General features: G+C 71.5%; 401 protein-coding genes, 2 tRNA genes, 5 pseudogenes and 2 riboswitches (2 of these 410 only partly in view). Of the genes and pseudogenes, 249 read left to right on the top strand and 159 right to left on the bottom strand.

Annotated features, from left to right (window positions below):
- Positions 1-448 carry the 3' portion of a cell division protein PerM gene (locus GFH48_RS16665; protein ID WP_153289040.1) on the top strand. The gene continues 1,226 nt to the left of window position 1, outside the view, so only the last 448 of its 1,674 coding nucleotides appear in the window; its start codon lies beyond the left edge, outside the window; the stop codon is at positions 446-448.
- A 468-nt stretch (positions 449-916) separates the two neighbouring features.
- Here the strand turns inward: GFH48_RS16665 and GFH48_RS16660 are convergent, their stop codons facing one another.
- Positions 917-1,744 carry a hypothetical protein gene (locus GFH48_RS16660; RefSeq protein ID WP_153289039.1) on the bottom strand — a complete coding sequence of 276 codons (828 nt, stop codon included), beginning with the start codon at positions 1,742-1,744 and terminating at the stop codon, positions 917-919.
- 381 nt (positions 1,745-2,125) lie between these two features.
- Between GFH48_RS16660 and purN the strand changes: the two genes are divergently transcribed.
- Both purN and purH read left to right on the top strand, forming a co-directional pair.
- The gene (gene purN, locus GFH48_RS16655) at positions 2,126-2,746 is read left to right on the top strand and encodes a phosphoribosylglycinamide formyltransferase (protein WP_153289038.1); all 621 of its coding nucleotides are present in this window, start codon (positions 2,126-2,128) and stop codon (positions 2,744-2,746) included.
- A complete protein-coding gene (gene purH, locus GFH48_RS16650) occupies positions 2,743-4,332 on the top strand; it encodes a bifunctional phosphoribosylaminoimidazolecarboxamide formyltransferase/IMP cyclohydrolase (protein WP_153289037.1) in 1,590 nt (529 codons plus the stop codon). The genes purN and purH overlap by 4 nt, the downstream gene beginning before the upstream one ends.
- Positions 4,333-4,432: 100 nt before the next feature.
- On the opposite strand, the gene GFH48_RS39730 is transcribed toward purH, so the two are convergent.
- Entirely contained in the window at positions 4,433-5,086 is a 654-nt protein-coding gene (locus GFH48_RS39730; protein WP_153289036.1) for a hypothetical protein, read from the bottom strand.
- Positions 5,087-5,343: 257 nt separating this feature from the next.
- Between GFH48_RS39730 and GFH48_RS16640 the strand changes: the two genes are divergently transcribed.
- The 13 genes from GFH48_RS16640 to GFH48_RS16580 all read left to right on the top strand — a co-directional run bounded on the left by GFH48_RS16640 (position 5,344) and on the right by GFH48_RS16580 (position 22,130).
- Positions 5,344-6,198 carry a bifunctional methylenetetrahydrofolate dehydrogenase/methenyltetrahydrofolate cyclohydrolase gene (locus GFH48_RS16640; protein WP_153289035.1) on the top strand — a complete coding sequence of 285 codons (855 nt, stop codon included), beginning with the start codon at positions 5,344-5,346 and terminating at the stop codon, positions 6,196-6,198.
- Positions 6,188-6,925: a DUF3017 domain-containing protein gene (locus GFH48_RS39165; protein ID WP_153289034.1), complete on the top strand. Its 738-nt coding sequence runs from the start codon at positions 6,188-6,190 to the stop codon at positions 6,923-6,925. The genes GFH48_RS16640 and GFH48_RS39165 overlap by 11 nt, the downstream gene beginning before the upstream one ends.
- Before the next feature lie 275 nt (positions 6,926-7,200).
- The gene (locus GFH48_RS16630; RefSeq protein ID WP_153289033.1) at positions 7,201-7,755 is read left to right on the top strand and encodes a helix-turn-helix domain-containing protein; all 555 of its coding nucleotides are present in this window, start codon (positions 7,201-7,203) and stop codon (positions 7,753-7,755) included.
- Between the two features lie 420 nt (positions 7,756-8,175).
- Positions 8,176-9,405: a helix-turn-helix domain-containing protein gene (locus GFH48_RS16625; protein WP_153289032.1), complete on the top strand. Its 1,230-nt coding sequence runs from the start codon at positions 8,176-8,178 to the stop codon at positions 9,403-9,405.
- 642 nt (positions 9,406-10,047) lie between these two features.
- Complete coding sequence (locus GFH48_RS16620) at positions 10,048-11,037, top strand: malate dehydrogenase (RefSeq protein WP_153289031.1); 990 nt, start codon at positions 10,048-10,050, stop codon at positions 11,035-11,037.
- A gap of 251 nt (positions 11,038-11,288) precedes the next feature.
- A complete protein-coding gene (locus tag GFH48_RS16615) occupies positions 11,289-12,944 on the top strand; it encodes a hypothetical protein (protein ID WP_228120629.1) in 1,656 nt (551 codons plus the stop codon).
- A complete protein-coding gene (locus GFH48_RS16610) occupies positions 12,937-13,314 on the top strand; it encodes a hypothetical protein (RefSeq protein WP_322746989.1) in 378 nt (125 codons plus the stop codon). Before GFH48_RS16615 ends, GFH48_RS16610 begins: the two co-directional genes overlap by 8 nt.
- A 2-nt stretch (positions 13,315-13,316) precedes the next feature.
- Positions 13,317-14,450 carry a hypothetical protein gene (locus GFH48_RS16605; protein WP_153289028.1) on the top strand — a complete coding sequence of 378 codons (1,134 nt, stop codon included), beginning with the start codon at positions 13,317-13,319 and terminating at the stop codon, positions 14,448-14,450.
- A 461-nt stretch (positions 14,451-14,911) separates the two neighbouring features.
- Positions 14,912-16,432: an aldehyde dehydrogenase family protein gene (locus tag GFH48_RS16600; protein WP_153289027.1), complete on the top strand. Its 1,521-nt coding sequence runs from the start codon at positions 14,912-14,914 to the stop codon at positions 16,430-16,432.
- A 50-nt stretch (positions 16,433-16,482) separates the two neighbouring features.
- Positions 16,483-18,006, top strand: coding sequence for a GMC family oxidoreductase (locus GFH48_RS16595; protein ID WP_153289026.1), 1,524 nt, complete (start codon positions 16,483-16,485; stop codon positions 18,004-18,006).
- A complete protein-coding gene (locus GFH48_RS16590; RefSeq protein WP_153289025.1) occupies positions 18,006-19,214 on the top strand; it encodes a quaternary amine ABC transporter ATP-binding protein in 1,209 nt (402 codons plus the stop codon). Before GFH48_RS16595 ends, GFH48_RS16590 begins: the two co-directional genes overlap by 1 nt.
- A complete protein-coding gene (locus GFH48_RS16585; protein WP_153289024.1) occupies positions 19,214-21,172 on the top strand; it encodes an ABC transporter permease in 1,959 nt (652 codons plus the stop codon). The genes GFH48_RS16590 and GFH48_RS16585 overlap by 1 nt, the downstream gene beginning before the upstream one ends.
- Before the next feature lies 1 nt (position 21,173).
- Complete coding sequence (locus GFH48_RS16580) at positions 21,174-22,130, top strand: ABC transporter substrate-binding protein (RefSeq protein ID WP_153289023.1); 957 nt, start codon at positions 21,174-21,176, stop codon at positions 22,128-22,130.
- 251 nt (positions 22,131-22,381) lie between these two features.
- On the opposite strand, the gene GFH48_RS16575 is transcribed toward GFH48_RS16580, so the two are convergent.
- The gene (locus tag GFH48_RS16575; protein ID WP_153289022.1) at positions 22,382-22,906 is read right to left on the bottom strand and encodes a carboxymuconolactone decarboxylase family protein; all 525 of its coding nucleotides are present in this window, start codon (positions 22,904-22,906) and stop codon (positions 22,382-22,384) included.
- A gap of 46 nt (positions 22,907-22,952) precedes the next feature.
- Between GFH48_RS16575 and pdxR the strand changes: the two genes are divergently transcribed.
- Entirely contained in the window at positions 22,953-24,368 is a 1,416-nt protein-coding gene (gene pdxR / locus GFH48_RS16570; protein ID WP_153289021.1) for a MocR-like pyridoxine biosynthesis transcription factor PdxR, read from the top strand.
- A 207-nt stretch (positions 24,369-24,575) separates the two neighbouring features.
- On the opposite strand, the gene GFH48_RS16565 is transcribed toward pdxR, so the two are convergent.
- Both GFH48_RS16565 and GFH48_RS16560 read right to left on the bottom strand, forming a co-directional pair.
- The gene (locus GFH48_RS16565; protein WP_153289020.1) at positions 24,576-26,720 is read right to left on the bottom strand and encodes a chorismate-binding protein; all 2,145 of its coding nucleotides are present in this window, start codon (positions 26,718-26,720) and stop codon (positions 24,576-24,578) included.
- Between the two features lie 191 nt (positions 26,721-26,911).
- The gene (locus GFH48_RS16560) at positions 26,912-27,781 is read right to left on the bottom strand and encodes a hypothetical protein (RefSeq protein ID WP_153292949.1); all 870 of its coding nucleotides are present in this window, start codon (positions 27,779-27,781) and stop codon (positions 26,912-26,914) included.
- Between the two features lie 133 nt (positions 27,782-27,914).
- Between GFH48_RS16560 and GFH48_RS16555 the strand changes: the two genes are divergently transcribed.
- Positions 27,915-28,271 (top strand): hypothetical protein, encoded by a 357-nt coding sequence (locus GFH48_RS16555; RefSeq protein ID WP_153289019.1) that lies wholly within the window; start codon positions 27,915-27,917, stop codon positions 28,269-28,271.
- A 55-nt stretch (positions 28,272-28,326) separates the two neighbouring features.
- Positions 28,327-29,511 carry a glutathionylspermidine synthase family protein gene (locus tag GFH48_RS16550; protein WP_153289018.1) on the top strand — a complete coding sequence of 395 codons (1,185 nt, stop codon included), beginning with the start codon at positions 28,327-28,329 and terminating at the stop codon, positions 29,509-29,511.
- A 267-nt stretch (positions 29,512-29,778) separates the two neighbouring features.
- Here the strand turns inward: GFH48_RS16550 and rocD are convergent.
- Positions 29,779-29,970: pseudogene (gene rocD, locus GFH48_RS16545) on the bottom strand (ornithine--oxo-acid transaminase); the annotation flags it as partial.
- A gap of 52 nt (positions 29,971-30,022) precedes the next feature.
- Positions 30,023-30,110: riboswitch (ZMP/ZTP riboswitch) on the top strand.
- A gap of 31 nt (positions 30,111-30,141) precedes the next feature.
- On the opposite strand from rocD, the gene GFH48_RS16540 reads away from it, so the two are divergent.
- Positions 30,142-31,587, top strand: a complete 1,446-nt coding sequence (locus tag GFH48_RS16540; RefSeq protein ID WP_153289017.1) for a glycine hydroxymethyltransferase — start codon at positions 30,142-30,144, stop codon at positions 31,585-31,587.
- Between the two features lie 29 nt (positions 31,588-31,616).
- Here GFH48_RS16540 and GFH48_RS16535 read toward each other — a convergent pair whose 3' ends face one another.
- From GFH48_RS16535 to GFH48_RS16525, 3 genes are all read right to left on the bottom strand, one after another.
- Positions 31,617-32,279, bottom strand: coding sequence for a hypothetical protein (locus GFH48_RS16535; RefSeq protein WP_407698642.1), 663 nt, complete (start codon positions 32,277-32,279; stop codon positions 31,617-31,619).
- Positions 32,280-33,178: 899 nt separating this feature from the next.
- A complete protein-coding gene (locus GFH48_RS16530; RefSeq protein WP_153289016.1) occupies positions 33,179-34,072 on the bottom strand; it encodes a hypothetical protein in 894 nt (297 codons plus the stop codon).
- The gene (locus tag GFH48_RS16525; RefSeq protein ID WP_407698641.1) at positions 34,065-34,679 is read right to left on the bottom strand and encodes an RNA polymerase sigma factor; all 615 of its coding nucleotides are present in this window, start codon (positions 34,677-34,679) and stop codon (positions 34,065-34,067) included. The genes GFH48_RS16530 and GFH48_RS16525 overlap by 8 nt, the downstream gene beginning before the upstream one ends.
- Before the next feature lie 100 nt (positions 34,680-34,779).
- Between GFH48_RS16525 and trpS the strand changes: the two genes are divergently transcribed.
- Positions 34,780-35,793, top strand: a complete 1,014-nt coding sequence (gene trpS, locus GFH48_RS16520) for a tryptophan--tRNA ligase (RefSeq protein WP_153289015.1) — start codon at positions 34,780-34,782, stop codon at positions 35,791-35,793.
- Positions 35,794-35,950: 157 nt separating this feature from the next.
- Positions 35,951-36,535 (top strand): 2'-5' RNA ligase family protein, encoded by a 585-nt coding sequence (locus tag GFH48_RS16515; protein ID WP_153289014.1) that lies wholly within the window; start codon positions 35,951-35,953, stop codon positions 36,533-36,535.
- A gap of 88 nt (positions 36,536-36,623) precedes the next feature.
- On the opposite strand, the gene GFH48_RS16510 is transcribed toward GFH48_RS16515, so the two are convergent.
- Both GFH48_RS16510 and GFH48_RS16505 read right to left on the bottom strand, forming a co-directional pair.
- On the bottom strand, positions 36,624-37,379 hold the full coding sequence (locus GFH48_RS16510; RefSeq protein ID WP_153289013.1) for a decaprenylphospho-beta-D-erythro-pentofuranosid-2-ulose 2-reductase: 756 nt from the start codon (positions 37,377-37,379) through the stop codon (positions 36,624-36,626).
- A 1-nt stretch (position 37,380) separates the two neighbouring features.
- Positions 37,381-38,859, bottom strand: a complete 1,479-nt coding sequence (locus GFH48_RS16505; RefSeq protein WP_153289012.1) for an FAD-binding oxidoreductase — start codon at positions 38,857-38,859, stop codon at positions 37,381-37,383.
- A gap of 142 nt (positions 38,860-39,001) precedes the next feature.
- Here GFH48_RS16505 and GFH48_RS16500 point away from each other — a divergent pair, with 142 nt between their 5' ends.
- The 4 genes from GFH48_RS16500 to GFH48_RS16485 are packed head-to-tail and all read left to right on the top strand — an operon-like array spanning position 39,002 to position 41,823.
- Positions 39,002-39,508 carry a phosphatase PAP2 family protein gene (locus tag GFH48_RS16500; RefSeq protein ID WP_153289011.1) on the top strand — a complete coding sequence of 169 codons (507 nt, stop codon included), beginning with the start codon at positions 39,002-39,004 and terminating at the stop codon, positions 39,506-39,508.
- A complete protein-coding gene (locus GFH48_RS16495; RefSeq protein WP_153289010.1) occupies positions 39,501-40,442 on the top strand; it encodes a decaprenyl-phosphate phosphoribosyltransferase in 942 nt (313 codons plus the stop codon). Before GFH48_RS16500 ends, GFH48_RS16495 begins: the two co-directional genes overlap by 8 nt.
- The gene (locus tag GFH48_RS16490; RefSeq protein WP_153289009.1) at positions 40,439-40,891 is read left to right on the top strand and encodes a GtrA family protein; all 453 of its coding nucleotides are present in this window, start codon (positions 40,439-40,441) and stop codon (positions 40,889-40,891) included. The genes GFH48_RS16495 and GFH48_RS16490 overlap by 4 nt, the downstream gene beginning before the upstream one ends.
- Entirely contained in the window at positions 40,879-41,823 is a 945-nt protein-coding gene (locus GFH48_RS16485; protein ID WP_153289008.1) for a YihY/virulence factor BrkB family protein, read from the top strand. Before GFH48_RS16490 ends, GFH48_RS16485 begins: the two co-directional genes overlap by 13 nt.
- On the opposite strand, the gene GFH48_RS16480 is transcribed toward GFH48_RS16485, so the two are convergent.
- Complete coding sequence (locus GFH48_RS16480) at positions 41,804-43,102, bottom strand: D-alanyl-D-alanine carboxypeptidase family protein (protein WP_407698640.1); 1,299 nt, start codon at positions 43,100-43,102, stop codon at positions 41,804-41,806. The genes GFH48_RS16485 and GFH48_RS16480 overlap by 20 nt on opposite strands.
- A 91-nt stretch (positions 43,103-43,193) precedes the next feature.
- On the opposite strand from GFH48_RS16480, the gene GFH48_RS39160 reads away from it, so the two are divergent.
- Positions 43,194-43,436, top strand: a complete 243-nt coding sequence (locus tag GFH48_RS39160; RefSeq protein ID WP_228120626.1) for an SCO4848 family membrane protein — start codon at positions 43,194-43,196, stop codon at positions 43,434-43,436.
- Between the two features lie 19 nt (positions 43,437-43,455).
- Entirely contained in the window at positions 43,456-44,829 is a 1,374-nt protein-coding gene (locus tag GFH48_RS16475; protein ID WP_153289006.1) for a metallophosphoesterase, read from the top strand.
- A 106-nt stretch (positions 44,830-44,935) separates the two neighbouring features.
- Here GFH48_RS16475 and GFH48_RS16470 read toward each other — a convergent pair whose 3' ends face one another.
- The 3 genes from GFH48_RS16470 to GFH48_RS16460 form a co-directional block, all read right to left on the bottom strand.
- Positions 44,936-47,329, bottom strand: a complete 2,394-nt coding sequence (locus GFH48_RS16470; protein ID WP_407698639.1) for a sulfatase-like hydrolase/transferase — start codon at positions 47,327-47,329, stop codon at positions 44,936-44,938.
- A 155-nt stretch (positions 47,330-47,484) separates the two neighbouring features.
- On the bottom strand, positions 47,485-48,924 hold the full coding sequence (locus tag GFH48_RS16465) for a sensor histidine kinase (RefSeq protein ID WP_153292945.1): 1,440 nt from the start codon (positions 48,922-48,924) through the stop codon (positions 47,485-47,487).
- Between the two features lie 29 nt (positions 48,925-48,953).
- On the bottom strand, positions 48,954-49,643 hold the full coding sequence (locus GFH48_RS16460) for a response regulator transcription factor (protein ID WP_153289005.1): 690 nt from the start codon (positions 49,641-49,643) through the stop codon (positions 48,954-48,956).
- A gap of 163 nt (positions 49,644-49,806) precedes the next feature.
- Between GFH48_RS16460 and GFH48_RS16455 the strand changes: the two genes are divergently transcribed.
- On the top strand, positions 49,807-52,218 hold the full coding sequence (locus GFH48_RS16455; RefSeq protein WP_153292944.1) for an MMPL family transporter: 2,412 nt from the start codon (positions 49,807-49,809) through the stop codon (positions 52,216-52,218).
- Here the strand turns inward: GFH48_RS16455 and GFH48_RS16450 are convergent.
- The 5 genes from GFH48_RS16450 to GFH48_RS16435 all read right to left on the bottom strand — a co-directional run bounded on the left by GFH48_RS16450 (position 52,211) and on the right by GFH48_RS16435 (position 54,799).
- Complete coding sequence (locus GFH48_RS16450; RefSeq protein WP_153289004.1) at positions 52,211-52,354, bottom strand: hypothetical protein; 144 nt, start codon at positions 52,352-52,354, stop codon at positions 52,211-52,213. The two genes, GFH48_RS16455 and GFH48_RS16450, sit on opposite strands and share 8 nt — an antisense overlap.
- Positions 52,355-52,504: 150 nt before the next feature.
- Positions 52,505-53,284, bottom strand: coding sequence for a TetR/AcrR family transcriptional regulator (locus GFH48_RS16445; protein WP_407698638.1), 780 nt, complete (start codon positions 53,282-53,284; stop codon positions 52,505-52,507).
- 4 nt (positions 53,285-53,288) lie between these two features.
- Positions 53,289-53,807 (bottom strand): thiol-disulfide oxidoreductase DCC family protein, encoded by a 519-nt coding sequence (locus GFH48_RS39155; RefSeq protein ID WP_228120625.1) that lies wholly within the window; start codon positions 53,805-53,807, stop codon positions 53,289-53,291.
- Positions 53,804-54,211 (bottom strand): hypothetical protein, encoded by a 408-nt coding sequence (locus GFH48_RS39150; protein WP_228120623.1) that lies wholly within the window; start codon positions 54,209-54,211, stop codon positions 53,804-53,806. The genes GFH48_RS39155 and GFH48_RS39150 overlap by 4 nt, the downstream gene beginning before the upstream one ends.
- Before the next feature lie 177 nt (positions 54,212-54,388).
- On the bottom strand, positions 54,389-54,799 hold the full coding sequence (locus tag GFH48_RS16435; RefSeq protein WP_153289002.1) for a VOC family protein: 411 nt from the start codon (positions 54,797-54,799) through the stop codon (positions 54,389-54,391).
- Positions 54,800-55,060: 261 nt separating this feature from the next.
- Here GFH48_RS16435 and GFH48_RS16430 point away from each other — a divergent pair, with 261 nt between their 5' ends.
- The 3 genes from GFH48_RS16430 to GFH48_RS16420 all read left to right on the top strand — a co-directional run bounded on the left by GFH48_RS16430 (position 55,061) and on the right by GFH48_RS16420 (position 56,418).
- On the top strand, positions 55,061-55,516 hold the full coding sequence (locus tag GFH48_RS16430; RefSeq protein WP_153289001.1) for a TM2 domain-containing protein: 456 nt from the start codon (positions 55,061-55,063) through the stop codon (positions 55,514-55,516).
- Positions 55,509-55,916, top strand: coding sequence for a DUF2752 domain-containing protein (locus tag GFH48_RS16425; RefSeq protein ID WP_153289000.1), 408 nt, complete (start codon positions 55,509-55,511; stop codon positions 55,914-55,916). Before GFH48_RS16430 ends, GFH48_RS16425 begins: the two co-directional genes overlap by 8 nt.
- A 238-nt stretch (positions 55,917-56,154) precedes the next feature.
- Positions 56,155-56,418 carry a TM2 domain-containing protein gene (locus tag GFH48_RS16420; RefSeq protein WP_153288999.1) on the top strand — a complete coding sequence of 88 codons (264 nt, stop codon included), beginning with the start codon at positions 56,155-56,157 and terminating at the stop codon, positions 56,416-56,418.
- Positions 56,419-56,591: 173 nt separating this feature from the next.
- On the opposite strand, the gene GFH48_RS16415 is transcribed toward GFH48_RS16420, so the two are convergent.
- The 5 genes from GFH48_RS16415 to GFH48_RS16395 form a co-directional block, all read right to left on the bottom strand.
- Positions 56,592-57,371, bottom strand: coding sequence for a succinate dehydrogenase iron-sulfur subunit (locus GFH48_RS16415; RefSeq protein WP_153288998.1), 780 nt, complete (start codon positions 57,369-57,371; stop codon positions 56,592-56,594).
- The gene (gene sdhA, locus GFH48_RS16410; RefSeq protein WP_153288997.1) at positions 57,371-59,125 is read right to left on the bottom strand and encodes a succinate dehydrogenase flavoprotein subunit; all 1,755 of its coding nucleotides are present in this window, start codon (positions 59,123-59,125) and stop codon (positions 57,371-57,373) included. The genes GFH48_RS16415 and sdhA overlap by 1 nt, the downstream gene beginning before the upstream one ends.
- A 24-nt stretch (positions 59,126-59,149) precedes the next feature.
- On the bottom strand, positions 59,150-59,641 hold the full coding sequence (locus GFH48_RS16405; protein WP_153288996.1) for a succinate dehydrogenase hydrophobic membrane anchor subunit: 492 nt from the start codon (positions 59,639-59,641) through the stop codon (positions 59,150-59,152).
- A gap of 5 nt (positions 59,642-59,646) precedes the next feature.
- Positions 59,647-60,027: a succinate dehydrogenase, cytochrome b556 subunit gene (sdhC, locus tag GFH48_RS16400; RefSeq protein ID WP_148010139.1), complete on the bottom strand. Its 381-nt coding sequence runs from the start codon at positions 60,025-60,027 to the stop codon at positions 59,647-59,649.
- Positions 60,028-60,332: 305 nt separating this feature from the next.
- Positions 60,333-60,989 carry a 2-oxo-4-hydroxy-4-carboxy-5-ureidoimidazoline decarboxylase gene (locus GFH48_RS16395; RefSeq protein WP_153288995.1) on the bottom strand — a complete coding sequence of 219 codons (657 nt, stop codon included), beginning with the start codon at positions 60,987-60,989 and terminating at the stop codon, positions 60,333-60,335.
- Positions 60,990-61,349: 360 nt separating this feature from the next.
- Between GFH48_RS16395 and GFH48_RS16390 the strand changes: the two genes are divergently transcribed.
- From GFH48_RS16390 to GFH48_RS16355, 8 genes are all read left to right on the top strand, one after another.
- On the top strand, positions 61,350-62,861 hold the full coding sequence (locus GFH48_RS16390; protein WP_153292942.1) for a beta-N-acetylhexosaminidase: 1,512 nt from the start codon (positions 61,350-61,352) through the stop codon (positions 62,859-62,861).
- Positions 62,862-63,059: 198 nt separating this feature from the next.
- Positions 63,060-63,641: a hypothetical protein gene (locus tag GFH48_RS16385; protein WP_153288994.1), complete on the top strand. Its 582-nt coding sequence runs from the start codon at positions 63,060-63,062 to the stop codon at positions 63,639-63,641.
- Between the two features lie 274 nt (positions 63,642-63,915).
- Complete coding sequence (locus tag GFH48_RS16380; RefSeq protein ID WP_153288993.1) at positions 63,916-64,311, top strand: hypothetical protein; 396 nt, start codon at positions 63,916-63,918, stop codon at positions 64,309-64,311.
- 179 nt (positions 64,312-64,490) lie between these two features.
- Positions 64,491-65,963 carry a DHA2 family efflux MFS transporter permease subunit gene (locus tag GFH48_RS16375; RefSeq protein ID WP_153288992.1) on the top strand — a complete coding sequence of 491 codons (1,473 nt, stop codon included), beginning with the start codon at positions 64,491-64,493 and terminating at the stop codon, positions 65,961-65,963.
- 195 nt (positions 65,964-66,158) lie between these two features.
- Positions 66,159-66,848 (top strand): RNA polymerase sigma factor, encoded by a 690-nt coding sequence (locus tag GFH48_RS16370; protein ID WP_153288991.1) that lies wholly within the window; start codon positions 66,159-66,161, stop codon positions 66,846-66,848.
- A 35-nt stretch (positions 66,849-66,883) separates the two neighbouring features.
- The gene (locus tag GFH48_RS16365; protein WP_228120622.1) at positions 66,884-67,153 is read left to right on the top strand and encodes a hypothetical protein; all 270 of its coding nucleotides are present in this window, start codon (positions 66,884-66,886) and stop codon (positions 67,151-67,153) included.
- Between the two features lie 376 nt (positions 67,154-67,529).
- Positions 67,530-68,192: an RNA polymerase sigma factor gene (locus GFH48_RS16360; RefSeq protein ID WP_153288990.1), complete on the top strand. Its 663-nt coding sequence runs from the start codon at positions 67,530-67,532 to the stop codon at positions 68,190-68,192.
- Positions 68,192-69,277, top strand: coding sequence for a hypothetical protein (locus GFH48_RS16355; protein WP_153288989.1), 1,086 nt, complete (start codon positions 68,192-68,194; stop codon positions 69,275-69,277). The genes GFH48_RS16360 and GFH48_RS16355 overlap by 1 nt, the downstream gene beginning before the upstream one ends.
- Before the next feature lie 307 nt (positions 69,278-69,584).
- Here the strand turns inward: GFH48_RS16355 and GFH48_RS16350 are convergent, their stop codons facing one another.
- Positions 69,585-70,439 (bottom strand): L,D-transpeptidase family protein, encoded by an 855-nt coding sequence (locus GFH48_RS16350; protein WP_153288988.1) that lies wholly within the window; start codon positions 70,437-70,439, stop codon positions 69,585-69,587.
- 271 nt (positions 70,440-70,710) lie between these two features.
- On the opposite strand from GFH48_RS16350, the gene GFH48_RS16345 reads away from it, so the two are divergent.
- A complete protein-coding gene (locus GFH48_RS16345; RefSeq protein ID WP_153288987.1) occupies positions 70,711-72,291 on the top strand; it encodes an acyl-CoA mutase large subunit family protein in 1,581 nt (526 codons plus the stop codon).
- 84 nt (positions 72,292-72,375) lie between these two features.
- Positions 72,376-73,026 (top strand): leucine efflux protein LeuE, encoded by a 651-nt coding sequence (gene leuE, locus GFH48_RS16340; protein ID WP_153288986.1) that lies wholly within the window; start codon positions 72,376-72,378, stop codon positions 73,024-73,026.
- 105 nt (positions 73,027-73,131) lie between these two features.
- Here the strand turns inward: leuE and GFH48_RS16335 are convergent, their stop codons facing one another.
- On the bottom strand, positions 73,132-73,917 hold the full coding sequence (locus tag GFH48_RS16335) for an alpha/beta fold hydrolase (RefSeq protein ID WP_153288985.1): 786 nt from the start codon (positions 73,915-73,917) through the stop codon (positions 73,132-73,134).
- A 135-nt stretch (positions 73,918-74,052) separates the two neighbouring features.
- Positions 74,053-75,477 (bottom strand): FAD-dependent oxidoreductase, encoded by a 1,425-nt coding sequence (locus tag GFH48_RS16330; RefSeq protein ID WP_153288984.1) that lies wholly within the window; start codon positions 75,475-75,477, stop codon positions 74,053-74,055.
- A 68-nt stretch (positions 75,478-75,545) separates the two neighbouring features.
- On the opposite strand from GFH48_RS16330, the gene GFH48_RS16325 reads away from it, so the two are divergent.
- Complete coding sequence (locus GFH48_RS16325; protein ID WP_153288983.1) at positions 75,546-76,205, top strand: TetR/AcrR family transcriptional regulator; 660 nt, start codon at positions 75,546-75,548, stop codon at positions 76,203-76,205.
- A 50-nt stretch (positions 76,206-76,255) separates the two neighbouring features.
- Here GFH48_RS16325 and GFH48_RS16320 read toward each other — a convergent pair whose 3' ends face one another.
- The 4 genes from GFH48_RS16320 to GFH48_RS16305 form a co-directional block, all read right to left on the bottom strand.
- Entirely contained in the window at positions 76,256-77,197 is a 942-nt protein-coding gene (locus tag GFH48_RS16320; protein WP_153288982.1) for a class I SAM-dependent methyltransferase, read from the bottom strand.
- 188 nt (positions 77,198-77,385) lie between these two features.
- Positions 77,386-78,552, bottom strand: coding sequence for an acyltransferase family protein (locus tag GFH48_RS16315; RefSeq protein WP_381921469.1), 1,167 nt, complete (start codon positions 78,550-78,552; stop codon positions 77,386-77,388).
- A gap of 308 nt (positions 78,553-78,860) precedes the next feature.
- Positions 78,861-80,195: a polysialyltransferase family glycosyltransferase gene (locus GFH48_RS16310; RefSeq protein WP_153288981.1), complete on the bottom strand. Its 1,335-nt coding sequence runs from the start codon at positions 80,193-80,195 to the stop codon at positions 78,861-78,863.
- Positions 80,192-81,172: a glycosyltransferase family 2 protein gene (locus GFH48_RS16305; protein WP_153288980.1), complete on the bottom strand. Its 981-nt coding sequence runs from the start codon at positions 81,170-81,172 to the stop codon at positions 80,192-80,194. Before GFH48_RS16305 ends, GFH48_RS16310 begins: the two co-directional genes overlap by 4 nt.
- 198 nt (positions 81,173-81,370) lie before the next feature.
- Here GFH48_RS16305 and GFH48_RS16300 point away from each other — a divergent pair, with 198 nt between their 5' ends.
- The 20 genes from GFH48_RS16300 to GFH48_RS16205 all read left to right on the top strand — a co-directional run bounded on the left by GFH48_RS16300 (position 81,371) and on the right by GFH48_RS16205 (position 107,045).
- The gene (locus GFH48_RS16300; protein WP_153288979.1) at positions 81,371-82,702 is read left to right on the top strand and encodes a DUF6716 putative glycosyltransferase; all 1,332 of its coding nucleotides are present in this window, start codon (positions 81,371-81,373) and stop codon (positions 82,700-82,702) included.
- Between the two features lie 44 nt (positions 82,703-82,746).
- Positions 82,747-84,054 carry an N-acylneuraminate cytidylyltransferase gene (locus tag GFH48_RS16295; protein ID WP_153288978.1) on the top strand — a complete coding sequence of 436 codons (1,308 nt, stop codon included), beginning with the start codon at positions 82,747-82,749 and terminating at the stop codon, positions 84,052-84,054.
- 14 nt (positions 84,055-84,068) lie between these two features.
- Entirely contained in the window at positions 84,069-85,007 is a 939-nt protein-coding gene (locus GFH48_RS16290) for an N-acetylneuraminate synthase family protein (protein WP_153288977.1), read from the top strand.
- Between the two features lie 38 nt (positions 85,008-85,045).
- Positions 85,046-86,176 (top strand): hypothetical protein, encoded by a 1,131-nt coding sequence (locus GFH48_RS16285; protein ID WP_153288976.1) that lies wholly within the window; start codon positions 85,046-85,048, stop codon positions 86,174-86,176.
- A gap of 409 nt (positions 86,177-86,585) precedes the next feature.
- Entirely contained in the window at positions 86,586-87,605 is a 1,020-nt protein-coding gene (gene pstC, locus GFH48_RS16280; protein ID WP_228120620.1) for a phosphate ABC transporter permease subunit PstC, read from the top strand.
- 259 nt (positions 87,606-87,864) lie between these two features.
- Positions 87,865-89,028 (top strand): phosphate ABC transporter permease PstA, encoded by a 1,164-nt coding sequence (gene pstA, locus GFH48_RS16275; protein WP_228120619.1) that lies wholly within the window; start codon positions 87,865-87,867, stop codon positions 89,026-89,028.
- Positions 89,028-90,803, top strand: coding sequence for a substrate-binding domain-containing protein (locus GFH48_RS16270; RefSeq protein ID WP_153288974.1), 1,776 nt, complete (start codon positions 89,028-89,030; stop codon positions 90,801-90,803). Before pstA ends, GFH48_RS16270 begins: the two co-directional genes overlap by 1 nt.
- The gene (locus tag GFH48_RS16265) at positions 90,800-93,457 is read left to right on the top strand and encodes a hypothetical protein (RefSeq protein ID WP_153288973.1); all 2,658 of its coding nucleotides are present in this window, start codon (positions 90,800-90,802) and stop codon (positions 93,455-93,457) included. Before GFH48_RS16270 ends, GFH48_RS16265 begins: the two co-directional genes overlap by 4 nt.
- A 534-nt stretch (positions 93,458-93,991) precedes the next feature.
- On the top strand, positions 93,992-95,989 hold the full coding sequence (locus GFH48_RS16260) for an Ig-like domain repeat protein (protein WP_153288972.1): 1,998 nt from the start codon (positions 93,992-93,994) through the stop codon (positions 95,987-95,989).
- An 80-nt stretch (positions 95,990-96,069) separates the two neighbouring features.
- Positions 96,070-96,978: a sortase gene (locus GFH48_RS16255; RefSeq protein WP_194280600.1), complete on the top strand. Its 909-nt coding sequence runs from the start codon at positions 96,070-96,072 to the stop codon at positions 96,976-96,978.
- Positions 96,979-97,290: 312 nt separating this feature from the next.
- A complete protein-coding gene (gene pstB, locus GFH48_RS16250; RefSeq protein WP_153292939.1) occupies positions 97,291-98,091 on the top strand; it encodes a phosphate ABC transporter ATP-binding protein PstB in 801 nt (266 codons plus the stop codon).
- Positions 98,092-98,105: 14 nt separating this feature from the next.
- Positions 98,106-98,942: a poly-gamma-glutamate hydrolase family protein gene (locus tag GFH48_RS16245; RefSeq protein ID WP_153288970.1), complete on the top strand. Its 837-nt coding sequence runs from the start codon at positions 98,106-98,108 to the stop codon at positions 98,940-98,942.
- Positions 98,943-99,021: 79 nt separating this feature from the next.
- Entirely contained in the window at positions 99,022-99,447 is a 426-nt protein-coding gene (locus tag GFH48_RS16240) for a WXG100 family type VII secretion target (protein WP_194280599.1), read from the top strand.
- 46 nt (positions 99,448-99,493) lie between these two features.
- Positions 99,494-99,802 (top strand): WXG100 family type VII secretion target, encoded by a 309-nt coding sequence (locus GFH48_RS16235; RefSeq protein WP_153288969.1) that lies wholly within the window; start codon positions 99,494-99,496, stop codon positions 99,800-99,802.
- Positions 99,802-101,553: an RNase A-like domain-containing protein gene (locus GFH48_RS16230; protein WP_153288968.1), complete on the top strand. Its 1,752-nt coding sequence runs from the start codon at positions 99,802-99,804 to the stop codon at positions 101,551-101,553. Before GFH48_RS16235 ends, GFH48_RS16230 begins: the two co-directional genes overlap by 1 nt.
- 87 nt (positions 101,554-101,640) lie before the next feature.
- The gene (locus GFH48_RS16225) at positions 101,641-102,240 is read left to right on the top strand and encodes a hypothetical protein (RefSeq protein ID WP_153288967.1); all 600 of its coding nucleotides are present in this window, start codon (positions 101,641-101,643) and stop codon (positions 102,238-102,240) included.
- A gap of 110 nt (positions 102,241-102,350) precedes the next feature.
- Positions 102,351-102,659, top strand: a complete 309-nt coding sequence (locus tag GFH48_RS16220) for an RNase A-like domain-containing protein (protein ID WP_153288966.1) — start codon at positions 102,351-102,353, stop codon at positions 102,657-102,659.
- A gap of 20 nt (positions 102,660-102,679) precedes the next feature.
- The gene (locus GFH48_RS16215) at positions 102,680-103,369 is read left to right on the top strand and encodes a contact-dependent growth inhibition system immunity protein (protein WP_153288965.1); all 690 of its coding nucleotides are present in this window, start codon (positions 102,680-102,682) and stop codon (positions 103,367-103,369) included.
- 766 nt (positions 103,370-104,135) lie between these two features.
- Positions 104,136-105,434 (top strand): amidohydrolase, encoded by a 1,299-nt coding sequence (locus tag GFH48_RS16210; RefSeq protein WP_153288964.1) that lies wholly within the window; start codon positions 104,136-104,138, stop codon positions 105,432-105,434.
- Between the two features lie 540 nt (positions 105,435-105,974).
- Positions 105,975-107,045: a BMP family lipoprotein gene (locus tag GFH48_RS16205; RefSeq protein ID WP_153288963.1), complete on the top strand. Its 1,071-nt coding sequence runs from the start codon at positions 105,975-105,977 to the stop codon at positions 107,043-107,045.
- A gap of 133 nt (positions 107,046-107,178) precedes the next feature.
- Here GFH48_RS16205 and GFH48_RS16200 read toward each other — a convergent pair whose 3' ends face one another.
- The gene (locus GFH48_RS16200; protein WP_153288962.1) at positions 107,179-107,523 is read right to left on the bottom strand and encodes a hypothetical protein; all 345 of its coding nucleotides are present in this window, start codon (positions 107,521-107,523) and stop codon (positions 107,179-107,181) included.
- 370 nt (positions 107,524-107,893) lie between these two features.
- Between GFH48_RS16200 and GFH48_RS16195 the strand changes: the two genes are divergently transcribed.
- The 6 genes from GFH48_RS16195 (at position 107,894) to GFH48_RS16170 (ending at position 115,033) form a co-directional block, all read left to right on the top strand.
- Complete coding sequence (locus tag GFH48_RS16195) at positions 107,894-108,943, top strand: BMP family lipoprotein (protein WP_153288961.1); 1,050 nt, start codon at positions 107,894-107,896, stop codon at positions 108,941-108,943.
- Between the two features lie 170 nt (positions 108,944-109,113).
- Positions 109,114-110,859, top strand: a complete 1,746-nt coding sequence (locus GFH48_RS16190; RefSeq protein WP_381921526.1) for an ABC transporter ATP-binding protein — start codon at positions 109,114-109,116, stop codon at positions 110,857-110,859.
- Positions 110,856-111,986 carry an ABC transporter permease gene (locus GFH48_RS16185; RefSeq protein WP_153288960.1) on the top strand — a complete coding sequence of 377 codons (1,131 nt, stop codon included), beginning with the start codon at positions 110,856-110,858 and terminating at the stop codon, positions 111,984-111,986. Before GFH48_RS16190 ends, GFH48_RS16185 begins: the two co-directional genes overlap by 4 nt.
- Entirely contained in the window at positions 111,983-113,245 is a 1,263-nt protein-coding gene (locus GFH48_RS16180; RefSeq protein WP_153288959.1) for an ABC transporter permease, read from the top strand. The genes GFH48_RS16185 and GFH48_RS16180 overlap by 4 nt, the downstream gene beginning before the upstream one ends.
- Entirely contained in the window at positions 113,242-113,670 is a 429-nt protein-coding gene (locus tag GFH48_RS16175) for a cytidine deaminase (RefSeq protein ID WP_228120617.1), read from the top strand. Before GFH48_RS16180 ends, GFH48_RS16175 begins: the two co-directional genes overlap by 4 nt.
- 79 nt (positions 113,671-113,749) lie before the next feature.
- Complete coding sequence (locus GFH48_RS16170; protein ID WP_153288958.1) at positions 113,750-115,033, top strand: thymidine phosphorylase; 1,284 nt, start codon at positions 113,750-113,752, stop codon at positions 115,031-115,033.
- A 380-nt stretch (positions 115,034-115,413) separates the two neighbouring features.
- Here GFH48_RS16170 and GFH48_RS16165 read toward each other — a convergent pair whose 3' ends face one another.
- Positions 115,414-116,334, bottom strand: coding sequence for an AEC family transporter (locus GFH48_RS16165; protein ID WP_153288957.1), 921 nt, complete (start codon positions 116,332-116,334; stop codon positions 115,414-115,416).
- 147 nt (positions 116,335-116,481) lie between these two features.
- Here GFH48_RS16165 and GFH48_RS16160 point away from each other — a divergent pair, with 147 nt between their 5' ends.
- The gene (locus tag GFH48_RS16160; protein WP_153292935.1) at positions 116,482-116,868 is read left to right on the top strand and encodes an STAS domain-containing protein; all 387 of its coding nucleotides are present in this window, start codon (positions 116,482-116,484) and stop codon (positions 116,866-116,868) included.
- On the opposite strand, the gene GFH48_RS16155 is transcribed toward GFH48_RS16160, so the two are convergent.
- Positions 116,770-117,762: a sigma-70 family RNA polymerase sigma factor gene (locus GFH48_RS16155; protein WP_153288956.1), complete on the bottom strand. Its 993-nt coding sequence runs from the start codon at positions 117,760-117,762 to the stop codon at positions 116,770-116,772. The genes GFH48_RS16160 and GFH48_RS16155 overlap by 99 nt on opposite strands.
- A 206-nt stretch (positions 117,763-117,968) precedes the next feature.
- A complete protein-coding gene (locus GFH48_RS16150; RefSeq protein ID WP_153288955.1) occupies positions 117,969-119,252 on the bottom strand; it encodes an MFS transporter in 1,284 nt (427 codons plus the stop codon).
- A 62-nt stretch (positions 119,253-119,314) separates the two neighbouring features.
- On the opposite strand from GFH48_RS16150, the gene GFH48_RS16145 reads away from it, so the two are divergent.
- Complete coding sequence (locus GFH48_RS16145) at positions 119,315-120,301, top strand: LysR family transcriptional regulator (RefSeq protein WP_153288954.1); 987 nt, start codon at positions 119,315-119,317, stop codon at positions 120,299-120,301.
- Here the strand turns inward: GFH48_RS16145 and GFH48_RS16140 are convergent.
- Positions 120,295-121,056: an alpha/beta hydrolase family protein gene (locus tag GFH48_RS16140; RefSeq protein WP_153288953.1), complete on the bottom strand. Its 762-nt coding sequence runs from the start codon at positions 121,054-121,056 to the stop codon at positions 120,295-120,297. The genes GFH48_RS16145 and GFH48_RS16140 overlap by 7 nt on opposite strands.
- A gap of 113 nt (positions 121,057-121,169) precedes the next feature.
- Between GFH48_RS16140 and GFH48_RS16135 the strand changes: the two genes are divergently transcribed.
- Complete coding sequence (locus GFH48_RS16135; RefSeq protein ID WP_153288952.1) at positions 121,170-122,324, top strand: adenosine deaminase; 1,155 nt, start codon at positions 121,170-121,172, stop codon at positions 122,322-122,324.
- 141 nt (positions 122,325-122,465) lie between these two features.
- Positions 122,466-122,819 (top strand): ATP-binding protein, encoded by a 354-nt coding sequence (locus GFH48_RS16130; RefSeq protein ID WP_153288951.1) that lies wholly within the window; start codon positions 122,466-122,468, stop codon positions 122,817-122,819.
- A gap of 115 nt (positions 122,820-122,934) precedes the next feature.
- Here GFH48_RS16130 and GFH48_RS16125 read toward each other — a convergent pair whose 3' ends face one another.
- The 5 genes from GFH48_RS16125 to afsQ1 form a co-directional block, all read right to left on the bottom strand.
- The gene (locus GFH48_RS16125) at positions 122,935-123,135 is read right to left on the bottom strand and encodes a PspC domain-containing protein (protein WP_153288950.1); all 201 of its coding nucleotides are present in this window, start codon (positions 123,133-123,135) and stop codon (positions 122,935-122,937) included.
- A gap of 93 nt (positions 123,136-123,228) precedes the next feature.
- Positions 123,229-123,780, bottom strand: coding sequence for a VanZ family protein (locus tag GFH48_RS16120; protein ID WP_153288949.1), 552 nt, complete (start codon positions 123,778-123,780; stop codon positions 123,229-123,231).
- A gap of 136 nt (positions 123,781-123,916) precedes the next feature.
- The gene (locus GFH48_RS16115; RefSeq protein WP_153288948.1) at positions 123,917-124,546 is read right to left on the bottom strand and encodes a hypothetical protein; all 630 of its coding nucleotides are present in this window, start codon (positions 124,544-124,546) and stop codon (positions 123,917-123,919) included.
- On the bottom strand, positions 124,543-126,114 hold the full coding sequence (locus tag GFH48_RS16110) for a sensor histidine kinase (RefSeq protein WP_153288947.1): 1,572 nt from the start codon (positions 126,112-126,114) through the stop codon (positions 124,543-124,545). Before GFH48_RS16110 ends, GFH48_RS16115 begins: the two co-directional genes overlap by 4 nt.
- Complete coding sequence (gene afsQ1, locus GFH48_RS16105) at positions 126,111-126,788, bottom strand: two-component system response regulator AfsQ1 (protein WP_153288946.1); 678 nt, start codon at positions 126,786-126,788, stop codon at positions 126,111-126,113. Before afsQ1 ends, GFH48_RS16110 begins: the two co-directional genes overlap by 4 nt.
- Positions 126,789-127,095: 307 nt before the next feature.
- Between afsQ1 and GFH48_RS16100 the strand changes: the two genes are divergently transcribed.
- Positions 127,096-127,872 (top strand): SigE family RNA polymerase sigma factor, encoded by a 777-nt coding sequence (locus GFH48_RS16100; RefSeq protein WP_153288945.1) that lies wholly within the window; start codon positions 127,096-127,098, stop codon positions 127,870-127,872.
- Between the two features lie 148 nt (positions 127,873-128,020).
- Here the strand turns inward: GFH48_RS16100 and GFH48_RS16095 are convergent, their stop codons facing one another.
- Entirely contained in the window at positions 128,021-128,653 is a 633-nt protein-coding gene (locus GFH48_RS16095) for a uridine kinase family protein (protein WP_194280598.1), read from the bottom strand.
- 127 nt (positions 128,654-128,780) lie between these two features.
- Between GFH48_RS16095 and GFH48_RS16090 the strand changes: the two genes are divergently transcribed.
- Entirely contained in the window at positions 128,781-129,188 is a 408-nt protein-coding gene (locus GFH48_RS16090; RefSeq protein WP_153288943.1) for a hypothetical protein, read from the top strand.
- A 37-nt stretch (positions 129,189-129,225) separates the two neighbouring features.
- On the opposite strand, the gene GFH48_RS16085 is transcribed toward GFH48_RS16090, so the two are convergent.
- From GFH48_RS16085 to deoC, 3 genes are read right to left on the bottom strand one after another with little or no spacing between them, the layout of a single operon-like run.
- A complete protein-coding gene (locus GFH48_RS16085; RefSeq protein WP_153288942.1) occupies positions 129,226-130,125 on the bottom strand; it encodes an aldehyde dehydrogenase family protein in 900 nt (299 codons plus the stop codon).
- Entirely contained in the window at positions 130,118-131,554 is a 1,437-nt protein-coding gene (locus tag GFH48_RS16080; RefSeq protein ID WP_153288941.1) for an aldehyde dehydrogenase family protein, read from the bottom strand. The genes GFH48_RS16085 and GFH48_RS16080 overlap by 8 nt, the downstream gene beginning before the upstream one ends.
- A gap of 5 nt (positions 131,555-131,559) precedes the next feature.
- A complete protein-coding gene (deoC, locus tag GFH48_RS16075; protein ID WP_153292934.1) occupies positions 131,560-132,555 on the bottom strand; it encodes a deoxyribose-phosphate aldolase in 996 nt (331 codons plus the stop codon).
- A gap of 335 nt (positions 132,556-132,890) precedes the next feature.
- Here deoC and GFH48_RS16070 point away from each other — a divergent pair, with 335 nt between their 5' ends.
- The gene (locus GFH48_RS16070) at positions 132,891-133,538 is read left to right on the top strand and encodes a PH domain-containing protein (protein WP_153288940.1); all 648 of its coding nucleotides are present in this window, start codon (positions 132,891-132,893) and stop codon (positions 133,536-133,538) included.
- A gap of 183 nt (positions 133,539-133,721) precedes the next feature.
- Positions 133,722-133,940, top strand: a complete 219-nt coding sequence (locus tag GFH48_RS16065) for a hypothetical protein (RefSeq protein ID WP_153288939.1) — start codon at positions 133,722-133,724, stop codon at positions 133,938-133,940.
- A gap of 99 nt (positions 133,941-134,039) precedes the next feature.
- On the opposite strand, the gene GFH48_RS16060 is transcribed toward GFH48_RS16065, so the two are convergent.
- The 4 genes from GFH48_RS16060 to GFH48_RS16045 form a co-directional block, all read right to left on the bottom strand.
- A complete protein-coding gene (locus tag GFH48_RS16060) occupies positions 134,040-135,263 on the bottom strand; it encodes a glycosyltransferase family 39 protein (protein ID WP_153288938.1) in 1,224 nt (407 codons plus the stop codon).
- 219 nt (positions 135,264-135,482) lie between these two features.
- A complete protein-coding gene (locus GFH48_RS16055) occupies positions 135,483-137,120 on the bottom strand; it encodes a phospho-sugar mutase (RefSeq protein ID WP_153288937.1) in 1,638 nt (545 codons plus the stop codon).
- A 330-nt stretch (positions 137,121-137,450) separates the two neighbouring features.
- Positions 137,451-138,275 (bottom strand): purine-nucleoside phosphorylase, encoded by an 825-nt coding sequence (locus tag GFH48_RS16050; protein ID WP_153288936.1) that lies wholly within the window; start codon positions 138,273-138,275, stop codon positions 137,451-137,453.
- A gap of 100 nt (positions 138,276-138,375) precedes the next feature.
- A complete protein-coding gene (locus GFH48_RS16045) occupies positions 138,376-138,813 on the bottom strand; it encodes a gamma-glutamylcyclotransferase (protein WP_054233631.1) in 438 nt (145 codons plus the stop codon).
- On the opposite strand from GFH48_RS16045, the gene GFH48_RS16040 reads away from it, so the two are divergent.
- Positions 138,748-140,370, top strand: a complete 1,623-nt coding sequence (locus GFH48_RS16040) for an NAD(P)H-quinone dehydrogenase (protein ID WP_228120614.1) — start codon at positions 138,748-138,750, stop codon at positions 140,368-140,370. The genes GFH48_RS16045 and GFH48_RS16040 overlap by 66 nt on opposite strands.
- 167 nt (positions 140,371-140,537) lie before the next feature.
- Positions 140,538-141,500: a DeoR/GlpR family DNA-binding transcription regulator gene (locus GFH48_RS16035; protein ID WP_153288935.1), complete on the top strand. Its 963-nt coding sequence runs from the start codon at positions 140,538-140,540 to the stop codon at positions 141,498-141,500.
- A gap of 880 nt (positions 141,501-142,380) precedes the next feature.
- Here the strand turns inward: GFH48_RS16035 and GFH48_RS16030 are convergent.
- The gene (locus GFH48_RS16030; protein ID WP_153288934.1) at positions 142,381-144,153 is read right to left on the bottom strand and encodes an acetyl/propionyl/methylcrotonyl-CoA carboxylase subunit alpha; all 1,773 of its coding nucleotides are present in this window, start codon (positions 144,151-144,153) and stop codon (positions 142,381-142,383) included.
- A gap of 354 nt (positions 144,154-144,507) precedes the next feature.
- Between GFH48_RS16030 and GFH48_RS16025 the strand changes: the two genes are divergently transcribed.
- A complete protein-coding gene (locus GFH48_RS16025; protein WP_153288933.1) occupies positions 144,508-145,008 on the top strand; it encodes a hypothetical protein in 501 nt (166 codons plus the stop codon).
- A gap of 15 nt (positions 145,009-145,023) precedes the next feature.
- Here GFH48_RS16025 and GFH48_RS16020 read toward each other — a convergent pair whose 3' ends face one another.
- Both GFH48_RS16020 and mmpB read right to left on the bottom strand, forming a co-directional pair.
- Entirely contained in the window at positions 145,024-145,644 is a 621-nt protein-coding gene (locus GFH48_RS16020) for a Maf family protein (RefSeq protein WP_153288932.1), read from the bottom strand.
- Between the two features lie 41 nt (positions 145,645-145,685).
- Positions 145,686-145,814 carry a morphogenic membrane protein MmpB gene (mmpB, locus tag GFH48_RS39725; protein WP_153288931.1) on the bottom strand — a complete coding sequence of 43 codons (129 nt, stop codon included), beginning with the start codon at positions 145,812-145,814 and terminating at the stop codon, positions 145,686-145,688.
- Between the two features lie 162 nt (positions 145,815-145,976).
- Between mmpB and GFH48_RS16010 the strand changes: the two genes are divergently transcribed.
- Positions 145,977-146,360 (top strand): hypothetical protein, encoded by a 384-nt coding sequence (locus GFH48_RS16010; RefSeq protein WP_228120612.1) that lies wholly within the window; start codon positions 145,977-145,979, stop codon positions 146,358-146,360.
- Positions 146,361-146,639: 279 nt separating this feature from the next.
- Here GFH48_RS16010 and GFH48_RS16005 read toward each other — a convergent pair whose 3' ends face one another.
- Both GFH48_RS16005 and GFH48_RS16000 read right to left on the bottom strand, forming a co-directional pair.
- Positions 146,640-146,849 carry an acyl-CoA carboxylase epsilon subunit gene (locus GFH48_RS16005; protein ID WP_153288930.1) on the bottom strand — a complete coding sequence of 70 codons (210 nt, stop codon included), beginning with the start codon at positions 146,847-146,849 and terminating at the stop codon, positions 146,640-146,642.
- Between the two features lie 24 nt (positions 146,850-146,873).
- Positions 146,874-148,475: an acyl-CoA carboxylase subunit beta gene (locus tag GFH48_RS16000; RefSeq protein ID WP_153288929.1), complete on the bottom strand. Its 1,602-nt coding sequence runs from the start codon at positions 148,473-148,475 to the stop codon at positions 146,874-146,876.
- 130 nt (positions 148,476-148,605) lie between these two features.
- On the opposite strand from GFH48_RS16000, the gene GFH48_RS15995 reads away from it, so the two are divergent.
- Complete coding sequence (locus GFH48_RS15995) at positions 148,606-149,481, top strand: biotin--[acetyl-CoA-carboxylase] ligase (RefSeq protein WP_153288928.1); 876 nt, start codon at positions 148,606-148,608, stop codon at positions 149,479-149,481.
- Positions 149,482-149,640: 159 nt separating this feature from the next.
- Positions 149,641-151,005, top strand: coding sequence for an adenylate/guanylate cyclase domain-containing protein (locus GFH48_RS15990; protein ID WP_228120610.1), 1,365 nt, complete (start codon positions 149,641-149,643; stop codon positions 151,003-151,005).
- Between the two features lie 321 nt (positions 151,006-151,326).
- Here GFH48_RS15990 and GFH48_RS39145 read toward each other — a convergent pair whose 3' ends face one another.
- Positions 151,327-152,253 (bottom strand): hypothetical protein, encoded by a 927-nt coding sequence (locus GFH48_RS39145; protein WP_228120608.1) that lies wholly within the window; start codon positions 152,251-152,253, stop codon positions 151,327-151,329.
- Positions 152,254-152,463: 210 nt separating this feature from the next.
- Here GFH48_RS39145 and GFH48_RS15980 point away from each other — a divergent pair, with 210 nt between their 5' ends.
- The 5 genes from GFH48_RS15980 (at position 152,464) to GFH48_RS15960 (ending at position 158,510) form a co-directional block, all read left to right on the top strand.
- Positions 152,464-153,270, top strand: a complete 807-nt coding sequence (locus tag GFH48_RS15980) for an enoyl-CoA hydratase/isomerase family protein (protein ID WP_153288927.1) — start codon at positions 152,464-152,466, stop codon at positions 153,268-153,270.
- Between the two features lie 168 nt (positions 153,271-153,438).
- Positions 153,439-154,620 carry a GGDEF domain-containing protein gene (locus GFH48_RS15975; protein ID WP_153288926.1) on the top strand — a complete coding sequence of 394 codons (1,182 nt, stop codon included), beginning with the start codon at positions 153,439-153,441 and terminating at the stop codon, positions 154,618-154,620.
- Positions 154,621-154,744: 124 nt separating this feature from the next.
- Positions 154,745-156,283, top strand: a complete 1,539-nt coding sequence (gene hutH / locus GFH48_RS15970) for a histidine ammonia-lyase (RefSeq protein ID WP_153292931.1) — start codon at positions 154,745-154,747, stop codon at positions 156,281-156,283.
- A gap of 217 nt (positions 156,284-156,500) precedes the next feature.
- Positions 156,501-156,704, top strand: coding sequence for a cold-shock protein (locus GFH48_RS15965; protein WP_028803001.1), 204 nt, complete (start codon positions 156,501-156,503; stop codon positions 156,702-156,704).
- 150 nt (positions 156,705-156,854) lie between these two features.
- Positions 156,855-158,510 carry a DEAD/DEAH box helicase gene (locus GFH48_RS15960; RefSeq protein WP_153288925.1) on the top strand — a complete coding sequence of 552 codons (1,656 nt, stop codon included), beginning with the start codon at positions 156,855-156,857 and terminating at the stop codon, positions 158,508-158,510.
- Between the two features lie 92 nt (positions 158,511-158,602).
- Here GFH48_RS15960 and GFH48_RS15955 read toward each other — a convergent pair whose 3' ends face one another.
- Positions 158,603-159,337: a DUF2625 family protein gene (locus tag GFH48_RS15955; protein WP_153288924.1), complete on the bottom strand. Its 735-nt coding sequence runs from the start codon at positions 159,335-159,337 to the stop codon at positions 158,603-158,605.
- A gap of 36 nt (positions 159,338-159,373) precedes the next feature.
- Complete coding sequence (locus tag GFH48_RS15950) at positions 159,374-159,724, bottom strand: LPXTG cell wall anchor domain-containing protein (RefSeq protein WP_153288923.1); 351 nt, start codon at positions 159,722-159,724, stop codon at positions 159,374-159,376.
- A gap of 110 nt (positions 159,725-159,834) precedes the next feature.
- Here GFH48_RS15950 and GFH48_RS15945 point away from each other — a divergent pair, with 110 nt between their 5' ends.
- The 6 genes from GFH48_RS15945 (at position 159,835) to GFH48_RS15920 (ending at position 168,430) form a co-directional block, all read left to right on the top strand.
- Positions 159,835-160,182, top strand: coding sequence for a hypothetical protein (locus tag GFH48_RS15945; RefSeq protein WP_153288922.1), 348 nt, complete (start codon positions 159,835-159,837; stop codon positions 160,180-160,182).
- Between the two features lie 235 nt (positions 160,183-160,417).
- Entirely contained in the window at positions 160,418-161,683 is a 1,266-nt protein-coding gene (locus GFH48_RS15940; RefSeq protein WP_153288921.1) for a L,D-transpeptidase, read from the top strand.
- Between the two features lie 181 nt (positions 161,684-161,864).
- Positions 161,865-163,310 (top strand): ABC transporter permease, encoded by a 1,446-nt coding sequence (locus tag GFH48_RS15935; protein ID WP_153288920.1) that lies wholly within the window; start codon positions 161,865-161,867, stop codon positions 163,308-163,310.
- Between the two features lie 69 nt (positions 163,311-163,379).
- Positions 163,380-164,063 (top strand): ABC transporter ATP-binding protein, encoded by a 684-nt coding sequence (locus GFH48_RS15930; RefSeq protein WP_153288919.1) that lies wholly within the window; start codon positions 163,380-163,382, stop codon positions 164,061-164,063.
- 193 nt (positions 164,064-164,256) lie between these two features.
- Positions 164,257-167,568, top strand: coding sequence for a S8 family peptidase (locus GFH48_RS15925; protein WP_228120606.1), 3,312 nt, complete (start codon positions 164,257-164,259; stop codon positions 167,566-167,568).
- A gap of 91 nt (positions 167,569-167,659) precedes the next feature.
- Positions 167,660-168,430: a group II truncated hemoglobin gene (locus tag GFH48_RS15920; RefSeq protein WP_153288918.1), complete on the top strand. Its 771-nt coding sequence runs from the start codon at positions 167,660-167,662 to the stop codon at positions 168,428-168,430.
- Between the two features lie 82 nt (positions 168,431-168,512).
- Here GFH48_RS15920 and GFH48_RS15915 read toward each other — a convergent pair whose 3' ends face one another.
- Positions 168,513-169,427 (bottom strand): helix-turn-helix domain-containing protein, encoded by a 915-nt coding sequence (locus GFH48_RS15915; protein WP_153288917.1) that lies wholly within the window; start codon positions 169,425-169,427, stop codon positions 168,513-168,515.
- A 173-nt stretch (positions 169,428-169,600) separates the two neighbouring features.
- On the opposite strand from GFH48_RS15915, the gene GFH48_RS15910 reads away from it, so the two are divergent.
- From GFH48_RS15910 to GFH48_RS15895, 4 genes are all read left to right on the top strand, one after another.
- Entirely contained in the window at positions 169,601-170,641 is a 1,041-nt protein-coding gene (locus GFH48_RS15910; protein WP_153288916.1) for an NAD(P)-dependent alcohol dehydrogenase, read from the top strand.
- A gap of 422 nt (positions 170,642-171,063) precedes the next feature.
- Positions 171,064-171,291 carry a ferredoxin gene (locus GFH48_RS15905; protein ID WP_153288915.1) on the top strand — a complete coding sequence of 76 codons (228 nt, stop codon included), beginning with the start codon at positions 171,064-171,066 and terminating at the stop codon, positions 171,289-171,291.
- Positions 171,288-172,679 (top strand): NAD(P)/FAD-dependent oxidoreductase, encoded by a 1,392-nt coding sequence (locus tag GFH48_RS15900; protein ID WP_153288914.1) that lies wholly within the window; start codon positions 171,288-171,290, stop codon positions 172,677-172,679. The genes GFH48_RS15905 and GFH48_RS15900 overlap by 4 nt, the downstream gene beginning before the upstream one ends.
- A gap of 153 nt (positions 172,680-172,832) precedes the next feature.
- Positions 172,833-174,047, top strand: coding sequence for a cytochrome P450 (locus tag GFH48_RS15895; RefSeq protein WP_153288913.1), 1,215 nt, complete (start codon positions 172,833-172,835; stop codon positions 174,045-174,047).
- A gap of 244 nt (positions 174,048-174,291) precedes the next feature.
- Here GFH48_RS15895 and GFH48_RS15890 read toward each other — a convergent pair whose 3' ends face one another.
- Entirely contained in the window at positions 174,292-175,596 is a 1,305-nt protein-coding gene (locus GFH48_RS15890) for an alkaline phosphatase (protein WP_228120598.1), read from the bottom strand.
- A gap of 780 nt (positions 175,597-176,376) precedes the next feature.
- On the opposite strand from GFH48_RS15890, the gene GFH48_RS15885 reads away from it, so the two are divergent.
- Positions 176,377-177,276, top strand: a complete 900-nt coding sequence (locus GFH48_RS15885) for a phosphotransferase family protein (protein ID WP_153288912.1) — start codon at positions 176,377-176,379, stop codon at positions 177,274-177,276.
- Positions 177,277-177,454: 178 nt separating this feature from the next.
- Here the strand turns inward: GFH48_RS15885 and GFH48_RS15880 are convergent, their stop codons facing one another.
- A complete protein-coding gene (locus tag GFH48_RS15880) occupies positions 177,455-178,561 on the bottom strand; it encodes a serine hydrolase domain-containing protein (protein ID WP_153288911.1) in 1,107 nt (368 codons plus the stop codon).
- A gap of 362 nt (positions 178,562-178,923) precedes the next feature.
- Between GFH48_RS15880 and GFH48_RS15875 the strand changes: the two genes are divergently transcribed.
- Positions 178,924-179,307, top strand: coding sequence for a VOC family protein (locus GFH48_RS15875; protein WP_153288910.1), 384 nt, complete (start codon positions 178,924-178,926; stop codon positions 179,305-179,307).
- A gap of 382 nt (positions 179,308-179,689) precedes the next feature.
- Here the strand turns inward: GFH48_RS15875 and GFH48_RS15870 are convergent, their stop codons facing one another.
- The 3 genes from GFH48_RS15870 to GFH48_RS15860 all read right to left on the bottom strand — a co-directional run bounded on the left by GFH48_RS15870 (position 179,690) and on the right by GFH48_RS15860 (position 184,505).
- Positions 179,690-182,125, bottom strand: a complete 2,436-nt coding sequence (locus GFH48_RS15870; protein ID WP_153288909.1) for a SpoIIE family protein phosphatase — start codon at positions 182,123-182,125, stop codon at positions 179,690-179,692.
- Between the two features lie 477 nt (positions 182,126-182,602).
- Positions 182,603-183,277: a peptide-methionine (S)-S-oxide reductase MsrA gene (gene msrA / locus GFH48_RS15865; RefSeq protein WP_153288908.1), complete on the bottom strand. Its 675-nt coding sequence runs from the start codon at positions 183,275-183,277 to the stop codon at positions 182,603-182,605.
- Positions 183,278-183,386: 109 nt separating this feature from the next.
- Entirely contained in the window at positions 183,387-184,505 is a 1,119-nt protein-coding gene (locus GFH48_RS15860) for a hypothetical protein (RefSeq protein ID WP_153288907.1), read from the bottom strand.
- 455 nt (positions 184,506-184,960) lie between these two features.
- On the opposite strand from GFH48_RS15860, the gene GFH48_RS15855 reads away from it, so the two are divergent.
- Complete coding sequence (locus GFH48_RS15855) at positions 184,961-186,115, top strand: cystathionine gamma-synthase (RefSeq protein WP_153288906.1); 1,155 nt, start codon at positions 184,961-184,963, stop codon at positions 186,113-186,115.
- A 50-nt stretch (positions 186,116-186,165) separates the two neighbouring features.
- On the opposite strand, the gene GFH48_RS15850 is transcribed toward GFH48_RS15855, so the two are convergent.
- The 3 genes from GFH48_RS15850 to GFH48_RS15840 all read right to left on the bottom strand — a co-directional run bounded on the left by GFH48_RS15850 (position 186,166) and on the right by GFH48_RS15840 (position 187,714).
- On the bottom strand, positions 186,166-186,414 hold the full coding sequence (locus GFH48_RS15850; RefSeq protein ID WP_153288905.1) for a hypothetical protein: 249 nt from the start codon (positions 186,412-186,414) through the stop codon (positions 186,166-186,168).
- Positions 186,411-186,908: a sigma factor-like helix-turn-helix DNA-binding protein gene (locus tag GFH48_RS15845; protein ID WP_153288904.1), complete on the bottom strand. Its 498-nt coding sequence runs from the start codon at positions 186,906-186,908 to the stop codon at positions 186,411-186,413. The genes GFH48_RS15850 and GFH48_RS15845 overlap by 4 nt, the downstream gene beginning before the upstream one ends.
- A gap of 302 nt (positions 186,909-187,210) precedes the next feature.
- Positions 187,211-187,714: a MarR family winged helix-turn-helix transcriptional regulator gene (locus GFH48_RS15840; protein WP_194280854.1), complete on the bottom strand. Its 504-nt coding sequence runs from the start codon at positions 187,712-187,714 to the stop codon at positions 187,211-187,213.
- 164 nt (positions 187,715-187,878) lie between these two features.
- Here GFH48_RS15840 and ilvA point away from each other — a divergent pair, with 164 nt between their 5' ends.
- From ilvA to GFH48_RS15825, 3 genes are all read left to right on the top strand, one after another.
- Complete coding sequence (ilvA, locus tag GFH48_RS15835) at positions 187,879-189,108, top strand: threonine ammonia-lyase (RefSeq protein WP_153288903.1); 1,230 nt, start codon at positions 187,879-187,881, stop codon at positions 189,106-189,108.
- A gap of 240 nt (positions 189,109-189,348) precedes the next feature.
- Positions 189,349-190,359 (top strand): ATP-binding cassette domain-containing protein, encoded by a 1,011-nt coding sequence (locus GFH48_RS15830; RefSeq protein WP_153288902.1) that lies wholly within the window; start codon positions 189,349-189,351, stop codon positions 190,357-190,359.
- Entirely contained in the window at positions 190,356-191,207 is an 852-nt protein-coding gene (locus GFH48_RS15825; protein WP_153288901.1) for an ABC transporter permease, read from the top strand. Before GFH48_RS15830 ends, GFH48_RS15825 begins: the two co-directional genes overlap by 4 nt.
- 181 nt (positions 191,208-191,388) lie before the next feature.
- On the opposite strand, the gene greA is transcribed toward GFH48_RS15825, so the two are convergent.
- Both greA and GFH48_RS15815 read right to left on the bottom strand, forming a co-directional pair.
- Complete coding sequence (greA, locus tag GFH48_RS15820) at positions 191,389-191,886, bottom strand: transcription elongation factor GreA (protein ID WP_153288900.1); 498 nt, start codon at positions 191,884-191,886, stop codon at positions 191,389-191,391.
- A 179-nt stretch (positions 191,887-192,065) separates the two neighbouring features.
- Positions 192,066-192,464: a DUF4307 domain-containing protein gene (locus GFH48_RS15815; RefSeq protein ID WP_153288899.1), complete on the bottom strand. Its 399-nt coding sequence runs from the start codon at positions 192,462-192,464 to the stop codon at positions 192,066-192,068.
- Between the two features lie 208 nt (positions 192,465-192,672).
- Here GFH48_RS15815 and mca point away from each other — a divergent pair, with 208 nt between their 5' ends.
- Together mca and GFH48_RS15805 are read left to right on the top strand one after the other, a co-directional pair.
- The gene (mca, locus tag GFH48_RS15810) at positions 192,673-193,533 is read left to right on the top strand and encodes a mycothiol conjugate amidase Mca (protein ID WP_194280853.1); all 861 of its coding nucleotides are present in this window, start codon (positions 192,673-192,675) and stop codon (positions 193,531-193,533) included.
- Positions 193,526-193,786 carry a hypothetical protein gene (locus GFH48_RS15805; RefSeq protein ID WP_153288897.1) on the top strand — a complete coding sequence of 87 codons (261 nt, stop codon included), beginning with the start codon at positions 193,526-193,528 and terminating at the stop codon, positions 193,784-193,786. Before mca ends, GFH48_RS15805 begins: the two co-directional genes overlap by 8 nt.
- Before the next feature lie 602 nt (positions 193,787-194,388).
- Here GFH48_RS15805 and GFH48_RS15800 read toward each other — a convergent pair.
- Entirely contained in the window at positions 194,389-197,589 is a 3,201-nt protein-coding gene (locus tag GFH48_RS15800; protein WP_153288896.1) for a tetratricopeptide repeat protein, read from the bottom strand.
- A 150-nt stretch (positions 197,590-197,739) separates the two neighbouring features.
- Here GFH48_RS15800 and GFH48_RS15795 point away from each other — a divergent pair, with 150 nt between their 5' ends.
- The 5 genes from GFH48_RS15795 (at position 197,740) to GFH48_RS15775 (ending at position 206,695) form a co-directional block, all read left to right on the top strand.
- The gene (locus GFH48_RS15795) at positions 197,740-199,764 is read left to right on the top strand and encodes a thioredoxin domain-containing protein (protein ID WP_153288895.1); all 2,025 of its coding nucleotides are present in this window, start codon (positions 197,740-197,742) and stop codon (positions 199,762-199,764) included.
- Between the two features lie 252 nt (positions 199,765-200,016).
- Complete coding sequence (locus GFH48_RS15790; RefSeq protein WP_153292927.1) at positions 200,017-201,222, top strand: glycosyltransferase; 1,206 nt, start codon at positions 200,017-200,019, stop codon at positions 201,220-201,222.
- A gap of 189 nt (positions 201,223-201,411) precedes the next feature.
- A complete protein-coding gene (locus GFH48_RS15785; RefSeq protein WP_153288894.1) occupies positions 201,412-203,073 on the top strand; it encodes an ArnT family glycosyltransferase in 1,662 nt (553 codons plus the stop codon).
- Entirely contained in the window at positions 203,070-204,287 is a 1,218-nt protein-coding gene (locus GFH48_RS15780) for a glycosyltransferase (protein ID WP_153288893.1), read from the top strand. Before GFH48_RS15785 ends, GFH48_RS15780 begins: the two co-directional genes overlap by 4 nt.
- A gap of 143 nt (positions 204,288-204,430) precedes the next feature.
- Positions 204,431-206,695, top strand: a complete 2,265-nt coding sequence (locus GFH48_RS15775) for a galactose oxidase-like domain-containing protein (RefSeq protein ID WP_407698713.1) — start codon at positions 204,431-204,433, stop codon at positions 206,693-206,695.
- A gap of 56 nt (positions 206,696-206,751) precedes the next feature.
- On the opposite strand, the gene GFH48_RS15770 is transcribed toward GFH48_RS15775, so the two are convergent.
- The 4 genes from GFH48_RS15770 to trhA form a co-directional block, all read right to left on the bottom strand.
- Complete coding sequence (locus tag GFH48_RS15770) at positions 206,752-207,510, bottom strand: Mut7-C RNAse domain-containing protein (RefSeq protein WP_153288892.1); 759 nt, start codon at positions 207,508-207,510, stop codon at positions 206,752-206,754.
- A 12-nt stretch (positions 207,511-207,522) separates the two neighbouring features.
- Complete coding sequence (locus tag GFH48_RS15765; RefSeq protein ID WP_407698637.1) at positions 207,523-208,167, bottom strand: TetR/AcrR family transcriptional regulator; 645 nt, start codon at positions 208,165-208,167, stop codon at positions 207,523-207,525.
- Entirely contained in the window at positions 208,164-209,732 is a 1,569-nt protein-coding gene (locus tag GFH48_RS15760) for an MFS transporter (RefSeq protein ID WP_153288890.1), read from the bottom strand. The genes GFH48_RS15765 and GFH48_RS15760 overlap by 4 nt, the downstream gene beginning before the upstream one ends.
- Before the next feature lie 181 nt (positions 209,733-209,913).
- Complete coding sequence (trhA, locus tag GFH48_RS15755) at positions 209,914-210,639, bottom strand: PAQR family membrane homeostasis protein TrhA (protein ID WP_153288889.1); 726 nt, start codon at positions 210,637-210,639, stop codon at positions 209,914-209,916.
- A gap of 333 nt (positions 210,640-210,972) precedes the next feature.
- Between trhA and GFH48_RS15750 the strand changes: the two genes are divergently transcribed.
- A complete protein-coding gene (locus GFH48_RS15750; RefSeq protein ID WP_153288888.1) occupies positions 210,973-212,796 on the top strand; it encodes a phosphoenolpyruvate carboxykinase (GTP) in 1,824 nt (607 codons plus the stop codon).
- A 277-nt stretch (positions 212,797-213,073) separates the two neighbouring features.
- On the opposite strand, the gene GFH48_RS15745 is transcribed toward GFH48_RS15750, so the two are convergent.
- The 6 genes from GFH48_RS15745 to GFH48_RS15720 all read right to left on the bottom strand — a co-directional run bounded on the left by GFH48_RS15745 (position 213,074) and on the right by GFH48_RS15720 (position 219,502).
- On the bottom strand, positions 213,074-213,685 hold the full coding sequence (locus tag GFH48_RS15745; RefSeq protein WP_194280597.1) for a hypothetical protein: 612 nt from the start codon (positions 213,683-213,685) through the stop codon (positions 213,074-213,076).
- Positions 213,672-215,198, bottom strand: coding sequence for a substrate-binding and vWA domain-containing protein (locus tag GFH48_RS15740; RefSeq protein WP_153288887.1), 1,527 nt, complete (start codon positions 215,196-215,198; stop codon positions 213,672-213,674). The genes GFH48_RS15745 and GFH48_RS15740 overlap by 14 nt, the downstream gene beginning before the upstream one ends.
- Before the next feature lie 26 nt (positions 215,199-215,224).
- Positions 215,225-216,397: a toxic anion resistance protein gene (locus GFH48_RS15735; RefSeq protein WP_153288886.1), complete on the bottom strand. Its 1,173-nt coding sequence runs from the start codon at positions 216,395-216,397 to the stop codon at positions 215,225-215,227.
- On the bottom strand, positions 216,394-217,485 hold the full coding sequence (locus GFH48_RS15730; protein ID WP_153288885.1) for a substrate-binding domain-containing protein: 1,092 nt from the start codon (positions 217,483-217,485) through the stop codon (positions 216,394-216,396). Before GFH48_RS15730 ends, GFH48_RS15735 begins: the two co-directional genes overlap by 4 nt.
- Positions 217,486-217,776: 291 nt before the next feature.
- Positions 217,777-218,187: an SCO4983 family protein gene (locus tag GFH48_RS15725; protein ID WP_153288884.1), complete on the bottom strand. Its 411-nt coding sequence runs from the start codon at positions 218,185-218,187 to the stop codon at positions 217,777-217,779.
- Between the two features lie 103 nt (positions 218,188-218,290).
- The gene (locus GFH48_RS15720; RefSeq protein ID WP_153288883.1) at positions 218,291-219,502 is read right to left on the bottom strand and encodes a pyridoxal phosphate-dependent aminotransferase; all 1,212 of its coding nucleotides are present in this window, start codon (positions 219,500-219,502) and stop codon (positions 218,291-218,293) included.
- Between the two features lie 355 nt (positions 219,503-219,857).
- Between GFH48_RS15720 and GFH48_RS15715 the strand changes: the two genes are divergently transcribed.
- Entirely contained in the window at positions 219,858-220,787 is a 930-nt protein-coding gene (locus GFH48_RS15715) for a S1 family peptidase (RefSeq protein ID WP_153288882.1), read from the top strand.
- An 18-nt stretch (positions 220,788-220,805) separates the two neighbouring features.
- On the opposite strand, the gene GFH48_RS15710 is transcribed toward GFH48_RS15715, so the two are convergent.
- Together GFH48_RS15710 and GFH48_RS15705 are read right to left on the bottom strand one after the other, a co-directional pair.
- On the bottom strand, positions 220,806-222,428 hold the full coding sequence (locus GFH48_RS15710) for an N-acyl-D-amino-acid deacylase family protein (protein WP_228120596.1): 1,623 nt from the start codon (positions 222,426-222,428) through the stop codon (positions 220,806-220,808).
- A gap of 26 nt (positions 222,429-222,454) precedes the next feature.
- Positions 222,455-223,732, bottom strand: coding sequence for an amino acid deaminase (locus GFH48_RS15705; protein WP_153288881.1), 1,278 nt, complete (start codon positions 223,730-223,732; stop codon positions 222,455-222,457).
- A 141-nt stretch (positions 223,733-223,873) separates the two neighbouring features.
- Here GFH48_RS15705 and GFH48_RS15700 point away from each other — a divergent pair, with 141 nt between their 5' ends.
- The 5 genes from GFH48_RS15700 to GFH48_RS40125 all read left to right on the top strand — a co-directional run bounded on the left by GFH48_RS15700 (position 223,874) and on the right by GFH48_RS40125 (position 228,726).
- Positions 223,874-225,001, top strand: a complete 1,128-nt coding sequence (locus GFH48_RS15700; RefSeq protein ID WP_228120594.1) for a sugar kinase — start codon at positions 223,874-223,876, stop codon at positions 224,999-225,001.
- Positions 224,998-225,756, top strand: a complete 759-nt coding sequence (locus tag GFH48_RS15695; RefSeq protein ID WP_153288880.1) for an IclR family transcriptional regulator — start codon at positions 224,998-225,000, stop codon at positions 225,754-225,756. The genes GFH48_RS15700 and GFH48_RS15695 overlap by 4 nt, the downstream gene beginning before the upstream one ends.
- A gap of 8 nt (positions 225,757-225,764) precedes the next feature.
- On the top strand, positions 225,765-226,175 hold the full coding sequence (locus tag GFH48_RS15690; RefSeq protein WP_153288879.1) for a RidA family protein: 411 nt from the start codon (positions 225,765-225,767) through the stop codon (positions 226,173-226,175).
- 159 nt (positions 226,176-226,334) lie between these two features.
- Complete coding sequence (locus tag GFH48_RS15685; protein ID WP_153288878.1) at positions 226,335-227,807, top strand: GntP family permease; 1,473 nt, start codon at positions 226,335-226,337, stop codon at positions 227,805-227,807.
- Between the two features lie 64 nt (positions 227,808-227,871).
- Entirely contained in the window at positions 227,872-228,726 is an 855-nt protein-coding gene (locus GFH48_RS40125) for a hypothetical protein (protein WP_407698636.1), read from the top strand.
- 66 nt (positions 228,727-228,792) lie between these two features.
- On the opposite strand, the gene GFH48_RS15675 is transcribed toward GFH48_RS40125, so the two are convergent.
- Together GFH48_RS15675 and GFH48_RS15670 are read right to left on the bottom strand one after the other, a co-directional pair.
- A complete protein-coding gene (locus GFH48_RS15675) occupies positions 228,793-230,130 on the bottom strand; it encodes a M14 family metallopeptidase (protein WP_153288877.1) in 1,338 nt (445 codons plus the stop codon).
- 262 nt (positions 230,131-230,392) lie between these two features.
- The gene (locus GFH48_RS15670; RefSeq protein ID WP_153288876.1) at positions 230,393-232,084 is read right to left on the bottom strand and encodes a chitinase; all 1,692 of its coding nucleotides are present in this window, start codon (positions 232,082-232,084) and stop codon (positions 230,393-230,395) included.
- A gap of 370 nt (positions 232,085-232,454) precedes the next feature.
- Between GFH48_RS15670 and GFH48_RS15665 the strand changes: the two genes are divergently transcribed.
- The 20 genes from GFH48_RS15665 to GFH48_RS15570 all read left to right on the top strand — a co-directional run bounded on the left by GFH48_RS15665 (position 232,455) and on the right by GFH48_RS15570 (position 250,334).
- Entirely contained in the window at positions 232,455-233,330 is an 876-nt protein-coding gene (locus GFH48_RS15665) for a hypothetical protein (protein WP_153288875.1), read from the top strand.
- A 191-nt stretch (positions 233,331-233,521) separates the two neighbouring features.
- Positions 233,522-234,235: a Flp pilus assembly protein CpaB gene (gene cpaB / locus GFH48_RS15660; RefSeq protein ID WP_153288874.1), complete on the top strand. Its 714-nt coding sequence runs from the start codon at positions 233,522-233,524 to the stop codon at positions 234,233-234,235.
- A gap of 39 nt (positions 234,236-234,274) precedes the next feature.
- Positions 234,275-235,891: an AAA family ATPase gene (locus GFH48_RS15655; protein ID WP_153288873.1), complete on the top strand. Its 1,617-nt coding sequence runs from the start codon at positions 234,275-234,277 to the stop codon at positions 235,889-235,891.
- A gap of 182 nt (positions 235,892-236,073) precedes the next feature.
- Complete coding sequence (locus tag GFH48_RS15650; RefSeq protein ID WP_153288872.1) at positions 236,074-236,385, top strand: TadE/TadG family type IV pilus assembly protein; 312 nt, start codon at positions 236,074-236,076, stop codon at positions 236,383-236,385.
- Between the two features lie 30 nt (positions 236,386-236,415).
- Positions 236,416-237,756, top strand: a complete 1,341-nt coding sequence (locus GFH48_RS15645) for a CpaF family protein (protein WP_153288871.1) — start codon at positions 236,416-236,418, stop codon at positions 237,754-237,756.
- Between the two features lie 25 nt (positions 237,757-237,781).
- Positions 237,782-238,723, top strand: a complete 942-nt coding sequence (locus GFH48_RS15640) for a type II secretion system F family protein (protein ID WP_153288870.1) — start codon at positions 237,782-237,784, stop codon at positions 238,721-238,723.
- A 16-nt stretch (positions 238,724-238,739) separates the two neighbouring features.
- Positions 238,740-239,630, top strand: a complete 891-nt coding sequence (locus tag GFH48_RS15635; RefSeq protein WP_153288869.1) for a DUF5936 domain-containing protein — start codon at positions 238,740-238,742, stop codon at positions 239,628-239,630.
- Complete coding sequence (locus GFH48_RS15630; protein ID WP_153288868.1) at positions 239,630-241,228, top strand: sensor histidine kinase; 1,599 nt, start codon at positions 239,630-239,632, stop codon at positions 241,226-241,228. Before GFH48_RS15635 ends, GFH48_RS15630 begins: the two co-directional genes overlap by 1 nt.
- Positions 241,221-241,952 (top strand): response regulator transcription factor, encoded by a 732-nt coding sequence (locus GFH48_RS15625; protein ID WP_153288867.1) that lies wholly within the window; start codon positions 241,221-241,223, stop codon positions 241,950-241,952. Before GFH48_RS15630 ends, GFH48_RS15625 begins: the two co-directional genes overlap by 8 nt.
- Before the next feature lie 102 nt (positions 241,953-242,054).
- A complete protein-coding gene (locus GFH48_RS15620) occupies positions 242,055-242,255 on the top strand; it encodes a hypothetical protein (protein ID WP_153288866.1) in 201 nt (66 codons plus the stop codon).
- 8 nt (positions 242,256-242,263) lie between these two features.
- Complete coding sequence (locus tag GFH48_RS15615) at positions 242,264-242,860, top strand: pilus assembly protein TadG-related protein (RefSeq protein ID WP_228120593.1); 597 nt, start codon at positions 242,264-242,266, stop codon at positions 242,858-242,860.
- A 15-nt stretch (positions 242,861-242,875) separates the two neighbouring features.
- Positions 242,876-243,472 (top strand): hypothetical protein, encoded by a 597-nt coding sequence (locus tag GFH48_RS15610; RefSeq protein ID WP_153288865.1) that lies wholly within the window; start codon positions 242,876-242,878, stop codon positions 243,470-243,472.
- A 2-nt stretch (positions 243,473-243,474) separates the two neighbouring features.
- On the top strand, positions 243,475-244,128 hold the full coding sequence (locus tag GFH48_RS15605) for an OmpA family protein (protein ID WP_153288864.1): 654 nt from the start codon (positions 243,475-243,477) through the stop codon (positions 244,126-244,128).
- Between the two features lie 12 nt (positions 244,129-244,140).
- A complete protein-coding gene (locus GFH48_RS15600; RefSeq protein ID WP_153288863.1) occupies positions 244,141-244,716 on the top strand; it encodes a dihydrofolate reductase family protein in 576 nt (191 codons plus the stop codon).
- 156 nt (positions 244,717-244,872) lie between these two features.
- Positions 244,873-245,346: a hypothetical protein gene (locus GFH48_RS15595; protein ID WP_153288862.1), complete on the top strand. Its 474-nt coding sequence runs from the start codon at positions 244,873-244,875 to the stop codon at positions 245,344-245,346.
- A 10-nt stretch (positions 245,347-245,356) separates the two neighbouring features.
- Positions 245,357-247,651 (top strand): hypothetical protein, encoded by a 2,295-nt coding sequence (locus tag GFH48_RS15590; RefSeq protein ID WP_153288861.1) that lies wholly within the window; start codon positions 245,357-245,359, stop codon positions 247,649-247,651.
- The gene (locus GFH48_RS15585) at positions 247,648-248,169 is read left to right on the top strand and encodes a hypothetical protein (RefSeq protein ID WP_153288860.1); all 522 of its coding nucleotides are present in this window, start codon (positions 247,648-247,650) and stop codon (positions 248,167-248,169) included. Before GFH48_RS15590 ends, GFH48_RS15585 begins: the two co-directional genes overlap by 4 nt.
- A gap of 384 nt (positions 248,170-248,553) precedes the next feature.
- The gene (locus GFH48_RS15580; protein ID WP_153288859.1) at positions 248,554-248,847 is read left to right on the top strand and encodes a hypothetical protein; all 294 of its coding nucleotides are present in this window, start codon (positions 248,554-248,556) and stop codon (positions 248,845-248,847) included.
- Positions 248,844-249,716 (top strand): LLM class flavin-dependent oxidoreductase, encoded by an 873-nt coding sequence (locus tag GFH48_RS15575; RefSeq protein WP_153288858.1) that lies wholly within the window; start codon positions 248,844-248,846, stop codon positions 249,714-249,716. The genes GFH48_RS15580 and GFH48_RS15575 overlap by 4 nt, the downstream gene beginning before the upstream one ends.
- A gap of 117 nt (positions 249,717-249,833) precedes the next feature.
- Positions 249,834-250,334 carry a GNAT family N-acetyltransferase gene (locus GFH48_RS15570; RefSeq protein WP_153288857.1) on the top strand — a complete coding sequence of 167 codons (501 nt, stop codon included), beginning with the start codon at positions 249,834-249,836 and terminating at the stop codon, positions 250,332-250,334.
- Between the two features lie 73 nt (positions 250,335-250,407).
- On the opposite strand, the gene GFH48_RS15565 is transcribed toward GFH48_RS15570, so the two are convergent.
- Entirely contained in the window at positions 250,408-250,920 is a 513-nt protein-coding gene (locus tag GFH48_RS15565) for a DinB family protein (protein ID WP_153288856.1), read from the bottom strand.
- Between the two features lie 86 nt (positions 250,921-251,006).
- Here GFH48_RS15565 and GFH48_RS15560 point away from each other — a divergent pair, with 86 nt between their 5' ends.
- Positions 251,007-251,777, top strand: coding sequence for a methyltransferase domain-containing protein (locus tag GFH48_RS15560; protein WP_153288855.1), 771 nt, complete (start codon positions 251,007-251,009; stop codon positions 251,775-251,777).
- Positions 251,778-252,165: 388 nt separating this feature from the next.
- Here the strand turns inward: GFH48_RS15560 and GFH48_RS15555 are convergent, their stop codons facing one another.
- Together GFH48_RS15555 and mgrA are read right to left on the bottom strand one after the other, a co-directional pair.
- Complete coding sequence (locus tag GFH48_RS15555; RefSeq protein WP_153288854.1) at positions 252,166-252,501, bottom strand: DUF192 domain-containing protein; 336 nt, start codon at positions 252,499-252,501, stop codon at positions 252,166-252,168.
- A 427-nt stretch (positions 252,502-252,928) separates the two neighbouring features.
- Positions 252,929-253,966 carry an L-glyceraldehyde 3-phosphate reductase gene (gene mgrA / locus GFH48_RS15550; protein ID WP_153288853.1) on the bottom strand — a complete coding sequence of 346 codons (1,038 nt, stop codon included), beginning with the start codon at positions 253,964-253,966 and terminating at the stop codon, positions 252,929-252,931.
- A 187-nt stretch (positions 253,967-254,153) separates the two neighbouring features.
- Here mgrA and GFH48_RS15545 point away from each other — a divergent pair, with 187 nt between their 5' ends.
- The 4 genes from GFH48_RS15545 to GFH48_RS15530 all read left to right on the top strand — a co-directional run bounded on the left by GFH48_RS15545 (position 254,154) and on the right by GFH48_RS15530 (position 259,297).
- On the top strand, positions 254,154-254,927 hold the full coding sequence (locus GFH48_RS15545) for an isoprenyl transferase (protein ID WP_153288852.1): 774 nt from the start codon (positions 254,154-254,156) through the stop codon (positions 254,925-254,927).
- 312 nt (positions 254,928-255,239) lie between these two features.
- Positions 255,240-256,565, top strand: coding sequence for a PhoH family protein (locus GFH48_RS15540; protein ID WP_153288851.1), 1,326 nt, complete (start codon positions 255,240-255,242; stop codon positions 256,563-256,565).
- Positions 256,566-256,995: 430 nt separating this feature from the next.
- The gene (locus tag GFH48_RS15535) at positions 256,996-257,712 is read left to right on the top strand and encodes an aggregation-promoting factor C-terminal-like domain-containing protein (RefSeq protein WP_153288850.1); all 717 of its coding nucleotides are present in this window, start codon (positions 256,996-256,998) and stop codon (positions 257,710-257,712) included.
- Between the two features lie 136 nt (positions 257,713-257,848).
- Complete coding sequence (locus GFH48_RS15530) at positions 257,849-259,297, top strand: AI-2E family transporter (RefSeq protein WP_153288849.1); 1,449 nt, start codon at positions 257,849-257,851, stop codon at positions 259,295-259,297.
- A 306-nt stretch (positions 259,298-259,603) separates the two neighbouring features.
- On the opposite strand, the gene GFH48_RS15525 is transcribed toward GFH48_RS15530, so the two are convergent.
- Positions 259,604-260,137, bottom strand: coding sequence for an alkyl hydroperoxide reductase (locus GFH48_RS15525; RefSeq protein WP_153288848.1), 534 nt, complete (start codon positions 260,135-260,137; stop codon positions 259,604-259,606).
- A 6-nt stretch (positions 260,138-260,143) separates the two neighbouring features.
- Complete coding sequence (locus tag GFH48_RS15520) at positions 260,144-260,698, bottom strand: peroxiredoxin (RefSeq protein ID WP_153288847.1); 555 nt, start codon at positions 260,696-260,698, stop codon at positions 260,144-260,146.
- A 159-nt stretch (positions 260,699-260,857) separates the two neighbouring features.
- On the opposite strand from GFH48_RS15520, the gene GFH48_RS15515 reads away from it, so the two are divergent.
- A complete protein-coding gene (locus GFH48_RS15515; protein ID WP_153288846.1) occupies positions 260,858-261,853 on the top strand; it encodes a LysR substrate-binding domain-containing protein in 996 nt (331 codons plus the stop codon).
- 51 nt (positions 261,854-261,904) lie between these two features.
- Here GFH48_RS15515 and GFH48_RS15510 read toward each other — a convergent pair whose 3' ends face one another.
- From GFH48_RS15510 to GFH48_RS15490, 5 genes are all read right to left on the bottom strand, one after another.
- Entirely contained in the window at positions 261,905-264,241 is a 2,337-nt protein-coding gene (locus GFH48_RS15510) for an ABC transporter permease (protein WP_153288845.1), read from the bottom strand.
- On the bottom strand, positions 264,238-264,927 hold the full coding sequence (locus GFH48_RS15505) for an ABC transporter ATP-binding protein (RefSeq protein ID WP_153288844.1): 690 nt from the start codon (positions 264,925-264,927) through the stop codon (positions 264,238-264,240). Before GFH48_RS15505 ends, GFH48_RS15510 begins: the two co-directional genes overlap by 4 nt.
- Entirely contained in the window at positions 264,924-265,451 is a 528-nt protein-coding gene (locus GFH48_RS15500) for a PadR family transcriptional regulator (protein ID WP_153288843.1), read from the bottom strand. The genes GFH48_RS15505 and GFH48_RS15500 overlap by 4 nt, the downstream gene beginning before the upstream one ends.
- 192 nt (positions 265,452-265,643) lie before the next feature.
- Entirely contained in the window at positions 265,644-265,895 is a 252-nt protein-coding gene (locus GFH48_RS15495; RefSeq protein ID WP_153288842.1) for a hypothetical protein, read from the bottom strand.
- Positions 265,892-266,875 carry an SPFH domain-containing protein gene (locus GFH48_RS15490; RefSeq protein WP_407698635.1) on the bottom strand — a complete coding sequence of 328 codons (984 nt, stop codon included), beginning with the start codon at positions 266,873-266,875 and terminating at the stop codon, positions 265,892-265,894. The genes GFH48_RS15495 and GFH48_RS15490 overlap by 4 nt, the downstream gene beginning before the upstream one ends.
- Before the next feature lie 315 nt (positions 266,876-267,190).
- Between GFH48_RS15490 and GFH48_RS15485 the strand changes: the two genes are divergently transcribed.
- Positions 267,191-269,494, top strand: coding sequence for a transglycosylase domain-containing protein (locus tag GFH48_RS15485; RefSeq protein WP_153288841.1), 2,304 nt, complete (start codon positions 267,191-267,193; stop codon positions 269,492-269,494).
- Between the two features lie 69 nt (positions 269,495-269,563).
- Here the strand turns inward: GFH48_RS15485 and GFH48_RS15480 are convergent, their stop codons facing one another.
- The 7 genes from GFH48_RS15480 to GFH48_RS15450 all read right to left on the bottom strand — a co-directional run bounded on the left by GFH48_RS15480 (position 269,564) and on the right by GFH48_RS15450 (position 279,684).
- A complete protein-coding gene (locus GFH48_RS15480; RefSeq protein ID WP_153288840.1) occupies positions 269,564-271,027 on the bottom strand; it encodes a catalase in 1,464 nt (487 codons plus the stop codon).
- Between the two features lie 168 nt (positions 271,028-271,195).
- Positions 271,196-273,346: an ATP-binding SpoIIE family protein phosphatase gene (locus GFH48_RS15475; RefSeq protein ID WP_153288839.1), complete on the bottom strand. Its 2,151-nt coding sequence runs from the start codon at positions 273,344-273,346 to the stop codon at positions 271,196-271,198.
- Between the two features lie 316 nt (positions 273,347-273,662).
- Positions 273,663-274,355, bottom strand: a complete 693-nt coding sequence (gene fomD, locus GFH48_RS15470) for a cytidylyl-2-hydroxypropylphosphonate hydrolase (RefSeq protein WP_194280596.1) — start codon at positions 274,353-274,355, stop codon at positions 273,663-273,665.
- Between the two features lie 115 nt (positions 274,356-274,470).
- A complete protein-coding gene (locus tag GFH48_RS15465) occupies positions 274,471-275,874 on the bottom strand; it encodes a class II fumarate hydratase (RefSeq protein ID WP_153288838.1) in 1,404 nt (467 codons plus the stop codon).
- Positions 275,875-276,182: 308 nt separating this feature from the next.
- Positions 276,183-277,022, bottom strand: a complete 840-nt coding sequence (locus GFH48_RS15460; protein ID WP_228120591.1) for a DUF2690 domain-containing protein — start codon at positions 277,020-277,022, stop codon at positions 276,183-276,185.
- A gap of 245 nt (positions 277,023-277,267) precedes the next feature.
- Positions 277,268-277,735, bottom strand: a complete 468-nt coding sequence (locus GFH48_RS15455; protein WP_228120589.1) for an SH3 domain-containing protein — start codon at positions 277,733-277,735, stop codon at positions 277,268-277,270.
- 281 nt (positions 277,736-278,016) lie between these two features.
- Positions 278,017-279,684, bottom strand: coding sequence for a fumarate hydratase (locus GFH48_RS15450; RefSeq protein ID WP_194280595.1), 1,668 nt, complete (start codon positions 279,682-279,684; stop codon positions 278,017-278,019).
- Positions 279,685-279,914: 230 nt separating this feature from the next.
- On the opposite strand from GFH48_RS15450, the gene GFH48_RS15445 reads away from it, so the two are divergent.
- Together GFH48_RS15445 and GFH48_RS15440 are read left to right on the top strand one after the other, a co-directional pair.
- Positions 279,915-280,607, top strand: coding sequence for a DUF1707 SHOCT-like domain-containing protein (locus GFH48_RS15445; RefSeq protein ID WP_153288834.1), 693 nt, complete (start codon positions 279,915-279,917; stop codon positions 280,605-280,607).
- 200 nt (positions 280,608-280,807) lie between these two features.
- Positions 280,808-281,179: a WhiB family transcriptional regulator gene (locus tag GFH48_RS15440; RefSeq protein ID WP_153288833.1), complete on the top strand. Its 372-nt coding sequence runs from the start codon at positions 280,808-280,810 to the stop codon at positions 281,177-281,179.
- A gap of 213 nt (positions 281,180-281,392) precedes the next feature.
- On the opposite strand, the gene glpX is transcribed toward GFH48_RS15440, so the two are convergent.
- On the bottom strand, positions 281,393-282,424 hold the full coding sequence (glpX, locus tag GFH48_RS15435) for a class II fructose-bisphosphatase (protein WP_153288832.1): 1,032 nt from the start codon (positions 282,422-282,424) through the stop codon (positions 281,393-281,395).
- 125 nt (positions 282,425-282,549) lie between these two features.
- On the opposite strand from glpX, the gene GFH48_RS15430 reads away from it, so the two are divergent.
- Positions 282,550-283,068 (top strand): DUF4245 domain-containing protein, encoded by a 519-nt coding sequence (locus tag GFH48_RS15430; RefSeq protein WP_153288831.1) that lies wholly within the window; start codon positions 282,550-282,552, stop codon positions 283,066-283,068.
- Between the two features lie 135 nt (positions 283,069-283,203).
- Here the strand turns inward: GFH48_RS15430 and GFH48_RS15425 are convergent, their stop codons facing one another.
- From GFH48_RS15425 to xseA, 3 genes are all read right to left on the bottom strand, one after another.
- Positions 283,204-283,794 (bottom strand): malonic semialdehyde reductase, encoded by a 591-nt coding sequence (locus tag GFH48_RS15425; RefSeq protein ID WP_153288830.1) that lies wholly within the window; start codon positions 283,792-283,794, stop codon positions 283,204-283,206.
- 353 nt (positions 283,795-284,147) lie between these two features.
- Entirely contained in the window at positions 284,148-284,381 is a 234-nt protein-coding gene (locus GFH48_RS15420) for an exodeoxyribonuclease VII small subunit (protein ID WP_153288829.1), read from the bottom strand.
- A 9-nt stretch (positions 284,382-284,390) separates the two neighbouring features.
- Positions 284,391-285,599, bottom strand: a complete 1,209-nt coding sequence (gene xseA, locus GFH48_RS15415) for an exodeoxyribonuclease VII large subunit (protein WP_153288828.1) — start codon at positions 285,597-285,599, stop codon at positions 284,391-284,393.
- Between the two features lie 112 nt (positions 285,600-285,711).
- Between xseA and GFH48_RS15410 the strand changes: the two genes are divergently transcribed.
- Together GFH48_RS15410 and ppgK are read left to right on the top strand one after the other, a co-directional pair.
- Positions 285,712-286,761: a 4-hydroxy-3-methylbut-2-enyl diphosphate reductase gene (locus GFH48_RS15410; RefSeq protein ID WP_153288827.1), complete on the top strand. Its 1,050-nt coding sequence runs from the start codon at positions 285,712-285,714 to the stop codon at positions 286,759-286,761.
- Positions 286,762-286,790: 29 nt separating this feature from the next.
- On the top strand, positions 286,791-287,540 hold the full coding sequence (gene ppgK / locus GFH48_RS15405) for a polyphosphate--glucose phosphotransferase (RefSeq protein WP_153288826.1): 750 nt from the start codon (positions 286,791-286,793) through the stop codon (positions 287,538-287,540).
- Between the two features lie 208 nt (positions 287,541-287,748).
- On the opposite strand, the gene GFH48_RS15400 is transcribed toward ppgK, so the two are convergent.
- The gene (locus GFH48_RS15400; protein WP_153288825.1) at positions 287,749-288,351 is read right to left on the bottom strand and encodes a DUF6542 domain-containing protein; all 603 of its coding nucleotides are present in this window, start codon (positions 288,349-288,351) and stop codon (positions 287,749-287,751) included.
- A 176-nt stretch (positions 288,352-288,527) separates the two neighbouring features.
- Between GFH48_RS15400 and ychF the strand changes: the two genes are divergently transcribed.
- On the top strand, positions 288,528-289,616 hold the full coding sequence (ychF, locus tag GFH48_RS15395) for a redox-regulated ATPase YchF (protein ID WP_153288824.1): 1,089 nt from the start codon (positions 288,528-288,530) through the stop codon (positions 289,614-289,616).
- A 288-nt stretch (positions 289,617-289,904) separates the two neighbouring features.
- Here the strand turns inward: ychF and GFH48_RS15390 are convergent, their stop codons facing one another.
- Complete coding sequence (locus tag GFH48_RS15390; protein ID WP_153288823.1) at positions 289,905-291,068, bottom strand: pyridoxal-phosphate dependent enzyme; 1,164 nt, start codon at positions 291,066-291,068, stop codon at positions 289,905-289,907.
- A 104-nt stretch (positions 291,069-291,172) separates the two neighbouring features.
- Complete coding sequence (locus GFH48_RS15385; protein ID WP_153288822.1) at positions 291,173-292,390, bottom strand: serpin family protein; 1,218 nt, start codon at positions 292,388-292,390, stop codon at positions 291,173-291,175.
- A 196-nt stretch (positions 292,391-292,586) separates the two neighbouring features.
- Between GFH48_RS15385 and GFH48_RS15380 the strand changes: the two genes are divergently transcribed.
- From GFH48_RS15380 to GFH48_RS15355, 6 genes are all read left to right on the top strand, one after another.
- A complete protein-coding gene (locus tag GFH48_RS15380; protein ID WP_153288821.1) occupies positions 292,587-293,777 on the top strand; it encodes a DUF4190 domain-containing protein in 1,191 nt (396 codons plus the stop codon).
- A gap of 147 nt (positions 293,778-293,924) precedes the next feature.
- Complete coding sequence (locus tag GFH48_RS15375) at positions 293,925-294,677, top strand: GntR family transcriptional regulator (protein WP_153288820.1); 753 nt, start codon at positions 293,925-293,927, stop codon at positions 294,675-294,677.
- A gap of 419 nt (positions 294,678-295,096) precedes the next feature.
- Positions 295,097-295,279 carry an SPOR domain-containing protein gene (locus tag GFH48_RS15370; protein WP_153288819.1) on the top strand — a complete coding sequence of 61 codons (183 nt, stop codon included), beginning with the start codon at positions 295,097-295,099 and terminating at the stop codon, positions 295,277-295,279.
- Positions 295,280-295,342: 63 nt separating this feature from the next.
- Positions 295,343-295,777, top strand: coding sequence for a (deoxy)nucleoside triphosphate pyrophosphohydrolase (locus GFH48_RS15365; RefSeq protein ID WP_153288818.1), 435 nt, complete (start codon positions 295,343-295,345; stop codon positions 295,775-295,777).
- A gap of 282 nt (positions 295,778-296,059) precedes the next feature.
- A complete protein-coding gene (locus tag GFH48_RS15360) occupies positions 296,060-296,491 on the top strand; it encodes an ATP-binding protein (protein WP_153288817.1) in 432 nt (143 codons plus the stop codon).
- 505 nt (positions 296,492-296,996) lie between these two features.
- Positions 296,997-299,762, top strand: a complete 2,766-nt coding sequence (locus tag GFH48_RS15355; protein ID WP_153288816.1) for a SpoIIE family protein phosphatase — start codon at positions 296,997-296,999, stop codon at positions 299,760-299,762.
- Here the strand turns inward: GFH48_RS15355 and GFH48_RS15350 are convergent.
- On the bottom strand, positions 299,725-301,593 hold the full coding sequence (locus tag GFH48_RS15350) for a hypothetical protein (protein ID WP_194280594.1): 1,869 nt from the start codon (positions 301,591-301,593) through the stop codon (positions 299,725-299,727). The two genes, GFH48_RS15355 and GFH48_RS15350, sit on opposite strands and share 38 nt — an antisense overlap.
- A gap of 105 nt (positions 301,594-301,698) precedes the next feature.
- Between GFH48_RS15350 and GFH48_RS15345 the strand changes: the two genes are divergently transcribed.
- Positions 301,699-302,949, top strand: coding sequence for a glycoside hydrolase family 18 protein (locus GFH48_RS15345; RefSeq protein ID WP_153288815.1), 1,251 nt, complete (start codon positions 301,699-301,701; stop codon positions 302,947-302,949).
- Between the two features lie 192 nt (positions 302,950-303,141).
- A complete protein-coding gene (locus GFH48_RS15340; RefSeq protein WP_153288814.1) occupies positions 303,142-303,453 on the top strand; it encodes a hypothetical protein in 312 nt (103 codons plus the stop codon).
- On the opposite strand, the gene GFH48_RS15335 is transcribed toward GFH48_RS15340, so the two are convergent.
- From GFH48_RS15335 to GFH48_RS15320, 4 genes are read right to left on the bottom strand one after another with little or no spacing between them, the layout of a single operon-like run.
- The gene (locus GFH48_RS15335) at positions 303,434-304,204 is read right to left on the bottom strand and encodes a succinate dehydrogenase/fumarate reductase iron-sulfur subunit (protein ID WP_153288813.1); all 771 of its coding nucleotides are present in this window, start codon (positions 304,202-304,204) and stop codon (positions 303,434-303,436) included. The two genes, GFH48_RS15340 and GFH48_RS15335, sit on opposite strands and share 20 nt — an antisense overlap.
- Complete coding sequence (locus tag GFH48_RS15330; RefSeq protein ID WP_153288812.1) at positions 304,201-306,144, bottom strand: fumarate reductase/succinate dehydrogenase flavoprotein subunit; 1,944 nt, start codon at positions 306,142-306,144, stop codon at positions 304,201-304,203. The genes GFH48_RS15335 and GFH48_RS15330 overlap by 4 nt, the downstream gene beginning before the upstream one ends.
- Positions 306,144-306,965, bottom strand: coding sequence for a hypothetical protein (locus GFH48_RS15325; protein ID WP_153288811.1), 822 nt, complete (start codon positions 306,963-306,965; stop codon positions 306,144-306,146). The genes GFH48_RS15330 and GFH48_RS15325 overlap by 1 nt, the downstream gene beginning before the upstream one ends.
- Positions 306,966-306,984: 19 nt before the next feature.
- Entirely contained in the window at positions 306,985-307,272 is a 288-nt protein-coding gene (locus GFH48_RS15320) for a hypothetical protein (RefSeq protein ID WP_153288810.1), read from the bottom strand.
- Between the two features lie 600 nt (positions 307,273-307,872).
- Between GFH48_RS15320 and GFH48_RS15315 the strand changes: the two genes are divergently transcribed.
- From GFH48_RS15315 to GFH48_RS15260, 12 genes are all read left to right on the top strand, one after another.
- Positions 307,873-310,128 carry an ABC transporter family substrate-binding protein gene (locus GFH48_RS15315; RefSeq protein ID WP_153288809.1) on the top strand — a complete coding sequence of 752 codons (2,256 nt, stop codon included), beginning with the start codon at positions 307,873-307,875 and terminating at the stop codon, positions 310,126-310,128.
- 227 nt (positions 310,129-310,355) lie between these two features.
- Positions 310,356-312,263: a translational GTPase TypA gene (gene typA / locus GFH48_RS15310; RefSeq protein ID WP_153288808.1), complete on the top strand. Its 1,908-nt coding sequence runs from the start codon at positions 310,356-310,358 to the stop codon at positions 312,261-312,263.
- A 792-nt stretch (positions 312,264-313,055) separates the two neighbouring features.
- Entirely contained in the window at positions 313,056-314,678 is a 1,623-nt protein-coding gene (locus tag GFH48_RS15305; protein WP_153288807.1) for a peptide ABC transporter substrate-binding protein, read from the top strand.
- Between the two features lie 150 nt (positions 314,679-314,828).
- Positions 314,829-315,755, top strand: a complete 927-nt coding sequence (locus GFH48_RS15300; protein ID WP_153288806.1) for an ABC transporter permease — start codon at positions 314,829-314,831, stop codon at positions 315,753-315,755.
- Positions 315,748-316,686, top strand: coding sequence for an ABC transporter permease (locus tag GFH48_RS15295; protein ID WP_153288805.1), 939 nt, complete (start codon positions 315,748-315,750; stop codon positions 316,684-316,686). Before GFH48_RS15300 ends, GFH48_RS15295 begins: the two co-directional genes overlap by 8 nt.
- 20 nt (positions 316,687-316,706) lie before the next feature.
- Positions 316,707-317,759: an ABC transporter ATP-binding protein gene (locus GFH48_RS15290; RefSeq protein ID WP_228121334.1), complete on the top strand. Its 1,053-nt coding sequence runs from the start codon at positions 316,707-316,709 to the stop codon at positions 317,757-317,759.
- Positions 317,752-318,900, top strand: a complete 1,149-nt coding sequence (locus GFH48_RS15285; protein WP_153288803.1) for an ABC transporter ATP-binding protein — start codon at positions 317,752-317,754, stop codon at positions 318,898-318,900. Before GFH48_RS15290 ends, GFH48_RS15285 begins: the two co-directional genes overlap by 8 nt.
- A gap of 588 nt (positions 318,901-319,488) precedes the next feature.
- Complete coding sequence (locus tag GFH48_RS15280) at positions 319,489-321,126, top strand: peptide ABC transporter substrate-binding protein (protein ID WP_153288802.1); 1,638 nt, start codon at positions 319,489-319,491, stop codon at positions 321,124-321,126.
- 62 nt (positions 321,127-321,188) lie between these two features.
- Complete coding sequence (locus tag GFH48_RS15275; RefSeq protein WP_153288801.1) at positions 321,189-322,112, top strand: ABC transporter permease; 924 nt, start codon at positions 321,189-321,191, stop codon at positions 322,110-322,112.
- Positions 322,105-323,088, top strand: coding sequence for an ABC transporter permease (locus GFH48_RS15270; protein ID WP_153288800.1), 984 nt, complete (start codon positions 322,105-322,107; stop codon positions 323,086-323,088). Before GFH48_RS15275 ends, GFH48_RS15270 begins: the two co-directional genes overlap by 8 nt.
- Before the next feature lie 5 nt (positions 323,089-323,093).
- Positions 323,094-324,104, top strand: coding sequence for an ABC transporter ATP-binding protein (locus GFH48_RS15265; RefSeq protein WP_153288799.1), 1,011 nt, complete (start codon positions 323,094-323,096; stop codon positions 324,102-324,104).
- A complete protein-coding gene (locus GFH48_RS15260; protein WP_153288798.1) occupies positions 324,097-325,182 on the top strand; it encodes an ABC transporter ATP-binding protein in 1,086 nt (361 codons plus the stop codon). The genes GFH48_RS15265 and GFH48_RS15260 overlap by 8 nt, the downstream gene beginning before the upstream one ends.
- A gap of 169 nt (positions 325,183-325,351) precedes the next feature.
- Here the strand turns inward: GFH48_RS15260 and GFH48_RS15255 are convergent, their stop codons facing one another.
- The gene (locus tag GFH48_RS15255; protein WP_153288797.1) at positions 325,352-327,481 is read right to left on the bottom strand and encodes a S9 family peptidase; all 2,130 of its coding nucleotides are present in this window, start codon (positions 327,479-327,481) and stop codon (positions 325,352-325,354) included.
- Between the two features lie 176 nt (positions 327,482-327,657).
- Here GFH48_RS15255 and GFH48_RS15250 point away from each other — a divergent pair, with 176 nt between their 5' ends.
- A complete protein-coding gene (locus GFH48_RS15250; protein ID WP_153288796.1) occupies positions 327,658-327,852 on the top strand; it encodes a hypothetical protein in 195 nt (64 codons plus the stop codon).
- 58 nt (positions 327,853-327,910) lie between these two features.
- Here the strand turns inward: GFH48_RS15250 and GFH48_RS15245 are convergent, their stop codons facing one another.
- Together GFH48_RS15245 and GFH48_RS15240 are read right to left on the bottom strand one after the other, a co-directional pair.
- Positions 327,911-328,120, bottom strand: coding sequence for a DUF397 domain-containing protein (locus GFH48_RS15245; protein ID WP_153288795.1), 210 nt, complete (start codon positions 328,118-328,120; stop codon positions 327,911-327,913).
- Positions 328,117-328,992, bottom strand: a complete 876-nt coding sequence (locus GFH48_RS15240) for a helix-turn-helix domain-containing protein (protein WP_153288794.1) — start codon at positions 328,990-328,992, stop codon at positions 328,117-328,119. Before GFH48_RS15240 ends, GFH48_RS15245 begins: the two co-directional genes overlap by 4 nt.
- A gap of 155 nt (positions 328,993-329,147) precedes the next feature.
- Here GFH48_RS15240 and GFH48_RS15235 point away from each other — a divergent pair, with 155 nt between their 5' ends.
- The 9 genes and pseudogenes from GFH48_RS15235 (at position 329,148) to GFH48_RS15195 (ending at position 337,867) form a co-directional block, all read left to right on the top strand.
- A complete protein-coding gene (locus tag GFH48_RS15235) occupies positions 329,148-329,594 on the top strand; it encodes an ATP-binding protein (protein ID WP_153288793.1) in 447 nt (148 codons plus the stop codon).
- Positions 329,595-329,859: 265 nt separating this feature from the next.
- Positions 329,860-330,234 (top strand): annotated as a pseudogene (locus GFH48_RS15230) (helix-turn-helix domain-containing protein); the annotation flags it as partial.
- Positions 330,235-330,388: 154 nt separating this feature from the next.
- Positions 330,389-331,297, top strand: coding sequence for an N-acetyl-1-D-myo-inositol-2-amino-2-deoxy-alpha-D-glucopyranoside deacetylase (mshB, locus tag GFH48_RS15225; RefSeq protein WP_153288792.1), 909 nt, complete (start codon positions 330,389-330,391; stop codon positions 331,295-331,297).
- Positions 331,294-331,731: a DUF6113 family protein gene (locus GFH48_RS15220; RefSeq protein ID WP_153288791.1), complete on the top strand. Its 438-nt coding sequence runs from the start codon at positions 331,294-331,296 to the stop codon at positions 331,729-331,731. The genes mshB and GFH48_RS15220 overlap by 4 nt, the downstream gene beginning before the upstream one ends.
- A 160-nt stretch (positions 331,732-331,891) precedes the next feature.
- A complete protein-coding gene (locus GFH48_RS15215) occupies positions 331,892-334,162 on the top strand; it encodes a hypothetical protein (RefSeq protein WP_153288790.1) in 2,271 nt (756 codons plus the stop codon).
- A 168-nt stretch (positions 334,163-334,330) separates the two neighbouring features.
- Complete coding sequence (locus tag GFH48_RS15210; protein WP_194280593.1) at positions 334,331-335,257, top strand: ABC transporter ATP-binding protein; 927 nt, start codon at positions 334,331-334,333, stop codon at positions 335,255-335,257.
- Complete coding sequence (locus GFH48_RS15205; RefSeq protein ID WP_153288788.1) at positions 335,254-335,994, top strand: ABC transporter permease; 741 nt, start codon at positions 335,254-335,256, stop codon at positions 335,992-335,994. Before GFH48_RS15210 ends, GFH48_RS15205 begins: the two co-directional genes overlap by 4 nt.
- A complete protein-coding gene (locus tag GFH48_RS15200) occupies positions 335,991-337,256 on the top strand; it encodes a sensor histidine kinase (RefSeq protein WP_153288787.1) in 1,266 nt (421 codons plus the stop codon). The genes GFH48_RS15205 and GFH48_RS15200 overlap by 4 nt, the downstream gene beginning before the upstream one ends.
- Positions 337,253-337,867: a response regulator transcription factor gene (locus GFH48_RS15195; RefSeq protein WP_153288786.1), complete on the top strand. Its 615-nt coding sequence runs from the start codon at positions 337,253-337,255 to the stop codon at positions 337,865-337,867. Before GFH48_RS15200 ends, GFH48_RS15195 begins: the two co-directional genes overlap by 4 nt.
- Positions 337,868-337,972: 105 nt before the next feature.
- Here the strand turns inward: GFH48_RS15195 and GFH48_RS15190 are convergent, their stop codons facing one another.
- Together GFH48_RS15190 and GFH48_RS15185 are read right to left on the bottom strand one after the other, a co-directional pair.
- The gene (locus GFH48_RS15190) at positions 337,973-338,824 is read right to left on the bottom strand and encodes a transglutaminase family protein (RefSeq protein WP_153288785.1); all 852 of its coding nucleotides are present in this window, start codon (positions 338,822-338,824) and stop codon (positions 337,973-337,975) included.
- A 383-nt stretch (positions 338,825-339,207) separates the two neighbouring features.
- Positions 339,208-340,194, bottom strand: a pseudogene (locus GFH48_RS15185) (GNAT family N-acetyltransferase); the annotation flags it as partial.
- A gap of 140 nt (positions 340,195-340,334) precedes the next feature.
- Here GFH48_RS15185 and fdxA point away from each other — a divergent pair.
- Together fdxA and GFH48_RS15175 are read left to right on the top strand one after the other, a co-directional pair.
- Positions 340,335-340,655, top strand: coding sequence for a ferredoxin (gene fdxA / locus GFH48_RS15180; protein WP_018089397.1), 321 nt, complete (start codon positions 340,335-340,337; stop codon positions 340,653-340,655).
- Positions 340,656-340,785: 130 nt separating this feature from the next.
- On the top strand, positions 340,786-341,877 hold the full coding sequence (locus tag GFH48_RS15175) for a bifunctional succinyldiaminopimelate transaminase/glutamate-prephenate aminotransferase (RefSeq protein ID WP_153288784.1): 1,092 nt from the start codon (positions 340,786-340,788) through the stop codon (positions 341,875-341,877).
- 87 nt (positions 341,878-341,964) lie between these two features.
- Here the strand turns inward: GFH48_RS15175 and GFH48_RS15170 are convergent, their stop codons facing one another.
- Both GFH48_RS15170 and GFH48_RS15165 read right to left on the bottom strand, forming a co-directional pair.
- Positions 341,965-342,411 (bottom strand): ATP-binding protein, encoded by a 447-nt coding sequence (locus GFH48_RS15170; RefSeq protein WP_153288783.1) that lies wholly within the window; start codon positions 342,409-342,411, stop codon positions 341,965-341,967.
- Positions 342,412-342,761: 350 nt separating this feature from the next.
- Positions 342,762-343,787, bottom strand: coding sequence for a heavy metal transporter (locus tag GFH48_RS15165; protein ID WP_153288782.1), 1,026 nt, complete (start codon positions 343,785-343,787; stop codon positions 342,762-342,764).
- Positions 343,788-343,906: 119 nt separating this feature from the next.
- Between GFH48_RS15165 and dapE the strand changes: the two genes are divergently transcribed.
- Together dapE and GFH48_RS15155 are read left to right on the top strand one after the other, a co-directional pair.
- Complete coding sequence (dapE, locus tag GFH48_RS15160; RefSeq protein ID WP_153288781.1) at positions 343,907-344,986, top strand: succinyl-diaminopimelate desuccinylase; 1,080 nt, start codon at positions 343,907-343,909, stop codon at positions 344,984-344,986.
- Between the two features lie 106 nt (positions 344,987-345,092).
- Positions 345,093-345,851, top strand: a complete 759-nt coding sequence (locus GFH48_RS15155; RefSeq protein ID WP_153288780.1) for an LOG family protein — start codon at positions 345,093-345,095, stop codon at positions 345,849-345,851.
- A gap of 82 nt (positions 345,852-345,933) precedes the next feature.
- On the opposite strand, the gene folP is transcribed toward GFH48_RS15155, so the two are convergent.
- Positions 345,934-346,794: a dihydropteroate synthase gene (gene folP, locus GFH48_RS15150; RefSeq protein ID WP_153288779.1), complete on the bottom strand. Its 861-nt coding sequence runs from the start codon at positions 346,792-346,794 to the stop codon at positions 345,934-345,936.
- A gap of 162 nt (positions 346,795-346,956) precedes the next feature.
- Between folP and GFH48_RS15145 the strand changes: the two genes are divergently transcribed.
- Together GFH48_RS15145 and GFH48_RS15140 are read left to right on the top strand one after the other, a co-directional pair.
- Positions 346,957-347,313 carry a DivIVA domain-containing protein gene (locus GFH48_RS15145; RefSeq protein ID WP_153288778.1) on the top strand — a complete coding sequence of 119 codons (357 nt, stop codon included), beginning with the start codon at positions 346,957-346,959 and terminating at the stop codon, positions 347,311-347,313.
- A complete protein-coding gene (locus tag GFH48_RS15140; protein WP_153288777.1) occupies positions 347,310-347,894 on the top strand; it encodes a DNA-3-methyladenine glycosylase I in 585 nt (194 codons plus the stop codon). Before GFH48_RS15145 ends, GFH48_RS15140 begins: the two co-directional genes overlap by 4 nt.
- Positions 347,895-347,985: 91 nt before the next feature.
- Here GFH48_RS15140 and chcB read toward each other — a convergent pair whose 3' ends face one another.
- The gene (gene chcB, locus GFH48_RS15135; protein ID WP_153288776.1) at positions 347,986-348,789 is read right to left on the bottom strand and encodes a 2-cyclohexenylcarbonyl CoA isomerase; all 804 of its coding nucleotides are present in this window, start codon (positions 348,787-348,789) and stop codon (positions 347,986-347,988) included.
- 375 nt (positions 348,790-349,164) lie between these two features.
- Between chcB and GFH48_RS15130 the strand changes: the two genes are divergently transcribed.
- Positions 349,165-349,332, top strand: coding sequence for a DUF3117 domain-containing protein (locus GFH48_RS15130; protein ID WP_003966491.1), 168 nt, complete (start codon positions 349,165-349,167; stop codon positions 349,330-349,332).
- A 164-nt stretch (positions 349,333-349,496) separates the two neighbouring features.
- Here the strand turns inward: GFH48_RS15130 and GFH48_RS15125 are convergent, their stop codons facing one another.
- A complete protein-coding gene (locus GFH48_RS15125; RefSeq protein WP_153288775.1) occupies positions 349,497-350,195 on the bottom strand; it encodes an O-methyltransferase in 699 nt (232 codons plus the stop codon).
- A 239-nt stretch (positions 350,196-350,434) separates the two neighbouring features.
- Between GFH48_RS15125 and sigE the strand changes: the two genes are divergently transcribed.
- The 5 genes from sigE to GFH48_RS15100 all read left to right on the top strand — a co-directional run bounded on the left by sigE (position 350,435) and on the right by GFH48_RS15100 (position 356,239).
- Positions 350,435-351,136, top strand: coding sequence for an RNA polymerase sigma factor SigE (gene sigE, locus GFH48_RS15120; protein ID WP_148011030.1), 702 nt, complete (start codon positions 350,435-350,437; stop codon positions 351,134-351,136).
- The gene (locus tag GFH48_RS15115; RefSeq protein ID WP_153288774.1) at positions 351,133-352,113 is read left to right on the top strand and encodes an anti-sigma factor family protein; all 981 of its coding nucleotides are present in this window, start codon (positions 351,133-351,135) and stop codon (positions 352,111-352,113) included. Before sigE ends, GFH48_RS15115 begins: the two co-directional genes overlap by 4 nt.
- Positions 352,114-353,095: 982 nt before the next feature.
- The gene (locus GFH48_RS40120) at positions 353,096-354,643 is read left to right on the top strand and encodes a S1C family serine protease (protein WP_407698712.1); all 1,548 of its coding nucleotides are present in this window, start codon (positions 353,096-353,098) and stop codon (positions 354,641-354,643) included.
- Positions 354,644-354,934: 291 nt separating this feature from the next.
- Positions 354,935-355,378: a sec-independent translocase gene (locus GFH48_RS15105; RefSeq protein ID WP_153288772.1), complete on the top strand. Its 444-nt coding sequence runs from the start codon at positions 354,935-354,937 to the stop codon at positions 355,376-355,378.
- A gap of 204 nt (positions 355,379-355,582) precedes the next feature.
- Complete coding sequence (locus tag GFH48_RS15100) at positions 355,583-356,239, top strand: hypothetical protein (RefSeq protein ID WP_153288771.1); 657 nt, start codon at positions 355,583-355,585, stop codon at positions 356,237-356,239.
- A gap of 182 nt (positions 356,240-356,421) precedes the next feature.
- Here the strand turns inward: GFH48_RS15100 and GFH48_RS15095 are convergent, their stop codons facing one another.
- The 3 genes from GFH48_RS15095 to GFH48_RS15085 are packed head-to-tail and all read right to left on the bottom strand — an operon-like array spanning position 356,422 to position 359,463.
- Positions 356,422-357,555: an Mrp/NBP35 family ATP-binding protein gene (locus tag GFH48_RS15095; RefSeq protein ID WP_153288770.1), complete on the bottom strand. Its 1,134-nt coding sequence runs from the start codon at positions 357,553-357,555 to the stop codon at positions 356,422-356,424.
- A gap of 44 nt (positions 357,556-357,599) precedes the next feature.
- A complete protein-coding gene (locus GFH48_RS15090; protein ID WP_153288769.1) occupies positions 357,600-358,184 on the bottom strand; it encodes a DUF1003 domain-containing protein in 585 nt (194 codons plus the stop codon).
- Positions 358,174-359,463 carry a magnesium transporter MgtE N-terminal domain-containing protein gene (locus GFH48_RS15085; protein ID WP_153288768.1) on the bottom strand — a complete coding sequence of 430 codons (1,290 nt, stop codon included), beginning with the start codon at positions 359,461-359,463 and terminating at the stop codon, positions 358,174-358,176. The genes GFH48_RS15090 and GFH48_RS15085 overlap by 11 nt, the downstream gene beginning before the upstream one ends.
- Positions 359,464-359,762: 299 nt before the next feature.
- Here GFH48_RS15085 and GFH48_RS15080 point away from each other — a divergent pair, with 299 nt between their 5' ends.
- Entirely contained in the window at positions 359,763-360,521 is a 759-nt protein-coding gene (locus GFH48_RS15080) for a hypothetical protein (protein WP_228120587.1), read from the top strand.
- Positions 360,522-360,570: 49 nt separating this feature from the next.
- Here the strand turns inward: GFH48_RS15080 and GFH48_RS15075 are convergent, their stop codons facing one another.
- Together GFH48_RS15075 and GFH48_RS15070 are read right to left on the bottom strand one after the other, a co-directional pair.
- Positions 360,571-361,113, bottom strand: a complete 543-nt coding sequence (locus GFH48_RS15075) for a hypothetical protein (RefSeq protein ID WP_153288767.1) — start codon at positions 361,111-361,113, stop codon at positions 360,571-360,573.
- 32 nt (positions 361,114-361,145) lie between these two features.
- On the bottom strand, positions 361,146-362,258 hold the full coding sequence (locus GFH48_RS15070) for a magnesium and cobalt transport protein CorA (RefSeq protein ID WP_153288766.1): 1,113 nt from the start codon (positions 362,256-362,258) through the stop codon (positions 361,146-361,148).
- Between the two features lie 522 nt (positions 362,259-362,780).
- On the opposite strand from GFH48_RS15070, the gene GFH48_RS15065 reads away from it, so the two are divergent.
- Entirely contained in the window at positions 362,781-363,365 is a 585-nt protein-coding gene (locus GFH48_RS15065; protein WP_153288765.1) for a suppressor of fused domain protein, read from the top strand.
- Positions 363,366-363,393: 28 nt separating this feature from the next.
- Here GFH48_RS15065 and GFH48_RS15060 read toward each other — a convergent pair.
- Positions 363,394-363,670: pseudogene (locus tag GFH48_RS15060) on the bottom strand (MFS transporter); the annotation flags it as partial.
- Positions 363,671-363,869: 199 nt separating this feature from the next.
- Here GFH48_RS15060 and GFH48_RS15055 point away from each other — a divergent pair.
- The 3 genes from GFH48_RS15055 to GFH48_RS15045 all read left to right on the top strand — a co-directional run bounded on the left by GFH48_RS15055 (position 363,870) and on the right by GFH48_RS15045 (position 366,667).
- On the top strand, positions 363,870-364,511 hold the full coding sequence (locus tag GFH48_RS15055) for a DUF6758 family protein (protein WP_153288764.1): 642 nt from the start codon (positions 363,870-363,872) through the stop codon (positions 364,509-364,511).
- 546 nt (positions 364,512-365,057) lie between these two features.
- Positions 365,058-365,915 carry a PHP domain-containing protein gene (locus GFH48_RS15050; protein WP_153288763.1) on the top strand — a complete coding sequence of 286 codons (858 nt, stop codon included), beginning with the start codon at positions 365,058-365,060 and terminating at the stop codon, positions 365,913-365,915.
- Between the two features lie 146 nt (positions 365,916-366,061).
- A complete protein-coding gene (locus GFH48_RS15045; protein WP_153288762.1) occupies positions 366,062-366,667 on the top strand; it encodes a MarC family protein in 606 nt (201 codons plus the stop codon).
- 110 nt (positions 366,668-366,777) lie between these two features.
- Here the strand turns inward: GFH48_RS15045 and GFH48_RS38560 are convergent, their stop codons facing one another.
- Positions 366,778-366,930 (bottom strand): hypothetical protein, encoded by a 153-nt coding sequence (locus tag GFH48_RS38560; protein ID WP_194280592.1) that lies wholly within the window; start codon positions 366,928-366,930, stop codon positions 366,778-366,780.
- A gap of 226 nt (positions 366,931-367,156) precedes the next feature.
- On the opposite strand from GFH48_RS38560, the gene GFH48_RS15040 reads away from it, so the two are divergent.
- Positions 367,157-368,053, top strand: a complete 897-nt coding sequence (locus GFH48_RS15040) for an NYN domain-containing protein (RefSeq protein WP_153288761.1) — start codon at positions 367,157-367,159, stop codon at positions 368,051-368,053.
- A gap of 107 nt (positions 368,054-368,160) precedes the next feature.
- Here GFH48_RS15040 and GFH48_RS15035 read toward each other — a convergent pair whose 3' ends face one another.
- Both GFH48_RS15035 and GFH48_RS15030 read right to left on the bottom strand, forming a co-directional pair.
- Positions 368,161-369,027, bottom strand: a complete 867-nt coding sequence (locus tag GFH48_RS15035) for an alpha/beta fold hydrolase (RefSeq protein WP_153288760.1) — start codon at positions 369,025-369,027, stop codon at positions 368,161-368,163.
- Between the two features lie 207 nt (positions 369,028-369,234).
- Positions 369,235-371,634 carry a DEAD/DEAH box helicase gene (locus GFH48_RS15030; RefSeq protein ID WP_153288759.1) on the bottom strand — a complete coding sequence of 800 codons (2,400 nt, stop codon included), beginning with the start codon at positions 371,632-371,634 and terminating at the stop codon, positions 369,235-369,237.
- A gap of 463 nt (positions 371,635-372,097) precedes the next feature.
- On the opposite strand from GFH48_RS15030, the gene GFH48_RS15025 reads away from it, so the two are divergent.
- Positions 372,098-372,868, top strand: a complete 771-nt coding sequence (locus GFH48_RS15025; protein ID WP_407698634.1) for a ferritin-like fold-containing protein — start codon at positions 372,098-372,100, stop codon at positions 372,866-372,868.
- A gap of 67 nt (positions 372,869-372,935) precedes the next feature.
- Here the strand turns inward: GFH48_RS15025 and GFH48_RS15020 are convergent, their stop codons facing one another.
- The 4 genes from GFH48_RS15020 to GFH48_RS15005 all read right to left on the bottom strand — a co-directional run bounded on the left by GFH48_RS15020 (position 372,936) and on the right by GFH48_RS15005 (position 374,981).
- On the bottom strand, positions 372,936-373,205 hold the full coding sequence (locus tag GFH48_RS15020) for a hypothetical protein (protein WP_153288757.1): 270 nt from the start codon (positions 373,203-373,205) through the stop codon (positions 372,936-372,938).
- Between the two features lie 294 nt (positions 373,206-373,499).
- Positions 373,500-373,727 (bottom strand): DUF3107 domain-containing protein, encoded by a 228-nt coding sequence (locus GFH48_RS15015; RefSeq protein WP_028801993.1) that lies wholly within the window; start codon positions 373,725-373,727, stop codon positions 373,500-373,502.
- Between the two features lie 146 nt (positions 373,728-373,873).
- Positions 373,874-374,515 carry a TetR/AcrR family transcriptional regulator gene (locus GFH48_RS15010; RefSeq protein ID WP_153288756.1) on the bottom strand — a complete coding sequence of 214 codons (642 nt, stop codon included), beginning with the start codon at positions 374,513-374,515 and terminating at the stop codon, positions 373,874-373,876.
- A 247-nt stretch (positions 374,516-374,762) separates the two neighbouring features.
- A complete protein-coding gene (locus GFH48_RS15005) occupies positions 374,763-374,981 on the bottom strand; it encodes a hypothetical protein (protein WP_153288755.1) in 219 nt (72 codons plus the stop codon).
- A 158-nt stretch (positions 374,982-375,139) separates the two neighbouring features.
- On the opposite strand from GFH48_RS15005, the gene GFH48_RS15000 reads away from it, so the two are divergent.
- From GFH48_RS15000 to moeZ, 12 genes are all read left to right on the top strand, one after another.
- Positions 375,140-376,129 (top strand): alpha/beta fold hydrolase, encoded by a 990-nt coding sequence (locus tag GFH48_RS15000; RefSeq protein ID WP_153288754.1) that lies wholly within the window; start codon positions 375,140-375,142, stop codon positions 376,127-376,129.
- A gap of 8 nt (positions 376,130-376,137) precedes the next feature.
- Positions 376,138-377,889, top strand: a complete 1,752-nt coding sequence (locus tag GFH48_RS14995) for a DUF3152 domain-containing protein (protein ID WP_153288753.1) — start codon at positions 376,138-376,140, stop codon at positions 377,887-377,889.
- A 79-nt stretch (positions 377,890-377,968) separates the two neighbouring features.
- Positions 377,969-378,061 carry an Ms4533A family Cys-rich leader peptide gene (locus tag GFH48_RS39910; protein ID WP_315986905.1) on the top strand — a complete coding sequence of 31 codons (93 nt, stop codon included), beginning with the start codon at positions 377,969-377,971 and terminating at the stop codon, positions 378,059-378,061.
- Positions 378,062-378,212: 151 nt separating this feature from the next.
- Complete coding sequence (locus GFH48_RS14990; RefSeq protein ID WP_153288752.1) at positions 378,213-379,931, top strand: ABC transporter substrate-binding protein; 1,719 nt, start codon at positions 378,213-378,215, stop codon at positions 379,929-379,931.
- A 4-nt stretch (positions 379,932-379,935) separates the two neighbouring features.
- Positions 379,936-380,928 (top strand): ABC transporter permease, encoded by a 993-nt coding sequence (locus tag GFH48_RS14985; RefSeq protein WP_153288751.1) that lies wholly within the window; start codon positions 379,936-379,938, stop codon positions 380,926-380,928.
- Positions 380,925-381,941 carry an ABC transporter permease gene (locus tag GFH48_RS14980; RefSeq protein ID WP_194280591.1) on the top strand — a complete coding sequence of 339 codons (1,017 nt, stop codon included), beginning with the start codon at positions 380,925-380,927 and terminating at the stop codon, positions 381,939-381,941. Before GFH48_RS14985 ends, GFH48_RS14980 begins: the two co-directional genes overlap by 4 nt.
- Before the next feature lie 5 nt (positions 381,942-381,946).
- Entirely contained in the window at positions 381,947-383,629 is a 1,683-nt protein-coding gene (locus GFH48_RS14975; protein ID WP_407698711.1) for a dipeptide ABC transporter ATP-binding protein, read from the top strand.
- Between the two features lie 190 nt (positions 383,630-383,819).
- A complete protein-coding gene (locus GFH48_RS14970; RefSeq protein ID WP_228120585.1) occupies positions 383,820-385,697 on the top strand; it encodes a DUF3492 domain-containing protein in 1,878 nt (625 codons plus the stop codon).
- Between the two features lie 647 nt (positions 385,698-386,344).
- A complete protein-coding gene (locus GFH48_RS14965) occupies positions 386,345-387,466 on the top strand; it encodes a hypothetical protein (protein ID WP_407698633.1) in 1,122 nt (373 codons plus the stop codon).
- A gap of 280 nt (positions 387,467-387,746) precedes the next feature.
- Positions 387,747-388,706 (top strand): NAD-dependent epimerase/dehydratase family protein, encoded by a 960-nt coding sequence (locus tag GFH48_RS14960; protein WP_153288749.1) that lies wholly within the window; start codon positions 387,747-387,749, stop codon positions 388,704-388,706.
- Positions 388,694-389,443: a spherulation-specific family 4 protein gene (locus tag GFH48_RS14955; RefSeq protein WP_153288748.1), complete on the top strand. Its 750-nt coding sequence runs from the start codon at positions 388,694-388,696 to the stop codon at positions 389,441-389,443. Before GFH48_RS14960 ends, GFH48_RS14955 begins: the two co-directional genes overlap by 13 nt.
- Positions 389,444-389,506: 63 nt before the next feature.
- Positions 389,507-390,685, top strand: a complete 1,179-nt coding sequence (moeZ, locus tag GFH48_RS14950; protein WP_153288747.1) for an adenylyltransferase/sulfurtransferase MoeZ — start codon at positions 389,507-389,509, stop codon at positions 390,683-390,685.
- A gap of 95 nt (positions 390,686-390,780) precedes the next feature.
- On the opposite strand, the gene GFH48_RS14945 is transcribed toward moeZ, so the two are convergent.
- The 3 genes from GFH48_RS14945 to GFH48_RS14935 form a co-directional block, all read right to left on the bottom strand.
- Positions 390,781-392,331: an alpha/beta hydrolase gene (locus GFH48_RS14945; protein ID WP_153288746.1), complete on the bottom strand. Its 1,551-nt coding sequence runs from the start codon at positions 392,329-392,331 to the stop codon at positions 390,781-390,783.
- 115 nt (positions 392,332-392,446) lie between these two features.
- Positions 392,447-393,991 carry an alpha/beta hydrolase gene (locus GFH48_RS14940; protein ID WP_153288745.1) on the bottom strand — a complete coding sequence of 515 codons (1,545 nt, stop codon included), beginning with the start codon at positions 393,989-393,991 and terminating at the stop codon, positions 392,447-392,449.
- Positions 393,992-394,102: 111 nt separating this feature from the next.
- Positions 394,103-396,919, bottom strand: a complete 2,817-nt coding sequence (locus GFH48_RS14935) for a lysylphosphatidylglycerol synthase domain-containing protein (protein ID WP_153288744.1) — start codon at positions 396,917-396,919, stop codon at positions 394,103-394,105.
- 186 nt (positions 396,920-397,105) lie between these two features.
- Here GFH48_RS14935 and GFH48_RS14930 point away from each other — a divergent pair, with 186 nt between their 5' ends.
- From GFH48_RS14930 to nudC, 5 genes are all read left to right on the top strand, one after another.
- Complete coding sequence (locus GFH48_RS14930; RefSeq protein WP_228120583.1) at positions 397,106-397,471, top strand: MGMT family protein; 366 nt, start codon at positions 397,106-397,108, stop codon at positions 397,469-397,471.
- 248 nt (positions 397,472-397,719) lie between these two features.
- Positions 397,720-401,097 carry an ATP-dependent helicase gene (locus GFH48_RS14925; RefSeq protein ID WP_153288742.1) on the top strand — a complete coding sequence of 1,126 codons (3,378 nt, stop codon included), beginning with the start codon at positions 397,720-397,722 and terminating at the stop codon, positions 401,095-401,097.
- A gap of 170 nt (positions 401,098-401,267) precedes the next feature.
- A complete protein-coding gene (locus tag GFH48_RS14920; RefSeq protein ID WP_194280590.1) occupies positions 401,268-404,837 on the top strand; it encodes an ATP-dependent DNA helicase in 3,570 nt (1,189 codons plus the stop codon).
- A 4-nt stretch (positions 404,838-404,841) separates the two neighbouring features.
- A complete protein-coding gene (locus GFH48_RS14915) occupies positions 404,842-406,260 on the top strand; it encodes a dipeptidase (protein ID WP_194280589.1) in 1,419 nt (472 codons plus the stop codon).
- Positions 406,261-406,388: 128 nt separating this feature from the next.
- Positions 406,389-407,330 carry an NAD(+) diphosphatase gene (nudC, locus tag GFH48_RS14910; RefSeq protein WP_194280588.1) on the top strand — a complete coding sequence of 314 codons (942 nt, stop codon included), beginning with the start codon at positions 406,389-406,391 and terminating at the stop codon, positions 407,328-407,330.
- Positions 407,331-407,665: 335 nt separating this feature from the next.
- On the opposite strand, the gene GFH48_RS14905 is transcribed toward nudC, so the two are convergent.
- A complete protein-coding gene (locus GFH48_RS14905; RefSeq protein ID WP_148010353.1) occupies positions 407,666-407,923 on the bottom strand; it encodes a glutaredoxin domain-containing protein in 258 nt (85 codons plus the stop codon).
- A gap of 196 nt (positions 407,924-408,119) precedes the next feature.
- Here GFH48_RS14905 and GFH48_RS14900 point away from each other — a divergent pair, with 196 nt between their 5' ends.
- The 5 genes from GFH48_RS14900 (at position 408,120) to GFH48_RS14880 (ending at position 412,008) form a co-directional block, all read left to right on the top strand.
- Positions 408,120-410,315, top strand: coding sequence for an ATP-dependent DNA helicase UvrD2 (locus GFH48_RS14900; protein WP_153288739.1), 2,196 nt, complete (start codon positions 408,120-408,122; stop codon positions 410,313-410,315).
- 163 nt (positions 410,316-410,478) lie between these two features.
- Entirely contained in the window at positions 410,479-410,802 is a 324-nt protein-coding gene (locus tag GFH48_RS14895) for a hypothetical protein (protein WP_153288738.1), read from the top strand.
- Positions 410,803-410,976: 174 nt separating this feature from the next.
- Positions 410,977-411,345, top strand: coding sequence for a WhiB family transcriptional regulator (locus GFH48_RS14890; RefSeq protein WP_153288737.1), 369 nt, complete (start codon positions 410,977-410,979; stop codon positions 411,343-411,345).
- Positions 411,342-411,665 carry a hypothetical protein gene (locus GFH48_RS14885; protein WP_153288736.1) on the top strand — a complete coding sequence of 108 codons (324 nt, stop codon included), beginning with the start codon at positions 411,342-411,344 and terminating at the stop codon, positions 411,663-411,665. Before GFH48_RS14890 ends, GFH48_RS14885 begins: the two co-directional genes overlap by 4 nt.
- A 118-nt stretch (positions 411,666-411,783) precedes the next feature.
- Positions 411,784-412,008 (top strand): hypothetical protein, encoded by a 225-nt coding sequence (locus tag GFH48_RS14880; protein ID WP_153288735.1) that lies wholly within the window; start codon positions 411,784-411,786, stop codon positions 412,006-412,008.
- 91 nt (positions 412,009-412,099) lie between these two features.
- On the opposite strand, the gene GFH48_RS14875 is transcribed toward GFH48_RS14880, so the two are convergent.
- Together GFH48_RS14875 and GFH48_RS14870 are read right to left on the bottom strand one after the other, a co-directional pair.
- Positions 412,100-413,464, bottom strand: a complete 1,365-nt coding sequence (locus GFH48_RS14875) for an ABC1 kinase family protein (protein ID WP_153288734.1) — start codon at positions 413,462-413,464, stop codon at positions 412,100-412,102.
- Positions 413,457-414,638, bottom strand: a complete 1,182-nt coding sequence (locus tag GFH48_RS14870; RefSeq protein ID WP_153288733.1) for a TOMM precursor leader peptide-binding protein — start codon at positions 414,636-414,638, stop codon at positions 413,457-413,459. Before GFH48_RS14870 ends, GFH48_RS14875 begins: the two co-directional genes overlap by 8 nt.
- A gap of 217 nt (positions 414,639-414,855) precedes the next feature.
- Here GFH48_RS14870 and GFH48_RS14865 point away from each other — a divergent pair, with 217 nt between their 5' ends.
- The 4 genes from GFH48_RS14865 (at position 414,856) to GFH48_RS14850 (ending at position 418,722) form a co-directional block, all read left to right on the top strand.
- The gene (locus tag GFH48_RS14865; protein WP_153288732.1) at positions 414,856-415,452 is read left to right on the top strand and encodes a M48 metallopeptidase family protein; all 597 of its coding nucleotides are present in this window, start codon (positions 414,856-414,858) and stop codon (positions 415,450-415,452) included.
- Between the two features lie 135 nt (positions 415,453-415,587).
- On the top strand, positions 415,588-417,258 hold the full coding sequence (locus tag GFH48_RS14860) for a TerD family protein (protein ID WP_153288731.1): 1,671 nt from the start codon (positions 415,588-415,590) through the stop codon (positions 417,256-417,258).
- Positions 417,259-417,269: 11 nt separating this feature from the next.
- Positions 417,270-417,950, top strand: coding sequence for an AIM24 family protein (locus tag GFH48_RS14855; protein ID WP_153288730.1), 681 nt, complete (start codon positions 417,270-417,272; stop codon positions 417,948-417,950).
- 16 nt (positions 417,951-417,966) lie between these two features.
- Complete coding sequence (locus GFH48_RS14850; protein ID WP_153288729.1) at positions 417,967-418,722, top strand: AIM24 family protein; 756 nt, start codon at positions 417,967-417,969, stop codon at positions 418,720-418,722.
- 84 nt (positions 418,723-418,806) lie between these two features.
- On the opposite strand, the gene GFH48_RS14845 is transcribed toward GFH48_RS14850, so the two are convergent.
- Positions 418,807-419,334, bottom strand: coding sequence for an NUDIX hydrolase (locus GFH48_RS14845; protein WP_153288728.1), 528 nt, complete (start codon positions 419,332-419,334; stop codon positions 418,807-418,809).
- On the bottom strand, positions 419,331-420,791 hold the full coding sequence (locus GFH48_RS14840) for a zinc-dependent metalloprotease (protein WP_153288727.1): 1,461 nt from the start codon (positions 420,789-420,791) through the stop codon (positions 419,331-419,333). The genes GFH48_RS14845 and GFH48_RS14840 overlap by 4 nt, the downstream gene beginning before the upstream one ends.
- Positions 420,792-420,983: 192 nt before the next feature.
- Here GFH48_RS14840 and GFH48_RS14835 point away from each other — a divergent pair, with 192 nt between their 5' ends.
- The 4 genes from GFH48_RS14835 (at position 420,984) to GFH48_RS14820 (ending at position 424,414) form a co-directional block, all read left to right on the top strand.
- The gene (locus GFH48_RS14835) at positions 420,984-422,099 is read left to right on the top strand and encodes an SDR family oxidoreductase (RefSeq protein ID WP_153288726.1); all 1,116 of its coding nucleotides are present in this window, start codon (positions 420,984-420,986) and stop codon (positions 422,097-422,099) included.
- 282 nt (positions 422,100-422,381) lie between these two features.
- Entirely contained in the window at positions 422,382-422,843 is a 462-nt protein-coding gene (locus GFH48_RS14830; protein ID WP_153288725.1) for a molybdenum cofactor biosynthesis protein MoaE, read from the top strand.
- A gap of 184 nt (positions 422,844-423,027) precedes the next feature.
- Complete coding sequence (locus GFH48_RS14825) at positions 423,028-423,234, top strand: hypothetical protein (RefSeq protein WP_153288724.1); 207 nt, start codon at positions 423,028-423,030, stop codon at positions 423,232-423,234.
- 85 nt (positions 423,235-423,319) lie between these two features.
- The gene (locus GFH48_RS14820; RefSeq protein ID WP_153288723.1) at positions 423,320-424,414 is read left to right on the top strand and encodes a YlbL family protein; all 1,095 of its coding nucleotides are present in this window, start codon (positions 423,320-423,322) and stop codon (positions 424,412-424,414) included.
- Positions 424,415-424,449: 35 nt separating this feature from the next.
- Here GFH48_RS14820 and GFH48_RS14815 read toward each other — a convergent pair whose 3' ends face one another.
- Positions 424,450-424,992, bottom strand: a complete 543-nt coding sequence (locus tag GFH48_RS14815; protein ID WP_153288722.1) for a PPA1309 family protein — start codon at positions 424,990-424,992, stop codon at positions 424,450-424,452.
- A 162-nt stretch (positions 424,993-425,154) separates the two neighbouring features.
- Here GFH48_RS14815 and GFH48_RS14810 point away from each other — a divergent pair, with 162 nt between their 5' ends.
- The 4 genes from GFH48_RS14810 (at position 425,155) to GFH48_RS14795 (ending at position 430,611) form a co-directional block, all read left to right on the top strand.
- A complete protein-coding gene (locus tag GFH48_RS14810; RefSeq protein WP_153292915.1) occupies positions 425,155-428,118 on the top strand; it encodes a UPF0182 family membrane protein in 2,964 nt (987 codons plus the stop codon).
- Between the two features lie 42 nt (positions 428,119-428,160).
- Positions 428,161-428,234: transfer RNA gene (locus tag GFH48_RS14805), tRNA-Met, on the top strand.
- 294 nt (positions 428,235-428,528) lie between these two features.
- Positions 428,529-430,361: a tetratricopeptide repeat protein gene (locus GFH48_RS14800; RefSeq protein ID WP_153288721.1), complete on the top strand. Its 1,833-nt coding sequence runs from the start codon at positions 428,529-428,531 to the stop codon at positions 430,359-430,361.
- Between the two features lie 176 nt (positions 430,362-430,537).
- Positions 430,538-430,611 (top strand) — tRNA-Met (locus GFH48_RS14795).
- A 122-nt stretch (positions 430,612-430,733) separates the two neighbouring features.
- Here the strand turns inward: GFH48_RS14795 and GFH48_RS14790 are convergent.
- A complete protein-coding gene (locus tag GFH48_RS14790) occupies positions 430,734-431,150 on the bottom strand; it encodes a Fur family transcriptional regulator (protein WP_153288720.1) in 417 nt (138 codons plus the stop codon).
- Between the two features lie 126 nt (positions 431,151-431,276).
- Between GFH48_RS14790 and GFH48_RS14785 the strand changes: the two genes are divergently transcribed.
- Complete coding sequence (locus GFH48_RS14785; RefSeq protein ID WP_153292914.1) at positions 431,277-432,749, top strand: catalase; 1,473 nt, start codon at positions 431,277-431,279, stop codon at positions 432,747-432,749.
- A 95-nt stretch (positions 432,750-432,844) separates the two neighbouring features.
- On the opposite strand, the gene GFH48_RS14780 is transcribed toward GFH48_RS14785, so the two are convergent.
- Positions 432,845-433,237, bottom strand: coding sequence for a CBS domain-containing protein (locus GFH48_RS14780; RefSeq protein ID WP_153288719.1), 393 nt, complete (start codon positions 433,235-433,237; stop codon positions 432,845-432,847).
- A gap of 688 nt (positions 433,238-433,925) precedes the next feature.
- Here GFH48_RS14780 and GFH48_RS14775 point away from each other — a divergent pair.
- Entirely contained in the window at positions 433,926-434,708 is a 783-nt protein-coding gene (locus GFH48_RS14775; RefSeq protein WP_153288718.1) for a hypothetical protein, read from the top strand.
- A 328-nt stretch (positions 434,709-435,036) separates the two neighbouring features.
- A pseudogene (locus GFH48_RS40285) lies at positions 435,037-435,231 on the top strand (hypothetical protein); the annotation flags it as partial.
- Here GFH48_RS40285 and hisN read toward each other — a convergent pair.
- Positions 435,225-436,025, bottom strand: a complete 801-nt coding sequence (hisN, locus tag GFH48_RS14770; RefSeq protein ID WP_153288717.1) for a histidinol-phosphatase — start codon at positions 436,023-436,025, stop codon at positions 435,225-435,227. The pseudogene GFH48_RS40285 and the gene hisN overlap by 7 nt on opposite strands.
- A gap of 464 nt (positions 436,026-436,489) precedes the next feature.
- Here hisN and GFH48_RS14765 point away from each other — a divergent pair, with 464 nt between their 5' ends.
- A complete protein-coding gene (locus tag GFH48_RS14765) occupies positions 436,490-437,098 on the top strand; it encodes a TetR/AcrR family transcriptional regulator (RefSeq protein ID WP_153288716.1) in 609 nt (202 codons plus the stop codon).
- A 354-nt stretch (positions 437,099-437,452) separates the two neighbouring features.
- Here the strand turns inward: GFH48_RS14765 and GFH48_RS14760 are convergent, their stop codons facing one another.
- The 4 genes from GFH48_RS14760 to GFH48_RS14745 form a co-directional block, all read right to left on the bottom strand.
- A complete protein-coding gene (locus tag GFH48_RS14760; RefSeq protein ID WP_153288715.1) occupies positions 437,453-437,776 on the bottom strand; it encodes a DMT family transporter in 324 nt (107 codons plus the stop codon).
- 180 nt (positions 437,777-437,956) lie between these two features.
- Positions 437,957-438,967 carry a ribosome small subunit-dependent GTPase A gene (gene rsgA / locus GFH48_RS14755; RefSeq protein ID WP_153288714.1) on the bottom strand — a complete coding sequence of 337 codons (1,011 nt, stop codon included), beginning with the start codon at positions 438,965-438,967 and terminating at the stop codon, positions 437,957-437,959.
- A 16-nt stretch (positions 438,968-438,983) separates the two neighbouring features.
- Positions 438,984-440,342: a 3-phosphoshikimate 1-carboxyvinyltransferase gene (gene aroA, locus GFH48_RS14750; RefSeq protein ID WP_153288713.1), complete on the bottom strand. Its 1,359-nt coding sequence runs from the start codon at positions 440,340-440,342 to the stop codon at positions 438,984-438,986.
- A gap of 340 nt (positions 440,343-440,682) precedes the next feature.
- Positions 440,683-441,405, bottom strand: coding sequence for a M50 family metallopeptidase (locus tag GFH48_RS14745; protein ID WP_153288712.1), 723 nt, complete (start codon positions 441,403-441,405; stop codon positions 440,683-440,685).
- Positions 441,406-441,455: 50 nt separating this feature from the next.
- Between GFH48_RS14745 and GFH48_RS14740 the strand changes: the two genes are divergently transcribed.
- The 10 genes from GFH48_RS14740 (at position 441,456) to GFH48_RS14695 (ending at position 451,909) form a co-directional block, all read left to right on the top strand.
- Complete coding sequence (locus GFH48_RS14740; protein ID WP_153288711.1) at positions 441,456-442,271, top strand: SOS response-associated peptidase; 816 nt, start codon at positions 441,456-441,458, stop codon at positions 442,269-442,271.
- Between the two features lies 1 nt (position 442,272).
- Positions 442,273-443,016, top strand: coding sequence for an alpha/beta hydrolase family protein (locus tag GFH48_RS14735; RefSeq protein ID WP_228120581.1), 744 nt, complete (start codon positions 442,273-442,275; stop codon positions 443,014-443,016).
- 296 nt (positions 443,017-443,312) lie between these two features.
- A complete protein-coding gene (gene sigR / locus GFH48_RS14730; protein ID WP_153288710.1) occupies positions 443,313-443,996 on the top strand; it encodes an RNA polymerase sigma factor SigR in 684 nt (227 codons plus the stop codon).
- The gene (gene rsrA, locus GFH48_RS14725) at positions 443,993-444,295 is read left to right on the top strand and encodes a mycothiol system anti-sigma-R factor (protein ID WP_153288709.1); all 303 of its coding nucleotides are present in this window, start codon (positions 443,993-443,995) and stop codon (positions 444,293-444,295) included. The genes sigR and rsrA overlap by 4 nt, the downstream gene beginning before the upstream one ends.
- Positions 444,296-444,452: 157 nt before the next feature.
- A complete protein-coding gene (locus GFH48_RS14720; protein ID WP_153288708.1) occupies positions 444,453-445,823 on the top strand; it encodes an HD-GYP domain-containing protein in 1,371 nt (456 codons plus the stop codon).
- A 224-nt stretch (positions 445,824-446,047) separates the two neighbouring features.
- Complete coding sequence (locus tag GFH48_RS14715; protein ID WP_153292913.1) at positions 446,048-447,241, top strand: HD-GYP domain-containing protein; 1,194 nt, start codon at positions 446,048-446,050, stop codon at positions 447,239-447,241.
- 153 nt (positions 447,242-447,394) lie between these two features.
- Positions 447,395-448,375 (top strand): tetratricopeptide repeat protein, encoded by a 981-nt coding sequence (locus GFH48_RS14710; RefSeq protein WP_148010382.1) that lies wholly within the window; start codon positions 447,395-447,397, stop codon positions 448,373-448,375.
- A 101-nt stretch (positions 448,376-448,476) separates the two neighbouring features.
- Entirely contained in the window at positions 448,477-449,127 is a 651-nt protein-coding gene (gene def / locus GFH48_RS14705; protein WP_153288707.1) for a peptide deformylase, read from the top strand.
- Positions 449,128-449,456: 329 nt separating this feature from the next.
- Positions 449,457-450,542 (top strand): epi-isozizaene synthase, encoded by a 1,086-nt coding sequence (gene cyc1 / locus GFH48_RS14700; RefSeq protein ID WP_153288706.1) that lies wholly within the window; start codon positions 449,457-449,459, stop codon positions 450,540-450,542.
- Complete coding sequence (locus GFH48_RS14695) at positions 450,539-451,909, top strand: bifunctional albaflavenone monooxygenase/terpene synthase (RefSeq protein WP_153288705.1); 1,371 nt, start codon at positions 450,539-450,541, stop codon at positions 451,907-451,909. Before cyc1 ends, GFH48_RS14695 begins: the two co-directional genes overlap by 4 nt.
- A 50-nt stretch (positions 451,910-451,959) precedes the next feature.
- Here the strand turns inward: GFH48_RS14695 and GFH48_RS14690 are convergent, their stop codons facing one another.
- Positions 451,960-452,922: a GlxA family transcriptional regulator gene (locus GFH48_RS14690; RefSeq protein WP_153288704.1), complete on the bottom strand. Its 963-nt coding sequence runs from the start codon at positions 452,920-452,922 to the stop codon at positions 451,960-451,962.
- A 94-nt stretch (positions 452,923-453,016) separates the two neighbouring features.
- Here GFH48_RS14690 and GFH48_RS38555 point away from each other — a divergent pair, with 94 nt between their 5' ends.
- Complete coding sequence (locus GFH48_RS38555) at positions 453,017-453,157, top strand: hypothetical protein (RefSeq protein ID WP_194280587.1); 141 nt, start codon at positions 453,017-453,019, stop codon at positions 453,155-453,157.
- On the opposite strand, the gene GFH48_RS14685 is transcribed toward GFH48_RS38555, so the two are convergent.
- The 6 genes from GFH48_RS14685 to mctP all read right to left on the bottom strand — a co-directional run.
- Entirely contained in the window at positions 453,132-453,599 is a 468-nt protein-coding gene (locus GFH48_RS14685) for a hypothetical protein (protein ID WP_153288703.1), read from the bottom strand. The two genes, GFH48_RS38555 and GFH48_RS14685, sit on opposite strands and share 26 nt — an antisense overlap.
- Before the next feature lie 100 nt (positions 453,600-453,699).
- Positions 453,700-455,781, bottom strand: a complete 2,082-nt coding sequence (locus GFH48_RS14680; protein WP_153288702.1) for a putative Ig domain-containing protein — start codon at positions 455,779-455,781, stop codon at positions 453,700-453,702.
- Positions 455,782-456,154: 373 nt separating this feature from the next.
- Complete coding sequence (locus tag GFH48_RS14675) at positions 456,155-457,174, bottom strand: ribonucleotide-diphosphate reductase subunit beta (protein ID WP_153288701.1); 1,020 nt, start codon at positions 457,172-457,174, stop codon at positions 456,155-456,157.
- Positions 457,174-459,591 (bottom strand): ribonucleoside-diphosphate reductase subunit alpha, encoded by a 2,418-nt coding sequence (locus GFH48_RS14670; protein WP_407698632.1) that lies wholly within the window; start codon positions 459,589-459,591, stop codon positions 457,174-457,176. The genes GFH48_RS14675 and GFH48_RS14670 overlap by 1 nt, the downstream gene beginning before the upstream one ends.
- 129 nt (positions 459,592-459,720) lie before the next feature.
- Positions 459,721-459,845: riboswitch (cobalamin riboswitch) on the bottom strand.
- A gap of 62 nt (positions 459,846-459,907) precedes the next feature.
- Positions 459,908-460,426: a GNAT family N-acetyltransferase gene (locus GFH48_RS14665; RefSeq protein ID WP_153288700.1), complete on the bottom strand. Its 519-nt coding sequence runs from the start codon at positions 460,424-460,426 to the stop codon at positions 459,908-459,910.
- A gap of 111 nt (positions 460,427-460,537) precedes the next feature.
- A protein-coding gene (gene mctP / locus GFH48_RS14660) for a monocarboxylate uptake permease MctP (RefSeq protein WP_153288699.1) crosses the window boundary here: on the bottom strand, positions 460,538-461,373 show its 3' portion. 775 nt of this gene lie beyond the right edge of the window; only the last 836 of its 1,611 coding nucleotides appear in the window; its start codon lies off the right edge, out of view — the gene reads right to left on this strand; its stop codon occupies positions 460,538-460,540.

Below are 461,373 nucleotides of genomic sequence, written 5' to 3'. Positions count from 1 at the left end.
GGTGTGGACGGTGGGGGTGGGGGTGCCGGTGGGGGCGGTGGTGCCGGGGATCGGGCGGGGGCGGGGGCGGCGGCTTTCCTGGGCGTCGGTGGTGTCCGCGGTGTCGGTGGTGTCCGTGCCGGCGTGGTCGTCGTGGTCGTCATGGTCCTCGTGGCGGGCGCGTGAGTCCGATTCGGTGCCGGTGCCGGTGCCGGTGCCGGTGCCGCAGGCGGGCGTGGGGGTGGTCCTTGTGCGGGAGCCGGAACCGGAGCCGGACCCCGGGCCGGAGGGTGAGCGGGATTCCAGTCACGCGCCGTACGACCTGCTGCCGTCCGACGACGTGGGGGTGGCGTGGCACGAGGATGTGGTCAGGGAGGCGCGGTGGGCGGCGTTGCGGGAGGCGTCGGCGGCGGTGGAGGTGTTGGATCCGTTTTCGGAGTCGGATCTGGAGGCGGATCCGGAACGCTGAGCTGACGCAGGGTTTCCTCGCCCCCGCCGCCCCTACCCGTGCCATCCCCGGGGCTCCGCCCCCTGGACCCCCGCGTCGCCCGAAGGGCTCGTCCTCAAGCGCCGGACGGGCTGGGAATGCGGGCCTGCGCCGGAAGGTTGCGGGCTGGCTGGGGGTGCGGGCCCGCGCTGCAAGGTGACGGAGGGGCCGGAGATGAGCGCCGCACTGGATGGTTGCCGACGGGCTGGGGATGTGGGCCTGCGCCGGAAAGGTTGCGGGCGGGTCGGAGATGCGGGCCCGCGCTGGAAGGTTCCGGAAGGGCTGGGAATGCGGGCCCGCGCTGGATGGTCGTGGGCGGGCTGAGGGGGCGGGCGCGTGTGGATAGGGTGGCGGCCGGGGTAGGGGGGTGCGGCCCGTCCGGCGTTTGAGGACGGGGCCGTTCAGGCCGACGCGGGGTCCGGGGGCGGCAGCCCCCGGCGCGGGGACGCGCTAGTTCTGCGTCCCCAGCAGACCCCGCAGCTCCTTCGGCAGAAGCTCGTTGCAGGACTGCTTCGCCGCGTTGGTGAGCGCGTCGTGCGTGCACGAGTAGTAGTCGCTGTAGACGAGTTGCGCGGAGAACGTCGCGGCGACCATGACGATGGCAAGGGACGCGGTGACGAGGCCGCTGACGGCCGCGGTCGTCTGGGGGCGGCCGGTCGTCTGCGGGCGGGCGGCCGGGTCGGGTGCCGGCGCGTCCGGATCCGGCTTGCGGGGCTTGGCGCGCAGGGCGCTGACACCCCAGTACAGCGCGAGCGCGCCCAGCAGCAGGGCCACGTACGGCCAGCTGAACAGGGCGAAGAAGAAGGCCCACATGCCGGAGAGCAGCGCGTAGCGCGCCCGGCGCTGGGCGGGGTCCGTCGGGTCCCAGCGCATTCCGGAGCCGGGACCGCCACCGGGCCCCTCCGGGCCGCCCTGGCCCTGCGGCGCGCCGGGCCGCTCGCCGAAGCCGCCGCCGCTCGAACGGCCCGGCTGCTGGTCGCTCCACTGGCTGCCCCAGGGGGAGTGCTGCCCGGAGCCGCCGTTCTCGTCAGGACCTTGTCCGCCCGCGGGCCGTCTGGGCTGCCAGGGCCGGTCGGGTGTGCCCTCCGGCGGCGGTGCGAACGGATTGTGGTCGTCGGGGCCGGAGCCGGACCCCGAGCCGCTCCCCCCTGCCGAGCCACGTCCGCCCGAGGAGTCGCCCCCGCCCGAGGGCGCGTCCCCGTTCTGCTGCGGCGGGGTGGGCGAAGGGCGCCGCTCGCGCAGCAGGAGCGGAGGGAGTCGGAGACTGCGGTCCGGCATCAGGTGTGCGTCTTCCCCTTGGTGGTTCTGGCGGGCGGCGTGTCCACACGGCATCGTGCTCGCGACGCGTACCCCGGGTTTCCTGTACAGGACTCGCACCCAGGGCTCGTACCCCGGACGTCCGTCCCCGGGGCGTGCCCCGGACGTTCCTGTCCGTCCCTGGTCAACGTCCCGCGGACACGGGGCGTTCCCCATGCCGAACGGTGTTCCCGGGAGGTTCCTCCGCAGACGCTACCTTCCGGCCACGCCCCCGTCCCGTGGGGGCTGCCCGGTGTGCCGGTATCGTTGCTGCCGGTCGGCCGGTTCGTAGACTTCCCCGTATCCCGGGGCGCGAAGCATTCGTACGACCGTACAAACGCTCCCCCGAGAAAGGGCCCCCTCGTGGCCAAGGCCAAGCGCCTCGTCGTGCTGGTCTCCGGATCAGGCACGAATCTGCAGGCACTGCTCGACGCCGTCGCGGAGGCCGGGCCCGAGGGCTACGGGGCCCGGATCGTGGCCGTCGGCGCCGACCGTGACGGCATCGAGGGACTCGCGCGCGCCGAGCGGGCGGGGCTGCCCACCTTCGTCCGGCGCGTGAAGGACTACGGCACCCGGGACGAGTGGGACGCGGCGCTCGCCGAGGCGGTCGCCGCCCACGAGCCCGACCTCGTGGTCTCCGCCGGGTTCATGAAGATCGTGGGGAAGCGATTCCTCGCCAGGTACGGCGGGCGGTTCGTCAACACGCACCCCGCCCTGCTGCCGAGTTTCCCGGGGGCCCACGGTGTGCGCGACGCGCTCGCGTACGGCGCCAAGGTCACCGGATGCACCGTCCACTTCGTCGACGACGGCGTCGACACCGGACCGATCATCGCCCAGGGCGTGGTCGAGGTCCGGGACGAGGACGACGAGAGCGCTCTGCACGAGCGCATCAAGGAAGTCGAGCGAGAACTGCTCGTCGATGTCGTGGGGCGGCTCGCCCGCAACGGCTATCGCATTGAGGGACGAAAGGTAGTTATCCAGTGACCGCCGACAGCACAGTCACGGCCGAGGGCACTGCGGGCACCAGGCGGGCCATCCGGCGCGCGCTCGTCAGTGTCTACGACAAGACCGGGCTCGAAGAGCTCGCGCGCGGGCTGCACGAGGCCGGTGTCGAGCTGGTGTCCACCGGCTCCACCGCCGCCCGCATCGCCGCGTCCGGCGTCCCCGTCACCAAGGTCGAGGAACTCACCGGCTTCCCCGAGTGCCTCGACGGCCGCGTCAAGACGCTGCACCCCAGGGTCCACGCGGGCATCCTCGCCGACCTGCGGCTCGACAGTCACCGGGAGCAGCTCGCCGAGCTCGGCGTCGAGCCGTTCGACCTCGTCGTGGTGAACCTCTACCCCTTCCGCGAGACGGTCGCCTCGGGCGCGACACCCGACGAGTGCGTCGAGCAGATCGACATCGGCGGTCCCTCGATGGTGCGGGCGGCCGCCAAGAACCATCCGTCCGTCGCCGTCGTCACCAGCCCGGACCGGTACGCGGCCGTCCTGGCCGCCGTCGAGGAGGGGGGCTTCGACCTCACCGCCCGCAAGCGGCTCGCGGCGGAGGCCTTCCAGCACACCGCCTCGTACGACGTCGCCGTCGCCTCCTGGTTCGCGGACGACTACGCCGCGGCCGACACCAGCGGCTTCCCCGACTTCCTCGGGCACACCTACGAGCGGAAGAACACCCTTCGCTACGGGGAGAACCCGCACCAGGGCGCCGCGCTGTACGTCGACGGCACGGGCGGTCTCGCCGAGGCCGAGCAGCTGCACGGCAAGGAGATGTCGTACAACAACTACACGGACACGGACGCCGCGCGCCGTGCCGCGTACGACCACGAGGACCCCTGCGTCGCGATCATCAAGCACGCCAACCCGTGCGGCATCGCGGTCGCGTCGAGCGTCGCCGAGGCGCACCGCAAGGCGCACGCCTGTGACCCGCTCTCCGCGTTCGGCGGCGTGATCGCGGTCAACCGGCCGGTGACGAAGGAGATGGCCGAGCAGGTCGCGGACATCTTCACCGAGGTCATCGTGGCGCCGGAGTACGAGGACGGCGCGCTCGAGGCCCTCACCAAGAAGAAGAACATCCGGGTCCTGCGCGCCCACCGGGCGCCCGCCAACCCGGTCGAGGTCAAGCAGATCGACGGCGGCGCGCTGCTCCAGGTCACCGACCGGCTCCAGGCCGACGGCGACAACCCGGCGAGCTGGACGCTGGCCACCGGTGACGCGCTGGGCCAGGGCGAGCTGGACGAACTGGCCTTCGCGTGGCGGGCGTGCCGCGCGGTGAAGTCCAACGCGATCCTGCTCGCCAAGGACGGTGCCTCGGTCGGCGTCGGCATGGGCCAGGTCAACCGCGTCGACTCCGCGAAGCTGGCGGTCGAGCGGGCGGGCGCAGAGCGGGCCCGCGGTGCGTACGCCGCCTCCGACGCGTTCTTCCCCTTCCCCGACGGCCTGGAGATCCTCGCCGAGGCGGGGGTCAGGGCCGTGGTCCAGCCGGGCGGTTCGGTCCGTGACGAGCTGGTGGTGGAGGCCGCGAAGAAGGCCGGCATCACGATGTACTTCACCGGGACGCGGCACTTCTTCCACTGATCCGCGGTGGCGCCGGCGGGCGGCGCCCCGGCGGCGAACGGAAACGCGAGGGCCGTGTCTCCCCCGGTGCGGGGGAGGCACGGCCCTCGGCGTGGCGCGTTCAGTAGCGCGGGCGCGCGAACCAGGCGGTGCCGCTCGCCACGACCGGGGCCACCGTGATGATGGTGGCGAAGACGACCCAGATCAGCGGGAAGACGATGGCGGTGGCCAGGCCGGAGTCCAGACCGACGACGAGCATGATCAGGCCGACGATCCCGCCCAGCGCGCCGTAGATGACGGTGGTGATGCGGACGCCCTGGCCGCCTCTGCCGAACTTCACGCCCAGGGTGATCGACAGGGCCGCCAGACCCGCCGCGAGCAGGGCGATGAACAGCAGGACGCCCGTGGCGATGCCGGCACCGTCACTGAACGAGTTGAACGGGTCGTCGGACGACGAGCTGAGGCTGTCCGCCGCGTCCGAGACGTCGTTGGCGAGGGCGGCGACGTACAACCAGCCCAGCGCCGCCAGGATCTGCACCGCGGAGATGATGAACAGGAAGACGCGTGCGGTGACCAGCAGTCCCGGCATCGTCTGTGGGAACATCTGGTTGCCGCCCGGGTAGCCGGGGTACGCCGGCTGCTGCGGATAGCCGTACCCCTGCGGCGGCACGCCCGGAGGAGCCGGCGGATAGCCGTAGCCGGGCGGGTTCTGGGGAGCGGTGGGGGGTTGCTGGGGCGGCTGGCCGTAGGGGTTGTTCGGGTCGCCGAAACTCATGGCGGGTTTCCCTCCGTTGCCTGGGGACGACGCGGCACGGTTGGGGAGGATTTCTACAGAGCGGTCTGTCCCCCCGGTACTGCCCGCGGCACTGTGTACTCATCGTTCTTTAGCCGACTCTTACTTGTCCAGCCACATTCGCTATCTGTCGCGCAAGCGCACCATGGACGATCATGACCGGATATGCGCGACCCCCTCGGACGCCGGCGGGGTGCCCGGATTGGAACACGGACAGGTTCATCCGCGAGGATGGGACCATGACCGCCCAGATTCTCGATGGCAAGGCCACCGCAGCCGCGATCAAGTCCGATCTGACCGTCCGCGTGGCGGCCCTGAAGGAGAAGGGCGTCACGCCCGGCCTGGGGACCGTCCTGGTGGGCGACGACCCCGGCAGCCAGAAGTACGTCGCGGGCAAGCACCGCGACTGCGCGCAGGTGGGCATCGCGTCCATCCAGCGTGAACTGCCCGCGACCGCCACGCAGGAGGAGATCGAGGCGGTGGTGCGGGAACTCAACGAGGACCCCGCCTGCACCGGCTACATCGTTCAGCTCCCGCTCCCCAAGGGCATCGACGAGAACCGCATCCTGGAGCTGATGGACCCGGACAAGGACGCGGACGGACTGCACCCGATGAACCTCGGGCGCCTCGTGCTGAACGAGCCGGCCCCGCTGCCCTGCACCCCGAACGGCGTCCTCACCCTCCTGCGCCGCTACGGCGTGGAGATCAAGGGCGCGGAGGTCGTGGTCGTCGGCCGCGGGGTGACCATCGGCCGCCCCATGCCGCTGCTGCTGACCCGGCGCAGCGAGAACGCGACGGTGACCCAGTGCCACACCGGCACCCGGGACCTCTCCTCGCACCTGAAGCGCGCCGACATCATCGTCGCGGCGGCCGGCTCCGCGCACCTCGTCCGCGCCGAGGACGTGAAGCCGGGCGCCGCCGTCCTCGACGTCGGCGTCTCGCGCAGCGCCGAGGGCAAGATCGTCGGCGATGTCCACCCGGATGTCGCCGAGGTCGCGGCGTGGATCTCCCCGAACCCGGGCGGTGTCGGCCCGATGACCCGGGCCCAGCTGCTCGTCAACGTGGTGGAAGCGGCGGAGCGCAGTGTCGGCTGAGGGCAGCTCCGAGAGGGCCGACTCCGCATCGGCCGTACGGGAAGCGGACGCCGAGGCGGAAGCCGTCGTACGGACCGAGGACACCGCGCGGACCGAGGGCACTGAGAGGACCGAGGGCACCGGCACCGCGCGGGCGGAAGGGGCCGGACGGGCCGAGGGGGCCGCGCCGGGCGGGCCGGGGGAACGGGCTGAGGCCGAGACCCCGGACGACGCGGAGGCCGGTGGCGACGCGCGGGCCGGTGGCGACGCGCGGGCCGGTGAAGGGGAGGCCGGTGACGAGGAGGGCGAGCCCGGTGTGATCGACGCCGTGAGCGCCCCGGACGCCGAGGGCCGGCCACGCCGTACCACCCGCCGCTTCCCGCTGTTCACGAAGGACACCGCACGGCCCGAGGGCGGCGGGCGGGCGGCAGCGAGCGACGCCCCGGCCCCGGCCCGCCAATGGCCCATCCTGGCCGTGCTGTCGGCCGTCGGGCTCGGTCTGCTGCTGATCGCGCTGGACGCGTTCCGGGTCGGCACGATCCTGATCGGTGTCGCGTTGCTGGCCGGCGCGGTGATGCGCTGGATACTGCCCGACGTGGGCATGCTCGCGGTCCGTTCCCGCTTCACGGACATGGTCACGTACGGCGTGCTGGGCCTCGCCATCGTGCTGCTCGCGCTGATGGCGCAGCCCCATCCGCTGCTGGAGATCCCGTTCCTGGACGACACGCTGCACTTCACGGTCCGCTGAAGCCGCCGCGCCGCCCGCGCACGGCGCCGCGACCCGTCCCCTCCCCCGAGTAAGGACGGGCCGCGGCCGGGCGGCCGGGCCGCCCGGGGACAACCCTTCTGCACCGGAACGGGCTGGACAACAGCCGGCAGTTCGCTGTGGCACGGAAGTGACCATTCCGCCACCGTGTCCCCGCCGCGTGACGGGAACCGTCCCACCGCCCGGCGCCGTCCCTCGCTCAGGGAACGCCGGAGGCGGGCGAACGTCCGCGGAACGCCGCAGGAGGTGGGTGAGCGATGGGTGCCTGGCAGCCGTTGCCGGAGGAACTTCCCGCGGAGGTGCGGCACTTCGTCGAGCAGGTGCGGCTGCTCAAGGACAGCACCGGGCTGAGCCTGGTCGCCCTGGGCGCGCGCACCGCGTACAGCAAGTCGTCCTGGCAGCGCTACCTCAACGCGACCCAGCCGCCACCCCGGCAGGCGGTCGCCGCCCTGTGCCGGGTCGCGGGCCTCCCGGACGCCGAGGCCGAACGCTTCGGCGTGCGGTGGGAGTTGGCGGTACGGGTCTGGCCCCGCGAGCCCGCGCCGCTGCGTCTTCCGGTGGGCGCCCCGGACCCCGGCGGGCGCGACGGCACCCACGACACGCACGACGGACACGGTGGACACGACGGTGCGCGGCAGGGCGTGGACGGCGGTGCGGGCGCGTACGAGGAGGAGCCCACCCTTCCGTGGTGGGACCTGCTCGACGAGGAGCCCCCGCCCGGCCCGCGCACGGGACGCGTCCTTCTCTCCGCCGCGTTGCTCGTCCTCACGCTCCTCCTCGTCGCTGTCGCGGGCGCTGTCGCTCTCGGGTGACCCGAGCACTCCTACGATCGGCGAGGTCGTGCCCCTCGTCCCGCTGTGCCGGCTCTTCGTCGGGTTCGAGGGTCCGGCCGGGGCGGCCAGGACCGCCGGGGCGGGCAGGGAGGTCCCGCGCCCTGGTCTGGAGCACGTCCGTGCGGAGGGTGCAAGTCCGTTTGGGCGGCGCGGGGGAAATGGGACACTGGGACCGCGGCCCGACGGGCGTGCAACGGCGCGTGCCCCGGCTCGAACGCTCCGGTGCGCCCCCGTTTCGGGAACTGAGGTCCCGGACGTGCGCATCCCTGTGGGTAACCAGAACGGGGACTCGGCGGCGATGGGCCACCCCCTCGCCCGCACGCGGTGGGGAGTCCGGGGGAGTCGTGCGGGGGGAAATGTCAGGCACGCACGGGGGGAAAGAAGCAGGGGGGAAGAGCAATGCCTCGTTGGAAGGCCTTGCCGGATGAACTCGATCCGCAGGTCAAGGAGTTCGCTGTCCAGCTGCGCCGATTGGTCGACCGGAGCGGGCTGGGGATCGCCGCTCTGGCCGACCGCACCGGCTACAGCAGGACGTCCTGGGAGCGTTACCTCAACGGCCGGCTCCTCGCGCCCAAGGGCGCGGTCGTCGCCCTGGCCGAGGTGACCGGGACCAGTCCCGTTCATCTGACCACGATGTGGGAGCTCGCCGAGCGCGCCTGGAGCCGTTCGGAGATGCGCCACGACATGACCATGGAAGCGATCCGCATCTCCCAGGCGCGGGCCGCGCTGGGGGAGGCCGGGGCGCACCCGGCGAACGGGAGCGACGGCAGGCGGGCCCGCAACGGCCGCGGCGCGACCCTGATGCCCGGGATCGCCGGGCCCGCGGGTGTGGTGCCGTCGGTGCCGCCGCAGCCGACCGCGGCGGAGGTGGAGGACGCGGTGTCCGGGACCTCGTCGCCGCCCGCGGGTGGCGCGCCCGGTGGTTCCTCGTCCGGCGGGTCCTCCTCCGGAGGGGCTTCGCGGGGTGGCGGCTGGGGGGCCGTCGCCACGCCGCCGTCCGGGGACCCGGGGCGGTTCGGACCGCCGGTGGCCGCCGGTCCGGCGAGGCCCGCCGCGTCCACGGGGGGCGCGTCGGCGGGTGCGCGGCCGCCCGCGGGGGCGTCGTCCGACGGGGTGTCGGCCGACAGGGCGCGGCGCAGGCGGCGGCTGACGATGTTCCTCGCGGGCGTCGTGGGTGCGCTCGTCGTCATCGGCGTGGCCGTTCTCCTCACGGGGGGCGGCGGTGACAAGAAGAACCAGGGCACGCCCAAGGCGGCCACGACGTCCGCCGCCGTCCATCCCGACCTGCCGGCCGGGGTGAAGTGCGGCGGCAGCGACTGCACGGGCAAGGACCCGGAGAACATGGGCTGCGGGGGGCGGTTGGCGACCACTTCCACCAGCGTCACGGTCGGTACGACGCTCGTCGAGGTCCGCTACAGCAAGACCTGTGCGGCGGCCTGGGCGCGTATCACGCAGGCCGTGGCCGGTGACTCGGTCGTGGTGTCCGCCGGTGGCGCACCCGGGCAGAGCGGGTCCGTGGACACCGACACCGACACCGACGCGTATACGCCGATGATCGCCGTCAAGGACGTGGGTGAGGCGAAGGCGTGCGTGACGTTGAAGTCGGGGCAGCGGGGGTGTACGCGGTGAGGTAGCCGCCGCCCCTGCCCGACCCCTCCCCGGGGCTCCGCCCCCGGTCCCCCGCCAGGGGCGCCGCGCCCCCTGGACCCCCGCGTCGCCCGAAGGGCTCGTCATCGAGCGCCGGACGGGCTGGAGATGCGGGCCCGCGCCCTCAGCCCTTCCGGCGTTCGAGGACAAGGCCCTTGAGGCCGGCGCGGGGGTCCGGAGGCGGCAGCCCCCAGGTACGGGACGACGGGGGTCCCACTCATCGAACGAAGCCGCGAGCCTGGGGGAGGGCAGGGGCGGCGGGGGCGAGCGAAAGTTGGGGGGAATAGCCGGTCCCGGAGGGGGCAGGCGGACAGACAACCCCCACGGGATCCGGCGACGTCCGGGAGGGACGGGACGCGTACCCGCCCCCGGACGGAACCCGGCACCCCCTCGGCGGCCGCCACCCCCAGGGGGGCGGCCGCCCGTTCGGGGCCTCTGTGGGGTGGGCCACACGGGACCCGGCCGACGGGGGTATCGGATGCGCGATAGCCTGACGGCGGATCTCTCTTGACGCCGAGAGATCGATCATCGGCACCTTTGATCGATCATTGCGGTGGACGCACGGGACGATCCTGCACCCCGGGGCAGGGACGCCCCACCGCCAGCTGTCATACGGAGAACGCCATGACCCGCACTCCCGTGAACGTCACCGTCACCGGCGCGGCCGGCCAGATCGGTTACGCCCTGCTCTTCCGCATCGCCTCCGGCCAGTTGCTCGGCGCGGACGTGCCGGTCAAGCTGCGCCTCCTGGAGATCACGCCGGCGCTCAAGGCCGCCGAGGGCACCGCCATGGAGCTCGACGACTGCGCCTTCCCGCTCCTCGCGGGGATCGACATCTCGGACAGCCCCGACGTCGCCTTCGACGGCGCGAACGTCGCTCTGCTCGTCGGCGCCCGCCCGCGCACCAAGGGCATGGAGCGCGGCGACCTGCTGTCGGCCAACGGCGGCATCTTCAAGCCGCAGGGCAAGGCCATCAACGACCACGCCGCGGACGACATCAAGGTCCTCGTCGTGGGCAACCCGGCCAACACCAACGCCCTCATCGCGCAGGCCGCCGCCCCGGACGTACCGGCCGAGCGCTTCACCGCGATGACGCGCCTCGACCACAACCGCGCGCTCACCCAGCTCGCGAAGAGGACCGGTTCGACGGTCGCGGACATCAAGCGCCTCACCATCTGGGGCAACCACTCCGCCACGCAGTACCCGGACATCTTCCACGCCACGGTCGCCGGCAAGAACGCCGCCGAGGTCGTGGGCGACGAGAAGTGGCTCGCCGAGGACTTCATCCCGACCGTCGCCAAGCGCGGCGCCGCGATCATCGAGGCCCGTGGCGCCTCCTCCGCGGCCTCCGCCGCCAACGCCGCCATCGACCACGTGCACACCTGGGTCAACGGCACCGCGGACGGCGACTGGACCTCCATGGGCATCCCGTCGGACGGTTCGTACGGCGTCCCGGAGGGGATCATCTCCTCCTTCCCCGTCACCACCAAGGGCGGGCAGTACGAGATCGTCCAGGGCCTGGACATCAACGAGTTCTCCCGCGCCCGTATCGACGCCTCCGTCAAGGAGCTCGAGGAGGAGCGCGACGCGGTCCGCGGTCTCGGTCTCATCTGAGCCCTCGCACCCCGCCGTACCCGGCGCCACCGCACGCAGGCCCCGTCCGGATCTCCCGGGCGGGGCCTGCGCCGTAGCTGTGCGATAAATGCGGCGGGGACGTCACACGACCCCTATGCTGTGACGCCGGACACACCAACGCGTGTGCGGGACAGGGCAGTTCACGCCTCGGGGGAGCAGCGTTGACGCAGACATTCCAGTTACCTCAGCAACCGCGGCCACCACGGGCCACGACGTCCGGCGAGCCGGGTGTGCCGCCCGGGGCGAGCGAGGCGACGCGACTGCTCTGCGCGGGCACCTATCTGGACGCCGGCTACCGCGACGCGGTGATCGAGGAGCTGTACGTCCGCGAGGAGCGCCTCGCCGCCCCCTCGCTCGGCTACGACGCGGCCCGCGTCCTGGCCCACGCCCTGCGCGCACGCCGGCTCGAACTCGGCTGGGCGGCGGCGGTCCTGGGCCTGTGGGCGGTGGGCTTCCCGCTCTCCGACTACCTGCTGGCCGTCGTCCTGTTCCCGTTTCTGCTGCTGGCCGTCGCCGTCTGGATCCGGGGCCCGCAGGAGCGGCCGGCATGGTACCGGAGAACTCCCGCGTGGTGGGTGCGCTGGTGGGGCCGGAGCTTCCTGGTCTACGCGGCGGTCACCATGGCGCGCGCGGCCTCCGGCTCGGTGGACCAGCGGGAACTGCTGGACTTCTTCAGCCTCTTCCTCCCGGACGCCCTGGTGGCGCCGTTCTTCGAGAGCGGCGTGCGCATCCAGCCGATCAACGCCTGGGTCGCGCTGCTCGTCCTGCTGCTGGTGGCGGTGTGCGTCGCCCTCCAGCGCGGCCGGTTCGCGCGGGCGCTGACGCACGAGCTGCACCCGGCGCGTTTCGGTGACATGGCCGCCGACCCGGCAGAACTCGCCGAGGGGCGGCGCTTCCAGCGGCTGCGGCAGCGCGTCCGCGTCGAGCAGCACTCACCCCTGGTGATGTACCACGCGGCGCACCCCTTCTGCGGTGCCGGACAGGCGTACGACACCTGGAGTCTCGCCGTCGAGCTGCGGCCGGACCCGGAGCGCCGCGAGCCGCCGCTGCCCATCAACAACCGGGTGATCCTCGACCGGATCCACGAGCTGCTGGCGCGGTTGCGGCTGCCCTCGGCGCAGGCCGGCGGAGCGGTCCGGGACCGGCTGCGCAACCTGGAGATCGACGAGTGTGTGTTCCTGCCGGTGGCGGGGCTGCCCCGCAGGGATCTCGCGCCGTACCACCAGGACGCGTTCGCCGTGCACAGCGCCGAGTCGGTCGAGGAGGGCGGTGAGACCCGGCGGCACTTCCTGCGGGCACGGGTCGGCGGCTGGGAGGAGGAGGTCGTCACGACCGTCTTCGTGCGCGTGCACACCCAGGGCGGCATGCTGATGCTGGAGATCGCCCCGCACGTCCTGCTGCCGGTGCGCGCCGACTTCGAGAACGCGGACCGCATAGCCCACCAGCACCTTCACAACAGCCCTCTGGGCAAGGCGGTGTGGGCGCTCGCGCGCACGCCTCGCTCGGTGGCGCTCGCGGCCGTGACGATGGGTCGCGCAGCGGCCCTGACCTGGCGGATCCTCACCGCGGGCTACGGTGCGGCGATGCCGGACGGGCCCGCGCGGTCGGTGCGTGAGCTGGGCTCCGGGGAGAGTGCCTCGCTCTTCCAGAACATGGACGTCAACCGTTATCTCAAGTCGATCCAGGACCGGGTCGCGCAGGGCGTGCGCCAGGTTCTGAAGGACTCGGGCTACCGGACCGACGAGTTCGCGCAGAAGATCGTCAACGTGAGCGGCGGCAGCACCCTGATCGAGAACGCGCAGGGGGCGTTCGCCCTCGGCGACAACAACGTCGTCACCAACACGCCGGGTACGCCGAGCGGTGCGGGAGGGGATGGGAATGGCTGACGAGCAGGCCGCCGGAAGAGGATCCATCAACATCAGTGGTGTCAGCGGGGCCTTCGCGATCGGCGACGGGAACAACGTCGTCAACCAGCCGGGCGCCGCGGCGCCGCGACGCGACCCGGCGCAGGAGGAGCTGTTGCGGCAGGTACGTGAACTCCGCGCCGACCTGGGGCGGCTGGTCGCCAGCAGCCAGACGGCCGGTCTGGACACCGAACTCGCCGTCGCGCAGGCGGAGATCGAGGAATCGGGCCGGGCGGGGCAGAGCCGGCTCACCCGGCTCCGGCAGGCCCTCACGGACGCCGGCGCGCTGACCGGGCTGCTGGCCTCGGCGGGCGCGGTGGCCGAGTCCGTCGCCGCGCTGCTGGGGAACTGACCGTGGCCGGCAAGGACGAGGTCCACTGGAACGCCGAGACACAGAGCTGGGTGACGGGCGGCGCGCCGCAGGGCCGCTACACCCCGCCGCCACCGCCGCGCCCGGAGTTCGAGCCGGTCCACCCGCCCGGCCCGGCGCCCGCGCCCGGCCAGGCACCTGTCCCGGGCCCGGAGGACGGGCCCGGTGCGGGGCCCGGTCCGGGTTCCAGCTCCGCCGGGGGTCCCGGGATCGATTCCGCCGGAAGTCCCGGCGCCGATTCCGGCACCGGCTCGGCCGGCGGTCCAGGGACCCCGGGCGGAGCCGGTCCCGGCATCGGTCCCGGTCAGCCGAGCCAGTATCCGGCTCCCGTCCTCCACCCCGGCCCGGACCAGGGCGGTCACCACCCGGCCTACTGGGTTCCTGGCCCCCTTCCCGCTCCGGGTGCCGCCTCGCGGCCCTCGGTGCGGCGGGTCGTCGCGGTACTCACCGCGGCCCTGCTCGTCGGCGGGGCGGCGGGGTTCGGCGGCTGGTACGTGTGGAGCAGGGACGGTGGCGGCACGCACAAGGACGACGCCCGCACCAAAGTGTCCAGCGCGCCCACCGGTCCGGACGCCGAGGACCCCGCATCGGTACCCGCCCCCACCCCCGCACCGACCCTGGACGCCACCTCCGCGTCCCCCTCGGCGAGCACTCTCCCGGCCGGATACCACCGGGCTTCGAACGGCGAGTTCGACATGGCCGTACCGGACGGCTGGCAGCCGGAGAGGCAGAGCGGCAAGAACGGCGTCACGATCTACTTCTTCCGGGAATCCGGCGGGGGCCCCCGCTATCTCCAGGTCTTCCGGGTCAGCGAGGACAACCCCACCCCGCGCGGCACGCTCACGGCGGCCGAGAAGGATCTCAGGAAACAGCTGCCGGGTTACCACCGCAACAGCCTCACGACCGTGCCCGACGCCCGGGGCGAGGCCGCGGAGCTCGACTACTCGCACCCCAGCGTGAAGTGGGGCGTCGAGGTGCGCACCCTGGACCGGGTCGTCCCGGTCGGCGGCGGTGAGCTGTACGTCGTCCTGACCTCGGGCCCTTCCGGCGCGTGGCCCGCGCAGCGGCAGATCCAGGAGGCGGCGGTGACGTCGTTCTGCCTGGCCGGCGCCTGCTGAACCGGCGCACCGGCCGGCACCGGAGCGGCTTCGGGAACACCCGGGGCCGCTTCCCGGCCCACCAGCGACCGACGTAGAGGCCGCCCGGCCCCGACCTCGACCCCCAGCCCTGCCCCCGGCCCCGAACCCGTTCCGAACTCCCGTTCCCGACTCCCGGCCGCGGCTTCCCGTCCTCGCCCCCGTTCTTCGCCCCCCGGCTCCCCGCCCTCCGTTCGGCGCACCGTGCTCCCCACCCTGCGTTCTTCGCCCCGTGCTCCCCGCCCCCGCTCCAGCCGCCCGAACCGCCCGTGCCACGTCGTGTCGCTTCTGATCGTATTTCTGTCGATTTTTCAGTGACTAGGCGCACTTCCAGTCACCGATCGTGCATGCATTCCAGGTCGGGGGGCATGTGCTCCCGGTCCCCGAGAGTGACACGTACGTGACACAGGGGAACGGATCAGGAACGGAAGGCAGCACCGACCATGGCCGGACACCAGGCTCAGCAGGCAGAACAGACCCTCCACGTGGGCGGGGAGTGGCGCGCGGCCGCATCCCGCGCGACCCGCGAGATCCTCGACCCCGCGGATGCCGAGCCGTTCGCCGTGGTCGCGGAGGGTGACGAGAGGGACACCGACGTGGCGGTGGCGGCCGCGCGCGTCGCCTTCGACGAGGGCCCGTGGCCGCACACCCCGGTCGCCGAGCGGGCCGCGCTGCTGCGCCGCGTCGCCGGTCTCCTGGTCCGCGACCGTGAGGAGCTCGGGCTGCTGGAGAGCCGGGACGCGGGCAAGACGGTCGAGGAAGGGCGCGTCGACATCGACTGCGTCGCCGACGCCTTCCGGTACTTCGCCGATCTCGTCGTGGGGGAGGGCGGCGGCCGGGTCGTCGACGCCGGGTCCGCGGACGTCCACAGTGTCGTCGTGCACGAGCCGGTGGGTGTCTGCGCACTGATCACGCCCTGGAACTATCCGCTGCTGCAGGCCAGTTGGAAGGTCGCTCCGGCCCTGGCCGCCGGGAACACCTTCGTGGTCAAACCGAGCGAGATCACTCCGCTGACGACGATCGCGCTGCTGCGGCTGCTCGTCGAGGCCGGTCTGCCGGCCGGGGTCGCCAATCTCGTCACGGGGCCCGGACACACGGTCGGCGCCCGCCTCGCCGAGCACCCCGACGTCGACCTCGTCTCGTTCACGGGCGGCCTGGTCAGCGGGACGAAGGTGGCCAGGGCCGCCGCCGACACGGTCAAGAAGGTCGCCCTCGAACTCGGCGGCAAGAACCCCAACGTCGTCTTCGCGGACGCCTGCGCGACGGACGAGGACTTCGACACCGCCGTCGACCAGGCACTCAACGCCGCGTTCATCCACAGCGGCCAGGTCTGCTCGGCGGGCTCCCGCCTCATCGTCGAGGAGTCCGTGCGCGAACGCTTCGTCGCCGAACTCGCGCGCCGGGCCGGGCGGATCAGGCTGGGCCGCGGCACCGAGGAAGGTGTCGAGTGCGGCCCGCTGGTCTCCGGGCAGCAGCGCGAGAAGACCGAGGCGTACGTCGCCTCCGCGCTGGCGGAGGGCGCGGTGCTGAGGGCCGGCGGCCGGCGTCCCGAACCGTCCGGCAGCAGGCCCGCCACCGGCTACTTCTACGAGCCGACCGTCCTCGACCAGTGCCACCGCGCGATGAAGGTGGTCCGCGAGGAGGTCTTCGGGCCGGTCCTGACCGTGGAGACGTTCCGCACCGAGGAGGAGGCCGTCGCGCTCGCCAACGACACCGAGTACGGGCTCGCGGGCGCCGTCTGGACCGCCGACGCGGGCCGCGCGCGCCGGGTCGCCGGACGGCTGCGGCACGGCACCGTCTGGATCAACGACTTCCACCCCTACCTCCCGCAGGCGGAGTGGGGCGGCTTCGGCAGGAGCGGTGTGGGGCGCGAGCTGGGCCCGGCGGGCCTCGCCGAGTACCGCGAGACGAAGCACGTCTACCAGAACCTCGCGCCCAAGCCTGTCCGCTGGTTCGCGGGCTGACCCCGGTGACGCGACCCTCCACCGCACACAGCACCTTGGAGCACGACCACATGCACGAGAACACGTACGACTACGTCGTCATCGGAGGCGGAACGGCCGGCTCCGTGATCGCCTCCCGGCTCACCGAGAACCCCGATGTCACCGTCGCCGTCATCGAGGGCGGCCCCAGTGACGTCGGCCGCGAGGACGTCCTCACCCTGCGCCGCTGGATGGGTCTGCTCGGCGGCGAACTCGACTACGACTACCCGACCACCGAGCAGCCCCGCGGCAACTCGCACATCCGGCACAGCCGTGCCCGGGTGCTGGGCGGCTGTTCCTCGCACAACACGCTCATCGCGTTCAAACCGCTGCCCTCCGACTGGGACGAGTGGGAGGCGGCGGGCGCCGAGGGCTGGGGCGCGGTGCCGATGGAGGCGTACTTCGCGCGGCTCCTCAACAACATCGTCCCGGTCGACGAGAAGGACCGGAACGCCATCGCCCGCGACTTCGTCGACGCCGCCCGGTCCGCGCTGGGCGTGCCCCGCGTCGAGGGCTTCAACAAGCAGCCGTTCACCGAGGGCGCCGGCTTCTTCGACCTCGCCTACCACCCCGAGAACAACAAGCGGTCCAGCGCGTCGGTCGCCTATCTGCACCCGGTGATGGACGAGCGGTCCAACCTGACGCTGATGCTGGAGACCTGGGCGCACCGGCTGGAGCTGGCGGGGACGCGCGCGACGGGCGTGCACGTCCGCACCGAGGACGGCGAGGAGGTCCTCGTACGGGCGAGGCGCGAGGTCGTGCTGTGCGCGGGCGCCGTGGACTCGCCGCGGCTGCTGCTGCACTCCGGCATCGGACCGGCCGCCGATCTGCGGGCGCTCGGCATACCCGTCGCCCACGACCTGCCCGGCGTGGGCGAGAACCTGCTCGACCACCCCGAGTCGGTGATCGTGTGGGAGACGGACGGCCCCATCCCCGAGAACTCCGCGATGGACTCCGACGCGGGTCTCTTCGTGCGCCGCGACCCCCGACACGCGGGCCCCGACCTGATGTTCCACTTCTACCAGGTCCCGTTCACGGACAACCCGGAGCGGATCGGGTACGAACGCCCCGCGCACGGCGTCTCGATGACCCCGAACATCCCCAAGCCGCGCAGCCGCGGACGGCTGTACCTGACCAGCGCCGACCCCGCGGTCAAACCCGCCCTGGACTTCCGCTACTTCACGGACGAGGACGACTACGACGGCCGCACCCTCGTCGACGGCATCCGCATCGCCCGCGAGATCGCCGCGACCGAGCCGCTCGCGGGCTGGCTCAAGCGTGAGGTGTGCCCCGGCCCTGACGTCACGGACGCCGAGGAGCTGAGCGCGTACGCGCGCCAGGTCGCGCACACCGTGTACCACCCGGCGGGTACCTGCCGGATGGGGGCGGCCGCGGACTCCGACGCGGTGGTGGACCCGGAACTGAGGGTGCGCGGACTCGACGGTCTCCGTGTCGCCGACGCGTCCGTCTTCCCGACCATGCCCGCCGTGAACCCGATGATCGGGGTGCTCATGGTCGGCGAGAAATGTGCCGAGCTGATCGGAGGCGGTGCGTGATGAGTACCAGCGCCAGTAGCGCCAGTAGCGCCAGTAGTGCCAGTGGTGCCAGTAGTGCCAGTGGTGCCGGTAGTGCCAGTGGTGCCGGTAGTGCCAGTAACGCCGGCAGTGTCAGTGGCGTCGGCGAGTCCGGTGGCGCCGGGACCGCGCACGGCTCCGATGGGCCCGTCTTCTCCGTGGACGGGCTGTGGAAGGTCTTCGGACCCAGGCCCGAGCGGGTCCCCGCCGACCCCGGGCTGGCCGCCCTCACGCCCGCCGAACTCCGCTCCCGCACCGGCTGCACCGCCGCCGTCCGGGACGTCGGCTTCGACGTGCGCAAGGGCGAGGTCTTCGTCGTCATGGGCCTGTCCGGCTCGGGCAAGTCCACCCTCGTACGGTGTCTGACCCGGCTCATCGAGCCGACCGCGGGCACGATCGCCATCGACGGCGAGGACGTACGCGCCATGGACCGGGCCCGGCTGCGCGAACTGCGCCGCCACCGCGCCGCGATGGTCTTCCAGCACTTCGGCCTGCTCCCCCACCGCTCGGTCCTCGACAACGTCGCCTACGGCCTGGAGATCCAGGGCGTCGGCAAGACGGAGCGCCGCGAGCGGGCCGCCGCGGTCGTCGCCAAGGTCGGCCTCGAAGGCATGGAGCACCGGAAGCCGGGTCAGCTCTCCGGCGGCCAGCAGCAGCGCGTCGGGCTCGCGCGGGCCCTCGCCGTCGACCCCGAAGTGCTGCTCTTCGACGAGCCGTTCAGCGCGCTCGACCCGCTCATCCGGCGCGACATGCAGGAGGAGGTCGTCCGCCTCCACCACGACGAGGGCCGCACCATGGTCTTCATCACCCACGACCTGAACGAGGCCCTGCGCCTGGGCGACCGCATCGCCCTGATGCGCGACGGCCGCATCGTCCAGCTCGGCACGCCCGAGGAGATCGTCGGCTCGCCCGCCGACGACTACGTCCGCGAGTTCGTCCGGGACGTGCCGCGCGAGCAGGTCATGACGGTGCGTACCGCGATGCGCGCCGCGTCCGCGGACGAGGCCGCGCGCGGCCCGGCGGTGGCACCGGAGACGACCGTCTCCCAGGCCATCGAAGCGGTGGCCCGCTCCGGCGACCCCGCACGCGTCATGGAGAAGGGGCGCTGCCTCGGCGTCGTGGACTCGGCCGCACTGCTCGGGGTGGTGGCCGGTACGGACGCCACGGCCCGCGGTGAGGAGGTGGCCTGATGGCCGCAGTCACCGCGACCGTCGGACACACCGGCGTCTCCGCCCTGCTCAGGAGCGCCACCCGGCACCGTGCCCTGGCCAAGATCCTGCTCCTCGCCGTCGCCGCGGCCGTCCTCGTCCCGGTGCTCGACTCCCGCTGGGCCGGCGGCACCTGGCCGCACGCGCTCACCGTCGACCTCGCCGGGCCGCTCGGCAGAACCAGCGACTGGATCATCGACAACCGGGACAGCCACCCGCTGTTCCTCTACTTCTTCGGCTACGTCAGCAACGCCGTCGTCCTCTGCGTGCGCGCCGTCTACCTGGTGCTGCTCGCCGCGGGCTGGGCCGGCGTCACGGTGGCCGCGGGGCTCGTCGCCTGGCGGGCCGCCGGGATCCGGCTCGCGCTCGGAACGACCGCCGCCTTCCTCGCCTGCGGACTGCTCGGCATGTGGGTGCCCACCCTCCAGACGCTCGCGCTCATGGTGGTCGCCGTCCTCGCGTCCGTCGCCCTCGGCGCGCTGCTCGGCCTCGCCGCCGGGCTCTCCGACCGCACCTACCGCGCGCTGCGCCCGGTCCTCGACACCATGCAGGTGCTCCCGGCGTTCGCCTACCTGCTGCCCGTCGTCCTGGTCTTCGGCATCGGTGTCCCCGCCGCCGTCCTGGCCACCGTCGTGTACGCGGCGCCGCCCATGGCCCGGCTCACCGCGCTCGGCCTGCGCGACGCCGACACCGGTGTCATGGAGGCCGTCACCTCGCTCGGCGCCACGGCCCGCCAGCGGCTGCTGACCGCCCGCCTCCCGCTGGCCCGCAAGGAACTCCTGCTGGGCCTCAACCAGACGATCATGATGGCCCTGTCGATGGCGGTCATCGCCTCCGTCATCGGCGCGGGCGGCCTCGGCGACCGCGTCTACCAGGCCCTCGCCTCCGTCGACGTGGGCGCCGCGCTCGCCGCCGGCATCCCGATCGTGCTGCTCGCGGTCGTCCTGGACCGGGTGACCGGCGCCGCGGGCGAACGGCTCGGCACCCGCACCGGGGGAACCGCCCTGGTCCGGGCGTACGCCCTCGCCGCGGCCGTCGCCGTGGCGCTCGCCGGACGCCTCACCGGCCGGCTCGACTGGCCAGGCACCTGGACCGTGCACATCGCCGAGCCCGTGAACCGCGTCGTCGGCTGGATGACCGACCACCTCTACTCCGGGGTCCCTCACCTCGGCGGCACCGCCGACTGGGCCGGCCACTTCACCACCTGGGTCCTGGACCCGCTCCGGGACGGCTTCCAGTCGCTGCCCTGGTGGTCTGTCCTGCTGATCGTCGCCGCCCTCGCCTGGCTGATCGGCACCTGGCGCACCGCCCTCACCGCGGTCCTCGCGATGGCGGCGATCGGGGTGCTGGGCGTGTGGAAGCCCTCCCTGGACACGCTCTCGCAGGTGCTCGCGGCCGTCGCCGTGACCCTCGTCCTCGGTTTCGCGACCGGCGTGGCGGCGGCGCGCAGCGAGCGCGTCGAGCGGCTGCTGCGGCCCGTCCTGGACGTCTTCCAGACGATGCCGCAGTTCGTGTACCTCATCCCGGTGGTGGCGCTGTTCGGCGTCGGCCGGGCGCCCGCCGTCGCCGCGGCCGTCGTCTACGCCCTGCCCGCCGTCGTCCGCATCACCACCCAGGGCCTGCGCGCCGTCGATCCCGCCGCGCTGGAGGCGGCCCGCTCGCTCGGCGCGACCGGCGCCCAGCAGCTGCGCCAGGTCCAGCTCCCGCTGGCCCGCCCGGCCCTGCTCCTCGCCGTCAACCAGGGGGTCGTGCTGGTCCTCGCCGTCGTCATCATCGGCGGCCTGGTCGGCGGCGGCGCGCTCGGCTACGACGTCGTGTTCGGCCTCGCGCAGGGCGACCTGGCGACCGGACTGGTGGCCGGAGCGGCGATCGTCTGCCTCGGCCTGATGCTCGACCGGGTGACCCAGCCGACCCGGCGGGCCACGAAGAAGGGAGCGTGACATGCGACTTCGTACGATGTCGGTGACGGCCGGTGTGTCCGCCCTGCTGTTGCTGACCGGCTGCGGCGCGGCCGACATGACCAAGCAGGCCTCGCCCTTCGCCGGCGCCCAGGGCGCCGGGACGGTGACCCTGTCCGTGCAGTCCTGGGTCGGGGCGCAGGCCAACGTGGGGGTCGCCCAGTACCTGCTGGAGCACGAGCTCGGCTATCGCGTCGACACCGTCCAGGTCGACGAGGTCCCCGCGTGGGACGCGCTCAGCCAGGGCCGGGTCGACGCCATCCTGGAGGACTGGGGCCACCCCGACCAGGAGAAGCGGTACGTCGAGGACAAGAAGACGATCGTCGCGGGCGGCGGGCTCGGGGTCACCGGGCACATCGGCTGGTACGTGCCCACGTACTTCGCCCGGCAGCACCCGGACGTCACCGACTGGAAGAACCTGAACAAGTACGCCGGCCGACTGCGCACCGCGGAGAGCGGCGGCAAGGGCCAGCTGCTGGACGGCTCCCCGTCGTACGTCACCAACGACAAGGCGCTGGTCGGCAACCTGAAGCTGAACTACCAGGTGGTGTTCGCCGGTTCGGAGGCCGCGCAGATCACCCAGATGAAGCAGTTCGCGAAGGAGAGGAAGCCCTTCCTCACGTACTGGTACTCACCGCAGTGGCTCTTCGAGAAGGTTCCGATGACGGAGGTGAGGCTGCCCGCCTACAAGGACGGCTGCGACGCGGACGCGGCGAAGGTCGCCTGCGCCTATCCGCACACCCCGCTCCAGAAGTACCTCAACACGGACTTCGCGAAGAACGGCGGCAGGGCGGCCGCCTTCCTGAAGAAGTTCAAGTGGACCACCGAGGACCAGAACGAGGTCTCCCTGATGATCGCCAACGACAGGATGTCGGCGCAGGAGGCGGCCAAGAAGTGGGTGGACAGCCACCCGTCGACCTGGCGGGCGTGGCTGTCCTGACCCCGGTCGTCGCGGCGCGGTGACGTACTCCCGCGGCGGCCTCGCCATGTGTCGTCGCCGCCCGTCCGTCGCTCGTACGCCGCCCGTCCGGCTCCTGTCCGGCCCCGACGGGTGCCGGACGGCTCCCCGCTCACCCGGTTCGGTGAGCGGGGAGCCGCCGGGACGGCACGTCGAGGGCTCCCGCGGCACCCGCTCTCAGCGGGGGAGCCCGCCGACGGACCCGCCCGCCGCCGGTGCCGCCGCCGCTGCCGTCACTTGTACTGTCCGGGCGTGTAGTGGCCGGGCACGAGCCGGCAGGTCACCCCGAACCGGTTCCACGCGTTGATCACCGTGATCGAGGCGATCAGCTGCGCCAGCTCGGCCTCCTCGAAGTGCCGGGCGGCACGCGCGTAGACCTCGTCCGGCACGAAGCCGTCGGTCAGTACGGTGACCGCCTCCGTCAGCTCGATCGCCGCGAGCTCCTTCTCGGTGTAGAAGTGCCGGGACTCGTCCCACGCGCTGAGCTGCACGATCCGCTCCACGCTCTCACCCGCGGCGAGCGCGTCCTTGGTGTGCATGTCGAGACAGAACGCGCAGTGGTTGAGCTGGGAGGCGCGGATCCGCACCAGCTCGCCCAGCTTCGGGTCGAGCCCCTGCTGGGCGGCCATGTCGAGCCGGACCATGGCCTTGTAGACGTCGGGGGCCAGCTTGGCCCAGGCCAGCCGGGGGCTGTGCTCGGGCGCGTACTCCTCGGTGGTGCCGGCGTCGGTGTCGGGGGAGGCTTCGTTCGTCGTCATGTCTCGACCCTACGAACCAGGCAGCCCAGGAGTATGGTCCATTTCCATGGTGGAATCTTGGGCCACTTTCGGAATCGACCTCCACGTCGAGCCGACCGGAACCGGTGTCCGCAAGGGTCTGACGGACGCTCTGCGGGAGGCGGTCCGGGGCGGCCGGCTGGCACCCGGCACCCGGTTGCCCTCCTCCCGCTCCCTCGCCGCCGACCTGGGCGTCGCCCGCAACACGGTCGCGGACGTCTACACCGACCTGGTGGCGGAGGGCTGGCTCACCGCACGGCAGGGCTCGGGCACGAGCGTCGCCGAACGTCCGGTGCCCGCGCCGTCGGCGGCCCCGGAACCGAGCCGCGCCCGCGCCCGGCCGGCGTACGACCTGATGCCCGGTACCCCGGACCTGTCCTTCTTCCCCCGCGCGGCCTGGCTGAAGGCCTCCCGCCGGGCCCTGACGACGGCCCCGTACGACGCCCTCGGCTACGGCGACCCGCGGGGCCGGGTGGAACTGCGCACCGCCCTGGCGAGCTATCTGGCCCGGGCCCGCGGAGTCCACGCCGACCCGGAACGCATCGTGATCTGCTCCGGGTTCGCGCACGGGCTGATGCTGCTCGGCCAGGTGCTGTACGGCCGGGGAGCGCGGGCGCTGGCCGTGGAGCCGTACGGGCCGGCCGCGTACTGGAATCTGCTGGAACGCGCCGGCCTGCGGACGCTGCCGCTCGGCTTCGACGAACTGGGCACGCGCACCGCGGAGTTGACGGCCGGTGACCTCGCGGGGGCACGGGCGGTGCTGATGACCCCCGCGCACCAGTTCCCGATGGGGCTGCCGCTGCACCCCGAACGGCGGGCCGCGGTGGTGGACTGGGCGCGGCGTGGCGACGGGCTGATCCTGGAGGACGACTACGACGGGGAGTTCCGCTACGACCGCCAGCCGGTCGGCGCGCTCCAGGGACTCGACCCCGACCACGTGGTCTACCTGGGCACGGCGAGCAAGTCCCTGGCCCCGGGCCTGCGGCTGGGCTGGCTGGTGCTGCCGCCGTCGATCGTGCCGGAGGTGGTCGCCGCGAAGGGCGAAACGGACTGGTCGTGCGGGGTGCCGGACCAGCTGACACTGGCGGAGTTCCTGACCTCGGGCGCGTACGACCGGCATGTCCGCGCGGCCCGCCTGCGCTACCGCCGTCGCCGGGACGCGCTGGTGGCACAGCTCGCGGCGCGGACCCCCGGGGTCCGGGCGACCGGGATCGCGGCGGGTCTGCACGTGGTGCTGCGGCTCCCGCCGGGCATGGAGCCGCCCGCGCTGCGGGCGGCGGCCTGGCACGGTCTCGCGGTCCACGGACTGGACCGCTACCGCCACCCGGACTCGACGGCCGGGCGGACGGACGCGCTGGTGGTGGGGTACGGGACACCACCGGACCACGCGTGGTCCGGGGCACTGGAGGCGCTGTGCGCGGCGTTGGCCTCCACCGGCGGATAGCCCGTGGCCCGGTACCGCTTCTCCGGGGTGGAGCGACTCGCCGTGCGGTGCGGTGCGGTGCGGTGCTGTGCAGTGCTGTGCGGTGCCGTGCCGAGCCGTGCCCGGGGGCCGCGCTGGGGGCGGGGCAGCGGCAGGGTCGGGGGCAGCGGCCGGTGGTGTCCCGGCCCGGGTGGGCCCCCTCTGACCGGGTCAGTCGGGTCAGTCGGGTCAGCCGGGTTCGTCGCGTTCGTCGCGTTCGTCGTGTCCGCCGGGTCGGCCGTGCTCGGCGTCTGCGCCGTGTTCGCCGAGTTCGCCGTGCTGACCGTGTTCGCCGTGCTGGCCGTCCCGACCGTGCTCCCGAGGGGCCCGCATGAGCGCCGCCGTCTTCAGCAGCATCTCGTCATGGGCGGCCGCCGGATCGGAGTCGAGAGCGATCGCGCTCCCGGCCCCCAGACGCGTCCGCCCGTCCACCAGCACGGCGGTGCGGACGGCGAGAGCGAGGTCCGCGCCGCCGCCGCACCCCAGATAGCCGAGGGCGCCGGAGTACACCCCCCGCGCCCGGGTCTCCAGTGAGCCGGTGATCTCCAGGGTGCGGAGCTTCGGCGCACCGGTCGCCGAGCCGCCGGGGAAGCAGGCGCGCACGCGGTCCACCGCGTCCGCGCCCTCGGCCGTCTGGTTCTCGGCACGCGCCTCGGTGTCCGACGCCGGCGCGTTCCGCGGACGGGCGTCCTCCAGGGGTCCGGCGCCGCGCGGTGCCGAGCCCTTGACGGGCCCGGCCTCGGCCTCGCCGTCCCGGGTGACCCGCAGGAACCGCTCGGGCGAGGAGCCGGCCACATCGAGATCCCCGAACCTGAGGAAGGCCCCGTACGGCGCCGGATCGATCCGGCGCAGGACCCGGTAGAAGTCGTACGGGTCGTACGGGTCGTACGGGTCGTACGGGTCGTACGGGTGGTACGGACCGTACGGAGTGGGCAGCCGGGCGGCGTTCGCCGGACGGATCTCGTGTCCGTCGCCCGCCCGCGGTTCCCGCCGGCACGCCTCGACGCCGGTGAAGTCGGTCTCCCGGTCGCGCACGAGCCGGGGTCCGGCGGGGTCGAGGCAGGGCCCCGCCGGTACGGGTCCGGGCAGCGCCACAGGGTCCGCACCCCCCGCACCCCCCGCACCCCCCGCGCGGACGAAGCTCAGCTGTTCCAGGGCCCCGTCGAGCCAGTCGGCGGCCTCGCGGGAGGCCGCCGGGGTGTCCTCGGCCAGGGCGACGGCGTAGGTGAATCCCTCCTGGTGGTCCACCGCGATCAGCCGGTCGGCGAACAGCCAGCAGGCGTCGGGGGTCGCGGACCGGTGCCGGTTGGGGGAGCCGCAGTCGGCCTTCACCTCGTAGCCGAAGTAGCCGACGTATCCGCCGGTGAAGTCGAAGGGCAGCCCGGTGGAGTCCACAGCACGGCCGGCCAACTGCCGCTTGAGATAGTCGAAGACGCTCGCCCGGACCTTGCGCGGGGGCCGCCCGGCCCGTTCGATCTCGCAGTATCCGCTCGTGACGTCGTAGCGCACGAACTCGGCGAGCGGACCGGCGTCGTCGCCGAGGAACGAGAACCGGGCCCGGTCCGCCCCGGTCCGGGAGCTGTCCAGCCAGAAGGCCCGCGGCGAGGCGGCGTACATCCGCGTGAAGGCGGCCTCCGCGTCGACCGCGGCGGCGACCCGGCGGGTGTGCAGACGGTGGGCGGGCCGCACGGTCCGCACGGGAGACGCCGCCGCGGCCGGGGGGACCGCGGTGTTCCTCGTACGCGGCCTGCGGGCGCGTTCCGCCGTGAGGTCGCGGAAGTTCACGAGCATCCGGAATCCGTACTCGGTGAGCACGGATTCCGGGTGGAACTGCACGCCCCACAGGGGCCGGCCGCGGTGCCGCAGCCCCATCAGGACGCCGTCCTCCGACCAGGCGGTGGCCTCCAGGGCCGCGGGCAGCGGCTCGCGCACGGACAGCGAGTGGTGGCGGACCGCGGTGAACTGCTGCGGCAGGCCCTGGAACAGGTCCCGTTCGTCGTGCCGGACCGTGGAGAGACGACCCTGCCGGGGTGCCGGGGCGGCCGCCGACCGGTCCCACTCGCCCGGCGCGATGCCCTGGTGGCCGAGGCAGACGCCGAGCACAGGGACGGTGGCCTCGGCGAGCACCCTGGCGCTGATCCCGAAGTCACGGGGCGCCGCGGGATGTCCCGGGCCGGGTGACACGACGACATTGTCGAACGTGGCGGGATCCGGAATTCCGCCGGCCGGGGCGTCATGGGGGATCACCACCGGCTCCTCGCCGTTGACCTCGGCGATCAGCCGGAACAGGTGGTACGTGTTCGAGTCGTCATTGTCGATGAGCAGGGTCTTCACCCGCCCACCTCCCTCGGGTCGGGAGCGCTGGGTCCCGAGCGGCGGAAGGGAGTCGATTCTTCGGGGAGGGTTCCGCTCTCCTGTTCACGGACCGGGGTTTGCGGACAGGGCCGGGAGTCTGACGCCATCGAATACGACGGGCCCGCCCGCCGTGTTCAGATCTTCGACGGCGTGCCCCGCCGCCCGGACGGTCAGGCCTGCTTCACAGGAGCGTCCTCCACCGCGGACTCCTCCACCGGGGCCTCCCCGAACCGCGCCAGGGCCAGTGCCCCCGCCACCGCCACCAGGAACCCGAGCACGGCCAGCCACTCCAGCCCCTCCCGGGTACGGTCGCCCAGCCAGACCACCCCCACCAGGGCCGGCCCGATGGTCTCGCCGATCACCAGGCCCGCGGTCGCCGTCGTCACCGAGCCGCGTTGCAGTGCCGTGGTCAGCAGCAGGAACGCGGCACCTCCGCCGACCAGCAGCGCGTACACCGCCGGATTGCGCACCAGCGTTCCCGGCGCGAGATCGTCGATCAGGCGCACGGACACCTCGACCACCCCGAACCCGAACCCCGCCCCGAGCCCGAGCACCAGCGCCCGCCCGCGCCCCGACAACCGGCCGCCCACCAGCCCCAGCAGCAGGACCAGCACCGCGGTCCCGAGCATCGCGTACTTCAGCGCGGTGGAGCCCGCCCGGTCCCCCTCGGCCCCCGACGCCAGCCCGAGCATCCCCAGCCCCGCGCACACCACCCCCACCGCGGCCCACTCCGTCCCGCTGAGCCGCACCCGCAGCAGCCTCGCCGCGACCACCGCCGTCACCGCGAGGCTCGACGCCAGCGCCGCGCCCACCGCGTAGATGGGCAGCGACCGCAGCGCCGCGATCTGGAACACGAACCCGAGCCCGTCCAGCGCCAGCCCCGCGAGATACCGCCACTGCCGCAGTGCCCGAAGCAGCAGCGCCGCGTCGCCGGCCGGACCGCCGGTACCGGTGCCGGTGTCGGCCGCCGTCCGTGCCGCGATGGCCTGCAACACCGTCGCCGTACCGAAACAGACCGCCGCACCAAGCGCGCACATCATTCCAAAGAGCACGAAGTGACTGTAGGGGAAGCCGAATCGAAGGGGCCCACCGCGTACCGGCCGCGACCTGTCTCTACTCTGATCGCCGGCGCTGAGCCGGGACGAACTCGATCTGGACCACGGGGGACCGAACATGGCGGACACACGACGGCGACTGCGCTCCGGCACGGTCGTGCTCGGCGGCATGGGGCTGCTCGCCGCGACCCTCACCGCCTGCTCCTCGGACCCCGACAAGCGCTGTGTCGAGCGCGACAGCTACCAGGCCCTCAAGGGCTACGAGGTCGTCGCGGACAAGAACTGCAACTCCACGAAGGGCGCCACACACGGCTCCTGGTACTACGGCGGCGAGAAGAAGGGCAACTGGATCGACGGCGGCTCGTTCACCAAGCCGGGCAAGGGATCCGGCTCCTCAGGCGGCAGCCACGGCCATGGCGTGGACCGCGGCGGCATCGGCGGCGGCAAGGGCGGAAAGGGCGGCTCCGGCGGCTGAGTGCCACGACGCCACCCGACCCGTACCGCCCCGCACCCGATCGGACCCTCACACCGTGGAACGTCATCTCCTCGAACCCCGTACCGGCTGGCAGCAGACCGTCGAGCGGCAGGGTCTCATCTACCCGTTGACCCGCCACCCGGACGACTCCCTGCGCCCCTACTGGGACGAGAGCGCCTACTACGCCTTCTCGCTCCCCGAGATCGAGGCGCTGGAGGACACCGTCGCGGAACTGCACCGCATGTGCCTCGCGGCGGCCGGGCACATCGTCGAGGAGAACCGCTTCGCCGATCTCGGCATCACCGACCCGAGGGTGGTCCGGGCGGTCGCCGAGGCCTGGCACCGCCGTGCCGAACTCCCGTCCGTCTACGGCCGCTTCGACCTGCGCTACGACGGCACGGGCCCCGCCAAACTGCTGGAGTACAACGCCGACACCCCGACCTCGCTCGTCGAGGCCGCGAGCCCCCAGTGGTTCTGGATGGAGGATCGTTTCCCCGACGCCGACCAGTGGAACTCCCTGCACGAACGCCTCGTCGCCGCCTGGCGCAAGCAGGCCTCCCTCCTCCCGCCGGGCAGCCCCCTGCACTTCGCGCACTCCGCGGAGGACGAGCTCGGCGAGGACCTGATGACCGTCGCCTATCTGAAGGAGACCGCCGAACAGGCGGGCCTCGACACCGACTGGATATCGGTCGAGGAGATCGGCTGGGACCCCCTGTCCGGCCGCTTCGTCGACAACCGGCTCCGGTTCATCCGCGGCTGCTTCAAGCTGTACCCCTGGGAATGGCTCACCACCGACCGCTTCGGCGACCACGTCCTGGACACCCTCGACAACGGCGGCGGCACGGGCTCCACGATGTGGATCGAACCGGCCTGGAAGATGCTCCTCAGCAACAAGGCGCTCCTGGCGGTCCTCTGGGAGCTGTATCCCGGCCACCCCCACCTGCTGGCCGCGCACCTCGACGGCCCGCGGGAGCTGGCCGCGACCACGGGATACGTCGCCAAGCCCCTGCTCGGCCGGGAGGGCGCCGGCGTCACCGTCCACGAACCCGGCGCGGACCCCGTCCCGCGGGACGAACCCTGCTGCTACCAGGAACTGGCCCCGCTGCCCTCCTTCGACGGCAACCACGTCGTGCTCGGCGCCTGGGTGGTGGAGGACGAACCGGCGGGACTCGGCATCCGCGAGTCGGCAGGCCTGATCACCGACGAGTACGCCCGCTTCCTGCCCCACGTGATCCTCTGAGGGCCGTCCCGTGATCCCCGGCGGGCGTCACGGGACAGCCCGCGGGCACGCGACCGCTGCCCCGCGGTCCCCGGTGGGCGCGCGACCGCTGCCCCGCCGTCCCCGGTGCGCGCGGACCGACACCGGCGGCACCTCGCCGCCCCGCCGGATCGCCCGAACACGCCACGTACGGGACGGCCCTGCGCCGTACGGCGCACCGTGTCCGGCACCACGCGCCGACCCACCGGGGATCACGGGACACCCCGGGGTGCCGCGGCCGCCCCAGACACCCAGGACGCCACGCGGTTGCGCCAGCCCCCAGTCCAGGTCCTCCTCGCCGATCACCAGCGGCGGGGCGATCCGGATCGTCGGCCCGTGGGTGTCCTTGACCAGGACTCCCCGGTCCATGAGCTGCTCGCAGACCTCACGGCCCGTCCCGTACGCCGGGGCGATGTCCACGCCCGCCCACAGCCCGCGAGCGCTCGCCGGCAGCGCCGCGTGGCCCGTGATCCGGCGTGCCCGGTAGGCTGACCGGCGGAGCCGTGACTGGCGCGCTGGGATGGGACCGACCATCGGGGAGCGACTCCGTGAACTGTGTGCCGTGCGCCTGGGCCGACCCGTGAACGCCGAACGCCACGTCCGGAGGCCGTCATGTCCGAGCCCCTGTCCACCGAGTCCACCGCCTTCCGCAGCGCCCTCGACGTGATCCGGGCCGTGGAGCCCCGCGTCGCGGACGCCATCGGCCAGGAAGTCGCCGACCAGCGCGCCATGCTCAAGCTGATCGCGTCCGAGAACTACGCCTCCCCGGCCACTCTGCTGGCCATGGGGAACTGGTTCAGCGACAAGTACGCGGAGGGCACCGTCGGCCGCCGCTTCTACGCCGGCTGCCGCAACGTCGACACCGTCGAGGCCCTCGCCGCCGAGCACGCCCGCGAACTCTTCGGCGCCGAGCACGCCTACGCCCAGCCGCACTCCGGCATCGACGCCAACCTCGTCGCCTTCTGGGCCGTCCTCGCCGCCCGCGTCGAGGCCCCGGCCCTCGCCAAGGCCGGCGTCCGCAATGTCAACGACCTCTCCGAGGCCGACTGGGCCGAACTGCGTCAGGCCTTCGGCAACCAGCGCATGCTCGGCATGTCCCTGGACGCCGGCGGTCACCTCACCCACGGCTTCCGCCCGAACATCTCCGGCAAGATGTTCGACCAGCGTTCCTACGGCACCGACCCCGCCACCGGCCTCATCGACTACGAGGCCCTGCGCGTCTCCGCCCGCGAGTTCAAGCCGATGATCCTCGTCGCCGGGTACTCCGCCTACCCCCGTCTGGTGAACTTCCGGATCATGCGGGAGATCGCCGACGAGGTCGGCGCGACGCTGATGGTCGACATGGCGCACTTCGCCGGTCTCGTCGCCGGCAAGGTCCTCACCGGAGACTTCGACCCGGTCCCGCACGCCCAGATCGTCACCACCACCACCCACAAGTCGCTGCGGGGCCCGCGCGGCGGCATGGTGCTGTGCGACGAGTCCCTCGCCGAGCAGGTCGACCGCGGCTGCCCGATGGTCCTCGGCGGCCCCCTCCCGCACGTCATGGCCGCCAAGGCCGTCGCGCTCGCCGAGGCCCGCCGACCCGAGTTCCGCGACTACGCCCGCGCCGTCGTCGACAACGCCCGCGCTCTCGCCGAGGGTCTGATGCGCCGCGGCGCCACGCTGGTCACCGGCGGCACCGACAACCACCTGAACCTGATCGACGTCGCGTCCTCCTACGGCCTCACCGGCCGCCAGGCCGAGTCCGCGCTGCTCGACTCGGGCATCGTCACCAACCGCAACGCCATCCCCGCCGATCCCAACGGCGCCTGGTACACCTCGGGTATCCGCATCGGTACGCCCGCTCTGACCACCCGTGGTCTGGGGACGGCCGAGATGGACGAGATCGCCGGTCTGATCGACCGCGTCCTCACCGTCGCCGAGCCGGGCACCACCGCCAAGGGCAACCCGTCCAAGGCCCAGCACGTCCTGGACCCGAAGATCTCCGACGAGATCGCGCACCGTGCCACCGACCTGCTGGCCCCCTTCCCGCTCTACCCGGAGATCGACCTCGGCTGACCCTCTCCGGCCCCAGGGCCGGCCGGTTTTTACAGGTCGATCAGTTCCTGTCGTGGTTCCCGCGGCGGTCCGGCAGTGTCGTGCCGGGCCGCCGCGCGGCGTATCAGACGGCTGCCGCCCGCACCGACGAGCAGGCCCACCGCCAGTCCGGCCGCCGCCCACTTCACGGACTCGGCCGGAGCGGTGTCCCGCTCCGCCGAAGGCACCGCGGGGGTCCCCGGGCCGAACGGTCCTCCGTGCTCCACCAGCCGGTCGAACACCGAGCGCGGTGCCCGGTGCCAACGGACGTCGTCGTCAGCGACGTCCGGCGAGGGGTCCGACCGCACCCAGGGAGTGCCGTCCGGCGCGAGGAACACCTGGTCCTCACGCTCCATGGCGACGTCTCCGCCGGGAGCCCGGCTCGTCTGCGGCCAGCCTCCGACGCCCGTCATCCCCCAGATCACCGTGGCGCGCGCCGGCGGATAGTCGCCCGCCGCCCAGGCGTCGGGCACTCTCTCCGTGCCCGTGAACCGGGGTGTCAGGAGGCGCCAGAGCAGCGCGAAGTCCCGGTCCCCGGAGTGCAGGAGGGTGGTGTGCCCGGTGCCTGCGGCGACGACCACGGCCATGTCGGGTGTGTCGGCCCGCGCGGCCGTCGTGCCGGGAGCCGAGGCGAGCGCCGCCGGTGCGCCGAGCACGACCGGCACCAGCGACACCAGGAGCGGCCACCACCACCTCGTACGCCCACCCGACCACTCCGGCCACCCCCATCGCCACCAGGCCGTCCACCCCTCGCGCCACAGAGCCGCCCGGCTCGCCCGCCCCCACGCCGTCCGACCCACTCGCCGCCCCGCCGCCCGCCCGTCCGGGCCCCCGGTCCGTTCGCCGCAGTCGTGGTCGGTCCCCTCATCCGTCCACTCGTGCCAGCCCTCCGCCCCCGTGTCCGCGTGGTGTTCCGTCCGCCCGTGCCAGCCCTCCGCCCCCGTGTCCGCGTGGTGTTCCGTCCGCTCGTGCCAGCCCTCCGCCCCCGTGTCCGCGTGGTGTTCCGTCCGCTCGTGCCAGCCCTCCGCCCCCGTGTCCGCGTGGTGTTCCGTCCGCCCGTCCCGGCCGGCGTCCGATGCGTCGTCCCGCCCTCGCGTCGCGCGCTCGTCGTCCGACCGCGTTCCCTCGTCGCGACGGCGTTCCCTCCGAGCACCCCGGCATCCCGTCCCGTCGTCTGCCCGGCATCCCGTCCGCCCGTCCCCGTCCCGAATCCCCGCCCGAGGGGGCAGACCGCCCATCCGTCCCCCTCGGCCACCCGCACGCAGGACCCGCCACCTCATCCGTTCCCCCCGACGCTCGTAGGCCCGAACCGCCCCCTCATCCCTTCCCCGGCTGCGAGCCGATGCGCGCGCCCCGCCGCAGGTCCTGGTACTTCCCCCACCGTCTGCACCCACCGTCCACCCGCACCGTCTCCCACCGTCCTCACCTGCCGCGGACGTCTCCCGTCTGTCGCGCCCCCGTATCCGGGCCGGCCGTTTCACAGGTCCCGCGACAGCGGGCCACCGCTGTCCCGCACGTCGGTGTCACTTCTGGTACACCGCTCGACCCGCCCGGGTTCCCGCTCCGCACCCGGCTACTTCCGCGGGTCCAGCGACCGCGCGATCTCCACCGCGCGGGCCTTCGACGCCACGCCCTCCAGACGGAGGGTCACCTCGCCCCCGCGCGTCCACAGCAGGGTGGGTCCCGCGGTCCGCTCCGAGCGCGTCACGCGGCCGCCGGACGCGTCGACGAGCCAGAAGCTGAGCAGATGCGGCCGGGGGAACCACAACGCCGGATCACCGAAGTCGGCGTCCGCACCCCCGCTCCCGCTCCCGTCCACGCCCAGCGGCACCCACTCCGGCGGCTCCCGCACCGTCTTGGTGAAGCCGATGTCCAGGCCGGCCGGATACTCGTCCAGCCGGACCGTGCGTCCGTGCTCGCGCCAGCACAGGGTCATCAGGAACCGCACCTTCGGGTCCCGCGTCACCGTCACCGCGTCCGGCACCCCTAGGACGTCCGGCACGAGCGGCGCGAACCCCGCCCGCCGCCCCGCCTCGGCCAGAGTGAGCGAGGGGCCGCATCCCGGCACCTCGGCCCCGGGCGACGGCACCGCCGACGGGTCGTACCGCACCTCGACCCCGCCGAAGCCGAACCAGTCGACGACCGCCGCGCGCACCGGAGGCGTGAGCACGAGCACCGTCAGCAGACCGCACAGGCCCGCGGTCAGCACACGCCCCCTGAGCCGCACCCAGCGACGCACCGCGCGGAGACGCTCACCGGGTCCCGGGCGGACGGCCACCGGGACCGGGATCCGCTCGGCGAGTATCCGCTCCAGCACCCGCTCGGCCATCGACTCGCCGCGGGAGCCGCCAGGCCCGGTCAGTGACCGTCCGAGCGCGCGCAACTCCTCCGCGAGTCCCGGGGCGCCCTCGCGGGTCTCCCGGTCCCCGGACGCCCCCGGGCCCTGTCCCCTGTGCGGCTCAGACATGCGCGTCACCCCCTTCCCGGGGCCCGCCCGGCTCGAAGCCGGGCAGCAGTCGGCCGAGCTTGCGCAGGGCGCGGTTCAGGCGGGACTTCACGGTGCCGCGGGGCCAACCCAGGGCCTGGACCGTCTCCGTCTCGTCCATCTCCAGGAGATAGCGGTAGGTCACGACGAGCCGGTGCTCCTCGCTCAACTGGTCGAGCGCCGCGAACAGGGCCGTCCGGCGCTCCGCCCCGAGCGCGGCGGCCGCCGGGTCCACCGATTCCGGTATCAGCGGTTCCGCTTCGGTGAACGCCGCCTCGCGGCCCGCCAGCGTGCGCTGCCGCGCCGCCGTACGCACTGTGTTCCTCGTCTCATTGGCGACGATCGAGAGCAGCCACGGCTTGAACGCCGCGCCGTCCCGGAAGCGCCCCAGCGCGCAGTACGCCTTGAGGAACGCCTGCTGCACCACGTCCTCCGCGTCCGCGCCCGCCCCGAGGGCCCGGGCCGCTCTGATCGCGATGCCCGTGTGGGCGCGGACCAGCTCCGCGTACGCCTCCGGCTCCCCGGCGCGTACGCGTGCGATCACCGCGGCCTCGTCGACGACGATGCGGCCCCCCTCCCGCGTCCTCACACTTCTGGTACACCGCCCCGGGCCGATCGGTTCCCACCCGTGTCCGCTCTGTTTCGCGCGCGTTCCGGACCGGGCGCCCGTACCTGAGAGAATGGTGGGCATGGCCTCTGATCGTCCCCGCGTGCTCTCCGGAATCCAGCCCACGGCAGGCTCGTTCCACCTCGGCAACTACCTCGGCGCCGTGCGCCAGTGGGTGGCCCTGCAGGAGTCCCACGACGCGTTCTACATGGTCGTCGACCTGCATGCGATCACCGTTCCGCAGGAGCCGGCGGACCTGCGCGCCAACACCCGGCTCGCCACCGCCCAGCTGCTGGCCGCGGGCCTCGACCCGGAGCGCTGCACGCTCTTCGTCCAGAGTCATGTCCCCGAGCACGCCCAGCTGGCCTGGATCATGAACTGCCTCACCGGTTTCGGCGAGGCGTCCCGCATGACCCAGTTCAAGGACAAGTCCGCCCGGCAGGGTTCCGACCGCGCCTCCGTCGGCCTCTTCACGTACCCGATCCTGCAGGTCGCGGACATCCTGCTGTACCAGGCCAACGAGGTCCCGGTGGGTGAGGACCAGCGTCAGCACATCGAGCTGACCCGCGATCTCGCCGAGCGCTTCAACGGCCGCTTCGGCGAGACGTTCACGGTCCCGAAGCCGTACATCCTCAAGGAGACGGCGAAGATCTTCGACCTTCAGGACCCGTCGATCAAGATGAGCAAGTCGGCGTCCACGCCCAAGGGCCTCATCAACCTCCTCGACGACCCGAAGGCGACCGCGAAGAAGGTCAGGAGCGCGGTCACCGACACGGACACCGTCATCAGGTACGACACCGAGCTCAAGCCGGGTGTCAGCAATCTGCTGACCATCTACTCCACCCTCACCACGACCGGTGTCGCGGAACTGGAGGAGAAGTACGCGGGCAAGGGCTACGGTGCGCTGAAGACGGACCTCGCCGAGGTCATGGTCGATTTCGTGACGCCGTTCCGGGAGCGCACCCAGCAGTATCTGGACGACCCGGAGACGCTGGACTCGATCCTGGCCAAGGGGGCGGAGAAGGCACGCGCCGTCGCCGCGGAGACGCTCGCGCAGGCGTACGACCGGGTGGGTTTCCTGCCCGCCAAGCACTGAGGGCGCCCGCGCGACACCGTTCGACAGCGCGTACGAGACGAGAGCAACACCGGTACGACGGCCGGTATCGGGCCGTATCGCCGTACAGTCGAAGCCGAACCGGTGGCCGTTCCTGCGCGCAGGAACACCGGACATCGACACAACGACAGGAGACGACGTGGGGACCGTAACGATCGGAGTGTCGATCGCGGTCCCGGAGCCTCATGGCAGCCTGCTCCAGGAGCGGCGCGCGGGCTTCGGGGACCCCGCGGCTTGTGACATTCCCACACACGTCACGCTGCTGCCTCCGACGGAGGTGGACGCCTCGGCACTGCCGGCGGTCGAGGCGCACCTCCTGGAGGTCGCCGCCGCCGGACGTCCCTTCCCGATGCGGCTGTGCGGCACGGGCACCTTCCGGCCGCTGTCGCCCGTCGTCTACGTCCGGGTCGCGGAGGGCGCCGAGGCCTGCACCTGGCTGCAGAAGCAGGTCAGGGACACGTCGGGGCCGGTGGCCCGAGAACTCCACTTCCCGTACCACCCGCACGTCACCGTGGCGCACGCCATCGACGAAGCGGCGATGGACCGGGCCTACGAGGAGCTCGCCTCCTACGAGGCCCAGTGGCCGTGCACCGGCTTCGCCCTCTACGAGCAGGGCAGCGACAGCGTCTGGCGCAAGCTGCGCGAGTACGCGTTCGGGGGCGCGGTCGTCCCGCCGCAGGCCTGCGCGCCCGCGGACCGGGACTCCACACTGCCGGCACGCTGAGGGCCGCCCGGCCTTCCCGTCCGCCGGTCCCACGCGAAGGGGCGAACCCGCCCAGGGCGTCGCCGGACGGGGTGCGGGCCGGACCCCGTCAGATCGGCAGCCGCCGGAACACCGCCCGCGGTACGTGCCGCAGCGCCGACATCACCACACGCAGCGCGCCCGGTACCCACACCGTCTCCGAGCGCCGGCGCAGCCCCACCTCGATGGCCGCCGCGACCGCCTCCGGGGTGGTGGACAGGGGGACGGCGTCGAGGCCGGCCGTCATCTTCGTGCGGACGAAGCCGGGGCGTACGACCATCACCTGCACGCCGGTGCCGTAGAGCGCGTCGCCGAGGCCCTGGGCGAAGGCGTCCAGGCCCGCCTTGCTGGACCCGTAGATGAAGTTGGAGCGGCGGGCCCGCTCGCCCGCGACCGAGGAGAGCACCACCAGCGAGCCGTGCCCCTGCGTCTGGAGGGACCGCGCGCACACCAGTCCCGCGGACACCGCCCCCGTGTAGTTGGTCTGCGCGATCCGTGCCGCGGCCAGCGGCTCCCGCTCGTCGCGGGCCTGGTCGCCGAGGAGCCCGAAGGCGAGCAGCACCATGTCGAGGTCGCCCTCGGCGAAGACCTTGCCGAGCACTGTCTCGTGGGACGCGCAGTCGAGTGCGTCGAAGGCGACGGTACGGACGTCCGCGCCGAGTTCGCGCAGGTGCTCGGCGTCCCGCTCCAGGGCCGGTGAGGGGCGTCCCGCGAGCCACACCGTGTGGGTCCGGCGCGCGATCAGACGGCGTGCCGTGGCGAGCGCGATCTCGGAGGTGCCGCCGAGGATCAGCAGGGACTGGGGGGCTCCGAAGGCGTCCTTCATGTCAGCTCCTAGAGAGTGGGGGCGTGGGACGGCGTGCCGGTTCCCGGAGTTCGAGCCGGCGGGACAGATCCGAGGTGAACACGCCGCCGGGGTCCAACTCGGCGCGCAGCCGCCGGAACTCGTCCAGCCGCGGGTACATCCGGCCGAGCAGTTCGGGCCGCAGCCGCGCGTCCTTGGCGAGGTAGACGCGGCCGTCCGCCCGGGCCACCTCCTCGTCCAGTTCGTCGAGGAAGGTGCCGAGTCCGGGCAGGTTCGCCGGGATGTCCAGGGCGAGGGTCCAGCCGGGCATCGGGAAGGACAGCCAGCCGGGGTCGGCCGTCCCGAAACGCTTGAGGACGGCGAGGAAGGAGGGGCAGCCGCGCTCCGAGATGCGCCGCACGATCCGGCGCAGGGTCTCCTCCCGGCCGTGACCGACGACGAACTGGTACTGCACGAAGCCGGCGCGCCCGTAGACCCGGTTCCAGTGCGGCACCCCGTCGAGGGGGTGGAAGAAGGCGGGGATCGTCTGCAGTTCACCGGTGCGCGCGCGGGGGGCCCTGCGGTACCAGAGCTCGTTGAAGAGGCCGACCGTGGTCCGGCCGAGCAGCCCCTCCGGCACGAAGGAGGGCGCGGCCGGAAGCCGGCCGGGGCGGAACGCGAGGGGCTGTCTGCGCGCGCGGGCGGGGAGGGCGTCGAGGGGTGCGTGCTCGCCCCGTGTCAGCACCGCGCGACCCGTCGACCGGCCGCGTGCGAGCAGGTCGATCCAGGCGACCGAGTAGCGGTGGCGGTGGTCGGTGGCGGTGAGGCGGGCCATCAGGTCGTCCAGGTCCGTCGCGCGTTCGGTGTCGACGGACACCAGCGAGGTCTCCACGGGCAGGAGCCGGACGGTCGCCGACAGGATCACGCCGGTCAGGCCCATGCCGCCGGTGGTGGCGTCGAAGAGGGGGGTGCCGCGGTCCACGGTGCGGATCCCGCCGTCCGCGGTCAGCAGTTCGAAGGAGAGCACATGGCGGGAGAAGGAGCCCGAGCCGTGGTGGTTCTTGCCGTGGATGTCCGCTCCGATCGCCCCGCCGACCGTGACGTAGCGGGTGCCGGGCGTGACCGGTACGAACCAGCCGAGCGGGAGCAGGACCTCCATCAGCCGGTGCAGGCTCACCCCGGCGTCGCACAGCACGGTGCCGCAGATGGCGTCGATGGTGTGGACGCGGTTCAGGTCCGTCATGTCGAGCACGGCCCCGCCCGCGTTCTGCGCGGCGTCGCCGTAGGCCCGGCCGAGCCCCCGTGCGATGCCTCCGCGCGCCCCGCACATCCGGACCGCGGCCGCCGCCTCCGCGTAGCTGCGCGGGCGTACGAGCCGTGCGGCCGTGGGGGCGGTGCGGCCCCAGCCCGTGACGGAGACGGCCTCCGTCGTGACGGGGACGGAGACGTGACGGGGGGCGTGCCGGGCGGTGGGAGGGGGAGCGGAGCCGGTGTCGGAGCCGGGGGTGGTGTCGGCGGGCATGACCGTGACCGTATCGCCGAAAAAGGTGCATAACACCCCACTCTCCCCGGTGCCAACGGCTCCTCACCGAAATGGGTGATTAATGGGATGTCATAACAGATTGCCGTAATTCTGGGGTCACTCTCTAGAAGAGTGAGATCACATGGACGACCTTGACGACATGGACCGCCGGCTGCTGTCGGCATTCCACGCGTGCGGCACGGATCCACGGGTGGCGGCGGTCGCGCGCGTCCTGTCCTGGAGCGGGGAGCACGGCGCGCTGTGGCTGGCGGCCGGGCTCACGGGGGCGGCCTTCGACCGGGGGCGACGCGGCGCGTGGATGCGCGGCACCGCGCTCACCGGTACCGCCCACCTCGCCAGCATGGGCCTGAAGCGGATCGTGCGCCGTCCGCGCCCCGCGCACCTGGCACCCCGGGTCCCCACGGCCGGACGTCACTCGTTCCCCAGCTCGCACGCCACCTCGGCGACGGCCGCGGCGGTCGCGTTCGGTCGGCTCGGCGCCCGGGTGGTGCCACCGCTCGCCGCCGCCGTGTGCGTCTCACGGCTGGTCGCCGGCGTCCACTACCCCTCCGACGTCGTCGCGGGCGCGGCCCTCGGAGCCCTGACGGCCTGGCTCGGCGTCCACCGGACGGAGACCGGCCGTGGCTGAGCGCACGGTGCTCCTGGAACACCGCGGCACCCCACCCGTTCCCGCGCGCACCGGCAGCCTCGCGCTCGGCCTGCTGAAGACCGCCCGCCCCCGGCAATGGGTGAAGAACCTGCTGGTCACGGCCGCTCCGGCCGCCGCGGGCCAGCTCTTCTCCCGGCACGCGCTGACCCAACTCGCCCTCGTCTTCGTCCTGTTCACGGCCTGCGCCGCCGCCGTGTACCTGATCAACGACGCCCGGGACGCCGTCGCCGACCGTGCCCACCCGGTCAAACGCCACCGGCCGGTCGCCGCCGGCCAGGTCCCGGTCCGGGTCGCCTACACCGTCGGGGGCGTCCTCGCCGTCCTGGGCCCGGCCCTCGCCGCCTGGCTGTCCTCCCCGGTCACCGCGGCGCTGCTGACCGCCTACCTCGGCATGCAACTGGCCTACTGCGTCAGCCTCAAGCACGTCCTGGTCGTGGATCTCGTCGTCGTGACGACCGGATTCCTGATGCGGGCGATGATCGGCGGCCTCGCCCTCGGCATCCCGCTCTCCCGCTGGTTCCTGATCACCACGGGCTTCGGCGCGCTCTTCATGGTGTCGGCGAAACGGTACTCCGAGGCCGTCCAGATGGCCGGGAAGGCGGGGGCCACCCGCGCGCTGCTCACCGAGTACACCACCGGTTACCTGCGCTTCGTCTGGCAGCTGGCGGCCGGGGTCTCCGTCCTCGGCTACTGCCTGTGGGCCCTGGAGGGCGGGGGCGCGCCCCCTACCGGTGTGCTGCCCTGGCGCCAGCTGTCGATGGTCGCCTTCATCCTGGCGGTCCTGCGGTACGCGGTCTTCGCCGACCGGGGCACCGCGGGAGAACCCGAGGACGTCGTCCTGCGCGACCGGCCGCTCGCCCTGATCGGCCTGGTGTGGCTGGCGATGTACGGCCTCGCGGTCGTGAACCTGTGAGTCTCGCCCAGCGCGCCGAGGTCCCCCGGCCCCTCACCCGGGAACTCCTCGGCTTCGCCGCCGTCGGCCTCCTCGCCTACGCCGCCGACCTCGGCCTCTTCCTCTGGCTGCGCGGCGCCCTGGAGCTCGGCCCGCTCACCGCCAAGGCGCTGTCGTTCCTCGCGGGGTGCTCGGTGGCGTACACCGGCAACGCCCTCGGGACCTACCGGCACACGACGGCGCCGGGCCCGCGCCGGTACGGGATCTTCCTCGCCGTGCACCTGGCGGGCGCGCTCGTCCAGCTCGCCTGTCTCGCCGTCAGCCACTACGCCCTCGGGCTCACCTCGCGACGCGCCGACACCGTCTCGGGCGCGGGAATCGGCATGGCGTTCGCCACTGTCCTGCGATTTTGGGGTACCCGGACATTGGTCTTCCGAGGCGAGGGCAGATTCGGATCATGGACTGGCTGAGAAAGCTCCCCGGCGTGGGCCCTTTGGTCACTCGCCTGATGGCCACGCACGCCTGGCGGTCGTACGAGCGGCTGGACCGGGTGAAGTGGACGCGGCTCGCCGCCGCGATGACCTTCGTCAGTTTCGTGGCGCTCTTCCCGCTGCTGACCGTCGCCGCCGCGGTCGGCGCCGCCACGCTCAGCGTCAAGCAGCAGAAACAGCTCCAGGACAAGATCGCCGAGCAGGTGCCGGGGATCTCCGACCAGCTGGACATCAACACACTCGTGCAGAACGCGGGCACGATCGGGGTCATCGCGGGCGCCGTCCTGCTGCTCACCGGCATCGGCTGGGTCGGCCAGATGCGGGACTGCCTGCGCGCGGTCTGGGAACTGCCCGACAGCGAGGAGAACCCCCTGCTGCGCAAGCTCGTGGACGGCGGGGTCCTCGTCGGGCTCGGCGGCGCGGTGCTCGTCACCGTCGGCGCCTCCGCCGCCGCCTCCACGACGGTCGGCTGGACGGCCCGGCTGTTCGGCGTCGACCAGAACGGCTGGGGCGGAGGGCTGCTCCAGACCGCCGCGTTCGCGGTCGCCGTGCTCGCCGACTTCCTGCTGCTCCTGTACCTGCTGACCCTGCTGCCCGGCGTCCATCCGTCCCGGCGCCGGCTCGTCGTCGCCGCGCTCATCGGCGCCGCGGGCTTCGAACTGCTCAAGCTGCTGCTCAGCAGCTATATGAGAGGCATCGCGTCGAAGAGCATGTACGGCGCCTTCGGGGTACCCGTCGCGCTGCTGCTGTGGATCAACTTCACCGCGAAACTGCTGCTGTTCTGCGCGTCCTGGACGGCGACGGAGCACGAGGACCCGGCGCCCGGCGCCGACACCCGGAGCGGTCCCGCGCCCGGGGCCGACGCGCGGAGCGGTCCCGGGCCCGGGCAGGTCAGCGGCGCCGGCGCATGAGGTCCGGCAGCGGCCACCGGCGGTTGACCAGGAAGGCGCTGCCGGCCAGCAGGACCAGGAGACCGCCGGCGACGGCGAGCGCGATCCCGATCCCGCTCGAACCGTCCTTGGCCCCCGCGGAGGCGGCCACCGGCGCCGTCGATCCCCTGCCCGCGCCGGACGCGGTGCCGGAGGGACTGCCGGAGGGGCTGCCGGAGGGGTCCGAGCCCGCCTGGGTACTGGTGTCCGCGCCCCTCGGCGGTACCAGCTCTCCCACCGGCGTGATCTTGTCGGCGGCCTTGAAGCCCCAGTCGAGCAGCTGCGCGGCCTCCTTGTAGACCTCGTTGTGCTCGTGCTTCTCCGGGTTCATCACGGTGACCAGCAGCACTTTGCCGTTCCGTTCGGCGACACCGGTGAAGGTGGCTCCCGCGTTGGTGGTGTTGCCGTTCTTCACGCCCGCGATGCCCTGGTACGTGGAGATGTCGCTGTCGCCGGTCAGCAGCCGGTTGGTGTTCTGGATCTCGAAGGACTCCCGGCTCACCTTGCCTTTTTTGTCCTTCTTCGTCTCGCCGGGGAACTTGGCCCGCACCGTCGAGCAGTACTCCCGGAAGTCCTTCTTCTGCAGCCCGGAGCGGGCGAACAGCGTCAGGTCGTACGCCGAGGACACCTGGCCCTTCTCGTCGTAGCCGTCGGGGGTGACCACGTGCGTGTCCAGGGCCTGAAGGTCCTCGGCGTGCGTCTGCATCTGCTCGACCGTCCGCGCGACGCCGCCGTTCATCGCGGACAGCACGTGCACGGCGTCGTTGCCCGAGCGCAGGAACACCCCGAGCCACAGGTCGTGCACCGTGTACGTCTCGTCCTCCTTTATTCCCACCAGGCTGGAGCCCTCGCCGAGGTCCGCGAGGTCGGCGACGGCGACCTTGTGCCGTTCGGTCCGGGGGAACTTCGGCAGCAGCGTGTCGGCGAAGAGCATCTTCAGGGTGCTCGCCGGGGGCAGCCGCCAGTGCGCGTTGTGCGAGGCCAGGACGTCTCCGGACTCCGCGTCGGTGACGATCCAGGAGCGCGCGGTGACGTCCTTGGGCAGCACGGGGGCGCCGCTGCCCAGGTCGGCCTGGGTCCCGGGCAGCCCGAGCCGGGCTCCGCCCACCGTCGACATGTTCGCCGGCGGAGTGGCGCTCGGCGTCGTGGACGGTGACGGCTCGTCGGCGGCCACGACCGGAGCGGCCGTCAACGAAAGGGACAACAAGGCGGCGGATGTGACCAACAATGATTGCTTGGTGGTCTTCTTGATGGCGGGCACGGTCGAGAAAGTACAGGGCTCCGGCGGTGAAGTCCTCTCACCCTGCCCACCCCGGCGCCGGGTGACGGCCGATGGCGGCGATACTGGACCCATGAAGCTCAGCCGCCCCGTCTCCTGGTTCCTGCTCGCCTTCGGGGTGTGGAGCTGGGTCATCTGGATCACTTTCGTCAAGAACCTGTGGAAGGACGGCAGCGGGCTCGCGTTCGACGACGCGGGGGATCCGACGGCGTACTTCTGGGTCCATCTGACGCTCGCCGTCGTGTCCTTTGTCCTGGGGACGGTCGTCGGGGCCATCGGGTTCCGCGGACTGCGCGCCCTGCGACCCACCTCATAGCGACGGGGGACACGGGGCCGTGGTCATCGTCTTCCTGCTGGTGGGCCTCGCGGCCCTGATCGTCTTCGCGGGCCTGCACCACTATCTGTGGCGCCGTCTGGTGCGCGACACGACGACCGGTCCGGGGCTCGCGCGCCGCGCCGGCACCACGGTCTTCGTCGTCGGCCCCGTCCTGATGGTGGGCGCGGTCGCCGCGGAGCGCGGGGGCGCGCCCTTCTGGCTCCAGCGGACTCTGGCCTGGCCCGGCTTCCTGTGGATGGCCCTGGCCCTCTACCTGTTGCTCGCGGTCCTCGTGGGGGAGGCCGTACGGCCGCTGGTGGCCCGGCTCGTGCGGCGGCGGACCGCCGACGGGCCGGCGGTGCCCCGCGTCGCCGTGGCGGCGGCGGGACCCGACGCCCCCCGCCCGGCCACGGAACCGGCCGTACCGGTCGGCCCGCGGGAATCCGGTGCCGACGCGCCCGCCACCGTGTCCGGACAGCCCGACGCCCCCGCACGGCCTGCGACGGACGTGGACGCGGACGCGGACCTCGACGTGGACGCCGGGCGGGCGGGCGGCCTCGCGGCGGAACCGTCGCGGCGGCTCTTCGTCGCACGGGCCGTGGGCGGCGCCGCGGCCGCCGTCGCCGTGGGAACCGTCGGCTACGGCACCTACGGCGTCCTGCGCGGGCCCCGGGTGAAACGGGTGACCGTGCCGCTGGCCAGACTGCCCCGGTCCGCGCACGGCTTCCGCATCGCCGTCGTCAGCGACATCCACCTCGGGCCGGTCCTCGGCCGGGACTTCTGCCGGCGGGTCGTCGACACGATCAACTCGACGCAGCCCGACCTGATCGCGGTCGTGGGGGACCTCGTCGACGGCAGCGTGAAGAACCTGGGACCGGCCGCCGCGCCGCTCGCGGGGCTGCGGGCACGGCACGGCTCCTACTTCGTCACCGGCAACCACGAGTACTACTCCGGCGCCGCCCAGTGGGTCGCGGAGGTACGCGAACTGGGGCTGCGTCCGCTGGAGAACGCCCGGACGGAACTGGCCGGGTTCGACCTCGCCGGCGTCAACGACATCGCGGGCGAGAGCGAGGGCCAGGGCCCCGACTTCGGCAGGACGCTGGGCGGCCGGGACACCGCGCGGGCCGTGGTGCTGCTCGCCCACCAGCCGGTCCAGATCCACGACGCCGTACGCCACGGTGTCGACCTCCAGCTCTCCGGACACACCCACGGCGGCCAGCTCTGGCCCGGGAACCATGTCGCCGAACTCGCCAACCCCACCGTCGCGGGCCTCGAACGGTACGGCGACACGCAGTTGTACGTCTCCCGGGGCGCGGGAGCCTGGGGGCCGCCGACCCGGGTGGGCGCGCCGTCCGACATCACGGTCGTGGAGCTGGCCTCCCGGCAGGCCTGAGCGACGGCGGTCCGGCGCCGCCGCCGGGACGGGGTACCGGCCGTGTCACGGCCGGGACCCGCTGCTCCCGTCGGACGGCGCCGGGCCGCTCAGGGCGCCGGGTCGCTCACGGCGCCGGAGTCGAGCCGTACGCCGTCATGAAGCGGTCGCGGAAGGAACTCATCTTCCAGACCGGGGCGTTGTGCTCGGGCTGCAGACCGTCCGTCCACCCCCAGTCGGCGATCTTGTCCAGGACCTTCGGGTCCTTGGCGACGATCGAGACCGGCACGTCACGGCTGGCGTGGTTGCCGCTGACCCGGGCGATGGGCTGGTGGTCACCGAGGAAGATCAGCACGGTGTTCTTGTCGCCGTACTTCACCAGGTAGTTGATGAGGCTCGACACCGAGTACTGGACGGACTTGCCGTACTCCTGCTTCGACTTGGTGGAGTCGGTGATGATGTCGGCGGGCTTCTTGCCCGCCTTCTCGATCGAGTCGTAGATCGAGCCGTCGCCGACCTGGTCCTGCGGGACCAGCTCGGGGATCGGAGCCCAGGGCTGATGGCTGGAGGTCAGGATGATCTCCGACATCAGGGGCTTGTCGTGCTTCTTGCCGTGCACCAGGCGCTCGAACGCGGTCAGGGCGTACTGGTCGGGCATCGTCGACCAGCTGAACTTCGGTCCCTTGTACCCGAGTTTGTGGGAGTCGTAGACCTTGTCGAGTCCGTAGAACTTGGACTCGGGCCAGGCCTTCTGGACGCCCGGCATGACACCGACGGTGTCCCAGCCGCCCGACTTCTTGAAGGCCTTGGTGAGGGTCAGGTGGTCGCCCGCGGTGACGGTGCGGTACCGCTGCTGGTTGCTGATCCACAGGCCCGACAGGAAGGTGGAGTGTCCCAGCCAGCTGCTTCCGCCGTACGTCGCCGAGGTCAGCCAGCCGCTCTTCGCCGCGAACCCGGCCTTGACCAGCTTCTGGTTCTCGGCGGTGAGCGTCGCGTCCACCCCCGGTGCCATGACCGGGTCCTCGATCGCGCTGCGGCCGTAGCTCTCGATGAAGGTGATCATCATGTCCTTGCCGCGCAGGTCCGTCAGGAGCTGGTCCGGCGGGGTGTTCGCGAAGGCGTCCTTCTTCGCGAACTTGGCGAACGCCGCCTCGTCCCGCAGGGTCGCCTGCACCCGCTTGGTGCGGTCCTCGACGGACTTCGCCGTGCGGTCCGAGGCGACCGGCACGCCGGTGACCTGCACGCCGAGCGCCGCGCAGGCGATCCAGACGGTGCCGAGCACCAGGGTCGAGCGGGTGGCCGTCGCGGTGTGCCGGGACAGCAGGCCGGCGAGCCGGACGACCGCCAGCGACATGACGGCGAGCAGGACGATCACGAGCAGCACGAGGGCGACGGCGATGCCGAGCGTGGCCTGCTTGCCCATCGTGTCCTGGAGATAGGAGTACGCGTCGGAGAAGAGCGACCAGTCGAGGACGAGGTTGAACCCCCGCCCGAGGTATTCGGTGAAGCCGATGTCGAGGAGGTTCAGGACGGTCAGCACGCCGAGTATCAGTCCGGCGACCGCCGCCACCACCAGCCGGGGCCTGCGGGGCAGGACGATCAGCACGGCCGCGCCGAAGATCGCTTCGACCGGGATGCGCACGAACTCGCCGGGCCGGAAACCGGCGCTGCTGTTCGGCATGAGCAGCGCGAACAGTACGAGCACGGCGGCGAGGCCGGTGGTGGTCCAGGCCAGGACCCGCGCGGCGACCGGGTACTTCGCCCGCCACCGCCGCCACCGCCCCTTGACCGGCGCCACCCCGGGAACGACGTCGCCTCCGGAGGCGCCTGGTCCGGCGGAGGCCTCGGGTTCGGCGGAGGCACCAGGAGTGCCGGGCTCCGCGGGCCCGGCGACCTCAGCGGGTCGGTCCGCTTCGGCGGCCTCGACGGGTCCGGCCGCTTCGGCGGGCTCGGAGGAGCCGGCGGAAGCAGGGGCCTGGGCGTCCGCGGGCGACTCGGTGGCCTCCGGCGCCTCGGGGGAAGAGACGGGTTCGCAGGCGCCGGTGACCGTGGCGGACTCGGGGGAGTCCGTGGGGGCAGGGGGTGCGGCAGACGCGGGGGAGTCGGAGGCCCCGGCGGTGGTCGCGTCCGCGGGGGAGCCGGAGGGTTCCGTCTGCCCGGCGGCCGAACCGGACGCCGGGGAGCCGGTGAGCGTGACGGCCTTCGCGGGCTCGGGCGAGTCGGTGGGGGCCGCGGCCGCGGGGGAGTCGGCGGGAGCGACCGGTTCAGGGGAGTCGGCGGCTGCCGCGGTCTGCTCGGTGGCCCCGACGTGGCCGGTGGGTTCCGTCGGCGTCGGGGAGTCGGCCGGCACGTCGGCTCCGGCGGGGGCGGCTGCCCCGGCCGGTCCGGCGGGCGTCGCGGGGGCGGTGGTCTCCGGGGACGTCGGCGCGGGCGCGTCCGGCGTCCGGGTCTCCCGCGGGCGCGCCTCGTCGGGCGTCTCGTCCGTGTCCGGCAACTGTCGAGAGCTCGTGTTGAACGACAACCCGAAGGTCCTTCCGTGCGAAGCCCGGTGGTGGCGTGGCGGACCGGGCCGACTGGGCCGGGCCGCCTGCTTCTGTGTACGGCACCACGCCGGGCCGTGTTCAACACCCCAGGTCTGCTTATGTTCAAGGGCAACACCGCATATGTTCAAGCAGGTCAGCGCACCGGCAGCGTCACGGTCACGGCGAGACCCTCGCCCGGCGCGGTCCGTACCGCCACATCACCCCCGTGAGCCGTCACCACCCCCTGCACGATCGCCATCCCCAGTCCGCTGCCCGCACCGCCGCCCGCCCGGAAGAACCGGTCGAAGATACGCGCCGCGTCCTCCTCGGCGAGCCCCGGACCCCGGTCCGTGACACACAGCCGTACGACCCCGTCCGCACGCTCCAGACCGAGCCGCACCGGCACCTCGGCCGGCGTGTGCGTACGGACGTTGGCCACCAGGTTGCCCAGAACCTGGCGCAGCCCCGATTCGTCGGCGTGCACCAGCAGGGTGCCGTCGGCGCCCACGGTCACCGGCCGTCCCGGCTGCTGGGCGCGCAGATCCTCGGCGGCGTCCCGTACCAGCCGGCTCAGGTCGACGTTCCTGAACCGCAGCTCGGGCCGCTGGTCGAGCCGGGCCAGGGTGAGCAGCTCGTCCACCAGCCGCCCCATCCGGTCGGCCTCGGCGTTCATCCGGTCCCAGGCCCGCCGGCGCTCGGCCGGCTCGCTCAGCATCCCCTTGTCGTACAGCTGGAGGTAGCCGCGGATCGCGGACAGCGGGGTGCGCAGCTCGTGCGACGCGTCCCCGACGAACCGCCGCAGCTGGGCGGCGCTGCGCTCACGCGTCCGGTAGGCCGACTCCACCTGCTGGAGCATGGAGTTGAGGGCCAGCCGCAGCTGTTCGACCTCCTGGGTCGGATGATGGCTGGAGGGCACGCGGCGGGTCAGGTCGCCCTCGGCGATCGCCGACGACGTCTCCACCATGTCCTCCAGCGGCCGCAGCCGACGGCTCACGCTGAGCATGGTCAGCACCGCGAGCAGCGTCAACAGCAGCGTCCCCACGGCGAGATCGAGCCGCAGGGCCTTGGCTATGCCCTTGTGGAGCGCGTCGGTGGAGGCCGCGAGCAGCACATAGGTGCCGTCGGCGAGCCGCGCCCCGGTCGTACGGTAGGCGGCGCCGTGCACGGTGACGTCGTGCAGCGCCCTGTCCCGGACGAGGGCGCGCGGGTCGTCCACCGCGGCGATCAGCGCACGCTGGGTGCCGGTCGGCTTGAACCCGCCGATGCTCAGCGCCCGCCCGTCGTCGTCCAGCGCCGCGAAGATCGAGCCGGGCTGCGGGGAGCCGTCCGTGGCGGGGGTCAGGTGGTTGCGGACGAAGGCCAGTGTGGTCAGCGAGTCGATCTGGTGGAGGGTGAGCTGTGAACCGGTCAGCGAGTCACGTGTCTTGACCAGCTGGGCGTCGACCTGGTCGAGGAGATAGTGCCGCATGCCCATCAGGCTGACGGCGGTCGCGACGACGATGCCCAGGGCCAGCAGTGCCACGTTGGCGAGCGTCAGCTGGCCGCGCAGCGAGTGGATGCCGTGGTGGCGGCGCCGCGGGGGCCGGATGCCCATCCGGGCGGGGAGGAGACGGTCCGGGAGCCTCATGCGAGCCCGTACCCGACTCCCCGCCGGGTCTGGATGACCGGCGGTCCGAGCGGTTCGAGCTTGCGCCGCAGATAGCTGATGTAGGTCTCCACGACGGTCGACTCGGCCGGATGCTCGTACTGCCACACGTGCCGCAGGAGTTGTTCCTTGGGCACGATCCGGCCGCCGTTGCGGACCAGGAAGCGCAGCAGCGCGTACTCGGTCGGGGTGAGTTCCACGGTCCGCTCGCCGCGGTGCACGGAGTACGTCGTCTCGTCCAGTTCCAGTTCGCCGTAGCGCAGCGGCGGGCGCTGCGGCAGGACGTCGGCGTGCCGGGTGCGGCGCAGGACGGCGGTGATACGGGCGACGACCTCGTCGATGTTGAACGGCTTGGTGATGTAGTCGTCGCCGAAGCCGAGCGCGCCCACGATCTCCGCGGGCGCGTCCCGGGCGGTGAGGAAGACGACCGCCAGGTCCGGTTGCCGCAGGCGCAGTTCACGGCCGAGGGCCCGGCCGTCGCCGTCCGGCAGCATCACGTCGAGCAGGACCGCGTCGGGCCGGGTGCGCTCGGCCAGCGTGAGCGCGCGGCGGACGGTACCCGCGGTCATGACCTCGAAGCGGTGGTAGCGCAGGGCGATGGCCAGGACGTCAGCGATGCTCGGCTCGTCCTCGACGACGAGGACGGTGGCCCCCTCTTGAGCGGTCATGCCCCCAGTATCCGCACGCCCGTCCCGCGAGGGGGGCTGCTCCCGCCTTGGAGTTCCTTGAGAGTCATGGGCAGGTCGTTCAACGCGCGAGCGCGCCGGTCGATGGTTCTTCCAGGACCTGGGGGACCGGCCGACCGACTAAGGAGAGTTGAGCGTGGCGACATTGGCACGGTGGTGCTATCGGCACCGGCTGGTGGTCCTGTTGTTGTGGGTGGGGGCGCTGCTCGGACTGGGGACCGCGGCGTCCACCGCGGGCACGGACTACGCGAACGTGTTCTCCCTGCCCGACACGGACTCCAAGCGCGCGTACGACCTGATGGAGAAGGCCTTCCCGGACCGCGCGGGCGACACCGACACGGTGGTGTGGAAGGTCGACGCGGGTACGGTCCGGGACCAGGCCGTACGCTCCCGGATCCAGCCGGTGCTCGACAGGATCGGCGGGATGAAGGGGGTGGGCGGCGTCACCAGCCCGTACTCGGGCGCGCAGGGCGCGGCGCAGATCAGCGAGGACGGGCGGATCGCCTACGCCCAGGTCACCTTCGCCGAGCAGGCCAACGCCGTCCCCAAGGAACTGGTGCAGAACGTCGTCGACACGGCGCAGGGCGCCGAACGCGCCGGTCTGCGGGTGGCCCTGGGCGGCCAGGCGATCCAGCGGGTCCAGGAACCGCCCACCGGGCTCGCCGAGATGATCGGCATCCTCGCCGCGGCCGTCGTCCTCTTCCTCGCCTTCGGCTCGCTCTTCGCGATGCTGCTCCCGATCGGCATCGCGATCTTCGGCGTGGGCACCGGGCTCTTCTCCACGCAGCTGATCAGTCATGTCACGGACGTGCCCGATCTGGCTCCGCTGCTCGCCACCCTGATCGGACTCGGCGTCGGCATCGACTACGCGCTGTTCATCGTCACCCGGCACCGGCGCGGCATCCTGCGCGGTCTGGATCCCGAGGAGTCGGCGGCCACGGCGCTCAACACCTCGGGACGGGCGGTGCTGTTCGCGGGCGGCACGGTGTGCATCGCGCTCGCCGGGATGCTGGTGACCAACCTGCGTTTCCTGGACGGCGTGGTCATCGGCACCTCGCTGACGGTCGTCTTCAGCGTGGTCGCGGCGGTCACGCTGCTGCCGGCGCTGCTCGGCTTCCTCGGTCCGCGGGTGCTCAGCCGCCGCCAGCGGCGCAAGCTGGCCGCCGAGGGAGGGCGTGAGCCGGAGTCCGCGAGCGGTCCGGCCGCGCGCTGGTCGGCGGGCGTGCAGAAGCGTCCGCGCACGATCGCGGTGATCGCCGTGGCCGTCATGGCCGTACTCGCGCTGCCCGTGCTGTCACTGCGGCTCGGTGCCACCGACCAGGGCAACGACGACGCGAGCACGACGACGAGGAAGGCGTACGACCTGCTCGCGGAGGGCTTCGGGCCCGGCTTCAACGGTCCGTTGCAAGTGGTGTCGTCCGGCGGCGACACGGACGCGCTCGTGCGGGGCATCCGCGCGACCGACGGTGTCGCCCGGGTCGCCGCGCTCCCGCCCGCCGGGGGCGTCACGGTGATCCAGGTCGTGCCGACCACCTCGCCGCAGTCCGAGAAGACCGACCAGCTCATCGACGCCCTGCGCGACAAGGCGATCCCGGACTCCGGCGTCCAGGCCCACGTGGGCGGTGTGACGGCGATCTCCAAGGACTTCTCGACCGTGACCGGTGACCGCCTCCCGCTCTTCGTCGCCACCATCATCGGCCTCGGCTTCCTGCTCCTGATGGTCGCCTTCCGCTCCCTGGTGGTGCCGCTCACGGCCGCCGTGATGAACCTGATCGCGGCCGCCGCGTCCTTCGGTGTGCTCGTCGCGATCTTCCAGTGGGGCTGGGGCCTGGACCTGCTGGGCCTCGGCAAACAGGGGCCGATCAACGCCTTCCTGCCCGTCATCATGCTCTCGCTGCTCTTCGGCCTGTCCATGGACTACCAGGTGTTCCTGGTGAGCCGGATGCACGAGGAGTGGGTGCACACCAGGGACAACGCGCGGGCGGTCCGGGTCGGTCTCGCGGAGACCAGTCGGGTCATCAACTCCGCCGCCCTGATCATGGTCTGCGTCTTCCTGGCCTTCGTCCTGAGCGGCGACTCCGGGGCGGCGATGGCGGGCGTCGGTCTGGCGGCGGCGGTCGCGCTCGACGCGTTCATCCTCCGTACGGCGCTGGTGCCGGCCGCGATGCATCTACTCGGCAACTCCAACTGGTGGCTGCCGGCCGGGCTCGACAAGCGGCTGCCGCACCTGGCGGTGGAACCGGCGGAGGAGCCGGAGCCGGTGCCGGTGCCCGCGCAGGGAGGGGCGACGGCCGTCCACGGCTTCGTCCGCGACGCGGCGGGCGAACCCCTCGACGGGGCGGTGGTGACGCTGCTGTCCAAGGGCGGGCGCCAGCTGGACCGGGTGACGTCACTGGCCGACGGCTCGTACATCGTGTCGGTGCCGGCCCCGGGCACCTACCTGCTGGCGGCCACCGCACCCTCGTACACCGCCCGTGCCGGTCACGTGCTCGTGGGCGGCGAACCGCTGGTGCACGACGTGGAGTTGACGGAGGACGAGGTCGACGCCGTCAACTAGTCGTGGACCGAACGGCCTTCAGGGTCTCGTCGAAGTCCGGGCTGGCCCCGGCGCCGGTCGGGTCGGGCAGCGCGGCGAGTTCCGCGGGGGCGTGGACGCGATGACTCGCGTACTCGTCCCCGCGGGGCTCGGCCATCGCGGGGGACGCCGGTGCCCGCGGTCGACGATCACATGGGCCTCACGGTCGCCGCGGACATCACGTACCTCCTGCGGGCCGGTGCCGAGGACGGCGCCGTGGAGCGGGGGGTCCCCGGTGTCCGGTTCGCGCAATCTCACCCGACAGCGATCACTCGGTCCGCCCCTTGACGGCCGGGTCCGGGAGCATTTTCGTCATCCCCGGCAGGAAGTCCGTGAACAGCTCGTGCACCTCGTGGACGAGCGGTCGCAGCACCCGGAAGCGGGCCAGCGACACCCCCCGGGTGGTGAGCCGGGCGCCGCGCTCGGCGAGCCGGTAGCTGCGCTCGCGTCCCTCCGTGCGGTCGAAGACCCAGTACAGGACGAGCCCCATCTGCGACAGCCACATGAGCTCGGGCAGGACGTCCCGCAACTCCTCGGGGACCTTCGCCTTCGACCCCGCGAGCACCTTCCGGTGCAGGGCGATGGACTCCTCGCGCGGTCCCGTCGACTCGGGCGAGAAGGGGCTGAGCGGGCTATCGGGATCGGCGGCGTTCTTGAAGAACTGCGCCGCGAACTCGTGGTACGGCTCCGCCACGTCCAGCCATGCCTTCAGCACGCCCGCGATCCGCGCCTCCAGATCCTTCTCGCGCTCCAGGACCGGCCGGACCGCCACCTGGTGCTCGGCGCCGATCCGGTCGTAGAAGCCCTGGATCAGGTGCTCCTTGCCGGCGAAGTAGTAGTACGCGTTGCCGACCGAGACCCCGGCCTCCTGGGCGATGGCCCGCATGGTCGTCTTGTCGTACCCCCGTTCCTGGAACAGCCGGAGAGCCGTCTCCAGGATCAGGGCGCGGGTCTGCTCGCTCTTGGCGGGGCCTTTGTCCGGGCTCTTGTCCGGGCCCTCGGAGGCGTCGCCGGGGCCGGGGTCGTCTGTCGGTGCTGGCACGGTCATGAGCCTAACGAGTGGAACAGGCGCCGCCGTCACAGCCCGGAGGGTTGTACAGCCATCCGATCGTCGGCTCGTACACCCATCCCTCGCTCCGGCGGTAGGTCTCCCCGCCCCATCCCCCGGTGGGGCGCCGGCCCGCGCGCCACTTGGCGGCCGCGAGCATCGCGCCCCTCGCGAGGAGGGCGCCCGTCGGGGTGCTCAGCCGGTGCGCGAGCGCCCGGTACTCACGCAGCGCCCAGAGGCAGACGACCCAGGCGGCGGCCCCCTGGTAGACCTGACCGGAGTCACCCACGACGGTGATCTCGTCGAGGGTGGCCCGGTGGTCGAGCGCGGGGAAGAGTCCCCGGGCCTCGTCGGAGGCGGCCGGCACCAGCCGCAGTGGCACCAGTTGGGGCTGCTTGGCCAGCCAGTCGCGCAGGAAGGCGCACAGCGAGCACTGCGCGTCGTACAGAACGGTGAGCCCGCGGACCGGGACGCGCGCGGCGTCCCGGTCCCGAGTGCCCGGGGAGGCGGCCACCGGGGTCACGCCCCGGCCGAGGGCGCGACCCAGTCCGTCGGTCCGACGGGCGGCAGCTGCTCGCGCTCCAGCACGCCCCGCCGGCGGATCCTGTTGAGCACGTACACGTTGCCGAGGTGCATGACGCCGAGCACGAGCAGGACGACGCCGAGCTTGGTCGACAGGGCCTCGAAGACCCCGCGGGCGTTCTCGATGTCGTCGTCCCCGTTCAGGTAGAGCGCGACGAAGCCCAGATTGACCAGGTAGAAGCCCACCACCAGCAGGTGGTTGACGGCTTCGGCGAGCTTCTCGTTCCCGTGCAGCACGTCGGAGAGGAAGATCCGTCCGTTGTGGCTCAGCGTGCGTGCCACCCAGACCGTCAGCGCGATGCTGACCAGCAGATAGATGACGTACGCGACGACCGTGAGGTCCATGTCCCCACCCCTTCTTGAACGCGTTCAAAATGCTGTCGAGTAGGAATGTAGACCTGCTTTTGAACATGTTCAAGTCAGCGTCGGGGATGTGCCCGGCGTCACGTCCCGCGTTGTCTCCGCGCATGCCCCGCGCCGTTCGGTGTCGCGACCGGTGTCGCCCGGCGCCGGGTCGGGCGTCTAGGGGCGGCGCGCGAGTTCGGGCCGCTTGGTGTAGTCCGTGAAGCCGATGACGTTGCCCCAGGGGTCGGCGATCTCGACGGTCCTGCCGGTGGCGACCGTGAACACGGGAGCGAGCGGCGGGATGCCGGCGGCGGTCAGCGCGTCGGCCGTGGCGCGCGCGTCCCGGACCTCCAGCCACACCCGCGCCGAGGCCCACACCGGCGGTCGTGGGCTGAGTTCGTCCTCCAGGCGCAGCAGCAGTCCCGGTGTCTCCTTGCCCACCTTCAGCAGGGCGATCCCGGCCTCGTCGAGCCGGAACGCCACCGGGAACCCGGCCCGTTCGTAGAAACTCACCGCCGCGCCGAGGTCACCCACCGGCACCAGTACGTTGTCGAGGCCGAGCAGCTCATGTGACACGTCATCTGACATGCCGTCAGATTAGGTGTTCGTCCGCCTTCGCCCGCGAGGGCTGACCGTGGGGTCACTCATTGGGGCGAGGCCCGGCCCGTCGTCGGTGGTGTCCAGCGGTGTCCGTGGCGCGGGAACGGCGGTTGGGGCGAGATCGTCGCCCGTCCGCGGACAATCCCACTTCTCCGCCGGGGGTTTCCTGCTGCAAGATGGCCTGACTGATTTTCGACTTTGAATATGAGTCCTACGTCCCCACGTACGCGCCTATCAGGAGCCAGCACCTTGACCGAACAGCCGCAGCAGCCGCAGCAGCCCCCGAACCAGCCGCCCGGCTACGGCTATCCGCACGCCGGCGCGACTCCGCCCGGCGGTCCCGGCCCGTACGGCCCCGGACCGCAGGGCCCCTACCAGCAGCCCGGTCCGTACGGGTACGCGCAGCCCGGCGGCTACCCGATGGGCGCCGTTCCGCCCGGCACCTACACCGGTGACCCGAACGCGCCCTACGGCTACGACCCCTACGGCCGCCCGTACTCCGAGAAGTCGAAGATCGTCGCCGGTGTCCTCCAGCTCACCCTCGGCACCCTCGGCATCGGGCGCTTCTACATGGGCAGCGTCGGCATCGGCGTCGCCCAGCTCCTCACCTGCGGGGGCCTCGGCATCTGGTCCCTGATCGACGGGATCATGCTGCTCACGGGCAGCAGCGCGACGGACTCCGAGGGCCGGGTCCTGCGTGGCTGATTCCGTCGCGGCGCGCGGTGTCGCGCTGCGGCACCCGGCGGCGGCACCCCTCGCGGTGCTCGCCGCCGGGGCGGCCGGGGCGGGCTATCTGTACGTCACCGATCCGCACCAGCCCGGCCATGTCCTGCCCAGGTGCCCGTTCCACCTGGTCACCGGACTGCTCTGCCCGGCCTGCGGGGGGACCCGCATGGTGTACGACCTGATGCACGGTCACCTCGCCGGGGCCTGGCTGGACAACAGGGCGCTGTTGCTCGCCTCGCCGTTCGCCCTCGCGCTGCTCGCGCGCTGGGCCGCGGAGGGACTGCGTGGGCGCCGCTGGAGGCCCGAACTGAGGCCGCGCACGCAGGCGTTGATACTGCTCGTGGCGGTGGCGTGGACGGTGGCCCGCAACCTCGTCTAGACGCGGGGACGTGTCGGCGGGTTGATCCCGGGACCGTGAGTGGCCGAAATATGATCACGGGATGGGAACGATTGATCTATTTCTCTCCCCTTGGGTCCGTCGATCTCCGTACGCTCCCACGGCACAGGGGGGATGACGTGCACGCGATCCATGGGCGATCTCTGCCATGAGGTCCCTCCTGGACTCCGGCCGGAGCGCTCTGCTCCGGTTGTATTTCAGCCATCCAGGAGCAGCTTTCATGACCGTCCCCACCCCTGACGCCCCCTTCGGTTACGACCCGCAGGGCCGTCCCTACTCCGACAAGTCCAAGATCGTCGCGGGCGTCCTCCAGCTGTTCCTGGGCGGCTTCGGCGCCGGCCGCTTCTACGTCGGCTCCACCGGCGTGGCGCTCGGCCAGCTCTTCACCTGCGGCGGCCTCGGCATCTGGGCCCTGGTCGACGCGATCCTGTTCTTCACGAGCAACGACCGCACCGACAAGCAGGGCCGCGTGCTGCGCGGCTGACGGCCCCGCACACACCGTAGGGCCCCGTTCCCCTCTGGGGGGAGCGGGGCCCTACGGGCAGGACCGCACAGCACGTCCGCGGAGACGCCTCGGGCCCCGCTCCCCCCAGGGGGAACGGGGCCCGAGGCGCCGTACGGCCGGCGGCGGGGCCGGGCGGACGGGGCGGAGGCGGATCAGAAGCGACGCGTGATCAGCGCGCGCTTGACCTCCTGGATCGCCTTCGTGACCTCGATACCGCGCGGGCAGGCGTCCGTGCAGTTGAACGTGGTGCGGCAACGCCACACGCCGTCCTTGTCGTTGAGGATCTCCAGGCGCTGCTCGCCCGCTTCGTCACGGCTGTCGAAGATGAAGCGGTGCGCGTTCACGATGGCGGCCGGGCCGAAGTACTGCCCGTCGTTCCAGAACACCGGGCAGGACGACGTGCACGCCGCGCAGAGGATGCACTTGGTGGTGTCGTCGAAGCGCTCGCGGTCCTCGGCGCTCTGCAGACGCTCGCGCGTCGGCTCGTTGGTGTCCTTCGTGATGAGGAAGGGCATCACGTCGCGGTACGCCTGGAAGAACGGGTCCATGTCGACCACGAGGTCCTTGAGCACCGTCAGGCCCTTGATGGCCTCGACCGTGATCGGCTTCTCGGGGTTGATGTCCTTGATCAGCGTCTTGCAGGCAAGGCGGTTCTTGCCGTTGATCCGCATGGCGTCCGAACCGCAGATGCCGTGCGCGCAGGAACGGCGGAACGTGAGCGTGCCGTCCTGGTCCCACTTGATCTTGTGCAGCGCGTCGAGGACACGCTCCTTCGGGTCGATCTCCAGCTGGAAGTCTTCCCAGACCGCGTCCGCCGAGACCTCGGGGTTGAAGCGGCGGATGCGGAACGTGGCGGTGATGTACGGCGTGTCGGCGAAGCCCGCCTCGGGCTGGCCGGCGCTGTCCGCCTTGTCGAGGGTCGGGGTAGCCATCAGTACTTACGCTCCATCGGCTGGTAGCGGGTCTGGACGACCGGCTTGTAGTCGAGACGGATGGACTCGGTGCCGTCGTCGCCGACCTCGCGGTACGCCATGGTGTGGCGCATGAAGTTGACGTCGTCGCGGTTCGGGTAGTCCTCGCGGTAGTGACCGCCGCGGGACTCCTTGCGGGCGAGCGCGGAGACGGCCATGACCTCGGCCAGGTCGAGCAGGTTGCCCAGCTCGATGGCCTCCAGCAGGTCCGTGTTGAACCGCTTGCCCTTGTCCTGGATCGAGACGTTCCGGTAGCGCTCGCGCAGCTCCGCGATCTTCTCGACCGCCGTCTTGATCGTCTGCTCGGTGCGGAACACCATCACGTTGGCGTCCATGCACTCCTGCAGTTCGAGGCGGAGGGTCGCGACCCGCTCCGTGCCCGTGGACTCGCGCAGGTGCTCGACCTGCGCGACGACCTGCGAGGCCGGGTTGTCCGGCAGCTCGACGTAGTCGGCCTTCGCCGAGTACTCGGCCGCGGCGATGCCCGCGCGGCGCCCGAACACGTTGATGTCCAGCAGCGAGTTCGTGCCCAGGCGGTTGGCGCCGTGCACGGACACGCAGGCGACCTCGCCGGCCGCGTACAGGCCCGGGACGACCGTGGTGTTGTCGCTCAGCACCTCACCCTGGACGTTCGTCGGGATGCCGCCCATCGCGTAGTGCGCGGTGGGCTGGATCGGGATCGGGTCCGTGTAGGGCTCGATGCCGAGGTACGTACGGGCGAACTCGGTGATGTCCGGGAGCTTCGCGTCGAGCTGCTCCGGCGGGAGGTGGGTGAGGTCGAGGTAGACGTGGTCGCCCTCGGGACCGCAGCCGCGGCCCTCACGGATCTCCGTGTAGATGGAGCGGGACACGACGTCACGGGACGCGAGGTCCTTCATGACCGGCGCGTACTTCTCCATGAAGCGCTCGCCGTCCTTGTTGCGGAGGATGCCGCCCTCACCGCGGGCGCCCTCCGTCAGCAGGATGCCCATGCGCCAGATGCCGGTCGGGTGGAACTGGAAGAACTCCATGTCCTCCAGCGGCAGCCCGCGACGGTAGACCGCCGCCTGGCCGTCACCCGTCAGGGTGTGCGCGTTGGACGTCACCTTGAAGAACTTGCCGGTGCCGCCGGACGCGTAGATCACGGACTTCGCCTGGAAGACGTGGATCTCGCCGGTGGCGAGTTCGTACGCGACGACACCCGCGGACCGCTTGACGCCGTCGACCTCGGTGATGAGCTGGTCGAGCACGTAGAACTCGTTGAAGAACTCCACGCCCTCCTTGACGCAGTTCTGGTACAGCGTCTGGAGGATCATGTGGCCGGTGCGGTCCGCGGCGTAGCAGGACCGGCGGACCGGGGCCTCGCCGTGGTTGCGGGAGTGACCGCCGAAGCGGCGCTGGTCGATCCGGCCCTCGGGCGTCCGGTTGAACGGCAGGCCCATCTTCTCCAGGTCGAGGACCGAGTCGATGGCCTCCTTCGCCAGGATCTCGGCGGCGTCCTGGTCGACCAGGTAGTCACCGCCCTTGACGGTGTCGAAGGTGTGCCACTCCCAGTTGTCCTCCTCCACGTTGGCGAGCGCGGCGGCCATGCCGCCCTGCGCCGCGCCCGTGTGGGAACGGGTGGGGTAGAGCTTCGTCAGCACGGCGGTGCGGCTGCGCTTCGTCGCCTCGATGGCGGCGCGCATGCCGGCGCCGCCGGCGCCGACGATGACGGTGTCGTACTTGTGGATCTGCATGAGTCGGTTACCTCAGCCCCGTGCCTAGCGGATGTTCGGGTCGAAGGTGAAGATCACCAGCGTGCCCAGCAGGATGGTGAACACCGTCGCGGTGTAGAGCAGGCCCTTGAGCCACAGGCGGGTGTTCGCGCGCTCGGCGTAGTCGTTGATGACCGTGCGCAGGCCGTTGGCGCCGTGCAGCATGGCGAGCCACAGCATCGCGAGGTCCCAGGCCTGCCACCACGGGGACGCCCAGCGGCCCGCGACGAACGCGAAGCCGATCTTGGAGACGCCGCCGTCGAGGACGAGCTGGATGAGCAGGTGGCCGAGGACCAGGACGACCAGGACGATGCCGGACAGGCGCATGAAGAGCCAGCCGTACATCTCGAAATTGCCGCGGGTCGACTTCGGGGTCTTCTTGGTGCGCTTGCGCGGGGCCTCGATGAGCGGCGCCGGGTTGTCGACGCCGTACGCCGAGAACCCGCCCGCGCCCTCGACGGGGCCGATGCCGGAAGCGGCGGTCTCTGTGGTGGACATCTGTGTCAGCTCCCGAAGACTTCGCGGAATGCGTGCCCGAGGACGGGGTAGAGCGCCCCGGCCATCAGCACGACCCAGATACCGACGACGGACCAGAGCATCTGCTTCTGGTAGCGCGGGCCCTTCGACCAGAAGTCGACGGCGATGACACGCAGGCCGTTGAGCGCGTGGAAGAGGATGGCGGCGACGAGGCCGTACTCCAACAGCGCGACGATCGGCGTCTTGTACGTGGACACGACCCTGTCGTAGTCCTCGGGGGAGACACGGACGAGAGCGGTGTCCAGCACGTGTACGAACAGGAAGAAGAAGATGAGGACGCCGGTGACTCGATGAGCCACCCAGGACCACATTCCTTCCCGGCCGCGGTACAGCGTTCCAGCCGGCACGGAAGAACCCTCCGGGAGCGGGGATTGGGGCCTGCCGGCTTCTGTGTCGGTCGGCCCGGCCGGGTACGGTCCACCGGCCCCGGCCATCGTAGCGACGACTTGTCGGAACGTTTACAGCGGCCCTATCTATGTGATCAAACTGGCAGACAATCAGGCACGGACGGGCTACTGCGGACGCCGATCAAGGCGCTGTGAGGGGTGGCGGGCGCTGCTTCGTGCGGAGACGGTGCTCCTGGAGGCGGCGTTCTCGGAGGCCGCGCTCATGGAGCGGGAGCCGGAACGGAGCCGGAGCCGTCGACTCCGGGTCAGGGGCCGTGCCGGCTCTGAGCGTGGCGCTCCTGGAGGGGGCGCTCCCGTACGGGCGGCGCGCCGAAGTGCTGCACCAGGCGGGCCAGACGGCCCCGGGCGAGGCGGCGCAGTTCGTCCGCCGTCGTCACCCGCTCCTCCTCCCGATCGTTCGTCAATCGTGACCGGATGGCGCCGAGGACCTGGTCGACGGCTTCGTCGGGGGCTATGCCGTCCAGACAGATGACGAACACATGCCCGAAGCGGCTCTCGTACGCGGCGTACGCGGCGCTCAGCGCGGTGTGGGCGGCGAGGTAGCCGCCGTCCGGGAGCGGGGTGAGCGACTCGCCGGCGAGCGCTTCGGCGAGATCGCCGGGCGTGAGGTCGTACGCCGCCTCGTCGGCCGCGGCCAGCAGGGCTTCCAGGTCCGGGTAGGGCCGGTGGGCGGCGAGCCGGCGGGCCCAGCGCGGATTGCGGCAGCACGTGAGCAGGGCGCGCTCGACGTCGTCGGCGGGCGCGCCGTTGAAGTGCTGGAGGCGCGCCGGGGACGGTCGCGCGCTCTTCTGCTCGGGTAGGGCGACCTGGCCGGGGAGGCGTGGGAGACGGTGCGCGGGCAGCGTGGGTCCTCGGCGATGGGGTGGCGACGGGTGCGTGCCGTGGCGCCCTTCGGACGTCACGTGTGGTGCGGCAGGGGATGAAGTGAGAAGTGTGCTGCCACGGTATCGACGATTGACGAGAGCTGTCCGTCCGATGCCTGAATTTCACCCGGACGGGAGAGTTTCGGAACGTGCGGTGGACGGTTGTGGCGGGGAAGGGGACCGTGGTTCACGAGGGGGGTGTACGACATGAGGTGTTCGAGGTGTGGGATGCGTACGTGAAGGTGCGGGCCCCGACGGCCGGGGTGCGAGCGTGATCGTGAAAGGCGTGGTGCGGTGAGCACGGGCAGGCGGCGACGGGCGCCGGTGCGGAGCGGGAGGCGGCCGGCGCTGACGGCCGCCGCGGCGGTGGCGGCGGCGGGCGCCGTGGTGGCGGCCGTGATGCTGTGGCCCTCCGGCGACGACGGCCGGACCGGGGCGAACGTGTCCTCGGCGAGCCGGTCCTCCGCGTCCGCCTCGCCCACCCGGACCTACCCCCTCTCCCAGGCCCCCCGCACGATTCCCGCGGTGCGCGAGCACACGCCCGCCCGCGGACCCGGCTGGCGTCCCGCCGCGGGCGGCCGGGTGGTCGTGGACGACCCGGGTCTCGCCGACGAGGGGAAGCTGATGGCCGGTGAGCTGAAACTGTCCTACGCGGGACGGACCGAGGCCCGCGACGGTGACGTCGAACTCGCCCTCAACCACACGGCCGCCGACCCGGAGTCGTACACGCTGACGGTGCGGAACCGCCGGGTCACCATCTCCGCGCCCGGTCAGGCGGGCGTGTTCTACGGCACGCGCACCCTGAAGCAGGAGGTGCACGGCGGCGGCACCGCGCCGGAGGGCGTCGTGCGCGACCGGCCCGCGAAACCGCGCCGCGGGTTCATGCTCGACATCGCCCGCAAGCACTTCACGGCGGCCTGGATCGAGGACCGCGTCCGCGAACTGGGCGATCTGAAGTTCAACGAGCTGGGTCTGCACTTCTCCGACGACCAGGGCTTCCGCATCCAGTCGGACACGCACCCGGAGATCGTGTCCAGGCAGCACCTGTCCAAGACCGAGGTCAAGGACATCATCGACCTCGCGGAGAGCCGGCACATCCACGTCGTGCCCGAGATCGACTCGCCCGGCCACCTCGGCGCGGTGATCGCCGCCCACCCCGATCTCCAGCTGCGGAACGCCTCGGGGGTCGCCACCCGCGGGGCCGTCGACATCTCGAAGCCCGCCGCGGCGGGCATCGTCGACGACCTGCTCAACGAGTACGCGGGGCTCTTCCCCGGCCCGTACTGGCACCTCGGCGGCGACGAGTACCAGGCGCTGACCGTGGCGAACCCGGCGGCCTCCTATCCGCAACTGGCCGCCGCGGCCAGGAAACTCTTCGGGTCCGGCGGCAGCGTCGCCGACCTCACGACCGGCTGGCTCAACGACCGCGCCGCGGTGGTGCGCGGACACGACCGGACCGCGCGGGCCTGGAACGACGGGTTCTTCCGCGGCGGCGACGTCCAGGCCGCCAAGGACATCGAGGTCGCGTACTGGACCGGCAAGGAGATCGGCGCGCGTCCGCCGGCCGAGTACCTGAGCGCCGGCCGTGAACTCATCAACTACAACGACGAGTTCCTCTACTACGTCCTCGGCGAACCGCAGACCTTCGTCTATCCGACCGGGCGGCGCATCTACGAGCAGTGGACACCGCTCGTGCTGCGCGGCACCACACCGGTCCCGGCGCGGTACGACGGCCAGATCCTCGGCGGGAGCTTCGCCGTCTGGTGCGATCTCTCCACCTCGCAGACCCAGGACCAGGTGGCGGCGGGCATCAGGATGCCGCTGCGCGCGACCGTCCAGAAGCTGTGGGACCCGGGTCGGCCGGAGCTGTCCTGGACCGGCTTCAAGAGTCTGGCGGACCGGCTGGGCTGAACCCGCTCCGGGGCCCTGCGGTCACCGGAGCGGTGCCCGTCGTGCTGAGGTCGGAGACGGCGTCGTTGGCCGAAAATCTGCTCTTTCGCCTCCTGGATCGGCTCGGCGTGGTACCCCTGTGACACTCCCGCTGCTGAGCACGCAGTAAGGGAAAGTGCGGGCTCCGTAAGGGGGAGCGCCCTGTCGAGGGGAGGCGTGATGAGTCTGGTGGACCTGATCGCTCAGGCCGACGAGCGTGGTCTGGCAGTTAGTGGTCTGGCTTGTTTGGATCGGTGTGTGCCTCTGTTGGGTGGTGACGACGAGGTCCTGAGACCACTGTGGTCGAGCCTCGCGGACGGTGGCGCCTGGGGCGAGTACCTCGAACAGGCGCGGACGGAACTGGATGTCGTCGACCCGGGACGGGCCGCGGCCGTCGATGACGATGACGACGACGAGGCCGCGGTGCTGGTCCGCCGTATGCTCGCCGCCGCTCCCGACGACCCCTCCGCGCCCGATCTGCGGGAGTGGGCCGACGCGTGCTCGGTGGGGGCCCTGCGGATCCACCGGCTGCTCGACGCCGCCGCCGGCGACACCGGTACGTGTCCGGTCTCGGCGCACCGCGAGGGCCTCACGGACGGCATCTCCCCCCTCGTCGCGGCCGAACTGCGCCGCCAGGTCACCGTCCTGGAACTGCTGGCGGGCCGGGGCGCGGGCGGGCTGCGTCCCGCGCTGGAGGTGTCCACGGAGGGGCGGCGTGTACTGCGCGCGGTGGTGTCGCGACGGGCCCGCGGACGGTCGTGACGGGGAGAGCCGGGGCCGTGGGTCGGGGCAGGGAGCCGAGGCCGGGGTCCCGAGGTGGGGGTCCGGAGCCGTGGTCCGGGGCCGGGGTCCCGAGCCGTGGTCGGGGCGGGGGGCCGGAGTCCGGGCGCCGTGCGGGATCCCCGGACCGGCGGTAAACCTGATTCCTGCGGGGTTCCTGTGACTGTCCTGCGCGGGCGGATGGGGGTCCTGGGCCGGTGTCGCGGATGTGCCCGGAACGCGTGACGAATCACGTCCGCGGAGCGCTCTTCCGAGTGTGAACGCACAGCGAGCAACCAGGCCCCAGGCCGCGACGAAGCCCGTGCGCTGGGCGGCGGACTCCGTCGCCACGATGCGCGAGGGCGCCCGACTGCGCCTCGACTACTCGGCCCAGAGTCTGTGGCGCGTCGACCGGCTGATCGACGAGATACGCCGCGAACGGGCGCCGTACGCCGCCGTGGAGAGCGTGCTGCGCGGCTTCGGCGCGTACGCCGGCGAGGTGGTCGCCCGGCACACGGGCGCGGAGTGGTGGGAGACCGGCGGCGAGCACTGGCTGCGGACCCCCGACGGGCGGCTGTGGGACCCGATCGACGAGGCCCGCCGCTGTTACGGGGGCGACGGTTCGCTGCGGCTGCTGTGCCGGGAGGCCACCGGCGACAGGGCCCGGCGCTGACGGACCCGGCCGGCACGGCACCCCGAGGGCAGGACGGCGTACGTCGAGTCCGGTGGCGCGGCAGGCGTGACCCGGCAGATATGGCCCGGCGGAATTACCACCTCTTAAGGTACGCGACCGTTCCCAAACGGCGTCCCCCGGAGGGACCATGAGGACAACCGTCGGACCCGGGAGGCCTCGTGGCCGCGAACCGCCGCTGGTGGGCGCTGGTTGTCATCGCCCTCGCCCAGCTCATGGTCATCCTCGACATGACCATCGTGAACATCGCCCTGCCGTCCGCCCAGACCGCGCTGCACATGTCGGACGGGAACCGGCAGTGGGTCATCACCGCCTACACCCTGGCCTTCGGGGGCCTGCTGCTGCTCGGCGGCCGGATCGCCGACCTCGCCGGCCGCCGAGTCGCCTTCATGACGGGCCTGTTGGGCTTCGCCGCCGCGTCCGCGCTGGGCGGAGCCGCGGCCAACTCCGGAATGCTGTTCGGGGCGCGCGCCCTCCAGGGCGTGTTCGCGGCGCTGCTCGCGCCCGCCGCCCTGTCGCTGCTCACCACGACGTTCACCGATCCCAGGGAGCGCGGCAAGGCCTTCGGCGTGTTCGGAGCGATCGTCGGAGCGGGCGCGGCGATCGGACTCCTCGCGGGCGGCCTCCTCACCCAGTACCTGGACTGGCGCTGGTGTCTGTACGTCAACGTGCCCATCGCCCTCGTCGCGTTCGCGGGCGCCTGGGTGCTGCTCGACGGCGGCGGCCGTTACGAGGACGCGCACCTCGACGTGCCGGGCGCGCTGCTCGGATCCGCCGGCATGCTCTCGCTGGTGTACGGCTTCTCGGAGGCGGAGTCGCGGAGTTGGGGCGACGGACTGGTCCTCGGGCTGCTGGCCGCCGGCGTCGTCCTGCTCGTCCTGTTCGCGCTGTGGCAGACCCGGGCCGGGGTGCCGCTGCTGCCGATGTCGGTGGTGAGGGACCGGCAGCGGGTCGGGGCGTTCCTCACCATCCTGATGGTCACCATCGGGATGTTCGGGGTCTTCCTCTTCCTGACGTACTACTTCCAGCGCGTCCTCGGATACTCGCCGCTGAAGACCGGGCTCGCGTATCTCCCCATCACCGTCGGCATGATCACCGGTTCCACGCAGGTCGCGGCCCGGCTGCTGAACCGGGTCCCGCCGCGCACCCTGATCGTCCCGGGACTGCTGCTGGCCGCGGGCGCGTTGGCGATCATCGCGCAGGTCGGCGTGGCACCCGCGTACGCCTCGCACGTCCTGCCCGGCATGCTGATGCTCGGCCTCGGCATGGGCACGGCGATGATGACCTGTGTCTCGCTGGCCACCTCGGGCGTCGCGCCCCGGGACGCGGGCGCGGCCTCCGCGACCTTCAACACCGCCCAACAGGTGGGTGGTTCCATCGGCACGGCGCTGCTCAACACGATCGCCGCGAGTGTCACGACCCGCTACGCGGCCGCTCATGCCGGGCCCGGCACCGACCGCCGTACCCTCGCCTCCCGGGCGGCCGTGCACGGCTTCAACGTCGCCACCTGGTGGGCGATGGGCGCGCTGCTGCTGGCCGCGCTGATCGCCGGGATCGTGGTGGACGCGGACCGGATGCCGGCCTCGCGGGGGGAACCGGCCCCGGTACCCGAACCGGTGGACACCGTCGGCTGACGGGCGTCCCCGCGCGTGCCGCGCCTCCGGTCGCGCGGACGCGTGGGCCGGTGGCGGCCCCGGGACGCGGGTGGAGTGCCTGACGGCCTGTGACATTTCCGTGGGGGTCGACGCTGATGACCACGGGGACGTCGACACGGCCGGCCGTGTCGCACGGTGCGCATTCAGGTGAACTCGGCACGAACGAGGACAGTGTTGGGCCAGGGAGGGGAACCCCGCCGCGTACAGGCGTACGACGGTGAGCTCGGCGCGGCCGTGGCGCGGGCGCAGCAGGGGGACGAGGTCGCCTTCGCGGTCGCCTACCGGACGGTGCAGCCGGGCCTGCTCGGCTATCTGCGCGGGATCGTCGGGGACGACGCCGAGGACGTGGCGTCCGACGCCTGGCTGGAGATCGCCCGTGACCTGGGACGGTTCCGGGGGGACGGCGCCGGGTTCCGTGGCTGGACCGCGACCATCGCCCGGCACCGCGCGCTGGACCATCTGCGGCGCCAGAAGGTGCGGCCACGGGCCACCCCGCTGGAGAACGAGGCACTGGAGCTGCCCGGCCACCACAGCACCCACGACCAGGCACTGGAGACCCTCGGCACCGAGCGCGCCCTGGAACTGGTCGCGCGACTGCCCCGCGACCAGGCCGAGGCCGTTCTGCTGCGCGTGGTCGTCGGCCTGGACGGGCCGGCCGCCGCACGCGTGCTCGGCAAGCGCCCCGGCGCGGTCCGCACCGCGGCCCACCGTGGCCTGAAGCGACTGGCCCGGCAACTCGGCGCCGACGGTACGGCGGACACCACGGACGACGGCACGGGCGACGGCGCGGCGGGCGCCGGGGGCGACGGGACCGCGGGCGGTGTGACGCCGGAGGACCGCCGGACGCTGGGGGATTCGGGATGAGCGCCAGGACCGGTCGGTGAGGGGTGGGCGGGGACATGGGTGAACGGCACGGAGACGCCGATCCGTTCCTCGGGCTCTCGCCGAGACTGTCCCTCGACGCACTGCTCGCCGCCGTACGGACCGCTCCGGTCGATCCCGTCGCGGAGGGGCGGGCCGTCGCCGCGTACCGGGCCGCGCGGGAGCGCGGGGCACACGGGGCACGGACCCGGCGGCGCGACGACTGGACCGACCGGGCCGACTGGCGCGACCACGACCACGACCACGACCACGATCCGGGCGCCGGGGTGGAGCCGGGGGCGAAGTAAGGGGTGTGGTGGAGGAGACGGGCCGGGGCCACGGCGGAGCGGGGCTCGTCCCGCGAGAAGGTGCGGCGGCGCACGGAAGGCGTCCGGGCGGGGTGCCGATGGCAACGGTCGGGGCCGCCACCCCCCACAGGAGAGGCCCCGACCGTCGCGCGGCACGGGCCGCGCGGCGGCCCGTACTCTCTACAGCGCCGCGACTGCGTTTTGTGTCACACCTCGCTCCGTCACGACATAGTTGCAAGTTGTACGGACGTGGACGGGGAGCTGTTTCAGGCCGTAACGTGCCATTCGCGCCGGGGCGCGGAGGACAGGCAACCACAACGGCGAGAGCCCGGTCCGCGAGAGCGGCGCCGGTTCAGGCGCAAAGAGGGGCGCGCGGGTGCTGGGGGACGACGCGGAGCTGACCACCGCGGTGCTTGCGGCGCAGGACGGGGACGAGACCGCGTTCCGGACTGTGTACCGCGCGGTGCACCCACGGCTGCTCGGATACGTACGGACGCTGGTCGGTGACCCGGACGCGGAGGACGTCACCTCCGAGGCCTGGCTGCAGATCGCCCGGGACCTGGAGAGGTTCAGCGGCGACGCCGACCGCTTCCGGGGCTGGGCCGCCCGCATCGCCCGCAACCGCGCCCTCGACCACATACGTATGCGCGGGCGCCGTCCCGCGATCGGCGGCGACGAGACCGAACTGACCGGCAAGGCCGCCGAGTCGGACACCGCCGGCGAGGCCATCGAGGCGCTGGCCACCGGCAGCACCCTCTCGCTGATAGCCCAGCTTCCGCAGGACCAGGCGGAGGCCGTCGTACTGCGGGTCGTCGTCGGCCTCGACGCCAAGACCGCGGCCGAGACCCTCGGCAAGCGGCCCGGAGCCGTCCGCACCGCGGCGCACCGGGGTCTGAAGCGGCTCGCGGAGCTGATCGGCGGCGATCCGGAATCCGCGGTCGCGCTCGGCGCGGTCCCCCCACAAAGAGAGTCGCGCACACGCGCGGTGACGTCCGCCGGTGTGACGCATACGCGTTCGCGGACGCAGAAGGACATGTGATGGCCGACGAGGACTACAGGTGGCTGGACCGCGAGGCCGCGGAGCGTCTGCTGCGCGGTGAGCCGCTGGAGGCCGTCGACGCCGACACCAAGGAGCGCGTGGAGCGGCTCGCCGAGGCGCTCGCCTCGCTGGTCGCGGAACCCGCACCGGGTGGCGCCGAACTCCCCGGCGAGGCCGCCGCGTTGGCCGCGTTCCGGGCCACCCGGGCCGACCGCGGCGCGGTGCCGGGCCGGTCCGTCGCGGGCCGGGACCCGCGGGCCGCGGCGCATGCGGCCGACGCCGGTCTGGTCCGTATGGGCGGCCCCGGTCCGGGCGGTCACCGGGCCCGCTGGGGCCGGCCCGTGCGCTTCGGACTGGCCGCCGCGCTGGCCGTCGGCATGGTCGGCGGGGTCGCCGTCGCGGCCGGAACCGGCGTGCTGCCGACTCCGTTCCGTGACGACAGACCGCACCCGGCCGCCACGGTCTCCGCGGCACAGACACCGCAGCGCCCGCTGGTCTCGCCGTCGCCGGGCGTGTCGCAGGCGGACGGCTCCGAGGTACCGCTGCCGGGCGCCACGGCGAGCGGGTCGGCCGGTTCCGGCTCCTCCGACGACGTGGCGGGCGGCGACTCCGCGAGCGGACGGCCCGACTCGTCCGGGGCGGGTCGGCCGGCACGCTCCCACGAGTGGTGGGCCAGAGCGCGCTCGTCGTGCCGGGACGTGCTGGGCGGCAAGAACCTGGAGGCCGGCCGCAGACGGGTGCTGACGGACGCGGCGGGCGGCGGCGGACGGGTGAAGGCGTTCTGCAAGAGGGTCCTGGGCTGGACGGGAGCCGGTTCCGGCGCGGGCCGGGACGCCAGGGGTGGTCAGGGCGACGGCCAGGGCGGTTCGGGCTCCGGCTCCGGGCACGGCTCCGGCGGTGGCAAGGGGGGCGACGACGGCGGGCACATGGTCCCGGGCGGCAACGGCCACCACCACAGCGGGGTGTTCGCCCCGGCGTCACCCTCGGCTCTGGCGCCGGAGCCGCGGAAGTCGGCGTCGGCACTGTCCTCGGCCGTCCGGGGCGCCGCGCGCACCGATGCGGCGCCGAGGCTGTCGTCCGTCTGAGCCGCTTCCCGGCCATCCGTAGCCGGTTCCCGGCCATACGGCGCGTCCCGAGGGCGCCCACCGGGCGCTGGGACCCCTTCGCTCATCCGCTCTGAGCTGCGGTTTCGTATTTCCCTGAACTTTTTTCCGTACCGGTGTGACGTTTTCGGCCGCGCCGACGCAGTACTGGGTGAGCCGACTGGTCATCGGCCGTCGCACCGAGCCGGGGTTCCCCCCGTACCCAGGCTCGGTGCACACCGGCGCGGGCGGGACACGTTCCCCCGGTCCCGCCCGCGCCCCGCACACACCGAGCGCCCCGCAGCCGCCGTCACCAGTAGACGACGACCTTGTCCCCCGTGCGGACCTGCGCGAACAGCGCCGCGATCTTCCCCTCGTCCCGTACGTTCACGCAGCCGTGCGAGGCACCCGCGTAGCCGCGGGCCGCGAAGTCGGCGGAGTAGTGCACCGCCTGGCCGCCGCTGAAGAACATCGCGTACGGCATGGACGTGTGGTAGATCGTCGACACGTGGTCGCGGGACTTGAAGTCCACGCTGAACACGCCCTCGCGGGTGGGGGTGTACTGCGAGCCGAACCGCACGTCCATCACCGAGACGGTGGTTCCGTCGATCATCCAGCGCAGGGTGCGGCTCGTCTTGCTGACGCACAGCACCCGGCCGGTCATGCAGCGCGGATCCGGCCGCGCGGCGGGTTGGCCGCCGAACGCGTACAGCTCCCACCGGACCGGCTCGTGCGTCATCGACAGCAGCCGCCGCCAGGTCACGGCGTCCAGTTCGCCGGTACGCGTGAGCCCCCGCTTGCCCTGGAAGCCCCGTACGGCGGAGACCGTCGCGACGTCGTACGTACCCGTCGGGCCCTCGGCGAGCCAGGCGAGCTGGCGCAGCCGGGCCTGGACCTCACGGACGTCCCGGCCGCGGTCGCCGCGGGACCACAGCACCTTGGGAGGCGGTGTCCTGGAGGCGGCGGGCTCCGGCTCCGGGTACGCGGAACCCGGCACGGGGCTTCCCGTGCTCGGCTTGGCGTCGTCCGGCGCGGCCGTGGAACCGGCCGTCGTCCTCCCCGGCGTCCGCGTCCCGTGCGCGTCGACGGTCTGGGCCCGGCAGCCGCTCACCGCGATGAGCGCCAGCAGAGCGGCCAGTGATCTTCCCCTGACTGTGATGCGCATGCGAACCCCCGTCGTCTCACCCGTCCACCGCACGCCGATGTGCCAGGTATACCCCTGAGGGACACCCTGAGGATGTTCCCCGCGCGTGACCGGCCGCGAACCGCGCGGCATGGTGGAAAGCGAAAGTGTGCGTGACGGGAGGGGAACGGGTCCGTGGACCGGTCTGTGAGCAAGGTCCCAGCCCGGTCCTCTCCACCGACCGCACCGCCACCACTACAGTCCGTCGCGAGAGTCGGTCCTACCGGCGAGTAACCCAGCGGGAGGCACAGCAATGTCGCGCGAGTCGGAGTCCGGACTGCCCATCGAACCGGTCTACGGACCGGGGGTCCTGAAGGACTGGGACCCGGCGGAGAAACTGGGCGAACCCGGCGCGTACCCCTTCACCCGCGGTGTGTACCCGTCGATGTACACCGGCCGTCCCTGGACGATGCGCCAGTACGCCGGCTTCGGCACGGCGGTGGAGTCGAACGCGCGGTACAAGCAGCTGATCGCGAACGGCACGATGGGGCTCTCGGTCGCCTTCGACCTGCCCACCCAGATGGGCCACGACTCGGACGCCGCCATCGCGCACGGCGAGGTCGGCAAGGTCGGCGTCGCGATCGACTCGGTGGAGGACATGCGGATCCTGTTCGACGGCATCCCGCTGGACAAGGTCTCCACCTCGATGACGATCAACGCCCCCGCCGCGCTGCTGCTGCTCATGTACCAGCTGGTCGGCGAGGAACAAGGGGTCCCGGCCTCCCGGTTGACGGGCACCGTCCAGAACGACGTGCTGAAGGAGTACATCGCGCGCGGCACGTACATCTTCCCGCCCAAGCCCTCCCTGCGTCTGATCGCGGACATCTTCAAGTACTGCCGGACCGAGATCCCGAAGTGGAACACGATCTCGATCTCCGGGTACCACATGGCCGAGGCGGGCGCGACCCCCGCGCAGGAGATCGCGTTCACCCTCGCGGACGGCATCGAGTACGTCCGCACGGCGGTCGCGGCCGGCATGGACGTCGACGACTTCGCCCCCCGCCTGTCCTTCTTCTTCGTCGCCCGTACGACGATCCTGGAGGAGGTCGCCAAGTTCCGCGCCGCGCGCCGCATCTGGGCACGCGTGATGCGCGAGGAGTTCGGCGCGAAGAACCCCAAGTCGCTGATGCTGCGCTTCCACACGCAGACCGCGGGGGTGCAGCTGACGGCCCAGCAGCCGGAGGTGAACCTGGTGCGTGTCGCCGTCCAGGGCCTGGGCGCGGTCCTCGGCGGCACCCAGTCGCTGCACACCAACTCCTTCGACGAGGCGATCGCGCTGCCGACCGACAAGTCGGCGCGGCTCGCCCTGCGTACGCAGCAGGTGCTGGCCTACGAGACCGACGTCACGGCGACGGTCGACCCCTTCGCGGGCTCGTACGTCGTCGAGAGCATGACCGACGACGTCGAGGCGGCCGCGGTCGACCTCATGACGCGGGTCGAGGAGCTGGGCGGCGCGGTCGACGCCATCGAGCACGGATTCCAGAAGGGCGAGATCGAGCGCAGCGCCTACCGGGTCGCGCAGGAGACCGACTCCGGCGAGCGGGTCGTGGTCGGCGTCAACCGCTTCCGGCTCGACGAGGAGGAGCCGTACGAGCCGCTCCGGGTCGACCCGGCCATCGAGGCCCAGCAGGCCGAGCGCCTCGCGCGGCTGCGCGCCGACCGCGACGGGGCGGCGGTCGGGGCGGCGCTCGCCGAACTGAAGGAGGCGGCCGCGGGTACGGCCAACGTCCTGTACCCGATGAAGGACGCGCTGCGCGCCCGCGCCACGGTCGGCGAGGTGTGCGACGCGCTTCGCGAGGTCTGGGGGACCTATGTGCCGACGGACGCGTTCTGACCTGGGCGCGTCGCCGGGAGGGGTGACGACCGGACCGCCGGACGGGCGCCCCGGGTGTCGTACCCGCGTGCGACACTCCTCCTCATGCTTGGTGTCATCGACCTCCCCACCTACCTGGCGGGCCTCGTCCTGATCGTTCTGCTCCCCGGGCCGAACTCGCTCTACGTGCTGTCCGTCGCCGCCCGCCGTGGCGTGCGCTGCGGGTACACGGCGGCCGCGGGTGTGTGGTGCGGGGACACGGTGCTGATGACGCTGTCGGCGGCCGGCGTCGCCTCGCTGCTGCAGGGCAACGCCGTGCTGTTCGGCATCGTGAAGTACGCCGGGGCCGGGTATCTGACGTGGCTGGCGTTCGGGATGCTGCGGGCCGCGTGGACGATGTGGCGGACCCGGCGGGAGCGGGTGGCCGAGGAGATCCCCGAGCAGTCGGCGGCGGAGGAGCGGCCGTTCCGGCGGGCGCTGGTCATCAGCCTGTTCAACCCGAAGGCGATCCTGTTCTTCGTCGCCTTCTTCGTGCAGTTCGTGGACCCGGGATACGCCTATCCGGCGCTGTCGTTCGTGGTCCTCGGAGCCTTCGCCCAGCTCGCGAGCTTCCTGTACCTCACCGCGCTGATCTTCAGCGGGACGAGACTCGCGGAGGCCTTCCGGCGCCGCAGGCGGCTGTCCGCGGGCGCCACGACCGCCGCGGGCGCCCTCTTCCTCGGCTTCGCGGTCAAGCTCACGCTCGCCGGCACCTGACGGCGGCCCCGGCGCGACGAGGGGCGGTGTCCGCCCCGTCGCGGCGCCGGGTGGGCACCCCTGTCACGTCGCCGCGCGGTAGCCGCGACGTGACGGGCACGGCTGTCAGCGGGCGAGGAACGGGCCGAGCGCCGCGGTGAGTTGGGTGGGCGCGTCCAGTGCGATGAGGTGGGCCGCGGTGTCGAACTCGACCAGGGTGGCGCCGGGGATCGCGGAGGCGTAGCGCCGGCCGATGTCCTGGAAGTCGGCGACGTCGAGCTTGCCGATTCCGACCAGGGTGGGGACGGAGACGGACGCGAGGTCGCCGGTCGCGGTGCCCTGGGAGTGCTCGCCGACGACGTCCTGGTTCACCAGCGACGTCCGGACCGGGTCACGGAGCCGGTCGGCCAGTCCGGGCGCGACCTCCTCCCACGTCCGGGCCGGTCCGCGCAGCCACATGTCCAGGTTGATACGGACGGCGGCGTCCAGGTCGCCCGAGGCCAGGGCCGCGGTTTCGGCCTCGTCGTACGCGATCATGTCGGCGGACCAGTCGTACCCGCGCCACGGCGGGGCGAACACTGCCAGGGAGTGCACCCGGTCCGGGTGGGTGAGGACGAAGTCCAGGGCCACCCGGCCGCCCCAGGACGCGCCGACGAGCCGGACACGGTCGTGGCCGAGGTGGTCCAGGAGGCGGCGCAGGTCGTCCGTCTCGCTGAACGGGCCGGTCGGCGGCGCGGACCGGCCGAAGCCGCGCAGGTCGTACCGGATGACGGTGTGCTGTCGTGCCAGGTCGGGCACGACCGCGTCCCACATGCGGTGGTCGGCGACACCGGCGTGTACGAGCACGACGGGCGGGCCGTCGCCGGTGAGGACGTAGGAGAGGTGTCCGAGATCATCATCAAGTGTGAGCATCGGCTCGATGATCGCAGGGCGGCACCGCACGCGCCACGCAATTCGGGGGGAGGTTCCGCCCCCGTCCCGCCGCCACCCGCGTCCGGCGTCGCCCGGAGCGCGGCGACGGCTCCCGCGACCGTCGAACCCCGCTGGTCAAGGCCTCTGACCGGCCGTCAGCCCCACGCGGTTCGCGTATCCCGGCAGGTCCCGCGCACCGGTGCCCGCCCACCCCACGTAGCCGTCGGGGCGGACGAGGAAGACGCCGGCCTCGTACCGGTCGTGCGAGGCGATCCGGACGGTGCGGACGCCGGGGAGCGGATGTGGTTCCTCCCGCGTGCCGACCGTCAGCAGCGTCCAGTGCGGTCCCCGGAACACGTCGAAGAGGCGTACGCCGCCCACGTTCGCGTCGGGGGCGCGGTCGCCCGCCCGCAGAGCCTTCTCCGGCAGGTCCGTGCGGGTCTCCAGCGCGAGGGAGGAGCCGCGGTAGCCGAGGCCGAGCTGGCGGGTCGCGGCACCGCGACGGGCCTCGCCGCGGTGCACCCGGGTGGACAGGCCCAGCATGTCGGCGGCGACGGGCAGCCGTTCCTCCTCGTACGTGTCGAGGAGGGACTCCGGAGCCCCGCCGCTCAGCACGGCGTCGAGCTTCCAGCCCAGGTTGTAGGCGTCCTGGACACTGGTGTTGAGGCCCTGGCCGCCGGCCGGTGAGTGGATGTGCGCCGAGTCCCCGGCGAGGAAGACCCGCCCGGCGCGGAAGCGGTCCGCGAGCGCGGTGCGCGGCCGGAAGTCCGAGGCCCAGCGCACCTCGGTCACGGCCTCGGGGGAGAGGTGGGAGCGCTCCGCGACGGTCCCGCGGATGCCGTCGAGGGAGAGGTCGACGTCGGTGCCCTCCGGGTACTGCGCCACGACCTGGAAGTCCTCGGTGCCGGCCAGCGGGCAGATCGCCAGGAAGCCGCCGGTGTCCTCGCGGGGCGGGAAGACGTGCCAGTTGTCACGGTCCAGCCCGGTGATCCGTACGTCCGAGACCAGCATCGGGTGGGGGTCGACGGTCTCCCCGGTCATGGCGATGCCGAGCGCGCGCCGCACCGCGGAGCGGCCGCCGTCGGCGGCGACGACGTACCGGGCGCGGACCGGGGGGCCCGCGGCGAACTCCACGGTCGCGCCGTCCTCGTCCTGCGCGATGGCGACGACCTCGCGGCCGAAGGCGACCCGGCCCCCGCACTCCTCCAGCCGCGCGAGGAGGATCTCCTGCGTGCGCCACTGCGGCACCATCCACGGCGTGGTGTACGGCGAGTCGTCGCCCGCCTCGGCCGGGTCGAACATCTGGTGCTCGCCGGTCCGGCGGCCGTCCCGCCAGATCATGCCGACGGGGTAGTCGCCGCCCGCGGCGCGGATCTCGGCGAGGACGCCGAGGTCGTCGAAGACCTCCATCGTGCGCGGCTGGATGCCTTTGCCCCGGGAGCCGGGGAACAGCGCGTCGGCCCGTTCCACGACGAGGGCGTCCACGCCGCGCCTGGCCAGGTCGACGCCGAGGGCGAGGCCGGTCGGGCCGGCGCCCACGACGAGTACGTCCATGTCCACGAGCCTCTCCTTAACGTTGTTAAGTTCCATGCCGGGAGCATGTCCTTAACGGCGTTAAACTGTCAAGCGTGGCTACCCAGAGACCCCAGCGATCCCCCAAGCTGGACAAGAAGAAGGTCGTCGAGACCGCCCTGCGGCTGCTCAACGAGACGGGCCTGGACGGCCTCACCCTCCGGGCCATCGCCAAGGAGCTGAACGTCCAGGCACCCGCGCTCTACTGGCACTTCCGGAACAAGCAGGAGCTGCTCGACGAGATGGCCACGGAGATGTACCGGCGGATGGTCGAGGACACCGGGACGGCTCCCGGCGACGGCTGGCGGGAGCGGCTGCTCACCGCCAACCGCGGCCTGCGCGCGGCGCTGCTCGGCTACCGCGACGGCGCGAAGGTCTTCAGCGGCTCACGGTTCACCGGCACGCCGCACGCCGTCGAGATGGAGCGGACGCTGACGCTGTTCACCGGGGCGGGCTTCACCCTCACGCAGGCGGTCCGCGCGACGTCCACCACGTACCTCTACACGCTCGGCTTCGTCACCGAGGAACAGGGCGTCCAGCCCCTGCCGGGCGAGCGCCGCGAGGGCTACGACGTACAGGAACGCGCCCGCCGTATGGCCGACTTCCCCCTGTCGGCCGCGGCGGGCGCGGAGATCTTCGAGGACTACGACCGGCACTTCGAGGAAGGGCTGGCCCTGGTGATCGCGGGAATCGGGGCGCGTTACGGGATCGGTTGAGCGGGGCGGGTCCGGCGGACCTTTCCGGCGGACCGCCGGGCCCGGCCGATTCAGCGTGCCGTCGCGCGCCGGGCGGTGCGGGCGTTGCGCAGGGCGCGGGTGAGGACGGGCGGCAGCAGGTCGGCGGCGATCCGCCGGGTGCGGGTGCGGCGCGCGACCGGCCGGGAGTGCCCGGAAGGCCCCGACGGACGCCCGGCGGAGTCCGCGGTCCCCTCCGCGCCGACGCCGTCCGTGCCGTAGCGGGAGGCCGGGAAGGGCGGGGCCTGCATGTTCTTGGCCTTGAGCCGGATGATGCGGTGGCCGGCCGCGTGCTGCACGCTGAGGTGACAGTCGTTCCGCTCCCGTACCGCGGCCAGCAGCGCCTCCTGGACCGGCCCGGGATCGTCCCACGTCCCGTACAGCTTCTGTGTGCTGAGGCAGATGGGGCGCAGGCCCCGGTTGAGCACGGCCTCCCAGGCGGCTATCGAGACGCCGGGCGTGTGCTCCGAACGGAAGTCGTCCAGGACGACGATGCCGCCGGGCAGCAGCGCGTCGCGGGCCGCGCCGATGTCCCCGTGGACGTGCTCGTACAGGTGCGAGGCGTCGATGTGGACGAACCGGCAGGACCCGGGTTCGACCTCGGCCGGAACCAGTGAGCTGGGGCCCGGCAGGACGCGAGGCAGCTCGTCGTGGAAGGCCAGGTAGTTCTCCTCGAAGACCTGCCGGGTGAGCGCGCTGTAGGACTTCGTCGACTCCGCCTGGTTGGCGCCGTCAGGAGCGCCGCCCTCGAAGAGGTCGCACACCGTGTACCGCTCGCCCTCGCGCAGATGGTCTCCGAGGAAGATCGCGCTCCTTCCCATGTACACGCCGACTTCCAGCAGGTCGCCCACCGTTTTGGCGGACTCCTGCCGGTCCAGGAACCACTTGAAGAGCATCTGGTCGAGAACGGGGAACCAGCCGGGGACGTCGTCGAGGCGCCGGGGCGGCCGGATGGTGTCTGGTGCGGCAGTCATGAGAGAAAGCGCTCCCTTGTGCGGACGAGGCGGACGAGCGCCCCGGAACCTATGGGACGCCTATGGCGCGGTCAAGAACTCTGCGGCGCCTGCCCGACGTCACTTCTGCCGAACCGGCGGCCCGGTGAACACCCGGCCAACTCCCGCCGTACCGGGGGTTCTTTCCGGATGACCGAGCGGGACGGCCCTTACGGTCGCGGCTTCGCCAGGGCCGCGCGCAGTTTCGGGGTGAGCCAGTTCTCCACGTAGCGGTTGAGGAGCCAGGCCAGCAGCAGCATCGTCGCGACGGTCAGCGGGAGGGTGCCGTACGACGGGATGTGCAGGGTGCGGTGGTAGGCCTTGATGACGACCCAGCCCAGGTGCTCGTGGACCAGGTAGAAGGGGTACGTCAGGGCGCCCGCGACGGTGAGCCAGCGCCAGTTCGCCCAGTTCAGGTAGCCGAGGGCGATCGCGCCGACGGCGAGGTAGCCGAGGGTGACGACCAGGATGATGCCGAACGAGGTGCGGTAGGAGAAGAACTCCGGGTTCGGCGCGTGCCACAGGCGGTCCACCGCGTAGTGCTGGCCGATCAGCCAGCTCACGCCCACGATGCCCCAGGCGTACGTGTCACGCCGGTTGCGGTGGAGGAGGTAGAGGCCGACACCGCCGATGAAGAACGGGGCGTACTCCGGCATCAGGACGGTGTTCAGGAGCGGTTCGTTCGCCGTCTGGGCTATCGCCGCCGCCAGGGTCCAGCCCGCGCAGAAGAGGATGACGCGCTGACGGTTGGCGCCCGGCAGGACGATGAAGAGCGCGAAGAGGGCGTAGAACCGGACCTCCGCCCACAGGGTCCAGCAGACTCCCAGCACCCGGTCGACACCCAGCGGCTGCTGGAGCATCGTCAGGTTCAGCAGGGCGTCGCTCGGCCCGACCGTCTTGTACGCGACCACCGGCAGCGCGAACACGGCCGTCACGATGATCACCGCGGCCCAGTAGGCGGGCAGCAGCCGGGACGCCCGGGACGCGAAGAACGACCGGAGCGGCCGGCCCCAGCCACTCATGCAGATCACGAAGCCACTGATCACGAAGAAGATCTGGACGCCGAGACAGCCGTACGCGAAGTACGAGTGCAGGCTCGGGAACTGGTGGCTGGGAGAACTGCCCCAGGCCTGCGTGACCTCGCCGTCACGGCCCCCGTAGTGGTACGCCGCCACCATCAGCGCGGCGATCAGCCGCAGCCCGTCCAGGGCGCGCAGACGGGACTCCCGGGGCTTCGCGCGCGACGGCGGGCGGGAGGACGTCTCGGGCGCCGGCAGGACGGCGCGGATCGCCGGACCCTCGGACGACACGCGCGTGTCCTGGGGGGTGTTGGTCACGGAATTCCTCTTCGCGGGCGGTTCATGCTGACGGGTTACACACAGCACGCTAGTCCGATTCAAAGGAAGCATCCGATCGAGCAAGTGACGATTCCCCGTACGGACGCCATGAGTTCACCCTGGCGTCGTTTTCGGTTCCGTATTTCCCCGGCGTCCCCCCATTCGCCGGCAAAGGGTGGACCGGCGAAGAGCCGGGCGCCGGCGGCGGCCGGCGGATCACGAGGGGCGGTGAATACGGAACGGGCGTGGGGGCCGGTTCATGGTGAACCGGCCCCCACGCCCGCGGGAACCTCCGGGTGGGACGTCGCTCAGCGCCGTACGGCCCGGCGCAGACTGCGCGCCCGGCGCGCGACACGGCGGACCGTGGCGTTGCGCGGCAGGAACGCCAGCTGGGCCGGGACCGCGCCGGGCAGCGCCAGCGAGGTGAGGCGCTTGCGCTTGAAGTACCGCCAGGTGTGGTTGTTCAGGTGCTGCGTCAGATAGCGCTCGGCGGCGGGGCGCAGGTCCGGCAGGATCTTCGGCTGCATCGCGTAGCCCACGGCCCGTACGAGCCCGCTCAGGGCCTCCGTGGTCATGCCCACGCGCTGTTCGGCGACCGCCGCCTTGTCGGTCAGCTCCGGCAGCAGGGCGTCCACGATCGTGACCGGGACGCGGTTGCTGTTCTCGTACGGCACCAGACGGTCCAGCAGCGTGTCGGTGCCGATGCGGGCGACGGGCAGGCCGTAGAGCGCGGACGCGGTGAGCAGCGCGGTGGAGAAGCAGCCGACGACGAGCGCGGGACGCATGCGCTGGTACAGCACCTCGGCGAGGACAGGGGTGTCGAGCACCGTCAGCTCGACGTCGAGCTTGCCGGCCTCCTTCTCCAGGACGCGCGACCAGCGGGCCGGGGCCGTCGGGTGCGGCTTGAACACGACCCGGCTGTGGCCGAGCGCGACGGCGCCCCTGAGCATCCGTACGTGCAGGTCCTCCTCCTGCTCGGCGGTGAGGATGCCGAGCGCGGAGAGGTACTGGCCGAGCAGCAGCGCGGGCTCGTCGACCGACGGCAGTTCGTCGCCGGTGTCGACGAGTTCGGCGAGCACCTTCGAGAACGCGTCCGTCGGCACGATCTCCGGTTCGACGTCGAACTCGGTCAGCAGCAGCGGCGTCAGACCGGGGACCAGGTCGAGATGGAGCAGGCGGGTCACCCGGGTGCCGACCAGCGGGTCGATCTTGTTGCGGGTGGGGCCGTAGCTCATCAGGCCGTCCGCGTACACGGTGACGGGCGCGCCGGTGAAGATCTGGGCGACGCCGAGCGCGGGGTTGACCTGGATCGACTCGACGGCCAGCTCGATGTCGTCGTCGCCGAGGTTCCAGGCCAGCCGCAGATGCCGCTCCCACAGGGGCGTGTCGTCGGGGCGCGGGGCCCAGCCCCCGGGGTGGAACGGCGTGATCGTCTCGTTCCACGACACGATGTCGTCGAAGCGGCCGCGCAGCCGGCCGAAGCCGGGCATCTCGTCCACGGAGGGCGTCGTCTCGGGCGTCGCCGCGTTGTTGGAGACGAGCAGGATGCGCCGGTCGGCGGGGCCGAAGCAGTCGGCGTCCAGGGCCGCCGCGAGCGTCGCGGTCCCGTACAGCGTGGACGCCATGAAGATCTGGGTCGTCACGCCGCCACCCCAGCGCCCGCCGTGGGACGACGGCGCAGCCGGCGCAGCCGGGTCGCCCGCTCGATGTCCATCGAGTCGAGTGCCTCGTCGAGCACGTCCTGGGGCATGCGCTGCAACGCCGCCGCACTCATCGACTTCAGTTTCCGCGCCACGGGTGGCTCGAACCTTTCCATGGATCCCAGGTGGTGGGAAATGATCGCGCAGTACGTGCGCACGGCCTTGGGAAGCAGCTTCGACGCGTCGGGATCCTCGGCGGTCTCCGCGACGACCTGATCGAACGCGCGGATGAAGTCGAGCTGGCGGACGTCCCCGATCTGGGTGAGGGAGGAGGCGACACCACGCCGGTAGAACACGCCCAGCAGGCTCACCGCGGCGAAGGACTCGGCCTCACGGTGCAGCTTCCAGATCCACGGACGGTCCTCGGCCGTCCGCAGTCCGTGGGTGAAGTGCAGCAGTCCGCGGTCGACCAGACGGCGGTGGTAGATGCCCGCCCAGGCGTACGCGTAGTCGACGGAGGTGGACCGGTCGGAGGGGAGTATGGCGTCCCGGGGGTTCATCACGACGCCCCGGCGGCCGTGCGGTACCCGGTGGATGGTGCGGGCCCGCGCGGTGCACTGGACATGGTCCGTACGGACGAAGTCGCAGCCCAGATCCTCGATCGCGGTGACGAGTTGCTCGTAGTAGCCGGGGGCGAGCCAGTCGTCCCCGTCGAGGAACGTGAGGTATTCACCACGCGCGGCGTCGATGCCGGTGTTGCGCGCGGTCGCCAGCCCTCCGTTCTTCTCATGTCTGACATGCACCGCGCCCGGGAGCTCGCGCTCCGCGCGCGCGAGAATCTCTGGTGTCTCGTCGCTCGAACAGTCGTCGACGAGAATGAATTCGAAGTCCTCGCGCACGTTCGCACGCAGGCTCTTCAGGGTGTCGGGTGCGTATTGCTGCACGTTGTAGAACGGCACGATGACGGAGAGCTTGACCACCCACGTGACGTTAGGGGGCGGTCCGGCATTCGTCTTGTCCGTTGGTGAGATGTCAGGTGAACGACGCGTGGCGAAGCAGTGAACCAGGCTGATTTCTCGATGGTTCGCGGCCTGATTCGCCATTCGTCGATGTTCTGTTAACCGTTTGTTGCATTCAGGTTGGGCCGCTACTCGGAATGGCTTCCTAGCGTCTTGGACGTGCCAGCAAGTACCAGGAAGTCCCTGCGGGTCGCCGTTCTCGCGGATTCCGACACACGGTGGAAATGGGGTTCGCTCACCGCGAACCGCATTTTGCCTACCGAAACGTCCAATGCAGACATTCGGGAATCGGACATCCGCCTCGACGGCTATCTCCTGCGTGGCCGTGCCACCCCCACCGCCCGCCAGCTCGAAGAAGTCGGCGTCCGCGCGGATTCCCTCCGCGAAGTGACCGCCGTCGAATTCCTGCGCGCCATGGAGCGGGAGCGGTACGACGTCCTGGTCCTCGCCCTCGTCGGCGGCGCCGTCCAGGCGGTCCTGCACGGCCTGGCCCACCTCTGGGACGGACGCGCGGAGCGGCCCGTGGTCGTCACCGGCTATGTCGGTGTCGTCTACGAGAAGCTCGCCGACGGTCTGCTGCTGCGGCACGGCGCGGACCTGGTCCTCGCCAACTCGCGCCAGGACGCGGACCGCTTCCGGGACGTGTACGAGGGAGTGGGCGCCGACGCCTCGTCCGTGACGGAGGTGGCGCTGCCCTTCCTCGGCGGGGCCGCCTACCGCAAGAACGACCCGTACACGGTCGTCTTCGCCGCCCAGCCCTCCGTACCGGAGAGCCGCAAGGACCGCACCTACCTGCTGGACCGGCTGATCGCCCACGCCCGTCTGCACCCCGACCGCGAGGTGCTGCTGAAGCTGCGCTCCAAGCCGGGCGAGCACACCACACACATCGAGGAGCTGCCCTACCAGAAGCTGGCGCAGAAGACCGATCTGCCCGCCAACTTCCGCCTGGTGTACGGACACATGGGCGAGGTGCTCGACCGTACCGACCTGCTGGTCACCATCAGCTCCACGGCGGCCCTGGAGTCCCTGCACCGCCGTATCCCCACCGTCGTCCTCAGCGACCTCGGGGTGCGCGAGTCGCTCGGCAACCACCACTTCGTGGGCTCCGGCTGCCTCGCCTCCTGGGACCAGCTCGACGCGGGGCACCAGCCGGCGCCCGATCCGGCGTGGGTGTCCCGGCAGGGCGTGGCCGCCGACGGCTCCTACGAGACGGCCTTCGACGAGGCGCGCACCCGCATCGCCGAACTGCTCGCCGGCCCCGGCCTGCCGCCCCTCACCCCCTACTACACACCCGTCACCGCGCCCGGATACCTCCCCGGGATCCTCGCCCGCCACCACCTGGCCCCGGACGGCAGCCCACTGCCCGGCGCCCCCACGGCCGACAAGGAGCCCAGCCCCGTACGACAGATCGTGCGCCGGGCGGCCCGCGGTGCCTACCGCCACGGAGTGCAGCGCGTGGCTCCGGTGATCCGGCGGATGGGAGAGCTGTGAACGCCGCCGATCCCTCCAGCCTTCCTCGTCAAGGAGAACAGCGCATGACCAACTCGGAAGCGAGCCGACCGGCGCCGGTGCGCCGCGTGCTCGCGGTGATCCCCGCGCGCGGCGGCTCCAAGGGCGTCCCCGCGAAGAACCTCCTCCCGGTCGGCGGCATACCGCTGGTGGCCCGCGCGGTGCGCGAGTGCCGCGCCGCCCGCCTGGTGACGGACGTCGTCGTCTCCACCGACGACCAGGCCATCGCGGCCGCCGCCCGCCAGGCCGGCGCCGAGGTCGTGCTGCGGCCCGCCGCCATCGCCGGTGACACCGCCACCTCCGAGGCCGCCGTCCTGCACGCCATGGACGCCCACGAGGCGCTGCACGGCTCCCCGGTCGACGTGGTGCTGCTCGTGCAGTGCACCAGCCCGTTCATCGTCCGTGAGGACGTGGACGGCGTCGTGAACGCGATCGTCGCGAACCGCGCGGACACGGCACTGACCGTGGCACCCTTCCACGGCTTCGTGTGGCGCGACGGCGACGACGAGCCCACCGTCCCGGTGGCCGTCGAGGCCGGGCGTGCCGCCGTCGCGGGCGGCACCGACACCCTGGTCACGGGCACCGGCACCAGCGGCGGCTACGGCGTCAACCACGACAAGTCCTTCCGCCCGCGCCGCCAGGACCGCCCCCAGGACCTCCTGGAGACCGGTGCCGTGTACGCCATGGAGGCGGACGGCTTCCGCGTCGCGAAGCACCGTTTCTTCGGCCGCACCGAGCTCGTGCGCACCGACCCGGCCCGCGTGCTGGAGATCGACGACCCGCACGACCTCGCCCGCGCCCGGGCCCTCGCGCCGCTCTTCGACGCGAACCGGCCCGGCACTCTCCCGACCGCCGCCGACATCGACGCGGTCGTCCTCGACTTCGACGGCACCCAGACCGACGACAGGGTGCTGATCGACTCCGACGGACGGGAGTTCGTCTCCGTGCACCGCGGGGACGGACTCGGTATCGCCGCCCTCCGCAGGAGCGGACTGTCGATGCTGATCCTGTCCACGGAACAGAACCCGGTCGTCGCCGCCCGGGCCCGGAAGCTCAAGATCCCGGTCCTGCACGGCATCGACCGGAAAGACCTCGCGCTGAAGCAGTGGTGCGAGGAGCAGGGCATCGCGCCTGAGCGCGTGCTCTACGTCGGCAACGACGTCAACGACCTCCCGTGCTTCGCCCTCGTGGGCTGGCCCGTGGCGGTCGCGAGCGCCCACGACGTCGTGCGCGGCGCCGCACGCGCGGTCACCACCGTCCCCGGCGGCGACGGCGCGATCCGAGAGATCGCCAGCTGGATCCTCGGCCCTTCTCTCGACTCCCTCGACAAGTAAGGAACTTCTCCACCATGAGCACCAACTCCCGTCTGCGTCAGTTCGGTTCGAAGACCGCCGGTCCCGGCCACCCCGTCTACGTCGTGGGTGAGATCGGCATCAACCACAACGGTGAGCTGGAGAACGCCTTCAAGCTCATCGACGCGGCCGCCGAGGCCGGCTGCGACGCCGTCAAGTTCCAGAAGCGCACCCCGGAGATCTGCACCCCGCGCGACCAGTGGGACATCGAGCGCGACACCCCCTGGGGCCGGATGACCTACATCGACTACCGCCACCGCGTGGAGTTCGGTGAGGACGAGTACCGCCAGATCGACGAGTACGCCAAGAGCAAGAACATCGACTGGTTCGCCTCCCCGTGGGACACCGAGGCCGTCGCGTTCCTGGAGAAGTTCGACGTCCCGGCCCACAAGGTCGCCTCCGCCTCGCTGACCGACGACGAGCTGCTCCGCGCCCTGCGCGACACCGGCCGCACCGTCATCCTCTCCACCGGCATGTCGACGCCGAAGCAGATCCGTCACGCGGTCGAGGTCCTCGGCTCGGACAACATCCTGATGTGCCACGCCACGTCGACCTACCCGGCGCAGGCCGAGGAGCTCAACCTGCGCGTCATCAACACCCTCCAGGCCGAGTACCCGAACGTCCCGATCGGCTACTCCGGTCACGAGACGGGCCTGCAGACCACGCTCGCCGCGGTCGCCCTCGGCGCCACCTTCGTCGAGCGTCACATCACCCTGGACCGCGCGATGTGGGGCTCCGACCAGGCCGCCTCCGTCGAGCCGCAGGGCCTCACCCGCCTCGTCCGCGACATCCGCACCATCGAGGCCTCCCTCGGTGACGGCGTCAAGAAGGTCTACGAGTCGGAGCTCGGCCCGATGAAGAAGCTGCGCCGCGTCACCGGCGTCGTCGCCGAGTCGGAGATCGCCGCCGCCGCGGGCGAGCCGGTCGCGGTCTGAACGCCCTGATTTCCTTACGACGGGACGGTCGTACGCCGATGAGCCCCCGCGCCGGAACCCCCGGCCCCCACACGCTGGCCTTCGTCGAGAGCCCGGTGCAGCTCCTGAACGTGCTGGAGTGGGCGCATGTCCACGCCCCGCACGCGACGGAGGCCGGCGACCGGGCACCCGGCGCGGGATCGGACGGTGCCTCCGTCCGGCCGGCCGGCGCGGGGCTCACCCTCGTCGTCCTCTCGCCCAACGACCCCATGACCCGCGGCCAGTTGCGTCGCATGGCCGAACTGGCCCGCGACGAGGGTTACGAGGTCCGCTGGGAGGAGGCGCGCGGTGGCACCACGGCCCCCTTCCACACGATCGGGGGCCTGGCCCCGCTGCTGCGCAGGGCCCACCGCATCGTCATGGGGGACCCGTTCTCCCGTTACGTGCAGCTCCTGCTGACGATCACGAAGGCACGTGACCTGGTGGTCGTGGACGACGGCACGGCGACGATGGAGTTCGTCGCCCAGCTGGCCCGCGGTGAACGTCTGGTGCGCTGGCACCGGCGCGGGGGCCGTCCCGGCCCCCGTGACGTGCTGTTCGCCCCGATCTCGTCGGCGGCCCGCCGCCGGCTCACCCCGACCGAGGAGCGGCGGGTGGAGGTCTTCTCCTCCATGCCGATCGACTCGGCGCCGGACGGCGTCACCATCACCGCCAACGACTTCTCCTGGACCCGCGCCCGCTTCGGGCCACCCCGGATCACCAAGGGCGCCGACCTGGTCGGCACCTCCCTGGTCGAGACAGGTGTGGTGGACCCGGACCGCTATCTGGAGGCGGTCCGCTCCCTCGCCCGGACACACGGCGCCACCCGCTACTTCGCCCACCGCCGCGAGAGCAGCGACAAGCTCCACCGGCTGGCCGTCGAGACGGGGCTGGAGATCGTCCGCCCCGACCTCCCCCTCGAACTCATCGCCCGTCGCGGGCCCATCGGCCGCACGATCCTGAGCTTCCCCTCGACCGTCGTGCACACGCTGCCGCTGGCGCTGGTGGGGACCGACGTGCGGGTCGCCGTCTGCGACATCGACCCGGCCTGGCTGACGGAGACGGCTTCTCCACGCGCCCAGGGGTTCCTGTCGGGGGTCACCGGCACGGCACGGGACGTGCACCGGCTGCCCTCCGTCGCGACGGCGTAGGGAACCGGCGGAGCGCGCCCTCCCGCGACACCCGGGGGACGGCGACGACCGCCGTTCACCGACGCTCGGCCACTCCCAGCGGAGACCCGCCGGATTTTCGCCCCGCCCAGACTTTGGGCGGGGCGTTCGGCGTCGGCGGTCACGGCAGACGGGACGAGGGGCACTTTCGGCCACAACCTCGGCGATACCGGGACGGTGAATCCCACAAGCGCCGCATTCGGGACGGCACGCACCGCCTCACAGGTTTTCCCGAACTTCTCCACACCTACTGCACCGAACAGACACGGGCTGTTCGCGATTCGTCCATTGAGCGCGCGTTGGGCCGACACGATCCGGCCATTGAATCTCCCCGCACGGCACCAATCGGTCGCCGCATGCCTGTTCCGTTGACGTAGTGGGGGGACCACACGTGGCGTCCGCACATGTGGAGTCCGACAGACCGGATTCCGACAGACCCGCGCCCAGGAGGCCGGCCGCCGCCCGTGGGCTCGGTGACCGGATCTTCCGGTACCAGCTGACGGCGAGCGGCGTCGTCGTCCTCGCCATCATGGCGGGAGTCGGCCTCTTCCTGCTGCTGAGGGCCGGTCAGGCACTCAGGGCCACCGGCTTCTCCTTCCTCACCACCGCCCAATGGCAGCCCGACGTCCACCACTTCGGCATCGCCGCCGTACTCACCGGCACCCTGCTGATCGCCGGCGTCGCGGTGACGCTCTCCGTGCCGCTGGCCGTGGGAACCGCGCTCTTCATCTCCGACGTGGCCCCGCGCGGGCTGCGCCGCACGCTGGTGACGATGGTCGACCTGATGGCGGCCGTACCGTCGGTGGTCTACGGACTGTGGGGCCTGTTCTTCCTCCAGCAGCACGTGATCGGGCTGTCGCGCTGGCTGTCCAGCTGGCTCGGCTGGATACCGCTGTTCACCGTGGACGGCGCCCAGCCGGGCGAACCGCTCGCCTCCGACAGCGTCTACACCGCCTCCACCTTCGTCGCCGGGATCGTCGTCGCGCTGATGGTCGCGCCGATCCAGTGCTCGGTGATGCGCGAGGTCTTCGCGCAGGCCCCGGCGGGCGAACGCGAGGGCGCCTACGCGCTCGGCGCCACCCGCTGGGGGATGATCCGCGCGGTCGTCCTGCCCTACGGCAAGGCCGGCATCATCGGCGGCACCATGCTGGGCCTCGGCCGGGCACTCGGCGAGACGATCGCGGTCTACCTGATCATCTCGCCGGTCTTCACCATCCAGCCGCACATCCTGCAGACCGGCTCGAACTCGGTCTCCTCGCTGATCGCCCTGCATTACGGCGACGCCTCCACCTTCGGCATGTCGGCGCTCATGGCAGCGGGCCTGGCGCTGTTCCTGCTCACCCTGGCGGTCAACTTCACCGCCTCCTCGGTCGTGGCCCGCTCCCGGTCCGGCGCACAGAGCGAGGCATGAGATGACCGTCGTGGAACAGACTCCCGTCCCGGCCGGCCCCCGTCCGGCCACCGCCCCTCCTGCCACGGCCCCTCCGGCCGCCACACCTCCGGCCGCCACACCTCCGGCCGCCACACCTCCGGCCGCCACACCTCCGGCCGCCACACCTCCGGCCCCCGCGCCGGAGCCCGCGCTGCCCCCCGACCGCCCGCGCCGTACCGGCGGCGTCAGCCGCTCGGGCGTGCTGTCGCTCACCGGCGCCGCGGCCTCCGGACTATGCGTGACGATCCTTCTGTACGGCGAACTCGCCCCGTTCTCCGGTGCGTTGGGTTTCACCCTGACCGCCTACCTGCTCTTCCTCACGCTCTACGCGGTACTGACGGGATTCGAGGAGGACCGTCAGGCCGTACGCGACCGGGTCATGACCGTCGTGCTGTGGACCGCGGCCACGCTGCTGTTCTCGGCGCTCGTCCTCGTCGTCGGCTTCACCGCCTGGCGCGGCCGGGAGGCGCTGCCGCACGGCAACTTCTTCACCCAGGACATGCAGGCGGCGGGTCCGCTCGACCCGCTGACGAACGGCGGCATCGCCCACGCGATGGTCGGCACCCTCGTCATGACCGCCATCGCGCTCGCGATCACGATCCCGCTGGGCCTGGCCTGCGCGGTCTACCTGAACCAGATCCCGGGCCGCTTCTCCCGCTTCGTGCGCACCATCGTCGAGGCGATGACGGCACTGCCCTCGATCGTCGCCGGCCTGATGGTCTACGCCGTCTGGATCCTCGGCCTCGGCATGCAGAAGTCGGGCCTCGCGGCGGGCTTCGCGATCAGCGTGATGATGCTGCCGATCGTGATCCGCGCCGCGGACGTGGTGCTCCGGCTGGTGCCGGGCACCCTGACCGAGGCGGCCGAGGCGCTCGGCGCGCCGCGCTGGCGCACCGTCTTGCACGTCGTCCTGCCCACCGCCCGGTCCGGGCTCGCCACCGCCGTCATCCTCGGCACCGCGCGCGGCATCGGCGAGACCTCTCCCGTCCTGCTGACCGCCGGATTCACGGCGGCGCTCAACACCGATCCCACCAGCGGGCCGATGGTGTCCCTGCCGCTGGCCGTCTTCAACTTCGTCAAGTCGCCCCAGCCGACCATGATCGCCCGCGGCTTCGGCGCCGCGGCCGTGCTCATGGCCCTGGTCCTGGTGCTCTTCGTGATCGCCCGCGTGATCGGCGGCCGCGGCCCCGGTCACCAGACCAAGCGGCAGGCCCGCCGCACCGCCCGCGCCTCACGGCGCGACCTGGCGCGCTTCGACGAGGCGCACGCCCCCGGCCTCTCCCTGTTCGCTCCCGGGGCCCCGGCCGAATCGCCCGCTGAATCCCCTGCCGAATCCCCGGCCGGGTCCCCCGCCGAAGCGTCCGCCACAGCCGCCCCGACCGCCTCCGGAGAGAACGACTGATGCGCAGCCACCTCACCACCGCCTGCCGGCGCCTGCGCGCGCTGGGGACCCTGGGCGCCCTGTTCGCCGTGATCGCCGGGCTGCTGGCCGGGCCCGCGGCGGCACCCGCCGCGGCCGAGAGCTACACCCCGGTCGCCGGAGCCGGCTCCACCTGGGCCGAGAACGCCATCGACCAGTGGCGCAAGGCCGTCAACCAGTACGGCATGCGGATCAGCTTCGCCGGCACCGGCTCCTCCGACGGCCGCCGCCAGTTCCTCAGCAACACCGTCGACTTCGCGGTCTCGGACATCCCCTTCCAGACCCATCCGACCGACGGCTCGGCCGCCGAACGCCCCTCGGCCGGCAGCTACGCCTACATGCCCATCGTGGCCGGCGGCACCGCGTTCATGTACCACCTGACGGTCAACGGCAAGAGGGTCACCAACCTCCGTCTCTCCGGCGACGTCGTCACCAAGATCTTCACCGGTGTCGTCAAGTCCTGGGACGACCCGTTGATCAAGGCCGACAACCCCGGCCTCCAACTGCCGCACCGCCCCGTCGTGCCGGTCGTCCGCTCCGACGGCTCCGGCTCCACCGCCCAGTTCACGATGTGGATGGCCAACCAGCACAAGTCGCTGTGGCAGGCGTACTGCGGCAAGGTCGGCCGCTCCGGCGCCTGCGGGCAGACCTCGTACTACCCGACCGTGCCCGGCATGATCGCCCAGTCCGGCGACCCGGGCGTGGCGGGCTACGTCGCCCAGAACTACGGCGAGGGCGCCATCGGCTACGTCAACTACTCGTACGCCATCAACGAGGGCTATCCGGTCGCCAAGGTCCTCAACCACGCCGGCTACTACACCGAGCCGACCCCGAAGAACGTCGCCGTCTCGCTCCTCAAGGCGAGGATCAACACGAACAAGAGCTCCGCCGACTACCTCACCCAGCAGCTCGACGGCGTCTACAACGACTCCGACCGGCGCAACTACCCGCTCTCCAGCTACTCGTACATGATCCTGCCGCTGCGGGTGCAGGGCATCTTCACCGAGGCCAAGGGCAAGACGCTCGGCGCGTTCTCGTACTACTTCATGTGCCAGGGCCAGCAGCAGATGCCCAAGCTCGGCTACTCGCCGCTGCCCATCAACCTGGTGAAGGCGGGCTTCGACCAGATCCGCCGGATCCCGGGCGTGCAGGCCAAGAACATCAACATCAAGGGCTGCAACAACCCGACCTTCTCCTCCGACGGCCACAACAAGCTCGCCGAGACCGCCCCCTACCCGGCCGCCTGCGACAAGAAGGGCGCCCCGGCCTGCAATACCGGCAGCGGCGGCGCCAAGTCGGGCGGAGGCTCGGGTGGTTCGGGATCGACGGGCGGCAGCGGTACCGGCGGCACCTCCGGCGGTTCCGCGAACGGCGGTACCGGCGGGGGAAGTTCCGGCGGTGACGGCGGTACGGGCGGCACCGGAGGAGCCGGCGGCTCGGGCGGCTCGACGGGCGGCAGCGCCCAGCCCGTCGTGGACCCCGACACCGGGCAGACCCTGGCACCCGGCACCAGCGGCGGATCGGGCACCGGCGGCGGCACCGCCGTGGACGGCACCATCGCCCTCGCCCAGCCGATCGCCGTGGCCGGACACAGCGGCTGGACCGGCACCCAGACCCTGATGCTCCTCGCCGCGGCCCTGGTGCTCGGGCTGCTGCTCCTGCCGTCCCTCGTCTCACGGAAGATGGCCGGGCGCGCCGGCGGTACGAGCGGCCGCAAGGGCGACGCGGAGAACCTCACGGACGGGGGCGCGCGATGAAGCGCCTGCGCAACCTGCTGACGCGGTTCGTCGCCGGCGCGGCCGTGGGCGCCCTCGCCGGCCTCGCCGTCGCCCAGACCGCACCGGCCGCCACCGCCGCGAGCGCGGCCGCCTCCGCCGTCACCGTCTCCGGCCGCGGCGAGTTCAAGGACATGAGGTTCACGGTCAGCCAGACCGAGCACCTCACCAGCCAGGCGGTCACCGTCTCCTGGACCGGCGGCGCCCCGACCGCCCTGGCGGGCACGCTGTTCAACACCGACTTCGTGCAGATCATGCAGTGCTGGGGCGACGACGACGGCAGCGTCCCGGGCAACCCGGGCCCGTCGCGCACCCAGTGCCAGTACGGCGCCTCCCCGACCACCGACCGGGGCAACTGGCCGGGCAACGAGTACGACGACACCCGCAAGGTCTTCTACAGCGCCGACCCCACCAACTACGGCCAGGACGACCGCTACGGCGCCGGCGGCGTCTCCGGACAGGGCGAGGTGCCCTTCAAGTCCGTCGACGGCACACTGATCACCTCCGGCACCCAGAACAACGCCCTGTACAGCCGCAACACCACCAACGAGGTCGACTTCGCCCGCACCGGCGCCGACGGCAAGGGCCAGGAGTTCTTCGAGGTGCAGACCGCCAACGAGGCCCCGCACCTGGGCTGCGGCGTCCCGGTCACGGCGGACGGCCGCACGACCCCGCGCTCCTGCTGGCTGGTGATCGTCCCGCAGGGCCACCTCGACCTCGACGGCAAGCCGTACGCCGACACCAGCCAGGTCAACGCCGGCTCCCCGGTCTCCTCCACCAACTGGAAGAACCGCGTCGCCGTCAAGCTCGACTTCAACTCGGTCGGCACCAACTGCGCCCTCGGCTCCGACGAACGCGCCACCACCGGCAGTGAACTCGTCGCCGACGCCATGAACAGCTGGCAGGCGGCCCTCTGCCCGAGCGGCAAGGTGTTCGGCTACACCGAGCTCGGCGAGCCCGACACCCGCGCCCGCCTCGCCGGCGACGGCTCCTCCGGGCTCGCCTTCACCACCCGCGCCCTCGGCGCCGACCCCGGCACGACCGCCCCGACGGACAGCACCGTCTACGCGCCCACCGCGCTCTCGGGCACCGTCATCGGCTTCACCATCGAACGCAGACCCAAGGCCGGAGCCTCCGAGCCGATCCGCAGACTCGCCGGGACCAAGGTCGACTCCATCGACCTCACGCCCCGGCTGGTCGCCAAGCTGCTCACCGAGTCCTACCGCAACTCCCCCTGGGGAGCGGTCCTCGGCTCCACCGTCGCCAAGGGCTACGGCTGGGCGAAGAACAACCCGGCCGGCCTGGCCAGCGACCCCGAGTTCCTCGCGCTCAACCCCGAGTTCGCGGAGCTGTCCGTCCCCGAGACCCCGGCCACCGACACCGACCTGCTCACCTCGCTCGGCCGTACCGACTCGGCCCGCGCCGTCTGGCAGTGGATCACCTCCGACAAGGAGGCCCGCGGCTTCCTCGCGGGCGTGTCCGACGACTGGGGCATGCGCGTCAACCCGTACTTCAGCACCAACGTGGACCTCAACCCGAGCGGCTTCGCCTTCGACCCGGCGGCCACCGACACCTATCCCAAGAGCGACCCCTGGTGCACGGTCCCGCCGAACTCCGGCGCCACCGAGAACAACAAGCAGTGCATGATCGACTTCCACCCGTACGTGACGGACATGCACTCCGGCGCCCTGCACACCCGGCGCGCCGACAGCCTGTGGAAGGCCACGTGGGACCCGCTGGCCAGCCCTCCCGCCTACAAGAGCCCCGGCCCGCAGACGGTGGGCTCCCGGTTCGTGATCACCGTCACGGACGCGGCCTCCGCCGTCCGCTACGGCCTGCAGACCGCTCGGCTGCGCAACACGGCCGGCACGTTCGTCGCACCCACGACCGGGTCCCTCACCGCCGCCGCGTCCTCCGCGTCCGGAGCCCACGCGGCCGAGATCAACCCCGCCAAGGCCACCGCCAAGGGCGCCTACCCGCTCGCGCAACTCGTCTACGCGGCACTGCGCCCGGCCAAGCTCGACGCGGCGGCCCGCAAGGCCTACGCGGCACTGCTGACGTACGCGGCCGGCACAGGGCAGGTCCCCGGCGCGGACCCGGGACTGCTCCCGGCCGGGTACGCCCCGCTGTCGAAGGCACAGCGCACGAAGGCGGCCCACGCCGCCGACGCCCTCGTCCACTACACCGGGCCGTCCGCCCCCGGCGGCGGGTCCTCCGGGTCCTCCGGGGCCTCCGGCGGTTCGAGCGGCGGTACCGGCGGCACCGGGGGCACGGACGACTCCGGTGGCACCACGGGCGGCGACGGCACCGGCACCACGCCCGACACCGGCGGTACGGCGTCGGGCGGCGGGAGCGCGAGCCCCACACCCAGCGGCGCGCCCTCGTACGACGGTGGCAAGGCCGTCGAGACCACGGCCCAGGGCACCACACCGGCCGACCCCGCCAACTCGCTGCGCTACGCCGTCCCGGTCGGCGCCGCACTCGGTGCCGTGGCCGGTCTCGGCGCGCCCTTCGCGGGCGGCGGCAGGCTCCGCTTCCCGCTGCGCGTGCCGCTGCCCGGCGGCCGCGCCCTGACGATCCCCGCCCCGGTCCTCCCGGAACGGCTGCGCGCGCTGCTGCCCCCGAGACGGGACTGAAGCCCGTGCCCCACCGACCCGCGGCCGCCGCTCCCGACCAGCGGAGCCGGGCCTCCCGAGCGGGGGCCCACGGACGAGGAGCGCGGTCCGGCGGGCCGCAGAGCCCGGCCGATCGGGCCGCGCCCCTGGAGGGCGGAGCCGGACCCCCGTAGCCCCGCGCCCCCGGACGAGGGGGCCGGGCCCGCCGGGCCACGGCCTGCGAGCGGGGGAGTCCGGGCCCGTCGGCCGGGGTCCCCGCACCGCGGGGCCGAGGCCGCCGGGCCAGGGACTTCGCACAAGGGAGTCACGGCCCAACGGCCGGGGCTCGCGCACCACGGAGCCGGCCCTGCCGGGCCGAGGCTCCCCGAGGAGAGGGTCCGGCCCGCCGGGCCCGCACCGCACGCCGACGGAGCCAGGTCCACCCGGGCCGGGGCTCCCCACAGACGGCCGTCCGCCCCGAAAGGCAGTCGGGGCGGACGGTCTGACCCCCCACCCTGCCAGATCCACCCACGCAGGACCGCCGTACAACCGACCCACAACCACAGGAGAACCCCGATGCGCACAATGCGCCTCACCGCGGCCATGGTCGCCGCCGCCGTGGTGTCCGGCACGCTGGCTCTCGCGAGCCCGGCATCCGCCGACCCCACCCCCGCCGGGACCTTCCGCCAGCTTGTCGGCGTGGGTTCCGACACCACCCAGGACGTCCTCAACGCCCTCGCCGGCGACATCGTCAACGGCAAGAGCTACGCGGCCACCGCCGTGAAGGCCGGCAACGCGGGCATCGCCTCGTACGACGCCTTCGCGCCCGACGCCGCCACCTCCACCATCCAGACCCGCCCCGGCGGCCCCGCCTTCCTGCGTCCCAACGGCTCAGGACCGGGCCGGACCGCCCTCAGCATGTCGCTGACGGGTGACAAGTTCCCCAGCTCGACCGGTGTCGCCATCAAGGGCCAGGTCGACTTCGCCCGCTCCTCCGGCGGCCCGAGCACCTCCGGCACCACCCTCACCTACATCCCGTTCGCCCGGGACGCGGTGGGCGTCGCCGTCCGCGGCTCTGCCCTCGACACGCTGACGGTCGACCAGCTGCACGACATCTACACCGCCGGCGACACCCGCCTGAAGGTGCTGAACGGCCAGACCCTGCACGCGGTCCTCCCGCAGGCCGGCTCCGGCACCCGCAAGTTCTTCCTCGCGGCGATCGGCCTGACCGAGACCACGGTCTCCTCGGAGATCCCGACCGTCCAGGAGAACCAGGCCAACGCCGCGCTCACCCAGGACGGCGCGCTCGTCCCGTTCTCCGTGGGCAGCTGGATCGCCCAGAACAACGGCATCGCCCCCGACTACAGCAAGGCCGCCGTCGCCGCCGGCGCGCACCTGGCCGGCGTCCAGCTGCCCGGTGACACCGGTGTCTCCAGCCCGGTGACGACGGTGAACGGCAAGCTCACCCCGGTCGCCGGCTACTTCGAGAACGCGACCTTCGGCCGCGACGTCTACAACGTCGTCCCGAGCCGCGCGATCGACCCGGCCGGCATCTTCTTCGACAAGGCGCTCTACGACGTCTTCGTCACCAGCGGCACCCACGAGGCGGGCCTCGCCACCGACACCGCCGAGAAGGTCATCGCCGACTTCGGCTTCCTGAACGAGTCGTACAACGGCTCGATCAACCCGGCCAGGCACGCCAAGCTCGGCGGCCTGGAGGTGTCGGGTGTCGACGTCAACACGCCCGCCAAGCCCGCGCTGAAGGCCACCACCGGCGACGCGAGCCTCAAGCTGACCTGGACCGCGCCCACCCCCGCGCCCGCGCTGCCCGTCACCGACTACCGGGTCACGCTGACCGGTTCGGACGGCGCCGTCGTGGCCGTCAAGGACGTCCCGGCCGGCACCACGTCGTACAGCTTCACCGGCCTGGCCCTCGGCACGTACACGGCCTCGGTCTCCGCCGCCAACCTCAACGGCGCTGGTTCCGCCGCCACGTGGACCGGCTCCGTCAAGTACACGAGCTCCGTGAAGGCCACCGCCGCCACGACCGCGTACGGCAAGACCCCCAAGGTCTCCATCGCCGTCACCGGCTCGCACGGCGTCGTCCCGAGCGGAAAGGTGACCGTCAAGGACGGCACCACCACGCTCGGCACCGGCAACCTGGACAGCTCCGGCCGGGTCGGCATCAGCCTGTCCACGCACCTCAAGGTCGCCACGCACACCCTGACGGTGTCCTACGGCGGCAGCACCAAGCTCAACACGTCCTCCACGACCGTCAAGCTGACGATCACCAAGGCGACCCCGTCCGTGGGCACCACCGCGCCCGCCTCGATCAGCCACAACAGCGGCGCCAAGGTCGGCGTGAAGGTCACCGCGACCGGCACCACACCGACCGGCACGGTCCGCGTCTACGAGGGCTCCCACGTGATCGCCACCGGCACGCTCAGCGGCGGCAAGGTGACGCTCACCCTGCCCAAGCTGAAGGCCGGCAAGCACACCATGCACGTGTGGTACCTCGGCTCCTCGACGGTGAACTCGAGGAACGGCGCGAACTTCACCATCAAGTCCACCTGACGCACGACCCGTCGGGGAGACCGCGACCGCGGTCTCCCCGACGGTCCCACCGACGAAGCCATGGAAGGAGACGCGTCGCCGTGACGGTCGCCGTACAGACCACGCTCACCACCCCCGCGCCGCGGCTGGGCGTTCGAGGCGTCACCGCCGTCCGGCACCTCGCCCGGGGCGGTCTGCTCACCCTGGCCGCCCTGCTGCTCGGCCTCACCGCCCAGCTGCTGCTCGTCAGCGGCGTCCAGGAACGGGCCGCGCAGCACGCCTCGTACGACGCACTGCGCACCGAACTCGCCCTCGGCACCGCCCCGGTGGCCCAGACCGACCAGAACGGCGACCTGCTCGCGCCGGGCACGCCCGTCGCGCTCCTCGACATCCCCGCCGCCCATGTCCACCAGGTGGTCCTGGAGGGCACCGACTCCGCCGTCCTCACCGACGGCCCCGGCCACCGCCGGGACACCCCGCTGCCCGGACAGTCCGGCACCAGCGTGCTGATGGGCCGCGCGGCCGCCTACGGGGGGCCCTTCGGACACCTCGGCCGGCTCGCCGCGGGCGACACGTTCACCGTGACCACCGGCCAGGGCAGGGCGAGGTACCAGGTACTCGGTGTACGACGGGCCGGCGACCCGGCGCCCGCCACCGTGGCCCCGGGCAAGGGGCGCCTGGTCCTCGTCACGGCCACCGGCGCGCACTTCATGCCCGGCGGGGTGCTGCGCGTCGACGCCGACCTGATCTCCACGCCCGCCCAGACCCCGGCGGCCGTCATCCGCTCCGGCACGCTCCCGGAGTCCGAGCAGCCCCTCGCGCACCCCTCCGGCGTGCCGTGGCCACTGGTCATGTGGCTCCAGGCGCTGGTGGCCGTCGCCGTCGCCGCGGTGTGGACCTGGCACCGGTGGGGCCGGCACCAGACGTGGATCGTGTTCGCGCCGGTCGTCGCGGTCCTGGGCCTCCAGGTCGCCGTCCACACCACCGAACTGCTCCCGAACCTGATGTGACCGGCCTGTCAGTCGGCCCGCCTGTCAGTCGACCCGCCTGTCAGTCGACCCGCCTGTCAGTCGGCCCGCCCGCCCGCCGACCCGCGTGCCCGCGTGCGTGACCGACGGGCCGACCGACCGCCTGTGTGACCGCCGCCCGCCGCCCGCCGCCCGACCGCCGTCCTGCCCGACCGATCGACCCGACCCCGCCATGAGGTGCCCGACGTGACCGATGCGATTGCCGCGCTTGACAGCGCCGCACCCGAGACCACCCCGCCCCTGGCCACCGTGGCCGACACCGAGCCGCTGCCACCGGTCCCGGCCGCGGCACCCCTGGCGTCCGGACCCGGCGCCCCCGCGCCCGCGACGCTCGAAGCACGGTCCGTCTCGGCCTGGTTCGGCAGCCACCAGGTGCTGCGCCGGGTCTCCCTCACCATGCCGGCCGGTCAGGTCACCGCCCTGATCGGCCCCTCCGGCTGCGGCAAGTCGACGTTCCTGCGCACGCTCAACCGGATGCACGAGCTGATTCCGTCGGCCGCGATGGGCGGCGAGGTGCTCTTCGACGGCGAGGACATCTACGCCCCGCAGCGCCGTCTGACCGACGCCCGCCGCAGGATCGGCATGGTCTTCCAGAAACCCAACCCGTTCCCCGCCATGTCGATCTACGACAACGTGGTGGCGGGCCTGCGTCTGACGGGCACTCGTGCCGGCCGCCGGGAGAAGGACGAGCTGGTCGAGGAGAGCCTGACCAGGGCAGGCCTGTGGAAGGAGGTACGGGACCGGCTCCGCCAGCCCGGCGGCGCGCTCTCCGGCGGTCAGCAGCAGCGCCTGTGCATCGCCCGTGCGCTGGCCGTACGTCCCCAGGTGCTGCTGATGGACGAACCGTGCTCGGCGCTCGACCCCACGTCCACCCGCCGGGTCGAGGAGACCATCCACGAACTCGCGGGCCAGGTGACCGTCGTGATCGTCACGCACAACATGCAGCAGGCGGCGCGCGTCTCCCAGCAGTGCGCGTTCTTCCTCGCGGAGCAGGGCACCCCGGGCGGCATCGTCGAACACGGTCTCACCGAACACATCTTCGGCACCCCTGAGGACCCGCGCACGGCGGACTATGTGGCGGGCCGCTTCGGCTGACATCCTCGGCCGATATGAAGAGCAGACGCCGTACCGTTCTCACCGCGCTCGGGGAGACGCCCGCCCCGAGCACGGTGACGACCGCCGCGACGGTGACCTCCCCACCCGCGGCAGGCGTCGCACCGGCCTCGAACACGGCCCTGTACGCGAACCCCGCCTGGACGGAGGGCATCGACTGGGTCCGGCGCTCCGGCCGCGCTCCGGCCGACGGCCGGAGCGCGGCCGGTCGTGCCCCCTCGCCGCGCTCCACGGTCGTCGCCCCGCACGGCGGCGGTATCGAAGGGGGGACCTCGGAACTCTGCCTGGCGACAGCCGGTTACGACCCCGCCGACCTCTCGCCCACTCCGCCCGCCGGACCGGTCCACGGCTTCTGGATGTTCGAAGGGCTGATGAGCAGCGGAAACGCCGACCTGCACGTCACCTCGACCCGCTGCGACGACGCGATCGCCCGCTCCCTGTGCGCGGACAGCCTCAACGTCCTCGCGCTGCACGGCTGCAGGCCCGAGCAGGCCGGCCTGGAACCAGGCGCCGCCGCCGTCCTCGTCGGCGGCCTCAACCCCACCTTCCGCCGGTACCTGGTGGAGGAGTTCACCGCGGCGGGCATCCGCGCGGTGACGGCGTCGGGCGAGGAGGAGATCGCGGGACTCTCCCCGCGCAACATCTGCAACCGCACCCGGCTCGGCATGGGCGCCCAGCTGGAGATGACCACGGCCCTGCGCACCGCGATGTTCGCCGAGGGCGAGAACACGCTCGCCACCCGCGCGACCGGGCTTCTCCCGTTCTTCTGGACGTTCGTCGACGCGACCCGCAGGGCGATCGACCGGCTGGAGGCGGAGCAGACACCGCTGTGAACCGGCTGTGCCCGGCGTGAGTTGTTAGGGTCACCCGTGCGAACGGACGAGTTGACCGAGCGACGCGACGGGGGTCGGCGTGGGAGACCGTACGGGCCGTCAGGGCGGCCCGAAAGATCTGCGAGCCTCCCACGAGGGCCTGACGAAGCTGGCAGGCGACCTCGACGCCATGCGCGATCACCTGGACCAGCAGGTCAAGCGCATGGACGCGGTCGTCGACCGCATCGAGGCGGACTGGCGGGGCCCGGCGGCGACGGCGTACCGCGAGTTCCACCGCGCGGCGACCGAGGACGCCGTACGCATCCGTGAAGTGATGACGCACCTCGCGCGGGCCGTGCGGCTGAGCCGGGACGGCTTCACGGAGCGGGAACTGGCCGTGGTCGAGGGGATGCGGCAGATCCACGTGGACGTGGGCGGCGAGGTCGACCGGCTGTCCACGCCGAACCCGGACGCCGCGCGAACGAGCCCGCCCGCGCGCCCGAGCAGCGGCCTCGACGCCCTCTGACCTCGCACCGACCACGACGAGGCACTTCTCACGTACCGGGGGAAACATGCGGCAGGCCGACGACGACCACATAGCCGTCTCCTTCACCACCCTTCACGACCTCGCCGTCGAGCTGGAGGACATCCTCAAGAAGCTCAACGGCGGACTGGACGACCTGTACGACCGAGCCGTCCCCGTCGTCCTCTCCTGGGAGGGCGAGGCCCGCGAGGTCTTCGTCGACAAGCTCGACGAGTGGGACCGCTCGGCGCAGGACCTCCAAGCGGCCCAGAAATGGCTGCACGCATACGTCACGACGGGCCACGCCAACTACACGGCGGCGCACCGGGCGGTGCTGCGGGGCTGGGGGGCGGTCTGATGGCCGACCGTCCCAGCGACGCCCAACGCAAGCGGGAGCGGGACCAGTTGAAACCAACGCCGCCCGGCAGCAGCGGTGGGTTCGATGTGCGGCCGCCGCACCTGTACTACTCGTCGGCGGTGGTTCGTGACGGGCAATTCGACTACGACAAGGGCGTGACCCAGCTGGTCGAGGCGCTGAATCACTACAGCCAGTCGGCAGGTACCGGGTGGGGTCCTGACTCCTTCGCCCATGTGTACATGGAGATCACCGAGAAGTTCATCAAGACCTGGGCGACCAGCGTGGTGAGCGTCGGCGGCGTCGCGGTCGGACTGACGGTGACGGCCAACAACTACCTGGCGGCGGACTGGTTCGCGCGCCGCATGCAGGGGCCGCCGCCGCGCCGCGCACCCCCGGTCGTCATCGACAAGGAGCCCGACCACGGCAAGGTCAACGACATCAAGTGGATCGGGACGGGAGAGGACGCCGACTCCTGGGCGGTCTCCGGGGCGCTCGGTGAGATCCCGGACTTCCTCGCGGACGTCATCGGGCCGGCCGTCGAGTACGGGCTCAACCTAGGCAAGACCCACGAGATCACCCCGGGCGCCCGCGAGGACGACCTCAAGGGGATGGCCACCGCGTGGCGCGAGGCCGGGAGCGCGGCCTTGAAGGCGGGCGACGACTTCACCTCCGCCATCAGTTACATGACGGACCCGCAGGGCAGCAGTGAGTGGCAGGGCGCGATGAAGTCGTTCTGCCAGGCGATCTGGGGAACCACCGCGTGGGGCCGTAACCGTGACGCGCTGGGCGACATCGCCCAGCGGGGCGGCCGCAGCTGGAAGACCTCGGGAACGGTGGCGCCCGCCCAACGCCGCCCGATCCTGGAAGTTCTGCACCACACCGCCGACACCGTCCAGAAGACCTGCGACGACCTGGCCCAGGTGGCGAAGACCTGCCGGGAGACCACCACCAACCTGGCCAGGACCGCGGCCAAAGGGATGGTGGCGGACCTGACGACCGGGCTTGACCCGGTGGAACTGCTCGAACTCGCGGGCAGCGCCATGTTCGGCAAGTTGGTCATGACGTTCCGCCAGCACATGGACCGGGCGGCCGCGGACAAGGCCGTCGAGATCTACCAGCAGAAGTTCAGCGATGCGGCCGGCACACTCCGCGAGCTGGAGTGGGAACTGGACGAGGCGCTCAGGAGCGCGCCCACGTTCAGAGCCGAGGAGGCCAGGGCCGAGGCACTCGGCGGCCGGTCGATGAACGAGTTCAAGAAGGAGCACAAGCTGCTTAACGGGGAGAACCCGTTCCCGTACAGGTACACGATCGACCTGGCGATGGCCGAGGACCTCGGCGGTGGTCACACCATCGACAAGCATGTGGGCAAGACCGACGCCCAGCTCCTGCAGCGGTTGCGCGACCAGGCCAAGGGGAACGGCGAGCCGAAGATCCCGGCGGCATCGAGCTTCGTCGACCTCGCTTCGGCCCAGAAGTACACCCAGGACTGTATCCGGCAGAAGAGCGGCGACATCGACGCGTGGCTGGCGACCGGGCCCCCTCCCGACCCGCCGACCAAGGTCTTCCAGGTCAGCGCGGTGGGCCCGGCCGCGACCAGCCCGCTGGCCGTGGCCCCGGTGACGGGCCGCACCTCGAGAGTGGTCAATGGCCGGTCGACCCCGGTGGCAGACGCACACGGCGTTGCCACCCGCCTCAAATACGACCCCGGTCTCAACCCACCCTTCGTCGTGGTCACCTCCATGCCCGAATAGGCCCCGATCCGGCCCGCACCGGCCCCGAATAGGCTGACCTCCCGTCTCCCGTCCCCTCACCGAACCCGACCGTCACAAGGAGCTGCGATGCCGACCCTGGACGCCGAGACCTGGGCCGAGGCGCTCAGCATGTACGAGCGGCGGTACTCGTACGTGTTGGTGGGGCCCCGCGAACACCAGGACTGGGTGCGGGATGCTGAGGCGGTCATGCGCAGGGAGGTGACGGATCCACGGTCCTGGAGGTGGCTCGACGCCGACGAAGGCGAGGAGGAACGCCTGGAGCACACGTTCTTCCCCTTCGTCCTGCCGCCCTCCGATCCGGAGGGCGGGGTCGGGTGGCGGCGTGGACTGAGGGCGGTGCCCCGGACGTCGGTGGAGAGGCTGCTCGTCGTGCTGTCCACCACCTGGCTGGATGTCCCCAAGGAACGCGCCCGCAACAACTTCGAGACCCGTCGCCCGGAGCTCGAGCGGAAGGCGCGGGCGGTCCTGTCCCGCTTCCCGGAGGGAACCTCCTTCTACACGAATGCCGGGCTCCCGGGCGTGAGCACGGACAGCGCCGTCGACGCTCCGGACTTCTATGAGGCGATCACCGGCTGCACGCCCGTATCCCAGTACGACTGGGATCTCGGTCTGGTCGCGGTGACCGACACGGAGATCGGCCTCTTCTGGTCCTTCGACGCCACGTGAAGACGCCACGTGAAGACGCCACGCGGGGAGGAGCGCCTCTCTCGGACCAGCCGTGACCGGCTCCAGGAACTCATCGACACTGTCAACGATCACTAGCAGCGGGAGCACTCATGACCGCTCGTCCGACCCGCTCCGCCACCTACCCCGACCGCGAAACCGCCCAATGGGCCACCCAGCAGGTCGTCACCGCCAACGAGCAGCTCATCCACCGCTGGCTCGCCCGGTCCACCCGCCCCCGTCTGACGATCGAGGCGTCCTGGCCCTCGCGTTCCGAGCCGGTCGGCCGGGTCCTGCTGCAGGCGATGATGCTGGCGGGCCGCGACCCCGTGGACGTACGCGCGGCCCGCGTGGTGCTCAGGCGCGACGCGACCCGCCCGCACGGCTTCGTCGTCCACGCCACCTTCCCCACCTTCCTGTAGACCCGTAGAGGCTGATCACCGTGTCCCTGAGCCCCCTAGAACACGACCGCCGCCACGGCGAACTGGACCAGGTGATCCGCGCCTACGCCGGACAGCCCGCCGACGACACCCCGGACACCCCCGGCCGGGCCCTGACCGCCTACCTCCGCCACACCTGGCACACCCGCCCCTGGGCGCTGGCCACGGCGGAGGCCCAGCTGCGGGAGTACGCCCGCAACCCGCCCGGCCGGCTCCGCCTGCGCCTCGGCGAGTTCTACGCGATCCCGGACGTCGGGCTTCCCGAGCCGGACGTCCAGCAGTGGCTGTCCTGTCTCGCCGACCACATCAGGCACAGCGTCGAGACCGGTGAGGCGCCGCCCCCGGCCATCCCCGCCACCCACTGGGAATGGCACGCCCGCTTCCCCGAACTCGGCCAGTTCCTCGGCGGCTGGTTCTCCCAGGACATGCCGGACGAGTTCGACGACCACGACGCCGCCGTGGACGACTACGCCGCCGGCACCCACCCTCAGCTCGTCGCCCGTCTGGCCGGCGAACTGCACGAGCTCCTCGCCCTGGACCTGGACGAGTCCGACCACGCCCTGGCCGTCGCCGAACTGGGCATGGAGGTCGACCCGCCGGCTCCCTACAGCCCCGGCGGCTGGCTCGCCCTCGTCGCCCGACGGCTCGGGTCGCCGCGAGCGGAGTACGGGCGGCCCGACACGGCACGGTGAGGCGCACGGCCCGTTCGCTGCCCCACGCCCCGAGAACGCCGCCCGGCACGGGCACGAGCAGGAGCACGCGCAGGACCTGGCGGCCACGACCACTGGGCCGTCCAGGTCCTTCAAGGCACTTCCAAGCACTTCCAGACCCTGCGAGGTCCTTCCAGGCCCTGCGAGTCCCTCCCGCTCCTTTACGTCACGGAGGGCGTCCGGCGCCGGGGGACGGCGCGGGCGGCCGTCCGTCGATCGGGAGCCCCGGGACATCCCCCGCTCGGCCGGACGTGAAAACCGGCGGCCCCTCGCGCCCGGGTCGACGGGGACTGGTGTCCGGGCATCCATGCGCATGATCTTGGCCGGGTCTGTGGGACCGTAGGGTACGGGAATGGGCTCGGACACCCCGAGCGTTCCCCTATGGGAGTCCGCGGGCAGCCCCGGCGGACTGGATCGAGCAGAGGGTAGGCGGCCCGCATCAAGGGACCCGCGACACCCCCATGGTCACGGACCGTCACCGCAGTCGGTCATCGGTTCGGACGCGGCAGCAGTCGGCCGCCGTTCCCATCGCACGCCGGTCGGCCTTCGGCCGGGATGCGGCCCGGGCAGGGCGCGCATACCGTCTGGCTCAAGATCTCATCGTCCGGAAAGACGGGCGAGCGTACCCATCCCACCTGAAACCTATGCGTCGCGCGGCCAAGTTTCTTCCCCTGACGGGCTGAACTTTTGTTGATCGTGGGTCAGTTGGCCGCCCCGTCGCCCTACCCTTCAAAGGGTGAACCAATTGATGTCCCGAGAGTACGAGGCCGATGTTCCCGGGGGAGCCGTGCTCCCCGGCACCCTGCCCGACGCCCTGCGTGCCGAGCTGATCGCGTTCCGGCGCGACATGCACATGCACCCGGAGCTCGGCAACCACGAGTTCCGCGCCACCGCGGCACTCAAGGCACGTCTGGAGCAGGCGGGCCTCAAGCCCCGCGTGCTCGCCATCGGGACCGGACTCATCTGCGACATCGGGATCGACGACGCCGACGGCGCGGGGGAGGGCGAGCGGACCGGGGAAGGTGACCGCGTACGCGCCGGCGCACGGGACGGGGTCGTCGACGGCGGACGCGGCATGCTCGCGCTGCGCGCCGACATCGACGCCCTGCCCATCCCCGACACGAAGAGTGACTGCGCGTACCGCTCGACCGTGCCCGACCGCGCGCACGCCTGCGGCCACGACGTGCACACCACCGTCGTCCTCGGCGCCGGGCTCGTCCTCGCCGACCTGCACCGCCAGGGGCTCCTGCCGCATCCGGTACGGCTGATCTTCCAGCCCGCCGAAGAGGTCCTGCCCGGCGGCGCGCCCGACGCCATCGACTCCGGAGTGCTGGAGGGCGTGGGGCGGATCATCGGCGTGCACTGCGACCCGAAGGTCGACGCCGGGCGGATCGGACTGCGGCACGGTCCCATCACCTCCGCCTGCGACCGGCTGGAGGTCTCGCTCGACGGCGCCGGCGGCCACACCGCGCGCCCCCACCTCACGACCGACCTCGTCACCGCCGCCGCGCGCGTCGTCACCGACGTGCCGTCCCTCGTCGCCCGGCGCGTGGACGCCCGCAGCGGGCTCGCGGTGACCTGGGGACGGATCGAGTCCGGGCACGCCTGCAACGTCATCCCGCAGCACGCCGAGCTCTCCGGGACCGTACGCTGCCTCGACCTCGAGGCGTGGCGGCAGGCACCCGACCTGGTGCACGAGGCCATCGACGAGATCGCGAACCTGTACCGCGCCAAGTCCGAGATCAACTACATCCGGGGCGTCCCGCCGGTCGTCAACGACCCCGCGGTCACGGAGCTGCTCCACGACGCCATGACCTCACGGCGCGGCCCGTACTCCGTCGAGGACACCGAGCAGAGCCTCGGCGGCGAGGACTTCTCCTGGTACCTGGAGCACGTGCCCGGCGCGATGGCCCGCCTCGGAGTCCGTACACCGGGCGAGCGCACCACGCGTGACCTGCACCGCGGCGACTTCGACGCGGACGAGTCGGCCATCACGGCCGGAGTCGAGCTCTTCACCGCGGCGGCCCTGCTGGACGCGATCCGCTGAGGGCTGTCCGTGATCCCCGGCGGATCGGCGCGCGGCGTCGGACGCGGTGCGTCGCGAGGCGGTCCGTCGCGAGGCGGAGGGTCGCGAGGCGGAGGGTCGTCCTCGTGCCGGGTGTTGTTCGGGCGACCCCGACAATGCGGCGAGGTGCCGTGGCCGTCGTCGATCGCCCGCCGGGGATCACGGGACATGCCTCGGGTCCTGCGGGGACCTCCCGACATCCCCGGGCCTCCGTGAACGCGGGACGCCGGCGCGGGGATGGCGCGAAAAGGCCTGCGTGCCCCGAGTGATGCGAGGGGCACCCGCGACGCCGGTCCGACCGATGCCCTGATCGGTGCCCCTTCGTCCACTTGCGTCACCCTGTCGTAACGGGTGGCGGGCAAACGTAACCCGGTGGCGGCACGGTTCGATAACGGCCAGGAGGAATCCCGTTCCCCTGCCCTTCTACGCGCGTTACTGTGCGCCGGAATCGCTGCGGTGCGGCGTGTTGGGGAAGCGGACCGGCGACGGCCGTGGGGATGAAGGGTGCTTGCTGTGCGTCTGATGTCTCGGAGGACCAGGTTCTCCCAAGCAGCGGTGGCCGTCTCGGTCATCGCCCTCGCGGCCGTGGGTTGCGGTAAGTCCAGCACCGACTCGTCCGGTGGCGGTTCGGACAAGAGCTCGTCGGGTTACTCGGGCAAGGGCATAGGCCTCGCCTACGACATCGGCGGCAAGGGCGACCAGTCGTTCAACGACGCCGCGTTCGCCGGTTTCCAGAAGGCCGAGGCGGAGTTCAAGATCGGCGGCCGGGACATCGAGCCGCAGGACGGCGAGTCCGACGCGGACAAGGTTCAGCGTCTGGAGCAGCTGGCCAAGTCGGGCTACAACCCGGTGATCGGTGTCGGCTTCGTCTACGCCCCGGCGATCAAGGAAGTCGCGGCCAAGTACCCGAAGGTCACCTTCGGCATCATCGACGACGAGCAGGACAAGGCGGCCAACATCGCCGACCTGGTCTTCCACGAGGAGCAGGCCTCCTACCTCGCGGGTGTCGCGGCGGCGAAGGCCACGAAGAAGAACCACATCGGCTTCATCGGCGGCGTCGACATTCCGCTGATCCACAAGTTCGAGGCGGGCTTCGACCAGGGCGCCAAGTCGGTCAACCCGAAGATCAAGATCGAGTCGCAGTACCTGACGCAGACCCCGCAGGAGGGTGGCTTCGCCAGCCCCGACAAGGGCAAGGACGCGGCGGCCGGCCAGATCGAGAAGGGCGCCGACGTGCTCTACCACGCGGCCGGCCTGTCCGGTCAGGGCGTGATCTCCCAGGCCGCCGCCAAGAAGGTGTGGGCCATCGGCGTCGACTCCGACCAGTACGCGCAGAGCTCCCTGGCCAAGTACAAGGACTGGATCCTCGGCTCGGCCCTGAAGAACGTCGGCGGCGCCGTGTACGACCTGGCCAAGTCCGTCGTCGACGGCAAGCCGCTGAACGGCGTCGTCCGCGGTGACCTGAAGTCGGGCGGCGTGGGCTTCGCCGACACCAACCCGAAGTACAAGGCCATGCCGGACGTCGTCGCGGCCGTCGACAAGGCCAAGCAGGACATCATCGCCGGCACGGTCACCGTCAAGACGACCCCGTGAGGCGTGTCCGTGGTCGCTGACCGCGGAAGAGGAGCCCCCGGCCCGATGTACGGGCCGGGGGCTCCCCCGTGCGTGCGCGCGGTCGTCCCCCCGTCGTCCGCGAGCGCGCGGCGCGGCTCGGGCGAACCGGTGACTAGACCGGTTCCTCCGTCTCGACGGTGACCCGGTACACCTCGACACCGGACGTCCTCGTGTCGGTGGTGCAGACCGCCTTCGACGTCTCGCCGTGGCGGGTGCTCACCCACTTGCCGTACACGTTGGCCTTGTCGCCGCGGGGTCCGATGCAGACCACCTTCACGCGGTGCTCACTGAGGCGGGTGTTCCCCCCGGTGCATTTGGCGTAACCGGTCGAGCGGTCCGCGGAGATCCGCGTACTGCAGGTCGACGCGGCCATGGCGGGCGTCGCGACACCGACCACGGTGCCCGACAGCACGACACCGACACCTATCGCGGTGGCGGTGAACTTGTTGAGTTTCACGATCCCCCTTGGATCAGAAGCGATTGCGGCGGGCTGGTCCGGCCCGCTGCCGCAGGCTGGTCCGGCCTGCGGAGATGCGCATCTCGACCAGGGATTCTTCCGGTGGTTACCTGTCGAAAAGATCCGACCTGGGAAGGATCTTGGGATGTGTGGCGGTCTGGTACATGACACCGGAGGGGCGGCTGCCGGGCCCGGAGGGCGGGCGGGTTTGCCGAGCGGACGCGTCCGGTGTGTTCGGCGGCTGTTCGCCGAGGGTTCAAAACGGTCGGATAACACTCTGGCAAGGTGGGTTCTCTGCTATGTCTACGCGCGTTACGCTGCGGCGGAATCAGCGCCTGGTCTGGGCGCCTGCACAAAAGGAGTCACGTTCATGCGCCGGGTGTCCCGAATCGCGGTTGCGGGCGTTGCAACCGCATCCCTCGCCGTTGCTCTCTCCGCCTGTGGCGGCTCGTCCACCGATGCCTCCAGTGGCGGCTCGGCCAAGGGTAAGGGCATCGGTCTCGCGTACGACATCGGCGGCAAGGGCGACCAGTCCTTCAACGACGCCGCGTTCGCCGGTTTCCAGAAGGCCGAGAAGGACCTCAAGATCGGCGGCCGGGACATCGAGCCGCAGGACGGCGAGTCCGACGCGGACAAGGTTCAGCGTCTGGAGCAGCTGGCCAAGTCGGGCTACAACCCGGTGATCGGTGTCGGCTTCGTCTACGCCCCGGCGATCAAGGAAGTCGCGGCCAAGTACCCGAAGATCACCTTCGGCATCATCGACGACGAGCAGGACAAGGCCGCGAACGTCGCCGACATGGTCTTCCACGAGGAGCAGGCCTCCTACCTCGCGGGCGTGACCGCCGCGAAGACCACCAAGAAGAACCACATCGGCTTCATCGGCGGCGTCGACATCCCGCTGATCCACAAGTTCCAGGCCGGTTACGTCCAGGGCGCCAAGTCGGTCAACCCGAACATCAAGATCGAGTCGCAGTACCTGACGCAGACCCCGCAGGAGGGTGGCTTCGCCAGCCCCGACAAGGGCAAGGACGCCGCCGAGGGTCAGATCGACGCGGGCGCCGACGTGCTCTACGCCGCCGCCGGCCTGTCGGGCCAGGGCGTCATCCAGTCCGCCGCCTCGCACAAGGTGTGGGCCATCGGTGTCGACTCCGACCAGTACAAGCAGGACGCGCTGGCCAAGTACAAGGACTACATCCTGACCTCGGCCACCAAGGACGTCGCCGGGGCGGTCTACAACCTCGCGAAGTCGGTGCAGGACGGCAAGCCCGAGACCGGCGTCGTCCGCGCCAGCCTCGCCACCGGCGGTGTCGGCCTGGCCGACTCGAACCCGGCGTTCAAGAACAACGCCGACCTGCAGGCCGCGCTGAAGAAGGCCGAGGCCGGCATCAAGGACGGCTCGATCACGGTCAAGACCTCCTGATCCGAGGCTCGATCCCCGCCAGGTCACGACGTCATCACCAGACGTCGAAACCATGGCCATGGCGACGCTGAAATGGCAGCGTTACGGCCACGGAACGGGGTGTGGGGAGGATGCTCCTCGCGCCCCGTTCGCGCGGCAGAATGCTCGGACCGCACCGAAATTGATCGCGAATGATCACCTTCGGTCCGTCCGGGCACTATTTAAAGCAGGGGCGCTACGCGCGTAGATGGCCCCTTTTCCAAGGAGAGTGCGCCATCGACGCGTCCAGCAGCCCTCCCCTCACCGCGCAGTCGACCGCGGTCGAGCTGGCGGGGATCACCAAGCGGTTCCCGGGTGTGGTGGCCAACCACGACATCCATCTGAGTGTCCGGAAAGGCACGGTCCACGCTCTCGTCGGCGAGAACGGTGCCGGCAAGTCGACGCTGATGAAGATCCTCTACGGCATGCAGAAGCCGGACGAGGGCACGATCGCCGTCGACGGCGAGCAGGTCACCTTCTCGTCGCCCGCCGACGCCATCACGCGCGGTATCGGCATGGTCCACCAGCACTTCATGCTCGCGGACAACCTCACCGTCCTGGAGAACGTCGTCCTGGGCAGCGAGAAGCTGTACGGCATCGGCGGCGGCGCCCGTAAGAAGATCAAGGAGATCTCGGACCGGTACGGGTTGAACGTGCGCCCGGAGGTGCTCGTCGAGAGCCTCGGCGTCGCCGAGCGCCAGCGCGTCGAGATCCTCAAGGTCCTCTTCCGCGGCGCCCGCACCCTGATCCTGGACGAGCCCACCGCCGTACTGGTGCCGCAGGAGGTCGACGCGCTCTTCGACAACCTGCGCGAGCTCAAGTCCGAGGGCCTGGCCGTCATCTTCATCTCGCACAAGCTGGGCGAGGTCCTGTCGGTCGCCGACGAGATCACGGTCATCCGGCGCGGTACGACGGTCGGTACCGCCGTTCCGGCCGAGACCACCCCCCGTCAGCTCGCCGAGATGATGGTCGGCAGTGAGCTGCCGACCCCGGAGACCGCCGAGTCGACGGTCACGGACAAGCCCGTGATCGAGGTCGAGGGCCTCACCGCCTACGCGGAGGGCGGTGCCTCCCTCGGCGAGCTGGGCGAGCCGACGGGCGCCGGTCTGGTCACGGAGGACAGGGCCGAGACCGCCGGCGCGGTGCGACGCGTCCTCGACGACATCACCTTCACCATCCACGCGGGCGAGGTCATGGGCATCGCCGGCGTCGAGGGCAACGGCCAGACGGAGCTCATCGACGCTCTGATCGGCCTCAAGCACGCCGACTCGGGCTCCGTCTCCTTCCTCGGCGAGGAGATCACCGGCTGGCCCACCCGTAAGCGCCGCGAGCAGGGCATCGGGTACATCCCCGAGGACCGCCACCGGCACGGCCTGCTGCTGGAGTCCCCGCTCTGGGAGAACCGCATCCTCGGCCATGTCACCGAGCGCCCCAACGCCAAGGGCTTCTGGCTCGACATCAAGGGCGCCCAGGACGACACCAGGCGGATCGTCGAGGAGTACGACGTCCGCACCCCCGGCATCGACGTCACCGCCGCCTCGCTCTCCGGCGGCAACCAGCAGAAGCTGATCGTCGGCCGCGAGATGAGCCACAAGCCGCGCTTCCTGATCGCCGCCCACCCCACCCGCGGTGTGGACGTCGGCGCGCAGGCCGCGATCTGGGACCAGATCCGCGAGGCCCGGCGCGAAGGCCTGGCCGTGCTGCTGATCTCGGCCGACCTGGACGAGCTGATCGGCCTGTCCGACACCCTCAGGGTGATCTACAACGGCAGGCTCGTGGCGGACGCCGACCCGGCGACCATCACCCCGGAGGAACTCGGCTCGGCCATGACCGGCGCCGCCTCCGGACACCTGGAGCACGTAGCGGAAAGCGCCGCCCCGGAGGACGAGGCCCGATGAAGAAGTTCGACAAGGAGCGCGTGCTCCTCGCGGTGGCCGGCCCGGTCATCGCACTCGTCACGGCGATCGCGCTGACCTCGGTCGTGCTGCTCGCCTCGGGCAAGAGCGCGTTCGAGCCGTACTCCCTGATGCTCCAGCAGGCGACGTACTCCGACACCCAGGTACTGATCGTCAACCAGGCGTCGCTGTACTACATCGCGGCACTCGGCGTGGCCATCGGCTTCCGCATGAACCTGTTCAACATCGGTGTGGACGGCCAGTACCGCCTCGGCGCGATGATGACCGCCGTGGTCGGCGCGCACCTCGCGCTGCCGTCCTTCCTGCAGATCCCCGTGCTGATGATCGTCGCCATGTGCACCGGCGCGTTCTGGGCCGGTATCGCGGGCGTCCTGAAGGTCACCCGCGGAGTGAGCGAGGTCGTCGCGACGATCATGCTCAACGCGATCGCCACCAGCCTCATCGGCTACCTCACCGCGGAGAACATCTGGGGTGTGCAGGTCGGCAACAACAACACGACCGGCATCATGAAGAAGTCCGGCTGGTTCCCCGGCATCGACCTGGGCTCGGACGTCGGCACGATCTACGGCATGGTCTTCCTCGCGGTCCTCCTGGGCGTCCTGTACTGGCTCGTCCTCAACCGCACCCGCTTCGGCTTCGACCTGCGCGCCACCGGTGCCTCCGAGGAGGCCGCCGCCGCCTCCGGTGTCGACGCCAAGCGGATGGTGCTCACCGCGATGCTGATCTCCGGCGCGATCGCCGGCCTCTCCGGACTGCCGCTTCTCCTCGGCGACGCCCACACCTACAGCCTGAGCTTCCCCGCCGGCCTCGGCTTCACCGCCATCGGTATCGCGCTGCTCGGCCGCAACAACCCCGGCGGCATCGCCCTCGCCGCACTCCTGTGGGCCTTCCTCGACAAGGCGTCCCCGGCTCTCGACTACGCGACCCCGGTGGCGTACGAGAAGGAGATCGCCACGATCATGCAGGGCCTGATCGTCTTCGCGGTCGTCATCTCGTACGAGGCCGTCCGCGTCTGGGGCCTGCGCCGCCAGCAGAAGCGGGTCGGCGAGGAACTGGCCGCCGCGGCCGCCGCCAACAACAACTCCCCGAAGGAGGTGGCTGCCCGATGAGCACCGTGACCGTCGCCAAGCCGCAGGCGCAGCAGCCCGGCAAGGGCAGCCGCCGAATGTCCCTGCCGGTACTCCTGCTCGTCATCGCCGGTGTACTGATCCTGACCTCGATCGTCCGCCTGATCACCGGGGCCGACGGCATCACCTCCACCGGACAGATGTCCACGGCGCTGCGTCTCGCGGTGCCGATCGGCCTCGCGGGCCTCGGTGGTCTGTGGGCCGAGCGCGCGGGCGTCGTCAACATCGGCCTCGAAGGCATGATGATCCTCGGCACCTGGTTCGGTGCCTGGGCGGGCTACCAGTGGGGCCCCTGGACCGGTGTCGCCTTCGGCATCATCGGCGGCTGCCTCGGCGGCATCCTGCACGCCATCGCCACCGTGACCTTCAACGTCAACCACATCGTCTCCGGTGTGGCCATCAACATCCTGGCGCTCGGCACCACCCGCTACCTCTCGAAGTTCACGTTCGAGGACGCGCCGCAGGGTTCCTCGAAGCAGTCTCCGCCGATCGACTCGCTCGGCACCTTCGACATCCCAGGACTGTCCAGCTGGCTGTCCACCCTCAACGGGAAGCACTGGTTCCTGGTCTCCGACATCGCGGGCCTGCTCGGCGGACTGGTCACCGACCTCTCGCCGCTCACCCTCGTCGCGGTGGCCCTCGTGCCCGCCACCTGGTGGGTGCTGTGGCGCACGGCCTTCGGCCTGCGGCTGCGCTCCTGCGGTGAGAACCCGGTGGCCGCCGAGTCCCTCGGTGTCAACGTCTACAAGTACAAGTACATCGCCGTGATCATCTCGGGCGGCTTCGCCGGCCTCGGCGGCGCGTTCCTGTCCATCGTGGCGTCCAACGTCTACCTGGACGGCCAGACGGCCGGTCGCGGCTACATCGGTCTCGCCGCGATGATCTTCGGCAACTGGATGCCGGGCGGTCTCGCCCTCGGCGCGGGCCTGTTCGGCTACACCGACAGCCTCAACCTGCGCGGGGGCGGCACCAACGTGCACGCGCTGATCCTGCTCATCGCGATCCTGCTGGTGTTCGCCGTGGCCTACCTGGCATGGAAGAAGCGGATCGTGCCCGCGGTCGCCACCGCCGTGGTCTCGGCGCTGATGTTCGTCTGGTACCTCGCCACCGACGAGGTCCCGCAGCAGTTCGTGAGCGCCACTCCGTACGTCGTGACCCTGCTCGTGCTCTCGCTGTCCGCCCAGCATCTGCGGATGCCGAAGGCGGACGGCTTGCCGTACCGGAGAGGACAGGGCAAGTGACCTCCCCGGAGGCCGGATCCGTGGAGCCCGGATCCCGGGAGGCCGACTGGGAGACCCTGCGGGAACTCGCGCGGGACGCCATGTCCCGCGCCTACGCCCCCTATTCGGGGTTCCCGGTGGGTGTCGCGGCGCTCGTCGACGACGGCCGGACGGTCACCGGCTGCAACGTCGAGAACGCCTCGTACGGCCTCGGGCTCTGCGCCGAGTGCGGTCTCGTCTCCCAGCTGCAGAACACCGGGGGCGGCCGGCTGACGCACTTCACCTGTGTCGACGGGCGGGGCGAGATCCTCGTGCCGTGCGGACGCTGCCGCCAGCTGCTGTACGAGTTCGGCGGCCCCGGCCTGCTCGTGGAGACGCCGGCCGGGATCCTGCCGCTCTCCGAGATGCTGCCGCAGGCCTTCGGGCCGGAGAATCTCACCAAGTAACGCCTGCGCGGCCCCTCCCGACGACCTCACCACCGTCGGGAGGGGCCGCGGATTTTCGTAAGTCTTCGGAAGGAAAGTCATGGCCATGGACGCCGTCTCCGTCATCCGCACCAAGCGGGACCGCGGTGAGCTCAGCGACACACAGATCGACTGGGTCATCGACGCGTACACCCGCGGCGAGGTCGCCGACTACCAGATGGCCGCCCTCAACATGGCGATCCTGCTCAACGGCATGAACCGCCGCGAGATCGCCCGCTGGACCGCCGCGATGATCGCGTCGGGCGAGCGCATGGAGTTCTCGTCGCTGTCCCGTCCGACCGCCGACAAGCACTCCACGGGCGGCGTCGGTGACAAGATCACGCTTCCGCTGGCTCCGCTGGTCGCGGCGTGCGGTGCCGCGGTGCCGCAGCTGTCCGGGCGCGGCCTCGGCCACACCGGGGGCACGCTCGACAAGCTGGAGTCGATCCCCGGCTGGCGGGCGCTGCTCTCCAACGACGAGATGCTGCACGTCCTCGACACCACGGGCGCGGTGATCTGCGCGGCGGGTGACGGTCTGGCCCCCGCGGACAAGAAGCTCTACGCCCTTCGTGACGTGACGGGCACGGTGGAGGCGATTCCGCTGATCGCGTCCTCCATCATGTCGAAGAAGATCGCCGAGGGCACGGGTTCGCTGGTGCTGGACGTGAAGGTCGGCACCGGCGCCTTCATGAAGACCATCGAGGACGCCCGGGAGCTGGCCTCCACGATGGTCGGCCTGGGCACGGACCACGGGGTGCGCACCGTCGCGCTGCTGACGGACATGTCGACCCCGCTGGGTCTGACGGCCGGCAACGCGCTGGAGGTGCGGGAGTCCGTCGAGGTGCTGGCGGGCGGCGGTCCCTCGGACGTCGTCGAGCTGACCATCGCCCTGGCGCGCGAGATGCTGGACGCGGCGGGCGTGAAGGACGCGGACCCGGCGAAGGCGCTCGCCGACGGTTCCGCGATGGACGTGTGGCGCCGCATGATCGCCGCGCAGGGTGGTGACCCGGACGCCGAGCTGCCCACCTCGCGCGAGCAGCACGTGGTGACGGCGGCGTCCTCGGGCGTTCTGACCCGCCTCGACGCGTACGACATCGGTATCGCCGCGTGGCGGCTGGGTGCCGGGCGTGCGCGCAAGGAGGACCCGGTGCAGGCCGCGGCCGGTGTCGAGCTGCACGCCAAGCCGGGTGACTCCGTCACCGCGGGCCAGCCTCTGCTGACCCTCCACACCGACACGCCCGAGCGTTTCGCTTACGCGCTGGAGTCGGTCGAGGGTTCGTACGACATCGCGGCCGCGGGTACGGAGTTCACGGCGAAGCCGATCGTGCTGGACCGGATCGCCTGATCCCACGGGGACCACGAGGAGGGGCCGGGCGCGGGGCGCACCGGCCCCTCCTCGTGTGTACCGGCCTCGGTTCGGTACGGCGTGTGCGTTTCTGCCGGGGGCGGGGGCGGGTGCGCGTCTGCTGCGTGGGGGGTACGGCTGTGGTGGGGCGGGGCCGTGCCGGTACGTCGAGCCCGTCGCCGTCGGATCAGGGGTGGGCCGGGCACGGGAGCCGTTGCTCGATCCGGGCGTGAGCGACGGGCTGCGACGTACCGGCACGGCCCCTCCCGTGCGTCGCCGGGTGCGCGTCTGCGGGTGCGGGTGCGTGGGGGTGGGCTGTTGTCGGTGCGTCGAGTTCGTCGGCGGTGGGTCAGGTGTGGGGCGGGGGTGCGGTTGGTGGGTCAGCCGAGTGCGGTTGCTATGACCACCAGGGCGGGGACGGAGAGGATCGTCGACAGCAGGATCGACTCGCGGGCGAGTGTCTCGCCCACGAGGTAGCGCGAGGCGTAGGTGAAGAGGTTCTGGGCGGCGGGCAGCGCCGAGGTGACCACGACGTCGAGCAGGGGCGCGCCGTGCAGCCCGAAGACGCCGGCCGCCAGCGCCCAGGCCACGGCGGGCTGGCCGACCGCCTTCAGCAGGACGGACAGCAGCACCGGGTGACGGTCCGCGCCGCGGCCGGGCAGTGTGCTGCCGCACAGGGAGATGCCGAAGGCCAGCAGTACCGCGGGCACCGACATGTTCCCGATCAGGGTGAGCGGGTCCATGACGGGTCCCGGCACCCGCAGGCCGCTCGCCGACACGGCTACCCCGGCGAGCGAGCCGACGGCGATGGGGTTGCGCAGGGGCGTGACGAGCCGCAGCCACACCGAACCCTTCTCGCCCGGCCCCGACAGGTCGAGGACGGTCAGCGCGACCGGCGTGACCACGATCTGCTGGAACAGCAGCACGGGCGCGACCAGCGAGGCGTCACCGAGCACGTACACCGCGATCGGAATGCCGAGGTTGCCGGAGTTGACGTAACTGGAGCACAGGGCGCCGATCGTCGTCCGGCCGACACCCCAGCCGCGTACGGCACCGACCACGACGAAGGCGCCGGCCGCCGCGGCCGTGCTCATGGCGGTGACCAGCAGCCGGCTGGAGAAGATCACCGACAGGTCGGCGCGGGCGAGCGTGGTGAACAGCAGGGCGGGGGAGGCCACATGGAAGGCGAGCTTGGTCAGTACCTCCCGGCCGTTCTCCCCGAGATAGCCCCGCCGGCCGATCAGCCAGCCGACGCCGATGACGACGGCGATCACCGCGAACCCGGTCAACACCCCCTGCACGGGCCCTCCTTGCGGGACGGGAGGCGGCCTGGCGGGCGGTCGGGCACGGGTTCGTGGGGCATACACCCAACCCTCCGGGGAAGGCCGGGCGCGGGTCAATGTGATCCTTACGGCATGACCGAGGGCGAGGCCGGCCGCCGGGCCCCGATGAGTTCGGCCGACCCGGCCGGTCTACCGATCGTGGACGCCATGACACCCGCCGTACTCGTGCTGCCCGCCGCCGTCACCCGTGACGAGGTGCCGCGGCTCTGCGCCGACGTGCGCGCGCGGCTGGCGGCTACGGGTGGCGGAGTGGTCGTCTGCGACCTGGCCGGGCTGGGGCCGCCCGGCCTCGCCACCGTCGACGCCCTGGCCAGGATGGAGCTGGCCGCGCGCCGGGCCGGTGGACGCATACGGCTGCGCGATCCGGCCCCGCCGCTGCGGGCCCTCCTCGATCTAGTGGGCCTCCGCTTCGAGCTGGAGGGGCAGACCGAAGAGCGGGAACCAGCGTCCGGTGTCGAGGAAGCAGTGGAATCCCGTGATCCGGCCGTCTGAGATCTCCAGGGCCTGGATCGCCCAGGCGCTGAAGCCGCCCTTCTCCGGGTCCGGCTTGTAGTGGGCGAAGCCCGGCAGGCCGTTCACCGACACCGGGAGCAGACGCGAACCCGCGCAGGAGGCGCCGAGCGTCGTCATGAACCCCGTGATGTCGCCGGGGCCGCGCAGCCAGAGGTCGAACGGCGGCATCGTCATGATCGCGTCCTCGTGGAGGATGGCGGTCAGGGCCGTCATGTCGTACCCCTCGAACGCGGCGACGTAGCGCTCCAGGAGCTTCCGCTGCTCCTCGTCGAGCGGGTCGGAGACGGCGCCCGGGGTGCCCTCCCTCTCCGCGAGAGTGGCGCGGGCCCGCTGCAGCGCGCTGTTGACCGAGGCGACCGTGGTACCGAGCAGCTCGGCGACCTCGCTCGCCTTCCACGCGAGGACCTCGCGCAGGATGAGCACGGCCCGCTGCTTGGGCGGCAGCTGCTGGAGGGCGGCCATGAACGCGAGCCGCACCGACTCCTTGGCCACCGCCGCCTCGGCCGGGTCGCTGATGGTGGGCAGCACACGGGCGTCGGGCACCGGCTCCAGCCACGTGTTGTCCGGGCGCGGGGTGAGCGCCGCCTGGGCGAGCGGGGAGGGGCCGGTGAGATCCATGGGCCGGGCCCTTCTGTTGCCGGCGTTCAGCATGTCCAGGCACACGTTCGTGGCGATCCGGTACAGCCAGGAGCGTATCGACGAGCGGCCCTCGAACTTGTCGTAGCTCCGCCAGGCGCGGACCATCGTGTCCTGCACCGCGTCCTCCGCCTCGAAGGAGGAGCCGAGCATCCGGTAGCAGTATCCGGTCAGCTCGACCCGGTGCTTCTCCAGCCGGACGTCCAGGTCTGTCGTCGTCGCCGTACCGTCGCTCATGGCCAACCCACCCCTGTGGCTGTTCCCGTCGCGCCGTCGCTTCGCTGCGCCGGCACCTCGGAAGCTACCGCAGCCCACTGACAATGACCCACGGAGTGGGAAAAGGCGCAGGCCGGACCGGTTGGCTCAGGGGCCTGGGCGCACTCCTGCGCCTTTCGCCCGCGCGTTCGCCGCTTCGGTCCCCGCGGGTGCGGCGACGGGCCGGGTCAGTGCGCCAGGACCGGGTTGCGGGCCGCCCGGGTCCGCGCCGCGTGCGAGCCGAAGAGGGTGATCGACACGACACCGAGCACCGCGAGCAGCCCGAGCACCACCGTGCCGCCCCAGCCGCCCGAGTGGAAGGCGACGGCGCCGAGGGTGCTGCCGGCGCTGGAGCCGATGTAGTAGGCGGACTGGTAGAGGGCGGAGGCCTGCGCGCGGCCCTCCTTGGCGGTGTGGCTCACCGACGAGGACGCCACCGCGTGGCCCGCGAAGAAGCCCGCGGTGATCAGGACCAGGCCGAGCAGGACCAGCGGGAGGGAGTCGGCCAGCGAGAGGAGGAGCCCGGCGGTGGTCGTGCCGCCCGCCAGGTAGAGCGAGCCGCGCCGGCCCAGGCGGTCGACGAGCCTGCCCGCGGTCGACGCCGACACCGTACCGACCAGGTAGACCAGGAAGATCGAGCCGATGACGCCCTGGGGGAGCGAGAACGGGGCGTCGGTCAGGCGGTAGCCGATCACCGTGTAGACCCCGCCGAAGACCATCATGAACAGCGCGCCGATCGCGTACAGCCGGCGCAGCAGGGGGTTGGCGAGGTGGCCGCGGACCGTGCGGACCAGTGCCCGCGGGCGCGGCGAGCCCGGTGTGAAGTGCCGGGGGGCGGGCAGCAGCAGCCGGAAGGCCACCGCGCACGCCACCGCGATCACGCCGATCGTGGCGACGGCGATCCGCCAGCCCCATTCCTGCGCGACCCAGCCGGTGATGACCCGGCCGCTCATCCCGCCGACGCTGTTGCCCGCCACGAAGAGACCGATGGCCGTGATCAGGGCCTTGGGGCGGACCTCCTCCGCCAGGTACGCCGTCGCCGACGCGGGCAGTCCCGCCAGCGCCGCGCCCTGCACCGCGCGCAGTGCCACCAGCGCGCCGATCGACGGCGCGAAGGGCACCAGCAGCCCGACCGCCACCGCGACGACCAGCGACGCCGTCATCAACGTACGCCGTCCGTAGCGCTCCGACAGCGCGCTCATCGGGAGGACGAAGAGCGCGAGGCCGCCCGTCGCGGCCGACACCGTCCAGCTCGCCTGGCTCGCGGTCACGCCGAGATCCGTCGAGATGAGCGGGAGGAGGGCCTGCGTGGAGTAGAGGAGCGCGAAGGTCGCGACACCGGCGAGGAAGAGGGCGAAGCTCATCCGGCGGTAGCCGGGCCCGCCCGGGGCCAGACGGGAGTCGGCGGACGCGGGGACGGCGGCTGCGGAGGCGACCACGGTGGTGGACGCCCCGGTACTTGCGGAAGGCATGCTTCGAAATTAGGCTCCCGCCATTCATCCGTCCAATGCATGGAATCGCCATAATCGTTCCCATGGCGCATCAGCAGAGGTCACAGGGTCACCTGTCACCGTCCAGTGACACAGAAGACATCGTCGCGGTCCTCGCTCCGCGGCTCGCGCACTTCGCCGGGGTCGCCCGCACCGAGCACGTGACGAGGGCCGCGCGGGAGATGCGGGTCCCGCAGTCGACCCTGTCGCGGGCCATGGTCCGGCTCGAACAGGACCTGGGCGTCGACCTGTTCGCGCGGCGCGGCCGTACGGTCTCCCTCACCCCCGCCGGCCGTACGTTCCTCTCCTCCGTGGAACGCGCCCTCGCCGAGATCGGGCGCGCCGCGGACGAGGTGCGCGCGGACGCCGACCCGGCCACCGGCAAGGTCGCCTTCGGTTTCCTGCACACGATGGGGTCGGAGACCGTCCCCGGGCTCATCCGCGCCTTCCGCGCCGACCACCCCGGAGTCCGCTTCAGCCTCGTCCAGAACTACGGCGAGGCGATGCTGGAGCGGCTGCGCTCGGGCGAGCTGGACCTGTGCCTCACCTCGCCCGTGCCCGACGAGCCCGACCTGGTGGGCCGTCTCCTCGAGGAGCAGAAGCTGCGGCTGGTCGTCCCCGCCGACCACCGGCTCGCCTCCCGCAGACGCGTGCGGCTGGCGGAGGCCGCCGAGGAGACCTTCGTGACCCTCGAACCCGGCTACGGCATGCGGCGCATCACCGACGACCTCTGCCAGGAGGCGGGGTTCCGGCCGCGGATCGCCTTCGAGGGAGAGGAGGCCGAGACGCTGCGCGGGCTCGTCGCCGCCGGTCTGGGCGTCGCCCTGCTGCCGCCACCGGCAGTGGCCCGCCCGGGAGTCGTCGAACTGACGGTCACCGCCCCGCGCGCGGTCCGCGAGATCGGGGTGGCGTGGCTGGACGGCCACCCCGACACCCCGCCCGTGGCGGCCTTCAAGAAGTTCCTGCTGTCACGCCGGGGCCGCCTGCTCCCGGAACAGGGCCCCGTCAGGGTCCCGGACGGCCCTCAGTGACGCAGCGCCTTCCCGAAGCCCGAGGCGAGCGGCATCCGCAGACCCAGCGGCGGCGGTGCGGCGAGCGCGTCCTCCAGCGGGCGGGACAGCCCGCGCCCGAACAGCGCCCCCATCACGAAGTCCTCGGCCAGCGCGTGGACTTCGGTCCGGTGCTGGTGCAACCCGTGCCCGTCGGAATGGACCTCGAAGCGGCAGACGTCGCGGTTGGACTTCTTGGCGCGGGCCGCGAGCCGGAAGGACAGTTCCGGGTCGGTGCGCTCGTCGTTGGTGCCGTGCACGATCAGCACGCGCCGCCCGGTGAGCTGTTTCACCGGTTCGGGTGGCGCCGCCACGTCCTCCTCGGGCAGCCAGGGTGCCAGCGCCAGCACGGAGTTGACGGCGGTGTGACCGGCCGCGCGCAGCGCCGCCCGGCCGCCCATGTCGACCCCGGCGAGGCAGACGGGGACGTCGCCGTAGCGGCGTACGACCTCGTCGGCGGCCCAGGAGGCGTCGCCCGCGAGGTGCGCCTCGCTGCCGTTCCAGCCGCGGAAGCGGTAGTGAACGACATGGGCGGCCAGGCCCTGCGTCTGTCCCGCGCGCGTGAGCCGGCGGCCCAACGCGCGTACGGAGGCGGTCGCCCACATGGGGGAGGGCCTGCGGCCGGAGGTCTCGTCGCCGCCCGGGAGCAGCAGGACCACTCCGCTGACCGCCGTCGGCTCCGGGCCCAGTGCCCTGCCCAGCCGGGCGCTGCGTACCGGCGTCGCTTGCTGTGCCATGACAGAACAGTGTCAGAAGTGACGGTGTACGCCACCCGTCCGCCGGGTCACCGTTACATATCGACGGATCGGGACAAGAGAACATCTACGCGCGTAGGGGCTACAGTGCGCGAATGACGAGCCAGATCCGGAACACCCCGAGCTCGGAACAGATCCGCCGGGCGCCCAAGGTCCTGCTGCACGATCACCTCGACGGGGGCCTGCGCCCCGGGACGATCGTCGAACTCGCCCAGGAGACCGGCTACTCGGGGCTCCCCGAGACCGACCCCGGCAAACTCGGCGTCTGGTTCAGGGAGGCCGCCGACTCCGGCTCCCTGGAGCGGTACCTGGAGACCTTCGCGCACACCTGCGCCGTCATGCAGACCCGTGAGGCACTGGTGCGGGTCGCCGCCGAGTGCGCGGAGGACCTCGCCGGGGACGGGGTCGTCTACGCCGAGGTGCGCTACGCCCCCGAGCAGCACCTGGAGCGCGGACTCACCCTCGAAGAGGTCGTGGAGGCGGTCAACGAGGGCTTCCGCGAGGGTGAGCGCCGGGCGCGGGAGAACGGCCACCGCGTCCGGGTGGGCGCGCTGCTCACCGCGATGCGGCACGCGGCCCGCTCGCTGGAGATCGCCGAACTGGCCAACCGTTACCGGGACATGGGTGTCGTCGGGTTCGACATCGCGGGGGCCGAGGCCGGCTTCCCGCCCACCCGGCACCTCGACGCGTTCGAGTACCTCAAGCGCGAGAACAACCATTTCACCATTCACGCGGGCGAGGCCTTCGGGCTGCCGTCCATCTGGCAGGCGCTCCAGTGGTGCGGGGCGGACCGGCTCGGCCACGGTGTCCGGATCATCGACGACATCGAGGTCGCGCAGGACGGCTCGGTGACGCTCGGGCGCCTCGCCTCGTACGTCCGCGACAAGCGCGTCCCGCTGGAGCTCTGTCCCAGTTCCAACCTCCAGACCGGCGCGGCCGACTCCTACGCCGAGCACCCGATCGGGTTGTTGCGGCGGTTGCACTTCCGGGTCACGGTGAACACGGACAACCGGCTCATGTCCGGGACCAGCATGAGCGGTGAATTCGAGCATCTTGTCGACGCGTTCGGTTATTCGCTCGACGATCTCCAGTGGTTCTCGGTCAATGCTATGAAGTCAGCATTCATTCCTTTCGATGAACGACTCGCGATGATCAATGACGTGATCAAGCCCGGATATGCCGAGCTGAAGTCCGAATGGCTGTTCCAGCAGACTGCTTCCACCAGGGGTTCTTCGGAGGATCAGGTCTGAGCGAAGCAGCGGTGACGGGTCCGGTCTTCACTCATTCTCCATGACTCGACCGGTTTTCGATGTTTGCGGAGTGCCGCTTTGCGTGTTTACGGTTTTGGACCGCTCACCTCCCCGTCACACGGATCCAAGGACGCATTCCATATGAAGCAGTCTGCTGCCAAGACCCTCGGTGTCGCCGCTCTCGGTGCCGCTTTCGCCGCCGCGGGCGCCGGCGCCGCGAACGCGGCACCGGCCGTGCCGGACGCCTCCTCGGCGCTGGGCACCGTCACCCAGGCGCTGCCCACGCAGAACCTGGCCGGTGCGCTGCCGGGCGCGGGCCAGGCGCTTGCCCAGGGTCAGAGCGCGCTCGGTGCGGGTGTGGCGGCCGCCCAGCCCGCCGCCGAGAAGGTGCTCGCGAGCGGTCCCACCGCGCCGGTGGCCGGACTGCTCGGCGGCCTGCCGCTGCAGGGCCTGCCGACGCACGGCCTGCCGGTGAACGGACTGCCGCTCGGCTGACGCGCACTCCGCGGGCCCCGGCCCGCACACGCGACAACGCCGGTGGGGCGCACCCGACTCGGGTGCGCCCCACCGGCGCTTCGTGCCGTCCGGCGAGAACCTCGCCGGCGCGTGACTACCAGGCGGTGCGGACCTTGTCCTCGGACGGGAACAGGATCCACAGCGCTATGTAGAGCAGGAACTGCGGGCCGGGCAGCAGGCAGGAGAGTACGAAGATCACGCGCATCGTCGTCGCGGAGGTGCCGAAGCGCCGCGCCAGCGCTGCGCACACTCCGCCGATCATCCGGCCGTCGGTGGGGCGGGCAAGGGCGCTCATGAGGACTCCTTCGTGAACCGTGGCTGCGTGTGTGCCGGACGTCCGGCCTCGATGTCTTCAACGCTACGGTGACGAAGCGGACGAAGCGTCGCTCTACGGTGCGATGCCGACCCTGGGAATCGTCGGGGTCCGACCCTGAACCGTGTCCTCCCGGGGGAGGGCCGCGCGGCGCCTGGTCTCGGCCCGGCGGCGGAGCCGCACCCTGGCGGCGGGCACGATCGCGGCATGGGCCAGTGCCACCCCGACGGTGTTGAGCAGCAGCGAGTCGACGTCCACGACCTGCCCGGGAACGCCGGTCTGCAGCAGCTCTATGCCCAGCGAGAGCAGGGCGCCGGCGGCGATCGTGCGGACCAGGGACCCGAGGGGGGACGCGGACAGCCTGCCGCCCGCCAACGGGAGCAGGACACCGAGCGGGGCGAGCAGCCCCAGCCCCTCGCCGATGCGGCGGGCGGCCTGCGCGGGACCCAGGGCGAGGTCCGCCCTGATACCGGCGAACGGGCGCAGGTTCGCGGGGCTCACCCAGGGGACGTCCAGGGGGCGCAGCGTGATCCAGGCGACGAGCGCGAGATGCGCGACGAGGAGGAGAGCTCCTGCCGCACGGACGCGGATCACGGCGCTGCCGCCGCCTTCGCCTTGACGTTGCACGCCTCCCAAGACGCGGCGGCCGGCAGGATCGGTTCCGGGTTGTCGGCGGGCTTGGCGCCCAGGGGTGAGGCGTGCGCCACACACACGGTTCCCCGGGCTCTCCGCGGAGGCCGGGGAGACACCCCTGGTCCGGTGGTCAGGAGCCGTCGAGCGCCGTGGACGGCGGGGACTTCGTGGCGGGGTCGGAACGGACGTCCGACGTGCACCGGTAACGGCGCAGCGCGGTCGCGTCGGGGCCGCCGAGGATCACCGAACCGTCGTCCTCCGCCGCGGCGGAGTCGGAGAAGGTGCAGACGATCTGGGCCAGGGCCGCCGGGGTCAGTTCCCGGGGCGGGGTGCTCAGCCGGAGCGCGTCCTCCGGCTCCTTCGGGCCGCGCGGGCGGGGCCCGCTCACCGTCATGCCGCCGCGCACGTCCGTCGTGTACCCCGCCTGCTGCTCCGGAGTGGAGGGCGACCCGGCGAGCTCGTCGAGGAGCCCCTGCGCCACCAGGACACGCCGGGCGCCCTCCGTCGCGCCGTCGGGCACCCGTACGGACCGGTCGACGGTCACCAGCTGTCCCGAGCAGAGCAGGAACACCTGCACCGGGATGCCGCGGGAGGCCTGGGTGGTGATGTCCGGGCCGGACAGGGTGCACGGGACCCGGGAGGGCGCCGGACCGAAGTCCGTGGGGACCTGGGTGGAGCGGATGCCGCAGCCCGCGAGCAGCAGCGCGAGGAGCGGGACGGCCGGCCACCGGCGCGCGCCTCGACGTCGTACGGTCGTCATCCGGCGCCGCCCTCCGTGCCGTTCCCGTTCCGCTCGCGTTCGTCGTCGGCGAGCAGCTCCGAGTCGCCCTGCGGAAGCCGGAGCGTGAACACCGCGCCCCCCTCGGGGGAGTTCGCGGCGGTGATCTCGCCGCCGTGGATGTGCGCGTTCTCCAGGGCGATCGACAGTCCGAGGCCACTGCCCTCGGAACGCGGGCGGGAAGCGCTCGCCTTGTAGAAGCGGTCGAAGACGTGCGGCAGGACGTCCTCGGGGATGCCCGGACCGTGGTCCTGGACCTCGATCAGCAGGTCGTCCGCCTCTTCCCGGACCGAGACGCGTACCGGACTGCCGCCGTGCTTGAGCGCGTTGCCGATCAGGTTGGCCAGGATCACGTCGAGGCGGCGCGGGTCGAGACGCGCCATGATGCCGCGCTCCGCGTCCAGGTCCACCGCGTCCAGCCAGGCGCGGGCGTCGATGCAGGCGGTGATCTGGTCGGCGATGTCCACGTCGTCGAGGACGAGCCGGGCGGTGCCCGCGTCGAAGCGGGTGACTTCCATGAGGTTCTCGACCAGGTCGTTCAGACGGCGGGTCTCACTGACGACCAGACGCACGGCGGGCTCGATCATGGGATCGACGCTGCCGGTCTCCGCGTCCAGCTCCTCCTCCAGGATCTCCGTCACCGCGGTGATCGCGGTGAGGGGCGTACGGAGTTCGTGGGACATGTCCGCCACGAAACGGCGGGACGCCTCGTCGCGGGCGCTCATGTCCTCGACGCGCTTCTCGAGCGCCTCCGCCGTGTGGTTGAACGTCCGTGACAGATCGGCGAGTTCGTCCGTCCCCGACACGCGCAGCCGGGTGTCGAGCTTGCCCTCGCCGAGGCGGCGGGCGGCGATGCCGAGGCGGTGCACCGGCTTCAGGACCGTCGTCGCGGCGGCCTGCGCGAGCAGCGCCGAGCCGATCAGGGCGAGGCCGGTGGCGATACCGAGCGACCAGGCCAGCGAGTTGAGGTCCTTGGCCTCCGGCTCCAGCGACTTGAGCATGTAGCCGGTCGTGGTCCCGCCGATCACCTTGGCCCCGCCCACCAGATACGGCTTGTCGTGGTCGGTGACGCGCTGCCAGTACAGGTGATAGGCCGACTTGTTGTTCGAGGAGAGCGACTGCTGCTTGTTCACCGCCTTCTGGAGGGACGCGGGCACGTCCTCCAGCGTGAAGGTGTCCAGCTCCGAATTGCCCACCACGGTCCTGCCGCTGTTGTCCTGGGCCACCAGCAGCACGCTGAAGCGCTGGCTGCTGTTCGCCATCTGCCCAGCGGCGCGCTGCAGTTCGTCCTGCGCCGGGCGCATCGGCAGCAGGCTCGCGTGGTTGCGCATCTCCTGCTGGAAGTCACGCAGCACCGCGTCCTGCGTACGCGTCAGCACGGCCTCGCGGTTGAGCCAGTAGGCGATGCCGGACGCCGACACCGCGGCGGTGAGCGCGACGAGTCCGAAGACGACGACCAGCCGCAGCCGCAGACTGGTGAAGCGGAGACCCGCGAGTATCGCCTTGCGCGCCGCGGCCCAGCCGCGGAGCCCGTCCTGCGGTGGGGTCACTGAGGACTGTCCAGCCGGTAGCCGACCCCGCGGACCGTACGGATGAGCGTGGGGGAGGACGGGACGTCCTCGACCTTCGCGCGCAGCCGCTGCACACACGCGTCCACCAGACGCGAGTCGCCCAGGTAGTCGTGCTCCCAGACCAGTCGCAGCAACTGCTGGCGGGACAGCGCCTGTCCGGGACGGCGGCTCAGCTCCAGGAGCAGCCGCAGCTCGGTGGGCGTCAGCTGGAGGTCCTCGCCGTTCTTGGTGACCGTCATCGCCGCCCGGTCGATGACGAGGGAGCCGAACGACGCCGAGTCGTTGGCCTCGCGCTCGCCTCGGCGCAGCACGGCCCTGATACGGGCGTCGAGCACCCGTCCCTGCACCGGTTTGACGACATAGTCGTCGGCGCCGGACTCCAGCCCGACCACCACGTCGATGTCGTCGCTGCGCGCGGTCAGCAGAATGATGGGCAACTGGTCCGTGCGCCGGATGCGCCGGCACACCTCGAACCCGTCGATGCCGGGCAGCATCACATCCAGCACGATCAGGTCCGGCCGCTGCTCACGCAGCAGCTTCAGACCGTCCTCGCCGGTGGCAGCGGTGGCCACACGGTGTCCCTGGCGAGTCAAAGAGAGCTCCAGGGCCGTACGGATGGCGTCGTCGTCCTCGATCAGCAACAGGGAAGGCACGGACGTCATTCTGGCCCATGGTGAGGGGGTCTTTCGACAGTTGGAGCGCTCCCACCCATCTCTCGCACAGAAGGGACGCATCGGAGGGCGCCCGAGCGGCCCTACCGTTCTTCTCCGTGATCGCGCTGTGACGCGCCCGCGAGGGGGCCCTGTGACAGGTCTGTGACAGTCGGCGGACACGGCCATGAAGTGGCCCGGGCAAGCTTTTCGACACAAGCAAGGAAGCACGGAGCGAGCGCGGGGCCGAGGCACGACAGGCTCCGGGCGCGTTGGAATGAAACCGGGACTCCACGACGGGGGGCGCGAGATGAACACGCTGCACGGCACCAGCACGAGCGCAGTTGTCACGCGGCTCCACGACGTCACCCGGGGCACCGAGAAGTCCGGTGCCGTGAGCCCGCGGGGGTGCGCTCGCGGCACCGGGCGTCAGCACACCGCGTACATGACGGTGGTTGACGGTCTCACGGGGGAGAACACCGCGGCGGCCACCGCCGCGGGCACGGTCGGCGGAGCTCACGGGGGAGCCGCCTACGGGGAGGGCACGGGGGAGCGTCGCTCCCTGTCGGAGGCGGAGTTCACCGCCTACGTCCAGGAGCGCCGCGCCTCCCTGTACGCGACCGCCTACCACCTGACGGGGGATCGTTTCGAGGCCGAGGACCTGTTGCAGAGCGCACTGTTCTCGACGTACCGGGCCTGGGAGCGGATCAGTGACAAGGCGGCGGTCGGGGGCTACCTCCGTCGCACGATGACGAATCTGCACATCAGCGCGTGGCGCCGCCGCAAACTGAACGAATATCCGACCGAGGAACTGCCGGAGACCGCGGGTGACACGGACGCGATGCGCGGCACCGAGCTGCGCGCCGTGCTGTGGCAGGCGCTGGCCCGGCTGCCCGAACTCCAGCGCACCATGCTGGTCCTCCGTTACTACGAGGGCCGCACGGACCCGGAGATCGCGCAGATCCTCGACATCAGTGTCGGCACGGTCAAGTCGAGCATCTGGCGGTCGCTGCGCCGGATGCGCGAGGACGAGGTCCTCAGCTTCGGCCGTGACGAGGAGGAGTCCTTCGGGGAGCTCGTCGCCTGAAGGCAGCGGGGGAAAGCGGTTCGCGCGGGGAACGGTTCCGGGGGGACCGCGGGGAACCACGGGGGAAACGGAAAAGGTCCGGGCGGACCGGGGGGTCCGCCTGGGCCTCTTTTCGTGTGCGGGCCCGGCGTGTCGCCGAGGCCCGCGGCTACGCCGCCGCCGTACGGCTGTGCGTGGCGCCGGCCGCCGCGGCCAGCCGGCCCAGGGCCTCGTCCTTGTCGCACGGGTGTGCGCCCAACGTGGTCTGACGCGCCACGATCGAGCGTTCGGCGCGCATCAGGCGCCAGCCGCGACGGAGCAGGAACGGGACCGACTTGCGGCCCTCCTTGAGATCCCGCACGAAGCGCCGGCGGAACGTCGTCACCGGACCGCGGGACAGGCACAGCGCGTCGCCCAGCAGACCCAGTTCACGGCAGTGCTCGACGATCTCGGCGGCGAAGATGCCCTCCGCGATGAACAGCGGCGTCCGTTCGATGCGCAGCGCCTCCGCGCCGGTACGGGCGCTCAGCGAGATGTCGTACACGGGAACGGTCGTACGTCCGGTACGGCACAGTTCCTCGATCGCGGCGACCGCCCTCTCCGCGTCCCACGACCGCGGGTGGTCCCAGTCGATGTCCGAACTCCCGTCCACCAGCGGCAGTGTCGGGTCGTCGCCCTCCTTGTAGAAGTCGTCCAGGCGCAGCACGGGCAGGCCGGAGTGGGCGGCGACGAGGGACTTGCCCGAGCCGGAGGGGCCGCAGAGCAGCGCCACACGGGTCGGTATCGGGGGAGGAGGACTCACGAGACACCAGTCTGAGGCATCACGCGACCGGTGCGGACCCTGCGGGTCGTCGTTGGAGCGCACATCACACCTCAACTACCCTTCGCAATGAATCGATTACTTTGCGCGGCAGAAGGTGGCACCCGTCATGGCACGACACGCATCAGGCAAGAACCCGACCGCGCGGCGCGCGCTGGCCGCCCTCGCGACCGCGGGTGCGGCACTCGGGGCGGGCGCGGGCACGGCCGCCGCGGACACGGCTCCGGCCGTCGACATGACGCGCACCCGGCCCGCGTCGGCGGGCAACCTCGACCCGCAGGCGGGCGTGCAGGCGCTGAGCGGCACGCTCGGATACATCACGGGTCCGCTCTCGGGACTCAAGCCCAACCCGCTCGCGGGCACCGGTGTCGACCCGCTCGACAACGGGATCGGCGCCCAGCTGGCCGACTTCAAGCCGCTGAGCTCGCAGTCCCTGACGCGGCCGCTGGCGCAGGCACCGTCGCTGGGCAGCATGCCGGTGGTGGGGCAGGCGCTCGGGGTGCTGGGGAGTGCGTGAGGTTCCCCGCGCCCCTCGGGGGGCGCGGGGAACCATCTCAGTACGACGAGCCCGACGCGCCCAGTGAACCGGTCGGGTGCCAGACGGTCTTCGTCTCGAGGAAGGCCGTGAGTCGCTCGATGCCGGGGGTCGCCGCGTAGTCCACAGGCTGTGGACGCAGGACCCGCTTCAGGTTGTCGGCCGCGGCGATCTCCAGTTCCTTCGCCAGCACGTCGTCCGCGCCCGCGAGGTCGATCGCGTTGACGTCCTGGTGGGCGGCGAGGGGAGCGGCGATCTCCGCCGTCCTGCCGGAGAGGACGTTGACGACACCGCCCGGGAGGTCGGAGGTCGCCAGCACCTCGCCGAGCGACAGCGCCGGCAGCGGCGACCTCTCGCTCGCGATCACCACGGCCGTGTTACCGGTCGCGATCACCGGGGCGACCACCGAGACCAGGCCGAGGAACGAGGACTCCTGGGGCGCGAGGACGGTGACGACACCGGTCGGCTCCGGGGTCGACAGGTTGAAGAACGGGCCCGCGACCGGGTTGGCCCCGCCCACGACCTGGGCGATCTTGTCGGTCCAGCCCGCGTACCAGACCCAGCGGTCGACGGCCGCGTCGACCTGGGCGGCCGCCTTCGCCTTCGACAGGCCCTCCGCGTCCGCGACCTCGCGCGCGAACTGGTCCCGGCGGCCCTCCAGCATCTCGGCGACGCGGTAGAGGATCTGGCCGCGGTTGTACGCGGTCGCGCCGGACCAGCCGCCGAACGCCTTGCGCGCGGCGACCACCGCGTCACGGGCGTCCTTGCGGCTCGACTGCGGGGCGTTCGCCAGCCACTTGCCCTTCGAGTCCGTCACCTCGTACACCCGGCCGCTCTCGGAACGCGGGAACTTCCCGCCCACGTACAGCTTGTAGGTCTTGAAGACACTCAGACGCTGCTCTTCGGACTTGTCAGACATCGAGGTACGCCTCCAGGCCGTGGCGACCGCCCTCGCGGCCGAAGCCCGACTCCTTGTATCCGCCGAACGGCGAGGTCGGGTCGAACTTGTTGAACGTGTTGGACCAGATGACGCCCGCGCGCAGCTTGCCCGCGACGGCCAGGATCCGGGAACCCTTCTCCGTCCAGATGCCCGCCGACAGGCCGTACTGGGAGTTGTTGGCCTTGGCGACGGCCTCGTCCGGGGTACGGAAGGTGAGGACGGACAGCACCGGGCCGAAGATCTCGTCGCGGGCGATGGTGTGCGCCTGGGTGACGTTGGTGAACAGCGTCGGGGCGAACCAGTAACCGGAGGAGGGCAGTTCGCACGCCGGGGACCAGCGCTCGGCGCCCTCGGCCGCGCCCTGCTCGACGAGCGAGGTGATTCGGGCCAGCTGCTCGGCGGAGTTGATCGCGCCGATGTCGGTGTTCTTGTCGAGCGGGTCGCCCAGCCGCAGGGTGGAGAGCCTGCGCTTGAGGGCGTCCAGCAGCTCGTCCTGGATCGACTCCTGGACGAGGAGCCGGCTGCCGGCGCAGCAGACCTGGCCCTGGTTGAAGAAGATCCCGGTGACGATGCCCTCGACGGCCTGGTCGATGGGGGCGTCGTCGAAGACGATGTTCGCGCCCTTGCCGCCCAGTTCGAGCGTGACCTTCTTGTCGGTGCCGGCCACCTGGCGGGCGATCGCCTTGCCGACGGCCGTGGAGCCGGTGAAGGCGACCTTGTTCACGTCCGGGTGCTCGACGAGGGCCGCGCCCGCGTCGCCGTATCCCGGAAGGATGTTGACGACGCCCTTGGGCAGGCCCGCCTGGCGGCAGATGTCCGCGAAGAACAGCGCCGACAGGGGCGTGGTCTCGGCGGGCTTGAGGACGACGGTGTTGCCGGTCGCCAGCGCCGGGGCGATCTTCCAGGCCAGCATCAGCAGCGGGAAGTTCCAGGGGATGACCTGGCCCGCCACGCCCAGCGGACGCGGGTTCGCGCCGAAACCGGCGTGGTCGAGCTTGTCGGCCCAGCCCGCGTAGTAGAAGAAGTGCGCGGCGACCAGGGGGAGGTCGGCGTCGCGGGTCTCCTTGATGGGCTTGCCGTTGTCCAGGGTCTCCAGGACGGCGAGCTCGCGGGAGCGCTCCTGGATGATGCGGGCGATGCGGAAGAGGTACTTGGCGCGCTCGGAACCGGGCAGCGCCGACCACTTCTCGAAGGCCCTGCGGGCCGCCTTCACGCCGCGGTCGACGTCCTCGGCGCCCGCCCGGGCGACCTCGGAGAGGACCTCCTCCGTGCTGGGGCTGACCGTCTTGAAGACCTTGCCGTCCGCCGCCTCGGTGAACTCACCGTCGATGAACAGGCCGTACGAGGGGGCGATGTCGACGACCGCGCGGGACTCGGGCGCGGGCGCGTACTCGAATGCAGATGCCATGGTGATCAGTCCACCGTCACGTAGTCGGGGCCGGAGTAGCGGCCGGTGGCCAGCTTCTGACGCTGCATCAGCAGGTCGTTCAGGAGCGAGGACGCGCCGAAGCGGAACCAGTGGTTGTCCAGCCAGTCCTCGCCCGCGGTCTCGTTCACCAGGACCAGGAACTTGACGGCGTCCTTGGTGGTACGGATGCCGCCGGCCGGCTTCACGCCGACCTGGACGCCGGTCTGCGCGCGGAAGTCGCGGACCGCCTCCAGCATGAGCAGCGTGTTCGACGGCGTCGCGTTGACGGCCACCTTGCCGGTGGACGTCTTGATGAAGTCCGCGCCGGCCAGCATGCCGAGCCAGGAGGCCCGGCGGATGTTGTCGTAGGTGGACAGCTCGCCGGTCTCGAAGATGACCTTCAGGCGGGCGGCGCCCGAGGCCTCCTTCACCGCGACGATCTCGTCGTACACCTTCAGGTAGTGGCCCGCGAGGAACGCCCCGCGGTCGATGACCATGTCGATCTCGTCGGCGCCCGCGGCGACGGCGTCCCGCACGTCGGCCAGCTTCACGTCGAGCGCGGCGCGTCCCGCCGGGAAGGCGGTGGCCACGGAGGCGACCTTCACACCGGAGCCGGCCACGGCCTCCTTGGCGGTGGCCACCATGTCGGGATAGACGCAGACCGCGGCGGTGGCGGGCGCCGTGCGGTCGGTCGGGTCCGGGTGGACCGCCTTGACGCCGAGCGCCCGGACCTTGCCCGGGGTGTCCGCGCCTTCCAGCGTCGTCAGGTCGACCATCGAGATGGCGAGGTCGATCGCGTACGCCTTCGCGGTCGTCTTGATGGAACGGGTGCCGAGCGAGGCGGCGCGCGCCTCCAGGCCGACCGCGTCGACGCCGGGCAACCCGTGCAGGAAGCGGCGCAGGGTGCTGTCGGACGAGGTCACGTCGCCGAGTGCGTGGGTGGGGGCACCACCCTGCTCGAGCGATGTCGAGTGCTTGGGGGAGGGTGCGGTGGTGGGCATGGTCACCACCCGAGCATATCTACGCGCGTAGCGGCTGTACAGCCCCGGGACGGGTGATGGGGGAAAGCGGGGGAGAGGGGCGGGCGGGGTGTGGAGGCGGGTGGCGGGTGGCGGGTGGTGCGCGGGTCGGCGGCGGGGCGGCGTCGCGGGTGGGGCGGCGGCGCGGCCGGTGCGGCGCGGCGGGCGGGCGGCGGCGGGCGGCGTGGCGGGTCGGTGGGCGGTGGCGGGGTGGTGCGGCCGCTCGGTGGGAAGCGGCGAGGTCGCGGGGGTGGGGGAACGGGCGTCGCGGCGGGGGCGGAGGAGGCCGCCGTCGACCGTCGGGCAGAATCGGGGGCATGACGACGCCCGATCACCAGCCACCCCCGCCGGACGCCTCGCACCCCGAGTCGAGGGACCGGATCTACCGGTCGTCCGCCGGCATCGCGGGCGGCGTGGTGCTGCTCGCCATCATCGGCTGGCTCGGCATCGACGCGCTGGTCTCGGGACACGGGCGCACCCCGTGGCTGACGCTCGCCGCGCTGATCCTGCTGGTTCCGCTGGTGAGCGCCTTCACCCTGCGCCCGGCCGTCTTCGCGAACGAGGAGCGGCTGCGCGTGCGCAACCCGTTCCGCGTGATCGTGGTGCCCTGGAGCGCGATCGCCACGCTGCGCTCCGGCTACTCCAACGAGGTCGTCACCACCGACGGCGCCAAGTACCAACTGTGGTCGATCCCCGTCTCGCTGCGCTCCCGCAAGCGCGCGGCCAAGCGGCAGGCGCGGGGGGCGGCGGCCGACAGCGGCGGGCGCGTGTCCCCGGCCACGGCGTCGCCCGCGCCCGCGCGCGCCCAGGCCGACCAGGCCATGGACGACCTGCGCGAGCTCGCCGAGGCGCACCCGGCCACCGAAGGGGGGCAGGGCGCGGTCAGCGTGCGCTGGGCGTACGAGGTCATGGGTCCCGCGCTCGCGGGGGCCGTGGTGCTGGCCATCCTGCTCGCGGTGGGCTGACGCCACGGAGCTGAGACGGGTGGGCTGTCGCCGGTTCACCGGGGTGGTGGCCGGGCGGTGCCCGTTCGCCGGGGTGGGTGAGGAGCGTGGCCGCCGCGTACGACCGCCGGCCGTCCCGCCGGTCCGCAGCCCCGATCGCCCGTTGTCCCGTCCGTCCGCCTCCCCGACGGCGCCGGGTCGCCCGTGAGGCCCACCAGCGGACGACGCTCACCGCGACGTGGTGAAGGACCGGCTCGCGAGGGGCTCCGGCAGCCCGGCGGCGCGTTCTTCCTCGCCGAGCAGGGCACTCCCGGTGGCATCGTCGAACACGAGTCCACGGACGCGATGTTCGACAACCCGCGGGACCCGCGGGACCCGCGGGACCCGCGTACGACGGACTACGTGAACGGGCGTTTCGGATAGGGCGGGGCCGGGCGGGGCCGGCCGGACCCCGTGTCCGGCCCGTGCGCGGCATCCCGCGTCGCGGGGCGAGGGGGGCTCGGGACACCCGGCGGACGCCGTTCAGGGCGCGCTCGGCCAGACCAGGACCATGTACGCGCCGCAGTACGCGCCTCCCAGTACCGCGGTGCCCAGGGCCAGCGTCAGGAAGCGGCGTGACGCCCGCGACAGGTACAGGGCCACCGGGAGCAGCAGCGGGAAGCCCGGCAGGAGGAAGCGGGCCCGGGGGAAGTAGACGCCGCCGCTGCCCAGCACGATGAGCAGCAGGACGCCGGTGAAGAGCAGCAGGGGGAGCGGCTGGCGGTCCCAGACGCACAGGACGTAGAGCGCCGTGCAGGCCGCCAGCGTCACCGTCACCATCACCAGGAACAGCTCGGGCGTCGAGTCGGTGACGAGTACCTCCCGCATCCGGCGCAGGGTCTCGGCGCCGCCGTCCCACTCGTTGTGCCAGAGGCGCTGTACGGCGAAGTAGCCGTCCCAGCGGCCGAGGCGCAGCCCCACCCAGCCGACGTAGGCGAGCCAGCCGGCGGGGGCGACGGCGGCGGCCACGAGGGCACGGGAGGAGAAGCGGTGGCGCAGTGCGAGCAGCGCCGTGACGGTGACGGCGGCCGCGACCGCGATGCCGGTGGGGCGGGTCAGGCCGGACAGCGCCGCCAGCCAGCCCGCCCAGAGCCAGCGTTCGCTGAGCACCGCGTACAGCGACCAGGCCGCGAACGCGGTGAACAGGGACTCCGTGTACCCCATCCACTGCACGAGACCGACCGGGAGGGCCGCCCACAGGACGGTCAGCAGCACGGCCGCGCGGCGGCCGTGGAGACGGTGTCCGACGGCGAAGACCCCCCACGCGGCGAGGAAGGAGGCGGCCACCGTGATCAGCAGGCCCGCCGTCGCGGCGGTGCCCGGCGTCAGCGCCGCGACCGCCCTCACCAGGAACGGGTAGAGCGGGAAGAAGGCGAGGTTGTTGGCGTCGTGGGCCGTGCCCAGCCGGTGTGCGTAGCCGTGCCGCGCGATGCCCAGGTACCAGTTCGCGTCCCACTGCGTCGCCAGGATCGGCCGGACGCCGTGGTGCTGGGCGTGCGCCCAGAGCGCGAGGACGAGCAGCCCCACCAGACGTACGGCCGCGTAGGCGAGCAGCGCGGGGGCGGCCCGGCCCAGCTGGGTGCGGAGAGAGGCCGCGAGGCCGGCCGCGGCCCCGGGGAGCCGGCCGCTCGGGGTGGCGTCCGGGAGGAGGCCGCCGGGGGAGTTCCGGGACGGGGCGGATGTCGGCCGGGAAGCGGTCGGGGACACGCGGCAGCTCCTGGGACTCGGCGGTGCGCTACCGGTAACCGTTCCTCGGTCGGGTGGCGGCGCACGGGAGCGCTGCGTCAAGTGCCGGGCGGAAATCACCCGTAAGGGCGGTGGAGGGGTGGTGCGGGGCGCCCGGTGGGCCCGGCCCCGCTCCGTGGGGCCGCGTGACCCGCTCGGTGGGCCCACCCGGTCCAGCTCGGTGGGCCCACCGGACCGGTGTCAGATGCCGGCCGCCGCCGACAGGTCGCGCTTGATGGCGGTGAGCAGCTCGGCGGCCTCGGCGTGGGCCGCGGGGAGTCCGGCGTGCGAGCCGACCGGGACCACGACCTCCAGGTAGCACTTCAGCTTCGGCTCCGTGCCGCTGGGGCGGACGATGACGCGGGCGCCGTCCAGCGTGTAGCGCAGACCGTCCGTGGGCGGGAGCCTGTCCGTGCCCAGGGTGAGGTCCTCGGCCTTGGTGACGGGCAGGCCCGCCAGCAGCGTCGGAGGCCGCTCGCGCAGGCTGCGCATGGCGTTCGCGATCACCGAGAGGTCCTCGACCCGGACGGAGAGCTGGTCCGTGGCGTGCAGGCCGTGCTCCACGGCGATGTCGTCGAGCAGGTCCAGCAGGGTGCGGCCGTCCTCCTTGAGCCGGGAGGCGAGCTCCGTGATCAGGAGGGCCGCGGTGATGCCGTCCTTGTCACGCACGCCCTCGGGGTCGACGCAGTAGCCGAGCGCCTCCTCGTAGCCGTAGCGCAGGTCCTCCACGCGGGCGATCCACTTGAAGCCGGTCAGGGTCTCCTCGTACGCCAGACCCGCCTTCTCGGCGATCCGGCCGAGGAGGGAGGAGGAGACGATCGACTCGGCGAAGGTGCCGCGGGCTCCGCGGTCGACCAGGTGCCGGGCGAGCAGCGTGCCGACCTCGTCGCCGCGCAGCATCCGCCAGTCCGTTCCCTCGCGGCCCTTCACGGCCACCGCGCAGCGGTCCGCGTCGGGGTCGTTGGCGATGATCAGATCGGGATCCGTCTCACGGGCTTTCGCGAAGGCGAGGTCCATCGCGCCGGGCTCTTCCGGGTTCGGGAAGGCGACGGTGGGGAAATCCGGGTCCGGCTCGGCCTGTTCGGCGACCAGTACGGGGGCGGGGAAGCCGGCGCGGGCGAACGCGGCGAGCAGGACGTCCTTGCCGACGCCGTGCATCGCCGTGTAGACGGTGCGGGCGGTGCGGGGGGAGCCCTCGTCGAGTACCGCGTCCGTACGGGCCAGATAGGCGTTCAGGACGCCCTCGTCGAGGGTCTCCCAGCCGCTGTCCGGGCGGGGGACGGTGTCGAGGCGGGTGACGGCGTCGATCTCGGCCGCGATCCCGGCGTCCGCCGGGGGGACGATCTGGGAGCCGTCGCCCAGGTACACCTTGTAGCCGTTGTCGCGGGGCGGGTTGTGGCTGGCGGTGACCTCGACGCCCGCCACGGCACCGAGGTGCCGTACGGCGTAGGCCAGGACGGGCGTGGGGAGGGGGCGGGGGAGCACGGCGGCCCGCAGGCCCGCGCCCGTCATCACCGCGGCGGTGTCGCGCGCGAAGTCGGCGGACTTGTGGCGGGCGTCGTAGCCGATGACGACGAGACCGCCCGTCTCGCCCTTCGCCTTGAGGTACGCGGCCAGGCCGGCGGCGGCGCGGATGACCACCGCGCGGTTCATACGCATCGGGCCCGCGCCGAGTTCGCCCCGCAAACCCGCGGTGCCGAACTGGAGGGTGCCGCTGAAGCGTGCGGCGAGCTCGGTGACGTCGCGGGCGTCGATGAGCTTGGCGAGTTCCTCACGGGTCTCCGCGTCGGGGTCCTCGGCCAGCCACGCCTCGGCCCGCGCGATGAGTTCGTCCTGCACGTCGGGTGTACCTCTCTGTCTGTGGTGCCTTGCTGTATACCCCGGCCGCGGCGGGCTTGTCCGCCCCCGCCGCCTTCCCTGCCCGTTCCGGAGGCGCGGGGAAACGCGCGACCGGCCCCCACGCGACCGCACCCGCCCGGGTCCTGTTCCGCCCGCCCGGAGATCCGGGACGCGACCCCGCCCGGGGAGCAGGGGGGAACCGCATGTCCGGCCCCGCCCGCCCGCGGCCGGACGGCACACCGTCGCACGGCACACCTGGGGACCGGGGCGCGTCAGGGGACCGAGGCACACCCGGGGACCGGGGCGCGCCGGGGGGCAGGGGCGTGGCTCCTACAGGCGGTCCAGGACCTGGGTGAGCAGCGCGCCCATGCGGGTCGCGGAGTCACGGCCCGCCTGGAGGACCTCCTCGTGGTTCAGCGGCTCGCCCGTCATACCGGCGGCGAGGTTCGTGACCAGGGAGATGCCCAGCACCTCGGCCCCGGCCTCGCGCGCGGCGATGGCCTCCAGGACCGTGGACATGCCGACGAGGTCGGCCCCGATGGCGCGGGCCATCCGGATCTCGGCCGGCGTCTCGTAGTGCGGCCCGGTGAACTGCGCGTAGACGCCCTCCTCCAGGGTGGGGTCCACCTCCTTGCAGAGGGCGCGCAGACGCGGGGAGTAGAGGTCGGTGAGGTCGACGAAGTTCGCCCCGACGATCGGGGAGGTCGCCGTCAGGTTGATGTGGTCGCTGATCAGCACCGGCTGGCCGGGACGCATGTCCGCGCGCAGGCCACCACAGCCGTTGGTGAGCACGAGGGTCTTGCAGCCCGCGGCGACGGCCGTACGGACACCGTGCGCGACGGCGGCGACACCGCGGCCCTCGTAGTAGTGGGTGCGCCCGAGGAAGACCAGGGCCCGCTTGTCGCCGATCAGGTACGAGCGGACCTTGCCGCCGTGGCCCTCGACCGCGGGCGGGGGGAACCCGGGCAGCTCGGTGACCGGGAACTCGGCCTCGGGGGAGCCGAGGGCGTCCGCGGCCGGAGCCCAGCCGGAGCCCATCACGAGCGCGACGTCGTGGGTCTCGGCGCCCGTGAGCTCCCGCAGGCGTGTGGCGGCGGCGTCGGCAGCGGCGTAGGGGTCGCCGTGGATGTCGTCCGGAAGAAGAGATGCGTTCACGCGCATGAGGGTAGCCGGTCGGGGCCTACGCGCGTAGATGCCAGAGCTCACGGTCTTGCGATCGTTGTCTTGTCGTTTCCGACGAGAGGGAGCGCACCTGTCAGCAGGGGCGCTTGCGCAGCTCCATCACATAGTCGTGCGGCGCTCCCGCCGACTCCGCCGCGTCGGCGATCTCACCGAGGTAGCGAGCGGAGGGGAGGCCGCCCTCGTACCCGTTCAGGACGTACACCCACGCGGGTTCCTCGCCCTCCAGCGTGTGCACCCGTACCCGCATCCTGCGGTAGATGTCGAGGCCCACGCCCTCCCAGCGGTCCATGGAGTCCTCGTCCAGGGGAGCGATGTCGTACAGGGCCACGAAAACCTGCGAACGGGGCGCCTCGACGAGGGTCACGAGCGCACCCTCCCACCCCATGTGCTCGCCCCCGAAGGTCAGCCGCCAGCCGTTCAGCCAGCCGGTGGCGCGCAGCGGCGAGTGCGGGGCGCGGCGCGTCATGAGCCGCGGGTCGAGATTGCCGGCGTACGCGGCGTAGAGCGACATGTGGTCGAGGGTACGGCAGTGAACACGTACGCCTCCCGCGTAACAGAAGCGGCTCGAATACGCGGTCGGCGGCCCCCGGGGCGCCGGCACCTTGAAGCGTGCGGGACAATGGAGTACGTGACTCGGATCGTGATCATCGGTGGCGGACCCGGCGGATACGAGGCGGCCCTGGTGGCCGCCCAGCTCGGCGCGGAGGTGACCGTCGTCGACTGCGACGGCCTGGGCGGGGCGTCGGTGCTCACCGACTGCGTGCCGTCGAAGACCCTCATCGCCACGGCCGAGGTGATGACGACCTTCGATTCGTCGTACGAGGAGCTCGGCATCATCGTCGCCGACGACACCCCGCCGTCGGAGCGGTCCGCGCGGGTGGTCGGGGTCGACCTCGGCAAGGTCAACCGCCGGGTGAAGCGGCTGGCGCTGGCCCAGTCGCACGACATCACCGCCTCCGTCACCCGGGCCGGCGCGCGCGTGCTGCGCGGCCGGGGCCGGCTGGAGGGCATGCAGTCCCTGGACGGCTCGCGCAAGGTCGTCGTGCGCGCCGCGGACGGTACGGAGGAGACACTCGTCGCCGACGCCGTCCTCATCGCCACCGGCGGGCACCCCCGTGAGCTGCCCGACGCGCAGCCGGACGGCGAACGGATCCTGAACTGGACGCAGGTGTACGACCTGGACGAGCTGCCCGAGGAGCTCATCGTGGTCGGGTCCGGTGTCACCGGAGCCGAGTTCGCCGGCGCCTACCAGGCGCTCGGCTCGCGCGTCACCCTCGTCTCCAGCCGTGACCGCGTGCTGCCGGGCGAGGACCCGGACGCGGCGGCGGTGCTGGAGGACGTCTTCCGGCGCCGTGGCATGAACGTCATGGCCCGTTCGCGCGCCGAGTCCGCCAAGCGGGTCGGCGACCGGGTGGAGGTCACCCTCTCCGACGGCCGCGTCATCAGCGGCTCGCACTGCCTGATGGCCGTCGGCGCCATTCCGAACAGCAGCGGCATGGGTCTGGAGGAGGCCGGGGTCAAGGTCAGGGACTCCGGGCACATCTGGACCGACAAGGTGTCCAGGACCACGGCCCCGGGCGTGTACGCGGCCGGTGACGTGACCGGCATCTTCGCCCTCGCCTCGGTGGCGGCGATGCAGGGACGTATCGCCATGTACCACTTCCTCGGCGACGCGGTCACGCCGCTGAACCTCAAGACGGTGTCCTCCAACGTCTTCACCGACCCCGAGATCGCCACCGTGGGGTACTCGCAGGCCGACGTCGACGCGGGCAAGATCGACGCCCGGGTCGTCAAGCTGCCCCTGCTGCGCAACCCGCGCGCCAAGATGCAGGGCATCCGGGACGGCTTCGTGAAGATCTTCTGCCGTCCGGGCACCGGGATCGTGGTCGGCGGTGTGGTCGTCGCGCCGCGCGCCTCGGAACTGATCCACCCCATCTCGATCGCGGTCGACAACAATCTGACGGTCGAACAGATCGCGAACGCGTTCACCGTGTATCCCTCCCTCTCGGGCTCGATCGCCGAGGTGGCACGGCAGTTGCACACCCGTAAGCTGACCGACGAGGGCTGACGGGCGAAAGCGATTTCCCGCTGGTCACGGGGAGTCGCCGCCCATTCCCGCGGCATAGGCGGCGCGAGTAGACGCGTATACCACTTCGTACCCTGCCATGCGAACAACTTCTGTTATTCGGCGCAAACTGCTGAAAGCAGACGGTCGTTGGGGTTACTGTCAGTTTCGTGTTCGCTGCAGAACGTCGCCAATTGATCCTCGAAATGGTGCGAGCGAACGGGGCCGTGTCGCTCCGTGAGCTCGCCCGCGTCGTCCAGACCTCCGAAGTGACCGTACGGCGGGACGTGCGCGCACTGGAGGCAGAAGGACTCCTCGACCGCCGGCATGGCGGTGCGGTATTGCCGGGCGGGTTCACGCGGGAGTCCGGCTTTCCGCAGAAATCGCATCTCGCGACCGCCGAGAAGACGGCCATCGCCGATCTCGCCGCGGGTCTCGTCGAAGAGGGCGAGGCCATTGTGGTGGGCGCGGGTACCACGACGCAGGAGCTGGCTCGCCGGCTCGCGCGGGTGCCCGGGCTGACCGTCGTCACCAATTCCCTGCTGGTGGCCCAGGCGTTGGCCCACGCCAACCGTGTCGAGGTCGTCATGACGGGTGGCACCTTGCGCGGCTCCAACTACGCGCTGGTGGGCAGCGGTGCCGAGCAGTCCCTCCAGGGGCTGCGGGTGTCCCGGGCCTTCCTGTCGGGCAGTGGGCTCACCGCCGAGCGGGGCCTGTCCACCTCCAACATGCTGTCGGCGTCCGTCGACCGCGCGCTGGTGCAGGCCGCCGGGGAGGTCGTGGTCCTCGCCGACCACACCAAGCTCGGCACCGACACCATGTTCCAGACGGTACCGACCGATCTGATCACCCGTCTGGTGACCGATGAGCCGCCCGCGCACGACGATCGCGCGGTCACCGAACTGCAGGCGCTGGCGGATCAGGGCGTGCAGATCGCGGTGGCGGGGCAGTCGGGCGGTGGTACGGGGGGCGATACGGCCCCGGCGGGGCGTCAGCCGCGCCGGGACGTGCCCCTCCCCGGTCCGCGGCGCGGTCAGGTCCCGGGCGCCGGGCCGCAGTTGCGCAGCGCGACCTCCCTGGGAGAGCAGTCTCCCGGAGAGCGGGCGCGGGTGGCGGATTTACGCCGCCGCTGACCGAGGCACAGACCGTCGGACAGCCCGAGGCGCTGACCGAGGCACAGACCGTCGGACAGCCCGAGGCGCAGGCCGAGGCACAGACCGTCGGACAGCCCGAGGCGCAGGCCGAGGCGCAGCCCGGCGGACAGCCCGAGGCGTCTTCCGGCGCGGGGGTCGAGCCACCGCCGTACGGCGGCGATCGAGGCACCTGCCACCGTGGCCGTGACGGTTCGTGACGGCCTTGTGGTGACCTTTGACAGCACGCGGCGGCCCAGTGGCCGAACGCGACCGTTCGAGCCCTCCTGACCGCCGGTGAGGCCGGTCGCCCGTTGCCGACCGCCCGTCGTGTGGCCCATGGGGTCGTGACGGCCCATGGGGGAGCCGTCCCGCGGACGGCCGCCCGGCGGCCCGTCCCCAGGTGAGCCCATCGGCCCGCGTTCTCAGGACCAGTCGGGAGCGCGGTACGCCTCCGCCGGTCTCCACGTTCACCCCAACGGGCGAACCCCTCCGCCGCGCCGCCGCTCACCCGCGCGATACCCGTCCGCGCGAGCCGGGCCGGGACCACGACCTGGCCCCGGACGCCGACCTGTAGCTGGGCCCGGATGCTGACCCGCAACGGGACCCGGACGTGACCCTGGACGCTGACCCGGGGCCCGGACCCGACGGGACGCGGCTCCGGACGCCGACCTCTGCCCGGGTCCAGGCCCCGGACACCGACCTATACCCGGGTCCCGGACGCGGCTCCGGACGCCGGCCCGGACCCGGACCCGGCCCCCCCGGACATAGACCCGGACCTGACCCCGCCCCGGACACGGCGAAGCGCCCGGCAGACCGACCGTTCCGGTCCACCGGGCGCTTCGATGCCGTACGGACCCGGACCGGTCCGTACGACGGTGTCTCAGTCCTTGATCTCGCAGATCGCGGCACCCGACGTGATGGAGGCGCCGACCTCCGCGCTCAGGCCCTTGACGGTGCCGGAGCGGTGGGCGTTGAGGGGCTGCTCCATCTTCATGGCCTCCAGGACGACGATGAGATCGCCCTCCTTGACCTCCTGGCCCTCCTCGACCGCGATCTTGACGATCGTGCCCTGCATGGGCGAGGCGAGGGTGTCACCGGAGGCGACCGGGCCGGACTTCTTGGCGGCGCGGCGCTTCGGCTTGGCGCCCGCGGCGAGTCCGGTGCGGGCCAGCGACATGCCGAGCGAGGACGGCAGCGACACCTCCAGGCGCTTGCCGCCCACCTCGACGACGACCGTCTCGCGGCCCGTCTCGTCGTCGGTGTCCGTGTCCGCGGGGGCGGTGAAGGCGGGGATCTCGTTGACGAACTCGGTCTCGATCCACCGGGTGTGGACCGTGAACGGGTCCGCGGAACCGGTCAGCTCCGGGGCGAACGCCGGGTCCCGTACGACCGCGCGGTGGAACGGGATCGCGGTCGCCATGCCCTCGACGGTGAACTCGTCGAGGGCGCGGGCGGCGCGCTGGAGTGCCTGCTCGCGGGTGGCGCCGGTGACGATCAGCTTGGCCAGCAGCGAGTCCCAGGCGGGGCCGATGACCGAACCCGACTCGACGCCGGCGTCGAGTCGGACGCCGGGGCCGGAGGGCGGGGCGAAGGTGGTGACGGTGCCCGGGGCGGGCAGGAAGCCCCGGCCGGGGTCCTCACCGTTGATACGGAACTCGAAGGAGTGGCCGCGCAGTTCGGGATCGCCGTAGCCGAGTTCCGCGCCGTCCGCGATCCGGAACATCTCCCGGACCAGGTCGATCCCGGCGACCTCCTCGGTGACCGGGTGCTCGACCTGCAGCCGGGTGTTGACCTCCAGGAAGGAGATCGTGCCGTCCATGCCGACGAGGAACTCCACGGTGCCCGCGCCGACGTAACCGGCCTCCTTGAGGATGGCCTTGGACGACGAGTACAGCTCGGCGACCTGCGCGTCGGACAGGAACGGCGCGGGAGCCTCCTCCACCAGCTTCTGGTGGCGGCGCTGCAGCGAGCAGTCCCGGGTGGACACGACGACCACGTTGCCGTGCGTGTCGGCCAGGCACTGGGTCTCCACATGGCGGGGCTTGTCGAGATAGCGCTCGACGAAGCACTCACCGCGCCCGAACGCGGCGACCGCCTCCCGGACCGCGGAGTCGTACAGCTCCGGGACCTCCTCCAGGGTGCGGGCCACCTTCAGCCCGCGCCCGCCACCCCCGAACGCCGCCTTGATCGCGATCGGCAGACCGTGCTCCTTCGCGAAGGCCACGACCTCGTCCGCGCCGGAGACCGGATCGGGAGTACCCGCGACCAGCGGAGCACCCGCGCGCTGCGCGATGTGCCGGGCGGCGACCTTGTCCCCCAGGTCACGGATGGCCTGCGGCGGCGGGCCGATCCAGATCAGCCCGGCGTCCAGGACCGCCTGCGCGAACTCCGCGTTCTCGGACAGGAAGCCGTAACCCGGATGGACCGCGTCCGCCCCCGAGTCCCCGGCGGCCTTCAGAACCTTCGCGATGTCCAGATAACTGGTGGCCGGGGTGTCACCGCCCAACGCGAACGCCTCGTCCGCCGCTCGGACATGCACAGCGTCCCGGTCCGGTTCCGCATACACGGCAACGCTCGCGATCCCGGCATCCCGGCACGCCCGGGCCACGCGGACAGCGATTTCGCCACGGTTGGCGATGAGCACCTTGCGCACGATGGCTCCCTCCTTGAAACAAGCCGAGTTTAGGGACTGCCGACACGGCCTTTCGACCCGTCCCCAATGGTGAGCTTGCCCACACGGAGCGTGATTCGAGGCTCGCTCGACCCGCGAGATCCCTTGTCACACCGTGGTACGCAGGAATCCTTGGTTGAACCCTAGCCCCCCTGTGTGGTCAAGGTCTCTGTGCGGCTGTGCCGCGCCGCACATCGTTTCTTTGTGGAGTCCCTACGAATGGCCCAACGATTCTTTGCCCTCGGCAGAACCCTTGTCCCGTGGTTTACCCGTTAGTAGCGTTCGGATGTCTAGAACGTACTTGGGGTAACAGCACTCGGAAGTGGGTGGGAACCGGTGGTACGCAGACCGGTGGCGTGGGTGGCGGCGATCGTGCTTTTCGTGGAGGCGGTCGGTATCGCGCTGCTGAACTGGTTCCTCGGCGTGGTCGTCGACCGGCAGAACATGTCCCTGGCGGGGCTGGACTCGGACATGATGTCCGCCTCGTCGAAGATCGGGGGGCTGGTCTTCGGCCTCTACTTCGCGCTGTGCGGGGTCGCCGCCCTGCTCGTCGCGTTGCGGGGCCGTGCTCCGGGGGTCCTCGGGCGCATCCTGCTGATCAGCGCCGCCGTGGTGCACGGCCTGCTCGGCGCGTTCACGGTCGGCCTGGTGGGCTGGGGCGCGTTCGCGTTCATGATGGTGGTGGTCGGGCTGATCGTGTTCACGCTGCTGGCGTTCGGCCCCGCGGCGGGTCCCGCCGACGCGGCGCCGGTGGACGGTGGCAGTGGCGCGGACGGGGCGAACGGCGGCGGTGGAGGAGCCCCGGTCGCGGCCCCTCCGGCGCCCAGCGCGTCCTGACCGCGCCCGAGGCCGTCACTTCTCCCGCGGTGTCCACAACTCCGTGATGCCGACGCCCAGTTCGCCCAGCAGTCGGCGCACGAGCGGCAGGGAGATGCCGATGACGTTGCCGTGGTCGCCGTCGATGCCCTCGATGAACGGGGCCGAACGGCCGTCGAGCGTGAAGGCGCCGGCGACGTGGAGCGGTTCGCCCGAGGCGACGTACGCGGCGATCTCGGCGTCGGTCGGCTCGCCGAAGCGGACCACGGTGGACGCGGTCGCCGACGCGTAGCGCTTGGTCGCCGTGTCGTGGATGCAGTGACCCGTCTGGAGGGTCCCGGCCCGGCCGCGCATCGCCTTCCATCGCGCGGTGGCCTCCTCGGCGTCCGCCGGCTTGCCGAGTGCCTGGCCGTCCAGATCGAGGACCGAGTCGCAGCCGATCACCAGGGCGCCGCTCACCTCGGGCCGCGCGGCCACGACGGAGGCCTTGGCCTCGGCCAGGGCGAGCGCGAGTTCGGCGGGTGTGGGGGCGGAGACGGCGTCCTCGTCGACCCCGCTCACGATCACCTCGGGGGCGAGTCCGGCCTGACGCAGCAGGTTGAGCCGTGCGGGGGACTGCGAGGCGAGTACGAGGCGGCGGCGCGGCTGATCGGTCATGCGGTCAGCGTATCGGCGCGGGCGTGTCGCCCGCCGCCCGCTCACATCAGCCCGAGGACGATCATCGCGAGCAGCATGGCCAGTGCCATGAGAACGCCGAGCCGCCGCAACATGTCCTGCATGTCGCGCAACTCCTTGGGGGGCTCGTTCTCGGGGTCGGACCACAGCATGTCCCCGATCGTGCGGCGGGTCGGGCGCCCGGCGCCTGAGTACGCGTACTCAACTTGCCTCCCACCCTGTAAACGGGTCTTGGGTTTCCTTAGTGGTCCGGTGCCTGCTACGGTTGCGCCCCTCACTAAAGGAACTGGAGGCCCTTTTAGTAGGGAGCTGCCGTGTTCATCAGCGCCTGGACCGCATCGCCCCAGCTCCCCAGCGAGGGCTTCACCCCCAACTGGTCGCGGGAGGGTTTCCGGCGGCAGTCGCTGCGCCAGGTCGTCAGGGTCGGCGCGGGCGGCGGCCGGGTCCGTGTGCGGCTCTCGCACGCCTACGGGACCTCACCGCTGCGGATCGCCGGGGCCACGGTGGCGCGCGCCGGCGCGGGTGCGGCGGTCGAGCCCGGCTCGCTGCGGCGGCTCACCTTCGGGGGCGCGGCCGGCGTCAGCGTCCCGGCGCGCGGACAGATCGTCAGCGACCCGGCGGAACTCGCCCTGGAACCCCTGGAGTCGGTCACCGTCACCCTCCACCTCGACGCCGTCACGACCGGGGGTACGGGGTGATGGCCGAGGCGGTCGCCGCCTCCTGGTAGGCGCGGACGGTCCATGGCGGCGCGGCTCTTGGCGGCCCTTGGGGCCCTGGGTCCCACGGGGGCCGATGGGGGGCACGGCCGACGACGGAGGCCACGGAGGCCGTAGGGGCCACGGAGGTCGCGGAGGTCGCAGGGGCCACGGAGTCCGCGGCGGACCACGACGGGCCGTGCGAGCGCGGCGGAGTCGCCCTCGCACGGTCCGTGCCCCCGCAGGGGGCGCACCGGCCGAAGCGGGCCGGCGGGTGCGGGTCTAGGCCGGCCAGTAGGTCCGGGTCCAGGTCGACGCGCCCGGCCGCGGCAGACGGCGGGTGGCGATGCGGGACGGGTCCGCCCACGCGTCCCTGGTTCCCGCCGCGCCGGACGGCGTGCCGGCCGCCGCCGCGGCGCGGACCTGGACCACCGCCAGTGCGGCGGCCAGCTCCTCGGGGGTCGGATTGCCCCGTACGACCTTGATGTTCATGTCCGCTCCCAGGGGTCCGATGGTCTACAGGGGGATGTTGCCGTGCTTCTTCGGAGGGAGTGATTCCCGCTTCGTGCGCAGCTGACGCAGGCCCCGTACGAGGTGGGAGCGGGTGTCGGAGGGCATGATCACCGCGTCGATGTAGCCGCGCTCGGCCGCCGTGTAGGGGTTGAGCAGCGCGTCCTCGTACTCCTGGATCAGCCGGGCCCGGGTGGCCTCCGCCTCGTCGGGGTCCGTGACGGCGGCGATGGTGCGCCGGTGCAGGATGTTCACCGCGCCCTGGGCGCCCATGACGGCGATCTGGGCGGTGGGCCAGGCGAGGTTGAGGTCGGCCCCGAGGTGCTTGGAGCCCATGACGTCGTACGCGCCGCCGAAGGCCTTGCGGGTGATGACCGTGATGAGCGGGACGGTGGCCTCGGCGTACGCGTAGATCAGCTTGGCGCCGCGGCGGATGATGCCGGTGTGCTCCTGGCCGACGCCCGGGAGGAAGCCGGGGACGTCCACGAAGGTGATGACCGGGACGTTGAAGGCGTCGCAGGTGCGGACGAAGCGGGCCGCCTTCTCCGAGGCGTCGATGTCCAGGCAACCGGCGAACTGCATGGGCTGGTTGGCGACGATCCCCACCGGCCGGCCCTCGACCCGGCCGAAGCCGGTCAGGATGTTCGGCGCGAACAGCGGCTGCGTCTCGAAGAACTCGGCGTCGTCCAGGACGTGTTCGATCACCGTGTGCATGTCGTACGGCTGGTTCGCGCTGTCCGGCACGATCGTGTCCAGCTCGCGGTCCTCGTCGGTGATCGCGAGGTCCGCCTCCTCCGGGAACACCGGGGGCTCGCTGAGGTTGTTGGACGGCAGGTACGACAGCAGCTGCTTGACGTACTCGATGGCGTCCTTCTCGTCGCCCGCCATGTGGTGGGCCACACCCGACACCGCGTTGTGCGTGCGGGCGCCGCCGAGCTCCTCGAAGCCGACGTCCTCGCCCGTCACGGTCTTGATGACGTCCGGACCCGTGATGAACATGTGCGAGGTCTGGTCGACCATGACCGTGAAGTCGGTGATCGCGGGGGAGTAGACCGCGCCGCCCGCGCAGGGCCCGACGACCAGGCTGATCTGCGGGATCACGCCCGAGGCATGGGTGTTGCGGCGGAAGATCTCGCCGTACATGCCGAGGGCCGAGACGCCCTCCTGGATGCGGGCGCCGCCCGAGTCGTTGATGCCGATGACCGGACAGCCGGTCTTCAGCGCGAAGTCCATCACCTTCATGATCTTCTGCCCGAACACCTCGCCGAGGGCGCCTCCGAAGACCGTGAAGTCCTGCGAGAAGACGGCGACGGGGCGGCCGTCGACCATGCCGTACCCGGTGACGACACCGTCGCCGTACGGGCGGTTCTGCTCCATGCCGAAGTCGGTCGAGCGGTGCTGCGCGAACTCGTCGAGCTCGACGAAGGAGCCCTCGTCGATCAGCAGATCGATCCGCTCACGGGCCGTCAGTTTTCCTTTGGCGTGCTGCTTTTCGACGGCACGCGCCGAGCCGGCGTGCGTCGCCTCCTGGACGCGGCGCCGCAGATCCGCGAGTTTGCCCGCGGTCGTGTGGATGTCGGGGTGGTGCAGCTCTTCCGGCTCGGACATCGGGATGCGGCTCCCTGCCTGCTCAGTGGGACGTGAGGGTGATGTGCTCAGGGGGTTGCTACTGACTCGTAGGGTAGTGGTGCCGATACGGTTCGGCAGTGCGGCGTTTACCACACCTAGGGTGGGTTGCATGACGCCGCGAGATGCCTCAGACGCGAACGACAACCGATGGTCCGACCTGGACCGTCCGCCCCTCAACGCCACCGCCCTGCGCCGGGCGCTGGTGCGCGACGGCGCGGACGGCGGGCTCTGGAGCGATCTCCAGGTCGTGGCCGGTACCGGATCCACCAACAGCGACCTGGTCGGGCTGGCCGTCTCCGGGAAAGCGGACGAGGGGACCGTGCTCGTCGCCGAGGAGCAGAACGCCGGGCGCGGCCGCCTGGACCGGCGATGGACGGCGCCGGCCCGCTCGGGCCTGTTCTTCTCCGTCCTGCTCAAACCCACCGGGGTCCCCGTCGAGCGCTGGGGCTGGCTCCCGCTGCTGACCGGGGTCGCGGTGGCGACGGCCCTGTCCCGGGTCGCGGGTGTCGACACGGCACTCAAGTGGCCCAACGACCTTCTGGTCACGGTGGACGGCGGGGAACGCAAGGCGGGCGGCATCCTCGCCGAACGCGCCGGCAGCGACGCGGTCGTGGTCGGCATCGGCATCAACGTCACCCTGCGCGAGGACGAGCTCCCGGTGCCGGGCGCGGGGTCGCTCGCCCTCGCCGGAGCGACGACCACGGACCGTGACACCGTGCTGCGGGCCGTGCTGCGCTCGCTGGAGCAGTGGTACGGGAAGTGGGTCGCCGCCGGCGGCGACCCCGACGCCTCCGGTCTCCAGGAGACATATGCCGCCGGGTGCGCGACGCTCGGACGAGTGGTGCGGGCCGAACTTCCGGGCGACAGGTCGATCACCGGGGAGGCGGTGGCCGTCGACGGGGACGGACGTCTGGTCCTGGCCACGGAGGAGGGGGTGCAGCAGCCGGTGGGCGCCGGAGACATCGTCCACCTGAGGCCGGCCTGAGCGAAGGAGGCCGGCGGGCCGTACTCAGCGGTGGGCGGGCACCCGGTCGTGGTCCCGGGCCCCGGTCAGGTGTACGAGTCAGGAGTGAGCCAGCGCACACCTGCCGTAGAGTTGAGCGCGGTCGATACCTGACCGTGGCAGATCGGAAAGGCAGCAGGCGTGACCGTCGACGACACGGGCTCCGGCACGGGTGCGCACCCCGCTCCCGACGGTGAGCCGGGGCGTACCGCCGGGTCGGCCACCGACCCGGCGCCCGCGGCCGGTGAAGCCGACCTGCGGCGTGACGAGCACGCCGGGGCCCCCGGGAACGCCGCGGACCCTCAGGAGCGGCCGGATACGGACACGCGCGCGGATCGGAATCTGTCGGACACCCCGAGCCCGCCGCCGGACCCGCAGGGGCGGCTGGACGCCCAGGGCCGGCTGGACGCGCAGAACCGGCTGGACGAGCAGGCCGCCGACTCCGGGGAGGATCCCCTCGCCCTGCGCCTGGAACAGCTCATCCTGGGCGCCGAGCGCCGCTACACGCCCTTCCAGGCCGCCCGCAGCGCCGGTGTCTCCATGGAGCTGGCCTCCCGCTTCTGGCGGGCCATGGGCTTCGCCGACATAGGTCAGGCCAAGGCGCTGACCGAGGCCGACGTCCTGGCCCTGCGCCGGCTGGCGGGTCTCGTCGAGGCGGGCCTGCTCAGCGAGGCGATGGCGGTGCAGGTCGCCCGGTCGACCGGCCAGACCACGGCACGGCTGGCCGAGTGGCAGATCGACTCGTTCCTGGAGGGGCTGACCGAGCCCCCGGAACCGGGGATGACGCGCACCGAGGTGACGTACCCCCTGATCGAGCTGCTCCTGCCCGAGCTGGAGGAGTTCATCGTCTACGTCTGGCGGCGCCAGCTCGCCGCCGCGACCGGCCGGGTCGTGCAGGCCGGTGACGACGAGGAGATGGTCGACCGCCGCCTCGCCGTCGGCTTCGCGGACCTCGTCGGGTTCACCCGGCTGACCCGCCGCATGGAGGAGGAGGAGCTCGGCGAGCTCGTCGAGGCGTTCGAGACCACCGCGGCGGACCTGGTGGCCGCGCACGGGGGCCGGCTCATCAAGACCCTCGGCGACGAGGTGCTGTACTCCGCTGACGACGCGGGTGTCGCCGCCGAGATCGCCCTGCGGCTCATCGAGACGATGGCCAACGACGAGACCATGCCGGAGCTGCGTGTCGGTATCGCCTTCGGCACCGTCACGACCCGGATGGGCGACGTCTTCGGCACGACGGTGAACCTCGCCTCCCGCCTCACGTCGATAGCGCCTCGGGACGCCGTCCTGGTCGACGGCGCCTTCGCGGAGGAACTGGTGCGGACCAAGGACGCCCCCGTCTCCGAGGCCGAGGCCGCCGAGGCGGCGGCCACCGCGGAGAAGGAGGGCGAGGAGCCGCCCGCCTACCGCTTCGCCCTCCAGCCGATGTGGCAGCGCCCGGTCCGCGGCCTCGGCGTGGTCGAACCGTGGCTGCTGGCCCGCCGGGAGCTGTCGGACACGCCCTGAGGGCCGGCCCGTGATCCCCGAGCGACGTCCGGCGCGCCAGCGGGCGGCGTCGGACACGGGCGGGCCCCGGAGCGGGGCGGCGAAGGGGCGGGAGCGGGGCGAGGGCGCGTCCTCGTAGGGGGCGGGCCGGTCCGGGCGATCCGGTCCGGGCGATCGGGCGGCGCGGCGAGGTGCCGTGGCCGCCGTCGTACCCCCGTGCGGTCACGGGGCGGCCCCCGGCCGTACGTCCCGTCCCGCAGGGCCGTCCTCCTCACCCTGCCGGATCGTTCCTCCGCCGGATTCTTTCCCGCCGGCCGCTCCCGGCGTCCGGCCGTGCCCCCGCTACCCGTGTCCCAGCGGGTCCGTCAGGCTGTTGACGCAGATTCCCACGATCGGCACGCAGAGGCCGGGGGAAGCGGGCTTCGGGGCCGGGGCCGGGGCGTGGGTGGTGGCGCCGGGCGTGGGATGCGGCGCGGGCGCGGCCGGCGGCTGCGACGGTACGGGTGCCGTGGGGATGCCGGTGGTGTCCGGCGCGTCGTCCACGGGCGCGCCCGCGCCGCCCGGCGGACGCGCCCCGGGCCGAGCCGTGGCCGAGGGGCCCGTCGTCCCGGCCCGTCCTGTTGGTCCCGTCGCTCCGGCCGCTCCGGACGGTCCCGTCGATGCCGTCGCGCCGGGACTCGCGCCCGCTGCCGGGGTCGCGCCCGCCCCGCCCCGCGCGGGTGCGCCGGCGGTCGCGGGACGCGCGGAGGGCGCGGCCCAGACGGTCGGCGAGGCGTCGAGCGCCCCGTCGTCGGCGACCCCCGGTCTGGGCTCCGCCTCCGCGCCCCCGCCGATCCCGGTGACTCCGTCCGGAGCCATCCGCGCGAGGCTCAGCGCGCCGGCGGCCAGTGCGAGGCCGCCCACCGCGAGGAGCGCCCGGCGCGGACGCGGCCTGCGGTGCCGCCCACGGCCGGTGCGCCGCGCGAGCGCCGGGGGGACGGTATCGGCCGCCTCCGCCGTCGCCGGGGCGCGGTTCGGGGCGTCCGGCGGGGTGCCGGCGTCCCGGGTCGGTCCGGGCGGGGCGGGGGCCCTGACCGGCTCGGGGCGGGGCGGTTCCCCGCCGCGCGGCCGGGCCGGTGGCCGCGGCGCGGCGGCTCCCCCCGGCCGGGGGGAGCCGAGCGCCTGGGAGAGCGTTGCCACGCGGGTGGTGGGCTCCGTGGACCCCATGGGGACCGAGGCCACCCGCGCTCTCGGCTCCCTTGCCACGTCGGTCGTCGTGCCGTTCGTCATGGTCATCCCTCCCCGGTGTGCGGACGTCCCCCGAAGCCCTGGGCGGTGCGCAGGTTATGCGTCTTTTGGGGGCCTGGGGCGGGAGTTGGGCGAGATGTCACCCGAACGGGGAGGTGCGGCCGAAGGGGCGGGTTCCGCCGGAGGGCACCGGCTGCGATGATCGGGGGAGGCGGAAGTTAACCCGCGTTAACCGTTCACAGGGAGGGTGTCATGGTGGAACAGGGAGACGAGCGGCGGTTCGGGGAGTTCGTCGCCGTGCGTCGGCACGAGTACGTCGCGGAGCTGGCCCTCGACCGGCCGAAGGCCATGAACGCCGTGTCCACGGAGATGGCCCGTTCCCTCGCCGGCGCCTGCGCGGCGCTGGCCGCCGACCCCGACGTACGGGTCGTGGTGCTGACCTCCACCCACGAGCGGGCCTTCTGCGTGGGCGCCGACCTGAAGGAGCGCAACTCCTTCACCGACGCCGACCTGATGCGGCAGCGCCCCGTGGCGCGGGCCGCGTACACCGGCGTTCTGGAGCTGCCGATGCCGACCGTCGCCGCCGTGCACGGCTTCGCGCTCGGCGGCGGGTTCGAGCTGGCGCTCTCCTGCGACCTGATCGTGGCCGACCGTACGGCGGTGCTCGGGCTGCCCGAGGTGTCGGTCGGGGTGATCCCGGGAGGCGGCGGTACGCAGTTGCTGCCGCGCCGCGTCGGTGCGGCCCGCGCGGCCGAGCTGATCTTCTCGGCGCGCCGTCTGGAGGCGGTCGAGGCGCGGGAGTTGGGGCTCGTCGACGAACTCGTGGAGGAGGGCCGGGACCGTGCGGAGGCGCTGGCGCTCGCCGCCCGTGTCGCCGCCAACTCGCCCGTCGGTCTGCGGGCCGCCAAGCGGGCGCTGCGGCTCGGGCAGGGGCTCGACCTCCGTGCGGGCCTGGAGGTCGAGGACGCCGCCTGGCGGTCGGTCGCCTTCTCCGGGGACCGGGCGGAGGGGGTCGCGGCCTTCAACGAGAAGCGCAAGCCGCAGTGGCCCGGCCGGTAGTTCCCGGGCAGCGGCACGGCGGCGCCCCGCCGGCCGCACGGCGCGGCGCCGGGCGTTCGCGGGTGCCCGCCGCGCCCGTACGGCCACTCGGGCCCCTGTTCGCCGTACCGGCATCCCATTCGCCCTACCGACGCGCCAAATGTACGTAAATGTCCCTAGCCTGTAGTGATGGGTGAGGACAGACGGCTGAGGGCCGTGGTGGAGCTGGCGCAGGGGATGGCGGCGGCGCAGACCCCACGCGAATCGTGGCGGGCCGCGGCGCTCGGTGCCTGCCACGCGCTCAGCGGGAGCTTCGCCGCGCTCTCCGTGTGGGAGCGCGAACTCGGCCGGTTGCGCGTCCTGGTGAACGTGGGTGAACGCGCGCCGGACGAGGAGGAGTTCCCCGAGGGGGAGGCCTACCCGGTGCATCAGTTCCCGGAGATCGTCGAGTTCCTGCACGAGCGCTGGGCCGGTGGCGGTGGCCCGAACGCCTGGGTGGAGACCGCGGACGGCCCGGCGGGGGACCGGGCCGGAGAGCGCGGTCCGGGGGCGCCTCCCAGTGCCGGCTGCGGGAGGGTCGCCGCCCTGCGCAGGCGCGGGCGCGGCTGCTGCGTGGTCGCCCCGGTCGTGCTGCACGGACGCGCCTGGGGCGAGCTGTACGTGGCCCGCCCCGCGTCGGAGCCCTTCTTCGACCGGCCCGACGCGGACTTCGCGACCGTGCTCGCCTCCGTCGTCGCGGCCGGGATCGCCCAGACCGAGCAGTTGGAGGAGGCCCGGCGGCTGGCGTTCACGGACGCCCTCACCGGCCTCGCCAACCGCCGCGCGGTGGACGTGCGCCTGGACGAGGCGATCGGGAGGCACCGGGCGGAGGGCGTCGTGGTCAGTCTCGTGGTCTGCGACCTCAACGGGCTCAAGCGCGTGAACGACACCCGCGGGCACGCCGTCGGAGACCGGCTCCTGGAGCGGTTCGGGTCGGTGCTGTCGCTGTGCGGGGCGATGCTGCCGGGCACCCTCGCCGCGCGCCTCGGCGGTGACGAGTTCTGTCTTCTCGCGGTCGGGCCGCCGGCCGACGAGGTCGTGCGCGTCGCCGCCGAACTCTGCCGCCGCGCGGCCGACTTGGAACTGGGCGAGGGGGTGGCGTGCGGGGTCGCCTCGACCGGGGACCCGATCGGGCCGGTGCGTTCGGCACGCCGGCTCTTCCGGCTGGCCGACGCCGCCCAGTACCGGGCGAAGGCGGTACGCGCGGCACGGCCCGTCGTCGCCGGGCGGGCGGGACCCGACGACCCGGTCGTGCGTCTGGCCGACGCGCCGCCCCCGGCCGAGGGGGAGCGCCGCCGCTTCCGGGGGCGTCACGAGCAGCGCCGTCCATGACGCCGTGCCGTCCTCCGGAGGCGTGACGCCGTGACGTATCCGAAGTAAGGGGCGAAGGGGCCATCCACTAGTGACACCACTAGTGACATCGCGGAATTCACTGCGTACGCTCCTGAATATGGATATGCATACTGTGGTGGTGGGGACGTCCGGCGTGACCGCGTCCGACGTTCTCGCCGTGGCGCGCGGCGGCGCCCGGATCGAGCTCGCCGACGAGGCGGTGACGGCCCTGGCCGCGGCCCGCGAGATCGTGGACGCGCTGGCCGCCAAGCCGGAGCCCGTCTACGGCGTCTCGACCGGCTTCGGCGCGCTCGCGAGCCGGCACATCAGCCCGGAACTCCGCGCCCAGCTGCAGCGCAACATCGTCCGCTCGCACGCCGCCGGGATGGGCCCGCGCGTCGAGCGCGAGGTCGTGCGCGCGCTGATGTTCCTGCGGCTCAAGACCGTCTGCTCGGGGCACACCGGCGTCCGGCCCGAGGTCGCGCGGACCATGGCCGACATCCTCAACGCGGGCATCACCCCGGTCGTGCACGAGTACGGTTCGCTGGGCTGCTCCGGCGACCTGGCACCGCTCTCCCACTGCGCGCTGACGCTGATGGGCGAGGGCGACGCGGAGGGCCCGGACGGCACGGTCCGCCCCGCCGGCGAACTCCTCGCCGAGCACGGCATCAAGCCCGTCGAACTGCGCGAGAAGGAGGGCCTCGCCCTTCTCAACGGCACCGACGGCATGCTCGGCATGCTGGTCATGGCCCTCGCCGACCTGGACACGCTCTACAAGTCCGCCGACGTCACCGCGGCCCTCTCCCTCGAAGCCCTGCTCGGCACCGACAAGGTCCTCGCCCCCGAGCTGCACGCCATCCGCCCGCACCCCGGACAGGGCGCCTCGGCCGCCAACATGCTGGCCGTGCTCAAGGGTTCGGAGCTCACCGGCCACCACCAGGACGGCGCCCCGCGCGTCCAGGACGCCTACTCCGTGCGCTGCGCCCCGCAGGTCGCGGGCGCCGGCCGCGACACCCTCGCGCACGCCCGGCTCGTCGCGGAGCGCGAACTCGCCGCCGCCGTCGACAACCCGCTCGTGCTGCCGGACGGCCGTGTCGAGTCGAACGGCAACTTCCACGGTGCGCCGGTCGCCTACGTCCTCGACTTCCTGGCCATCGCCGCCGCCGACCTGGGTTCCATCTCCGAGCGCCGCACCGACCGGCTGCTCGACAAGAACCGCTCGCACGGACTGCCGCCGTTCCTCGCGGACGACGCGGGCGTCGACTCCGGTCTGATGATCGCCCAGTACACGCAGGCCGCGCTGGTCAGCGAGATGAAGCGGCTCGCCGTACCGGCGTCCGTGGACTCCATCCCGTCCTCCGCCATGCAGGAGGACCACGTCTCCATGGGGTGGTCGGCCGCGCGCAAGCTGCGCACCGCGGTGGACAACCTCACCCGCATCGTCGCGATCGAGCTGTACGCCGCCACCCGCGCGATCGAACTGCGCGAGGGTCTGGCCCCCGCCCCGGCGTCGCGCGCCGTGATCGACGCCGTCCGCGCGGCCGGCGTCCAGGGGCCGGGTCCCGACCGGTTCCTCTCCCCGGACCTGGAGGCGGCCGACGCCTTCGTGCGCGCCGGCCTGGTCGTGACCGCGGTCGAACCGGTCACCGGTCCGCTGCTGTAGCCCGCCCGCTGTCGTACGCCGCGGAGGGCGCCGCCGGACGGCCGGCGCGCCCTCACGGGGCCGCAGAGTGTGCTACTGTCTCATTGATACGTTTTTGGTACCCATTTACTTTGTGCGCCTGATCGGAATCCTCCGCAGGCGCGTTTTGTTTTACCGGCATCTCCGGCATTTCCCGGTGCATCTCCGGATTGGGGCCCTACCTGTTCAGGAGAGAAACATGGCTACCGGCACCGTGAAGTGGTTCAACTCGGAAAAGGGCTTCGGCTTCATCGAGCAGGACGGCGGCGGCCCCGACGTCTTCGCCCACTACTCCAACATCGCCAGCTCCGGCTTCCGTGAGCTGCTGGAGGGCCAGAAGGTCTCGTTCGACGTCGCGCAGGGCCAGAAGGGCCTGCAGGCGGAGAACATCATCCCCGCCTGATTTCGGGGACGCGCTTTTCCAGAGCCGGGGCCCGCACCTTCGGGTGCGGGTCCCGGCTCGTGCTGTGAGTGCTCATGAATGCCGCGCATAAAGGCGGCGGGCGCTGTGCGTGCAGTCCGTGGGGCCCCAGGAAGGAAATCCAGATCCAGCATGACTCGATCCGAACGTCCCGTCCGTAAGCGGCCGGCGAATGCGCGTGGCGGCGCCCAGACCGGCGGCTCCGCGAGGAACGCGGGCCGCGGTGGCGGCCGGGGCGCCGGCCAGGGCCCCGCCCGCAAGGCGGCGGCACCGCAGGAGTTCTCCCTGCCCGAGACCATCACCCCGGCCCTGCCCGCCGTCGACTCCTTCGACGCGCTGGACATGCCGGCCGCCCTGACCAAGACCCTCGCGGCGCAGGGTGTCACCGAGCCCTTCCCGATCCAGGGCGCGACCCTGCCCAACTCGCTGGCCGGACGCGACGTCCTGGGCCGGGGCCGGACCGGCTCCGGCAAGACGCTCGCCTTCGGGCTCGCGCTGCTGGCCCGCACCGCCGGCCGGCGCGCCGAACCGAGGGCACCGCTCGCCCTCGTCCTGGTGCCCACGCGTGAGCTGGCCCAGCAGGTCGACGACGCGCTGACGCCGTACGCGACCGCCGTGAACCTGCGTGTCGTCACCGCGGTCGGCGGCATGTCGATCGGCCGCCAGGCCGGTACGCTGCGCCGCGGCGCCGAGGTGCTCGTGGCCACCCCCGGGCGGCTGAAGGACCTCATCGAGCGCGGCGACTGCACGCTCGGCCAGGTCGCGATCACCGTCCTCGACGAGGCCGACCAGATGGCCGACATGGGCTTCATGCCGCAGGTCACCGCGCTGCTCCAGCAGGTCGAGCCGGACGGTCAGCGACTGCTCTTCTCGGCGACGCTGGACAAGAACATCGACCGGCTCGTCCGGATGTTCCTGACGGACCCCGTGGTGCACTCCGTCGACCCGTCGGCGGGCGCGGTGACGACCATGGAGCACCACGTGCTGCACGTCGCCGACGAGACCGACAAGAAGGCCGTGGCGCTGCGGATCGCCGCGCGCGACGGCCGCGTGATCCTGTTCGTGGACACCAAGCGCGGTGCCGACCGGTTCACCAAGCGGCTGCTGGCCAACGGTGTACGGGCCTCCGCGCTGCACGGCGGGCGCAGCCAGCCGCAGCGCAACCGGACCCTCGACCAGTTCAAGAACGGACAGGTCACCGCGCTGGTCGCCACCAACGTGGCCGCTCGTGGCATCCACATCGACGACCTCGACCTCGTCGTCAACGTCGACCCGCCGACGGACCACAAGGACTACCTGCACCGGGGCGGCCGTACCGCGCGGGCCGGCGAGTCCGGCAGCGTCGTCACCCTCGTCCTGCCCGAGCAGCGGCGGGAGATGACGCGTCTGATGGCGGACGCGGGCATCACCCCGCGCTCCGCCCGGGTCAAGTCGAGCGACGAGGAACTGGCCCGTCTCACCGGCGCCCGCGAGCCCTCCGGGGTTCCGGTCGTCATCGAGGTGCCCCAGCCCGCCGAGCAGCCGAAGCAGCGGCCCCGGTCGCGGCCCCGGACGGGCGGCGGCGCACGGCGCCCCGCGGGTTCGGGAACGGGCGCGGAGTCGCAGGGCCGGCAGGGGCAGGGACGCCAGCCGCAGCGCGGCACGGGCGGTGCCACCGGCGGTGCCGGCGGCGCCACCGGTGGACGTCGTACCGGCGGTGGGAGCGGGGCCGGCGGCGGCGCCCGTGGGCGTGCTCCGCAGCGCCGTACGGAGCGTGGCGGACAGGGCGGCGGCCGGCGCGCCGCGTAGGCGCCCGGCCGGGCCGGCTCCCGGCCATGTGCGCCGGTCTCGGACTCCACGGGTCCCGGACTCCTTCGGGAGACCGGGACCCGTCAGGTCTCTCAGGGGTGGAAGTTGCCGAGGAAACCCGGGTCGATCTTGTCGAGCTCCAGGCCGACGTCCCGGTGCAGATCGAGGAGTTCGGTCATGTGCAGGGCGCGGCGGCGGGCCGCGGGCAGGTCACGGCGGGCGTCGGCCGACCACAGCACCGGGTCGAACGTGATGCCCTGGGAGCCGGGGAGCGGGCCCGTCTCGGCCCGCCAGCCGGGCCAGCGCAGATTGTCGTAGAACTCCTCGGCGCCGCCTTCCAGGAGCCAGCTGAGCCAGGCCGCGTGGCCCACGCCGAGTGCCTCCCAGCGCAGTGCGTCCGGCGCGAAGTAGAGCACCTCGCCGGGCCCTCCGGGGCGGCCCACCGCGCCCGGCTCGGGTCCGTTGAGCGCATAGGTCCCGCCGAGGACGTCATGGCCGACGACGAGCCCGCCGTCCGGCCGCCACACCGGGTCGAACCGGTCGGGGAACTCGTTGACGTCCGCGATGCCCGGCGGGCCCTTGGGCGAGCCGCGGCCCGGACTTCCGTAGATGCGCAGCCAGCCGCTGTCCAGTGACACGCCGCCGCAGTTGAGGACGAAGGCGCCGAGCCAGGAGCGCGCGGTGACCTGTAGTTGCAGCAGGGAGGCGCGGGCCTGGGCCGGCTCCACCGGGAGCACCTCCAGGGACACCCTGCTGGTGGAGATCGCCTCGGACAGGAGGGGCCATGCGGGCTCCTCGACATCGGTCAGCTCGGTCAGGTCTCGCATGGGCATCCCGTGGGGTTCCGGGCCGGAGCGCTGCGCTCAGAAGGCCGCCGTGCGTTCCCGGCGCACCGAGTAGGTCACAAAGCCGGCGCCGAGGCCGAGGAAGAGGGTGCCGCCGACGACGTACGGCGTCGTGTTGACGCTTCCGGTGTCGGCGAGCCGGGTCTGGTCGTCGCCCGGCCCGGTGACGGCCCCGTCCGTTCTGCCGGCCGTGGTCGTGGTCGCCGTGGTGGCGGCCGTCGTGGTGGCGGCCGACCCGTCGGCGGCCGGTGCCGACCCGTGCTGAACAGGATGTTCCGGAGTCGCGTTGGCGGACGGGACGAACCACAGGGCTCCCAGGAGGGTCCCCGCTGCGGTGGCGGTCAGCAACGAGCGACGTGCGGCGGACACGTAATATCGATCCCCTTGTGGCGCTGGCGAATTGGCCGTGCGGCCCGATGCTAATGAAAGGCGCGGGTCGTGGGAAAGTCGTGGGGACCTCGGGCCGTACGCTCCGTCTCATGAGTACTCCTGAGACATCACGGTTTGTCCGGCTTCGTGTGGAGCTGGTACTGGAAGTCGACGACGCGGACGCCGTCACCAAGGCCGCGCTGCGTCGCCTCGCGGACGACTCCGGCATGCAGTCCGACGAGCGGGCGCACGCCGAGAACGCCGTGACGGAAGACACGGCCGAAGCCCTCGCGTATCTCGTCGATCCGTTCGACCTGGTCAGCGAGGTGCCCGGGGTCGAACTCGCCCAGGCGTCCTGGAGCAGCGAGCCGATCGACTACGACCCCGATTCGCCGGAATGGGACCTCGACGAGGATGATGACGACGTGGACGACGACGAAGAAGTCGGAGTCGGCTGAGGCGCCTTGGGAAATTCGTGACCCCGGGTGGCAACCGCCGCCCGGGGTTCGTTCGTCTCAGGCGACGCACGGGCCACTTCCGCACCACGGGTTCGGTCCGGCCGCCGGTCCGCCCGGTCGGCGCCGTTGATCGGCGTGGTGCGTCCCACATGGCCGAGGAGTGCGGAGTGGGACGAGGCGGTCGTACGTTGAAGGTTCCTACGGGAATATTGCGGTATTTGGTGATTCGGCAACGATGGAGAAGCGTGTGATGACGGACAGTAAGCGGGGTCGAGGCCTGGTGGCCGCGTCCGCACTGCTCGGCGGAGTGCTGGTGCTCTCTGCGTGCAGCGGGGGCGGCAGCAAGGCCAACGCCTCGGACGGCGGCCGGTCCTCGCAGGCCCAGGCCGACGAGGCGGCGGCCAAGAAGAGTTCGGAGGCGCAGATCAAGATCACGCCGGCCGACGGCTCCGACAACGCGTCCATCAACAACGCCGCCGCGGTCACTGTGACCAAGGGCACACTCACCTCCGTCGCCATGAAGACGGCGGACGGCACGGCCGTCTCCGGCCGGATATCGGCCGACAAGAAGAGCTGGAAGCCCGCGGCCCAGCTGGACCGTGCCACGACGTACAAGGTCGCGGCCGAGGCCACCGACTCCGCGGGCCTGGTGGCCCACGAGAACGCCTCGTTCACCACGGTCTCCCCGGCCAACAGCTTCATCGGCAACTTCACGCCGGAGGACGGTTCCACCGTCGGCGTCGGCATGCCCGTCTCGATCAACTTCAACAAGGCGATCACCGACAAGGCCGCCGTGCAGAAGGGGATCACGGTCTCCTCCAGCAGCGGCCAGGAGGTCGTCGGCCACTGGTTCGGCGCCAGCCGTCTCGACTTCCGTCCGGAGAACTACTGGACGGGCGGCTCCACCGTCACCCTGAAGCTGAACCTGGACGGCGTCCAGGGCGCGAGCGGTGTGTACGGCGTACAGCAGAAGACGGTCACGTTCAAGATCGGCCGTAACCAGGTCTCGATCGTCGACGCGCAGACCAAGACCATGAAGGTCACGCAGGACGGCAAGACGATCAAGACGATCCCGATCTCCTCGGGGTCCCCGGAGCACAAGACGTACCAGGGTCAGATGGTGATCTCCGAGAAGTTCAAGGAGACCCGGATGAACGGCTCGACGGTCGGCTTCACGAACTCCGACGGCAAGGGCGAGTACGACATCAAGGACGTGCCGCACGCCATGCGTCTGTCGAACTCCGGCACCTTCGTGCACGGCAACTACTGGGGCGCCAAGTCCATCTTCGGCTCGGTGAACACCAGTCACGGCTGTGTCGGCCTGTCCGACACGAAGGGTGCCGACGACGCGAACACCCCCGCGGCCTGGTTCTACAACCACTCGCTGATCGGTGACGTCGTGGTCGTCAAGAACACCGGCGACAAGACCGTCGCCCCGGACAACGGCCTCAACGGCTGGAACCTGGACTGGGCGTCCTGGAAGGCCGGTTCGGCGGCCTGACGCCGGCACCCGCCCCACCGAAACCCCGCCGATGGCGGCGGCCCGCACGGGCCGCCGCCATCGGCGTTCGCACAGGCTTCCGGGGCCCCGCACAGGTGAACTTCTGTGCGGGCACAGTCTTCTCATCGTTCTCTTATTTCGGCCTTATGGCTTCATCACGCGCCGTACCTAGCTTGCGGCCATGTTCTTCACCTACCTGAGGCGCGAACTGCGCCGCCGCAGGAAGGCGGCGCTCGTCGTCGCCTCCGGGCTCGCCCTGGGCATCGCCCTGGTCATCGTGGTCAGCTCCGTGTCGTCCGGCATGGAGAAGGCCCAGGGCAAGGTCCTCCAGTCGCTCTACGGGCTGGGTACGGACATGACCGTCACCAAGGCCGCGGCCCCGCCGACGAGCACCGGTCAGCGCCCGCGCTTCAACTTCGACGCGAACGACAACGGCTCCGACAAGGAGCAGAGCAGCGACCGCGTCATGGTCCAGGGATTCCAGACCCTGGCCGCCTCGACGGTCTCCAAGGTCGACTCGCAGCACGGCGTCGCGGACTCCGTGGGCGGGCTCAGCCTCCAGGTCATCCGGGTCAACGGGCAGTTCACCCGGGGCCAGTTCCAGCAGAACGGCAACGGCGGCGGCAACCGCGGCGGCCGCCAGGGCGGGCAGCAGCCCCCGCAGGGCCGCGTGGAGGGCGGCGGCGCCGACTTCGACGTCAACAACTACTCCGTCTACGGCACCGACGTCACCAAGCCGGCGCTCGGCCCGCTGACCTCCTCGAAGATCACCAGCGGCCGTACCTTCACGACGTCCGAGACGAACACCGAGGTGGTCGTCGCCGACACGTCGTACGCCAAGGAGAAGAAGCTCTCGGTCGGCGGCACCGTCACCGTCAAGGGCGTCAAGTTCAAGGTGATCGGGATCGCGACCCCGGACAGCGGCGACGCGGCGGCCAATCTCTACATGCCGCTCCAGCAGGCCCAGACGCTGGCGGGCGCCAAGGACAAGGTCACCACGATCTACGTCAAGGCCTCCGACTCGCAGCAGATCTCCAGCGTCAAGAGCGCCATCCAGAAGAACATCTCGGGGACCACGGTCACCACCTCCGCGGACCTCGCGAACACCGTCTCCGGCTCCCTGTCGACCGCCTCCGACCTCGCGTCGAACGTCGGCAAGTGGCTCTCGATCGCGGTGCTCGTGGCCGCGTTCCTGGTCGCCGGTCTGCTCACCTCCTCGGCCGTCTCCCGGCGTGTGCGCGAGTTCGGCACCCTCAAGGCGCTCGGCTGGAAGTCGGGCCGGGTGACCCGCCAGGTCGTCGGTGAGGCCATCGTCAACGGACTGGTCGGCGGCGTCCTCGGCATCGCGCTCGGTCTGGCGGGCGCGTACGCGGTCACCGAGATCAGCCCCAGCCTGCAGGCACAGGTCGGCGGTTCGGGAGGCGGCGGTGGACAGGGCGGCTTCGGCGGTCCCGGCCGGCGCGTCGCGTCCAAGGCGCTGGACGTCACGCTCACCGCGCCCGTCAGTCTCTCCACCATCGCCGGCGCGGTCGCCCTCGCCGTCGCCGGCGGCCTGATCGCCGGCGCCTTCGGTGGCTGGCGCGCCTCCCGGCTGCGGCCCGCGGACGCCCTGCGCCGCGTCGAATAGACCGGCCCCGCACGGGCCGTGCGGCCACACACCCGCGCGGTCCCCTCACGCACAACCAGGAGCAGCACCATGTACGAACTCAGTGGCGTCATCAAGCGCTACCAGCGGGGCAAGGGCACGGTCGAGGCACTCGCCGGCATCGATCTGACCATCGCGGACGGAGACCGGCTCGTCATCCAGGGGCCCACGGGCGGTGGAAAGTCCACCCTGCTGCAGATGCTCGGCGGACTCGACCGGCCCACCGCGGGCAGCGTCGGACTCGACGGCGTCGATCTGGCGAAACTGTCCGAGGCGAAGCTCACCAAGGTGCGCAGCGAGAACATCGGATTCGTCTTCCAGAGCTTCAACCTGATTCCCACGCTCACCGCCCAGGAGAATGTGGAGACGGCTCTCGTACCCCTCGGGGTGAAGGGCAGGGAACGGCGCGCGCGGGCCGCCGAGGCCCTGGAGTCGGTGGGGCTCGCCGAGCGGCTCGGACACCTGCCCGCCGAGCTCTCCGGCGGTCAGCAGCAGCGCGTCGCCATCGCCCGTGCCCTGGTCAAGCAGCCGAAGGTGCTGCTCGCCGACGAACCCACCGGCAACCTCGACGAGTCCATGCGCGACGAGATCATGGACGTGCTGGAGACCATGTGGAAGGAGCGCGGGCTGACCTTCGTCATGGTCACCCACGATTCCGCGATCGCGAGGAAGGCCCCGCGCGTCGCGACGATCCGCAAGGGAAAGATCACCGTCAAGGAGAACGCGGGGGCGTGAAAGCGCGCAAAAGAGAGAATTCAGGGTCTTAGCGGAGCGAATCCGTCAACTCCTCACCGCAGTCCCGCTCTTGAGGGACCGATCACCCCCCGGCATACTTGCGGTTTCCGCGGGGGTGATCGTGCGTGTGTACGAGACATCCCCCGGCCGGGTGAATCGGGGATTCACCCGGACCTCATCTCCAGGGGGAGACTTGCGCAGACAAGTGAAAAGAGCGTGCGCGGCGACCGTCGCCACGGCGGCCGCCGTGGCGCTGGCGGCGGGAATGACCAGCCCGGCGTCCGCGAGGGTCCCGGCGAAGGCCGGACGGGCCGACACCACTCCTGCGGCCGGGATCACGGCCAAGCACCGCATCACGCTGATCACCGGTGACCGGGTGGTCGTCGACACCAAGGGGCGCGTCGTCGGCGTCGAGCGGGCCGAGGGCCGTGCACACGTGCCCGTCCAGATCCGCAAGGCCGGCGGCCACACCCTCGTGGTGCCGGCCGACGCGCAGGCGCTGATAGCCGCCGGCAAGCTGGACCGCCGGCTCTTCGACGTCACCGAGCTGAACAAGGCGGCGACCCGCGCCTCCCAGAAGCAGGGTCTGAAGGTCATCGTCGGCTACAAGGGCGCGGCGACGGCCGCCCGGACCGGCGTCCGGGAGTCGGGCACGCTCCGCCGGACCCTGAAGTCCCTGAACGCGGACGCCGTACGGACGCCGCAGCGGGACGCGGCCGAGCTGTGGGCCGCGGTCACCGACCACGGCCGGGCGGCCTCCGGCATCGCGCACGTCTGGCTGGACGGCGTGCGCAGGGCGAGCCTCGACAAGTCCGTGCCGCAGATCGGCGCCCCCAAGGCCTGGGCGGCCGGCTACGACGGCAAGGGCGTCAAGATCGCCGTCCTGGACACCGGGGTCGACGCGACCCACCCGGACCTCAGGAACCAGGTCGTCGCGTCCAGGAACTTCTCGGCCGCCGCCGACGCCACCGACCACTTCGGCCACGGCACACACGTCGCGTCCATCGCGGCCGGCACCGGTGCCAAGTCGAACGGCAAGTACAAGGGTGTCGCGCCCGGCGCGAAGATCCTCAACGGCAAGGTCCTCGACGACACCGGCAGCGGTGACGACTCGGGCATCCTCGCGGGCATGGAGTGGGCGGCCGACCAGGGCGCCGACGTCGTCAACCTGAGCCTCGGCGGCCCGGACACCCCCGACGTGGACCCGCTGGAGGCCGAGGTCGACAAGCTCTCGGCCGAGAAGGGCATCCTCTTCGCGATCGCGGCCGGCAACGACGGCCCCGAGTCGATCGGTTCGCCGGGCAGCGCGGACGCCGCGCTCACCGTCGGCGCCGTCGACGATCACGACAAGCTGGCGGACTTCTCCAGCACCGGCCCCCGCCTCGGTGACGGCGCCATCAAGCCGGACGTCACCGCCCCCGGAGTGGACATCACCGCGGCCGCCGCCCCGGGCAGCGTCATCGACACGGAGGTCGGCGAGAATCCCGCGGGCTACCTGACCATCTCGGGTACGTCGATGGCGACCCCGCATGTCGCGGGCGCCGCCGCCATCCTCAAGCAGGAACACCCGGACTGGACGTACACCGAGCTCAAGGGCGCGCTGACGGGGTCCGCCAAGGGCGGCTCCTACACGCCGTTCCAGCAGGGCGCGGGCCGCATCGCCGTCGACTCGGCGATCAAGCAGACCGTGATCGCCGACCCGTCGTCGGTGAGCTTCGGCGTCGCACAGTGGCCGCACACCGACGACACGGTCCTGAGCAGGCAGCTGACGTACCGCAACCTCGGTACGAAGGACGTCACCCTGACCCTCGGCGTCAAGGCCACCGACCCCAAGGGCCACACGGCCCCCTCGGGCTTCTTCAAGCTCGGCGCCACCACGGTCACCGTCCCGGCCGGTGGCAGGGCGTCCGTCGGCGTCACCGCGAACACCAGGCTCGGCGGCACACTCGACGGGGCGTACTCGGCGTACGTGACGGCGACGGGCGGCGGCCAGTCGGTGCGCACGGCACTCGCGGCCGAGCGCGAGCCGGAGTCGTACGACGTCACCCTGAAGTACGTCGACCGTGCCGGCCAGGCACCCACCCACCTCACCGACCTGATGGGCTACTCCGGGCTCGGCGCCGAGCGGGACTACGCGTCGCAGAACACCGCGGACACCGTGACCCTCCGGGTGCCCAAGGGCAAGTACCAGCTCAACTCCCTGTCCGTGCGGGACCTGGTGGAGGCGAAGGGCGGGGTCGACTGGCTGGTCCAGCCCCGGCTGAGTGTCACCGCGAACACCACGCTGACACTGGACGCCCGTACCGCCAGGGGCGCCGACATCACGGTGCCCGACGCGCGGGCCGAGCCGCTGTCGGCGGTCGCCGGCTACTTCGACGACGCCTCGGGCCTCGGCATCGGCCTCGGTCTGGACTCCTTCCAGAACGTGCGGATGGCGCACGTCGGCCCGGCGCTGCCCTCCGGCCTGTTCCAGAGCTGGGCCGGACAGTGGACCAAGGGCGCCACCGCCGAGTACGACACCTTCACCGGCGCCAAGGTCAGCAAGATCCAGGGCGCGCACGTCAAGCACTACAAGGCGAGCGAACTGAGCACGGTCAGGGCGGACATGGGGGCCGCGGCGCCCGGCAAGACCGGCGCGATCACCACGTACGGCAGTCTGCCCGACGACTACAGCTTCGGTGTGGGCGTCGACCAGAAACTGCCGAGCACGCGCACGCTGTACCTGTCGACCGGTGACAAGGTCCAGTGGTCGTTCGACTTCGAGCAGCACGCCGGCACCGACGCCTCCGGGTTCCCGGTCGTCGACGCGTACTACACGCTCGGCACCCCGCAGACCTTCAGCGCGGGCAAGAGCTACACGAAGCGGTTCAACACGGCCGTCTTCGGCCCGAAGATCACCGCGGAGTTCGGCGTCTACCGGGACGGCGACAGCATCGCCGGCTACCTCCCGGTGTACGCCGACGGAAGCACCCACGCCGGGTCCTCGCTGTTCAGCTCGGTCACCACGACGCTGTACCGCAACGGGGCGAAGATCGGATCGAACGACGACCCGCTCTTCGGGGACAAGGAGTTCAAGGTCCCGGCCGGCGAGGCGGAGTACCGGCTGACGACCTCGGTCAAACGCAGCGTGAAGGTCGCCGCGGCCTCCACCCGGATCGACGCGAGCTGGACCTTCAGGTCCAAGAAGGCCGCCTTCACGAAGCTGCCCACGTCCACGGTCCGCTTCAACGCCGCGACCGGCCTGGACAGCCGCGTCGAGGCAGGCCGGACGACGACGATCCCCGTCACCGTCCAGGGCTCGGCCGCGGGCCGGAACCTCAAGTCGCTGTACGTGTACGTCTCGTACGACTACGGCCAGACCTGGACCATGCTCAAGGTCAAGGACGGAAAGATCACCGTCAAGAACCCCGCGAAGGGCAAGGGAGTCTCCTTCCACGCGAAGATCACCGACAAGCAGGGCAACAAGTCGACGGTCTCGATCTACAACGCGTACTACGGAAAGTGAGTCCGCTCCGCGCCCGGGTGAAGTGAGCCCGTAGCGAACGGCCCGCCGGAAGAGCAGCTTCCGGCGGGCCGTGCGTGTTTCCGTGGTCCTCATGAGCGCCCACACCGTGGAGTACGTCCGGTACCACATACCCGAGGAACGGTCCGCGGAGTTCCTGGCCGCCCACACCCGGGCCGCGGCCCTGCTGGCCGCCGCCCCACAGTGCGTCGACCACGAACTCGCCCGCTGCGAGGACGACTTCGAACATTTCGTCCTGCGGATCACCTGGACCTCGACCGAGGCCCGCGAACAGGACTTCCGTGCCTCGGAGCTCTGCCCGGCCTTCCTCGCCGAGCTCCGTCCCTACCTGCCGCACATCCAGGAGAGGCGCCACTACAAGGCGACGACGGTACGGGGCGCCGGCGCCGCGGTCCCCACCCTGTACGCGTGGGCGGGCGGCGCGGAGGCCTTCGTCCGGCTGACCGAGGTCTTCTACGACAAGGTCCTCAAGGACGACGTCCTCGCACCCGTCTTCGCCGGCATGGCGCCCGAACACGCGGCGCACGTCGCCCTCTGGCTCGGCGAGGTCTTCGGCGGACCGCCCGCCTACTCCGAGACCCAGGGCGGCCACGGCCACATGGTCGCCAAGCACTTCGGCAGGAACATCACCGAGACGCAGCGCCGACGCTGGGTCGGCCTCCTCCAGGACGCGGCGGACGACGCGGAACTGCCCACCGACGCCGAGTTCCGCTCCGCGTTCCTCGCCTACGCGGAGTGGGGTACGCGGCTCGCCGTGCACTTCTCCGGCCCCGACGCGGTGCCTCCGGCGGAGCAGCCGGTACCCCGGTGGACGTGGGGGGCGGCACCGCCGTACCGGGGGTGACGGTCGTACCGGGCGTGGGGGTGGGACGGGGGTGACGGTCGTACCGGGCGTGGGGCGGGTGTGACCGTCGTACCGGGGGCGGCTAGGACTGGGCGTTGGCCCCCGCGCGGGTCGCGTCCGTGCCCCAGCTGGCCAGCAGCCGCAGCGCCTCCGCCGAGGCGGACCCCGGCTCCGCGTGGTAGGTGACCAGCGCCTGCTCGCTGTCGTCCGTCATCCGGAACGACTCGAACCGCAGGTCGAGATCGCCCACCAGCGGATGCCGCAGCTCCTTCACGCCGTGGTTCTTCTCCTTCACGTCGTGCGTGGCCCACAGCCGCCGGAAGTCCGGGCTCTTGACGGAGAGCTCCCCGACCAGCGCCGACAGCCGCGGATCGTCGGGGTGACAGCCCGCGTCCATGCGCAGCATGCACACGATGTCGATCGCCTTCTGCTCCCAGTCCACGAACAGATCCCGGTACTCGGGTCGCAGGAACACCAGCCGCGCCCAGTTCCGCTCGTTGGGCGCGAGCTCCGCCCAGTCGCCGAAGACGGCCGCCGCCATCCGGTTCCAGACCAGGATGTCCGCCCGCCGGCCGGTGACGTACGCGGGCACTCCGTCCAGCATGTCCAGCAGGTGCCGCAGCGCCACCCGCACCTGCTGCGGCCGGGCCGTCTGCCTCTTCTTGTGCTGCTTGGGCTTGGCGAGGTGGGTCAGGTGCGCGTGCTCGGCGTCCGACAGGCGCAGGGCACGGGCGATGGCGTCGAGCACCTCCGCCGACACGTTCCGTCCGTTGCCCTGTTCGAGCCGCGTGTAGTACGCGACGGACACCCCGGCCAGCTGGGCCAGCTCCTCGCGCCGCAGCCCCGGCACCCGGCGGTGCCGGCCGAAGTCGGGCAGCCCCACGTCGTCCGGCTTCAGCCGGGCCCGACGGGTGCGCAGGAACTCACTGAGCTCGGCCCGCTGATCCAGCGGCTGCCCGGCTTCCCCGGCGATCTCCTGGAAGGGCTGCTCGTTCATACGTCCAGTATTCACGGTCGTACGCGGCTGAGCCTGACCCCGCCAGTAGTAGGACCACCGGTCGTACGCAAAGCCGTGGCCTGGGTGAATGTCGAACGGCGGGGCAGGCTGGTGAGCGTGCCCGGCGGAAGAAGACGGCCGGGCACGGACCCCTCCCTAGGAGAACCCCCAGCATGACCACTGTTGCCGCGTACGCTGCCCCCGCCGCGAAGGCCCCGCTGGAGCGCACCACCATCGAGCGCCGCGCCGTGGGCGAGTTCGACGTCCTGATCGACATCAAGTTCGCCGGTATCTGCCACTCGGACATCCACCAGGCCCGTGAGGGCTGGGGTGAGGCGATCTTCCCGATGGTGCCCGGACACGAGATCGCCGGCATCGTCTCCGAGGTCGGCCCCGGCGTCACCCGGTTCGAGGTCGGCGACCGCGTGGGTGTCGGCTGCATGGTCGACTCCTGCCGCGAGTGCGAGAACTGCAAGGCGGGCCTGGAGCAGTACTGCGTCAAGGGCAACGTCGGCACCTACAACGCCCTCGACAAGAACGGCGAGCCCACCTACGGCGGCTACTCCGAGAAGATCGTCGTCGACGAGAACTACACCGTCCGCATTCCCGACGGCCTCTCCCTCGACGTGGCCGCGCCCCTGCTGTGCGCCGGCATCACCACGTACTCCCCGCTCCGGCACTGGAACGCCGGCCCCGGCAAGAAGGTCGCGGTCCTCGGCATGGGCGGCCTCGGTCACATGGGCGTCAAGATCGCGCACGCGCTCGGCGCCGAGGTGACCGTGCTGTCGCAGTCCCTGCGCAAGAAGGACGACGGCCTGAAGCTGGGTGCCGACCACTACTACGCGACCAGCGACCCGAAGACCTTCGAGGAACTGCGCGGCACCTTCGACATCATCCTGTCCACGGTCTCGGCACCGCTCGACTTCGGTGCGATCCTCTCGCTGCTGCGGACGGACGGCGCGCTGGTGAACGTCGGCGCCCCCGAGGAGCCGATCTCCCTCAACCTCTTCTCCGTGATCGGCGGCCGCAAGTCCCTCTCCGGCTCCGGAATCGGCGGCATCCAGGAGACCCAGGAGATGCTCGACTTCTGCGCCGAGCACGGCCTCGGCGCGGAGATCGAACTGATCAGCGCGTCCGAGATCAACGACGCGTACGAGCGCGTGCTGTCGAGCGACGTCCGCTACCGCTTCGTGATCGACACCGCGACGATCTAGTGGGTCGACGTGCGCAAGGAGGGCGCCGACCGGTCATGGGACCGGTCGGCGCCCTCCTTTTCGGTGGTGCGGGTGGTGTGGGTGGTGCCGGACCCGGCCCGGCACCGGACGCGCTCGACCGGCTCCGTCCCGGGTGCGGGCCAGGTGCGCGCGGGATACGCTTTTCGACGGCGAGGCCAGGTTCTCCGGGCGGTGGCCCGGACTCCGGAGCCTCGGCCGTGCTGACCGGTTCTCCCCGCGAAGACCTTCGACGAGCGTGGTGTCCCCCGTATGCGCGCAGGGGCGGGCGACAGCCGTATTCCTTTTCTCGATGTCTCGAAGGCATGACTCTCGCTTCTGGGCGCCGGGGTGGTGCCGTGGGCGCCCCGAGGGTGTCGCCCCAGGACCCGCTGCCGTGCGGCCCCTGTGAAATGGAGGTCGGGATGAGAGTTGTCGTCGATCTTTCCCGCTGCCAGGGGTACGCCCAGTGCGCGTTCCTGGCCCCGGACGCGTTCCGGATGCACGGCGAGGAAGCGCTGATGTACGCCCCGAACCCCGACGACGCCCAGCGCGAGCAGGTCCTGCGCGCCGCGGCGGCCTGCCCGCTCCAGGCCATCCTGGTCGACCGGCCGGAAGGGCGGGACGCGCCGGTGGGGACGTCCCCGTCATGAGCAGCGCGCACACCCTGCGGAGGTTCAGGCGGGACGGCCGCGTCGTGATCGTCGGGGCGTCACTGGCGGGCCTGCGCGCCGCGGAGGCCCTGCGCGGCGAGGGCTTCACGGGGTCCTTGACCATGATCGGTGACGAACTGGGAGAGCCCTACGACCGCCCTCCGCTGTCCAAGCAGGTACTGACCGGATGGGTGCCCGCCGACGGCACCACACTGCCGCGGCGGCGCGGCATCGACGCGGAGTGGCTCCTGGGCGTTCCCGCCGACGGCCTGGACCTGGCGGCCGACCAGGTGCGGCTCGCCGACGGCCGCAGGATCCCCTTCGACCGCATGCTGATCGCCACCGGGGTACGGGCCCGGCCCTGGCCCGTCGAGGCCGAGGCCGCCCTGGACGGCGTGTTCGTCGTCCGCACACGTGAGGACGCGGCCGGGCTGCAGCGGGCGATCGCCGCCGGACCCTCCCGTGTCCTGATCATCGGCGCGGGCTTCACCGGCTCCGAGATCGCCTCCGTCTGCCGCGAACGCGGCCTGCCGGTGACCGTCGCCGAACTCGGACCGGCCCCGCTGGTCGGTGGACTCGGCGCGATGATCGGCGAGGTCGCCGCCGACATGCAGCGCGCCCACGGCGTCGACCTGCGCTGCGGGGTCAAGGTCACCCGCCTGGAGGGCGACGCGCAGGGGCGGTTGCGCCGCGCCCACTTCTCCGACGGCGGCACGGTCGACGCGGAAGTGGCGGTGGTGGCGCTCGGAGGCATCCGCAACACCGAGTGGCTGCGGGACTCGGGACTGGCGGTGGGCGTATGGGGCGTCGCCTGCGACGCGGGCTGCCGCGCCTTCGACCTCAACGGCCTGGTCACCGACGACATCTTCGTCGCCGGAGACGTGGCACGAAGCCCCAACCCGATCTACGAGTACCGCTTCATCTCCCTGGAGCACTGGGCCAACGCCGTGGAACAGGCCGAGATCGCGGCCCACAACATGGTCAGCACCCAGGCGGACCGCTGGCCGCACCTGTCGATCCCGGCGTTCTGGTCGATCCAGTTCGGCGTCAACATCAAGTCCGTCGGTGTACCGACCTACGCGGACGAGGTCGTCGTCGCCCAGGGATCCGTGTCCGACCGCCGCTTCGTCGCCGCGTACGGATACCAGGGCAGGGTCACCGCGGCGGTCAGCTTCAACAACGCCAAGTGGCTCGACCACTACCGGCGGTTGATCGAGACGGCCGCGCCCTTCCCGCCGCCCTGCCCCACACCCGACCAGCCCGCGGACGCGAAACCGGTGCCCGTCGACTTCCCCGGCCCCACGCTGCTCGCCCAGGGCGCCACCGTGGTCGTCACCGGGCACGACCCGGGCGAACGGCGCGTCACCGTCATGCGGCAGCACCGGTAGCCCGTCACCGTCACGCGGCGGCGCCGGTAGCGCGTCACCCCGTCACGCGGCGCCCTGGTGGCGCGGCGCTGTCATACGGCTTCATCGGCAGAAGGACGAAGTCCCGTGACGAGAGGGACGAAGTCCGGCACAGGGAAGCAGGAGGGAAGCGACATGACCACGACCGAGAGGCCCGACACCCTGCGCCGGATCCTCGACCACTCCTCCCGGGCCGACCCGTACCCGCTCTACGCCGAACTGCGCAGGACCCCGGTGGCCCTGCAGGAGGACGGCAGCTATGTCATCAGCACCTACCGCGAACTCACCGGCATACTCCACGACCCGCGCCTGAGTTCCGACGTACGCAACCTGGCGCGGCCGATGGCGGCCGTCGAGGGACGCGCCACGCCGTCGTTCATCAACCTCGACCCGCCCGAGCACGACCGCCTGCGACGCCTGGCGATGCGTCACTTCGGGCCGCCGCACACCCCGGGACTGGTCTCCGGCATGGAACCCGGCCTGACCGCCACCGTCAGCGGCCTGATCGACGGCTTCGCGGACGAACAGCGGATCGACATCGTCGACGAGTTCGCCTACCCGTTCCCCGTCACCGTGATCTGCCGCCTGCTGGGCGTACCACGGGAGGACGAACCGCGGTTCCACGTCTGGGTGAACGCCATCATCGAGTCGATCGACTACGACCCGAGGACCGACCCCCAGGAGAAACTGGACAACGGCGTGCAGGCCACCAAGGATCTGCGCGAGTACCTCGGCGGTCTGCTGGAGGTACGCCACGGCCACCCCGGCGACGACCTGCTGACCCGGCTGGCCAACGACGACGGGCCCGACGGGCGGATGACCGACGAGGAGATCATCAGCACCGCCAACCTGCTGCTCATCGCCGGCCACGAGACCACCGTCAACCTCATCGCCAACGGCATGCTGACGCTGCTGCGCCACCCCGAGGTGCTGCGCCGGCTGCGCGCCGAACCCGGCCTCGTCGTACCGCTGGTGGAGGAACTGCTGCGCTACGAGCCCCCGGTGCAGATCATTCCCTGGCGGGCGGCGTACAGCGACATCACGGTCGGCGACACCGTCATCCCCAAGGGCTCGCAGATCATGCTCATGCTCGCCTCGGGCAGTCGTGACCCGGACCGTTTCGAGGACCCCGACCGCTTCGCCCCCGACCGGCAGGACAACCAGCACCTGGGATTCGGCAGTGGTGTCCATCTGTGCTTCGGCGGACCGCTGGCCCGGCTGGAGACCCAGATCGCGCTGACCGGGCTGGTACGCCGCCTCGAACGGCCCGGACTGGTCGCCGACCCGCCGCCGTACCGGCCCAGTCCCGTCCTGCGGGGTCCCCTCCATCTGCACGTCGAGCAGGGCTGAGCCCGCGCTGGACGCCCGGGCGCCGAGTACCGGGCGCCGAGTACCGGGCGCTGAGTGCCCGGGCCGGCGAGTGCGGCCGGCGGAGCGCCGAGCACTCCGTGACCGCCGCTGTCGGCCGCCGGGTGCGGTGACCACCGCCGTCGGCCGGCGCGTACGGTGACCGGCCCCGGCCGCCGGATGCCGTGACAGCGGCGGGGCCCCGGAGCGTGATCGCTCCGGGGCCCCGCCGCTGTCGGTGTGTCGCTCAGCGGCGCGTCAGGGCCTCACGCAGCACGTCGTACACGTGGGTGTTGGCGTGCTTGCCGGTGAAGCGGTCGGACAGCGGGCCGGCCGCGGTCACCGGCACGTCCACGCCGGTGTGACCGGACGTGGTCCAGTCGATGTAGAAGCTCTTCTCGCTGCCGCGGATGCTGAACGGACCGTCCTCGGTGGAGATGCCGGTGCCGGACTCGTCGGCGGCGTCCGACTCCTCGACGGCCAGGCCGCCGGTCTCGTGGTCACCGGTGATGACCAGCAGGGTGTCGGAGTGGGTGGCGACGTACGCGCGGGCCACGGCCACGGCCTTCTCCAGCTCCTGCATGGACTGCAGGGTGCGGGTGGCGTTGTTGGAGTGCGCGAACTCGTCGGTGCCCTCCTCCTCGACCATGAGGAAGAAGCCCTTCTTGTTCTTGTCCAGCGTGCTCAGGGCCTTGCTGGTCATGGTGGAGAGACCGACCACCGGGCTGTACACGTCGCCCTGGCCCTCGGGACGCTGCTGGAACATCTCCTCGTTGGCGAAAAGACCGAGGAGCTTGCCGTCCTTGGCGCGGCTGAGCTGGTCCGCGCTGTTGACGTAGGAGTAACCGGCCTTCTTGGCCTTCTTGATGAGGTCGCCCTTGGTGCCCTTGCTCGCCTCGGACGGGTCCTCGGCGGGCTGGTCCTTGAACGCGCCGGCGGTGCCCGCGGGCAGCCACCAGTCCTCGCCACCGCCCAGGATGACGTCGGGCTTGCTGACCTCGATGTACTGGCGGGCGATCTCGTCCTGCGCCGAACGGTTGGCGGTGTTCGAGAAGAACGCCGCCGGCGAGGCGTCGGTGACCTGCGCGGTGGTGACCAGGCCGGTGGCCTTGCCGGCCGCCTTGGCCTGCTGGCCGAGGGTGGCCAGCGGGTTGCCGTCCACGTCGACGCTGATCGCGCCGTTGTAGGTCTTCTCGCCGGTGGCCCACGCGGTCGCCGCGGCGGCCGAGTCGGTGACGACGGCCTTCGGGTCGTCCGGCTCGGTGGTCAGCTGGCCCGAGACGGGGAGCTTGTCCATCGCGAGCTGGCCACCCAGGCCGGCCAGGTGCAGACGGGCGGCCTGGCGCATGGCGGCACCCATGCCGTCGCCGTTGATGAAGATGACGTTCTTGGCGGTCGGGGCCTTGGCCTTGGCCGCGGCCTGCGGAGCCGAGGCCGACGCGCCCAGCGTCGGGTTGACCACCATCGTCACGACGGCGGCGGCGACTGCGGCGGCTGCGGGAGCGGCGAACCGCCGAGCCCTACGGGCATCCAGGGACACAACGTCCTCCATTGCTGTTCTTGCCCATCATTTGACCGTGAACATAAGGTTCTTTGGGGGGAGGTTGACCAAGAACAGATGGCCAGTACGCGACGAGATCTTCAGCGGCAGGTAAAGGCGCAGGTCCCGTACGTCCCTCACTTGGCGCAGGTCCCGTACGTCCCTCACTTGTCCGGACAGGTCAGGCGGACAACGAACTCCGCCCGTGCGCTGCCGCACCCCCCACGCCCCGGCGAAGTCACGTCCCCGGTCCCGGCCGTCCTCCGCGTCGTGACCATGTCACCAGCGTGTGACGGCGGTGCGGTGGAACGACGACACCGGCATCCCCTCGGCCCGTAATCCCTTCTCAGGGATCGAGCACGTACCGAGGAGCCGGCACCGCTTCGGCTCCGACCTCTCGACACCAAGGGGTCTTTCATGTCCGGCAACCGTCGCAGGGCTTTCCTCGTCTCCGCGGTCCTCGTCGTCGGCGCCATGCTGATGACGGCCGGACCACCGGACCCGGCCCCGTCCGTGCACGGGTGGGGCCGTCGCCGCGGGCCGCTCGACAGCGCCGGCCGCTCGACACCGCCGACGCCGGTGCGGGTGCCGACGCGAACGCCGGTGCGGGTGCGAGTGCGGGCGCCGACGCCGGAGCCGGTGCGGGTGCGGTGCTGGCGCCGGAGCTCTCCGACCGCCTGCCTCCTCCCTCCGTCCCCCTGTGGAAGACCCCTCCACGGGACGCCAGTTCGCACCGCGCGGCCCCCGACGACGATCGCCGGCCCCCGTGCGGTCGATTGATACGGTCGGCAGATGACCAGTCGCAGCCGTGACCGCGTCGCAGACGTCCGCAGCGTCGTGGTCGCGCACATGCCCGACTATTGGATCGAGTCCGTCGCGCCGCTCGGCGAGGGACTGGACAATCTGGCGTACGAGGTCAACGGTGAGCTGATCGTGCGCTTCAGCAAGGAACCCGACCTGGCACGGCGGACCGCCCTGGTGAGCCACGAGGCCCGGGTGCTCGCCGCCGTCGCCGACATCTCGCCCCTGCCCGTCCCCGAACCGGCGTTCACGGTCGCGGAGCAGGGATGCCTGGCCTACCGCAAGCTCCCCGGCACGCCCCTGTTGGACATGCCCCGGCACCGGCGATCGGCGCACGGCACGTCGATCGCCGCCACGCTCGGTGAGCTGCTCGCCGCGCTGCATGCCGTTCCGGTCGATCGGCTGGCCGGTCTGGTGGAAGCGGACCACCAGCCGCCGGCCGAGTGGCGACACGTGGCCACGGAGAACTACGCGACGGTAGCCGGGCGGGTACCGGTGGCGCACCGCGGACCCGTCGAGGCGTTCCTGGGCGCCGCACCACCGCACGGCGGATGCACCCCGGCGTTCTCCCACAACGATCTGGGGATCGAGCACGTTCTGATCGACCCGGCCACCTGGACGGTGACCGGCATCATCGACTGGAGCGACGCGGCCGTCGTCGATCCGGCCCATGACTTCGGGCTGCTCCTCCGCGACCTCGGCCCTGCCGCCGTCCGCGCCGCCCTCAGCGGCTGTCGAACCGACACCGACGGCCTCGCGGCTCTCAGCGAGCGCGCCGTGTTCTACGCCAGGTGCAGTGTCTTCGAGGACCTGGCACACGGCATCGAGACGGGACAGGGCAAGTACGTCGACAAGAGCCTCGCCGCGCTGGAATGGCTGTTCCCGACGTAGCGGCCTCATCTCGAACGCGATCCGCACCCGCGTCCCATGCCGCACCGTTCCGGCCCGAACAAACCGCCCGCCCCGACCCCGGACCCCCGACCCGCGGTCCCCCGGCTCGGCCCCCGTCCTCATCCCGCTGAGCCCGTGCTGCCGACGCGTCGACCTGTCGACGCGTCGGCCCGTCGGATCAGGTCCGCAGCCCCTGGAGTCCCTCGTAGGCGGCCATCACCATCTCCAGCCCCCGGGTGTCGTCCGCGGGCTCGCGCATCTGGTTCGTCACGTAGGCCACCGTCATACGTGCTTCGGGATCGATCACGACCAATGAACCGCCCCAGCCGCCCCAGCCGAAGGTGTTGTCGAACAGCCCGTAGCCCAGGCCCCAGCGGATCGGCATGCCCAGGACGCGGTCCTTGCCGCTGAACTGCTCCTGCCTCGCACGGTCACAGCCCGCCCGCGACAGCAGTCGCATCCCCCGCACGGCTCCGCCGCAGGCCATCACCGACTGGACGAGGCCGACCGAGCGGGCGTTGCCGACTCCGTTCGCGGCGGGGATCTCGGCGCGACGCCAGGCCACGCTGTTGCCGTCACGGACCCGCATACGGGTGCCGGCGGTCGGAGGCGCCCCGCTGTCGGCGGCCGCCGCGACGTAGTCCTCGTCGTGTGAGGCCGGCGGGATCGCGGGCGCCATCCGGTGGTCGTGCTCGGCGGACAGCCCGATGTGGAAGTCCGCGCGCAGCGGTCCGGCCACCTCCTCGGCGAAGAACTCGCCCGGGCCGCGGCCGGTGATCCGGCGTACGACCTCGCCCACGAGGAACCCCTGGGTGAGGGAGTGGTACCCGGCCGCGCTTCCGGGCTCCCACTGCGGAGTCCGCGCGGCCAGCCGTGCCGTGGCGGCCGGCCAGTCGTAGAGCTCCTCGACCGGCCCGTCCCAGTCGGGCAGACCCGCGGTGTGCGCGAGCACATGCCGTACCAGCACCTTCTCCTTGCCCGCCCCGGCGAACTCGGGCCAGTACCGGCCGACCGGCGCGTCCAGGTCGAGTTCACCGCGGTCGACGAGGATCAGCGCGCACAGCGCCGTCATCGTCTTGGTGACGGACCAGACGTTGGTGATCGTGTCCCGCTGCCACGGGTTCGCGCGGTCCGCGTCGGCGAAACCGCCCCAGACGTCCACCACCGGTTCGCCGTCCACGAAGACGGCCACCGAGCCGCCGGCGTCCCCCTCGTCCAGCAGCGCGGACAGCGCGCGGGGCACGGCGGTGAACAGGTCGTCGTAGGAGCCCTGGATGTCGGCCATGCCTGGTTTCTAGCCCGCGACGGCCGCGCGGGGCAACCGAATTCCCGGGCAGCGGTCCCGCGGTCGCGCGCTCCAGGCCCGAGACCGTACGGAGGCAGTGGCAGCAGCCTGCGCACGCACCCGCGACCGTGACCTTCGCGTACGGAGCGCGGCTCGCCCCCGGTCCCGCCCGTGAGGCCGTCGGCGAGGACGTACGTCCGGTACGTCGACCGCCGCGCGCCAACTAGAAGTGATCGGAGCCTACTTGAGGCAACTCCGGGCTGACGGTGAGCCGGACGGGGCTCCGCTGATACGCCCCGCGGCCGGTCCTACCGCGCGCGTGACCGGCTCTCGGCTCGTGCCGTCTACGTACACTGACGGGCATGGCATGCCGTATCAGCGAACTGGTCATCGACGTCGCCGATCCCGACCGGCTCGCCGCGTTCTGGAGCGAGGTCCTCGGCTACGTCGAACTCGGCCGGGAGGACGACGGAAGCATCGAGATCGGGCCGCCCGACGCCGGCTTCGGCGGCCCGCGGCCCACCCTCGTCCTCAGTCCCAGCAGCGAGCCGCGGACCGGGAAGCTCCGACTGCACATCGACGTCAACGCCACCGACCGCGACCAGGACGCCGAACTGGAGCGGCTGCTCGCTCTCGGCGCCACGCCCGTCGACATCGGCCAGACCGGCACGGAGAGCTGGCACGTCCTGGCCGACCCGGAAGGCAACGAATTCTGCCTCCTGCACACCCGGCTCCGGCCTCTGTGACCACAGCCGCTTCCCCTTGAGCGAGAGCCTGTTGCCGGGCGGCTCGGGAGCGGCGCCGGCATCCACCCCGTGCGGAGCGCGGACGGAAAGACGCGAAGGTTCGGTCCGGGCGGGGCCTGGCCGGTGGTCCTGCCGCCGGATCTCCCGGTGACCCGCTTCTCCGCCGCTTTGCCCGTCGAGCGGTCGACACGGAACCAGATCGACCCGGCGGAGCCGGACCCGATCCTGCCACGGCCCTCTGCCCCGTCGCCCATCGGTTCGGCGACCCTTTTGCTCATGTCACCCGTCGGCACAGCGTGTGCGGTGCCGCGGTCGATGCGTACCGCTGCCGGCGTCGCGTCAGCACTCGGCCGGGGGCGCGCGGACACGTCCTCGTCGCGGGTCATGCGTGCGGCAGATGCTGCTCCGTCCAGACGGTCTTGCCGTCGTGGGTGTAACGGGTGCCCCACCGCTCCGTGAGCTGGGCGACCAGGAAGAGCCCGCGGCCGCCCTCGTCCGTGCTGAGGGCCCGTCGCAGGTGAGGGGATGTGTGGCTGGTGTCGGACACCTCACAGAGCAGGCAATGCGTACGGATGAGGCGCAGGGTGACGGGGCCGGCCGCGTACCGGTAGGCGTTGGTGACGAGCTCGCTGGCGACCAGTTCGGTGGTGAAGGCCAGTTCCGGAAGTCCCCATTCGGTCAGTTTGGCCGTGGTCAGCTGCCTGGCACGGGCAGCGGCGGTCGCTTCCAGGGGCAGCTGCCACGAGGCGACGTTCTCCGGGGGCAGCACCCGGGTACGGGCGATCAGCAGCGCGATGTCGTCGGTGGGGAGGTGCTCCTTGGGCAGCAGCGCCTCGACCACGGCGTGGCAGGTGCTGTCCAGGGGATCGGCGGAGTGGGCGAGACACTCGTGCAGATGGTCCAGCGCGGCGTCGATGTCGCCGTTGCGCGCCTCCAGAAGACCGTTGGTGTAGAGCGTGAGCAGGCTCCCCTCGGGGAGGTCGAGGTCGTACGTCTCGAACGGCAGTCCACCCAGCCCGAGCGGCGGGCCCGCGGGCAGGTCGAGTACGGTCACCTGGCCGTCCGGCGTGGTCACCACCGGTGCCGGGTGGCCGGCGCGTGCCAGGGAGCAGTGCCGGGAGACCGGATCGTAGACCGCGTAGACACAGGTGGCTCCGATCATCTGCTCGATCGCCGACCCGTTGCCGTCGGTGTTCGCCTCCAGCTCGCCGGCCAGCAGACTGACCAGATCGTCCAGGCGTGCCACCACCTCGTCCGGTTCCAGGTCGAGGCTGGCCAGGGTGCGTACGGCGGCGCGCAGGCGGCCCATCGAGGCCGCGGCGTGGATCCCGTGGCCGACCACGTCCCCCACGACGAGGGCGACCCGGTTTCCTGACAACGGGATCACGTCGAACCAGTCACCGCCGATGCCCGGTTCACCGCTCGCCGGGAGGTACCGGCAGGCCACCTCGACGGCCGGCAGGTCGGACGCCGCGCTCGGCAGCAGGCTGCGCTGCAGCGTCAGGGCGGCGTTCTGCTGCTCGGTGAAGCGGCGCGCGTTGTCGATGCAGACGGCCGCGCGCGAGGAGAGCTCCTGGGCCACGGCGGCGTCGTCCTCCTCGAAAGGCTCCGAATGGCGCGATCGCCACAGACTCACCACGCCCAGGACCAGACCACGTGCGACCAGGGGCACCGCGATCAGCGAATGAACTCCGAGCCCCAGGGCGATCTCGAGCCGCCGCCGGTCCATGGCGTACCACTCGGGGCGGAGGCGCAGCAGGCCTTCGAGAACGGGCCGACGCTCGGACAGGCACCGTGCCTGGGGTGATCCCGGAAGCAGCGGGACTACCTCGCCCTCCTGGAACGGGACGCGGTGTTCCGGGGGTGAGAGGGCGGCCCGGAGCAGCTGACCCGACGTGTCCCATCCCAGCTCGTCACCCTGTGTGACCGGCTTGAGGAGGTCCACCGAGCAGTAGTCGGCCAGGCCGTCGACGGCCACCTCGGCCAGTTCCCGAGCGGTCTGAGTCACGTCCAGGGAGGTTCCGATCCGGGCGCTCGCCTCGTTCAGCAGGGCGAGCCTGCGGCGGCCCCGGTGGCGGGCGGTCACGTCCTCGATCGTCTCGGCCACACCGAGTACCCGGCCCGAGGAATCCTCCATCCGGAACGCCGAGACGGACACGATCCGCTCCCGGCCCGGATCGTGGCGTGCCCGGGCGGACTGCTCCGTGAAGATCAGCGGCTCGCCGGTCTCCAGCACGTGCCGTACCCGTTCCTCGGCCGGACCCGCGTCCTCGTCGACCATGAATTCGCGGGGGCGACGGCCCACCGGCGCCTCGGCCGGGACGCCGCTCGCCTTCGCGACCGCGCGGTTGACCCGGATCACCTTCCTGTCCGGACCGTAAGTGACCAGACCGATGGGGGACCGGCGGTACAGGCCGTCCAGCAGCGCGCGGTCCCGCTGCCAGGCGCTGACCTCCGCGGCGGGGGCCCCGACCAGAATCCACTCCTGACGGTCCCCGTCCCGGGTGATCGCGCGGGCGCGGAAACCCATCTCCACCCGGCGTCCGTCACGGTGCCGGATGGGCAGGACCCCGAACCAGCCGCCCGTCCGCATGGCGTCCACGACGACGGATCGCGCGACGGGCAGGTCACGGGCGTCGACGAGGAGGTCCTGCCACGCCCGTCCGATCACTTCCTTGGCCGGATAGCCCAGCAACTCCTGAGCGCGTGCGCTCCAGCCGACCACGGTGCCCTGACCGTCGAGCGCAGCCGAGGCGCCACGCCCGATGGCGAACGGATCCTCAGGACTCTCGCTGAAATGCACCGACGGCGTCCCCATATACACCACCTTGCCTACGTCACTCCGATGTTCCTCCCCGAGGTCTCCGTTCGCGACCTCCCGTTCCGCGCGTGAAGGGGCCGTGCCGGACACGTGCCAGGTCGCACGGGGAACCACGGGAATCGATCGGCGTCCCACCATGGGCTCCGACGGAAGGCCGCCGGGTCGTCGCCGGCGCACGATCTACTCTTGATTGGATCCTCTGCGTTTCGTCCGCGCGTCAGGCTTGCGGCCGCTTACTTGCCCTCCGCTTCATCGGCCCACCACTTTTCCCGGCCCCCATCCCGTCTGCCGTCGACCCACACACCGTGGTGCGCCGGTGCGGCTGAGGCTGTGCAACGGTCGATCTGGAGGTGGACCGCACAGCAGCGACTCCGGCGCCGCGTGTGGGGAATCTGAGCCGGCGGGGCGTGGCTCACCGGGTCCGAGCAGGCCAGCAGCGCCCGCAGGGTCGCCGCGGCTTCCGGCGACAGCGGCTCAGCCATCCACCCTGGCCACACCGATCGGGCAGGACACCCCCGTCCCGTCCAAGCCGCAGTACCCGTCCGGGTTTTTGCTGCCCGAGAGGTACTGCTGGTGATACGCCTCCGCCGGATAGAAGGGGCGGCCCTCCGCCGGGAGGAGTTCCGTGGTGATCGTGCCGTGGCCCGAGCCCGTGAGGACCTTCTGGTAGGCCTCGCGGGAGGCGGTCGCGGCGGCTGCCTGGGCGGGGGTGTGGGTGTGGACGGCGGAGCGGTACTGCGTGCCGGAGTCGTTGCCCTGGCGGAAACCCTGGGTCGGGTTGTGGGACTCCCAGAAGACCTTCAGCAGCTCCTCGTACGAGATCTCGGCCGGGTCGTGGACCACGCGGACGACCTCCGTGTGGCCGGTCAGGCCCGAGCAGACCTCCTCGTAGGTGGGGTTCTCGGTGAAGCCGCCCTGATAGCCGACGAGGGTCGTGTACACCCCCTTCGGCAGCTGCCAGAACTTCCGTTCAGCGCCCCAGAAACAGCCCAGGCCGAAGTCGGCGACCTCCAGGCCCTCGGGATAGGGGCCGAGGAGGGTGGTGCCGAGGACCGTGTGCCGGTCGGGGACCGTGAAGATCGGCTCGGACCTGCCGGACAGGGCCTGCTCGGCGGTCGGGAGCTGCGGGGTACGGCTGTACAGGAACATGCGGTCTCCACGGGGTCGCGGGGCACGGGGCCGGGGGGCGCGGCCTACAACGCGGGAGCCCCGGCCGGCATTCCGGTCGGGGCTCCCGGCACGCGCGCGGCGCCTCGCCTCAGCGGGGGAGGGACGCCGGAGTGCCTCCGTTCGCCTCGTACCCGGCCACCGCCAGCGCGCGGTACACCGCGTAGTCCGCCGCAGGGTCGGCGGTGAGGGTCCAGGGGAGGGCGCCGACGTGGCCGTCGACGTGCACCAACTGGTTCATCGCCTCCGCCCACCGCTCGCCGCAGACCAGGAAGAACACCAGGAGGTGGCGGACGTGCGCCAGCATCGGGTCGTCCGGGCGGGCCGCGTGCACCGCGAAGAGCGCGCCGTGGACCGCCTTCGTGACGACCTCGCTCTGGTAGAAGCTGCGGACCAGGTTCACCTCGGGGAGGTGCTCGAAGACCGCGAAGAGGGGCATGGCCGCGAGCAGGGATCCTCGCGGGGCGCGCGCGGCGGCGGCCTCCGCGAACGAGTACGCCATGTCACGCGAGCCGTGCCACTTCTCGCACCAGTAGTGGAGGGCCGCCAGGTGCGCTCCCATGTGGGAGGGCGCGCGGTCCAGGATCTTCAGCCACAGCTTCTCGAACTCCGCCTGGGGATAGGCGAGACCGCGGGCCACCGACAGCTCGACGATGTACGGGATCGGGTCACCGGGGGACAGCAGCGCCGCCTCGCCGCAGGCCGACCTCGCCTCCTCCATGATGATCCGGAACTCGTCCGTCCCCGGCGTCGACGTCCGCCACGCCTGCTGCACCAGGAATTCCGCGTGCACCGCCGCGCCGCCCGCGTCCTTGGGCGCCTCGGCCCGCCACACGCGAAGCCACTGCCCGCCCGGAGTCTCGCTGACCCCGCCGGGGCGCTGCTGGAGCTCCAGTGACGCGGCGCCCGCGAAGGCCTGCACCCGCTGCCAGCGGGTCTCGCCCGCCGTCTCGGTGCCGGCCAGGAGCTGCGCGGCGGCATGGTGGTCCTGCGTGTGCTGCACCACGTCCAGGACGTCGAGGAGATCCGTGTCCGGGCCCGGCATGCGGATGTCCAGCTGCTCCTGCCGGAGGAATCCGTAGTTCGCCGGGTCCGCGGCGTCCGGGTCGCCGGGCGAGACCAGCTGAATACCGGCGCGCCGACGCCTGAGAACCGGCAGCAGGACCAGGCTGAACAGGGCCAGCGCCATCAGGACCCAGAGAATTTGCATGCCTCAAGCGAACCAGACGGGTCCGACAATTGGCCAACCCGGTCGGACGCGGGCCCGCGTCCCGTTCCGCGGACACCCGCCCGGCCATCCCGCGCCGGTCCACCGCCCCGCCCCGCACGGGCGCGCCGGCCCATCCCACCCCCTCGCGCAGGTCTGCGTGCTCACGTCACACCGGTCCGCGTTCCCACCCCGCGCCGGACCGTCCCGCTGCCCCGCGCCGGCCCGCGTGCCCGCCCCTGGTGAACTCGTACAGAAACCCCATCGGCCCGCACGCGGCCTCGTACACGAACCCGCCCGTTCGCCCAACCCTGCCCCGCCCCCCCGGGTCCCACCCCGCCCCCGGGGTCCCACCCCGCCCCCGGGGGGCCACGCAGGCCCGGCCGGGGTGCCGCGCGGCACCCCGGCCGGGCCCGTGGGCCGCCACCAGCCCCGCGGGCGCACTACGCTCGGGACCCATGAGCGACAGGCACATCAGTCAGCACTTCGAGACCCTCGCGATCCACGCGGGCAACACCGCGGATCCCCTGACCGGCGCGGTCGTCCCGCCGATCTACCAGGTCTCGACCTACAAGCAGGACGGCGTCGGCGGGCTGCGCGGCGGCTACGAGTACAGCCGCAGCGCCAACCCCACCAGGACCGCCCTGGAAGAGAACCTCGCCGCCCTGGAGGGCGGTCGCCGCGGCCTCGCGTTCGCGTCCGGACTGGCGGCCGAGGACTGCCTGTTGCGTACGCTGCTGAGCCCCGGCGACCACGTGGTGATCCCCAACGACGCCTACGGCGGCACCTTCCGCCTCTTCGCGAAGGTCGTCTCGCGCTGGGGCGTGGAGTGGTCCGTGGCCGACACCAGCGACGCCGACTCCGTACGGGCCGCCCTCACCCCGAAGACCAAGGCCATCTGGGTCGAGACACCCTCCAACCCCCTCCTCGGCATCACCGACATCACCGCGGTGGCGCAGATCGCGCGTGAGGCGGGCGCCCGGCTCGTCGTCGACAACACCTTCGCCACCCCCTACCTCCAGCAGCCGCTCGCGCTCGGCGCGGACGTCGTCGTGCACTCCCTCACCAAGTACATGGGCGGCCACTCGGACGTCGTCGGCGGCGCGCTGATCACCGGCGACCAGGAGCTCGGCGAGGAGCTGGCGTACCACCAGAACGCGATGGGCGCGGTCGCCGGGCCCTTCGACTCCTGGCTGGTGCTGCGCGGCGCCAAGACGCTCTCGGTGCGTATGGACCGGCACAGCGAGAACGCCACGAAGGTCGCCGACATGCTCACCCGGCACGCGCGCGTGACGCGTGTGCTGTACCCGGGCCTGCCGGACCACCCCGGTCACGAGATCGCCGCCAAGCAGATGCGGGCGTTCGGCGGCATGGTCTCCTTCCAGGTCGAGGGAGGCGAGGAGGCGGCCGTCGAGGTCTGCAACCGCGCCAAGGTGTTCACGCTCGGCGAGTCCCTGGGGGGCGTCGAATCCCTGATCGAGCACCCGGGGCGCATGACGCACGCGTCGGTCGTGGGCTCGGCGCTGGAGGTACCGGGCGATCTCGTGCGGCTCTCCGTGGGCATCGAGAACGTCGACGACCTGCTCCAGGACCTGCAGCAGGCCCTCGGCTAGAAGCCGGCCGGCCACGGCGGGGGATCCGGACACCGTCCGTCCCGCTCCGGTCACCAGCCCGTCAGCGGTGGAGTCGTCTGGGACGGCGGCTCCACCCAGGGCCGGGCCGTCACCGCCCAGACGACGAAGGCCACGGTCGCCGCGAACAGCAGCAGCCACAGCAGGCGCCGGGCCAGCGTCCTGCGGCGCAGCATGTGGCTCCCGAGGCGCACGGCCTCCGCGTACAGGTCGGGCGGCACCCTGGGCGGCGTCCGCTCCAGCAGCCGCCGTACGGCCGACTCGCGTTCGTGCAGGCTCATGTGGGTGCCACCTCCGCCACCGCCGGGGCCGGTCCGCGCGGCGGGTGGAGCAGGTTCACCGTCGCGCGGGCGCAGATCGCTCTGACGCGTTCCGTGGGCAGCCCGAGCAGGGCCGCGGCCTGTTCCTCGGCGACACCCTCGTACAGCCGCAGGACCAGGATCAGCCGCTCCTGGGGTGTCAGCGCCGCCAGGGCGCCGCCGGGGGCGGGGCGGGCGCGTCCGAAGCCCCCGTGGTGGTGCCAGGCGCCGCGTGCGAAGCGCACGGCGAGGTGCTGGCGGGCCCGGTCGTACGGGTCCTCGCCGCGCAGCCGGTCCCAGGAGGCGTACGTGTGGGCCAGCGCCAGTGTCAGCAGGCGCCGCGCGCGGGGGTTGGCCTCCGGCGGCTCCGCCGTGAGCAGCGTCGCGGCATGCAGCAGCCGCCCTGCCGCGCCCGCGACGAATGCCTCGAACTCCCGGGCCCGGCGGGCACCTTGGGACGCACGCCGTTCTCGCAACACGCCTCCCGCCCGAGGGCGACCCTGAGGGGAACGAGGCTCCGGCCGCGTACGACGGACCGCACCGCGTGCGACAGGAGCCCGGTCTCATATGAGGCCAGACGTGGCCTTCCGGTCAAGAGCCCGGCGCACATCACGCGCGCGAGCGCCCGCGCGCGTCACGCGCGCGTGGTGGTGACACGGGCACCGGGGCCCCAGGTGGTCGGCGCGGCTCCGGGAGGTCCGCGGAGCCCGCGAGGCCGGAGCGAGGCGCGGGCCGGGTGAGGGGACCGCGGGGGGAGTAGACGGGTGAGGGAGGGGCGTCAGGACGTCGGCCCGTCCGGCGACACGACTCCCGTGGTCGTCATCCGGGCCGAGAGAGCGCCATTGAAGCGCATGAGGAGCGCGCAGAAGACCTCGCGCTCCTGCGGCTCCCAGTCGTCCGTCAGTTCGGCCATCAACTGGCGCCTGGAGGAGCGCACTTCCTCGAGGCGGGCGTGCCCGCGCGGCGACAGCTGGAGCACCACGGCGCGACCGTCCTCCGGGTGCGAGGTGCGCTTGACGAGGCCGGTGTCGACCAGCGGCGCCACCTGCCGGGTGACCGTCGAGGAGTCGATGCCCATGCTCGCGGCGAGCGCCTTGACGCCCATCGGGCCTTCCTTGTCGAGGCGGTTGAGCAGCAGGTACGCGGCACGGTCCATGGAGTTGCGCACCTGCCCCACCCCGCCGAGCCGGGTCTGTTCGGCACGGCGCGCGAACACCGCGACCTCGTGCTGCAGAGTTTCGAGAAGGCCGGTGTCACCGACGGTCGTCATGTCCATCGACATCTCTGGTGTTGTGGGCATGGCCGGGGGCTCAATTCATGCGTGGGGAGCTGGGTTGGGGGACAGGGTACGCGGCCGGGAGGCGGGTCGTACCGGCGCTGCGGAAACCAGTCTCGGAGGGTGGTCACACAAGGAGCGCGCATGCGTGAACTGCGAGACTGGTGGTCATGAGCTACAGCACCGCTGACTCCTTGCCCAGGGTGACGTCGGACGACGTACGAGGCGCCCAGAAGATGTTGTCGGGCGTGGCGCGGATGACCGCGATGGAGGGCAGCCGGTACCTGTCCCAGCTGGTCGGCGCCCCGGTGCACCTCAAGTGCGAGAACCTCCAGCGGACCGGTTCGTTCAAATTGCGTGGCGCGTACGTGCGGATCGCGGGGCTCCTCCCGGAGGAGCGCGCGGCCGGTGTGGTGGCGGCGAGTGCCGGGAACCACGCGCAGGGCGTGGCCCTCGCGTCCTCGCTGCTGGGCGTGCGATCCACGGTCTTCATGCCGACCGGGGCCCCGCTGCCGAAGGTCGCGGCCACCCGTGACTACGGGGCCGAGGTGAGGCTGCACGGCCAGGTGGTCGACGAGACGCTGGCCGCGGCCCAGGAGTACGCGGCCGCCACGGGGGCGGTGTTCATCCACCCCTTCGACCACCCCGACATCATCGCGGGCCAGGGCACGGTCGGCCTGGAGATCCTGGAGCAGTGTCCGGAGGTGGGCACGATCGTCGTCGGGATCGGCGGCGGCGGGCTGGCGGCGGGTGTCGCGGTCGCGGTGAAGTCGGTCCGCCCCGACGTGCGGATCATCGGTGTGCAGGCGGCCGGAGCCGCGGCGTACCCGCCCTCGCTGGCGGCGGGCCGGCCGGTGCCGGTCGCGAACCCGGCGACGATGGCCGACGGCATCAAGGTCGGACGGCCGGGAGACGTGCCGTTCGAGATCATCCGCGACCTCGTGGACGAGGTCCGCACGGTCTCGGAGAACAGCCTGTCCAGTGCGCTGCTGCTCTGTCTGGAGCGGGCGAAGCTGGTCGTCGAGCCGGCGGGCGCGAGCCCCGTGGCGGCGCTGCTGCAGGAGCCGGACACCTTCGAGGGGCCGGTCGTCGCGGTGCTGTCCGGCGGCAACGTGGACCCGCTGCTGATGCAGCGCATCCTGCGGCACGGCATGGCGGCGAGCGGCCGCTACCTCGCGGTCACGCTCCGCCTGACGGACCGTCCCGGAGCCCTGGCCACACTTCTCGGGGTGTTGTCAGTGGCGGACGCTAACGTCCTCGACGTGAGCCACGTACGGACCGATCCCCGGCTCGGGCTCACGGAGGTGGAGGTCGAGCTGCACCTGGAGACGAAGGGTCCGGAGCACTGCGCCGAGGTCGGCCGCGCCCTGCGCGAGGCGGGCTACACGGTCATCGACTGAGGCCGAGGGCAGGTCTGGCCGGCTGGGATCCGCTTTCGTCGTCCAGTGGAAAAATCTGTTGAGCAACGCGATACATCGCGTTACGGTGTGTCCTCCGTCCGCCCCGCGTGACGGGGTGAAGCGGACATACGACGAACCTGCGCAAATCGCTGGAAAGCCATAAATCATCAGAACTCGGCAGAACTCAGCAGAAGCAACCAGTACTCAGAGTGAAAATCCCCGAAGACGTGGAGAACTCACATGCCAGGCGCCATCTACGCCGAAGGTCTGGTCAAGACCTTCGGTGACGTAAAGGCTCTGGACGGCGTCGACCTCGATGTACCCGAGGGCACCGTCCTGGGCCTCCTCGGGCCGAACGGCGCGGGCAAGACCACCGCCGTCCGCTGCCTGACGACCCTGCTGCGACCCGACAGCGGAAAGGCGGTCGTGGCCGGTGTCGACGTGCTCAAGCACCCCGACGCGGTACGGCGCAGGGTCGGCCTGTCCGGACAGTTCGCCGCGGTCGACGAGTACCTGACCGGCCGCGAGAACCTCCAGATGGTCGGCAGGCTCTACCAGATGCGGGCGAAGGCCGCGAAGGAACGGGCCGTCGAGCTGCTCGACCAGTTCCATCTGACGGACGCGGCCGACCGCACCGCGAAGACCTACTCGGGCGGCATGCGCCGCCGGCTCGACCTGGCCGCCGCGCTGGTCGTCTCACCGCCGGTGATGTTCATGGACGAGCCGACGACGGGCCTCGACCCGCGCAACCGCCAGCAGCTGTGGGGGGTCATCAAGCAGCTGGTCTCCGGCGGTACGACGCTCCTGCTGACCACCCAGTACCTGGAGGAGGCCGACCACCTCGCGCACGACATCTGCGTGGTCGACCAGGGCCGCGTCATCGCCCGCGGCACCGCCGACGAGCTCAAGGCACGGACCGGCGGTGAGCGCGTGGAGGTCGTCGTGCACGAGCGCGAACACATGGCGACCGCCGCCGGGGTGCTGCGCGGTTTCGGCAAGGGCGAGACCACCGTCGAGGAGCACACCCGCAAGCTCACCGTCCCCGTCACCGGTGGCGCGAAGCTCCTCGCGGAGGTCATCCGCGAGCTGGACGGCCGCGGTATCGAGATCGACGACATCGGCCTGCGCCGGCCCACCCTCGACGACGTCTTCCTCTCCCTCACCGGCCATGTGGCCGAGGTGAAGGAAGAGGAGAGCGACGAGGCGGCGGACGTGAAGGGCCGCAAGGCGAAGAAGGAGTCCGCGAAGTGAGTGCCGTGACAGACACCGCCCCGGTGGCGGTCCCCAAGGGAGTCCTCGGCCAGTCCGTGCGCGACTCCCTGGTCATCGCCCACCGGAATCTGATCCGCATGGCCCGGATTCCCGAGATGCTCATTTTCGGGCTGATCCAGCCCATCATGTTCGTCGTCCTGTTCACCTACGTGTTCGGCGGCTCGATCCAGATCGGCTCGTCCAGCACCACCCAGGCCTACCGCGAGTTCCTGATGGCCGGCATCTTCGCCCAGACCGTCACGTTCGCCACGGCCGGTGCGGGCGCCGGTATCGCGGACGACATGCACAAGGGGCTCATCGACCGCTTCCGCTCCCTGCCCATGGCACGTGGCGCGGTGCTGACCGGCCGCACCATCGCCGACCTGGTACAGACCGCACTCACCCTCGTCGTCCTCGCGGTCGTCGCCGTGATCGTCGGATGGCGCACCCACGAGAACTTCGGCAAGGTGCTCGCCGGATTCGGCCTGCTCCTGCTTCTGGGGTACGCGTTCTCGTGGATCGGTGCCCTCATCGGCCTGTCCGTGCGCACTCCCGAAGCGGCGACCTCGGGCGGCCTGATCTGGCTGTTTCCGCTGACATTCATCTCGAACGCGTTCGTGGACGCGAACCAGATGCCGTCCTTCCTGCGCCACATCGCGGAGTGGAACCCGTTCAGCGCCACCGTGCAGGCGTGCCGCGAGCTGTTCGGCAACCTTCCGCCGGGCTTCCGGACGCCCGACGCCTGGCCCATGCAGCACCCGGTGTGGGCCTCGCTGATCTGGTCGGTCCTGATCATCCTGGTCTTCCGGACCCTGGCCGTACGCAAGTACCGGTCCGCCGGGGCGTGACCCGGGCGCCGGCCGGAGTCCGGGGCCCGGCGTGGGCCGCCGGGCCGGTCCCCGGTGACAGGGGCCCGGACATGACGGTGCCCCCGGCGCGGGCCGGGGGCACCGTCGGAGCGAAGGGTCCGGGACCGGAGTGCCGTCCGTGCCCGGTCGGGGGCTCGGCCCTGGCGAGGCCCGGGGCTGCTCAGCCCTGGTAGGGCACGGCCTTGAGGATCTTCACCGAGGCGAGCTTGCCGTTCGGCAGCTCGTACCGCGCGTCCTCGCCGACCTTCTTGCCGTTCACGCCGGACCCCAGGGGGGACTGCGGCGAGTACGTCTCGATGTCGGCGCTGGCGTACTCGCGCGAGGCGAGCAGGAAGTCCAGCGTGTCGTCCTCGTCACCGTCGAACGCGATGGTGACGACCATGCCGGGGGCGACCACGCCGTCCGCCGCGGGGGCCTCGCCCACCTTGGCGTTCTCCAGGAGCTGGGTGAGCTGGCGCACGCGGAGCTCCTGCTTGCCCTGCTCTTCCTTGGCCGCGTGGTACCCGCCGTTCTCCCGCAGGTCGCCCTCCTCGCGCGCGGCCGCGATCTTGCCGGCGATCTCCGTGCGCGCGGGACCAGACAGGTACTCCAGCTCGGCCCTGAGCTGGTTGTACGCCTCCTGGGTCAGCCAGGTGACGTTCTCGCTGGTCTGGGTCACAGGTGCTCCTCGTAGGTACTGGGAATACAAAGCATCGCCCTACCCAGAAGCATGTTCTTTCACGGGTGGGCGAAACCACGAGCCTAACAATTCAGCGGCTCAAGGGGGAGGACATAAGACATCAGAATTACGTCAACCCAGGTCAGAGCGGTTAACGGGGGAGAGGTACCCGGGCGATGTCAGTCGGCGTGGCAGCCGAGCAGCTCCGCCGTGCTGCCGCGAGAGGTCGTACGGAGCGTGACGACCTTGTCGATGCGCGAGGCGTCCTGGTCGAAGCGGAAGTCCGCGCGGCCCACCTCCGCGCCGTCCGCGCTCTGCGAGCGCAGGGTGCAGTAGCCGTGCGCGTCCGCGTCCTTGTGCACCTCCAGGTGCACCTGGACCGAGTCGGCGGACGCGTCGAAGGTGATCACCTGGGCGCTGATCTTGTTCTCGCCGACGTAGTAGTAGGCGAACCAGCCGATCAGGGCGAGGACGACGATTCCCAGCACGCTGCCGAGGATCTTGAGTTTCCGGTCGGCGCGCTCGTCCGCGGAGCGGCCGTACCGGCCCTCGGGCAGCTGCGTGCGCGCCGTACTCATGATCGTCCTCTCGGCAGGGCCGGGACCGAGGCCTGGCCGCGGTCCTGGGAGGGGCCCGGGGAACGGGGCCCCCGGAATTATTCGCCCCCCGATTCCGTCACTATAGAAGCCGCCCATCGCGCTGATTCACGCCGGGCGCCGACAGCCGACCTACCCAGGCGACAGCCGACTGACCGAGGATTGTGTCTTGACTGACCAGCTGCGACTGATGGCCGTGCACGCCCACCCCGACGACGAGTCGAGCAAGGGCGCGGCCACCATGGCGAAGTACGTGTCCGAGGGGGTGGACGTGCTGGTCGTGACCTGCACGGGCGGGGAGCGCGGCTCCATCCTCAACCCCAAGCTCCAGGGCGACAAGTACATCGAGGAGCACATCCACGAGGTACGCAAGAAGGAGATGGACGAGGCCCGCGAGATCCTCGGCGTCAAGCAGGAGTGGCTCGGCTTCGTCGACTCGGGCCTGCCCGAGGGCGACCCGCTGCCGCCGCTGCCCGAGGGCTGTTTCGCGCTCGAGGACGTGGACAAGGCGGCCGGTGAGCTGGTCAGGCAGATCCGCTCGTTCCGTCCCCAGGTGATCACCACCTATGACGAGAACGGCGGCTATCCGCACCCCGACCACATCATGACCCACAAGATCTCGATGGTGGCCTTCGAGGGCGCGTCGGACACCGAGAAGTACCCGGAGTCCGAGTACGGCACGGCCTTCCAGCCGCAGAAGCTCTACTACAACCAGGGCTTCAACCGTCCGCGCACCGAGGCGCTGCACAACGCGCTGCTGGACCGCGGCCTGGAGTCGCCGTACGGGGACTGGCTGAAGCGCTGGAGCGAGTTCGAGCGCACCGAGCGCACGCTGACCACGCATGTTCCGTGTGCCGAGTTCTTCGAGATCCGGGACAAGGCGCTGATCGCGCACGCCACCCAGATCGACCCCGACGGCGGCTGGTTCAAGGTCCCCATGGAGATCCAGAAGGAGGTCTGGCCGACCGAGGAGTACGAGCTCGCGACGTCCCTCGTCGATACCTCCCTCCCCGAGGACGACCTCTTTGCGGGCATCCGCGACAATGCCTGACATGAGCGCAAGCCTGGCACTGACGCACCTCGTCCCCCTCGCCAAGGAGGTCGACCAGAACAAGGTCACCCCCGGCGTCCTCGGCTTCATCGTCTTCGCGGTGATGGCCCTGGCCGTGTGGGGTCTGATGAAGTCCATGAACCGCCGACTGGGCAAGGTCACCTTCGAGGAGGACGCGGGGAAGGACACCGCGGCCACCGGCAAGGGGACCGGCGGCCCGGTGGGCGGTAAGGCCTCCCCCGCGAAGGGCTGAGCCTCCGGCGCGTCCGCTCCGCGTGGCGCGAGTGGTCCGCGGAGCGCGAGCGGTCCGCGGGGAGGGCCGTCGGGTCCGTGTATCGCGTCCTCCCGGACGGCCGGGGGGACGCGCCCGTGCGGCCGCTCCTCCGAGTGAGGACGCCCGGACGCGTGGACACCGGCCCGGGCCACGCCGGGGGCCGCCTCACGGACACGACGTCCCCGGGCGCGCCCTCGTCGATCACCTGTGCCCGCACGCGGCTTGGTCGATGACTCGTGCCCGCACGTGACTTCGTCGATCACCTGTCCCCGTACGGCCTCGTCGATCACCCGTGTTCACGCGGCCTCGACGATCCCGCGTGCCCGCACCGCCTGGTCGGCACGGGCGATCGCCCGTGCCCCGCGGTCCCGCTGAACGGACCATGCGGCGGACCTCACCGGAGTCCCTCGCGCGCGTCGCGGGTCCCGCCCGACGAGGGCGGCGGGCGGCGGAGTCCCCCGCGCACCCTCGTACGCCTCGGCGGCCCTTGTGCGCCTCAGCGACCCCCGTCGCCTCAGCGGCCCCCGTACCCCTCAGCGGCCCTCGACGCACGCCCCTTGGCCGGCGAGCGCCCCCGGGCCCTAAGGAGCCGTCCCGACCGTCACCCCCATGACCTCCCGGGCATGCCGGTTGGGCACCATCCGCAGGCGCCAGGCCTGCCAGCCCGCGTCCAGGTCGACCCCGCGTTCGAGCAGGAGCTGGTACGCCTCGACGTAGTCGTCGAGCTTTCCGTCGCGCAAGGGGTGGCCGGAGCGGGAGAGCTGGGCCAGTTCCTCCAGGGCGACGGCGCTGCCCACTTCCAGGCCGCCCGCGGACGCGTACGGCAGCAGGGTGCACCTCAGGAACCTCGCCCAGTCCTCGCCCCGCCGGTCGCCGTACGAGGCGAACAGCCCGGCCGCCTCGTCGCACAGCGCGAGGGCCTGTGGCGTACGGGCGTTGCCGGCGTCGACCACCGCCAGTTCCAGGCACGTCCACGCCTCACCGTGCGCCACGCCGATCCGCTGGAAGTCGGCCCGCGCGTCCACCAGCAGCTGGCGGGCGAAGCCCGAGTTGCGCAGCGAGCCGGTCTGCGCGGCGCGCTGGTCACGGGTGACGCGGGCCGAGTGGTGGCGTGCGCACGCGAGCCCGTAGACGTCCCGCATCCGGGAGAACATCGAGCGGGAGCGCTCCAGCTCACGGACCGCGCGGTCCAGGTCGCCGGTCTCCTCCAGGGCCTGGCCCAGGTAGTACACCGTCCAGGCCTCCCCGCGCGCGTCCTCGTTCTCCCGGTGCCGGGAGGTCGCCTGGCGCAGGCCCGTGACCGCGGTGGACGGGTCGCCGTCGACGAGACGGGCGCGGGCCAGCTGCGTCAGGGCCCAGGCCTCGCCGCGGGCGTCGCGGGTCCGCCCGTACAGATCGAGGGCCGCGCGCAGCTCCCGCTCCGCGCGCGGCACGTCGCCCATGCGCAGGCCCAGCTGGCCGAGCTGGAAGTGGGCCCAGGCCTCGCCGTGCACGGACTCGCCCTCGTGGTGCAGGACCAGGGCCTCGGTGAGCAGGGCCAGCGCCGTGGCGATCCGGCCGCGGTCGCGTTCCACCGCGGCCAGCGCGTGCATCGTCCAGGCGCGGTCCGCCGCGAGGTCGGGGGAGACCTGCAGGTCCATGGCCTCCTGGAGCCTGGCCGCCGCCTCGGTGAGGTTGCCCTGGTGGTGCAGGGTGATGCCGAGCGAGCACAGGGCGCGGGCCGCGCCCGCGTCGTGATGCGCCTCGAAGTAGAGGTTCACCACGGACGACAGGGTGGTGTGGGCCTTGTCCAGCTCACCGAGCTGGCGGGCCGCGATGCCGGTGCGCCACTGGACGGAGCGGACCAGCAGTCCCTGGTCGACGGCCTGCGTCAGCTCGCTGATCTCGCCCAGGCGGTAGAGGTCGCCGCGCAGCAGGCAGTAGTCGCACAGGGCGCCCAGAAGGTGCAGCACGGCCGCCTGGTCCACGCCCTCCGCGTGCCGCAGCGCCGCCGTGATGAAACTGGACTCGTCGTCCAGCCAGCGCAGGGCCGCGTCGAGGGAGGTGAAGCCCTGCGGGCCGAACTGGTCGGCCCGGGTGGACGTCTTGCCGTCGACCAGCCGGATCACCGAGTCCGCCAGCTCCGCGTAGTTCACGATCAGGCGTTCCTGCGCCGCCGTCCGCTCGGCGGGTTCCTCCTCGTCCAGCAGCCGGGCCTGGGCGAAGGCCCGGACGAGGTCGTGCAGGCGGTAGCGGCTGCCGCGGACGTGGTCGATCAGGCCCGCCCGCGCCAGTGCCGTCAGGTGCCGGGTCGCTTCCGGTTCGTCCGTCGCCAGCAGGGATGCCGCCGCCGCGGTGCCCAGCGAGGCCCGGCCGGCGAGGGCCAGCCGGCGCAGCAGCCGCCGTGCCGCGTCGGTCTGGTCCGTGTAGCGCAGCCACAGCGCCCGTTCGACCGGCTCCACGGGACCGTACGCCCCGAGGTCGGCGGCGAGTCGGCGTGAGGTGCGGGGGCCGAGCGAGGAACCCGCGAGGCGCAGGGCCAGCGGGAGGCCGCCGCACAACTCCCGCACCCGGTCGGAGGCCTCGGCGTCGTAGGGGTCCGACGCGTCCTGGGCCGCCGCGTTCAGCAGTTCCTCGCCGCCCGCCGCGTCGAGCGCCTCGACCGGGAGCTGGTGCACCCGGGCGGGGAGGTCGGCGGGCAGGTCGAGCGCGGTGCGGGCGGTGACCAGGACCAGGCTCTCCGAGCGTTCCGGGACCAGGGTGCGCACCTGCTCGGCGTCCGAGGCGTCGTCGAGCACGATCGTGACCGGCAGACCCGTCAGATGCTGGTGGTACAGCTCGCTGAGCCGTCTGACCTGCTGGTCGGGTGAGGAACGCTCGCGGAAGAGGAGCTGCTCGCGGGGTGCGCCAAGCCGGTTGAGGAGGTGGAGGAGGGCGTCGCGGGTGGTCAGGGGCGGTTCCTCGGTGCTGTCGCCGCGCAGGTCGACCACGCACGCGCCCCGGAACTGGTCCCGCAGGCTGTGCGCCGCCCGGATCGCGAGGGCGCTGCGGCCGGAGCCGGGCGCGCCGTGCAGCACCACCACCGTCGGTTTCGACTCGGTGCCGGCGCGTGCCGCGTGCACCCACTGGGCGACCCGTGCCAGTTCGGTCCGGCGCCCCGCGAACGGACCGGCGGGTTCGGGCAGCTGCCCGAACGACTGCTCGAGGACGCTGCGGCGGCGTGCGGCCGCGCTCTTGTCGGTGCGGCGCAGCTGCGGCGCGCCCTGCTTCGCGCCCGCGGAGGCGCTGACCACCCGCTGCTGGTCGAGGAAGGGCCGGATGCCGCGGACCTCCAAGGCGGTCAGCCACTGGAGGCGCAGCTGCTCGGCACCGCCGGGCAGGCCCAGCGCTCCGGCCCGGCGGCTCGCGGCCGGCACGTGGGCGGCCGTCACCTTGAGCACGGTGGCCGCGGCGGCCACCACCGCGACCGTCGCTCCCGCGCCGACCGCCGTGCCCGTGCCGGTGCCCAGCGCCAGGTCCGCCGCGCAGGCGGCGACGGCGGCAACGACCGCCACCAGCAACGGAGTTCCGGCACCGTCCCGGGCGTAGCGCTGTGCGAACGTCAGCCGGCCGGCGTCCGCCGCGTCGAGGGCGCGGGTGTAGGCGCCGTACTCCTCGGCGGCGGCCCGGCCGAGGGTGTCGAGTTCGGCGCGGGCCCGTGACAGAAGCACGGTCCCGTCCGTACGTCCGCCCGAGCGCCGTACCTCTTCCTCGACGGCCCGGGCCAGCAGCCGTTCGGCCTCCGCCCGATGGCTGTCCCGCATCTCGCGTCCCCCTCCGGCGGCAACTCCCTTGTGGTCAAGTGTCCTTGGTGGGGGACGTGAGCGCGAGAGGGCGGCGATCACCGGCGGGCGGGACGCGCCCGGTGCAGCGGCACTTCTCCGCCGTGCCGGACGGCGTGGGAGAGTGGAAGCGTGAACCGACTGGCCCATGAGACGTCCCCGTATCTGCTGCAGCACGCCGACAATCCCGTCGACTGGTGGCCGTGGTCGGCCGAGGCCTTCGACGAGGCACGCGAGCGGGGCGTCCCGGTCCTGCTGAGTGTCGGCTACAGCAGTTGTCACTGGTGTCATGTCATGGCTCACGAGTCCTTCGAGGACGAGACGACGGCCGCGTATCTGAACGAGCACTTCGTGAGCGTCAAGGTGGACCGCGAGGAGCGCCCGGACGTCGACGCGGTCTACATGGAGGCCGTGCAGGCGGCGACCGGCCAGGGCGGCTGGCCGATGACGGTCTTCCTGACACCCGAGGCGGAGCCCTTCTACTTCGGGACCTACTTCCCGCCCGCCCCCCGCCACGGCATGCCGGGCTTCCGCCAGATCCTGGAGGGCGTGCACGGCGCCTGGACCGAGCGGCGCGAGGAGGTCGCCGAGGTCGCGGAGAAGATCGTGCGGGACCTCGGCGGGCGCGAGATGAGCTTCGGGGACGACCGGGTGCCCGGCGAGGAGGAGCTGGCCGGGGCCCTGCTCGGGCTCACCCGGGAGTACGACGCGAGCCGCGGCGGTTTCGGCGGCGCGCCCAAGTTCCCGCCGTCCATGGTCGTGGAGTTCCTGCTCCGCCACCACGCCCGCACCGGCTCCGAGGGCGCCCTCCAGATGGCGCGGGACACCTGTGAGCGGATGGCGCGCGGCGGTATCTACGACCAGCTCGGCGGGGGGTTCGCCCGGTACTCCGTCGACCGTGAGTGGGTGGTCCCGCACTTCGAGAAGATGCTGTACGACAACGCGCTGCTCTGCCGTGTCTACGCGCACCTCTGGCGCGCCACCGGCTCCGAGCTCGCCCGCCGTGTCGCGCTGGAGACCGCCGACTTCATGGTGCGTGAACTGCGCACCGCCGAGGGCGGGTTCGCTTCCGCGCTCGACGCCGACAGCGACGACGGGAGCGGCCGGCACGTCGAGGGCGCGTACTACGTGTGGACGCCCGCGCAGCTGCGCGAGGTCCTGGGGGACGACGCCGAACTCGCCGCCGAGTACTTCGGGGTGACCGCGGAGGGCAGCTTCGAGGAGGGTTCCTCGGTGCTGCAACTTCCGCAGCAGGAAGGCGTGTTCGACGCCGAGAAGGTGGCCGGCGCGCGCCGTCTGCTGTTGGCCGCCCGGTCGGAGCGTCCGGCGCCCGGCCGTGACGACAAGGTCGTGGCCGCGTGGAACGGGCTCGCCGTCGCCGCGCTCGCCGAGACCGGCGCGTACTTCGACCGCCCCGACCTGGTGGACGCCGCGATCGGCGCCGCGGACCTCCTCGTGCGTCTGCACATGGACGACCGGGCGCGGCTGACCCGTACCAGCCGGGACGGGCGTGCCGGTGCGAACGCCGGGGTGCTGGAGGACTACGCCGACGTCGCGGAGGGCTTCCTCGCGCTGGCCTCGGTGACCGGTGAGGGCGTCTGGCTGGAGTTCGCCGGGTTCCTCCTCGACCACGTGCTCGCGCAGTTCACCGATCCCGCGTCGGGCGCCCTGTACGACACCGCGGCCGACGCGGAGCGGCTCATCCGCCGCCCCCAGGACCCGACCGACAACGCCACGCCCTCCGGTTGGAGCGCGGCGGCCGGCGCCCTGCTGTCGTACGCCTCGCAGACCGGTTCCGAGCCGCATCGTGTCGCCGCGGAGCGGGCGTTGGGGGTCGTGAAGGCGCTCGGGCCGCGTGCTCCGCGCTTCGTCGGCTGGGGACTCGCGGTCGCCGAGGCGCTGCTCGACGGGCCGCGCGAGGTCGCGGTCGTGGGACCGGCCGGCCACACCATGACCCGGGCGCTGCACCGGACGGCGCTGCTGGGCACCGCGCCGGGGGCCGTCGTCGCCGTGGGCGCTGCGGAGAGTGACGAGCTTCCGCTGCTCGCCGGCCGCCCGCTGGTGGAGGGGGAGCCCGCCGCGTACGTCTGCCGTAACTTCACCTGTGACGCTCCGACAACCGATCCCGAGCGTCTGCGCACCGCTCTGAGCAGCTGAGACGGGCGGTCCTCAACCGCCGTGGACGCGACCGGTGTTCGCCTGTCGCGGCAGTCCGCCCGCGGGTGCGGAAACGCGCTCTTCACCGGGGCATCCCGCGGCCTTCACATATCGCCCATAGTCTCTGCTCCATGACGCGACGGATGTGACGCACCGTCGTGACCGGGGGATTCGGGGATCTGGGGGGATCTGTTGCTCACGTCTGTCTTCACGTCTGTCCTCATCGCTGCCGTTTCGCTGGCCCTCTTCTGGATGGCCGCCTTCACCCTGTGGTGGCAGATGCACGCGTGGCGTACGCCCGAGGTGCTGGCTTCCACCCGCTTCGGCAGACCGGACGGCGGTGACCGGCTCGCCTTCTCGCTGCTCCTGCCGGCCCGCCACGAACAGGCCGTGCTCGACCACACCGTCCAGCGGCTGCTGGAGTCGAGTCACACGGACTTCGAGATCATCGTGATCGTCGGACACGACGATCCCGAGACCACGGAGGTCGCCCGGCGGGCCGCCGCGCGTGACGCACGGGTGCGGGTCGTCGTCGACCGGCACCAGCGGAAGAACAAGCCGAAGGCCATGAACACGGCGCTGCCGCACTGCCGCGGCGACGTCGTGGGAGTCTTCGACGCCGAGGACCAGGTGCATCCGGAGCTGCTCGCCCACGTCGACCACGCGTTTCGCGCGACGGGCGCGGACGTCGTCCAGGGCGGGGTCCAGCTCATCAACTTCAACTCCAGCTGGTACAGCCTGCGCAACTGCCTGGAGTACTTCTTCTGGTTCCGCTCACGGCTCCACCTGCACGCGCAGAAAGGTTTCATCCCACTCGGCGGCAACACCGTGTTCGTCCGGACGGACGTGCTGCGGGAGGCCGGCGGCTGGGATCCCGACTGCCTCGCCGAGGACTGCGACCTGGGGGTCCGCCTGTCCAGCGTCGGCAAGAAGGTCGTCGTCGCCTACGACTGCGACATGGTCACCCGGGAGGAGACCCCCGGCAGCCTGATGTCGCTGCTCAAGCAGCGCACCCGCTGGAACCAGGGCTTCCTCCAGGTCTACCGCAAGAAGGACTGGAGGCAACTGCCGGGATTCGGGCAGCGGTTGCTGGCCCGCTACACGCTCATGACGCCGTATCTCCAGGCGCTCTCCGGTGTGGTCATCCCGCTCAACGTGGCCGTCGCCCTGTTCCTCGATGTGCCCGTCGGCATCGCCTTCACCACCTTCCTGCCGGCCGTGACCGCCCTGGTCACCTTCGTCTTCGAACTCGTCGGGCTGCACGACTTCGGCAGGCAGTACGGACTCCGCGTCCGCTTCGTGCACTACCTCAAGCTCGTCGCGGGCGGCCCCTTCTATCAGGTGCTTCTCGCCGGTGCGGCCGTCCGGGCCGTGTGGCGTGAGCAAAGGGGACGCGACGACTGGGAGTTGACCCGTCACGTCGGCGCGCACCTCATGGAAGCCGAAGCGGTCCGCTAGCGCCGAAGCGACCCGCGGCACCCGAAACGACCCGCCGAAGTCCGAAGCGACCCGCCGGGGTCCGAAGCGGTCGCCGGGGATCCACCCGGCGGACCCGCGCCGGTCCCGCACGCCGTGGTGCCAGGGTCCCCGCCCACGCACGTCCCGAACCTTTCGGCATGTCCCGAAAGTCCCGAGAGGACCTTCCGCGTGACCTCCACTCTTCCCGCGGCGACCACTCCCACGGTCCCCGCGCAACAACGGCCCTCCGGGCCCGGGAACGCCCCCGGCCTCCCCCCGCTCCGGCGGCTGCGCACCTCGCGCGCCGACCTCGCCCTGTGCGGTGCGCTGCTGCTGGCGATCATCGTCGTGCAGGGCTGGAACATCGCCGACTACCCCACCCTCAGCGACGACGAGGGCACCTATCTCGCCCAGGCCTGGGCCGTGCAGCAGGGCAAGGGCCTCGCCCCCTACACGTACTGGTACGACCACCCGCCCCTCGGCTGGATCCAGCTGGCCGCCCTGACCTGGATACCCGCCCACCTCGACCCCTCGCTGATGACGGTCGGCCCGATGCGGATGGCGATGCCCGCGGTCACCGCGGTCAGCGCCGTCCTCCTGTACGTCCTCGCACGCCGTCTCTCGCTGCCGCGCTGGGCGGCCGGGCTCGCGATGGTCCTCTTCGGCCTCTCGCCGCTGTCGGTCGTGCTGCAGCGCGAGATCTTCCTCGACAACATCGCGGTCATGTGGACGCTGCTCGCGTTCTGCCTCGCCGCGTCCCCGAGCCGTCACCTGTGGCACCACTTCGGGGCGGGCGTCGCCGCCGCGGCCGCCGTGCTCACCAAGGAGACGATGCTCGTCGTCCTCCCCGCCCTGCTGGTCACCATGTGGCGCCACGGCCACCGCGACACCCGCAAGTTCGCGCTCACCGGCGCCGTCACCGCCTGCGCCCTGCTCGGCCTCTTCTATCCGCTTTTTGCCCTGCTCAAGGGCGAACTCCTCCCCGGCGCGGGCCATGTCTCGCTCTGGGAGGGCATCACGTACCAGATGAGCCGCCCGGGCTCCGGCTTCGTCCTCGACCCCGGCTCCGGCTCGTACGGAGTCCTGCACTCCTGGCTCTACTACGACCGCGTACTGATCCTCGGCGGCCTCGCCGGAGCCCTGCTCCTCCTGGCCACCTGGCGCTGGTCGGTCACCGCCCGCGCCCTGGCCGGACCCGCGCTCACCGTCGCGATCCTGGCCCTGGTGGCGCTGCGCCCGAGCGGCTACCTGCCCGCGATGTACGTCATCCAGGCGCTGCCGTTCCTCGCGCTGGTCCTCGCCGGTGGCAGCGCGAGCGTGCTCCACGCGGTGCTGCGCCGACGGCGCGGCACCGCGGAGAAGCCCGCCCTCACCTGGGGGCGGCGGGTGACGGCGACCGCGCTCGTGGCGGTGGCCGCCGGGTTCGTCCTGCCGCGCTGGTACGACGGCGACCGCACCGCCGTCACCACCGACGCCAACGTCCCCTACCGGGCGGCGGCTTCCTGGCTGAGGACCGAGGTGCCGGACCCGGCGGGCACCCGGGTCCTGGTGGACGACGCGCTCTGGCTCGACCTGGTGCACGACGGTTACCGGCCCGGCCTCGGGGTCATCTGGTTCTACAAGGCGGACCTCGACCCCGCGGTGACCGCCACGATGCCGGGCGGCTGGAAGGACGTCGACTACGTCGTCGCCTCCCCGACCGTACGGCGCGACGCCGTGGACCTGCCCGACGTCAGGGCGGCCATCGAGCACTCCACACCGGTCGCCACCTTCGGCACGGGCGAGGACCGCATCGAGATCCGGCGGGTCACCGTGAGCACCACCACGTCGAGTACCGGAGGCAGTCGATGAGCAGCTTCGAGAGTACGGTCCCCGGTGAGCTGGGCGAGCCGGCGGTGGGCGCCGCGGAGGTTCCCGAACCGGGTGCGGTCACCATCGTCGTACCGACCTTCAACGAGGCCGGCAACGTCCGCGAACTGCTGCGCCGGATCACCGAGTCGGTACCGGCCCGGCTGCCCTGCGAGGTGGTCTTCGTGGACGACTCCACCGACGACACCCCCGGGGTGATCACCCGGGCCGCGCCGGACTGCTCGTTCCCGGTGACCGTCCTGCACCGCGAACAGCCCGTCGGGGGCCTCGGCGGCGCGGTCGTCGAAGGACTGCGGGCGGCGACCTCGGACTGGATCGTCGTCATGGACGGCGACCTCCAGCACCCGCCGTCCCTGGTACCGGAACTGGTGGCCGCCGGAGAGCGGTCCGGCGCCGGCCTCGTCGTCGCCAGCCGCTACACCAAGGGCGGCAGCCGCGCGGGACTCGCCGGCGGCTACCGCATCGCCGTCTCACGCGGCGCGACCTGGCTGACCAAGACCCTCTTCCCACGCCGGCTGCACGGCATCAGCGACCCGATGAGCGGCTTCTTCGCGATCCGCCGCAGCGCGGTCACCGCCGGCGTCCTCCAGCCACTCGGCTACAAGATCCTGCTCGAACTCGCCGTCCGCAGCCGCCCCCGCCAGGTCACCGAGGTGCCCTTCGTCTTCCAGGACCGGTTCGCGGGCGAGTCCAAGTCGACCGCGCGGGAGGGATTCCGTTTCCTGCGCCACCTCGCCGGGCTGCGCACCGCCTCACCGCTCGCCCGGATGATCGTCTTCGGCCTGATCGGCGCCACCGGCTTCCTGCCCAACCTGCTCGGCCTGTACGCGCTCACCGCCGCCGGCCTGCACTACCTGCCGGCGGAGATCCTCGCCAACCAGTTCGGCGTCGCCTGGAACTTCCTGCTCATCGAGCACCTGCTGTTCCGCGAACGCCGCAGGCACCGGGGCCGGTGGGACCGCGTGGGCCGCTTCGCCCTGCTCGCCAACGCCGATCTGGTCCTGCGCATCCCCCTGATCGCCCTGTTCGTCCACCACTTCGCGATGAGCGCGCTGTCTGCCACCGCCCTGGCCCTGGTGACGACCTTCGTCCTGCGCTTCGCCGGCACCGAGGCGCTGGTCTACCTGCCGCGCCGCGGCCGCGAGGCCCCGGGCGAGAGCGGCGGCGGCAGCCGCGCGGCGAGGAGAGCCGCGTGAGATTCCTGGTGCGACCACGACGCGGAACCTCACTGCTGGCCGTGGCGGCGCTGGCCGCCGGGCTGCTGATCGTCTCGCCGCAGCCCGCCTCGGCCGCGAACCTCGTCACCAATCCAGGCTTCGAGACCGCCGGTACGGACGGCATGCCGTACTGCTGGGAGAAGTCCGGCTGGGGCGACAACGACGTCACGTTCGCCACGGTGAGCGGCTCCCACTCCGGCTCCAAGGCGATGCAGGTCAGCCTGACCCGGCGTGTTGACGGCGACCGCAAGGCGCTGATCACGGAGTCCGCGGCCTGCGCGCCGGTGGTCGCCGCGGGCAGGCAGTACGACTTGGGCCTCTGGTACAGGACGACGACTCCGGATGCCGCCGTCACCGTCTTCCGGCACGACACGACGGCGGGCTGGCAGTACTGGACCGACCTCAAGACCCTGGACATGGCGGCGGCCTGGACCCGGGCGAGCGTCCGTACGCCCGTCGTCCCGGCCGGTACCGACCGGATCACCTGGGGTGTCTCGGTGTACGGCACCGGCTCGGCGACCACCGACGACTACACGATGGAGCAGGTCGTCGACCCGATCCCGCCGGCCACCTGCACCGGTACCGCCGACCAGTGCGCAGACGGCCGCTGGGACGTGCTCCCCACCCAGAACCCGGTGCGCTCCATGCACTCCGTCGTCCTCAACAACGGCAAGGTGCTGCTGATCGCCGGGTCCGGCAACAGCGAGGAGAACTTCGAGGCGGGCACGTTCACCAGCGCGGTCTACGACCCGGTGAACGGCACGTACAAGGTGATCCCCACGCCGAAGGACATGTTCTGCTCGGGGCACGTCCAGCTCGCCGACGGGCGGGTGCTGGTGATGAGCGGCAACAAGGCGTTCCCGGTCGCGGGCGGGCACGGCTACGAGGGGTACAAGGAGTCGTACGTCTTCGACCCCGTCACCGAGACGTACAGCAGGACGAACGACCTGAACGACGGCCACTGGTACCCGTCGGCCACCGAGCTCGGCAACGGTGACGTCATCTCGTTCGGCGGACTGCGCGAGGACTCCACCGGGTCGGTGACGGCCGAGCGCTGGTCGGCGGCGCAGCAGCGGTGGCTGCCGTTCACGCAGGTCGCCCAGACCTGGTCGTACTGGGGTCTGTACCCGTCGATGATCCTGATGCAGGACGGGCGGCTCTTCTACTCCGGCAGCCATGTCTTCGGCGACGGCACCCCGGGTACCGGCTCGGCGATCTACGACTACGACGCCAACACGGTGACGGCGGTGCCGGGGCTGCGGAACAAGGACGAGCGCGACCAGTCCGCCAGCGTGCTGCTGCCCCCGGCCCAGGACCAGAAGGTCCTCACGCTCGGCGGCGGCAACATCGACTCCAACCCGGACGCGAACCGGCTCACCGACGTCATCGACCTCAAGGCCGCGAACCCGGCGTACACGACGGGCCCGCAGATCCCGCAGGGCACCGTCGACCTCGGCGGCGGCAAGGTCCCGGAGACGGGCGGTCAGGGCAAGATGTACGTCTCCGCCGTCCTGCTGCCCGACGGGAAGGTGCTGGAGACGGGCGGCGCTCTGCACAACCGTGCCGGTCCCGTCTTCGAGGCGTCGATCTTCGACCCGGCCTCCTCCACCTTCGATCCGGTGGCCGCCGACCCGGAGGCGCGGGGCTACCACTCCTCCGCGTTCCTGCTGCCCGACGGCCGCGTCATGGCCACCGGCGACAACCCGGGCAACGGCACCTGGAACCACGACGTGTCCCTCTACACGCCGCCCTACCTGCTCAAGGGCACCCGCCCGGCCATCACCTCCCTGATCGACAACGAGTGGGTGTACGGGGACACCCAGCGCATCACGGTCGACCGGCCCGTCGTGAAGGCGGAACTGATCCGGCCCGCCGCGGTGACGCACTCGTCCGACCCCAACCAGCGGTTCGTGGACCTGCCGCTGAGCGTGGACGGCGACAACGTCGACCTCAACGTGACGAGCAACCCCAGCCTGGCGCCACCCGGTTGGTACATGCTCTTCGCGGTCGACGCCAACGGCGTCCCCTCGGTGGCCAGATGGGTGCATCTCCAGGGGCCGTCGGCGCTCGCCGCGGACACCGCCTCGGCGCACGTCCACTCCTTCGCCGACTCCCCGACGGGCACGGTCACCAAGGGCGGCAGGCAACGGAGTTCGCAGAAGGTCCCGACCACGATCTCCGGCTGCGACCGGCACTACGGCACCGTCAACGTCTGTGTGCCGACGGTCTTCCCGGCCGGCGTCGGCAGGGCGACGGCCCCGCGCTGCGCGTGGCTGAAGGCCAACGACTACGGCCGCCTCCGGGTCAACGGCGAGGACGACCCGCTGGGCCTCGACCCGAACCGGGACGGGGTGGCCTGCGGAGCCAAGGACGTGAGGCGCCGCTAGACCACCGCTGGGCCCGCCGTTTCGCTCACGCGGCGGGACGTGCGGCAAGGGGTGCCTCAGCCGAACGGCATGCCCTGGCCGGCTCTCCCGGCCCGCCCGAACTCGGCGAGGGCGCGCCCCACGATGGCCTCCAGGTTCTCGTGGTGCGCGCCCCTCCAGTAGGCGCGCCCGCACTCCCGGCACTGCGCGAACACGTCGTACGAGCGCTCGGTGCCGTTCTCCAGCCGGCCGGCGACTTGCTCCTTGGTGGCCTCCTGGAGCAGGCCGTTGCAGGCGGTGCAGCGTGTCCAGGGCAGCAGCTCGGGTGTGAACCGGCCCAGGACGTCACGGAGTTGGTCGTCGGGCCGAGTGCTGTAGACGAACGCGCCCGCCCACAGCTCGCGGCGGCGCAGCAGTCCGCGGTCACGGCTGAGCAGGACGCGCCGCTCGTCCGCGGAGCGGGTGGCGAGGGCCGGGTCGCCGATGTCCGTCGACTCGTACGCCGTGTCGACGCCGAGGAGTCGCAGACGACGGGCGAGGGTACCGAGGTGGACGTCGAGGAGGAAGCGGAGCGGGGCGCCGGGAACCCGCTGCGGGCGTTCGACCGGTCGTACGCGTACGGACTCGCCTGCCGCGGGGACGTGCGACACCGGGACCTCCCGGCCGTCCACGACCAGGGCGCCGACCTCGGTCAGCGGGACGCCGAGCGACTCGACGACATGGCCGAGGGTCGAGGAGCCGTCGGTGGCGACGGCGGTGGCGGCGCGACGCCGCGCGTGCGGTACGAACAGGCCCAGTTCCGGGGCGAAGGCGACGAGGATCTCCGGTCCGTTCACCCGGTCAGGATGTCATGAGCCCTTCGCCACCGGCAGGCCGTGCTGCAGGACGTCCACCGCGCGGTCGACGATCTCGGCGAAGTCCTCCCGGTGGTCGCCCTCGGCCCAGTACAGCGAGGTCTCCAGCAGGCCCCCGATCAGCGACATCGCGAAGACGCGCACTTCGAGGCTGCCGGGATCCCGGCCGACGCGTTCCCCGATCGCGCGGCACAGCAGGCGGCCGGTGACGGACATGCTCTCCATCATCCGGGAGCGGACCGCGGGGATCTCGACCATCAGCCGGGCCCGCAACCGGGTCACCTCGGGCTCCTCGGAGCTCCCGATGCCGATGGCCTTGCTCAGCACGTACCGCAGGGAGTCGAACCACGGCTCGTCCGCGGGCCGTGCCCGCAGCTCCTCCTCGAGGAGGGCGTCGTACTCGTCGGTGAGGACGATGTCCTCCTTGGCGGGGAAGTAGCGGAAGACCGTGGACGGGGAGACCTCGGCCGCCTCCGCGATCTGCTCGACGGTCGTCGCCTCGTACCCCTGTTCCCGGATCAGCCGGTACGTCGCCTCACGGATCGCGATCCGGGTCTTCATCTTCTTCCGCTCCCTGAGCCCCGGCTGGGTGCCCGGGGCGGGAGGGGAGCTGTGTGCGGTGGCGGCCATGACGCTCATTGTCGGGCATCGGCGGGCGTCGGAGCCATGCCGGTGTCCTCCTCGGGGGCGTGGGCGGCGGCCGGCTCGGGGTTCGACAGGAGTGCCGCGGCGAGCAGTGCGGTGACGAGCGCCGCGATCCCGCTGACCAGCAGGACCAGGTCCATGCCGTGGATGTAGGAGGCGTTCGCGGAGGCGGCGAGCGCGTGGTCGCCGAGCCGTGCCGCGACCACATGGGCGCCGACCACCGAGTCGGCGGCGGTGTCCGCGGCCGCGTGCGGCAGCCCGGACGTGTCGAGCCGGTCGCCGTACGTGCTCGCCAGCAGCGAGCCGAGCAGCGCGATACCGATCGCGCTGCCCACCTGGCGCACGGTCATGAGGAGCCCCGAGCCGCTTCCGGCGCGGTCGCGGGGCAGCGCGCCGAGGGCGGCGGACATCGCGGGCACCACGGCGAAACCGAAGCCGAGTCCGGCGATCGACAGCCACAGGGCGGTGAAGCCGTAGCCGTCGTCGACGGTCGTACGGCTGCCGAGGACCGCGGCGAAGGCGAGGGTGACCAGGCCCCCGCTGATCACGCCCCGCGCCCCGAACCTGGCCAGCAGCGGCTGGGCGCCCCTGGAGGCGATCAGCAGGCCGCCCATCATCGGCAGCATCCGCACCCCGGTGGCGAACGCGTCGTGTCCGAGCACCGCCTGCAGATACTGCGGCAGTACGAACATCAGCCCGGACAGCACGAACATCACGAGGGTCGCGGCGAGCGTGTTGAGCAGGAAGCCGCGCCGGGTGAGAAGGGAGAGGTCGAGCATCGGGCGGGGGCTGCGGCGCTCGCGGACGACGAGCCCCGCGATCAGGACGAGGGAGGCGGCGAAGAGGCCGAGGATCAGCGGATCGCCCCAGCCGCGACCCGGGGCCTCGATGATCGCGTAGATGAGGATGCTGAGGCCGGCCGCGGTGAGCGCCGTGGAGACGATGTCGACCCGGGGCGAGGCCGGGTCGCGGGTCTCGGGGAGCAGGAAGACGCAGGCGGCGATGCCGATCGCGGCCATGGGCACGTTGACCAGGAAGACCGAGCCCCACCAGAAGTGGTCGAGCAGCCAGCCGCCGACGATCGGGCCGAGCGGCAGGCCCAGCGCGGAGGCGGCGGAGACCGCGCCGACGGCCTTGGTGCGTTCCTCGGGGCCGAACAGCGACGGCAGGACGGCCATGGCGAGCGGCATCACGAGCGCGCCGCCGACACCCATCAGCGCGCGGGCGAGGATCAGCGGGGTGACGTCGTCGGCCAGCGCGCCCACCAGGGAGCCGGCCAGGAAGACGCCGAGGCCGGTGATGAGCATCCGGCGCCGTCCGAAGCGGTCGCCCAGCAGGCCGGCCGGCAGCATCAGCGCGGCGAAGACGACGACGTAGGCATCGGCCATCCACTGCTGTTCGCCCGTGCTCGCGTCCAGGGCGCGGGCCATCGTCGGCAGCGCCACGTTGAGGATCGTCATGTCGAAGCCGAGCACGAGCATGCTCGCGACCAGGGCCCCCAGGGCCCACCAGCGGCGGGGGTCGCGCCCCGCGGCGTCCTTCTGAGTGAGAGTCACCATAAAATGAGAGTAGCTCTCAAAAGCTAGCTACTGTCAATGGGATGTGACTGCTGGAGTGCCGGCCGGTGCCCGCACGGACGTTCGTCCCGACGCCCGGCACGACAAAGGGCCGCGACTCGTGAGTCGCGGCCCTGGGGTGACCGGAAGGGAAGAGGTGCCGGGAAGGGCCCGGCCGGTGGGGTCAGCCGTGCTGGTAGGCCACCAGCGAGATGCCCACGTAGTGCACGACGAACGCCGCGAGGGTGAGGGAGTGGAAGACCTCGTGGAAGCCGAACCAGCGGGGGGAGGGGTTGGGGCGTTTGATCCCGTAGATCACTCCGCCCGCGCTGTAGAGCAGGCCTCCGACGATCACCAGGACGAGGACGGCGATCCCGCCCGTGCGCATGAAGTCCGGGAGGAAGAAGACGGCGGCCCAGCCCATCGCGATGTAGCAGGGGGTGTAGAGCCAGCGCGGGGCGCCGACCCAGAACACCCGGAAGGCGATGCCGGCCGCCGCCGCGCCCCAGACGCTCCAGAGGAGCCACTCTCCCTTGGCGCCCGGGAGCAGCAGCATCGTCAGCGGCGTGTAGGTGCCCGCGATGATCAGGAAGATGTTGGCGTGGTCGAGTCTGCGCAGGACGCCGTCCATGCGCGGGCTCCAGTCGCCGCGGTGGTAGAGCGCGCTGACCCCGAACAGCAGGCAGGCGGTCAGGACGAAGATTCCGCAGGCGATCCGGCCGCGGGTCGAGCTCGCGAGGGCGGTGAGCACCAGGCCGGAGATCAGGACGGCCGGGAACATGCCGAGGTGCAGCCAGCCGCGGAGCTTGGGCTTGACCGGATGAGGTTCCGGCTGCGACAGGGAGGGCGCTCCGGGACCGCGGCCTGCGGCCGGCGAGTCCGTGGGCGCGTCGGGGACGGGCGCAGTCATGCGGTGAATCGTACCTACGGAACCGTAAGTTACGTATCAGTACGCCGCGCCGACCGGTCAAGAACGGCCATCTTCTCACGCTTCTGACACGTCGAGACGGCCAGGCAAAAAATCCTTCAGCTGAACCCCGCGTGGACGCAAAGAAGCGTGGGTACACGTGGCGATGCTCACTCCGCTCAGGTGTGAGGCCCTCTGGACAGATGGGCGGATGAGTCGGATGATCAAATGAGTGCGGTCGGCACCGGATGAGCGCCAGGGTTCCCTCACCGTGAAGCATCCGGGTCGCAGCCCCCAAGGGGCACAACAAACAAAACCCCTCATCTAGGAGCAATCGTGGCGCGCGACATCGCGGCTCCCTCCACCGTTCCCACCCAGCACAAGGACCTGATCTCGTGGGTCAACGAGATCGCCGAACTGACGCAGCCGGACAGCGTGGTCTGGTGTGACGGATCCGAGGCCGAGTACGAGCGACTGAGCGAGGAGCTCGTGCGGAAGGGCACCTTCAAGAAGCTCGACCCGATCAAGCGCCCCAATTCCTACTACGCCGCCTCCGACCCGACCGATGTCGCGCGGGTCGAGGACCGTACGTTCATCTGCTCCGAGAAGGAGGAGGACGCGGGCCCGACCAACCACTGGAAGGCGCCCGCGGAGATGCGCGAGATCTTCACCGGCGAAGGGGGCGTCTTCCGCGGCTCGATGAAGGGCCGGACGATGTACGTCGTCCCGTTCTGCATGGGCCCCCTCGGCTCCGACCTCTCCGCGATCGGCGTGGAGATCACCGACTCCGCCTACGTCGCCGTCTCCATGCGCACCATGACCCGCATGGGACAGCCCGTCCTGGACGAGCTCGGCACCGACGGCTTCTTCGTGCGTGCCGTGCACACGCTCGGGGCGCCGCTCGCCGAGGGCGAGGCGGACGTGCCGTGGCCGTGCAACTCCACGAAGTACATCTCGCACTTCCCGGAGACCCGCGAGATCTGGTCGTACGGGTCGGGCTACGGCGGCAACGCGCTGCTCGGCAAGAAGTGCTACGCCCTGCGCATAGCCTCTGTCATGGCACGGGACGAGGGCTGGCTCGCCGAGCACATGCTCATCCTGAAGCTGACCCCGCCGCAGGGCGGCTCCAAGTACGTCGCCGCGGCCTTTCCGAGCGCGTGCGGCAAGACCAACCTCGCCATGCTGGAGCCCACCGTCTCCGGCTGGACGGTCGAGACCATCGGTGACGACATCGCCTGGATGCGGTTCGGCGAGGACGGCCGGCTGTACGCGATCAATCCCGAGGCCGGTTTCTTCGGCGTCGCGCCCGGCACCGGCGAGCACACCAACGCCAACGCGATGAAGACGCTCTGGGGAAACTCCGTCTTCACCAACGTCGCGCTGACCGACGACAACGACATCTGGTGGGAGGGGATGACGGAGGAGACTCCCGCCCATCTCACCGACTGGAAGGGCAACGACTGGACGCCGGAGTCCGGCACCCCGGCCGCCCACCCCAACGCCCGCTTCACCGTCCCCGCCGACCAGTGCCCGATCATCGCGCCCGAGTGGGAGGACCCCCGGGGCGTGCCGATCTCGGCGATCCTCTTCGGCGGGCGCCGCGCCACGGCCGTCCCGCTGGTGACGGAGTCCTTCGACTGGAACCACGGAGTCTTCCTCGGCGCGAACGTCGCCTCCGAGAAGACCGCCGCCGCCGAGGGCAAGGTCGGTGAACTGCGCCGCGACCCGTTCGCCATGCTGCCGTTCTGTGGCTACAACATGGGCGACTACATGGGGCACTGGATCGACGTCGCCAAGGACAAGGACCAGGCGAAGCTCCCGAAGATCTACTACGTGAACTGGTTCCGCAAGAACGACGCGGGCAAGTTCGTGTGGCCCGGCTTCGGCGAGAACAGCCGTGTCCTGAAGTGGATCGTGGACCGTCTCGACGGCCGTGCCGAGGGTGTCGAGACCCCCATCGGCGTCCTGCCGGCCAAGGGCGCCCTGGACACCAAGGGACTCGACCTGTCCGAGTCGGAGCTCGACTTCCTGCTCAGCGTCGACAAGGAGGTGTGGCGCGAGGAGGCCGCGCTCGTGCCCGAGCACCTCAACACCTTCGGCGAGCACACACCGAAGGAACTGTGGGACGAATACCGGGCGCTGGTGCAGCGCCTGGGCTAGTGCCGCGGCGGGCGGACCTCCGCCCGTCGAGGCGCGGCGGCACCGCGTCGCGCCCGCCCCTTCCCGCCGGACGGCACCCGCCCGGCGGGAGGAGGCCGGCGTGCCCTCGGCGCCCCCACCCGCTCCGCGGCCGGCCGGACTTGCCCTGACCTGCGACGTCGCCAGGGCCGGCCGCGGTGGCAGCACCCCGCAGGGGCTCCGCACGACCGTGTGCGGGGCCCCTGCGGGGTGCGGCGGACCGCCCGCGCCGGGCAGGTCACCGCGGAGGGCGGGCGGGTCACTGCGAGGAGCGGCCCCGGTCCTCCAGGTAGCGCGTGTGCGTCTCCTGGCGGCGCGCCTCGGCCTCCCGCAGGACCGCCGCCAGCCGGTCGGCCTCCTCGTACAGCAGGGTGAGCTGCCGCTCCAGATGCCGCTCCGGCGGCTCCGTGCCGGGCGTGAGCCGGGTCCACCACCGGGTCCGTACGAAGGTGTCGACGGCCTCGGGGATGTCCTGCCGCACGGCGCGGGACAGCGCGTGGACGCCCTCCGGGTCACGCGCGAGGACCTCGGCGACCCAGCCGGGATCCAGCAGCGCCGCCAGGAGTTCGCCCAGTTCGGTGAGCCGGCCCGCGGCTGCCGGAGGCAGCTCGACACCGTCCAGGTACACCCGCAGGGTGGCGAAGTCGGCCCGCAGTTCCTCCAGTTGCGCGGACGGGTCGGGGAAGTCCGGCAGCGGCGGGCGCTCCGGCGGTGCGATCAGCGCGCCCGCGCCGTACAGACCCGCGACGACCACGGGCCAGTACGCTCCCGCCAGCCCCGTGAAGGTCAGCGCCAGCCCACCGATCCCGCAGGCGCTGCCCGCCAGGTTCTTCCGGGACTCCAGATAGCCCAGGAATCTATTGGTAGCCACGGATCTCCTCGAAGGCGCCGTCGAGCGAACCCTTGCGGGCGTCGAAGAGGCGGCCGCCGGTCAGATCGGCGATGTGCCCCAACTCGTTCCGGTCGGAGTCGCCGAAGAGGATCGGGAAGACGGGGATCTCCCGCTGCGCGCCGGACAGTTCGCGGTAGAAGCCGTCGAAGTGCCCGGCCTTCGCCCCGGTCGTGTTCTCGCCGTCGGTCATCAGCACGATCGACGTGAACGTGTCGTCGTCGGTCCCCAGATGCTCGTACGCCTTCTCCAGCGAGGTGTAGATCGCGGTGTCGCCGGAGGCGCTCAGCGCCCGGGTGTCCGCCCGGATGCCGTCCAGTCCGGCCCCCGGGTCCGCGGGCCGCACCAGGTGCGTGCGGACGCTCTTCACGTCCGACCCGAACGGCATCAGCGTCACCTCCTCGCGTTCGCGGAAGTCCCCCGTCAGCGAGGTGAGGGCCTTCTTCAGCCGGTCGAGCCGGCTGCCGCGCATCGAGCCGGAGGTGTCGAGGACGTACACGGTCCGGGAGGGCCGGCGGAGTTGGTTCTCGTACGCGTCGAGGAGCCGGTCGGCGACGGACCGGCTGCCGGGGAAGGGGAGTTCGCGCCGTCTGCTCGTGTCGAGGCCGGCCGCAGGGGCGACCGAGGGGACCACCGGACGGCGCAGGGTGCGCTCGGTGATGAGCCGCTGGACGGCCGGGGTGCGCAGCGCCTCGGCGAGACGGCGCACGGTCTCCCGGGTGCCCCGGTCCGTGGCGGCGAGCGAGGAGAGCGGGTAGTCGGCCGTCACGACGCCGTCGCGCGGCCGGATGACCGTCAGGTCCTTCATCCCCTTGAGGACGGACTCGTAGTTGAGCAGGGCGTCCACGGTGCCGCGGCGCCGGTACGCGCTCGCCAGCCATCCGGAGGAACCCGAGGTCAGCTTCTGTCCCTTGAAGAACTCCTTGAGGCGCGGGGTCGCCCTGTCCACGTCCGCGTCGGTGAGCGCCGACTGCGCTCCGGACAGACCGGAGGCGACCGAGATCAGGGTGGAGAAACCGGAGTTGGAGCGGGCGGGATCGGTCATGCCGTACGTCAGCCGGCCCTCCGCCACCGCCTTCTCCACCTGCGGCCAGGTGACGTCGTCCGGCTTCCAGCCCAGAGCCCGTACGGTGGCCGGCTTCACCCCGATGGCCACCGGGCTCGACATGACCGGCGTCTCCGAGACGACCTTCCTCGCCGCGTCGGGCCGCAGCCGCAGATAGTCGTTGGACGACAGCCACAGCGCGTCGTAGGAGCCGTCCACCTTGCCGCGCGCGAGCAGGTCGACGGCGGCGAGGGTGCCCAGATAGGTGGGGCGGACCGTGATGCCGGTGTCCTTGCGGACCTGTTCCAGCACCGGTCGCATGTCGCCGAGTTCGCTGGAGGCGAGGATGCGCAAGGTGCCCGGTTCGGGCGCGTTCCTTCCGGGCTGCTGCTCCTGCCGCGGGTGTGACGTGCACGCCGTCAGCAGTGCGAGCACGGCGAGAGCGGTCATGCGTGGCCTGGTACCTCGTACGCGTCTCACGCGGTACCTCCGTCCAGGGCGCCCCGCGACCTGCTGCGCTCCAGGTAGACGCTCGCCTGCTGGAGTTCCGAGGTGAGGGACTCCACGGTCGCCGCCATCGACTCGGTGGCCTGGACCTTGTAGGTGTCGATGGCGTCGAGGGTGCGGTAGATCTGCTGGAAGGCGGTACGGAGGGTCTCCGCGCCGACGGCCGGGTCGGCGGCGATGCGCTGGATCTCGCCGCTCTGCGTGGCGAGCATCTCGGCGTTGCCGCGGATCAGTTCCTCCGTGGTGCCGCGCAACGCGTTGACCTGGTCGACGACCTTGCGCTGGTTGTCGAGGGCGGAGGCGAGCATCACGGAGATGCGCAGGGCGGAGACCGTGGTGGTGGCGGCGCGGTCGACGCCCTTGATGAGTTCGTCGTTGTTGCGCCGGACCACGTCCATGGCCAGATAGCCCTGCGCGCACACCGCGAGCTGGGTCAGCAGGTCCTGGTGCTTCTGGCGGACCGGGAAGAGGACGTCGGAGCGGAGGGTGTCGGCCTGTGCCGGGTCGGCGGCGTCGACGCCCGTGATGTGCTCCTCGACGGCCGTGTCCAGGGCCTGGGTCAGCACCACGTACTCCTGGAGCTTGCCCATCGTCTCCCAGAGCCGGACCCGCTCGGTCTGCAACGCCGCGTTGTCGCGCCGCAGTTCGTCCTGGCCACCGCGCAGCGAGCCCACGATCTTGTTCAAGGTGGCCTGCGACGAGGCGTACTTGGCGACGTGGTCACGCAGCCTGTTGCCGCCCGGCAGCCGCGACAGGAGCTTGCGTCCCTTGCCCGCGGACAGGTCTCGCGGGTCCAGATCCTCGACCACGCGCCGGAGTTCGACGAGCGAGCCCGCGACGTGGGACTGCGCGTCCTCGCCCTTCGAGGGCAGGCTGCGCAGCGTGCGCTCCAGCATGCGGTTGGACTGCGCGGCGGCCCCCCGCATCTCGCTCGCGCCGAGGCCGGCGATCTCCCCGACCTTGCCGGCGAACTCGGGTGAACGGGCGTCGAGGGAAGCGAGTCCGCCGATGTACTCGGCGGCCCGGCGTGCCATCTCGTCCTGCACGGACGGGTCGACGGGGACGAGCCCGCCGGCCTTCTCACGGGGCACGGGCGCGACGGCCTCGGGCGGCGTGAGGGTGAACGTGTCCTCGATGCTCATGATGTGCTTCCCCCCTGGCCCTTCGCCCGGCGTGCCATCTCGTGCAGCACCGCGGAGGCGGGCACGGGCGCCTGCCGGACGCCGGTCAGATTCTGGTTGAGATAGGTGGTGTGGGCGGCGGTAGCCGCCGTGAACTCCGCGCTCGCGCCCTGCGGCCGGAACCCGTGTGTGACGGCCAGCCTGCGCAGGGCCGGGTCGCTGCTGAGGAGTTCACCGAGCGCGCGGCCCGCCTCCGTCAGCGGTACGACGGTGTGGTCGCTGTTCGCGGTGGTGTCCGGGTACAGGACGGTGAGGTCACCGACGTCCTGGCCCTGGGCGAGCAGTGCGGCGACCTGCGACTCGTACACGAGCACGAGCGGGTTCCCGGCGCCGCTGACGAAGTCCCTGAACGCGGCGTCGGTGCTGGTCTGCTGGGCACCCTGGACGCTGATGAGCTTGCGCATGAGGGGCGCGGTGCGGGTGACGGCGGCGGTGTCCGCGGCGACCCGGCCGCCGTCGGCGACGTACGAGGCGGCGGCTAGGTAGAGCGCGCCGGAGTTGGAGGTGGCGGGGTCGGTGGTGGCGATGTAGAGCGTGCCGGTCAGTTCTCCGTGCGCCCCGGCCCCCTTGAGCTGTTGCCAGGTCCGGTCGTGCTCGGCGGCCTTGAGGTACGCGGCCATCCTGAGCGTGCCGGATCCCTTGCCGAGGGTCGCGAGTCCGTTCGCCGCGAGCACCTCGGCGGCGCTGCGGTGGGCGACGACCACAAGGGGCGAGTAGAACGGGCGCGGCAGGGGCTGCCGCGCGTGGTACTTGGCGGCGAGCTCGTCGGCCGGGGCCTGGCTCGAGGGGAAGGCGAAGTCGTACCCCTTGAGGTCCAGGCCCTCCATGGCCCAGGACCCGGAGGTCTCCGTCTTCACGGTGTAGCCCTTGGCGGCGAGGGCCTTCACCACGTCGGGGTCGGCGAAGAACTCCGCCTTCTCCGAACCGATCACTCCGTGCACGGTCTTCGTTGCCGTGCCCGTGTCCTGACCTTCGCGGCCCGCTACGACGGCTGCTGCCACGCCGCCGATCAGCAAGGCCGCCAGGACGATTCCCACGATGCGTCTCACACCGAGGAGAATGCTCCCGGAATCCAACGTTCCCGGAGGCTCCGGGTGAACGGGGAGTGACCGAGCTATCCCGGTATGCAACCGGAATAGTCGCCTCCCGCGGTGCGGGGCGTCACCGGGGAGCGTCGCCCGGCGCCTCGGCGAACGCGCGGGCGGGGCCTCCGGCGCCGGACGTCCGGCGGTAGCGGGCCGCGGGGGAGCGCCGCCGGCTGACGGGCGGGGTGTGTGGCACCCGGTCCGCGCGTCGCTGCGGGTGCACGCGGACCGGGGCCGTGCGGGGGAGCGCCGGGCTCAGTGGGCGGCGAGGGCGCGGGGGCCGGTGGCCAGGGCGTGGGCGTCCATGCGCTCGGCGGCCAGGATCGCGGCCGCCGTGTCCGCGCGGGAGGCGGCGACGACGAGGGCGCGTCCGGCGAGGGCGTGGGCGCGCTGGTGGAGGGCTGCGGCGCGCGACTCGGGGGCGGTGGACGCGCGCACCGGTGAGATGCCTCCTCGCAGCCGCGCCACCTGCTCGGTGAGCCGCGCGGCCGCGGTGTCCAGGTCTCCGGAGGGCGCGAGCGCGCGGATCTCGTCCGTCACCGCGAGCAGGGCCGCGAGATGCCCGGCGAGCTGGATGTCCAGCTCCTCCTCGCGCGACCGGTGGGGGAAGTCCGAGGGCGTGCCGGTCACCGTGTGGACCGACTGGGTGCGGATCGGTTCGTACATGGGACGGCCTCCTGTGCGCTCGCAGGAAGCCATCCTAGCTTGGATTTCGTCTAAAGTTGAGCCAGGTCGCGCATCTGGACGCGGCGGGCACGCACGGTGAGGTTCAGGGCTGGCTGTAACCGTCCAGGAAGGTGCCGATCCGGGTCACCGCGTCGGTCAGATCGCCCACGGTCGGCAGCGTGACCACCCGGAAGTGGTCCGGTTCCGGCCAGTTGAAGCCCGTTCCCTGGACGACCATGATCTTCTCGCGGCGCAGCAGGTCGAGCACCATCTGCCGGTCGTCCTTGATCTTGAAGACCTTCGGGTCGAGCCGAGGGAAGAGGTACAGCGCGCCCTTCGGCTTCACGCAGCTCACCCCCGGGATCTGGGTCAGCAGCTCGTAGGCGACGTCCCGCTGCTCCTTCAGTCGCCCGCCCGGCAGGACCAGGTCGCCGATGGTCTGCCGGCCGCTCAGCGCGGCGACCACGCCGTGCTGGCCCGGCATGTTCGCGCACAGACGCATGTTCGCGAGGATCGTCAGGCCCTCGATGTACGAGTCGGCGTGGGCGCGGGGGCCCGAGATCGACATCCAGCCGACGCGGTAGCCGGCCACCCGGTAGGCCTTCGACATGCCGTTGAAGGTGAGGGTGAGCAGGTCGGGGGCGACCGAGGAGGTGGGGGTGTGCGTCGCGCCGTCGTAGAGGATCTTGTCGTAGATCTCGTCCGAGCAGACGAGCAGGTTGTGGCGGCGGGCGATGTCGGTGAGCCCGCGCAGCATCGCCTCGTCGTACACCGCGCCCGTCGGGTTGTTCGGGTTGATGATGACGATCGCCTTGGTGCGGTCGGTGACCTTCCGCTCCACGTCCGCGAGGTCGGGCATCCAGTCGGACTGCTCGTCGCAGTGGTAGTGGACGGCGGTGCCGCCGGACAGGGACACGGCCGCGGTCCACAGCGGGTAGTCCGGTGCCGGTACGAGCACCTCGTCGCCGTCGTCGAGCAGGCCCTGCATCGCCATCACGATCAGCTCGGACACGCCGTTGCCGATGAAGACGTGCTCGACGTCCGTCTCGATGCCGAGGGTCTGGTTGTGCATGACGACGGCGCGGCGGGCGGCGAGCAGTCCCTTGGCGTCGCCGTAGCCGTGCGCCGAGGAGACGTTGCGGAGGATGTCCTCCAGGATCTCCGGCGGGCACTCGAACCCGAAGGCGGCCGGATTGCCGGTGTTCAGCTTGAGGATCCGGTGCCCCGCGGCTTCCAGCCGCATCGCCTCCTCGAGCACCGGGCCCCGGATCTCGTAACAGACGTTGGCGAGCTTGGTCGACTGGATCACCTGCATGTCCGCGAGCTTACGGCCGCGTAACGCATCGCGGGGCGTGTTTTCCACCACGTGAGACGTGGTGTTTTGGGTGCCTTTCGTCCCGTGTCGTGCCCTGGACCCCGCTGACCCCGGAGTACGTGTCCGTGTCCCTGGCGTAACGGCCGGTGCGGGGGTGTGGGAGGGCTGTTCCCGGCCGGCCCCCGCGGTTACGCCGAACGGGTCGGCGACCGCTGCCACGCGGTTCCTCCGGTGTCCGTCCGAGGCCGGAAACGACTCCTTGTCCGTTGCGTCCCCTCACCTCACAATGCGCATGACAAAACTGGCGACGGCCGGAAGACCTCCGGCCGCCCAAGTCGCAAGAGGGGACCCCCACATGAGAAAGCCTCTCGTCGCCGCGTTCTTCGCCCTGGTGATCGCCGGGGCGGGCGTGGCACCCGCGGTCGCGGCACCCGCGGCCACATCCGGACACGCACCCGCGTCCGCACCGGCCGCCCGGACGTCCGGCACCCCGTCGTCGGCCGCCCGGTCGTCCGCCGCCCACGCGCCCGCCGTGAAGGCGCCCGCCGTCCAGGCCGTGACCTACGCCGGCACGGTCGCGCTCAGCAACTGCTCCGGCTCCGTCATCCGGATGCCCGGCTCCGCCGACAGCGACCCCGCGCTCGTGCTGTCCAACGGCCACTGCCTGGAGACGGGCTTCCCGGACCCGGGCGAGGTCATCGTCGGCCAGACCTCCACGCGCTCCTTCACGCTGCTCAACTCCGCGGGGACGGGCGTCGCGACACTGCGCGCGAACAAGGTCGCGTACTCGACGATGACCGACACCGACATCACGATCTACCAGCTCACCCGCACCTACGCGCAGATCAGGAGCTCGTACGGGATCAGCGCGCTCACTCTCAGCGACGCGCACCCCACCGCGGGCACCGCCATCAAGGTCGTCTCCGGTTACTGGAAGCGCACCTACAGCTGCAACGTCGACGGGTTCGTGTACCGCCTGAAGGAGGGCGGCTGGACCTGGAAGGACTCGGTCCGCTACACCTCCGCCTGCAACACCATCGGGGGCACCTCGGGCTCGCCCGTCATCGACAACGCCACCGGCAAGGTCGTCGCCGTCAACAACACCGGCAACGAGGACGGCGGGCGCTGCACGGTGAACAACCCGTGCGAGGTCGACGCGAGCGGCAACGTCACCGTCCGCCAGGGCATCAACTACGCCGAGGAGACGTACCAGATCGTGCCGTGCTTCGGGGCGGGCAACCAGCTCGACCTGAACGCCACCGGGTGTGTCCTGCCCAAGCCGTGAGTCCCGCGGGGCGGGCGGTCAGGCCGTGCGGCGGACCGCCCGCCCCGCCAGGACGTCCGTGCGCCGACCGTCCTCGATCACGAAGCGGCCGTCGACCAGCACGTACGGGATGCCGGTCGGGAGCGTGCGCGGTGCCTCGAACGTCGACCCGGCCGCGACCGTGGCCGGGTCGAACAGGACGAGGTCGGCGCGGTAGCCCTCGCGGACCAGGCCGCGGTCCGGAAGCCGCAGCCGGGCGGCCGGGCGTCCGGTCAGATGGGCGACGCACTCCTCCAGCGAGAGCACGCCCAACTCCCGTACGTACCGGCCGAGATACTGCGGGAACGTGCCGTAGGCGCGCGGGTGCGGCTTGTCGCCGCGCAGGATCCCGTCCGAGCCGCCGGTGTGCGCGCGGTGCCGCATGATGGCGCGCACGTTCTCCTCGTGGCCGACGTGCTGGAGGATCGTGGCGCCCAGCCGGTCGTCGAGCAGGATGCGGCGGGCGGTGGTCCAGGGCTCCTCGCCGAGCCGGTCGGCGGACTGCCGGACCGTGCTGCCGACGTACTCCGCGAGCGCCGGATCGGTGACGCCGGAGATCTCGATGGTGTCCCACTCGATGGGGACGCCGTGGCAGCCGTCCGCGCCGACGACCTCCATGTGGTGCCGGATGCGCTCGGCGCTCCCGTCGTCGGCCAGCCGCGCGAGGACCGCCTCGGGGCCGCCCTCGCCCGCCCAGCTCGGCAGCATCGCCACGAGCGTGGTGCAGCCGGGGGTGTAGGGATACGTGTCGAGGCTGATGTCCGCGCCCTCGGCGAGCGCGCGGTCCAGGAGCGCGAGCAGCTCGGGCGCCCGGCCCTCGTTCACCCCGAAGTTCATGGTGGCGTGGGCGAGATGGAGCGGGCAGCCGGCCTCGCGGGTGAGGGCCACCATCTCCTCGTAGGCCTCCAGGGCGCCCGCCCCGTACGAGCGGTGGTGCGGGCAGTAGTAGCCGCCGTGCTCGGCCACCACCCGGCACAGCTCGGTGAGTTCGGCGTCCCGGGCGTACATGCCCGGGGTGTAGGTGAGACCGGAGGACATGCCGACGGCGCCCTCCCGCAGGCCCTCGGCGACCAGCCGCCGCATGCGGTCGAGCTCGCGGTCCGTCGCCGGGCGGTCCTCCCAGCCGACGGCGAGCATGCGGACGGTGCCCTGCGGGATCAGGTACGCGGCGTTCACCGCGATGCCCTCGCCGCCGAAACCGTGGTCGAGGCGGTCCAGGTACTCGCCGACCGAGCGCCAGCCGAAGTCGATGTCGTCGCCGTACCCGTTCCAGCCGGTGATCGTCCTGCGGACCTCGGCGAGGGTGCGGTCGTCCACCGGCGCGTACGACAGTCCGTCCTGGCCGATGACTTCGAGGGTCACGCCCTGGGCCGCCTTGGCGGTGTGCTCCGGGTCGCGGAGCAGGGCCAGGTCGCTGTGGGCGTGCATGTCGATGAAACCGGGCGCCAGGACCAGGCCCTCGGCGTCCAGGACCCGGCGGGCGACCGGCCGCAGACAGCCGGCCGCCGCTCCCTCCTTGAGCACCGTGGTGATCCTGCCGCCCTCGATCCCCACGTCGGCGCGGTACGAGGGCCCGGAGGTGCCGTCGACGACCTCCGCGTCACGGATGACGAGATCCATCATGGCGTGCGTCCTTTCCCGTGCCGGTCCTAGAAGAACGTCCGTACGTAGTCCACGACGGTCCCGTCCGCCTCCACCACCGGGATCAGCTGCCACTTGTCGAAGGACGTGCACGGGTGCGACAGTCCCAGCCCCACCCAGTCCCCGACCTCCAGGTCCGCCCCGGCCGACGTGGTCAGCCACCCGTGCTGGTCCGAGAGACCGGTGACGGCGACCCCTTCGGCCGGGCGCTCACGGCCGTCCCGCCGGATCACCTGGGCCTCGGGCAGATCGAGGTCGTAGGCCGCGTCCCGCTTGCCCGCGTTGACGAAGGCCTGCTCGGGGGAGGGCCGGGAGACGACCTGCGACCAGAGGCGGAACGCCGGGTGCAGGGCGCCCTCCTCGGGGACCCGGGCGAACGGGGTCAGCCGGCGGTAGTGACCGTCGTCGTGCGAGACGTACGCGCCCGAGCGCAGCAACTTCAGGACGGGGCGGGAGAGTTCGGGGATCTCCGCGAAGACGTCGGCCACCGCGTCGAACCAGGCGCTGCCGCCCGCGCTGACGACGACCTCCTCCACCCCGGCGAACCGGCCCGCCTTGTCGAAGTCCACCGCGAGGGCGGTCAGCCGCCCCAGCCACGCGTGCACCCGGGCGGGGTCGGCCTCCGGCACCTCGCCCTCGTACCCCGCGACACCGACCAGCCGCAGCGTCGGCGTCGCGGCGACCGCGTCCGCGACCGCCGCGCACTCCGCCTCCGTACGCACGCCGGTGCGGGCCCCCTCGCCGGCCGCGAGTTCGACGACCACGTCCACCGGACGGGCGGAGCCGTGCAGCGCGGCGGCCATCAGCTCGACACCGCGCACCGAGTCGACGTAACAGACGAAGCGGAAGTCCGGGTCGGCGGTGAGCTCGGCCGCGATCCGGCGCAGGGCCGCCGCGTCGACGAGTTCGTTGGCGAGGAAGACCCGTTGGACGCCGAACTCCCGCGCCACCCAGACCTGGTGGGGCACGGCGAGGGTGATGCCCCAGGCGCCGTGCTCGATCTGCCGGTGGAAGAGCTGCGGGGCCATCGAGGTCTTGCCGTGCGGGGCGAAGGCGAGACCGTGGCGGGCGGCGTACGACTCCATCAGGGCGAGATTGTGGGTGAGGCGCTCGGCGGAGAGGGCGAGCACGGGGGTGGTGAAGCCGTCGGTGAAGAGGTTGCGGCGCTGGGCGGTCAGTTCGCCGACGGTCAGACCCCGGGCGTCGGGGGGCAGTCCCTTGAAGCGGTGGTCCACACAGTCCGCCGCGAGGGCGGTGAGGCGTGCTGCGGCGGTGTCGGCGCCCATGGGGCCTCCCTGATGAGGTGCGTTGCACTCACTGCAACGGTCATTGCGTATGTCGCTAACTGCTGTCTAACATCCCAGCCAACGCAGGGTCAACGGTGCCGTTGACCGCGAGAGCCGCGCGAGCAAGGAGCCCCCGTCATCGTGACCCCCAACGGACCCGCAGCCGCAGTGTCCCGCCCGGTCGACGGCATCCGCGCCGTCGACGTGGTCGCACTCGGCGAGTCCATGGTCACGTTCCTGCCCTCCGAGCCGGGTCGGCTCGCCGACGTGCCCTCCTTCGACCGGGGGATCGGCGGCGCCGAGTCCAACGTGGCGTGCGTCCTCGCGGCCGCGGGACACCGCGTGAAGTGGATCGGCCGGGTCGGGGACGACGGGTTCGGCGACCACCTGGTGGAGGCGATCACGGCGTACGGCGTCGACACCTCCGCCGTACGCCGTGACCCGCACCGCCCCACCGGGATCTACTTCCGCACCGCCGGCGACCGCGCCACGGACGCCCACGAGGTCCTCTACTACCGGGCCGGTTCCGCCGCCTCCGCGATGTCCCCGGACAACACCCCCCGCGCCGAACTGGACTCCGGACGCGTCCTGCACCTCTCCGGCATCACCGCCGCGCTCTCCGCCGACTGTCTGGCCCTGCTCCGCGAGCTGACCGCCGCCCGCCCCGGCCGCCCCCTCGTCTCGTTCGACGTCAACCACCGGGCCCACCTCTGGCGCCACCCGGAGACGGGCCGGACCGTCCTGCTGGAGCTGGCCCGCCGCAGCGACCTCGTCTTCGTGGGCGAGGACGAGGCGGAAGAGGCCTGGGGCGTCACCGGCGGCCCCGACGCGGTCCGCGCCGCACTGCCCGAACCCCGGGCCCTGGTCGTGAAACAGGGCGCGGGAGGCGCGACGCTGTTCGAGCGCGGGAGCGGCGGCGAGTCCGGCGGCGCGCGCGACGCCGGCCCCGGCGGGTCCCGCGCGGACACCGTCACCCGCGTTCCCGCCCTCCGGGTCGACGTCGTCGCGCCCGTCGGCGCCGGCGACGCCTTCGCCGCCGGGTTCCTCTCCGCCACCCTGCGCGCCCTGCCCGCCAGGGACCGGCTGCGGCACGGCCACCTCACGGCCGCCGCCGCCCTCACCGTCGCCGGCGACCTCGCCTCGCCGCCGTCCCGCGACCACGCCGACCGGCTGGCCGCTCTGGACGACGAGGCGTGGGGGACACTTCGACTCGGCCCCGGCTGGACCGAAGCCGTCACGCGGGCCGACGAGGAGGTACGTACCCCATGAGCCAGACCGTCGACCGGGCGCTGAGCATCCTGCCGCTGCTCGCCGAGGGACCCGCCGACCTGGGCCAGGTCGCCGACCGTCTCGGCGTCCACAAGTCCACGGCGCTCCGGCTCCTGCGCACCCTGCACGAGCACGGCCTCGTCCACCGCCAGTCCGACCAGCGCTACCGCCTCGGCGCCCGCCTCTTCGCCCTCGCCCAGGAGGCCGTCGAGAACCTCGACATCCGGGAGATCGCCCACCCCCACCTCGTACGCCTCAACGAGCAGTGCGGGCACACCGTCCACCTCGCGGTGTACGAGGACGACGAGGTCCTCTACATCGACAAGGTGGAGAGCCGCTACCCCGTGCGCATGTACTCCCGGATCGGCAAGCCCGTCGCCATCACCGTCGCCGCGGTCGCCAAGCTCCTCCTCGCCGACCTGCCCGAGGCCGAGCGCCGCGCCCTCGCGGAGAAGCTCGACTACCCCCTGTACACGGCCCGTTCGACCCCCAACGCCCCCGCGTTCCTGAAGGAGCTGGCGGCGGTGCGCGGACAGGGCTGGGCCACCGACCTCGGTGGCCACGAGGAGTCCATCAACTGCGTCGCCGCGCCCGTCCGGGGTGCCGACGGGCGGGTCGCCGCCGCGATGTCGGTCTCCGCGCCCAACGTCGTCGTCACCGCCGAGGAACTCCTCAGCCTGCTCCCGCTGGTGCGCCGTACGGCGGACGCCATCAGCCGCGACTACTCCGGAAAGCCCCCGAAGGACCCCAGCTAAGGACCCCCATGACCGAGAAGACCGCCCTCACCCCCACGACCCACACCACCCCGCCCGCCAAGTTCTCGCACGGAGTCAGGAAGGGCAACCTCCTCCAGGTCGCCGGGCAGGTCGGTTTCCTGCCCGCGGTCGAGGGCGAGCCCCCGACGCCCGCGGGCCCGACCCTGCGCGAGCAGACCCTCCAGACCCTCGCCAACGTCCGGGCCATCCTCGAAGAGGGCGGCGCCGGCTGGGACGACGCGATGATGATCCGCGTCTACCTCACCGACGTCGACCACTTCGCCGAGATGAACCAGATCTACAACGCGTACTTCGAGGAGCAGGGCCTCACCGCGCCCCCCGCCGCCCGCACGACCGTCTACGTCGGTCTGCCCGCGGGCCTCCTCATCGAGATCGACGCGCTGGCCGTCCTGAGCTGACGCCGGGCCCCGCCCGCTCCCCCTTCCCTCGGGGCTCCTTCTCCCGCACTCCTTCTCCCGCACTCCGCACGTCGTCACGGTGCGGCGCCCGCTCCCGGGGCGCCGCACCGCGATTTCCCCTGCCCCGAAAGACTCATGGAATTACGAGGTCCCCCCGTGATGTCCCTGCTCGCCGCCGCCGCTCCCGAGACCCCACCCCACACCGGTGGACTCATCGCGCTCATCCACGGCACCGCCGGCCTCCTCACCGTCGCCGCGCTCGGCATCCTGCTTCTCCTCTTCCTGATCATCAAGGTCAGGCTGCAGCCGTTCGTCGCGCTGCTCGCGGTCTCCATAGCCGTCGGCCTCGCGGCCGGTCTCTCCGTCACCGAACTCTTCGGCACCGTCCAGCGCTCCGACGCCGTCTCGCTCATCGAGTCCGGCATGGGCGGCACCCTCGGCCACATCGCGATCATCATCGGGCTCGGCACCATGCTCGGCGCCGTGCTCGAAGTCTCCGGCGGGGCCGAGGTACTGGCCTCCCGGCTGCTCCAGATCTTCGGCGAGAAGCGCGCCCCGCTCGCCATGGGCCTCACCGGCCTCATCTTCGGCATCCCGGTCTTCTTCGACGTCGGCATCTTCGTCCTCGCGCCGATCGTGTACGCGGCGGCCAAGCGCGGCGGCAAGTCGATCCTCCTGTACTGCCTGCCGCTGCTCGCCGGCCTGTCCATGACCCACGCGTTCCTGCCGCCGCACCCGGGCCCGGTGGCCGCCGCCGGTCTGCTCCACGTCGACCTCGGCTGGGTCATCCTGATGGGCGTCGTCTGCGGCATCCCCGCCGTGCTCGCCGCCTGGGCCTGGGCCGCCTGGGTCGGCAAGCGGATCTTCGTCCCCGTACCGCAGGACATGGTCGAGGCCGCCGACGAGGCGAAGGCCGCGCTGGCCGAGGAGCAGCGGACCGCAGGCGTCACGCCGCGGGAGGCGCCGGTGCCGCTCGGCACGGTGCTGGGCATCATCGGTACGCCGCTGGTGCTGATCCTGCTCGCGACGTTCTCCTCGATCGCCTTCGACCCCTCCACCGGCCGCTCGGTCATCGAGTTCTTCGGCCATCCCTTCGTCGCCCTGACGATCGCGCTGCTGCTGGCGTACTACCTGCTCGGGATCCGGCGCGGCTGGTCCCGCAAGTCGCTGGAGACGGTGTCGACCGCCTCGCTCAAGCCGGTCGGCAACATCCTGCTCGTGGTCGGCGCGGGCGGTGTCTTCGGCGCGGTCCTCAAGGGCAGCGGGGTCGCCCAGGCGCTCTCCGACACCTTCAACGACGTCGGCCTGCCGGTGGTCGTCCTCGCCTATCTGATCTCCCTGGTCCTGCGCGTCGCCCAGGGCTCGGCCACGGTCGCCATCGTCACCACGGCCGGCATCGTGGCCCCGCTGCTGACGGAGGGCGACCACTCCCAGGCGTTCGTCGCGCTGGTCATCATGGCCATCTCGGCGGGCTCGATCTTCGCCTCGCACGTCAACGACGGCGGCTTCTGGATGGTCGCCAAGTACTTCGGCATCACCGAGCGGGACACGCTGAAGACCTGGACCGTCCTGGAGTCGGTGCTGTCCGTCGCCGGGTTCGCCGTGGCCGCCGTGGTGAGTCTGTTCGTATAACAGCCGCGTAGCTAAGTAGGGGCTGGCTGTGCCCGGCACAGGATCTTCGACCATACTGCCCGCTGTGGAGCAGCGCATAGGTTCGAAGAGCCAGCCCCTGGACGCCGCCGCGGTGAACCCGGCGTACATCCCCGGGCTCACGTCACCCGCCGCGGCGGAGCCGAAGGGCGCGGTCGTCGAGGAGGCCGCGTCCGAGGAGGCGGCTGTCGAGGACGTCGCCCCCGAGAAGGAGGTCTCCGCCGAGACCCCCACCAAGTCCGAGGAGGACGCCGACTCCGGACCCGAGTCCGACCCCGAACCCGATCCCGACGGACCGGTTTTCGAGGCATCCGACCGGCGCGCCTCGATCAGGGCCGACCACGGCGGGGTACGCCTTCGTCTGGACGACCAGGAGGCGGAGTTCCGCTGGGACGAGATCGGGGCCGTGGAGACGGAGTCGCCCCGGTTCGGGAAGCGGTTCACCATCACGGTGCACACCCCGGACCGCCGTTGGTACCCGATCGAGATCGAGGCGACGGCCCGGGCACGCTTCAAGGAGTGGGAGGAGCAGCTCGACGCGGTGCTGGACGCCTACTTCGAGGAGGGCGTCCCGGAGGAGGACACCCCGGACGGGGACGCCTCCGCCGAGGACGCCTCCGCCGAGGGCGTCGAGGGAGCCCGGACGGAGGCCACCTCGGTCAAGGGCGCCTCGGTCAAGGGCACTTCGGCCGAAGACACTTCGGTCGAGGACGCCCGAGTCGAGGGAATCCCGGCCAAGGACGCTGTGGTCAAGGGCACTTCGGCCAAGGACAGTGCGGTCATGGACGCTGCGGCCGAAGGCACCTCGGCCGAGGACGCCGCAGTCAAGGCCACCCCGGCCAAGGGCATTTCGGCGAAGGCCGCCCCGGCCGAGGAAGCCCCGGCCGAAGAAACCCCGTAGGCGCGGGCGGAACCGCGCGACCAGCCGTACGTGGTCGCGCGGTTCCCCCCGGGCGGACCGTCCCGGTCAGCCGCAGTACTGCGCTTCCTTGCCGATGGACCGGTACATGCAGTCCGCGTTCTCCAGCAGTTGGAGCACGGCGTCCCGGTTGCGCGAGGTCTCCCGCTCGATCACCTCGTCGGGCGGGTAGAACCCGCCGCCGGAGCTGGACGTCGGGTACATCTCGAAGGTGAAGTCGAAGATCTTCTGGGTGCCCCAGAGATAGTCGTCGATCGAACCGTCCGTGATGTAAAGGTCGCTGGACTGCTCCGGCGTGTACCCGTTGCTCGCGGCCATCTTCCGTCCGACGGCCTTGAACGCGGCGGCGTCGTCCGCGGTCATGCCGGTCGCGGTGTCGGCGGTGGTGTACCCGAAGGGCCACAGCACGAGTTCGCTGTACGTGTGGAAGTCGATCCCGGCCCTGATCTGCTGCTTGCCGCCGACGACCCGGCCGCGCACGAAGTCGGCGACCACCTTCACCTCGGGCGCCGACTCGGCGGACCCGCCGCGGTAGGTCTCGGAGGACGTGGACCCGGACGAGCCGCCGCAGCAGCCCCAGCGGTAGTTCCAGTTTCGGTTGAGGTCGGTGCCGACGTACGAACTCCCGCTGTTGGGCTGCCGGTTCTTGCGCCACGAGCGGTACGACCCGGTCGCGATGTCGTACTCGCCGCCGTCAGGGTTGAGGTCGGGGACGATCCAGATCTCGCGGTTGTTCACCATGTTGGTGACCCGGGAGTCACTGCCGTAGCCGGCTCCCAGCTCGCGCAGCAGGTACAGCGCCATCTCGACGGTCAGGTGCTCGCGGGCGTGCTGGTGGAAGGTGAGCAGGACCTCGGGCTCGTTCTCGTCGGTCGCCACGTTGTCGCTGACCTTGACGGCGATGATGTCCCGGCCCTGGTAGGACTTCCCGATCACCCGCTTGCTCATGATGCCGGGGTGGGCCGCGAGCCGCTGGTCTATCTCCGCGTTCGCCTCGGCGTAGTTGTGGTACTTCGCGTCGGCCGAGGGGAAGTCGAGGAGGCGGAGATCGCCGGCGCCGTTCGAACGGTTCGGGGCCGAGCCCAGCGGCGAGATCTCGTAGCCGAGCCGGCGCAGTTCCCCGGCCTGGTCCGCGCGGCCCGAGACGACGACGCTCTCCTCGTCGGCCTCGTCCACGGTGACGCCGGTCTGCTGGATGGCGGTGCGGGTCACCGGGGTGGTGCTCTGGTGGATCTCGTACTGGCGGATGTCGTCGGCCGAGGGTGCGGGGGCTTTCGCCCCGGTCGCCGTGGCGCTGGTTCCCGAGCCGGTGAGGGGCACCGCCAGGGCGAGTGCCAGCAGGGTGGCGAGAGCGGCGGCCCGTCTGCCGCGTGTGGGAGGTCGCATGAAGTCTCCTTGCTTCTCCAGGAATCCGGGGTCACCGGATGTGGGGGTGGAGCTGGGGGGTGGGATCAGTGCGACGTGCCTGTGCGGGTGTGGCGCTCATGGTGAGGGCATGGCATGAGCAGGTCAAGAGTTGACAAAGGGCCGGGAGGGGCGACCGGCCGGATTCCGGCCGGTCGCCCCTCCCGTGCCGGACCGGAGGTAACGGGAAGGGCGACCCCGCGGGGGGTCGCCCTTCGTGCCGATGGCGGGTGGAGGTACGGGCTCAGCCGAGCCCGTGCACGTGCGCCCCCACCGAGTTCGACCACGCGTTGCCCGCCGACGCGTCCCAGTTCGTCGACCAGGTCATCGCGCCGCGCAGGTCCGGATAGGTCTTGGAGGGCTTGAAGGAACCGCAGTTCGTACCCTTGGCGAGGCAGTCGAGGGCGTTGTTCACGACCGTCGGCGAGACGTAGCCGCTGCCCGCGCCGCTCGTCGAGGCCGGGAGCCCCAGGCCCACCTGCGAGGGGGCCAGGCCGCCCTGGAGCTGGATGCAGGCGAGGGCGGTCAGGAAGTCGACCGAGCCCTGCGAGTACACCTTGCCGTCACAGCCCAGCATCGAACCGCTGTTGTAGTACTGCATGTTGACGACCGTGAGGATGTCCTTGATGTTCAGGGCGGTCTGGAAATAGGCGTTCGAGGTGGACTGCATGTCGATCGTCTGCGGGGCCATCGTGATGATCAGGGACGAGCCCGCCCTGGACGACAGGGAGCGCAGGGCCTGCGTCATGTACGTCGCGTTGAGGCCGTTCTCCAGGTCGATGTCGACGCCGTCGAAGCCGTACGTCTGCATGAGGGAGTAGACGGAGTTCGCGAAGTTCGCCGCGGACGTCGGGTCGTTGATGGACACCGTGCCGTTCTGTCCGCCGATGGAGATGACGACCTTCTTGCCCGCGGCCTGCTTGGCCTTGATGTCCGCCTTGAACTGGTCGACCGTGTAGCCGCCGAGGCCGGCCGAGTCGAGGGTGAAGCCCACCGCGCCCGGTGTGCCGGTCGCGTCCGCGAAGGCCACCGCGATGATGTCGTACTGGGACTGGACGGCGGAGATCTTCTGGACCGTCGCGCCGTTGTTGAAGTTCTGCCAGTAGCCCGTGACGGCGTGCTTCGGCAGCGTGGTGCCCCCGCCGCCGCCCGAGGTCGCGCTCGTCGTCCCCGTCACCGTCGCCGACTTCGTGGACTCGCCCGCCGAGTTGGTCGCCGTGACCTGGAAGGGGTACGAGGTGGACGCCGTCAGGCCGGTCACCGTCGCCGAGGTCCCGGTCACCGCCGTCACCTTCGTGCCGGACCGGTAGACGTTGTAACCCGTCGCGCCCGACACCGTGTTCCAGGTCAGGGAGACGGAGGAGGAGGTGGTGGAGGAGACGGCCAGACCACCGGGTGCCGCGGGGACCGTCGGGGCCGGGTCGCCGCCTCCGCCGCCGTCGGGGCCGAAGACCGAGAGGTCGTCGGCGTAGTAGGCGGCCTGGCCGTACCACCCGTGGGTGTAGACCGTCACCGAGGTCGTCGAGGCGCCGGTGGTGAAGGTGGTCGAGAGCTGCTTCCAGGAGGCGGAGTCCGGGGTCCAGGTCGACACGTCCGTGGTGCCCGTGCCGGTCACGCCGAGGTAGGAGTACCCGCCCTGCACCCAGGCGCTCAGCGTGTAGGCCGAGTTGGGCTTGACCTTGACGGACTGGGTGCACTGGGCGTTGTCCTGCCCGGCGGGCGTCGCCTTGAGCGCCGCCGAGCCCCCGTGCACCGGTGAGGACACCGTCGCACCGCTGCCCGCGGTACAGGTCCAGTTGCTCAGGCCCGACTCGTAGCCGCCGTTCTTGGCGTTGTTGACGTCGGCGGCCTGGGCCTGGCCCGCCAGGCCGGTGAGGGAGAGGACGGAGGCGGTGACTGCGGTGGCCAGGCCGACCGCCCATCTCCGTGCGGGCATGCGTGTGACGCGGTCCACTGGGTCCTCCGGGGAGGTGGGGAGTGATACGGAACGGCGGCCACCGCTGGATTACAAGTTGGTCCAGACCAATCTCGTTGTCAATACCTCGGGGAGCGACCGGAAATCCCAACCCCCCTCTGGCGCGGGCGAGTTGTCGCGTATTCGTCTTACTCTCCGTTGATCATGCCCGCACCTTCCGTGAGATGATCTGGTCGATTCGGTGTTGAGCGGGCCATGCCGTGGATATGGTGCTGATGCAAGAGGACGTCACAGTGACGATCTGCGGCCAACTGTGGCGGTCCATGACGAAACAGGGGCGATCCGTGGCGGTGGTTGACCACCTCGCCGCGGCGAACGGGGTGTGTGCAGCGTGCCGACCGCGATAGCCGTCACCAGTTCCGACCTGGTGCTGCCGCCGCACGACCGGCAGACTCCGCCCGCGGTCGTCCAGCCCCTCGACACCCTCGAGGACTCCCTCACGGGAATGCATACGCTCATCGAGCAGCACGGGTACGTCATCGCGCTCTATCCGGCCTCGGCCGACGCGGCCGTGACCAGGCGCCTGCACACCGTCCGCTCCGTCCTGGAGAGCGACCGGATCGCGCTGCTCGGCGTCGACCTGCCCCCTCTCGGACTCGCCCTGCTCGCACAGCAGTTGCGCCAGCTGTCGGTCTGCGACTTCAGTCCGGGCGTGCTCGCCTCCTCCGCCCGGCTGCTCGCCCACTACATCTACGCCGGCGCCCTGCTCGGCTCGGTCGCCAAGCTCGACCGGGTGCCGGTGACCCTGAAGTCGCACGCCAAGTCATGGGTGCCAGGCGCCCAGTTCGCCGTGCTGGCCACTCCGCGGCCCCAGCTCGCGCGGATCGGGCAGGACGAGATCGCCGGGCCCGAGTTCGGCACCCGGCTGCTGGTGGCCACCGGTCAGCCGCCCTCGGACTGGGTCACGTCGACCCTCGCGCCCGCCTGGCGCGTACAAGCCGTCGCGACCGTGCCGCTGCCCGAGGAGTCGGGGCGCTGGTGGGGCACCACCAAGCTGGCCGAGTTCGCCGCCGGTCTGTACGACGTCTCCGTGCTCTACCAACTCGTGTCGTCCGTCCGGCGGGAGGAGTGCCACTGGTGCGGGCTCGAACTCATCGGTGACCGCTGCGGTTTCTGTGCCGCGCCGCTGCCACCGCCGTCGGAGCTTCCGGTCGCCGCGGTGCGGGCATCCTCTCCAGTGCGTGCCCTGCCCCGGGGCATGACATAAGCCGCACAGGTCACATCCCACGCGTCGGATGCGCGGATTCCGGCACCACGGCTCCGTGCCACCACGGTTCCACAGCAACACGGCTCGCGGGCTTCACGGCTCCACCGCGACATCGGACCAACACCTGAACAGCACCAGGCACGACCGCTCGACCCCGCCGTCCCCGCCCCACGATCGAGGTTGTCCGCGTCATGAACTCACGCCAGCGCCGCGGCGTCATCCTGCTGGTCCTCTCGGTCCTGTGCGCCCTGGGCGCCTTCGCCGGAGTGCTCTCGGTGATCCGCGACGTGAACTCCAAGGTCGGCCCGGAGGTCTCGGCGTACCGCCTGAAGGACGACATCGCGCCCTACAAGGAGCTGTCGGCCGACCAGTTCCAGAAGATCTCGATGCCCGAGCGCTGGCTGTCCTCCACGGCCGTCACGGACCTCTCCCGGATCCGCGGCAAGATCGCCGTCACCCAGCTGGAGAAGGGCTCCCTGCTCCAGAGCGACATGATCGTGGACCGGCCCGCACTGGAAGCCGGCCAGCAGGAGATCGCCATCATGATCGACGCGGCGACCGGCGTCGCCGGGAAGATCGACCCGGGGGCGCGGGTCAACATCTACGCCACCTTCAAGGCCGAGAACGACAAGCAGAAGGACCAGTCCAAGGTCATCGTGGCGAACGCCCGCGTCATCGACGTCGGCAAGCTCACCGCCCTCGACCCCGGCCAGTCCAGCGCCGAACGCAGCCGCACCGCCACCCAGGCCGTCCCCATCACCTTCGCGCTCGACACCGCCGACGCCCAACGCGTCGCGTACGCCGAGTCCTTCGCGACCCACGTCCGGCTCGCCCTGGTCGCGGGCGGCTCCGACACCACCGTCGCCCCCGGCGAGCGCACGTACACCCTCGACCAGGACAAGTAGGAGGCCGCGCATGAGGTCCACGCCCACGGGGCCGTGCCGATGACCATCCGAATCCTCCCGGCCGTCGGCGACATCGACTCGGCCCGAGCGCTCACCACGCTGCTCAGCCAGCTCGCCGACGCCGAACCCGCCCCGCCCGTCCCCGACTCCACCGCGCTCCTCGACACCCTCGCCCGGCTCGCGGCCGAGTCGCTCGACGAGCTGCCCGAAGTCGTCCTCGTCCACGAACGCATCGGCCCCGTACCGGCGTTGGACCTCATCCGCGATCTGGTGCTGCGCTTCCCGGCGGTCGGCGTCGTCCTCATCACGGCCGACGCCAGCACCGGTGTCCTCACCGCCGCCATGGACTCCGGCGCCCGCGGCATCATCGGCCTGCCGCTCGGCTACGACGCCCTCGCCGAACGCGTCCAGGCCGCGGCCGGGTGGTCGCTCGGCATGCGGCGCCACCTCGGCAGCGGTACGCCCGAGCTCTACACCGGTCCCGGCGGCACCGTCGTCACGGTCACCGGCGCGAAGGGCGGCGTCGGCACGACCGTGACGGCGGTCCAGATCGCCCTGGCGTCGCAGGCGTCGGGACGGGACGTGGCACTGGTGGACCTCGACCTCCAGTCCGGGGACGTCGCCTCGTACCTGGACGTGCAGTTCCGCCGGTCGGTCGCCGACCTGGCCGGGATCAGCGACATCAACCCGCGCGTCCTCCAGGACGCCGTCTACCTCCACGACAGCGGCGTCGGCCTGCTGCTCGCCCCCGCCGAGGGCGAACGCGGCGAGGAGGTCACCGACCGGGTGACCCGCCAGGTGCTGTCGGTCCTGCGCTCCCGCCACGACGTCGTGATCGTCGACTGCGGCTCCCAGATGAACTCCGCCACCGCGGCGGCCGTGGAGATGGCGGACCGGGCACTGCTCCTCGTCACCCCGGACGTCGTCGCCGTCCGCGCCGCCAAACGCATGGTCCGCATGTGGGACCGCCTCCAGATCCGCAAGGCCGAGGAGACGACGACGGTCGTCAACCGCTTCGCCCGCGGTACGGAGATCCAGCCCTCGCTGGTCCAGCGCGTCACCGGCACCAAAGTCGCCGACTCCGCGGTCCCCGCCGCCTTCAAGGAGCTCCAGTCCGTCGTGGACGCGGGGCGTCTGCAGGACCTGGACGCCCGCTCCACCGTCAAACAGGCGCTGTGGGCACTGGCGGGCGAACTGGGACTGGTCGTCGCCCAGGAGGGCGGGAGCGGCGGCCGTCGCCGGAAGGCCTCCCCGGACCGCGGGGCGTCGGCGCTGCGCCGGAGGAGCGGCGACCGGGGCGCGGTGACCCTGGAATTCGCCGGGATGTTCCCGATCCTGCTGGTCGTCATGACGATCCTGTGGCAGTGCGTGCTGTACGGCTACTCGTACTCGCTGGCCGGGAACGCGGCGGACGAGGCGGCGCGTGCGGCGACGGCGGCGTACGCGGTCGACGGTGACGTCGGCGGCGCGTGCCGGACGGCCGGGAGCAGCCATCTGCCGGGCTCCTGGCAGGACGCGGGCATCGGCTGCGCTCCGGCGGGCCCGGTGATGAGGGCCACCGTCGACGTCGACGTGCCGCTCTTCTTCCCGGGGTTCGACGCGGGGTGGCACGTGAGAGGGACGGCGGGCGCGGCGCTGGAGGGGGACGTCGGATGACGCTTCCTCCGGTGCGGGCGCGGATGTGGACGCGGTCCGGGACGCCGTCGCGGGCGCGGTGGCGGACGCGGCGGCAGGGACCGGACCCGCGACGGCGAACGGATCGCCGGCGGAGGCCGGGGACGCGCCCGGACGACGGGCGCCGGACGCGGCGGCGCTCCGGTGACGACCGGGGCGTCTCCATGCTGGAGTTCGCCGGGTTCCTGCCCATCCTCCTGGTCATCGGGATGGCCGCCATCCAGCTCGGCCTCATCGGGTACGGGATCAACCAGGCCGGTTCCGGCGCGCGGGCCGCCGCCCGGGTCGCCTCGCAGGGCGGCGACGGCGGGGCGGCGGGACAGGCCGCCGTGAGCGGATGGCTGAACGCGCGCGTCGACCCCGTCCCGGGCCCCGACCTCACCACCGCCACCGTCACCGTCCGGGTCCCCGGGGTCATCCCCCTCTTCGGCCCCTACACCGTCACCCGCCAGGCCACCATGCCCACCGACGACTGAACCCACGACCGACCGGGAGGAGCCGAACCCATGAGCCTGCGATCCCGACTGGCCACCCCCGACGAGGGAGGCCCCGCCCGCGAGGACGGACACCTCGTCGCCGTCTACCGCGCCAAACTCCTCGAGGAGATCGACCTCGCCGAGATGTCGAGCCTGGCGGCGGCCGAACGCCGGGTGCGCCTGGAGCGCGTACTCGGCCACATCATCAGCCGCGAAGGCCCCGTCCTCTCCTCCGCCGAACGCTCCCAGCTGATCCGCCGGGTCGTCGACGAAGCCCTCGGACTCGGCGTCCTCGAACCACTGCTCGCCGACGCGTCGATCACCGAGATCATGGTCAACGGCCCGGACTCGATCTTCGTGGAGCGCGCCGGCCGGGTCGAACAGCTCCCGCTCCGCTTCGCCTCCACCGAACAGCTCATGCAGACCATCGAACGCATCGTCTCCACGGTCAACCGCCGCGTCGACGAGTCCAACCCCATGGTCGACGCCCGCCTCCCCACCGGCGAACGCGTCAACGTCATCATCCCGCCGCTCGCCCTCACCGGACCCACCCTCACGATCCGCCGCTTCCCCCGCGCGTACACGCTCCCCGAGCTCATCGGCCTGGGCTCGCTCGACGAGCAGATGCTGATGCTCCTCGCGGCGTTCGTACGCGCCCGCTTCAACCTGATCGTCAGCGGCGGCACGGGCAGCGGGAAGACCACCCTCCTCAACGCGCTCTCCGGACTCATCCCGTCCCACGAACGCATCATCACCATCGAGGACTCCGCCGAACTCCAGCTCCAGCAGGAACACGTCATCCGCCTGGAGTCCCGGCCCCCGAACGTCGAGGGCAAGGGCCAGATCACCATCCGCGACCTGGTCCGCAACTCCCTGCGCATGCGCCCCGACCGCATCATCGTCGGTGAGGTCCGCGGCGGGGAGACCCTCGACATGCTCCAGGCCATGTCCACCGGCCACGACGGCTCACTCGCGACGGTCCACGCGAACTCCGCGGAGGACGCCCTCATGAGGCTCCAGACCCTCGGCTCGATGTCCGAGGTCCTGATCCCCTTCGAGGCGCTGAAGGACCAGATCAACTCGGCCGTCGACGTGGTCGTCCAGCTCTCCCGGCACGCCGACGGCTCCCGCAGGATCACCGAGATCGCGCTGCTGGTCTCGCACGGCCGTGAACAGTTCCGGGTCGTGCCCGTCACCCGGTTCGTCCCGCGCCCCGTCGGCCCCGACCGTGTCGTCCACGGCCACTTCGAGCACCTCCCGCTGCCCCGCCCGGTCGCGGAGAAGCTGTACGTCGCCAACGAGCCGCTGCCGCCCGCCTTCGGCGTCGTCGAGGTCCTGGACGCGCTCGACCCCAGGCAGGCCATCGGATGACCCCCACGACCGAGAGGAGCGGGCCGTGAACGACCCCGCCGTCCTGGCCCTCGGCGCCACCGTCCTGTGCGGCACCCTCGCCGTCGCGGGCGTGCACACGTACGCCTCCGGGCGCGCCCAGCGCCAGGCCCTCGTGGACCGCCTCTCCGGGGGCGGCCCGCTGCGCACCGCCGCGGGCCGCGTACGCCGCTTCGCAGCCGTCGACCGACGGCTGCGCCGCACCCGGCTCGGCCGGAGCATCCACCTGCGTCTGTCGGCGACGGGCCTCGACGTGACGGCGGGCGAGTTCGCCACCTACGTCACCGCCGTCGTCGTCGCCCTGTGGCTGATCGCGGCCTCGGTACTGGCCCCCTTCTTCGGCCCCATCGCCGCCCTGGTCGGCGTGTGGAGCGCGGTCATCTTCCTCAACTGGCAGCGACAGCGCCGCATCGAGGCCTTCATCGGCCAACTACCGGACGTGGCCCGGTTGCTGGCCAACGCCACCGCCGCGGGCCTCGCCATGCGGACCGCGCTGGCGATGGCCGCCGAGGAGCTGGAGAACCCGGCGGGCGAGGAACTCGCCCACGTGGCCGACCAGTTGCTGATGGGCCGCACCATCGACGACGCCCTCGGCGAACTGTCCGAGCGACTCCCCTCCCGCGAACTGATCGTCCTGGTCACCACACTGGTCCTGGCCAACAAGGCGGGCGGCTCGGTCGTCAGCTCCCTGCGCAACCTCACCCAGACCCTGGAGGACCGCAAGGAGACCCGCCGCGAGGTCCGCACGATGCTCTCCGAGGTCAACGCGACGGCCTTCACGGTCCCGCTGCTCGGCCTCGGCTCCCTGCTCCTGATCAACTCCTCGAACGAGGGCGCGCTCGCCCGCGTCACCGGCTCCGGCCTCGGCCAGGCCCTCGTCCTCATCTCGCTCGGCCTGTACACCGTCGGCTTCTTCGTCATCCGCCGCCTCGGCAAGATCGAAGTCTGAGGAAGGAGGGATCACGTTGCTCCCCCTGCTGCTCGCGCTGGTGACGGCCGCCGCCGTCGCGGGCGCCCTGCTCGGCATCCGCATGATCCGCGCCGACGCCAAACTGCCCAGCGACCTCGCACTCGCCCTGGAGGTCGGCGGAACCCGCGTCTCCAAGGCGGATTCGGCCGTCGACCGCCTCGGCATGCGCTTCGCCCCCGCGGTGCTGCGACTGATGGGGCCCCGCCGCGTCGACGCCAAACGCCGGCGCATAGACATGGCGGGCAATCCCGGCGGTCTGACGCTCAACCGCTATGCCGCGCGCCGCGCGGTGTACGGCGTTTTCGGCGTCCTGCTGGGCCTGATCTTCCTCTCCAACGGACAGCTCCTGTTCGCCGTGCTCTCGCTGACCTTCGGCCTGGTCGCCGCCGACGCCCTCATCTGGCAGGCCGTCCGCGAACGCAAGGAGGCCATCGACCGCATCCTCCCCGACTTCCTCGACGTTCTCGCGGTCGTGGTCTCGGCCGGTCTCGGCTTCCGCCAGGCCCTGGACCGCGTCGCGGAGAAGTACGAGGGCCCGTGGGCGGACGAACTGCGCATCACCCTGCGCCAGATGGACATGGGCGTCAGCCGCCGCCAGGCCTTCGACGAGCTGCGCAGACGCAACTCCTCCGAGCAGGTCGCCCAGTTCGTGTCGGCGTTGCAGCAGGGCGAGGAACTCGGCTCCCCGATCGCCGAGACCCTGATCCAGCTGGCCACGGACATGCGCCGCACGGACGCCCAGAACGCCCGCCGTCGCGCGGCCAAGACCATCCCCAAGGCGACGATGGTCACCCTCGTCTTCATGCTTCCGGCGACGATGATCCTGATCGCCACGGGCATGTTCCTGGGGTCGGGCACGAACTTCGGCTCGATCCTGGGCCGCTGATGAACACCCGCCGTACGCCGCCGCCCTGGCTGCCTCCCGCGCCGCGACAATCCCGGCCGGGTACCCGAACCCGACCGGATGCCCGAACGGGCCGCCCGGGGGCCTCGCGGGGCCACTCCCGGACCCCGCCGGGCCGGCTGTGGGCGCGGCTGGTCGGGCCGTGGGCACCGGAGCGCCCCGCGAGCCCCGCCGGTCACCCGGAGGCAGGGGCGGCGGGTGCGGCAGGACCGGCGGGAGGGACCGCGACGCCGACGCGACGGGGACCGGACGGCGAAGCCCGACAGAGGGCGTCGAACTGGCCCGGCGGCGCGGGTCCCGGCTACCTGGCCGACGACGCCCCCGCCCCCGGCAGCGTCCGCCTCCAGCTCAACGCCCTCCAGGCACTCTGCCGGCAGGCCTTCGCCGTCCGGCTCGCCGCGATCGCGATCGGCGCCCCCTTCGCGATGGCCAACGCCACCGACGGCCTGTCCCGCTACACGGTCCTGGCCGCCGCCGTCCTCGGCGTCATGGGCTCCTACGCCATGCTCAGGGACTGGGACCGCTTCGGCCCCCGCCTCCTCGCGCACCCCACCCTGATGGCCGTGGACCTGGCCTTCGGCGCGGTGCTGCTCCTGACGGCGTCGCCCGCGTCCCCCCTCGCGTACGCGACGGTCTGCACCCCGCTGCTGGCCGGCCTGCTCTACGGCTGGCGCGGCTCGGGCGTCTTCACGGGCCTCCAGCTGATCGTCCTGGTGACGGTGTACCGGGCCTGGCAGCACCACCCGGGTGCCGGCGCCAATACCCTCCTCGTCGCGGGGTTCTGCGTCGGCGCCGGCATCATCGGCGTCACCCTGCGCAATCTGATGTTCCGCTTCGGCACGGCGAGCCAGGCACTGTCCGAGGCGAACTCCCGCCTCGCCGTCGCCGAGGCCGTCGAGTCGGAACGGGCGCGACTGGCCCGCGAGATGCACGACTCGGTGGCGAAGACGCTGCACGGGCTGGCCCTGGCGGCGGAGGCGCTGGCCGCGTCGGCCTCGGCGGACGGCGCGGACCCGGGCACCCTGAAGCGCCAGGCGTCGACGGTCGCGGGTGCGGCCCGCCGGGCGGCGGCGGAGTCCCGCGACCTTCTGTCGGACCTGCGCCACCACACCGACCTCACCTCGGCGGGAACGGACATCCTGTCCGAACTCGACCACGTCGTCGCCTCGTTCGAGGCACGCACGCACCTGACCACGGAACTCCGCCACCACGGCGACCGCCCGGTCCTGTCCTACGCGACCGCCCGCCACGTCCTGGCGATCGTGTCCGAGGCACTGGAGAACACGCACCGGCACGCACACGCGAAGGCGGTGACGGTGGAAGTCGAACCGCGCACCCAGGAAAGCGAGTTCGTCGTGAGGGTGCGGGACGACGGAGTGGGACCTCCGCCCGGCGCGGCCCTCGGCGACCTGACCAGAACCGGCCACTTCGGTCTGCTCGGCATGACGGAACGCGCCGCCTCCCTCGGCGGCCGCATCGACCTGAACCGCTCCGAGCACGGAGGGGCGGAGGTCCGCCTGACCCTTCCCCTCGCCCCCGCTCCTCCCCACACCCCCCAAGAGGAGGCCGCACATGCCTGACCAGGCACTTATCGGCCCGCCCCTGCGGGTACTGGTGGCCGACGACAACCCCGTCGTCCGGGCCGGACTCGCCGCGCTGCTCGGTGGCCATCCGGACATCGAGGTCGTCGCCCAGGCCGCGAACGGCGCGGACGCCGTGACCGCGGCGACGGCGCATCCGCCGGACGTCGTCCTGCTCGACGTCCGCATGCCCGGCACGGACGGGCTCACCGCCCTGCCCGATCTGGCCCGGCTCGCCCCCGTGATGATGCTGACGTACAGCCGCGAACCCGAGGTCGTGGCCGAGGCGTCGCGCCGGGGCGCGGGCGGCTACCTCGTCCACGGCGAGTTCACGACGGCCGAACTGATCGCCGCGGTATGGGATATGGGGCGGCGTCCTCGCGTCCTCCTGGATTCGCTCGGTGTTTCGTACGAACCGAACGAAATCTCTTCGCAGATGCAACCGTTTGTGGGACAGTCGTCGAAGGCTCACCCCGATCGGGGGGCAAGGCTCCGTCGCCGCGCGCCCGACCGGCTCGACTTCGACCTGAGCGCGAGGGAGGTGGAGGTGATGGACCTCATCGCCGCCGGCATGAACAACCGTCAGATCGCGGCCGCCTGCTTCATCAGTGAGAAGACCGTCAAGAACCACATCAACCGCATCTTCGCGAAGCTGCACAGTTCCTCGCGCAGCGAAGCGATCGCGCACTGGCTGGGGACGGCACGGGAGGGGTGGAGCCGATGACTCCACCCACCGGAAGTTGGGCCCCTGGGCCCACCCGGAGTAGGCGGGTTCTCACGTACGGTGCTCGAGTTGGCATTGGTGTCGCGCGGGAGGACAGTGACGATGGGCAAGTTCGACAGCTGGAAGCGGACCGTCGTCTCTCGAATGCGGGGCGAGCGGCGGGACGCGGGAGCCGGGTTCGTGGAGTACGCGGGCCTGATGATCATTATTGCGGGGATCTTCACGATGATCGACGGGCTGGGGCTCGACGGCGCGATCTCGGGGGCGATCATGCGTGCGGTGACCAACGTCATCGGCGGCTGACCGTCTCGTTGCCGCTGGGCGATCGGGGTCAGACACTCCCCATCTACATCTGGCTGACGGGGATCCTGCTCTTCGCGGCATTCGCCTTTTTCGCTTTTGCTCAAGCAGCGTCCGCCCGGAACGGAGCACAGTCCGCGGCGGACGCTGCTGCGTTGGCGGCGGCCCAGGACGCCCGTGACGAGCTCATGGACAAACTGGGGGCTGCCGTCGGCCAGGCGGACAACTGGCTGGACTGGCTCGACGGGATGCAGCGCCCTGACGGAACGGGTGCCGACGGCGCGGCCAGGCGGTTGGCCGCCGAGAACGACTCGACGCTCCAAGGCCTGCAACTCGTCGAGAGGAATGGCTCTCCGGGGTACCTGGCCGACATCCAGACCAACTACACGGTCGGCCGGTCGATCATTCCCGGTACGGAGACCAGGCACGCGACCGCGCACGCCGTCGCCGTCATTCAGCCGCGCTGTGATTTCGATCCGGCCGCGGATCCCAAGAAGCCCGTCGAGCTGAACTGTGACGGCGAGATCGTGAACATCGACCCCGGAGATTTCGATCCGGTCGACCTTCCGGACGCGTCCGTGCTGTTCTCTGTGCATCTGGCCGAGTGAGAGGAAGCCGTACCCATGGACTTTCGGCACACCATGAAGGGCCGCAGGGCGCTGAGCGCGGTGGCGATCACGACTGGGCTGCTCCTCACGGTGGCCGGCTGCGGTGGGGGAGGTGACAACGCGTCCGACAAGGGTTCCTCGTCCTCATCGACCCCCGCGAAGAGCAGCAGCGACGGTAGTACGACGCAGTCGAAGGCACCGCAGTCCGATCCGCCGCTCGCCGAGGTCAAGGGCGAGAACGGTCTGGTGCTCACAGTCACCTCCGCCAAGCGTGACACGGGGGACTTCGTCACCGTCGAGGGCACTGTCACGAACAACACGGGCACGATTTGGGTCGCAGCCGAATGGCGCGGCGACGAGAGCGAGTTGGCGAGGAACGGCGGTTCCATCGCCGGTGCCAGCCTGATCGACCAGAAGGGCAAGAAGAAGTACCTCATCCTTCGGGACACCTCGGGCCGTTGTCTCTGCACGCAGTTCACCGGCGGCGTCCGTGCGGGCGCCAGCGCCCAGTGGTTCGCCCAGTTCCCCGCGCCCCCGGCAGGCGTCGCGGACGTCGACTTCCAGGTCGGCGGCATGCCCCCCGCCTCCATCCAGATCTCCGAGGGCGAGTAGCCATGGCCCTCCCGTCCCGACCCGCCGCGACGGCGCTCACGGCCCTCGCCGTACTGGTCGTCCTTGGTCTCCCCGGCCCCGCGTACGCCGACGGAACCGACCCCAGCGCGCCCCCGGGCAGCGTCACCACCTCGCCGCCTCCTTCGGTGGACGCCACCAGCCCCGGTCTCAAACTCGCCGACGGCGCCACCCTCGCCCCCGCCAAGGTTCTGGACATCAAGTCGGTGGTGGAGGACCTCGGGGGGGAGGAGCGGCGCGAGGACACCAACTCGGACGTGACGTTCGCGCTGCAGGCCGAAGTCCTCTTCCCCAAGGACAGTTCGAAGCTGAACCCGGACGCACGCTCCCGCATCGACGCGATCGCGGACGAGATCAAGGCCCAGAAGGCGACGACGGTCAGGGTCTTCGGGTTCACCGACAACCTCGGCTCGTACGCCCACGGCCTGACCCTTTCCAAGAGGCGCGCGGAGATCGTCCACGACGAGCTGGCGGCGGCGCTCGGTTCGACGGACGTCACCTTCGAGGTGCGCGGCTACAGCGAGGACTACCCGATCGCCGACAACACCTCGGAGCAGGGCCGCCGGAAGAACCGCCGCGTCGAGGTGACCTTCCCGCGCGGCGCGTCCGGCGGTACCTCGGCGGGGACCCAGAGCTGAGAGCGTGCTGCCATGAGAAAGATCGTGCTGATGATGTCGGTGTCCCTCGACGGGTACGTCGAGGGACCGAACCGCGAGATCGACTGGCACCGGGTCGACGAGGAACTGCACCGGCACTTCAACGAGGAGATCAGCCGGTTCGGCGCCCTGCTGGACGGCCGGGTGACGCACGAACTGATGGCCGCGTACTGGCCGACCGCCGACCAGGATCCCGCGAGCACCCCCACCGAGGCCGAGTTCGCCGGGATCTGGCGGGACATCCCGAAGATCGTGTACTCGCGGACGCTGGAACGGGCCGACTGGAACACCACGTTGGTGCGGGACGTCGTACCGGAGGAGGTCCGGGCGCTCAAGGAGCAGCCGGGCGGGGACCTGGGCCTCGGCGGCGCCGACCTCGCCGCCTCGTTCCTGCGGCACGACCTGGTCGACGAGTTCCGGATCTACGTCCATCCGGTACTGATCGGCCGCGGCAAACCCCTGTTCGAGAGTACGGACGCCCTGACCGACCTCCGGCTCGCCGAGACCCGCGCCTTCGGCAACGGGGTCGTCCTCCTGCGGTACGAACGAGAGCCGGCGGGGCAAGTGTGAAGCATTGATGTGAGGTGTTCTTCGAGTGATCGATGCTCACGGCACCGTTGCTACGGTAAGGACGCGGTAAGGGGGACGGACGTTCGAAGGCCGCGACCGACTGCCGCATCACGGGGATCACGGGGACCGTAGGGATCGCGGAGGGGTGCGGGTCGGATGGCCTGGGACGAGTGGGAGAAGCTGAAGGCCGACGCGGCCCGGCGGAGCACGACGCACATGCGGCTGAACCAACTGCCCGCCGAGCCGGGCGGCCGTGGCGGTGCCGATCTGGTGGTCGACCAGGACGACCTGGGCGCGGTGGGCCACGAGGCGTTCGTCCTCTACGGAGAGCTGCACAGGACGACGGACATCGCCGGCGCCGGCGCGGACAAGGCGGGCGCGGGCTCGACCACGCAGTCCGCGGCAGTCCTGAAGTCGCACGGCTTCGAGATGGGCGGCGCCCTGGAGACGACGGTCGAGGTGTGGACCTCCCAGGCCAAGTCGGTGCTCCAGGCGTGCGCGCACATCTCCAACCACCTCGACTTCAGCAAGAAGCTGCACGCGGAGCAGGACGCCCGGATCGCGGCCGTGCTCCAGGGCCCGGACGGTTCGGCCGAGTCGGTGTCCGAACTCGACAAGTACTTCCAGTAGGGGCGTCCGGATGGCTCTCACGTTCACGGACCTCGTCGAGGTCGACCTGGACAGGCTCGGCACCGCCGTCACCGACTGGAAGAACACGGTCGACGGTCTCAAGACGCAGGCGGAGAACGCCCGCAAGGGCATGCGGGCCAAGTCCGAGGCCGCCCGGTGGGCCGGGGTGAACGCCACGGTGACACGGGAGTTCGTGACCAGGACCACCAAGGAGATAGCCGACCTCCACACCGAGGCCAACAGCATCTACCAGGTCCTCGACGACGCCCACACGGAACTCGCCGCGCTCCAGAAGCAGATCAGGACCGCGGTCCGGACCGACGCCCCGGGTCTCGGCATCCGCGTGGAGGACATCGGTGACGGCAAGGTCCGCTGCTTCTTCCCGCACATCCGCGGCGACACGGACGAACGGACGCAGGAACAGCTGGACGCGCGGCAGGAGTTGGAGGGCCGCGTCAACGGACTCCTCGCCCACGCCGCGGAGATCGACGCGTCGGTGGCCCGCGCCCTGCGCAAGAGCCACGGCGGCGATCCGCACAACGCCGGGCACAGCGCGTACGAGTCCCTGAACGACGCCCAGGTCGAACGCGCGCTGGAGCTCGCCCACAAGGGCGACGGGATGACCGACCAGGAGCTGGCCGAACTCAACCGTCTGATCCGCTACAACGGACGCGAGAAGGACGGCGAGTTCGCCACCGGGTTCTACGAGGGGCTCGGCGGGCCGGAGAAGACCCTGGAGTTCTACGCCGAGATGTCCATCGACGGGACGGGCGGTGACGCGACCAAGGTCAGGCTGGACGCCGTGCGCGATCTCCAGCAGAACATGGGCTTCGCGCTGGCCAACGCCACCGACCCGGACACCGCGCACCATCTGCCGGCCACCTGGGGCGCCGACTTCCGCCGCCTCGGCACCCAGCAGATCGGCTGGGAGCGGGGCCAGTGGAACAAGCCGTACGGGTACCAGGTCCTCGGCGGCCTCCTCCGCTACGGGAACTACGACGCCCGCTTCATCAACCCGATCGCGGAGCACATCACCCAGCTCCACAAGGAAGACCCGTACCGCTTCCTGAACAACAAGCCCATGGGCAGCAAGGACATCTACGGCTTCAACCCCTCGGGCAGGCTCGGCACCGGCAACGACCCGCTCAACAGCGTCCTGGAGGCGCTCGGCCACAGCCCGGAGGCCTCGGAGAAGTTCTTCACCGACCCGCCCACCGCGTACAACGAGGACGGCACGGTGAAGACGGGAGGCAAGGTCGGTTTCGGCACATACCTCGACCTGTTCACCGACAAGGACTTCGAGTGGACTGTCGACACCAACGACACCAACATCCTCGCCGATGAGGACAAGACGAGGAAGGCGCTGGGCTACGGCCCCGAGGCCCTCGGCCACGCCCTTGAATCGGCGACGACGGGCCGCCCGTACGACAGCGACGACACCGCGGATGCGATCCGCCACACTCCCGAGCGGGCCGGACTCGTCAACGACATCGTGAACAAGTTCGGCGAGGACCCCGGACTGATCCGGCACAACGAGAACGGGGACATCGACGAGGAGAGCGGCCCGCTGTACGCCATGCGGGGAAGCCTCGGGGACATCACCGCCGAGTACATGGGGGACTTCCAGAGGTCCCTGGCCGGCGGCGGGGACCAGTTCACCACATTCGGGGAATCGGCCGCGCTGGATCCGGACAACGCGCACCGGTTTCTCGCGGAAGTCGGTCAGGACCCTGACGCCTACGCGTCGATCACCAGTGCGCAGCAGGCTTACACGGCGAATGTCGTGAACGACGTGATCAACGGGGACAGCGACTCCTCCGTCTCGGACGCTGAGCGGCTGCGCAACGCCACGCGCGCGGGTGGAATCGTCGCGGGCGTCATGAGCGAATCGCGGGCCGACGCCGTACTCGACTACCACACGGCGTCGGACAAGGAGTTCAACGAAGCCGCGGCCGACAAGCAGAAGTGGGCGGATCGCCTCCTCGGTATGGGAGTCGACAAGGTCGCCGAACGCGTGCCGATTCTTGGCGCTCCACTTGAGTGGGCTTCCGAGGACATCCAGGAATCCATCATGAAGAGCATCGAGAAGGACTCCTCGGACCAGGCCGAAGGGGATGCGACGCGTACATATCACGAAGGCCGCTCGGCGGTGATGGACTCGGCGAGGACCGCTGTCGGCGCGGCCACGCGCAACAGCGGCTTCACCGCCGACACCATCGACGACCTCAAGAACTCGGCGGCGAACGGCGCGGACGACGGCCACACCGCCGGCGCCACGATGGAAAGCGCGGGAGACGCATCGTGATCAGACACAAGGCCGTCGGCGTGGTCGGCGCACTTGCCCTGCTGACACTTGTCGGGTGCTCCAGTGGCGACGACAAGGCCTACACGGTTCCCGACCAACTCTGCGGTGTACCGGCGAAACCGGAACTCACCAAGGAGTTGCTGCCAGACGGGGACAAGCTGAGGATCGTCAAGTCCCGGACGGCCGAAGCGGTGCCGGACTACTACTGCAAGGCGCTCGTCGACGGTGACGTCGAGCTTGCGATCGAGGGTGTCTGGCAGCCCGCCGGAACCACCGCCGAACAGGCCGCGGAGAAAAGCCACTCCTTCAATTTGCGCCCGGCCGACGGGGGACGCTTCGCTCTCTGGGACGACAAGGCGTTCACCGTGGTCGACTGCAAGAACACCAAGTACAAGGCGGAGCGGTTCTCCATCGAGGCGCGGCTGATCCACTCGGACGGAGACATGAGCAAGAAACTCCAGAGCTTCCTCGGCCCGTTCTCCGAGTCTTACCGCAAGACTCTCCCCTGCGAGTCCTGAAACCGGTCGCCCGACAGCCCTGCCTTCCGGTACGACTTCGGGAGGGCGGGATCTCGGCGGCCTCCACCGCGCTCAAGCGCGCGGCTCGTACGGCCGCGGGCATCAGCCACTCGGACGGGGCGCAATGGAATTCGGAGAGTGACGCGAATTGACGCACGGATGGCGCGGTGTGTACCCGTCGGTGGCCGCGATGACGATCGCGGTGGCCGGGTGCTCCGACGAGCAGAAACGGGAGTACACGCTCCCGGAGAGCCTGTGCGGCGTCCCCGCCCCGACGCGGGCTCTCTCCCGGTTGCTGCCGGCGGGCAAGCACCTGGCCGTCGACACGGCCACCCCCTCGCCGACGCGATCACGACGTGCAGGGCGACCGTCGACGGTCACCTGGTGCTCTCCCTGGAGCGGGAGATCCGCGAGGTGGGGGCTTCGGCGCGTGACATCGCGGTGAAGCAACTCGGCGTGAAGCAGCTGACGTCCGCGGAACGCGACAGCGTGGCCCACGCGGACTGGGCCGCCGTGTCCGTGGTCCAGTGCCGTGGGGGAGGCGCCGCCGACAAGGACATCTCCATCGCCGTCAAGGTGCTCGAACCGGGGCACCGGAACGAGGCCGCGATGAAGGAACTGATCCTGGAGTACACGTCCGCCTTCAAGAAGCGGCAGCCCTGCACGGAGACCTCATGACCACCCTAGGCGCCGTCCTCCGCCCCCAGTTGCCCCCGGAACGCCTCCGTGACATCGCCCGGCTCGCGGACGACGTGGGGCTGGAGGAGCTGTGGCTGTGGGAGGACTGTTTCCGGGAGGGCGGGATCTCGGCGGCCGCCGCCGCGCTCGCCTGGACCGAGCGCCTGCGCGTCGGGGTCGGCCTGCTGCCCGTACCCCTGCGCAACGTGGCGCTCGTCGCCATGGAGGCCGCCACCCTGCACCGGATGTTCCCGGGCCGGGCGGTGCTCGGCGTCGGGCACGGCGTGCAGGAGTGGATGGGGCAGGTCGGAGCGCGCCCCGAGTCGCCGCTGACCCTGCTGCGCGAGCACCTCGACGCCCTGCGCGCGCTGCTCCGGGGCGAACGCCTCACCACGCGCGGGCGGTACGTGACCCTGGACGACGTCGCCCTCGACTGGCCCCCGGCCGCCCCCGTACCGGTACTCGCCGGCGCCACCGGACCGCGTACGCTCCGGCTCGCCGGGGAGGCCGCGGACGGCACCGTCCTCACCTCCTCGACCACGCCGGAGGGCGTACGGCGCGCACGCCGGCTCATCGACGAGGGGCGGGCGTCCGCCGGCCGCAGCGATCCGCACCGGGTCGTCGTGTACCTGCTCACCGCCACCGGACCCGACGCCGCCGTCCGGCTCAGGGCCGAGTTCGAGTCGGAGGGCCTCGGCCCGGTCCCGGACCTCGGTGTCGCGGGAGACGCGGGCGCCGTCGCCGCGGCCGTACAGCGGCTCGCGGAGGCCGGGGCCGACGCGGTGATCCTCCAGCCCACGGGCGACGAACCGGATCCCGAGGGGTTCGTACGGTTCGCGGCCGAGGAGGTGCGGCCGCTCGTTCCGTAGACCGGGCACGGGCACGCGACCGCCCGGGCACGCGACCGCCCGGGCGACGGCCCCCTCGGGTGACGGCCCCGTCGGACGGCGGTCCCGTTGTCAGTGCCGGGTGCCAGACTCGCGGGTATGACAGAGGACAGCGTGCGGTTGCGGGACGTCGTGGAGGCCGACCTGGAGGCCTTCCTCGCCTACGAGCACGAGCCCGAGGCCCTGCGGCGTTCGAGATTCACGCCGCGGCCGCGGGACGCCTTCATGCGGCACTGGAAGGAGCGGATCCTCGGGGACGCGACCTGCCTGGTGCGGACGGTCGTCGTGGACGAGGAGGTGGCGGGCAGCGTCGTCGCCTGGTGGGAGGACGACCGGCGGTTCCTCGGTTACTGGCTGGGCCGCCCGTACTGGGGCCGTGGCATCGGCGGCAGAGCCCTCGGCCTCTTCCTCGGCGTCGAGAGGAACCGGCCGCTGTACGCGGACCCCTTCACCGGCAACACCGCGTCGGTACGCGTGCTGGAGAAGCACGGCTTCCTGCACACCGGGACGGTGCGCCACGGCGAGGACGAACACGCCCTGCTCGTCCTCCCGGAGAGGGCCCGGCAGGCCGCGGCAGAGGCGTCGCCCGAGCGCCCGTGACGTTCCTGTCCGCGGGGACGGAGACGGGGACCGGGGCGCCGGGCCCGCCGGATCGCGGGCGCCGGTGTCCGGCTCAGTCCGGCCGGTGACCCCCCGTGCTCCCGTCGATCAGCTCCCGCACGATGTCCATGTGCCCCGCGTGCCGGGCCGTCTCCTCGACCATGCGGATGAGGACCCAGCGCAGGGAGACCGTCGTGCCGTTCCACGAAGTGCCGACGTCGTCGAGCGACAGGTCGGCGATCGTGCGGTCGGCGGCGGCGCGAGCGCGGCCGTAGAACTCCACGATCCGCGCCGTCGTCTCGCCCTGCCCCGCGCTCATGTCCTCCTCGGAGGCCGGGTCGAACCACAGCGGCTCGGCCGGCCGCCCGAACGTCGAGCAGAACCAGCCGTACTCGACGGACGCGAGGTGCTTCACCAGTCCCAGCAGGTTCGTGCCCGACGGTGTCATCACCCGCCTCAGCGGCTCGTCGTCCAGCCCCTCCAGCTTCCGGAGCACGGCGTCCCGATGCCGGTCGAGACTCGCGTGCAGACTCTCCTTCTCGCCGCCCGTGTACGGCACTTGCCGGGCCCCGGTTCTCGTCGTCATGCCGCGGAACGTAGCAGCGGCCACCGACACCGGGAGCGGCGGAAATCCCCTCGCGTCCTCGGACGGCTGTTGGGAGGATCCCCGGCATGACCGTTCCGCGTACCTTCGAAGACCTCGTCGCCGAGGCCGCGTCGGCGCCCGTCGAGGGCTGGGACTTCTCCTGGTTCGAGGGCCGCGCCACCGAACAGCGACCCTCCTGGGGGTACGCGCGGGCGATGGGGGAGCGGCTGGCGCGAGCCGCCGCGGCGCTGGACATCCAGACCGGCGGCGGTGAAGTCCTCGCCTCCGCGCCGAGGATGCCCCCGGTCATGGCGGCCACCGAGGGCTGGCCCCCGAACGTGGCCAGGGCCACCGCCCTGCTCCGGCCGCGCGGCGCGGTGGTCGTCGCCGCGGCGGAGGACGCGCCGCTGCCCTTCGCCGACGGAGCCTTCGACCTGGTCACCAGCCGGCATCCCGTCCGCACCCACTGGACCGAGATCGCCCGGGTCCTGTGCCCCGGCGGCACGTACTTCTCCCAACAGGTCGGTCCCGCCAGCGTCTTCGAACTGGTCGAGCACTTCCTCGGGCGGCAGCCGGCGGAGGTCAGGAACGACCGGCACCCCGACCGGGCCCGCGCCGCGGCGGAGGCCGCCGGGCTCGACGTCGTCGGTCTGCGCGCGGAGCGGCTGCGCGTCGAGTTCCTCGACATCGGAGCCGTCGTCCACTTCCTGCGCAAGGTGATCTGGATGGTCCCCGGCTTCACCGTCGACCGGTATCTGCCCCGACTCCGTTCCCTGCACGAGCGGATGGAGGCGGAGGGCCCCTTCGTCGCCCACAGCGCCCGCTTCCTGATCGAGGCGCGGAAGCCGCGTTCGTAGGAGCCGCGTTCGTGCGAGCCGCGTCCGCGTGAGCCGCGTCTGTGGGCGACGGCGCCACCGGCGCGGGCGAGGACGTCCGGCGAGGACGTCCGGAGGGGCGGTCCGGCGGGACGCCCGGCCACCGCCCCGGTTCCCCGGGCGAACGGGCTGATCGACACGTGCCGAAACTGATTGTCCGAAAACACCCTGATGCGGGCCGTCATGTGCGAAGTGTCCCTCCGGATGCCGGACCCGCGCGCAGGTTTCCGCATCGTTATGGAGGGAGGCTCGCCCTGGTCGACCGCTTCACATAGGTTCAGACCAAGGCAGTTCGCGTGAGCAAAGCCGCGCGTGTGGCACCGTGCGGTGGAGGGGGCCGCGCGGTGCCATGTCCGTTTCCGACGCGGTGTCAGCCGTCGTGCAGCGTGACCTGCGCCCCGCGTCGCACGCCCCACCGCTCCATCGCCCCGGACTCCGCCTCCAGGACGTAGCGGCAGCGCGGGCGGGGGAGCCCCAGCCGGCCCGGCCGCATCGTCCGTACCGCCAGGACCCGAAGTCTCCGGTCCAGGTACGCGACGTCGATCGTGAACCGCATGCCCAGGGTGTGCACCGCGCTCGCCGGACCGAGCAGCAACGCCCCCTCGATCCCCTCCCGTCCGAGCAGACCCCGGCGCCGGGCCCGCGCCGATGCGGCGCGTTCCAGCGGTACGGGTTCGGGCGTCCGTTCCGTGGTGAACATGACCATGGTGGTGAAGCTAGCGCCGCCGTCAAGCGGGCGACGTGGACGCGTGTCACTCTCCCGGAGTACGCGAGGGCGGGACGGTGGTTGGGGTGCCTGGAGGCGCGGACTCCGTAAACCCCTCTGATTCCCTGTGGATTCCTCCGAATGTGCCGCGATTCCCTTTGAATCCGTTGTGATTCGGCCAAGATCACACCCTGAATGGGGGATTCCGCACTCACCGTGGCGTCGTCGGACGGTTGCGGAGAGTAGTTGTGGCACGCCGATGCGCGCAGCATCACTTACGAAGGGTTATGGTGGAACCCCCCCCTCGGGCCGGTCCGTCTCCCCCCCACGGACCGGCCCGTTTTTTTGTGTCCCCGCCCGGCGGCCCGCCGGGCCGGTGTCTGCGCCCCCGTGCGCCCCCTGACCTCGGGGGCACGGGGGCGGTGACTCACTGCCGTCCGGCCCAGATGTTGGTCCCCGGCGTCGACACCGCGAAGGTGTCGATCTCCTTCAGTTCCTCGTCCGTGAGCCTCGGTCCGGCCAGCGCCGCCACGTTCTCCTCCAGCTGCGCCACGCTGGACGCGCCGATGAGCGCGGAGGTCATCCGCTCGTCGCGCAGCACCCAGGTGAGCGCGAGCTGGGCGAGGGACTGGCCGCGGCGGGCCGCGATGGCGTTCAGCCCCTTCAGCCGGCGCAGCACCTCGTCGCTCAGCAGCTGCGGGTCCAGCGACTTGCCCTGCGTGGCCCGCGAGCCCTCGGGGATGCCCTGGAGGTACTTGCCCGTCAGCAGGCCCTGGGCGAGCGGCACGAAGGAGATGCAGCCCATGCCGGCCGCCTCCAGCGTGTCGAGCAGCGCGTCGTCCTCGGTCCAACGGTTGATCATCGAGTACGAGGGCTGATGAATGAGCGGCCGTACACCCATTGAGGTGAGGATCCGGGCCGCTTCCGCGGTCTGCTCGCTGCTGTACGAGGAGACGCCGACGTACAGCGCCTTGCCCTGCTGGACGGCGGACGCGAGCGCGCCCATCGTCTCCTCCAGCGGGGTGTCCGGATCGAAGCGGTGCGAGTAGAAGATGTCGACGTGGTCGACGCCCATCCGCTTCAGTGAGGCGTCCAGGGAGTTCAGCAGGTACTTGCGGGAGCCCCACTCGCCGTACGGGCCGGGGTGCATCAGGTACCCCGCCTTGGTGGAGAGCACCAGTTCGTCCCGGTACGGCGCGAAGTCCTGCTTCAGGAGTTTGCCGAAGTTGAGCTCCGCCGAGCCGGGCGGCGGGCCGTAGTTGTTCGCCAGGTCGAAGTGCGTCACGCCGAGGTCGAAGGCGCGGCGCAGGATGGCGCGCTGCGAGTCGAGTGAGCGGTCGTCGCCGAAGTTGTGCCAGAGGCCGAGCGAGACGGCCGGCAGCTTGAGACCGCTGCTGCCGGTGCGCCGGTATTCCATCGAGTCGTACCGCTCCGTCGAGGCGCGGTAAAGAGGCAGGTCGTTCATGGGTACGAACCTATGTCAGGGCGCCGGGACCCGTCGGCGGAGGGCCGCGCGGCGCCCGGGGGTGGACTTCGGCAGGACATGGCCGGGGGTAGGCTTCGCCCCCGGGGGCCGCCATCGGGACAGGGGTCGCGCCGAGCGAGGCCGCTCGGGCGTGCCGGTCCGATCCGCACGGAGGGGCTGACAACACGTGAACCTGCGGGACAACCTGCGCCGTCTGCTGCTCAGGTTCTATACACGCAGGGTGGAGGGCCACCTCGACCACGACCAGGTGCCCAAGCACATCGGGGTCATCATGGACGGCAACCGGCGCTGGGCGAAGGCGGCCGGCAGCACCGCCGCCCAGGGTCACCGGGCCGGAGCCGACAAGATCGAGGAGTTCCTCGGCTGGTGCTCCGAGACGGACGTCGAGGTCGTCACGCTCTGGCTGCTGTCGACCGACAACTTCGACCGCCCCGAGGACGAGCTCGTCCCGCTGCTGGGCATCATCGAGGGCGTCGTGCGCACCCTGGCCGCCGACGGCCGCTGGCGCGTGCACCACGTCGGCACGCCCGACCTGCTGCCGTCCCCGATGCAGACGGCCCTCAAGGAGGCCGAGGAGACCACCGCGCACGTGGACGGGATAGTCGTCAACGTCGCCATCGGCTACGGCGGCCGCCAGGAGATCGCCGACGCGGTCCGCTCGATGCTCCTCGACGCGGCGGACAAGGGTGCCTCGCTCGCCGACGTCGCCGACTCCGTCGACATCGACCTCATCGGCAAGCACCTGTACACGAGCGCCCAGCCCGATCCGGACCTGGTGATCCGTACCAGCGGCGAACAGCGGCTGTCCGGGTTCATGCTCTGGCAGACCGCCCATTCGGAGTACTACTTCTGCGAAGTCTTCTGGCCCGCCTTCCGCAAGGTCGATTTCCTGCGCGCCCTGCGTGACTACGCGGCGCGACACCGCCGCTACGGCGGCTGACCCACGGGGCCGTCCGGGACGCGGTGAGGGGCGTACGTCATCCGGAGTTAACGAACGCGTGGTCACATGCTCTTGCATGGCCGTGCGCGTTCGAGGGCATAAGCCATGCAGGTCGACGCCCGAACCACGGGTGTCGTATCTCAGCGGACGGCACGGGGCCGTCCGCCCGGGAGGCCCTTTGCACCAGCCCGACCGTGCGGTCACAGCACGGACGAAGTGGAGGGCCGGTCCCCGGCCCGCGCAGCGTGGCCGTCGACCGGTCCAGATCTCCTTCGTCGCTCCCCGACCTCATCCGAGGGGGTACGTCCTTCCGTGGTGACCAGCACAAAGCGCCGTATGCCAGACCGGCGCACCTATGTTCTCGACACCAGCGTCCTGCTGGCCGATCCCAACGCCCTGAACCGCTTCGACGAGCACGAGGTCGTGCTGCCGATCGTCGTGGTCACGGAGCTGGAGGCCAAGAGGCACCATCCCGAGCTCGGCTACTTCGCCCGGCAGGCGCTTCGCCTGCTCGACGAGTTCCGGGTGCGGTTCGGCCGCCTCGACGCCCCCATCCCGATCGGGGAACTGGGCGGGACCGTACGTGTCGAGCTCAACCACTCGGACCCCAGCGTCCTGCCCAGCGGGTACCGACTGGGGGACAACGACTCCCGCATCCTCGCGGTCGCCCGCAATCTGCAGGCCGAGGGATACGACGTCACCGTCGTATCGAAGGATCTGCCGCTCAGGATCAAGGCCTCGTCCGTCGGTCTCCTCGCCGAGGAGTACCGCGCGGAACTCGCCATCACGGGCTCCTCCGGCTGGACCGGAATGTCCGAACTGACCCTGTCGGGCGAGCAGGTGGACCTCCTCTTCGAAGAGGGGCACGCCTACGTACCCGAGGCGTCCGACCTTCCGGTGCACACCGGCCTGACGATCCAGTCGGAGCGCGGCAAGGCCCTCGGCCGTGTCACGTCCGAGGGCAACGTCCGCCTGGTGCGCGGCGATCGGGAGGCCTTCGGCATCAAGGGCCGCAGCGCCGAGCAGCGCATCGCGCTCGACCTGCTGCTCGACCCGGACATCGGGATCGTGTCGATGGGCGGCCGGGCCGGCACCGGAAAGTCCGCGCTCGCGCTCTGCGCGGGTCTGGAGGCCGTCCTGGAGCGGCGCCAGCACCAGAAGGTGATGGTCTTCCGGCCGCTGTACGCGGTGGGCGGGCAGGAACTCGGCTACCTGCCCGGTTCCGAGTCCGAGAAGATGAGTCCCTGGGCGCAGGCGGTCTTCGACACCCTGTCGGCGGTCACCTCGCGGGAGGTCATCGAGGAGGTCACCGCGCGCGGCATGCTGGAGGTCCTGCCGCTCACGCACATCCGTGGCCGCTCGCTGCACGACGCCTTCGTGATCGTGGACGAGGCCCAGTCACTGGAACGGAACGTGCTGCTGACGGTCCTGTCCCGGATCGGCGCCAATTCGCGGGTGGTTCTCACCCATGACGTGGCACAACGGGACAACCTGCGCGTCGGCCGGTACGACGGAGTGGTCGCCGTCGTCGAGAAGTTGAAGGGCCACCCGCTCTTCGCGCACGTGACGCTGAACCGTTCCGAGAGGTCCCAGATCGCGGCGCTCGTGACCGAAATGCTGGAGGACGGACAGATCTGACCGCACCTGACACCACCTGCCCCTTGCTGACCGTACCTGGTCAAAAGGTGGTGGATACACGGTAGTTGACGCCGTCCGGCAGAAGGCGAAGAGCCTAGCCGGGCGGCGTCTGCGTGCGCGCTCGTTTCCGTAAAACAGCTGAGGCAAACGGGGTGTGAGCTTTCACACGCAACTGAGAATTGCCTCGACGCGTCCGGTTGCGGCTAGAGTCTCAGTCCTGTCAGGCCCCGCATACGACACACCTGTATCCCCAGCGGTACGGAACAACAGGAACCTCAGAACTCCATAGAGCCGTCGTATGCCGCCCGCGCACCATGCGGCGCTCCCCGAGCGGGAGTTGCCCACCGGGCCCGTGCCTCCCGTGACCATGCAGTGGGGAGGCCAGCGTCAGGGGGCAAGATTGCGTCCGCGAGGGTCACCTAAGCGGGCGATGCTGGAAGGAAACCGTGTGAGCCGGATTTCGGTCCGGGGATTCGCAGTGGCTTCAGCCACCGCGGTCACCGCCGTCGGTGCCGTTACCGGTGTTGCCTCGGGCAGCACTGGACAGCCGTCGAACGACGCCGAGGCAACGGCGAGCGACTCGACCCTCCTCGCGGACATACCTACGGGTCAGCAGGCCCAGGTGCAGACCGCGTCCCTGACGCAGCAGGCCGACGCACAGGCCATCGCCGCGGACGCGAGCGCCAAGAAGGACGCGGAGGAAGCCGCCCGTCTTCAGGCGGCCAAGGACGCGGTCGCCAAGCAGAAGGCTGCCGAAAAGGCTGAGAAGGAAGCCAAGGAGCGCAAGGAAGCCAAGGAAGCGGCCAGCCGCTCCGCGACGCGCGATGCCTCCACCTTCTCGGTTCAGGCCTCGTACACCACCGCGCAGATCCAGGCGATGGCGTCGTCGATGGTCCCGAGCGGGCAGTTCCAGTGCTTCAGCAACATCGTGGACCACGAGTCCAGCTGGAACTACCGGGCGGTCAACGCTTCTTCCGGTGCCTACGGTCTCTTCCAGGCCCTGCCCGGCTCCAAGATGTCGACCGTCGGTTCCGACTGGCAGACGAACCCGGCCACCCAGATCAAGTGGGGCCTCAACTACATGGACAGCCGCTACGGCAGCCCGTGCGAGGCCTGGTCGTTCTGGCAGGCCAACCACTGGTACTGAGCCTCACGCCGCACCCCGGCCGCTCAACCTTCCGAAGCCCTTCCCCGTCCTACGGGGAGGGGCTTCGGCCATGTACGGTCGGAGCCGACGACTCCAGGGGGGAGTGGTGGGCCGGAGCGGGGGAAGAGGACCGATCATGTCGCGAGTGCCAGGGTGGCTCGGCCGGCTCGGCGCCGGACTGACCGAGCTCGGAGAACGGTTGGACGAACGCCGTGCCGAGGTGGAGAAGGAGTCCTCGGGCACGCTCGACGACGTCTTCTCCACCGGTGCCGTACGGGACGCGGAGGACTCCGCCGATCCGTACGGGCGACACGACGACGCGCTCCGAGGCGACCCGGATCGCACGGGGACGCCCGCCCCGGACTCCGCCGCCCCGCCCTCGCCCGCTCCCGTCTCCCCGCACGTGGTGCCGGTAACGACCGCGGCTCCGGTCGCCCAGGTGTCCGAGGGAGCCGGACGCTCCGATCCCTCGATGGCCGTGCCGTGGGGCGTACGCGTCGCGGCCGAGGCCGGCTGGCGGCTGCTCGTCCTCGCGGGCACCCTCTGGGTGCTCATGCGCGTCATCAGCGCCGTACAACTGGTCGTCCTCGCCTTCGTCGCCGCGCTGCTCATCACCGCGCTGCTCCAGCCGACGGTGGCACGCCTGAAGGGGATCGGGTTCCCGAGGGGGCTCGCCACCGCGCTGACCGCGATCCTGGGCTTCGTCATCATGGGTCTGGTCGGCTGGTTCGTGGTCTGGCAGGTCCAGGAGAACATCGACAATCTCTCGGACCAGATCCAGGACGGCATCGACGAGTTGCGCAAGTGGCTCCTCAACAGCCCGTTCCATGTGACGGACAAACAGATCAACGAGATCGCGAAGAACCTCCGGGACGCGATCGGCGCGAACACCGACCAGATCACGTCGGCGGGGCTCGAAGGAGTCACGGTCATCGTGGAGGCGCTGACCGGCATCCTCCTCACGATGTTCTCGACGCTGTTCCTGCTGTACGACGGCAAGCGGATCTGGGAGTGGACGCTCAAGCTGGTGCCCGCGGCGGCACGGCCGGGAGTGGCGGGAGCGGGGCCGCGCGCGTGGCGGACGCTGACGGCGTATGTGCGCGGCACGGTCATAGTGGCTCTGATCGACGCCATCTTCATCGGCCTCGGAATCTACTTCCTCGACGTCCCGATGGCCGTTCCGCTGGCCGTCTTCATCTTCCTGTTCGCGTTCATCCCGCTGGTCGGCGCCGTGGTGTCCGGGGCGCTGGCGGTCGTGGTCGCGGTGGTGACGCAGGGGGTGTTCACCGCGCTGATGACGCTGCTCGTGGTGCTCGCCGTGCAGCAGATCGAGGGCCACATCCTGCAGCCGTTCATTCTCGGACGGGCGGTGCGGGTGCATCCGCTGGCGGTGGTGCTGTCCGTCGCGGCGGGTGGGCTGGTCGCGGGGATCGGGGGCGCCGTGGTGGCGGTGCCGCTGGTGGCGGTCACCAACACGGTGGTCGGGTATCTGCGGTCGTACGCGCGGGAGCCGGCGCAGAGGTATGCGCCCGGGCCGCACGGGGCGACGGCGCCGGAACCCGTACCGGCCGACCCACCGTCCTGACCCGGGAGTTGCTCGCCCCCGCCACCCCTGCCCGTCCCATCCCCTGGGCTCCGCCCCGGACCCCGCCAAGGGCGCCGCGCCCTCTGGACCCGCGCTCGCCCCAAGGGCTCGTCCTCAAACGCCGGACAGGCTGGGAATCTCAGCCCGTCCGGCGTTTGAGGACAAGGCCCTTGAGGCCGGCCGGGGGTCTGGGGGCTGAGCCCCCAGGTACGGACGGGTCGGGTAGGGGCGGCGGGGGCGTAGAGGCAACGCCGAGGCCCCGTTCGCCGGTGAGGTGAACGGGGCCTTCGAGAGCGTGGCGTGGGGCTACTGCGCGAGAACGGCCTCGGCGTCCAGCGTCGTCCCGACCGCCTGGATCACCGCGGCGATCTTGAACGCCTCCTGGATCGTCTCCCGGTCGACACCCGCCTTGCGGAGCACCTGCTCGTGCGAGTCGAGACACTGTCCGCACCCGTTGATCGCGGAGACGGCCAGCGACCACAGTTCGAAGTCGACCTTCTCGACACCGGGGTTGCCGATGACGTTCATCCGCAGGCCGGCCCGCAGGGTGCCGTACTCGGGGTCCGACAGCAGATGACGCGTCCGGTAGAAGACGTTGTTCATCGCCATGACCGCGGCGGCCGACTTGGCGGCCGTGTACGCCTCCGGCGACAGGTTCGCCTTCGCCTCCGGCTCCAGCTCACGCAGCACCCGCGGCGAACGGGACGCGATCGCGCACGCCAGCACCGTCCCCCACAGCTGCTGCTGCGGAAGCTCGGAGTTGCCGATGACCGAACCCAGGTTGAGGCGCAGGTCCTTCGCGTAGTCCGGTACGGCGGACTTCAGCTCATCGAGGGACATGGAGGGTCACTCACCCGCCAGGAGCGCCACCGGGTCGAGGGTGGTCTCGCCCTTGGTCCAGTTGCACGGGCACAGCTCGTCCGTCTGGAGGGCGTCCAGGACCCGCAGGACCTCCTTGGGGTTACGGCCGACGGAGCCGGCGGTCACCATGGAGAACTGGATCTCGTTGTTCTGGTCGACGATGAACACGGCACGCTTGGCGAAGCCGTCCTCACCCTCGATGCCGAGGTCCCGCATGAGCTCGTGCTTCGAGTCGGCCATCATCGGGAAGGGCAGGTCCCGCAGGTCGTCGTGGTCCTTGCGCCAGGCGTGGTGCACGAACTCGGAGTCGCCGGAGAAGCCGAGGACCTGGGCGTCGCGGTCGGCGAACTCGTCGTTCAGCTTGCCGAAGGCGGCGATCTCGGTCGGGCACACGAAGGTGAAGTCCTTGGGCCACGCGAAGATGACCTTCCACTGACCCTCGTAGGTCTTGTGGTCGATCTGCTGGAACTCCTGACCCTTCTCCAGCGAGACACAGGCGGTCAGATCGAACGGGGGGAACTTGTCACCGACAGTGAGCACGCGCTCTCCTTGTAGCGAGGGAATGCCCCTTTTGAGGACTTACCCCTTGGGTTGGACGCTGTCGATCGTGGCACAAGCTGCATTGATTAGTGAAATTGATACACTCGGTCGTGTTGATCGGATGCGACTATCAGTGACGATGAGTGAGAGGTGGCCGCCATGGTGAGCCCCGTCGGCGCCAGACCGGGCGGCAAGGGCGCCGGAGTCTCCAAGGGGAACGGGCGCCGTCAGCCCACCCTCGCCCAGTTGCGCGCGTTCGCCGCCGTGGCCGAACACCTGCACTTCCGGGACGCCGCCGCCGCGATCGGCATGAGCCAGCCCGCGCTCTCGGGCTCGGTCTCCGCCCTGGAGGAGACGCTCGGGGTGACCCTGCTGGAGCGTACGACCCGCAAGGTGCTGCTCTCTCCCGCGGGCGAGCGTCTCGCCGTACGCGCCAAGGCCGTGCTGGACGAGGTCGGCGCGCTCATGGAGGAGGCCGAGGCCGTCCGGGCGCCCTTCACCGGGGCCCTGCGGCTGGGGGTCATCCCGACCGTCGCGCCCTACCTGCTGCCCACGGTGCTCAGGCTGGTCCACGACCGCTACCCGGACCTCGACCTCCAGGTCCACGAGGAACAGACGGCCAGCCTGCTGGAGGGGCTGGCGGTCGGGCGGCTCGACCTGCTGCTCCTCGCCGTGCCGCTCGGCATGCCCGGCGTAGTCGAACTCCCGCTGTTCGACGAGGACTTCGTGCTCGTGACGCCGCTGGACCACGCACTCGGCGGGCGGCAGGGAATCGCTCGGGAATCCCTGCGTGAGCTCAACCTGCTGCTGCTCGACGAGGGGCACTGCCTGCGGGACCAGGCCCTCGACATCTGCCGGGAGGCGGGGCGCGCGGACGCCCCCGTCACCACCACCGCCGCGGGACTGTCCACCCTGGTCCAGCTCGTCGCCGGCGGCCTCGGGGTGACGCTGCTGCCGCGAACGGCCGTCAGGGTCGAGACGACCCGCAGCGACGAGCTCCTCACCGGGTACTTCGCGGACCCGGCGCCGACCCGGCGGATCGCGCTGGTGATGCGCGCGGGGGCGGCGCGGGGGGCGGAGTACGAGGAACTGGCGGCGGCCCTGCGCGAGGCGCTGCGACCGCTGCCGGTAAGGGTGTGGGGCCAGGGCACCTGAACCGCCGCAGCGGTCCCCGCCCGGACAGGGCGGGGACCGCTGCGTACGGCTCTATTCCGTCCGCAGGCCGTCCGGTCTCATGAGACGCAGCAGCGGCGGCAGGCTGAGCGCGGTCACCAGCACGACGACTCCCGCGCCGATGCCGGTCATCGACAGCAGGCTCGACCAGTCCACGCGCACCGAGACGCCCGTCATCTTCTGCAGGACCACGCCCAGGGTCAGGCCGACCACCGACGCGAGCGCGAGACCCAGCGCGATCGGGATCGCGGTCTGCCACAGCACCGACAGGCTCAGTGTGCGGCGCCGGGTGCCGAAGGCCACCAGCACGGAGAGCAGTTTCTTGCGCTCGCGCAGCTGTTCCAGCTGGGAGATCAGCAGGCTCGCGCCGATCAGGAACAGGACGCAGGTGGCGCCGACGGACAGGCCGGTGCGGATGGACGTGTAGCGGTTGTCCTGCTCGGTCGACGCCCAGGTCCAGGCGTGGGCCAGCGGACTGAGCTTCGCCGTGGTGTTGCGGACGAGGTCGTAGACGTCCGGCGCCGACTGGTCGATCTGCAGGTAGACGTTGCCCTCGACCGCCTCCGCGCCCCGCGCGGGCAGCGCGCTCGGAGTGACCAGGATGCCGCCGGTCAGACCGTTCGTCGCGTCCGCGCGGACCCTGGCCACCTTGATGCCCTGCGGCACGGTCCAGGCGACCTGCTTGCCCACCAGGCCCTGGTCGTAGGAGGGGTCGATGTAGAGGGTCCGGCCGGGTCTGCCGAGCTTCAGCGCGTCCGGGTCGGCATCGCCGCCCTTGATCAGGAAGGCGTCGCCGTCGTGGCAGGCCGGCAGCGTGGCCACCTCGCGCAGCGACGCGCAGTTGCCGACGGTCATGGAGGTGGACGAGTCCGGATCGTGCTTCTTGTCACCCAGCGAAGCGGTGCCGATCGCGGCGACCTTTCGTACGCCGTCGGTCCGGGCGTACTGTTCGCGGGCCCGGTCGAGCGGGACGTCGTACGGCAGGCGGACCTGCATCTGAGCCCGTTGGACGTCGTTCGGCGAACTCTTGGTGTAGTCGCCCTCGACCCCGGCGAACAGCATTTGCAGGGCGATGGCGCCGGCGACCGCGACCGCGATGCCGTTGACCATGCGGGCCGCCGTTCCGGTGCTCAACTGGAGCCTGCGGATCGCGAGTTGCCAGGATACCGAGCCGGAGCCGAGCCGGGAGACCACCGCTTCGACGATCCAGGGCAGCAACGCCGTGACGCCGATCAGGAGCAGCAGGACGCCGCCGATCACCAGGTACTGGTTGAAGTTCCCGCTGGTGTTGCCCTTGCCGATCATCGGGTAGAGCATCGCGAGTCCGCCGATGGGCAACAGCAGCCGCCACCACAGCCGGCGCCGTGCGGGTTTGGCCGCACGCACCACGCCGAGCGGCTCGATGACGACCCCGCGCAGCGCGAGCAGGGTGACGAGGACCGCGGCCGCGGGCACCGCGACGGCGACCAGGACGGCCAGTGCGGGCGTGGGGTTCAGATAGCTCGGGAACACGCTTTTGCCGAAGATCTGCACGGATCCCGCCAGTTGGCGGGCCAGCAGGAAGAACACCGTGCCGAAGGCGAGCCCGAGGACGGCGCCCGCGAGGGCCTCGCCCGCGGCGATCCGCCGGGTCATCCGGCTGTCGGAGCCGACCAGACGCAGTGCCGCGAGCCGTCGGTCGCGCCGTTCGCCGCCGAAGCGTACGGCCGCGGCGATGAAGACACCGACCGGGAGCAGCAGCACCACGAAGACGACGATGATCAGCAGGACGAGTACCGGGTCAAGGGGGTCGGGCGGTCCGAGGGGCTGCCCGAAGTGCTCGATACGGGTCACCCGGGAGCCGTCGATCCTCGGGGCGAGGTTGTCGGCGCCCGCGTAGAAGGAGAGTTCGTTCGCGCCGACGAGACCGGACTCCCCGATGGTTCCGACGGTGCGGTACGGCAGCCGCTCGCGCAGCAGTTTCCCGTCGCCGGACTTCAGCAGGTCCGCCAGTGCGGGGGACACCACCATCTCTCCCGGTGCCGGGTTCTTCTTCACGCCCGGCGGCAGCGGCGCCCGGGACCCCTCGGGTTGCACCTCGCGGCCACGGATGTCCTTGTCGCGGTAGGTGTCGTCGACGGCCGCGACGACCAGGGTCCGGTCGGACGCCTTGGGGATGCCCACATCGGAGAACGTGATGTCCGTACGGGCCTTCTCGCGGTCGCTGCGTGCCTGGAGCGCACTCGGTATCGCCGTGGTGAGCAGGAGCAGTGCCACGCCGAGCCCGACCCCGACGGCGGTGAGGACCGCGCGCATCCAGCCCTCACGCCCGCCGGTGAAGGCGAACCTGGCCCCCATGGTGAGGTCCCTGGACCACTGGCGCACGTTCATATGACGCGCTCCATGTCACGGGACTTGCCGTCGCGTACGACGATCTCGCGGTCCGAGTAGGCGGCCACCCGCGCCTCGTGCGTGACCAGGACCACGGCGGCGTTGGTGGAGCGGGCGGCCTCGGTGAGCAGTTCCATCACGCGCTCGCCGTTGAGCGAGTCGAGCGCGCCGGTCGGCTCGTCCGCGAACAGCACGCGCGGGCTGGTGACCAGGGAACGGGCCACGGCCACGCGCTGGCCCTGGCCGCCGGAGACCTCGCCGGGCCGCTTGGACCTGAGGTCGTCGACCTCCAGGCGTTCCATCCAGGTCAGGGCGGTGCGTTCGGCTTCCTTGCGGCCGGTGCCGTTCAGGCGCAGCGGCAGGGCGACGTTCTCGACGCAGGTCAGTTCGGGTACGAGCTGGCCGAACTGGAAGACGAAGCCGAACTCGCTGCGGCGCAGGGCGCTGCGCTGCGAGTCGTTCATGGTGGCCATCTCGCGTCCGGCGTACATGATCGAGCCGGAGTCGGGCGGCACGATGCCGGCGAGGCAGTGCAGCAGGGTGGACTTGCCGGAGCCGGAGGGGCCCATCACGGCGACGACCTCGCCGGGGTGGATGGAGAACTCGGCGCCGTCCAGGGCGGTGGTGGGGCCGTAGCTCTTACGGAGTTCCGACGCGGTCAGCAGGGAACCGGGGGGAGGGGTCATCGGGTCGTCACCGCCTCGCGGAGTTTGTCGAGGCGGGCGGCGGTGAGTTCCAGCCACCGCAGGTCGGCCTCGAGGTGGAAGAGTGCGTGGTCGCAGATCAGCTGGTCGGCGAGGTCGCCCCGGCGCTTGCGGTCGGTCAGGATGCGCATCATGCGCAGGTGTTCCGAGCGCTGGGTGTCGAGGATGTCGGCCGCGTCGCGCTCGGTGAGGAGGGCGAGGACGATCTTGGTGTAGAGGGTCGACTGGAGGTACGGCTCGGGCTTCTCGGGCGTGGCGAGCCACTGCTGTACGTCGGTGACACCGGCGTCGGTGATCGCGTACCGCTTGCGTTCGGGGCCGCCGCCCGCCTCTATCCCGTCGACCTCGACGAGGCCGTTCTTCAGCAGTCGCGACATCGTCGAGTAGACCTGGCCGTAGTGCAGCGGCCGGTCGTGACCGAACTTCTCGTCGAAGGCCCGCTTGAGGTCGTAACCGTGGCGGGGTCCGGACTCCAGGAGTCCGAGGAGGGTGTGACCGATGGACATGCGGAGCACTCTACACACGGGGTATACACCGTGCGTATACATGCTGCGCATAGGCCATGGCGGTGAGCGATGGTGTCCAGGTCAGGGCCCATTGTCACGGTTCTGTCACCGGAACCGGCCCTTTCCCGGGGGCGGAGCCCCCGGGTGCGGGATGGGCAGGGGCGGTGGGTGTGAGGGAAGGCCCGTCGCCGGCTAGGCGTCCGGCCGCTCGGGGGCAGGGGGCCGACCCCGTCGCGGGATCGGCCCCGCGCCCCCGGGCAGACGCCCCGCCTCGGCCAGCGCCCTGCGCAGCAGGAACTCGATCTGCGCGTTGGCGGAACGCAGTTCGTCACCCGCCCAGCGGGCCAGCGCGTCGTACACGAGCGGATCCAGCCGCAGCAGCACCTGCTTGCGCTGCTGCCCCGGCCGCCGCCGGGGCCCGGCCCCACCGGATGGCTCCGTCACTGGTAGAGGGACCCCGCGTTCAGGACCGGCTGCGGCGCCCGGTCACCGCACAGCACCACCATCAGGTTCGACACCATCGCCGCCTTCCGCTCCGAGTCCAGCTCGACGATGTCCCGCTCGGCGATCCGGGCGAGCGCCGCCTCGACCATCCCGACCGCACCGTCGACGATCTGCCGCCGTGCCGCGACGACCGCCCCCGCCTGCTGGCGCTGGAGCATCGCGGAGGCGATCTCGGGAGCGTACGCGAGATGCGTGAAGCGCGACTCGATGATGGAGACGCCGGCCGCGTCCACCCGCGCGCGCAGTTCGACGGCGAGCTTCTCGGTGATCTCCTCGGCGTTGCCGCGCAGCGAGAGTCCCTCCTCCTCGTGGGCGTCGTAGGGGTACTCGATCGCGATGTGCCGGACGGCCGCCTCGGTCTGGGTGGCGACGAACTCCAGGAAGTCGTCGACCTCGAAGCTGGCCCGCGCGGTGTCCTCGACCCGCCAGACCACGACCGCGGCGAGCTCGATCGGGTTGCCGTAGGCGTCGTTGACCTTGAGGACCGCGGTCTCGTGGTTCCGTACCCGGGTCGAGATCTTCGTGCGGGAGGTGAAGGGGTTCACCCAGCGCAGGCCGTCCTGGCGGATCGTCCCCCGGTAGCGTCCGAAGAGCTGGACGACCCGGGCCTCGCCCGGCGCCACCGTGTTCAGCCCGCACATCGCGATGAACGCGGCGAGACCGACCAGGATGCCGGCGACGATCAGCGCGGCCTTGCCCCCGGCCGCGGCGACCGTCGTGGCGCCCACGATCAGCGCGGCCCCGAGCAGCAGTCCGACCAGTCCGAGCAGCAGCGCGAGCCCGCCGCCGATGCTGTGTGCGGCGAACTCCCGTACCCGTGGGGCCGGCATCGGCGGAACGTCGGCGACGGGTCCGCGGTCCGGTGTGGAGCCGTGGCCGGAGTCGTTCGCGGGATCGTGCGCGGAGTCGTGCGCGGACATGGTGGGCCCCCGTCTCGTAGGGTCTAGCTTATTTCTAGCAAAGTGATAACACATTACCCCGCATGGCAACCTTCCACTCCTTCCGTACGTCGGTTCTGGTGGGGCTGATGCGTATTGCGTGCTGATTGTCACGTCCGTGGAAGTGCCGATCGGCGGGACTTTGTCCCAGCGCGTGGTGTTAGTTTGCTGAGCTGACCTCAGCGACGAACCTGTGTGCGGCATCAGAACGAACGCGGCACCGGACGCGTGAGTGAACCCGGCAGGACACGCGTACAAGAGAGCGCGACCCGAGACCGAAGCGGAGCGGACGGAGCCATGGGACGAGCGGACGAGAGACGAGCGCGGCAACGCGGTGGCCGTCGCGCCGCGGCCGGGGGCTCCTCCGGGACCGGACCGCGCCGGAGCGGCATACGCAGATTCCTGAACTGGAAGACGATCCTCGGCACGTTCCTGGGCTTCTGCCTGCTGGGCATGGGCGCCTTCCTCGTGCTCTACATGGTCGTGTCCATACCCCAGGGCAACGCGGCGGCGCAGCAGCAGAGCAACATCTACAAGTACGGAGACGGTTCCACCCTGACCCGTACCGGCAAGGTCAACCGCGAGATCGTGGGCCTGGACAAGGTGCCCAAACCGGTCCAGCTGACCTTCGTCGCCGCCGAGAACAAGTCCTTCTACAAGGACTCGGGCGTCGACCTGCGGGGCACGGCCCGCGGTCTGCTGAACACCCTGTCCGGCAAGGGGAAGCAGGGTGGTTCGACGATCACCCAGCAGTACGTCAAGAACTACTACCTCAGCCAGGACCAGACTGTCACGCGCAAGTTGAAGGAACTGGTCATCGCGCTGAAGGTGGACCGTCAGCAGTCCAAGGACGACGTCCTCGCGGGTTACATCAACACCAGCTACTACGGCCGCAACTCGTACGGCATCCAGGCCGCGGCGCAGGCCTACTACGGCAAGGACGCGAGCGGCCTCACGGTCGAGCAGGGCGCCTACCTCGCCTCGCTCCTGCAGGCCCCCAGCCAGTACGACTGGGGTGTCGCCACCGACACCGGCAAGCGGCTGGTCACGGCCCGCTGGAACTACACCCTCGACAACATGGTCGAGGAGGGGTGGCTGGACGCCGGCAAGCGCCAGGCCATGAAGTTCCCGGTACCGCAGGACCCCAAGGGCGTTCCGGGCATGGAGGGCCAGACCGGCTACCTCGTGGACGCGGCCAACAACGCCCTGGCCAACCAGCTCGTCGCCGAGGGTTCCGCCGGGAACTACGAGGACGCCAAGGCGATCGTCGACGCGGGTGGCTGGACGATCACCCTCAACATCGACAAGAAGAAGCAGACCCAGCTGGAAGTCGCCGTCAAGACGAAGCTCAGCCGCAAGCTGGACGGGAAGAAGCGGCGGGTCGACGGTGACGTCGAGGCCGGCGCCGCGTCCGTCGACCCCAAGACGGGCAAGGTCCTCGCGATGTACGGCGGCGAGGACTACTTCAAGCACTACGTCAACAACGCGACCCGCCGGGACTACCAGCCCGCGTCCACCTTCAAGCCGCTGATCTTCGCCGCGGCCCTGGAGCAGGGGGCCAAGACGCAGGACGGCCAGGACATCACGGCCGACACGAGGTACGACGGTACGAGCGGCCGGCCCGTCAAGGGCAGCTCCATCCCCTTCGCGCCGCCCAACGAGGACGACCAGAGCTACGGACCCGTCACCGTCCAGACCGCGATGAACAAGTCCATCAACTCCGTCTTCGCGCAGATGGGCGTCGACGTCGGCATGGACAAGGTCCTCAAGGTCGCGGGCGATCTCGGGATGCACACGGAGAAGCTCCAGCCGGTGCCGGCGCAGACGCTCGGTTCCATGGGCGCGAGTCCGCTGGAGATGGCGGGCGCCTACGCCACCCTCGACAATCACGGGCGCAAGGTCACCCCGGCCGTCGTGGCCAAGGCCGAGCACAAGGACCGCACCGTGCGTTTCACGGATCCGATCGGCGACCAGGTCATCACCCCGGAGGCGGCCGACACGGTCACCTCGGTGCTCACCGGCGTGGTCAACGACGGTACGGCCCAGGTGTCGGTGGCCCAGGCGTCCGACCGCAACGGCCAGCAGGTCGCGGGCAAGACGGGTACGTCCGACAACAACAAGTCGGCCTGGTTCACCGGCTACACGCCCAACCTGGTCACCTCGGTCGGCCTGTTCGGAGAGGCGCCCAAGGACCGTAAGGACTCGGCCGGCAAGACCGTCAAGCAGGGCGCCCAGGTGTCGCTGAAGGGCGCCGCGGGCGGCGGCCGTGTCAACGGCGGCGGCTTCCCCGCCCAGATCTGGGCCGCGTACACCTTCAACGCGATGGGCGGGGTCACCGCCTTCGACCTGGACACCACCCAGGGCGCGGCGATGGAGCCGACCCCGAGCGACACGCCGAGTCAGACGCCGAGCGAGACGCCGTCGGAGACCCCGACCACCCAGAAGCCGACGACCCGGCCGCCGACGTCCAGCAGCCCGCCGACCCAGACGTCCCAGTCCCCGGTCGCCCCGACGACGACGCCGCCGCTCACCCCGAGCCAGACCCCGACCGGCGGGAGCTCGACGGGCCCGTTCGAGCCGGACGACCAGCAGCAGCAGTAGGGCGGGAGCGGGACGTACGAGGAGGGGCGCCCGGTGCACACCGGGCGCCCCTCCTCGTGTCCGGACGGCTCAGCCGCCGTTGACCTCCTTGGCGATCCGGTCGCCGATCTCCTTGTCGACGTTGCGCCAGTACTGCACCGCGCGGTCCAGGACCGGACGGGACACACCTGCCTTGAGATGGCCGCTGACGTTCGACACGAGACGGTCGCGGGCCGCGGCGTCGAAGACCTGGCGGACCATCGTGCCCGCCTGCCCCCAGTCGTCGTCCTCACGGTGCAGCTTGTACGCCTCGCGCACCAGCTCACCGGCGGTCTGCCAGCTCGCCGGGTCGCCGAAGCGGGAGAAGTCGGCCGCGGGTCCGCCGTAGGAGTTGGGGGCGTACGGCCGGGCCGCGTTCGACGGCTCGTAGCGCATCGGGCCGTCCTTGGCGTACGAGTTCACCGGGGAGTGCGGCCGGTTCGGGGGCAGCTGGGTGTAGTTGGGGCCGATCCGGTACCGGTGGGTGTCCGGGTACGAGAACAGCCGGCCCAGCAGCATCTTGTCCGGCGAGGGGCCGATGCCCGGCACCAGGTTGGACGGCTCGAAGGCGGCCTGCTCGATATGGATGAAGAAGTCCTCCGGATTCCTGTCCAGCGTCATCCGGCCGACGTCGATCAGCGGGTAGTCCGCGTGCGGCCAGACCTTGGTCAGGTCGAAGGGGTTGAAGCGGTAGTCCGCCGCGTCCTCGAACGGCATGATCTGGACCTTCAGGCTCCAGGTCGGCGCGTTCCCGGACTTGATCGACTCGAACAGGTCCCGCCGGTGCCTGTCCGCGTCCGTACCGGCCAGCTCGTCGGCCTCGGACTGGGTGAGGAACTCGATCCCCTGGTCGGTCTTGAAGTGGTACTTGACCCAGAACCGCTCACCGGCACCGTTGATCCACATGTAGGTGTGCGAGCTGTACCCGTTCATATGGCGGTACGTCTTCGGGATGCCCCGGTCGCCCATCAGCCACGTCACCTGGTGCGCGGACTCGGGGGAGAGGGTCCAGAAGTCCCACTGCATGTCGTTGTCACGCAGTCCGGTCACGGGGCTGCGCTTCTGCGAGCGGATGAAGTCCTGGAACTTGATCGTGTCACGGACGAAGAAGACCGGCGTGTTGTTGCCCACCATGTCGTAGTTGCCGTGCTCGGTGTAGAACTTCAGCGCGAAACCGCGGGGGTCGCGCCAGGTGTCGGGCGAACCCTGTTCGCCGGCGACGGTGGAGAACCGGGCCAGCATCTCGGTGCGCCTGCCCGGCTGGAACAGATCAGCCTTGGTGAACTGGCTGACATCGTTGGTGACTTCGAAGAATCCGTAGGCGCCACTGCCCTTGGCGTGCACCACGCGCTCGGGGACCCGCTCCCGGTTGAACTGCGCCATCTTCTCGATGAGGTAGTGGTCCTGGAGCAGGATCGGGCCGTCGGGGCCGACGGTCAGCGAGTGTTCGTCGCTCTCCACCGGAATTCCGACGTTGTCCGTGGTGTACGGAACCTTCTGGGGTGCCTGCGTCACGAGCGTCCTCCCGTCGAAGAAGAGGGTGTTTAGGTCGCTTCGTCCACCCCAGCAGTCAACTCCGCCGACGGGATGTCGGCAACATCTGGACACGGTCCAGCCCTGGTCCGGTTCCGGAACCCGTACGGAGACGGGGCCGCCCCGGGGTGAGACCGGGCGAGTACCCCGTCAGCCGCGGTTCAACTCGAACCAGACCACCTTGCCGGTGCTCAGCCGGGTCGCACCCCACCGTCTGGCCAGTTTGTTGACCAGATAGAGGCCGCGTCCGCCCTCGTCCGTGGCGCGCGCCTGCCGCAGCCGCGGCAGCTGGGGCACGTCGTCACCGACCTCGCAGCGCAGCACGTCCGTCCGCAGCAGCCGCAGCGTCACGGGGCGTGAGGCGTACCGCACGGCGTTGGTCACGACCTCGCTGACCAACAGTTCGACGGAGTCGCTCATGTCCTCCATGCCCCAGCGGGACAGCGCGCGGCGGGCGAGCCGCCGGGCCCGTCCGGGAGCGGCGTCCTCCGGCTCCAGGTACCAGTACGCCACGTCACTCGGCGCGATCCCGTCGAAGCGGGCGGCGAGCAGCGCGATGTCGTCGTCCCGGTCGCCCGGACCGAGCATGTCGAGCACCTCGTCGCACAGGGCTTCGAGGGGCGGCGGATGGTCGGGGCCGGTCAGCTGCGCGGTGGCGGCGAGCTTCTCGCGCAGCTGCTCTATCCCGGTCCAGACGTCCCTGAGCCGGGACTCGACCAGTCCGTCGGTGTAGAGCAGCAGAGTGGCCCCGGCGGGCGCGTCCAGCTCGACCGCCTCGAAGTCCACCCCTCCTACGCCGATGGGGGCACCCGGCGGCACCCGCAGCACCTCGGCCCGGCCGCCCAGGTGCAGCAGGATAGGCGGCGGATGGCCCGCGTTGGCGATGGTGATGCGGTGCGAGACCGGGTCGTAGACGGCGTACAGGCAGGTCGCCATGCGGTCGGTGCCCAGCCGCTGCGCCTGTTCGTCCAGGTGGTGCAGGACCTCCTGCGGCGGCAGGTCGAGCCCGGCGAGGGTCTGCGCGGTCGTCCGCAGCTGCCCCATGATCGCGGCGGACGTCATGGAGTGGCCCATGACGTCCCCGACGACCAGGGCGACACGACTGCCCGGCAGCGGGATCGCGTCGTACCAGTCGCCGCCGACGCGCGCGGTCTCCGCGGCCGGCAGATAGCGGGACGCGAGCCGCACGCCCGTGGGCCGCGGCAGGGTCTCGGGCAGCATGGTGCGCTGGAGCTCGTCGGCGATGTAGGCCTCGCGGCCGTACAGCACCGCCTTGTCGATGCCGAGCGCGCTGTGCGTGGCGAGCTGGGCCGCGACGAGCAGGTCGTCGGGCTCGAAGGGCATCCGCTCGGGACGGCGCACGAAGAGCGCGGCCCCGATCACCCGGCGCCGCCCCCGCAGCGGAGCCAGGATCGCGCGCTGGCCGCTGGGCACGGCCAGCTCGTCGCCCAGCAGCTCGGGCAGCGCGGCGCGGGCGGCGGGCGCGTCCGCGAAGACGGGCCGCACGCCGCGCAGCACCTCGGCGAGGGCGCCGCCGGGACGCACCTCGCACAGCTCGGCCGTCATCGCCGACAGCTCGCTCGGCTCGGGCCGCAGCGCGGGCAGGAAGCCGTTCTCGGTGTCGCGGTCCTCCGGGATCCGGTCGGTGCGCCGCAGCCGCAGCACGAGGGGCCCGGTGGGCCGCTCGTCGCCTACCGGCAGCGGATCGCGCAGATAGACGAGGATCGCGTCCGAGAAGGTCGGCACCGTGGCGCGGCACAGACCCATCACGATCTCGTCGAGGTCGATGCCGCGGGCGATGCGCCGGGTCGCCGCGCCCACGAAGCGCAGCCGGTCCCCGTCGCGCCGCATCGGCATCGGGCCCGCGTGCGGCAGCCCCTGCCCGGTCCGCCGGTCCTTGCCGCCGCTGCTCGGCGTGCGGTCCTGGTCGACCGGCTGGGCCGGGATGCCCTCGGGCGCGGGGCGCGGGCGGTGCGGATCGGGCTCCGCGGCCGACGGCTGGGAGTGCTCGGGTCCGGAAGAGGCGGGCGGTGTCGGCGCGCCGGTGCCGGAGGGCGACGGCGCGTCGGTGCTCGCGGAGGCCTGGTTGCCCGGCGTCCCGTGCTGGCCGTACGGCGCGCCCGTACCGGTCGGGGCGTCGCCCGTGCGGGCCGGCTGAGCGGGTAAGGCGCCCGGCGTGCGCAGCGCCTCCGGGGTATGCATGAGCGCCCCGCGTGGGTCCGCGGGGGTGGAGGGCCGGCCGGCGCCGCTCTGGCGGCGCTCGTGCGAGGTGGGGTGCTCCGTCACGCGTGTCGAATCCATCCGTCCGGGGCTGCGCGCCGTGCGTGCAGTTCGTCCCGCAGCCCCGATACCCGGAATGTGTGCCCCAGGAACGGAATCTGCGCGTCGTGCGAGCCGGGCCCGGCGTGTGCCGACGGGAACACCGTCGCCCCAGCGGGTCCGCGCGACCCGTCGGGCCGTCCGCCGACCGTACCGCCGTGGCCCTCGTACCCCTCGCTCACGTCCTGCCGCCCCTCGGTGACGTATGGTCAAGCCCAGCGCATGCTGCGGTAGTTGCTGCTGCGCGCCCTTGCGGAGGACGATCCTACGGTTGTACCACGGGGGCGCATCAAGGGTCTCATGAGGACACGTGCGCGGGCGTACGGTCCCAGTCATCGGGCAGGACGGGAACCGGCCAGGACGGATCCGGGCGCCAGTGCTGCCAGCCGTCCGCGAACGGCGTGCCCCAGGCGCGGATCACCTCCACCGCGCGCAGTCCGGCCTCCCGCACGTGCGTGGCCAGTCGAGTATCCATCAGTCCGGCCCGCTGCGCCTGTGCGAACTCGTCCTCGTCGAGCCAGCGCCAACTGCGGTCCGGGTGCACGGAGATGTCCAGGAAGTGGTCCTCGGAGTCGACGCCGCCCTCCCAACGGGTCAGCGGGGCCTCCAGGTTCACGTACCAGTTCTTGAAACGCCACCCCGGTTCCCAGAACAGCCAGACCGACCAGGGCTCGCCGGGCCGCGCCAGCTTCAGCACCCCGGTGCCGAACCAGCGGTCCCGGCGCACTGAACGGGCCTTGGTGTAGCGCGACTCCAGCGGTTCTCCGTGCACCGGGGTGCCGTCGGCGAGCACGGGCTTGACGCACTCCGTACCGGGCGCCATCCACACCGCGAGCAGTTCCGTGTCGTCCCGTACGACGGTGACGGGCCGGCAGATGTGGAAGCGCTCGCCGGCGTTCTCCCGGTACCGCCACAGAATGTGACTCCCGGGGGGCCAGTACGTCGTCGACCCGCCCGCTGTCACCCGTCTCACCGCTCCGCCCTCTGCCATGAACAGATATTAGGTGCCCCAGGCATGCGACGCTGCGGTGCGCGTCACGGTTCTCGCCATGGCGCGCAGGACGTCACGGGGACGTCATCCGGTGTTCGCCGGTGCGGAGGCGCTGTCACGGATGCGTCATCCGCAGGACATCCAGCGCCTCGTCCAGCTGTTCCAGGGTGAGGTCGCCCCGCTCGACGTACCCGGAGTCGAGGACGACCTGACGGATGGTCCTGCGTTCCGCCAGTGCCTTCTTGGCCACCTTGGCGGCCTCCTCGTACCCGATGTACTTGTTGAGCGGTGTCACGACGGACGGTGACGACTCGGCGTACTCGCGGGCCCGTTCGCGGTGCGCGACGATCCCGTCGACGGTGCGGTCGGCGAGCAGCCGGGAGACGGCCGCGAGCAGCCGGACGGACTCCAGGACGTTCTTCGCGATGACCGGGAGCATCACGTTGAGCTCGAAGTTGCCGGCGGCCCCGGCGACCGCGACCGTCGCGTCGTTGCCCATCACCTGGGCGGCCACCATCAGCACGGCCTCGGGGATGACGGGATTGACCTTGCCCGGCATGATCGAGGAGCCCGGCTGCAGGTCGGGGAGGCTGATCTCGGCCAGGCCGGTCCGCGGCCCCGACGACATCCAGCGCAGGTCGTTGGCGATCTTCGTCAGCCCGACCGCGACGGTCCGCAGCTGTCCGCTCGTCTCGACGATCCCGTCCCGCGCGCCCTGTGCCTCGAAGTGGTCGCGGGCCTCGGTGAGCGGCAGCCCGGTGTCCCGGGCCACCTCCGCGATCACGGCGGCGGAGAACCCGGGAGGCGTGTTGATCCCGGTGCCCACGGCCGTGCCGCCCAGTGGCAGTTCCGCGAGCCGGGGCAGCGAGGCGTTCAGGCGTTCGATCCCGTAGCGCACCTGGGCCGCGTATCCGCCGAACTCCTGTCCGAGGGTGACGGGGGTGGCGTCCATGAGGTGGGTGCGCCCCGACTTCACGACGTCGGCGAACTCCCGCGCCTTGCGCTCCAGGGCGGCGGCGAGGTGGTCGAGCGCGGGGACGAGGTCCCGGGTCACCGCGGCGGTGGCGGCGATGTGGATCGAGGAGGGGAAGACGTCGTTCGACGACTGCGAGGCGTTCACGTGGTCGTTGGGGTGGACGCCGCGGCCGAGCCGCTCGGTGGCGAGCGTGGCGATGACCTCGTTGGTGTTCATGTTCGAGGACGTGCCGGAACCGGTCTGGAAGACGTCCACCGGGAAGTGCGCGTCCCAGCGCCCCTCGGCGACCTCGGCGGCTGCCTCCTGGACCGCCTCGGCCACGTCCTTGTCGAGCACCCCGAGCCGGGCGTTGACCTTGGCGGCCGCCCCCTTGATCCGTGCGAGTGCCTCGATGTGCGCGCGTTCGAGCCGCTGCCCCGAGACGGGGAAGTTCTCCACGGCCCGCTGGGTCTGGGCCCGCCACTTCGCGTCCGCGGGCACCCTCACCTCACCCATCGAGTCGTGCTCGATCCGGTACGGGGCTGCTGCCTGTTCATCGGCCATTGCCGGTCACCTCCAGTGGGGACAGCATCGCGGACGTGTCCCGTGTTCCCGGACGTCCGGGGCGGTGTTCCGCGTGCTTCCGCGTGCCCGACAGGACGACGGGCGTGACCGGCGTGATCCGCGACCGGCGTGACCGGCCCGATCCGCGTGACCGGCGTGAGCGGACGTCCCGCGGGCGCGGTGATCCGGTCGTGCGCGTCGCGGGTGCTCCCGGTCCACCCGTTCCCGGGGTCCCGGTGATCCGGTCTTCCAGTGATCCGGTCTCCGGTTGATCCGGTGTCCGGGTGTTCCGTACGTTCCCGTGGGAGTCAGTGCCGTGCGGCGCCGACGGGGGCGGTGCACGCGGACTGCCCGGCCACTTCGGCGCAGGCCTGCGCACCGCGCGGGCTCGCCGCGGCCAGCATCGGACTGCTGTAGCCGTCCGCCGGGTCGCCCGGGTAGGCGGCGGACAGTTCGTCGCGGCCGGCCCGGACCGAGATCTCCCGCGCGCCGCCGGTCCGGGTGCGGACCTCGGACCAGACCGTCGCGCACGACGCGGAGAAACGGAGCAGCACGACCTCGCCCGCACGGGCGGCAGTGCTCTCCGTACGTGCGTCGCGGCCGCAGATCTCGGAGGTCGGGAGCTGTCCCTGGCAGCGGTGGCCGCGGCAGGAGGCGGCCGCGGCGGGCACCGGGGCGAGGTCGGTGTCGAGGACCTCGGCGGCGCCCGCGGTGACCGCCATCGTGACGGCCGCCACCGCCGCGAGGGCGATGACGGCGCGGTTCGGCGGCCGGACGCGCCGGCCCCGAACCGGCGCGTCCGGGGCCGGGCCCTGTGCGGACGGGACCCGTGGCGGCGGCGCTTGCGCGGGCAGGCCGACCGGCCCGCACCGGCTCCTGGACACGGCGTCCCACAGGGAGAGAAGGGGGCCGGGGTCGGTCTGCGCGAGCCGGCCGAGGGACTCGACCGCCGAGCGCGGCGGAAACTGGTCGCCGTTCAGATAGCGGTGCCAGGTCGACTTGCTGAACGGGGTGACGGCGGCCAGCGCGGCCAGGCTCAGCCCCGTTCGCCGCCTGAGACCGCGCAGCCGCTCCAGCAGGAGACGTTCCTCGTCGAGCCGTTCCGGGTCGTCCAGCGAGTCGGGCAGCGGCTGTCTCTTGACCGTCACGTGGCTCTCCATCTCGCTCCCTCGCCGTGTCGGGGTGGCCGCCTGATCCGTTCCCTCTCCGTGCGCCCGCGCACACCCGGGTCGCCCGAATGCGAACCGGATGATGAGGGGGAGTTGACCTGCGATTACGTCACCGGTGTGGCGGTCGGGTGGTCGGCTGATCGACTCGTAGGACCTCCTGACGGGGTGGACCCCCACCCCGTCAGGAGGCGTCGGGACTCAGGAGCCGGGCGCCGGCGCGCCCGTCAGCACCAGCGGACGGCGCCGCCGGTGCGGACGTAGTGCGCGGACACGTACCCCCGGTGGTGGGCCAGGCGGTACCAGCGGTGGTTGCCCCGGACGGCGGATCCCCGCTTCTTGCAGGAGAGGGCCACGGCTCGTCCGTCCGGACGCGAACCGACGATCCGGTAGGCCGTGCCCGGTCCGGAGCGGACGAGCAGGCGCATGTGGTGGGTCGTCACACGGCCCCGTACATGGCGTACGACGTGGTGGCGGGTGACGACGCGGTACCGGGCGTGGGTACCGACGTGACGCCGGGCGCCGCCCCGCGAGGGCACCTGGACCCCGTACCAGCTCGACGTGGCGGCCGGTGCGGGCGCGGAGCCCTGACCGGGGAGGTGCGCGGCCCGGCCGGCGGAGGCGACGGCCGTGACCGGGAAGACGGCGACGGCCGCGACCGCGGCCACGAGGCCGTTGCGCAACATGTGACTCATCATGCTATTTCCCTCCGAGATGACCCGCGGATCACAGGCTGCGATCCGGTCATTGCGGAGTGTTCACGGCAAAGCTCGCAAAGATGCCGTCCCGCTGTTCCTGGGACGAAATGGGACACCGGGTGGATGTGCCGGCGACGCGGCGAAGCCGTCCCGGGACGGCCGGCCCGCCGGGAGCCTACGGGAGGCGACAGCGGCGGGAAGCGGCAGCGGGGGCGACGCCGGCGGGAGCAGGGGCGGGGGCGGCGGGGACGGGTTCCTCCCCGGCCGCCCCGAAGGCGCTACGCCAGCCCGGGACCCCGCACCGGGATGTGGGTGAACGTCGGCTCGGGGGCCGGGTTCTGGAAGAAGTCGTTGCCCTTGTCGTCGACCACGACGAACGCCGGGAAGTCCTCGACCTCGATCTTCCAGACGGCCTCCATGCCGAGCTCCTCGTACTCGACGACCTCGACCTTCTTGATGCAGTCCTGGGCGAGACGGGCGGCCGGACCGCCGATCGAGCCGAGGTAGAAGCCGCCGTGCTTGTCGCACGCCTGGGTGACCTGCGCGGAACGGTTGCCCTTGGCGAGCATCACCTTGGAGCCGCCCGCCGCCTGGAACTGCTCGACGTAGGAGTCCATGCGGCCGGCCGTCGTCGGGCCGAAGGAGCCGGACGCGTAGCCCTCGGGCGTCTTGGCGGGACCGGCGTAGTACACCGGGTGGTCCTTCAGGTACTGCGGCATCTCCTCGCCCGCGTCGAGCCGTTCCTTGATCTTGGCGTGCGCGATGTCACGGGCCACGACCAGCGGGCCGGAGAGCGAGAGGCGGGTCTTCACCGGGTACTTGGTCAGCTCGGCGAGGATGTCGTCCATCGGCTGGTTGAGGTCGATCCGGACGACGTCGCCCGACTCGTCGAGGTGCTCCTCGGTCGTCTCGGGCAGGAAGCGCGCCGGGTCGGTCTCCAGCTGCTCCAGGAAGACGCCCTCGGCGGTGATCTTCGCGACGGCCTGGCGGTCCGCGGAGCACGAGACCGCGATCGCCACGGGGCAGGACGCGCCGTGCCGGGGGAGGCGGACCACGCGTACGTCGTGGCAGAAGTACTTGCCGCCGAACTGCGCCCCGATGCCGATCCTCTGCGTCAGCTCGAAGACCTTCTGCTCCAGGTCCTTGTCCCGGAACCCGTGCCCCAGCTCGGAGCCCTCGGCCGGGATCTCGTCCAGGTAGTGCGCGGACGCGTACTTCGCGGTCTTCAGGGCGTACTCGGCGCTCGTCCCGCCGACGACGATCGCCAGGTGGTACGGCGGGCAGGCGGCCGTGCCGAGCGAACGGATCTTCTCCTCCAGGAACTTCATCATGGAGGACTCGTTCAGAACGGCCTTCGTCTCCTGGTACAGGAAGCTCTTGTTCGCGGAGCCGCCGCCCTTGGCCATGAAGAGGAACTTGTAGGCACCGCCGTCGGTCGCGTACAGCTCGATCTGCGCCGGCAGGTTCGAGCCCGTGTTCTTCTCCTCCCACATGGTGAGCGGAGCCATCTGCGAGTAGCGCAGGTTCAGGTTCTTGTAGGCGTCGTAGATGCCGCGGCTCAGGGCCGACTCGTCGCCGCCCTCGGTGAGGACGTTCTGTCCGCGCTTGCCCATCACGATCGCCGTGCCGGTGTCCTGGCACATGGGAAGGACGCCCGCGGCCGCGATGTTCGCGTTCTTCAGCAGGTCCAGGGCGACGAACTTGTCGTTGGCCGACGCCTCGGGGTCGTCGATGATCCGGCGCAGCTGCGCCAGGTGGGCGGGCCGCAGGTAGTGCTGGATGTCGTGGATCGCCTCCGCGGCGAGCGTGCGCAGCGCCTCCGGCTCGACCTTGAGGAACGTCCGCCCGTCGGCCTCGAAGGTGGAGACACCCTCGGAGGTCACCAGCCGGTAGGGGGTGGTGTCCTCTCCCTGGGGGAGCAGATCGGTGTACGCGAACTCAGGCATCTCGCCCATTCCTCACTTGATTTCTCGGGGCTCGGTTCGCCTCCGGGCGCCGAGACCCTTGCCGGGAGCCCGACCACGCTCACTCGGCGGAGGCCGGCCTCCGTCGGCGGGCGTCCACCAGCCTAGAACCTGGTGCGGACGATGGGCTTGTGAGGTAGGGCTCAGTTCGCTGTCCACATCTTTATCCACACCCCTAGTCGCGATCTATCGCGTTTGGGTACGCTGCTGCCGTGGACCTTCAGAAGCGCACCGAAACCCGTGCCGCCGACGCCGAACTGCGCGCGTCGGACGCCGACCGCGACCGGATCGCCGACATCCTGCGCGAGGCCCTCGCCGAGGGGCGCCTCACGGCCGACGAGCACGCCGAGCGGGTCGAAGGGGTGCTGGCCACCAAGACGGTCGGTGACCTCGACCAGTTCGTCCGGGACCTGCCCGCCGCCCACGCGGGCCGCGAGGCGCCCGGGTACGCGACCGCGCCCAACCGCCCCCGGCTCGGCGCCATCCCGGCGGAGGCCGACGAGAACGTGGTGGCGGTGTTCAGCACCGCGATACGCAAGGGCCGCTGGCGCGCGGGCCGTCGTATTCACGCGTACGCCGTCTTCGGCAGCGTCGAGATAGACCTCAGCGAGGCGATCTTCGAGTACCAGCAGGTCGCGATCAAGGCGATCTCGGTCTTCGGCAACGTGGAGATCCGCGTCCCGGAGAACGTGTCGCTGCGCAGCAGCGGAGGCGGGGTCCTGGGCAACTTCGAGGCGGACACGCTGGATTCGGGCGACCCCGACGCGCCCGTGATCTACGTCGAGGGCCTGGCGGTCCTGGGCAACGTCGAGGCGCGGCCCAAGCGGGGCAAGCTGGTCGCGGACATCCTCGACCGCGCGATGGACCGGGTGGACCGGAGTCTGCGCAAGCACCTGGACCGTTGACGCGGGTGAATCCGACGACGTCCGGCGCGCACCGGTCCGGGGCGGCGTGCGCCCCGTCATGAACGACGGACTCCGCTCTTGGAACTCAGTGCATAGGCGCGCGCACAGCGGGTAGGCCTTGCTGCATCGTCTCTTGGAGGGCGCTGCGGGAGTTCCCGCGGTGCCCGGCACGCTCGCGAAGCCGTCGTCAGGAGTAGACCGTGCTGCAACCGCCGCATCAGTCCCTGCAGGTAGCTGCCGTTCCGGCCCAGCGGGCGCCAGTGCGGGACAGGGATCAGGAAGCCCCATGGCACACGGAGGCGGTGTGCCGGCGGGACGAGGCCGGCCTGTTCTTCGCCCCTTCCAAGGAGCCCACGGCGTCCCGGCTGTCCCGCGAGGAGGCGGCCAAGCGCGTCTGCGCCCGCTGTCCCGTGATGGTCGAGTGCCGTGAACACGCGCTGCTGCAACCCGAGCCGTACGGAGTGTGGGGCGGTCTGACCGCGGCCGAGCGCCGGGTGGTGCTGGCCCGGCGCCGCCGCCGTGACCTGGAGCTCAAGAAGGCCACGCGGGGCCCCATAGCGGCGGCCGGCTAGCCGGAGGACACGGGAAAGGGGCGCCCCTCCGCACAGGGGGCGCCCCTTCTCCGTGTGTACGGCTCCGGTCCGCGTGTGCACGCACCGCTCCGGACGACTCTCCGTACGTACCGCTCCTTACCGCCGAGGACGTTCTCCACAGGCACCGCACGGCCTCCGGCGTCCCCGTGGCTCCCCGGCACGCGCGACCGGGCGGTCCCGCGTGCCGCGAAGCTACTTCGCGCGGTCGAAGTCGATCGCGCTGTACGCCCGCAGCTTGCTCAGCCGGTGCTCGGAGGTGATCTGCCGGACCGTGCCCGACTTGGAGCGCATGACGATCGACTCGGTCGTCGCCACCTCGGCGCGGTAGCGCACCCCGCGCAGCAGCTCGCCGTCGGTGATACCGGTCGCGACGAAGAAGACGTTCTCGCCGGAGACCAGGTCGTCGGTGAACAGCACACGGTCGAGGTCGTGGCCCGCGTCGAGCGCCCGCTGCCGCTCCTCGTCGTCCTTGGGCCACAGCTTGCCCTGGATGGTGCCGCCGAGGCACTTCACGGCGCAGGCCGAGATGATGCCCTCGGGCGTACCGCCGATGCCGAGCAGCAGGTCGATGCCCGTTCCCTCGCGCAGGGCGAGGATCGAGCCCGCGACGTCACCGTCGGAGATGAGCTTGATCCGGGCGCCGGTCTCGCGGATCTCCTTGATGATCCCCTCGTGGCGCGGCCGGTCGAGGATGACGACCGTGACGTCCTCGGGGGTGGACTTCTTGGCCTTGGCGACCCGGCGGATGTTCACCGACACGGGTGCGTTGATGTCGACGAAGTCGGCGGCCTCCGGGCCGGTGACCAGCTTGTCCATGTAGAAGACCGCGGACGGGTCGAACATGGTGCCGCGGTCGGCGGCGGCCAGTACGGCGATCGCGTTGGTCATGCCCTTGGCGGTCAGCGTGGTCCCGTCGATCGGGTCGACGGCGATGTCGCACTCGGGGCCGGTGCCGTCGCCGACACGCTCCCCGTTGAAGAGCATCGGGGCCTCGTCCTTCTCGCCTTCACCGATGACGACGACGCCGTTCATCGAGACGGTGGAGACGAGGGTCCGCATGGCGCGTACGGCGGCGCCGTCGGCGCCGATCTTGTCGCCGCGGCCGACCCAGCGGCCCGCGGCCATCGCGGCGGCCTCGGTGACCCGGACGAGTTCCAGGGCGAGATTTCGGTCGGGGGCCTCGGAAGGGACCTCGAGTTCGGACGGCAGATGATGCTCGGTCATCGGAGCGCACCTTTCTGATACGACGACGGCCGGATGAGGGTGTGCCCCGACTCTATCGCCAGACTGACAAAATGAGCAGGGGGCCCCACGGATGAGCAGGCCAGGGCACCTGCGACGATAGGGGGGTGGCAGGTACGAAAGGCAAGCAGACGGTCCGGGACATGCTCCTCTCCCTGGGTCTGATCGGGATCATGGCGGGCGTCATCTACATCTTCATCCCGCACGACGACTCCGAGCCTCCCCTCAAGCGCGTCGACTACCGTGTCGAGCTGCTCACGGCGCGTCGCGCGGCGTCGTATCCGGTGGCGGCTCCCGAGGGGCTGCCCGGGACGTGGAAGGCGACGTCGGTGCGCTACGACGGCGCCGAGTTCGACGCCTGGCACTTGGGCTTCCACGACCCCGAAGGTCAGTACGTGGCGGTCGAGCAGTCCACTCAGCGGGCCGCCGCGTTCATCGACTCGGCCAGCCAGGGCGCCGCGGCCACGAAGGCCACCGAGCGGATCGGCGACCGGACGTGGGTGCGGTACAAGGGTGACAAGTACGACGCCCTCGTGCTGCGGGGCAAGGGGTCGACGACGGTGGTGACCGGGACGGCGTCGTTCGGGCAGCTCGTGAGGATGGCCGGGGCGCTGAAGACGTCGTAGTCAGGGCCGGCCGCCTCCTGGCCGCCGACGGCGGTGGACGACCGCGGGCGACAGCGGGTGAGGACGGACGGCGGCAGACGACAAAGGGCCCCCGGCGCCATTGCCGGGGGCCCTTCTCGTGTGTCCGGGGGGGGATCAGACGGTCGTGACGACCTCGTCGAAGCCCAGGCGCGGGGAGCGCGGGAACCAGGCGTCCTCGCCCGGCTTGCCGATGTTGACGACCATCAGCGGGGTGTGGTCGTCGTCCAGGAACTCCTTCTGGACGCCCGCGAAGTCGAGACCGGTCATCGGGCCGGCGGCGAGACCGGCGGCGCGGACGCCGATGATGAAGTAGGCGGCCTGGAGGGCGGCGTTCAGCGCGGCGTTGCCCTCGCGGACCCCGCGGTCGGCGAAGAAGGCGTCCTTGGCCTGCGGGAAGTGCGGGAACAGGGTCGGCAGCTCCTCGTGGAACTCGTTGTCCGCGGAGAGGATCGCGACCAGCGGGGCCGTGGCGGTCTTGGGCTGGTTGCCCTCGGCCATGTGCTGCACGAGGCGCTCGCGGGCCTCGGGGGAGCGGACCAGGGTGATGCGCAGGGGCGACTGGTTCATCGAGGTCGGGCCGAACTTGACCAGGTCGTAGATCGCCTGGACCTGCTCGTCGGTCACCGGCTCGTCGGTGAACGTGTTCGCGGTGCGGGCCTCGCGGAACAGCAGGTCCTGGGCGGCGGGGTCAAGAACAAGAGACATGGGGAACCTTCTCGGGACGTGCGGTGGATCCGTGGGGATCGGCTGGCAGGAACGACAGTACCCGAGAAAATTTAAGGTTCAACCAAAAAGTCGGCCAGGTGATCCGCTTCACAGGATCGCGGGGGTGGCGCGGGACGACGCGGCGGCGCGCGGGACAAGGGCGCTGCACCGCTCTCGCCGGGGAGTGTCACTCGCTGTCACCCGGGAGTGTCACCGGATTCGTACGGGGAGTGTCACCGGATTCGTACGGTGAGCGGTGTTCCCCACTCGACGGGGTGCCGGTGAGGGCCGGTGGTACCGGAGGGGTGAGCGCGGCGGGACGGCACCGGTGCCGCGGGGCACCGGTGCCCGCGTCACTCGGTGCCCGCGTCCCCGTCCTTCGGTTCCTCCTCCGCCAAGGCCGCGTCCAGCCGGGCCCGGGCGCCCTCCAGCCGGCGGCGGCACACCTTCGCCAGTTCCTCGCCGCGCTCCCAGAGGGCGAGGGACTCCTCCAGGGTCGTACCGCCCGCCTCCAGGCGGCGCACGACCTCGATCAGCTCGTCCCGCGCCTGCTCGTAGCCGAGCGTCTCGTCCACCTTGCCGGTCATGCGCCCACCCTATGCATCCACTCGTACGGAGAATTCACCCTCGGCGACCCGCGCCCGCAGTGCCTCGCCCGCCGTCACCTCGTCCGGGTCCCGGACCACCTGACCGTCGGCCCGCTGCAGCACCGCGTACCCCCGCCGGAGGGTCGCGGCGGGGGAGAGGGCCACCACGCGCGCGTGGGTGTGCGTCAGCTCCGAGTCGGCGCGGTCCAGGAGGTGCCCGAGCGTGCGCCGGCCACGGTCCAGGAGCGACTCGACCTGCTCGGCCCGCCCGTCGACCATCCGGTGCGGATCCTCTATCGAGGGCCGGGCCAGCGCCTGCGCGAGCCCGCGCTCCTCGCGCTCGACGAAGGACCGGACACTGCGCCGCGCCCGGTCGCGCAGGAGCCGCACCCGCTCGTACTCCTCGCCGACGTCCGGTACGACCTTCTTGGCGGCGTCGGTCGGCGTGGAGGCGCGCAGGTCGGCGACGAGGTCCAGCAGCGGACTGTCCGGCTCGTGCCCGATCGCCGAGACGACCGGCGTACGACAGGCCGCGACCGCGCGGACGAGCTGCTCGTCCGAGAAGGGCAGCAGATCCTCCACACTGCCGCCGCCCCGCGCCACGACGATCACGTCCACGCCGTCGAGCGCGTCGAGCTCCTTCACGGCCTGCACGACCTGCGGCACGGCGTGCACTCCCTGCACGGGGACGTTGCGCACCTCGAAGCGGACGGCGGGCCAGCGGTGGCGCGCGTTCTCCAGCACGTCCCGCTCGGCCGCGGAGGCCCGCCCGCACACCAGGCCGATGAGCCGGGGCAGGAACGGGAGTGGTTTCTTCCGCTCGGCCGCGAACAGTCCCTCGGCCGCCAGGGACTTCTTCAACTGCTCCAGACGGGCCAGTAGTTCACCGACCCCCACCGGCTTGATCTCGGTGGCGCGCAGCGACAACTGCCCGCGCGGCGCGTACCACTCGGGCTTCGCGAGTACGACGACGCGGGCGCCCTCGCTCACCACGTCCGACACGGCGTCGAACACCTGCCGGTAGCAGGTGACGCTCACCGAGATGTCGTACGACGGGTCGCGCAGCGTCAGGAAGACGACCCCCGCGCCGGGGCGCCGCGACAACTGTGTGATCTGACCCTCGACCCACACCGCGCCGAGCCGGTCGATCCATCCCCCGATGAGCCGCGACACCTCACCGACGGGCAGGGGAGCGTCCGCGGACGTGTTGAGAGCCATGCGCCCGAGCGTAGTGGCAGGGTCGGACAACGCGGCCGCACGCACCGGGCGGTCACATGCCGGCTCCTGCCGCCCAGGAGGCGATCTTCGGCCTGCCGGGCGCGGCCTTACGATGGGGTGCATGACTGCTTCGCCTGGCCGCCGTGTCCTGCTCGCCGCCCCCCGTGGCTACTGCGCGGGCGTGGACCGCGCCGTGATCGCCGTCGAGAAGGCCCTCGAGCAGTACGGGGCCCCGATCTATGTCCGCCACGAGATCGTCCACAACAAGTACGTCGTGCAGACCCTGGAGAAGAAGGGCGCGATCTTCGTCGAGCGGACCGCGGAGGTCCCCGAGGGGTCCATCGTCATGTTCTCCGCGCACGGCGTCGCCCCTGCCGTCCACGACGAGGCCGCGGCCGGCGGACTCGCCACCATCGACGCCACCTGCCCGCTGGTCACGAAGGTCCACAAGGAAGCGGTCCGCTTCGCGAACGAGGACTTCGACATCCTGCTGATCGGGCACGAGGGCCACGAGGAGGTCATCGGCACCTCCGGCGAGGCGCCCGACCACATCACGCTCGTGGACGGCCCCGGTGACGTCGCCAAGGTCGAGGTCCGCGACCCGTCCAGGGTCGTCTGGCTCTCCCAGACCACGCTGTCGGTCGACGAGACGATGGAGACGGTCGACGCCCTGAAGGAGAAGTTCCCGCAGCTCATCTCCCCGCCCAGCGACGACATCTGCTACGCCACGCAGAACCGTCAGCTCGCCGTGAAGCAGATGGGTGAGGACGCCGACCTCGTCATCGTGGTCGGCTCGAAGAACTCCTCGAACTCCGTACGCCTCGTCGAGGTGGCCAAACTCGCGGGCGCCCGCGACGCGTACCTCGTGGACTTCGCCGGCGAGATCGAGGAGGACTGGCTGGACGGGGTGACGACCGTCGGTGTCACCTCCGGAGCCTCCGTCCCCGAGGTCCTGGTCGAGCAGGTCCTGGAGTGGCTGTCCACCCGCGGCTTCGAGGACGTGGAGATCGTCAAGGCGGCCGAGGAGTCCATCACCTTCTCGCTGCCGAAGGAGCTCCGCCGCGACCTGCGCGCCGAGGCGGCGGCGCTGGTGGGCCGGCGGACGGACGGCGTGTCCGGTTCCTCCGCGGTGTCCGCTGTTCCCGGTATTCCCGAGAAGTGACTGTCAGTCGTACGACGTAACGTAGGGCCATGCAGATCTTCGGTGTGGACATCGGCGGATCCGGGATCAAGGGCGCCCCTGTGGACCTGGACCGCGGCGATTTGACGGAGGAGCGCCACAAAGTGCTCACTCCTCATCCGGCGACGCCCGACGCGGTGGCGGACGGCGTGAAGGAGGTCGTCGGGCACTTCGGCTGGACGGGCCCCGTCGGTATCACCTTCCCCGGGGTGGTCGCCGACGGCGCCACCATTCGTACGGCCGCGAATGTCGACAAGGCGTGGGTCGACACCGACGCGCGCGCCCTGCTGGGCGACCGGCTCGGCGGCCTGCCGGTGACGGTCCTGAACGACGCGGACGCGGCGGGCGTCGCCGAGATGCAGTTCGGTGCAGGCCGCGACCGCCGGGGCACGGTCCTTCTGCTCACCTTCGGCACGGGGATCGGCAGCGCGCTCTTCGTCGACGGCGAGCTGGTCCCGAACACGGAGCTGGGCCACCTGGAGCTCGGCGGCCACGACGCGGAGAAGCGCGCCTCCACGAAGGCCAAGGAGGACAACGAACTGACCTGGGAGCACTGGGCGCGCCGGGTCACGAAGTACCTCACCCATGTGGAGATGCTCTTCTCCCCGGAGCTGTTCATCATCGGCGGTGGCGTCAGCCGCAAGGCGGACAAGTTCCTGCCGCTGATCGAGGGCATCAAGGCGGAGATCGTCCCGGCCCAGCTCCAGAACAACGCGGGGATCGTGGGCGCGGCGATGAGAGCGGCGAAGACGGCGTCGTAGGCCCGGCTTCCGGGACACGGGGCGCGGGTCCTGCGACGGGCCCGTCTCCCTCCGGCCGACCGGCCCGTCCTTCCCTCGGCCGACGGGCCCCCGCAGCCGAGCCCGCACCGTGTCCAGGCGCGGGCAGCCGTGTCCGAGTGCGGGCAGCCGTGTCCGACGGTGGCGGCGACCGCCCGCCCGCCGGCCCCCCGCCACCCCCCTCCGTTCCCTAGCCGAGTTGTCCGGCCGACCTCGACTGAGGGGTGGTGGGGGTGGTGGCCCGGCGGGGCGCGGGGGTCCGGCTCCGCCGCTGCGCGGCCCGGCGGGTCATCTGCCGCGCCTTGCGGACGGTCGCGATGACCCCCGCGACCAGCGTGCCCCCGTACAGCCAGCCGGCCTGCGTGGCCAGCGCGGTGACGAGTCCCATCAGGCGGCCGCTGCCGCCCCCGCCGGCGAGGGGCAGCAGCCCGAACGCGAACGCGATCGGCACGACCACGGGCGCGCTGACGAGGTCTCCGCGCCGCACCCAGAGCGCGGTCAGCGCGCAGACGGGCAGGAACAGCACGCCGTACACGGCCGCGGACGCCCCGAACAACAGCTGGTCGGCGCAGGCGAGGACGAACATCGCCGCGGCGCAGAACAGCCCGCTGCCGAGCCCGGTCAGCCGGGGGTTCGGCAGCCGCCCCCCGCTCCCCGCGGGCAGCGGCGCGGGCCGTCGTGCGGGCGGTGTGCCCTTCTGCGGGCCGACGGTCGCACTCCGCCCGGCCTGGGCGGGAAGAGGCGCGTCGCGTCGCTGCCGGTACTGAGGGGGGCGCGTCCTGTGTTGCTCCACTGGACCAACTTAGGTCGGTTTATGTGTGGAACAGGTCCTCAGACACGCCGATGAGCAGACCTTGGCCATGCGTTCGACGGGTCGCCGGTACGGGAGCGCGCACGCCGTAGACTGGTGGATCGGCCCGAGCAGTCCACAGGGTCCTTCGCCCATCCTCACGTACGGGAAGTCGCAACGTGTCGCTCACGATCGGAATCGTCGGTCTGCCGAATGTCGGCAAGTCGACCATGTTCAACGCCCTGACCAAGAACGACGTGCTGGCGGCCAACTACCCGTTCGCCACGATCGAGCCGAACGTCGGCGTGGTCGGCGTCCCCGACGCGCGCCTGACGAAACTGGCCGAGATCTTCTCCTCCCAGAAGATCCTCCCGGCGACCGTCGACTTCGTCGACATCGCGGGCATCGTGAAGGGCGCCTCCGAGGGCGAGGGCCTGGGCAACAAGTTCCTCGCGAACATCCGTGAGTCCGACGCGATCTGCCAGGTCATCCGCGCCTTCCAGGACGAGAACGTCGTGCACGTCGACGGCAAGGTCTCGCCCAAGGACGACATCGAGACGATCAACACCGAGCTGATCCTCGCCGACCTGCAGACCATCGAGAAGGTCCTGCCGCGCCTCCAGCGGGAGTCGCGGATCAAGAAGGACATCGGGCCGAAGGTCGCGGCCGTCGAGGCGGCGAAGGAGATCCTGGAGAAGGGCGACACCCTCTTCTCCCAGGGCATCGTCCAGGGTTCCGGCAACGAGGAACTCCTCCATGACCTGCACCTCCTCACGACCAAGCCCTTCCTCTACGTCTTCAACGTGGACGAGGACGAGCTGGTGGACGAGGACTTCAAGACCGCGCAGCGTGCCCTGGTCGCCCCCGCCGAGGCGATCTTCCTCAACGCCAAGCTGGAGGCTGACCTCGCCGAGCTCGACGAGGAGGAGGCGATGGAACTCCTGGAGTCGGTGGGCGTCGAAGAGCCCGGCATGGCGACCCTGGCCCGCGTCGGCTTCGACACCCTCGGCCTGCAGACCTACCTGACGGCCGGCCCCAAGGAATCCCGCGCCTGGACCATCAAGAAGGGCGCCACCGCCCCCGAGGCCGCCGGAGTCATCCACACCGACTTCCAGAAGGGCTTCATCAAGGCCGAGGTGATCTCCTTCGGTGACCTGGTGGAGACCGGCTCGGTCGCCGAGGCCCGAGCGAAGGGCAAGGCCCGCATGGAGGGCAAGGACTACGTGATGCAGGACGGCGACGTCGTGGAGTTCCGCTTCAACGTGTAGCCGCCGACGTCTCGCCCCATCGCTGATCCGGCGAACGTACAGGTCAAAGAGGGCCCGGCTCTGCGGAGTCGGGCCCTTTGTCCTTTCCCGTGCCGGGATGGTGCCGGGACGGCTGACCCCTCGTCACAGGATTTCTCACGCCCCGGGGCTCTGCACCGCACAGATTCCGGGCCGTGGCCTCTTCCTGCTCGTTCGACACAGCCGGGGCACGGGTGAGGCGGCGTACGGCGTCGGGGTAGGGCAGGTGGTGGCGAATCCCGTGCAGGGACGGCGTCACGGTGGTGGTCCTCATGGCTGCGCTGTCGTGAGCGGCCCGGGGCCGGAGCCGTCGCTGCCGGAGCTCGCCCGCTCCCTGGCCAGTCCCGTCTTCGCCCCCGCCCCGCACAGCGGTACCACCGCCGTCCGGGTGCCGAGGACACCGTCGCGTACGGCCGCCCAGCACGCCACGCCCGTCGACTCGACGTAGAGGCCCTGCGACGCCAGGTCCCGCTGGGCGTGCCGGATCTGGTCCTCCGTCACGGTCAGGAAGGCGCCACCGGAGTCACGGACGGCACGCAGGATCTGGCGGGCCCGCGGCGGGCGCGGTACGGCGATGCCCTCGGCGGAGGTGGGGGCCGTCGGGGTGGTGCCCACGAGGTCGTCGGCGCCCTCGTCCCAGGCGTGCGCCAGCGGTGCCACGGCGGCGGCCTGGACCGCGTACAGCGCGGGCCGCCGGTCGATGAGTCCCGCACCGTGCAGCTCGGCGACGGCGAGGGCGGCGCCGAGGAGGAGTGTCCCGTTGCCGACCGGGACGACGAGGACGTCGGGGAGGCGTCCGCCGAGATCCTCCCAGAGCTCGTGCACGTACGTCTTCGTGCCGTGCAGGAAGTACGGGTTGTGGACGTGGGAGGCGTAGAAGGTGCCGGGCTCGTCCGCCGCCTCGCGCGCCGCCAGGGCCGCCGCCTCCCGGTCCCCGTCCACGAGGCGCACCTGTGCCCCGTGCGCCTCGATCTGCTCCAGCTTCTTCGGCGACGTTCCTCCGGGGACGTACACCGTGCACGGCAGCGCGGCCCGCGCGCAGTAGGCCGCGATCGCCGTCCCGGCGTTGCCGCTGCTGTCCGCGAGAACCCGTCGGGGCCGCAGCCGCAGCGCCAGTTCGGCGAGCAGGACGGCGCCGCGGTCCTTGAACGACAGCGTCGGCATCAGGAAGTCCAGCTTCGCCGAGACGCCCTCGCGCAGTGTCACCAGCGGAGTGCGTCCCTCGCCCAGACTGACCGTGGGCGCGGACAGGGGCAGGCACTCCGCGTACCGCCACAGTGAGTTCACGCGCCCGGTCAGGGACTTGAGCGACGCGGGGGTCGGCGCGAAGTCCAGGTCGAGCGGGCCGCGACAGACCGGGCAGCACCAGTCGAGCGAGCCGCCGGGGACGCGCGTGCCGTCCGCCGGGCAGAAACAATCCGGCAAAGCTGTCATGAGCGCAGGTTATGCGCGTACGGCGGCCCGTGCCGGGAGGGCTCCCATACCGTTCCCGGGATCGGCCGGGAGCGGATCCCCCGAGCCCTCCCATGTCCCGGCGGTCACCACGCGTCCGGGCTCTCGTCCTCGTCGTACCCGTCCTCCCCGAACGGCTCCGGATCGGTGATCCACCCGGCCGCGAGGACCAGGCGCGAGGTGCGGTGCAGGGCGAGGAAGCCGAAGGGGCGGTCGAACACGGCCTCGATGGTGGTGGTGAGGTGGCGGAGGTCGGGGAGTCCCGCCGCCACGCCGGTGAAGGCCGTCACCGCCGCGGCGCGGAAGCCGAGGGCGCCGAAGGCCGCGGTGGCGGACTGCCGGGCCGACCCCACGCACAGCGGCCGGTCACTGATCCCCGGGAAGTGCGGACGCCGGGCGTCCCTCGCCGAGCTGAGGCCGAACAGCTCGTGCAGGCCCAGGAGATCGTGGTCCGCGGCGAGGTCGAAGGCCACGGTCGTGACGTGGAGGGACGGCGGGGACGGGACCCCGGACCGCTCGCGCGACACCCGCAGACCGGGGCCCGCCTCGCCGTACGGCAGTTCGTGCCCGGGAACGGCCCGGACCCGGCGCGCCAGGACGTCCACGCCCGCGCCCAGGACCTGACCCGCGCTCATCCGCTCCTCGCCGAGCAGGAGATGGACATCGACGCCGGTGGTGCCGAGGACCTTCAGCTCGGTGACCGCCCCGTGCGGTGTGTCGGCCACACCGACCCGGTCCAGCAGGACGGTGTCGCGGTGGAGCCCGCGCAGCTCCCGGTGCAGCCAGGGGCCTGCGTCGGGTTGGAGGAATCCGTCCGTGAACGGCCGGAACCACTCGGTGCGCAGGGCGAGCGCGCTCGCGACCACCAGTTCGGTGCCCTTGCCGAGGTCGGCCGGCAGCCGGGAGATCCGCCCGTCCGTCCGCTTCCGCGCCCAGGCGTCCAGCGCCGCCGCGTCGTCCTCGGGCCGGCCGGTGAGCACTCCGCGCGCCTGGGCGGGCAGACCCGCCTCCCACTCCTCCCGGAGTTCCAGGGTCCGCTCGGTCCACAGCCCGAGCGCCGAGTCGAGGCCCCGTATCTCCCGCAGGCCGCCCAGCAACTCGCGCCCCGCGGCCGCCGCTTCACCGGCCGGCAGTCCCACCGCGTCCGCGAGCTCCGTACGCGCCGCGCCACCCGCCCCGTCCGCGAGGAAGGCCAGCAGCGGCCAGACCCCGGCCGCCGAGAACACGGTTCCCCCGGACACCGCCCCCGCCCAACGGGCCGTCAGCCCGTTGACCGCCCGGATCGTCGCGTTCGTGATCCGCATTCCGTCCCCGCCCCCGTCACGCTTACGATGCGCCCAGCCGTACGTCAGTCATATGTTCCTCGGACACCGTTCCTCGGACACCAGTGCTGCCGCGGTCCGTGTCATCGGTTCTTCACGCCAAAATTCCCCGTCGGCTCCGCACGGCTTCCCGAGCCGGCTCCGCGCGACCTCCTCAGGACAAGGAGCAACGTAACCCGTGGCCATACCCCCGCCGCCCGGGCCCCATCAGCCCGAGGGCCCGTATCCCCCGCCGGGCCAGGGGCCGTACCAGCCTCCCCCCTATCCCCAGGGCCCGTACCAGGCATGGGGCCAGGGCTACTTCCCGTACAACCGTCCCGCGCCCTTCAACGGGCTCGCGATCTCCGCGCTGGTGCTCGGCTTCCTGTGCTTCCTGCCGGCCGTCGGTCTGGTGCTCGGGATCGTCGCCCTCGTGCAGATCAGGAAGCGGGGGGAGCGGGGCAGGGCGATGGCGGTGACCGGCATGGTGCTGTCCACGCTCGGCATCGCGCTGTTCGTGCTCGCCGTAGCCGCGGGCGGATCGCGCGACTTCTGGGACGGCTTCAAGGACGGAGTGGGCGACTCGGCGGGCAGTGCCTTCTCGCTGAGGAAGGGTGACTGCTTCGACGCGCCGGGCGGTTCCCTGGAGGGTGTGGCGTACGACGTCGACAAGGTGCCCTGCGCCGGACGGCACGACGCCGAGGTGTTCGCGGACTTCAGGATGAGCGGCGGGAGCTATCCGGGCGACAGCAAGGTCGTCGACGCCGCCGACACCAGGTGCTACGCGCTGCGGGCCGCGTACGCGATGGACGCGTGGGCCGTCCCGGACAACGTCGACGTGTACTACTTCACGCCCACCCGGGAGAGCTGGCGCGGTGGCGACCGCGCGGTCACCTGCATGTTCGGGAACACGGACGGCAAGAGCGGTCTGACGGGCTCGCTGCGCAAGGACGCCCTGACGCTGAACGCCGATCAGACGGCGTACCTGCGGGCCGCGGACGTACTCAACCAGGCGATGGACACGGCACCGGACAAGGCGTACGTCGAGGACGACCTGCCGGGTCACAAGGCGTGGGCGGGCAGGGTCTCCGGCGCGCTCGACGAGCAGGCGCGCCTGCTGCGCGGCCACGGCTGGGGCCCCGCCGCCGAGAAACCCCTCGCGGCCCTCGTCGGGAACATCGAGGCGTCCCGCAAGGAGTGGACGAAGGCGGCGGCCGCCCCCGACGCGGACACCTTCTACGCGCACTACGAGAAGGGCCTGAAACTCATCGACCCGAGCAGGGCGGTCACGGCACGCAAGGTTCTGGGTCTGGCCACCACTCCGCCCTCAGACGGGTCGGACGAGGGCGCGCGGGGCGACGGGGCGGGTGGCGGCGGTGTCGAGGTGTGACACGGGCTACAACGGGGAGAAAGTGCCTGGGTAAAGCCCTCGGCAGTGACAGGTAATCACATCGAGTGATTCTCTGGCCTTCGCTTGCATGGCACAACCCACGGTTGCCAGGCTGTCGCTGTCTGTACAATCTGATGGGAGCGGCCAGTGACTTTCGGTGAACAGCCGGCCTACCTGCGCGTCGCGGGTGATCTCCGCAAGAAGATCGTCGACGGTTCACTGCCACCACACACCCGCCTCCCGTCGCAGGCCAGGATCCGCGAGGAGTACGGGGTCTCGGACACCGTCGCGCTGGAGGCCCGCAAGGTGCTGATGGCAGAGGGCCTGGTCGAGGGGCGCTCGGGTTCGGGGACGTATGTGCGGGAGAGGCCGGTGCCGCGCCGGGTCTCCCGCTCCGGGTACCGGCCGGACAGCGGTGCGACCCCGTTCCGGCAGGAGCAGGCCGACGTGGCCGCGCGCGGCACCTGGGAGTCGCGCAGCGAGCAGGCCGAGGCGAGCGGGGCGATCGCGGAGCGCCTCTCGATCCCGCCCGGCGACCGCGTGATGTGCACGAAGTACGTGTTCCGGGACGCGGGCGAGGCCATGATGCTCTCCACGTCGTGGGAGCCGCTCGCGGTCACGGGCCGTACGCCGGTGATGCTTCCCGAGGAGGGCCCGCTCGGCGGCATGGGTGTCGTGGAGCGGATGGCCGCCATCGACGTGATCGTGGACAACGTCACGGAGGAAGTGGGCGCCCGCCCCGGTCTCGCGGAGGAACTCCTCGCGCTGGGCGGAGTGCCCGGGCATGTGGTCGTCGTCATCCAGCGCACGTACTTCGCCTCGGGGCGTCCGGTCGAGACGGCCGACATCGTCGTACCGGCGGATCGCTACCGCGTCGCGTACCACCTGCCGGTGAAGTAGCCGCGGGGGTGGTCGAGCGCCGCGGTCGTAGCCGCGGGGGTGGTCGTAGTCGAGGGGTGGTCGAAGGCCGCGGTCGCGGCCGTGACCGTGTCGCCGCGGTGGCCGCGGCCCTCGCCGTCCTCGCCCGCTCCGCGGTCGTGGCCGTCGCCAAGTGGCCCTCACGCGCCGCCGGTTGGAATCTGGCCTTTCTCAAATGCCGTGCGGGGGGCGGCGTTCGCGCTGCCTGACGGGCGCACGGAGGGCGGTCGACGGCGCACACGCAGGCACACGTCCCCTCCGTACTGGCCGGTTGCGTACCTCTTTGTGAAAAGCCGTATTCGCTGCGTGAAGGTTAGGCGTAGGCTCGGGCATATGCGGAGTGCGGTTTCGTTGGAGTGCGGGTTACGGCGTGGGCCGGGGGCGAGAAGTGGAGGGGCTCGATGAACGACGGCACGATCACTCTTCCCTGGCTCGTCATACGGCAGGACGACAACGGCAACCGCTATCGCGTCGGCAGGTACGCGACCCGGGCCGAGGCCCAGAAGATCGCTGACAGCCTCGACGACCGCGGACACAAGCAGCTCTACTGGGTCGAGCGGATCGGCCCGAACGGCGTCAGGTGACGCTCGCCCCGGCGCCGCTCCGCGACGTCCGGGGCCGGTGTGCCCTGTCGTAGGCTCCGGCGCATGGACGAAACGATCGTGGTCGTGGGGGGTGCCCTGCTGCACGACGGACGCCTCCTCGCCGCGCGCCGCAGCGCGCCTCCCGAACTGGCCGGACGCTGGGAACTGCCCGGCGGCAAGGTCGAGCCGGGCGAGGCGCCCGACGCCGCCCTCGTGCGCGAGCTGCGCGAGGAACTCGGTGTCGTGACGGAGGCCGTGGAGCGCGTCCCGGGGGAGTGGCCTCTTCGGATGCCGTACGTGCTCCAGGTGTGGACCGCGCGGCTGCTTCCCGGCTCGGGCGACCCCGAACCCCTGGAGGACCACGACGAACTGCGCTGGCTGACCCCGGACGAGATCTGGGACGTGGACTGGCTGGACCAGGACGTCCCCGCGGTGAAGGCCACGCTGCCTCACTGGACCACCGCCTCCGCCGGGCACGACGCCGACCGCCGGCCGTAGAACCTCGGCGCGTCCGTGCCTGTGTCGGTGCCGGTGCCTGTGTCCGTGCCGGTGCCGGTGCCCGTGTCCGCGTTCGTGTTCGCGTCTGTGCGGTGTCAGCGTCCGAGTCCGAGTCCGAGTCCGCGGCGGTGTCCGGTGGTGAGGGGGGCGTGGGGAGTCGGAGCGCGCGAGCCTTCTTGATCGGTTGGGGTTCCGTACGCCGTTTGTGCCACAGTGCTCCTGCCCGCGCGGTAAAGCGCCGCGGATATCGGGTATGTGCCCATTAACCCCACGAAACCGGACATGCGTGGGTTCCTGTCCTGGGAAGTGATCGGCGTGATCGACACCGTTGGCGACTGCGCCGAGTGGACCTTTCCCGCGGAGCCGGGTGCCGTCCGCACGGCCCGCGCGGTCGTCCGCGGCCAGCTGCGCACCTGGGAGCTGGACGTCCTCGGCGACGTGACCGCGCTCCTGGTGAGTGAGCTGGTGACCAACTCCCTGCGGTACGCCACCGGCCCCATCGGCGTTCGCCTCGTCAGACCCGCGGGCGTGCCGGACGCCCTGCTGGTGGAGGTGTCCGACCCGCTGCCCGACCCGCCCCGGGAACGGGCCGCGGGCACCGACGACGAGAGCGGGCGCGGTCTGCAACTGGTGGCCGGTTCCTCCCGCCGCTGGGGCACCCGCCCCGGGGACACCGGTAAGACGGTCTGGTTCGAGCTGGCCGTCCCCGGCTGAGCGTGCCGAACGGACCGTGCCGAGCGGACCGTACCCGGCGGAACGTACCGAGCCGACCGTGGCGAGCCGAGCGTGCCCTGTTCAACGCCCTTCGTTGAACGTCCTCCGTTGAACGTGCGAGTCGTGCGAGTCGTGCGAGTGAACGTGCGAACCGGCGGTGCCCGGCTGAGGGGCCGTCGGAAGCCCCGGCGCGTGCTGGTCGGCCGTCCGTCCGAGAGGGTGTGCGCCGTCCGTCCGATGGCCTGTCGGTCGTCCGTCCGAGGGTCCGTCGTACGGGGGACGGGGTGGTCGATCGATTCGGGCCACGAGTGTTGTCCGGAGTCTTTGATTCGATGGGGCGCCACCTGGTTAGAAGACTGGGAGTATGTCGCGGCCGGTCCAAAAACCATCGGGACCGTGCTGTGATCGTGAACACCGTGTTGTGCGGCGCCGTAGTGCTGGATACTGCGGGCAGCCGCCCCCGGTGACCGGTGCCGGGCGCGGTGAGCTGGAGGGGACGGTTCGCGTGAGCGAGATACCAGCGAAGGCCACGGAGTCCGAGGACCCGTCGGACGGCGCGAGGGAGGCCGCGGGCGATTCCGCCATGGCCGCGGCGCCCGGCGACGCGGGTGACGGCGGCCCGAGCGACGGCGTGGCGGACGACGCGACGAACGGTGCCGCGGGCGGCACCGCCGGCGGCGCCACAGGCGACGCCCCGGCCGGGACACCGGTCCGGGCGACGTCCGGGAGGTCCGTCGAGGCACCCGTCGAACCCCCGGCCGAGGCGGTCGGCGACGTGGTGTGGCAGAGCAGTCCACCCGGCTCCATGTACGACTACATCAAGGTCGCCTCGTTCTCCATCGGCGCCGACGGACTCGTCGACCAGTGGAGTCTGCGCGCCGAACAGCTCTTCGGGATATCCGCGGAGCGCGCCGTGGGCATGGACCCCATCGAGGCGTTCGTCGCCGCCGACCGGCGCGAGTTCGGGCAGCGCAAGATGGCGGAGATCCTGGACGGCCGCGAGTGGACCGGCGTGGTCCCCTTCCGGATGCCACCCTCCGACAGCGGTGAGGAGGGCGCGGAGGGCCTCGCCGAGGTCTATGTGATGCCCACCACGACGGAGGACGGCGAGCGGGCCGCCGTGTGCATCGTCGTGGACGTCCGGACCCTGCGTCGGATCGAGACGGACCTCGCCGCCTCGCAGGCGATTTTCGGTCAATCTCCGTTCGGCTTCCTCCTGATCGACACGGATCTCCGGGTCCGTCGCGCCAACGAGCGTTTCGCCTCGGTGTTCGGCGGCGACGTCGACGTCCACCGGGGCCGCACGGTCCACGACTACCTGCCGCGGACCGAGGCCGAGCGCGTCGCCGCGACCCTGCGGCGGGTCCTGGAGACCGGCGACTCCATCACGGACATGCACGTCGCCGGTTTCGTGCCAGGCTCCGAGGAACGCCGGCACTGGTCGGTCAACCTCTACCGCGTCCACAGCGGCAGCGGCCGCCCCATCGGCATCGCCTGGCTCGGAACCGACATCACCAGCCGTCGCGCCGCGGCGCGTGAAGCGGCCGCCGCGCGCCGCAACCTCGCCCTTCTGAACGAGGCGGGAGCCCGTATCGGCAACTCCCTGGACCTGGAGACCACCGCCCGCGAGCTGCTGGACGTCGTGGTGCCGGGATTCTGCGACCTCGCGACCGTGGACCTCTACCAGGGCCTGCTGGCCGGCGACGAGACCCCGCCCGGGTTCGCCGACGGCAGCGCGCAACTGCGCCGGGTCGCCTTCGCCAGCGCCGTCTCCGACGCGCCGTTCGTCGGCGGGCCCGCCCCGGTCGCCGTCGGCGCCGTCCACCACTTCCCGTTCAACTCGACCTGCGCGGACGCCCTGCGTACCGCCCGCCCGCAGCACGTCCCCGCCGAGGAGGGCGGGCTCATCCAGTCCACGCTCGCCGTGCCGATGGTCGCGCACGACACCGTCGTGGGCCTCGCGCAGTTCTCCCGGACGAAGGGCAGCGAGCCGTTCGGCGACCGCGACCGCTCCCTCGCGGTGGAGCTCGCGGCGCGCGCGGCGGTCTGCATCGACAACGCCCGCCTGTACCGGCGCGAGCACGAACGTGCCCTGATCCTGCAGCGTTCCCTGCTGCCGCCGGGCGACCCGGAGGCCTCCGGCCTCGACATCGCCTGCCGTTACCTGCCGGGCAACGCGGCCACCGAGGTCGGAGGCGACTGGTTCGACGTCATCGAACTCCCCGGCCACCGCACGGCGCTGGTGGTCGGCGACGTCATGGGCCGCGGGTTGCGCGCCGCCGTCGCGATGGGTGAACTGCGCACGGCCGTACGGACCTTGGCGCTCCTCGACCTCGAACCCGCCGAGGTGCTGTCGGCGTTGGACGAGATCGCCCGCGGTCTGGGGACCCCCGGAGGTGTCCAGCAGGCGACCCGCGCGGCCCGCCAGCCCCGCGACGCGGACCTCTCCGAGGTGTATCTCGCGACCTGTGTGTACGCGGTCTACGACTCCGTGACCCGGCGGATCACCTTCGCCAACGCGGGCCATCTGCCGCCCGTCCTGGTGGAGCCCGGGGAGAGCGCGCTGATGCTCGACGTGCCGCCGGGCATGCCGCTGGGGGTGGGTGGCGAGCCCTTCGAGGAGGTCGAGGTCGAACTGCCCGAAGGCGCCCTTCTCGCGCTCTACACGGATGGACTGGTCGAATCGCGCGACCATCCCCTGGACGAGGGTCTGCAGGCCTTCGTCGGGGCGCTGACGGACCCCTCCCGTCCCCTGGAGGACGTCTGCGACCACGTCCTCAACACCCTGGACACCCACCACGGTGAGGACGACATCGCGCTGCTGATGGCGCGCGTGCAGGGGCTGCCCGCCGATTCCGTCGGCGACTGGACCCTGCCGCGTGAGCCGCGCAGCGTGGGCCGGGCCCGCGAGTACGCCCGTACCCAGCTCACCGGTTGGGACCTGGAACCGCTCGTCGACACCACCGAGTTGCTCGTCAGTGAACTGGTGACGAACGCCCTGCGGTACGGCGAGGGCGAGATCCGGCTGCGGCTGCTGCTCGACCGGACACTCGTGTGCGAGGTCTGGGACGCGGGCCTCGTGCAGCCGCGACGCCGCCGCGCCCGGGACACGGACGAGGGCGGCCGGGGGCTGCAACTCGTCGGCCTGCTCTCCGCCGCGTGGGGCTCACGGCGTACGCCACGGGGCAAGACGGTCTGGTTCGAACTGCCCCTCCCGGACGGCGGGACGACACTCACGGACCCGGCGGAGGCGTTGCTGAGCCTGTTCTGACCGGCGCGGGGGCGGACACCGCCCGGCGGTAGCGGGTACGCGGACCACCGAAGCTCGCGACACCGAACGACGCGGTGCCCCCGGTGGCGACGCCGCGTGTATCGACGCCGCGTGTATCGACGCCACCAGGGGTGGCGCCGCCCGGGTCCGAATCCCCGCCTTGGTCCGAATCCCCGCCCGGGACCGGCGTCCCGCCCGACACCGAACCCCGGCCCGGGACTGGACTCCCGCCCGGGTGTGGGCTCCCGCCCCGGTCCGAGTTCCCGCCCGGGACCGGGATTCCGCCCGGGTCCGGGGTTCCGCCCGGGTCCGGGGTTCCGTGCAGGATGCCGCCGAGCACCGCGCCGCGGATTCCGTCGTCGCCTGGTCCGGCGTACGGGTTGCCGTAGGTCCGTACGTCCCGTTCCGCGAGCCGTCGGGCCTCCCGGGCGAGCGCGTCGGCCCGCTGGACGTCGGCGAAGGTGAGGGACGAGCGCGTGAGAAGGCGTTCCGCCTCCGCCAGCCGGGTCCGGGCCGCGGGGCCCACCACCGCCCGGTGCGTCGTGACGAAGTCGTCCGCCGCCGCGACGCTGCCGCGGGCCGGCGGACACGCCTCGTCGAGCAGGGCCCGGTCGCGTTCCTCGTCCCGGCCGAGCGCCGGGGTGTCGGCCAGGGCCGCGGCGGCCCGGACCAGCCTGCGCAGGGCGTCGAGGGGGTCGTACGGGCCGCTCGCCACCTCCCGGCGCACCTCCGCGACCACCGCGCCGGTGTGCGCGACGCGACCGGACAGCGCACCGCCGACCGCGCCCGCCGGCACCGACCGGGCCCGTTCGAGGTCGGTGTCGACGCCGGCCAGCGCGGCGGGCAACCGGTCTTCCGCGGCGGAGAGTTCGGCGGCCAGCCGGTCCACGCCGGTCAGCAGGACGTCCGCCTGGGCGATGGCGCCCTCGGCGGCACGCAGATACGCAGTGGCCCGCGCGCCCTCGCTCCGGTCGAGCGCCTGCCGGGCCCGGTTGAGGTGGGTGGTGGCGAACACGAGCCTGTCCTTGGCCTGTTCGACGTGGCCGGCCACGTCGAGGGACGCGGACGGCGCGTACAGCTCGCGGAGCCCCGAGAGCGTCGCCTGCACGGCGGACACCCGGCCGGCGAGTTCCCGGAAGCGGGCCTCCGCCGACTCCAGCGCGGCGGGCGTGGACCGTTCCAGGGCGCGCAGCAGGTCGAACCCGGCCGCCTCCGAGTCCAGCCGTCGCCCCGCCTCCGCGCAGCGGGCGCGGATCTCCTCCAGTGTCCGCCGCCGGGCTTCGTCGTCCGGCGCGGTGTCGTCCAGCCGCTGCCACAGCCGGAAGGCCACCATCAGCTCGGAGCGAGCGAACGCCACCGCCTCCGCGTGGGCTCCGACCGCCTCCCGGCCGAACAGGGCTGCCACGGAGTCGAGTTCCTCGGCACTGGTGCGTACGCAGTCGTCGGTCCCGACGAGCGACTCCCGGGCGAGCCGGTCGAGTTCGGCGAGCGGCACGGTTCCCGGGACGGCCCTGCCGGGGGTCGTACGGGTCCGCGCGCGCCGTATTCGACGGGCGGAGGCGTACGCGGCCAGCGAGCCCGCGACGATCACCGCGGCGACGGGCAGCACCAGATCGGCGGCGGACGTACCGCCCTGTCCGGGCGCCGCCGACACCTTTTCGACGACCCGCCCCTTCCCCGGCCACTCCGCGGTGTCCCCGGCGTCCTGCCGGACCACGGGCAGCAGCAGCCACCCCAGCGCCATCAGCCCCCCGAGCACGGCGTGCGTCACCCGCACGGCTATGGAGGACGTGGCTCGGCGCGACCGGGTCCGGCTCAGGGGCGACGTCACATTTGGGAGCGTATGGCCGCTCGCCCGAGGGCGCGACCGGGGTGCGCCGAGCCGGACGCGCCTAAGGTACGGGGGATGCGGGGGTATACGGAGGGGGCACGGGGGATGGGTGACGAACGGACGGAACCGGGGACGGGGCGGGGCGCGGAACCGGGCCCGGAGAGCGGGCCGGCACCGGCACCGCCCGAGCCGGACATACGGACAGGAGCGCCGGACGTACGAACGGGCGCGCCGGACGCGTCGGCCGGAGGACCGGAACCACGAACGGCCCCCACCCCGACGGCCCCGGCCACCCCGACGGCCCCGACGACTCCCACCCGGCTCCAGCGACTGGCCGGTGTCTGGCGGCGGCCCGCTCTGCGATGGCCCAAGCGCATCGCCTCGGCGCTCGTCCTCGTCCTGCTGCTGCCGCCCCTCGCCGCGGGCATCGCCCTGCGCGTGAACTACGCCGGAGATCCGGGCGACGGCACGTACACGAGGAACCGTGACGCCCTGTGGATGGGCCACGCCTGGGTGGACGGCCGCAAGAAGGACGCGGACGTCAGGGCGCTGGCGGCGCGGCTGCGCACGACCGGCGTCCGGGACCTGTACGTGCACGCGGGCCCCCTGGAGCACGACGGGACGCTGCCCGCGTCCGCGTACCCGAAAGCGCGCCTGCTCGTCGGGGCGATCCACCGGGAACTGCCCGGCGTCCGGGTGCAGGCCTGGCTGGGCGACGAACTCGCGACCGAGGGACCGGTCGGACTGCACCTGGAACGCGCCGCGACCCGGGCCGCCGTGGTCCGCTCCGCGGGGCAGGTCCTCGACGCCGGGTTCGACGGCGCCCACTTCGACCTGGAACCGCTGCACTCCGGCGACGCGGACTATCTCTCCCTCCTCGATGACCTGCGCCGCGTCACCCGGGCCCACGGTGCCCTGCTCTCCGTGGCCGCCCACCAGATCGACCCGCTGCCGTCGCTGCACTCCGTCGGGGCCGCCGTCACGGGACACCCCAAGTGGTGGTCCCAGGCGTTCTTCGGCCAGGTCGCCCGACGGGTCGACCAGATCGCCGTGATGTCGTACGACACGGCGCTGCCGTTGCAGAGCCTCTACGGCGGCTACGTCGCCGAGCAGACGTCGCTCGCCCTGGAGGTCACCCCGGAGACGACCGACCTGCTGATGGGGATGCCCTTCTACTACGAGGACAACATGGACCACCACGGGTCCGCGGAGACCGTCGCGGCGGCGGTCCGGGGCGTCCGCCTCGGTCTCTCCCGCACCGACCGCACCCGCGAGAACTTCGGGGTCGCCGCGTACGTGGACTTCGCCGCCCGGGAGAAGGACTGGACCGCGTACGAGCGGGGATGGGTCCGCTGACCGGACGACGGCTCGGCGCGGGGTGTCCGCCGTCCCTGCCCCGGTGACGAGGTGCGCGGACCGCGTCGTACGGCGTTCGGCGGACGACCGGTCGTCGTGACGACGCGGACGCCCGGTCGTCGTGACGACCGGGATCCGCGGATGCCATGATCCGGGGGCGTGCCGTGCGCGCACGCCGGGGAGACGGGACCGATGAACATGATGTGGGTGACGGTGACCGTGCTCGCCCTGGGCGGTGCGGCGGCGGTCGGAATCGTGGCGATCACGACGGGCTGGTTGCCACCGCTCGGCCGTGACCGCGTCCTGAGGCCGAAGTTGTGGGGGTACGGAGAACTGGTGAGCGCCGCCGGCCTCGGCGTGTTCATGTTCCTCGGTCCGCTCCGCGGGCCCGACATCCGCATGCTGCCGTACGCGCTGTCCGGCACGGCCGTGTTCCTGGTGGGCTCGGCGCTCCAGATGGCGGCCCGCCGTCCGGGCCGCCCCGCTACGCCTCCCGTCTCCTGATCTTCGAGCCCAGCCACACCAGCGGGTCGTACTTGCGGTCGACGGCCCGTTCCTTGAGGGGGATCAGGGCGTTGTCCGTGATCTTGATGCCCTCGGGGCAGACCTCCGTGCAGCACTTGGTGATGTTGCAGTAGCCGAGCCCGTGTTCGTCCTGAGCGGTGCGTCTGCGGTCCAGGCCGGTGTCGGCCGCGGCGTCCAGCGGGTGCATGTCGAGCTCCGCCACCCGCATCAGGAAGCGCGGCCCCGCGAACGCCGGTTTGTTCTCCTCGTGGTCCCGCACGACATGGCAGGTGTCCTGGCACAGGAAGCACTCGATGCACTTGCGGAACTCCTGCGAACGGTCCACGTCCTCCTGCTGCATCCGGTACTCACCGGGTCCCACCCCGGCGGGTGGCACGAAGGCGGGCACCTCCCGTGCCTTCGCGTAGTTGAAGCCGACATCCGTGACGAGATCCCGGACGACGGGGAAGGCGCGCAGTGGCGTGACGGTGATGGTCTCCTCCCGGGTGAACACCGACATCCGCGTCATGCACATCAGCCGGGGGCGCCCGTTGATCTCCGCGGAGCACGAACCGCACTTGCCCGCCTTGCAGTTCCAGCGGACGGCCAGATCGGGGACCTGGGTCGCCTGGAGGCGGTGGATGATGTCGAGCACCACCTCGCCGTCGTTGACGTCGACCGCGAAGTCCTCCAGGCCGCCGCCCTTCACGTCCCCGCGCCACACCTTGAAGCGGGCCTCGTAGCTGCTCACTCGTAGAGCTCCTCTTCGGCGAGGTACTTGACCAGCTCCTCCTTCTCGAAGAGGGCGAGCAGGTCGGGGCGGATGGGCTCGGTGTTCTCGCGGGTGAGGTCGATCTGGCCGCGCACCGGGTCGGTCGCCGCCAGTCCGCCGGTGGGATCCGTCAGCCGGCACAGCAGGTTGACCCGGCGCCAGGCCCGCTCCATCGCCGGATGGTCCTCGCGGGTGTGGCCGCCGCGGGACTCCGTGCGCTCCAGGGCGGCGCGGGCCACGCATTCGCTGACCAGCAGCATGTTGCGCAGGTCGAGGGCGAGGTGCCAGCCGGGGTTGAACTGCCGGTGCCCCTCGACACCCGCCCGCCGGGCCCGTACCCGCAGGTCCGCGAGCTTCTCCAGGGCCTGTTCCATCTCGGCCTCGCGACGGATGATGCCCACCAGGTCGTTCATGGCCTGCTGGAGCTCCTGGTGCAGGGTGTACGGGTTCTCCGGTGGCCGGCCGTTGTCCTCGCCGGGTACCGGGCCCTCGGCCGAGAAGGGCCGCAGAGCCTCCGCGGCGGCCGTGTCGACCTGGACGTCGTCGACGGCCGGGCGGTCCCCGGCCCGGCCGGCGGCGTACTCGGCGGCGTGCAGTCCCGCCCGCCGTCCGAACACCAGGAGGTCGGAGAGGGAGTTGCCGCCCAGCCGGTTGGAGCCGTGCATACCGCCCGCGACCTCACCGGCCGCGAACAGGCCGGGGACGCCACGGGCCGCCGCCGACTCCGAGTCGACCGCGATACCGCCCATGACGTAGTGGCAGGTGGGTCCGACCTCCATCGCCTCGGCCGTGATGTCGACGTCCGCCAGTTCCTTGAACTGGTGGTACATGGACGGCAGTCGGCGCCGGATGACGTCGGCGGGCATACGGGTCGACACGTCGAGGAAGACTCCGCCGTGCGGCGATCCGCGGCCGGCCTTCACCTCGGAGTTGATGGCGCGCGCGACCTCGTCGCGGGGCAGCAGCTCGGGGGGACGCCGGTTGTGGTCCGGGTCCTCGTACCAGCGGTCGCCCTCCTCCTCGGACTGCGCGTACTTCTCCTTGAAGACGTCCGGGATGTAGTCGAACATGAACCGCTTGCCGTCGGAGTTGCGCAGCACGCCACCGTCGCCGCGGACGGACTCGGTGACCAGGATGCCCTTCACCGACGGGGGCCAGACCATGCCGGTCGGATGGAACTGCACGAACTCCATGTTGAGCAGCGGGGCGCCCGCCAGCAGCGCGAGCGCGTGGCCGTCGCCGGTGTACTCCCAGGAGTTGGACGTCACCTTGAAGGACTTGCCGATGCCACCGGTGGCGATGACGACGGAGGGCGCGTCCAGGACGAAGAAGCGCCCGGACTCGCGCTCGTAGCAGAAGACCCCGGAGACGTCGTTGCCGTCCTTCATGACCCGGGTGACGGTGCACTCCTGATAGACCTTCAGACGGCTCTCGTAGTCGCCCGTCTCCTTCTTGTCCTCCTGCTGGAGGGAGACGATCTTCTGCTGGAGGGTGCGGATGAGTTCGAGTCCGGTCCGGTCGCCGACGTGGGCGAGCCGCGGGTACTCGTGTCCGCCGAAGTTGCGCTGGGATATCCGCCCGTCCGCCGTGCGGTCGAAGAGGGCGCCCCAGGTCTCCAGCTCCCAGACCCGGTCGGGGGCCTCTGTCGCGTGCAGCTCGGCCATCCGCCACTGGTTGAGGAACTTCCCGCCCCGCATGGTGTCGCGGAAGTGGACCTGCCAGTTGTCACCGGAGTTGACGTTGCCCATCGCGGCCGCGATGCCGCCCTCGGCCATCACGGTGTGCGCCTTGCCGAACAGCGACTTGCAGATCACGGCCGTACGGGCACCGCGCTCGCGCGCCTCGATGGCGGCGCGCAGGCCCGCGCCGCCGGCGCCGACCACGACGACGTCCCATTCCTGCCGGTCGACCACGGACATCAGAAGAACCTCGGATCGTCGAAGGCGCCGGACGCGACCAGGAACACGTAGAAGTCGGCGAGCGCCACACTCACCAACGACGCCCAGGCGAGCAGCATGTGACGGGCGTTCAGTTTTCCGACCCACTGCCACATGCGGTAGCGCACGGGATGCTTGGAGAAGTGCTTGAGCTTGCCGCCGACGATGTGCCGGCAGGAGTGGCAGGAGAGGGTGTACGCCCAGATCAGCGTGATGTTGAGCAGGAAGACCAGGGTGCCCAGACCCATGTGCCCCCAGTGGTGATGCTCGTCGCGGAAGGAGAGCACGGTGTCGTACGTGAGGGTTCCGGCGACGAGGATCGCGGCGTAGAAGAAGTACCGGTGGATGTTCTGGAGGATCAGCGGGAAGCGGGTCTCGCCGGTGTACTTCTTGTGCGGCTCCGCCACCGCGCAGGCCGGGGGAGACGCCCAGAAGCCCCGGTAGTAGGCCTTGCGGTAGTAGTAGCAGGTCAGCCGGAAGCCCAGCGGGAAGACCAGGATGATGATCGCGGGGGAGATGCCCCACCAACTGCCGAACAGGTCGGCGTTCGGCCCCCCGTCCATGGACCGGCAGCGCTCCGCCAGGCACGGCGAGTAGAACGGCGAGACGTACGGCGCCGCGTAGTAGTCCGTGTCCGCGAAGGCCCGCCAGGTCGAGTACACGATGAAGGCCAGCAGCCCGGCCGCGGTCGCGGCGGGCGCCAGCCACCAGCGGTCGGTGCGCAGATGCGGGGCGGCGATCGCGGCGCGCGTACCGGTCCGTACGCCGCCGCTGTTCGGATGGGGTTCCGTACCAGTGGCCAACTTATGACTCTCCGGTCGGTCAGGGGGCGTGCCGGTCCCGGGCGCCGAGACCTTCGTCGTCCGAGTCCGTCCACAGGGAGTTGTCGTACGGGGTGTCGGGGATGGAGACGAGGTCGGGGCGCGGGGGTTTCGTGAGCCCGGGTGCGGATTCGCGCAGCAGTGCGACGCTTTCCCGCAGGTGGTCGGCGTCGGCGCGGACGCGGCGCATGTCGAGGCCGCCGCCGATCTGCTGCTCCAGGCGTCCCATCGACCTCAGCAGGTCGTCGAGACAGCGCTGGACCGACGTCAGTTCATCGTGCACGGACATGACTTGCCCTCGCTTCCACGGGCTGTGACCCAAGGCGGCAACGTTCATGCGCCTGCGAGTGTTGCGCGTCACATGAGCCCGTGTGAAGGCGTGTGCACGGATTCCCGGATCGAACCTTCCCGCTCACGCCCCCACACGCGCCGCCCACGCCGCCCCGACCGTGTCGCCCCGCCCCGGACCCGCGGCCCCATGTCGCCCCGTATCTCCGGCCGCGGCCCGGCGAACGGGTGGGGCGAGGTCCGCTACGCAGGGAGGGGCGGGGTTCACGACGCCGGGTAGGGCAGGTCCCTGCCCCGGGGCTCGTCCCGCGACGCCGGGTCCGGCCCGTCGATCCGGCCCGTCCGGCGCTTGAGGACGAGCCCTTGGGCGAGGGGCGGGGGGCCGCGGCCCCGCGAGGAGGGACCCGTACGGGAGGTACGGGGGCCGCGAACCGCCGGACGGCCCCCGTTGCGCCGCACGGGTGGTCTTCCGCGTGTCCCCGCCGTGTCGGCGCCGCCGCACACCCTCTCTCCCGTTCAGTGGGTGCATACATCTGATCAACCGCATATCCCACCAAAAATGATCAGATCCGGCCTGTTCCCCCCACCGGAGGTTGCAGTGATGTCCCACGACGGCGTCGGACTGCGCGCGGTGATGCGCTCGGTCGCGTTCCTGACCGCGGGCGCGCTCGCGGTGCCCGTCCTCACCGCGTGCAGCGCGGACGACGAGGAGAAGGTCAGCCCCGTCGCCGCGCAGGACATCGCGCCCGCGGGCCGCGACCAGGTCACGGACGGCGGCACCCTGCGATGGGCCGTCGACGCCGTCCCGGCGACCCTCAACACCTTCCAGGCCGACGCCGACACCACGACCTCGCGGGTCGCGGGCGCCGTGCTGCCCTCCCTGTACCGGCTCGACCGCAACGGCCGCCCGCAGCTCAACCCCGACTACCTGGAATCGGCCAAGGTCGTCGACGAGGAGCCCAAGCAGGTCGTCCTCTACAAGCTCAACCAGCAGGCGGTCTGGAGCGACGGCCGCGAGATCGGCGCCGACGACTTCGCGGCCCAGTGGCGCGCTCTGTCCGGCAAGGACAGCGCGTACTGGACCGCGCGCAACGCCGGGTACGACCGCATCGAGAAGATCGAGCGCGGCAAGAACAACCTGGAGGTCCGCGTCACCTTCAGCCGCCCGTACGCCGACTGGAAGTCGCTGTTCTCGCCGCTGTACCCGAAGGACGTCATGGGCGCCGCGGCCACCTTCAACGACGGCGCCCGCAGCAAGCTGAACGTGACGGCCGGCCCGTTCGCCCTGCAGAGCGTCGACAGCAAGACCGGCGAGATCCACCTCACCCGCAATCCCCGCTGGTGGGGCCGCCCCGCCAAGCTCGCGGAGATCGCGCTGGTCGCCGTCCCGCGCGATCAGCGCGCCACCGCGCTCGCCGCGAACAGGATCGACATGGCCGACGTCGATCCCGAGCAGGCGAACCGGATCACGCTCGCGGCCGGAGCCAGGGGCAGCGCCCCGCTGGAGGGCCCGAGCACCCCGAGCACCCCGGGCACCACGCTCAGCCCCGCCAAGGCGCTGCGCTCCTGGGCCGTCGCCCACGGCTCGGACGAGGCCGCCGCCCGTGACGAGGCCGGAGTCCGCGAGAAGCTGCGCCAGGCGGCAGCCCAGTACGCCTCCGAGCAGAGCAGCCTGAGCGGCTTCGTCGTCCGCAAGTCCCTCGAACCCGCCTACACCCAACTCGCCCTGAACGGCTCCGAGGGTCCCCTCGCCGACGAACGCGTCCGGCGCGCCGTCGCCCGCGCCCTCGACCGCGACGAACTCGCGCAGGCCGTGCTCAAGCCGCTGGGCCTGCCCGCCGTACCGGTCGGCAGCCACCTCGCGCTCGCCGGCCAGCAGGCGTACGCAGACAACAGCGGCGCGCTCGGCAGCCATGACGCCAAGGAGGCGCAGGCGCTGCTCGTGGACGCCGGCTGGGTGCCCGGGGGGCCGGTGAAGGAGGAGAAGAAGGACAAGGAGAAGGGCAAGGCGGCCGGCTCCGAGGGCAAGAAGGCGGCCCCCGGTTCCGAGCCGGAGTCCGACGACGGGTCGTACATCGGCGACGAGGACAACAAGCCGGCCGGGATCGACCGCGCGAAGGCGGACCCGGCGGGTGAGGCCGAGGAGTACCGGACGACGCACTCGGACGAACAGACGGCCACGCGGTTCGACGGCAAGCGGTACGCGCGTCATGACACGCGTCAGGGCGGGGCCCCCGGCGCCTACGCGCCCAAGGGCACGGCCGCTCCCGCGGGGGCGGCGTCCGGTGTGCTCGCCAAGGACGGCAAGCCGCTGACGCTCCGCTTCGTGCTGCCCTCCGGCCCCGGTTCGGAGTCGCTGAACACCGTCGCCGACCACATCTCGCGGATGCTGGAGCGCATCGGCATCCGTACGGAGACGACGAAGGTCGCGGGCGACAGTTACTTCAAGGACCACATCGCCTCCGGTCAGTACGACCTGGCGCTGTACTCCTGGCCCGCCTCCGCCTTCCCCGCCACCGACGCCCGCCCGATCTTCGCGAAGCCCGTCCCGGCGGCCGACGGCTCCCTCACCGTCGAGCAGAACTACACCCGGGTCGGCACCGACCAGGTCGACCAGTTGTTCGACCAGGCCATCGGCACGCTGGACGAGAGCGAGGAGCGGGCCCTGGTCCGCAAGGCCGACGCCCGTATCTGGGCCGCCGCAGGATCGATTCCCCTGTACCAGCGCCCCCAGCTCACCGCCGTCCGCCCGAACCTGGCCAACGCCGGCTCCTTCGGGTTCCAGACCCCTCTCTACGAGGACATGGGCTTCCTGAAGAAGGGCGCGAAGCCGTCGGCGACCCCCAGCACCCCCTGAGGGTCGCCCGACGCCGGAGTCGAGCGGCTGCCCACGGACCCGCGCTCCCGCGCCTCCGTGCGGGCCCCGCCGACCCGCGCCCCCAGGCCGCCCCCGCCGGGCCCGAACCCCCGGCGGGGGCGGCCTCCGTCAGGGCCACGTAGCATGGGGTAAGGCCGTGGCGTGTTCAGCCCGGCAGGCCCCGCGCTGCGGAGGCCGTCCACTCACTCCGGGAGAAGCGCCTCAATATGGCCACGCGCCACGACATCCGCAACGTCGCCATCGTCGCCCACGTCGACCATGGCAAGACCACTCTGGTCGATGCCATGCTCAAGCAGGCCGGTGCCTTCGCCGCGCACGCCGCCGAGTCGCTTGACGACCGCATGATGGACTCGAACGACCTGGAGCGTGAGAAGGGCATCACGATCCTGGCCAAGAACACGGCCGTGAAGTACCACCCCAAGGACGGGGGCGAGGTCATCACGATCAACATCATCGACACCCCCGGCCACGCCGACTTCGGCGGTGAGGTCGAGCGCGGTCTGTCGATGGTGGACGCGGTCGTCCTCCTCGTCGACGCCTCCGAGGGACCGCTCCCGCAGACCCGCTTCGTGCTGCGCAAGGCGCTGCAGGCCCGCCTGCCCGTCATCCTGTGCATCAACAAGACGGACCGGCCCGACTCGCGCATCGACGAGGTCGTGAACGAGGCGTACGACCTCTTCCTCGACCTCGACGCCGACGAGGACCAGATCGAGTTCCCCATCGTCTACGCGTGCGCGCGCGACGGTGTGGCCTCGCTGACCAAGCCGGCGGACGGCACCGTCCCGGCCGACAGCGACAGCCTGGAGCCGTTCTTCAGCACGATCCTGCAGTCCGTCCCGGCCCCGTCCTACGACGAGGACGCCCCGCTCCAGGCGCACGTCACCAACCTGGACGCCGACAACTTCCTCGGCCGTATCGCGCTCCTGCGCGTCGAGCAGGGCGAGCTGCGCAAGGGCCAGACCGTCACGTGGATCAAGCGCGACGGCACGATGTCCAACGTCCGCATCACCGAGCTGCTGATGACCGAGGCGCTCACCCGCAAGCCCGCCGAGAAGGCGGGCCCCGGTGACATCTGCGCCGTCGCCGGTATCCCGGACATCATGATCGGTGAGACCCTCGCCGACACCGAGAACCCGATCGCGCTGCCGCTCATCACGGTCGACGAGCCGGCGATCTCGATGACCATCGGTACCAACACCTCGCCGCTGGTCGGCCGCGGTGGCACCGGCAAGGGCGCCGAGAACAAGGCCGCGGTCAAGGACCGCAAGGTCACCGCCCGTCAGGTCAAGGACCGCCTCGACCGCGAGCTGGTCGGTAACGTCTCGCTGCGGGTGCTCGACACCGAGCGCCCGGACGCGTGGGAGGTCCAGGGCCGTGGTGAGCTCGCGCTCGCCATCCTGGTCGAGCAGATGCGCCGCGAGGGCTTCGAGCTGACCATCGGCAAGCCGCAGGTGGTCACCCAGGAGATCGACGGCAAGGTCCACGAGCCCGTCGAGCGCATGACGATCGACGTGCCCGAGGAGCACATGGGCGCGGTCACGCAGCTCATGGGCGTCCGCAAGGGCCGGATGGACAACATGTCGAACCACGGTTCCGGCTGGGTCCGCCTGGAGTTCGTCGTCCCCTCCCGCGGCCTCATCGGCTTCCGCACCGAGTTCCTGACCGGTACGCGCGGCACGGGCATCGCCCACTCCATCCACGAGGGCCACGAGCCGTGGTTCGGCCCGCTGTCGACCCGTAACAACGGCTCGCTCGTCGCCGACCGCGCCGGCGCCGTCACCGCGTTCGCGATGACGAACCTCCAGGAGCGCGGTGTGCTGTTCACCGACCCCGGCACCGAGGTGTACGAGGGCATGATCGTCGGCGAGAACTCGCGCTCCGACGACATGGACGTGAACATCACCAAGGAGAAGAAGCTCACGAACATGCGGTCGGCCTCGGCCGACTCGTTCGAGGCGATCGTCCCGCCGCGCAAGCTCTCCCTGGAGCAGTCCCTGGAGTTCTGCCGCGACGACGAGTGCGTCGAGGTGACCCCGGAGTCCGTGCGTATCCGCAAGGTCAACCTGGACGGCCGTGAGCGCGCCCGCGCCGCGAGCCGCGCCAAGAACGGCTGATCCGCCGTACGGCAACGGCCGGCCCACGGTCCACCAGGACCGCGCCGGCCGGCCACTGAGCCAGGGTGTCCCCACCACGGGGCACCCTGGCTTTTTGCGTGGCGGTGGTCCAGAAGGGGGTGAACGGGCGAGGAGGGGACGAACGGGGCGCGACGGAGCCCGAGTACCGCCGGACATCGTGAGGCGCTCGGAAACGGTAGGGAAAACCCTCGAAGCGCGGGGGGAGACCTCATCAGGTGGCCGATTCCCACTATTCTGCTGACCGGGCAGGTCATTGCCTCGGCAGAGAGTGCGGCGTGGTCCGCGCGTCGTGTCGCGTCACGGCGCGCATGCGCGGTTGATCGTCGAACGGCCTTGGCGCGGGCGCTCGTTGGTCGCGCAACGGTCCGCCGCCCCGCAGGTTTCGCGGTGTGCGAGCACGCCGATGGCGCCCCTGCATGGCGACCACGATAGTCGCAACTGGATTTCTTGCCCCTTGCGTCCGGAATACGGACAGCCGAAACCGATAGATGTGTAACAAGTCCGTTTCGCAGGGATCTTTCGTGAAACCCTTTGTCCGGATTTTGGAAGATGTGAGTGCCAGGTGTGATCGAACCGAGACCTTGTGAGTGTGGTCGGGCACTGAGCCATGGCAGATAGTTAGGCGCGTAGAGCTCGGATCAACGGGTCATGCGCTGCTGGCGGCGACGACTCACGAGCGCGGGGGCACTTGACCGTTTCAGGCGCCGGTGACGGTGATGTGTCATGTGCCCCTCCAAGTGGTGAACCAATGGACTCATGAGGAGGAGCCCCATGCGTGGTGCCAAGAGCGCCAAGTGGGTTGCGATAGCCGCGGTTGTGGCGCTGGGTGCGACGGCCTGTGGCGGTGGCGGGGGCGACAGCAGCTCGGGCAGCGGCAAGGGCAACGGCGTCGTGTCGGTGGAGATCGGTGAACCGCAGAACTCGCTGGTTCCCTCCAACACGTACGAGACCGAGGGCGGCCAGGTCATCAACGCCCTCTTCACGGGTCTGACCAAGCTTGACGCCAGCAACAAGGTCGTCAACGCCATGGCTGAGTCGATCGAGACCAAGGACAACAAGGTCTGGACGATCAAGCTGAAGTCGGGCTACACGTTCCACAACGGCGAGAAGGTCACCGCCCAGTCCTTCGTCGACGCGTGGAACTACGGCGCGAACCAGACGAACGCCCAGCAGACCAACCCGCTGTTCAGCCACATCGCGGGTTACAGCGACCTGAACCCGGGCGAGGGCAAGAAGCCGTCGACCGACAAGATGTCCGGTCTGAAGGCCGTCGACGACAGCACCCTGCAGGTCACCCTCAGCGGCGAGTTCTCGGCGTTCCCGTCGCAGCTGTCCTTCACGGCGTTCGTGCCGCTGCCCCAGGCGTTCTTCAAGGACCCGAAGGGCTTCGGCGAGGCGCCGATCGGCAACGGCCCCTTCGAGATGAAGGGCAAGTTCAAGCACAACGAGCTGATCGCCACCACGAAGTACGACAAGTACCCGGACGCCTCGAAGATCGAGGTCAAGGGTGTCAACTTCAAGATCTACTCGAACCAGGACACCGCCTACAAGGACCTGGTCGCCGGCAACCTCGACAGCCTGCTGACGATCCCGACCTCGGGCCTGCCGACGTACAAGAAGGACCTGCCGAACCGCACGATCGACGAGGCCGACTCGGCCGTCGGTTACATCGGCTTCCCGATCAAGTACAACAAGGCGTTCCAGAACGCCGACCTGCGCAAGTCCATCTCCATGGCCATCGACCGGCAGACGATCGCCGACAAGGTCTTCCTCGGCGCCCGTACGCCCGCGGACGACTACATCAGCCCGATCATCGACGGCTACCGCAAGGGCGCCTGCGGTGACGCCTGCACCCTGAACGTCGCCAAGGCCAAGGAGCTCTACAAGAAGAGCGGTGGCCTGCCCGGCAACAAGCTGGAGCTCGGCTACAACGCCGACGGTGGCCACAAGGAGTGGATCGAGGCGGTCGCCAACCAGCTCCAGCAGAACCTGGGCCTGAAGGTGACGGCCAAGCCGTTCGAGCAGTTCCAGACCATCCTCAACGACCTGGACGCCAAGAAGTACCAGGGTGCGTTCCGTATGGCGTGGAGCATGGACTACCCGGACGCCGAGGACTACCTCCGCCCGGTCTTCTCGAAGGACGCCATCGCCAACGGCTCGAACTACTCGGGTTACGTCAACGAGAGCTTCGAGAAGCTCCTCGTCAAGGGCGACCAGGCTCCGACGCACGAGGACGCGGTCAAGTACTACCAGCAGGCCGACGACGTCCTCCTCAAGGACATGCCGTACATCCCGGTCTACTTCTACACCCTGAACGCGGGCTTCAGCGACAAGATCAAGTCGATGAAGGTCGCCGGTCACCAGATCCTGTGGGACACGGTCAAGCTCAGCTGATCCGTATCTGAGCAGGTCCGATACAGCGGACAGGGGGTGAGCAGGGGAGGAGCTCAAAGCCTTCCCCTGCTCACCCTTTCTGCCGTCTTCCGTCCGACAGTGCCGCCGCCCCGGCCACGGGCGGGTTGAGCACCCCCCTCTGGAGTACCCATGGGCCGATACGTCGTGCGCCGTCTTCTGCAGGTGATCCCTGTGTTGATAGGCGTCACGTTCATCATCTTCTGCTTGGTCTTCGCGTTGCCCGGCGACCCGATCCAGGCGCTGGCCGGCGACAAGCGCGCCGACCCCAACATCGCGGCGATCCTCCGCGCGCACTACCACCTGAACGAGCCGCTGTACCAGCAGTACTGGCACTACATCAGCGGCGTCTTCACCGGTGACCTCGGTGAGACGTACAACGGCCGTGCCATCTCCGACATCGTGTCCGAGCGGTTCCCGGTCACCCTCAAGCTGGGCCTGACCTCCTTCGCCATCGAGGCCGTCATCGGCGTCCTCGCGGGAATCCTCTCCGCTCTCAAGCGGGGCAAGTTCCTCGACAACGTGGTGCTGGTCGCGACCCTCGTGCTGATCTCGATCCCGGTCTTCGTGTTCGGTAGCGTGCTCCAGCTCGAGTTCGGCATGAGCCTCAAGCTCACCCCGGTCGCCGGCATCGAGAAGGGCTGGCCGCAGAGCTACATCCTTCCGGCCATCGTCCTCGCGGCGACCTCCATGGCGTACATCGCTCGGCTGGTCCGGTCGAGCATGACGGAGTCGATCCGCGCGGACTACGTCCGCACCGCGATCGCCAAGGGCCTGCCCCGGCGCCGTGTCATCGGTGTGCACGCCCTGCGCAACTCCATGATTCCGGTCGTCACCTTCCTGGGCTTCGACCTCGGCGCCCTCATGGGCGGCGCCATCATCACCGAGCGCGTGTTCAACATGCCCGGTCTCGGTGGCCAGCTGGCGCAGTCCTTGTATCTGCGCGAACGACCCGTCGTGGTCGGTCTGGTGACCTTGCTGGTGCTGATCTACCTGGTCGCCAACCTCGTCGTAGACCTGTTGTACGCCGTGCTCGACCCGAGGATCCGTTATGAGTGAGAAGACGATAGAGAGGCCCACGACCGACGAGGCCGCCCTCGCCAAGGAGATCGAGGCCGAGGAGAAGGTGGCGGCCCGGCAGGCGAGCCTCCTCAAGGACGGCTGGGCGGACCTTCGCAAGCGGCCCATGTTCATCGTGACCGGCCTGGTCATCCTGTGCCTGCTCGCGCTCGCGATCGCGCCCAGCCTGTTCACCTCGCGCTCGCCGTTCTCGGACGGCTTCTGCCAGCTGCAGAACTCCATGAGCGGGCCGACGTCCGGGCACCTGTTCGGCTTCGACGTACAGGGCTGCGACATCTACACGCGGGCCGTGTACGGCACGCGCAACTCGATCGTCGTCGGTGTGGTGACCACCATCGCCACCACTCTGATCGGCGGCCTGGTGGGCATGCTGGCCGGCCTGATCGGCGGCTGGGCGGACGCGCTGCTGTCCCGCATCACCGAGGTCTTCGCGGGCCTGCCGCTGCTCATCGGTGGTCTGCTGATCATGTCCGTCTGGGGCGGCGGTGACGTCTGGTCGGTGTCGTTCATCATGGCGATCCTCGGCTGGCCGCAGGTCTTCCGGATCATGCGCGGCGAGGTCATCGCGAACAAGTACAACGACTACGTGATGGCCGCCCGGGCCCTGGGCGCGAGTTCGTGGCGGATCGCGTTCCGGCACATCCTGCCGAACACGCTCGCTCCGGTCATCGTCATCACCACGATGAACCTCGGCGTCTACATCGGTGCCGAAGCCGCCCTGTCCTACCTGGGCATCGGCATCCAGTACCCGAACATCTCCTGGGGCGTGATGATCAGTGACGCCCAGGACAGGTTCCTGACCTCGCCGCACGCCCTGCTGTTCCCGGCCGGTGCCCTGAGCATTACCGTGCTGGCGTTCATCATGCTCGGCGACGTGGTCCGCGACGCCTTCGATCCCAAGATGCGCTGAGGGAGGCGTACGTGACCGACATCGACTCAAAGGACGCCATCCCGGCTCCGCGATCCGGCGACGGCGGCAAGACCGCCCCGCTGCTCGAAGTGCGTGACCTGCACGTCGAGTTCCAGACCCGTGAGGGTGTGGTCCGGGCCGTCAACGGCGTCAACTACTCGGTGAACTCCGGGGAGACGCTCGCCGTGCTCGGTGAGTCCGGCTCCGGCAAGTCCGTGACCGCGCAGGCGATCATGGGCATCCTCGACATGCCGCCGGCGCGCATCCCCAAGGGGGAGATCCGCTTCTACGGCCAGGACATGCTCACCATGTCCAACGAGGAGCGGCGCAAGCTGCGCGGCGCGCGGATCGCGATGATCTTCCAGGACGCGCTGTCCTCCCTCAACCCGGTGCTCAGCGTGGGCTACCAGCTCGGCGAGATGTTCCGGGTCCACCAGGGGCTGTCGCGCAAGCAGGCCAAGGCCAAGGCCATCGAGCTGATGGACCGGGTGAAGATCCCGGGCGCCGCGGCCCGGGTGAACGACTACCCCCACCAGTTCTCCGGCGGTATGCGCCAGCGCATCATGATCGCCATGGCGCTGGCCCTGGAACCGGACCTGATCATCGCCGACGAGCCGACCACGGCCCTCGACGTGACGGTCCAGGCCCAGGTGATGGACCTGCTCGCGGAGCTCCAGCGCGAGTACCAGATGGGTCTGATCCTCATCACCCACGACCTCGGTGTCGTCGCGGACGTCGCCGACAAGATCGCGGTGATGTACGCGGGCCGGATCGTCGAGACGGCGCCGGTGCACGAGCTGTACAAGCGCCCGGCCCACCCGTACACCAGCGGCCTGCTCGACTCGATCCCGCGCCTGGACCAGAAGGGCCAGGAGCTCTACGCGATCAAGGGTCTGCCGCCCAACCTGCTGAAGGTGCCGAGCGGCTGCGCCTTCAACCCGCGCTGCGAGCACGCCCAGGACATCTGCCGCACCGAACGTCCCGCGCTGGTCCAGGTGACCGAGCGGGACGGGACGGAACTGCCGGGCCGCGCCAGCGCGTGCCACTTCTGGAAGGAGACGATCCATGGCTGACCCGACCAAGTCCGCCGAGCCGACGGACGCGACGCCGAACGTCTCCGAGGTGGAGCTCGCCGACACGCACTCCGTGGAGGAGGAAATCGCCGCCCTGGAGGCGCCGGTCGACCGTGGCGAACCGATCCTGCAGGTGCGCAACCTCGTCAAGCACTTCCCGCTGACGCAGGGCATCGTCATCAAGCGGCAGATCGGCGCCGTGAAGGCCGTCGACGGCGTGTCCTTCGACCTGTACCAGGGCGAGACCCTGGGCATCGTGGGCGAGTCCGGCTGCGGCAAGTCGACGGTGGCCAAGCTCCTGATGAGCCTGGAGCAGGCGACGGCCGGCGAGGTCTTCTACAAGGGCCAGGACATCACGAGGCTGTCCGGGCGCGCCCTGAAGGCGGTCCGCCGGAACATCCAGATGATCTTCCAGGACCCCTACACCTCGCTCAACCCCCGTATGACGGTGGGCGACATCATCGGGGAGCCCTTCGACATCCACCCCGAGGTGGCCCCGAAGGGTGACCGGCGCGGCAAGGTCAAGGAACTGCTGGACGTGGTCGGGCTCAACCCCGAGTACATCAACCGCTACCCGCACCAGTTCTCGGGCGGTCAGCGCCAGCGCATCGGCATCGCCCGTGGTCTCGCGCTCAACCCCGAGATCATCATCTGCGACGAGCCGGTGTCGGCCCTCGACGTGTCGGTGCAGGCACAGGTCATCAACCTGATGGCGCGACTGCAGGACGAGTTCAACCTGTCCTACATCTTCATCGCGCACGACCTGTCGATCGTCCGGCACATCTCCGACCGGGTCGGGGTCATGTACCTCGGCAAGATGGCGGAGATCGGCACCGACGAGCAGATCTACGAGCACCCGACGCACCCCTACACCCAGGCGCTGCTGTCGGCCGTGCCGGTGCCGGACCCGGAGGCCCGTGAGCGCCGCGAGCGGATCATCCTGACCGGCGACGTGCCCTCCCCGGCCAACCCGCCGTCCGGCTGCAGCTTCCGTACCCGCTGCTGGAAGGCGCAGGACAAGTGCGCCGAGCAGGTGCCGCTTCTCGCGGTGCCCGAGGTCTTCAAGGGCCTGGACACCCCGGCGGCCCACGACTCGGCGTGCCACTTCGCCGAGCAGAAGGACGTCGTGCACGCGGCCTGAACCGCGCGTGACCCGATCAGAGCCGGTTCCCGGCACCGTCAGTCCGGTGCCGGGAACCGGCTTTTCCATGCCCTGATAAACCCCGGTGGGACCCTGAGGGGACCCGGATGGCAGGAAGGGGCGCGCCGGCCGCGACCGGGACCGGCGCCCGCGCTGTACGTTCCCCGGCTGCCCGGCTGCCCGGCTGCCCGGCTGCCCGGCCGACCCGCTGCCCGTTGATCGGCTGCCCGTCAGACCCGCCGACCCGCTGCTCGTAGACCGGCTGCCCGGCCGACCCGCTGTCCGTCGGACCGGCGGACGGACCGGCGGACGCAATGGCGGGCGGCGGGCGGCGGGCCGAAGGACGGACGGGTCGACGGGCCGAAGGCCGGCCGGGCCGGTCGCGCGGCCGGAGAGCGGTGATCTCCCCGCGCGGGCCGCGACGCCGCGCCGATTGGGCCGGCCGCAGCACGCGGCACCCTCCTCCGAGTGTGTTGTCCCACGTACGGGTGGGCTGAATGTGCGTGATGTCTGTTACCGGTTGATATTGGCTGGTAATGGAACAGCGCCTCGGCGCTGGCGGCACAGCGCACTTAGAGGAGGCACTCCATGCGTGGAGCCACGCACGCCAAATGGGCCGCTGGCGCGGCGGCGATCGCCCTGGCGGCGACCGGCTGCGGAAGCGGCGGTGGCGGCGGGGGCGGGGGTGGCGGAAGCGGCTCCGGAGTCGTGAGCTCCTCGTGGGGTGACCCGCAGAACCCGCTGGAGCCGGCCAACACCAACGAGGTGCAGGGCGGCAAGGTCCTCGACATGATCTTCCGGGGCCTGAAGCGGTACGACGCCAAGACCGGCGCGGCCCAGGACATGCTGGCGCAGAAGATCGACACGTCGGACTCGCAGAACTTCACGATCACGGTCAAGAGCGGCTGGAAGTTCAGCAACGGAGAGGCCGTCACCGCCCGGTCCTTCGTGGACGCCTGGAACTACGGCGCGAGTCTGAAGAACAACCAGAAGAACGCGTACTTCTTCGGGTACATCGACGGGTACGACAAGGTCCACCCCGACACCGGCTCGCAGAGCGCGGACAAGCTGTCCGGGCTCAAGGTCACCGGAACCGACACCTTCACGGTGAAGCTCAACCAGAAGTTCTCGACGTTCCCCGACACCCTCGGATACGTGGCCTACGCCCCGCTGCCCAAGGCGTTCTTCGACGACCACGCGGCCTGGCTGAAGAAGCCGGTCGGCAACGGACCGTACTCCGTCTCCTCGTACTCCAAGGGCTCCCTGATGTCCCTGCGGAAGTGGGACGGCTACTCCGGCACGGACAAGGCGCAGAACGACGGGGTGGACCTGAAGGTCTACACCGACAACAACACCGCCTACACCGACCTGCTCGCCGGCAACCTCGACCTCGTCGACGACGTGCCCGCCTCCCAGCTCAAGAACGTGAAGACCGACCTCGGGGGCCGCTACATCAACACGCCGGCCGGCATCATCCAGACGCTCGCCTTCCCGTTCTACGACAAGAACTGGGACAAGAGCGGGTCGGAGAAGGTCCGCAAGGGCCTGTCCATGGCGATCGACCGCGCCCAGATCACGGACACGATCTTCCAGAAGACCCGTACCCCGGCCAGCGACTGGACCTCACCGGTGCTCGGCAAGGACGGCGGCTTCCAGGACGGGCTGTGCGGCGGTTCCTGCACGTACAACCCGACCGAGGCCAAGAAGCTGATCCAGGAGGGCGGCGGTCTGCCCGGCGGCCAGCTCAAGATCTCCTACAACGCGGACACCGGCTCCCACAAGGAGTGGGTGGACGCCGTCTGCCACTCCGTCAACAACGCCCTGGGCAACGACAAGGCCTGCGTCGGCAACCCGATCGGCACCTTCGCCGACTTCCGCAACCAGATCACCCAGCACAAGATGTCTGGCCCCTTCCGGGCCGGCTGGCAGATGGACTACCCGCTGATCCAGAACTTCCTGCAGCCGCTGTACTACACGAACGCCTCGTCCAACGACGGCAAGTGGTCCAACAAGGACTTCGACAAGCTCGTCGACCGGGCGAACGCCGAGACCGACCGGGCCAAGGCCGTCTCGCTCTTCCAGCAGGCCGAGGGCGTCGTGCGGGACAACATGGCCGCCATCCCGCTCTGGTACCAGAACGGCAGCGCCGGCTACTCGGACCGCGTCTCCAACGTGGCGCTCAACCAGTTCAGCGTCCCCGTCTACGACGAGATCAAGGTCAGCTGAGCCGAAGGGCGGGCGCACCGGACAGTCCCGGGCGCCCGCCCGCACCTATCCCCGGAGTCCTCATGGGACGGTACGTGATCCGGCGCCTGCTGCAGATGATCCCGGTCTTCATCGGCGCCACGCTGTTGATCTTCCTGATGGTGAACGTGATGGGCGACCCCATCGCCGGTCTGTGCGGTGAGCGGCAGTGCGACCCCGCCACCGCCGCCCAGCTGCGCAAGGAGTTCGGACTCGACCAACCGGTGTGGCAGCAGTACCTGACCTACATGGGCAACGTCTTCACCGGCGACTTCGGCACCGCCTTCAACGGACAGCCCGTCACGGAGCTCATGGGGTCCGCGTTCCCGGTCACCATCCGGCTGACGATCGTCGCGATCCTCTTCGAGATCGTCATCGGCATCACGCTCGGCGTCATCACGGGCCTGCGCCGCGGGCGGCCCGTCGACTCGGGGGTCCTGCTGCTGACCCTCGTCGTCATCTCGGTGCCCACCTTCGTGACCGGCCTGCTGCTCCAGCTGCTGCTGGGCGTCCAGTGGGGCTGGATCAAACCCTCGGTCTCCCCGGACGCCGCCTTCGGCGAGCTGATCGTGCCCGGCCTGGTCCTGGCCTCGGTGTCGCTCGCCTACGTGACCCGCCTGACCCGGACCTCCATCGCGGAGAACAGGCGGTCCGACTACGTCCGTACGGCCGTCGCCAAGGGCCTGCCCCGGCGCCGGGTGATCACCAAACACCTGCTGCGCAACTCGCTGATCCCCGTGGTCACCTTCATCGGCACGGACATCGGCGCGCTCATGGGCGGCGCGATCGTCACCGAACGGATCTTCAACATCCACGGCGTCGGCTACCAGCTCTACCAGGGCATCGTGCGCCAGAACACCCAGACCGTCGTCGGCTTCGTGACGGTCCTGGTCATCGTCTTCCTGGTCGCCAACCTGCTCGTAGACCTCCTCTACGCCGTACTCGACCCGAGGATCCGCTATGCCTGAGCAGCCGCCGTTCGACCAGCAGGGCGCCATCGCCGCGACCGGGATGGGCGGCGCCATGGACCTGGCCGCCAGCGAGGCCGAGACCCTGGAGAAGACGCCCGGGGGACCGCTGGGCACGGGCCCGCAGGAGAAGCCCAGGAGCCTGTGGTCCGACGCCTGGCGGGACCTGCGGCGCAACCCCGTCTTCATCGTCGCCGGACTGGTCATCCTCTTCCTGGTCGTCATCTCCGTCTGGCCGTCGCTGATCGCGAGCCAGAACCCGCTCAAGTGCGACCTCGCCAAGGCCCAGCAGGGCTCGCAGCCGGGCCACCCCTTCGGCTTCGACGGACAGGGCTGCGACGTCTACACGCGGACGGTGTACGGGACACGCGTCTCGATCACCGTCGGCGTCTGCGCCACCCTCGGCGTCGCGATCCTCGGTTCCGTGCTCGGCGGGCTCGCCGGGTACTTCGGCGGGGCGTCGGACGGAATCCTGTCCCGGATCACCGACATCTTCTTCGCGATCCCCGTCGTGCTCGGTGGTCTGGTCCTCCTCTCCGTGGTGACCAGCAACACGGTCTGGCCCGTCATCGGGTTCATGGTGCTGCTCGGCTGGCCGCAGATCTCCCGGATCGCGCGCGGCTCGGTCATCACCACCAAGCAGAACGACTACGTCCAGGCCGCCCGCGCCCTCGGCGCCTCGAACTCCCGGATGCTGCTGCGGCACATCACCCCGAACGCGGTCGCCCCGGTCATCGTCGTGGCGACCATCGCGCTCGGCACGTACATCTCGCTGGAGGCGACGCTCTCCTACCTCGGGGTCGGCCTGAAGCCCCCGACGGTGTCCTGGGGGATCGACATCTCCTCGGCGTCCGCGTACATCCGCCAGGCCCCGCACATGCTGCTGTGGCCCGCCGGCGCCCTCGCGATCACCGTGCTCGCGTTCATCATGCTCGGCGACGCGGTGCGCGACGCCCTCGACCCGAAGCTGAGGTGACGGCCGTGCTGCTCGAAGTGCGCGATCTGCACGTGGAGTTCAGAACCAGGGACGGGGTCGCCAAGGCCGTCAACGGGGTCACCTACGGCGTGGACGAGGGCGAGACGCTCGCGGTGCTCGGCGAGTCCGGCTCGGGCAAGTCCGTGACCGCGCAGGCGGTGATGGGCATTCTCGACATGCCGCCCGGCAGGATCACCGGCGGCGAGATCCTCTTCCAGGGCAAGGACCTCCTGAAGTTCAAGGAGGACGAGCGGCGCAAGGTGCGCGGCGCCGAGATGGCGATGATCTTCCAGGACGCGCTGTCCTCCCTGAACCCGGTGCTCAGCGTCGGCGACCAGCTCGGCGAGATGTTCACCGTGCACCGCGGGATGTCCCGCAAGGACGCCCGCGCCAAGGCGGTCGAGCTGATGGACCGGGTGCGCATCCCGGCCGCCGCCCAGCGGGTGCGCGACTACCCGCACCAGTTCTCCGGAGGCATGCGCCAGCGCATCATGATCGCCATGGCGCTGGCCCTCGAACCCGCGCTGATCATCGCCGACGAACCCACCACCGCCCTCGACGTCACGGTCCAGGCCCAGGTCATGGACCTCCTCGCCGAGCTCCAGCGCGAGCTCAACATGGGGCTCATCCTCATCACCCACGACCTCGGCGTGGTCGCCGACGTCGCGGACCGGATCGCCGTGATGTACGCGGGCCGGATCGTCGAGTCGGCGCCGGTCCACGACATCTACAAGGCCCCGGCCCACCCCTATACGAAGGGCCTGCTGGAGTCGATCCCCCGGCTCGACCAGAAGGGCCACGAGCTCTACGCCATCAAGGGCCTGCCGCCGAACCTGATGCACATTCCGCCCGGCTGCGCCTTCAACCCCCGCTGTCCGATGGCCCAGGACATCTGCCGGACCGAGGTGCCTCCGCTCGCCGAGGTGGACGAGGGGGGCGGGGAGCGCGCCAGCGCCTGCTTCTTCTGGCGGGAGACGCTCGACGCCGGGACCACCGGGGGAGGCTCCCGTGCCTGAGGCACTGCTGGAGGTCAGCGGACTGGTCAAGCACTACCCGCTCACCCGGGGAATCCTGTTCAGGAAGCAGATCGGCGCGGTCAGGGCCGTCGACGGGGTCGACTTCCACCTCGGCCGGGGCGAGACCCTCGGCATCGTCGGGGAGTCCGGCTGCGGCAAGTCGACGGTCGCGAAGATGCTCGTCAACCTGGAGCGGCCGACCGCCGGGGTGATCAAGTACAAGGGCGAGGACATCACCCGGATGTCCGGCCGGGCGCTCAAGGCCGTCCGCCGCAACATCCAGATGGTCTTCCAGGACCCGTACACCTCGCTCAACCCCCGTATGACCGTGGGCGACATCATCGGGGAGCCCTACGAGATCCACCCCGAGGTCGCGCCGAAGGGCGACCGCAGGAAGCGTGTCCAGGACCTGCTGGACGTGGTCGGGCTCAATCCGGAGTACATCAACCGCTATCCGCACCAGTTCTCCGGCGGCCAGCGCCAGCGCATCGGCATCGCGCGGGGGCTGGCACTGCGCCCCGAGATCATCGTCGCGGACGAGCCGGTCTCCGCGCTCGACGTCTCCGTGCAGGCCCAGGTGATCAACCTGATGGCGAGCCTCCAGGACGAGTTCGACCTCAGCTACGTGTTCATCGCGCACGACCTCTCCATCGTGCGGCACATCTCCGACCGGGTCGGCGTCATGTACCTCGGGCGGATCGTGGAGACGGGCAGGGACGCCGAGATCTACGATCATCCGACGCACCCCTACACCCAGGCCCTGCTCTCCGCCGTGCCCGTGCCCGACCCGGAGGCCCGTGAGCACCGTGAGCGGATCATCCTCGCCGGGGATGTGCCCTCCCCGGCGAACATCCCGTCCGGCTGCCGCTTCCGCACGCGCTGCTGGAAGGCTCAGGAGCGGTGCGCGCTGGAGGTGCCGCTGCTCGCCGTGCCCGCGGTGTTCCGGCACACCGAGGGGCCGGCCGCGCACGCCTCGGCCTGTCACTTCGCCGAGGAGAAGCAGGTCGTACCTCCCGAGGGGTCACTGGACGACAGTCCGCCCGGGGCGCCGGACGACCCGCCGAGCGAGCGTGCATAAGATGACAAATGCTCATCAATTTCGTTAACACGCAGGCAACTTGACTGTCGCGACACCGATATACGGACGCGTCAGTCTGAGCGGCGTACGGCCGTGCGGGTGCCGTAGACCGGCCGGAGCGCGCCATGTCGCTCCGGCCGGTCGCACGGACGGACCCGGTGGCCGGTCCTCAGCCCATCCCGAGGGAGCGCTTCAGGAAGTCCACCTGGAGCAGCAGGAGGTTCTCCGCGACCTGCTCCTGCGGGGTCATGTGCGTGACGCCCGAGAGCGGCAGCACCTCGTGCGGGCGGCCCGCGGCCAGCAGTGCTGAGGACAGCCGCAGCGCGTGGGCCACCACCACGTTGTCGTCGGCCAGTCCGTGCACGATCATCAGCGGCCGGTGCGGCTCGGCGGGCGCGGACAGTCCTTCCTCGGTGATCAGCGAGCTCTTCGCGTACGCCTGTCCCGCCGTCGCCGGGTCGCCGAGATACCGCTCGGTGTAGTGGGTGTCGTACAGCCGCCAGTCCGTGACCGGGGCGCCCGCGATGCCGGCGTGGAAGACGTCCGGGCGGCGCAGTACGGCGAGGCCCGCGAGCCAGCCGCCGAACGACCAGCCGCGGATCGCCACCCGGGACAGGTCCAGCGGATACCTCTCGGCCAGTCCGTGCAGCGCGTCGATCTGGTCGTCGAGGGTGAGGGTGAAGTCGTCCCGGACCGCCTTCTCCCAGGCGGGGGAGCGGCCGGGGGTGCCGCGGCCGTCCGCGACGATCACCGCGAAACCCTGGTCCGCGAACCACTGCGAGGTGAGGTGCGCGTTGTGCGCCGCCAGGACGCGGGGGCCGTGCGGACCGCCGTAGGGATCCATCAGAACCGGCAGGGGGCTCTCGCCGTCGTAGTCCGTGGGCATAAGCAGGGCGCATGGGATTTTGCGTGCGCCCCCCTCGGTGAGCGTCACGCGCGGGGACATCCCCGGGTGTTCGGCGTACGAGGTGACGATCGCCGCCCGCTTGCCCTCCCGGAGCACCTGTACCTGGGTCCCCGGTTCGCCGGGCACCGCGGAGACGAGCACGGTCACCCGCCCGGAGCGCACGGCCGAGTGCACCCCGGGCTCCTGTGAGAGGCGTTCGACCCCCAGTTCGTTGACCCGGTAGACGTGCACCTCCCCGGTCTCGGGGGAGGCCGCGGCCGCTCCCGCCGACGCCGCGACCAGCACATCGTCGTCCGAGACGTCGAGCACCGCGCGCACATGCAACTGCGGCCCGGTCAGGGGGCGTTCACCGAACGCGAGGACGCGCGCCCCGCCCTCGTCGACGATGCGTACGAGCTGTCCGGTGGGGCTCCAGCAGGGCACTCCATGGAAAAGATCAAGCCATTGTCGATCTTCGTCGGCGTGCACCATCCGGGTCTTCCCGGTCTCCGGGTCGACGGCCAGGAACAGCTGGCTGCGCTGGTCCCGGGCCTGTACCAGGATCAGCGGCGCGCCCGCGGCTGACCAGTGCACATGCGCCAAGTACGGGTACTGCGCGCGGTTCCAGGCGACCTCCGTACGCGTCCCGTCGAGGGTGATCACGAAGAGCCGTACGTCCGCGTTGTCCGTACCGGCCGACGGGTACGCGACCTGCTGCGGCGCGTGCTCCGGCTGGGCGGGATCGGAGATCCACCAACGGCGTACGGGCGCGTCGTCGACGCGTGCGACGAGCAGCCGGTCCGACTCCGGTGACCACCAGAAGCCGCGGGACCGGTCCATCTCCTCGGCCGCGATGAACTCGGCCATTCCATAGGAAACCGTCTCCGGGTCCGTCCCGGGGTCCCGCCGCGCGAGCGCCCGGTCGTCCTCGCCCTCGGCGCCGACAACCCGCAGCGCGCCCTTGGAGACATACGCGACGAGCCGTCCGTCGGGGGAGGGGCGCGGGTCGATCACCGGTCCGGGGACACGGAGTTCACGTGCCGTACCGGCCCGCAGCTCCGCCGTGAAGAGCCGCCCTGACAAGGCGAAAGAGGCCACCTCGACCGCGTTGTCGGTGGCGTACCCGACCACCCCGGCGCCACCCTCACGACTGCGTTCGCGGCGGGCCCGCTCCGCCGCGGAGAGGTGTTCGCCGGCGCCTCCGAGCAGGGCCGCCGGATCGGCCGCGACGCGTTCCTGCCCGTCCGCGACATCGAGGACCCACAGCTGGTTCGCCCGGTCCGTGCCGGACGGGGACCTCAGGAACACGACCCGGGAACCGTCCGGGGAGACGGTGAACGCGCGGGGCGCGCCCAGGGTGAACCGCTGCGTCCGGGCGTACCGGCGCGGGAAGGAAGGAGGCTCGGTCGTCATGCCCTGACCATATTGGCCATGCGCCCCCTTGTGCGGCCGTGCGCCGATCAATGCGCGCGTACGGATAGTTATGATCACTAGCGGTGCGTGGGTATGAACCTGCTGGCCGCTGTATGGAATGACCGACCCCCATGACCAACCCCCCATGTCCCTGGGATCTTTGGAGGTGATCCGCCGTGGCACTCTCGATTTCGGCGGTGGTGCTGCTGGCGATCATCGTCTTCATCCTGGTGAAGAAGTCAGGACTGAAGGCCGGGCACGCGGTCGTGTGCGTCCTGTTCGGGTTCTATCTGGCTTCCTCGACGATCGCGCCCACCATCAGCGACCTCACGACGAACGTCGCGGACATGATCGGCAGCTTCAAGTTCTGACCCGCGCGGGCGTGCGGCTCCGGGAGGCACACGACCGGAGCCCGCTCTTGCGTACCGGTCAGCCCCGCGACGCGTACGACACGAAGCCGGCCCACGCGTCCGGCGTCAGCGCGAGCCGGGGGCCGTCGGCGTGCTTGGAGTCGCGGACGTGGACGGTGTTGGGGGTGGTGGCGATCTCGACGCAGGAGTTGCCGTCGGGCCCGTCGCTGTAAGTGCTCTTGAACCACTTCAGCTCGGAACCGTCTCCACTGGAGGCATTGCGGATCATGTTTCTCCCAGCACTCGCTCGATGAAGGCCAGCGACTCCCGTGGCGTGAGCGCCTGCGCCCGGATGGTGCCATACCGCAGCTCAAGGATCCGGAGCTGCTTCGGATCCGAGATCGGTCGGCCGTTGTACGCGCCGTCGGAGCGGCCCACGGCCGTGCCGTCCGCGAACTTCAGCACCTCGATCTTCCCGCTCAGTCCGGGGTGGGCGTCGGCGTTCGTCGGCATCACCTGAAGCGTGACGTTACGCAACCGGCCCACCTCCAGCAGATGTTCGAGCTGCTGACGCCACACCATTGTGCCCCCGACCGGCCGCCGGAGTGTCGCCTCCTCCTGCACGAAGCAGAGAGCGGGTGCAGGTGACCGTTCGAAGATCGCCTTGCGGGCCATGCGGGCGGCAACCATTCGCTCCGCTTCCTCGGGCGCGTACGCGGGTTGCCACGCTTCGAAGAGAGCCCGCGCATGTGTCGGCGTCTGTAGCAAGCCGTGGAGACTGAGCCCCACATACGCCCCGAGCTCAACAGCCTGCGCCTCCATTTTCGCCAGCTCCCGCACCTTCTTCGGGTACCGGACCTTCGCCACGTCCTCCTTCATCGCCGAGAGCAACCCGCCCGCGCCCAGGACCTCGTCCGCCCTGTCCAGGAACTCGGGCTGGGGAATCCGCTTGCCGCCCTCGATCTTGTAGACCATGTCCTCGCCGTAGCCGACCGCCCTGCCGAACTCGGCCGCCCGCATTCCCGCCGCCTCTCGCCGGAGCTTCAGCTGCCGCCCCACGGTCGCGACGACCGCGACACCCCAGTCGTCGTCCGGATCGACCTCCCAGCCCGGCTCGTCCGCCTCGCTCCTGAGCCGCCCCGCCTCGGTGTCCACCGACATCCCGCACCCCTCCGTCGTACGACCGTGCCGCGACGCCCCCTACCCGTAGGCCTCTTCCGGACCGCCCGGACACGACCGGACAACGTCCGGACAGTCACCGTACGTATCGGCGTCATCACTGTTCACGGTACGTGTGCGCCGCCACGCTGAGTCATGTGAACCAAGAAAGCGCCGCCCCCGAAGTCCAAACCGGCACCCCCATCCGTGACTTCAGCGTCCTCCTGTCGCCGACACCGCGCGGCGCCCGGCTCGCCCGGCTGCTCGCCACGGAGCAACTCCGCGCCTGGGGGATCGCCTTGGACCGGGCGCCGCACATCGTCGCCGAACTGGCGGCCAACGCGGCGACGCACGGCCGGGTACCGGGACGGGATTTCCGGCTCACGCTCCACGTCGTCGGCGACACCCTGCGCATCGAGCTCAGCGACACCCGTGACGACCGTCTCCCGCGGGTCCTCCCGGGCACGGCACCCGATGCCGAGTGCGGCCGGGGACTCGTCCTCGTGGACGCGCTGGCCGGCCGCTGGGGCACGGCACCGGGACCGCCGCCGCGCAAGACGGTGTGGGCGGAACTGGCTCTCCCACCGGAACCCGGCCACTCGTGATCCGGTACCAGGGGCGGTCTCCCCCAAGGAACACGACGGTGAAAGAACCCTGCCGAGCCCCACCCCTCCCGCCCGCGACGGCCGCTCACTCGCGCGAGGGAACATCACCGACTCGACTGGATCCAGGGGCCGTTGCCCGCCCTACGCTCGGCGCGACACAACCGCAGACATGCGACGGCCCTCGCCGGGACGCCAATCCCAGTGCGAGGGCCTGACCACCGAGGAAGTAGGAGCTTCCCGACGGATACGCAGAACCCTAGCGCCCCCCGCCCTCCTCCAGGCCGCCACCGACCTCCTCGCGGACCTCCGGCGCCACGACCCCCGCCTGCTGCTCTCCGCCCACGACACGGCCCACCTCGCCCCCGGCGTCGCCGCCTGGCTGGAGCTCGACGTCAGCCCCAGCGCCGCACGCCACGCGCTGACCGGCGATCTGCCGCCCGAGGGACTCCGGCGCCCGGCCGCCCTGCTCGCGCACCGGCTCGCCGTCCAGCTGCCGCCTCCGCCGCCGTTCAGCGCGCCCGCGCGGCCGCCGGACGTCCGGCACCCGCTCCAGACCTGCGACGGCTGCGAGCGGGCCTTCCGGGCCCCCGGACCAGGCCGCTGCCGGGACTGCCGGTCCGGCCTCCGGGCGGCCCTCTGAGGCGAAGCCCCCGCCTCCGCGCACCGCTCGCGCCGCGGCCCGCCCCGAAATGCCGCCCGAGGCGCCGTCCGGAGGGCACCATGACCACGACGACCAGGAGCGACGGGGGGCCGGGCAGCACCCCGGGGGACGGGCGCCTCGTAGGGTGGGTGCCATGACGGAACTGCCCGACCGGCGTCTGCTCCTGGTGCACGCGCACCCGGACGACGAGTCGATCAACAACGGCGCGACCATGGCCAGGTACGCGGCCGAGGGCGCCCTCGTGACGCTGGTGACCTGCACGCTCGGCGAGGAGGGCGAGGTCATCCCGCCCGGACTCGCGCACCTCGCACCCGACCGCGAGGGCGGCCTCGGCCCGCACCGCGCCGGCGAGCTGGCCGCCGCCATGAAGGAACTGGGCGTCACCGACCACCGCTTCCTCGGGGGCCCCGGGCGGTTCCGCGACTCCGGGATGATGGGCGCCGAGCAGAACCACCGCGCGGGCGCCTTCTGGTCCGCGGACGTGGACGGCGCCGCCGCCCACCTCGTCGAGGTGATCCGTGAGGTACGCCCCCATGTGCTCGTCACCTATGACCCCGACGGGGGCTATGGGCACCCCGACCACATCCAGGCCCATCGCGTGGCCGTGCGCGCCACCGAACTGGCCGCGGACCCCGCCGTCCGCCCCGACCTCGGCGCACCCTGGACGATCGCCAAGGTCTACTGGAACCGCGTACCCCGCCCGGTCGCCGAGGACGGCTTCGCGCGGCTTCGCGCGGCACTCCCCGGGCTGCCCTTCGACGCGTCCGCCGCCGTGGCCGACGTACCGGGCGTCGTTGACGACGCGGTGATCACCACCGAGATCGACGGAACCGCGTACGCCCCCGCGAAGGCCGCCGCCATGCGGGCGCACGCCACCCAGATCGAGGTGGCCGAGCCGTGGTTCGCGCTGTCGAACGCGCTGGCCCAGCCACTTTTCACCACCGAGTACTACGAGTTGGTGCGCGGGGAGCGCTCGGGCGCGGACCGGGAGACGGATCTGTTCACCGGGACCGGTGACCGGACGGAGACGGAGACACGATGACTGCGAGTGGCACGAGTGGTACGAGCGGACGGCGCGGCGACGCGCTCGCCCAACCGCTGCGGACCCCCTCGCTCGGGCGGGCGGCCGCCTACACGGGGCTGTTCGTGCTCGGCGCCGTGGTCGGGACGGCCGGAACGCTGGTGCAGGCCGGCTGGTTCCCGGGCGGCCTGCTGCTCGCCGTGGCGGGCGCGGCCGGGCTCTTCCTGGGCGGCTCCCGGGCCACCGGCTCCCGGGCCGGTGCCGTCGCGCCCGCGGCGGGCTGGATGGTCGCGGTCGTGCTGCTCACCGCCACCCGCCCGGAAGGGGACTTCCTCTTCGGCGCGGGCCTCGGCTCGTACCTCTTCCTGCTCGGCGGGATGGCGGTCGCTGTGATCTGTGCCACCCTTGGGCTGGGGCGGCAACCGGACGGCTCCGCCGTCCGACTTGGGAAGTGACGTACCACTTCGCCGTATCGGACCGGTGCGGGTCCTGTGGCAGTTTCCTTGGCGGGCGAGGTTTGCGGGCCGGACACGGCCAGTATGGTGGTGCGCGCCGCCGAGCTGCCCGAGATGAGGTCGAGTAAACGGGCGGCGGAGCCAACCGGGAGAACCTGCCTTGAGTCGTGAAACTGACAGTTCGTCCTCCGGGCCCAACGGGCGCGGTGGAGCCGCGTACCCGTCGGGGACGCCCCCCTACGGGACCCCCACGGCTTCCGAGATCGGTGCCGACACGGGCCGTTCGGCCGGCGGCACCCCGCCGGAGGAGCGCAAGACCGAGACCACACTGACGACACGCATCCGGATCAACATCCCCGGATCGCGGCCCATCCCGCCGGTCGTCGTCCGCACACCGGTCGGGGACGCCGACGCGCCCGTCGAGCCCGCGGCCCCCACGGGACCGCCCGCCGAGACGCAGCGCGCCATAAGTCCGCCGCCGACCGCGGCGGCGCCCGCGACCGACGCTCCGGCCGAGGCCGGTGCCGGGGGCGGGGAGAAGTCCAGCGACTGGTTCGCGCCCCGCAAGTCCGGTGCGCCCAAGGGCGGCCCGGGCGGCGGCTCCACCAACGGCGCGGGCCTGCCGGGTGGTTCGGGTCCCGCCGGTCCCGCGTCGCCGCAGGGCGCGGGTGCGCCGGGCGGCAACGGCGCCCCGGGCGCGCCGGCCGGCGCGAACGGCGCCGGTCCGCTGGGCATCACCGGCGGAGTCCGGCCCGGCGGAGCGAACATTCCCCGTCCCGGAGGGGGCGGCACGAACGGTGCCGGGCTGCCCGGTGCCACCGGCGCCGGACCCGTGGCACCCGGCCACGGCGGCGGCACCGGTTCCTTCGACGTCTCCGCGGCGCTGGGCAACACGGCGTCCTTCCCGGCCATCGGCACCGGCGGACCCGGTGGCGACGGAGGCCCGGGCGGCTCCGGCGGACCGGGCATGGAACCGCGCCGCGACGACCTCCCGTACTTCGCGGAGAACTTCTCCGACAACGGCGTGGGCGGCCCGGTGGGTCCGACCGGCGGTCCGGTCACCGGAGACGGCCCGATGGCGCCGCCGGCCGGTCCGGGCGTGGCTCCGGGCAGCCTGGCCGCGGGTGGCCTCGGCGGTCAGCGTGGTCCGGGCGGTCCTGGTGGTCCGCGTGGTCACGGCGGACCCGGTGGGCCCGGTGGCCTCGGCGGTCCGGGCATGGGAGCCGGCTACTCCGGGGGCGGGCTCAGCGACGACACCGCGATCCTCACCCCGCAGAAGCCCGCGCCCGATCCGGGCGGCCACGGCTACGGCGGCGCCGGGGAGAACGTCTCCGGTCACACGCTGACCAGTGGTATCCCCGTCGTACCGTCCGCCCCGAACTCCCCGTTCGGACCGGGCGCGCACACCGACGGTCCGCTGTCGCACACTCCGCCGAAGGCGCCCGAGCCGGCCCCGAAGCCGGCCGCGTCGTCCAAGCCGGCCAAGAAGAAGGGCCGCAAGAAGCGGGCCCTGCTGGGCTTCCTCGTGGTGGTCCTCGCCGGTGGCGCCTACGGTGCCGGGCTCCTGATGAACCACTCGGACGTGCCCAAGGGCACCACCGTGCTCGGCGTCGACATCGGCGGCGGCACCCGGGACGATGCCGTCAAGAAGCTCGACGAGGCGTTCGCGGGCAATACGACGAAGCCGCTCAAGCTGGTGGTGGACGGCACGACCGTCTCGCTCAAGCCGGATCAGGCCGGGCTCCAGCTGAACAGCCAGGCCACCGTCCGCGCCGCCGCGGGCAGCGACTACAACCCCGTCTCCGTGATCGGTTCGCTGTTCGGCCAGAAGCGCGCCGTCGAGCCGAACATGCCCGTCGACAAGGAGAAGCTCCAGGCGGCCCTGGAACGGGTCGCGGGTGGCGCCGGTTCGGCGAACGACGGCACCATCACGTTCGAGTCCGGCAAGGCCGTCCCCGTCTACGGCAAGGCGGGCAAGGGCGTCGACGTGGCCGGCTCCGTCCAGGCCGTCGTGGACGCGTACCGCACGCAGGTCGAGACCGGCGCCGCCACCCCGGTGAAGGTCGCCACCACGACCCGTCAGCCGACCGTCTCGGACGCCGAGGTCGACCGGATGATGACGAAGTTCGCCCAGCCCGCGATGTCGGCCCCCGTGATCGTACGGACGGACGTGGCGCACTCGATCCCGCTGAGTCCGCAGAAGTCGCTGTGGAAGTTCCTCCGGGTGACGGCCACCGACGGCAAACTGGTCGACAAGCCCGACCTGAACGCCCTGAAGGCGCTCTACGGCCAGACGTTCGACGGTGTGCTCATCACCCGGGGCAACGGCGACAAGACGCCCGTCACGCCCCAGGACGTCTACGGCGCCCTGCGCCAGGCGCTGATGAGCAAGACCAACCGGATCGCGGTCATCGCCACGAACCCGAGCTAGACCCGCCGCGGAACACGAGGGGGGCGCCCACCGGGCGCCCCCCTCGCCGTGTCCGCCACCCGGGCACGTCACCCCGGCACGTCACCCGGCCCGTATGACATCTGTCATCCGGCACTCGGGACCGCCGACACTGCCCGGCGCCCGGTCCCGGAGGCCACCATGGTCGCCATGACAACGACAGCGGCACCGCCCACCACCCCGGTGGTCGGATTCGACCAGGTGACCAAGACGTACGGCAGCGTGCGCGCCGTGGACGGGCTCACGCTCGACCTGCACCCGGGCGAGACCGTCGCCCTGCTGGGGCCGAACGGCGCGGGCAAGTCGACCACCCTCGACCTGCTGCTCGGCCTCAAGCACGCCGACAGCGGCTCCGTCCGGGTGTTCGGCACCAGCCCCCGCGAGGCCATCGTGGGCGGCCGGGTGGGCGCCATGCTGCAGAGCGGCGGCCTGATGGACGAGGTGACGGTCCTCGAACTGGTCAAGCTCGCCTGTCAGTTGCACCCGAAGCCGTTCGAGGTCACCGAGGTGCTGGCCCGCGCGGGCATCTCGCAGATCGCCGACCGCAAGGTCAACAAGCTCTCCGGCGGCCAGGAACAGCGCGTCCGCTTCGCGCTCGCGACCGCCGGGGCCAACGATCTGATCGTGCTCGACGAACCCACCACGGGCATGGACGTCACCGCCCGCCAGGCCTTCTGGGCCACCATGCGCGAGCAGGCCGACCAGGGCCGGACCGTGCTGTTCGCCACGCACTACCTCGAAGAGGCCGACGCCATCGCCGACCGGGTGCTCGTACTGCACCGGGGGCGGCTGCTGGCCGACGGCACCGCCGCCGAGATCAAGGCGAAGGCAGGCGCCCGCCGGATCGCCTTCGACCTGGAAGGCCCCATCGACGAGGCCGCGCTGCGGGCACTGCCCTTCCTGACGACGATCGACGTGTCCGGGCACACCGTCCGCGCCCAGTCCTCCGACGCCGACGCGACCGTGCACGCGCTGTACGGGCTCGGTCTCTACCCCCGCAACCTCGAAGTCGCCGGGCTCGGCCTGGAGCAGGCCTTCGTCGCCATCACCGCCGCCGAGGAGGCGAAGTCGCAGTGAACAGCCTCATCCGTCTCGAAATCACCCGGGCCCTGCGCAACAAGAAGTTCCTGTTCTTCTCGGTGGTCTACCCCTCGGCCCTGTTCCTGCTGATCGCGGGCAGCGCCGACGAGACCACCAAGGTCGACGGGACCGGGCTCACCCTGCCGACCTTCTTCATGGTCTCCATGGCCTCCTTCGGCGCGCTCACGGCCGTACTGATGGGCAACAGCGAACGGATCGCCAAGGAGCGCGAGAGCGGCTGGGTACGGCAGCTCAGGCTCACCACGCTGCCCGGCCGCGGCTATGTGCTGGCGAAGACCGCCAGCGCCGCCGTGATCAGCCTGCCGTCGATCGTGGTCGTCTTCGCGGTCGCCGCCGCCGTGAAGCACGTACGGCTGGACGCCTGGCAGTGGCTCGCCCTCACCGGCGCCATCTGGGCCGGCAGCCTCGTCTTCGCCGCGCTCGGCGTGGCGGTCGGCTATCTGGCCAGCGGTGACGCGGTCCGGCCGATCACGATGATCCTGTACTTCGGACTGTCGGTGCTCGGCGGCCTGTGGATGCCCACGACCACGTTCCCCGACTGGCTGCAGAAGATCGCGTCCTGGCTGCCGACCCACGCGTACGCTGCCCTCGGGCGGTCGATCGAACTGGGCGACGCCCCGCACGCGAAGGACCTCGCCATCCTCGCCGTGTCCTTCCTCCTCTTCGCGGGCGGCGCGGCCTGGCTGTACCGGAAGGACACGCTGAAAGCGTGAGCAGCGTCGGCATCGGGCAACCCCCGCGGAACCACAGACAGCGGTTGATCAAGGCCGTCTGGACGGGCATCTGGCTCGTCTATCTGAGCGCGCCCGTCAGCGACCTGGTGCACGGCGGCCACAGCACCGGTGTCGTCGTCCTCGGCTGGATCGGCCTGGTGGTCTTCGTCGCCTGGTACGGCCTGCTGGTCTTCCGCACCGGCCGCGGCGAGGCCACCCCCCTGGTGCTGGGCTCGCTGACGGTACTGGCGGCCCAGTCCGGCCTTCTCGCCCTCACCCTGGGACGGGAGTGGCTCGTCCTGTTCGTGTACGTCTCGATCGCGTCCGGCGCCGTGCTCCCGCTGCGGATGTCGCGCTGGGCCATCCCGGCCGTTTCCGCCCTGCTGGCGGCGATCGCGCTGGCGGTCCCGGGCGGCAGGGCGTATCTGGCGGGGCTGCTCATCCCGGCCTTCCTCGGCGGCTTCGCGATGACCGGCGTACGCGAACTGATCCGCACGACGATCGCGTTGCGCGAGGCCCGTGCGACGGTGGCCCAACTGGCCGCGAACGAGGAACGCCTGCGGCTCGCCCGGGACCTGCACGACCTGCTCGGCCACTCGCTGTCGCTGATCACGCTCAAGAGCGAGCTGGCCGGACGGATGCTCCCCGGCCGGCCCGAGGAGGCGGCCCAGCAGGTCGCCGACATCGAACAGGTCAGCCGGCAGGCCCTGGTCGACGTGCGCGAGGCCGTCACCGGCTACCGCAGGCCCCGGCTGTCCGGCGAACTCGCGGGAGCGCAGGTCGCGTTGACGGCGGCCGGTGTCACGGCGGACCTGCCGACCGAGCAGGACCTCGGCCTGGTCGGCGGGGCCGCGGGTGCCGAGGGCGCGACGGGTTGCCCCGGTGCCGCGGGTGCCGTGGGTGCCACGGGTGCCACGGGTGTCCCCGGTGTCGCCGAGGAGAGCGAGTCCGCGCTGGCCTGGGCGCTGCGCGAGGCGATCACCAACGTCGTACGGCACAGCGGGGCCCGGCGCTGCGTGGTGGAACTCGTCCGCCGGCAGACGCTGGACGGCCCGGTGCTCGAACTGGTCGTGGAGGACGACGGGTCGGGCGGTTCCGGCGACGGGCCGGGAAACGGGCTCACGGGGCTGACCGAGCGCCTGGAGAAGGCCGGCGGGACGCTGGAGGCGGGCCGGGTGCGCGGAGGCTTCCGGCTGGTCGCACGGGTGCCGGCCGAGGGCCCTCCCGGCGCCGGAAGGCACACCGTAGGATCCGGTGCATGAGCCGCACGATCAAGGTCCTGCTCGCCGAGGACCAGTCGATGGTCCGCGAGGCGTTGGCGGCCCTGCTGGGTCTCGAACCGGACATCGAGGTGGTCGCCCAGGTGGCGCGCGGCGACGAGGTGCTGGCCGCCGCACGCGCGCACGACGTCGACGTGGCGCTCCTCGACATCGAGATGCCGGGAAAGACGGGCATCGAGGCCGCGGCCGAGGTCCACAAGGAACTCCCCGGCATCAAGCTGCTCATCCTCACCACCTTCGGACGCCCCGGCTATCTGCGCAGCGCCATGGAGTCGGGTGCCGACGCCTTCCTGGTCAAGGACGCCCCGGCGGCCCAACTCGCCGCGGCGGTACGCAAGGTGCTCGCCGGGGAGCGGGTCATCGACCCCGGTCTCGCGGCCGCGGCCCTCGCCGAGGGCGCCAATCCCCTGACCGACCGCGAGCGCGAGGTGCTGCGCGCGGCGGCCGACGGTTCCACCAACGCGGAGCTCGCCAAGGCCCTTCACCTCTCCCAGGGCACGGTCCGCAACTACCTCTCCACGGCCATCCAGAAACTGGCCGTCCGCAACCGCGCGGAGGCGGTGCGGATCGCGCGGGAGAAGGGCTGGCTGTAGGGCCGCGTCCGGCCCTCCCTCCCCGCCGGGCGGGTGGCGTCCGGCGATCCGGCGCGAGGGGCCCCGACGCCGTTCGCCGTTCCGGGCACCGGGGCCCCGGCGTCCTCAGTTCAGCATCGCCCGCGCCGCCCTGGCCTGTCCCCGCACCCGCTCCGCGGTGGGGGGATCCACCGTGGTCACGACGTCGGCGTACGCATCCAGTTCCACCGCCCCGGCCAGGAACTCGCCTCGCTGTACCAGGAGTTGAGCCCGTTCGTAGCGCAGCCGGGCAGGATGCGAGGGCATCAGCAGGCACAGCTCGACGGCCCACAGGGCCACGTCCGACCGCTCCGGCCGTACGGTTGCCCACGCCCGGATGTTGTTCAGGACCCGCACGACCACGTCGAGCGGATCGGCGGGCCCCAGCATCGACGGCCGCAGGGGCGCACCGGTGGCCCCCTGGACGAGCAGCTCGGCGTCCGGGCCGCTCAGCACCCGGCCACCGTCGAAGGGATCGGCGAGCACCTGCTGCTCGGGCGGTCCGAAGCCCACCACGAAGTGCCCGGGCAGGGCGACCCCGTACACCGGCGCGCCGGCCCGCCTGGCCACCTCGACCCACACCACGGACAGCAGGATGGGCAGGCCCCGGCGCCGCCGCAGCACGTGGTGCAGCAGTGACGACTCGAGCCGCTGGTAGTCGCCGGGCGAGCCCCGGAACCCGCGGCGCCCGCCGAGCAGTTCGGCCAGCGCGGTGGCCCAGGACCGCGGTCCGCCGGGCTGGAACGGCAGCTGTCCGGCCAGCTGGTCCAGCTCGATCTGCGCCGCGTCGATGCCCGCGTCGTCCAGCTCCCCGTCCGCCGCGGCCCCGGCCAGCAGACACAGCAGCGCCAGATCCGGCCGCTCGGCCCGGGCCTGCTCGGCGAACAGCCGCCGCACCTCGGCGGCACGCTCCGGCTCCGGGGGACGTGGGGAACCCATGGCGGCCTCGCCCCCCGTCACGCCGACGGGAAGCGGTCGCCGCCGGCCAAGGGCGGGGCGCCGGGCTCCCACGGGGTGGTGTGCGGGTCGGCGTCGTGGGGCGCGGGCGGGGTGGTGTGCGAGCTGTCGCTGCCGGGCGGGGGTGGCGCGGCGGGTGGGGCGGCGGTCTCGGGGTCCCGCGGGGCGCTGCTGCGGGAGGCCCGTGGGGCGGTGTGCGGGGCGGTGCCCCCGGGCGCGGTCGGGGTGCCGGGTGCGCTGTCGTCGCCGGGACCGCCGGGACCGCCGGTACTGCCGGGACTGCCGGTGCCGCCGGGACTGCCGGTGCCGCCGGGACTGCCGGGGGCGCCGGGACTGCCGGGGGCGCCTGGCTCGTCCGGCGTGTGGGGGGCGCGGTAGTGGTGGTAGGCGTGGTGCGGGGCGAAGCCCAGGCCCGCGTAGAGCGCCCGCGCTCCCGTGTTGTCCGCTTCCACCTGGAGCCAGGCCGCCGAGGCGCCCTCGTCCAGGGCCCGGCCGGCCAGCGCGGCCATGACGGCGCCGGCCAGGCCCCGCCGACGCTGCGCCGGGTCCACCTCGACGGCCGCGAAACCCGCCCACCGGCCGTCCACGACGCACCGCCCGATCGCGACCGGTGCCTCACCGGCGGCGCCGGGAACCGTCGCGAACCACACCGAGGGCCCGCCGCCCAGCACCGCCAGGGCGACGTCGCTCAGCCCCTTGCGCTGATAGCGGCCGAGCCACGCGGCGTCCGCGGTGCGGGACAGGGCGACATCGGGAGCCGCCCGGTCGGCGAGCGGAGCCAGTGGACCGGTCCACAGCTCGGCCGTCACCTCACGGGTCCAGCCGCGCGCCTCCAGTTCCGCGCACAGCGGCTCCTGCGTGCCCTCGGCGCCGGTGGCGGTCTGCACGTAGGCGGGCAGTCCACGGGCCGCGTACCAGTCGCGTACCCGGGTCAGCGCCTCGTCCAGCGGTACACCGGGCTCGCCGAGCGGCAGCACGGAGTTCGCGCGGCGCGTGAAGCCGGAGGCCGCCCGCAGCTCCCAGCCGCCGAGCCGCTCGCTCTCCACCGGCCGCCAGGCGCGCGCGGCGACCCGCGCCAGCTCCTCGTACGAGGCCGCGGGCCCGCGGCGACGCGCCGGGGCGGCCGGTACGACCTTGCCCGCCACCAGCGAGGACTCCGGAATCCGGACACTCTCCCCGCCGCGTCGTGTGATCAGCAGCACGCCGCCGTCCCATGATGTGAGAACACCTACCGTGTCGGTGAACTTCTCACCCGCACGGCCATCTTCGATCGACTGCCGGACAGAGACGCGTTTGCCCACGTCAGCAGCGGTGATATGGACCTTGAGCCGTCCGGCCGCAGAGATTTCCACAGGTCAGTTCACCCCTCCTGTTCGGATCATGCCCCGGAACGGAGATACTAGGTGCGGGCATCGACGACGCCGCGCTCCCGCGCGCCAGGCGGCGGAGCCTACGGAGGCCCGCCAGCGCCCTATCGAGGAGGAACGACAGCGTGACCTACGTCATCGCGCAGCCTTGTGTCGACGTCAAGGACAAGGCGTGCATCGAGGAGTGCCCGGTCGACTGCATCTACGAGGGCTCCCGGTCCTTGTACATCCACCCGGACGAATGCGTCGACTGCGGAGCCTGTGAGCCGGTGTGCCCGGTCGAGGCGATCTTCTACGAGGACGACACTCCGGAAGAGTGGAAGGACTACTACAAGGCGAACGTCGAGTTCTTCGATGAGCTCGGCTCGCCCGGCGGCGCCAGCAAGCTCGGTCTGATCGAGCGCGACCACCCCTTCATCGCAGCGCTGCCGCCGCAGAACCAGTAAGCGGCCCGCACACGCGCCGCCTCGGTCCCGTACGGCCTCGACGCCGTACGGGACCGAGGCGTTTGCCGTGGCAGTCCGTGACCGTCACACGTACGGGTGGTCGTCCGTACGAGAAAGTGAGCCCGATCCCGTGTCCGCAGTCTCCGACCGGCTTCCCGCGTTTCCCTGGGACAAGCTGGAGCCCTACAAGGCGACCGCCGCCGCTCACCCGGGCGGCATCGTCGACCTCTCCGTCGGCACCCCGGTCGACCCGGTGCCCGAGCTGATCCAGAAGGCCCTGATCGCGGCCGCGGACTCGCCGGGCTATCCCACGGTATGGGGCACCCCCGAACTGCGGGACGCGCTCACGGGCTGGGTGGAGCGACGGCTCGGGGCCCGCGGGGTCACCCACCGCCACGTACTGCCGATCGTCGGTTCCAAGGAACTGGTCGCCTGGCTCCCGACCCAGCTGGGCCTCGGCCCCGGCGACAAGGTGGCCTACCCGCGCCTGGCGTACCCGACGTACGAGGTGGGCGCCCGGCTGGCCCGCGCGGACCACGTCGCCTACGAGGACCCCACCGAGCTGGACCCCACGGACCTCAAGCTCCTGTGGCTGAACTCCCCGTCGAACCCGACCGGCAGGGTGCTCTCCGCGGCGGAACTCACCCGGACCGTCGCCTGGGCCCGCGAGCACGGCGTCCTCGTCCTCTCCGACGAGTGCTACCTCGAACTGGGCTGGGAGGCGGACCCGGTCTCGGTCCTGCACCCGGACGTGTGCGGCGGCTCGTACGAGGGGATCGTCGCGGTCCACTCGCTCTCCAAGCGCTCGAACCTGGCCGGCTACCGCGCCGCGTTCCTCGCCGGCGACCCCGCCGTCCTCGGTGAGCTCCTCGAGATCCGCAAGCACGGCGGCATGATGACGTCCGCCCCGACGCAGGCCGCCGTGGTCGCCGCGCTGTCGGACGACACCCATGTGCGCGAACAGCGCGAGCGCTACGCCGCCCGCCGCGTCGCCCTGCGCGAGGCCCTGCTGCGCCACGGCTTCCGCATCGAGCACAGCGAGGCGAGCCTGTACCTGTGGGCCACCCGCGACGAGTCGTGCTGGGACACCGTGGCCCATCTGGCGCGGCTCGGCATTCTCGTGGCCCCGGGCGACTTCTACGGCCCGGCGGGCGACAGGTTCGTCCGCGTGGCGCTGACGGCGACGGACGAGCGGGTCGCCGCGGCGGTGGACCGCCTCTAGAGGCGCGTGTCCACGGACACGGCGGAGGGACCCGGGAATCCTCCCGGGTCCCTCCGCCGTGTCCCGGCCGTACGGCCGACCGTGGCGTCAGCCGAGCGGCAGGCCCTTCAGGGGCAGCTGTCCCGTCGGCAGGCCGCCCTTGGTCACGGCGTCGGTCGGCAGGCCGCCGCCCGTCGCCGTCTTCGTGGTGTCACCGAGCAGACTCCCGGCCTGCCCGGCCGCACCCCCGGCCGCCTTCCGCGCGGCCGGCGTCGCCGTCCTGGCGGCCTTGTCGCCGGTCCTGCCCGCGGCCGGCACGGCCTTCTTGACCATGTTGCCACCGGCCGTGCCCGCCAGCCCGGTGACGTTCTGCGTGGCACCTTCGACCGTGCTGCCGACGTGCGCCCCGTCCAGGGCGGTGAGCCCGCCGAGGTCGGGAGTGGCCGGGAGGGCGGTCGCCGCGCCGGCGGAGCCGGCCGCACCGACCACGGGCGCCGCTCCCGCCGCGATGAGCAGCGCGGCACGGGCGATCCGGCGGGTCAGGGGGAGGGACATGATGCTCCTTAGACGGGAGAGGACGGTGAAGTGCCCGATCGCGCCCGGGAGTTGACCGCCGGCCTCCCGGCCGGCTGCCGGTCGGGCCGGTGATCGTTCCGGGCTCGGACGCACTGACTACCGCTCGAAGCCCTCGAAGGTTGCGGTGGGCCGACGTAAAGAATTGGTAACGCGTCGCATAATCGGCTGTGGATAAAAACGGGCAAAAAACACCCGAACGGATAGTCTGCTGAATCCTTGCGGCCCTTTGTCCGCAAGGGATCCGACGGATTCGGGCATGCTCACGCGAAAACTCGCCCATCCCGGTGCCGGGCGCCTCCGCGCGTCCCTCCGAAGGGTGAGGCTCCGTACTACTGCGCGGTGACGATACGGACCTCGGTGGAGTCTTCGTCCGCCGCCGGGGCGCCCTGTGCGCCGGACCTGACCCACTGGCCCTCCCTGCGCCCGGCCGTCCACTCCTGTCCCGCGTAGGACACCCGCTCGATGTGCAGCGCGGAGGAGTTGGCCACGGCCCAGTGTGCCAGCTCCCAGCCGCGCACATCGGTCCCGGTGGCCGCGTCCTTGCGTACGGGCACGGGCACGGTGACGGTCCGCGCGGACACGGCGGAGGGAGGAGAGCTCGACGCCCGCGCCGGTCCGGACGCCGCCGAGGGCGAGGACGACGAGGTGCCGTCCGGTGCGGAGGAGGCGTCCTGGGCGGAGACGTCGGCACCCGCCTCCTGGAGCACGTCGTGCCCGAAGTCGCGTACGAGGGCGGCACGCACCGAGTCCGGGCCGCCGGCCGGCGTGGGCGCCACGCGCCCTTCACAGGTCAGGGTGGCCGCCGCGCGACCGGTCAGGGCCGCGGCCAGCAGGGTGGCGTCCGGCTCGTGCTTCGCGTACGCCTGCGGATAGCCGCTGCGCTGCACCCGCTGCGCTGCGACGGTGAGCGGCAGCCGGGCGTAGTCCGGCACCTTGGCCAGGTGCTCGTAGAAGACGCCGGCCGCGTACGTCGGGTCCATGATCTGCTTCTTCGTGCCCCAGCCCTGCGAGGGCCGCTGCTGGAAGAGGCCGAGCGAGTCCCGGTCGCCGTGCCGGATGTTGCGCAGCCCCGACTCCTGGAGCGAGGTCGCCAGGGCGATGGCCACGGCGCGCTCGGGCAGCCGGCGTGAGGTGCCGACCGCGGAGATCGTCGCCGCGTTCACCGCCTGCTCGGGCGTGAACTCGTACGACGCGTCGTCGTCCTTGCCCGAGACGACCCGGCAGCGCGGCGCACCGGCCCCTCCCGTCAGGTACTGCACCGCGAGATAGCCCGCGAGCGCGAACAGGACCGCGACGGCCGCTCCGAATCGGAGGAGGCGACCGCGCCGGGCGGGAGTGGGGGACGGCTCTGGCACGACGTACAAGGTACTGGAGGAGTCTGTTGACGGGGTGTGAGGTTGTGGACAACTGTGATGCGGACCGCGACGCCCGGTGCGGATGGGGCCGGGCACACCGGGACGCTAGGGTCGTGGACATGGCCGACACCCCACTTGACCTCACGCTGGACGCCGCCGAGCTCACCGCGCGGCTCGTCGACTTCCCCTCCGAGAGCGGCGCCGAGAAGCCCCTCGCGGACGCCATCGAGGACGCCCTGCGGGGCCTGCCGCACCTCACGGTCGACCGGTACGGCAACAACGTGGTGGCGCGGACGAACCTGGGGCGGCCCGAGCGGGTGATCCTCGCCGGTCACATCGACACCGTGCCCATCGCGGGCAACGTGCCCTCCCGGCTCGACGAGGACGGCGTCCTGTGGGGCTGCGGGACCTGCGACATGAAGTCGGGCGTCGCGGTGCAGCTGCGGATCGCGGCCACGGTCCCGGCGCCCAACCGCGACCTCACCTTCGTCTTCTACGACAACGAGGAGGTCGCCGCCCGTCTGAACGGCCTGAAGCATGTGGCGGAGGCCCACCCCGACTGGCTGGAGGGCGACTTCGCGATCCTCCTGGAGCCGACGGACGGGGAGGTGGAGGGCGGCTGCCAGGGCACGCTCAGGATGTTCCTGAGGACCAAGGGCGAGCGGGCGCACTCCGCGCGTGCCTGGATGGGCTCCAACGCGATCCACGCGGCGGCCCCGATCCTGGCGAAGCTCGCCGCGTACGAGCCGCGCACGCCCGTCGTGGACGGCCTCCGGTTCCACGAGGGCCTCAACGCCGTCCGTGTCGAGGGAGGCGTGGCCACCAACGTCATCCCCGACGCCTGCACCGTCGTCGTCAACTTCCGCTACGCGCCCGACCGCAGCGAGGCGGAGGCGGAGGCCTTCGTCCGTGACTACTTCGCGGACTGCGGCGTGGACGAGTTCGTCGTCGACGACCACACCGGCGGGGCCCGGCCCGGCCTGACCCATCCCGCGGCCGCGGCCTTCATGGCGGCCGTCGGCGGCGAGGCCCGCCCCAAGTTCGGCTGGACGGACGTCGCCCGCTTCAGCGCGCTCGGAGTGCCCGCGGTGAACTACGGGCCCGGCGCCCCGCTGCTCGCGCACAAGGAGGACGAGCGGGTACGGGCCTCGGCCGTCCCCGAGGCCGAGGAGCGGCTGCGGGCCTGGCTGGCCTCCTGACGCGGGTGCGCGCCGTCGGGTGCGCGGCGGACATGCGCATGTCCCCCCTCCGTAACCACCTGAGATCTACGCTGGGGCTGAACAATTGCAAGCGGAGGGAGCGCACATGGCTACTGGCAACCCCGAGGGCAAGAAGCGGCCACCGGAGGAGCAGCGGCTGGGTCCGGTGCTGCGCAGGCGGGGCCAGGTCCAGGCGAGCACGACGGACCAGCGGCTGCTGGACGCCGGGGGGCCCTCGGACTGGGTGCACACCGATCCCTGGCGGGTCCTGCGCATCCAGTCGGAATTCATCGAAGGCTTCGGCACGCTCGCCGAACTTCCCGCCGCGATCAGTGTGTTCGGCTCGGCCCGGACGCCGGTGGACTCTCCCGAGTACGAAGCGGGTGTCGCGCTCGGACGGGGGCTGGTCGAAGCCGGGTTCGCCGTCATCACGGGAGGCGGGCCCGGGGCGATGGAGGCCGCCAACAAGGGTGCGTGCGAGGCCAAGGGTGTCTCCGTCGGCCTCGGCATCGAGCTGCCCTTCGAGCAGGGTTTGAACCAGTACGTCGATATCGGGCTGAACTTCCGATATTTCTTCGTCCGAAAAATGATGTTTGTCAAATATGCCCAGGGGTTCGTGGTGCTGCCCGGCGGGCTCGGCACCCTCGACGAGCTCTTCGAGGCCCTCACCCTCGTCCAGACCCAGAAGGTGACCCGCTTCCCGATCGTCCTCTTCGGGACGGCGTACTGGGGCGGTCTCGTCGACTGGCTCAAGAACACCCTCATCGCCCAGGGCAAGGCCTCCGAGAAGGACCTCCTCCTCTTCCACCTCACGGACGAGGTGGACGAGGCGGTGGCCCTCGTGTCGAAGGAAGCGGGCCGCTGAGGCGGAGGTCTCCTCGCGCCCGCCGCCCCTGCCGGTCCCTGGGGGCCGCCGTCCGCGGGACGGGCAGGGGCGGCGGGCGCCGCTAGGCCAGGCCGCGGCGGGCGACCGCCGGCGGCCGGTGGCCCGCGATCGACGCCACCATGTCGAGCACCTGCCGCGTCTCCGCGACCTCGTGGACGCGATACACCTGCGCCCCCAGCCACGCCGAGACGGCGGTCGTCGCCAGCGTCCCCACCACCCGCTCCTTGACCGGCCTGTCGAGCGTCTCGCCGACGAAGTCCTTGTTGGAGAGCGAGACCAGCACCGGCCAGCCCGTCCCGACCATCTCGCCCAGCCTCCGCGTCGCCTCCAGGCTGTGCCGCGTGTTCTTCCCGAAGTCGTGCCCCGGATCGATCAGCACGGACTCCCGCGCGACCCCCAGGGACACGGCCCGCTCGGCCAGCCCGACGGTCACCCCCAGAATGTCGGCCATGACGTCGTCGTACGCGATCCGATGCGGACGCGTCCGCGGCTGTGCACCCCCGGCGTGCGTGCACACCAGCCCCACCCCGTACCGCGCCGCGACCTCCGCGAGCCGCGGATCCACCCCGCCCCACGCGTCGTTGAGCAGATCGGCCCCCGCCTCGCAGACCGCCTCGCCGACCTCGTGCCGCCAGGTGTCGACGCTGATGATCACGTCCGGGAAGCGCCGTCGGACCTCGGCCACGAAGCCGACCGTACGACGCGCCTCCTCCTCGGCGGTGACCTCCTCGCCGGGACCGGCCTTGACCCCGCCGATGTCGATGATCGCGGCCCCCTCGGCGATCGCCTGTTCCACCCGGGCGAGCGCCGGCTCGTCGTGGAAGGTCGCTCCCTGGTCGTAGAAGGAGTCCGGGGTCCGGTTCACGATGGCCATGATCACCGGCTCGTGCGGGTCGAATTCGTGCTTCCCCAGCCTGAGCATCCCCTGTGACCTCTCCCTGTGAATCCCACTGCTTAGCCGCCTGCGACCTTAACTGTCAGACTCGCATGGCACGATCGGAGTCCGACGGTTCCGCCGTCGGTAAGCATCAGTACTTTCGCGCCGGCGCGACCGCGTCGGCACCAGAGCGTGGGGACCTCAGCGATGTTCATGTTCTTGTTCCTGGTCGTCGCGCTCGCCGTCGTGGTCGCCGCGGTGACCCTGGCCGTGGTGGGCGGCGGCGAGAGCGCGCCCCTGCCCGAGGCGGCGCCCGACCGGCTGGACGATCCGCTGCCCGCCGCCCGCCCGGTGAACCGCGCGGACGTGGAGGCCCTGCGGTTCCCGCTCGCCCCCCGCGGCTACCGCATGTCGGACGTGGACGACGCCCTCGGCCGTCTCGGCGCGGAGCTCGCGGAGCGCGACGCCCGGATCGCCCACCTGGAGTCCGCGCTCGCCGGCGCCCGCGCGGACACCGCCCGGCCCACCTCCCTGCACAAGCACGCCGAGGGCGAGGAGCGGTGAGCGACGCGCTCGCCGGCCCCGACGGCGCCCTGCGCTGCCCCTGGGCGCTGTCCACCGAGGACTACGTGTCGTACCACGACGAGGAGTGGGGCCGCCCGGTCCACGGCGACGACGCGCTGTACGAGCGGCTCTGCCTGGAGGCCTTCCAATCGGGCCTGTCCTGGATCACCATCCTGCGCCGCAGGCCGGGTTTCCGGGCCGCCTTCGCCGGTTTCGAGATCGCCTCGGTGGCGGCTTTCACGGACGCCGACAAGGAGCGCCTCCTCGGTGACCCGGGCATCATCCGCAACCGCGCGAAGATCGAGGCGACCGTCGCCAACGCGCGCGTGCTGGCCGACTGGGCACCCGGCGAACTCGACGAGCTGATCTGGTCCTTCGCGCCCGACCCGGACACCCGCCCGGCCCCCGCAAAGCTGTCCGACGTCCCGGCCGTCACGGACGAGTCGACCGCCCTCTCCAAGACCCTCAAGAAGCGCGGCATCCGTTTCGTGGGCCCGACGACGGCGTACGCCCTGATGCAGGCGTGCGGCCTGGTCGACGACCACCTGGTGGACTGCGTCGCGCGCAAGGACACCCCCTGAAGGCTTCGCGCCGGCAGCCGCGGGGAAATTCGCGCCGAGGGCTTCGGGGAGACGGCGGGCCGGGCACGGCCGGCCCGCCGCCCCCGCGACGTCACCGCCCCAAGTACTTGGGCTTCTCCTTGTCGACGAACGCCTGCACCGCGATCAGATGGTCCTCGGAAGCCCCCGCCCGCGTCTGCAGCTCGTCCTCCTTCTCCAGCGTCTCGTCCAGCGAATGAGTCAGGCCGTACGCCACTGCCTCCTTCAGCGCGGCGTACGCGACCGTCGGGCCGGTGGCCAGCGCCCGCGCCACCTTCTCCGCCTCCGCGCGCAGTTCGCCGGCGGGCACGAGCCGGTTCGCGATGCCCAGCTCGTACGCCTCCTGCGCGGTGATGCTGCGCGGGAAGAGCAGCAGGTCGGCGGCGCGGCCCGGCCCCACGACCCGCGGCAGCGTCCAGGAGATCCCGGAGTCGGCGGTCAGCGCGACCCCGGCGAACGACGTGTTGAAGGCGGCCGTGTCCGCGACGATCCGGTAGTCCGCGGCGAGCGCGAAACCGAGCCCCGCCCCGGCGGCGACACCGTTGACCGCGGCCACCACGGGCTTCGGGGCGCCGGTCAGGGCCCGCACGATCGGGTTGTAGTGCTCGCGCACGGTGTTCATCGTGTGCCTCGACCCCGACTCCTTGTCGGCGGCCAGCAGCCCGATGTGCTCCTTGAGGTCCTGACCGACGCAGAACGCCCGGTCACCGGCCGCGGTGAGCAGGATCGCCCGCACCTCCGGGTCCGCCGCCGCCTGCCGCGCCGCGTCCCGCAGGGCGACCTTCGTACCGGTGTCCATCGCGTTCATCGCCCCGGGGCGGTTCAGCGTGATCGTCGCGAGTCCGTCGCTCACCTCGTAGAGCACGGTGTCGGCCATGGTGGGTTCCCCTCGGTGTCGCGGCTCCGTCGTACCCGTCGGTACGTCCTGCGTCCGAGGACAGCATGCAGGACGACGGAGCGGGGATCACGGTCCGAGGTTCGGACAGGACATGTGACCTGCGTCAAAGAATTCTGAGCCGGGAAGGTCCATGCGGCGGCGCAGTATCGCAGTCACATCGCCGAATTGAGTGGTTTTGCTCAAGCGCGTTGCGCAAGCGATGCCGACTGATGTTGGTCATCGGGTCCTGAGATGCGGGATAATGGCCTGGAAGCAATGTGTTCGATGCCGGTGACGTGTGTCCTATGAGAGGACGTGCGTGCCCTCCACGGGGCCGTCGGCGACGATGAGCTGGTTTCAGGAAGGGGAACGAGCATGGCGGCCATGAAGCCGCGGACGGGCGATGGCCCGCTCGAGGTGACAAAGGAGGGGCGGGGCATCGTCATGCGCGTTCCGCTCGAAGGCGGCGGTCGGCTCGTCGTCGAGCTGACCCCTGACGAGGCCGACGCGCTCGGCGACGCCCTCAAGAAGGTCGTCGGCTGACGCGGAAGCGACCATACCTTTTCACCTGCCCCGGCATCGTAAACGGTGCCGGGGCAGTGGTGTGTCAAGGACGGCCCGACGACGCGCCCTTTTGGTACCGGCGCAGGTCAGAGCGGATTCGGGGCACGAGCAGGGCGGGTCGGGCGGGTGCCCGGCGGTGCGGATCAGCGCTTGACGGCGCAGAGCAGGCCGTCGCCCACCGGGAGCAGCGAGGGCACCAGGTCCTGGCTCTCGCGCACCGCGCGCAGCAGTTCGCGCAGCCGGCCGACCTCCGCGGGCTGCGGTCCCGAGTCCATGGTGCGGCCGTCCGCGAACACGCCCTCGAAGGCGACCAGCCCGCCCGGCCGCAGCAGGCGCAACGATTCAGCGAGGTAGTCCAGGCACTCCAGACGGTCGCCGTCGCAGAAGACGAGGTCGTAGCCGGCGTCCGCGAGCCGGGGGAGCACGTCCAGCGCGCGGCCGGGGATGAAGCGCGCGCGGTTGCTCGCGAAGCCCGCCGCACGGAAGGCCTGACGGGCGAACTGCTGGCGGTCGGGCTCCGGGTCGACGGTGGTCAGTACCCCGTCCGGCCGCATGCCGTGCAGCAGATGAATTCCTGAGACGCCGGCCCCGGTCCCGATCTCCGCCACCGCTTTCGCGTCCACGGTGGCGGCGAGCAAGCGCAACGCGGCGCCCGTGCCGGGCGAGACCGAGCGCAGGCCTGCCTCGCGCGCCCGGTCGCGGGCCCAGCGCAGCGCCTCGTCCTCGGCGACAAAGGCGTCGGCGAACGCCCAGCTCGTCTGCCGGTTGCCGGTAATGACCCTCTCCTGTCCCCGTGATTGCCTGGGCGTGACTGTATCCGTTGGTGCCGGGAACCTGCTGATGGGACCGGGCGTTTAGAGGGATGGGGAAACAGACCGGGGGGAAGCGCATGGATCAGGTGACGGAGCGGGAGGCGGAGCGAGGTGCCGAGTACGTGCTGACACAGCCATATGAGCGCGTATCAATTTCCCGTAAAACCGCTTATCCGGAGCTAACGGGCGAGGTGGCTATGGTAGGGGCTCCACTGGACACCACCAGAGCCGACAGGGGAGGTGCGGCTACGCCTGTGGATCGGGGACGGGTGCTGCGGCGCCTGCTGCGATCAGCGGGTGAGCCGAAATCCGTGACCGACACCGCTGACACGTTCCATGCCGCTGCTCCCGCGCAGACCGCGACGTTCACCACCGACGCGGAGCCCCAGGCGTGGACTCCGCCCACGTGGGAGGAGATCGTCAGCACGCACAGCGGCCGGGTCTACCGGCTCGCCTACCGCCTGACGGGAAACCAGCACGACGCCGAGGACCTCACCCAGGAGGTCTTCGTCCGTGTCTTCCGCTCCTTGTCGACCTACACGCCCGGCACCTTCGAGGGCTGGCTGCACCGCATCACGACCAACCTCTTCCTGGACATGGTGCGCCGCAAGCAGCGCATCCGCTTCGACGCCCTCGGCGACGACGCGGCCGAGCGCCTGCCCAGCCGCGAGCCCTCCCCGCAGCAGGTCTTCAACGACGCGCACTTCGACGCGGACGTCCAGCAGGCGCTGGACACCCTCGCGCCCGAGTTCCGCGCCGCCGTCGTCCTCTGTGACATCGAGGGACTGTCGTACGAGGAGATCGCCGCCACCCTGGGCGTCAAGCTCGGTACGGTCCGCAGCCGGATCCACCGTGGTCGCTCGCAGCTGCGCAAGGCCCTCTCGCACCGGTCTCCCGAGGCCCGTGCCGAGCGCCGCGGCTTCGCGATCACGGGAGTTCCCGCGCTGGGAGGAGGGGGCGCGACCGCGTGAGTGGATCACGGCCTGACTCTGCGGAGCGGCGTGTAGCCGACCAGCATCTTGGGGACCGACTCTCCGCCCTCGTGGACGGCGAGCTCGGTCATGAGTCGCGCGATCGCGTCCTGGCCCACCTCGCCACCTGTGCGAAGTGCAAGGCCGAGGCGGACGCCCAGCGCCGACTGAAGAACGTCTTCGCGGAAGTCGCCCCTCCGCCCCCTTCCGAGAGCTTCCTGGCCCGTCTCCAGGGACTGCCGGGGGGAGGTGACTTCGACGGCGGTGACGGCTCACCGCTCGGCGGGGGAGCATTCGGCGGAAGACTGCCCTCCGGCTCCGGGGTGACCGGCGTCTTCGGCGTGCGCGGCGAACCCTTCGGGTACGTGCCCGCCGGGCCGCACGCGGACGCGCTGCGCCCTTCCGCCGGACGCGGCTTCCATATCCATGACGTCAGCCGTCACGAGGCCGAGAGGTCCTCCTCGCGCGGTCTGCGCTTCGCCTTCGCCGCGGCCGGTGCGGTGTCGCTGGCCGCGGTCGCGCTCGGCGGGGTGTCGACCGGGGTGCCCGGTGACACCGCGGACGCGCGCGGCGGCTCCGGCGGAAGCAACGTGGCACCGACGCGCACCCCGGGCTCGGGGAGCGCGACGGCTCCCGAGACACAGCGCCGCCGCTCCACGGGACCGCTGCTCGCCCAGGGCCAGCGCGCGTTCGGTGACGCCCCGGTGCAGCCCACCGAGGTGTCCGCGCCGCTGCTGCCCGGAGTCCCCGCTCCGGCGCCCCAGGGCCAGGACATGATGCACACGCTGACGACCCCCGTGGTGGCCGGCGCCGCCGCGATGTCCCCGCTGATACGTCCGCTCACGGAGGTCCAGCCGGCCGTGTCGACCTCCTGGTCGATGGCGCCCGAGGTCGCGACCCCGGGTCTGCTCGCCGCGCCCGCCCCCGTCTCGTCCCCCTCCTCCTCCCCGTTCCTCTCCTCCCGCACCGCCCGCTGACCCGCTCTCTGCGCCGCGGCCCCGGAACCTGGTTGAATCCGGGGTGGGGCGCGTCCGCCCGAGGGATTCCCGGACGCGGACGCGGATGTCGGCAATCTGGGGTGGCCGTCGGCGAGTTGCGCCGTGGGCCGGGTGTGGGGAGAACATGAACGAGCCGAAGCCCACGAAGGCGAAGTGGTGGAACCGGCCCCGGCCGGTACCTCCGGTGGTCGCGGAGGCGGGTTCGGCCGAGGACGCCGGACTCTCCGAGGGTGGGTTCGGTCCTGAGGGCGTTTTCGAGCCTGAGCGTGATTCCGGGCATGACGGCGATTTCGTACTGGAACGGCCCGCGCCGGTGCTGCCCGCGGCCGATGCGCGGCCCGCCGCCGTGTCCGACGCCGCACCCGCGTCCGCGGCCCCCGTGGACCGCCCCGGGCCCCTGCACGACCCCGACCCGTACAGCACTCCGCCGTACGGCGAGCCCGGCCCCTGGGCACCCGCCCCGCCGGTCCAGCACCCGGCGCTCACCCCGGCACCCGGCCCTTCCGTCCCGGCGCCCACGCCCGCGCACGACCCGGCGGCTCCCACGGGTGCGGGTGTTCCGGCGCGGAAGACGCCCACGTCGACGCCCACGCCCGTACCGGTCACCCCGGCGCAGGGTGTTCCCGCTTCGCCGGTGGGTCCGGCGCAGGGTGTTCCCGCTCAACCGGTCGCCCCCGCGCAAGGAACGCCCGCCCCCACGTACGGCACCTCCGCCCCGCCGGACACCTCCGCGCACGGGACACCGGCCCCGGCCGAGGACTCCTCGTACGAGATACCGGCGCCGGTGGCCGGCTCCGCGTACGGGACGCCGGCTGCCGCCGCCGGCTCCGCGTACGAGACGGCGGCCCCCGTGCCCGATACCGCCTACGGGACGCCGACCCCGGCGCCAGGCACCGCGTACGAGACGCCGGCTCCCGCGGGCGCTGCCCCGTACGAGGCGCCGGCTCCCGCGGGCGCTGCCGTGTACGAGACGCCGGCTCCCGCGGGCGCTGCCCCGTACGAGACGCCGGCTCCCGCGGGCGCTGCCGTGTACGAGACGCCGGCTCCCGCGGGCGCTGCCGTGTACGAGACGCCGGCTCCCGCGGGCGCTGCCCCGTACGAGACGCAGGCACCTCTGCTTGGCGCCGCGTACGGGACATCCGCATCGGAGACCGGTGCCCCCGACCCGTCGGGGGGCACCTCCCACGGCGCGCCCGCCCCGGTGGCCGTCTCCGGGGCCGGGACAGGGGTTCCGGCGGGAACCCCGGCCCCAGGGGCCTCGCTGCCCCCAGGGGCGCCTCCAGCCCCGTACACGAGCACTTCCCGCCCCGCTCCGGACCCCTGGCGGAACTACGACCCCTGGGCCACCCCCGGGCCCCTCCAGCAGAACGGCGCGGCGGCCGGGACGGGGACGCGGCGGCAGGGACGGACCACGAGGTCGCTGGTCCTCGGGGCCGTGCTGATCACCGTCGTCGCCGGGGGCGTCGGCGGCGCCGTGGGCGTCCACCTGGAACGCGACGGCGAATCGGGGGACATCGTGCTGCACCAGGCCGCCGAGGAGGCACCCGGGCGGCCGGCCGACAGCGTCGCGGGCATAGCCGCCCGCGCCCTGCCCGGCGTCGTCACGCTGCATGTGCGCGGCGCCGACGAGGCGGGCACCGGCACCGGTTTCGTACTCGACACCCGGGGCCACATCCTCACCAACAACCACGTGGTCGAACCGGCCGGCGCGCGCGGCGAGATAACCGTGACGTTCAGCGGCGGCGAGAGCGCCAAGGCCACCGTCGTCGGGCACGACAGCGGATACGACCTCGCCGTGGTCGAGGTGACCCGGGTCGCCGGACTGCGGCCCCTGCCGCTGGGCAACTCCGACAGCGTCCAGGTGGGCGACCCCGTGGTCGCCATCGGCGCGCCCTTCGACCTCGCCAACACCGTCACCTCGGGGATCATCAGCGCCAAGGAGCGGCCCATCACAGCGGGCGGCGAGAAGGGCGACGGGAGCGACGTCTCGTACGTGGACGCCCTGCAGACCGACGCGTCCATCAACCCCGGCAACTCCGGCGGACCCCTGCTCGACTCCCGGGCGCGGGTCATCGGCATCAACAGCGCCATCCGCTCCGCCGACGGCGCCATCGACCCGCAGGCCGGCCAGGCCGGTTCCATCGGGCTGGGTTTCGCCATCCCGGTCAACCAGGCCAGGCGCGTCGCCGAGGAGCTGATCAACACGGGCCGGGCGACGCACCCCGTGATCGGTGTCACGCTCGACCTGGGCTACACCGGCGACGGCGCCCGGGTCGGCACGAGGACGAGCGGCGGCTCGCCGGTCACCCCGGGCGGCCCCGGCGCCCGCGCGGGGATCAGGGCGGGCGACGTCATCACCGAGGTCGACGGGCTGCGCGTGCACTCGGGCGAGGAGCTGATCGTGCGGACCCGCGCCCACCGCCCCGGCGACCGGCTGCTGCTGACCCTGCGGCGGGACGGTACCCGCGAAAAGATCACCCTGGTCCTCGGCTCGGCGGACGGCGACTGACCGCCCCGGACCGCGGCCCGCCCCGGGGGGATCGCGGCGGACGGGGGCGGACCGGGACGGACGGCGGGGGACGGCGGAGGGACGGCGGCGGACGGAGCCGGACGTGGCCGTCGGGCCGGGAGCCGTCCCCTCCCCGGGCGGCAAACAGCAGGGAAAACTGGACGTGTACACGAACCCGGAGGCCCCGGGACAGTTCCGGACGGACGGGATGGCCGGGTACCGTGGACCCGGCCCGGACCACGGAAGAACCGCCGGGGGCCGAGGACCGAAGGACATCGCAAGGAGCTTCAGGTGTTCAATGACATAGGACCGCTCGAGCTGGTGGCGCTCGTTGTCCTCGCCGTGCTCGTCTTCGGTCCGGACAAGCTCCCGAAGATGATCCAGGACGTCACGCGCACCATCCGCAAGATCCGTGAGTTCTCGGAGACCGCCAAGGCGGACATCCGTGAGGAACTCGGCCCGGAGTTCAAGGACTTCGAGTTCGAGGACCTCAACCCCAAGACGTTCCTGCGCAAGCAGCTGGACAGCGACGAGCTGGGGCTCAAGGAGATCCGTAACGGCTTCGACCTGAAGAAGGAGATGGCCGAGGTCACGGACGCGGTGCACAGCCGTGAATCCGAGTCGTCGAGTTCCGGTCCGGGTTCCGGCTCGGCCGGATCCACGGTGGACATGACCAAGAAGCCCGAGCGGTCCGGCCAGGACGAGCGCCCGCCCTTCGACGCCGACGCCACCTGAGCCGTACCCCGATCGAGACAGGTCAGGGGCCTTCCGGCCGTGTGACACGGCCGGAAATCGACGGCGGGCGCGCCCCACGCGACGGGTGCTTTCCGTGCTGCCCGGAGCGGTGTGGCTATGCTGCCCAGTTGTTGTGCGGACCGCTGAGGACGCCCGAGGGGGGCGGGCCGCCCGGTCCGACGAGAGCAAGGAGGCGTCCGGCAGATGGAGACGACAAGTCGGGTAGGCGCGCAGGCACCGGCCACGGAGGGCGGACAGCAGCTCGCCTCCGCCCGGCGCACGGTCGACGGCTACCTGCTGGCGCCCTTCCCGTGGTACGGCCTCGACGAGGCCTTCACGGGACCGCGCTGGCTGATGCAGGTGGGCATGTCGGCGGACGGCGCCGTCGAACACGGTTCGATCGGGCACGGTGAGGAGCCCTCGGTGCGCGGCGAGTCGACCGAGGACAAGGAACGCTTCGCGGTCGTGGTGACCGTCGCGGCGAACCCCTCGCGCCGCAGCGCGGACGGTACGGGACTGCTGGAGGCCACCTCGGTCTCCTCGGCGGCGTGGCTGGCCGGTGTGGGCCTGCTGTCCTTCACCTGGCCCGGCCAGATGGACCACACCCTGCGGGACGACTGGCTGGACCAGCAGACCGAGACGGCGTGGGTCCTCGCGGACGATCTCGACGGCTCGGACTGGTCCTCGCTGTCCCTCCCCGTGGACGGTGTGCCCACGCCGTTCCACTACCGCGAGTCCGAGTTCGGCTGGGTCCTCGCGGGGTCCACCCAGGAGGGCGTGCACGTGGGTGCGTACGGACGCGGCATGAGCGCGTACGGGCTGGGCTTCGCGGTGGTCAAGGACATCGCGGCGTACGTCTGAGTGCTCCGCGGCGCACGCCGGAGTGCTCCGCAGAGCGCTCCGCCGGGCGGCGGCGCTCCGCGGAGGCGGTGCGGGCGGGTTCCGCGGACGCGGGCCGGCCGTGGCCGGGGCGCGCGGTTTCCCCGCGCCCCTGACGGGGCGGGTTCATCTCCCCCGAGCGGGGAGGCCGGGGAGAGCGTTGGTCAGAACTTGTTCCTCGGGGTGATGCCCAGGGACATGCCCGACAGGCCGCGCTGCCGGCCGCCCAGCTTGCCGGCGATGGCGCGCAGGGCCGAGCCGGCCGGGGACGAGGGATCGGTCAGGACGACCGGCCTGCCGTCGTCGCCGCCCTCGCGCAGCCGGACGTCGATGGGGATGGACCCGAGGACCGGGACGCTCGCGCCGGTGGTGCGGGTCAGCCCGTCCGCGACCGTCTGGCCGCCGCCGGTGCCGAACACGTCGACCATCTCGCCGCAGTGCGGGCACGGCAGGCCCGCCATGTTCTCGACGACGCCCACGATCTTCTGGTGGGTCTGGACGGCGATGGAGCCCGCGCGCTCGGCGACCTCGGCCGCCGCCTGCTGCGGGGTGGTGACGACGAGGATCTCGGCGTTCGGCACCAGCTGGGCGACGGAGATCGCGATGTCGCCGGTGCCCGGCGGGAGGTCGAGGAGGAGGACGTCCAGGTCGCCCCAGTACACGTCCGCCAGGAACTGCTGGAGGGCGCGGTGGAGCATCGGGCCGCGCCATACGACCGGGGCGTTGCCCGGGGTGAACATGCCGATGGAGATGACCTTCACGCCGTGCGCGGACGGCGGCATGATCATGTTCTCGACCTGGGTCGGACGGCCGTCGACGCCGAGCATGCGGGGCACGGAGTGGCCGTAGATGTCCGCGTCGACCACGCCGACCTTGAGACCGTCGGCCGCCATCGCCGCCGCCAGGTTCACCGTCACCGAGGACTTGCCGACGCCGCCCTTGCCGGAGGCGACCGCGTACACGCGGGTGAGGGAGCCCGGCTTCGCGAAGGGGACCTCGCGCTCGGCCTGGCCGCCGCGCAGCGCGCCCGCCAGCTCGCGGCGCTGCTCGTCGCTCATGACGTCCAGGGTCACGTCGACGCGGGTGACGCCCTCGACCGCCGAGACCGCCTTCGTCACGTTCTCGGTGATGGTCTCGCGCATCGGACAGCCGGAGACGGTCAGATACACGGCGACCGCGACCGCGCCGTCCGCACCGATGTCCACCGATTTGACCATCCCCAGTTCGGTGATGGGTCGCTGGATCTCGGGGTCGTTCACCGTCGCCAGTGCTTCACGCACCGCGTCTTCCGTAGCCATAGGGACGATGGTACGGCGCCCGGCCCGGGGCCCGGAAAGCCCCGTCAGCGGTCGCCTGTGTCACGTCCGGGCGACCGTTCCGCCGGGAATACGGCGTGCCCGTCCGAATGGTCCTCCTCCAGCGCCCTGACCAGGTCATCCAGCTCGGAGCGGATCCAGTCGCGGGTGGCGACCTCGCCGAGGCCGATGCGCAGGGCGGCGATCTCGCGCGTGAGGTACTCGGTGTCCGCGATCGACCGTTCGTTCTGCTTGCGGTCCTGTTCGAGGTTGACCCGGTCGCGGTCGGCCTGGCGGTTCTGCGCGAGCAGGATCAGGGGGGCCGCGTACGAGGCCTGGAGCGACAGCATCAGGGTCAGGAAGATGAACGGGTAGTTGTCGAATCGCAGGTCACGGGGTGCGCTGACATTCCACACCACCCACAGGATGATGACGACCGTCATCCAGACGATGAAGCGCCCGGTGCCGAGGAACCGGGCGATCCTTTCCGACAGCCGGCCGAAGGCCTCCGGGTCCCACTCGGGCAGCAGTCTGCGGCGCGGCGGCATCGGCTGGTCGAGCCGGCTGCGTGGCCGGGTGGTCGCGGTGGCCCCCGTGACGGCCCGTTCGCGGGTCTCGCGGTCAGGCGTCATGGTTCCCCCCTCCGGCCTCGTCCTCGTGCAGGTGGAACTCCGTCTCGCGCCAGTCCTCCGGCAGCATGTGGTCCAGGACGTCGTCGACGGTCACCGCGCCGAGCAGCGAACCGCTCTCGTCGACCACGGGCGCGGCGACCATGTCGTAGGTGGCGAAGAAGCCCGCGACGACGGGCAGCGCCGCGTCCGGCGCCAGGGGCTGCAGATCGTCGTCGAGGATCGAGCTGACCAGCGTGTACGGGGGGTCGCGCAGCAGCCGCTGGAAGTGCGCGGTGCCCAGGTACTTGCCGGTCGGCGTCTCGTCCGGGGGGCGGCACACGTACACCTGGGCGGCGAGCGCGGGGGACAGGTCGGAGTTGCGGACCCGGGCGAGCGCCTCGGCGACCGTGGCGTCGGGCCGCAGCACGATGGGCTCGGTCGTCATCAGGCCGCCCGCGGTGCGTTCCTCGTACGACATCAGCCGTCGTACGTCGGCGGCGTCGTCGGGCCGCATCAGCGTCAGCAGCCGCTCCACGTCCGCCTCCGGCAGTTCGGCGAGCAGGTCGGCCGCGTCGTCGGGGTCCATCGCCTCCAGGACGTCCGCCGCGCGCTCCTCCTTGAGCTTGCCGAGGATCTCGATCTGGTCGTCCTCCGGGAGCTCCTCCAGGACGTCGGCGAGGCGGTCGTCGTCGAGTGCGGCGGCCACCTCGCCGCGCCGTTTCGGGGAGAGGTGGTGCAGCACGTTGGCGAGGTCGGCGGCGCGCAACTGCTCGAAGGTGGCCAGCAGGCTCTCCGCGCCCTGTCCGTGTTCCTCCAGCGAGAACCCGGTGACCGCGGACCAGTCGACGGTCAGGGTCTCGCCCCGGGTGCGCCGGAAGGTCCCGCTGCGGGCCCGGCGCACGAAGACCCGGCCGATCTCCCACTCGCGCCGGGCCGGCAGCTGTTGGACCGACACGTCGAGGACGGTCACCTCCTCGTCGGTGTCGACGAGCCGTACCCGCCGGTCCAGCAGTTCGCCGAACACCAGCCGCTCGGTGGGCCGCTGCTCGAAACGGCGCACGTTCACGACGCCGGTGGTGATGACCTGGCCCGACTCGATGCCGATCACGCGGGTCATGGGCAGGAAGATGCGCCGCCGGGTGGACAGTTCGACGACCAGCCCAAGCAGCCGCGGCGGGCGCCGCCCCACCCGGAGCATGGCGACCAGGTCCCGTACCCGTCCGACCTGGTCGCCGTTCGGATCGAAGACGGCGACACCGGCGAGGTGCGAGACGAAGATCCGGGGGGCGCCTGCGGCCATGCCCGCGCCTCCTTCTTTCCGTGCTGTCCCGGTAGGTGTTTCCCGTACTGGCCCGGTATGTGCGCCGGGTGGTGTGGCCGTACGCGTGCTTGGTCCCGTTCTGTCCGCTCGGGTGGGCTTCAGGCTAGCCCGTACCGGTCGGATACGCCCTGGTGAGCGGTCCGGACGGACTGGCTCCGTCGGGCCGGTGCGACACCGGTACGCTGCCGTACGCCGTGGTGGGCACCCGGTGCGGACCCTCCGCAGGGCGCCCCGGCACGGACACCCGCATGGACCCCCGTACGAAAGGCAGCCCACCTGTGACTGCGATTCTCCAGGGCCGTACCCGCAGGGCCGCACTGGTGGGCGCGATGTGCGCACTGGTCGTGACGGGGACGGGGCTGACGGGGTGCGGCAGTGACGATCCGGACGCGGGCACGAACGGCGTGGGCAAGCTGTCCGCCTCCGCGATCCAGACGAAGTCCCATGCGGCGGCCACGTCCGCGGAGACGGTCAGGCTCGCCGGGACCGTGGTGTCGAACGGACGCACCTACAAGCTCGACATGCGTCTGAAGGCGGACGGCGGCACCGGGTCGGTCACCTCGCAGGGGGCGAGCTTCAAACTGCTGCGGGTGGGCGAGCACCTCTTCCTCAAGGCCGGTGCCGAGTTCTGGAGCCATCAGGACGACAAGAGCGGCAGCACCTCGGCGGACACGGCCGCCGCCGACAAGCTCGGCGGCAAGTACGTGAAGGTCCCGGCCGGCGACCCCGCCTACAAGCGCTTCATCAGCTTCACGGACAAGGACGTCCTCCTGGAGGGCCTGCTCACCCTGCACGGCACGCTCGCCACGGACGGCCACCACGAGCAGTCCGGCGTCCGCACCATCCGCATCACCGGCGACAAGGGAGCGGGCGGCACCCTCGACGTCTCGCTGAAGGGGACCCCCTACCCCGTCCTCCTGGTCCGCGCGGGCGGCGCCGGCACCCTCCGGCTCACCGACTGGGGCCAGGACTTCGCCCTCGCCGAACCGGCCAGGGGCGAGACGGTCGACTACGGCAGGCAGCTGCCCGCCTCGTAGCCGGCGCCGCGCCCCGGGACCGCCCGCGTCTCCTGGAGTCGGCCGGCCCTCAGGACCGCTTGCGCTTCTTGAACAGGAGGCGGGGGACGGCCGCCGGGACCGGCTGCCGGGTCGTCGCCGGGGTCGGCAGGGGCGCGGCGGCCAGCGAGCCGTCCGGCAGCGGGAGCGTGCCGGCCAGGGGCTCCAGACGCAGCACCCGGCACTCGCGCGCCCAGCGGGCCGGCATCTCCTCACCGTCGGGCGCGTTCAGACGCTTGCCCTTGAGTTCGGCGACGGTCTCCTGCCACGTGTCGGACCCGGGCGCGAGCTCGACCACCCTGGCCGTCCAGGCCACCACCCGGCCGCCCTTGTCCTTGCTGCGTACGGTGACCACCGCCTCGCCCCCGTCGCTGAGGCCGGGCAGCGGCTGCTCACCGGGACCGTCGCCGACCAGACAGACCGCTCCGTCGTGCCACACGTGCCACAGGGCCCGGGCGGGTTCCTCGGGGCCCGGGGCGCCGGCCGACGGCATGCCGTCGCCGCGCGCCCAGATCAGCCCGGACTTCTTGGTGGCCTCCTCGATGAGGGCCCGATCGAGCAGCTGTTCCGTCATGCGCTCAGCCTAGCCAGCACGACGCCCGGACGTCAGAGCCAGCCGTTGCGCTTCAGGATCCGGTGGATCGAGAGGCAGATGCAGACGGTGACACCGAGCGTCAGCGGATAGCCGAACTTCCAGCGCAGCTCCGGCATGTAGTCGAAGTTCATGCCGTACACACCGCACACCATCGTCGGTACGGCGATGATCGCGGCCCAGGAGGTGATCTTGCGCATGTCCTCGTTCTGTGTGACGGACGCCTGCGCGAGGTTGGCCTGGAGGATCGAGTTGAGCAGCTCGTCGAAGCCGAGGACCTGCTCCTGCACCCGGGCGAGATGGTCGGCGACGTCACGGAAGTACTTCTGGATGTCCGGGTCGACCAGCCGCATCGGCCGCTCGCTCAGCAGCTGCATCGGACGCAGCAGCGGCGAGACCGCGCGCTTGAACTCCAGTACCTCACGCTTGAGTTGGTAGATGCGGCCGGCGTCCGTACCGCGCGGAGTACCTTTCCGCCCGAGCGAGAACACCGCGGTCTCGACCTCGTCGATGTCGTCCTGTACGGCGTCCGCGACCGCGATGTACCCGTCGACGACGTGGTCGGCGATCGCGTGCAGCACCGCCGAGGGGCCCTTGGCGAGCAGGTCCGGTTCGTCCTGCAGCCGGTGCCGCAGCGCCCGCAGCGAGCCCTGGCCGCCGTGCCGGACGGTGATGAAGAAGTCCCGGCCGGTGAAGCACATGACCTCGCCGGTCTCCACGACCTCGCTGGTGGCGGTGAGTTCGTCGTGCTCGACGTAGTGGATCGTCTTGAAGACCGTGAACAGGGAGTCGTCGTAGCGCTCCAGCTTGGGCCGCTGGTGTGCCTGGACGGCGTCCTCCACAGCCAGCGGGTGCAGCCCGAACTCGCCCGCGATACCCGAGAACTCGGCCTCGGTGGGCTCGTGCAGGCCGATCCACACGAAACCGCCGTCGCGGTGCACCAGGCGCATCGCCTCGTGCGGGGTGAGGGGCTCGCGGGTCTGGACACGGGCGCCGTCGCGGTAGACCGCGCAGTCGACCACGGCGGAGTTGGTCCCGGGCGCGCGGGTGGTGTCGTACGAGCCGCTTTCCTTGCGCAGGGAGGGGCGGGGGCGGACCGCGGCACGGAGGTCACGGATCATCGACATGGCAGGCTCCTTCACAACTGGAGGCCGCCGGCGACGGTTGGAACTGCCCGGAATGGGGACGTCCTGACTGCGGATGTTTGGCACGTCCACAAAGCGGGGAGCACCGCACCGTCGCGGTGGCAGCTTCGCTACTGATTCAGATCAGACAGATCAGGCGGGAACGAAGCGCTCTTCCGTGGTGCAACGGACAACGCTGACACGTATGCACACGTTTGCAGGAGGCGGCAGCCGGCCTGGGTGAGGGGAACCAGCTACAGAATTCAGCGTCCGGAAGAGCGGGTGGTACTGCACGGTCGACTTCGGTCCATTGCAGCCCCACCTCCTCCGGCCGGTCCCCCGTGAGGGACGATCCATCCCCCGTGGGGGAGCTGCCTCCCGGCGAGGGAGATCAGTCAGTCTCAGTGCGTCGGAGCTCGAGAGCGACGCTTCTGCGTGCTGCCCCGACCAGCGGCCAAGACTATCAGCGCACCGAAGCGTCAAGCCGCCGCTTTGCCCGTTGCTGACGAGTTCTATGCTCGGTTCATGGCTGATGTTCTTCCTCTGGTCGAGGCCCGGTTGCGCTCCGCGCTGGGCGAACCCGACGCGCGGGCCGCGGTCACCTTTCTCGGTACCGACCGCATCGAGGTGCTGCGCTTCACGGAGGGCGACGTCGTCCGCTACGCGACGCTCGGCATGTCCGCCCAGCCGATGGCGGACCCCACGGTGGTGCTCGCCGACCCGGTGAAGGGACCGCGCGCCGAGCTGGTCCTCTCGGTGCGCGCGGGCGGCGCCGAGACCGACAAGGTGCTGCGCGCGCTCGCCGTGCTCGGCGCGTCCCCGCAGGTCGAGGGGCTGGTGGTGGCTCCCGGTGCCTCGCTCGACGTGGGCGGACCGCTCTGGCCCGGCGCGCCCTTCACCTCTGTCCTGGTCGCCGAGTCCGGTGGTCTGGTCGAGGACCTGGAACTGGACGCGCCCGCCGATCCCGTACGGTTCCTGCCGCTGCTCCCGATGACGCCGAACGAGGCCGCGTGGAAGCGGGTGCACGGCGCCGGGGCCCTTCAGGAACGCTGGCTGAACGGTGGAACGGACCTGCGCGATCCGCTGCGCAGGTCCGTTCCGCTGGACTGAGTTCACGTCAGTTCCTGGCCGGAAATCTTCAGTTGGCAAAAACCGTGACGCTGTCCTCGGCGGCGTGCCGCGGCTTGAGCCCGGCGGCCTCGTGCGTGCGCGTGCCGCCGTACGTGGACCACCGCGGCGCCGGCCGGAGCGGTGACCGCCGCGACCACGAACGGGATACGAGGAGAGCTCCACTCCTCGGCCTTCGGGGCGAAGAGGGGTGCCGCGGCCACCGCGAACCAGCGCACGGCGTTGTATCCGGCGCTCGCCGGCGGGCGCGGCGCGTCCGACACGCCGAGCGCCCGTTCGGCGTCGACGTCGCCTTCCGGTGGGGCCTCCTGGGCCGCGGGTCGAGTTCGCTCCTCCGGCTGTCCCGGAGGGGTCGTTGTCGCCTGCACATAACAAGTTAGCTGAGCTAATTACTGTAAGTTACATTTAGTTCCTCGCGGTGACGGCGCGCTCCGGACGGGTGATCGTCCTTGACGCGGCGAAAGACGGGGAGGACCGTGGGGCTCTATGAGGGGCGAACCCAGTTGCCCGAAGTGTGGTGGCCGGGTCAGGGCTCCCGGCCTTTTTGCCGATTCCTGGCAGTGCGACGTGCACGGGAACGTGCATCCACTGCAGCCCGTGATCCCGCCCAGCGTCGAGGCCCTCGGTGTCGTGGTGCACCGTGCCCGGGTACCGGTGTGGATGCCGTGGCCGCTGCCGGTCGGATGGCTGTTCACCGGTGCCGGCTTCGCGGGCGACGACCGCAGCGGCGGGCGCGCGACCATGGTGGCCTGCTCGGGCCCGGGACCGCTCGGCGGCATCGGGGAACTCATCCTGGTCGCCGAGGAGCTCGGCGTCGGCCTCGGCGCGCGTTACGCCGGTATCGACGGCCCCGACCCCGGGCCCTACATGAGTGTCGAGAAACCCCCGCAGGCCAAGGTCCTCGCGGCCGGCCGGCCCACCCCGCTGTGGCATGTGGCCGGCGCTCCCGACGACCGGGCCGTCTTCGCGGGCGAGGCCCTCGGGCTGTGGCTGTGGGCCGTGGTATGGCCCGAGCAGTCCGGGCTGCTGATGTACGACGAGCTGGTGCTGACCGACCTGCGGGACGCCGGGGCGGAAGTGGACCTGCTGCCCTGCGGGGCACTGTCCCCGCGCATCCTGGAGCCGTAGCGCTCCGCCGGGACGGGGGGAGGGGACGGTGCCGGGCGACGCGGCGGGGCGGTCGGAGGCCCCCGGCGCGGGCTCGTGTGCAGGGGCGCGGACCCGCGTCTTTGCTCTGTCCGGTGCGGCTGGTGCGGTGTGTGGTGCCGAGGTGCCGCACCCGCTGGACCCCCTGTTTCGCCCGAAGGGCTCGTCATCGAGCGCCGGACGGGCCGGGCTGTCCGGGACAGGGCGTCGGCTTTCCGGTGCGGGCCGGATCCTTCCGTGCGGTGCGGACCCGCGCGTTCGGCCAGGGTCACCTCTTGGCGTGGGCGCGCCTCTCCAGCCCGTCCGGCGCTCGGTGACGAGGCCGTTCAGGCCGAAGCGGGGGGCCGGGGCGCAGCCCCAGTGGCCCGCCGGGGGGCCCGGTCGCGCTCCGGGAGCCCGGGAGGTGCCCGAGCCGCACAAGACCCTTCGTAGGGGGCGCACCGGTGTTTCAGGTGTGACAGGGGTGCTCCGGAACCCCGTTATCCTTGGGTGTCCCCTTCCGTGCCGTCACCTCCTGGAGTCCGCGTAGTGCGCATCGACCTGCACGCCCACTCCACCGCCTCCGACGGTACGGACACCCCGGCCGAGCTGGTCCGCAACGCGGCCGCCGCCGGTCTGGACGTCGTCGCGCTGACCGACCACGACACCACCCGGGGACACGCGGAGGCCGTCGCGGCCCTCCCCGAGGGGCTCACCCTCGTCGCCGGCGCCGAACTCTCCTGCCGTCTCGACGGCGTCAGCATGCACCTGCTGGCCTACCTCTTCGACCCCGAGGAGCCCGAGCTGCTCGCCGAGCGCGAGCTGATCCGGGACGACCGGGTGCCGCGGGCCCGGAGCATGGTCGCCAAGCTCCAGGGGCTGGGCGTGCCGGTCACCTGGGAACAGGTCGCGCGCATCGCGGGCGACGGCTCCGTGGGACGGCCGCACGTCGCCTCCGCCCTGGTCGAGCTGGGGGTCGTGGGCAGCGTCTCCGAGGCGTTCGGCGGCGACTGGCTCGCCGACGGCGGCCGGGTCTACGTACCCAAGCACGAGACGAACCCCTTCGACGCGATCCGGCTGGTCAAGGCCGCGGGCGGCGTGACCGTCCTCGCGCACCCGGCCGCCGCCAAGCGGGGCCGCACGGTGCCGGAGGCGGCCATCGCCGAGCTGGCCACCGCGGGGCTCGACGGCATCGAGGTGGACCACATGGAGCACGAGCCGGCGACCAGGGCCCGGCTGCGGGGCCTCGCGGCCGAACTGGGGCTGCTCGCCACGGGGTCCAGCGACTACCACGGCAGCCGCAAGACCTGCGTCCTCGGGGAGTACACGACCGACCCCGAGGTGTACGGGGAGATCACCCGGCGGGCCACCGGCGCCTTCCCGGTGCCGGGAACCGGCGGAGCCTGACCCCGCCCCTCGCACCCCGATCCCCCTCCCACGCGCCCGGCGACGCCGGCCGCGTGCCCGTTCCGCCCCACGGAACACCCTTCCCCAGCGGTGACCGCGCTTCCCGGCGTACCGCTCCCCCCACCTGCGCAAGGCCTCACTGACCCATGTTCGACGTCGCCGTCTTCGGCTCCCTCTTCCTCACCCTCTTCGTGATCATGGATCCGCCCGGGATCACCCCGATCTTCCTCGCGCTCACCGCGGGACGCCCCGCCAAGGTGCAGAAGCGCATGGCGTTCCAGGCCGTCTGCGTGGCGGGCGGGGTGATCGCGGTCTTCGGGCTGCTCGGGCACCAGATCCTGGACTACCTGCACGTCTCCGTGCCCGCGCTGATGATCGCGGGCGGACTGCTGCTCCTGCTGATCGCCCTCGACCTGCTGACCGGCAAGACCGACGAGCCGAAGCAGACCAAGGACGTCAACGTCGCCCTCGTACCGCTCGGCATGCCGCTGCTCGCGGGCCCCGGCGCGATCGTGTCGGTGATCCTGGCCGTGCAGAAGGCGGACAGCGTCGCCACGCAGGTGTCCGTGTGGTCCGCCATCCTCGCCATCCACATCGTGCTGTGGGTGGTCATGCGCTACTCGCTGCTGATCATCCGCGTCATCAAGGACGGGGGCGTGGTGCTGGTGACCCGGCTCGCGGGCATGATGCTGTCGGCGATCGCCGTCCAGCAGATCATCAACGGTGTCACGCAGGTCGTCCGGGGCGGTTGAGCGGCCTTCGGCGCGAGGCGCTCTCGTATACGCAAAGCCCCGTACGGCGACGACGCCGTACGGGGCTCTGAAGTCTGAGACGTCGGTGACGTCCGAGAGGCGTCCGCGGGTTATGAAGCGGACGAATCGGCCGGGCGGATCCACAGTCGCTGCCCTATGGCGGCGGCCTGCTGAACGATCCGGTTGACGGAGGCGGCGTCAACGACGGTGCTGTCCACGAGCGTGCCGTTGACATCGTCGAGTCGCATGATTTCGAAGCGCATGGGCTTCTCCCTTCGTCTGGTCATCCTCCTGAGGAGAACTACTCGGTGTGGCGCGGGGCCTGAGACTCTCCCCGCTTCCGTTCGTATTCAACGGTGTGCGTGTTACAAACATTCCCTACGCTAACGAAATTTTTCGAGAACCTAATTACCGCCTGGTAAGAAGTGTGAGGGAGACTGAACGGGACCAGTTGTGTTCGAAGCGTGACCGCCGGGAGAATGGGGGGTGATGAACGACGACCTCGCGGCGCTCGGCGCCCACATCGACCGCACGAACGAGCTGCTCCAGCGCATGCTCGCCGAGGTGGCGAAGACGCCCTCGACCCACGCGATCTTCGTCGACGCCGGATACCTGTACGCGGCCGGAGGACGGCTCGTCGCCGGGACCGAGGACCGCCGCTCCTTCGACCTCGACGCCGAGGGCCTCATCGAGGCACTCATCGACAAGGCCCGCACCATCTTCGCGGACAGCAGGCTGCTGCGGGTGTACTGGTACGACGGCGCGCGTCGCCGCATCCACACCGCGGAGCAGCAGTCGATCGCCGAACTCCCGGACGTCAAGGTGCGGTTGGGCAACCTGAACGCCAACAACCAGCAGAAGGGCGTCGACTCCCTCATCCGGTCCGACCTGGAGTCCCTCGCCCGGCACCGCGCCATCAGCGACGCCGCCCTGCTCGGCGGTGACGAGGACCTGGTGTCGGCGGTCGAGGCCGCGCAGGGGTACGGGGCGCGGGTCCACCTCTGGGGCATCGAGGCGCCCGAGGGCCGCAACCAGGCCGAGCCGCTGCTCTGGGAGGTCGACAGTCAGCGCACCTTCGACCTCGACTTCTTCAAGCCCTACGTGTCCCGGCGCACCGCGACCACGTACGACGCGAGCGCGGCGAGCAGGCCCACGCGCGAGGACGTGCGGTTCGTGGGCGCCCAGATCGCCGCGAAGTGGCTGGCCGCGCGGGGGCGTGAGGCGCTGGTGGACCTGCTGCCGGGCCATCCGTATCTGCCCGGCTCGGTCGACCAGGACCTGCTGGTCGAGGCGGAGGGGCTGCTCCAGTACTCCCTGCGGGGCCAGGCGGATCTGCGCCGGGCGCTCCGGGACGGCTTCTGGGAGCATCTGCAGGCGCAGTACTGAACCGACCGGTCCGCGCTTCCCGTCCCCGGTCTCCGCCGGGGGATCCGTTCGTCACGGGGCCCGGATCACGAGCTATGGGCCACGCGGTACGGAGCACGCGCCGCGAATCACGCGATGGCGGTGTCGTCCCAGAAGTCGGCGAGGGCGCGGGCGGTCGGCAGGGGCTGGTCCGTGTTGGGGGAGTGCTCGGCGCCCTGTACGACCGTACGCCGGGCGTCGAGACGTACGGCCATGTCGTCCAGCAGGTCCACCGGCCAGGTGTCGTCCTGCGAGCCGGACAGGACGTGCTTCGGCAGCCGTACGGCGGCCAGCTCGGCGACGCGGTCGGGCTCGGTGCAGAGCTGACGGCCCGTCGCGATCAGCTGGGCGGGGCTGGTGGCCAGCCAGCGGCGCCGCAGGTCGGCGCGGTCGTCCAGACCGGCGTCGAGCTCTCCGGTCTCGGTCTCCTCCGGCGGCTCCATCGCCTGGATCGCGTCCCACACCTGGCCCATGTCCATCACGGCGAGCGCGTCCCGGAGCAGCTTGACGCGCTGCTGCTGGGAGACGGAGATCTGGGCGGGGCCCGAGGCCATCAGGGTGAGGGAGGCGAAAGGGGCCGGGTCGAGGAGGACGGCGGCCCGGGAGACCTGTCCGCCGAGAGAGTGGCCGACCAGGTGCACGGGCGTCCCGAGGGCCGCGGTCTGTGCGAGCACGTCGCGCGCCAACTCGTCCTGCGCGTAAGGCGTTTCGTCGCGCTCGGGCCCCTCGCTCTCGTACTGCCCGCGTCCGTCGACGGCGACGGTCCGGTACCCGCGTGCCGCCAGCGGTTCGTGCAGCGCGATGAAGTCCTCCTTGCTCCCGGTGAAACCCGGCAGGAGCAACGCGGTTCCCCGTAGGGCGGTGCCGGCCTCGATCACCGCGAACTCGCCGCGCGCGGTGCCCAACCGGTACGCGCGCGCTCCGGCCGGCGGGGTGAAGGAGGGGGGACGGCTCATGGGTCCGAGGGTATCGGGGGGATTCCCGGTCCACGGTCCGGGGCGTCTGTTCGGGTTGCCGGCCCCGTCCGTCTGCCCGGGGCGTCCGATCGCCGGTGCGGACCGGGCGGGGGTCGGGGTGCGCGGGGCGCCGGGCGGGGTCGTGCGCGGTGGAACGCCGATGGCCCGGCCCCCCGGGAGCGGGGGACCGGGCCATCGGGCTGTGCGTCAGCTCTCCGCGGGCTCCGCGACGGCGGCCTTGCGGGTACGGCGGCGCGGCTTGGCCTCGTCCGTCTCCGGTGCCACCACCGCGGGCTCCGCCGCCTTGCGGGTGCGGCGGCGGGGCGTCGCCTCCGGCTCCTCGGCGGCGGCCGTCTGAGCGGGGATGGTCGCCTCGACGCTCGCCGCGGCGGCCTTACGGGTCCGGCGGCGGGGCGTGACGGGTGCCTCGGCGGTGTCCGCGGTCACCTCGGTGGCCACCTCGGGCGTCGCCTTGGTGGTCGCCTTGGCGCGCGTACGGCGCGGCTTCGGCTCCGCGGCGTCGGCCACCACCTCGGCGGGTGCCTCGGCCGTGGCCACCGCGGCCTTGCGGGTACGGCGGGGCTTGGCGGCCGGCGCCGCGGCGACGCCCTCCGCCGTGTCGACCGCGGCTTCGGCGGCCTTTCGGGTGCGGCGGCGGGGCGCCGCCTCCGGCTCCTCGACGGCGGGCGTCAGGGGCGCGCTGTCCGCCTCGACACTCGCCGCGGCGGCCTTGCGGGTACGGCGACGGGGCTTGGTCTCCGCGACCTCCGCGGTGTCAACGGCGCTGTCCACGGCGGGAGTTGCCGCCGTGGTGGCCTTGGCGCGGGTGCGGCGCGGCTTGGACTCGGTGACCTCGGGCGTGCCCTCGACCGTGTCGAGGACGGCCTCGACGGCCTCCGCGGCCTTGCGGGTGCGGCGGCGCGGCTTGGCGGCCGGAGCCTCCGCGACAGCCTCGGCGGGCGCCGCGGCGACGGTCTCCGCGACCACGACGGGCTCCGCGACGACCGTGACGGTCTCGGCCGGGGCCTGTGTCGTCCTGCGGGTGCGGCGGCGCGGCTTGGCGGCCGTCGCTTCCACGCCCTCGGCCGTCGCGACCGCGCTCTCCGCGGCCTCGGGCGCGGCCGACGGCTCGACCGTCTCCGTGGCGACCGCCACCGGCTCGGACGATCCACCGGCGCGCGTACGGCGACGGCGGCGCGGCGTACGGGACTCGGTGGCCTCCGCGGCGGCGGGCTCGGCCGGAGCCTGCGACGGTGATGCCGTCGGCGTGACGGTGCCGGAGGTCTCGTCCAGCGGCGTGCCGTTGCGCGTACGGCGGCGACGGCGCGGGCCGCGTTCGGAACGCTCCCGCTCCTTCTCGCGCTCGACGACGGGCGCCGCGGCACGGCCACCGCGGCCGCGCGGACCGCGGCCGCCGGTCTCGCCGAGGTCCTCGACCGCCTCGGCCGAGAGCCCGGCGCGGGTGCGCTCGGAGCGCGGCAGGACACCCTTGGTGCCGGCCGGGATGCTGAGTTCCTCGAAGAGGTGCGGGGACGTGGAGTACGTCTCCGGCGGGTTGCCGAAGCCGAGGTCCAGCGCCTTGTTGATGAGCTGCCAGCGCGGGATGTCGTCCCAGTCGACGAGGGTGATGGCGATGCCCTTGGCACCCGCGCGGCCGGTCCGGCCGATGCGGTGCAGGTACGTCTTCTCGTCCTCGGGGGACTGGTAGTTGATGACGTGGGTGACGCCCTCGACGTCGATGCCGCGGGCGGCGACGTCGGTGCAGACGAGGACGTCGACCTTGCCGTTGCGGAAGGCGCGCAGCGCCTGCTCGCGGGCGCCCTGGCCGAGGTCGCCGTGGACCGCGCCGGAGGCGAAGCCGCGCTGCTGGAGCTGGTCGGCGAGGTCGGCGGCTGTCCGCTTGGTGCGGCAGAAGACCATCGCGAGACCGCGGCCGTCGGCCTGCAGTATGCGCGCGACCAGCTCGGGCTTGTCCATGTTGTGCGCGCGGTAGATGAACTGCGCGGTGTTGCGGACCGTCGCACCCGAGTCGTCCGGCTCGGAGGCGCGGATGTGCGTGGGCTGCGACATGTAGCGGCGCGCGAGGCCGATGACCGCGCCCGGCATGGTCGCCGAGAACAGCATGGTCTGGCGGCGGGCCGGCAGCATGTTCATGATCTTCTCGACGTCGGGCAGGAAGCCCAGGTCGAGCATCTCGTCGGCCTCGTCGAGGACGAGGGCCCTGATGTGCTTGAGGTCGAGCTTCTTCTGGCCCGCGAGGTCCAGCAGACGGCCCGGGGTGCCGACGATGACGTCGACGCCCTTCTTGAGGGCCTCCACCTGGGGCTCGTACGCCCGGCCGCCGTAGATGGCGAGCACGCGGACGTTGCGGACCTTGCCCGCGGTGAGCAGGTCGTTCGTCACCTGGGTGCACAGCTCGCGCGTCGGGACGACGACGAGGGCCTGCGGGGCGTCGGTGAGCTGCTCGGGCGTGGCCCGGCCCGCCTCGACGTCCGCGGGGACGGTGACGCGCTCCAGGAGCGGGAGGCCGAAGCCCAGCGTCTTGCCGGTGCCGGTCTTCGCCTGGCCGATGACGTCGCTGCCCGAAAGGGCGACGGGGAGCGTCATCTCCTGGATGGGGAAGGGGTTGATGATGCCGACGGCCTCAAGGGCTTCGGCCGTCTCGGGAAGGATTCCGAGCTCTCGGAAAGTCGTAGTCAGGGTGCTGCCTCTTCTGTGTACGCGGTACGAGGCGAGCGCGGGGGTCGTGACGGGACCGTGCCGGGGACGTCGGCCGCTCTGTGACGGGCGGGCCGAGTGGCATGGGACCACTGCCGACGCTCGAGCTCTCGTGCCGCTGAGGGTTCCCTCCGGATGCCGTACGCGATGTGCCGTACCGGTGAGGAGGGCTGTCGGGTCGGAGCCGATCGGGCCACCGACCGGGCATCCTCATTCGTGCGGCCCGTCGAATACTCGCCGGGCGCATTACCACCATACCCCGGATTCGCGCATATGCGATGGCCGATTTGGTCACGTAGTCGCCGTCACAGTGGATGAGCAGGGACTTCCCTGTCGCGGCGAGCGGGCTATTGTGCGCTTCATGACGACGCCTGACAACGCCGCTGACACGTCCGCCGAGGCATCCGGCGACACCGCCCCCGCGGCCACCGGGGTCGCCGCGCAGAACTGGGACACGGCCTCCGCCGACCCCCAGTACCGTGCCGCGGTCGTGGACCTGCTCGGAGCGCTCGCGTACGGCGAGCTGGCGGCGTTCGAGCGGCTCGCCGAGGACGCCAAGCTGGCGCCGACGCTGAGCGACAAGGCGGAGCTGGCCAAGATGGCGTCGGCCGAGTTCCACCACTTCGAGCGGCTGCGGGACCGGCTGTCCGGGATCGGCGAGGAGCCGACCGGGGCGATGGAGCCGTTCGTCGCCGCGTACGACGGTTTCCACAAGCAGACCGCGCCCTCGGACTGGCTGGAGGGGCTCGTCAAGGCCTACGTCGGCGACTCGATCGCCAGTGACTTCTACCGGGAGGTCGCCTCGCGCCTGGACGAGGACACGCGCGGTCTCGTCCTCGGTGTCCTGGACGACACCGGGCACGCGAGTTTCGCCGTGGAGAAGGTCCGCGGCGCGATCGACGCGGACCCCCGGGTGGGCGGCCGGCTGGCGCTGTGGGCGCGGCGGCTGATGGGCGAGGCCCTGTCCCAGTCGCAGCGGGTGGTGGCGGACCGCGACGCGCTGTCGACGATGCTCGTGGGCGGGGTGGCGGACGGGTTCGACCTCGCGGAGGTCGGGCGGATGTTCTCGCGGATCACCGAGGCCCACACGAAGCGGATGGCGGCGCTGGGCCTGGCGGCCTAGCGCCTCAGGGTCCTGTCCGACCCGGCCTGGGGCCGGTCCCTACGGGATGCGCCGTCGCCCGGTACGGTCACGCCGTCGCCGAGCGGCGGCGAAATCTTTCCGCCGGGCGCAGCAGCAGCGAGAGCAGCGCCGCGGAGACGATCGCCGCGCCGAAGAGGATCACCGGGTAGTACGCGGAGCCCAGTGCCGTGTGGGTGAGGAAGGCTCCGAACAGGCCTCCCGCGACGCCGGTCGACAGGACCAGGCTGCGGGCGGGCAGGCGGTGCGGCAGGCGGCGCGAGACGGCCCACGCCAGGGCCAGACCGAGCGCCGCGGCGCCGAGCGCTTCCAAGAACATGGTGAGGGGTCCCTCCCGCACAGCACGTGCAAATCGGTCGTAGCCGGTCTACCCGTGACGTGCGGAACGCAACCCTCCTCTGTGATCGATCTGTGCTCCGTCTGTGGCGACGGGGCCAAGTCGCGAGGGGCGCGGGGACGGTTCACGGGCGTCGTCCGGGAGGTGGATCGCGGCCGTCGTGCCGGGTGCATCGCGGGCGTCGCCGGGACGGGTCGCGGGCGTCGCCGGGACGGGTTCCGGCCGGATGTGCGGAGGGGCCCGGCGACAGTGTCACCGGGCCCCTCGCTTGGCTGACTACAGCGCGCTGAATCCCACCTTGCGCTGCGTGGGCTCGCCGAGCTCCACGTAGGCGAGGCGGTCGGCCGGAACCAGGACCTTGCGCCCGTGGTCGTCCACGAGGCTCAGCAGCTGCGACTTGCCGGCCAGCGCCTCGGACACCGCGCGCTCGACCTCTTCCGGGGTCTGACCGCTCTCCAGAACGATCTCGCGGGGCGCGTGCTGCACGCCGATCTTGACCTCCACGGCTTTGTCCCTCCGACGGTCAGTCATGTGCGCGTTCATCCGCGCCGTACGCAGCACACATTAGCCCGGTGAGGGGACGTACACGCTCCGCCCGAGAACGCCAGGAGCGAACAGCGGGTGGGAACAAAGTGGCGGTCAGCCGGTGGTCAGTGGTGGTCGGTGCCGTGCAGCGGGAAGCCCGCGATGCCCCGCCACGCCAGCGAGGTCAGCAGCTGGACCGCCTGGTCGCGCGGCACGCTGCGGTCGCTGTGCAGCCAGGAGCGGGCCACCACCTGGGCCAGACCGCCCAGACCGGAGGCGAGGAGCATCGACTCGGCGCGCGACAGTCCCGTGTCCTCCGCGATGACGTCGCAGATGGCCTCCGCGCACTCGTGCGTCACCTTGTCCACGCGCTCGCGGACCGCCGGCTCGTTCGTCAGATCGGACTCGAACACCAGTCGGAATGCGCCGCCGTCGTCCTCGATGTACGCGAAGTACGCGTCCATGGTGGCGCGGACGCGCAGCGAGTTGTCCGTGGTGGACGCGAGCGCCGTCCGTACCGCCTGGAGCAAGGACTCGCAGTGCTGGTCAAGCAGGGCGAGATACAGGTCCAGCTTGCCCGGGAAGTGCTGGTAGAGGACCGGCTTGCTGACGCCCGCGCGCTCGGCGATGTCGTCCATGGCGGCCGAGTGGTACCCCTGAGCAACGAACACTTCCTGGGCGGCGCCGAGGAGCTGGTTGCGTCGGGCACGGCGCGGCAGGCGAGTGCCCCGCGGGCGCGCCGCCTCTGTCTGCTCGATGGCTGTCACGCCGCCTCCCAAAATTGTCCACTTGCGGTGTGCGCCGCGCCGCCATCGTACTTTTCGGTAACCCTGGTGTGCGCGGTGCGAGCGCAGAATTTCACGGACCGGACGCGGGCGATAGCGGCACAGAGCATGCCCAACGGTGGCAGGTCGGGCGCCGCGGCACCCGGATCACCCCGGTCGCCCGGCCGTCCTGGGCCGTCGGTCATATGTGCGAGCGGGTCCGTCCCGTCCTCCGGCCGGCCCGTGCGGCCTAGCGGTAGTCGTCCTCGTTGAGCTCCACGACTCTGGCCTGCTCGGCGAGGTCCGCCTCGTTGGCGTCGAGGGACTCGCCCACGGCCTGGAGGCCGTCGTCCCGCGGTGTCAGATCCGCGTGCTGTTCGGCGGCGTCGGCCTCCGGGGCCTCCGGGTCGAGGTCCGGGCTCTCGTCAACTGCGGTGAAGGTCTCGGGGTCCGTGGGGTCGACTGTCATGGTTCCTCTTCCCGAGTGGTGCGAGCGCGCTCCCGTGTGTCTGCGAGTGCCCTCGTCTGAAGCCTAGGAGACACCCGATCCGGACGCCATGCGATTCGCCTCCCATCTGTGACGGCGAACACGTGAACCACTGTGTGATCGTCTCGTAACATTGCCGCATGTCTTCGACCGAGCTGCCCTCCGTGCTGGCCGCCACCGTCACGCCGAGGGTCGGGACCGTCCGGGTCGCGGAGGGGGAACGGCTGAGATCGGTCGGTCTGCCCGGGATCACGCTGACCGTGCGTTCCCGGCCCCCCGCCCGCGAGGGGCTGCCGCCGGCGCTGTACGTGCACGGGCTGGGCGGTTCCTCGCAGAACTGGTCGGCCCTGATGATGCTGCTCGACGGGCTCGTGGACAGCGAGGCCCTCGACCTGCCGGGCTTCGGGGACTCACCGCCACCGGACGACGGGGACTACGGCATCACCGGGCACGCGCGCGCGGTCATCCGCTACCTGGACGCCGCGGAGCGCGGCCCCGTACACCTGTTCGGAAACTCGCTGGGCGGCGCCGTCGCCACCCGGGTCGCGGCCGTACGGCCCGACCTCGTGCGCACGCTCACGCTCGTGTCGCCCGCGCTCCCGGAGATCCGCGTGCAGCGCACCGCGTGGCCGACGGCGCTGCTCGCCGTGCCCGGGGTGGCGGGTCTGTTCACCCGGCTCACCAAGGACTGGAACGCCGAACAGCGCGTCCGCGGGGTCACGGCGCTCTGCTACGGGGATCCCGGCAACGTGTCGCCCGAGGGATTTCGCGAGGCGGTCGAGGAGATGGAGCGGCGGCTCGCGCTGCCGTACTTCTGGGACGCCATGACACGCTCGGCGCGCGGGATCGTGAACGCGTACACGCTGGGTGGCCAGCACGGACTGTGGCGGCAGGCCGAGCGGGTGCTCGCGCCGACGCTGCTCGTCTACGGCGGCCGTGACCAGCTCGTCGGCTACCGCATGGCGCGCCGCGCCGCGCGCGCCTTCCGCGACGGCCGGCTGCTGTCCCTGCCGGAGGCGGGGCACGTCGCGATGATGGAGTACCCGGAGACGGTGGCCACGGCCTTCCGTGAACTCCTCGCGGAATCCGCCGAGTCGACCTCGTCGGCCGTCACCGGTGCGGGGAGCTGAGGCGGGGCGTGGGACGTCACAGTCGCCGGGGACGGGCGGAGAAGAGCGACACGGGGGAGAAGCCGGCGGCGGCACCCGGTGCGGTGCCGCGTGCGGCTCAGAGGCCGGGAGGCGCGCCGCAGGAGACCCCGCGCGGCGCCCTGGGTCCCCAGCCGCCGCGCCCTCGCGCGGGCGGGACACCGGCCTCGGGAGCGCCCGGCGGGACGGACGGGACTCCGGCGCGCGGAGTGCCGGCCTTCCAGGACCGTTTCCAGGACGGGACCCCGGCCCACGGCATTCCCCGGCCGTCCGGCGGGACCTCGGCCCAGGGGATACCGCGTTTTCCTGACGGGACCCCGGCTCACGGGGTGCCGCGCTTCGCCGACGGGACGCCCGCGCGGGGTATCCCGAGGACGGCCGACGGGACGCCCGTGCGCGGTGTCCCGCGGGTGGCCGACGGCACCGCCGCGCGAGGGCCGGTCCGGACGCGTGGTGGGCACCCGGAGCAGCGTGAGACCGGCGGTGGCTGGGGCGAGTTCAGGGGCGGACCGCCGAACGGAGCCGCGTACGGCGGCCCCCGGGTGACCCCCCAGGCCGCGCCCACCGGCCTCTCCGGGCCCATGGCGCCGGGCGGACCTCGCGTCCCCGGCCAGCGCCAGGAGCCCGGAACAGGGGCAGGAGCAGGAGCAGGGCAAGGGCAAGGGCAACGACAAGGAGCGGCAACCGGGTTCGGATCCGGGTCGTGGTCCGGGCGTGGACCCCGGCAGGCCTATGTCGACGCCTTCGACGAGGGCGGCACCGGTGACGGCACGGGAGACGCCGACCTGTTCGCGCCCCGGCAGGCCACCGCGCTCCGCGGTGACCCCCACGGTCCCGTCACCGACCGCGACGCCCCCGTCGCCGACCGGGATCCGCGGGTCGCCGAGGAGCCGGCGGCGCGGCCCGGTGAGGAGACCAGGTCGAAGGGCGGCAAGGGGCGGACGTTCACCGGCATCGCCGCGGCGGCCGTCACCACCGTGCTCGCCGTCGTGGTCGCCGGACAGGTGGCCACCGGACGCGACGGCGGCGGCACGCGCACGCAGTCCGCCGCCGGTGCCGGCCGGGGCACCCTCGGCTCCGCCTCACGCGGCGACGGCCGGACCGCCGCGTCCGGCGCACCGGCCGCGAAACCCGTGAAGGCACTGACGTACGACCAGAAGATGGGCGAGAAGTACGCACTCGGCGCGAAGCTCAAGGCGTCGGGCAGGTTCGCCGCCGTCGCCGGGTTCGACAAGGCGCCAGGCGAGGGCCGGAAGTACACCTATCGAGTGGATGTGGAACAGGGCCTCGGACTTGACGGCGCGCTCTTCGCGCAGGCCGTGCAGAAGACGCTGAACGACCGCAGGAGTTGGGCCCACGGCGACTCCCGCGCCTTCGAGCGGATCTCCTCCGGCAGGCCCGACTTCGTGATCACGCTGGCCAGCCCGGGCACCACCGCCGAGTGGTGCGCCAAGTCGGGTCTGGACACGACCGAGGACAACGTGTCCTGCGACTCGGCCTCCACCGACCGCGTCATGATCAACGCCTATCGGTGGGCCCAGGGCTCCAGGACGTACGGCGACGCGATCCATCCCTACCGGCAGATGCTCATCAACCACGAGGTCGGCCACCGGCTCGGATACGGCCACGTCAGCTGCCAGAAGGACGGTGCGCTCGCTCCGGTCATGCAGCAGCAGACGAAGTTCCTCGACCACGACGGGATCCACTGCCTGCCCAACCCCTGGCCGTACCCGGGCAGTTGACCCGGAGACGACAGGAGTCACAGCCGTCACGGGCCGGACCGCATTGACATGCTCCGAAAGTTCGTTCATATTTCTGCGCATGTGGTCCAGTCCTGCCGTCCGTCGCGCCGCCATCGAGCTGGCGCTGATCGGCGTGACCGCGCTCTGCGTGGCCGACATCCACTGTCGCTGACGTCCGCCCCCGGCGTGCTCGTCGCGATTCCGTTCCCCGCGTGACCGTACCGGTCCGTGACCTTTCGGCGACCTGACGCCGGGGGAGACGTCTGTTCATTTTCGTCTCACTCCTCGTCAATGTGTCTCACCATCCGAGAGGTCGTCTTCCCATGCGTCAACCGTCCGTGAACAGAGCCCGTGTGGCGACCGTTTCGCTTGCCCTGGTCGTGGCAGCGGGCGCCGCCGCCTGCGGGCCCGAGGACAACGATGCCAAGGGCGCCGGCGGCGACTCCGAGCTGCGCAAGGGAGGAACGCTCACCGTCCTCAACGCCAACGCGCAGGAGGACTTCGACCCGGCGCGCCTGTACACCTCCGGCGGCGGCAACGTCCCCTCCCTCGTCTTCCGCACGCTCACCACGCGCAACCGCGAGAACGGGGCCGCCGGCGCCAAGGTCGTCCCCGACCTCGCCACCGACACCGGCCGTCCGAACAAGGACGCGACCGTGTGGACGTACACCCTGAAGAAGGGCCTCACGTACGAGGACGGCACGCCGATCACCTCCGCCGACATCAAGTACGGCATCGAGCGTTCCTTCGCGGCCGAACTCTCAGGCGGCGCGCCCTACCTGAGGGACTGGCTCATCGGCGGCGCCGCCTACCAGGGCCCCTACAAGGACAAGAAGGGCCTCGACTCGATCGAGACGCCCGACGACCTGACGATCGTCTTCCACCTGAACAAGCCCGAGGGCGAGTTCCCCTACCTCGCCACCCAGACGCAGTTCACGCCCGTCCCGCAGGCCAAGGACACCGGCACCAAGTACGAGGAGCACCCGGTCTCCTCGGGCCCGTACAAGGTCGTCAAGAACGAGAACGACGGCGAGCGGCTGATCCTGGAGCGCAACCCGCACTGGTCCGCGTCGACCGACGCCGAACGCAAGGCCTACCCCGACAGGATCGACGTACGGTCCGGCCTGGACTCGTCCGTCATCAACCAGCGGCTGTCCTCCTCCCAGGGCGCGGACGCCGCCGCCGTCACCACCGACACCAACCTCGGCCCGGCCGAACTCGCCAAGGTCACCGGTGACAAGGAACTCGCCGCGCGCGTGGGCACCGGGCACTTCGGCTACACGAACTACATCGCCTTCAACCCGAAGGTGAAGCCGTTCGACGACCCGAAGGTGCGGCAGGCGATCTCGTACGCCATCGACCGCACCTCGGTGATCAACGCCGCCGGCGGCTCCTCCCTCGCCGAGGCGGCGACCACCTACCTGCCGAACCAGAAGTCCTTCGGCTACACGCCCTACGACCACTTCCCGGCGGGCGCGTCCGGCGACCCGGCCAAGGCCAGGGAACTCCTGAAGAAGGCCGGCCACGGCAACGGCCTCACCATCACGCTCACGCACTCCAACGACAAGGACTTCGAGACCAGCCCGGAGATCGCCACCGCCGTCCAGGACGCCCTGAAGAAGGCCGGCATCACCGTCAAGCTCCAGGGCCTGGAGTCCAACGACTACAAGGACAAGATCCACGGCGCGAAGACCGAGCCCGGCTTCTTCCTCGCCCACTGGGGTGCCGACTGGCCCTCCGGCGGCCCCTTCCTCGCCCCGATCTTCGACGGCCGCCAGATCGTCGAGGACGGCGCCAACTTCAACACCGGCTTCCTCGACGACAAGGCCGTCAACGCCGAGATCGACGCGATCAACAAGCTGACCGACCTCGACGAGGCCGCGCGACGCTGGGGCGCGCTCGACAAGAAGATCGGCGAACAGGCCCTGACCGTGCCGCTGTTCCACCCGGTGTACAAGCGCCTCTACGGCAACGACGTCAAGAACATCGTGATCAGCGACTGGACCGGCGTGCTGGACATCTCCCAGGTCGCGGTGAAGTAGCACCGTGACCGAGGTCATCGTCGCCTCCCAGGCCCCCGGGACGGACATCTCCGTCCCGGGGGCCTCCGGGGCCCGTCAGTTCTGGCGGCGGCTGCGCACCCAGCCCGCCGCCCTCGTCGCCGCGGCCGTCGTCGCGCTGCTCGTCCTGGTCGCCCTCGCCGCACCGCTGCTCACCGCGGTCGAGGGCCAGGACCCGACCACCTACCACCCGACCCTCGTAGACTCCGCGCGCGGCGGCGTACCGCTCGGCTCGTTCGGCGGTGTCAGCGGCGACCACTGGCTCGGCGTCGAACCGCAGACGGGCCGCGACCTCTTCGCCCGGCTCGTCAACGGCGCCCGGGTCTCCCTCGGGGTCGCCTTCGCGGCCACCCTCGTGCAGGTCCTCATCGGCGTCGTCGTCGGTGTCGCGGCCGCCCTGGGCAACCGATGGGTCGACCAACTCCTCAGCCGGGTCACGGACATCATCATCGCGATGCCGCTGATGATCATGTCCCTCGCGCTGCTCGCGATCGTGCCCAGCGGCTTCCCGCGTCCGGTCCTGGTCGCCCTCATCATCGGCCTGGTGGCCTGGGGCTCGACCGCGAAGATCGTGCGCGCCCACGCGCTGACCCTCAAGGAGCTCGATCACGTGGCGGCGGCCCGGCTCAGCGGCTGGGGCCCCTGGCGTGTCGCCCGCCGCGAACTCCTGCCCGCCCTGGCCGCGCCCGTCATCACGTACGCCGCCCTCCTCGTCCCCATGAACATCACCGTCGAGGCGGCGCTCAGCTTCCTCGGCGTCGGAGTGAAGCCGCCGACCCCCTCCTGGGGCCAGATGCTGACCGCGGCCGACGTCTGGTACCAGGCGGCGCCGCAGTACCTGCTGCTGCCGGCGGGCTCGCTCTTCCTCACCGTCCTCGCGCTGACCGTCCTCGGCGACGGGGTGCGCACCGCCCTCGACCCGCGCGCGGCCTCGCGGCTGCGCGTCGGCACCGGACGCAAGCGGGAGGCCAGGGCATGAGCGGCCTGCCCGGAGCGGGCGGATTCACCGGATTCGCCCTGCGGCGTCTGGTCGGCGCCGTCGTCACCCTGCTCGCGATCTCCGTGATCATCTATCTCGTCTTCTACGTCGCCCCCGGCGACGTCGCCCAGATCACCTGCGGCCCGCGCTGCTCGCCCGCCCAGGTGCACCAGGTCTCCGCGCAGTTGAAGCTCGGCGATCCGCTGTACCTGCGCTACGGGCACTTCCTGCAGGGCATCGTCGTAGGACACGACTACTCGACGGGCACCTCCGTGCAGCACTGCGGCGCGCCCTGCCTCGGCCTCTCCTACCAGAGCGACCAGCAGGTCACCCACCTGATCTGGACGAAGCTTCCGGTCACCCTCTCGCTCGTGCTCGGCGCGATGGTGCTGTGGCTGGTCCTCGGCGTCGGCACCGGCGTGCTCTCCGCGTGGCGCCGCGGCCGGGTCACCGAGCGCGTGCTGACGGGCGTCACGCTCGCCGGCACCGCGACACCCGTCTTCGTCATCGGCCTGGTGCTGATGATCGTCGTCTGCGGACAGTTGCAGTGGCTGCCCTTCCCGCAGTACGTGCCCCTCACCGAGGACCCCGAGCAGTGGGCGTGGAACCTGCTGCTCCCCTGGCTGGCGTTCGCGCTGATCGAGGCCGCCAAGTACGCCCGGCTGACCCGGGCCTCGATGCTGGAGACCCTCGCCGAGGACCATGTCCGCACCTTCCGCGCGTACGGCGTGGGGGAACGCTCGATCATCGGACGGCACGCCCTGCGCGGTGCGATCGCGCCGGTCATCGCGCTGAACGCCAACGACGTCGGTTCGGCGATCGGCGGCGCCGTGCTCACCGAGACGATGTTCGGACTGCCCGGCCTCGGACGGGAACTCGTGCACGCCGTGCAGGTCGTCGACCTTCCGGTGGTCGTCGGGATGGTCCTGGTCACCGGCTTCTTCGTGGTCCTGGCCAACGCCGTCGCGGACGTCCTGTACGCGGTGGCCGACCGACGGGTGGTGCTGTCGTGAGTCTCGTGAAACCCGTGAACACCGGCGGAACGCCGGACGACGGGCCGGACGACACCGGTGACACCCTCGTGGACGTCCGCGACCTCGTCGTCGAGTTCGGGGACCTGCGCGCCGTCGACGGGCTCTCCTTCACCCTCGGGAAGGGCGCCGCGCTCGGGCTGGTCGGCGAGTCCGGCTCCGGCAAGTCCACCGTGGCCTCCGCGCTGCTGGCGCTGCACCGGGGCACCGGAGCGCGCGTCGGCGGCGCGGTGCGGGTGGCGGGAGTGGACGTACAGGCCGCCTCCGACGACGAACTGCGGCGGCTGCGGGGCGGGAAGGCCGCGATGGTCTTCCAGGACCCGCTGTCGTCCCTCGACCCGTACTACGCGGTCGGCGACCAGATCGCCGAGGTGTACCGCGTCCATGCGAAGGCCTCCCGGCGCGCCGCACGCGCGCGTGCCGTCGAGGTGCTCGACCGTGTCGGCATCGCGGACGCCGCCCGCCGCGCGCGCTCGCGCCCGCACGAGTTCAGCGGCGGCATGCGGCAGCGCGCGCTGATCGCGATGGCGCTGGCCTGCGCGCCCGACCTGCTGATCGCCGACGAGCCGACCACGGCCCTCGACGTGACCGTCCAGGCCCAGATCCTCGACCTGCTGCACACCCTGCGGGAGGAGACCGGGATGGGGCTGCTGCTGGTCACGCACGACGTGGGCGTGGCCGCCGGGAGCGTCGACGACGTGCTCGTCATGCGGCACGGGAGGGCGGTCGAGCACGGGCCGGTCGCGTCGGTCCTCGGGGCTCCGCGAGAGGCGTACACGCGCGAACTGCTGGGCGCGGTGCCACGCGTGGACGCGCCACGCGTCCGGCCCGTGACCGCGCCGGCTGCTGCCGGGGGGAGCGGGGGCGGGGCGGTCGGTGAGGTCGTGCTCGAAGCGGTGGACCTGCGGCGCGAGTTCGGGCGCGGCAGACGGCGGTTCACCGCCGTGGACGGGGTGTCGCTCACGGTACGGCGCGGGGAGACGCTCGGCGTCGTCGGTGAGAGCGGCAGCGGCAAGACCACGCTCGGGCGGATGCTGGTCGGCCTGCTGGAGCCGACCGCCGGGTCGGTCCGGTACGAGGGCCGGGCACAGTCCGGTGTCCGCCCCAGCGTCCAGATGGTCTTCCAGGATCCCGTCTCCTCCCTCAATCCCCGGCGCAGTGTGGGCGAGTCGGTCGCCGACCCGCTCCGGGCACGGGGTGAACGGGACGAGACCCGCATCCGGGGGCGCGTACGGGGGCTGCTGGAGCGCGTAGGGCTGGAAGCGGCGCACTACGACCGCTACCCGCACGAGTTCAGCGGCGGACAGCGCCAGCGCGTCGGTATCGCGCGGGCACTCGCCGCCGACCCGCGCGTCATCGTCTGCGACGAACCGGTCTCCGCGCTCGACGTCACGACCCAGGCCCAGGTGGTCGCCCTGCTCGCCGAACTCCAGCGCGAACTCGGTCTCGCGCTCGTCTTCGTGGCGCACGACCTGGCCGTCGTACGCCAGGTCAGCGACCGCGTCGCGGTGATGCGACGCGGCCGGATCGTCGAACACGGTCCCGCCGACGAGGTGTACGAGTCCCCGCAGGATCCGTACACCAAGCAGCTGCTGGCAGCCGTGCCGGCGCTCGATCCGGAGGTCGCGGCGGAGCGGCGCAGGGCCCGCGGGCAACTGGCCACAGCGTGACGGGAAGTCACCGAATGATTCCCTAGCGCGACAGAACGCAACTTGCGCGGGAAAGTTACGACCGTTCACCCCTTTTGGTGGCGCGATGGACAACCGTCCATCGCGCCACCGTCATGTCCGCATACGTTCTTCCCGCTGCGAGCCGCCGGGTCAACGGCGGCTCCCCACAAGGGAGATCGGGGGTGCACTCGTGCGCATCGGACTGCTTACGGAGGGTGGCTATCCGTATGTGAGCGGTGACGCCAAGCTCTGGTGCGACCGGCTCGTGCGCGGGCTCGGGCAGCACGAGTTCGACATCTACGCGCTCAGCCGCAGCCGACGGCAGGAGGACGAGGGCTGGGTCTCACTGCCGCCCCAGGTCAGCCGCGTACGGACGGCTCCGCTCTGGACGGCCGAGGGCGACGGGGCGGTGCACGGGCGCCGGGTGCACGGACGCCGGACGCGGCGGCGGTACGCCGAGTGCTTCGGGGAACTGGCGGCGGCCGTCTGCGCGGGCCCGGGGAGCGTGGACGGTTCCGGTGCGGTCGGTGGGGTCGGTGCGGTCGGCGCGACCGGCACGGCCGGTGCGTCCGGTGCGGCCGGTGGGGTCGGTGCGGCCCGTGCGGCCGGTGTTTCCCGTGATTTCGGTGGGGCGGGGGCGGGGGCGGGGGCGGTCGGGGGCTCTGGGGGCTCCTTCGGCCTTGAGGCGGACCGTTTCGCCACCGCGCTGTACGGACTCGCGGACCTCGCCCGCGACGAGGGCGGCCTGGCCGGGGCGCTGCGCTCCGAGGCCGCCGTGCGCGCATGGGAACGCGCCTGTCGCGCGCCGGGCGCACTGCGTGCCGCGCGCACCGCTCGCGTGCCCGATCTGCTCACCGTCGCCGCTCACGTCGAGCGGTCGCTGCGCCCCCTCTCACTGGACTGGTACGCCGACGACGGGCTCGGCGCGGTCGACCTCTGCCACGCGGCCGCCGGCGGCTCGGCGGCCCTGCCCGGTCTGCTCGCCCGGCACTTCGCCTCGGTCCCGCTGCTCGTCACGGAGTACGGAGTGCCGTTGCGCGCGCACTACCTGGCCTCCGCCGCCACCGAGGAAGCCCCGGCCGTACGGGCGCTGCTCGCCGCCTTCCACGGCAGGCTGGCCACCGAGGTCTACCGCCGGGCCGCGCTCATCACGCCCGGCAACATCCACGCCCGGCGCTGGCAGGAGCGCTGCGGCGCCGACCGCGCCAAACTGCGCACCGTCTACCCCGGCATGGAGGCGTCCCGCTTCGCGGAAGTGGGGGAGAGCGCCGAGGGCACCGGCTGCGCGGACCCGGACACGCTGGTCTGGGTCGGCCGCGTCGAGCCGTCGAAGGACCTGGTCTCCCTGCTGCACTCGTTCGCCGAGATCCGCAAGGAGGAGCCGAAGACCCGGCTGCGGATCTTCGGAGCACCCGCCGAGGGCCCGGACGGCGCGCTCTATCTGGCGCACTGCAAGGCGCTGGCCGCCCATCTCTTCCCCGACGAGGCCGAGGGTGCGCACGCCGTCGGCGACAACCCGGTGTCCTTCGAGGAGATCGGCGGTCCGGAGGCTCCGGGACTCGCGGAGGCGTACGCGTCCGGTGCCCTGGTCGTCCTGTCCAGCGTCGTCGAGGGCTTTCCGATCAGTCTCGTCGAGGCGATGTTCTGCGGCCGCGCCACGGTGTCCACCGACGTCGGCGCGGTCGTCGAAGTCATCGGCGGTACGGGACTGGTGGTGCCACCACGCAATCCGCGGGCGCTCGCCGAGGCGTGCGTGGCGCTGCTGCGCGACCCCGGACGGCGCGCACGCCTCGGCGCGGCGGCACGCGCGCGTGCCCTCGAACTGTTCACCGTGGAGCAGAACGTCGAGGCATTTCACGGCATTTACCTGGAGATCGTCTCGCGCTCCCCGATCCTGCGGGTCCTCGTGGACGCGGCAGGCGAACCGCTGCCCTTCGGCGTACCCGCCGAGGCCCACGTACCCGGCCGCTGGACCGAGGCCGGCCTCGTCGCCGCCGGGCGGTCGCGCTGGGCGTCGGGGGTCCCGGGACGCGTGAGCCTTCCGCTGACCGCGGGGGAGGGCGCGTGATGGGCGAACCGGGCCGAACCGAAGGACGACTCGGCGAACTGGGCCGGCCCGCGACAGCGGAGACCTCCGGGGCCTGGGACGAACAGTCGGTGGAGTGGTTCCTGGGGGACGAGGGTCTCGTGGGAGACGGGGAGGCGGACCCTCGTGCGCGGGCGACCGTCCGGAACGGCGGGGGTCCGACGGGGGCCGCGGCCGGCGCCGCAGTCACCGCGACCGGAGCCGCAGCCGCTGCCGCGAGCGCGGCTGCGGGCAGTTCCGGGGATGCGCCGGTGCGCGCATCGGCACCGGCCGCTGCGCCGGGGGCCGTGGCGGTGGCCGAATCGGTGGCTGAATCGGTGGCCGTAGCGACGGTCCCACCGGCACTGTCGGACGGATCGGTCCCCACGCCTTGTCCCATGACCGGCCCCACGTCCGGTGCCACATCCGGTTCCGCGCCTCTCGGAACCGAGGCCGGAGCCGGAGCCGACGCCGGAGTCGATGCCCGAGCCGACGCCGGAGTTGAGGCCGGAGCCGACGCCGGAGTTGAGGCCGGAGCTGCGGCGGGGACAGGAACTGGGACAGCGTCAGAGGCACCGGCAGAGGCACCGGCAGAGGCACCGACTGAGCCAGCGACTGAGGTACCGGCTGAGGGCATCAACACGAGCGCGGTGCCCGACGCGTCGAACGACATGAGCGGCTTCCCCGGACGCTCCCCAAGGCCCCCCGGCCGCCGGAACGCCGTGGACCCGGTGAAGGCCCTGATGCACCGGCACCGCGAACTCTGCGAACGCGCCGTCGACCCGCTGGAGATCGCGGCGGGCCTGGAGGCGCACGGGCTGACCGACCGGACCGCCACCCGCTTCCGGCACCGGGACGTGTTCTCCCTCGCCGAGGAGATGTACGCACGCCGGGCGCGCGACGTGGAACCGGCCCCGCAATCCGCGCCCGTGGCACACTCCGGCGCACGCGCCGGCTGGGCCGTGCTCGCCCTGCTGCCGGGCGCGCTGTGCGCGGCAACCGTGACCGGACTGCGGTTCACCGAAGGGCAGGCCCATCTCGCCGTCGCCGCGGCCGGAACCCTCGCCGTGACACTCGGCCTGCGCGCCGCTCTGCGCCGCGGCCCCCTCAGCACCGCCCACCGCACGACGAACGGCACCCGGGCGTGGACCTGTTGGCTGATCGTGTACGCCCTGTTCGGTGACGGACTGCTGAGCGCAGCCCTCTCCGGCGGCCCCGACGACCCCTGGCCGCCGACCACGGCGCCCGTACTCGCCCTCGCCCTGTCCTGCGCCCCCGCCGCCTGGTGCGCCCACCTCTTCATGGCGCGCGCCCGCCGCGGACTGGCCGCCAGCCGGGGCCTGAAGGAGTTCGCGGTCTCCGTGAGACCTCTGCTCCTGGGCGTGTTCGCCCTCTTCCTGTGCTCACTCGGCGCCCTGCTCGCGCTCTGCGGCGCGGCCCTGGACGAGCCCCCCGCCTACGCCGGAGCGGGCGCCCTCGGCGCGTTGCTGCTGCTCGCGCGACTGCTCGTGGTGCGCGGCTTCACCCACGCCCCCGCCGTCGTGCTCGGCGCGGCCGGCGCGGCCGAGACCACCGCGACGGCCACGGTCTTCGCCGGCCGGCTGCCCGGCTGTTCGTTCCTGGGCACGCCCGTCGAGACCGTCGCCTCCGCGTGGGGACCCGCCGCCGTCCCGGCCCTGGTGTGCGGCACGGGCGCCCTCGTCCTGCTGATCCACGCGACCCGCACCCTGACCCGGGCCTCGGCCCACGCCGTACCCGACGGGACGCCGTGAGCACCGCCCCCGCGCCTGGCCCGGGCCGCGCACACGGCGGCGAACAGCGCTGCGCACCGCCCGCCGCGGACCACGACCCGCGCACCTCGCCCCGGCCCGCGGCGCCCTCCGCCGCCGCGAACCGTCGTGAGCGCCACCCGAGGGCCCGGCCCCGCCGCCGGGCCCACCTCTCCCGCGGGGCCGACACCGCGGGCCTCCCTTCCGACCCACGGCACCACCCCGAAGGAGAACGCCAGATGATCACCTCCCGAACCGGAGAATCCGCCCCGGGAGCCGCCCGATGAGGGTCCTGCTGATCGGAGCCAACGGATACCTCGGCCGTTTCGTCGCCGACAGACTGCTCGCCGACCCGGCCGTGCAACTCACCGCGCTCGGCCGGGGCGACGACGCCGACGTACGGTTCGACCTCGCCTCGGGCAGCCCCGGCGCGCTCACCCGCTTCCTGGACGCCGTGCACCCCGGGGTCGTCATCAACTGCGCCGGTGCCACCCGCGGCGGCGCCCGCGAACTGACCCGGCACAACACCGTCGCCGTCGCCACCGTCTGCGAGGCCCTGCGGCGCAGCGGGTGCGGGGCGCGGCTCGTGCAGATCGGCTGCGGCGCCGAGTACGGGCCCAGCCAGCCCGGTTCGTCCACCGCCGAGGACGCCGTCCCGCGCCCCGGCGGCCCGTACGGCGTCAGCAAACTCGCGGCCACCGAACTGGTCCTCGGCTCCGGACTCGACGCCGTCGTCCTGCGCGTCTTCTCGCCCGCCGGGCCCGGCACGCCCGCCGGATCCCCGCTCGGCCGCCTCGCCGAGGCCATGCGGCGCGCCATGCAGTCCGGCGACGGCGAACTCAAACTCGGCGGGCTCGGCGTCCAGCGCGACTTCATCGACGTCCGCGACGTCGCCCGTGCCGTCCACGCCGCCTCCCTCTCCGCCGCACAGGGCGTCATCAACATCGGCTCGGGGCGGGCCATCCGTCTGCGCGACGCCGCCGCCGTCCTCGCCCGCGTCGCCGGCTACGGCGGCACGCTGCACGAACTCGACGGCCCGCCCGGACCCATGAGGGCACCCATCGGCCACCCCCGCCCCGAACCCGACCACGCGGGCCCGGCCGCCTACCCCTACCCGGACGGCTGCGGCAGCTGGCAACAGGCCGACGTACGCACCGCGCGCGACCGCCTCGGCTGGCGGCCCCGGATCAACCTGGAGGAGTCCCTCGCCGACATCTGGATGGAGGCGGCATGCCGCATCTGACCAGCGCCACGGCGGGCACCGCGAGCACGAACCTGAGAACCGGTTTCGGCATCCCCGGCTACGCGCACCCCCTCGTCGCACCGGGGGAGTGGGGCGCGCTCACCCGCCCCGGCACCCCACTGCACTGGGTCGTCCTGAACGTGGCCGAAGGTCCCGGCGTCCGCCCCGACCCGCACTGCCTGGAAGCCGTCGGCCGGCTCCGCAACGCCGGTGTGCGCGTGCTCGGGCACTTGGACGTCTCCTACGGCGCACGTGCCGTCGGCGAGGTGATCTCCGACGCCCACCGGTATCTCGACTGGTACCGGGTCGGCGGGTTCCTCCTGCACCGCTGCCCCACCGAGCGCGCCGCGCTTCCCGAGGTCCGCCGGGCGGTCACCGGGCTCCGCGCGCTCCTCGACGACCCGCACATCGTGCTCGGTCACGGCACCCACCCCTACCCCGGCTATGCCGAGAACGCCGACCAGCTGGTGACGTTCTCCGGCCCGTGGAGCGACTACCGGTGGTCGCAGGTCGCCGAGTGGACCGCCGACTACGCGCCCGAGCGCTTCTGCCACTTCGTGCACGGCGTGCCGCGCGGCCATCTGGACGAGGCGCTGCGCATCGCGCGCTGGCAGGGCGCCTCGACCATCTACTTCACCGACCGCACGGATCAGGGCGGCCGTACCGACCCCTGGGAGACGATGCCCGGCTACTGGGACGAGATCGTCTCGCGGATCGGAACGGGTGTCTCGGAATGAAGAAGGGCGTGGCAGTGTTACGGGGAGAACAACTGTAGTGATTGACCGACCAACGGAGTCCCCGTGTCGCTGCCACCCCTGGTCGAGCCGGCTGCCGAGCTCACCGTAGACGAGGTCCGCAGGTACTCCCGCCACCTGATCATCCCCGACGTGGGCATGGACGGGCAGAAGCGGCTGAAGAACGCCAAGGTGCTGTGTGTGGGCGCCGGCGGCCTCGGGTCCCCGGCGCTGATGTACCTGGCCGCGGCGGGCGTGGGCACGCTCGGCATCGTGGAGTTCGACGAGGTCGACGAGTCGAACCTGCAGCGGCAGATCATCCACAGCCAGGCGGACATCGGCCGCTCCAAGGCCGAGTCGGCGCGCGATTCCGTGCTGGGCATCAACCCGTACGTGAAGGTGGTCCTGCACGAAGAGCGGCTCGAGGCCGAGAACGTGATGGACATCTTCAGCCAGTACGACCTGATCGTCGACGGCACGGACAACTTCGCGACCCGCTACCTGGTCAACGACGCGTGCGTGCTCCTCGACAAGCCGTACGTGTGGGGCTCGATCTACCGCTTCGACGGCCAGGCGTCCGTCTTCTGGTCCGAGCACGGCCCCTGCTACCGCTGCCTCTACCCGGAGCCCCCGCCCCCCGGCATGGTCCCCTCCTGCGCCGAGGGCGGTGTCCTGGGCGTGCTGTGCGCGTCCATCGGCTCCATCCAGGTCAACGAGGCGATCAAGCTGCTCGCAGGCATCGGCGAGCCCCTGGTGGGCCGCCTGATGATCTACGACGCCCTGGAGATGCAGTACCGCCAGGTCAAGGTCCGCAAGGACCCGGACTGCGCGGTCTGCGGCGAGAACCCCACCGTCACCGAACTCATCGACTACGAGGCCTTCTGCGGTGTCGTGTCCGAGGAGGCCCAGCAGGCGGCGGCCGGCTCCACGATCACTCCCAAGCAGCTCAAGGAGTGGATCGACGACGGCGAGAACATCGAGATCATCGACGTCCGCGAGATCAACGAGTACGAGATCGTCTCGATCCCCGGCGCCAAGCTGATCCCGAAGAACGAGTTCCTCATGGGCACCGCCCTGGAGACCCTTCCGCAGGACAAGAAGATCGTCCTGCACTGCAAGACGGGTGTGCGCAGCGCGGAGGTCCTCGCCGTCCTGAAGTCCGCGGGCTTCTCGGACGCGGTGCACGTCGGCGGCGGCGTGATCGGCTGGGTCAACCAGATCGAACCGGACAAGCCGATCTACTGAGCACCCGGTGAGCCGGTGCGCTGAGCACCGGACCGTCCCGTACTTCCGGCGGCGGGGGTCCCGTACACGACAGGTGTGCGGGACCCCCGCCGCCGTCATGAACAGACCTTGCCGTCCTTCGGCACCGTCCCGTTCAGCAGATAGCCGTTCACCGTGGAGTCGACACACTCGCTGCCGCTTCCGTACGCGCCATGGCCCTCGCCCTTCCAGGTGAGTTCCACCCCGACGCCCCTGCCCAGCTCGTCGGCCATCCTGCGGGCGCCCTCGTACGGCGTCGCCGGGTCCCCGGTGTTGCCCACGACCAGGACGGGTGCCGCTCCCGGGGCGCTGACCTCCGGGGTGTCGTACTGACCGCCGACCGGCCAGTCGTGACACCAGCCCGCCGTGTCCCAGCCCATGAAATCGCCGAAGACCGGCGAGATCTTCTCGAACTCCGGCAGGAGCTTCCTCGTCTCGCCGGGAGTCGGACGCTGCTTGTCGTCCAAGCAGGATATGAGCCGTTGTGAATGGGTCGTCGTGCCGTAGTGCCCCGAGGAGTCACGGTCGTTGTACCCGTCGGCGAGCGCGAGCAGGTCCGTGCCGTCGCCGTCCTCGGCGCTCTGGAGCGCGGCGGTCAGGCGCGGCCAGCCCGCCTTGCTGTACAGCGGCTGGACGATGCCGGTGAGGGCCAGGGTCTGGGTGAGCTTTCGCCCCCCGCCGGTCGGCAGCGGCTTCGCGTCGATCCGGTCCAGAAGGTCCACGATCTTCGCGGAGCCCTGCGCGGGGTCCTGGCCGGTGGACTTGAGGTAGTCGTCCAGGGCGCGCTGGAAGCCCAGGGTCTGGTTCTTGGCGTGGCCCACCGTGTCGGCGCTCGGGTCGACGACTGCGTCCAGCACCAGGCGTCCCACGTTCTTGGGGAACAAGTGGGCGTACACGCCGCCGAGTTCGGTGCCGTAGGAGATACCGAAGTAGTGCATCCGGCTGTCACCGAGGACCTGGCGCATCAGGTCCATGTCGCGGGCGGTGTCGGTCGTCGAGACGTGCGACATCAGCTTTCCGGCGGCTTTCGCGCAGCCCTTGCCGAAGTCGGTGGCGTCCTTGAAGTAGGCGCTCTCCTCGGCTGCGTCGTCCGGGGTGGCGTCCACCGACTCGGCGGCCTGGATCGCCTTGTCACCGCGGCAGCGCACGCCCTCGCTGGCGGCGACACCGCGTGGGTCCCAGCTCACCAGGTCGTAGCGCTCGTGGAGCGGGCCGACGAGGCTCTCGTAGTAGGGCATGGTGGAGACGCCCGAGCCGCCGGGGCCGCCGAAGTTGAACAGGAGTGAGCCGAGGCGCTTGCCCTGGCCGCCGGTCGCCTTCGATCGGATCAGCGCGAGTCCGATCGTCCCGCCGTCCGGCTTCGCGTAGTCGAGCGGCACCTTGAGCGTCGCGCACTGCCAGCCGTCGCCCTGGGCGGCCGCGCTCGAAGTGCCCTTGCAGCGACCCCAGTCGGGCTTCTGAGAGGTGAGCGAGGCCGGCAGTGCCGAGGCGGCCGCGGACGAGGACGTGGTGGCCGACGGGGTGTCACTGTCCTTCCCCTCGTCCTTGCCGTTCCCGGACGAACCGCCGCAGCCGGCCACCAGCAGAGCGGTCGCCACCAGGGCCGTCCACCGTGCGAAACGCGTCATGAGATTCCCCCTCACCCGTGGTCCGCCGGATGCCGCGGATCACCTGCACGCCATAGTAGGCGCCCGTGGCGAGCAGCCTCGGGCGCCTGTGGATAACTGTCTGACCTGCACTTTTCTAAGTGCAGACGGTTCCGGCGGGGGGCACGGTCCCGTTCAGTAGATAGCCGTCCACGGCGTTGTGCACGCACTTGTTCCCGCTGTCGTACGCGCCGTGCCCCTGGCCCTTGTAGGTCAGCTCGACGCCGACGCCCTTGCCCAGCGCCTCCACCATCTTCCTCGCGCCCTCGTACGGTGTGGCCGGGTCACCGGTGTTGCCGACCACGAGGATCGGCGCCGCGCCGACGGCGCTGACGTCCGGGTGGTCGGCGGCGCCCGGGACGGCCCAGTCGGTGCAACTGAGCATGCCCCAGGCCAGATAGTCGCCGAACAAGGGGGACGCGGCCCGGAACTCCGGAAGTTTCGCCTCGACGTCGGCGGTGGTGTAACGCGGCTTCTCGTCAGCGCAGTTGATGGACACGTTCGCCGCGGTGAGATTGCTGTACTGGCCGTCCTCGCTGCGCCCGTTCATCGAGTCCGACAGCAGCATCAGCTCCTTGCCGTCACCGCTGTACGCCTGGTCCAGGCCCTCCGTCAGGTACTCCCAGAAGTCCTTGGAGTACAGAGCCTGCGCGATGCCGTTGGTCGCCGCGGTCTGGGTCAGCTCACGGGGGAAGACACCGGGGATCGGTTTGCTCTCCAGGCTGGTCAGGAGCTTGGCGATACGGTCCTTGACGTCCTGCGGGGTGTCGCCGATCGGGCAGGGATCCGTCTTCGAGGTGCAGTCCTCGGCGAAGTTGTCCAGCGCGAGCTGGAAGCCCTTGGCCTGCCCGAGCGCGCCCTGTTCCGGGTCCTGTGTCGGGTCGACCACTCCGTCGAACACGGCGCGCCCCACGTGCTCGGGGAACAGATGGGCGTACACGCCGCCGAGTTCGGTGCCGTAGGAGATGCCGAAGTAGTGCAGCTTGGCGTCTCCGAGGACCTGCCGCATGAGGTCCATGTCGCGGGCCGCGTCGGTGGTGCGCACGTGCGGGATGGTCCGCCCCGAGTTCTTCTCACAGGCCGCGTTGAACGTCCTCGTGTTGTTCAGGAGGGCCTTTTGCTGGGCGGCGTCGTCGGGGATGGCGTCCTGCTGGAAGTACGCGTCGAGCTGGCTGTCGTCCTCGCACTTCACCCCGTCGCTGCGGCCGACCCCACGCGGATCGAAGCTCACCAGGTCGTAGCGGGTGCGCAGCTTCGCGTAGTCCCCGCCGAAGGCGGGCAGCGTGGTGACGCCCGAGCCGCCGGGGCCACCGAAGTTGAAGACGAGGGAGCCGATGCGTCTGCCCGGGTCGCCGCTCGTCCGCGCCCGGATCAGCGCGATGCCGATCGTGTCGCCCTTGGGGTCGGACCAGTCGAGGGGAGCCTCCATGGTGGCGCACTGCCACCGCGCACCGCCCGGCAGAGGAGAGGGGACGTTCCCGCCGCCCTCCGACTCGGAGGGGGCCGGGCAGTCCTTCCAGCTCAGCTTCTGGGCCGTCAGATCCCCGTCCCTGGGTCCGTCGCCGCAGCCTGTCAGCACACAGGGCAGCAGGACGGCGGTCACGGTGAGGGCAGCGGCACGTGACAGGGACGGGTTCGGCATGTCTCCCATCCTGCGGTCGCGTCGCGCGGTGCGCTCGGGACGCGGGCCGTGCGGGTGAGAACGCGGCGCCCCGTGCCGGTACGGCCGGGGTGGGGCGGCCGTCACCGCTTCCTACAGGGCGCCCTTGCGCGTGAGGTGGTTGAAGAACAGCCAGCCGGGCAGCACCGGCAGCCACAGCGTCAGCAGCCGGTACAGCAGCACCGCGGGCGCGGCGACCTCCTTGGGGAGACCGACGGCGATCAGACCGACCGTGAGCGTCGCCTCGACCGCGCCGACACCGCCGGGCGTCGGCGCCGCCGAGCCGAGCGCGTTGCCGGCGAGGAAGACGACGGCCACGCTGGCGAGGCTGAGCGTGGTGGTCTCCTCATGACCGAAGGCACGGATCGACGCGTCCAGGCACATCACGAAGCAGGCGGTCAGCAGCAGCATGCCGCCGATGCCGGTGACGAGCTTCTGCGGCCGCTGCAGCACGTCCAGCATCCGCGGCACGACGCCGGCGAACAGCGACCTGACACGGGTGACGATGAACTTCCGCAGGAACGGCACGGACGTCACGACGAGGACCAGCACCGCGACCGTCAGCAGACCGGCGATGACCGTGCGGGAGGGCGACAGCGACGGCGTCTTCTCCGTGCCGGTCAGATAGCCGAAGGACAGCAGCATCAGGATGTGACAGCCGAGACCGAACAGCTGCGACGCGCCGACGCTCGCCACCGCGAGCCCCGGCCGCACCCCGGCACGCTGCAGGAAGCGCGTGTTGAGAGCGACACCGCCGACCGCCGCGGGCGCCACGATCTTCACGAACGAGCCGGCCACCTGCGCGGCCACCGTCCGCAGGAACGGCACCCGTTCGGGCACGAAGCCGAGCAGGCTCATCGCCGCCGCGAAGTAGCTCAGCGCCGAGAACAGCACGGCCGCCGCGACCCAGCCCCACTCCGCGCTCTCGAACAGGCTCGCGAACTCGATGTGGGTGAGCTGGGTCAGAAGGAAGTACGCGCCGATGGCACCGGCGATGAAACTGATCAGCGTGCGCGGCTTGATCCGCTCCAGGCGGGCAGGCTCGACCGGTGCCTGCGGTCTGATCCGCAGCACCTGATGGCGGATCTGGGTGAGCAGGTCCTCCTCGCGGGCCTCGTCCAGCGCTTCGTCCAGCGCCCGCTTCTCGGCCCGCTGCTCCGCCCGTACGGCCTTCTTGCCGGGCTTCTCCGCCACGGTCTCGGCGTGCTGGGCCTGCTCCGCGCGCGCGAGCTTGTCCTGCCGGGAGGCCTCCAGCACCGCGTCACGCTCGCGCTGGGCACGTTCCCGGGCCAGTTTGCGCAGCGTCGCGCGCGTGGAGCGGGTCAGCGCGATGGGCTGCAGCAGGGGCAAGCAGTCGGCGACGGCGTCCGGACCCAGCACACCGACCGCGGACGCCACCGTGCGCTCGGCACCGACACGCAGCCCCAGAGTGGTCAGCAGCTGGGCGATGTCCATGCGCAGCAGCAGATCCCCGGCCGCGATCTCGCCGCCCCGCAGATCGGTGAGGATCACCGTGCCGGAACGATCCACCAAAATCGCGTCACCCGCGAGCCTGCGGTGCGCGATGCGCCGTGACTGCAGCGCTTGCACCTGATGCCACGTGTCGCGCAGCAGACCGTCGGTGATGAGCTCCCCGGGCAGCGAGTCCAGGGTGCGTCCGCCCGTGTGCTCGTAGACGAGCATCACGGCGTCCGGACCGAGCTCGGAGGTCGCGATCAGCTTCGGCGCGTTGGCACCGGCCGCGATGGCCGCGTACGCGAGGAGCGCCTCCTGCTCCAGGGCCTGGCGCAGCGACTGGAGGCTGCGACGGGTGGCGAGCCCGCGCAGGGTCAGATTGCGCCACACCCGGTAGAAGAAGCCCTGCGCCTGCTGCTCCCGGTCGACCACCGTGACGTCCAGCGGCGGGCCGTCCTCCAGGGTGACGAAGTAGCGCCGGCCGCGGTCGCCGTTGTCGGAGGTGTCCGGAGTCTCCTCGCGGGCCGCGCTGACGGGATGGAAACCGACGTGCCGCAGCCCCGCCATCAGCGTCCGCCCGGTCGGCCGGACGTTCGGCGACCCCACCGCGTACAGCGTGCCGTAGGCGATGGTCCAGCCGATCAGCACCGTCAGGATGATCGAGAACGGTGTCGTGTAGCCGGTGACCAGCATGGAGAAGGCGTCCAGGAGGAGCACCACCCACAGCACCGAGCGCCAGCGGGGTCTGCGGGACATGCCGACGGCCGTCATGTACGCGATCACGGGCGCCAGGTAGCCGTGCACCGGGTCGGTGAGGGCGTGGATGTCACCCGGCGAGGGCTGGGTGAGGGCCTCCTGGATGGAGCCCGGCGCGGCCTTCGCGACCCACAGGTCGGTGGCGAGGGTCACTCCGTGTGCGAGGACCGCGGCGAGCACGCCGTCGGCGATGCGCAGCCCGTCCCGCTTGATCAGGCGCTCGATCGCGAAGGCGACCGGCACCAGCAGGATCGCGATGCTCGACGCGAGCCCCGCGATCTTGATCAGCAGATCGGGGGCCTGACCGGTGCCCTTGTTGATGTCCTGTTCGAGCCCCGAGGTCGTCCCGTGCGCGAATGCCGCGATGGCGAGCAGCACGACGATCGCGAGGAAGCCGACCAGCAGCCGCATCAGATCCGACGGCCGGTGCACGCGCGCGGGCAGCAGCGGTTCGTCGCCCTCGACCTCGTCGTTGTGGACCTCGTCACCGCAGTCGTCGTCGCGCGTCACCCGTCGAGTCCCGGTGCCGTGCGCCGCGGGGGAGGGCTTTTCGTCCGCCCTGGAAGGGGAATCGGTCCTCGCGGCGGGCTCGCCGGCCGTCTTGTCACTGCCCTCGGCGGCGGCTTCGCCGGCTTCCGGGCGCGACGAAGCGGCGGAGGCACTCTCCGCGCCTTCGGGGTGCACGCCCTGCTGCCTCATGGTCTCTTCTTGATCTCGTATCACCAGTCACCGCCCGCACGATGGTGGCATGCCCCACCGACACACGGGGGCATCAGGGTGCAAATGCGGGGGCGCACAGTCTGCCCGAAGTGCGCCCTCGGGGCGAGGGACACCGACCGTCGCCGTCGCGTCACACTGTCGGTGGGGTGGGGCAGGATGGGGCGGATGAGCGAGGAGAGCCTTCCGGCGGACGAGCTGCCGGACTACGCGGAGCGGGTCCTTGAGGTCGCCGACCTCATTCCCCCCGGGCGCGTCATGACGTACGGGGATGTCGCGGAGTGGCTGGAGGAGGGCGGGCCGCGCCAGGTGGGACGCGTGATGGCCCTCTACGGAGGAGCGGTCCCGTGGTGGCGGGTCGTCCGCGCGGACGGCGTCCTCCTGCCGGGCCACGAACTCGAGGCCCTGGACCACTACCGCGAGGAGGCCACGCCGCTGAAGGAGGCGAGCAGGGCCTCCGAGGGACATGTGCCGCGCGTCGACATGAGACGAGCACGATGGGACGGCGACGAACGCGCGCAGGGTCACACCTGACAGCTTCCGCCATCGGACGGGCGGACGGGACGTCTGTGGCCCGTACGGGGGAAACGAGGCACGTCCGTGACATGCCGTACGTTCGACGAGCGAGGGAAGCACCGGGGGTGAGGGAAGGACGGGAAGCCGCCCTTCCGCGATGCCCACCGGCGTACCGTCGACGGCGCGCGTCCCCCTCACCCCGCGGCCACCTCCCTCGACCCGCGGCGCACCGCCCACCAGCACAACCCCCAGGACCGGCGAACCACGTGAGCTCCTCTTCCTCCACCAGGCGCCCGCCGCACCCCCAGGTGCGGCAGGGGACCCGCGGCGCGTACCGACTGGTGCGCACCGCGCCGGTCCGGGTGGGCCCCCCTCGTCTGGACGCAGGACAGCGCGCGGTGGTTGACCACGGCTCGGGCCCGCTCCTCGTGCTGGCGGGACCCGGCACCGGCAAGACGACCACCCTCGTCGAATCCGTGGCGGCCCGGATCGCACACGGCGGCGACCCGGAACGCATCCTGGTGCTCACCTTCAGCCGCAAGGCGGCCGTCGAACTGCGCGACCGCATGGCGCTGCGCATCGGGGCCGCCCGCGCCCCCCGGGCCACCACCTTCCACTCGTTCTGCTACGCCCTGGTCCGCGCCCACCAGGACAGCGACCTGTTCGTGGAACCACTGCGGCTGCTGTCCGGACCCGAACAGGACGTGGCGGTGCGCGAGCTGCTCGCCGGCCAGCCCGACCTGGAACGGCTCGGCCTCGCCCATGTCCGCTGGCCCGACGAACTGCGCGCCTGCCTGACCACCCGAGGCTTCGCCGACGAGGTCCGCGCCGTCCTGGCACGCAGCCGCGAACTGGGGCTGGACCCCGACGCCCTGAACGCCTTCGCCCGCCGGATCGGCCGCCCCGACTGGGGCGCCGCCGCGGCCTTCCTCGCCGAGTACCTCGACGTTCTCGACCTGCAAGGAGTGCTCGACTACGCGGAACTCGTCCACCGCGCGGTCCTGCTCACGGGGCGCCAAGGCGTCGCCGAACGTCTCGCCGCGCAGTACGACGCCGTCTACGTGGACGAGTACCAGGACACCGACCCCGCCCAGGTGCGGCTCCTGCGTGCCCTGGCCGGCGGCGGCCGCACCCTGGTCGCCTTCGGCGACCCCGACCAGTCGATCTACGCCTTCAGGGGCGCCGACGTGAACGGCATCCTGGACTTTCCCGACGCCTTCCCGCGCGCGGACGGCCACCCCGCCCCGGTCGAGGTGCTGCGCACCTCCCGCCGCTCGGACGCCACCCTGCTCGCCGCCACCCGCCGGCTCACCCAGCGCATGCCCCTGACCCGGCTGCCCGCGCAGAAGGTACGCGCCCACCGCGAGCTGACGCCGGTACGGGACGGCGGCACCGTCGAGGTCTGCACGTACCCGACGGCGGGCACGGAACTGGACAACATCGCGGACATCCTGCGCCGCGCCCACCTGGAGGACGGCGTCCCCTGGGGCGAGATGGCCGTCCTGGTGCGCGCCGGCTCCCGCACGATCCCGGTGATCCGCCGCTCGCTCACCGCGGCCGGCGTACCGCTCGACATCGACGGCGACGACCTGCCCCTGCGGCACGAACCCGCGGTGACGCCGTTGCTGACGGCACTGCGGGCGGTCGCCCGCGCCGAGTCCGGGACGGGGACGGGCCCGGCACCGAGGCCGGGCGCCGACAACGACGCCCCTGAAGCCGCGCGCACACCGTCCGAAGACGCCGCCCTCCAGGAGACGGTCTCCTGGCTCGACACCGAGACCGCGCTCACCCTCCTCGCGTCACCCCTCGCCGGCATGGACGCCGCCGACCTGCGGCGCCTGGGCCGCGCACTGCGCGAGGAGGAGCGCACCGCCGGCAACCACGTACCGCCTCCCTCCGACGAGCTCCTCACCCTCGCACTGGCCGAACCGGAGCGGCTCGTCGCCCACGACCCCGCCTACGCCCGCGGAGCCCAGCGCCTCGGCGCGCTCCTGCGCACGGCACGGGAGCGTCTGGCGGGCGGTGGGACGGCCGAGGAGGCCCTCTGGGACCTCTGGGCAGGCACACCCTGGCCACAGCGCCTGGAGCGGGCCGCCCGGCGCGGCGGCGCCGCCGGACGCAACGCCGACCGCGACCTCGACGCCGTGTGCGCGCTGTTCGCGACCGCGGCCCGCGCCGAGGAACGCACCGGCGGCCGCGGCGCCCTCAACTTCCTGGAGGAGATCGACGCCCAGGACATCGCCGCCGACACCCTCAGCCGCCGGGCCGTACGCCCCGAGGCCGTCCGCCTGATGACCGCGCACCGCTCCAAGGGCCTGCAATGGCGCCTCGTCGTCGTCGCGGGCGTCCAGGAAGGTCTCTGGCCCGACCTGCGCCGCCGCGGCTCCCTGCTGGAGGCCGACCGCATCGGACGCGACGGCCTCGCCGAACCCCTCACCCCCGGAGCACTCCTCTCCGAAGAACGCCGCCTGTTCTACGTGGCGGCCACACGCGCGCGCGAACGCCTCGTCGTCACCGCGGTGAAGGCACCCGCCGACGACGGCGACCAGCCCTCCCGCTTCCTCACCGAACTCGGCGTGGAACCCAAGGACGTCACCGGCCGGCCCCGCCGCCCGCTGTCCGTCGCCGCACTCGTCGCCGAACTGCGCGCCACCACCGTCGACCCACGCGTCTCCGAACCCCTCCGGCAGGCCGCCGCCCACCGCCTGGCCAGGCTCGCCGCCCTCGCCGACGACGACGGCCGCCCCCTGGTGCCGTCCGCCCACCCCTACCGCTGGTGGGGCATGTACGACCCCACCGAGAGCAAAGTCCCGCTCCGCGACCGCGACCACCCCGTCGTGCTCTCCGGAAGCGCCCTCGACCAACTCGCCAACACCTGTGCCCTGCAGTGGTTCCTGGGCCGCGAGGTGAAGGCAGACGCGCCCGCGACCGCGGCCCAGGGCTTCGGCAACGTGGTGCACGTCCTCGCCGACGAGGTCGCCTCCGGACGCACCCCCGCCGACCTCGACGTCCTCATGGAACGCCTGGACTCCGTGTGGAACGCGCTCGCCTTCGACGCTCCCTGGAAGTCGGCGCAGGAGAAGGAGCACGCGCGCGTGGCGCTCGAACGCTTCCTGAAGTGGCACATCGACTCCAACCAGGTCCGCCCCGGCCGTACGCCCGTGGCCAGCGAGCACGACTTCGACGTGACCCTCGAAGCGGGCTCCTACGAAGTACGCATCCGCGGCTCCATGGACCGCGTCGAGACGGACACCGAGGGCCGCGCCTACGTGGTCGACTTCAAGACCGGCAAACACGCGCCCAGTGCCGCCGAGGTCGCCCACCATCCACAGCTCGCCGTCTACCAGCTCGCCGTCCGCGAAGGCGCCGTCGACGACGCCTTCGACGGCGTGCGCCCCGCGCCGGGCGGCGCCGAACTCGTCCAGCTCCGTCAGGGCGCCGCCCAGAAGAACGGCGGCGAGACCCTCCCCAAGGTGCAGGCCCAGGAACCCCTCACGGGGGAGTGGGTCGGCGACCTGCTGGCCACCGCCGCGGGCAAGGTCCTCGACGAACGGTTCTCACCGACCACCGGCCAGCACTGCACGCACTGCGCGTTCCGGGCGTCCTGCAGCGCCCGCGCGGAGGGACGTCACGTCGTCGAGTGACGGCCGCCGGCCGTCCGCCGCCACCCACCCCGGTGGTGGCCCCCGGGTGCGCGATGTCATTCGGACGCGACCTGAGTGACGTACGACACCACACGTGCTGACCAGCGGTTCCCACACCCCGACAGCCGATCTGGCACCCGCTGTCAGTGGGCGCGGCTAGCCTCTCTGACGTGCCCGCCCGTATCACCGATCCCGAGCAGCTCAAGGAGCTCCTCGGCATCCCCTTCACCCCGGAGCAGACGGCCTGCATCACCGCACCGCCCGCCCCGCAGGTGATCGTGGCCGGAGCCGGATCCGGGAAGACCACGGTGATGGCGGCACGCGTGGTCTGGCTCGTCGGCACGGGACAGGTCGCCCCCGAACAGGTCCTCGGCCTGACGTTCACCAACAAGGCCGCGGGCGAACTCGCCGAACGCGTCCGCAAGGCACTCATCAGGGCCGGCGTCACCGACCCGGACGTGATCGACCCCGACAATCCGCCCGGCGAACCCGTCATCTCCACCTACCACGCCTTCGCCGGCCGCCTGCTGACCGACCACGGACTGCGCATCGGCCTCGAACCGACGTCCCGCCTGCTCGCCGACGCCACCCGCTACCAGCTCGCCGCCCGCGTCCTGCGCGAGTCACCCGGACCGTACCCGGCACTCACCCGCTCCTTCCCCGACCTCGTCGGCGACCTCCTCACCCTCGACTCCGAACTCGCCGAACACCTCGTACGCCCCGAGGACCTGCGCGCCCACGACGCCGCACTGCTGCGCGCCCTGGAGAGCGCCAAACTCACCAACGCCGACCTCCGCAAGGTCCCCGAGGCAGCCGCCGCCCGGCGCGAACTCGCCGAACTGGTCGTCCGCTACCGCGCGGCCAAACGCGAACGCGACCTCCTCGACTTCGGTGACCAGATCGCCCTCTCGGCCACCCTGGCCCGCACCCGCCCCGAGGTCGGGGGCATCCTCCGCGACGAGTTCCGCGTGGTCCTGCTCGACGAGTACCAGGACACCTCGGTGGCGCAGCGCGTACTGCTCGCCGGACTCTTCGGAGCCGGCACGGGACACCCCGTGACCGCGGTCGGCGACCCGTGCCAGGCCATCTACGGCTGGCGCGGCGCCTCCGTCGCCAACCTCGACGACTTCCCCGAACACTTCGCGCACGCCGACGGCCGCCCCGCCACCCGCCAGTCACTCAGCGAGAACCGCCGCAGCGGCGGCCGCCTCCTCGACCTCGCCAACGGCCTCGCCGAACCCCTGCGCGCGATGCACGCGGGCGTGGAGGCCCTGCGGCCCGCCCCCGGAGCCGAGCACGACGGCGTCGTCCACTGCGCCCTGCTGCCCACCCACGCCGAGGAGATCGACTGGCTCGCCGACTCCCTCGCCCACCTCGTACGCACCGGGAAAGCCCCCGGCGAGATCGCCGTGCTGTGCCGCACGGCGGGCGACTTCGCCGAGATCCAGGGCGCGCTCGTCGCCCGCGACATCCCCGTCGAGGTCGTCGGCCTCTCCGGGCTGCTGCACCTCCCCGAGGTCGCCGACCTCGTCGCCGTCTGCGAAGTCCTCCAGGACCCCGGCGCCAACGCCTCCCTGGTACGCCTGCTCACCGGACCACGCTGGCGGATCGGCCCGCGCGACCTCGCCCTCCTGGGACGGCGCGCCCGCCTCCTCGTGTCCCACACGCGCGTGGGCGCCGACGACGACGCCGACCGCCGGCTCGCCGCCGCCGTCGAGGGGGTCGATCCCGCCGAGGTGATATCGCTCGCCGACGCCCTCGACACGTTCCTGGAGATGCCCGTCGAGGCCGGGAGGGACGACGGACTGCCCTTCTCACCGGACGCCCGGGTGCGCTTCGCACGGCTCGCCACCGAACTGCGCGACCTGCGCCGCTCACTCGCCGACCCCCTGATGGACGTCCTGCACCGGGTGCTCGCCGTCACCGGCCTGGAGGTCGAACTCTCCGCGTCCCCGCACGCCCTCGCCGCGCGCCGCCGCGAGACCCTCTCGAACTTCCTCGACGCCGCGGCGTCCTTCGCCGCGGGCGACGGCGAGGCGACCCTGCTCGCCTTCCTCGGCTTCCTGCGCACCGCCGCGCAGTACGAGAAGGGCCTCGACAACGCGCTGCCCGGCGGTGAGAACACCGTCAAAGTGCTCACCGCCCACAAGTCCAAGGGCCTGGAATGGGACGTCGTCGCCGTCCCCGGCCTCGTCACCGGAACCTTCCCCAGCACCCAGGGGCGCGAGAAATGGACAGCCCAGGGCAAGGTCCTCCCGCACGAACTGCGCGGAGACGCCGACACCCTGCCCGACATCGACACCTGGGACGCCAAGGGCATCAAGGCCTTCCACGAGGCCATGAAGGACCACCAGCGCACCGAGGAGCTCCGCCTCGGCTACGTGACCTTCACCCGCCCCCGCTCGCTCCTGCTCGGCTCCGGCCACTGGTGGGGCCCCTCCCAGAAGCGCCCGCGCGGCCCCTCCGACTTCCTGCACGCCCTGTACGACCACTGCGCGGCCGGACACGGGGAGATCGAGGCCTGGGCCGACGAACCGGCGGAGGACGAGGACAACCCGGCCCTGCACGAAGCGGCGGCGGACCACGCGTGGCCGCTCCCGCTCGACGACACGGCACTCGCCCGCCGCCGCGCGGCCGCCGAGACCGTACTCGCCCACCTGGAGCGGGTGGCCTCCCACGAAGACCCCCACCCCGCCGCCCACGACCCGTCCTCCCACGACGACCCGGAGTGGCCGCCCCCGCCGGACGACGACGAGACCCCCTTCGCGGACGAGTTCCCCCCCGAAGAAAACGACGCCCTCCCCGAAGACGACGGCACCGTCCTCGTGGCGGACGACGATCTCCCCGTGGGTGACGACTCCGACTGGGACTCCTGGACGACCCACCGCCCGACGCTCCCGCACCAGGCGCCCGCACCGGAGACCCGACCGGCCCCCGGGCCCCCAGGGACCCAGGACGGCCGCCCCCACCCGCAAGACGCCCCCGTCCGCCTCACCCCCGAGGAAACCCGCACCCTCGCCTCCTGGGACCGCGACCTCGACGCACTCACCGGAGAGCTCCAGCGCGCCCGCGCGAGCGTCACCGACGTCCCCCTGCCCGCCTCGCTCACCGCCTCACAGGTACTGCACCTGGCCGCCGACCCCGACGGCTTCGCACAGGAACTCGCGCGCCCCATGCCGCGCCCCCCACAACCCGCCGCCCGCCGCGGAACCCGCTTCCACGCCTGGGTGGAGTCCCGCTTCGAGGAACTGCGGCTGCCCATGCTCGAACCGGAGGACCTGCCCGGCAGCGACGCCGAGATCGCCGACGAACGCGACCTGGAGGACCTCAAGGACGCCTTCGAACGCACGCCCTACGCACACCGCACGCCCCACCGTGTCGAGACCCCCTTCCAGCTCACCATCGCCGGACGCGTCGTCCGGGGCCGCATCGACGCCGTCTACAAGGAGGACGACGGCGACGGCACCACGTACGAGATCGTCGACTGGAAGACCAGCCGCACCCGCACCGCCGACCCCCTCCAGCTCGCCGTCTACCGCCTCGCCTGGGCCGAGCAGCAGGGCGTCCCCCCGGAGGCCGTCAAGGCCACGTTCGTATACATCCGCAGCGGCGAGATCGTCCGCCCCCGCAACCTCCCCGACCGAGCCGCCCTGGAACGGCTGCTCACCCAGGACACACGGGACCCGCGACAGGAGCCGGCCGAAGAACCGCCGGACCGACACACCTCCGCGGGCGGCTAGGCTCATGAGCATGAGCAAGCCCGTTGACAACGCCGTCAGCACCGTCCGCGCCTACATCGAGGACCACCGCACGGCCTTCCTCGACGACCTCGCCGAATGGCTGCGCATCCCCTCCGTGTCGGCCCAGCCCGACCACGCCGCGGACGTGAGGCGCAGCGCCGACTGGCTCGCCGCCAAACTCCAGGAGACCGGCTTCCCCACCACGGAGGTCTGGGAGACCCGGGGCGCCCCCGCCGTCTTCGCCGAATGGCCGTCCGAAGACCCCCAGGCCCCCACGGTCCTCGTCTACGGGCACCACGACGTACAGCCCGCCGCCCGCGAGGACGGCTGGGACACCGACCCCTTCGAACCGGTGATCCGCGGAAACCGCCTCCACGCGCGCGGAGCCGCCGACGACAAAGGCCAGGTGTTCTTCCACACACTCGGCGTCCGCGCCCACCTCGCCGCCACCGGACGCGCCACCCCGGCCGTCCACCTCAAACTCCTGATCGAGGGAGAGGAAGAATCCGGGTCCCCGCACTTCCGTCACCTCGTCGAAACCCACGCCGACCGGCTGGCCGCCGACGCGGTGATCGTCTCCGACACCGGCATGTGGTCCGAGGACACCCCCACCGTGTGCACCGGCATGCGCGGGCTCGCCGAATGCGAGATCGTCCTGCGCGGACCCGCCCAGGACATCCACTCCGGCTCCTTCGGCGGCGCCGTGCCCAACCCCGCCGCCGCCGCCGCACGCCTCGTCGCCGCCCTCCACGACGACCACGCGCGCGTGGCCGTCCCCGGCTTCTACGAAGGCGTCACCGAACTCACCGACCGCGAGCGCGAACTCTTCGCCGAACTGCCCTTCGACGAAACACGCTGGCTGACCACCGCCAAGTCGTCAGCCACCCACGGAGAGGCCGGACACACCACCCTGGAGCGCATCTGGGCCCGCCCCACCGCCGAGGTCAACGGCATCGGCGGCGGCTACCAGGGCCCCGGCAGCAAGACGATCATCCCGTCCTCCGCCATGGTGAAGCTCTCCTTCCGGCTGGTCGCGGGCCAGGACCCCGACCACATCGAGAAGGCCGTACGCGCCTGGGCCGCCGAACAGCTCCCGGAAGGCATCCGGCACGAGATCACCTTCGGCTCCGCCACCCGCCCCTGCCTCACCCCCCTCGACCACCCCGCCCTGCAGTCCGTCGTACGGGCCATGGGCCGCGCCTTCGAGCAGCCCGTCCGCTTCACCCGCGAAGGCGGCTCGGGCCCCGCTGCCGACCTCCAGGAAGTCCTCGACGCCCCCGTGCTCTTCCTGGGCATCTCCGTCCCCTCCGACGGCTGGCACGCCCCCAACGAGAAGGTCGAACTCGACCTCCTCATGAAAGGCGTCGAGACCAGCGCCCACCTGTGGGACGACCTGGCCGAGAACTGGCGCGAGGCACACTGAGGAAACCCGCTCATATCCGGAAGAAACCCATTCACACCCACAAGAGCGCCCCGCACACCCGCCCCGCCGTACGTCCTGCTGAACCGCCCGCCGAAATAACCGTTCCACCGGGGGAGTTGGAAGCACCCGTGACCACCTGGACCGACCGCACCGCCGACCGTCCCATCTCGCTCACCGCCCCGAGCGGCATCGACCGGGCCGCCCACCACCGGCTCGACGAGGCCTGGCTCGCGGCGGCCTGGAGTCACCCCACGACCCGCGCCTTCGTGGTCTCCGGTGGTCAGGTCCTCATCGACGAGACCGCGGACGGCACCACCGAACTCGTCATGACCCCGTCCTTCGAGGCGCCCCTCACCGAAGCGCACCGCTACTTCCTCGGCACGGACGACGACGGTGTGAGCTATTTCGCACTCCAGAAGGACGCACTGCCCGGCCGCATCGACCAGTCCGCACGCCCCGCGGGCCTGCGCGAGGCGGGACTCCTGCTCTCGCCCCGTGAAGCCGGCCTCATGGTGCACGCCGTCGCCCTGGAGAACTGGCAGCGGCTGCACCGCTTCTGCTCACGCTGCGGCGAGCGCACCGTGATCGCGGCGGCCGGCCACATCCGCCGCTGCCCCGCGTGCGGTGCCGAGCACTACCCGCGCACCGACCCCGCCGTGATCATGGCGGTCACCGACGACGAGGACCGCATCCTGCTCGGCCGCCAGGTGCACTGGCCCGAGGGCCGCTTCTCGACACTCGCGGGCTTCGTCGAACCCGGCGAATCCATCGAGCAGTCCGTGCGCCGCGAGGTCTTCGAGGAGGCGGGCGTCACCGTCGGCGAGGTCGAGTACGTGGCCAGCCAGCCCTGGCCGTTCCCCTCCAGCCTCATGCTCGGCTTCATGGCCCGCGCCACCTCCCGCGAGATCAACGTCGACGGCGAGGAGATCCAGGAAGCCCGCTGGTTCTCCCGCGAGGACCTGCGCATCGCCTTCGAGTCCGGCAAGGTACTGCCGCCGTACGGCATCTCCATCGCGGCCCGCCTGATCGAACTCTGGTACGGGAAGCCCCTGCCCCGCAGAGAGCCGTAACCCCCGGACACACAGCGGCCCCGGCCGTCCGCCCCGGCCGTCCGGAGCGGAGGGCCGCGGTCACCGGACCCGGACCGGCGTCGCCGCCGGACGCGGAGAGGCACGCCTCTACCGGGCCCGGAGGGGCCCCGGCACGCGGTGACGTGATCATCAGGTCGAGGTGACCGGACCGATCCCCCAGCTCTACCGCCTCTTCGGTGTCCTTCTGCGAGTGGCATCGGCACTCACCGACCAGCAGCCGTACTGCTGAGACCAGCACCCCCGCCGCCGGCCCCCACAACGACGACGAGACCCGCGCCCGTGATCATCGGGCCGGGTCTCGTGCGACGTCCGGATCAGACGCCGAGCGCGCGCTTCACCTGGGCGAGACTCGGGTTGGTCATCACGACCTCGACCCCACCGTTGGAGGGAACCACCTGAACCGTCGGCACGGTCTGGTTCCCGCCGTTCGCCTTCTCCACGAACGCAGCGGACGCCGGGTCGTGCTCGATGTTGATCTCCTTGTACGTGATGCCCTCGCGGTCCAGCTGGCCCTTCAACCGCGTGCAGTATCCGCACCACGTGGTGCTGTACATCGTCACAGTGCCCGGCATGTCTCTCGCGCTCCTCTACTGGTGGGGTGCTTCATCGCAGAAGGGGAACGTACGTCGGACACCTGCCATTCCCGCACCCGGGTACCCCTGCCCCGTACACGAGCACCCCCCGACGCCTGCCGCATTAGTACGACCACAAGACCCTCCCTGTGGACAACCGACTCACCCGCCCCCGGCGACCTGGCAGCATGGCGGGGTGACAGCAGCAACGCACTCCACCCTCTTCCCGCAGGTTCCGGACACGGCCGACGCGGTGCTCGACGGGCTCGACCCCGAGCAGCGCGCAGTCGCCACCGCCCTGCACGGTCCGGTGTGCGTGCTGGCAGGAGCCGGCACAGGCAAGACACGAGCGATCACCCACCGCATCGCCTACGGCGTACGCGCCGGAATCCTCCAGCCCTCCAGCGTCCTCGCCGTCACCTTCACCAACCGCGCCGCGGGAGAGATGCGCGGCCGCCTCCGCCAGCTCGGCGCCGGCGGCGTCCAGGCCCGCACCTTCCACTCCGCGGCCCTGCGCCAACTCCAGTACTTCTGGCCGAAGGCGGTCGGCGGCAGCCTCCCCCGACTCATCGACCGCAAGATCCAGCTCGTCGCCGACGCGGCCGCCGCCTGCCGCATCCGCCTCGACCGCGGCGAGCTCCGCGACGTCACCGCCGAGATCGAATGGTCCAAGGTCACTCAGACCGTCCCCTCCGACTACGCGGCCGCCGCCGCCAAGACCGGCCGCGAGTCCCCCCGCGCCCCCGCGGAGATCGCCCAGCTGTACGCCACCTACGAATACGTCAAACGCGACCGGTCGCTCATCGACTTCGAGGACGTCCTGCTGCTCACCGTCGGCATCCTCCAGGACCGCCACGACATCGCCGACCAGGTCCGCTCCCAGTACCAGCACTTCGTCGTCGACGAGTACCAGGACGTCAGCCCCCTCCAGCAACGCCTGCTCGACCTGTGGCTCGGCGAACGCGACAGCCTCTGCGTCGTCGGCGACGCCAGCCAGACGATCTATTCGTTCACCGGTGCAACTCCCGACCACCTGCTCGACTTCCGCACCCGCCACCCCGGAGCCACCGTCGTCAAACTCGTCCGCGACTACCGCTCCTCACCCCAGGTCGTCCACCTCGCCAACGGCCTGCTCTCACAGGCCCGCGGCCGCGCCGCCGACCACCGTCTGGAACTGATCTCGCAGCGCGCGCCCGGCCCCGAACCCGTCTACACCGAATACACCGACGAACCCGCCGAGGCCGAAGGCGCCGCCCGCCGCATCCGCGACCTCATCGCCTCCGGCGTCCCCGCAGCCGAGATCGCCGTCCTCTTCCGTACGAACTCCCAGTCCGAGATCCACGAGCAGGCCCTCGCCGACGCCGGAGTGCCCTACCAGTTGCGCGGCGCCGAGCGGTTCTTCGACCGCCCCGAAGTGCGCAAAGCCGGATCGGCCCTCCGCGCGGCCGCCCGATTCGGAGCCAACGACTCCCTTCTCGACGACGTCGTCGACCTGCCCTCCCAGGTCCGCGCCGTACTCTCCGGCGAAGGCTGGACCGGCCAACCCCCCGCCGGCTCCGGCGCGGTCAGAGAGCGCTGGGAATCCCTGGCCGCGCTCGTCCACCTCGCCCAGGACTTCGCCGCCGCCAAACAGGACGCCACCCTCGGCGACCTGGTCGCCGAACTCGACGAGCGCGCCGGCGCGCAGCACGCCCCGACCGTCCAGGGCGTCACCCTCGCCTCCCTGCACTCCGCCAAAGGGCTGGAGTGGGACGTCGTCTTCCTCGTCGGCGTCGCCGAGGGAATGATGCCGATCACCTACGCAAAGACCGACGAGCAGATCGAAGAGGAACGCCGCCTCCTCTACGTCGGCGTCACCCGCGCCAGGGAACACCTCTCCGTCTCCTGGGCCCTGTCCCGCTCACCCGGCGGCAGAGCCAACCGGCGGCCCAGCCGCTTCCTCGACGGACTGCGACCCGGCTCCGTCACCACCGCCGGCCGCACGAACGGAGGCGGTCCGGGAGGCGTCGAGCGAGGCATCGGAAGCAGCGGAGGCACCGTCGTACGGCGGACGAGCCGAACCCCGGCCCGCTGCCGCGTCTGCGGCCGCACACTGACCGACGCCGGCGAGATGAAACTGATGCGCTGTGAGGACTGCCCCTCCGACATGGACGAGGGTCTCTACGAACGGCTGCGGGACTGGCGGGCGGTACAGGCGCAGCGCAGCGGACAGCCCGCGTTCTGCGTCTTCACCGACAAGACACTCATGGCCATCGCCGAGACCGTGCCCGACGACGAGGGAGAGCTCGCACGGATCCCCGGAGTCGGCGTACGCAAGCTCAACCGCTTCGGAGCCGACGTGCTGGCCATCTGCGCAGGCCAAGAGCCCGACGAGGCCCGGCACGACGACTGATTCAAACTCGTCGAAAAAATAGTTTGCGCATGCCCCGGCAAGCCCCATAGGTTCTTAACACGGAAGCGGCGGGCTTCTCCGAAGCCCCGGTTCCGTGCTGTACTTAATAGCCGTCGGACTGGCTCACCCCAGTCCCCCAAGACGCCGAGAGGAGGCGATTCCAGTGATCAGCATCAAGACCAGCTCCAACACGACCGTCAAAATGACCGATCCCTCCGTCGTCTCCACGTGCCTGCTCGGCGTCTCGAACCTGGGCACCGGTCTGTCCGGCATCGCTGCCGTCCGGCCGACGTCCTCCCTGTCCCTCGCGGGTCTTCCCATCCGTGAGCGCAATGAGCGACCGATCCAGGCACTGGAAGCGGCAGTAGTGGCAGAGGCGCATGTCTATGCCTTTGCGGCAGCCGGTGCCGGATCCCTGAAGCAGACCAAGCAGCACCACACGATGTGGGCCTTCCGTGGGCCTGAACCCTGGAGTGATCCAGCCTGATCCTCGATCAGGCCGGCGCCTTCAGGGCCGCGGAACCCCACCCGGGATCCGCGGCCCTTCTGTTTGTCCCCGACCGGGGACGGCAGAGCGAAGGGGCCTCGGGACAAGAAAAGAACCCGGTACCAGCCGCCAACCGGCCAACCGGCCGGCACGACCAGACGAGGAAGACCAACCGTGCAACTCGAAGCGCACGCCCCGTCCGTACCGCCTTCCGAAACGATCTCCCCGCCCGGCCTCACGGAGGACTCCACCTTGATCCCGCTCACCGCGCTCACCGCGCTCGACGACGCCATCGAGAACCTCGGCGTACCCGTCCCCTGCCGTTCTTACGACCCGGAAGTCTTCTTCGCCGAGTCGCCGGCCGACGTCGAGTACGCCAAGTCCCTCTGCCGTACCTGCCCGCTGATCGAGGCCTGCCTCGCCGGCGCCAAGGAGCGGCGTGAGCCCTGGGGGGTCTGGGGCGGCGAGCTGTTCGTCCAGGGTGTCGTAGTGGCCCGCAAGCGGCCCCGTGGCCGCCCGCGCAAGAACCCGGTCACAGCATGAACACCGCAGGAACGATCGATCGCCCCCTCACGCACGACCCCAAGAAACAGGCCCCGATGAAGCCGTCCACGAGTGAGCCCACCGGCTCCGCCATTCCAGACTTCACCACCACCGGCGCGAACGACTCGCGTGAGAACAGGACCCGAGAGATGCAACTCATTCCAGAAGCCCTGGCTCGTGCGCATATGCGCGAGCGACTGCAAGAGGCTGAGCAGGAGCGTCAGGCCGCGCGCCTGGCCACCGCCCGCCGGATGCAGCGCCGGGCCGAGCGCGCCTCCATGCGCGCCCGCCGTGCGCTGGCCATGGCGGTCATGCAGTAAGCAGCCGGAGGCAGTCGCTTGGAGACACCCACTCCACCGCGGGGGTCGGTCCGTCCGGACCGACCCCCGCGGTGCGTTGCACCGGGCGAACACCGGGCCACGGCGCTATCGTCGGCGGGTGACGAGTCTTCCCGGGGACAGTGACAGCAGCGGCACCACCGAACGGCCCGACACGGCCCAGGCCCAGCGCATCGCGTGCGCCCGCTGCGGCACCCCGGCGGACGGCCCCCAACCGACCTGGACCTGCTCCGTGGAGAACGGCAGCCGCCACTACCTCTGCGACGACTGCGCCCGGGAACATCTGCGGGCGATCGAGGGACGGCTGGATTCGGCCTGGTGGTAGGTGGTGCTTGTGCCGGGGCTTCTTCTGGGGGGGCTCCCCTCCCCCCTCCCCTCCCACCCCACCCCCACAGCCGTCCGAAGACAGCCCTAATTCACGCCCCGGCCGCCGAGTCCTCCTCGTCCGGCAGTTCTTCGGTGGGAACGAACCCCGGCAGCCACTCCTCCAGTTCGTCGCGGAGCCTGACCGTCGCGCCCAGCTGGCACAGGACGCCGATGGTGCTCAACGTCACACGGTGGATCAGCAGGTACGACGGTGGCAGGTTGAGGAGCCTGCCCAACTGGTGGGCGGGGGAGCGGGGGTCGGCCACCCGGGCGGCCTGGCTGCGCATCCAGCCCCGGGTGAAGGTGAACTCGTCCAGCTGGGCCGGTTCGATGATCGGCAGGAGGTAGTCGAGGACCGCGTCGGGTTCGAGTTCTATCGACTCCTTGACGAAGCCTTCCTCGCGCAGCAGGTCGTAGACCGCCTCGGCGTCGCCGTCGAGGGTCATGCGGAGGGAGTCGCCGATCGGTGAGGGCAGACCGCCGGGGAGGCGGTCGACCGTGCCGAAGTCCAGGACGCCGAGGCGCCAGCCGCTCTTCTCGTCCGGGAGGAGGCGGAAGTTTCCCGGGTGCGGGTCGGCGTGCAGCAGTCCGGTGCGGGCGGGGCCGGAGAAGAGGAAGCGGGCCAGCAGTTGCCCCGCGCGGTCCCGCTGCTCCTGGGTGCCGTCGGAGATCACCTCCGACAGAGGTGTTCCGTCGATCCATTCGGTGACGAGGATCTGGTCGCACTGGTGGACCACCGCCGGTACCAGGACGTCGGGGTCGCCGGAGAACTCCGTGGCGTGGGCTTCCTGGGCCTGTGCCTCCAGTGCGTAGTCGAGCTCCTCGGAGACCCGGTCGCGGAGTTCCGCGATGAGGGGCTTGATGTCCATGCCGGGGATGAGCGGGCCCAGCAGCCGGGCGAATCGGCTGAGCTGGGTGAGGTCGGAGAGCAGGGCCTCGCCGGCTCCCGGGTACTGCACCTTGACGGCGACCTCGCGGCCGTCGTGCCACACGGCCCGGTGCACCTGGCCGATCGAGGCGGCCGCGGCCGGCTTGTCGTCGAATTCGAGGAACAACTCGGGCCAGTCCGCGCCGAGCCGCTCGCGGAGAACGGCGTGCACCGTGCGGGTCGGCATCGGCGGCGCCGCTTCCTGGAGTTTCGTGAGCGCCGCCCGGTACGGTCCCGCGATCTCCTCGGGCAGCGCCGATTCGAAGACGGACAGTGCCTGTCCGAACTTCATCGCGCCGCCTTTCAGCTCGCCGAGGACCTTGAAGAGCTGCTCGGCCGTGCGCTGCTGAAGCTCGCGGCCCACGATCTCCGCCGACTTCCCGCCTATCCGCTTGCCCAGGCCCCAGGTCGCTCGCCCGGCGTAGCCGAGCGGTAGCGCGGCGAGTTTGGCGGTTCGGGTGACCGCCTTCCGGGGAAGATCAGACATGCGCCCTCCAAGTCCCAGACAGCCGTGCCGCATGCGGCTGTTGCCCCGCCATTGTCTCGTGCGGCTTCTCGGCTTCGGCGGCGCGTTCCCCCTTCTTACTTTTCTCCATGGCGCCGCACGGACAATCCGGATGCGGCCACACCGGTTTCGCGTGCCAGTGGAGCTCCGGAGCGGAGGCCTCCCAACGGGCTCCGGTGCTGGAGGGCGGCCGGCCGTCGAGAAAGGCGAGCGCGTGCGCGGCGGCGAGGCCGGCGACGCCTGTCGCCACGGTGAGGTCGCACGCCGGTACGTGACGTGAGGTGCCGGAGCGCCACTGGGCGAGGAGCCGTGGCCAGGTCGGGTCCCGGTCGGCGCGGCTGCGGTCGAGGCATCCGGCGCAGCCGGTGTCGCCGGGCAGGACGAGTGGGCCGACGACTCCTGTCGCCTCCACGACTCCCGCGTACAGATGGGGTGTGCCGGAGGCGATCAGGGGTTCGGCGGCGGTGAGATCGGGGGCGTGGACGGACAGGCCGTCGCGAGGCGCGATGATCACCAGGGAGAGTCCGAGTTCCTCGTCGTCGGCGGTGGGCCGGGGCGGGCGGTCCGGCGCGGCTCTGCGCACCGCCCGCCTGGCGGCTTCCTCGCGGCGCTCCCCGATGGAGTCCGGCGGCAGTCCGCCGGGTGCCACGTCCCACGGTTCCACCCGGCCCAGGTCGCGCACCTCGATCCGGCCCACGCCCGAGCCGGCCAGCAGTGCCGCCAGGGTGACCCCGACCCGGCCCGCGCCGCGCACCTGCACGCGCAGGGAGCGGCGGGCGGCCAGGTGCCCGAGGGCGTCGCCCGGTGCGGGGGCGACGAGGGAGAGAGCCCCGAGGTCGGAGCGCAGCCGGTCGAGGACCGCCTTCTTCGCGCGCAGGGTGTCTGCGGCCGGGCCGCCGCCCGTCGCGTCGTCGAGCAGTCCGGAGCGGGCGAGCCGTTCCACGAGCGCGTCGACGTGGCCGTCGGGCAGGCCCATGCCGCGTCCTTCCTCGCGCAGGAGGGGGAGTCCGCGGGTTCCGTCGAGCAGGTCGAGGAAGCTGCCTGTCGCCGTGTCCACGGGGCCCAGCACCATCGCGTGTGCGGGTGCCATGCCGAACTGCACGGTGTTGAGGTCCCGCCAGCCGCGCCGCAGCGCGGGTTTCACCATCGGATGCATGACCGACCCCCGTATCCATGGAGCATCCCCGTGTGTCGGCGGGGTCGTGCCGGGTCCGCCGATCGGATGCCAGGATGCACGGTGGCGGCTGGGGGGTGCGGAAAGTTGTCCACAGGCTGTGGTGTTCGTCGGATAAATCGAGCGTGCCGGGTGCGGATCGACACCGAACCGTCCTGGGGACGGGACTTCCCCCATGTGCAGCGGGTAACGTCGGGGCGTGCCCGCCGACCCACTGCACCGCGCCGGAAAACCACAGCGCAGCACGACGAGCCTGCCGCCAAGCGGCTCCGGGGCGAGTGCGATCGAGGTTCGCAGGAGTGCGCGACGGCGCAGGACGGTCTCCGCGTACCGCGAGGGTGATCGCACTGTCGTGCTCATCCCCGCCCGGATGTCCGAGGCGGAGGAACAGCGCTGGGTGACCGTCATGCTCGACAAACTGGCCGCCCAGGAGAGCAAGCGGGTGCTCGGTGACGCCGAGCTGACCGAGCGTGCCGCGCGGCTGTCGGACCAGTACTTCGACGGGCGGGCCCGGCCCACCTCGGTCCGCTGGGTGACCAATCAGAACACGCGATGGGGTTCGTGCACCCCGGCCGAGGGCAGTATCCGTCTTTCGCACCGTTTGCAGGGCATGCCCGAGTACGTCGTCGACTACGTTCTCGTCCACGAACTCGCGCATCTGCTGGTGCCCGGACACGGTCCGCGCTTCTGGCGGCTGTTGGAGGCGTATCCGCGGACGGAGCGGGCGCGTGGCTACCTGGAGGGGGTGGTCGCGGCCGCCCGGCTGCCCCACCTGCCCGTCGGCCGCGACGAATAGCGGGCCGGCGGCCGCGGTCCGTCCCGGACGGGGGGTGATTGTGTACCGGGTCTGTACCGGCCGCGTTCACTTCCGGGGTTTCCCGTTAGCCTGACGCGACGCAATCGCATTCGGGATGGGGGACGGTCGTTACGCATGGCCAGGGAATTCCAACGCGGCCACAAGGCCAGAATCAGTGACCTCACCGCGGGCACCGATCTGTACGTGGGTGTGCAGATCACCGGCCCCGGACTGACCTTCGACATCAGTTGCTTCGGTCTGGACGCCGACGAACGGCTTTCGGACGACCGGTACTTCGTCTTCTTCAACCAGCCGAAGACCCCCGAGGAATCCGTCCAGCTCCTTGGCGCCCAGTCGGGTGACACGGAGTCCTTCCGTGTCACCCTCGACCGGATCCCGGCGCAGATCCAGAAGCTGTCGTTCACGGCGACGCTCGACGGGACCGGACAGATGTCCCAGATCGCCCCGGGATATCTCCGCGTCGTCGCGGGTGGCGAGGAGGTGGCCCGGTACTCGTTCACCGGCGCGGAGTTCTCCACCGAGCGTGCCGTGATGCTGGGCGACTTCTACCTGAAGGACGTCTGGCGCTTCGCCGCCGTGGGACAGGGTTTCGACGGCGGTCTCGACGCGCTGCTGAAGAACTTCGGCGGTGAGGTCGCCGACGAGGAGCCCGCCGCGCAGCCGCCGCAGGGCGTTGCCGCGCCCTCGTTCTCGCCTCCCACCCAGGTGGGCGCGGCGCCCGCGTTCGGAGCGCCGGCCCCCGCCGCGCAGGGGTTCACGCCGCCGCACGCCCCGTCCGCGCCGTCGGTGCACGCCGCGCCGACCATCATCGCGCCGCTGCACAGCCCGCCCGGCGGCACCGTGCCGCCGCCGGGTCCCGCCCCGTACGCGCAGCCGCCCGGTCCGCCCGGTCCGCCCGGTCCGCCGCCGGGCTACGGCGGGCAGCCTCCCGGGCAGAGCGCCCCCATGCCGCCCGGTTACGGCCAGCAGGCCCCGCCGGCGCCGCCCGGATACGGGCAGCAGGCTCCGCCGGCACCTCCCGGTTACGGGCAGCAGCCGTCGTACGGACAGGTCCCGGGGCAGTACCCCGGACAGCCCGGCGCGCCCTCCCCGTACGGTGTTCCCCAAGGCGCTCCGCAGGGCGGGGCCGGTGTGGCCGCCGCGCTGGGCGCGTTCAAGGAGACACCCACCGGACAGCGGTGGACGCAGCAGAACAAGAAGCTCATCCGCGTCGACCTCGGCATCGGCGACCAGCCCGTGCTGGCCCGCCAGGGCAGCATGGTGCTCTACCAGGGCAAGGTCGATTTCAGCTACAAGGGCGCCGGGTTCGCCGGACGGATCGTGGGCAACGCGACCGGGCAGGAGATGCAGCTGATGCGCTGCTCGGGCCGTGGTCAGGTGTTCCTCGCCGAGAACGCCACCCATGTGCACCCCATCGAACTCCAGGGCGACGCGATCTGTGTGTCCTCCGAGAACGTCCTCGCCTTCGACGAGACGCTCCAGTACGAGGTACGCAGGATCGAGGGCCACGGCATTCCCGGGGGCGCGCTGTTCACCATGCAGTTCCAGGGGACCGGCACGGTCGTGGTGAAGACCCACGGCGCGCCCGTCGTGCTGCCCGTGACACCGACGACGTTCGCCGACTGCAACGCCGTCGTCGCGTGGTCGGCGGCCTCCCAGGTGATCGTCTCCAGTCAGGTGCGGATGCGGCGCAACGCCTACCCGGGCGACACGGGGGAGAGCGTGAACCTTCAGTTCCGCGGCGCTCCCGGCAATTTCATCGTCGTCCAGCCGTACGAGGTCTGAGGGAGCCCGTCATGAACCAGCCACTTACGGGCTACGCCCCGGCACCCGTCACCGCCCGCATGGAGAACCACGGCAATCACATGCTGAAGGTCGCCATGCAGACCGGAAGCGACCTCTTCGCGCGCGTCGGCTCGATGGTCGCCTACGAGGGCTTCGTCCAGTACGAGCCCAACCCGCCCGCGGTCCGGCAGATCGCGCGGGACTGGATGACCGGCGAGGGCGCGCCCCTCATGAGGTGCCACGGCGACGGTCTGCTGTATCTCGCCGACTACGGGGCGAACGTCGTCGTCATCAACCTCAACGGGGACGCGATCTCCGTGAACGCCACCAACCTGCTCGCCTTCGACGCGCACCTCACCTGGGGCGTCGAGCGCGTCAAGGGGCTCGCCAAGTTCGCCGGCCAGGGCCTGTGGAACACCAAGATCTCCGGCCAGGGCTGGGTCGCGCTGACCTCCCGCGGGGAACCGATCGTGGTCGACTGCGGGGGCGGCGAGGACGAGACCTACGTCGATCCGGACGCGCTGGTCGCCTGGTCCCCGAACCTCAAGGTGAAGGGCAAGCGCAGCTTCAAGGCACAGTCGCTGATCGGCCGCGGCAGCGGCGAGGCGTACCAGATGGCGTTCTCCGGGCAGGGCATCGTCGTCGTCCAGCCCAGCGAGGACAGCACCGACCGCCTCCGGATCCGGGGCTGAGGGGGAGCAGGACATCATGCAGAGCCCGCTTTTCGGCTACAACGAACAGCAGACCCAGGAGCGCTACAGCCTGCAGAACTCGCAGATGCTGCGGGTCGTCATGGAGGGCCACGACGACATCCTGGCCCGCAAGGGCACGATGGTCGCCTACCAGGGGCTCGTCGAGTTCGACGCCGAGTACCAGAACAACAGCCAGCACCGCGCGCGTGCGTACACCGGTGAGGGACTTGACCTGATGCGCTGCCACGGGCAGGGGACGGTCTACCTCGCGAACCTCGCCCAGCACGTGCATGTGGTCGACGTGGACCAGGACGGCCTCACCGTCGACAGCAGCTATGTGCTGGCCATGGACTCCGCGCTGCACCACGAGGTGATCGCCGTGGACAGTCAGTACGGCATCTCCGGATCCGGCAAGTACCAGCTCAACATCACCGGACGCGGCAAGGTCGCCCTGATGACCTCGGGGGCGCCGCTGATGATGCAGGTCACGCCCGACAAGTACGTCAACTGCGACGCCGACGCCATCGTCGCGTGGTCCACCGGCCTGCGGGTGCAGATGCAGGCGCAGACGCACTCCTCCGGGGTGTGGCGGCGGCGCGGCAACACCGGCGAGGGCTGGGAGCTCAGCTTCATGGGCCAGGGGTACGCGCTCGTCCAGCCCAGCGAGATGCTGCCGCCGCAGAACGCGGCGATCGGCCAGGGACTGCGTGCCCAGTACGGCATGGGACAGCAGGGCGTCCACGCACAGAACCAGGGCAACGCCTGGAGCTGAGCGACGGACCGGCAGGAGCGACGGTAAGGGGCGACCGCCCGGGCGGTCGCCCCTTACGCGTGTCTCAGGCGGAGGGCCCCGGTCTCAGACCGAGAGCCTCGCGCGGGTCGCGTCCAGCAGGCGCACGACCGACGCGTCGGCCACCTCCGCGACCTCGTCGTAGCGGAACCAGCGCAGGTCGAGGGACTCGTCACTGATCGCCGCCACGGACCCGGCCGGGGCCAGCGCGGCGTACTGGACGTCCAGGTGCCAGTTGCACGGCGCCGGGATGGCGTGCCGGTCCAGGGTCACGGGACCGCCCGGCAGCAGCGTCAGACCCTCGATGCCGGACTCCTCGGCCGCCTCGCGCCGCGCGGCCGACGCCAGCGTCGGGTCACCCGGCTCGCAGTGGCCGCCCATCTGAAGCCACATCCGCAACTTGCGGTGCAGCGTCAGCAGGACACGGCCGCCCTCGGGGTCCACGACCAGCGCGCTCGCCGTGACATGCCCCGCCGTGCACGACTTCCACATGCCGTCCGGGTGCGCGGACAGGTGGTCCAGATACACCTGCCGCAGCTCTTCCTGGCCCTCGTAACCCTTCAGTACGAGGACCGCGTCGTCGTGGAGGGTCACTCGGCGCCGTCGCTCTTGCCGTCGACGCCGCCGTCGCCGTCCTGGTCGTCCCGGCCTGGCTTGCCGTCGTCCTTCGTCAGGTTCGGCCGTTCGGCGGAACCCGACGCCGCCTCGCCGAGCATCTTGTCGAGCTCGGAGAAGTCCAGCTGCTCGCGGTGCACGAAGCCGTCCGGGTCGTCCAGGTCGGACGCGTTCGGCAGCATGTCCGGGTGGGCCCACAGGCCGTCCCGGCCGTCGACACCGCGCGCGTCGGTGAGCGAGGCCCACAGCCGGGAGGCGTCCCGCAGCCTGCGCGGGCGCAGCTCCAGGCCGATGAGCGTGGCGAACGTCTGCTCGGCGGGACCGCCCGTCGCCCGGCGGCGGCGCAGCGTCTCGCGCAACGCGTCCGCGGACGTCAGGCGCGGCTTCGCGGCCGCGTGCACGACCGCGTCGACCCAGCCCTCGACGAGTGCGAGCGCCGTCTCCAGACGGGCCAGCGCGGCCTTCTGCGCGGGCGTGTCCTCCGGCTGGAACATGCCCTGCTGGAGGGCGTCCTGCAACTGCTCCGGGTTCTGCGGGTCGAGCTGGCCGACCACGTCCTCCAGCTTGGCCGTGTCGACCTTGATCCCGCGCGCGTAGCCCTCGACGGCGCCGAAGAGGTGCGAGCGCAGCCACGGCACGTGCGCGAAGAGCCGCTGGTGGGCGGCCTCGCGCAGGGCGAGGTAGAGCCGCACCTCGTCCTCGCTGATGCCGAGGTCCTTGCCGAACGACGCGATGTTCAGCGGCAGCAGCGCGGCCTTGCCGGCCGGGCCGAGCGGCAGGCCGATGTCGGTGGAACCGACGACCTCGCCCGCGAGCACCCCGACGGCCTGCCCGATCTGCGTGCCGAACATGGCGCCGCCCATGGAGCGCATCATGCCGATGAGCGGGCCCGCCATGGCCTGCATCTCCTCCGGCAGGACGTCGCCCATGGCCGCGCCGACGCGCTCGGCGACCGGGTCCACGAGCTCCTTCCACACCGGCAGGGTCGCCTCGACCCACTCCGCGCGGCTCCAGGCCACGGCGGTGCCTGCGCCGGACGGCAGGGAGGTCGCGTCGTCCAGCCACAGATCGGCCAGACGGACGGCCTCCTGGACCGCGGTGCGCTCGGCGGGGCCGACACTCGCGTCCTTGGTGCCGTCGGAGGTGCCCTGGGAGACCGTCTGGCGGGCGATCTGCTTGGCCATGTCCCAGTTCACCGGGCCGCCCTCGTACGAGAGCATCTGGCCCAGCTGCTGGAACGCGGCGCCCAGGTCGTTGGGGTTCATGGAGCCGAACATGGCTGCGAGCGGATTGTCGGCGCCGGGACCGCCGGCTCCGGGCGGCCCGAAACCGAACGGTCCCTGACCACCACCGCTCTGCTGGTCCTTCTTCTTGCCCTCGTCGCCGTTCTCCGGCTCCTCCGGCGGAAGGCCGAATCCGAATGGGGTGTCACTCACGGGGTTCCTCGGCTGGTTAGGGCCGCCGGTTCGTTCCGACGGCGGCTGCCCGACAACACCACCCAGCGTAGACACCACAACCCGATCGGGGCTCGGTGCTTCGCCGACTCTTGGCCTGCGGCAGGATGGATGCCACCTGGTACGGACGCGTCACGCGCGTCCGTTACTGAAGACAACCGCTGGAGACGCCCGGTGAGTTCCCCAGATCCACAGGTTCGCGCAGCGCGAAACCACTCAACCAGCCCGCTCCCGCGCGGGCCCGTCGTCGCGGTCACCGGAGCCGCGTCCGGCGTGGGCGCGATGCTCACCGAGCGGCTCGCCGCCAGTGAGGAGATCAAGCAGGTCATCGCCATGGACGAGCGCCGTGGCGAGTGCGCGGGCGCCCAGTGGTACATCCTCGACGTGCGCGACCCGGCGATCGCGGAGAAGCTGCGCGGAGCCGACGTCGTGGTGCATCTCGCACTCGATCTCGACCTGGAGACGGACGCGGCCGCCCGTACGGCCTACAACGTCCGGGGGACGCAGACCGTACTCACGGCCGCCGCCGCGGCCGGGGTGCACCGGGTCGTGCTGTGCACCTCCGCGATGGTGTACGGGGCGCTGCCCGACAACGAGCTGCCGCTCTCCGAGGACGCCGAGCTGCGGGCGACCGCCGAGGCGACCGGGGTGGGCGACCTCCTGGAGATCGAGCGGCTCGCGCGGCGGGCTCCCCGCGCGCACCCCGGGCTCAATGTCACCGTCGTGCGCCCCGGAGTGCTGGTCGGTGGCGGTACCGACACCGCGCTGACCAGGTATTTCGAGTCGCCGCGGCTCCTTGTGGTGGCCGGGTCCCGGCCCGCCTGGCAGTTCTGCCACGTCGAGGACCTGTGCAGTGCCCTGGAGTACGCCGTTCTGGAGAAGGTGGACGGGGAGCTGGCCGTCGGGTGCGACGGGTGGCTGGAGCAGGAAGAGGTCGAGGAGCTGAGCGGGATCCGGCGGATGGAGCTGCCCTCCGCCGTCGCCCTGGGCGCGGCGGCCCGGCTTCACCGGATCGGGCTCACCCCCTCACCGGCCGGTGACCTGGCCTACACGATGTACCCCTGGGTGGTGAGCGGCAGCCGGCTGCACGACGCCGGGTGGCGGCCGCGGTGGACCAACGAGGAGGTCCTCGCGGAGCTGCTGGAGGAGGTCGCAGGGCGGCACACGGTGGCCGGGCGGCGGCTGGGCCGCAAGGACGCGACGGCGGCGGGGGCCGCGGGAGCGACGGTGGCGTTGCTCGGCACGGCGGCGATCGTACGCAGGGCGCGGAAGGCCCGGCGCAGGATCTGAACCGGACGGGACGGCAGAACACGAGCAGGACGGCAGGACGGCAGGGCGGCAGGACGGAGAGGTGGGCCCCTGAGGGCCGCGCCCGGGACACGCGCCCCCGGACACGCGCGACGAGAGCCGCCGCGGGCGCGCCCGGCCGTCCGCGCCCGGCCGTCCGCGCCTCCCTGGAGGAGGCCACTTCCTTGAGGAGGCCTCTGCCTGTAGGACGCTCCAAAGGGTCCCGCGCCGGTACCGGGGGAAACGCGTATTCCTCGGTACCGAGGGGTGCGGCACGATGGGGGCATGGCACCTGACTTTGAACATCCCGGAGAGCGGGCGGCGCAGGATCCCGTCCGGCTGGTGGCGGTCCGTGACGAACCGCTCTCCCTTGACGAGGTCTTCCGGGCCGTCGGGGACGACGCCGCCGGAGGGACCGCGCTGTTCGTGGGCACCGTGCGGGACCACGACGGCGGTGCCGACGTCGCGGGACTGGGGTATTCGAGCCACCCCAGTGCCGAGGCGGAGATCCGCAGGATCGCCGAGAAAGTGGTCGCCGAGTACCCCGTACGGGCGCTGGCCGCCGTGCACCGCGTCGGAGACCTGGCCGTCGGGGACCTCGCGGTCGTCGTCGCCGTGTCGTGTCCGCACCGCGCCGAGGCCTTCGCGGCGTGCCGCAGACTGATCGACGATCTCAAGCACGAGGTGCCCATCTGGAAGCATCAGAAATTCTCCGACGGCACGGAGGAATGGGTCGGAGCCTGCTGAGGAACACCGTCCCGAGCAGGGACGAAGCCCTGAGGTGGCGCCGACGCGGCCACGGAAGGAGCACACCCGTCCTCCGCGCGTGCTCGGGTTGCGTAACCGACCCCCTGGCGTGAGCGTTAACACTGCGAATGGTTAATCTGCTGATCAGTCAGTTGCGGTCGCTCGTTGGGGTTGGGAGGTCGGCATGGCGTCGCTCGCCTGGTTGCTGATTCCGCTGTTGGCCGCGATCGGTGCCGGACTGTGGGGAAGTTGGGCCGGCCGGAATCGCAAGACGGCCGGAGACGGCGTCGAGCTCGAGGGCTACGCCCGTTTCCGTGCGGCCATGGAGCGGTCCGAAGCCGTCACGCCACGGTCCGAGACCCTGGAGAAGTCCCCCTCCGACGCGGTCTGAGGGCGCGGCGCCCCCGTACGCGGCCGAGGCCCCGTACGGGCGGCCCCGACGGTGCGCTGACAGCACGGTCCCGTACTGTCGAGACATGCCACGCCGCACCGCGACGATGCTCGCCTCCACTCTGATCCTGATCGCGCTCCTGTGCGCGGGAGTGTTCATCCCCGTGCCGTACTCGGAGATGTCACCGGGACCGACGGTGAACACGCTGGGCGACCACGAGGGCGAGCCGGTGCTGCAGATCTCCGGGCGCAAGACGTATCCGACCACCGGACACCTGAACATGACCACCGTCCGGGTGACCAGCGCCGACTACCGGATGAACCTGATCGAGGCCGTCTACGGCTGGCTGGCGCACGACAACAAGATCGTCCCGCACGACACGCTCTACCCCGACGGGAAGACCGAGGAGCAGTCGACCCAGGAGAACGCCGAGGAGTTCAGCCAGTCCCAGGAGAGCGCCAAGGTCGCGGCCCTGAAGGAGCTGAACATCCCGGTGAAGTCCTGGGTGATCGTCTCCACGGTCGTCAAGGGCTCCCCGGCCGAGGGACGCCTGCACGCCGGAGACGTGATCAAGAAGGTCGACGGTACGGCGGTCAAGGCGCCCGACGACGTCGCGAAGCTGGTCACCCGCCACAAGCCCGGCGAGAAGGTCGTCTTCACGGTCGTGCCCGCCAAGGAGCAGGCCGCCGCGGAGAAGGCGAACAAGACGGCGACCGAGACGCAGGACGTCACGATCACCACGGCGAAGTCCGCCGACAAGGGCGCGGCCCGCGCCATCGTCGGCATCTCGGCCGGAACGGACCACACCTTCCCGTTCACCATCGACATCAAGCTCGCCGACGTCGGCGGACCGAGCGCCGGCCTGATGTTCGCGCTCGGCATCGTGGACAAGCTGACCCCGGACAACCTCACCGGCGGCAAGTTCGTGGCCGGCACCGGCACCATCGACGACGGCGGCACCGTCGGCCCGATCGGCGGCATCGAGATGAAGACGGTCGGCGCGCGCGAGAAGGGCGCCCAGTACTTCCTGACGCCCAAGGACAACTGCGCGGCCGCCGCCAAGGACACCCCCGAGGGGCTCACGCTCGTCAAGGTCAACACCATCGACGACGCGATGAGCGCCCTCAAGGACATCAAATCCGGCAAGACGGCCGACCTGCCGAAGTGCACGGCCAAGTAGAGCGGCCGGTCCGCACCGCGGAGTAGCCCCCGGAGCTACTCCGCGAACGTCGCCGACAGCGCCTCGGCGAGCCCCGGCACCAGGCCCGCCCCCGTCAGCACCTCCGTCGCCGCGTCCTTCTCGCGCAGCCGCAGCGCCGAGTCACGGGTGCCGTCGCGCAGGACGCCGACCGTCATCCGTACCTCCTGGCGGTCCGGATGCTCGGCGACCCACTTCGCGAGCTTCTTGTCGCTCAGCCCCTCCGGAACGGAGGCCTCCGCGGACGGCGGCAGCATCAGCCGCTCCACGGTCAGCGCACAGCCGACCACGGCGTCGGGCCAGGCGATGGTGCCGAGGAACTCGTCCAGCGGCTTGCCGGCAGGGATCTCGTCCTGCTCGACGGGGGTGAGAGCGGTGCTCTCGGGCTCGTCCTGCAGTCCGAGCTGGGCCGCGAGGCCGGGTTCCTGGGTGCGCAGTCGTGCGGTGTCTACGAGGGCGAAGAGGCGGGCGGGCTGGTCCCAGCCGAGGCCTGAGGCGTACTCGTCGATCTCGAGTACGACCCGGGTGAGCGGGCTCGCTGCCATGGGAGTGTTGGACATGGTCACAATCCTGCCTCGTTAGTACCCGGAAGCGGGAACCGAGTAAAGCGTGAGTAAGTTGCATAGGTGAGGCTCCACGATCACGGAGCCTGATGGATGGTCCGCTTTCACGGGGCCTGACGGATCAACAGCGACTTCGAGGTGCGCACCTTGGCTTTCCAGATGCCGGACCGCGGTGGAGGCCCGACGGGGCCACGGATGAGAGTGGGCCGACCCTCCCGGCGTGTCCGGACCCTGCTCATGACCCTGGGCGTGCTGGCCGTGCTGGCCATGGCCTTCGTCATGTTCGCGGGGTTCTGGACGGACTGGCTCTGGTACCGGTCGGTCCACTACTCGTCCGTCTTCACGACGACCCTGTGGACCAAGATCGGACTTTTCTTCGTCTTCGGCCTGCTCATGGCGGCGGCGGTGGGGGTGAACATCTGGCTGGCGCACCGGCTGCGGCCGCCACTGAGCGCCATGTCGATGGAGCAGCAGAGCCTCGACCGCTACCGGATGGGCATCGCGCCCTACAAGAGGTGGCTGCTGCTCGGCGTCACCGCCCTGGTGGGGCTGATCGCGGGCGCGTCCGCGTCCGGCCAGTGGCGCACCTGGCTGATGTGGGTGAACGGAGTCCCCTTCGACCAGAAGGACCCCCAGTTCCACCTCGACGTGTCCTTCTACGCCTTCGACCTGCCCTGGTACCGGTTCCTCCTCGGCTTCGGCTTCGCCGCCGCCGTGCTGTCGCTGATCGCCGCCGCGCTCACGCACTACCTCTACGGAGGACTGCGGATCACCAGCCCGGGGGCGCGTGCCACGGCGGCGGCCACCGGCCACCTCTCGGTGCTCCTCGGTGTCTTCGTCGCGCTGAAGGCGGTCGCCTACTGGCTCGACCGGTACGGACTCGCCGTGAAGTCCAGCGACTTCAAGGCGACCGGGAACTGGACCGGCCTCAGGTACGTCGACGCCAACGCCTACCTGCCCGCCAAGACGATCCTCTTCTGCATCGCCGTCATCTGCGCACTGCTGTTCTTCGCCACCCTGTGGCGGCGCACCTGGCAGCTGCCCGTGATCGGCTTCGGCCTGATGGTGCTCTCCGCGATCCTCATCGGCGGCCTGTACCCGGCGATCGTCCAGAAGTTCCAGGTCCAGCCGAACGAGCAGGCCAAGGAAGCGCCGTACGTCGAGAAGAACCTGAAGGCGACGCGCGAGGCCTACGGCATCGACGGCACCAAGGTCTCGGAGTACGCGGGGACGAGCGGCACCAAGGACAAGACCAAGCTGCGCGATGACGCCGACTCCACGGCGAGCATCCGGATCATGGACCCGAACATCGTCTCCCCGACGTTCCAGCAGCTGCAGCAGATGAGGAACTACTACGCGTTCCCGACCAACCTGGACGTCGACCGCTACAGCAAGGACGGCAAGGACCAGGACACGGTCATCGGGCTGCGTGAGCTGAACCTCAACGGCATTCCGAAGAACAACTGGATCAACGACCACTTCCGCTACACGCACGGCTACGGCGTGGTCGCCGCCAAGGGCACCACGGCGACCGCCGGCGGCCGGCCCGTCTTCACCGAGTCCGACCTGCCGTCCAAGGGCGACCTCGGGACGTACGAGCAGCGCGTCTACTACGGCGAGAAGACCACCCAGTACTCCATCGTCGGCGGTCCCCAGAAGGAGATCGACTACTCCGACGACAGCGGGGAGAAGACGACCAGCTACAAGGGCGGCAGTGGCGTCAGCCTCTCCAGCCCGGTCAACCGTGCCGCGTACGCGGTCGCGTTCGGTGAGCCGCAGATCCTGTACTCGGGCGCGATCGGCGAGGGTTCCCGGATCCTCTACAACCGCACCCCCAAGGACCGTGTCGAGGCCGTGGCGCCCTGGCTGACCATCGACGGCGACGCCTACCCGGCCGTGGTCGACGGCAAGATCCAGTGGATCGTCGACGCGTACACCACGACCAACGGCTATCCGTACGCCTCCCGCACCACCCTCGGTGACACGACGGCCGACTCGCTCACGGCGACCAACAACCAGCGCGCGGTGGTGGCCCAGCAGAACCAGGTCAACTACATCCGCAACTCCGTGAAGGCCACCGTCGACGCGTACACCGGTGACGTCAAGCTCTACCAGTGGGACACCAAGGACCCGGTCCTCAAGACCTGGATGAAGGCGTTCCCGCACACGGTGAAGTCGAAGCAGGACATCTCACCCTCGCTGATGGCCCATCTCCGCTACCCGCAGGACCTGTTCAAGGTCCAGCGGGAACTGCTCACCCGCTACCACGTGAAGGACGCGCAGACGTTCCTCAGCGGCAGCGAGGTGTGGCAGGTCCCCGACGACCCGAGCAACAAGTCGGGCAACGCGGTACCGCCGTACTACCTGAGCATGAAGATGCCCGACCAGCAGGCGCAGGCGTTCTCGCTGACGACGACGTTCACGCCGAACGGCCGGGACAACCTGAGCGCCTTCATGTCGGTCAACGCCGAGGCGGGCACCAGCGACTACGGCAAGATCAGAATCCTGAAACTGCCGACGAGCGAACCCGTCGACGGACCCAAACAGGTCCAGAGCCAGTTCAACTCCGAACAGACCATCGCCGAGTCCATCAGACTCCTCAGCGGCGGCGCCTCGGAGGTCGAGTACGGCAACCTGCTGACGATTCCGCTCGACGGAGGACTGCTCTACGTGGAGCCCGTCTACGTACGGGGTGGTGGACTCAAGTACCCGTTGCTGCGCAAGGTGCTGGTGACCTACGGAGGCAACACCGCCTTCGAGGACACGCTCGACCAAGCCCTCAACAAGGTGTTCGGGGCGGACGTCACGACCACCCCACCGAGCGACACGGGCACCACGAAACCACCGACATCGAGCAACCCCACGGTCCAGCAGGCGCTCGACGACGCCCAGAAGGCCTTCACCGAGGGCCAGGACGCCCTCAAGAAGGGCGACTGGACGGCGTACGGCCAGGCGCAGAAGGACCTTCAGGACGCTCTGAAGAGGGCTGAGGACGCCCAGGACGCGGCCGGCAAGCCCAGCGGCGGCAGCAAGAGCGGCGACAAGGCCGGCGACAAGGGCAGCGACAAGAACGGCAGCCCGAGCGGCACTCCCAGCAGCGACGGGAGCTCCGGGAACAGCTGAACGGAGTCCCCTCCGCGCCGTGGTACGGTTGCAACACAACGGCGCGGGGTGGAGCAGCTCGGTAGCTCGCTGGGCTCATAACCCAGAGGTCGCAGGTTCAAATCCTGTCCCCGCTACTGAAAGGCGAAGGCCCGGATCCTCAAGGATCCGGGCCTTCGTCATGTGCGGTCGCGCACCCCGTGCCCGCGGATGCCACCGCGGTCGCGCGAGGTGCGTGTGCCGGCCGCGTACCGCCGGTACGCGGGGGGCGCACCGGCACCGGTCGGCGACACGCGCGAAGGCTGCGCCATCCGTGGGGAGTTGGGGATTTTGTGTTTCACTTGTCTCTCTGTGGGCATGTCGACAAAACGCTGAAGTGACCTCACTGACTGCGGTATACCAGGTGTGGCCGGGTTGCAGGTGGTGCGACGATGGACGTTATGGGGGACAAGGCAACTCTGTTGGAGACAGGGCGTTTTGTGCAGCCTTCGGACCGGGACGAAACCGGCGAGGCGGCGGAAGAGGCGCGTCAGCGGCTCGCCGCCGAATCCGGCGACGTCGAGGCGATGAGCGTCCTCGGAGCGATGCTGCTGCGCCGCGGCGATCTCGACGCGGCCGAGCCCCAGCTGCGCGCCGCCACCGCCGCCGGTGACCGTGCCGCCGCCAACAACCTGGGCGTCCTTCTGCACCAGCGCGGATACACCGACGACGCCGCGGGATGGTGGCGGATCGCCGCCGTCGCGGGCTCCGCGGCCGCCGCGCACGCCCTCGGCCGCTACCACCGCGAGCGGGGCGACGAGCCCGCCGCCGAGTACTGGCTGCGCCAGTCCGCCGAGCAGGGCCATGCCCTCGGGGCGTACGCGCTCGCCGATCTGCTGGAGCACCGCGGCGACGTCGGCGCCGAGCAGTGGATGCGGGCGGCCGCCGAGCGAGGACACCGCGAGGCGGCGTACCGGCTGGCGCGCACACTCGACCGCAAGGCCGCCGACGCGGGCGAAAGGGGCTCCGACAACGGTGTCAGCGGCGTGCTGGGTGTCATCGGGGCCGCCGGCGAAGAGGCCGAGCAGTGGTACCGGCAGGCCGCCGCGCGCGGGCACCGGCGGGCCGCGCTGCACCTGGGGGCCATCCTGGAGAAGCGCGGCGAGCTCAAGGAGGCCGGACGCTGGTACCTGACGTCCGCCAAGGACGGCGAGGCGCGGGCGGCCTGCGCGCTCGGGTTCCTGCTGCGCGACGCCGGCGACACCGAGAGCGCCGCCGTGTGGTGGCTGCGGGCCGCTCAGGAGGGCGACGGCAACGCCGCGAACGCCCTCGGCGCGCTGCACGCGGAGCGGGGCGAGACCCAGACCGCCGAGCGGTGGTACCGGGCCGCGATGGACGCGGGCGACACCAACGGCGCTTACAACCTCGCGCTGCTCTGCGCCGAACAGGGCCGGACCGCGCAGGCCGAGCAGTGGTACCGGCAGGCCGCGTACGCCGGGCACCGGGAGGCGGCGAACGCCCTGGCCGTCCTGCTGCTCCAGGTCGGGGACGCGGCCGGCGCCGAGCCGTGGTTCTCCAAGGCGGCGGAGGCGGGCAGCGTCGACGCCGCGTTCAACCTGGGAATCCTGCACGCCGGGCGGGGCACCACGGCCGACGACGCCGCGGCGCTGCGCTGGTACGAGCGTGCCGCCGCCGACGGACACACGGAGGCCGCGCTCCAGGTCGGCATCGCCCGGCTGCGGGACGGGGACGAGGTGGCCGCGGAGCGGCATCTGCGCCGCGCGGCGGGCGGTGGCAGCGCGGAGGCCGCGTACCGGCTGGCCTCGGTGCTCGACGCGCGCCGCCCACCCGCGCCGGAGCACGAACTGGGGGAGCCCGCGCACGAGAAGAGCGAGTGCGAGGAGTGGTACGAGCGGGCGGCGTCCCAGGGGCACCGGCGGGCGCAGGTGCGGGTGGGGATGCTCGCGGCGGCGCGAGGGGACGTGGTGGACGCGGCACGGTGGTACCGCGAGGCCGCCGAGGCCGGGTCGCGGAACGGGGCGTTCAATCTCGGGCTGCTGCTCGCCCGGGAGGGGAGTGAGCCGGAGGCCGCGTTGTGGTGGGCCCGGGCGGCGGACGCGGGGCACGGGCGGGCGGCGTTGCGGCTCGCACTCGTGTACGCGCGGCGGGGCGAGCTGGCCGAGGGGCAGCGGTGGGCGGATCGGGCGGTTTCGCTGGGTCCTGCGGAGGTGTCGGAGCGGGCGGCTCGGCTGCGGGACGCGTTGCGGGAGGAGTTGTCCGCGTGACGCTCCGCCGGTGGCCGGTGGCCGGTGGCCGGTGGCGGGTGGCGGGTGGCGGGTGGCGGGGAGGTTCGCCGCTGTCGTTCCGTGCCGCCCCCGAGATGCCGGACGCCCCTGTTCTCAGGCGGTGGGTAAACGATTTGCGCTGGTCCACCCAGGTGACGTAACGTTCAGTTCAACGACGCGGGGTGGAGCAGCTCGGTAGCTCGCTGGGCTCATAACCCAGAGGTCGCAGGTTCAAATCCTGTCCCCGCTACTCAAGGCCTAGGGCCCGGATCTACGGATTCGGGCCCTAGGTGTTTTCCCGGGGTGTGCGACAGGGAAAGCCCCGGCCGCTCTCTCGCGGGCCGGGGCTTCGGTGTGCGTGTGGTGCGGTGGTCAGGCCGCCGCGCAGTTCGGGCACACGCCGCGGTACGTCACCTCGACGTCCGAGACGGCGAAGCCGAAGCGCTCGGAGTCCGGGAGGTCGGCCAGCGGGTTGCCGCCCGGGTGGACGTCGCGGATCGCGCCGCACCGGGCGCAGACCAGATGGTGGTGCGGACGGTGCGCGTTCGGGTCGTAGCGCTTCGCGCGCTTGTCCGTGGCGACTTCCAGCACCTCACCGAGCGAGACCAGCTCACCCAGCGTGTTGTAGACGGTCGCCCGGGAGATCTCCGGCAGCTTGACGACGGCCCGCGCGTGCACCTCGTCGGCCGTCAAGTGGACGTGGTCACCGTCGAGCACCTCGGCCACGACACGCCGCTGTGCGGTCATGCGCCAGCCGCGTCCGCGCAGTCGTTCCAACAGGTCACTCATGCGGAGCAGCCTAACAGCAGGTGAACCAGATCCCGAACGAGTGTGACTTTGGAGGGTTACTTGACTTGGACAATGTCCATTGTAGGATCGAACTCGATACTGGTCAGGGAACAGGTCTGGGCAGGAATGACGCAGGAGGCGCACGTGACGCAGGGACCGCTTACGACGGAGGCCGGCGCGCCGGTGGCCGACAACCAGAACAGCGAGACCGCGGGCGTCGGCGGCCCTGTGCTCGTCCAGGACCAGCTGCTGCTGGAGAAGCTCGCGCACTTCAACCGCGAGCGCATCCCGGAGCGCGTCGTGCACGCCCGGGGCGCCGCCGCCTACGGCACCTTCACGCTCACCCGTGACGTGTCGCGGTGGACGCGCGCGAAGTTCCTGTCCGAGGTCGGCAAGCAGACCGAGACCTTCCTGCGGTTCTCGACCGTGGCCGGAAACCTCGGTTCCGCGGACGCGGTCCGTGACCCCCGCGGCTTCGCGCTGAAGTTCTACACCGAAGAGGGCAACTACGACCTGGTCGGCAACAACACTCCGGTGTTCTTCATCAAGGACGCCATCAAGTTCCCCGACTTCATCCACACGCAGAAGCGCGACCCGTACACCGGTTCACAGGAAGCCGACAACGTGTGGGACTTCTGGGGGCTGTCCCCCGAGTCCACCCACCAGGTCACCTGGCTCTTCGGCGACCGCGGCATCCCGGCCTCCTACCGCCACCTCAACGGGTACGGCTCGCACACGTACCAGTGGAACAACGAGGCCGGCGAGGTCTTCTGGGTCAAGTACCACTTCAAGACCGACCAGGGCATCAAGAACCTGACCACCGAGGAGGCCGTCCGGCTCTCCGGCGTCGACCCCGACTCCCACCAGCGCGACCTGCGCGAGGCCATCGAGCGCGGCGAGTTCCCGTCCTGGACCGTGCAGATCCAGGTCATGCCGGCGGACGACGCGGCGAAGTACCGCTTCAACCCGTTCGACCTCACCAAGGTGTGGCCGCACGAGGACTACCCGCCGATCGAGATCGGCCGGCTGGAGCTCAACCGCAACCCGGAGAACGTCTTCGCCGAGGTGGAGCAGTCGATCTTCTCGCCCGCGCACTTCGTGCCGGGCATCGGTCCCTCGCCCGACAAGATGCTCCAGGGGCGCCTGTTCGCCTACGGTGACGCGCACCGCTACCGCGTCGGCATCAACGCCGACCACCTGCCGGTGAACCGCCCGCGCGCCACCGAGGCGCGTACCAACGCCCGTGACGGCTCCCTGTACGACGGCCGGCACGGGGGCGCCAAGAACTACGAGCCGAACAGCTTCGGCGGCCCGTTCCAGACGGACCGGCCGCTGTGGCAGGCGACCGCCGGTTTCACGGCGGGAACCGGCAACCACGAGGCCCCGGCCCACTCCGAGGACAACGACTTCGTGCAGGCCGGTGACCTCTACCGGCTGATGTCCGAGGACGAGCGGGGCCGTCTGATCGAGAACCTTGCCGGCTTCATCGCCAAGGTCTCCCGTGACGAGATCGCCGAGCGCGCGATCGACAACTTCCGTCGGGCCGACGGAGACTTCGGCAAGCGGCTGGAGGCCGCGGTCCAGGCCCTGCGCGGCTGATCACCAGCACTGGACCGCTTGTCGTCGACGGCGGGCCGGATCTCCTCGGACGACGAGGGGGTCCGGCCCGTCGGCGTGGGCGTTGGGGGACCCGCTCAGGCCGGTACGCGCTGCCTGGCCGGTGCCCAGCAGCGGATGATGTCGCGCACCGAGACGATGCCGACGGGACCGCTGCCGTCGAGCACGATCAGATGGCGGAAACCACCGTGCGACATCGCCGTCGCGGCCTCCTCCAGGGTCCAGACGGGGGCGGCGAAGACGACCTCGGTGGTGGTGTGGGTGTCGGCGGTCTCGGCGTCGGGGTCCTGGCCGAGGGCGAGCGAGTTGAGGATGTCACGTTCCGTGAGGATGCCGAGACCGCCGGCGTCCTCGTCGAGGACGACGGCCGCGCCGACGCGGCGTGCGGACATCAGACGGGCCGCCTGGCGGAGGGTGTGTGCCGGGCCGATGGTGAGGACCACCGTGCTCATGGCGTCGCGGACGAGCATGGAAGGAGCCACCTCCTACGAATCCGTCGAGCTTGCGAGCGGATTCACAAGTTCACAAGTGGGGGGACTCTCAGAGTTGCAGTTAAAGGGACGGTCAACAAGGGGGCGCGTGCCGTGAGATCGGGGGCGCCCGGGGGTTACTCAGAAGCCCCAGGTCGCCCTGGGGTATCCGGGAACCGTCTTCGGTAGCGCTGGTATTGGCGGCCTCCGGCGGCGTTGTGCCGAGCTGGCCGGAGGGCTACACGGTCGCCGTCGTCGCCTGCCGCCATCTGTCGTCGTCGGCCCCCTCGGGCGGCCCGCGGACGGCCCAGGGATACCCCTGGGTTGCGTCCCACCATGTGCGCGGGTCGGTGGGCCGTCCGGTGGCTCGCGACGACTTCCCGGCCAAAGCGGAATTGATGACTCCGTTGCAGGGGACGGCCCGGCTTCTTGCCCTGTCGGCATTCTTGAGTGTCAGTGCAAGTGTCCCGAACCGCCACTTTCTGGCGCGGCGAAGGGCCCCCTTTGCTGAAACCTCAAATCTTGCTCAGGGAAACAATCTGGTGATCCATTTGGGAATCTCTTGGGGTAGCGTCTGTGACTGTCGGATAACGCAGGGGGACGTACTCGGGGGTTGCTCCCCAGTCCGATCGCACTCCGGTACTCAGATTATTTTCACGGCATTGGTTTGCCGTCAGGGGGATTTTTGATGTTCGGAAGTACGCGACGTTCGAAGGCCGCTTCAGTCGCCGCCACCTTTGTGGCGTCCGCGGCGTTGGTGATGACTCTTGCGCCCGCCGGTCACGCTGCCACTCCGTCTGACGCGGAGATCACCGCTGCCTTGAAGCGACACGGCGACGGCACCTGGACCCAGGCGGACGTGAACCTGATTCGCTCCATACCGGAGCTGGCTGCTGTCGTGGAAGACGTCACGCGGCCAGAAGAGGTCACCACCGTCTCGGCACCGCTGAACGCGGCTGGTCAGCCCATGGGGCAAAACGGGGCACCGATGGACGGCACCCAGACCTCGCAGGTCATGCCGCCTGCCGACGCCGAACCCAGCATCGCCGGCGAAACCGTGATCACGCCCGCAGAGGACGACGTCGACCCCGGCGGCAGCGGCTTCTCACCCATGATCACGGGTGGCACGTGGAAGATGACACACATCACCCACACCCACCGCAGCTACTCGGGCTCCATCATCTTCAAGTACCACACGTATGCCGAGTTCAACTACGGCGGTGGCAAGGTCCGTGCCTGGCGCGAGCGGTACGACGACTTCACCAACACGAATTCCGTGGACGTGAAAGTCGCCCCGAAGCGCATCGTGGACACGAAGTCCGCCATTCCGGCGAACTCCGGATCCTCGCAGATGAAGCGGGAAGCGGACCTGTGCGTCTTCAAGTATGGATGCTATGCAACCCTGCACCCGTGGGCTAAGGTCAAGGTTTACGGTACGGGCCGCACTGCAATCGGTGGCAGCGGCGTCTAAAAGGAGCTCGAAGTGAAGTCGCTCATTGGATCCATAATTGCGATCGTGGCCCTTTTCCTGCTGATTCTCTTCGTGCTGGGATCTGGATTCGGTGGACTCGAAATCGTGGTGTGGCTGATCGCCCTGGCGGCATCCCTTGTCTTCGCCGTGCGATACCACCGGCGTACCCAGAGGTAAGCGCGCAAGATCTTGGTGCGATCACACTCGACGAGGTCGACCCGGTGCGCATCGGGTCGACCTCGTGGTCTTGCGTGGAGTCAGCTGCTCCCGTGAGCGTCGGCCCCAGCAGAGAAGGGACGGTGCCTCTCCTCGCCGCGGCCGCGCTCGGCACCACGATCCCGGCTTCACGCCGCGGACGTACACGCACCTGATGCCGAGCAGCGAGAAGCGGACGCGGGAGGCGGTGAACCGCGCGTTCGAGGGCGGCCCGGAGACCGGTGACGGCCCCACGACGGCCCATGACGGCCCAGGAAAGGCGAGGACAAGGGAAACGTGCAGCTCAGGGCCTAAACGCCCTCAGTAGCGCTGGTTCAAGTACCCCAGCATCTCGTCGTGGAGGATGCCGTTCGAGGCGGCCGCGTTGCCGCTGTGGGGGCCCGGGCGGCCGTCGAGGCCGGTGAAGGAGCCGCCCGCCTCGGTCACCACGATCGCGGTCGCCGCCATGTCCCAGAGCGACAGCTCCGGCTCGGCGCAGATGTCCACCGAGCCCTCCGCGACCATCATGTACGGCCAGAAGTCGCCGTATCCACGGGTGCGCCAGACGGCCTTCGTCAGGTCCAGGAAACCGTCCAGGCGGCCCTGGTCCTCCCAGCCGGACAAGGAGGAGTACGCGAAGGAGGCGTCGGCCATCCGGGAGACCTGGGAGACGCGCAGTCGCGAGGCCGACGAGAGGCTGCGGCCGGTGAACGCCCCGTGGCTCTTCGCCGCCCACCAGCGGCGGCCGAGGGCGGGCGCGGAGACGACGCCGACGACCGGCTGGTAGCCGCCCTCGACCGCCTCCATCAGGGAGATCAGCGTGGCCCAGACGGGGACGCCCCGGACGTAGTTCTTGGTGCCGTCGATCGGGTCGATCACCCAGCGGCGGGGACCCGTGCCCTCGATGCCGTACTCCTCGCCGAGGACCGCGTCGCGCGGCCGTGCCCGCTGCAGATGGCCGCGGATGAGTTCCTCCGCGGCCTTGTCCGCCTCGCTCACCGGCGTCATGTCCGGCTTGGTCTCGACCTTCAGGTCGAGCGCCTTGAACCGGTCCATCGTCGCGGCGTCGGCGGCGTCCGCCAGGACATGGGCCAGGCGCAGGTCATCGCGGTAGTCGGGCATGACTGCACCGTATATGGGTCCCTCGGGCCACAGCCATACGGCCCGTGGAACAAACGGGCCGGGCGGGACACGCCGCGCGGCACGTGTTCCGCCTCTCGCGGCGGGGGAGCACCGGGCGTGAGGTGGTGCGATGCCCGTCGGGCGCCGTGCCCGTCGGACGCCCTGCTGGTCGGACGGTCGCCGCCGCACGGGGTGATCGTCGTGGGGATGATCGTGGTGAGGGCCGGGCGTCGTGCCGGTGATCTCGGTCCCCGGTGATCGTCGTACCGATCGATCGTGGTGGCCGGTGATCGCGGGCGCGCGGCCGTCGCGGACCCGGTGACCGGTGTCGCCGTACGGCGAGGTGATCGTCGCGGCGCGCGACGGCTCGCGTACGCTCCCCGGCGCCGCCGCGAACCCTTGACAGTGCTCGTGCACGCGTCAAATCTGAGCTGCAGTGCCGCCCGCTCGCCCCAGGGAGGCGAATGATGCCTGCAGCGCGGGAATCCCTTCTGGACGCCGCTCACACGGCGCTCGCCCGTCGGCCGTGGTCCACGGTGCGGATGGTCGACGTCGCGGCCGTGGCCGGAGTGTCCCGGCAGACGCTCTACAACGAGTTCGGCAGCAAGGAAGGGCTCGCACGAGCGCTCGTGCGGCGGGAGGCCGACGGTTATCTCGCCGGCGTCGAACGCGCGCTGGCCGCGCACGCGGACGCGCGCGAGCGGCTGGTAGCGACCGCGGAGTGGACCACGTCGGTGGCGCGCGGCAACGCGCTGGTCCGGGCCATGCTCACCGGCTGCTGGAGTGAGCGGCTGCCCTCGCCGACGCTGTCGGCCGTACCGTCCTCGTCCGCGGTGCCCGCGCAACGCCGGGCGGACGGACCGCTGCCCTCGCCGGCCGACTTCGTGGCCCTCGTGAGGGACCGGGCCGTCGCGGCGCTCGCCGGTCCCGGCACCACCCGGGCCGACGCCGTCGAGCTGGCCGGGTCCTGCGAACTGGTGACGCGGCTGGCGCTGTCGTGCGTGGCGGCTCCGCCGGGGGAGGGCGGGGTGACGGACCTGGTGCGCGGCGCGCTGCCCCGGCAGTGGAGGTGACACGTCGTCATGGGCGCCGGGCGGCCCATCGGACACAGGGGGCCCGGGAACGTCGGCTGGGGACAGAGGCCGGTGATGTCCCGGGCCGGAAGACGCCCAGAGGCCGTGGGGCCGGCGAAGTCCGCCAGGCCGACGAAGTGCGCCGGGGCCGGCGAAGTCCGCCGGACCGGCGAAGAGCACCGGGGCCGGCGAAGACCACCGGGACCGGCGAAAGACTGCCGGGGCCGGCGGACGCCACCAGGGCCGACGAAGTCCGGGGGGCCGGCGAAGGCCACCTGGGTCGGTGAAGACCGTGCCGCACGGCCGTGGCTCTCGCCCCTCACGTCCGGCCCCCGTCCGGCGCCGCCGGGCGGCTCAGTGGGCCGAGCCCGAGAGTTGGAGGCCGATGACGCCGAAGATGACGAAGCTGATCGAGACGATCTTCAGGGTCGACACCAGGTCGCCGAGGAAGATCATTCCGTAGATCGCCGTGCCCGCCGCGCCGATGCCCGTCCACACCGCGTACGCCGGGCCGACGTCGAGTTTCTTGAGGGAGAGCGTCAGCAGGCCGAAGCTGCCCAGCGCGAAGACGCAGAAGGCCACCGTCGGCCAGAACCTGGTGAAGCCGTGCGAGAGCTTCAGGCAGACGGCGAAGCCCGTTTCGAGCACTCCTGCCACAACGACCAGCAGCCACGCCATGTCTTGTCCTCCCGGGTCCGCACGTCGACTGCTCCGTCTGGCTCGGATCAGGCCAGCGGTCCCCGAGGGCGCTGGGTGCGATTATGCATTTACCGGGCTGCCACGGACGCAAACAACGCGGAGGTCACGAAGGGAACCTCGATCGCCGCGCACGGGGGGACACGCGTGGGCGTACCGGGATCAGTCGCCGTCCCGGCGTTCGCGCGTCGCCAGCAGCCGGCGCAGCGAGTAGAGCCGGGCCGGGTCCGCGTGCCCGTCGGCCACCCACTGGTCCAGGGCGCAGTCCGGTTCGTCGTGACTGCACGCGCGCGGACAGCCCTCGGTACCGGGTTCGAGGTCGGGGAAGGCGTGGATGACCCGGGACGGGTCCACGTGGTGCAGGCCGAAGGAGCGGACGCCGGGGGTGTCGATGACCCAGCCCTCGCTGCCCGGCAGCGGGATCGCGCGCGCCGAGGTCGTGGTGTGCCGGCCGCGCCCCGTCACCGCGTTGACGTGACCGGTGCTGCGCCGACGTTCCAGCGAGACCAGCGCGTTGACGAGGGTCGTCTTGCCGACGCCGGAGTGTCCGACGAACGCCGTGATCTTGCCGTCGAGTTGCTTGCGCACCCGCTCCACCGCCGTGCCGGTCTCCAGCTCCTCGCGGCTGGTCACGACGTAGGGCACGCCCAACGCCCCGTACATCTCCAGGAGTTCGTCGGGCGGCGCGAGGTCGGACTTGGTCAGCACCAGCAGCGGCTCCAGGCCGGCGTCGTACGCCGCGACCAGGCAGCGGTCGATCAGCCGCGGGCGCGGCTCCGGGTCGGAGAGGGCGGTGACGATGGCGAGCTGGTCGGCGTTGGCGACCACCACGCGCTCGTAGGGATCGTCGTCGTCCGCGGTGCGGCGCAGCACCGAGCTGCGCGGCTCGATCCGGACGATCCGGGCGAGGGTGTCCTTCGCGCCGGACAGGTCGCCGACGAGGGCGACGTGGTCGCCGACGATCGCGGCCTTGCGGCCCAGTTCGCGGGCCTTCATGGCCATGACCGTACGGTCCTCGACGAGGCAGGTCAGGCGGCCCCGGTCGACGGTGAGGACCATGCCCTCCGCCGCGTCCTCGTGCTTGGGGCGGATGTTCGTACGAGGCCGGTTGCCCTTGCGGTTGGGGCGGCTGCGGATGTCGTCCTCGTCGGTGTGCTTGCCGTAGCGGCGCATGATCCCGGTCCGCCCGTCAGTTCCCGAGCGTTCCGGGGTTCCCGAGCATTCCGGTCCACAGGTCGGGGAAGTCCGGCAGGGTCTTCGCCGTGGTCGCGACGTTCTCGATCTGTACGCCCTTCACCGCGAGACCGATGATCGTGCCGGCGGTGGCCATGCGGTGGTCGTCGTAGGTGTGGAAGATGCCGCCGTGCAGTGCGCGCGGGCGGATGTGCAGCCCGTCGGCGGTCTCGGTGACGTCGCCGCCGAGTTCGTTGATCTCCTTGGTGAGCGCGGCCAGCCGGTCCGTCTCGTGCAGCCGCAGGTGGGACACGCCGCGCAGGGTGGAGGGGGAGTCCGCGAGCGCGGCGACGGCCGCGATGCCCGGGGTCAGCTCGCCGACCTCGCCCAGGTCCACATCGATCCCGTGGATCGCACCCGAACCGGTGAACTCCAGTCCCCTGTCAGTCAGTTCGCAGGAGCCACCCATCTCGGTGAAGATCTCCCGCAGCCGGTCACCGGGCTGGGTGGTGCGCGCCGGCCAGTCGGGCACGACGACCGTGCCGCCCGTCACCAGGGCCGCCGCGAGGAACGGCTGGGCGTTCGACAGATCCGGCTCGATGATCAGGTCCCGGCCGAGCAGCGCGCCCGGGGTGACGCGCCAGACGTTGGGCTCGCCGCCCGACTCCGGGGTGTCCACCTGGGCGCCGACCGCGCGCAGCATGTCGACCGTCATCCGGATGTGGGGCATGGAGGGCAGCGTCGAGCCGGTGTGACGGATCTCGACACCCTGGTTGAAACGGGGGCCGGAGAGCAGCAGGGCCGAGACGAACTGCGAGGAGGAGGACGCGTCGATCTCCACCGGGCCGCCGTCCAGGGCGCCTCCGCCGTGCACCGTCAGCGGGAGCGCGCCGCGGCCCTCGTCGTCGATCCGGGCGCCGAGCAGGCGCAGGGCGTCGATCACGCCGTTCAGCGGGCGTTCGTAGGACCGCGGGTCGCCGTCGAAACGGATGGGGCCGTGGGCGAGCGCGGCCACCGGCGGCAGGAAGCGCATCACGGTGCCGGCGTTGCCGACGTCCACCGTTACCGGGCCGTGCAGGCCCGAGGGGATGACCCGCCAGGCCTCGCCGGAGGCGTCCGGGCCCGCCGCGACCGTGGAACTGGACGCCACCGTCTCCTCGACACCGACCCCCATCGCGCGCAGCGCGCCCGCCATCAGCAGCGTGTCGCGGGAGCGCAGCGGGCGGCGCAGCCAGCCCGGCTCCGAGGCGAGTGCGGCGAGGACGAGGGCGCGGTTGGTGACCGACTTCGACCCGGGCACGTGGACCGTCGCGTCGACGGCCCCGCTCGCGTACGGGGCGGGCCAGAGGGCGGTGTGGACGGGGTTCGCGGTCATGGGCCCCACTTTAGTGGCTGGGGGCGGCCGGAGATCTTGATCAAAAGTGGCGGAACCTGAACGGAAACGCTCCGCTGGGTGGGGGAGGGGGGTGGGGGAGGGGAGCGGCGGGAGTGGGTGCGGGTTGGTGTGTGTCGGGGTGGGGTGGTGGGCGGTCGGGTGCACGTGCGGGTCGGTGGGGGCTGGGCGCGCAGTTCCCGGCGCCCCTTTCGGGGGCGCCTCCCTTCAGGGGCAACCCGTCAAGGTCACCCCCTTCAGGGCCAACCCTCTGCAAGGTCACCCCTGCAAGGCCCCCCTGCGAGGTCACCCCCTGTGACGCGCGGGGTGCGGTCTTGTGGGGTCAGAGGGGGAGGAGCCAGTGGGCGCCGGCCAGCAGGGAGCACAGGGACACCGCGTGGAAGAGGAAGAGCCAGACGCCGGCGGGGACGTGGGTGAGACGGGAGAGCTGGTCGGCGTCCGAGTCGCGGGCACCGCCGCGGCGGCGCTTGGCCTGGAGCTCGAAGCCCGGCCGCACACCGCCGAGCAGCAGGAACCACACCACGGCGTACGCGAACGCCGCCTGCACCTGGGGCCCGGCGAGCCAGGACACCATCAGGAACAGGCCGCCGGTGAGGACCACGGTGAGCACGCCGTACGCGTTGCGGATCATCACCAGCATCGCCACCAGCAGGGCCGTGGCCAGCCACAGCAGCAGCGTGATGCGGCCCGCGCCGAGCAGCGCGGCGCCGCCGAGACCGAGCAGCGGAGGGGCGGTGTAGCCCGCGGCGGCCGTGAGGATCATGCCGAGACCGGTCGGCCTGCCGCGGCTGACGGTGAGACCGCTGGTGTCGGAGTGCAGCCTGATGCCGCTGAGGCTGCGCCCGGTGAGCAGGGCGACCAGCCCGTGGCCCCCCTCGTGCGCGATGGTGATGGTGTTGCGGGAGACGCGCCATACGCCGTGCGGGACGATCACGGCGAGAGCCGCGACCAGGGTGGCTATCACCACCCACAGATCGGGGTCCGGCTGGGTGCCGGAGACCTGGTCCCAGAGCGAGGCCAGCGAGGTGGATGCGATGCTGTCCATTGTCTGCGGTGGCTCCCTGAGGTGTCGCGGAATCTGGCAGTGTTGCACGTATGTGCGGACGGTATGCAGCGAGTCGTGGGCCCGAGGATCTCGCAGGAGTCTTTGAAGTCGAGAAGTGGGAGACGCAGGAGACCCTGGCGCCCGACTACAACGTGGCTCCGACGAAGGAGGTCTACGCCGTCCTGGACCGCCCTCTGAAGGACGCGGACAGCCCGAGGCCGGTTCGCCAGCTGCGCAGACTGAAGTGGGGACTCGTCCCGTCCTGGGCCAAGACGCCCGAGGGCGGCGCCCGGATGATCAACGCGCGGGCGGAGACCGTGCACGAGAAGCCCTCGTACCGCCGCGCCTTCGCCACCCGGCGCTGCATCGTGCCCGCCGACGGCTACTACGAGTGGGTCACCGGGGCCGCCGAACGCGACCTGGAGGTCGAGGGCAGGAAGAAGCGGCCGCGCAAGCAGCCGTACTTCGTGCTCCCCGCCGACGGCTCGGTCTTCGCGATGGCCGGCCTGTACGAGTTCTGGCGGGACCGGACGCTCCCCGACGAGCATCCGCTGGCCTGGTGGGCGACCTGCTCCGTCATCACCACCGAGGCCGAGACGGCCCCGCTCGCGGCGGCTCCGGCCGAGGGCCCGCGGACCCTGGCCGACATCCATCCCCGGATGCCCCTGATGCTCACCCCGGACCGCTGGGACGCCTGGCTCGACCCGGCCCGCACAGAGGTCGACGAACTGCGCACGCTGCTCACCCCGCCGCCCACCGGCCTGATGCGCGCCTATCCGGTCTCCACCGCGGTCAGCAGCGTCCGCAACAACGGCCCGGAGCTCCTCAAGGAGCTGGAGGGACCCGAAGAGGGCACACTCTTCTGACGTGACCGACTCGAACGTGACCGACTCGAACGTGACGAACTCGAACCCGGCGGACCCGGGCAGGACGGGCTCCGGCCCGGCGGAGCCCGATCCCGCGGATCCGGACCCGGCGGGCGAGGCGCCACAGGTCGTCGAGACGGACGCCGGTACCGCCCGCCTCACCTGGCACCGCGCGGAGCGCGCACGCCTCGTGCTCGCCGTGAGCCACGGAGCGGGCGGCGGCATCGAGGCCCGGGACCTGCGGGCGCTGGCGCGGGTGCTGCCCGCCCACGGGGTGAGCGTCGCGCTCGTCGAGCAGCCCTGGCGGGTGGCCGGGAAGAAGCTGGCGCCCGCGCCGAAGACGCTGGACGCGGGATGGCGGGGTCTGTGGCCCGCCGTCGCGGAGTCCGGGCTTCCCGTGATCGCGGGCGGGCGCAGCGCCGGAGCCCGCGTCGCCTGCCGCACGGCGACGGAACTCGGCGCCGCCGCCGTCCTCGCGCTCAGCTTCCCGCTGCACCCGCCGGGCCGGCCCGAGAAGTCCCGGGCCGGGGAACTCCTCGGTTCCGGCGTGCCCACCCTCGTGGTGCAGGGCGGCAACGACCCCTTCGGGAAGCCGGCGGAGTTCCCGGCGGGCTCGTACGAACTGGTCGAGGTGCCGTACGGCGATCACGGCTTCGCGGTCCCCCGGCGGGCGCCGCTCGACCAGGACGAGGCCGTGAGGATCGTCACTGACGAGGTCGTGCGATGGAGCGCGTCACTGGCGTAGCCGGAGCCCGCCGACGCCCCGTGGATGGAGCGCGTCACTCACCCGGTCGCCGGGAATGTGGCGCGGCGGTCGGCTGTTGTCGCGGACAGGAAGCACACCGTGCTGAACCGTTCGAACGAGAGGAAGTCCGCCGCATGGGTTCGACCATCTGCCCGAGTCGCAGCAGCGCTGAGCTGGACTGGACGGTGCTGCGCGCGTCGAAGGGCGCCCCCGTTCGGGCGGCGGCGGGTGTGGATGTTCGTCTATCCTCCGATTCGAGTGGGACCGGTTTCGGTTCCACCACATCGCTGGAGGAGGTGGGTCCGGTCACTGGGACCGACGCAGGGACCGAACACGGCCAGGCGGAGCAGCCCGAGGGCCAGGGCACGGGCGCGGAATCGACCGCGGAGCGCACGGCGCGCTTCGAGCGGGACGCGCTCGAATTCCTCGACCAGATGTACTCGGCCGCCCTGCGCATGACGCGGAACCCGGCCGACGCCGAGGACCTGGTGCAGGAGACGTACGCGAAGGCGTACGCCTCCTTCCACCAGTTCCGTGAGGGCACCAACCTGAAGGCGTGGCTGTACCGCATCCTCACCAACACCTTCATCAACTCGTACCGCAAGAAGCAGCGCGAACCCCAGCGCAGCGCGGCCGAGGAGATCGAGGACTGGCAGCTCGCGCGTGCCGAGTCGCACATGTCGACCGGTCTGCGCTCGGCCGAGTCGCAGGCGCTGGACCACCTGCCCGACTCGGACGTCAAGGAAGCGCTGCAGGCGATTCCCGAGGAATTCCGCATCGCCGTCTATCTCGCGGACGTCGAGGGCTTTGCGTACAAGGAGATCGCGGACATCATGGGGACACCCATCGGCACGGTGATGTCCCGGCTGCACCGGGGCCGTCGTCAACTGCGCGGCATGCTCGAGGACTACGCCCGTGACCGTGGCCTGGTCCCGGCCGGCGCCGGAGAGTCGAACGAAGCGAAAGGCTCGGGCTCATGAGCTGCGGAGAGCCGCACGAGACAGATTGCAGTGAGGTACTCGATCATCTTTACGAGTTCCTCGACCATGAGATGCCGGACGCGGACTGCACCAAGTTCGAGGTGCATTTCGAGGAGTGCTCTCCGTGTCTCGAGAAGTACGGCCTGGAGCAGGCCGTGAAGAAGCTGGTCAAGCGGTGCTGCGGACAGGACGACGTGCCGACCGACCTGCGGGCGAAGGTGATGGGCCGCATCGACCTGATCCGCTCCGGACAGACCGTGCCGGAGCACGAGGTCGGCGCGACCCCGCAGGAATCCTGACCCGGGGGACGCGTCGGACACCTCGGCGAGATCGTCCGGTTATCACCCGAACGTGCGAATCCGCGGGCTTCGAGCCCGCGGATTCCGCTGTTGCCGCCCCCACCCCCGCGCCACCCCCCTAGGCTCCGGAACCTGAGCGGGGGGAGGGGACGAGGAGATGGGGACGATTCCGGCGGGGGCCCGGGTGTACGTGGCCTGTGTCGTCCTCGCCGCCCTCGCCTGCCTCGCTCCGCTGCCGGCCGTACCCACCCCCTGGTGGATCGTCGCCCTGCTCGCCGCGCTGTACGCCGGATGCGAGCGGATCACCCTGCCGCACGGCCCCAGGGGCGCCGCCGCCCGTGCCGCCGAGCGGCGCGCGCCGCAGGGCCTGGGCACCTTCCTCCCCGTACTGCTCGCCGGCGCCTTTCTGCTGCCGCCGCCCGCCGCCGCGCTCGTCGCGCTGCCGGGGGCACTGCTCGCCCGGGTGGAGCAGCGCCCGCGCGGACTGCGCCGGACCTGGCGCGCGGCCCAGCTCGCCGTCGCCGTCCGGGCGGCCTCCGGGGTGCACTGGGCGCTGGACGGCCGGGACGCGGTCGTCGGACCCCGCTTCCCGTACGCGCTCGTGCCCGCCGGCGCGGCGGTGCTCGCCTTCTGTCTGGTGCTGACCGTCCTCGACGGCGGGATCCTGGCCCTGGCCGAACGGGTGCCGGTGCGCGGCGCCTGGCGCGGTCTCTTCTCCCGCTCCCTCGCCCCGGTAGCCGTGCACGGACTCGCCGGACTGATGATGGCGGTCCTGTGGCGCAGCCCGTACGGGCCGGTCGCCGCGCTGCTCGTGCTGCTGCCGATGTACGTCTCGTGCTGGGTGTTCGCCCAGTATCACCGGGAGCGGGCCGCCCACCAGGCCACCATCCGGGCGCTCGTGCAGGCCGTCGACATCAAGGACGGGTACACCCGCGGACACAGCGAGCGGGTCGGGCAGGCGTCCATGATGATCGCGCGTGAACTCGGCATGGACGACGAGCGGGCCGAGGTGCTGAGATTCGCCGGGATCCTGCACGACGTGGGCAAACTCGGGGTGCCCACCCGGCTGTTGCGCAAGGACGGCCCGCTCACGCCGGACGAACGGCGGATCATCGAGCTGCATCCCGAGTACGGCCACGAGATGGTGCGCGGCATCGGCTTCCTGGGGGAGGCCCGCTCGGCGATCCTGCACCACCACGAGCGACTCGACGGGAGCGGCTACCCGTACGGACTCGTCGGAGGGCAGATCCCGGAGTTCGCCCGGGTGGTGGCCGTGGCCGACGCCTTCGACGCGATGACGTCGACCCGGTCCTACCGCAGGGCCCGGCCGGTGCCCGCGGCGCTGGCGGAGCTGGAGCGCTGCGCCGGGGCGCAGTTCGACCCCGGGATGGTGGGCGCCCTGGTCCGGGCCCTGGACCGGGACGGCTGGCACCCCGCGGTGACCGCCGGCGACGACCGGACGACGCCTTCCGTCCCCCGTCCGACGGACAGCACGCCCGCCGACAGCCCGGGCCGGAGAAGCCCGTGAACCCGGCGGAGCGAAGCGGCGCCATCCCCTCGCACCGGGGCGAGGAGCACGGGGAACACGGGGAGTACGGGGAGTACGGGGAACACGGGGAACACGGGGAACACGGGGAACACGGGGAACGCCGGGGCGAGGAGTACGGGGAGTCGGCCCGGCCCCCGGCCGACCGCGCCCTCACCGGTCCGCACCCCGGCGTCCTCGGCACGCTCGCCCACACCGGTGCCGCCCTGCTCGGCGCCGCCGCCCTGGCCGTCACCCTCTGGAACGGTATCGACGAACGCGGGACGGCCCTCGCCTACGGCATCCTCGTCGCCGTGGGGGAGCTCACCCGCTGGAGCGGCACCGAGGACCGGGAGTCCGCTCCCCTCGGAGCCGCGGGCGCGCTGTCGTACGCGCTGCTCGGCGAGCAGGCGGGCCACCCCGGCCGGCACGGCGCCCTCCAGGTCGTGGCCGTCGTGAGCGCCGCGGCGCTGCTGGGCTGTGTCCCGCATGTCGCCCGTGGCGGCGGCCCGACGCTCGACCACCTCACCCGGCGCGTCCTGACCGTCGCCTTCGCCGCCGTCTGCTTCCAACCCCTCTACGACCGGGGGCGGTTGATGGGATGGGCCGGCCCCTCGTACGCCCTGCTGCTGGTCGCGCTGCTGGTGCTGACCGCGCTGTGCGACGCCGTGCTCGCGGCCGCGACGGCGCACGCCCGGACCCGCTGGCCCTTCGGGCCGCTGCTGCGGGACGAGCTGCGGGCCACCCTCGGCATCGGGTCCGCGGTCTGCGCGACCGGGGCCGTGATGTCGCTCGCCGTGGCGGTCGTGGGGCTGTGGGCGCTGCCCGTGTTCTCGCTGCCGCTGCTCCTGACCCAGCTGTCCTTCCGGCGGTACGCGGCCGTGCGGATCACCTACCGGCAGACCATCGCCTCCCTCGCGCGGGCGACCGAGATCGCCGGGTACACCCCCGCGGGGCACGCCCGCAGAGTGGCGGCGCTCAGCCGCGCCGTCGGGCGTGAGCTGGGCCTTTCCGAGCCCGATCTGACCGTTCTGGAGTACGCGGCCCTGATGCACGACATCGGACAGCTCAGCCTCGTCGATCCGGTCCCGGCGGGTGCCACCTCCGCGCTCTCCGCCGAGGAGCAGCGCCGCATCGCCCTCCTCGGCGGCGCGGTGGTACGCCAGACCGGGGTGGACGCCGAGGTCGCGGTGGTGGTGGAGCGGCAGGCCGATCCCTACCGGGAGCAGCCGGTGAACGCGCGGATCGTACGGACGGTGAACGCCTACGAGGAGCTGGCCAGGGAAGCGGGGCCCGGAGGGCCACTGACCGCCCTGGAGAAGCTGCGGCTGGCCACCGCCCGCGACCATCAGCCCGAAGTCGTGGAGTCGCTGGCCAGGGTCCTGTTGCGGGGCGGCCTTACCCTGCCCCAGGCTGGGTAACCCATGGGTAATGAGCGGGCGTCCGACGGTACGTGGTTGGATGCGAGGAAGAGGGCGTTCGGGGGCACGGGCCGGCCCGTGGCCGCACCGTCCTCAAGAGACTCTTCGAGCGACCGGCAGGCGGGAATCGCAAGGAACTGGCAGGCGGGAATCGTGAGGATCTTCGGCAAGGGACGACACCGGCCCTCCGCCTCATGGCGGCAGGCCACCGACCGTGCGTTCACGCTGATCGGTGACGGCCGGTACGAGGACGCGGGAGCGCTGCTGACACGCGCCGCCGACCTGGAGCCGTGGCTGTCCGAGTCCTGGTTCAACCTGGCTCTGCTGCACAAGTTCCGGCACGACTGGGAGCAGGCCAGGGCCGCCGGTCTGCGGGCGGTCGCGCTCCTGGACCGGGAGGCGGGCGCCCCCGACTGGTGGAACGTCGGCATCGCCGCCACCGCCCTGCAGGACTGGCCGCTGGCCCGCCGCGCCTGGCAGGCGTACGGGCTGCGGGTGCCCGGCGGAGCCGCCGTCTCGGGGGAGCCGGCGGGCATGGACCTCGGCAGCGCGGCCGTGCGGCTGTCGCCGGAGGGCGAGGCCGAGGTCGTGTGGGGCCGCAGGCTCGATCCGGCCCGGATCGAGGTCCTCTCCATTCCGCTGCCGTCCTCCGGGCGGCGCTGGGGCGAGGTCGTCCTGCACGACGGAGTGCCGCACGGCGAGCGGACCACCGCCGCCGGGCACGCCTACCCCGTCTTCGACGAGATCGAGCTGTGGGCTCCGTCCCCGGTGCCCACCTGGGTCGTCCTGCTGGAGGCGGCCACCGAGGAGGACCGGGACGCCCTGGAGCAGCTCGCGGCCGACGCGGGCTTCGCCGCCGAGGACTGGTCGTCGTCCGTGCGGCTGCTGTGCCGGATGTGCTCGGAGTCCCGGATGCCGTCCGACGAGGGCGACGGCGAGCACCTCGATCCGCACGACCACAGTGAGCCGGGGCACCCGGGCCCGCTCGGCCACCGCACCGACGGGCAGCTGTGGGTGCCCGAGCGGGAGTGCGGGCTCGCGGCACCGGCCTCGCTGGTGCGCGGGCTGCTCGACGGCTGGGTCGCCGACAGCCCCGACTCCCGGGACTGGCGGGACCTCGAAGAGGTCTGTTAGCCGGCTGCCGCCGGCCGCGCACGCCTGCCGAGGGGTGCGCGCGGCCCCGTAGGCTGTATGCCGCAGCACTCTCATGGATTCCAGGAAGGCATACGTCGGTCATGGCGCAGCAGGACACCGAACAGCAGCACGCGGGCGTGCTCCCCGTGGACGACGAGGGTTTCGTCATCGACTCCGAGGACTGCGAGGAGCGTGAGGCGGCCTACCGCGAGCCCGGCACCTCGCGGCCGATCACGGTCGTCGGCAACCCGGTGCTCCACAAGGAGTGCGTGGACGTCACGGAGTTCGACGACGAGCTCGGCCGCCTGGTCGCCGACATGTTCGCGAGCCAGCGCACCGCCGAGGGCGTGGGCCTGGCAGCCAACCAGATCGGCGTCGACCTGAAGGTCTTCGTGTACGACTGCCAGGACGACGAGGGCACGCGGCACGTCGGTGTCGTCTGCAACCCGGTCCTCGTCGACCTGCCCGCCGACCGGCGCCAGTTGGACGAGAGCAACGAGGGCTGCCTGTCCGTGCCGACCGCCTACGCGCCGCTGGCCCGCCCGGACTACGCCGAGGTCACCGGGCAGGACGAGAAGGGCAACCCGGTCAGGGTGCGGGGGACCGGCTACTTCGCGCGCTGCCTCCAGCACGAGACCGACCACCTCTACGGCTACCTCTACATCGACCGGCTCTCCAAGCGTGAACGCAAGGACGCACTGCGGCAGATGTCCGAGAACGAGCCCCGCTACCCGGTCGTCGCGAACGACTGAACCGCGGCCGTGAACGGCTGAGACAGAAAACGACAGGCGGGGTCCGCGGTCTTCCGTGGGTTCCGCGTGAACGGCGCCTGGTCAGAGACCTCTCTGACCAGGCGCCGTTCGTATGTGCGACGCACGTTCGATCCCCTCCTCTCCTCTAATGATCCATATTCGGTCATGCGAGGGGGGATTCTCGGCACTCTCCGGTAGTGAGTGGAGCAAATCCATTCCCAGAACAGTCAGTTGTGGTGCTGAATGGGAAGTGCGGGGATACGCAACGGCGCACGCCCGGCACGACGAGAGGGGTGTGACGTCAACTGGCGGCTGAGAGGGGTTTGTTCGTGCATGCTTTCTCACACGGCACTTCATCGACACCGACCGTGGTCGCGGTTCCACCGGCGCTCTCACTCCCGGTGATCGAGGCCGAGTTTCCCCGTCAACTGCATCCGTATTGGCCCAGGCTCCAGGAGAACACACGTTCGTGGCTCCGGGAAAAACGGCTCATGGCCGCCGACACGGTCCAGGAATATGCCGACGGCCTTTGCTACACGGACTTGATGGCGGGCTACTACATTGGCGCGCCCGACGAGGTCATACAGGCGATAGCGGACTACAGCGCGTGGTTCTTCGTCTGGGACGACCGGCACGACCGGGACGTCGTCCACGGCCGGCCGGCGGCCTGGCGGAGGCTCAGGTTCCAGCTCCATGAGGCGCTCGACTCCCCCCGGGAACACCTGCACCACCCGGATCCCCTGGTCGCGGGGTTCGCGGACAGTGTGCTGCGGTTGTACTCGTTCCTGGGCCGGAAGTGGAACGCGCGCTTCGCACGGCACTTCCACGCGGTGATCGAGGCGTACGACCGGGAGTTCCGCAACCGTACCTCCGGAATCGTGCCCACCGTCGAGGAATATCTCGAACTCCGGCGGCTCACCTTCGCCCACTGGATCTGGACCGATCTGCTGGAGCCGAGCGCGGGCTGTGAACTCCCCGCCTCCGTGCGGAACAGCTCCGTATACCGGCGGGCGGCCCTGCTCAGTCAGGAATTCGCCGCCTGGTACAACGACCTCTGTTCGCTCCCCAAGGAAATGGCGGGCGACGAGGTGCACAATCTCGGAATCAGTCTCATTCATCATGAGGGGCTGACTCTCGGGAATGCCGTCACCGAAATGCGTCAGCGCGTCGAGAAATGCGTCACCGAATTCATCGACGCGGAAGGTGAACTGGACGAGTTCGCCGACGCGCTCGCGGACGGCTCGGTGCGCGGAAAGGAACTGAGCGTCGCCGTGAAGTCCTGCCTCGGCAATATGCGGAACTGGTTCAGCTCCGTGTACTGGTTCCACCACGAGTCCGGCCGGTACACCGTCGACAGCTGGGACGACCGATCCACACCCCCGTACGTCAACAACGAAGCGGCAGGTGAGTCATGACCGTCGAGTCAGTGAAGCCCGCGCACCCCGGGGCGCCGGAGCCGCCCGCCCCGCCCCTCGCCGGCGGCGGTGTCCCCGTCCTCGGCCACGGCTGGCGGCTGGCCCGCGACCCGCTGGGTCTCTTCGCCAGGCTGCGTGAGCACGGCGAGGTCGTCCGGCTCAGGCTGGGCCCGAAGACGGTGTACGCGCTCACCTCGCCCGCCCTCACCGGAGCGATGGCGCTGAGCCCCGACTTCAAGATCGACGGACCGCTCTGGGAGTCCCTGGAAGGCCTGCTCGGCAAGGAGGGCGTCGCGACCGCCAACGGGCCCCGGCACCGCCGGCAGCGGCGCACCATACAGCCGGCGTTCCGGCTCGACATCATCCCCGAGTACGGCCCGGTCATGGAGGAGGAGGCACGGGCCCTCGCGGAGCGCATGGGGTCGGGGCGGCCCGTCGACTGCACCGCGGAGTCGTTCCGGGTCGCCGTGCGCATCGCGGCCCGCTGCCTGCTGCGCGGGGAGTACATGGACGAGCGGGCCGAGCGTCTCAGCATCGCGCTCGCCACGGTCTTCCGCGGCATGTACCGGCGCATGGTGATCCCGGCGGGCCCGCTCTATCGGCTGCCGCTTCCGGCCAACCGCAAATTCGACCGCGCATTGGCCGATTTGCATGTCCTGGTCGACGAGATCGTCGCCGAACGACGCGCATCTGGTCAAAAGCCGGACGATTTGCTGACGGCCTTGCTGGAAGCGAAGAACGAGAACGGTGAGCCGATCGGGGAACAGGAGATCCACGACCAAGTCGTAGCGATACTCACCCCCGGCAGCGAAACCGTCGCGTCCACGATCATGTGGCTGCTGCAAGTCCTCGTGGAACACCCGGAACACGCCGACCGGGTGGCCGCGGAGGTCAAATCCGTGGCCGGGGACCGGCCCGTCGCATTCGACGATGTCCGGAAGCTGTCGCACACGAACAATGTCGTCGTCGAAGCGATGAGGCTGCGTCCAGCGGTTTGGATTCTGACGCGGCGTGCGGTGACCGAGACGGAGCTCGGCGGCTATCGGATTCCGGCCGGTGCCGACATCGTCTACAGCCCGTACGCGATCCAGCGTGACCCGCGGTCGTACGACCGGCACCTGGATTTCGACCCCGACCGCTGGCTTCCGGAACGCGCCAAGGACGTTCCGAAGTACGCCATGAGCCCCTTCAGTGTGGGCAACCGGAAGTGCCCGAGCGACCACTTCTCGATGGCGCAGCTCAGCCTGATCACGGCGACGGTGGCGTCCCGGTGGCGCCTGGAGAAGGCGTCGGAGTCGAACGACGCGACCCGCGTCGGCATCACGCTGCGGCCGCACCGGCTGCTGCTGAGGACCCTGCCGCGCTGACCGTGCCGCACTGACCGTGTGTGACGGCACGCGTCCGTACCGGTGCGCGGTCAGGCGGCCCCCGGGACCCTGAACGTGCGCCGGTACGCCTGCGGGGTCGTCCCCAGACTCCGCACGAACTGGTGGCGCAGCGCGGCCGCGGTGCCGAACCCGGTGCGGTCCGCGATCGCGTCCATCGTCTCGTCCGTCGCCTCCAGCAACTCCTGCGCCAGCAGCACCCGCTGACGCAGGATCCAGCGGTACGGCGTGGTGCCGGTCTCCTGCTGGAAGCGGCGCGCGAAGGTGCGCGGGGACATGTGGGCACGGGCGGCGAGCTGTTCGACGGTCACCTCCTCGTCGAGGTGGCGCTCCATCCACACCAGCACCTCGCCGACCGTGTCGCAGGTGGAACGGGGCAGCGGGCGTTCGATGTACTGGGCCTGTCCGCCGTCCCGGTGCGGGGGCACCACCATGCGCCGCGCGATGGCGTTGGCGACCTCCGGGCCCTGCTCCTTGCGGACGATGTGGAGGCAGGCGTCGATGCCCGCGGCCGTGCCGGCCGAGGTGATCACCGGGTCCGCGTCCACGTACAGCACGTCCGGCTCGACGGTCGTGCGGGGGTACTGCCGGGCGAGTTCGTCCGCGTGGCGCCAGTGCACGGCGCAGCGCCGACCGTCCAGCAGGCCGGCCGCGCCGAGCACGAAGACGCCGGCGCAGACGCTGAGCACCCGGGCGCCCCGGTCGACCCCGCGGCGCAGCGCGGCGAGCAGTTCGGGCGGGTAGGAGCGTGAGGCGTAGGAGTTCCCGGCCGGCAGGGCGATCAGGTCGGCCGACTCCAGCCGCTCCAGGCCGTGTTCCGTGCGCAGCGAGAACCCCGCGTGCGTGTTCAGGGTCGGGCCCTCGGCGGAGGCGACCGCGAAGTCGTACACGGGCAGCCCGTCGTCGCTGCGGTCGATGCCGAACACCTCGCAGATCACGCCGAGTTCGAAGGGGTGCACTCCGTCGAGGAGAACGGCGGCCACGTTCTTCAGCATGCCGTCCAGTGTGCCTCAGAGTTGGCAGGAATTCGAGGGTGTACGGCAGTGCTGCCACTGACGGTAAGGAGCGAAAGGCGCGACAGTACTGTTCATGAACACATTCGCGGACAACCTCGTCGCCATCCTCCTCGTCCTCGCCGTCCTCGCCGTGGTGGCGCTCCCGTCGCTGGTCGGGCTCGCGCACGAGCGGCGCGTGGACCGTCAGATCAGGGCTTCGTCACTCGCACGGTGACCGTCCACTCCTGGAGGCCCTTGCACGACATCCGGTGCGGCTCGGTGGCGCACAGCGGGCGCGACGAGGTGAGCCGTACCGTCCCCGCCGAGACCGCCCGGAAGGCCGCGGAGGCGTCGCCCGGCTGGAGGACGATCCCGCTGTTGGCGGCCTCCAGCCCGTCGCCGTCGGCCTTGACGGGCGTCCAGGGCCGCGCGGCGGTGCCGTCCAGGGAGAGGCGCAGCACCCCGCCCGTCGCGAGGCAGTACGTGCGGCCGGCGTCGGCGGCGCCGAGCTCCGCGGGCGCCGTGCCGCAGTCCTGGGGGTGCTTGGTGGGGGACGGCGACACGGTGCCGCCGCCTCCCGCGTCGGCCGTGCCCTGTGTGCCGCAGCCCGTGAGCAGCGAGGCCAGGGCGGCGAGGGCGGCGAGGGCGAGGACAGGGTGGGGGTTCGTAGGGCGCATGGGGTGACCTCCTTGCCGCTTGGACGTGTCACCCGCGCATCAGGATCCCCACCGGACGGGCGGGACCCCGGCCGCGACGGCGGCCGGGGTCCCGTACTGCTCAGCTGGTCGTGACGGCGGTGTCGTCGAGGACGAAGCTGGTCTGGAGCGAGGAGTCCTCCGCGCCGCTGAACTTCAGGGTGACGGTGGAGCCGGCGAACGAGGACAGGTCGAAGGTCTTCTGCGCGTACCCGGTGGCCTTGTTGAGGTTGGAGTACGACGCCAGGGTCGTCGATCCGGCGGTGACCGTCAGCTTGTCGTAGGCGCTGGTGGTGGTGGTCTCCGCGGTGTCGATGTGCAGGTAGAAGGTGAAGGAGGCCTTGCAGCCGGCGGGGATCGTCACCGACTGGGAGAGGGTGTCGGTGTGGGTGGAGCCGTAGCCGTCGAGCCAGGCCTTGTAGGAACCGGCGTGCGCGGCCTCACCGGTGTCGTTGGTGATGACGCCGCTGGAGGCGGTCCAGGTGGTGTTGCCCGACTCGAAGCCCGGGTTGCCGAGCAGCTGCGCCGAGGAGCAGGTGCCCCCGCCGCCCGAGGACACCGTCCAGGTGAAGGACGCCGAGCCGGAGGCGCCGGTGCTGTCGGTCGCGGTGACGGTGGTGCTGTAGGTGCCGGCGGTGCTCGCGGTGCCGGAGATCAGCCCGGTGGAGCTGTTGATCGACAGCCCGGTCGGCAGGCCGCTCGCGCTGTAGGTGAGGGTCGCGCCCGCGCTGTCGCTCGCCGAGATCTGCAGACCGACGGAGCCGCCGGTGGCGGTGGACTGGTTGCCCGGAGCGGTGACCGTCACCGTGTTGCCGGTGCTGGTGCCGGAGGTGAAGGCGGCGGTGCCGTGGGGGGTGCCCCAGCCGGTCGGGCCGTCGTAGCCGGTGGTCGCGGTGCAGAAGTACGAGGTGCTGCACGAACCGTTGTTGCCGCTGGTCACGTCGTACAGGCTCGACGTGTGGGAGTAGGGGTACTTCGCCGGGTAGTCGGCGCTGCCCGGGGTGCCGGCCAGCGCGTACACACCCGCGATGATCGGCGCCGAGGCGCTCGTACCGCCGTAGACCGCCCAGCCGGAGCCGCCGTAGGTGTCGTAGACGGCCACGCCGGTGGCGGGGTCGGCGACCGCGGAGACATCGGCCTCCATGCGCTTGGCGCACCCGGTGTCGGTCTGCCAGGCCGGCTTGGGGTCGTAGGCGGAGCAGCCGGAGCCGGTGCCCTCGGTGCTGCTGGTCTTCCACACGGACTCGGTCCAGCCGCGGGTGCCGGAGGACGTGGACAGCGCGGTGCCGCCCACGGCGGTCACGTACTGGGAGGTCGCCGGGTACTCGGCGCCGTAGGCCTCGTCACCGGAGGAGACGGTGATCGCGACGCCGGGGTGCTTGAAGTACGAGGTGTCCTCGCCGGTCTGGGAGGACGACTCGCTGCCGCCCCAGCTGTTGGACACGAACTTCGCGCCCAGCGCGACGGCCTCGTTCTCGGCGGTGCCGAGGTTGGCGTCGGTGGGTGACGTGGCCTCCACGAGGATGATGTTGCAGTTCGGGCAGACGGCGCTGACCATGTCGATGTCGAGCGCTTCCTCGCCGGCCCAGCCGCTGTCGTTCGTCGGCAGCGAGGTGGTCGAGCCGGTCTGGCTGACCTGCTTGAAGCAGCCGTTGGCCTTGGTGCAGGCCGACAGGCCGAACTGCGAGCGGTAGGTGGCGAGGTCCGACTCGGCGTTGGGGTCGTTGTAGGCGTCGACCACGGCGACCGTCAGGCCCGAACCGCCCGTCGAGGGCAGGCCGTAGGCGCTGTGCAGGTTGGCCGGGCTGAGACCGGACACCGCGGCGGCGGCGTCGGAGGTGACCGCGGCGGCCAGTTTCTGCTTGATGTCGGTGCGGCGCTGGGCGAAGCAGGCCGCGTGACCGGGCGTCGGGGCGCCGCACAGACGGGTGGTCGGCACCTTCTGGCCCGCCCTGCCCGTCGCGTGGACGGCCTGGGCGGCGGGGGCGGTCAGTGCCTTCGCGTTCTGGGTCACGCGGGAGGTGTGTCCGGTGGCGGGCGCGGTCTGGGCACCGGCGGCCGGGGCCGCCATGAGACCGGCGACGGTGAGCGCGAGGGCGGGGACGGCGGTGGTCAGGAGTCTTCGCAACCGCCGGGCGGGCCTGCTGGAGCGTGTGTCACTCATGGGAGTGCTGCCTCCATCGGTTTGAGGCCGGTGCCGCGCCGGCCCGGGTGGGGCCGTACGCGGTTCCACAGCCGGAAGTGGGGTTCGCGGCGCTGAGCTGAGGTGCGGGCCCGTGACGCGCGTAGCGTGATGCACGCACAGCTTTGTCGTGGGCATGACACAGTGATCGTTCCGGAATGCCACGGTGCGTGACACGGCGGGACGGCCAGAACCTAACCGGCACGGACGGCACACGAACAGTCACGCCCGAAGAACTTTGCCGCTCCATAGGCGGGGATTGGAAAGGGGATTGGCGTGGCTGGGGGCGGACGTGACGAAGCCGGGCCGCGTGCGCGGCCCGGCTCCGTCGGCAGAGGTCCCGTTGCGGAAGCGGTCAGAACTCCTCGTCGAAGCCGACCGAGCCCTCCACGGCGACCTGGTACGCCGAGGGACGGCGCTCGAAGAAGTTGGTCAGCTCCTGGACGCCCTGGAGCTCCATGAAGGAGAAGGGGTTCTCGGAGCCGTAGACCGGGGCGAAGCCGAGCCGCTGGAGGCGCTGGTCGGCGACGCACTCCAGATACTGGCGCATCGACTCGGTGTTCATGCCCGGCAGTCCTTCACCGCACAGGTCGCGCCCGAACTGCAGCTCGGCCTCGACGGCTTCCCGCAGCATGTCGGTGACCTGCTGCCGGAGCTGGTCGTCGAAGAGCTCGGGCTCCTCCTTGCGGACGGTGTCGACCACCTCGAAGGCGAAGGACATGTGCATCGTCTCGTCGCGGAACACCCAGTTGGTGCCCGTCGCCAGACCGTGCAGCAGACCCCGGCTGCGGAACCAGTAGACGTAGGCGAAGGCACCGTAGAAGAACAGACCCTCGATGCACGCGGCGAAGCAGATGAGGTTCAGCAGGAAGCGGCGCCGGTCGGCCTTGGTCTCCAGGCGGTCCAGCTTCTCCACCGAGTCCATCCACTTGAAGCAGAACTCGGCCTTCTCCCTGATGGACGGGATGTTCTCGACGGCCGCGAAGGCCGCCGTCCTGTCCTCGGGGTCGGGCAGATAGGTGTCCAGGAGGGTCAGATAGAACTGGACGTGCACGGCCTCCTCGAACAGCTGGCGCGAGAGGTACAGGCGCGCCTCGGGGGAGTTGATGTGCTTGTACAGCGTCAGGACCAGGTTGTTCGCCACGATCGAGTCGCCCGTCGCGAAGAACGCGACCAGCCGGCCGATCATGTGCTGCTCGCCCTCGGACAGCTTCGCCAGGTCGGCGACGTCCGAGTGGAGGTCGACCTCCTCGACGGTCCAGGTGTTCTTGATGGCGTCCCGGTAGCGCTCGTAGAAGTCCGGGTAGCGCATGGGACGCAGGGTGAGTTCGAAGCCCGGGTCGAGCAGGTTCTTCTCGCTGTTCGGGGTGGACATCACTGACAGGCCTCGCAGGACTCGGGGTTCTCAAGGGAGCAGGCGACGGCGTCGGGGTCGGCGACCTGCTGGAGGGGGATGGTGTTCTCGGGCCTCGCCTGCGCCTGGGCGGCGCGAGCGATGCGGGTCGCCGGACGCGAGCGCAGGTAGTACGTCGTCTTCAGGCCGGACTTCCAGGCGTACGCGTACATCGAGGAGAGCTTGCCGATGGTCGGCGTCTCCAGGAACAGGTTCAGCGACTGGGCCTGGTCCAGGAACGGGGTGCGGGCCGCGGCCATGTCGATGAGACCGCGCTGCGGGATCTCCCACGCCGTGCGGTACAGGTCGCGGACCTCCCGCGGGACCCAGGTGAAGCCCTGCACCGAGCCACCCGACTCGCGCAGCGCCTCCCGGGTCTGCGCGTCCCACATGCCGAGCTTCTTCAGCTCGGCCACCAGGTAGGAGTTGACCTGGAGGAACTCACCGGACAGCGTCTCGCGCTTGAAGAGGTTGGAGACCTGCGGCTCGATGCACTCGTACACGCCCGCGATGGACGCGATCGTCGCGGTGGGCGCGATGGCGAGCAGGAGCGAGTTGCGCATGCCGACCGCGGCGACGCGCTCGCGCAGCGCCGCCCAGCGCTCCGGCCAGTTCAGCTCGACGTCGAAGTGGTCGGGGTGCAGCACACCGCGGGCGGTGCGGGTCTTCTCCCAGGCCGGCAGCGGGCCGCTCCGCTCGGCCAGGTCGGCGGAGGCCTCGTAGGCGGCGAGCATGACGCGCTCGGCGATACGGGTGGACAGCGCGCGGGCGGCGGGCGAGTCGAAGGGCAGCCGCAGCTTGAAGAAGACGTCCTGGAGACCCATCGCGCCGAGGCCGACCGGGCGCCACTTCGCGTTCGACCGGCCCGCCTGCTCGGTCGGATAGAAGTTGATGTCGACGACGCGGTCGAGGAAGGTGACGGCGGTGCGGACCGTCTCGTCCAGCCGTTCCCAGTCGATGTCGCCGGCCGCCGTGTCGACGAACGCGCCGAGGTTGACCGAGCCGAGGTTGCAGACGGCCGTCTCCCCGTCGTCCGTGACCTCCAGGATCTCGGTGCACAGGTTCGAGGAGTGCACGGTGTGGCCCGGCTCCGCCGTCTGGTTGGCCGTGCGGTTGGCGGCGTCCTTGAAGGTCATCCAGCCGTTGCCGGTCTGCGCCAGGGTGCGCATCATGCGCCCGTAGAGGTCGCGGGCCGGGATGGTCTTCTTCGCCAGGCCCTTCGCCTCCGCCGCGCGGTAGGCCGCGTCGAACTCGGCGCCCCACAGGTCGACCAGCTCGGGCACCTCGGAGGGCGAGAAGAGGGACCACGGCGCGTCGCTGTCGACCCGGCGCATGAACTCGTCCGGGATCCAGTGCGCCAGGTTCAGGTTGTGCGTACGGCGGGCGTCCTCACCGGTGTTGTCCCGCAGCTCCAGGAACTCCTCGATGTCGGAGTGCCAGGTCTCCAGGTAGACCGCGGCGGCGCCCTTGCGCCGGCCGCCCTGGTTCACCGCGGCGACCGACGCGTCGAGGGTCTTCAGGAACGGGACGATGCCGTTGGAGTGCCCGTTCGTGCCCCGGATCAGCGAACCGCGCGAGCGGATGCGGGAGTAGGACAGGCCGATGCCGCCCGCGTGCTTCGACAGGCGCGCGACCTGGTGGTAGCGGTCGTAGATGGAGTCCAGCTCGTCCAGCGGGGAGTCGAGGAGGTAGCAGGACGACATCTGGGGGTGCCGCGTACCGGAGTTGAAGAGCGTGGGGGAGGAGGGGAGGTAGTCCAGGCGGCTCATCAGGCCGTAGAGCGCGGCCACTTCGTCGACGGACCGGGCCGTGTCGTCCTCCGCGAGGCCGGACGCCACCCGGAGCATGAAGTGCTGGGGGGTCTCGACGACCTTGCGGGTGATCGGGTGCCGGAGCAGGTAGCGGCTGTGCAGGGTACGCAGGCCGAAGTAGCCGAAGCGGTCGTCGCCCGCGGTGTCGATCAGCGCGTCCAGGCGGGCCGCGTGCAGGTCGACGAAGTCGGCCGTGCGGTCGGCGATCAGGCCCTCGCGCCGGCCCGTGGTGATGGACTCGGAGAACGTCGTGACGCCCTGCGAGGCGGCCTCCTCGGCGATGCCGACCGTCAGCAGCCTGGCGGCCAGCCGCGAGTACACGGGGTCCTCGGAGATGAGGCCCGCGGCCGCCTCGGTGGCCAGCTCGCGCAGCTCCGCCTCGTCCGCGTGCGTGGACCGGCCGCGCAGCGCGGCGGCGGCGACCCGGCCGGGGTCGGCGCCGGGGAGGTCGGCGGTGAAGTCGGTCAAGGTACGCAGCAACGTGGTACCGGGACCGTCCGTCTCCACCGGGGCCCGCTGCGCGGACTCCGCTTCCACCGGGGCCCGCTGGGCGGAAACTGAAACCGGGTCGGCTGGCGCGATGGTCACTTGGGGCACTCCCTCGCTCGGCACGGGGCCTGGCGGAGGGCAGCGGGACACGCGACTCCGTGACGGGTACGCGTGCGTCCACCGGCCCATTCCACGAGGCTCGGACGTCGTAGGCGCCCGGGCCGGCCGGCCCGGGGCACGCTGTCGGCAGGTCCTCGGACTGAAGCCAGTGCGCGAATGCGCACAAGTACACCGTTGCGGGACAGTTCCGGATTCGCACCGGATTCCCCTGCGACGACAGCGAGCATGAGCATACATCTAGTGCCGGGCTGAGGAAGCACCACCACATGTTGTGCCGTGTCGGCTTGGGAGCGCGCTACGGAGTGTGGCTGAGGGCCAACTCGTAGGTGAGGAGGAGGATGTCGTCGAGGTGCGGAACCGGGTTCCAGTCGCGCTCCGGAGCGCGGGTGAAGCCGAGGCGCTCGTAGAGCCGGTGGGCGGTGCGCATGGTGCGCTGGGTGGACAGCACCACGCGCGTACAGCCCCCGGTGGCCCGTGCGCGGTCGACGCAGGCGCCCACGAGAGCGGTGCCCGCACCCCGGCCGCGGGCCTCGCGCGCGACGGCGAGCATCCGGATCTCGGCCTCACCGGGCCCCGCGACGTCGGCCATGGGGCCGCCCCGCGGGACGAAGGTCACGGCGCCGAGTATCCGTTCGCCCTCGACCGCGACGAGCACCTCGGCCGCGGCGGCCCGCCTCGCGACGTCCCGCAGCGCTCCGAGATACGGGTCGCTCTCCCCGTAGTCGAGCAGCCCGTCCCCGAGATAGGCCCGCACGGTGATCTCGCCGACGCCGGGGTACTCCCGCGGCCGCGCCGGCCTGATGACGATGTCCATGCGGAGAGTGTGCGGCAGACGTACGGCGACGGGCCGCCGGATTTCTCTCCGGCGGCCCGCCGCGTGTGCCGCTGTCGTGCGCCCGGTCCGGCCGCTCCCGCCGGGCGGGGCCTAGTGGCCCGCCTCCGCGGTGGCGGGCGGCAGTTCGACCTTGACTCCCGGGTCGCCGGCGTCCGCCGTGTAGTCCTGCGGTGACGTCTCGTCCACGCCGTCCGGGGCCTTGAAGGCGCGCAGGACGAAGGTGAGGACGACGGAGACCACCACGTTCATGACGAACGCCGTCAGGCCGAGGTAGCCGATCTCCCCGATCCCGGGGATCTCCTTCGAGCTGCCGCCGAAGTGCTTCTGTGTCGGCGAGGCGACCCCGTAGGCGGCGAGCGTGCCGTAGAGCATGCCGACCGCCCAGCCCCCGAGCAGCGCCCAGCGGTGGAACCAGCGCGTGAACAGACCGCCGACCAGCGCCGGGAAGGTCTGCAGGATCCAGATGCCGCCCAGGAGCTGGAAGTTGATGGCGACCGTCTTGTCCATCGTCAGGACGAAGACCAGCGCGCCCACCTTCACCAGGAGCGAGACCAGCTTGGAGACCTTCGTCTCCTGCTGCGGGGTCGCGTCCGGCTTGATGAAGTCCTTGTAGATGTTGCGGGTGAAGAGGTTCGCGGCCGCGATGGACATGATGGCCGCGGGGACGAGGGCTCCGATGCCGATCGCCGCGAAGGCCACACCGGCGAACCAGTCCGGGAACATGTCCTCGAAGAGCTGCGGGATGGCGAGCTGGCCGTTGGTGACCTTCACCCCGGCGGCGATCGCCATGAAACCGAGCAGGGCGAGCAGGCCCAGCATCAGGGAGTAGAGGGGCAGGATCGTGGTGTTGCGGCGGATCACCTCACGGCTGCGGCTGGACAGCGTCGCGGTGATCGAGTGCGGGTACATGAACAGGGCGAGCGCGG

The organism is Streptomyces fagopyri, from assembly GCF_009498275.1.
Classification (GTDB): Bacteria; Actinomycetota; Actinomycetes; order Streptomycetales; family Streptomycetaceae; genus Streptomyces; species Streptomyces fagopyri.
This window is presented reverse-complemented; position numbering and strand designations above follow the sequence as displayed.

Bases quoted from the DNA above. Each gene is read 5' to 3' on its own strand.
- GFH48_RS16660 (WP_153289039.1), bottom strand. From the start codon at position 1,744: ATGCCGGACCGCAGTCTCCGACTCCCTCCGCTCCTGCTGCGCGAGCGG.
- GFH48_RS39730 (WP_153289036.1), bottom strand. From the start codon at position 5,086: ATGAGTTTCGGCGACCCGAACAACCCCTACGGCCAGCCGCCCCAGCAA.
- GFH48_RS16640 (WP_153289035.1), top strand. From the start codon at position 5,344: ATGACCGCCCAGATTCTCGATGGCAAGGCCACCGCAGCCGCGATCAAG.
- GFH48_RS16630 (WP_153289033.1), top strand. From the start codon at position 7,201: ATGGGTGCCTGGCAGCCGTTGCCGGAGGAACTTCCCGCGGAGGTGCGG.
- GFH48_RS16625 (WP_153289032.1), top strand. From the start codon at position 8,176: ATGCCTCGTTGGAAGGCCTTGCCGGATGAACTCGATCCGCAGGTCAAG.
- GFH48_RS16620 (WP_153289031.1), top strand. From the start codon at position 10,048: ATGACCCGCACTCCCGTGAACGTCACCGTCACCGGCGCGGCCGGCCAG.
- GFH48_RS16610 (WP_322746989.1), top strand. From the start codon at position 12,937: ATGGCTGACGAGCAGGCCGCCGGAAGAGGATCCATCAACATCAGTGGT.
- GFH48_RS16600 (WP_153289027.1), top strand. From the start codon at position 14,912: ATGGCCGGACACCAGGCTCAGCAGGCAGAACAGACCCTCCACGTGGGC.
- GFH48_RS16595 (WP_153289026.1), top strand. From the start codon at position 16,483: ATGCACGAGAACACGTACGACTACGTCGTCATCGGAGGCGGAACGGCC.
- GFH48_RS16590 (WP_153289025.1), top strand. From the start codon at position 18,006: ATGAGTACCAGCGCCAGTAGCGCCAGTAGCGCCAGTAGTGCCAGTGGT.
- GFH48_RS16585 (WP_153289024.1), top strand. From the start codon at position 19,214: ATGGCCGCAGTCACCGCGACCGTCGGACACACCGGCGTCTCCGCCCTG.
- GFH48_RS16580 (WP_153289023.1), top strand. From the start codon at position 21,174: ATGCGACTTCGTACGATGTCGGTGACGGCCGGTGTGTCCGCCCTGCTG.
- GFH48_RS16575 (WP_153289022.1), bottom strand. From the start codon at position 22,906: ATGACGACGAACGAAGCCTCCCCCGACACCGACGCCGGCACCACCGAG.
- pdxR (WP_153289021.1), top strand. From the start codon at position 22,953: ATGGTGGAATCTTGGGCCACTTTCGGAATCGACCTCCACGTCGAGCCG.
- GFH48_RS16560 (WP_153292949.1), bottom strand. From the start codon at position 27,781: ATGATGTGCGCGCTTGGTGCGGCGGTCTGTTTCGGTACGGCGACGGTG.
- GFH48_RS16555 (WP_153289019.1), top strand. From the start codon at position 27,915: ATGGCGGACACACGACGGCGACTGCGCTCCGGCACGGTCGTGCTCGGC.
- GFH48_RS16540 (WP_153289017.1), top strand. From the start codon at position 30,142: ATGTCCGAGCCCCTGTCCACCGAGTCCACCGCCTTCCGCAGCGCCCTC.
- GFH48_RS16530 (WP_153289016.1), bottom strand. From the start codon at position 34,072: ATGTCTGAGCCGCACAGGGGACAGGGCCCGGGGGCGTCCGGGGACCGG.
- trpS (WP_153289015.1), top strand. From the start codon at position 34,780: ATGGCCTCTGATCGTCCCCGCGTGCTCTCCGGAATCCAGCCCACGGCA.
- GFH48_RS16510 (WP_153289013.1), bottom strand. From the start codon at position 37,379: ATGAAGGACGCCTTCGGAGCCCCCCAGTCCCTGCTGATCCTCGGCGGC.
- GFH48_RS16505 (WP_153289012.1), bottom strand. From the start codon at position 38,859: ATGCCCGCCGACACCACCCCCGGCTCCGACACCGGCTCCGCTCCCCCT.
- GFH48_RS16500 (WP_153289011.1), top strand. From the start codon at position 39,002: ATGGACGACCTTGACGACATGGACCGCCGGCTGCTGTCGGCATTCCAC.
- GFH48_RS16485 (WP_153289008.1), top strand. From the start codon at position 40,879: ATGGACTGGCTGAGAAAGCTCCCCGGCGTGGGCCCTTTGGTCACTCGC.
- GFH48_RS39160 (WP_228120626.1), top strand. From the start codon at position 43,194: ATGAAGCTCAGCCGCCCCGTCTCCTGGTTCCTGCTCGCCTTCGGGGTG.
- GFH48_RS16465 (WP_153292945.1), bottom strand. From the start codon at position 48,924: ATGGGCATCCGGCCCCCGCGGCGCCGCCACCACGGCATCCACTCGCTG.
- GFH48_RS16460 (WP_153289005.1), bottom strand. From the start codon at position 49,643: ATGACCGCTCAAGAGGGGGCCACCGTCCTCGTCGTCGAGGACGAGCCG.
- GFH48_RS16450 (WP_153289004.1), bottom strand. From the start codon at position 52,354: ATGGCCGAGCCCCGCGGGGACGAGTACGCGAGTCATCGCGTCCACGCC.
- GFH48_RS16445 (WP_407698638.1), bottom strand. From the start codon at position 53,284: ATGACCGTGCCAGCACCGACAGACGACCCCGGCCCCGGCGACGCCTCC.
- GFH48_RS39150 (WP_228120623.1), bottom strand. From the start codon at position 54,211: ATGGACCTCACGGTCGTCGCGTACGTCATCTATCTGCTGGTCAGCATC.
- GFH48_RS16435 (WP_153289002.1), bottom strand. From the start codon at position 54,799: ATGTCAGATGACGTGTCACATGAGCTGCTCGGCCTCGACAACGTACTG.
- GFH48_RS16420 (WP_153288999.1), top strand. From the start codon at position 56,155: ATGACCGTCCCCACCCCTGACGCCCCCTTCGGTTACGACCCGCAGGGC.
- GFH48_RS16415 (WP_153288998.1), bottom strand. From the start codon at position 57,371: ATGGCTACCCCGACCCTCGACAAGGCGGACAGCGCCGGCCAGCCCGAG.
- sdhA (WP_153288997.1), bottom strand. From the start codon at position 59,125: ATGCAGATCCACAAGTACGACACCGTCATCGTCGGCGCCGGCGGCGCC.
- GFH48_RS16405 (WP_153288996.1), bottom strand. From the start codon at position 59,641: ATGTCCACCACAGAGACCGCCGCTTCCGGCATCGGCCCCGTCGAGGGC.
- GFH48_RS16390 (WP_153292942.1), top strand. From the start codon at position 61,350: ATGCTGTGGCCCTCCGGCGACGACGGCCGGACCGGGGCGAACGTGTCC.
- GFH48_RS16385 (WP_153288994.1), top strand. From the start codon at position 63,060: ATGAGTCTGGTGGACCTGATCGCTCAGGCCGACGAGCGTGGTCTGGCA.
- GFH48_RS16365 (WP_228120622.1), top strand. From the start codon at position 66,884: ATGGGTGAACGGCACGGAGACGCCGATCCGTTCCTCGGGCTCTCGCCG.
- GFH48_RS16355 (WP_153288989.1), top strand. From the start codon at position 68,192: ATGGCCGACGAGGACTACAGGTGGCTGGACCGCGAGGCCGCGGAGCGT.
- GFH48_RS16350 (WP_153288988.1), bottom strand. From the start codon at position 70,439: ATGCGCATCACAGTCAGGGGAAGATCACTGGCCGCTCTGCTGGCGCTC.
- GFH48_RS16345 (WP_153288987.1), top strand. From the start codon at position 70,711: ATGTCGCGCGAGTCGGAGTCCGGACTGCCCATCGAACCGGTCTACGGA.
- leuE (WP_153288986.1), top strand. From the start codon at position 72,376: ATGCTTGGTGTCATCGACCTCCCCACCTACCTGGCGGGCCTCGTCCTG.
- GFH48_RS16335 (WP_153288985.1), bottom strand. From the start codon at position 73,917: ATGCTCACACTTGATGATGATCTCGGACACCTCTCCTACGTCCTCACC.
- GFH48_RS16320 (WP_153288982.1), bottom strand. From the start codon at position 77,197: ATGACTGCCGCACCAGACACCATCCGGCCGCCCCGGCGCCTCGACGAC.
- GFH48_RS16295 (WP_153288978.1), top strand. From the start codon at position 82,747: ATGACCAACTCGGAAGCGAGCCGACCGGCGCCGGTGCGCCGCGTGCTC.
- GFH48_RS16290 (WP_153288977.1), top strand. From the start codon at position 84,069: ATGAGCACCAACTCCCGTCTGCGTCAGTTCGGTTCGAAGACCGCCGGT.
- GFH48_RS16285 (WP_153288976.1), top strand. From the start codon at position 85,046: ATGAGCCCCCGCGCCGGAACCCCCGGCCCCCACACGCTGGCCTTCGTC.
- GFH48_RS16270 (WP_153288974.1), top strand. From the start codon at position 89,028: ATGCGCAGCCACCTCACCACCGCCTGCCGGCGCCTGCGCGCGCTGGGG.
- GFH48_RS16265 (WP_153288973.1), top strand. From the start codon at position 90,800: ATGAAGCGCCTGCGCAACCTGCTGACGCGGTTCGTCGCCGGCGCGGCC.
- GFH48_RS16260 (WP_153288972.1), top strand. From the start codon at position 93,992: ATGCGCACAATGCGCCTCACCGCGGCCATGGTCGCCGCCGCCGTGGTG.
- GFH48_RS16245 (WP_153288970.1), top strand. From the start codon at position 98,106: ATGAAGAGCAGACGCCGTACCGTTCTCACCGCGCTCGGGGAGACGCCC.
- GFH48_RS16235 (WP_153288969.1), top strand. From the start codon at position 99,494: ATGCGGCAGGCCGACGACGACCACATAGCCGTCTCCTTCACCACCCTT.
- GFH48_RS16230 (WP_153288968.1), top strand. From the start codon at position 99,802: ATGGCCGACCGTCCCAGCGACGCCCAACGCAAGCGGGAGCGGGACCAG.
- GFH48_RS16225 (WP_153288967.1), top strand. From the start codon at position 101,641: ATGCCGACCCTGGACGCCGAGACCTGGGCCGAGGCGCTCAGCATGTAC.
- GFH48_RS16220 (WP_153288966.1), top strand. From the start codon at position 102,351: ATGACCGCTCGTCCGACCCGCTCCGCCACCTACCCCGACCGCGAAACC.
- GFH48_RS16210 (WP_153288964.1), top strand. From the start codon at position 104,136: ATGTCCCGAGAGTACGAGGCCGATGTTCCCGGGGGAGCCGTGCTCCCC.
- GFH48_RS16205 (WP_153288963.1), top strand. From the start codon at position 105,975: ATGTCTCGGAGGACCAGGTTCTCCCAAGCAGCGGTGGCCGTCTCGGTC.
- GFH48_RS16195 (WP_153288961.1), top strand. From the start codon at position 107,894: ATGCGCCGGGTGTCCCGAATCGCGGTTGCGGGCGTTGCAACCGCATCC.
- GFH48_RS16190 (WP_381921526.1), top strand. From the start codon at position 109,114: ATGATCACCTTCGGTCCGTCCGGGCACTATTTAAAGCAGGGGCGCTAC.
- GFH48_RS16185 (WP_153288960.1), top strand. From the start codon at position 110,856: ATGAAGAAGTTCGACAAGGAGCGCGTGCTCCTCGCGGTGGCCGGCCCG.
- GFH48_RS16180 (WP_153288959.1), top strand. From the start codon at position 111,983: ATGAGCACCGTGACCGTCGCCAAGCCGCAGGCGCAGCAGCCCGGCAAG.
- GFH48_RS16170 (WP_153288958.1), top strand. From the start codon at position 113,750: ATGGCCATGGACGCCGTCTCCGTCATCCGCACCAAGCGGGACCGCGGT.
- GFH48_RS16160 (WP_153292935.1), top strand. From the start codon at position 116,482: ATGAGTTCGGCCGACCCGGCCGGTCTACCGATCGTGGACGCCATGACA.
- GFH48_RS16155 (WP_153288956.1), bottom strand. From the start codon at position 117,762: ATGAGCGACGGTACGGCGACGACGACAGACCTGGACGTCCGGCTGGAG.
- GFH48_RS16150 (WP_153288955.1), bottom strand. From the start codon at position 119,252: ATGCCTTCCGCAAGTACCGGGGCGTCCACCACCGTGGTCGCCTCCGCA.
- GFH48_RS16145 (WP_153288954.1), top strand. From the start codon at position 119,315: ATGGCGCATCAGCAGAGGTCACAGGGTCACCTGTCACCGTCCAGTGAC.
- GFH48_RS16140 (WP_153288953.1), bottom strand. From the start codon at position 121,056: ATGGCACAGCAAGCGACGCCGGTACGCAGCGCCCGGCTGGGCAGGGCA.
- GFH48_RS16135 (WP_153288952.1), top strand. From the start codon at position 121,170: ATGACGAGCCAGATCCGGAACACCCCGAGCTCGGAACAGATCCGCCGG.
- GFH48_RS16130 (WP_153288951.1), top strand. From the start codon at position 122,466: ATGAAGCAGTCTGCTGCCAAGACCCTCGGTGTCGCCGCTCTCGGTGCC.
- GFH48_RS16125 (WP_153288950.1), bottom strand. From the start codon at position 123,135: ATGAGCGCCCTTGCCCGCCCCACCGACGGCCGGATGATCGGCGGAGTG.
- GFH48_RS16115 (WP_153288948.1), bottom strand. From the start codon at position 124,546: ATGACGACCGTACGACGTCGAGGCGCGCGCCGGTGGCCGGCCGTCCCG.
- GFH48_RS16100 (WP_153288945.1), top strand. From the start codon at position 127,096: ATGAACACGCTGCACGGCACCAGCACGAGCGCAGTTGTCACGCGGCTC.
- GFH48_RS16090 (WP_153288943.1), top strand. From the start codon at position 128,781: ATGGCACGACACGCATCAGGCAAGAACCCGACCGCGCGGCGCGCGCTG.
- GFH48_RS16085 (WP_153288942.1), bottom strand. From the start codon at position 130,125: ATGTCTGACAAGTCCGAAGAGCAGCGTCTGAGTGTCTTCAAGACCTAC.
- GFH48_RS16080 (WP_153288941.1), bottom strand. From the start codon at position 131,554: ATGGCATCTGCATTCGAGTACGCGCCCGCGCCCGAGTCCCGCGCGGTC.
- deoC (WP_153292934.1), bottom strand. From the start codon at position 132,555: ATGCCCACCACCGCACCCTCCCCCAAGCACTCGACATCGCTCGAGCAG.
- GFH48_RS16070 (WP_153288940.1), top strand. From the start codon at position 132,891: ATGACGACGCCCGATCACCAGCCACCCCCGCCGGACGCCTCGCACCCC.
- GFH48_RS16045 (WP_054233631.1), bottom strand. From the start codon at position 138,813: ATGTCGCTCTACGCCGCGTACGCCGGCAATCTCGACCCGCGGCTCATG.
- GFH48_RS16020 (WP_153288932.1), bottom strand. From the start codon at position 145,644: ATGACCGATCAGCCGCGCCGCCGCCTCGTACTCGCCTCGCAGTCCCCC.
- mmpB (WP_153288931.1), bottom strand. From the start codon at position 145,814: ATGCTGTGGTCCGACCCCGAGAACGAGCCCCCCAAGGAGTTGCGCGAC.
- GFH48_RS16005 (WP_153288930.1), bottom strand. From the start codon at position 146,849: ATGAACATCAAGGTCGTACGGGGCAATCCGACCCCCGAGGAGCTGGCC.
- GFH48_RS16000 (WP_153288929.1), bottom strand. From the start codon at position 148,475: ATGTCCGAGCCGGAAGAGCTGCACCACCCCGACATCCACACGACCGCG.
- GFH48_RS15995 (WP_153288928.1), top strand. From the start codon at position 148,606: ATGACGCCGCGAGATGCCTCAGACGCGAACGACAACCGATGGTCCGAC.
- GFH48_RS39145 (WP_228120608.1), bottom strand. From the start codon at position 152,253: ATGACGAACGGCACGACGACCGACGTGGCAAGGGAGCCGAGAGCGCGG.
- GFH48_RS15980 (WP_153288927.1), top strand. From the start codon at position 152,464: ATGGTGGAACAGGGAGACGAGCGGCGGTTCGGGGAGTTCGTCGCCGTG.
- GFH48_RS15975 (WP_153288926.1), top strand. From the start codon at position 153,439: ATGGGTGAGGACAGACGGCTGAGGGCCGTGGTGGAGCTGGCGCAGGGG.
- hutH (WP_153292931.1), top strand. From the start codon at position 154,745: ATGCATACTGTGGTGGTGGGGACGTCCGGCGTGACCGCGTCCGACGTT.
- GFH48_RS15965 (WP_028803001.1), top strand. From the start codon at position 156,501: ATGGCTACCGGCACCGTGAAGTGGTTCAACTCGGAAAAGGGCTTCGGC.
- GFH48_RS15960 (WP_153288925.1), top strand. From the start codon at position 156,855: ATGACTCGATCCGAACGTCCCGTCCGTAAGCGGCCGGCGAATGCGCGT.
- GFH48_RS15955 (WP_153288924.1), bottom strand. From the start codon at position 159,337: ATGCGAGACCTGACCGAGCTGACCGATGTCGAGGAGCCCGCATGGCCC.
- GFH48_RS15945 (WP_153288922.1), top strand. From the start codon at position 159,835: ATGAGTACTCCTGAGACATCACGGTTTGTCCGGCTTCGTGTGGAGCTG.
- GFH48_RS15940 (WP_153288921.1), top strand. From the start codon at position 160,418: ATGGAGAAGCGTGTGATGACGGACAGTAAGCGGGGTCGAGGCCTGGTG.
- GFH48_RS15935 (WP_153288920.1), top strand. From the start codon at position 161,865: ATGTTCTTCACCTACCTGAGGCGCGAACTGCGCCGCCGCAGGAAGGCG.
- GFH48_RS15930 (WP_153288919.1), top strand. From the start codon at position 163,380: ATGTACGAACTCAGTGGCGTCATCAAGCGCTACCAGCGGGGCAAGGGC.
- GFH48_RS15920 (WP_153288918.1), top strand. From the start codon at position 167,660: ATGAGCGCCCACACCGTGGAGTACGTCCGGTACCACATACCCGAGGAA.
- GFH48_RS15915 (WP_153288917.1), bottom strand. From the start codon at position 169,427: ATGAACGAGCAGCCCTTCCAGGAGATCGCCGGGGAAGCCGGGCAGCCG.
- GFH48_RS15910 (WP_153288916.1), top strand. From the start codon at position 169,601: ATGACCACTGTTGCCGCGTACGCTGCCCCCGCCGCGAAGGCCCCGCTG.
- GFH48_RS15905 (WP_153288915.1), top strand. From the start codon at position 171,064: ATGAGAGTTGTCGTCGATCTTTCCCGCTGCCAGGGGTACGCCCAGTGC.
- GFH48_RS15900 (WP_153288914.1), top strand. From the start codon at position 171,288: ATGAGCAGCGCGCACACCCTGCGGAGGTTCAGGCGGGACGGCCGCGTC.
- GFH48_RS15895 (WP_153288913.1), top strand. From the start codon at position 172,833: ATGACCACGACCGAGAGGCCCGACACCCTGCGCCGGATCCTCGACCAC.
- GFH48_RS15890 (WP_228120598.1), bottom strand. From the start codon at position 175,596: ATGGAGGACGTTGTGTCCCTGGATGCCCGTAGGGCTCGGCGGTTCGCC.
- GFH48_RS15885 (WP_153288912.1), top strand. From the start codon at position 176,377: ATGACCAGTCGCAGCCGTGACCGCGTCGCAGACGTCCGCAGCGTCGTG.
- GFH48_RS15880 (WP_153288911.1), bottom strand. From the start codon at position 178,561: ATGGCCGACATCCAGGGCTCCTACGACGACCTGTTCACCGCCGTGCCC.
- GFH48_RS15875 (WP_153288910.1), top strand. From the start codon at position 178,924: ATGGCATGCCGTATCAGCGAACTGGTCATCGACGTCGCCGATCCCGAC.
- GFH48_RS15870 (WP_153288909.1), bottom strand. From the start codon at position 182,125: ATGGGGACGCCGTCGGTGCATTTCAGCGAGAGTCCTGAGGATCCGTTC.
- msrA (WP_153288908.1), bottom strand. From the start codon at position 183,277: ATGTTCCTGTACAGCCGTACCCCGCAGCTCCCGACCGCCGAGCAGGCC.
- GFH48_RS15860 (WP_153288907.1), bottom strand. From the start codon at position 184,505: ATGCAAATTCTCTGGGTCCTGATGGCGCTGGCCCTGTTCAGCCTGGTC.
- GFH48_RS15855 (WP_153288906.1), top strand. From the start codon at position 184,961: ATGAGCGACAGGCACATCAGTCAGCACTTCGAGACCCTCGCGATCCAC.
- GFH48_RS15850 (WP_153288905.1), bottom strand. From the start codon at position 186,414: ATGAGCCTGCACGAACGCGAGTCGGCCGTACGGCGGCTGCTGGAGCGG.
- GFH48_RS15840 (WP_194280854.1), bottom strand. From the start codon at position 187,714: ATGTCGATGGACATGACGACCGTCGGTGACACCGGCCTTCTCGAAACT.
- ilvA (WP_153288903.1), top strand. From the start codon at position 187,879: ATGAGCTACAGCACCGCTGACTCCTTGCCCAGGGTGACGTCGGACGAC.
- GFH48_RS15830 (WP_153288902.1), top strand. From the start codon at position 189,349: ATGCCAGGCGCCATCTACGCCGAAGGTCTGGTCAAGACCTTCGGTGAC.
- GFH48_RS15815 (WP_153288899.1), bottom strand. From the start codon at position 192,464: ATGAGTACGGCGCGCACGCAGCTGCCCGAGGGCCGGTACGGCCGCTCC.
- mca (WP_194280853.1), top strand. From the start codon at position 192,673: ATGGCCGTGCACGCCCACCCCGACGACGAGTCGAGCAAGGGCGCGGCC.
- GFH48_RS15805 (WP_153288897.1), top strand. From the start codon at position 193,526: ATGCCTGACATGAGCGCAAGCCTGGCACTGACGCACCTCGTCCCCCTC.
- GFH48_RS15800 (WP_153288896.1), bottom strand. From the start codon at position 197,589: ATGCGGGACAGCCATCGGGCGGAGGCCGAACGGCTGCTGGCCCGGGCC.
- GFH48_RS15790 (WP_153292927.1), top strand. From the start codon at position 200,017: ATGGCCGCCTTCACCCTGTGGTGGCAGATGCACGCGTGGCGTACGCCC.
- GFH48_RS15780 (WP_153288893.1), top strand. From the start codon at position 203,070: ATGAGCAGCTTCGAGAGTACGGTCCCCGGTGAGCTGGGCGAGCCGGCG.
- GFH48_RS15775 (WP_407698713.1), top strand. From the start codon at position 204,431: ATGCCGTACTGCTGGGAGAAGTCCGGCTGGGGCGACAACGACGTCACG.
- GFH48_RS15765 (WP_407698637.1), bottom strand. From the start codon at position 208,167: ATGAGCGTCATGGCCGCCACCGCACACAGCTCCCCTCCCGCCCCGGGC.
- GFH48_RS15760 (WP_153288890.1), bottom strand. From the start codon at position 209,732: ATGGTGACTCTCACTCAGAAGGACGCCGCGGGGCGCGACCCCCGCCGC.
- trhA (WP_153288889.1), bottom strand. From the start codon at position 210,639: ATGACTGCGCCCGTCCCCGACGCGCCCACGGACTCGCCGGCCGCAGGC.
- GFH48_RS15740 (WP_153288887.1), bottom strand. From the start codon at position 215,198: ATGACCGCTCTCGCCGTGCTCGCACTGCTGACGGCGTGCACGTCACAC.
- GFH48_RS15735 (WP_153288886.1), bottom strand. From the start codon at position 216,397: ATGAGCATCGAGGACACGTTCACCCTCACGCCGCCCGAGGCCGTCGCG.
- GFH48_RS15725 (WP_153288884.1), bottom strand. From the start codon at position 218,187: ATGTACGAACCGATCCGCACCCAGTCGGTCCACACGGTGACCGGCACG.
- GFH48_RS15720 (WP_153288883.1), bottom strand. From the start codon at position 219,502: ATGCAGGTGATCCAGTCGACCAAGCTCGCCAACGTCTGTTACGAGATC.
- GFH48_RS15715 (WP_153288882.1), top strand. From the start codon at position 219,858: ATGAGAAAGCCTCTCGTCGCCGCGTTCTTCGCCCTGGTGATCGCCGGG.
- GFH48_RS15710 (WP_228120596.1), bottom strand. From the start codon at position 222,428: ATGATGGATCTCGTCATCCGTGACGCGGAGGTCGTCGACGGCACCTCC.
- GFH48_RS15705 (WP_153288881.1), bottom strand. From the start codon at position 223,732: ATGGGCGCCGACACCGCCGCAGCACGCCTCACCGCCCTCGCGGCGGAC.
- GFH48_RS15695 (WP_153288880.1), top strand. From the start codon at position 224,998: ATGAGCCAGACCGTCGACCGGGCGCTGAGCATCCTGCCGCTGCTCGCC.
- GFH48_RS15690 (WP_153288879.1), top strand. From the start codon at position 225,765: ATGACCGAGAAGACCGCCCTCACCCCCACGACCCACACCACCCCGCCC.
- GFH48_RS15685 (WP_153288878.1), top strand. From the start codon at position 226,335: ATGTCCCTGCTCGCCGCCGCCGCTCCCGAGACCCCACCCCACACCGGT.
- GFH48_RS15675 (WP_153288877.1), bottom strand. From the start codon at position 230,130: ATGCGACCTCCCACACGCGGCAGACGGGCCGCCGCTCTCGCCACCCTG.
- GFH48_RS15670 (WP_153288876.1), bottom strand. From the start codon at position 232,084: ATGCCCGCACGGAGATGGGCGGTCGGCCTGGCCACCGCAGTCACCGCC.
- cpaB (WP_153288874.1), top strand. From the start codon at position 233,522: ATGAACTCACGCCAGCGCCGCGGCGTCATCCTGCTGGTCCTCTCGGTC.
- GFH48_RS15655 (WP_153288873.1), top strand. From the start codon at position 234,275: ATGACCATCCGAATCCTCCCGGCCGTCGGCGACATCGACTCGGCCCGA.
- GFH48_RS15650 (WP_153288872.1), top strand. From the start codon at position 236,074: ATGCTGGAGTTCGCCGGGTTCCTGCCCATCCTCCTGGTCATCGGGATG.
- GFH48_RS15645 (WP_153288871.1), top strand. From the start codon at position 236,416: ATGAGCCTGCGATCCCGACTGGCCACCCCCGACGAGGGAGGCCCCGCC.
- GFH48_RS15630 (WP_153288868.1), top strand. From the start codon at position 239,630: ATGAACACCCGCCGTACGCCGCCGCCCTGGCTGCCTCCCGCGCCGCGA.
- GFH48_RS15625 (WP_153288867.1), top strand. From the start codon at position 241,221: ATGCCTGACCAGGCACTTATCGGCCCGCCCCTGCGGGTACTGGTGGCC.
- GFH48_RS15620 (WP_153288866.1), top strand. From the start codon at position 242,055: ATGGGCAAGTTCGACAGCTGGAAGCGGACCGTCGTCTCTCGAATGCGG.
- GFH48_RS15610 (WP_153288865.1), top strand. From the start codon at position 242,876: ATGGACTTTCGGCACACCATGAAGGGCCGCAGGGCGCTGAGCGCGGTG.
- GFH48_RS15605 (WP_153288864.1), top strand. From the start codon at position 243,475: ATGGCCCTCCCGTCCCGACCCGCCGCGACGGCGCTCACGGCCCTCGCC.
- GFH48_RS15600 (WP_153288863.1), top strand. From the start codon at position 244,141: ATGAGAAAGATCGTGCTGATGATGTCGGTGTCCCTCGACGGGTACGTC.
- GFH48_RS15595 (WP_153288862.1), top strand. From the start codon at position 244,873: ATGGCCTGGGACGAGTGGGAGAAGCTGAAGGCCGACGCGGCCCGGCGG.
- GFH48_RS15590 (WP_153288861.1), top strand. From the start codon at position 245,357: ATGGCTCTCACGTTCACGGACCTCGTCGAGGTCGACCTGGACAGGCTC.
- GFH48_RS15575 (WP_153288858.1), top strand. From the start codon at position 248,844: ATGACCACCCTAGGCGCCGTCCTCCGCCCCCAGTTGCCCCCGGAACGC.
- GFH48_RS15570 (WP_153288857.1), top strand. From the start codon at position 249,834: ATGACAGAGGACAGCGTGCGGTTGCGGGACGTCGTGGAGGCCGACCTG.
- GFH48_RS15565 (WP_153288856.1), bottom strand. From the start codon at position 250,920: ATGACGACGAGAACCGGGGCCCGGCAAGTGCCGTACACGGGCGGCGAG.
- GFH48_RS15560 (WP_153288855.1), top strand. From the start codon at position 251,007: ATGACCGTTCCGCGTACCTTCGAAGACCTCGTCGCCGAGGCCGCGTCG.
- GFH48_RS15555 (WP_153288854.1), bottom strand. From the start codon at position 252,501: ATGGTCATGTTCACCACGGAACGGACGCCCGAACCCGTACCGCTGGAA.
- mgrA (WP_153288853.1), bottom strand. From the start codon at position 253,966: ATGAACGACCTGCCTCTTTACCGCGCCTCGACGGAGCGGTACGACTCG.
- GFH48_RS15535 (WP_153288850.1), top strand. From the start codon at position 256,996: ATGCTGGAAGGAAACCGTGTGAGCCGGATTTCGGTCCGGGGATTCGCA.
- GFH48_RS15530 (WP_153288849.1), top strand. From the start codon at position 257,849: ATGTCGCGAGTGCCAGGGTGGCTCGGCCGGCTCGGCGCCGGACTGACC.
- GFH48_RS15525 (WP_153288848.1), bottom strand. From the start codon at position 260,137: ATGTCCCTCGATGAGCTGAAGTCCGCCGTACCGGACTACGCGAAGGAC.
- GFH48_RS15515 (WP_153288846.1), top strand. From the start codon at position 260,858: ATGGTGAGCCCCGTCGGCGCCAGACCGGGCGGCAAGGGCGCCGGAGTC.
- GFH48_RS15510 (WP_153288845.1), bottom strand. From the start codon at position 264,241: ATGAACGTGCGCCAGTGGTCCAGGGACCTCACCATGGGGGCCAGGTTC.
- GFH48_RS15505 (WP_153288844.1), bottom strand. From the start codon at position 264,927: ATGACCCCTCCCCCCGGTTCCCTGCTGACCGCGTCGGAACTCCGTAAG.
- GFH48_RS15500 (WP_153288843.1), bottom strand. From the start codon at position 265,451: ATGTCCATCGGTCACACCCTCCTCGGACTCCTGGAGTCCGGACCCCGC.
- GFH48_RS15490 (WP_407698635.1), bottom strand. From the start codon at position 266,875: ATGTCCGCGCACGACTCCGCGCACGATCCCGCGAACGACTCCGGCCAC.
- GFH48_RS15485 (WP_153288841.1), top strand. From the start codon at position 267,191: ATGGGACGAGCGGACGAGAGACGAGCGCGGCAACGCGGTGGCCGTCGC.
- GFH48_RS15475 (WP_153288839.1), bottom strand. From the start codon at position 273,346: ATGGATTCGACACGCGTGACGGAGCACCCCACCTCGCACGAGCGCCGC.
- fomD (WP_194280596.1), bottom strand. From the start codon at position 274,355: ATGGCAGAGGGCGGAGCGGTGAGACGGGTGACAGCGGGCGGGTCGACG.
- GFH48_RS15465 (WP_153288838.1), bottom strand. From the start codon at position 275,874: ATGGCCGATGAACAGGCAGCAGCCCCGTACCGGATCGAGCACGACTCG.
- GFH48_RS15455 (WP_228120589.1), bottom strand. From the start codon at position 277,735: ATGAGTCACATGTTGCGCAACGGCCTCGTGGCCGCGGTCGCGGCCGTC.
- GFH48_RS15450 (WP_194280595.1), bottom strand. From the start codon at position 279,684: ATGCCTGAGTTCGCGTACACCGATCTGCTCCCCCAGGGAGAGGACACC.
- glpX (WP_153288832.1), bottom strand. From the start codon at position 282,424: ATGACCGAGCATCATCTGCCGTCCGAACTCGAGGTCCCTTCCGAGGCC.
- GFH48_RS15425 (WP_153288830.1), bottom strand. From the start codon at position 283,794: ATGTCTCTTGTTCTTGACCCCGCCGCCCAGGACCTGCTGTTCCGCGAG.
- GFH48_RS15420 (WP_153288829.1), bottom strand. From the start codon at position 284,381: ATGACCGGCAAGGTGGACGAGACGCTCGGCTACGAGCAGGCGCGGGAC.
- xseA (WP_153288828.1), bottom strand. From the start codon at position 285,599: ATGGCTCTCAACACGTCCGCGGACGCTCCCCTGCCCGTCGGTGAGGTG.
- GFH48_RS15410 (WP_153288827.1), top strand. From the start codon at position 285,712: ATGGGGTGCATGACTGCTTCGCCTGGCCGCCGTGTCCTGCTCGCCGCC.
- ppgK (WP_153288826.1), top strand. From the start codon at position 286,791: ATGCAGATCTTCGGTGTGGACATCGGCGGATCCGGGATCAAGGGCGCC.
- GFH48_RS15390 (WP_153288823.1), bottom strand. From the start codon at position 291,068: ATGACAGCTTTGCCGGATTGTTTCTGCCCGGCGGACGGCACGCGCGTC.
- GFH48_RS15385 (WP_153288822.1), bottom strand. From the start codon at position 292,390: ATGCGGATCACGAACGCGACGATCCGGGCGGTCAACGGGCTGACGGCC.
- GFH48_RS15370 (WP_153288819.1), top strand. From the start codon at position 295,097: ATGAACGACGGCACGATCACTCTTCCCTGGCTCGTCATACGGCAGGAC.
- GFH48_RS15365 (WP_153288818.1), top strand. From the start codon at position 295,343: ATGGACGAAACGATCGTGGTCGTGGGGGGTGCCCTGCTGCACGACGGA.
- GFH48_RS15360 (WP_153288817.1), top strand. From the start codon at position 296,060: ATGCGTGGGTTCCTGTCCTGGGAAGTGATCGGCGTGATCGACACCGTT.
- GFH48_RS15345 (WP_153288815.1), top strand. From the start codon at position 301,699: ATGGGTGACGAACGGACGGAACCGGGGACGGGGCGGGGCGCGGAACCG.
- GFH48_RS15340 (WP_153288814.1), top strand. From the start codon at position 303,142: ATGAACATGATGTGGGTGACGGTGACCGTGCTCGCCCTGGGCGGTGCG.
- GFH48_RS15330 (WP_153288812.1), bottom strand. From the start codon at position 306,144: ATGTCCGTGGTCGACCGGCAGGAATGGGACGTCGTCGTGGTCGGCGCC.
- GFH48_RS15320 (WP_153288810.1), bottom strand. From the start codon at position 307,272: ATGTCCGTGCACGATGAACTGACGTCGGTCCAGCGCTGTCTCGACGAC.
- GFH48_RS15315 (WP_153288809.1), top strand. From the start codon at position 307,873: ATGTCCCACGACGGCGTCGGACTGCGCGCGGTGATGCGCTCGGTCGCG.
- typA (WP_153288808.1), top strand. From the start codon at position 310,356: ATGGCCACGCGCCACGACATCCGCAACGTCGCCATCGTCGCCCACGTC.
- GFH48_RS15305 (WP_153288807.1), top strand. From the start codon at position 313,056: ATGCGTGGTGCCAAGAGCGCCAAGTGGGTTGCGATAGCCGCGGTTGTG.
- GFH48_RS15300 (WP_153288806.1), top strand. From the start codon at position 314,829: ATGGGCCGATACGTCGTGCGCCGTCTTCTGCAGGTGATCCCTGTGTTG.
- GFH48_RS15295 (WP_153288805.1), top strand. From the start codon at position 315,748: ATGAGTGAGAAGACGATAGAGAGGCCCACGACCGACGAGGCCGCCCTC.
- GFH48_RS15285 (WP_153288803.1), top strand. From the start codon at position 317,752: ATGGCTGACCCGACCAAGTCCGCCGAGCCGACGGACGCGACGCCGAAC.
- GFH48_RS15280 (WP_153288802.1), top strand. From the start codon at position 319,489: ATGCGTGGAGCCACGCACGCCAAATGGGCCGCTGGCGCGGCGGCGATC.
- GFH48_RS15275 (WP_153288801.1), top strand. From the start codon at position 321,189: ATGGGACGGTACGTGATCCGGCGCCTGCTGCAGATGATCCCGGTCTTC.
- GFH48_RS15270 (WP_153288800.1), top strand. From the start codon at position 322,105: ATGCCTGAGCAGCCGCCGTTCGACCAGCAGGGCGCCATCGCCGCGACC.
- GFH48_RS15255 (WP_153288797.1), bottom strand. From the start codon at position 327,481: ATGACGACCGAGCCTCCTTCCTTCCCGCGCCGGTACGCCCGGACGCAG.
- GFH48_RS15245 (WP_153288795.1), bottom strand. From the start codon at position 328,120: ATGATCCGCAATGCCTCCAGTGGAGACGGTTCCGAGCTGAAGTGGTTC.
- GFH48_RS15240 (WP_153288794.1), bottom strand. From the start codon at position 328,992: ATGTCGGTGGACACCGAGGCGGGGCGGCTCAGGAGCGAGGCGGACGAG.
- mshB (WP_153288792.1), top strand. From the start codon at position 330,389: ATGACGGAACTGCCCGACCGGCGTCTGCTCCTGGTGCACGCGCACCCG.
- GFH48_RS15220 (WP_153288791.1), top strand. From the start codon at position 331,294: ATGACTGCGAGTGGCACGAGTGGTACGAGCGGACGGCGCGGCGACGCG.
- GFH48_RS15210 (WP_194280593.1), top strand. From the start codon at position 334,331: ATGACAACGACAGCGGCACCGCCCACCACCCCGGTGGTCGGATTCGAC.
- GFH48_RS15195 (WP_153288786.1), top strand. From the start codon at position 337,253: ATGAGCCGCACGATCAAGGTCCTGCTCGCCGAGGACCAGTCGATGGTC.
- GFH48_RS15190 (WP_153288785.1), bottom strand. From the start codon at position 338,824: ATGGGTTCCCCACGTCCCCCGGAGCCGGAGCGTGCCGCCGAGGTGCGG.
- GFH48_RS15170 (WP_153288783.1), bottom strand. From the start codon at position 342,411: ATGTCCCTCCCCCTGACCCGCCGGATCGCCCGTGCCGCGCTGCTCATC.
- dapE (WP_153288781.1), top strand. From the start codon at position 343,907: ATGGCCGACACCCCACTTGACCTCACGCTGGACGCCGCCGAGCTCACC.
- GFH48_RS15155 (WP_153288780.1), top strand. From the start codon at position 345,093: ATGGCTACTGGCAACCCCGAGGGCAAGAAGCGGCCACCGGAGGAGCAG.
- folP (WP_153288779.1), bottom strand. From the start codon at position 346,794: ATGCTCAGGCTGGGGAAGCACGAATTCGACCCGCACGAGCCGGTGATC.
- GFH48_RS15145 (WP_153288778.1), top strand. From the start codon at position 346,957: ATGTTCATGTTCTTGTTCCTGGTCGTCGCGCTCGCCGTCGTGGTCGCC.
- chcB (WP_153288776.1), bottom strand. From the start codon at position 348,789: ATGGCCGACACCGTGCTCTACGAGGTGAGCGACGGACTCGCGACGATC.
- GFH48_RS15130 (WP_003966491.1), top strand. From the start codon at position 349,165: ATGGCGGCCATGAAGCCGCGGACGGGCGATGGCCCGCTCGAGGTGACA.
- GFH48_RS15100 (WP_153288771.1), top strand. From the start codon at position 355,583: ATGGAGACGACAAGTCGGGTAGGCGCGCAGGCACCGGCCACGGAGGGC.
- GFH48_RS15095 (WP_153288770.1), bottom strand. From the start codon at position 357,555: ATGGCTACGGAAGACGCGGTGCGTGAAGCACTGGCGACGGTGAACGAC.
- GFH48_RS15090 (WP_153288769.1), bottom strand. From the start codon at position 358,184: ATGACGCCTGACCGCGAGACCCGCGAACGGGCCGTCACGGGGGCCACC.
- GFH48_RS15085 (WP_153288768.1), bottom strand. From the start codon at position 359,463: ATGGCCGCAGGCGCCCCCCGGATCTTCGTCTCGCACCTCGCCGGTGTC.
- GFH48_RS15075 (WP_153288767.1), bottom strand. From the start codon at position 361,113: ATGACGGAACAGCTGCTCGATCGGGCCCTCATCGAGGAGGCCACCAAG.
- GFH48_RS15070 (WP_153288766.1), bottom strand. From the start codon at position 362,258: ATGTCGATGATCCGTGACCTCCGTGCCGCGGTCCGCCCCCGCCCCTCC.
- GFH48_RS15065 (WP_153288765.1), top strand. From the start codon at position 362,781: ATGGCTGATGTTCTTCCTCTGGTCGAGGCCCGGTTGCGCTCCGCGCTG.
- GFH48_RS15055 (WP_153288764.1), top strand. From the start codon at position 363,870: ATGAGGGGCGAACCCAGTTGCCCGAAGTGTGGTGGCCGGGTCAGGGCT.
- GFH48_RS15045 (WP_153288762.1), top strand. From the start codon at position 366,062: ATGTTCGACGTCGCCGTCTTCGGCTCCCTCTTCCTCACCCTCTTCGTG.
- GFH48_RS38560 (WP_194280592.1), bottom strand. From the start codon at position 366,930: ATGCGCTTCGAAATCATGCGACTCGACGATGTCAACGGCACGCTCGTG.
- GFH48_RS15040 (WP_153288761.1), top strand. From the start codon at position 367,157: ATGAACGACGACCTCGCGGCGCTCGGCGCCCACATCGACCGCACGAAC.
- GFH48_RS15035 (WP_153288760.1), bottom strand. From the start codon at position 369,027: ATGAGCCGTCCCCCCTCCTTCACCCCGCCGGCCGGAGCGCGCGCGTAC.
- GFH48_RS15030 (WP_153288759.1), bottom strand. From the start codon at position 371,634: ATGACGCTCCCCGTCGCCCTTTCGGGCAGCGACGTCATCGGCCAGGCG.
- GFH48_RS15020 (WP_153288757.1), bottom strand. From the start codon at position 373,205: ATGTTCTTGGAAGCGCTCGGCGCCGCGGCGCTCGGTCTGGCCCTGGCG.
- GFH48_RS15005 (WP_153288755.1), bottom strand. From the start codon at position 374,981: ATGACAGTCGACCCCACGGACCCCGAGACCTTCACCGCAGTTGACGAG.
- GFH48_RS15000 (WP_153288754.1), top strand. From the start codon at position 375,140: ATGTCTTCGACCGAGCTGCCCTCCGTGCTGGCCGCCACCGTCACGCCG.
- GFH48_RS39910 (WP_315986905.1), top strand. From the start codon at position 377,969: ATGTGGTCCAGTCCTGCCGTCCGTCGCGCCGCCATCGAGCTGGCGCTG.
- GFH48_RS14990 (WP_153288752.1), top strand. From the start codon at position 378,213: ATGCGTCAACCGTCCGTGAACAGAGCCCGTGTGGCGACCGTTTCGCTT.
- GFH48_RS14980 (WP_194280591.1), top strand. From the start codon at position 380,925: ATGAGCGGCCTGCCCGGAGCGGGCGGATTCACCGGATTCGCCCTGCGG.
- GFH48_RS14960 (WP_153288749.1), top strand. From the start codon at position 387,747: ATGAGGGTCCTGCTGATCGGAGCCAACGGATACCTCGGCCGTTTCGTC.
- GFH48_RS14955 (WP_153288748.1), top strand. From the start codon at position 388,694: ATGCCGCATCTGACCAGCGCCACGGCGGGCACCGCGAGCACGAACCTG.
- GFH48_RS14945 (WP_153288746.1), bottom strand. From the start codon at position 392,331: ATGACGCGTTTCGCACGGTGGACGGCCCTGGTGGCGACCGCTCTGCTG.
- GFH48_RS14940 (WP_153288745.1), bottom strand. From the start codon at position 393,991: ATGCCGAACCCGTCCCTGTCACGTGCCGCTGCCCTCACCGTGACCGCC.
- GFH48_RS14935 (WP_153288744.1), bottom strand. From the start codon at position 396,919: ATGAGGCAGCAGGGCGTGCACCCCGAAGGCGCGGAGAGTGCCTCCGCC.
- GFH48_RS14930 (WP_228120583.1), top strand. From the start codon at position 397,106: ATGAGCGAGGAGAGCCTTCCGGCGGACGAGCTGCCGGACTACGCGGAG.
- GFH48_RS14915 (WP_194280589.1), top strand. From the start codon at position 404,842: ATGAGCATGAGCAAGCCCGTTGACAACGCCGTCAGCACCGTCCGCGCC.
- GFH48_RS14905 (WP_148010353.1), bottom strand. From the start codon at position 407,923: ATGCCGGGCACTGTGACGATGTACAGCACCACGTGGTGCGGATACTGC.
- GFH48_RS14885 (WP_153288736.1), top strand. From the start codon at position 411,342: ATGAACACCGCAGGAACGATCGATCGCCCCCTCACGCACGACCCCAAG.
- GFH48_RS14875 (WP_153288734.1), bottom strand. From the start codon at position 413,464: ATGTCTGATCTTCCCCGGAAGGCGGTCACCCGAACCGCCAAACTCGCC.
- GFH48_RS14870 (WP_153288733.1), bottom strand. From the start codon at position 414,638: ATGCATCCGATGGTGAAACCCGCGCTGCGGCGCGGCTGGCGGGACCTC.
- GFH48_RS14860 (WP_153288731.1), top strand. From the start codon at position 415,588: ATGGCCAGGGAATTCCAACGCGGCCACAAGGCCAGAATCAGTGACCTC.
- GFH48_RS14855 (WP_153288730.1), top strand. From the start codon at position 417,270: ATGAACCAGCCACTTACGGGCTACGCCCCGGCACCCGTCACCGCCCGC.
- GFH48_RS14850 (WP_153288729.1), top strand. From the start codon at position 417,967: ATGCAGAGCCCGCTTTTCGGCTACAACGAACAGCAGACCCAGGAGCGC.
- GFH48_RS14830 (WP_153288725.1), top strand. From the start codon at position 422,382: ATGGCACCTGACTTTGAACATCCCGGAGAGCGGGCGGCGCAGGATCCC.
- GFH48_RS14825 (WP_153288724.1), top strand. From the start codon at position 423,028: ATGGCGTCGCTCGCCTGGTTGCTGATTCCGCTGTTGGCCGCGATCGGT.
- GFH48_RS14820 (WP_153288723.1), top strand. From the start codon at position 423,320: ATGCCACGCCGCACCGCGACGATGCTCGCCTCCACTCTGATCCTGATC.
- GFH48_RS14815 (WP_153288722.1), bottom strand. From the start codon at position 424,992: ATGTCCAACACTCCCATGGCAGCGAGCCCGCTCACCCGGGTCGTACTC.
- GFH48_RS14810 (WP_153292915.1), top strand. From the start codon at position 425,155: ATGCCGGACCGCGGTGGAGGCCCGACGGGGCCACGGATGAGAGTGGGC.
- GFH48_RS14800 (WP_153288721.1), top strand. From the start codon at position 428,529: ATGGACGTTATGGGGGACAAGGCAACTCTGTTGGAGACAGGGCGTTTT.
- GFH48_RS14790 (WP_153288720.1), bottom strand. From the start codon at position 431,150: ATGAGTGACCTGTTGGAACGACTGCGCGGACGCGGCTGGCGCATGACC.
- GFH48_RS14785 (WP_153292914.1), top strand. From the start codon at position 431,277: ATGACGCAGGAGGCGCACGTGACGCAGGGACCGCTTACGACGGAGGCC.
- GFH48_RS14780 (WP_153288719.1), bottom strand. From the start codon at position 433,237: ATGCTCGTCCGCGACGCCATGAGCACGGTGGTCCTCACCATCGGCCCG.
- GFH48_RS14775 (WP_153288718.1), top strand. From the start codon at position 433,926: ATGTTCGGAAGTACGCGACGTTCGAAGGCCGCTTCAGTCGCCGCCACC.
- hisN (WP_153288717.1), bottom strand. From the start codon at position 436,025: ATGCCCGACTACCGCGATGACCTGCGCCTGGCCCATGTCCTGGCGGAC.
- GFH48_RS14765 (WP_153288716.1), top strand. From the start codon at position 436,490: ATGATGCCTGCAGCGCGGGAATCCCTTCTGGACGCCGCTCACACGGCG.
- GFH48_RS14760 (WP_153288715.1), bottom strand. From the start codon at position 437,776: ATGGCGTGGCTGCTGGTCGTTGTGGCAGGAGTGCTCGAAACGGGCTTC.
- rsgA (WP_153288714.1), bottom strand. From the start codon at position 438,967: ATGCGCCGCTACGGCAAGCACACCGACGAGGACGACATCCGCAGCCGC.
- aroA (WP_153288713.1), bottom strand. From the start codon at position 440,342: ATGACCGCGAACCCCGTCCACACCGCCCTCTGGCCCGCCCCGTACGCG.
- GFH48_RS14745 (WP_153288712.1), bottom strand. From the start codon at position 441,405: ATGGACAGCATCGCATCCACCTCGCTGGCCTCGCTCTGGGACCAGGTC.
- GFH48_RS14740 (WP_153288711.1), top strand. From the start codon at position 441,456: ATGTGCGGACGGTATGCAGCGAGTCGTGGGCCCGAGGATCTCGCAGGA.
- rsrA (WP_153288709.1), top strand. From the start codon at position 443,993: ATGAGCTGCGGAGAGCCGCACGAGACAGATTGCAGTGAGGTACTCGAT.
- GFH48_RS14720 (WP_153288708.1), top strand. From the start codon at position 444,453: ATGGGGACGATTCCGGCGGGGGCCCGGGTGTACGTGGCCTGTGTCGTC.
- def (WP_153288707.1), top strand. From the start codon at position 448,477: ATGGCGCAGCAGGACACCGAACAGCAGCACGCGGGCGTGCTCCCCGTG.
- GFH48_RS14695 (WP_153288705.1), top strand. From the start codon at position 450,539: ATGACCGTCGAGTCAGTGAAGCCCGCGCACCCCGGGGCGCCGGAGCCG.
- GFH48_RS14690 (WP_153288704.1), bottom strand. From the start codon at position 452,922: ATGCTGAAGAACGTGGCCGCCGTTCTCCTCGACGGAGTGCACCCCTTC.
- GFH48_RS38555 (WP_194280587.1), top strand. From the start codon at position 453,017: ATGAACACATTCGCGGACAACCTCGTCGCCATCCTCCTCGTCCTCGCC.
- GFH48_RS14685 (WP_153288703.1), bottom strand. From the start codon at position 453,599: ATGCGCCCTACGAACCCCCACCCTGTCCTCGCCCTCGCCGCCCTCGCC.
- GFH48_RS14680 (WP_153288702.1), bottom strand. From the start codon at position 455,781: ATGAGTGACACACGCTCCAGCAGGCCCGCCCGGCGGTTGCGAAGACTC.
- GFH48_RS14675 (WP_153288701.1), bottom strand. From the start codon at position 457,174: ATGTCCACCCCGAACAGCGAGAAGAACCTGCTCGACCCGGGCTTCGAA.
- GFH48_RS14665 (WP_153288700.1), bottom strand. From the start codon at position 460,426: ATGGACATCGTCATCAGGCCGGCGCGGCCGCGGGAGTACCCCGGCGTC.